426 protein-coding genes, 5 tRNA genes, 3 rRNA genes and 1 pseudogene (2 of these 435 cut by a window edge) are annotated in these 458,338 nt (G+C 54.0%); 172 read left to right on the top strand and 263 right to left on the bottom strand.

Annotation, left to right across the window (positions count from 1 at the left end; translation table 11 throughout):
* Positions 1 to 188, bottom strand: the 5' portion of a protein-coding gene (locus ACZ51B_RS14930; RefSeq protein ID WP_464294133.1) for a helix-turn-helix domain-containing protein. The gene continues 160 nt to the left of window position 1, outside the view; the window shows 188 of its 348 coding nt (coding positions 1–188); it begins with the start codon at positions 186 to 188; its stop codon lies beyond the left edge, outside the window.
* A gap of 145 nt (positions 189 to 333) precedes the next feature.
* Here ACZ51B_RS14930 and ACZ51B_RS14925 point away from each other — a divergent pair, with 145 nt between their 5' ends.
* On the top strand, positions 334 to 2,910 hold the full coding sequence (locus ACZ51B_RS14925; RefSeq protein WP_464294132.1) for a glutaminase family protein: 2,577 nt from the start codon (positions 334 to 336) through the stop codon (positions 2,908 to 2,910).
* A 52-nt stretch (positions 2,911 to 2,962) separates the two neighbouring features.
* Here ACZ51B_RS14925 and ACZ51B_RS14920 read toward each other — a convergent pair whose 3' ends face one another.
* Positions 2,963 to 4,609 (bottom strand): ribonuclease J, encoded by a 1,647-nt coding sequence (locus ACZ51B_RS14920; RefSeq protein WP_464294131.1) that lies wholly within the window; start codon positions 4,607 to 4,609, stop codon positions 2,963 to 2,965.
* 159 nt (positions 4,610 to 4,768) lie between these two features.
* Here ACZ51B_RS14920 and ACZ51B_RS14915 point away from each other — a divergent pair, with 159 nt between their 5' ends.
* A complete protein-coding gene (locus ACZ51B_RS14915; RefSeq protein ID WP_464294130.1) occupies positions 4,769 to 5,440 on the top strand; it encodes an HAD family hydrolase in 672 nt (223 codons plus the stop codon).
* Positions 5,441 to 6,007: a hypothetical protein gene (locus tag ACZ51B_RS14910; protein WP_464294129.1), complete on the top strand. Its 567-nt coding sequence runs from the start codon at positions 5,441 to 5,443 to the stop codon at positions 6,005 to 6,007.
* On the opposite strand, the gene ACZ51B_RS14905 is transcribed toward ACZ51B_RS14910, so the two are convergent.
* The 3 genes from ACZ51B_RS14905 to hisI all read right to left on the bottom strand — a co-directional run bounded on the left by ACZ51B_RS14905 (position 6,002) and on the right by hisI (position 8,375).
* Positions 6,002 to 7,228 (bottom strand): S53 family peptidase, encoded by a 1,227-nt coding sequence (locus tag ACZ51B_RS14905; RefSeq protein WP_464294128.1) that lies wholly within the window; start codon positions 7,226 to 7,228, stop codon positions 6,002 to 6,004. The genes ACZ51B_RS14910 and ACZ51B_RS14905 overlap by 6 nt on opposite strands.
* A gap of 73 nt (positions 7,229 to 7,301) precedes the next feature.
* Positions 7,302 to 7,970: a ThuA domain-containing protein gene (locus tag ACZ51B_RS14900; protein WP_464294127.1), complete on the bottom strand. Its 669-nt coding sequence runs from the start codon at positions 7,968 to 7,970 to the stop codon at positions 7,302 to 7,304.
* A gap of 42 nt (positions 7,971 to 8,012) precedes the next feature.
* Positions 8,013 to 8,375: a phosphoribosyl-AMP cyclohydrolase gene (gene hisI / locus ACZ51B_RS14895; RefSeq protein ID WP_464294126.1), complete on the bottom strand. Its 363-nt coding sequence runs from the start codon at positions 8,373 to 8,375 to the stop codon at positions 8,013 to 8,015.
* A gap of 67 nt (positions 8,376 to 8,442) precedes the next feature.
* On the opposite strand from hisI, the gene ACZ51B_RS14890 reads away from it, so the two are divergent.
* The 6 genes from ACZ51B_RS14890 (at position 8,443) to ACZ51B_RS14865 (ending at position 16,308) form a co-directional block, all read left to right on the top strand.
* Positions 8,443 to 9,864: an ArnT family glycosyltransferase gene (locus tag ACZ51B_RS14890; RefSeq protein ID WP_464294125.1), complete on the top strand. Its 1,422-nt coding sequence runs from the start codon at positions 8,443 to 8,445 to the stop codon at positions 9,862 to 9,864.
* A gap of 23 nt (positions 9,865 to 9,887) precedes the next feature.
* Complete coding sequence (locus tag ACZ51B_RS14885) at positions 9,888 to 11,033, top strand: glycoside hydrolase family 172 protein (protein WP_464294124.1); 1,146 nt, start codon at positions 9,888 to 9,890, stop codon at positions 11,031 to 11,033.
* 83 nt (positions 11,034 to 11,116) lie between these two features.
* Complete coding sequence (locus tag ACZ51B_RS14880) at positions 11,117 to 14,359, top strand: S41 family peptidase (protein ID WP_464294123.1); 3,243 nt, start codon at positions 11,117 to 11,119, stop codon at positions 14,357 to 14,359.
* Positions 14,360 to 14,621: 262 nt separating this feature from the next.
* On the top strand, positions 14,622 to 15,080 hold the full coding sequence (gene moaC, locus ACZ51B_RS14875; protein WP_464294122.1) for a cyclic pyranopterin monophosphate synthase MoaC: 459 nt from the start codon (positions 14,622 to 14,624) through the stop codon (positions 15,078 to 15,080).
* Positions 15,068 to 15,556, top strand: a complete 489-nt coding sequence (locus ACZ51B_RS14870; protein ID WP_464294121.1) for a MogA/MoaB family molybdenum cofactor biosynthesis protein — start codon at positions 15,068 to 15,070, stop codon at positions 15,554 to 15,556. The genes moaC and ACZ51B_RS14870 overlap by 13 nt, the downstream gene beginning before the upstream one ends.
* A complete protein-coding gene (locus ACZ51B_RS14865; protein ID WP_464294120.1) occupies positions 15,550 to 16,308 on the top strand; it encodes a TatD family hydrolase in 759 nt (252 codons plus the stop codon). The genes ACZ51B_RS14870 and ACZ51B_RS14865 overlap by 7 nt, the downstream gene beginning before the upstream one ends.
* On the opposite strand, the gene ACZ51B_RS14860 is transcribed toward ACZ51B_RS14865, so the two are convergent.
* Entirely contained in the window at positions 16,305 to 16,775 is a 471-nt protein-coding gene (locus ACZ51B_RS14860; protein WP_464294119.1) for a hypothetical protein, read from the bottom strand. The genes ACZ51B_RS14865 and ACZ51B_RS14860 overlap by 4 nt on opposite strands.
* 39 nt (positions 16,776 to 16,814) lie before the next feature.
* Here ACZ51B_RS14860 and ACZ51B_RS14855 point away from each other — a divergent pair, with 39 nt between their 5' ends.
* Both ACZ51B_RS14855 and ACZ51B_RS14850 read left to right on the top strand, forming a co-directional pair.
* Positions 16,815 to 18,530, top strand: a complete 1,716-nt coding sequence (locus ACZ51B_RS14855) for a hypothetical protein (protein WP_464294118.1) — start codon at positions 16,815 to 16,817, stop codon at positions 18,528 to 18,530.
* Between the two features lie 44 nt (positions 18,531 to 18,574).
* A complete protein-coding gene (locus ACZ51B_RS14850) occupies positions 18,575 to 19,297 on the top strand; it encodes an HNH endonuclease (RefSeq protein ID WP_464294117.1) in 723 nt (240 codons plus the stop codon).
* A gap of 94 nt (positions 19,298 to 19,391) precedes the next feature.
* Here the strand turns inward: ACZ51B_RS14850 and ACZ51B_RS14845 are convergent, their stop codons facing one another.
* On the bottom strand, positions 19,392 to 20,633 hold the full coding sequence (locus tag ACZ51B_RS14845) for an MFS transporter (protein WP_464294116.1): 1,242 nt from the start codon (positions 20,631 to 20,633) through the stop codon (positions 19,392 to 19,394).
* Positions 20,634 to 20,666: 33 nt separating this feature from the next.
* On the opposite strand from ACZ51B_RS14845, the gene ACZ51B_RS14840 reads away from it, so the two are divergent.
* Entirely contained in the window at positions 20,667 to 21,389 is a 723-nt protein-coding gene (locus tag ACZ51B_RS14840; protein ID WP_464294115.1) for a lysophospholipid acyltransferase family protein, read from the top strand.
* On the opposite strand, the gene ACZ51B_RS14835 is transcribed toward ACZ51B_RS14840, so the two are convergent.
* Both ACZ51B_RS14835 and ACZ51B_RS14830 read right to left on the bottom strand, forming a co-directional pair.
* The gene (locus tag ACZ51B_RS14835; RefSeq protein WP_464294114.1) at positions 21,310 to 21,855 is read right to left on the bottom strand and encodes a hypothetical protein; all 546 of its coding nucleotides are present in this window, start codon (positions 21,853 to 21,855) and stop codon (positions 21,310 to 21,312) included. The genes ACZ51B_RS14840 and ACZ51B_RS14835 overlap by 80 nt on opposite strands.
* An 85-nt stretch (positions 21,856 to 21,940) precedes the next feature.
* Positions 21,941 to 23,131, bottom strand: a complete 1,191-nt coding sequence (locus tag ACZ51B_RS14830; RefSeq protein WP_464294113.1) for an exo-beta-N-acetylmuramidase NamZ family protein — start codon at positions 23,129 to 23,131, stop codon at positions 21,941 to 21,943.
* A 133-nt stretch (positions 23,132 to 23,264) separates the two neighbouring features.
* Here ACZ51B_RS14830 and ACZ51B_RS14825 point away from each other — a divergent pair, with 133 nt between their 5' ends.
* Together ACZ51B_RS14825 and ACZ51B_RS14820 are read left to right on the top strand one after the other, a co-directional pair.
* Complete coding sequence (locus ACZ51B_RS14825; RefSeq protein ID WP_464294112.1) at positions 23,265 to 24,881, top strand: hypothetical protein; 1,617 nt, start codon at positions 23,265 to 23,267, stop codon at positions 24,879 to 24,881.
* 127 nt (positions 24,882 to 25,008) lie between these two features.
* Positions 25,009 to 25,094, top strand: a tRNA-Tyr gene (locus ACZ51B_RS14820).
* Here the strand turns inward: ACZ51B_RS14820 and ACZ51B_RS14815 are convergent.
* Genes ACZ51B_RS14815 through ACZ51B_RS14800 form a run of 4 tightly spaced genes read right to left on the bottom strand, consistent with a single transcriptional unit; the run spans position 25,063 to position 27,746 of the window.
* Complete coding sequence (locus ACZ51B_RS14815; protein WP_464294111.1) at positions 25,063 to 25,518, bottom strand: MarR family winged helix-turn-helix transcriptional regulator; 456 nt, start codon at positions 25,516 to 25,518, stop codon at positions 25,063 to 25,065. The genes ACZ51B_RS14820 and ACZ51B_RS14815 overlap by 32 nt on opposite strands.
* A complete protein-coding gene (locus tag ACZ51B_RS14810) occupies positions 25,494 to 25,937 on the bottom strand; it encodes an EVE domain-containing protein (protein ID WP_464294110.1) in 444 nt (147 codons plus the stop codon). The genes ACZ51B_RS14815 and ACZ51B_RS14810 overlap by 25 nt, the downstream gene beginning before the upstream one ends.
* Positions 25,934 to 26,296, bottom strand: a complete 363-nt coding sequence (locus tag ACZ51B_RS14805; RefSeq protein WP_464294109.1) for a VOC family protein — start codon at positions 26,294 to 26,296, stop codon at positions 25,934 to 25,936. The genes ACZ51B_RS14810 and ACZ51B_RS14805 overlap by 4 nt, the downstream gene beginning before the upstream one ends.
* 49 nt (positions 26,297 to 26,345) lie before the next feature.
* Positions 26,346 to 27,746: a cryptochrome/photolyase family protein gene (locus ACZ51B_RS14800; RefSeq protein WP_464294108.1), complete on the bottom strand. Its 1,401-nt coding sequence runs from the start codon at positions 27,744 to 27,746 to the stop codon at positions 26,346 to 26,348.
* Between the two features lie 60 nt (positions 27,747 to 27,806).
* Between ACZ51B_RS14800 and ACZ51B_RS14795 the strand changes: the two genes are divergently transcribed.
* The gene (locus ACZ51B_RS14795) at positions 27,807 to 29,213 is read left to right on the top strand and encodes a phosphodiester glycosidase family protein (RefSeq protein WP_464294107.1); all 1,407 of its coding nucleotides are present in this window, start codon (positions 27,807 to 27,809) and stop codon (positions 29,211 to 29,213) included.
* A 1-nt stretch (position 29,214) separates the two neighbouring features.
* Here the strand turns inward: ACZ51B_RS14795 and ACZ51B_RS14790 are convergent, their stop codons facing one another.
* Both ACZ51B_RS14790 and ACZ51B_RS14785 read right to left on the bottom strand, forming a co-directional pair.
* On the bottom strand, positions 29,215 to 29,916 hold the full coding sequence (locus ACZ51B_RS14790) for an SGNH/GDSL hydrolase family protein (protein ID WP_464294106.1): 702 nt from the start codon (positions 29,914 to 29,916) through the stop codon (positions 29,215 to 29,217).
* 66 nt (positions 29,917 to 29,982) lie between these two features.
* Positions 29,983 to 31,215 (bottom strand): DUF1501 domain-containing protein, encoded by a 1,233-nt coding sequence (locus ACZ51B_RS14785; RefSeq protein ID WP_464294105.1) that lies wholly within the window; start codon positions 31,213 to 31,215, stop codon positions 29,983 to 29,985.
* Positions 31,216 to 31,297: 82 nt separating this feature from the next.
* Here ACZ51B_RS14785 and ACZ51B_RS14780 point away from each other — a divergent pair, with 82 nt between their 5' ends.
* A complete protein-coding gene (locus ACZ51B_RS14780) occupies positions 31,298 to 31,735 on the top strand; it encodes a hypothetical protein (protein ID WP_464294104.1) in 438 nt (145 codons plus the stop codon).
* On the opposite strand, the gene ACZ51B_RS14775 is transcribed toward ACZ51B_RS14780, so the two are convergent.
* From ACZ51B_RS14775 to ACZ51B_RS14755, 5 genes are read right to left on the bottom strand one after another with little or no spacing between them, the layout of a single operon-like run.
* The gene (locus ACZ51B_RS14775) at positions 31,716 to 32,543 is read right to left on the bottom strand and encodes an ATP-binding cassette domain-containing protein (RefSeq protein ID WP_464294103.1); all 828 of its coding nucleotides are present in this window, start codon (positions 32,541 to 32,543) and stop codon (positions 31,716 to 31,718) included. The genes ACZ51B_RS14780 and ACZ51B_RS14775 overlap by 20 nt on opposite strands.
* The gene (locus tag ACZ51B_RS14770) at positions 32,540 to 33,619 is read right to left on the bottom strand and encodes a M24 family metallopeptidase (RefSeq protein ID WP_464294102.1); all 1,080 of its coding nucleotides are present in this window, start codon (positions 33,617 to 33,619) and stop codon (positions 32,540 to 32,542) included. The genes ACZ51B_RS14775 and ACZ51B_RS14770 overlap by 4 nt, the downstream gene beginning before the upstream one ends.
* A complete protein-coding gene (aroQ, locus tag ACZ51B_RS14765) occupies positions 33,619 to 34,059 on the bottom strand; it encodes a type II 3-dehydroquinate dehydratase (RefSeq protein ID WP_464297190.1) in 441 nt (146 codons plus the stop codon). The genes ACZ51B_RS14770 and aroQ overlap by 1 nt, the downstream gene beginning before the upstream one ends.
* Positions 34,060 to 34,066: 7 nt before the next feature.
* Positions 34,067 to 34,249: a Trm112 family protein gene (locus ACZ51B_RS14760; RefSeq protein ID WP_464294101.1), complete on the bottom strand. Its 183-nt coding sequence runs from the start codon at positions 34,247 to 34,249 to the stop codon at positions 34,067 to 34,069.
* Positions 34,246 to 35,328, bottom strand: coding sequence for a glycosyltransferase family 4 protein (locus tag ACZ51B_RS14755; RefSeq protein ID WP_464294100.1), 1,083 nt, complete (start codon positions 35,326 to 35,328; stop codon positions 34,246 to 34,248). Before ACZ51B_RS14755 ends, ACZ51B_RS14760 begins: the two co-directional genes overlap by 4 nt.
* Positions 35,329 to 35,411: 83 nt before the next feature.
* Here ACZ51B_RS14755 and ACZ51B_RS14750 point away from each other — a divergent pair, with 83 nt between their 5' ends.
* The gene (locus ACZ51B_RS14750; RefSeq protein WP_464294099.1) at positions 35,412 to 35,804 is read left to right on the top strand and encodes a hypothetical protein; all 393 of its coding nucleotides are present in this window, start codon (positions 35,412 to 35,414) and stop codon (positions 35,802 to 35,804) included.
* Here the strand turns inward: ACZ51B_RS14750 and ACZ51B_RS14745 are convergent.
* The 10 genes from ACZ51B_RS14745 to ACZ51B_RS14700 all read right to left on the bottom strand — a co-directional run bounded on the left by ACZ51B_RS14745 (position 35,798) and on the right by ACZ51B_RS14700 (position 48,340).
* On the bottom strand, positions 35,798 to 36,583 hold the full coding sequence (locus ACZ51B_RS14745; RefSeq protein WP_464294098.1) for an ABC transporter ATP-binding protein: 786 nt from the start codon (positions 36,581 to 36,583) through the stop codon (positions 35,798 to 35,800). The genes ACZ51B_RS14750 and ACZ51B_RS14745 overlap by 7 nt on opposite strands.
* Positions 36,580 to 38,628, bottom strand: a complete 2,049-nt coding sequence (locus ACZ51B_RS14740) for an ABC transporter ATP-binding protein (RefSeq protein WP_464294097.1) — start codon at positions 38,626 to 38,628, stop codon at positions 36,580 to 36,582. The genes ACZ51B_RS14745 and ACZ51B_RS14740 overlap by 4 nt, the downstream gene beginning before the upstream one ends.
* A gap of 19 nt (positions 38,629 to 38,647) precedes the next feature.
* The gene (gene asnS / locus ACZ51B_RS14735; RefSeq protein ID WP_464297189.1) at positions 38,648 to 40,051 is read right to left on the bottom strand and encodes an asparagine--tRNA ligase; all 1,404 of its coding nucleotides are present in this window, start codon (positions 40,049 to 40,051) and stop codon (positions 38,648 to 38,650) included.
* Positions 40,052 to 40,195: 144 nt separating this feature from the next.
* A complete protein-coding gene (locus tag ACZ51B_RS14730; RefSeq protein ID WP_464294096.1) occupies positions 40,196 to 41,755 on the bottom strand; it encodes an HlyD family secretion protein in 1,560 nt (519 codons plus the stop codon).
* Positions 41,752 to 43,485, bottom strand: coding sequence for a peptidase domain-containing ABC transporter (locus tag ACZ51B_RS14725; protein ID WP_464294095.1), 1,734 nt, complete (start codon positions 43,483 to 43,485; stop codon positions 41,752 to 41,754). Before ACZ51B_RS14725 ends, ACZ51B_RS14730 begins: the two co-directional genes overlap by 4 nt.
* A 5-nt stretch (positions 43,486 to 43,490) precedes the next feature.
* Positions 43,491 to 44,831 (bottom strand): TolC family protein, encoded by a 1,341-nt coding sequence (locus ACZ51B_RS14720; protein WP_464294094.1) that lies wholly within the window; start codon positions 44,829 to 44,831, stop codon positions 43,491 to 43,493.
* 487 nt (positions 44,832 to 45,318) lie between these two features.
* A complete protein-coding gene (locus ACZ51B_RS14715) occupies positions 45,319 to 46,227 on the bottom strand; it encodes a prepilin-type N-terminal cleavage/methylation domain-containing protein (RefSeq protein ID WP_464294093.1) in 909 nt (302 codons plus the stop codon).
* A gap of 21 nt (positions 46,228 to 46,248) precedes the next feature.
* A complete protein-coding gene (locus tag ACZ51B_RS14710; protein ID WP_464294092.1) occupies positions 46,249 to 47,127 on the bottom strand; it encodes a TIGR01777 family oxidoreductase in 879 nt (292 codons plus the stop codon).
* Positions 47,124 to 47,804 (bottom strand): DUF2071 domain-containing protein, encoded by a 681-nt coding sequence (locus ACZ51B_RS14705; RefSeq protein WP_464294091.1) that lies wholly within the window; start codon positions 47,802 to 47,804, stop codon positions 47,124 to 47,126. The genes ACZ51B_RS14710 and ACZ51B_RS14705 overlap by 4 nt, the downstream gene beginning before the upstream one ends.
* The gene (locus tag ACZ51B_RS14700; RefSeq protein ID WP_464294090.1) at positions 47,801 to 48,340 is read right to left on the bottom strand and encodes a hypothetical protein; all 540 of its coding nucleotides are present in this window, start codon (positions 48,338 to 48,340) and stop codon (positions 47,801 to 47,803) included. Before ACZ51B_RS14700 ends, ACZ51B_RS14705 begins: the two co-directional genes overlap by 4 nt.
* Positions 48,341 to 48,400: 60 nt before the next feature.
* Between ACZ51B_RS14700 and ACZ51B_RS14695 the strand changes: the two genes are divergently transcribed.
* From ACZ51B_RS14695 to ACZ51B_RS14670, 6 genes are all read left to right on the top strand, one after another.
* Complete coding sequence (locus ACZ51B_RS14695; protein ID WP_464294089.1) at positions 48,401 to 48,898, top strand: hypothetical protein; 498 nt, start codon at positions 48,401 to 48,403, stop codon at positions 48,896 to 48,898.
* Between the two features lie 68 nt (positions 48,899 to 48,966).
* The gene (locus ACZ51B_RS14690; RefSeq protein WP_464294088.1) at positions 48,967 to 49,278 is read left to right on the top strand and encodes a DUF485 domain-containing protein; all 312 of its coding nucleotides are present in this window, start codon (positions 48,967 to 48,969) and stop codon (positions 49,276 to 49,278) included.
* Positions 49,275 to 51,263 (top strand): sodium/solute symporter, encoded by a 1,989-nt coding sequence (locus ACZ51B_RS14685; protein WP_464294087.1) that lies wholly within the window; start codon positions 49,275 to 49,277, stop codon positions 51,261 to 51,263. The genes ACZ51B_RS14690 and ACZ51B_RS14685 overlap by 4 nt, the downstream gene beginning before the upstream one ends.
* 80 nt (positions 51,264 to 51,343) lie before the next feature.
* The gene (gene lgt, locus ACZ51B_RS14680; RefSeq protein ID WP_464294086.1) at positions 51,344 to 52,150 is read left to right on the top strand and encodes a prolipoprotein diacylglyceryl transferase; all 807 of its coding nucleotides are present in this window, start codon (positions 51,344 to 51,346) and stop codon (positions 52,148 to 52,150) included.
* A 34-nt stretch (positions 52,151 to 52,184) separates the two neighbouring features.
* On the top strand, positions 52,185 to 52,367 hold the full coding sequence (locus ACZ51B_RS14675; protein WP_464294085.1) for a hypothetical protein: 183 nt from the start codon (positions 52,185 to 52,187) through the stop codon (positions 52,365 to 52,367).
* Positions 52,368 to 52,404: 37 nt separating this feature from the next.
* The gene (locus ACZ51B_RS14670) at positions 52,405 to 53,442 is read left to right on the top strand and encodes an FAD-dependent oxidoreductase (RefSeq protein ID WP_464294084.1); all 1,038 of its coding nucleotides are present in this window, start codon (positions 52,405 to 52,407) and stop codon (positions 53,440 to 53,442) included.
* Here ACZ51B_RS14670 and uvrA read toward each other — a convergent pair whose 3' ends face one another.
* Complete coding sequence (gene uvrA, locus ACZ51B_RS14665) at positions 53,443 to 56,424, bottom strand: excinuclease ABC subunit UvrA (RefSeq protein WP_464294083.1); 2,982 nt, start codon at positions 56,422 to 56,424, stop codon at positions 53,443 to 53,445. It lies immediately after the preceding gene.
* Between the two features lie 172 nt (positions 56,425 to 56,596).
* Here uvrA and ACZ51B_RS14660 point away from each other — a divergent pair, with 172 nt between their 5' ends.
* A complete protein-coding gene (locus tag ACZ51B_RS14660; protein WP_464294082.1) occupies positions 56,597 to 57,160 on the top strand; it encodes a DinB family protein in 564 nt (187 codons plus the stop codon).
* Here ACZ51B_RS14660 and ACZ51B_RS14655 read toward each other — a convergent pair.
* Entirely contained in the window at positions 57,157 to 57,645 is a 489-nt protein-coding gene (locus ACZ51B_RS14655; RefSeq protein ID WP_464294081.1) for a TspO/MBR family protein, read from the bottom strand. The genes ACZ51B_RS14660 and ACZ51B_RS14655 overlap by 4 nt on opposite strands.
* 126 nt (positions 57,646 to 57,771) lie before the next feature.
* On the opposite strand from ACZ51B_RS14655, the gene ACZ51B_RS14650 reads away from it, so the two are divergent.
* Positions 57,772 to 59,334, top strand: coding sequence for a hypothetical protein (locus ACZ51B_RS14650; RefSeq protein ID WP_464294080.1), 1,563 nt, complete (start codon positions 57,772 to 57,774; stop codon positions 59,332 to 59,334).
* Here ACZ51B_RS14650 and ACZ51B_RS14645 read toward each other — a convergent pair.
* Positions 59,331 to 60,170 (bottom strand): metallophosphoesterase family protein, encoded by an 840-nt coding sequence (locus ACZ51B_RS14645; RefSeq protein ID WP_464297188.1) that lies wholly within the window; start codon positions 60,168 to 60,170, stop codon positions 59,331 to 59,333. The two genes, ACZ51B_RS14650 and ACZ51B_RS14645, sit on opposite strands and share 4 nt — an antisense overlap.
* A 164-nt stretch (positions 60,171 to 60,334) precedes the next feature.
* Between ACZ51B_RS14645 and ACZ51B_RS14640 the strand changes: the two genes are divergently transcribed.
* From ACZ51B_RS14640 to dapF, 4 genes are all read left to right on the top strand, one after another.
* Positions 60,335 to 61,111: a PI-PLC domain-containing protein gene (locus ACZ51B_RS14640; RefSeq protein WP_464294079.1), complete on the top strand. Its 777-nt coding sequence runs from the start codon at positions 60,335 to 60,337 to the stop codon at positions 61,109 to 61,111.
* Between the two features lie 34 nt (positions 61,112 to 61,145).
* Positions 61,146 to 61,574: an acyl-CoA thioesterase gene (locus tag ACZ51B_RS14635; RefSeq protein WP_464294078.1), complete on the top strand. Its 429-nt coding sequence runs from the start codon at positions 61,146 to 61,148 to the stop codon at positions 61,572 to 61,574.
* A gap of 71 nt (positions 61,575 to 61,645) precedes the next feature.
* Positions 61,646 to 63,604 (top strand): hypothetical protein, encoded by a 1,959-nt coding sequence (locus ACZ51B_RS14630; protein WP_464294077.1) that lies wholly within the window; start codon positions 61,646 to 61,648, stop codon positions 63,602 to 63,604.
* A 14-nt stretch (positions 63,605 to 63,618) separates the two neighbouring features.
* The gene (gene dapF, locus ACZ51B_RS14625) at positions 63,619 to 64,452 is read left to right on the top strand and encodes a diaminopimelate epimerase (RefSeq protein WP_464294076.1); all 834 of its coding nucleotides are present in this window, start codon (positions 63,619 to 63,621) and stop codon (positions 64,450 to 64,452) included.
* A 188-nt stretch (positions 64,453 to 64,640) separates the two neighbouring features.
* On the opposite strand, the gene ACZ51B_RS14620 is transcribed toward dapF, so the two are convergent.
* On the bottom strand, positions 64,641 to 65,381 hold the full coding sequence (locus ACZ51B_RS14620; RefSeq protein WP_464294075.1) for a hypothetical protein: 741 nt from the start codon (positions 65,379 to 65,381) through the stop codon (positions 64,641 to 64,643).
* Between the two features lie 754 nt (positions 65,382 to 66,135).
* Between ACZ51B_RS14620 and ACZ51B_RS14615 the strand changes: the two genes are divergently transcribed.
* Positions 66,136 to 67,293 carry a hypothetical protein gene (locus ACZ51B_RS14615; protein WP_464294074.1) on the top strand — a complete coding sequence of 386 codons (1,158 nt, stop codon included), beginning with the start codon at positions 66,136 to 66,138 and terminating at the stop codon, positions 67,291 to 67,293.
* Positions 67,294 to 67,737: 444 nt separating this feature from the next.
* Here the strand turns inward: ACZ51B_RS14615 and ftsZ are convergent, their stop codons facing one another.
* Positions 67,738 to 68,883, bottom strand: a complete 1,146-nt coding sequence (gene ftsZ, locus ACZ51B_RS14610) for a cell division protein FtsZ (RefSeq protein WP_464294073.1) — start codon at positions 68,881 to 68,883, stop codon at positions 67,738 to 67,740.
* Between the two features lie 210 nt (positions 68,884 to 69,093).
* Positions 69,094 to 69,963, bottom strand: coding sequence for a polyprenyl synthetase family protein (locus ACZ51B_RS14605; RefSeq protein WP_464294072.1), 870 nt, complete (start codon positions 69,961 to 69,963; stop codon positions 69,094 to 69,096).
* A 56-nt stretch (positions 69,964 to 70,019) separates the two neighbouring features.
* Between ACZ51B_RS14605 and ACZ51B_RS14600 the strand changes: the two genes are divergently transcribed.
* Together ACZ51B_RS14600 and ACZ51B_RS14595 are read left to right on the top strand one after the other, a co-directional pair.
* Entirely contained in the window at positions 70,020 to 71,282 is a 1,263-nt protein-coding gene (locus tag ACZ51B_RS14600; RefSeq protein ID WP_464294071.1) for a DUF1015 domain-containing protein, read from the top strand.
* Positions 71,283 to 71,291: 9 nt separating this feature from the next.
* Positions 71,292 to 72,101 (top strand): MBL fold metallo-hydrolase, encoded by an 810-nt coding sequence (locus tag ACZ51B_RS14595; RefSeq protein WP_464294070.1) that lies wholly within the window; start codon positions 71,292 to 71,294, stop codon positions 72,099 to 72,101.
* A gap of 3 nt (positions 72,102 to 72,104) precedes the next feature.
* Here ACZ51B_RS14595 and ACZ51B_RS14590 read toward each other — a convergent pair whose 3' ends face one another.
* The 10 genes from ACZ51B_RS14590 to ACZ51B_RS14545 form a co-directional block, all read right to left on the bottom strand.
* Entirely contained in the window at positions 72,105 to 72,458 is a 354-nt protein-coding gene (locus ACZ51B_RS14590; protein WP_464294069.1) for a hypothetical protein, read from the bottom strand.
* Positions 72,459 to 72,508: 50 nt separating this feature from the next.
* Positions 72,509 to 73,675 (bottom strand): hypothetical protein, encoded by a 1,167-nt coding sequence (locus ACZ51B_RS14585; RefSeq protein WP_464294068.1) that lies wholly within the window; start codon positions 73,673 to 73,675, stop codon positions 72,509 to 72,511.
* A gap of 27 nt (positions 73,676 to 73,702) precedes the next feature.
* Positions 73,703 to 74,863, bottom strand: a complete 1,161-nt coding sequence (locus ACZ51B_RS14580; RefSeq protein ID WP_464294067.1) for a hypothetical protein — start codon at positions 74,861 to 74,863, stop codon at positions 73,703 to 73,705.
* A gap of 99 nt (positions 74,864 to 74,962) precedes the next feature.
* Complete coding sequence (locus tag ACZ51B_RS14575) at positions 74,963 to 76,066, bottom strand: hypothetical protein (protein WP_464294066.1); 1,104 nt, start codon at positions 76,064 to 76,066, stop codon at positions 74,963 to 74,965.
* 8 nt (positions 76,067 to 76,074) lie between these two features.
* The gene (locus ACZ51B_RS14570; RefSeq protein WP_464294065.1) at positions 76,075 to 76,989 is read right to left on the bottom strand and encodes a hypothetical protein; all 915 of its coding nucleotides are present in this window, start codon (positions 76,987 to 76,989) and stop codon (positions 76,075 to 76,077) included.
* 296 nt (positions 76,990 to 77,285) lie between these two features.
* Positions 77,286 to 77,606: a hypothetical protein gene (locus ACZ51B_RS14565; protein ID WP_464294064.1), complete on the bottom strand. Its 321-nt coding sequence runs from the start codon at positions 77,604 to 77,606 to the stop codon at positions 77,286 to 77,288.
* Position 77,607: 1 nt separating this feature from the next.
* Positions 77,608 to 78,156: a phosphatase PAP2 family protein gene (locus ACZ51B_RS14560; RefSeq protein WP_464294063.1), complete on the bottom strand. Its 549-nt coding sequence runs from the start codon at positions 78,154 to 78,156 to the stop codon at positions 77,608 to 77,610.
* Between the two features lie 19 nt (positions 78,157 to 78,175).
* The gene (locus ACZ51B_RS14555; RefSeq protein ID WP_464294062.1) at positions 78,176 to 78,562 is read right to left on the bottom strand and encodes a hypothetical protein; all 387 of its coding nucleotides are present in this window, start codon (positions 78,560 to 78,562) and stop codon (positions 78,176 to 78,178) included.
* Positions 78,562 to 80,190 carry a CTP synthase gene (locus tag ACZ51B_RS14550; RefSeq protein WP_464294061.1) on the bottom strand — a complete coding sequence of 543 codons (1,629 nt, stop codon included), beginning with the start codon at positions 80,188 to 80,190 and terminating at the stop codon, positions 78,562 to 78,564. Before ACZ51B_RS14550 ends, ACZ51B_RS14555 begins: the two co-directional genes overlap by 1 nt.
* Positions 80,191 to 80,343: 153 nt before the next feature.
* On the bottom strand, positions 80,344 to 82,422 hold the full coding sequence (locus ACZ51B_RS14545; protein ID WP_464294060.1) for a glutaminase family protein: 2,079 nt from the start codon (positions 82,420 to 82,422) through the stop codon (positions 80,344 to 80,346).
* 118 nt (positions 82,423 to 82,540) lie between these two features.
* Here ACZ51B_RS14545 and ACZ51B_RS14540 point away from each other — a divergent pair, with 118 nt between their 5' ends.
* Together ACZ51B_RS14540 and ACZ51B_RS14535 are read left to right on the top strand one after the other, a co-directional pair.
* On the top strand, positions 82,541 to 84,895 hold the full coding sequence (locus ACZ51B_RS14540) for a hypothetical protein (protein WP_464294059.1): 2,355 nt from the start codon (positions 82,541 to 82,543) through the stop codon (positions 84,893 to 84,895).
* 63 nt (positions 84,896 to 84,958) lie between these two features.
* On the top strand, positions 84,959 to 87,457 hold the full coding sequence (locus ACZ51B_RS14535; RefSeq protein WP_464294058.1) for a sugar phosphate nucleotidyltransferase: 2,499 nt from the start codon (positions 84,959 to 84,961) through the stop codon (positions 87,455 to 87,457).
* A gap of 9 nt (positions 87,458 to 87,466) precedes the next feature.
* On the opposite strand, the gene ACZ51B_RS14530 is transcribed toward ACZ51B_RS14535, so the two are convergent.
* From ACZ51B_RS14530 to ACZ51B_RS14510, 5 genes are all read right to left on the bottom strand, one after another.
* Positions 87,467 to 89,377, bottom strand: a complete 1,911-nt coding sequence (locus ACZ51B_RS14530; RefSeq protein WP_464294057.1) for a M56 family metallopeptidase — start codon at positions 89,375 to 89,377, stop codon at positions 87,467 to 87,469.
* On the bottom strand, positions 89,374 to 89,760 hold the full coding sequence (locus ACZ51B_RS14525; RefSeq protein ID WP_464294056.1) for a BlaI/MecI/CopY family transcriptional regulator: 387 nt from the start codon (positions 89,758 to 89,760) through the stop codon (positions 89,374 to 89,376). Before ACZ51B_RS14525 ends, ACZ51B_RS14530 begins: the two co-directional genes overlap by 4 nt.
* A 104-nt stretch (positions 89,761 to 89,864) precedes the next feature.
* Entirely contained in the window at positions 89,865 to 90,680 is an 816-nt protein-coding gene (locus ACZ51B_RS14520) for a prepilin-type N-terminal cleavage/methylation domain-containing protein (protein ID WP_464294055.1), read from the bottom strand.
* Positions 90,681 to 90,794: 114 nt separating this feature from the next.
* Complete coding sequence (locus ACZ51B_RS14515; RefSeq protein WP_464294054.1) at positions 90,795 to 91,691, bottom strand: prepilin-type N-terminal cleavage/methylation domain-containing protein; 897 nt, start codon at positions 91,689 to 91,691, stop codon at positions 90,795 to 90,797.
* 52 nt (positions 91,692 to 91,743) lie between these two features.
* On the bottom strand, positions 91,744 to 92,838 hold the full coding sequence (locus tag ACZ51B_RS14510) for a putative glycoside hydrolase (RefSeq protein ID WP_464294053.1): 1,095 nt from the start codon (positions 92,836 to 92,838) through the stop codon (positions 91,744 to 91,746).
* Between the two features lie 90 nt (positions 92,839 to 92,928).
* On the opposite strand from ACZ51B_RS14510, the gene ACZ51B_RS14505 reads away from it, so the two are divergent.
* Positions 92,929 to 93,918, top strand: a complete 990-nt coding sequence (locus tag ACZ51B_RS14505) for a polysaccharide deacetylase family protein (protein ID WP_464294052.1) — start codon at positions 92,929 to 92,931, stop codon at positions 93,916 to 93,918.
* A gap of 105 nt (positions 93,919 to 94,023) precedes the next feature.
* Here the strand turns inward: ACZ51B_RS14505 and ACZ51B_RS14500 are convergent, their stop codons facing one another.
* From ACZ51B_RS14500 to ACZ51B_RS14485, 4 genes are read right to left on the bottom strand one after another with little or no spacing between them, the layout of a single operon-like run.
* Positions 94,024 to 94,461 carry a group III truncated hemoglobin gene (locus ACZ51B_RS14500; RefSeq protein ID WP_464294051.1) on the bottom strand — a complete coding sequence of 146 codons (438 nt, stop codon included), beginning with the start codon at positions 94,459 to 94,461 and terminating at the stop codon, positions 94,024 to 94,026.
* A 27-nt stretch (positions 94,462 to 94,488) separates the two neighbouring features.
* The gene (locus ACZ51B_RS14495) at positions 94,489 to 95,310 is read right to left on the bottom strand and encodes a 5-oxoprolinase subunit C family protein (protein ID WP_464294050.1); all 822 of its coding nucleotides are present in this window, start codon (positions 95,308 to 95,310) and stop codon (positions 94,489 to 94,491) included.
* Complete coding sequence (locus ACZ51B_RS14490; protein WP_464294049.1) at positions 95,307 to 96,065, bottom strand: LamB/YcsF family protein; 759 nt, start codon at positions 96,063 to 96,065, stop codon at positions 95,307 to 95,309. The genes ACZ51B_RS14495 and ACZ51B_RS14490 overlap by 4 nt, the downstream gene beginning before the upstream one ends.
* A complete protein-coding gene (locus ACZ51B_RS14485; RefSeq protein WP_464294048.1) occupies positions 96,062 to 96,697 on the bottom strand; it encodes a 5-oxoprolinase subunit B family protein in 636 nt (211 codons plus the stop codon). The genes ACZ51B_RS14490 and ACZ51B_RS14485 overlap by 4 nt, the downstream gene beginning before the upstream one ends.
* A 50-nt stretch (positions 96,698 to 96,747) precedes the next feature.
* On the opposite strand from ACZ51B_RS14485, the gene dut reads away from it, so the two are divergent.
* The 6 genes from dut (at position 96,748) to queF (ending at position 102,729) form a co-directional block, all read left to right on the top strand.
* The gene (gene dut / locus ACZ51B_RS14480) at positions 96,748 to 97,185 is read left to right on the top strand and encodes a dUTP diphosphatase (RefSeq protein WP_464297187.1); all 438 of its coding nucleotides are present in this window, start codon (positions 96,748 to 96,750) and stop codon (positions 97,183 to 97,185) included.
* Positions 97,166 to 98,215: a tetratricopeptide repeat protein gene (locus tag ACZ51B_RS14475; RefSeq protein ID WP_464294047.1), complete on the top strand. Its 1,050-nt coding sequence runs from the start codon at positions 97,166 to 97,168 to the stop codon at positions 98,213 to 98,215. The genes dut and ACZ51B_RS14475 overlap by 20 nt, the downstream gene beginning before the upstream one ends.
* Before the next feature lie 7 nt (positions 98,216 to 98,222).
* Positions 98,223 to 98,969, top strand: coding sequence for a sugar phosphate isomerase/epimerase family protein (locus tag ACZ51B_RS14470; protein WP_464294046.1), 747 nt, complete (start codon positions 98,223 to 98,225; stop codon positions 98,967 to 98,969).
* Between the two features lie 98 nt (positions 98,970 to 99,067).
* Positions 99,068 to 100,621 carry a dihydrolipoyl dehydrogenase gene (gene lpdA, locus ACZ51B_RS14465; protein WP_464294045.1) on the top strand — a complete coding sequence of 518 codons (1,554 nt, stop codon included), beginning with the start codon at positions 99,068 to 99,070 and terminating at the stop codon, positions 100,619 to 100,621.
* A gap of 94 nt (positions 100,622 to 100,715) precedes the next feature.
* Entirely contained in the window at positions 100,716 to 102,341 is a 1,626-nt protein-coding gene (locus ACZ51B_RS14460) for a hypothetical protein (protein WP_464294044.1), read from the top strand.
* A gap of 40 nt (positions 102,342 to 102,381) precedes the next feature.
* Positions 102,382 to 102,729 (top strand): preQ(1) synthase, encoded by a 348-nt coding sequence (gene queF / locus ACZ51B_RS14455; protein ID WP_464294043.1) that lies wholly within the window; start codon positions 102,382 to 102,384, stop codon positions 102,727 to 102,729.
* 6 nt (positions 102,730 to 102,735) lie between these two features.
* Here the strand turns inward: queF and ACZ51B_RS14450 are convergent, their stop codons facing one another.
* Positions 102,736 to 104,016 carry a PhoPQ-activated protein PqaA family protein gene (locus tag ACZ51B_RS14450; RefSeq protein WP_464294042.1) on the bottom strand — a complete coding sequence of 427 codons (1,281 nt, stop codon included), beginning with the start codon at positions 104,014 to 104,016 and terminating at the stop codon, positions 102,736 to 102,738.
* A 188-nt stretch (positions 104,017 to 104,204) separates the two neighbouring features.
* Here ACZ51B_RS14450 and ACZ51B_RS14445 point away from each other — a divergent pair, with 188 nt between their 5' ends.
* From ACZ51B_RS14445 to ACZ51B_RS14435, 3 genes are all read left to right on the top strand, one after another.
* A complete protein-coding gene (locus ACZ51B_RS14445; RefSeq protein ID WP_464294041.1) occupies positions 104,205 to 105,617 on the top strand; it encodes a stalk domain-containing protein in 1,413 nt (470 codons plus the stop codon).
* 117 nt (positions 105,618 to 105,734) lie between these two features.
* Entirely contained in the window at positions 105,735 to 107,924 is a 2,190-nt protein-coding gene (locus ACZ51B_RS14440; RefSeq protein ID WP_464294040.1) for an HD domain-containing phosphohydrolase, read from the top strand.
* Complete coding sequence (locus ACZ51B_RS14435; protein WP_464294039.1) at positions 107,921 to 108,307, top strand: PilZ domain-containing protein; 387 nt, start codon at positions 107,921 to 107,923, stop codon at positions 108,305 to 108,307. The genes ACZ51B_RS14440 and ACZ51B_RS14435 overlap by 4 nt, the downstream gene beginning before the upstream one ends.
* Here the strand turns inward: ACZ51B_RS14435 and ACZ51B_RS14430 are convergent.
* From ACZ51B_RS14430 to ACZ51B_RS14420, 3 genes are read right to left on the bottom strand one after another with little or no spacing between them, the layout of a single operon-like run.
* Entirely contained in the window at positions 108,304 to 109,164 is an 861-nt protein-coding gene (locus tag ACZ51B_RS14430) for a dihydrodipicolinate synthase family protein (protein ID WP_464294038.1), read from the bottom strand. The two genes, ACZ51B_RS14435 and ACZ51B_RS14430, sit on opposite strands and share 4 nt — an antisense overlap.
* Entirely contained in the window at positions 109,164 to 110,411 is a 1,248-nt protein-coding gene (fahA, locus tag ACZ51B_RS14425) for a fumarylacetoacetase (protein WP_464294037.1), read from the bottom strand. Before fahA ends, ACZ51B_RS14430 begins: the two co-directional genes overlap by 1 nt.
* Positions 110,412 to 110,418: 7 nt before the next feature.
* The gene (locus ACZ51B_RS14420; protein ID WP_464294036.1) at positions 110,419 to 111,321 is read right to left on the bottom strand and encodes a hypothetical protein; all 903 of its coding nucleotides are present in this window, start codon (positions 111,319 to 111,321) and stop codon (positions 110,419 to 110,421) included.
* Between the two features lie 111 nt (positions 111,322 to 111,432).
* Between ACZ51B_RS14420 and ACZ51B_RS14415 the strand changes: the two genes are divergently transcribed.
* The 5 genes from ACZ51B_RS14415 (at position 111,433) to ACZ51B_RS14395 (ending at position 116,056) form a co-directional block, all read left to right on the top strand.
* Positions 111,433 to 112,008 carry an ANTAR domain-containing response regulator gene (locus tag ACZ51B_RS14415; protein WP_464294035.1) on the top strand — a complete coding sequence of 192 codons (576 nt, stop codon included), beginning with the start codon at positions 111,433 to 111,435 and terminating at the stop codon, positions 112,006 to 112,008.
* Positions 112,009 to 112,088: 80 nt separating this feature from the next.
* Entirely contained in the window at positions 112,089 to 112,583 is a 495-nt protein-coding gene (locus ACZ51B_RS14410; protein ID WP_464294034.1) for an HIT family protein, read from the top strand.
* Positions 112,580 to 113,206 (top strand): uracil-DNA glycosylase, encoded by a 627-nt coding sequence (locus tag ACZ51B_RS14405; RefSeq protein WP_464294033.1) that lies wholly within the window; start codon positions 112,580 to 112,582, stop codon positions 113,204 to 113,206. The genes ACZ51B_RS14410 and ACZ51B_RS14405 overlap by 4 nt, the downstream gene beginning before the upstream one ends.
* A gap of 8 nt (positions 113,207 to 113,214) precedes the next feature.
* Positions 113,215 to 115,560: a M1 family aminopeptidase gene (locus ACZ51B_RS14400; protein WP_464294032.1), complete on the top strand. Its 2,346-nt coding sequence runs from the start codon at positions 113,215 to 113,217 to the stop codon at positions 115,558 to 115,560.
* An 82-nt stretch (positions 115,561 to 115,642) separates the two neighbouring features.
* Positions 115,643 to 116,056 carry a hypothetical protein gene (locus tag ACZ51B_RS14395; protein WP_464294031.1) on the top strand — a complete coding sequence of 138 codons (414 nt, stop codon included), beginning with the start codon at positions 115,643 to 115,645 and terminating at the stop codon, positions 116,054 to 116,056.
* On the opposite strand, the gene ACZ51B_RS14390 is transcribed toward ACZ51B_RS14395, so the two are convergent.
* Positions 116,046 to 117,428 (bottom strand): nitrilase-related carbon-nitrogen hydrolase, encoded by a 1,383-nt coding sequence (locus tag ACZ51B_RS14390; RefSeq protein WP_464294030.1) that lies wholly within the window; start codon positions 117,426 to 117,428, stop codon positions 116,046 to 116,048. The two genes, ACZ51B_RS14395 and ACZ51B_RS14390, sit on opposite strands and share 11 nt — an antisense overlap.
* Before the next feature lie 107 nt (positions 117,429 to 117,535).
* Here ACZ51B_RS14390 and ACZ51B_RS14385 point away from each other — a divergent pair, with 107 nt between their 5' ends.
* Together ACZ51B_RS14385 and ACZ51B_RS14380 are read left to right on the top strand one after the other, a co-directional pair.
* Positions 117,536 to 117,703 (top strand): hypothetical protein, encoded by a 168-nt coding sequence (locus ACZ51B_RS14385; protein ID WP_464294029.1) that lies wholly within the window; start codon positions 117,536 to 117,538, stop codon positions 117,701 to 117,703.
* A gap of 22 nt (positions 117,704 to 117,725) precedes the next feature.
* Positions 117,726 to 118,382, top strand: coding sequence for an HAD hydrolase-like protein (locus ACZ51B_RS14380; protein ID WP_464294028.1), 657 nt, complete (start codon positions 117,726 to 117,728; stop codon positions 118,380 to 118,382).
* 1 nt (position 118,383) lies between these two features.
* Here ACZ51B_RS14380 and ACZ51B_RS14375 read toward each other — a convergent pair whose 3' ends face one another.
* The 3 genes from ACZ51B_RS14375 to ACZ51B_RS14365 all read right to left on the bottom strand — a co-directional run bounded on the left by ACZ51B_RS14375 (position 118,384) and on the right by ACZ51B_RS14365 (position 123,800).
* Complete coding sequence (locus tag ACZ51B_RS14375; RefSeq protein ID WP_464294027.1) at positions 118,384 to 120,552, bottom strand: alpha-L-rhamnosidase-related protein; 2,169 nt, start codon at positions 120,550 to 120,552, stop codon at positions 118,384 to 118,386.
* A gap of 87 nt (positions 120,553 to 120,639) precedes the next feature.
* Positions 120,640 to 122,538, bottom strand: coding sequence for a Kelch repeat-containing protein (locus ACZ51B_RS14370; protein ID WP_464294026.1), 1,899 nt, complete (start codon positions 122,536 to 122,538; stop codon positions 120,640 to 120,642).
* Between the two features lie 230 nt (positions 122,539 to 122,768).
* Positions 122,769 to 123,800 (bottom strand): LacI family DNA-binding transcriptional regulator, encoded by a 1,032-nt coding sequence (locus ACZ51B_RS14365; RefSeq protein ID WP_464294025.1) that lies wholly within the window; start codon positions 123,798 to 123,800, stop codon positions 122,769 to 122,771.
* 99 nt (positions 123,801 to 123,899) lie between these two features.
* On the opposite strand from ACZ51B_RS14365, the gene ACZ51B_RS14360 reads away from it, so the two are divergent.
* The 3 genes from ACZ51B_RS14360 to ACZ51B_RS14350 are packed head-to-tail and all read left to right on the top strand — an operon-like array spanning position 123,900 to position 127,257.
* Positions 123,900 to 124,367 carry an RbsD/FucU domain-containing protein gene (locus tag ACZ51B_RS14360; RefSeq protein ID WP_464294024.1) on the top strand — a complete coding sequence of 156 codons (468 nt, stop codon included), beginning with the start codon at positions 123,900 to 123,902 and terminating at the stop codon, positions 124,365 to 124,367.
* A gap of 9 nt (positions 124,368 to 124,376) precedes the next feature.
* Positions 124,377 to 126,263, top strand: a complete 1,887-nt coding sequence (locus tag ACZ51B_RS14355) for an alpha-L-fucosidase (protein WP_464294023.1) — start codon at positions 124,377 to 124,379, stop codon at positions 126,261 to 126,263.
* Between the two features lies 1 nt (position 126,264).
* The gene (locus tag ACZ51B_RS14350) at positions 126,265 to 127,257 is read left to right on the top strand and encodes an aldo/keto reductase (protein ID WP_464294022.1); all 993 of its coding nucleotides are present in this window, start codon (positions 126,265 to 126,267) and stop codon (positions 127,255 to 127,257) included.
* Here ACZ51B_RS14350 and pnuC read toward each other — a convergent pair.
* Both pnuC and pgi read right to left on the bottom strand, forming a co-directional pair.
* On the bottom strand, positions 127,254 to 127,916 hold the full coding sequence (gene pnuC, locus ACZ51B_RS14345; protein ID WP_464294021.1) for a nicotinamide riboside transporter PnuC: 663 nt from the start codon (positions 127,914 to 127,916) through the stop codon (positions 127,254 to 127,256). The genes ACZ51B_RS14350 and pnuC overlap by 4 nt on opposite strands.
* Before the next feature lie 44 nt (positions 127,917 to 127,960).
* A complete protein-coding gene (gene pgi, locus ACZ51B_RS14340; RefSeq protein ID WP_464294020.1) occupies positions 127,961 to 129,580 on the bottom strand; it encodes a glucose-6-phosphate isomerase in 1,620 nt (539 codons plus the stop codon).
* Positions 129,581 to 129,796: 216 nt separating this feature from the next.
* On the opposite strand from pgi, the gene ACZ51B_RS14335 reads away from it, so the two are divergent.
* Positions 129,797 to 130,852, top strand: coding sequence for a PQQ-binding-like beta-propeller repeat protein (locus ACZ51B_RS14335; protein WP_464294019.1), 1,056 nt, complete (start codon positions 129,797 to 129,799; stop codon positions 130,850 to 130,852).
* Here ACZ51B_RS14335 and ACZ51B_RS14330 read toward each other — a convergent pair.
* Both ACZ51B_RS14330 and mtnA read right to left on the bottom strand, forming a co-directional pair.
* Positions 130,846 to 132,159 (bottom strand): thymidine phosphorylase, encoded by a 1,314-nt coding sequence (locus ACZ51B_RS14330; protein WP_464294018.1) that lies wholly within the window; start codon positions 132,157 to 132,159, stop codon positions 130,846 to 130,848. The genes ACZ51B_RS14335 and ACZ51B_RS14330 overlap by 7 nt on opposite strands.
* Before the next feature lie 7 nt (positions 132,160 to 132,166).
* Positions 132,167 to 133,126 carry an S-methyl-5-thioribose-1-phosphate isomerase gene (mtnA, locus tag ACZ51B_RS14325; protein ID WP_464294017.1) on the bottom strand — a complete coding sequence of 320 codons (960 nt, stop codon included), beginning with the start codon at positions 133,124 to 133,126 and terminating at the stop codon, positions 132,167 to 132,169.
* 55 nt (positions 133,127 to 133,181) lie between these two features.
* Between mtnA and ACZ51B_RS14320 the strand changes: the two genes are divergently transcribed.
* The 7 genes from ACZ51B_RS14320 (at position 133,182) to ACZ51B_RS14290 (ending at position 137,628) form a co-directional block, all read left to right on the top strand.
* Positions 133,182 to 133,517: a hypothetical protein gene (locus ACZ51B_RS14320; RefSeq protein ID WP_464294016.1), complete on the top strand. Its 336-nt coding sequence runs from the start codon at positions 133,182 to 133,184 to the stop codon at positions 133,515 to 133,517.
* A gap of 224 nt (positions 133,518 to 133,741) precedes the next feature.
* Positions 133,742 to 134,491, top strand: coding sequence for a DUF3494 domain-containing protein (locus ACZ51B_RS14315; protein ID WP_464294015.1), 750 nt, complete (start codon positions 133,742 to 133,744; stop codon positions 134,489 to 134,491).
* A 158-nt stretch (positions 134,492 to 134,649) separates the two neighbouring features.
* Positions 134,650 to 134,979, top strand: coding sequence for a hypothetical protein (locus ACZ51B_RS14310; RefSeq protein WP_464294014.1), 330 nt, complete (start codon positions 134,650 to 134,652; stop codon positions 134,977 to 134,979).
* Between the two features lie 23 nt (positions 134,980 to 135,002).
* Positions 135,003 to 135,704, top strand: a complete 702-nt coding sequence (locus ACZ51B_RS14305; RefSeq protein WP_464294013.1) for a CoA transferase subunit A — start codon at positions 135,003 to 135,005, stop codon at positions 135,702 to 135,704.
* Positions 135,705 to 135,706: 2 nt separating this feature from the next.
* A complete protein-coding gene (locus tag ACZ51B_RS14300; protein ID WP_464294012.1) occupies positions 135,707 to 135,889 on the top strand; it encodes a YdeI/OmpD-associated family protein in 183 nt (60 codons plus the stop codon).
* Entirely contained in the window at positions 135,889 to 136,545 is a 657-nt protein-coding gene (locus ACZ51B_RS14295; protein ID WP_464294011.1) for a CoA transferase subunit B, read from the top strand. The genes ACZ51B_RS14300 and ACZ51B_RS14295 overlap by 1 nt, the downstream gene beginning before the upstream one ends.
* Before the next feature lie 66 nt (positions 136,546 to 136,611).
* On the top strand, positions 136,612 to 137,628 hold the full coding sequence (locus tag ACZ51B_RS14290; RefSeq protein WP_464294010.1) for a hypothetical protein: 1,017 nt from the start codon (positions 136,612 to 136,614) through the stop codon (positions 137,626 to 137,628).
* Positions 137,629 to 137,630: 2 nt separating this feature from the next.
* Here ACZ51B_RS14290 and ACZ51B_RS14285 read toward each other — a convergent pair whose 3' ends face one another.
* The 10 genes from ACZ51B_RS14285 to ACZ51B_RS14240 form a co-directional block, all read right to left on the bottom strand.
* Positions 137,631 to 138,905 (bottom strand): aminotransferase class V-fold PLP-dependent enzyme, encoded by a 1,275-nt coding sequence (locus ACZ51B_RS14285; protein WP_464294009.1) that lies wholly within the window; start codon positions 138,903 to 138,905, stop codon positions 137,631 to 137,633.
* A 60-nt stretch (positions 138,906 to 138,965) separates the two neighbouring features.
* Positions 138,966 to 139,178, bottom strand: coding sequence for a hypothetical protein (locus tag ACZ51B_RS14280; protein ID WP_464294008.1), 213 nt, complete (start codon positions 139,176 to 139,178; stop codon positions 138,966 to 138,968).
* 60 nt (positions 139,179 to 139,238) lie between these two features.
* Positions 139,239 to 140,078, bottom strand: a complete 840-nt coding sequence (locus tag ACZ51B_RS14275) for a hypothetical protein (RefSeq protein ID WP_464294007.1) — start codon at positions 140,076 to 140,078, stop codon at positions 139,239 to 139,241.
* Positions 140,032 to 140,373: a PadR family transcriptional regulator gene (locus ACZ51B_RS14270; protein ID WP_464294006.1), complete on the bottom strand. Its 342-nt coding sequence runs from the start codon at positions 140,371 to 140,373 to the stop codon at positions 140,032 to 140,034. The genes ACZ51B_RS14275 and ACZ51B_RS14270 overlap by 47 nt, the downstream gene beginning before the upstream one ends.
* An 84-nt stretch (positions 140,374 to 140,457) precedes the next feature.
* Positions 140,458 to 142,143, bottom strand: a complete 1,686-nt coding sequence (locus ACZ51B_RS14265) for an AAA family ATPase (protein WP_464294005.1) — start codon at positions 142,141 to 142,143, stop codon at positions 140,458 to 140,460.
* Between the two features lie 64 nt (positions 142,144 to 142,207).
* Positions 142,208 to 143,164 carry a hypothetical protein gene (locus ACZ51B_RS14260; protein WP_464294004.1) on the bottom strand — a complete coding sequence of 319 codons (957 nt, stop codon included), beginning with the start codon at positions 143,162 to 143,164 and terminating at the stop codon, positions 142,208 to 142,210.
* 246 nt (positions 143,165 to 143,410) lie between these two features.
* The gene (locus ACZ51B_RS14255; protein ID WP_464294003.1) at positions 143,411 to 144,664 is read right to left on the bottom strand and encodes a multiheme c-type cytochrome; all 1,254 of its coding nucleotides are present in this window, start codon (positions 144,662 to 144,664) and stop codon (positions 143,411 to 143,413) included.
* Entirely contained in the window at positions 144,661 to 146,253 is a 1,593-nt protein-coding gene (locus tag ACZ51B_RS14250) for a DUF1573 domain-containing protein (protein WP_464294002.1), read from the bottom strand. The genes ACZ51B_RS14255 and ACZ51B_RS14250 overlap by 4 nt, the downstream gene beginning before the upstream one ends.
* A 205-nt stretch (positions 146,254 to 146,458) precedes the next feature.
* A protein-coding gene (prfB, locus tag ACZ51B_RS14245) for a peptide chain release factor 2 (protein WP_464294001.1) occupies positions 146,459 to 147,575 on the bottom strand; the annotation gives its coding sequence in 2 pieces (ribosomal slippage) (positions 146,459 to 147,511 and positions 147,513 to 147,575; 1,116 coding nt in all).
* A 75-nt stretch (positions 147,576 to 147,650) separates the two neighbouring features.
* Entirely contained in the window at positions 147,651 to 149,060 is a 1,410-nt protein-coding gene (locus tag ACZ51B_RS14240) for a hypothetical protein (RefSeq protein ID WP_464294000.1), read from the bottom strand.
* Between the two features lie 519 nt (positions 149,061 to 149,579).
* On the opposite strand from ACZ51B_RS14240, the gene ACZ51B_RS14235 reads away from it, so the two are divergent.
* Both ACZ51B_RS14235 and ACZ51B_RS14230 read left to right on the top strand, forming a co-directional pair.
* Complete coding sequence (locus ACZ51B_RS14235; protein ID WP_464293999.1) at positions 149,580 to 149,765, top strand: hypothetical protein; 186 nt, start codon at positions 149,580 to 149,582, stop codon at positions 149,763 to 149,765.
* 167 nt (positions 149,766 to 149,932) lie between these two features.
* Complete coding sequence (locus tag ACZ51B_RS14230; protein WP_464293998.1) at positions 149,933 to 150,160, top strand: hypothetical protein; 228 nt, start codon at positions 149,933 to 149,935, stop codon at positions 150,158 to 150,160.
* Positions 150,161 to 150,372: 212 nt separating this feature from the next.
* Here the strand turns inward: ACZ51B_RS14230 and ACZ51B_RS14225 are convergent, their stop codons facing one another.
* The 23 genes from ACZ51B_RS14225 to ACZ51B_RS14115 form a co-directional block, all read right to left on the bottom strand.
* Positions 150,373 to 151,362 (bottom strand): IS110 family RNA-guided transposase, encoded by a 990-nt coding sequence (locus ACZ51B_RS14225; RefSeq protein WP_464293997.1) that lies wholly within the window; start codon positions 151,360 to 151,362, stop codon positions 150,373 to 150,375.
* A gap of 1,538 nt (positions 151,363 to 152,900) precedes the next feature.
* Positions 152,901 to 154,385, bottom strand: coding sequence for a M28 family metallopeptidase (locus ACZ51B_RS14220; protein WP_464293996.1), 1,485 nt, complete (start codon positions 154,383 to 154,385; stop codon positions 152,901 to 152,903).
* Positions 154,386 to 154,557: 172 nt separating this feature from the next.
* Positions 154,558 to 155,568, bottom strand: coding sequence for a type I glyceraldehyde-3-phosphate dehydrogenase (gene gap / locus ACZ51B_RS14215; protein WP_464293995.1), 1,011 nt, complete (start codon positions 155,566 to 155,568; stop codon positions 154,558 to 154,560).
* A 58-nt stretch (positions 155,569 to 155,626) separates the two neighbouring features.
* Positions 155,627 to 156,937 carry an MFS transporter gene (locus ACZ51B_RS14210; RefSeq protein WP_464293994.1) on the bottom strand — a complete coding sequence of 437 codons (1,311 nt, stop codon included), beginning with the start codon at positions 156,935 to 156,937 and terminating at the stop codon, positions 155,627 to 155,629.
* Positions 156,938 to 157,084: 147 nt separating this feature from the next.
* The gene (rpsI, locus tag ACZ51B_RS14205) at positions 157,085 to 157,480 is read right to left on the bottom strand and encodes a 30S ribosomal protein S9 (RefSeq protein WP_464293993.1); all 396 of its coding nucleotides are present in this window, start codon (positions 157,478 to 157,480) and stop codon (positions 157,085 to 157,087) included.
* A gap of 5 nt (positions 157,481 to 157,485) precedes the next feature.
* Entirely contained in the window at positions 157,486 to 157,932 is a 447-nt protein-coding gene (gene rplM, locus ACZ51B_RS14200) for a 50S ribosomal protein L13 (protein ID WP_464293992.1), read from the bottom strand.
* Positions 157,933 to 157,993: 61 nt separating this feature from the next.
* Positions 157,994 to 158,773 carry a tRNA pseudouridine(38-40) synthase TruA gene (gene truA / locus ACZ51B_RS14195; protein WP_464293991.1) on the bottom strand — a complete coding sequence of 260 codons (780 nt, stop codon included), beginning with the start codon at positions 158,771 to 158,773 and terminating at the stop codon, positions 157,994 to 157,996.
* A gap of 31 nt (positions 158,774 to 158,804) precedes the next feature.
* A complete protein-coding gene (gene rplQ, locus ACZ51B_RS14190; RefSeq protein ID WP_464293990.1) occupies positions 158,805 to 159,257 on the bottom strand; it encodes a 50S ribosomal protein L17 in 453 nt (150 codons plus the stop codon).
* A gap of 63 nt (positions 159,258 to 159,320) precedes the next feature.
* Entirely contained in the window at positions 159,321 to 160,307 is a 987-nt protein-coding gene (locus ACZ51B_RS14185) for a DNA-directed RNA polymerase subunit alpha (RefSeq protein WP_464293989.1), read from the bottom strand.
* A gap of 6 nt (positions 160,308 to 160,313) precedes the next feature.
* The gene (gene rpsK, locus ACZ51B_RS14180) at positions 160,314 to 160,706 is read right to left on the bottom strand and encodes a 30S ribosomal protein S11 (protein WP_464293988.1); all 393 of its coding nucleotides are present in this window, start codon (positions 160,704 to 160,706) and stop codon (positions 160,314 to 160,316) included.
* A 58-nt stretch (positions 160,707 to 160,764) separates the two neighbouring features.
* Positions 160,765 to 161,142: a 30S ribosomal protein S13 gene (gene rpsM / locus ACZ51B_RS14175; RefSeq protein ID WP_464293987.1), complete on the bottom strand. Its 378-nt coding sequence runs from the start codon at positions 161,140 to 161,142 to the stop codon at positions 160,765 to 160,767.
* Positions 161,143 to 161,170: 28 nt separating this feature from the next.
* The gene (gene rpmJ, locus ACZ51B_RS14170) at positions 161,171 to 161,284 is read right to left on the bottom strand and encodes a 50S ribosomal protein L36 (protein WP_464293986.1); all 114 of its coding nucleotides are present in this window, start codon (positions 161,282 to 161,284) and stop codon (positions 161,171 to 161,173) included.
* A gap of 324 nt (positions 161,285 to 161,608) precedes the next feature.
* Positions 161,609 to 161,863 carry a translation initiation factor IF-1 gene (gene infA / locus ACZ51B_RS14165; RefSeq protein ID WP_464293985.1) on the bottom strand — a complete coding sequence of 85 codons (255 nt, stop codon included), beginning with the start codon at positions 161,861 to 161,863 and terminating at the stop codon, positions 161,609 to 161,611.
* Positions 161,864 to 161,885: 22 nt separating this feature from the next.
* Positions 161,886 to 162,638: a type I methionyl aminopeptidase gene (gene map, locus ACZ51B_RS14160; RefSeq protein ID WP_464293984.1), complete on the bottom strand. Its 753-nt coding sequence runs from the start codon at positions 162,636 to 162,638 to the stop codon at positions 161,886 to 161,888.
* On the bottom strand, positions 162,638 to 163,282 hold the full coding sequence (locus ACZ51B_RS14155) for an adenylate kinase (RefSeq protein WP_464293983.1): 645 nt from the start codon (positions 163,280 to 163,282) through the stop codon (positions 162,638 to 162,640). Before ACZ51B_RS14155 ends, map begins: the two co-directional genes overlap by 1 nt.
* Positions 163,283 to 163,382: 100 nt before the next feature.
* Entirely contained in the window at positions 163,383 to 164,801 is a 1,419-nt protein-coding gene (secY, locus tag ACZ51B_RS14150; RefSeq protein ID WP_464293982.1) for a preprotein translocase subunit SecY, read from the bottom strand.
* Positions 164,798 to 165,238 (bottom strand): 50S ribosomal protein L15, encoded by a 441-nt coding sequence (gene rplO / locus ACZ51B_RS14145; RefSeq protein ID WP_464293981.1) that lies wholly within the window; start codon positions 165,236 to 165,238, stop codon positions 164,798 to 164,800. Before rplO ends, secY begins: the two co-directional genes overlap by 4 nt.
* A complete protein-coding gene (gene rpmD / locus ACZ51B_RS14140) occupies positions 165,235 to 165,537 on the bottom strand; it encodes a 50S ribosomal protein L30 (protein ID WP_464293980.1) in 303 nt (100 codons plus the stop codon). Before rpmD ends, rplO begins: the two co-directional genes overlap by 4 nt.
* Entirely contained in the window at positions 165,524 to 166,096 is a 573-nt protein-coding gene (rpsE, locus tag ACZ51B_RS14135) for a 30S ribosomal protein S5 (protein ID WP_464293979.1), read from the bottom strand. The genes rpmD and rpsE overlap by 14 nt, the downstream gene beginning before the upstream one ends.
* 3 nt (positions 166,097 to 166,099) lie before the next feature.
* On the bottom strand, positions 166,100 to 166,453 hold the full coding sequence (gene rplR / locus ACZ51B_RS14130) for a 50S ribosomal protein L18 (protein WP_464293978.1): 354 nt from the start codon (positions 166,451 to 166,453) through the stop codon (positions 166,100 to 166,102).
* 13 nt (positions 166,454 to 166,466) lie between these two features.
* Positions 166,467 to 167,033, bottom strand: coding sequence for a 50S ribosomal protein L6 (gene rplF / locus ACZ51B_RS14125; protein ID WP_464293977.1), 567 nt, complete (start codon positions 167,031 to 167,033; stop codon positions 166,467 to 166,469).
* Position 167,034: 1 nt separating this feature from the next.
* Entirely contained in the window at positions 167,035 to 167,430 is a 396-nt protein-coding gene (rpsH, locus tag ACZ51B_RS14120) for a 30S ribosomal protein S8 (protein WP_464293976.1), read from the bottom strand.
* 21 nt (positions 167,431 to 167,451) lie between these two features.
* The gene (locus ACZ51B_RS14115; protein WP_464293975.1) at positions 167,452 to 167,637 is read right to left on the bottom strand and encodes a type Z 30S ribosomal protein S14; all 186 of its coding nucleotides are present in this window, start codon (positions 167,635 to 167,637) and stop codon (positions 167,452 to 167,454) included.
* Between the two features lie 225 nt (positions 167,638 to 167,862).
* On the opposite strand from ACZ51B_RS14115, the gene ACZ51B_RS14110 reads away from it, so the two are divergent.
* The 3 genes from ACZ51B_RS14110 (at position 167,863) to ACZ51B_RS14100 (ending at position 169,119) form a co-directional block, all read left to right on the top strand.
* Positions 167,863 to 168,339 carry a hypothetical protein gene (locus tag ACZ51B_RS14110; protein WP_464293974.1) on the top strand — a complete coding sequence of 159 codons (477 nt, stop codon included), beginning with the start codon at positions 167,863 to 167,865 and terminating at the stop codon, positions 168,337 to 168,339.
* 62 nt (positions 168,340 to 168,401) lie between these two features.
* Positions 168,402 to 168,812 (top strand): flagellar export chaperone FliS, encoded by a 411-nt coding sequence (fliS, locus tag ACZ51B_RS14105; protein WP_464293973.1) that lies wholly within the window; start codon positions 168,402 to 168,404, stop codon positions 168,810 to 168,812.
* A complete protein-coding gene (locus ACZ51B_RS14100) occupies positions 168,802 to 169,119 on the top strand; it encodes a hypothetical protein (protein ID WP_464293972.1) in 318 nt (105 codons plus the stop codon). The genes fliS and ACZ51B_RS14100 overlap by 11 nt, the downstream gene beginning before the upstream one ends.
* Positions 169,120 to 169,132: 13 nt before the next feature.
* On the opposite strand, the gene ACZ51B_RS14095 is transcribed toward ACZ51B_RS14100, so the two are convergent.
* The 4 genes from ACZ51B_RS14095 to ACZ51B_RS14080 all read right to left on the bottom strand — a co-directional run bounded on the left by ACZ51B_RS14095 (position 169,133) and on the right by ACZ51B_RS14080 (position 179,190).
* On the bottom strand, positions 169,133 to 169,519 hold the full coding sequence (locus ACZ51B_RS14095) for a hypothetical protein (protein WP_464293971.1): 387 nt from the start codon (positions 169,517 to 169,519) through the stop codon (positions 169,133 to 169,135).
* Positions 169,520 to 169,614: 95 nt separating this feature from the next.
* On the bottom strand, positions 169,615 to 174,954 hold the full coding sequence (locus tag ACZ51B_RS14090) for an RHS repeat-associated core domain-containing protein (protein WP_464293970.1): 5,340 nt from the start codon (positions 174,952 to 174,954) through the stop codon (positions 169,615 to 169,617).
* Positions 174,955 to 175,644: 690 nt separating this feature from the next.
* Entirely contained in the window at positions 175,645 to 177,672 is a 2,028-nt protein-coding gene (locus tag ACZ51B_RS14085; RefSeq protein ID WP_464293969.1) for a hypothetical protein, read from the bottom strand.
* 258 nt (positions 177,673 to 177,930) lie between these two features.
* On the bottom strand, positions 177,931 to 179,190 hold the full coding sequence (locus tag ACZ51B_RS14080) for a helix-turn-helix transcriptional regulator (protein ID WP_464293968.1): 1,260 nt from the start codon (positions 179,188 to 179,190) through the stop codon (positions 177,931 to 177,933).
* A gap of 160 nt (positions 179,191 to 179,350) precedes the next feature.
* Here ACZ51B_RS14080 and ACZ51B_RS14075 point away from each other — a divergent pair, with 160 nt between their 5' ends.
* Positions 179,351 to 182,662 (top strand): hypothetical protein, encoded by a 3,312-nt coding sequence (locus ACZ51B_RS14075; RefSeq protein ID WP_464293967.1) that lies wholly within the window; start codon positions 179,351 to 179,353, stop codon positions 182,660 to 182,662.
* 53 nt (positions 182,663 to 182,715) lie between these two features.
* Positions 182,716 to 183,408 carry a hypothetical protein gene (locus ACZ51B_RS14070; protein ID WP_464293966.1) on the top strand — a complete coding sequence of 231 codons (693 nt, stop codon included), beginning with the start codon at positions 182,716 to 182,718 and terminating at the stop codon, positions 183,406 to 183,408.
* A 42-nt stretch (positions 183,409 to 183,450) separates the two neighbouring features.
* Here the strand turns inward: ACZ51B_RS14070 and ACZ51B_RS14065 are convergent, their stop codons facing one another.
* A complete protein-coding gene (locus tag ACZ51B_RS14065) occupies positions 183,451 to 184,482 on the bottom strand; it encodes a metallophosphoesterase (protein ID WP_464293965.1) in 1,032 nt (343 codons plus the stop codon).
* Between the two features lie 173 nt (positions 184,483 to 184,655).
* Between ACZ51B_RS14065 and ACZ51B_RS14060 the strand changes: the two genes are divergently transcribed.
* Entirely contained in the window at positions 184,656 to 185,417 is a 762-nt protein-coding gene (locus tag ACZ51B_RS14060) for a hypothetical protein (RefSeq protein ID WP_464293964.1), read from the top strand.
* A 121-nt stretch (positions 185,418 to 185,538) separates the two neighbouring features.
* A complete protein-coding gene (locus ACZ51B_RS14055) occupies positions 185,539 to 186,336 on the top strand; it encodes a hypothetical protein (protein ID WP_464293963.1) in 798 nt (265 codons plus the stop codon).
* Between the two features lie 650 nt (positions 186,337 to 186,986).
* On the opposite strand, the gene ACZ51B_RS14050 is transcribed toward ACZ51B_RS14055, so the two are convergent.
* The 3 genes from ACZ51B_RS14050 to ACZ51B_RS14040 form a co-directional block, all read right to left on the bottom strand.
* Positions 186,987 to 188,765 (bottom strand): DUF3352 domain-containing protein, encoded by a 1,779-nt coding sequence (locus ACZ51B_RS14050; RefSeq protein ID WP_464293962.1) that lies wholly within the window; start codon positions 188,763 to 188,765, stop codon positions 186,987 to 186,989.
* 145 nt (positions 188,766 to 188,910) lie between these two features.
* Positions 188,911 to 189,756 (bottom strand): hypothetical protein, encoded by an 846-nt coding sequence (locus tag ACZ51B_RS14045; protein WP_464293961.1) that lies wholly within the window; start codon positions 189,754 to 189,756, stop codon positions 188,911 to 188,913.
* Positions 189,757 to 189,877: 121 nt separating this feature from the next.
* On the bottom strand, positions 189,878 to 191,551 hold the full coding sequence (locus ACZ51B_RS14040; protein WP_464293960.1) for a SulP family inorganic anion transporter: 1,674 nt from the start codon (positions 191,549 to 191,551) through the stop codon (positions 189,878 to 189,880).
* A gap of 36 nt (positions 191,552 to 191,587) precedes the next feature.
* Between ACZ51B_RS14040 and deoC the strand changes: the two genes are divergently transcribed.
* Positions 191,588 to 192,418 (top strand): deoxyribose-phosphate aldolase, encoded by an 831-nt coding sequence (gene deoC, locus ACZ51B_RS14035; protein ID WP_464293959.1) that lies wholly within the window; start codon positions 191,588 to 191,590, stop codon positions 192,416 to 192,418.
* Here deoC and ACZ51B_RS14030 read toward each other — a convergent pair.
* From ACZ51B_RS14030 to ACZ51B_RS14020, 3 genes are read right to left on the bottom strand one after another with little or no spacing between them, the layout of a single operon-like run.
* The gene (locus ACZ51B_RS14030) at positions 192,310 to 193,137 is read right to left on the bottom strand and encodes an anti-sigma factor family protein (RefSeq protein ID WP_464293958.1); all 828 of its coding nucleotides are present in this window, start codon (positions 193,135 to 193,137) and stop codon (positions 192,310 to 192,312) included. The genes deoC and ACZ51B_RS14030 overlap by 109 nt on opposite strands.
* Positions 193,137 to 193,652: a sigma-70 family RNA polymerase sigma factor gene (locus ACZ51B_RS14025; RefSeq protein WP_464293957.1), complete on the bottom strand. Its 516-nt coding sequence runs from the start codon at positions 193,650 to 193,652 to the stop codon at positions 193,137 to 193,139. Before ACZ51B_RS14025 ends, ACZ51B_RS14030 begins: the two co-directional genes overlap by 1 nt.
* A gap of 18 nt (positions 193,653 to 193,670) precedes the next feature.
* Positions 193,671 to 194,420 carry a spondin domain-containing protein gene (locus ACZ51B_RS14020; protein ID WP_464293956.1) on the bottom strand — a complete coding sequence of 250 codons (750 nt, stop codon included), beginning with the start codon at positions 194,418 to 194,420 and terminating at the stop codon, positions 193,671 to 193,673.
* Between the two features lie 103 nt (positions 194,421 to 194,523).
* On the opposite strand from ACZ51B_RS14020, the gene ACZ51B_RS14015 reads away from it, so the two are divergent.
* Positions 194,524 to 194,597: transfer RNA gene (locus tag ACZ51B_RS14015), tRNA-Gly, on the top strand.
* A gap of 18 nt (positions 194,598 to 194,615) precedes the next feature.
* Here the strand turns inward: ACZ51B_RS14015 and ACZ51B_RS14010 are convergent.
* Positions 194,616 to 195,158, bottom strand: a complete 543-nt coding sequence (locus ACZ51B_RS14010) for a hypothetical protein (RefSeq protein WP_464293955.1) — start codon at positions 195,156 to 195,158, stop codon at positions 194,616 to 194,618.
* Positions 195,159 to 195,226: 68 nt separating this feature from the next.
* Here ACZ51B_RS14010 and ACZ51B_RS14005 point away from each other — a divergent pair.
* Positions 195,227 to 195,301, top strand: a tRNA-Gly gene (locus tag ACZ51B_RS14005).
* 37 nt (positions 195,302 to 195,338) lie between these two features.
* Here the strand turns inward: ACZ51B_RS14005 and ACZ51B_RS14000 are convergent.
* The 5 genes from ACZ51B_RS14000 to ACZ51B_RS13980 form a co-directional block, all read right to left on the bottom strand.
* Positions 195,339 to 195,587: a hypothetical protein gene (locus ACZ51B_RS14000; protein ID WP_464293954.1), complete on the bottom strand. Its 249-nt coding sequence runs from the start codon at positions 195,585 to 195,587 to the stop codon at positions 195,339 to 195,341.
* Positions 195,588 to 195,731: 144 nt separating this feature from the next.
* Positions 195,732 to 196,406 carry a carbonic anhydrase gene (locus tag ACZ51B_RS13995; RefSeq protein WP_464293953.1) on the bottom strand — a complete coding sequence of 225 codons (675 nt, stop codon included), beginning with the start codon at positions 196,404 to 196,406 and terminating at the stop codon, positions 195,732 to 195,734.
* Positions 196,403 to 197,920: a SulP family inorganic anion transporter gene (locus ACZ51B_RS13990; protein WP_464293952.1), complete on the bottom strand. Its 1,518-nt coding sequence runs from the start codon at positions 197,918 to 197,920 to the stop codon at positions 196,403 to 196,405. The genes ACZ51B_RS13995 and ACZ51B_RS13990 overlap by 4 nt, the downstream gene beginning before the upstream one ends.
* Positions 197,921 to 198,603: 683 nt before the next feature.
* Positions 198,604 to 199,146 carry a GNAT family N-acetyltransferase gene (locus ACZ51B_RS13985; protein WP_464293951.1) on the bottom strand — a complete coding sequence of 181 codons (543 nt, stop codon included), beginning with the start codon at positions 199,144 to 199,146 and terminating at the stop codon, positions 198,604 to 198,606.
* 7 nt (positions 199,147 to 199,153) lie between these two features.
* The gene (locus ACZ51B_RS13980; RefSeq protein ID WP_464293950.1) at positions 199,154 to 199,633 is read right to left on the bottom strand and encodes a Fic family protein; all 480 of its coding nucleotides are present in this window, start codon (positions 199,631 to 199,633) and stop codon (positions 199,154 to 199,156) included.
* 508 nt (positions 199,634 to 200,141) lie between these two features.
* Between ACZ51B_RS13980 and ACZ51B_RS13975 the strand changes: the two genes are divergently transcribed.
* A complete protein-coding gene (locus ACZ51B_RS13975) occupies positions 200,142 to 201,107 on the top strand; it encodes a hypothetical protein (protein ID WP_464293949.1) in 966 nt (321 codons plus the stop codon).
* Between the two features lie 8 nt (positions 201,108 to 201,115).
* A complete protein-coding gene (locus tag ACZ51B_RS13970) occupies positions 201,116 to 201,817 on the top strand; it encodes a hypothetical protein (RefSeq protein ID WP_464293948.1) in 702 nt (233 codons plus the stop codon).
* Between the two features lie 142 nt (positions 201,818 to 201,959).
* Here the strand turns inward: ACZ51B_RS13970 and ACZ51B_RS13965 are convergent.
* Together ACZ51B_RS13965 and ACZ51B_RS13960 are read right to left on the bottom strand one after the other, a co-directional pair.
* Positions 201,960 to 203,466, bottom strand: a 16S ribosomal RNA gene (locus ACZ51B_RS13965).
* A 452-nt stretch (positions 203,467 to 203,918) separates the two neighbouring features.
* A complete protein-coding gene (locus ACZ51B_RS13960) occupies positions 203,919 to 204,173 on the bottom strand; it encodes a hypothetical protein (RefSeq protein ID WP_464293947.1) in 255 nt (84 codons plus the stop codon).
* A 127-nt stretch (positions 204,174 to 204,300) separates the two neighbouring features.
* Between ACZ51B_RS13960 and purS the strand changes: the two genes are divergently transcribed.
* From purS to ACZ51B_RS13940, 4 genes are all read left to right on the top strand, one after another.
* Complete coding sequence (gene purS / locus ACZ51B_RS13955; RefSeq protein WP_464293946.1) at positions 204,301 to 204,552, top strand: phosphoribosylformylglycinamidine synthase subunit PurS; 252 nt, start codon at positions 204,301 to 204,303, stop codon at positions 204,550 to 204,552.
* Complete coding sequence (purQ, locus tag ACZ51B_RS13950; protein WP_464293945.1) at positions 204,549 to 205,238, top strand: phosphoribosylformylglycinamidine synthase I; 690 nt, start codon at positions 204,549 to 204,551, stop codon at positions 205,236 to 205,238. The genes purS and purQ overlap by 4 nt, the downstream gene beginning before the upstream one ends.
* A gap of 39 nt (positions 205,239 to 205,277) precedes the next feature.
* A complete protein-coding gene (locus ACZ51B_RS13945) occupies positions 205,278 to 205,970 on the top strand; it encodes a C40 family peptidase (protein WP_464293944.1) in 693 nt (230 codons plus the stop codon).
* A 66-nt stretch (positions 205,971 to 206,036) separates the two neighbouring features.
* Complete coding sequence (locus tag ACZ51B_RS13940; protein WP_464293943.1) at positions 206,037 to 207,266, top strand: ATP-binding protein; 1,230 nt, start codon at positions 206,037 to 206,039, stop codon at positions 207,264 to 207,266.
* Here the strand turns inward: ACZ51B_RS13940 and ACZ51B_RS13935 are convergent.
* The 10 genes from ACZ51B_RS13935 to ACZ51B_RS13890 form a co-directional block, all read right to left on the bottom strand.
* Entirely contained in the window at positions 207,263 to 207,820 is a 558-nt protein-coding gene (locus tag ACZ51B_RS13935; RefSeq protein WP_464293942.1) for a biotin transporter BioY, read from the bottom strand. The genes ACZ51B_RS13940 and ACZ51B_RS13935 overlap by 4 nt on opposite strands.
* An 18-nt stretch (positions 207,821 to 207,838) precedes the next feature.
* A complete protein-coding gene (locus ACZ51B_RS13930) occupies positions 207,839 to 208,885 on the bottom strand; it encodes a DUF1611 domain-containing protein (protein ID WP_464293941.1) in 1,047 nt (348 codons plus the stop codon).
* The gene (locus ACZ51B_RS13925; RefSeq protein ID WP_464293940.1) at positions 208,878 to 209,927 is read right to left on the bottom strand and encodes a dipeptide epimerase; all 1,050 of its coding nucleotides are present in this window, start codon (positions 209,925 to 209,927) and stop codon (positions 208,878 to 208,880) included. The genes ACZ51B_RS13930 and ACZ51B_RS13925 overlap by 8 nt, the downstream gene beginning before the upstream one ends.
* Before the next feature lie 70 nt (positions 209,928 to 209,997).
* Positions 209,998 to 212,262 (bottom strand): ATP-binding cassette domain-containing protein, encoded by a 2,265-nt coding sequence (locus ACZ51B_RS13920; protein ID WP_464293939.1) that lies wholly within the window; start codon positions 212,260 to 212,262, stop codon positions 209,998 to 210,000.
* 3 nt (positions 212,263 to 212,265) lie between these two features.
* Positions 212,266 to 212,688, bottom strand: coding sequence for a DUF1801 domain-containing protein (locus ACZ51B_RS13915; protein WP_464293938.1), 423 nt, complete (start codon positions 212,686 to 212,688; stop codon positions 212,266 to 212,268).
* Complete coding sequence (locus ACZ51B_RS13910; protein WP_464293937.1) at positions 212,685 to 213,089, bottom strand: DoxX family protein; 405 nt, start codon at positions 213,087 to 213,089, stop codon at positions 212,685 to 212,687. Before ACZ51B_RS13910 ends, ACZ51B_RS13915 begins: the two co-directional genes overlap by 4 nt.
* A 13-nt stretch (positions 213,090 to 213,102) precedes the next feature.
* On the bottom strand, positions 213,103 to 213,648 hold the full coding sequence (locus ACZ51B_RS13905; protein WP_464293936.1) for an SRPBCC family protein: 546 nt from the start codon (positions 213,646 to 213,648) through the stop codon (positions 213,103 to 213,105).
* The gene (locus tag ACZ51B_RS13900) at positions 213,645 to 213,983 is read right to left on the bottom strand and encodes an ArsR/SmtB family transcription factor (protein ID WP_464293935.1); all 339 of its coding nucleotides are present in this window, start codon (positions 213,981 to 213,983) and stop codon (positions 213,645 to 213,647) included. The genes ACZ51B_RS13905 and ACZ51B_RS13900 overlap by 4 nt, the downstream gene beginning before the upstream one ends.
* Before the next feature lie 97 nt (positions 213,984 to 214,080).
* Positions 214,081 to 215,412: a DUF1552 domain-containing protein gene (locus ACZ51B_RS13895; protein WP_464293934.1), complete on the bottom strand. Its 1,332-nt coding sequence runs from the start codon at positions 215,410 to 215,412 to the stop codon at positions 214,081 to 214,083.
* Positions 215,409 to 217,727 carry a DUF1592 domain-containing protein gene (locus ACZ51B_RS13890; RefSeq protein WP_464293933.1) on the bottom strand — a complete coding sequence of 773 codons (2,319 nt, stop codon included), beginning with the start codon at positions 217,725 to 217,727 and terminating at the stop codon, positions 215,409 to 215,411. Before ACZ51B_RS13890 ends, ACZ51B_RS13895 begins: the two co-directional genes overlap by 4 nt.
* 67 nt (positions 217,728 to 217,794) lie before the next feature.
* On the opposite strand from ACZ51B_RS13890, the gene ACZ51B_RS13885 reads away from it, so the two are divergent.
* Positions 217,795 to 218,835, top strand: coding sequence for a peptidylprolyl isomerase (locus ACZ51B_RS13885; protein ID WP_464293932.1), 1,041 nt, complete (start codon positions 217,795 to 217,797; stop codon positions 218,833 to 218,835).
* A gap of 63 nt (positions 218,836 to 218,898) precedes the next feature.
* A complete protein-coding gene (locus ACZ51B_RS13880; RefSeq protein WP_464293931.1) occupies positions 218,899 to 219,837 on the top strand; it encodes a hypothetical protein in 939 nt (312 codons plus the stop codon).
* Positions 219,838 to 219,882: 45 nt separating this feature from the next.
* On the opposite strand, the gene ACZ51B_RS13875 is transcribed toward ACZ51B_RS13880, so the two are convergent.
* From ACZ51B_RS13875 to ACZ51B_RS13850, 6 genes are all read right to left on the bottom strand, one after another.
* Complete coding sequence (locus ACZ51B_RS13875) at positions 219,883 to 220,203, bottom strand: hypothetical protein (protein ID WP_464293930.1); 321 nt, start codon at positions 220,201 to 220,203, stop codon at positions 219,883 to 219,885.
* A 103-nt stretch (positions 220,204 to 220,306) separates the two neighbouring features.
* Entirely contained in the window at positions 220,307 to 221,107 is an 801-nt protein-coding gene (locus tag ACZ51B_RS13870; protein WP_464293929.1) for a hypothetical protein, read from the bottom strand.
* Positions 221,108 to 221,123: 16 nt separating this feature from the next.
* Entirely contained in the window at positions 221,124 to 222,443 is a 1,320-nt protein-coding gene (locus tag ACZ51B_RS13865) for a dihydroorotase (RefSeq protein ID WP_464293928.1), read from the bottom strand.
* Between the two features lie 37 nt (positions 222,444 to 222,480).
* Positions 222,481 to 223,431, bottom strand: coding sequence for an aspartate carbamoyltransferase catalytic subunit (locus ACZ51B_RS13860; protein ID WP_464293927.1), 951 nt, complete (start codon positions 223,429 to 223,431; stop codon positions 222,481 to 222,483).
* An 11-nt stretch (positions 223,432 to 223,442) separates the two neighbouring features.
* Positions 223,443 to 224,027 carry a bifunctional pyr operon transcriptional regulator/uracil phosphoribosyltransferase PyrR gene (pyrR, locus tag ACZ51B_RS13855; RefSeq protein WP_464293926.1) on the bottom strand — a complete coding sequence of 195 codons (585 nt, stop codon included), beginning with the start codon at positions 224,025 to 224,027 and terminating at the stop codon, positions 223,443 to 223,445.
* 45 nt (positions 224,028 to 224,072) lie between these two features.
* A complete protein-coding gene (locus ACZ51B_RS13850) occupies positions 224,073 to 224,798 on the bottom strand; it encodes a type II secretion system protein (protein WP_464293925.1) in 726 nt (241 codons plus the stop codon).
* 306 nt (positions 224,799 to 225,104) lie between these two features.
* Here ACZ51B_RS13850 and ACZ51B_RS13845 point away from each other — a divergent pair, with 306 nt between their 5' ends.
* Genes ACZ51B_RS13845 through ACZ51B_RS13815 form a run of 7 tightly spaced genes read left to right on the top strand, consistent with a single transcriptional unit; the run spans position 225,105 to position 231,976 of the window.
* Complete coding sequence (locus tag ACZ51B_RS13845) at positions 225,105 to 225,854, top strand: ExeA family protein (protein ID WP_464293924.1); 750 nt, start codon at positions 225,105 to 225,107, stop codon at positions 225,852 to 225,854.
* The gene (locus ACZ51B_RS13840) at positions 225,851 to 226,324 is read left to right on the top strand and encodes a helix-turn-helix domain-containing protein (protein WP_464293923.1); all 474 of its coding nucleotides are present in this window, start codon (positions 225,851 to 225,853) and stop codon (positions 226,322 to 226,324) included. The genes ACZ51B_RS13845 and ACZ51B_RS13840 overlap by 4 nt, the downstream gene beginning before the upstream one ends.
* Positions 226,324 to 227,586, top strand: coding sequence for a type IV pilus assembly protein PilM (gene pilM, locus ACZ51B_RS13835; protein WP_464293922.1), 1,263 nt, complete (start codon positions 226,324 to 226,326; stop codon positions 227,584 to 227,586). The genes ACZ51B_RS13840 and pilM overlap by 1 nt, the downstream gene beginning before the upstream one ends.
* Positions 227,587 to 227,597: 11 nt before the next feature.
* Positions 227,598 to 228,200, top strand: coding sequence for a PilN domain-containing protein (locus ACZ51B_RS13830; protein WP_464293921.1), 603 nt, complete (start codon positions 227,598 to 227,600; stop codon positions 228,198 to 228,200).
* Positions 228,197 to 228,808 (top strand): type IV pilus inner membrane component PilO, encoded by a 612-nt coding sequence (locus tag ACZ51B_RS13825; protein WP_464293920.1) that lies wholly within the window; start codon positions 228,197 to 228,199, stop codon positions 228,806 to 228,808. The genes ACZ51B_RS13830 and ACZ51B_RS13825 overlap by 4 nt, the downstream gene beginning before the upstream one ends.
* On the top strand, positions 228,805 to 229,431 hold the full coding sequence (locus ACZ51B_RS13820) for a hypothetical protein (RefSeq protein WP_464293919.1): 627 nt from the start codon (positions 228,805 to 228,807) through the stop codon (positions 229,429 to 229,431). Before ACZ51B_RS13825 ends, ACZ51B_RS13820 begins: the two co-directional genes overlap by 4 nt.
* Positions 229,421 to 231,976, top strand: a complete 2,556-nt coding sequence (locus ACZ51B_RS13815; protein ID WP_464293918.1) for a secretin and TonB N-terminal domain-containing protein — start codon at positions 229,421 to 229,423, stop codon at positions 231,974 to 231,976. Before ACZ51B_RS13820 ends, ACZ51B_RS13815 begins: the two co-directional genes overlap by 11 nt.
* On the opposite strand, the gene ACZ51B_RS13810 is transcribed toward ACZ51B_RS13815, so the two are convergent.
* A complete protein-coding gene (locus ACZ51B_RS13810) occupies positions 231,973 to 233,199 on the bottom strand; it encodes an acyltransferase family protein (protein WP_464293917.1) in 1,227 nt (408 codons plus the stop codon). The genes ACZ51B_RS13815 and ACZ51B_RS13810 overlap by 4 nt on opposite strands.
* Positions 233,200 to 233,276: 77 nt before the next feature.
* Between ACZ51B_RS13810 and ACZ51B_RS13805 the strand changes: the two genes are divergently transcribed.
* Positions 233,277 to 233,849: a protease complex subunit PrcB family protein gene (locus ACZ51B_RS13805; protein ID WP_464293916.1), complete on the top strand. Its 573-nt coding sequence runs from the start codon at positions 233,277 to 233,279 to the stop codon at positions 233,847 to 233,849.
* Positions 233,850 to 233,851: 2 nt separating this feature from the next.
* On the opposite strand, the gene ACZ51B_RS13800 is transcribed toward ACZ51B_RS13805, so the two are convergent.
* Both ACZ51B_RS13800 and ACZ51B_RS13795 read right to left on the bottom strand, forming a co-directional pair.
* The gene (locus tag ACZ51B_RS13800; RefSeq protein ID WP_464293915.1) at positions 233,852 to 234,655 is read right to left on the bottom strand and encodes an NADPH-dependent oxidoreductase; all 804 of its coding nucleotides are present in this window, start codon (positions 234,653 to 234,655) and stop codon (positions 233,852 to 233,854) included.
* Between the two features lie 8 nt (positions 234,656 to 234,663).
* On the bottom strand, positions 234,664 to 234,891 hold the full coding sequence (locus ACZ51B_RS13795) for a hypothetical protein (RefSeq protein WP_464293914.1): 228 nt from the start codon (positions 234,889 to 234,891) through the stop codon (positions 234,664 to 234,666).
* A 311-nt stretch (positions 234,892 to 235,202) separates the two neighbouring features.
* On the opposite strand from ACZ51B_RS13795, the gene ACZ51B_RS13790 reads away from it, so the two are divergent.
* The 3 genes from ACZ51B_RS13790 (at position 235,203) to ACZ51B_RS13780 (ending at position 239,077) form a co-directional block, all read left to right on the top strand.
* Entirely contained in the window at positions 235,203 to 237,398 is a 2,196-nt protein-coding gene (locus ACZ51B_RS13790) for a GH92 family glycosyl hydrolase (RefSeq protein ID WP_464293913.1), read from the top strand.
* A gap of 14 nt (positions 237,399 to 237,412) precedes the next feature.
* On the top strand, positions 237,413 to 237,889 hold the full coding sequence (locus ACZ51B_RS13785) for a hypothetical protein (RefSeq protein WP_464293912.1): 477 nt from the start codon (positions 237,413 to 237,415) through the stop codon (positions 237,887 to 237,889).
* Positions 237,890 to 238,108: 219 nt separating this feature from the next.
* Entirely contained in the window at positions 238,109 to 239,077 is a 969-nt protein-coding gene (locus tag ACZ51B_RS13780; RefSeq protein ID WP_464293911.1) for an acyl-CoA desaturase, read from the top strand.
* A gap of 53 nt (positions 239,078 to 239,130) precedes the next feature.
* Here ACZ51B_RS13780 and xylA read toward each other — a convergent pair whose 3' ends face one another.
* From xylA to ACZ51B_RS13760, 4 genes are all read right to left on the bottom strand, one after another.
* Positions 239,131 to 240,444, bottom strand: a complete 1,314-nt coding sequence (gene xylA / locus ACZ51B_RS13775; RefSeq protein WP_464297186.1) for a xylose isomerase — start codon at positions 240,442 to 240,444, stop codon at positions 239,131 to 239,133.
* Positions 240,445 to 240,479: 35 nt separating this feature from the next.
* Positions 240,480 to 241,658, bottom strand: a complete 1,179-nt coding sequence (locus ACZ51B_RS13770; protein ID WP_464293910.1) for an acyltransferase family protein — start codon at positions 241,656 to 241,658, stop codon at positions 240,480 to 240,482.
* A gap of 121 nt (positions 241,659 to 241,779) precedes the next feature.
* Positions 241,780 to 242,004 carry a hypothetical protein gene (locus ACZ51B_RS13765; protein WP_464293909.1) on the bottom strand — a complete coding sequence of 75 codons (225 nt, stop codon included), beginning with the start codon at positions 242,002 to 242,004 and terminating at the stop codon, positions 241,780 to 241,782.
* A 6-nt stretch (positions 242,005 to 242,010) separates the two neighbouring features.
* Positions 242,011 to 244,335, bottom strand: coding sequence for a beta-galactosidase (locus ACZ51B_RS13760; RefSeq protein WP_464293908.1), 2,325 nt, complete (start codon positions 244,333 to 244,335; stop codon positions 242,011 to 242,013).
* Positions 244,336 to 244,742: 407 nt separating this feature from the next.
* Here ACZ51B_RS13760 and ACZ51B_RS13755 point away from each other — a divergent pair, with 407 nt between their 5' ends.
* The gene (locus ACZ51B_RS13755; protein ID WP_464293907.1) at positions 244,743 to 245,651 is read left to right on the top strand and encodes a DUF1559 family PulG-like putative transporter; all 909 of its coding nucleotides are present in this window, start codon (positions 244,743 to 244,745) and stop codon (positions 245,649 to 245,651) included.
* Between the two features lie 50 nt (positions 245,652 to 245,701).
* Here ACZ51B_RS13755 and ACZ51B_RS13750 read toward each other — a convergent pair whose 3' ends face one another.
* Positions 245,702 to 246,295: a hypothetical protein gene (locus tag ACZ51B_RS13750; protein WP_464293906.1), complete on the bottom strand. Its 594-nt coding sequence runs from the start codon at positions 246,293 to 246,295 to the stop codon at positions 245,702 to 245,704.
* A gap of 187 nt (positions 246,296 to 246,482) precedes the next feature.
* Here ACZ51B_RS13750 and ACZ51B_RS13745 point away from each other — a divergent pair, with 187 nt between their 5' ends.
* The gene (locus ACZ51B_RS13745) at positions 246,483 to 247,796 is read left to right on the top strand and encodes a helix-turn-helix domain-containing protein (protein ID WP_464293905.1); all 1,314 of its coding nucleotides are present in this window, start codon (positions 246,483 to 246,485) and stop codon (positions 247,794 to 247,796) included.
* Here ACZ51B_RS13745 and ACZ51B_RS13740 read toward each other — a convergent pair.
* The 9 genes from ACZ51B_RS13740 to ACZ51B_RS13700 form a co-directional block, all read right to left on the bottom strand.
* A complete protein-coding gene (locus tag ACZ51B_RS13740) occupies positions 247,793 to 247,981 on the bottom strand; it encodes a hypothetical protein (protein WP_464293904.1) in 189 nt (62 codons plus the stop codon). The two genes, ACZ51B_RS13745 and ACZ51B_RS13740, sit on opposite strands and share 4 nt — an antisense overlap.
* 160 nt (positions 247,982 to 248,141) lie before the next feature.
* A complete protein-coding gene (locus ACZ51B_RS13735) occupies positions 248,142 to 248,795 on the bottom strand; it encodes a hypothetical protein (protein ID WP_464293903.1) in 654 nt (217 codons plus the stop codon).
* Between the two features lie 445 nt (positions 248,796 to 249,240).
* Complete coding sequence (locus ACZ51B_RS13730) at positions 249,241 to 249,990, bottom strand: ABC transporter ATP-binding protein (RefSeq protein WP_464293902.1); 750 nt, start codon at positions 249,988 to 249,990, stop codon at positions 249,241 to 249,243.
* A gap of 75 nt (positions 249,991 to 250,065) precedes the next feature.
* A complete protein-coding gene (locus ACZ51B_RS13725) occupies positions 250,066 to 251,274 on the bottom strand; it encodes an ABC transporter permease (protein WP_464293901.1) in 1,209 nt (402 codons plus the stop codon).
* Positions 251,275 to 251,276: 2 nt separating this feature from the next.
* Positions 251,277 to 252,986, bottom strand: a complete 1,710-nt coding sequence (locus tag ACZ51B_RS13720) for an efflux RND transporter periplasmic adaptor subunit (RefSeq protein WP_464293900.1) — start codon at positions 252,984 to 252,986, stop codon at positions 251,277 to 251,279.
* A 55-nt stretch (positions 252,987 to 253,041) separates the two neighbouring features.
* Entirely contained in the window at positions 253,042 to 254,238 is a 1,197-nt protein-coding gene (locus ACZ51B_RS13715) for a TolC family protein (protein WP_464293899.1), read from the bottom strand.
* Between the two features lie 189 nt (positions 254,239 to 254,427).
* The gene (locus ACZ51B_RS13710) at positions 254,428 to 255,717 is read right to left on the bottom strand and encodes an adenylosuccinate synthase (RefSeq protein ID WP_464293898.1); all 1,290 of its coding nucleotides are present in this window, start codon (positions 255,715 to 255,717) and stop codon (positions 254,428 to 254,430) included.
* A 166-nt stretch (positions 255,718 to 255,883) separates the two neighbouring features.
* Complete coding sequence (gene uvrB / locus ACZ51B_RS13705) at positions 255,884 to 257,959, bottom strand: excinuclease ABC subunit UvrB (RefSeq protein ID WP_464293897.1); 2,076 nt, start codon at positions 257,957 to 257,959, stop codon at positions 255,884 to 255,886.
* A gap of 43 nt (positions 257,960 to 258,002) precedes the next feature.
* Complete coding sequence (locus tag ACZ51B_RS13700) at positions 258,003 to 259,262, bottom strand: hypothetical protein (RefSeq protein WP_464293896.1); 1,260 nt, start codon at positions 259,260 to 259,262, stop codon at positions 258,003 to 258,005.
* 122 nt (positions 259,263 to 259,384) lie between these two features.
* On the opposite strand from ACZ51B_RS13700, the gene ACZ51B_RS13695 reads away from it, so the two are divergent.
* Positions 259,385 to 260,965: a YbaY family lipoprotein gene (locus tag ACZ51B_RS13695; RefSeq protein WP_464293895.1), complete on the top strand. Its 1,581-nt coding sequence runs from the start codon at positions 259,385 to 259,387 to the stop codon at positions 260,963 to 260,965.
* On the opposite strand, the gene ACZ51B_RS13690 is transcribed toward ACZ51B_RS13695, so the two are convergent.
* Positions 260,962 to 262,506, bottom strand: a complete 1,545-nt coding sequence (locus ACZ51B_RS13690) for a beta-N-acetylhexosaminidase (protein WP_464293894.1) — start codon at positions 262,504 to 262,506, stop codon at positions 260,962 to 260,964. The genes ACZ51B_RS13695 and ACZ51B_RS13690 overlap by 4 nt on opposite strands.
* 78 nt (positions 262,507 to 262,584) lie before the next feature.
* A complete protein-coding gene (locus ACZ51B_RS13685; protein ID WP_464293893.1) occupies positions 262,585 to 263,853 on the bottom strand; it encodes a DEAD/DEAH box helicase in 1,269 nt (422 codons plus the stop codon).
* A gap of 123 nt (positions 263,854 to 263,976) precedes the next feature.
* Between ACZ51B_RS13685 and ACZ51B_RS13680 the strand changes: the two genes are divergently transcribed.
* Complete coding sequence (locus tag ACZ51B_RS13680) at positions 263,977 to 265,431, top strand: DUF1800 domain-containing protein (RefSeq protein ID WP_464293892.1); 1,455 nt, start codon at positions 263,977 to 263,979, stop codon at positions 265,429 to 265,431.
* On the opposite strand, the gene ACZ51B_RS13675 is transcribed toward ACZ51B_RS13680, so the two are convergent.
* The 3 genes from ACZ51B_RS13675 to ACZ51B_RS13665 form a co-directional block, all read right to left on the bottom strand.
* Positions 265,428 to 266,330, bottom strand: coding sequence for a CE1 family esterase (locus tag ACZ51B_RS13675; RefSeq protein WP_464293891.1), 903 nt, complete (start codon positions 266,328 to 266,330; stop codon positions 265,428 to 265,430). The two genes, ACZ51B_RS13680 and ACZ51B_RS13675, sit on opposite strands and share 4 nt — an antisense overlap.
* A gap of 89 nt (positions 266,331 to 266,419) precedes the next feature.
* Positions 266,420 to 266,659 carry a hypothetical protein gene (locus ACZ51B_RS13670; RefSeq protein WP_464293890.1) on the bottom strand — a complete coding sequence of 80 codons (240 nt, stop codon included), beginning with the start codon at positions 266,657 to 266,659 and terminating at the stop codon, positions 266,420 to 266,422.
* 489 nt (positions 266,660 to 267,148) lie between these two features.
* The gene (locus ACZ51B_RS13665) at positions 267,149 to 267,508 is read right to left on the bottom strand and encodes an Hpt domain-containing protein (protein WP_464293889.1); all 360 of its coding nucleotides are present in this window, start codon (positions 267,506 to 267,508) and stop codon (positions 267,149 to 267,151) included.
* 165 nt (positions 267,509 to 267,673) lie between these two features.
* Here ACZ51B_RS13665 and proS point away from each other — a divergent pair, with 165 nt between their 5' ends.
* A complete protein-coding gene (gene proS / locus ACZ51B_RS13660; protein ID WP_464293888.1) occupies positions 267,674 to 269,164 on the top strand; it encodes a proline--tRNA ligase in 1,491 nt (496 codons plus the stop codon).
* Here the strand turns inward: proS and ACZ51B_RS13655 are convergent.
* The 4 genes from ACZ51B_RS13655 to ACZ51B_RS13640 form a co-directional block, all read right to left on the bottom strand.
* On the bottom strand, positions 269,161 to 269,988 hold the full coding sequence (locus ACZ51B_RS13655; protein ID WP_464293887.1) for a glycosyltransferase family 2 protein: 828 nt from the start codon (positions 269,986 to 269,988) through the stop codon (positions 269,161 to 269,163). The genes proS and ACZ51B_RS13655 overlap by 4 nt on opposite strands.
* Positions 269,989 to 270,082: 94 nt before the next feature.
* The gene (locus tag ACZ51B_RS13650; RefSeq protein ID WP_464293886.1) at positions 270,083 to 270,487 is read right to left on the bottom strand and encodes a hypothetical protein; all 405 of its coding nucleotides are present in this window, start codon (positions 270,485 to 270,487) and stop codon (positions 270,083 to 270,085) included.
* A gap of 248 nt (positions 270,488 to 270,735) precedes the next feature.
* Positions 270,736 to 270,852: ribosomal RNA gene (gene rrf / locus ACZ51B_RS13645) — 5S ribosomal RNA — on the bottom strand.
* Positions 270,853 to 270,931: 79 nt separating this feature from the next.
* A 23S ribosomal RNA gene (locus tag ACZ51B_RS13640) occupies positions 270,932 to 273,876 on the bottom strand.
* A 507-nt stretch (positions 273,877 to 274,383) separates the two neighbouring features.
* On the opposite strand from ACZ51B_RS13640, the gene ACZ51B_RS13635 reads away from it, so the two are divergent.
* The 3 genes from ACZ51B_RS13635 (at position 274,384) to ACZ51B_RS13625 (ending at position 277,837) form a co-directional block, all read left to right on the top strand.
* Complete coding sequence (locus ACZ51B_RS13635; RefSeq protein ID WP_464293885.1) at positions 274,384 to 276,126, top strand: family 10 glycosylhydrolase; 1,743 nt, start codon at positions 274,384 to 274,386, stop codon at positions 276,124 to 276,126.
* 92 nt (positions 276,127 to 276,218) lie between these two features.
* Complete coding sequence (locus tag ACZ51B_RS13630; RefSeq protein WP_464293884.1) at positions 276,219 to 277,037, top strand: prepilin-type N-terminal cleavage/methylation domain-containing protein; 819 nt, start codon at positions 276,219 to 276,221, stop codon at positions 277,035 to 277,037.
* Between the two features lie 2 nt (positions 277,038 to 277,039).
* Positions 277,040 to 277,837, top strand: coding sequence for a glycerophosphodiester phosphodiesterase family protein (locus tag ACZ51B_RS13625; RefSeq protein WP_464293883.1), 798 nt, complete (start codon positions 277,040 to 277,042; stop codon positions 277,835 to 277,837).
* 3 nt (positions 277,838 to 277,840) lie between these two features.
* Here ACZ51B_RS13625 and ACZ51B_RS13620 read toward each other — a convergent pair whose 3' ends face one another.
* From ACZ51B_RS13620 to ACZ51B_RS13610, 3 genes are read right to left on the bottom strand one after another with little or no spacing between them, the layout of a single operon-like run.
* On the bottom strand, positions 277,841 to 278,218 hold the full coding sequence (locus ACZ51B_RS13620; RefSeq protein ID WP_464293882.1) for a hypothetical protein: 378 nt from the start codon (positions 278,216 to 278,218) through the stop codon (positions 277,841 to 277,843).
* A 3-nt stretch (positions 278,219 to 278,221) separates the two neighbouring features.
* Positions 278,222 to 278,908, bottom strand: a complete 687-nt coding sequence (locus ACZ51B_RS13615) for a metallophosphoesterase family protein (protein ID WP_464293881.1) — start codon at positions 278,906 to 278,908, stop codon at positions 278,222 to 278,224.
* A gap of 16 nt (positions 278,909 to 278,924) precedes the next feature.
* Entirely contained in the window at positions 278,925 to 280,130 is a 1,206-nt protein-coding gene (locus ACZ51B_RS13610) for a bifunctional 3,4-dihydroxy-2-butanone-4-phosphate synthase/GTP cyclohydrolase II (RefSeq protein ID WP_464293880.1), read from the bottom strand.
* An 82-nt stretch (positions 280,131 to 280,212) separates the two neighbouring features.
* On the opposite strand from ACZ51B_RS13610, the gene ACZ51B_RS13605 reads away from it, so the two are divergent.
* Positions 280,213 to 281,268, top strand: a complete 1,056-nt coding sequence (locus ACZ51B_RS13605) for a serine hydrolase domain-containing protein (RefSeq protein WP_464293879.1) — start codon at positions 280,213 to 280,215, stop codon at positions 281,266 to 281,268.
* Here the strand turns inward: ACZ51B_RS13605 and ACZ51B_RS13600 are convergent.
* Together ACZ51B_RS13600 and ACZ51B_RS13595 are read right to left on the bottom strand one after the other, a co-directional pair.
* Positions 281,252 to 281,713 carry an SRPBCC family protein gene (locus ACZ51B_RS13600; RefSeq protein WP_464293878.1) on the bottom strand — a complete coding sequence of 154 codons (462 nt, stop codon included), beginning with the start codon at positions 281,711 to 281,713 and terminating at the stop codon, positions 281,252 to 281,254. The two genes, ACZ51B_RS13605 and ACZ51B_RS13600, sit on opposite strands and share 17 nt — an antisense overlap.
* 25 nt (positions 281,714 to 281,738) lie before the next feature.
* Positions 281,739 to 283,679, bottom strand: coding sequence for a methyl-accepting chemotaxis protein (locus ACZ51B_RS13595; RefSeq protein WP_464293877.1), 1,941 nt, complete (start codon positions 283,677 to 283,679; stop codon positions 281,739 to 281,741).
* A gap of 216 nt (positions 283,680 to 283,895) precedes the next feature.
* Here ACZ51B_RS13595 and ACZ51B_RS13590 point away from each other — a divergent pair, with 216 nt between their 5' ends.
* Positions 283,896 to 284,192, top strand: a complete 297-nt coding sequence (locus tag ACZ51B_RS13590) for a flagellar basal body protein (RefSeq protein WP_464293876.1) — start codon at positions 283,896 to 283,898, stop codon at positions 284,190 to 284,192.
* Positions 284,193 to 284,297: 105 nt separating this feature from the next.
* Positions 284,298 to 286,166: a PAS domain S-box protein gene (locus ACZ51B_RS13585; RefSeq protein WP_464293875.1), complete on the top strand. Its 1,869-nt coding sequence runs from the start codon at positions 284,298 to 284,300 to the stop codon at positions 286,164 to 286,166.
* A 48-nt stretch (positions 286,167 to 286,214) separates the two neighbouring features.
* On the opposite strand, the gene ACZ51B_RS13580 is transcribed toward ACZ51B_RS13585, so the two are convergent.
* The 3 genes from ACZ51B_RS13580 to ACZ51B_RS13570 all read right to left on the bottom strand — a co-directional run bounded on the left by ACZ51B_RS13580 (position 286,215) and on the right by ACZ51B_RS13570 (position 289,450).
* On the bottom strand, positions 286,215 to 287,480 hold the full coding sequence (locus ACZ51B_RS13580) for a sensor histidine kinase (protein ID WP_464293874.1): 1,266 nt from the start codon (positions 287,478 to 287,480) through the stop codon (positions 286,215 to 286,217).
* 203 nt (positions 287,481 to 287,683) lie between these two features.
* Positions 287,684 to 288,367 (bottom strand): response regulator transcription factor, encoded by a 684-nt coding sequence (locus tag ACZ51B_RS13575; RefSeq protein WP_464293873.1) that lies wholly within the window; start codon positions 288,365 to 288,367, stop codon positions 287,684 to 287,686.
* A gap of 264 nt (positions 288,368 to 288,631) precedes the next feature.
* Positions 288,632 to 289,450 (bottom strand): TlpA family protein disulfide reductase, encoded by an 819-nt coding sequence (locus ACZ51B_RS13570; protein ID WP_464293872.1) that lies wholly within the window; start codon positions 289,448 to 289,450, stop codon positions 288,632 to 288,634.
* A 102-nt stretch (positions 289,451 to 289,552) separates the two neighbouring features.
* Here ACZ51B_RS13570 and ACZ51B_RS13565 point away from each other — a divergent pair, with 102 nt between their 5' ends.
* Positions 289,553 to 289,795 carry a hypothetical protein gene (locus tag ACZ51B_RS13565; protein ID WP_464293871.1) on the top strand — a complete coding sequence of 81 codons (243 nt, stop codon included), beginning with the start codon at positions 289,553 to 289,555 and terminating at the stop codon, positions 289,793 to 289,795.
* Between the two features lie 395 nt (positions 289,796 to 290,190).
* On the opposite strand, the gene ACZ51B_RS13560 is transcribed toward ACZ51B_RS13565, so the two are convergent.
* Together ACZ51B_RS13560 and ACZ51B_RS13555 are read right to left on the bottom strand one after the other, a co-directional pair.
* Positions 290,191 to 290,278, bottom strand: a tRNA-Ser gene (locus ACZ51B_RS13560).
* Between the two features lie 24 nt (positions 290,279 to 290,302).
* Complete coding sequence (locus tag ACZ51B_RS13555) at positions 290,303 to 292,528, bottom strand: DUF255 domain-containing protein (protein WP_464293870.1); 2,226 nt, start codon at positions 292,526 to 292,528, stop codon at positions 290,303 to 290,305.
* Between the two features lie 49 nt (positions 292,529 to 292,577).
* Here ACZ51B_RS13555 and gatC point away from each other — a divergent pair, with 49 nt between their 5' ends.
* The 5 genes from gatC to ACZ51B_RS13530 all read left to right on the top strand — a co-directional run bounded on the left by gatC (position 292,578) and on the right by ACZ51B_RS13530 (position 296,279).
* Positions 292,578 to 292,868 (top strand): Asp-tRNA(Asn)/Glu-tRNA(Gln) amidotransferase subunit GatC, encoded by a 291-nt coding sequence (gatC, locus tag ACZ51B_RS13550; RefSeq protein WP_464293869.1) that lies wholly within the window; start codon positions 292,578 to 292,580, stop codon positions 292,866 to 292,868.
* The gene (gatA, locus tag ACZ51B_RS13545) at positions 292,865 to 294,325 is read left to right on the top strand and encodes an Asp-tRNA(Asn)/Glu-tRNA(Gln) amidotransferase subunit GatA (protein WP_464293868.1); all 1,461 of its coding nucleotides are present in this window, start codon (positions 292,865 to 292,867) and stop codon (positions 294,323 to 294,325) included. The genes gatC and gatA overlap by 4 nt, the downstream gene beginning before the upstream one ends.
* An 8-nt stretch (positions 294,326 to 294,333) precedes the next feature.
* Positions 294,334 to 295,149: a hypothetical protein gene (locus ACZ51B_RS13540; protein ID WP_464293867.1), complete on the top strand. Its 816-nt coding sequence runs from the start codon at positions 294,334 to 294,336 to the stop codon at positions 295,147 to 295,149.
* Complete coding sequence (ispE, locus tag ACZ51B_RS13535) at positions 295,150 to 295,956, top strand: 4-(cytidine 5'-diphospho)-2-C-methyl-D-erythritol kinase (RefSeq protein ID WP_464293866.1); 807 nt, start codon at positions 295,150 to 295,152, stop codon at positions 295,954 to 295,956.
* A gap of 89 nt (positions 295,957 to 296,045) precedes the next feature.
* Positions 296,046 to 296,279: a hypothetical protein gene (locus ACZ51B_RS13530; protein ID WP_464293865.1), complete on the top strand. Its 234-nt coding sequence runs from the start codon at positions 296,046 to 296,048 to the stop codon at positions 296,277 to 296,279.
* A gap of 8 nt (positions 296,280 to 296,287) precedes the next feature.
* Here ACZ51B_RS13530 and ACZ51B_RS13525 read toward each other — a convergent pair whose 3' ends face one another.
* The 4 genes from ACZ51B_RS13525 to ACZ51B_RS13510 form a co-directional block, all read right to left on the bottom strand.
* Positions 296,288 to 296,491 (bottom strand): hypothetical protein, encoded by a 204-nt coding sequence (locus tag ACZ51B_RS13525; RefSeq protein WP_464293864.1) that lies wholly within the window; start codon positions 296,489 to 296,491, stop codon positions 296,288 to 296,290.
* Positions 296,488 to 296,745 carry a hypothetical protein gene (locus tag ACZ51B_RS13520; protein ID WP_464293863.1) on the bottom strand — a complete coding sequence of 86 codons (258 nt, stop codon included), beginning with the start codon at positions 296,743 to 296,745 and terminating at the stop codon, positions 296,488 to 296,490. The genes ACZ51B_RS13525 and ACZ51B_RS13520 overlap by 4 nt, the downstream gene beginning before the upstream one ends.
* An 82-nt stretch (positions 296,746 to 296,827) precedes the next feature.
* Positions 296,828 to 297,007 carry a hypothetical protein gene (locus tag ACZ51B_RS13515; protein WP_464293862.1) on the bottom strand — a complete coding sequence of 60 codons (180 nt, stop codon included), beginning with the start codon at positions 297,005 to 297,007 and terminating at the stop codon, positions 296,828 to 296,830.
* Between the two features lie 43 nt (positions 297,008 to 297,050).
* Positions 297,051 to 297,647 (bottom strand): sigma-70 family RNA polymerase sigma factor, encoded by a 597-nt coding sequence (locus ACZ51B_RS13510; RefSeq protein ID WP_464293861.1) that lies wholly within the window; start codon positions 297,645 to 297,647, stop codon positions 297,051 to 297,053.
* A 213-nt stretch (positions 297,648 to 297,860) separates the two neighbouring features.
* Here ACZ51B_RS13510 and ACZ51B_RS13505 point away from each other — a divergent pair, with 213 nt between their 5' ends.
* Entirely contained in the window at positions 297,861 to 298,226 is a 366-nt protein-coding gene (locus ACZ51B_RS13505; protein ID WP_464293860.1) for a hypothetical protein, read from the top strand.
* Here the strand turns inward: ACZ51B_RS13505 and ACZ51B_RS13500 are convergent.
* From ACZ51B_RS13500 to ACZ51B_RS13475, 6 genes are all read right to left on the bottom strand, one after another.
* Positions 298,223 to 299,077 carry a tyrosine recombinase XerC gene (locus ACZ51B_RS13500; RefSeq protein WP_464293859.1) on the bottom strand — a complete coding sequence of 285 codons (855 nt, stop codon included), beginning with the start codon at positions 299,075 to 299,077 and terminating at the stop codon, positions 298,223 to 298,225. The genes ACZ51B_RS13505 and ACZ51B_RS13500 overlap by 4 nt on opposite strands.
* A gap of 27 nt (positions 299,078 to 299,104) precedes the next feature.
* Positions 299,105 to 300,358 (bottom strand): beta-ketoacyl-ACP synthase II, encoded by a 1,254-nt coding sequence (gene fabF / locus ACZ51B_RS13495; protein WP_464293858.1) that lies wholly within the window; start codon positions 300,356 to 300,358, stop codon positions 299,105 to 299,107.
* Positions 300,355 to 300,594, bottom strand: coding sequence for an acyl carrier protein (locus tag ACZ51B_RS13490; protein WP_464293857.1), 240 nt, complete (start codon positions 300,592 to 300,594; stop codon positions 300,355 to 300,357). The genes fabF and ACZ51B_RS13490 overlap by 4 nt, the downstream gene beginning before the upstream one ends.
* Positions 300,595 to 300,766: 172 nt before the next feature.
* Entirely contained in the window at positions 300,767 to 301,498 is a 732-nt protein-coding gene (gene fabG, locus ACZ51B_RS13485; protein ID WP_464293856.1) for a 3-oxoacyl-[acyl-carrier-protein] reductase, read from the bottom strand.
* 9 nt (positions 301,499 to 301,507) lie between these two features.
* Positions 301,508 to 302,446 carry an ACP S-malonyltransferase gene (gene fabD / locus ACZ51B_RS13480; RefSeq protein WP_464293855.1) on the bottom strand — a complete coding sequence of 313 codons (939 nt, stop codon included), beginning with the start codon at positions 302,444 to 302,446 and terminating at the stop codon, positions 301,508 to 301,510.
* Positions 302,447 to 302,510: 64 nt separating this feature from the next.
* Positions 302,511 to 303,356, bottom strand: a complete 846-nt coding sequence (locus ACZ51B_RS13475; RefSeq protein ID WP_464293854.1) for a hypothetical protein — start codon at positions 303,354 to 303,356, stop codon at positions 302,511 to 302,513.
* Between the two features lie 192 nt (positions 303,357 to 303,548).
* Between ACZ51B_RS13475 and ACZ51B_RS13470 the strand changes: the two genes are divergently transcribed.
* From ACZ51B_RS13470 to ACZ51B_RS13460, 3 genes are read left to right on the top strand one after another with little or no spacing between them, the layout of a single operon-like run.
* Positions 303,549 to 304,841: an MFS transporter gene (locus ACZ51B_RS13470; protein WP_464293853.1), complete on the top strand. Its 1,293-nt coding sequence runs from the start codon at positions 303,549 to 303,551 to the stop codon at positions 304,839 to 304,841.
* Positions 304,838 to 305,464 (top strand): ribonuclease HIII, encoded by a 627-nt coding sequence (gene rnhC / locus ACZ51B_RS13465; RefSeq protein ID WP_464293852.1) that lies wholly within the window; start codon positions 304,838 to 304,840, stop codon positions 305,462 to 305,464. The genes ACZ51B_RS13470 and rnhC overlap by 4 nt, the downstream gene beginning before the upstream one ends.
* Before the next feature lie 55 nt (positions 305,465 to 305,519).
* A complete protein-coding gene (locus ACZ51B_RS13460; protein ID WP_464293851.1) occupies positions 305,520 to 306,359 on the top strand; it encodes a DUF5694 domain-containing protein in 840 nt (279 codons plus the stop codon).
* Here the strand turns inward: ACZ51B_RS13460 and ACZ51B_RS13455 are convergent, their stop codons facing one another.
* The 3 genes from ACZ51B_RS13455 to ACZ51B_RS13445 all read right to left on the bottom strand — a co-directional run bounded on the left by ACZ51B_RS13455 (position 306,360) and on the right by ACZ51B_RS13445 (position 309,008).
* Positions 306,360 to 307,394 (bottom strand): SGNH/GDSL hydrolase family protein, encoded by a 1,035-nt coding sequence (locus tag ACZ51B_RS13455; protein ID WP_464293850.1) that lies wholly within the window; start codon positions 307,392 to 307,394, stop codon positions 306,360 to 306,362.
* A gap of 39 nt (positions 307,395 to 307,433) precedes the next feature.
* Positions 307,434 to 307,949 (bottom strand): DUF433 domain-containing protein, encoded by a 516-nt coding sequence (locus ACZ51B_RS13450; protein ID WP_464293849.1) that lies wholly within the window; start codon positions 307,947 to 307,949, stop codon positions 307,434 to 307,436.
* Positions 307,950 to 308,141: 192 nt separating this feature from the next.
* Positions 308,142 to 309,008, bottom strand: coding sequence for an alpha/beta hydrolase (locus ACZ51B_RS13445; RefSeq protein WP_464293848.1), 867 nt, complete (start codon positions 309,006 to 309,008; stop codon positions 308,142 to 308,144).
* 107 nt (positions 309,009 to 309,115) lie between these two features.
* Here ACZ51B_RS13445 and ACZ51B_RS13440 point away from each other — a divergent pair, with 107 nt between their 5' ends.
* A complete protein-coding gene (locus tag ACZ51B_RS13440) occupies positions 309,116 to 309,463 on the top strand; it encodes an ASCH domain-containing protein (RefSeq protein WP_464293847.1) in 348 nt (115 codons plus the stop codon).
* A gap of 90 nt (positions 309,464 to 309,553) precedes the next feature.
* Here the strand turns inward: ACZ51B_RS13440 and ACZ51B_RS13435 are convergent, their stop codons facing one another.
* The 8 genes from ACZ51B_RS13435 to acnA all read right to left on the bottom strand — a co-directional run bounded on the left by ACZ51B_RS13435 (position 309,554) and on the right by acnA (position 317,798).
* Positions 309,554 to 310,015: a hypothetical protein gene (locus ACZ51B_RS13435; protein ID WP_464293846.1), complete on the bottom strand. Its 462-nt coding sequence runs from the start codon at positions 310,013 to 310,015 to the stop codon at positions 309,554 to 309,556.
* 21 nt (positions 310,016 to 310,036) lie between these two features.
* Positions 310,037 to 310,348, bottom strand: coding sequence for a type II toxin-antitoxin system RelE/ParE family toxin (locus tag ACZ51B_RS13430; protein ID WP_464293845.1), 312 nt, complete (start codon positions 310,346 to 310,348; stop codon positions 310,037 to 310,039).
* Complete coding sequence (locus ACZ51B_RS13425; RefSeq protein ID WP_464293844.1) at positions 310,338 to 310,619, bottom strand: type II toxin-antitoxin system Phd/YefM family antitoxin; 282 nt, start codon at positions 310,617 to 310,619, stop codon at positions 310,338 to 310,340. The genes ACZ51B_RS13430 and ACZ51B_RS13425 overlap by 11 nt, the downstream gene beginning before the upstream one ends.
* A gap of 238 nt (positions 310,620 to 310,857) precedes the next feature.
* Complete coding sequence (locus tag ACZ51B_RS13420) at positions 310,858 to 311,466, bottom strand: hypothetical protein (RefSeq protein WP_464293843.1); 609 nt, start codon at positions 311,464 to 311,466, stop codon at positions 310,858 to 310,860.
* Positions 311,467 to 311,942: 476 nt separating this feature from the next.
* Positions 311,943 to 312,404: a hypothetical protein gene (locus ACZ51B_RS13415; RefSeq protein WP_464293842.1), complete on the bottom strand. Its 462-nt coding sequence runs from the start codon at positions 312,402 to 312,404 to the stop codon at positions 311,943 to 311,945.
* A gap of 489 nt (positions 312,405 to 312,893) precedes the next feature.
* Complete coding sequence (locus tag ACZ51B_RS13410) at positions 312,894 to 314,249, bottom strand: hypothetical protein (RefSeq protein WP_464293841.1); 1,356 nt, start codon at positions 314,247 to 314,249, stop codon at positions 312,894 to 312,896.
* 101 nt (positions 314,250 to 314,350) lie between these two features.
* Positions 314,351 to 314,695 (bottom strand): hypothetical protein, encoded by a 345-nt coding sequence (locus ACZ51B_RS13405; RefSeq protein WP_464293840.1) that lies wholly within the window; start codon positions 314,693 to 314,695, stop codon positions 314,351 to 314,353.
* Between the two features lie 382 nt (positions 314,696 to 315,077).
* Entirely contained in the window at positions 315,078 to 317,798 is a 2,721-nt protein-coding gene (gene acnA / locus ACZ51B_RS13400) for an aconitate hydratase AcnA (RefSeq protein WP_464293839.1), read from the bottom strand.
* Positions 317,799 to 318,170: 372 nt separating this feature from the next.
* On the opposite strand from acnA, the gene ACZ51B_RS13395 reads away from it, so the two are divergent.
* The 4 genes from ACZ51B_RS13395 (at position 318,171) to ACZ51B_RS13380 (ending at position 325,176) form a co-directional block, all read left to right on the top strand.
* Positions 318,171 to 320,315: a hypothetical protein gene (locus ACZ51B_RS13395; protein WP_464293838.1), complete on the top strand. Its 2,145-nt coding sequence runs from the start codon at positions 318,171 to 318,173 to the stop codon at positions 320,313 to 320,315.
* A 245-nt stretch (positions 320,316 to 320,560) separates the two neighbouring features.
* Positions 320,561 to 322,570 carry a hypothetical protein gene (locus ACZ51B_RS13390; RefSeq protein WP_464293837.1) on the top strand — a complete coding sequence of 670 codons (2,010 nt, stop codon included), beginning with the start codon at positions 320,561 to 320,563 and terminating at the stop codon, positions 322,568 to 322,570.
* A 33-nt stretch (positions 322,571 to 322,603) separates the two neighbouring features.
* Positions 322,604 to 323,248 (top strand): nitroreductase family protein, encoded by a 645-nt coding sequence (locus tag ACZ51B_RS13385; protein ID WP_464293836.1) that lies wholly within the window; start codon positions 322,604 to 322,606, stop codon positions 323,246 to 323,248.
* Between the two features lie 116 nt (positions 323,249 to 323,364).
* Positions 323,365 to 325,176 (top strand): hypothetical protein, encoded by a 1,812-nt coding sequence (locus tag ACZ51B_RS13380; RefSeq protein WP_464293835.1) that lies wholly within the window; start codon positions 323,365 to 323,367, stop codon positions 325,174 to 325,176.
* Positions 325,177 to 325,505: 329 nt separating this feature from the next.
* Here the strand turns inward: ACZ51B_RS13380 and ACZ51B_RS13375 are convergent, their stop codons facing one another.
* The 3 genes from ACZ51B_RS13375 to rimO form a co-directional block, all read right to left on the bottom strand.
* The gene (locus ACZ51B_RS13375) at positions 325,506 to 325,643 is read right to left on the bottom strand and encodes a hypothetical protein (RefSeq protein ID WP_464293834.1); all 138 of its coding nucleotides are present in this window, start codon (positions 325,641 to 325,643) and stop codon (positions 325,506 to 325,508) included.
* Positions 325,644 to 325,902: 259 nt separating this feature from the next.
* Positions 325,903 to 326,088, bottom strand: a complete 186-nt coding sequence (locus tag ACZ51B_RS13370) for a hypothetical protein (protein ID WP_464293833.1) — start codon at positions 326,086 to 326,088, stop codon at positions 325,903 to 325,905.
* A gap of 154 nt (positions 326,089 to 326,242) precedes the next feature.
* The gene (rimO, locus tag ACZ51B_RS13365) at positions 326,243 to 327,640 is read right to left on the bottom strand and encodes a 30S ribosomal protein S12 methylthiotransferase RimO (RefSeq protein ID WP_464293832.1); all 1,398 of its coding nucleotides are present in this window, start codon (positions 327,638 to 327,640) and stop codon (positions 326,243 to 326,245) included.
* A 135-nt stretch (positions 327,641 to 327,775) separates the two neighbouring features.
* Between rimO and ACZ51B_RS13360 the strand changes: the two genes are divergently transcribed.
* Positions 327,776 to 328,648 (top strand): sugar phosphate isomerase/epimerase family protein, encoded by an 873-nt coding sequence (locus ACZ51B_RS13360; protein ID WP_464293831.1) that lies wholly within the window; start codon positions 327,776 to 327,778, stop codon positions 328,646 to 328,648.
* Between the two features lie 40 nt (positions 328,649 to 328,688).
* Here the strand turns inward: ACZ51B_RS13360 and ACZ51B_RS13355 are convergent, their stop codons facing one another.
* Genes ACZ51B_RS13355 through ACZ51B_RS13340 form a run of 4 tightly spaced genes read right to left on the bottom strand, consistent with a single transcriptional unit; the run spans position 328,689 to position 332,173 of the window.
* Complete coding sequence (locus ACZ51B_RS13355) at positions 328,689 to 329,318, bottom strand: hypothetical protein (RefSeq protein ID WP_464293830.1); 630 nt, start codon at positions 329,316 to 329,318, stop codon at positions 328,689 to 328,691.
* A gap of 18 nt (positions 329,319 to 329,336) precedes the next feature.
* A complete protein-coding gene (locus ACZ51B_RS13350) occupies positions 329,337 to 330,236 on the bottom strand; it encodes a DUF1559 family PulG-like putative transporter (RefSeq protein WP_464293829.1) in 900 nt (299 codons plus the stop codon).
* The gene (locus tag ACZ51B_RS13345) at positions 330,237 to 331,022 is read right to left on the bottom strand and encodes a GNAT family N-acetyltransferase (protein ID WP_464293828.1); all 786 of its coding nucleotides are present in this window, start codon (positions 331,020 to 331,022) and stop codon (positions 330,237 to 330,239) included. It lies immediately after the preceding gene.
* Entirely contained in the window at positions 331,019 to 332,173 is a 1,155-nt protein-coding gene (locus ACZ51B_RS13340) for an alpha/beta hydrolase family protein (RefSeq protein ID WP_464293827.1), read from the bottom strand. The genes ACZ51B_RS13345 and ACZ51B_RS13340 overlap by 4 nt, the downstream gene beginning before the upstream one ends.
* Before the next feature lie 154 nt (positions 332,174 to 332,327).
* Here ACZ51B_RS13340 and ACZ51B_RS13335 point away from each other — a divergent pair, with 154 nt between their 5' ends.
* Together ACZ51B_RS13335 and ACZ51B_RS13330 are read left to right on the top strand one after the other, a co-directional pair.
* Positions 332,328 to 334,661 carry a glycoside hydrolase family 31 protein gene (locus ACZ51B_RS13335; RefSeq protein WP_464293826.1) on the top strand — a complete coding sequence of 778 codons (2,334 nt, stop codon included), beginning with the start codon at positions 332,328 to 332,330 and terminating at the stop codon, positions 334,659 to 334,661.
* A 38-nt stretch (positions 334,662 to 334,699) separates the two neighbouring features.
* Positions 334,700 to 335,293, top strand: a complete 594-nt coding sequence (locus ACZ51B_RS13330; RefSeq protein WP_464293825.1) for a riboflavin synthase — start codon at positions 334,700 to 334,702, stop codon at positions 335,291 to 335,293.
* A gap of 25 nt (positions 335,294 to 335,318) precedes the next feature.
* Here ACZ51B_RS13330 and ACZ51B_RS13325 read toward each other — a convergent pair whose 3' ends face one another.
* On the bottom strand, positions 335,319 to 337,136 hold the full coding sequence (locus ACZ51B_RS13325) for a M3 family oligoendopeptidase (protein ID WP_464293824.1): 1,818 nt from the start codon (positions 337,134 to 337,136) through the stop codon (positions 335,319 to 335,321).
* Positions 337,137 to 337,291: 155 nt separating this feature from the next.
* Between ACZ51B_RS13325 and zigA the strand changes: the two genes are divergently transcribed.
* The gene (gene zigA / locus ACZ51B_RS13320; protein ID WP_464293823.1) at positions 337,292 to 338,491 is read left to right on the top strand and encodes a zinc metallochaperone GTPase ZigA; all 1,200 of its coding nucleotides are present in this window, start codon (positions 337,292 to 337,294) and stop codon (positions 338,489 to 338,491) included.
* On the opposite strand, the gene ACZ51B_RS13315 is transcribed toward zigA, so the two are convergent.
* Positions 338,488 to 339,543 carry a pyridoxal phosphate-dependent aminotransferase gene (locus tag ACZ51B_RS13315; RefSeq protein WP_464293822.1) on the bottom strand — a complete coding sequence of 352 codons (1,056 nt, stop codon included), beginning with the start codon at positions 339,541 to 339,543 and terminating at the stop codon, positions 338,488 to 338,490. The two genes, zigA and ACZ51B_RS13315, sit on opposite strands and share 4 nt — an antisense overlap.
* Positions 339,544 to 339,653: 110 nt before the next feature.
* Between ACZ51B_RS13315 and ACZ51B_RS13310 the strand changes: the two genes are divergently transcribed.
* Positions 339,654 to 340,655 (top strand): hypothetical protein, encoded by a 1,002-nt coding sequence (locus ACZ51B_RS13310; protein WP_464293821.1) that lies wholly within the window; start codon positions 339,654 to 339,656, stop codon positions 340,653 to 340,655.
* Positions 340,656 to 340,830: 175 nt separating this feature from the next.
* Here the strand turns inward: ACZ51B_RS13310 and ACZ51B_RS13305 are convergent, their stop codons facing one another.
* Together ACZ51B_RS13305 and ACZ51B_RS13300 are read right to left on the bottom strand one after the other, a co-directional pair.
* Positions 340,831 to 341,187, bottom strand: coding sequence for a hypothetical protein (locus ACZ51B_RS13305; RefSeq protein ID WP_464293820.1), 357 nt, complete (start codon positions 341,185 to 341,187; stop codon positions 340,831 to 340,833).
* Positions 341,188 to 341,290: 103 nt separating this feature from the next.
* A tRNA-Gln gene (locus ACZ51B_RS13300) sits at positions 341,291 to 341,364 on the bottom strand.
* Between the two features lie 48 nt (positions 341,365 to 341,412).
* On the opposite strand from ACZ51B_RS13300, the gene ACZ51B_RS13295 reads away from it, so the two are divergent.
* Positions 341,413 to 342,501 carry a M24 family metallopeptidase gene (locus ACZ51B_RS13295; protein WP_464293819.1) on the top strand — a complete coding sequence of 363 codons (1,089 nt, stop codon included), beginning with the start codon at positions 341,413 to 341,415 and terminating at the stop codon, positions 342,499 to 342,501.
* Between the two features lie 17 nt (positions 342,502 to 342,518).
* Here the strand turns inward: ACZ51B_RS13295 and ACZ51B_RS13290 are convergent, their stop codons facing one another.
* Entirely contained in the window at positions 342,519 to 343,121 is a 603-nt protein-coding gene (locus ACZ51B_RS13290; RefSeq protein ID WP_464293818.1) for a histidine phosphatase family protein, read from the bottom strand.
* Between the two features lie 77 nt (positions 343,122 to 343,198).
* Between ACZ51B_RS13290 and ACZ51B_RS13285 the strand changes: the two genes are divergently transcribed.
* Together ACZ51B_RS13285 and ACZ51B_RS13280 are read left to right on the top strand one after the other, a co-directional pair.
* On the top strand, positions 343,199 to 345,385 hold the full coding sequence (locus tag ACZ51B_RS13285) for a S9 family peptidase (RefSeq protein WP_464293817.1): 2,187 nt from the start codon (positions 343,199 to 343,201) through the stop codon (positions 345,383 to 345,385).
* A gap of 108 nt (positions 345,386 to 345,493) precedes the next feature.
* Entirely contained in the window at positions 345,494 to 347,647 is a 2,154-nt protein-coding gene (locus tag ACZ51B_RS13280; protein ID WP_464293816.1) for a S53 family peptidase, read from the top strand.
* 312 nt (positions 347,648 to 347,959) lie between these two features.
* Here ACZ51B_RS13280 and ndk read toward each other — a convergent pair whose 3' ends face one another.
* The gene (gene ndk / locus ACZ51B_RS13275) at positions 347,960 to 348,379 is read right to left on the bottom strand and encodes a nucleoside-diphosphate kinase (RefSeq protein WP_464293815.1); all 420 of its coding nucleotides are present in this window, start codon (positions 348,377 to 348,379) and stop codon (positions 347,960 to 347,962) included.
* Positions 348,380 to 348,518: 139 nt separating this feature from the next.
* On the opposite strand from ndk, the gene ACZ51B_RS13270 reads away from it, so the two are divergent.
* From ACZ51B_RS13270 to ACZ51B_RS13255, 4 genes are read left to right on the top strand one after another with little or no spacing between them, the layout of a single operon-like run.
* A complete protein-coding gene (locus tag ACZ51B_RS13270; protein ID WP_464293814.1) occupies positions 348,519 to 349,436 on the top strand; it encodes an ABC transporter ATP-binding protein in 918 nt (305 codons plus the stop codon).
* Complete coding sequence (locus ACZ51B_RS13265; protein WP_464293813.1) at positions 349,429 to 350,433, top strand: ABC transporter permease; 1,005 nt, start codon at positions 349,429 to 349,431, stop codon at positions 350,431 to 350,433. Before ACZ51B_RS13270 ends, ACZ51B_RS13265 begins: the two co-directional genes overlap by 8 nt.
* Positions 350,430 to 351,347, top strand: a complete 918-nt coding sequence (locus ACZ51B_RS13260; RefSeq protein ID WP_464293812.1) for an ABC transporter ATP-binding protein — start codon at positions 350,430 to 350,432, stop codon at positions 351,345 to 351,347. The genes ACZ51B_RS13265 and ACZ51B_RS13260 overlap by 4 nt, the downstream gene beginning before the upstream one ends.
* Positions 351,344 to 352,099 (top strand): ABC transporter permease, encoded by a 756-nt coding sequence (locus ACZ51B_RS13255; protein WP_464293811.1) that lies wholly within the window; start codon positions 351,344 to 351,346, stop codon positions 352,097 to 352,099. Before ACZ51B_RS13260 ends, ACZ51B_RS13255 begins: the two co-directional genes overlap by 4 nt.
* A gap of 111 nt (positions 352,100 to 352,210) precedes the next feature.
* On the opposite strand, the gene ACZ51B_RS13250 is transcribed toward ACZ51B_RS13255, so the two are convergent.
* The 13 genes from ACZ51B_RS13250 to ACZ51B_RS13190 form a co-directional block, all read right to left on the bottom strand.
* Positions 352,211 to 352,828, bottom strand: coding sequence for a nitroreductase family protein (locus ACZ51B_RS13250; protein ID WP_464293810.1), 618 nt, complete (start codon positions 352,826 to 352,828; stop codon positions 352,211 to 352,213).
* A 42-nt stretch (positions 352,829 to 352,870) separates the two neighbouring features.
* The gene (locus ACZ51B_RS13245) at positions 352,871 to 353,413 is read right to left on the bottom strand and encodes a hypothetical protein (RefSeq protein WP_464293809.1); all 543 of its coding nucleotides are present in this window, start codon (positions 353,411 to 353,413) and stop codon (positions 352,871 to 352,873) included.
* A gap of 20 nt (positions 353,414 to 353,433) precedes the next feature.
* Positions 353,434 to 356,256, bottom strand: coding sequence for a VWA domain-containing protein (locus tag ACZ51B_RS13240; RefSeq protein WP_464293808.1), 2,823 nt, complete (start codon positions 356,254 to 356,256; stop codon positions 353,434 to 353,436).
* Entirely contained in the window at positions 356,256 to 358,061 is a 1,806-nt protein-coding gene (locus tag ACZ51B_RS13235; protein ID WP_464293807.1) for a vWA domain-containing protein, read from the bottom strand. The genes ACZ51B_RS13240 and ACZ51B_RS13235 overlap by 1 nt, the downstream gene beginning before the upstream one ends.
* The gene (locus ACZ51B_RS13230) at positions 358,058 to 358,930 is read right to left on the bottom strand and encodes a DUF58 domain-containing protein (RefSeq protein ID WP_464293806.1); all 873 of its coding nucleotides are present in this window, start codon (positions 358,928 to 358,930) and stop codon (positions 358,058 to 358,060) included. Before ACZ51B_RS13230 ends, ACZ51B_RS13235 begins: the two co-directional genes overlap by 4 nt.
* Positions 358,931 to 358,938: 8 nt before the next feature.
* Complete coding sequence (locus tag ACZ51B_RS13225; protein WP_464293805.1) at positions 358,939 to 359,922, bottom strand: AAA family ATPase; 984 nt, start codon at positions 359,920 to 359,922, stop codon at positions 358,939 to 358,941.
* Between the two features lie 12 nt (positions 359,923 to 359,934).
* Positions 359,935 to 361,617 carry a hypothetical protein gene (locus tag ACZ51B_RS13220; RefSeq protein ID WP_464293804.1) on the bottom strand — a complete coding sequence of 561 codons (1,683 nt, stop codon included), beginning with the start codon at positions 361,615 to 361,617 and terminating at the stop codon, positions 359,935 to 359,937.
* Positions 361,589 to 363,178 carry an ABC transporter permease gene (locus ACZ51B_RS13215; RefSeq protein ID WP_464293803.1) on the bottom strand — a complete coding sequence of 530 codons (1,590 nt, stop codon included), beginning with the start codon at positions 363,176 to 363,178 and terminating at the stop codon, positions 361,589 to 361,591. The genes ACZ51B_RS13220 and ACZ51B_RS13215 overlap by 29 nt, the downstream gene beginning before the upstream one ends.
* On the bottom strand, positions 363,178 to 364,107 hold the full coding sequence (locus ACZ51B_RS13210) for an ABC transporter ATP-binding protein (protein WP_464293802.1): 930 nt from the start codon (positions 364,105 to 364,107) through the stop codon (positions 363,178 to 363,180). The genes ACZ51B_RS13215 and ACZ51B_RS13210 overlap by 1 nt, the downstream gene beginning before the upstream one ends.
* Positions 364,100 to 364,954, bottom strand: coding sequence for an ABC transporter permease (locus ACZ51B_RS13205; RefSeq protein WP_464293801.1), 855 nt, complete (start codon positions 364,952 to 364,954; stop codon positions 364,100 to 364,102). Before ACZ51B_RS13205 ends, ACZ51B_RS13210 begins: the two co-directional genes overlap by 8 nt.
* Positions 364,951 to 366,840 carry a hypothetical protein gene (locus ACZ51B_RS13200; RefSeq protein ID WP_464293800.1) on the bottom strand — a complete coding sequence of 630 codons (1,890 nt, stop codon included), beginning with the start codon at positions 366,838 to 366,840 and terminating at the stop codon, positions 364,951 to 364,953. The genes ACZ51B_RS13205 and ACZ51B_RS13200 overlap by 4 nt, the downstream gene beginning before the upstream one ends.
* 203 nt (positions 366,841 to 367,043) lie before the next feature.
* Complete coding sequence (locus ACZ51B_RS13195) at positions 367,044 to 367,361, bottom strand: hypothetical protein (protein WP_464293799.1); 318 nt, start codon at positions 367,359 to 367,361, stop codon at positions 367,044 to 367,046.
* A gap of 79 nt (positions 367,362 to 367,440) precedes the next feature.
* A complete protein-coding gene (locus ACZ51B_RS13190; protein WP_464293798.1) occupies positions 367,441 to 369,828 on the bottom strand; it encodes a S9 family peptidase in 2,388 nt (795 codons plus the stop codon).
* A 287-nt stretch (positions 369,829 to 370,115) separates the two neighbouring features.
* Between ACZ51B_RS13190 and ACZ51B_RS13185 the strand changes: the two genes are divergently transcribed.
* Positions 370,116 to 372,464 (top strand): PSD1 and planctomycete cytochrome C domain-containing protein, encoded by a 2,349-nt coding sequence (locus tag ACZ51B_RS13185; protein WP_464293797.1) that lies wholly within the window; start codon positions 370,116 to 370,118, stop codon positions 372,462 to 372,464.
* Entirely contained in the window at positions 372,464 to 373,936 is a 1,473-nt protein-coding gene (locus ACZ51B_RS13180; protein WP_464293796.1) for a DUF1501 domain-containing protein, read from the top strand. Before ACZ51B_RS13185 ends, ACZ51B_RS13180 begins: the two co-directional genes overlap by 1 nt.
* A gap of 4 nt (positions 373,937 to 373,940) precedes the next feature.
* On the opposite strand, the gene ACZ51B_RS13175 is transcribed toward ACZ51B_RS13180, so the two are convergent.
* The 7 genes from ACZ51B_RS13175 to ACZ51B_RS13145 form a co-directional block, all read right to left on the bottom strand.
* A complete protein-coding gene (locus ACZ51B_RS13175; protein WP_464293795.1) occupies positions 373,941 to 374,789 on the bottom strand; it encodes a carbohydrate ABC transporter permease in 849 nt (282 codons plus the stop codon).
* 13 nt (positions 374,790 to 374,802) lie between these two features.
* Positions 374,803 to 376,143, bottom strand: coding sequence for an extracellular solute-binding protein (locus ACZ51B_RS13170; RefSeq protein ID WP_464293794.1), 1,341 nt, complete (start codon positions 376,141 to 376,143; stop codon positions 374,803 to 374,805).
* Entirely contained in the window at positions 376,133 to 377,011 is an 879-nt protein-coding gene (locus ACZ51B_RS13165) for a carbohydrate ABC transporter permease (RefSeq protein ID WP_464293793.1), read from the bottom strand. The genes ACZ51B_RS13170 and ACZ51B_RS13165 overlap by 11 nt, the downstream gene beginning before the upstream one ends.
* A 28-nt stretch (positions 377,012 to 377,039) precedes the next feature.
* Complete coding sequence (locus ACZ51B_RS13160; protein WP_464293792.1) at positions 377,040 to 377,894, bottom strand: sugar phosphate isomerase/epimerase family protein; 855 nt, start codon at positions 377,892 to 377,894, stop codon at positions 377,040 to 377,042.
* Positions 377,891 to 378,895, bottom strand: a complete 1,005-nt coding sequence (locus ACZ51B_RS13155) for a Gfo/Idh/MocA family protein (protein WP_464293791.1) — start codon at positions 378,893 to 378,895, stop codon at positions 377,891 to 377,893. Before ACZ51B_RS13155 ends, ACZ51B_RS13160 begins: the two co-directional genes overlap by 4 nt.
* Before the next feature lie 235 nt (positions 378,896 to 379,130).
* On the bottom strand, positions 379,131 to 379,976 hold the full coding sequence (locus ACZ51B_RS13150; protein WP_464293790.1) for a prepilin-type N-terminal cleavage/methylation domain-containing protein: 846 nt from the start codon (positions 379,974 to 379,976) through the stop codon (positions 379,131 to 379,133).
* 192 nt (positions 379,977 to 380,168) lie between these two features.
* The gene (locus tag ACZ51B_RS13145) at positions 380,169 to 381,578 is read right to left on the bottom strand and encodes a DUF4832 domain-containing protein (protein ID WP_464293789.1); all 1,410 of its coding nucleotides are present in this window, start codon (positions 381,576 to 381,578) and stop codon (positions 380,169 to 380,171) included.
* Between the two features lie 199 nt (positions 381,579 to 381,777).
* On the opposite strand from ACZ51B_RS13145, the gene ACZ51B_RS13140 reads away from it, so the two are divergent.
* The 8 genes from ACZ51B_RS13140 (at position 381,778) to hemH (ending at position 390,406) form a co-directional block, all read left to right on the top strand.
* Positions 381,778 to 383,046 carry a Gfo/Idh/MocA family oxidoreductase gene (locus ACZ51B_RS13140; RefSeq protein ID WP_464293788.1) on the top strand — a complete coding sequence of 423 codons (1,269 nt, stop codon included), beginning with the start codon at positions 381,778 to 381,780 and terminating at the stop codon, positions 383,044 to 383,046.
* Positions 383,047 to 383,107: 61 nt separating this feature from the next.
* Positions 383,108 to 384,154 carry an NHL repeat-containing protein gene (locus ACZ51B_RS13135; protein ID WP_464293787.1) on the top strand — a complete coding sequence of 349 codons (1,047 nt, stop codon included), beginning with the start codon at positions 383,108 to 383,110 and terminating at the stop codon, positions 384,152 to 384,154.
* Between the two features lie 157 nt (positions 384,155 to 384,311).
* Complete coding sequence (hemA, locus tag ACZ51B_RS13130; RefSeq protein WP_464293786.1) at positions 384,312 to 385,643, top strand: glutamyl-tRNA reductase; 1,332 nt, start codon at positions 384,312 to 384,314, stop codon at positions 385,641 to 385,643.
* Positions 385,606 to 386,592 carry a hydroxymethylbilane synthase gene (hemC, locus tag ACZ51B_RS13125; protein ID WP_464297185.1) on the top strand — a complete coding sequence of 329 codons (987 nt, stop codon included), beginning with the start codon at positions 385,606 to 385,608 and terminating at the stop codon, positions 386,590 to 386,592. The genes hemA and hemC overlap by 38 nt, the downstream gene beginning before the upstream one ends.
* An 11-nt stretch (positions 386,593 to 386,603) precedes the next feature.
* Positions 386,604 to 387,278 carry a chlorite dismutase family protein gene (locus ACZ51B_RS13120; RefSeq protein ID WP_464293785.1) on the top strand — a complete coding sequence of 225 codons (675 nt, stop codon included), beginning with the start codon at positions 386,604 to 386,606 and terminating at the stop codon, positions 387,276 to 387,278.
* Between the two features lie 11 nt (positions 387,279 to 387,289).
* Positions 387,290 to 388,285 carry a uroporphyrinogen decarboxylase gene (gene hemE / locus ACZ51B_RS13115; protein WP_464293784.1) on the top strand — a complete coding sequence of 332 codons (996 nt, stop codon included), beginning with the start codon at positions 387,290 to 387,292 and terminating at the stop codon, positions 388,283 to 388,285.
* The gene (gene hemG / locus ACZ51B_RS13110) at positions 388,278 to 389,513 is read left to right on the top strand and encodes a protoporphyrinogen oxidase (protein ID WP_464293783.1); all 1,236 of its coding nucleotides are present in this window, start codon (positions 388,278 to 388,280) and stop codon (positions 389,511 to 389,513) included. Before hemE ends, hemG begins: the two co-directional genes overlap by 8 nt.
* Complete coding sequence (gene hemH / locus ACZ51B_RS13105) at positions 389,510 to 390,406, top strand: ferrochelatase (RefSeq protein WP_464293782.1); 897 nt, start codon at positions 389,510 to 389,512, stop codon at positions 390,404 to 390,406. The genes hemG and hemH overlap by 4 nt, the downstream gene beginning before the upstream one ends.
* On the opposite strand, the gene ACZ51B_RS13100 is transcribed toward hemH, so the two are convergent.
* The 4 genes from ACZ51B_RS13100 to ACZ51B_RS13085 all read right to left on the bottom strand — a co-directional run bounded on the left by ACZ51B_RS13100 (position 390,398) and on the right by ACZ51B_RS13085 (position 394,666).
* Positions 390,398 to 391,708 carry a DUF1501 domain-containing protein gene (locus tag ACZ51B_RS13100; RefSeq protein ID WP_464293781.1) on the bottom strand — a complete coding sequence of 437 codons (1,311 nt, stop codon included), beginning with the start codon at positions 391,706 to 391,708 and terminating at the stop codon, positions 390,398 to 390,400. The two genes, hemH and ACZ51B_RS13100, sit on opposite strands and share 9 nt — an antisense overlap.
* Positions 391,709 to 391,715: 7 nt before the next feature.
* Positions 391,716 to 393,122: a DUF1800 domain-containing protein gene (locus tag ACZ51B_RS13095; RefSeq protein ID WP_464293780.1), complete on the bottom strand. Its 1,407-nt coding sequence runs from the start codon at positions 393,120 to 393,122 to the stop codon at positions 391,716 to 391,718.
* A gap of 6 nt (positions 393,123 to 393,128) precedes the next feature.
* A complete protein-coding gene (locus ACZ51B_RS13090) occupies positions 393,129 to 393,638 on the bottom strand; it encodes a hypothetical protein (protein ID WP_464293779.1) in 510 nt (169 codons plus the stop codon).
* A gap of 116 nt (positions 393,639 to 393,754) precedes the next feature.
* Positions 393,755 to 394,666: a metallophosphoesterase family protein gene (locus ACZ51B_RS13085; protein WP_464293778.1), complete on the bottom strand. Its 912-nt coding sequence runs from the start codon at positions 394,664 to 394,666 to the stop codon at positions 393,755 to 393,757.
* Positions 394,667 to 394,740: 74 nt separating this feature from the next.
* Here ACZ51B_RS13085 and ACZ51B_RS13080 point away from each other — a divergent pair, with 74 nt between their 5' ends.
* Entirely contained in the window at positions 394,741 to 395,436 is a 696-nt protein-coding gene (locus ACZ51B_RS13080) for a hypothetical protein (protein WP_464293777.1), read from the top strand.
* Between the two features lie 84 nt (positions 395,437 to 395,520).
* Here ACZ51B_RS13080 and ACZ51B_RS13075 read toward each other — a convergent pair whose 3' ends face one another.
* The 4 genes from ACZ51B_RS13075 to ACZ51B_RS13060 form a co-directional block, all read right to left on the bottom strand.
* Complete coding sequence (locus ACZ51B_RS13075) at positions 395,521 to 396,936, bottom strand: aspartate aminotransferase family protein (RefSeq protein ID WP_464293776.1); 1,416 nt, start codon at positions 396,934 to 396,936, stop codon at positions 395,521 to 395,523.
* Positions 396,933 to 397,595, bottom strand: a complete 663-nt coding sequence (locus tag ACZ51B_RS13070; protein WP_464293775.1) for an MOSC domain-containing protein — start codon at positions 397,593 to 397,595, stop codon at positions 396,933 to 396,935. The genes ACZ51B_RS13075 and ACZ51B_RS13070 overlap by 4 nt, the downstream gene beginning before the upstream one ends.
* A 69-nt stretch (positions 397,596 to 397,664) precedes the next feature.
* Positions 397,665 to 397,904, bottom strand: coding sequence for a Rho-binding antiterminator (locus tag ACZ51B_RS13065; protein WP_464293774.1), 240 nt, complete (start codon positions 397,902 to 397,904; stop codon positions 397,665 to 397,667).
* A 9-nt stretch (positions 397,905 to 397,913) separates the two neighbouring features.
* Positions 397,914 to 398,399: a hypothetical protein gene (locus ACZ51B_RS13060; protein WP_464293773.1), complete on the bottom strand. Its 486-nt coding sequence runs from the start codon at positions 398,397 to 398,399 to the stop codon at positions 397,914 to 397,916.
* A gap of 96 nt (positions 398,400 to 398,495) precedes the next feature.
* On the opposite strand from ACZ51B_RS13060, the gene ACZ51B_RS13055 reads away from it, so the two are divergent.
* Positions 398,496 to 399,035, top strand: coding sequence for an AAA family ATPase (locus ACZ51B_RS13055; RefSeq protein WP_464293772.1), 540 nt, complete (start codon positions 398,496 to 398,498; stop codon positions 399,033 to 399,035).
* Here ACZ51B_RS13055 and ACZ51B_RS13050 read toward each other — a convergent pair.
* Positions 399,022 to 399,732, bottom strand: coding sequence for a LamG domain-containing protein (locus tag ACZ51B_RS13050; protein WP_464293771.1), 711 nt, complete (start codon positions 399,730 to 399,732; stop codon positions 399,022 to 399,024). The two genes, ACZ51B_RS13055 and ACZ51B_RS13050, sit on opposite strands and share 14 nt — an antisense overlap.
* Positions 399,733 to 399,924: 192 nt before the next feature.
* Here ACZ51B_RS13050 and ACZ51B_RS13045 point away from each other — a divergent pair, with 192 nt between their 5' ends.
* From ACZ51B_RS13045 to ACZ51B_RS13030, 4 genes are all read left to right on the top strand, one after another.
* Positions 399,925 to 401,484 (top strand): peroxidase family protein, encoded by a 1,560-nt coding sequence (locus ACZ51B_RS13045; protein WP_464293770.1) that lies wholly within the window; start codon positions 399,925 to 399,927, stop codon positions 401,482 to 401,484.
* A 25-nt stretch (positions 401,485 to 401,509) separates the two neighbouring features.
* Positions 401,510 to 402,742 carry an AAA family ATPase gene (locus tag ACZ51B_RS13040; protein ID WP_464293769.1) on the top strand — a complete coding sequence of 411 codons (1,233 nt, stop codon included), beginning with the start codon at positions 401,510 to 401,512 and terminating at the stop codon, positions 402,740 to 402,742.
* Positions 402,743 to 402,753: 11 nt separating this feature from the next.
* Entirely contained in the window at positions 402,754 to 403,908 is a 1,155-nt protein-coding gene (locus ACZ51B_RS13035) for a tetratricopeptide repeat protein (RefSeq protein ID WP_464293768.1), read from the top strand.
* 91 nt (positions 403,909 to 403,999) lie between these two features.
* Entirely contained in the window at positions 404,000 to 405,181 is a 1,182-nt protein-coding gene (locus ACZ51B_RS13030) for a tetratricopeptide repeat protein (RefSeq protein ID WP_464293767.1), read from the top strand.
* A gap of 28 nt (positions 405,182 to 405,209) precedes the next feature.
* Here the strand turns inward: ACZ51B_RS13030 and ACZ51B_RS13025 are convergent, their stop codons facing one another.
* Entirely contained in the window at positions 405,210 to 405,995 is a 786-nt protein-coding gene (locus tag ACZ51B_RS13025) for a prepilin-type N-terminal cleavage/methylation domain-containing protein (RefSeq protein ID WP_464293766.1), read from the bottom strand.
* A 547-nt stretch (positions 405,996 to 406,542) separates the two neighbouring features.
* On the opposite strand from ACZ51B_RS13025, the gene ACZ51B_RS13020 reads away from it, so the two are divergent.
* The 12 genes from ACZ51B_RS13020 (at position 406,543) to ACZ51B_RS12965 (ending at position 420,726) form a co-directional block, all read left to right on the top strand.
* Positions 406,543 to 407,226 carry a helix-turn-helix domain-containing protein gene (locus ACZ51B_RS13020; RefSeq protein ID WP_464293765.1) on the top strand — a complete coding sequence of 228 codons (684 nt, stop codon included), beginning with the start codon at positions 406,543 to 406,545 and terminating at the stop codon, positions 407,224 to 407,226.
* Between the two features lie 310 nt (positions 407,227 to 407,536).
* Positions 407,537 to 409,477 (top strand): methyl-accepting chemotaxis protein, encoded by a 1,941-nt coding sequence (locus ACZ51B_RS13015; RefSeq protein ID WP_464293764.1) that lies wholly within the window; start codon positions 407,537 to 407,539, stop codon positions 409,475 to 409,477.
* Between the two features lie 10 nt (positions 409,478 to 409,487).
* Positions 409,488 to 409,694, top strand: a complete 207-nt coding sequence (locus ACZ51B_RS13010) for a hypothetical protein (protein WP_464293763.1) — start codon at positions 409,488 to 409,490, stop codon at positions 409,692 to 409,694.
* 136 nt (positions 409,695 to 409,830) lie between these two features.
* On the top strand, positions 409,831 to 410,775 hold the full coding sequence (locus ACZ51B_RS13005) for an ArsR/SmtB family transcription factor (RefSeq protein ID WP_464293762.1): 945 nt from the start codon (positions 409,831 to 409,833) through the stop codon (positions 410,773 to 410,775).
* Positions 410,776 to 410,885: 110 nt separating this feature from the next.
* Positions 410,886 to 411,689, top strand: coding sequence for a prepilin-type N-terminal cleavage/methylation domain-containing protein (locus tag ACZ51B_RS13000; protein WP_464293761.1), 804 nt, complete (start codon positions 410,886 to 410,888; stop codon positions 411,687 to 411,689).
* Positions 411,690 to 411,757: 68 nt separating this feature from the next.
* Positions 411,758 to 411,988 (top strand): hypothetical protein, encoded by a 231-nt coding sequence (locus ACZ51B_RS12995; RefSeq protein WP_464293760.1) that lies wholly within the window; start codon positions 411,758 to 411,760, stop codon positions 411,986 to 411,988.
* Positions 411,989 to 411,999: 11 nt separating this feature from the next.
* On the top strand, positions 412,000 to 413,310 hold the full coding sequence (locus tag ACZ51B_RS12990; protein ID WP_464293759.1) for an arabinan endo-1,5-alpha-L-arabinosidase: 1,311 nt from the start codon (positions 412,000 to 412,002) through the stop codon (positions 413,308 to 413,310).
* Positions 413,307 to 414,557 (top strand): ABC transporter substrate-binding protein, encoded by a 1,251-nt coding sequence (locus ACZ51B_RS12985; RefSeq protein WP_464293758.1) that lies wholly within the window; start codon positions 413,307 to 413,309, stop codon positions 414,555 to 414,557. The genes ACZ51B_RS12990 and ACZ51B_RS12985 overlap by 4 nt, the downstream gene beginning before the upstream one ends.
* A complete protein-coding gene (locus ACZ51B_RS12980) occupies positions 414,554 to 415,429 on the top strand; it encodes a carbohydrate ABC transporter permease (protein WP_464293757.1) in 876 nt (291 codons plus the stop codon). The genes ACZ51B_RS12985 and ACZ51B_RS12980 overlap by 4 nt, the downstream gene beginning before the upstream one ends.
* Positions 415,426 to 416,238: a carbohydrate ABC transporter permease gene (locus ACZ51B_RS12975; protein WP_464293756.1), complete on the top strand. Its 813-nt coding sequence runs from the start codon at positions 415,426 to 415,428 to the stop codon at positions 416,236 to 416,238. The genes ACZ51B_RS12980 and ACZ51B_RS12975 overlap by 4 nt, the downstream gene beginning before the upstream one ends.
* A gap of 14 nt (positions 416,239 to 416,252) precedes the next feature.
* Positions 416,253 to 417,749 carry an alpha-N-arabinofuranosidase gene (locus ACZ51B_RS12970; RefSeq protein WP_464293755.1) on the top strand — a complete coding sequence of 499 codons (1,497 nt, stop codon included), beginning with the start codon at positions 416,253 to 416,255 and terminating at the stop codon, positions 417,747 to 417,749.
* A gap of 184 nt (positions 417,750 to 417,933) precedes the next feature.
* Positions 417,934 to 420,726 carry an AfsR/SARP family transcriptional regulator gene (locus ACZ51B_RS12965; protein ID WP_464293754.1) on the top strand — a complete coding sequence of 931 codons (2,793 nt, stop codon included), beginning with the start codon at positions 417,934 to 417,936 and terminating at the stop codon, positions 420,724 to 420,726.
* On the opposite strand, the gene alkB is transcribed toward ACZ51B_RS12965, so the two are convergent.
* Positions 420,723 to 421,358: a DNA oxidative demethylase AlkB gene (gene alkB, locus ACZ51B_RS12960; protein ID WP_464293753.1), complete on the bottom strand. Its 636-nt coding sequence runs from the start codon at positions 421,356 to 421,358 to the stop codon at positions 420,723 to 420,725. The two genes, ACZ51B_RS12965 and alkB, sit on opposite strands and share 4 nt — an antisense overlap.
* Positions 421,359 to 421,442: 84 nt before the next feature.
* Between alkB and tsaA the strand changes: the two genes are divergently transcribed.
* Complete coding sequence (tsaA, locus tag ACZ51B_RS12955) at positions 421,443 to 422,255, top strand: tRNA (N6-threonylcarbamoyladenosine(37)-N6)-methyltransferase TrmO (protein WP_464293752.1); 813 nt, start codon at positions 421,443 to 421,445, stop codon at positions 422,253 to 422,255.
* On the opposite strand, the gene ACZ51B_RS12950 is transcribed toward tsaA, so the two are convergent.
* From ACZ51B_RS12950 to ACZ51B_RS12910, 9 genes are all read right to left on the bottom strand, one after another.
* On the bottom strand, positions 422,252 to 423,292 hold the full coding sequence (locus ACZ51B_RS12950; RefSeq protein ID WP_464293751.1) for a protein-glutamate methylesterase/protein-glutamine glutaminase: 1,041 nt from the start codon (positions 423,290 to 423,292) through the stop codon (positions 422,252 to 422,254). The two genes, tsaA and ACZ51B_RS12950, sit on opposite strands and share 4 nt — an antisense overlap.
* A complete protein-coding gene (locus ACZ51B_RS12945; RefSeq protein ID WP_464293750.1) occupies positions 423,289 to 423,873 on the bottom strand; it encodes a chemotaxis protein CheD in 585 nt (194 codons plus the stop codon). Before ACZ51B_RS12945 ends, ACZ51B_RS12950 begins: the two co-directional genes overlap by 4 nt.
* Positions 423,870 to 424,730 (bottom strand): CheR family methyltransferase, encoded by an 861-nt coding sequence (locus ACZ51B_RS12940; RefSeq protein ID WP_464293749.1) that lies wholly within the window; start codon positions 424,728 to 424,730, stop codon positions 423,870 to 423,872. The genes ACZ51B_RS12945 and ACZ51B_RS12940 overlap by 4 nt, the downstream gene beginning before the upstream one ends.
* Positions 424,731 to 424,790: 60 nt before the next feature.
* Entirely contained in the window at positions 424,791 to 427,265 is a 2,475-nt protein-coding gene (locus ACZ51B_RS12935; protein WP_464293748.1) for a methyl-accepting chemotaxis protein, read from the bottom strand.
* Between the two features lie 30 nt (positions 427,266 to 427,295).
* Positions 427,296 to 427,787, bottom strand: a complete 492-nt coding sequence (locus ACZ51B_RS12930; RefSeq protein WP_464293747.1) for a chemotaxis protein CheW — start codon at positions 427,785 to 427,787, stop codon at positions 427,296 to 427,298.
* A gap of 13 nt (positions 427,788 to 427,800) precedes the next feature.
* Positions 427,801 to 429,768: a chemotaxis protein CheA gene (locus ACZ51B_RS12925; protein ID WP_464293746.1), complete on the bottom strand. Its 1,968-nt coding sequence runs from the start codon at positions 429,766 to 429,768 to the stop codon at positions 427,801 to 427,803.
* Positions 429,765 to 430,142 (bottom strand): response regulator, encoded by a 378-nt coding sequence (locus ACZ51B_RS12920; protein WP_464293745.1) that lies wholly within the window; start codon positions 430,140 to 430,142, stop codon positions 429,765 to 429,767. Before ACZ51B_RS12920 ends, ACZ51B_RS12925 begins: the two co-directional genes overlap by 4 nt.
* A gap of 15 nt (positions 430,143 to 430,157) precedes the next feature.
* Positions 430,158 to 431,327, bottom strand: coding sequence for a methyl-accepting chemotaxis protein (locus ACZ51B_RS12915; RefSeq protein ID WP_464293744.1), 1,170 nt, complete (start codon positions 431,325 to 431,327; stop codon positions 430,158 to 430,160).
* Positions 431,328 to 431,389: 62 nt separating this feature from the next.
* Entirely contained in the window at positions 431,390 to 431,677 is a 288-nt protein-coding gene (locus ACZ51B_RS12910) for a hypothetical protein (protein WP_464293743.1), read from the bottom strand.
* 141 nt (positions 431,678 to 431,818) lie between these two features.
* Here ACZ51B_RS12910 and ACZ51B_RS12905 point away from each other — a divergent pair, with 141 nt between their 5' ends.
* The 4 genes from ACZ51B_RS12905 to ACZ51B_RS12890 all read left to right on the top strand — a co-directional run bounded on the left by ACZ51B_RS12905 (position 431,819) and on the right by ACZ51B_RS12890 (position 437,075).
* Positions 431,819 to 433,915, top strand: coding sequence for a PAS domain S-box protein (locus ACZ51B_RS12905; RefSeq protein WP_464293742.1), 2,097 nt, complete (start codon positions 431,819 to 431,821; stop codon positions 433,913 to 433,915).
* A gap of 36 nt (positions 433,916 to 433,951) precedes the next feature.
* Positions 433,952 to 434,371, top strand: coding sequence for a response regulator (locus ACZ51B_RS12900; RefSeq protein ID WP_464293741.1), 420 nt, complete (start codon positions 433,952 to 433,954; stop codon positions 434,369 to 434,371).
* Between the two features lie 92 nt (positions 434,372 to 434,463).
* Complete coding sequence (locus tag ACZ51B_RS12895; protein ID WP_464293740.1) at positions 434,464 to 435,339, top strand: helix-turn-helix domain-containing protein; 876 nt, start codon at positions 434,464 to 434,466, stop codon at positions 435,337 to 435,339.
* 53 nt (positions 435,340 to 435,392) lie between these two features.
* A complete protein-coding gene (locus ACZ51B_RS12890; protein WP_464293739.1) occupies positions 435,393 to 437,075 on the top strand; it encodes a hypothetical protein in 1,683 nt (560 codons plus the stop codon).
* Between the two features lie 5 nt (positions 437,076 to 437,080).
* Here the strand turns inward: ACZ51B_RS12890 and ACZ51B_RS12885 are convergent, their stop codons facing one another.
* From ACZ51B_RS12885 to ACZ51B_RS12870, 4 genes are all read right to left on the bottom strand, one after another.
* Positions 437,081 to 437,305, bottom strand: coding sequence for a hypothetical protein (locus ACZ51B_RS12885; protein ID WP_464293738.1), 225 nt, complete (start codon positions 437,303 to 437,305; stop codon positions 437,081 to 437,083).
* Positions 437,302 to 438,186: a prepilin-type N-terminal cleavage/methylation domain-containing protein gene (locus ACZ51B_RS12880; RefSeq protein ID WP_464293737.1), complete on the bottom strand. Its 885-nt coding sequence runs from the start codon at positions 438,184 to 438,186 to the stop codon at positions 437,302 to 437,304. Before ACZ51B_RS12880 ends, ACZ51B_RS12885 begins: the two co-directional genes overlap by 4 nt.
* A gap of 40 nt (positions 438,187 to 438,226) precedes the next feature.
* Positions 438,227 to 439,336 carry a LacI family DNA-binding transcriptional regulator gene (locus tag ACZ51B_RS12875; protein WP_464293736.1) on the bottom strand — a complete coding sequence of 370 codons (1,110 nt, stop codon included), beginning with the start codon at positions 439,334 to 439,336 and terminating at the stop codon, positions 438,227 to 438,229.
* Between the two features lie 227 nt (positions 439,337 to 439,563).
* Positions 439,564 to 439,956 (bottom strand): hypothetical protein, encoded by a 393-nt coding sequence (locus ACZ51B_RS12870; protein WP_464293735.1) that lies wholly within the window; start codon positions 439,954 to 439,956, stop codon positions 439,564 to 439,566.
* A gap of 112 nt (positions 439,957 to 440,068) precedes the next feature.
* On the opposite strand from ACZ51B_RS12870, the gene ACZ51B_RS12865 reads away from it, so the two are divergent.
* The 4 genes from ACZ51B_RS12865 (at position 440,069) to ACZ51B_RS12850 (ending at position 443,108) form a co-directional block, all read left to right on the top strand.
* On the top strand, positions 440,069 to 440,725 hold the full coding sequence (locus ACZ51B_RS12865) for a hypothetical protein (protein WP_464293734.1): 657 nt from the start codon (positions 440,069 to 440,071) through the stop codon (positions 440,723 to 440,725).
* Between the two features lie 89 nt (positions 440,726 to 440,814).
* Positions 440,815 to 441,345 (top strand): hypothetical protein, encoded by a 531-nt coding sequence (locus ACZ51B_RS12860; RefSeq protein WP_464293733.1) that lies wholly within the window; start codon positions 440,815 to 440,817, stop codon positions 441,343 to 441,345.
* A gap of 26 nt (positions 441,346 to 441,371) precedes the next feature.
* Positions 441,372 to 442,043 carry a hypothetical protein gene (locus ACZ51B_RS12855; protein ID WP_464293732.1) on the top strand — a complete coding sequence of 224 codons (672 nt, stop codon included), beginning with the start codon at positions 441,372 to 441,374 and terminating at the stop codon, positions 442,041 to 442,043.
* Between the two features lie 72 nt (positions 442,044 to 442,115).
* A complete protein-coding gene (locus ACZ51B_RS12850) occupies positions 442,116 to 443,108 on the top strand; it encodes a type I phosphomannose isomerase catalytic subunit (protein WP_464293731.1) in 993 nt (330 codons plus the stop codon).
* Between the two features lie 8 nt (positions 443,109 to 443,116).
* Here ACZ51B_RS12850 and ACZ51B_RS12845 read toward each other — a convergent pair whose 3' ends face one another.
* Positions 443,117 to 443,749 carry a PAS domain S-box protein gene (locus tag ACZ51B_RS12845; RefSeq protein ID WP_464293730.1) on the bottom strand — a complete coding sequence of 211 codons (633 nt, stop codon included), beginning with the start codon at positions 443,747 to 443,749 and terminating at the stop codon, positions 443,117 to 443,119.
* 191 nt (positions 443,750 to 443,940) lie between these two features.
* Between ACZ51B_RS12845 and ACZ51B_RS12840 the strand changes: the two genes are divergently transcribed.
* Together ACZ51B_RS12840 and ACZ51B_RS12835 are read left to right on the top strand one after the other, a co-directional pair.
* Positions 443,941 to 444,417: a CBS domain-containing protein gene (locus tag ACZ51B_RS12840; RefSeq protein ID WP_464293729.1), complete on the top strand. Its 477-nt coding sequence runs from the start codon at positions 443,941 to 443,943 to the stop codon at positions 444,415 to 444,417.
* A 91-nt stretch (positions 444,418 to 444,508) separates the two neighbouring features.
* A complete protein-coding gene (locus ACZ51B_RS12835; RefSeq protein ID WP_464293728.1) occupies positions 444,509 to 445,357 on the top strand; it encodes a DNA/RNA non-specific endonuclease in 849 nt (282 codons plus the stop codon).
* Here the strand turns inward: ACZ51B_RS12835 and ACZ51B_RS12830 are convergent.
* The 3 genes from ACZ51B_RS12830 to ACZ51B_RS12820 form a co-directional block, all read right to left on the bottom strand.
* Positions 445,308 to 445,907, bottom strand: a complete 600-nt coding sequence (locus ACZ51B_RS12830) for a TetR/AcrR family transcriptional regulator (protein WP_464293727.1) — start codon at positions 445,905 to 445,907, stop codon at positions 445,308 to 445,310. The two genes, ACZ51B_RS12835 and ACZ51B_RS12830, sit on opposite strands and share 50 nt — an antisense overlap.
* Before the next feature lie 117 nt (positions 445,908 to 446,024).
* Positions 446,025 to 446,351 (bottom strand): nuclear transport factor 2 family protein, encoded by a 327-nt coding sequence (locus ACZ51B_RS12825; protein ID WP_464293726.1) that lies wholly within the window; start codon positions 446,349 to 446,351, stop codon positions 446,025 to 446,027.
* A 7-nt stretch (positions 446,352 to 446,358) separates the two neighbouring features.
* The gene (locus tag ACZ51B_RS12820; RefSeq protein ID WP_464293725.1) at positions 446,359 to 447,135 is read right to left on the bottom strand and encodes an SDR family oxidoreductase; all 777 of its coding nucleotides are present in this window, start codon (positions 447,133 to 447,135) and stop codon (positions 446,359 to 446,361) included.
* Between the two features lie 29 nt (positions 447,136 to 447,164).
* On the opposite strand from ACZ51B_RS12820, the gene ACZ51B_RS12815 reads away from it, so the two are divergent.
* Positions 447,165 to 447,557, top strand: a complete 393-nt coding sequence (locus ACZ51B_RS12815; RefSeq protein ID WP_464293724.1) for a winged helix-turn-helix transcriptional regulator — start codon at positions 447,165 to 447,167, stop codon at positions 447,555 to 447,557.
* Here ACZ51B_RS12815 and ACZ51B_RS12810 read toward each other — a convergent pair.
* The 10 genes and pseudogenes from ACZ51B_RS12810 to ACZ51B_RS12765 form a co-directional block, all read right to left on the bottom strand.
* Entirely contained in the window at positions 447,554 to 448,273 is a 720-nt protein-coding gene (locus ACZ51B_RS12810; RefSeq protein ID WP_464293723.1) for a DUF899 domain-containing protein, read from the bottom strand. The genes ACZ51B_RS12815 and ACZ51B_RS12810 overlap by 4 nt on opposite strands.
* Positions 448,270 to 448,512 carry a hypothetical protein gene (locus tag ACZ51B_RS12805; protein ID WP_464293722.1) on the bottom strand — a complete coding sequence of 81 codons (243 nt, stop codon included), beginning with the start codon at positions 448,510 to 448,512 and terminating at the stop codon, positions 448,270 to 448,272. Before ACZ51B_RS12805 ends, ACZ51B_RS12810 begins: the two co-directional genes overlap by 4 nt.
* Positions 448,509 to 449,621, bottom strand: a complete 1,113-nt coding sequence (locus tag ACZ51B_RS12800) for a DUF899 family protein (RefSeq protein ID WP_464293721.1) — start codon at positions 449,619 to 449,621, stop codon at positions 448,509 to 448,511. The genes ACZ51B_RS12805 and ACZ51B_RS12800 overlap by 4 nt, the downstream gene beginning before the upstream one ends.
* Positions 449,622 to 449,726: 105 nt before the next feature.
* Entirely contained in the window at positions 449,727 to 450,704 is a 978-nt protein-coding gene (locus ACZ51B_RS12795) for a hypothetical protein (protein ID WP_464297209.1), read from the bottom strand.
* Between the two features lie 3 nt (positions 450,705 to 450,707).
* Positions 450,708 to 450,857 (bottom strand): annotated as a pseudogene (locus ACZ51B_RS12790) (zinc-ribbon domain-containing protein); the annotation flags it as partial.
* Between the two features lie 76 nt (positions 450,858 to 450,933).
* Complete coding sequence (katG, locus tag ACZ51B_RS12785) at positions 450,934 to 453,144, bottom strand: catalase/peroxidase HPI (protein ID WP_464293720.1); 2,211 nt, start codon at positions 453,142 to 453,144, stop codon at positions 450,934 to 450,936.
* Between the two features lie 253 nt (positions 453,145 to 453,397).
* Complete coding sequence (locus ACZ51B_RS12780; protein WP_464293719.1) at positions 453,398 to 455,326, bottom strand: methyl-accepting chemotaxis protein; 1,929 nt, start codon at positions 455,324 to 455,326, stop codon at positions 453,398 to 453,400.
* Between the two features lie 518 nt (positions 455,327 to 455,844).
* Positions 455,845 to 457,158, bottom strand: a complete 1,314-nt coding sequence (locus tag ACZ51B_RS12775; RefSeq protein ID WP_464293718.1) for an Nramp family divalent metal transporter — start codon at positions 457,156 to 457,158, stop codon at positions 455,845 to 455,847.
* Between the two features lie 106 nt (positions 457,159 to 457,264).
* A complete protein-coding gene (locus ACZ51B_RS12770; protein WP_464293717.1) occupies positions 457,265 to 457,474 on the bottom strand; it encodes a hypothetical protein in 210 nt (69 codons plus the stop codon).
* Between the two features lie 97 nt (positions 457,475 to 457,571).
* Positions 457,572 to 458,099, bottom strand: a complete 528-nt coding sequence (locus ACZ51B_RS12765; RefSeq protein ID WP_464293716.1) for a YciE/YciF ferroxidase family protein — start codon at positions 458,097 to 458,099, stop codon at positions 457,572 to 457,574.
* A 225-nt stretch (positions 458,100 to 458,324) separates the two neighbouring features.
* Here ACZ51B_RS12765 and ACZ51B_RS12760 point away from each other — a divergent pair, with 225 nt between their 5' ends.
* Positions 458,325 to 458,338, top strand: partial view of a catalase gene (locus tag ACZ51B_RS12760; protein ID WP_464293715.1) — the beginning only. It continues 2,068 nt past the right edge of the window; the window shows 14 of its 2,082 coding nt (coding positions 1–14); it begins with the start codon at positions 458,325 to 458,327; its stop codon lies beyond the right edge, outside the window.

The raw sequence follows: 458,338 nt of genomic DNA, 5'->3' as shown, positions 1-458,338 counted from the left end.
TCCTCGTCTCGCATCTTTCCTACTAAGCGCCGGACTACTTCGGGGCTTGTGCCTATCAGGTCAGCGAGATCTGAGTAGGTGATATTTTCTGCGTACTCTTCGCGGCGCTCGCGAAGGGCATCGGCGAGGCGCAGTACTGCTAGAGCTTCCTGCTGGGTTAAGACATCTTCTTGGTGACACTCGTTCAACCTTCCAATTATAAACACCTTAGTTGCAATGTTTGTTTACATTCCAATTGCGTAATGCACTCTTATTACTGACTGGTTCGGGTGGTAACACTCTTGAAAGCGATCCTTGCCCTCGAGGGAGAGGCACGGAGTTGCTCAACGGGTAATGATGAGACTTAGAAATGTTAGAAGATGGGTGGGCGGCCTTGTGATAGCTGCGCCGATGGTGGTTCATGCTCAAGGTGGAGCTGGTGCGGATTTTCGGCCTCCGGCTGTGCCGCTTATCACGAGTGATCCGTACTTGAGCATTTGGTCGGGGGCGGATAAGTTGACGGATGACGTAACGCGCCACTGGACTCATCGGCCTCACTCGCTCTTGAGCCTTATCCGGGTGGATGGGAAGGCGTACCGGTTGATGGGGCGGTCTCCTTCTACTGTGCCTCCTATGCCTCAGGTTGGGCTGACTGTTACGCCTACTCGGAGCATCTACCGGTTTGCGAATAAGCAGGTTCAGGTGGAGCTTACGTTTATGACACCTGCGCTTCCGGACAACTTGGATGTGCTGAGCAGACCCGTTACCTATTTGACTTGGAAGGTTCGGTCTGTTGATGGCGCTGGACATAAGGTGAGCGTGTTTGACAGCACGAGTTCTCATGTCGCGATTGAGAGCACGAGTGAGCCTGTTGTTTGGAAGCGAGAGAAGTTTGGACCGCTGACGGCGCTTAAGGCTGGGTCGCTTTCGCAGACGATTTTGAGGCCTGCTGGCGATGATGCTCGGATCAACTGGGGTTATGTGTATGCGGTGGCTTCTTCGAAGTCGAAGTCGGCGATGGGTGCTGAGTCGGCTTTGAGCAGTGCGTTTGCAAAGACGGGAAAGCTGCCACTTGCTGATGATAAGAATCAGCCTCGCAAGGCGAGCGTGAACGAGCCTACTCTAGCGTTCTCGTTTGACCTTGGGACGGTTGGCTACAAGCCGGTGAGTACCCATATGATGGTGGGATATGACGAGATCTATTCCATTGAATACTTTGGGCAGCGTTTGCGGCCGTATTGGCGGCGGAACGGGGCGACACCTGCGGATCTATTTAAGACGGCTGAGAAAGAGTATTCCAAGCTGATTGGGAAGTGTGAGCAGTTTGATCGCGCCCTTATGGTTGATGCGGCGAAGGTTGGCGGAACTCAGTATGCGAAGATTCTTGCATTGAGCTATCGCGAGTGTCTCGCTGGAAATGGGATCGCGGCGGACAGTCAGAAGAAGCCTTTGATGTTCACTAAGGAGAACACGAGTAACGGGGACATTGCGACGGTGGATGTGATCTTCCCGATGGCTCCTATTTTTGTTCTTCTGAACCCGACGTTGATGAAGGCGTCATTGGTTTCCAATTTTGACTATGCGGCGTCCCCACGGTGGAAGTTCCCGAATGCGCCGCACGACTTGGGGACTTATCCTCAGGTGTTTGGTCGTGATGATGGCGGTGAGGGGATGCCGGTGGAAGAGAGCGGCAACATGATCATCCTGGTGGATGCGATTGCCCATGCCGAGGGGAATACCAAGTTTGCCAACGCGTATTGGCCTCAGCTGACCCAGTGGGCGAAGTACCTGACCAAGTATGGGCTAGACCCTGAGAATCAGCTTTGCACAGACGACTTTATGGGGCACTTGGCTCACAATGCCAATTTGTCGGTGAAGGCGATTCTGGCTCTCGCGGCTTATGGGGACCTTTGCAAGATGCGGGGGGATGCCAAGGGTGCGAAGAAGTATTTGGACTTAGCTCGTGCGGATGCTCGTCACTGGCAGAAGGTTGCCGACGCGGGAGATCGCTCGCTGTTGGCGTTTGATAAGCCGAACACTTGGAGTCAGAAGTACAACCTGGTTTGGGACAAGATTCTCGGTCTGAATGTGTTCCCAGCCGCAACAGCCAAGCGTGAGATTGCCTTTTACAAGACGGTGATGCAGCCTTATGGTTTGCCTCTGGACTCTCGCACCAAGCTGACCAAGACAGATTGGACGTTCTGGTGTGCGGCGATGACGGATAAGAAGGCTGACTTTGAGTTCTTCACCGCTCCGATCTACAAGTATTTGAACGAGACGACCACCCGTGACGCTATTGCGGACTCGTATGTGACCAACGATGTGAAGAGCGGGGGGATGCACGCTCGGCCTGTTGTGGGCGGGTTCTTTATTCAGATGCTCACGGATAAGGCGATGTGGAAGAAGTGGGCTCGGAAAGACACTCTGAATATCAATAAGTGGGCGCCGATGCCGAAGGCTCCTGTCATCAAAGAGATTGTGCCTACGGCGCTTACGAAAGCGATTGATTGGCACTATTCGTTGAGTAGGCCGAGCTCGGATTGGGTGAAGCCAGGGTTTGATGACAGTTCTTGGTCGGTTGGAAAGGCTGGATTTGGGACTGCGGATACGCCTGGTGCGAAGGTTGGAACTGAGTGGAAGTCTTCGGATATTTGGATCCGGCGTACTTTGACTTTGCCGAACACGGATCTTTCGAACCTCAAGTTGCTGGTTTATCACGACGAGGACGTGCAGGTTTACGTGAATGGGGTGTTGGCGCTTTCGGAGGCGGGATATGTTACGCAGTATCAGCCTTACGATATTGCGCCGGCGGCTCGTAAGTTCTTGAAGCCTGGCGCGAAGATCACGCTTTGCGTGCATTGCCATCAGACCGAGGGTGGTCAGGCTGTGGACGCTGGGTTTGCGAAGGTGTTTCAGCCGCGAGGAAACTGAGACACAAAAAAGCCTCCCCACCGAGAATCGGTTGGGGAGGCTTTTTGTTGTTTTAGACTTCTACAACGGTAGGAAGTACGAGTGGTCGGAGTTGTGCTCGCTTCTGGATCATCTTTCGGATGGCATCTGCGGCAGTGTGTCTGACGCGGGTGGTGTCCTTGAGTTCGTCCTTGCTGAGGTCTCGGAGGGTATCTAGGAGGTGATCGTAGGCTAGGTCTAGGATTCCTTCTGGGCCGAAGAAGCCTCTTGCCTGGATCATGGGGTCTCCGGCGAGTTCACCGTTGGTCATATCGACCGGGATGGTGATGATGACGATGCCGTCGTTCGCTACGTTGTAGCGATCTCGAAGCACTTCATCCGTGACGCCTGGGGTGCCGCTGTTGTCCACGAGGACTTGGCCGCACTTAACCTTCTCGCCTTGGAACGCCTTGGTGTCGTCCATGATGAGGGGGACGCCGTCGACCATCTTGAACATGCGGTGCTCTGGGTAGCCCATTTCTCCGGCGATCTGCATGTAGAGATGCTGGTGCCTGGGTTCGCCGTGAACTGGAGCGATGTAGAAGGGTCGCGTCAAGTTGATCATCATCTTGAGCTCTTCCTGGTAGGCGTGGCCCGAGACGTGGATGGGGGTTGGGCTTTCGTAGATGACTTTGCAGCCCTGGTTAAACAGTCGGTTGATGGTTCGCCAGATCGCGCCTTCGTTGCCTGGGATGGGTCGGGCGGAGTAGATGAGGGTATCGCCCTCTTTGATCTGAAGTCGGCCGTAGGTGCCCTTGGACATCTGGACCAGTGCGCTCATGGGTTCACCCTGTGAGCCTGTGGTGAGGATGGCGACCTTGTTGTCTGGGTACTGTCGCATCTCGTCGAGCTTGATGCGTGTTCCGGGTGGGATCTTTACGTAGCCGAGTCGCTCGCAGGTGTCGAGGTTCTGCTCCATTCGTCGACCGACGACGGCAACCTTTCGACCGGTTTCTGCAGCGATTTCGTATAGCTGCTGCATTCGGTGGATGTTGCTGGCGAAGGTGGTGAGCAGGATTCGACCGTCGGCTTCTGCGAAGACTTTGCGGAGGCCTGCGCTGACGGCTTTCTCGCTGGGTCCCCATCCGACGCGCTCGACGTTGGTGGAGTCGCTGAGGAGGAGGATAACGCCTTCTTGTCCGAGTTCGCCAAAGCGGTTGATGTCGGCGAGTTTGCCATCGACTGGGGTGAAGTCGAATTTGAAGTCACCTGTGAAGAGGACGATTCCATGGGAGGTCCGGATGGCCATGGAGCAGTTCTCTGGGATGGAGTGGGTGACTCGGACAGGCTCTACTTCGAGTGCGCCGCACTTCATGCGGTCGCCGTGCTTGAAGACACGGACATCGATTCGATCTTTTGGCAGCTTCTCTTCGAGTTTGCTTCGAATGAGGGCAGCTGTAAATTCCGTGCAGTAGATCGGAACTTTGATTTGGGAGAGGAGATAAGGAAGTCCACCTACGTGGTCTTCGTGGGCGTGTGTTAGGAAGACGCCACGTACCTTATCTTTGTTTTCGACAAGATAGGTAAAGTCGGGCACGACAATGTCGACACCTAGCATCTCTTCGTTGGGAAAACTCAGTCCGCAGTCGATTACGACAATGTCGTCGCCCTCTCGTACTACCGAACAGTTCTTTCCAATTTCCCCAACGCCACCTAGGGCGATCACTTGAACCAAACTCATGAACCCTTAGGGTACCAGTTACCGTTCACCGCACCTGCTTGATTGGGCACCGATTGCTCCAGAACGACCTGTTTCTGTGTTGGTTTGTGCTCTTTGATGGCCTCGAGTGGTGTCTGGGACCTTTCGAGCGGTGGCTGCGGCATCAGTCAGAATAGGGACATGCATGCTCTGATCTTTGATTTCGATGGGTTAATTTTGGATACGGAGACCCCGGAGTACAAGATCTGGCGCGATGTTTTTACTGAGCACGGCGTGGAGATGCCTGATGGGTATTGGGCGAGTTTGATTGGTCGTGGGGCGGAGCAGGAAACGGAACGGCCTCCTAAGTTGCTTTCTCGGCTAACTGGATTGGATGCGGATGAGCATAGTCTCCGACGTGGGCCGCGGGCTCGCATTTTAGAGTTGATTCTTCTTGAGACTGTTCGGCCTGGTGTGATTGAGCTTTTGGATGAAGCGGATGCGGCTGGGGTTCCGGTGGCGGTGGCTTCGAGTTCTCGGCATGAGTGGGTGGATGTACATCTGACAAGGCTGGGTTTGCTGAGTCGGTTTCAGGCTGTTTTGTGCGCCGATGACGTTGCTCGCGCGAAGCCTTATCCTGATCTTTATCTGGCAGCTTGCGATGCTGTGGGTGTTGATCCAGCTCGGGCGATTGCGCTTGAAGATTCTCCGAACGGTGCGAAAGCGGCTCGTGCAGCGGGGCTTTATACTGTGGTGGTGCCGAACAGCGTGACGGAAGAGTTTGAATTTCCTGAGTCGGATTTGCGATTAGGCAGTTTATCGGACGTGTCGTTAGCTAAACTGCTGGATACTGCCTTTGGGACGCGAGCTTAAATGTCTGACTTTTTCAACCGAATCCGAGAGGTGTTACGCGAATGCCAGGACAGTGGCGACCTTATTGAGGTTTATCACGATCCGGAGTTTCCGGAGCGGTTCCATGTTGGGTTGGTAGAGAGCGTTAGCCACGACATCTTTTGCATCCGGAGTATTGGGAAGCACGGGGAGTTTGACGGGCGTCAGATTGGGCGTATTGAGGAAGTGATTCGGGTGGCGACTCGCAGCGAGTATTTGTCTGTGCTGCGGCTGTTGAATGAAGGGCAGCAGGTTTGGAACACAGCTCCAGCTGATCCTTCTGAATACTTCCCTCTCGACATGCAGAACACCCTTCGGTTTGCGAAAGACAAGCGGGCTGTGGTGAGCTTAATAGACAACGACCGTAGATCGATCACGGGGTTTGTGATCAACTACGGTCGCGAGTTTGTTGAGATCTGCGAGTTGCGGAGAGATGGTCTGGAAGACGGGGTTACCGTCATCAATATGGATGATGTGATTCGGATCGATGTAGGTGGGCAGACCGAGCAGACTCGCGCTTTCCTACATCGTGTGCGAATGGGGCTATAGTCCGTTGAGTCCGATGGGACTGCCTACGCCTGTGACGAAGTCCCAACCCACTTTGGTGGTGAACTTGCCTGCGCTGCCTTTCGAAATGTCTCGGAAGTTAACGCTGCCAAGACCTAAGGTGTAGATCCTGTTCAGTTCTGCCTCGGTTGAAGCTAGGTTGTGACCAGACAGATTACAGATGCCTGCGCAACATGGCGCTGAGAGGCTTGTTCCTCCGAATACCATCCAGCCGCTGCGTCCTCCTGCAGGTGTGCTGTCGTACACCGAGCAACCGGTGTATGGGTCTGCCACGAAGGAGATGTCCGGGCTGCCGCGCTTGGTTCCTACGGTTGCCTGAACGATGTTCTGTGCTGCGGGTCGAGCGTAGAAGACCGATGGGCCTCCTCCGCTGCCTGACCAGGCACTTTCACTCCAGAGTTTGCCTACTGAGTCGTACTTGAGCGAGCTGCCGCCCACGCCCACTACGAAGGGCGATGTGGCTGGGTAGGACTGGATACCTCCCGTATCACCCGCCGATGCGAAATAGACGACGCCTGGGGCTTTGAAATTTACATCGTAAGCGGACTGGTTGGACCACTCGTTAGAGCCGAAGCTCATGGATACCTGTGTCACACCGGGCAGGGTTCCTGCTTTCTTAACGGCTGCAAACATGTCGGCGAGGCTGGAGCTGGCGGCTTCTACTAGGTAGATCTTGGCGCCGGGTGCCATTGCGTGTGCCCACTCGATATCGAGGGCGGCTTCTTGGGACCAGTTGACGTCGGTCGCGGGCTTCTTGCCGTTTGCGTAGACCACTTGGAACACTTTGTTGGTCTGGAGGGTGGAATCGGTTGCGATCTCTTGTGGCAGACCAAACTGCTTTGCGAAGACGTTGAAGTCGTTTTGGGCTGTTGGGTAGTGGTAGGCGTCTACGATTGCGATGGCTCCCTTGCCACCCGTTGATGGGAGTTTGTATGCGGCCCGGATGTCTTCCGGATGATAACCCGCTGGGCCAGTTATCAAAGGTGATGGATTGAGAGACGCGAAAAGTGGCAGCGGCTCATAGATGGGACGGTCCATGGGATGTCCAATGTAGATGAGATGGTTGGTGTGTGCTGCTGGTGTAGAAAACCATGCCCGGGGCGCCGTGGCGCTTGGTGGGATGAAGATGTTGGGATCTTGGGCGAACGCGCCAGTGACTGACGAAGCAATTAGAAAAGCAAGTAGTGGTAAACGAGTCATCATCGAGTCAAGTCCTCTTCTGTATTGTCTAATTCCCAGATGAGGACTTGATGAAACAGGTGATTTCGCTAAATTGCTACTTGGCGGCCCAAATGAAGCCTCTGCGCATCAGTTCTCGAGGCACTTCAGCTTCCAAAACGTCGCAGTGATGACCCAGTGCGTTATAGAAAACGCGGCCTTTTCCGTAGCTCTTAGTCCATACAACTGGCATTTGACACGGGTTAGCTGTGTGAGGGCCATCGACACCTGGCATGGGGAAAGGCGTGGTGGCTAAAACGTTGTTACCTGGATCTGTATGCAGGTAGTACTGCTCGCTTACGACTTCGAAGTCTGGAAGACCTGCGGAGATTTCGTGGGGATTGTCTTTGCTGAAGATGACTGGGTACTTCACGCCGTCGTTGCCTGGGTGGGCTACCCACTGGCCGCCTGTCATGAATTGCCATTCGGTGTCTTCGCGGAAGGCGTCGCACATGCCGCCATGGCAGCCGGCGATCCCTACACCTAGCTCGGAGACGGCTTTGATGACGGGATCACGCTGTTCGGGCGTGATTTTCGACATGGTGTAGACAGGGACAAGAAGGCTCATAGAGTTGACCTTCTCGACGTCTGCGAAAGAATCGAGCGAGTTGCTGACTTCTACTTCGAAGCCTTCGGCGGTGAGGATTTCCTCAAAGAAATGGGCAACCTTGTCCGGCTCGTGACCGTCCCAACCACCCCATACGATTAGCGCTTTCCTATCTGCCATGGAGTCGCAAGGTTACCCACACGTTTCGACGATTCGAGCGGATTAGTCGATCTTGGGTACGTCGTTTTGGATCAGCTGCCCTGCGGTGGTTAGGTCTCGGAAGAAGCAGCTACGGTAGTTCTCGTGGCAAGCGGCACCTTCTTGCTCGATGAAGAGCACGAGGGTGTCTTTGTCGCAGTCCACTGCAATCCGTTTGACTTTTTGTGTGTGGCCGCTTGTGGCACCTTTGACCCAGAACTCCTGTCTGGATCGGCTCCAGTAGGTGGCTAGGCCGGTGTCGAGAGTCTGTTGGAGGGACTCTTTGTTCATGTAAGCCAGCATCAGAACCTCGCCGGTATGATGGTCTTGCGCGATTGCAGGGATCAGTCCGTCGGCACTATATTTGAGGTTATCAAGTTCGCTCACCCTTTGAAGGTACCTGGAACCGGCTGTTCTTAACCAAGGGAAAACCTGTCATCCTTTTGAGTTGCTGGTGAACAAGAACAAGGCTTTCTCGACAATTCTCTTCGTTGCGTCTCTTCCTTTGATCGGGTGGTGGATGACGGGGCTACTGGACCTGGACGAAGGGTTTTATGGCGCTATTGTGTCGGAAATGAACCGGCGGGGTGAGTGGATCACGCCCTACTTTAATGGCCAGCCATGGTTTGAGAAGCCGATTCTGCTCTACTGGATTGCCAAGCCGTGTGTTGCTCTGTTTGGCGAGACGCTTGGGCCGAGGTTACCCAGTGTGTTGGCGAATGTCGCCTTGTATGCGTTGGTGTATTGGTTCGTTCATAAGCGGTTCAACGCGATTGCGGCACGGATTTCTACGCTGATCTTGGGAAGCAGTCTCTTGGTATTGGGGGCGGGGCGCATGATGTTGACCGACCCATTGCTGGTGCTGTGTTTCACGGGCGCGATGTTTACCTTCTGGGAGTCGCTTCATGGAGACAAGCGCATGCGGCTTCTTACGGCAGCTTGTTTGGGGCTGGGTGTTCTCTGTAAGGGCCCGGTTGCTTGTTTGCTCTTCGTGCCGATTGCTGGGTGGACGTTTTACCGAGAGAAAGAGCTGCGGAAGGAGTTTTCTGGTCAGTGGCTGCTGGGCACTGTGATTCTGGCGCTGGTGGTTTGCAGTTGGTATGTCCCTGCTTACTTGGCGAATGGGCAGCTGTTTGTTCAGAAGTTTTTGATTGAACAGAACATTGGGCGGTTTACTGGTGGGGACCAGGCGCATACGCTTGGGGGCATTGGGAGTCTGTTTCTTTACATCCCAATTCTGTTGTTGGGCATGATTCCCTGGCCGTATGCTCTGCCGGCGGCGTGGCGGTTGCGGACGGACAGTTCCACCATGCGGTTCCTGTGGGCTTGGGCGATCACGGTGTTCTTGTTCTTTAGCATCAGCGGAGCGAAGCTTCCTCACTACATCTTGCCTTGCTTCCCTCCACTTGCGATTCTGGCTGGGGTGCGGATTGCGCAGGTGAAGCCCAAGATGGAGCAGTTTGCCATTGGAATGTGTGTATTCATGGCGTTCTTTGCCAATGCTGTTTTTCTGGTTTGGTATGGACTGAGTGGGCAGCGGGAGGCGCATATGCTTGCCCGCGTGGTTCGGAGTCAGCATCCTCCAATGGTTGTGATGTATCAGATCGGACGTAGGAACGCGGACCGTGGGACTGGCAAGTTGAAGATCCAGGAAACGAGCTTGCCCTCGATGCTGTTTTATCTGAATAGCACAGCGACCGATGCCGAGACGCTTGCCGATTTGGTCAAGTGTCCTTCGGGAAGCATGGTGTTTACGCGTGAGGATCGGATCTCGGACTTGGATAAGGCTCAACTTTTGAAGCAAGGTGTGCAGCTACAGGAAGTCATTCGCACGAGACCTGCTGAAAACTATCGATTGTTCTTACTCAAACGCTGATAAATGCCCTAGAATAGGCCGTAATGAGCACTGGGCCGCTAGCGAACCTATCGCAGATTGTTAACGCACGCAGTAAGAGGATTAGTAGTTACGATCGCTCGGGAGGGAATGCCGATTACATTCGCATTCCTAAGGGCGAGACCGTTGAGATTGCGGAGATCCACGGTGCTGGCGTTGTCAAGCATATCTGGGTAACTCTCTCCAGTGGCGATCCTCTGGTTCGGCGCAACCTTGTTCTTCGTGCTTATTGGGATGGACAGAAGCATCCATCTATTGAGAGTCCTATCGGTGATTTCTTTGGTCAGGGGTGGGGCAAGAAGTACAACTTTATCTCGCTGCCACTGGCTGCTGCGCCTAAAGATGGGAACGCGCTTGTTTGCTATTTCCCAATGCCGTTTGGAAAGGGGGCTTCCTTTACGATTGAGAATCAGGGCAGTTGCGATGTCGATGCTTTCTACTACTACATCGATTACGAAGAGCACGAGGCTATTTCGGAAGAGCAGGGGCGGTTTCATGCTCAGTACCGGCAGGAGTTGACGAAGCCGGAGAGCGACAGTGGCGATGTTGAGAACGAGTGGAGTGTGTTGGGTCCTACAGCCAACAACCCTTCCGACCAGGACAACTATGTGTTCTGTGAGGTGCTTGGACATGGGCACTATGTGGGGGTCAACTACTACATTAACTCTCCCACGCCTATTTGGTATGGCGAGGGGGATGATATGTTCATGGTGGATGGCGAGGGTTGGCCGGGGAGTGCGCATGGCACTGGCACCGAGGACTACTTTAACCAGAGTTGGAGTCCAGATGAACATTATTGCCATCCCTACTTTGGCACTGCGTATGCTCCGGGGCGTGGGAACGATGATCCGAGGTTTGGTTGGCTGGGCCAGACTCACGTGTACCGATTTCATCTGGATGATCCGATTCGGTTTACCAAGTCTTTGCGTGCCTCGATTGAGCACGGGCATGCTAACTGTTTGACTTTGGACTTGGCTAGCGTTGCTTATTGGTATCAGACTCTTCCGAGCAAGCGGTTTGATCCTCTGCCTTCCGCAGAGGAGAGAGCACCTCGGGCGCCGGTCGGCGTTGTGGACATTCATCGGCAGCGGGACTCTTGGCGCAAACAGATGGGGCCGGGCAAACGATGGGGTAACGAGTCGGACAGTTGAGCGTCTGAGTTTGCAAGTACCAGCCCGTAAGCCCTAGAATTTTCTTACCTCTGCTCAAGAATGGGAACTAGAGGCATATACTCATGCGAATTCCCAACGGAGGATTTGTATTGAGTCTTTTACTTACGAGTGCACTTTCGATTCTGATGGGGCCATCTATGCCGGCCCGGACACCAGACCTGACCGAACCAAGGCTGCTTCGGATGCCCACTATTCATGGAGACACGATTGTGTTCACCTATGCTGGTGATCTTTGGGAATCCAAGATCGCACCTGGCTCCCCTGCTAAGCGCCTGACTAGTTTCCCCGACATTGAGGCCCGTGCAAAGATCTCGCCTGACGGGACGATGATTGCTTTCACGGCTTCTTATGACGGCAATCCTGACGTTTACGTGATGCCGATTGAGGGCGGTGAACCCAAGCGACTGACGTTTGAGCCGCAGAGCGACCTTGTGGTGAACTGGACGCCAGACAACAAGATTGCTTACGTTTCGAACTTTGGAAGCAACGCGCAGCGAGCCCTGCGGCTTTGGATTGTGGATCCGAAGGGTGGTTTGCCCAAGCCGACTCCGATTCGAGACATTTACGAAGGATCGTTCTCGGCTGACGGGAATACGCTGGCATATAGCCGTTCGCCGTCTTATCGATTCAACTGGCGACACTATCGTGGTGGAACTCAGGGTCGCGTGAGCCTTTATAACTTCGCGACGAACACGTACAGTGAACTCCCTGCTGGCCGAGACCAGAACCATTTCCCGATGTATGTTGGGAAGTCGATCTATTTCATCAGCGATCGCAAGTACGGTGTTTTGAACCTGTTCAAGCACGACGGCGCTACCGGGAAGGATGAACAGCTCACTGACTTTAAGGATGCTGACATTCGGTATCCGAGCACCGATGGCAAGTCGATCGTTTACGAACGGGATGGATTCCTGTATCGGTTCGACGTTGCCACTAAGAAGATTGAGAAGCTCTCACCTAAGATAGTGGGAGAGAATCTTGCAGCTCGGCCTCGGTTACGGTCGTTGGCTAACCAGATTACGGGCTTAACGCTCTCGCCTAGCGGAACGCGCATGGCTGTTGAAGCTCGCGGTGAGATCTTTAGTGTTCCTGCGAAGCAGGGCGACACTCGCAACATTACCCAGACCCCTGGTGTGCGTGAGCAGGCTCCAAGTTGGTCGCCCGATGGAAAGTCGATTGCTTACGTGAGCGACGTGAATGGTGACCCTCAGCTTTATGTGCAGCCTCAGCAAGGCGGAAAAGCGGAGCAGCTCACAACGACGGCGATTCCCGACGTCACCATGGTGCTTTGGGCGCCTGATAGCAAGAAGATCTTGCTTGTGAACCGAGTCGGTAAGGCCCAGCTTGTAGATGTTGCGGCCAAGACTGCCAAGCTGATCAATGACTCGACGGTGACCGGTTCTGCAAACGGCATCGATTGGTCGCCCGATAGCAAGTGGATCTCCATGATCTTGCCTGGGAAGAATCAGCTTGGTGCGCTTCACTTATATGAAGTCTCAACTGGAAAGCTTACGAAGGTGACGGAAGGCTACTACAACGATGTAGATGCCACGTTTGACTTGAATGGCAAGTTCTTGTATCTCCTTTCTGAGCGGACATTTGAGCAGGTGCCTGCGAGTGATGGTGGATTCGTGATGAGTGTTCAGGATGCTCAGCGGGTCTATGTAATTCCCCTTAGTAAAGACACTCCGAATCCTTTTGTGAAGGACAGTGATGAGGAGGCTTTGGGTGCGCCAGACAAGCCTAAGGACGCGAAGAAGGACAGCACCGCCGGCAAAATTGACTTTGAAGGATTTGCAGAGCGTGCGATGCCTCTTCCTTGGCCAGCGTCCACTTATCGTGGCGTGTTGGGTACGAACAACGGCGTATTGCTGATGGGCCCGACAGGTGTGCAGAAGTTTGATCTGGACAGCAAGCAGAGCGAACAGATCTTCAGCGGCCCGGTGGGCGGGCTTGTATTCAACGCAAACCGAACTAAGATGGCGTTCTTGGTGGGTAGTCAGTTACACGTCTCGGACGTTCGACCCGGTGTGACTCCCGGTCCTGGCCGCGTGGATACCAGCGGCGTCGAAGCTGTGATTGATCCTCGTGCTGAGTGGAAGCAGATCTTCTGGGATGTGTGGCGCTACGAGCGGGACAACTTCTATGACCCTGGCATGGTTGGGCTTAATTGGTACGCCATTGGCAAGCAGTACGAGGCTTACCTCCCGTTTGTAAACCACCGAGCGGACCTCAATGAGATTCTTGGGCTTATGATTGGTGAGTTGGGCACGGGCCACGCTTATATCATGGCTCCGGGCGACTACGGCATGAGCGGTACCCCCATCCCTACTGGCTTGTTGGGTGCCGATTACGAGGCAGACGAAAAGGGTGTCAAGTTCAAGAAGATCTACCGAGGTCAGAACTTTGATGAGTCTCGACGCAGCCCCCTCGGCGAGCCTGGCATCAATGTGAAGGAAGGCGATTACCTGGTGGCGATTGATGGTAAGCGGCTTGATGCCAACACCAATCCGTCGTCGTTGCTGGTGAACCGCGCCGGCAAGACCGTGACCATTACCGTGAACAGCCGCAATGACATGGTGGACGCTCGCACTTACCGAGTGAAGACTGTGGGCGATGAGACGGCCATGCGATACGCGGAGTGGGTTGAGCACAACCGGGCACTTGTTGAGAAGCTCTCGGGTGGCAAGATCGGCTACGTGCATGTTCCCAATACGGGCCAGGAGGGCGCCAACGAGTTTGCTCGTGGTTTCCGGGCGATGGTTGGCAAGGATGCACTGATTGTTGATGAGCGAGATAACGGAGGCGGAAATCTTCCGACCTACTTTATCGAGCGGCTTCTTCGAAAGAACCTGACGTACGTTCAGCCTCGTGGTGGCGTGGATTCGTCGGACTCTGAGGCTGTTCCTGGCCCTAAGGTGATGTTGATCAACCAGAACGCTGGTTCTGGCGGCGACATGTTCCCTTACCTGTTCCGACAGGCAGGGGTTGGAATGCTGATTGGCAAGCGAACCTGGGGCGGTCTCGTCGGTATTGCGGGTGCTCATCCGTTGATTGATGGCGGCGGTGTTACCGCACCGGAGTTCAGCATTTATGATCCCGCGACAAACGAGATTGTGGCTGAGAACCAAGGCGTTGACCCAGACATCGACATCGACAACCGACCAGATCAGGTGATCAAGGGGCAGGATGCCCAGCTTGAAAAGGCGATTGAAGTGCTTCTAGAGCAGATCAAGAAGTTGCCAGCCAAGCCGGTTCGGAAGACCATTCCGAAGGTCGGCGAGAAGGCACGCATCAAGCCTTGATGGCTTGAATCTTTCTTGGGGTGCACAGTTGTGCGCCCCATACTCATGAAGTCTTTCAGAGGATTGTCATCTTAACAGCATTGAAGGCTGTTGCATCCGGGTGCCGCGTGAGGAGAATCAACTCTCTCCAAACGCTGACGCAGCTCCCCATTTGATATCCTCATGCGCACTCCGTTCCTGGCTCTGCGCCAAAGAACGGAAAGTAGGAATGTGGCTCACACCTCGGGTTGGGGTGTGAGCTTTGTCCAAGTACACTCCGGGCATGTCTGAGTTGAGCCATGTGGATGTCGATGGGACGGTGAAGATGGTGGACGTGGGGGATAAGGCGGTTACCTCGCGGGTTGCCCGTGCTCGTGGGTTTCTTCGGGCTACTCCTGCTCATTTGGATGCTCTGGCTAATTTGCCGAAGGGTGACGCGCTTACTGTTGCCAAGATCGCTGGGATTCAGGGTGGGAAGCGTACTTCTGAACTGATTCCTCTGTGCCATTCCATCAGCTTGAGCCACTTGGATGTTCAGATCTTTATTGAGGAGACTGGACTTCAGATTGAGGCGATTGCCCGGACCGAAGCTCCTACTGGAGTTGAGATGGAGGCTTATACGGCGGTTGTCGTGGCGGGGATCACTCTGATTGACATGCTGAAGGCCGTGGGTCCTGATCTTACGCTGACTGATGTTCAGCTCGTTGAGAAGACGGGAGGCAAGAAAGATTGGCATCGGTAGTCGGCATCCTTACCGTGAGTGATTCGCGGTCGGAACAGACGGATTTGTCTGGTCCAGCGATTCGCGAGGCGTTGTTAGCTCACGGGTACACGGAGTTTCATGCGTTGATCGTTCCTGATGAGATGGAGCCGATTCAGCAGGGGATTTTACGGCTGTGCGAGATGTGCGATCTGGTCTTCACGACGGGTGGGACGGGGTTTTCGCCGAGGGATGTGACTCCGGAGGCGACGGTTCCTCTTTTGGAGAAGCGGGCGGACAGCTTGTGCGAGCTGATGCGGCTAAAGGGCCTAGAGCACACGGCATTTAGCCATTTGAGCCGAGCGGTGGCGGGTGTGCGGGGTACAACTTTGATCGTGAACCTTCCCGGTTCACCTAAGGCGGTTCGACAAGGCATTGACGCCATCTCGCACCTGCTGGAACCTATCCTCACGAATATCCAAAGCGGCCAATGCCCGGCCGGATCCGACGCATGTTAATCGAAACCCACTGTCACGTTCACGACCCTAAAGCTTTTCCGAACCTCGAATCTGAGCTGAAACTCGCCACCGAATATGGTGTTGGGAAGCTGATTGTGGTGGGTGTGAACCCGAGCGATTGGGGACGGGCGGTTGCGGTGGCCGAGGCGCATGACCCTGTGTTTGCTGTTGTCGGATGGCATCCGAACTACACCGCGGACTACGACCCTGCGAGTCTGGGCACCCTTCGCGAGCTGATGGCGCATCCCAAGGTTTGTGCTTTGGGTGAGATCGGGTTGGACTATCACTGGGACTACTCGCCTCGCACGACGCAGTTTGAGGCGTTGCGGGACCAGCTAGATCTTGCTGCGGAGCTTGAGAAGCCCGTGGTGTTTCATGCCCGTGAGGCGTATTCTGACCTTCTGGACGTGTTGGAGCGACGTCCGGGCCACCCTTACCTGCTGCACTGTTTTGCGGGGGATAAGGAAGAAGCTGAGCGGGCGGTTGCCCTGGGTTGCTACTTTGGAGTAGATGGGCCGGTGAGTTACAAGAGTGCCAGCGAATTACGCGATGTGATTCGCACGATTCCAACGGATCGGCTGGTTATTGAAACTGACAGCCCTTATATGACGCCCGTGCCTTACCGGGGCAAGCCGAATCGTCCGGCATACGTGAAGCACGTGGCTGAGGCGCTCGCTGAGACTCTTGGGATGAGTTTTGGGGATGTCGCCGCCCTCACGACAGCGAACGCCGAACGGTTTTTCGGAATTTAGCTGTTTGGGTTGCCGTTATCCGGTGTCTTAGGCTCTTCGTCACCTGGAGTGGAGGCCGGATCGGCTGGCGGGCTGTCTGGCTCGGTTGGCGGGGCGGCCATGTCCTCAGACGGCTTTGCTTTCTTGCGCTTGGAGCGAGCCCTGCGTGGTGTTGGTTTGGGCGTGTCTTCTTCTTCCTGTGTAACTGCCGCAGGCTTCTCGGTTTCTTCAGAACGTCGGACACCGACTTTGACCGTGGGTTCTCCAGCGGGAACCTGCGTGGAGCTTACAGTAACGCTTGGCTCTTGATGTGCTGAGGTGGTTGTGGGGGCCGACGACGACGACTTGCTCTTATCTGCCGTCTGTGAATGCTTCTTGGCATTCTGCCCGAGGACAGGTCCCACAACAAAGTAGCCGAGTGAGGCCACTGCGACTGGCAAAACCAGCCACTTCGCGAATATTCCAAGTGGTGTCAACCTTGAGCCCATCTCCTCTAGTTTAGCTTACGGTAACCTCGGTCCTAAGACATGCCAAGCGAAGTGTTTGAAGACAGCCTCGATATCACCATCGGTCTCATCGAGGCCGTCCTACCCGAATCAGGCAGTCCTAGCCTCCCTTTTCCTGTTCTTACGCCGAGAAGTGACACTGATATTCGTTCTTTTGGCGTGGTTTTGCTGGAAAACGCGTATCTTCGCGTGACTGTGGTTCCTGGGCTGGGCGGTCGGATCCTCAGTATCTTTGATAAGCGCACAAATTGCGAGATTCTTCCTTCTCCCACACATCTTCAGCCTTTGAGTGGCTCACGACGGGGCGCGTTTCTACCGCACGGAGTTCAGTTGAGGACCGATGGCGAGGACCGGCTAAACTCGTTGGGCTATATCGACTATCAGCTTGTGGAAGCCCCGGAGGAAGAGGACCCGGCGGGTGTTTGGATTGGAGAGTGCGCTTCGGGAACTTCCATTAGCTTTCATTTGCTGATTGAGTTGCCTGCGGAGAGTGCGGAGATTCGGTTGGAGGCTCGGGTGTTTAACCGTAGCTTGCAGCCTGCGATTTACGATGGCGGTCTGAGCCTGTTTGTGGATGGCGACAGCTCGGGTGGGTCCTGGGCTTATTCCTCTGCGAGGGACGCGGGGCTTGCTGTTTTATCTGAAGACTTGGGTTTTGGGTTCGTTGAATCGGGTCGGTTGTTGTGTAAACGATTTGCTCAGCCTAAGCAGATGGCGCCTCGGCAGCTTGATACTTGGCGGGCCACCTTGGTGCCTCTGTCCGGCTTGGGTTCGGTTGGGGCGGTTTCCGAACATGGAGCGATGAGTTTTGGCGATGGGACGCTGCGGGTTCAGGCTGTGTCGCCTCAGCTTGGGGGCAAGGTGATCCTGTTGACGGCGGATGGGCAGTCATTGGAAGCTCCTGTTGATCTTTATCCAGAGGTGGTGTCGGAGATTCCGCTGCCGATGACGCCGAAGGCCGTGGTTTGGATGAACGCTCATAAGGATGAGTTGCTTCGGTATGAGTTGGGTGCCGAGATTTTGCCCTTGTCTGAGTTTGTTTTAGAGCCTCTTGAGACTCCTGCGGTTGTTCCGTTATCGTTCAGCAGCACGCGTAAGGAGTTGCTGGCCGCCACTATTGATGTTTCGTTGCGAGGATTGGCTCATGCTCTGCTGGGGTACCAGGCGTTGGCCCGTGGGGATGCTCGGTCGGCGGATGCGTGTTTTGAGCAGTCGTTGTTGTACAACGCTGAAGATCATCTCGTTTGGTGGGCCAAGGCGATTGCTCAGCGGATGTTTAGTGAGGCGGATGGGGAGCGGGCTGAGCTGCTGAATGCACACTATTTGGCGCCTCTGGAGCCTGCTTTGCGAGCGGAAGGGTTCCTTAGTCAGCAGCAGACCATGGGCAAGGAGCCGAACCCACTGTTGAAGTCGTTAGAGGATCGCCCCGAGAACTTTGTGGAGGTTGCCTGTCTGTTGGTTGAGGCGCGGCTGTTTGCCGAGGCGACCCGCTGGATTGATGAATCGCTACGCCACTTGGACTTGGCGATGCTGCGGTATTTGCAGGCTTATTGCTACCTCACTGGTAGCCGCATGGAGGTTGAGGCTGCCGAGCAGGTTGCGGCTGCGAGTCGGTTGGCGTTTGAAGCCCCGCTTCCGTATCGGGCGATTGAGCGGGAGGCGCTGCGGGTTCTGGTGGAGAGGTTCCCGAGTGATGAGCGAATAAAATTGCTGCTACAAATAGTGAATCGACTATGAGTAAGCCTACGTCATTATTTTTTTAATAATACGAGAGGTCAACAATGTCATTCTCCCAAGATATCGCTGTTGAAGCACTAGTTAAATGCAGTCGCAGGTGCTGCATATGCCACAAATTCTGCGGTACAAAGATGGAACTTCATCACATCCTTCCTAAGGAATCCGGTGGAGAAGATACACTCGATAACTGTATTCCGCTTTGCTTCGATTGCCATGCAGAAGTTGGACACTACAATACAAAACACCCTAAAGGTAAAAGGTTCTCATCGGATGAGTTGAAACTTCATCGTAACTCTTGGTTTAAAAAAACTCAAGCAAGAGACAATTTAACGCAACCAGAATTTCTTGAAGAGGATAAGCGAGTTTTTATATTGCTGTCGTTCGATGGTCTCCTTGATGAATCAATGGAGTATATCAGACATCAAAATTACGCGACTGGCTATTTGAAACAAATGCACGCCACCCTTGATCGGTTTGCAATGGACTCTCTTTCTCCTTACAAGGAGTTTTTCTGCACAGAGTTAGAGGAAGCCAAAGCCGACTTACGATCCAACATTTCAGATTTTCTGGATCAAGTAGGAGCGCATTCATTCCCCTGTCTTCACCATTCAGGAAATGGAGAGCGAGAAACCTACTCAGAGGAGACACTAATAGCTTACCCTGACCTATCAAAAGAGATTGATAAAATGAATGAACTCTCAGAAACTGTTTGGATTTCTTACTACAACTACGTACGCACAGCGAGACTAAACTCTATTGCCCTCTAGCATTGACTATTTATTCATAGTATGTTGCAGTGAAGATACACTCCATACTTATCGTTGCCGTCTATCACCGAAATAAGCTAACGAATATCTGTGTTTAGCCATCAATCAAAGGCGAGTCCTTAGTTTCTGGGGCGAAGGGGAGGGCTAGGAGGCCTAGTAGGTAGAGGCTTCCGCTTAGGAGGATTCCACTCGTTACGGAGCCTCCGAAGTGTTTGATGACGGTTCCGATTAGGAGTGGGATTGGGATGGTTACTAGGCGTCCCACGTTGTACGCGAGGCCTGCGCCTGTTGCTCGGATTGAGCTGGGGAACAGCTCTGGGAAGTAGAGCACAAAGGCTCCCGAGACTCCGATGGCGAAGAAGTTGACGAAGGGGAGCAGGAGGATTAGGCGCTGGAAGGACGCGCCGCCGGAGATGGCGAGCACCACCGTAATGGGCGCGGCTAGGAAGAAGAGTCCGATGGTTCTTCGTCGGCCGAGCTTCTCGCAGAGCATGGGGACGAGGAGAACGCCTGCCAGCGTGCCGAGATGGCTGATGAGGGCCACTTTGCTGGTTCGTTCATCGACCACTGCTTTGGCCAGACCCGCGCTGGCCTCTTTGACGAGGTTGGGTTGCCAGTAGACCGCTGTGCCCGCACCGGCAACTCCTACGGCCCCGATCACCATGGCTACCAACACGCGGCGACGCCAGACCGGGTTTCCGAACAGCTCTGACAAAGGGGCTTTGTGGGGAGTCTGTTTGTGGGCTGGTTCGTGGACTTTGGATCTTACGAAGACGCAGATCAGTGCGGGAGCGATACCTACGAGGAAAAGCCACTGCCACGGTTGGCCACGAAGGCCAAGGTTGACCAGGGCAACAATCATCGGGCCGAATGCGGCGGCGGTTTGCAGGAGAGCCGCGGCACCTGCTCTGGCCTCGTTGGGGAAGGTTTCGGCGACTAGCGCAGCGCCAGCGGCCCATTCTCCTCCGATTCCTAGGGCAGTTAGGAATCGGACGAGGGCCACTTGTTCAGGAGTTTTGCAGAGCGCGGTGAGACCGGTGAAGCCGGCATAGAGAAGCACGGTCAGGACGAGCGTTTTGGTACGGCCCCAGCGGTCGGCGAGCATGCCGAAGATCAGCCCTCCGACTGCCCAACCCAGCAGGAATACAGCTTGGATACGACCTTCTATGACGGCACCGTTGCTTTTGTAGGAGGCTGCACCCATCATTTCCGTGAGCATGGGCACTTTTGCAAAGTTGAAAAGCGCTGTATCCGCGATATCAAAGACCCATCCTAACCAGGCGATGGCCAAGATCGTCCATTGCTTTGCCGTCAATCCTCGCGTCCATGCAAGCATGAAGGCATCGTACCTTTGCTATCCTCTTATACGATGCCTGATCGTTTCCCGCTGATCTACCGAATGGCTCGCGACCTGTTTCGTATCTTCTACTTCCCTTTCAAGGGCGGTTTGCGCGCGTATGGGATGGATCGTGTTCCGAAGGAAGGAGGGGTGATTGTTGCCCCAGTCCATATGAGTCACATGGATCCACCTGCGATGGCGGCGACTTTACGTCATCGCCGCTTGCGTGCGATGGCGAAGGAAGAGCTTTTTCGAAACAAGATTTTCGGTGCGACCATCGCAGGCATTGGCGCCTTCCCTGTCAAGCGCGGTGAAGGAGATACCGAGTCGATCCGGCTCTGTATCCAGATATTGCAGGCGGGTGAGGCGGTCATCATCTTCCCTGAGGGCACACGTAATGACGGCGAAACGATGCTTCCTCTTAGTCAGGGTGTGGCGATGTTGGCTCGAAAGGCCAATGTGCCGGTGGTTCCGGTTGGGATTGCGGGCACCCAATTTGTGATGCCTCAGGGAAAGAAGAAGTCGCAGAAGCACTTGACGCAGGTGATCTATGGCGAACCTTTCCGTTATGAGGACGTGGCGAAGGGTGCGAACGAGAAGGAGAATCGCAAGCTTTTCTTGGAAGAGCTAGAACGGCGCATTTTGGCGCTTTGTGCAGAGGCTGGCGTGCCGCTTAAAAGCGCAGCGACACGTTCATCCCAAACAGAATATCGTTCGAGCGGCTCATCATCCGAAGTCCCACCGTCGGAATAGGGCGGAACTCGATTCCGGCCATGAGCCGTTTGCCGTTGTGGTCGGCCATCATTCGGAACTCCTTGCTGAATGGCAGTGAGAGCCCAAGCAGTCCGCCTCCGCCTGTCCCAAAGAACACACCCAGGGTGATGTCGGCGTAGTTTTCGCCATTGAGGGTGTTGACTGGCTCGCGGAAGGTGCCGCAGAAGAAGGCACGACGTCCGTCCGGGGTTTGGTTTGAGACATCGGTCACTCCAGCAGCAAAGCCGGGGGTGATACCCGGGATGGCGCTGATGATGTTGTAGGTGACATCGCCCCCTCCGAAAACGGTTTGGCCACGGAGTTGCTCTCTTCTCAGGCCGATCTCAAAGCTGTGGTTCAGATTGAACTCTGCGTAGCTAAGTTCAGTGCGACCACTGCCCGCTTCTACGTCGTACTCGATCTTGAGAATGCCTTGTGGGAGCTTTCGTGCGGTCGGGATGCTCATGAGCCGCTCGGCCGAACAGTTAGCCGCTGTTGCGACCAGTATGAAAAGGATTAGATTCCGCACTTGTCCGAAGATACCCGGGACACTAACCCTTTAGGGGGTACAGGATAAATTCTCTGCGAGTAGATTCGAAGCTAGAGCACTCTTCAGCGAAGCTTTCCCGTATTTGTTCCAGGGGGCTTTGGCGTTCGATTGCTATGCGAAGCCATTGGTTTCCTGCGAGGATGTCGAAGGGGAGTTTTTCATATTCGTACTCGTAGGGCGGCTGTTTCCAGGCGAATTGCCCTTCGTACAATCTGTGCGCGATTTGCAGGATCGCGACGTAGGTGAGTACTGGCTCGAAGGCTCTTCTGTCTGTCACGTGGAGAAAGCAGCCCTCGCAGAGTTCGCCCGCGAACTTGTTGAATGTGGGCTGGAACTGGATGGGGCGGAAGTATGCCCCGGGCAGATTGAGGGCATTGAGGCTGGTTGCATACTGCCAGCCGTCTACGTAGGGTGCTCCGAAGATCTCGAACGGGCGGGTGGTACCTCTTCCCTCGCTCAGGTTGGTCGCTTCTAAGAGGCAACCTCCTGGGTAGACCACAGCTGTGTCTACGGTGGGCATGTTGGGACTCGGCATCGACCAGGTGGCATCCAGCTCATCTAGGTATTTCGTGCGGTCCCAACCTTCTACGGGCACGATGGAGAGTTCGCAGTCGGGATAGAACTTTGACTGGATGTATTGGGCGACTTCGGCGATGGTGAGGCCGTGGCGTGACGGCAATGGGTGCAGGCCCACGAAGCTGGCGTAGGCTGGGTTGAGTACGGTTCCTTCGACTTGGAGACCACCGATTGGGTTGGGGCGGTCGAGCACTAGCACGGGAATGCCTAGTCGTTGGCACGCTTTCATGCAAAGGCTGAGGGTCCAGATGAAGGTGTAGTAGCGGGCTCCTACATCGGGTAGGTCGACGAGAAGTAGATCGATGCCGTTCAGCATTGAGTCGGTTGGCTCGCGGTGGTTGCCGTAGAGCGAGTAGATGTGAAGGCCGGTGCGAGGATCGAGATGACCTTCCCACTCGATCATGTTGTCTTGTGTGTGTCCGAAGAGGCCATGCTGCGGGCCGAAGACGGCTTGGATATTGAGCGTGCCACTTTGGTGCAAGGGGAGCAGGAGGTCGATGATGTGTTCGAATGTCCTGGAGAGCGAAGCTTGGTTGCAAAGCACTCCTAAGTTGAAACCTCGGAGGCGCGAAAAACCTTCGCTGTGCAATCGATCCAAGCCTGTGGATACACCCATGGGTCCATCGTACCGTTAGAAACAATCACAAATTCTCTTCGATTTGTCACGAGAATTGTCACAGACGGATCTCACCATCACGATGGCAGGCGCTGCATGTCAGTGACACGGTTCGTGCCTTAAGGAGAGATTTTTGAATATCTATCGCACCTCGATTGGCTTGTGTGCTTTGAGCATGCTGGCCCTGTTCTCGCAATCGATCATCGGCTGCGCTGGGGACAAAACGTACTCAGCAAGTGCAGGATGTGGCGGAGTCCTAGCTGGATCCAAGCTGAGCGTACAGTATCCGTCTCGTTCACGAGACATTGTGAATTCCCCGCTTTCAAGCGCTCGCTCAGGTCAGGTTGTGATCTCTGGCGCTGCTATTGGTGGTGGAAACATTACTGTGCCGTTCGAACGAGATGCGACCAAGCTTGAAGCCCACCTTGAAAGCTACTCGCTTCCTAACATCAAGACCGGGACCTATCCGACGACGATCACTTTCTATGCTGATGCTCATCAGGGTGGTGCGGTGGTAGGGACGGCAACCGCCTCGGATGTGGTGGATTGCAATGGACAGTCTGTGAAGTCGATCGTGTTGAGTGCAGTCGTCAAAACGGTTACCGTGCCTTCTCAGGTGGTTTCTGCTAGCGGTGGAACCAAGCAGCTGACCTTCAGCGCCCTGGATGGTGCCGGGGCTCTGGTTGCGGTGAGTGCTGGCTCAGCAACGTTCTCGGCAACTGGGACTGCTGCGACAGTAACACCTGATGGAGTGCTAACGCCCGTCTCCGCTGGGACTGTTCAGGTCGTTGCAACTGTTGATGGGGTGGCGAGTTCTACGGCCACTATTACCGTAACGAACGACACACTTCCTCACTACCACATTTACCAAATTGATCCCCTTCCAGGAACTGGCAGTGTGTCAGTTGCAGGGATGAATGCTCTAGGACAAGTTGTTGGCAACTGCCCAATCAGTAGCACCAACCAGCTCGCCTTCACATGGATTTTGGGTGTGGGAACCGTGCAGATCCCAGGCAGTTTGGGAATGGGAATTGACGACGACGGAAACATTACCACTGAGAACATCAATGCATCTGGCGGCTGGATTAGCTCTACTTTCTTCCCGGGAGGAAACGTCAATGCTGGGATTTCGTACACGGGAGGAATTGAACCTACCGTGTTCTTTGGTAAGGGAGAAGCAGCCACTGCGAACGTCTACTGGGCGTCTCCAAGCGCTGAACCCGTAACCCTTGCAGCCCCGGCTGGTGCGAACTTCTACCGCGTGGCAGCTGGCAATCGTAACGGCTCTCTTGTAGGTTTTGCTTCGACAAGTAGTTCTCAGCTCGGTGTGTATTGGCCGACAGGACGCTCGGCGCCTGTAAGCCTGCAAGGAGGTGGGGGCAGTCCGACAGCCATTAGCAGTGATGGACGAATTGTTGGCACAGCTCCTGGAGGCTCAAGGGGGATGTATTACTGGCCCGATAGCAGCTCGAGCCCGACCACCGTCACGTTCCCTGACACGACGTTGATACCGTTTGGTGTGAATAATCGAGGATGGTTTGTTGGTAACGCGCAAAGTGGCGAGTCCCAGTATGCATTTGTAGGCAGTGCATCCACAGGGCCAGTGGATCTCACCACCTTGACGGACACGGCTAGCAAGGGTTGGATCTTGTATAGCGCAAGAGCGATCAATGATGGTGGCTCCATCGTCGGGGAGGGTAGGGCACCCTCTGGGCAGCCATGCGCCTTTGTTGCTGTTCCTGCAGGTTAAGTCGTAAGGCCTAGCGAATCACTTTGGTGTATCAATCTTATGGAACCGAGATGACACACCTCACCACCAGCTATATCTCGGAAGCGCGAAGCTAGCTCTTAGCAGGTTCGCGCTTCCATCCAACAACGGGAGCGCGGCGAGGTTGGAGAGTCGCACCAGACTGTAAATCTGGCGCCGATGGCTAAGTGGGTTCGAATCCCTCCGCTCCCGCCATCTTAAGAAACGCTGGCCTATTGGCGCTGAAGAAGGCTCGGTCGGTTGCCTCTACATCAGGCAGAGCTTGCTCCACTTTCATTTTCCCGGCGTTGGTGAGCGCTAGCACGATGGCTCGACTGTCGGTCGGGTGAGGTTTGCGGGCCACAAAGCCTTTTTCTTCCAGTGATCGGATTACTTGGCTGGTCATCATTGGATCGGTGCCTGCCTGGTCGGCAAGAGCTTTCTGGGTGATCGGTGAGTCTGAGTGGGTCTCTAGCCAGCCAACGCAGGCGAGCAACACAAACTGCACGTGGGTGATTTGGTGTGGTTGAAGAGCCTTTCGGATTTCCCGCTGCCAGCTATTGCTGAGTTGCCAGAGCAGGAGTCCCGGACTGTGCTCTGGCTGTTGAAACTCGGTTATTTGATCCCAATTGACAGACATAGTTGTTCCGTGAGCATTCTCTTGGCAATCTTCTCGAAGTCCTCCTGGGGAATTTCGAGAAAGCCGAATCGGAAGGGGGCACCCCAATGGCGCTTGTCCTTGATAAAGGATAGCTCCGGGACCATACCCAAGACGTCCAACTCCTCACAGTGTTTGAAGTTGATGTCTCGTCGATATGGGGTGAAACCGTTACCCATGTCGTGCAGATAGGGATCTACGGGCTGGACTTCTCCAATTGCTGTGAACCGTTGGCAGAGCTGCCTCTCTCCATACTCCTCTTTGCTGGAGTAGTAGATGATCCAGTCGCCAGGCCGCATTCTCTTGAGTGGGCTTGCTTTGCCATGACAGAGTTGGCAAAAGCCTCCCTCAACTCCTTTTTGGACGTGGTCTCTGGAGGCGACTCCGATCCAGTATCTCATTGCTCGTTCAACCTCGAGACTCGTACACGGTGGTCATCTGGATCGAGCGCAACGAATGTGCGGCCGAACTCTTGATCGATCGGTTCGTGGAGCAGATTGATACCAAGCTCAGTCCATTGCCGATAGAGGTCGTCTACCTCTTCGCAGACGAGGGAGATTTCCGTAGCTCCTGGTGCGGTCAGGACTTGAGACTCGTTTTTGTCCCAGAGACTGATTTCTGGGCCATTGGGGAGATTGAACTGAACGAATGTGGCCGATGCGTAGGTGGGCTGTATGTTGAAGACTTTGCTATAGAACTTCGCGCTCTCGGACGGAGAGCTGACCATCAGGATAAACGCGTTGAAAGCGATTGTTTTCATATGCGCACATATTATCTTATTTTCATAAGTGCGCATATGTTTTCTGAGACTATTTTAGCGACATCAGGGCTATTGCCTTGTCGCGTTGCTGGCTGTGGTCCACGATGGGAGCTGGGTAGTCGATGCCGTAGGATAGTGAGTCCATGGTGCTTGGGCTGTGGATCACTGAGGGCGGGAGTTCGGCGAGCTCGGGCAGCCACTCTTTGATGAAAATCCCTTCAGAGTCGAACTTGATGCTTTGCAGTGCTGGGTTGAAGATCCGGAAGTATGGTTGCGCGTCACAACCTGTGGATGCGGCCCACTGCCATCCACCGTTGTTGGAGGCGAGGTCGAAGTCGAGGAGTTTTCGGGCAAAGTAGGCTTCACCTTTGCGGTAGTCCACTAGTAGGTCTTTGGTGAGGAAGGAGGCGACGACCATTCGGAGGCGGTTGTGCATGGTCCCTGTTTGGTTGAGGCATCGCATAGCTGCATCCACGATGGGATAGCCGGTGGTCCCTTCGCACCATGCGGTGTAGTGCTCTTCTGAACCTGGGTACTCGATGGCTTCGTATTGGGACTGGAACGGCTTTTCCACTACGGCTGGAAAGTTAGCGAGGATGTCTTGGTAGAACTCACGCCAGATCAGTTCGGCCACCCACTTGTCCCTTCCCTTGGTGTAGCCGGTGAAGCCCGAGCGGAAAGCTTCCCTGACAGACAGGGTGCCAAAACGAAGGTGGACAGAAAGCATGCTGGTTCCGTTCTTAGCTGGGTAGTCGCGTTCGTCGTTGTAGTGATCGATACGATGGAGGAATTCGGCGAGCATCCGATGGGCGGCGTCCTCACCCGGCTTGATGACAAGAGTGGACGGCACGAAACCGATGTCTGAAAGTTCCCAGTCGTGTCCAAATGGCTCTAGTTCGGCTGCTGGAATTAGGCTGGAGAGATCGCTTTCGCGCTTTGCGAGATCGGTATCTGGTTGCAGGGCGGTGCGCCAGGCCCGCGCAAACGGTGTGTAGACTTTGAATGGGAGATGGGATTGGTTGAGAATTTCACCTTTCTGTCGGATGGTGACATCTAGAACGCTTGTGAACTTTATGTCGAATTCGCTCAATTTTCTTGCGACTAAGATGTCTCGGTGAATGGCACTTGGTTCGTTGTCGCTTGCGACAACAACTAAGTCTGCTTTGAGTGAGGCAGCCAGTCTTGGGATTTCATTGATGGGGTCTCCGTGCAGCACCACGAGCTTTGAGCCGAGTTTCTGAAGCTTGCGGTCCAGTTCCTTTAAGGATTCGTGAATAAACGTGACGCGCTTGTCGTCTTTGTCTTCCAGTTTGTCGAGGATGGAGATGTCGAAGACAAAGACTATTGCTACTTGATCTGCGAGCTCAGTAGCCTTGGCCAGCGCGGAATGATCGTCCAGTCGCAGGTCTCTTCGGATCCAACAGAGGGCCTTTCGGTGCGGCTTTCCCATGAATTCTCATCTACGGATCTAATTCCTAGTTCGTCGCACGCTACGGTACTCTCCCTAGCAATGAGACTAGCTCTGATGCTGCTGCTGATCCCTGCTTGTGCACCGGCCCAACATGTTTGGGAGAAGCCGATCGCTCCAGGCTTGATCTATCGCGAAGAAGTGGATCTTGTCACGCCTCGGCTCATCCATGCGTTGCGGCTCAGTCTCAAGAGTCCTGCTGTTCATGCGATGCCCGAGCTTTATGGGCATACGGTTTTTGAAGAGGGGTCTATTACAGGACGAGGTCCTATCACGGAGTTGGTTGAGCAGAGCAATGCCCTCGCTGGAATCAATGGGGACTTTTTCTCTATGGCGAAAGCTCCTTCTGGGTATCCGCTTGGGCTGATGGTGCGGCAAGGGGAGCTTATTGCCGTTCCTAGTCAGCGTGTGGCGTTGGCGTGGGGGCCGCAAAGTGCAAAGATCGGCTTCGCGAAATTCAGTGGGAAGCTTCAAGCTGAGGGGGGGATCTCGGTCACGATCCAAAAGCTCAACCAGAAGTGTCCTGTTAACCAAGTCACCTTGAACACTTCCACTGCTGGTCTTGCGATTGTGGATGAGGGTTGCGTGTCGGTGACGATTAAGACGGGTTCGGCTGTGTGGGCACCGAGCACAGTGGTTTCTGGCGAAGTAGAAGCTATTTCTGGCACGGCTGCGCAGTTTGCCATTCCTAAGGACTGCGTTGTGCTGGTTGCCAACGGCACTCAGGCAGATCAGCTAAGAGGGCTGGCACCGGGAAAAAAGGTTGCGATTTCACTCAAGACCGAGGGGTTCGACTGGGAGGGGATTGAGAACGCTATCGGAGGTGGCCCTGTGCTCCTGAAAGATGGCAAGGTGAGTATCGATGCGTCTGCCGAAGGATTTAACGAGGCGTTTGCTTCCAAGCGACATCCGCGGTCCGCTGCCGGCATCACTGAGGACGGAGACTTGTGGCTCGTGGCTGTGGATGGACGTCAGAAGGTGAGCGACGGAGCAACGCTGGAAGAGATGGGCAAGATCATGCTCAAGTTGGGATGCGTCCAAGCAATCAATCTGGATGGAGGCGGCAGCACGACTCTCAATGTACTGGGACTCACAGTGAACCGACCGAGCGATGGGCGCGAGCGGGCAGTGGCGAGTGGCATTGTGCTGATCGGTCCAAAGCCCATCAAGACTTCGGCAACGTTGAAACTTGCTTCCCCGGCACAGGCAAATCTCGGTGCTGATGCTCAACTTAAAGTTACCGCCAACGGAAAGACGGTTCCGCAGGCTCTGGTGATCTGGTCGGCGCAAGGGAGTGCTTGGATCGACCAGGGGGGCATTTTGCACCCGATAGTGTCTGGCCCTTGTACGGTTTCTGCCATGGTGGCAGGGCAGCTTCTGACCGCCAAGCTAAACGTGCTGCCGGAAGCTGTCAAGAAGAAAGTCAGAACCAAGAAGAGCGACGACTGAGTTAGTCGTGGAACCAAGTGAGAAGCTCGGTTGAAACAAGCTCGTGTCCTTTTCGGTTCGGGTGGTTCACTTGGGACATGATCTCCTCCAAGTGACCACCTTTGCTCGTGTACTCCTTGAAGAGAACTAAGCTGTCTACCAATCCGACACCGAATTCTTTGGCAAGCGCACGAATCTGCTCTGCGTGCTGATTTAAAGGATCCTGCGGGTCGTCCATCTTCGAAGAAAGATCTCCCGTGGGGGTGAGTAGGATCACCTTTGCGCCTTTTTCCTGGGCCGCCTTGATCATCGTGGTCCAGGCTGTTTTGGCTCGTGGGAGGCCTATTCCCCGGTCGTTGAGGCCGTAATCGATGGTTACAACATCGGGCTTGAGCACGAGTACATCTTCTGCGAATCGCTTGGCGCCCTGTTCAGAGTTTTCACCACCGATTGCGGTGACAATCACGTTGATCACGGCCTTTGGGAAACGCGGTGATAGACCGACACGAAGCAGATGGGGATAGGCGTCTAGCGACTGAACGGCAGGGGTCTTGAAGTAGCCTGCGGGGACACTGTGACCGTGGCATACGACGGTCATTCGGTGATTGGCGGGCCAATCTACTGCGCACTGTTTGGCGAAATCACTGAGGTACATCTTCTTGTCGGCTTGAGCTAAGCAGCAAGCGCAGGAGACAACGAGCGCCAAACAGATGAGCAGCTTCATGTTGGTACGGACGTTACCCAAGAAAAAAGCCTCCGAACGCAGTGCGCTCGGAGGCTTTTGATTTATCTATTTGAATACTTCGACCGGCTTGAATGTCTCTCCAAGAACGGTGCCGCTGTCGCCACCGACCCATTGGTCGAGAGTTGCAGCGTAGACTTCGCGGAAGTCGATGGTGTGCCGGATGTCTCCGTCTTGCAGATTTGCAAGATCGGGAACCGGGCCGACGACTCCACCTTTAATGCGTGAACCGATGAGCATCATCGGCGCTGCAGCTCCGTGGTCAGTGCCTAGGGATGCGTTTTCTTGGGCACGGCGTCCGAATTCGCTGAAGACTAGGACAATTACGTTGTCTGCCTTGCCAATGGCTTCCATTTCCTTCTGGAACGCGTTGACGGCATTTCCGAAGCCTCCCAGGAGTTTGGCGTGCTGGTCTGGCTGTTTGGCGTGGGTGTCGAAGCCGCCTGCTGAGAAGTAGATCACACGTGTTGCAGGTGAGGTCGCTACTAGTTGGGCAATCTGTTTGAATCCGTTTCCAAAGGAGTCGTTTGCGTAAGTCTGCTTAGGCGTGTAGAGCTTCAACTGGCGGTTGAGGACTCCCATGGCATCGAGCGCTGACTTGCTGGCTTGTTGGACTGCACGGGTTGCGGAGCCTGTCATGGCGTCCATGCCCTGAATCTCTCGCAGCATCTTCTCCGAGTCTGGGGCGCCGATCATGCTCTGCATATCTGCAAGACTTGCGAAGCAGGGGATGCTTGCCTCTTTGGCCGCTAGCGCGAGGGGCTTTTCCGTGGAGAGACCGAGTGCGACCACAGGATTGAGCGGGTGGTGCGCCATCTGCTGATCGAAGTGACGTCCGAGCCAGCCATATTTGAGCTTGCTTTCTGGACTGGCCGACTGCCAGATCTCCATGCTCTTAAAGTGGGATCGGTTGGGGCGAGGATAGCCGACGTTTTGGATTACTGCCACTTTGCCCTGTTTGTACAGCTCATGCAGACCAGTCAAAGAAGGATGGAAGCCGATCTGCTCGTTGATCTTAAGCACCTGAGTCTCTGGAATACCCACAGTGGGCCGTAACGTGTAGTAGCGCTTGTCCGCGTAGGGAACGACGGTGTTGAGACCATCGTTACCACCCGAGAGTTGGCAGACAACGAGCACGGTGTTGCCCATTGCCTTGCCGCCTTTGGCTTGCCGAAGCACATCGGCTTGTGCAATGGTGCTTAGCCATTTAGGAGCGACTAGGCCTACGGCGATCATGCCTCCGGCTTTCAAAACTTGACGTCTACTTAGATCCTGGCTCATGGTGCTTCCTCTTATTATCGGACGATATTGGGTGAGACGGGAAGATTCTTTAGATGTTCACCACAAAGGTATTCTGCAAATCATGTTTGACCGCAAGACGGCAGCTCTATCATTTGCGTCAGCTGGTGTTTTGGCGGGAGTGACCTTGTTTGTTTTCGGCACCTTGCGTGATTACGGTCCCGAGAGCACGATTCGACGGTTTCACCAGCTGTATCTTGCAAAAGATGTTTCCGGATTGCAGCAGACTTTGAAGCAAGATGTTCGTTCCAGCACCGCGAACATTTTGTTTCAGCAACTTTCCGAGGTGTATGGTCCAGGTTCTCAGACTCCTCGTGTTGCCCGTATGGATCGCCAGTACAACAAGGTGAATGCGCTGGTGGCTTACCACTTACCCGGCGGCAGCATCAGCGCTGTCATGTGGATTGTGGTGAAAGAGGACCGAGCTTGGCGGATTGATGCGAAGGCGACTCTCTTAGCGACTCGGCAAATGAGTCAGGCCACTAGGTCAGAGAAAGAATAGCTTCTTCTACTGTGGGTGGGCGGTGGATGACGAACCGCACGTCGCCGTAGCCTTCGGCTAGAAGCTTGGCTGCGATCTCCTGACCTTCCTTGGCTTCCATGATCATTCCGTCGGCGGTCTGCTCGACGCGCACATCAAAGGGTTCTACGAGCGCCCTTACTCCGGGTTGGTTCTCGGTCGCGACTTTCAGTGTATGGGGCGGGCCGTTGCGGATGAGATCCTCGATGGATCCAGCAAAGCGGACTTGACGGTCTCGCAGGACGACGACGGCATCAAACTGAGCGACTAGGTCTGGGCGATTGGTGGCTACCACGACACATGCACCACGTGACATGAGTGTGTTTAGATGGTCCATGACGGACTTGAGCGTCCAGGGGTCGAGTCTGTCTAGCTGGCCATCGAGCAGTAGGATCTTGGCATCGCTCACGAACATTTCTAGGAGTTCGCAGGCCGCTATTTGACCACTGGAGAGATTGGTTACGGGTTCGTTGCGCACTTCCCATAGGCGAGTGGCCATTAGGACTTCCGTGGCGGCACTGGCTATGTTCTGGGCCTGTGTTCTTCGGGCCAGGGTTAGAGGTTTTGCTCGTCTGCTGAGTTCGCCTTCTATGGCAAGGTAGTGCTCACCTGATCGAACGATGGAGCCTTGTGCAAGTCGTTCTCGGCCCGCGAGAACATTGAGCATGAAGCTCTTGCCCGAGCCTGATGGGCCCACGATTGCTACGGATTGGCCGGAGGAGATGCCCATGGAAAGGGTCGCTCCTCCGCTTGTTAGAGAGATATGGTCGAGCCCAAGTCGCTCGCTCATACAGCGGGAAGAACCAGCAACTCCTTGGTGGATTTCGTGAGGATCTCGATGCCGTCATCGGTCACGACTACGTCATCTTCGATGCGAACGCCGCCAAATCCTGGGATGTAGACACCTGGTTCGATGGTCCAGATCTGACCTGGCTCTAGAACGTCGATGCTGGTTTGACCGAGTCGTCCCGTGTCGTGAACCAGTCTTCCGAGGCCGTGTCCCAGTCCGTGTCCAAAGTATTTGGAGAGGTCTTTCTCGTCCATCACTTCTCGAACTTTGCGGTCGATATCCACTCCTTTGACGCCTGGCTTCATCATTTCGAGAGCCGCGAGCTGGGACTTGAGGACTTGGCCGTAGACTTCTCGGTGGCGGTCGGACGCTTCGCCTACCACGACGGTGCGGGTGATGTCTGAGTGGTAGCCGTTGACGGTAGCTCCGAAGTCCATGGTGAGGAAGTCACCTACTTCTAGCTTCTTTTCGCTGGCCTTTCCGTGGGGGCGGGCACTGCGCTCGCCGCTGACCACGATGGGAGTAAAGGCGACATCGGCGCCTTGTCGTCGGATGAAGAACTCGAGGTCTAGGTTCAGATCGTATTCGGTGATGCCAGGCTGGATTCTGGTTCGCAGATATTCAAATGTTGCATCGGCGATTCCACAAGCTGCCCTTACGTTGGCGATCTCGTCTGGAGTCTTTACTTGGCGAAGCGCACCGAAGAGGTCTTCGGCAGGTAACAGTTTGATGCCTTGGAGTTTCTCAGATGTTTTGAGAAACGCATCGTAGCTGGTGTTGACCGCCTCGAAGTACAGCTCGGTGATCCCCATCTCTTTGGCCTTGGTTGCCACAAACTCATCGCCCGTGACTGGGGTTGCGAAGGAGGCGGTTGGGATGCCGTACTGCACCTGTTCTTGCGCTTGGAGTGTGTAGCGGCTATCGGTGATGAACTGAGCTTTGTCTGCGGTGACTAGGACTCGCGAGAACGAGCCGACAAAGCCGGTGAGCCAGGCTACATTGGTTGCGTCTGACACGAGGAGTGCACCGACTCCCTTGGCTGACATAAGACTTCTTAATCGATCGAGTTGGGACATCAAACTACCTCTCTGTTCATCTTCAAAAGGGCATGGAGGGCTAGGATGTAGCCATCGCCGCCAAAACCTACGATTTGCCCTACCGTGATGGGAGCGATGACCGAATGGCGGCGGAACTCCTCTCTATTGTGGACGTTGCTTAGGTGTACTTCCACTACTGGGAGTCGCACGCTGACAAGGGCGTCTCTTAGTGCGATGGAGTAGTGTGTGAGTCCACCTGGATTGATGACAATCGCATCGGCCCAGCGTCGGTGCTCTTGGATGGTATCGATGAGGATGCCTTCCGAGTTGGACTGGAGGATGCGAATGTCGAGTTTCAGCTCGCGCGCTGCCGCCTTGATCTCGGTGTCGATTTCTTCGAGCGGCTTTTTGCCGTAAACATCTGGCTCTCGAAAGCCGGTCATGTTCAGATTTGGCCCGTGGAGCACGAGCACCTTCATGGTGGTTTCAGTCATTCGGTAGTTCCTCGGGCGGTACGGCGTCTTCTGGCAGCAGTTGTGGGATGCCTTGGACAACCGGGTAGCCGCATCCGCATACGGGGCACACAAGGAAGGACCCACGGAGTTGCAGCGGGCCGCTATCGGTGTGTTGCGGACACCGTAAAATCTCTAAAAACTTGGGGTCGATCAAGCCATGGCTCCCAAATACACGTCTAGCGTGCGTTGCGCGGTTTCTTCCCAAGTGAACGTTTGTTCGCGCTTGAGGCCTCGCTGCGCAAGGACCTCCAATTTACTCGAATTTGAAAGAATATCCCCAAGGGTCCGAGTCCAGTCTTGGCTGAGCCAGGAGGGTTCGACCACGGCTGCGTCACCGGCAACCTCTGGGAGCGCCCCACCGACCGAGCACATGACGGGGCAGCCACATCGGAATGCCTCAAGGACTGGGATACCGAAACCTTCATGTCTGCTAGGCGCCAAATAGAGTTCGGCGGCGCTGTAGAGGGCGCATAGCTGTTCCTCGGTGACATAGCCAACCGCTTTCCCTCGGCTGCCAAGCAGTTTGTCGCCCCAGCCTGATTTTCCAGTAATCACCAGTTGGTGGGGGAACCGATCTGAGAGTCCATCGGCTGCATCTACTGCGAGTTCCATGTTCTTTCGAGGCCACCGTGTACCTACGGTGAGCATGTATGGAGTGCTCAAGCCGAAATCTCTTTGAACCCGTTGGGTTGCCTCCTCTCTTGGAACTCGTTTCACCCAAGGGGCGCATGCGTTGTACGTGACATGCGTTTTGCCTCTTGCGCTTGGAATGAATCTCTCGATCTCGCTGGCGGAGGTGTTCGACACCGTGATCACCGCCGACGCACGCCGCACTGTGCTGGGAATCGACTTTTGAAGAAGGATTCTGTCTTTTGCTTTGAACCATTGAGGCCCAATGAAGAACGAAACATCGTGGATGGTTGTAACTCCGCCTTTTTTGATGAGCGGGCTGAGGCTGTATTGCGAATGAAGCACTTCTGCGCCCAGTTTCTTGGCCGTTCTTGGAAAAACGACGGTGCTCCACCAGCGCGAAGAGCGAGCTGGCACACAAATCCACTCGAAAGCGTCGTTCCAGGGAATTTCTGGGGGGCGATTGCTGTTAGAGATAAACAGGAGCCGCATGCGTGGGTCTACTTGGGTAAGGCCATATAGGAGCCCGGTCCAGTAGCTGCTATCGCCTGTGTTGGTTCCTCCAATCAGGCGAGCGTCGATTGCCACCGTTTTTTGCTTCATAGAAGTGTTTGCGGCATGAATCCTGCAAGAGAGAAATAGATCACAATGTTGGTAGCGATTATCCCCGCTTGGGAGCCATTTTAATGAAAAAACAGAAAAAGCCGATCGTGCTCGTTACTGTGCTTGTCATCTTCCTAGTATTTGCTTGTGCGATGAACTATACGGGTTCCAGTAAATCTGGCCCAGAAGGCGGGCCGCCAAAGTCGGGTGACGACGGAAAGACCGTTTCTGCTCCTCGCGAGGCCGACTCGAAAGAGTCTGTTGCAAACAGTGTGAAGAGCGGACTGACGGCAACGAAGAAGGCTGGACCTGATGACGAACCTCCTGCTCCTCAAAAACCAGGCGGGCCTCCAGTCGATCCGAGAAAGGCACCTTTGATTCAGTCTCCCAAGATGGCAGCTGCTGGCGATGTGAAGCCAAAGCCAAACGAATCGAGCACATCGACTCAGTGGTATCCGACTGACGCAAGTCACTGAAAATATTGAGCCTGGCGTGGCATGACAAAGAGTCGTCCCTCTGAGGATCTGATTCTTTCGAATGCTACGCCATAGGTTTTATCGAGTTCTGGGCTTTCTAAAACGTTCTCAAGTGGTCCGTCCAGAACGATCTTTCCCTTGTTTAATAAGACTGCACGACTAGCAAATTGCGTCGCCAGATTCAAGTCGTGGACGGCAGCTAGCACAGACTTACCCTCTTGAGTGAGTGAGCGAATGAGGGCCGCTACGGAAAGCTGGTGGGGGGCGTCGAGATGAGACGTTGGCTCGTCTAGCAAGAGGAGATCGGAACCTTGCGCTAACGCCCGTGCAATGTAGACACGCTGCTTTTCGCCGCCACTCAGCTCGGTCACTGGCCTTCCGGCGAACTCTCTGCACTCGGCCCGCGTCATCGAATCCTCTGCAACGGCCCTATCCTCTGGTGTGTCGAAGATTCCCGTGCTCCGGGCGATTCTTCCTAAAGTCACGACCTCTCGCACAGTGAATGCGAATGGGTTGGATTCCTCTTGCGGTACGACCGAAACTAACTGTGCCATCTGGCGGTCGTCCATAGATTGCAATGAGTGACCGCTAATAGAGATCTCCCCTGATTCGATGGAGATCGATTTCGAGATGGCCTTGATGAGCGTTGACTTTCCGCTCCCGTTTGGGCCGAGCAACGCGATGGCCTCGCCTTTTTGCGCCGTGAGACTGATTCCCTGGAGAACCGTACGGTCTGCGTAGCCGCAGACCAACTGACGAACCTCCAGGAGTTGTGTCAATCGAGAATTCCTCCACTGAATGCTCGGAACAGGCCTGCATAGGCTCCGTTTGCTGCCAGTAGGTCGGTGTGAGAACCTTGTTCGATAACTTGTCCTTTACTGAGGACGAGAATCTTGGAGGCGCGCGCTGCGGTGGTGAGTCGGTGTGCGATGAATAGAGTGGTGCGCTCCTGCATCACTTCGTCTAAAGCCTCTGTCACCGCCTTTTCGCTCTCGGCATCGAGGGCAGAGGTTGCTTCGTCGAGCAGGAGAAGCGAGGGCTTTCTTACGAGTGCGCGTGCGATGGCAACACGCTGTTTTTGTCCTCCGCTTATACCTGCGCCGCTCTCGCCAAGCTGGGAGTTGAAGCCAGCTTCCATCTGGTCTACAAACTCAAGCACGTGGGCATCTTTAGCGGCGATTCTCAGGTCTTCATCTGATGCGGAGGGATCTCCCATGCGGATGTTGTCTGCAATGGAACCCGCGAACAGGAAGGTCTGCTGAGGCACGACGCCTATTTGATTTCGCAGCCACGAGATACTCAGCTCGCGAATGTCCACGCCGTCGAACAGGACCTGACCTTCGGACGGATCGTAGAATCGGAGAAGAAGATCGGCGATGGTGCTCTTGCCTGCGCCACTTGGGCCGACGAGGGCCAGCGAGGTTCCTGGGGCGAGCAAGAAGCTGACGTTCCTCAAGGCTTCAGTTCCATCGGGATAGCGGAAAGTGACGTTCTTGAACTCGATCTGACCCTTCGGCTCTTTGATCGTCTTCATGCCGTGGTCATCTTGCACCTGATCGGGAACGTCGAGGACTTCCCCGTAGATTCGGTCGCTCGCGGCTTGCACCTGGTTGTAGGTACTGGTGACGGAGCCGATACTTCTGAGGCCTTGGTTGATTCGGTCTAGAGCAAAAATCAGTGCAGCAACTTGGCCGAGTTCCAATTGTCCTTTGAACGAGAGCCAACCACAAAGATAAAGCACCGCAGCCATGGCACCTGCTCCGATCAACTCGACGAGTGGGCGAAGAGAGGCATATCTTCTTGCAGCAAACAACTGGCTATTGAAGCTCTTCTCCACTAGCCCCGAGTATCGGTTGACCATGAGCTGTTCTGCGGCAAACGCCTTGACGACCCTCATTCCCTGGAGCGATTCGTTTGTGGAGCCGCTAAGCTCAGCCAGGTCGGCTTGAACATCGGACTGTGCCGAGCGCATTTTCTTGCCGTTACGGTTGATGACATATGCCATGGCGGGCAAGAAGAGGAACGTGACGCCTGCGAGCTGGCGTTGCGTGATGATGATGTAGCCAAACGCGATGAGCGCGCGCATCGGACCGTCGATGCTGTCTCGAATGATGGAGACCGCGTTCTGATAGACGTTGACGTCATTGGTGAGGACGCTTTGGATCTCTCCCACTCGCTTTTCTCCGAAATAGGAGATGGGGAGCCGTTGCAGCTTTCCGAAGAGACGCTGCCTCAAGTCGGTGGACAGCCTTGCTGCTGCCATCGTTAGGTAGTAAGATTGCCCGCGTGTGAACCAATACTTGACGCTAAACACCAGCATCACGAGAAGGCAGTAAATGCCCAGCTTTCTAACTTGACCTAAATTGCCTTGGGGTGAATTCTTGCCCTGTTCGAGCAGCTGTAGCACCTTTTCTTGCGGGACTTTTAGGGCAACACTCAGTGCCTTGCTTGAGGCTCTTCGCTCTTGATCGTCAAGTTCTCCGGTGGTCTCATCGAACGCCTTATTGACTTCTTGCCGGAACGATTCGTTTTCCTTGTAGGACTTCACTAGTTGCGCAGGATCAAGACCGAGATCTTTAGCGATGTCTTTGGCTTGCTCTAGGTAGTCGTCACGCTTGCTGATTCTTCTTTGTTGATTGGCGTATACGGAGGGAGCCGCGTCCTGGATCGCCGAGATGCTTTTTTGAAGCAGCGGGATGGTTAAGCCATCAAGGATGGACATCACCGCTACGCACACCATTCCCAGCAAGATCGTTTTGCGCTGAGTTTTAAGTTCAGCGGCAAGACGCGGATCGAACCGGCCTATTGGAAAGATCTTCTTCAACAGTTTCGTCTCATTCGACTTAGAACTCGGCTTGTCCTGGCGCGCGGTGGAATGGGATCACGTCGCGGATATTCTTCATTCCGGTGATGTACATCAGGAGTCGCTCGAAGCCGAGGCCGAACCCAGCATGGGGCGCGGAGCCGAAGCGTCGGAGGTCGAGATACCACCAGTAAGGCTCAAGTGGAAGACCAGCCGCCTGCATTCTTGACTCCAGAACATCGAGTCTGTCTTCGCGTTGAGAACCGCCGATAATCTCACCGATTCGGGGAGCTAGGACGTCCATGGCACGGACCGTTTTGCCATCGTCGTTCAGCCGCATGTAGAAGGCTTTGATCTCTTTCGGATAGTCGGTGAGAATTACGGGCTTGCCTACTTTGACCTCTGTGAGCCATCGCTCGTGCTCACTCTGGAGGTCTACGCCCCAGTGGACTGGGAACTCGAAGGTTTCGCCGGAATTCTCTAGGATCTTCACGGCCTCTGTGTAGGTGAGGTGCTCGAAGTCGCTGGTTACTACGTGCTCTAGGGTTTGGAGCAGGTTCGGCTCAATTCTTTGGTTGAAGAATGCGAGGTCTCCGCCACAGGTATCGAGCACGTGGCCGATGACTTCTTTGAGAAACTCTTCGGCGAGGGCCATGTCACCTTCGAGGTCGCAGAATGCCATCTCGGGTTCGACCATCCAGAACTCTGCAAGGTGTCGGCTGGTGCTAGAGTTTTCTGCACGGAATGTTGGGCCGAACGTGTAAACGTTTGTCATTCCCAAGGCAAGCGTTTCTGCTTCGAGCTGGCCACTGACCGTTAGGTAGGATGGCTTGCCAAAGAAGTCTTCGCTTGGCTTCGTTGAGTTGAGTTTGAAGCTGACTTCTTCCCCAGCGTGGTTGGCTTGAAGCTGGGTACTCACGGCAAACATCGCGCCCGCTCCCTCACAGTCGCTTGCCGTGATGATGGGAGTGTGGACGTAGTGGAAGCCTCGGTCTTGGAAGAACTTATGGACAGCCCAAGCAGCCTGATTGCGAACGCGGAAAACGGCGCCGAACGTGTTTCCGCGTGCTCTCAAGTGAGCGATATCGCGCAGGAACTCGAACGAGGCACCCTTCTTTTGCATCGGGTAGCTTGTCGGGTCTGCCGCACCGTAGATCTCGACGGCCTTCGCGGACATCTCGACGGCCTGCCCGGCTGCGGGAGACTCGACAATGAGACCATCGAAGCGAACACAGGCACCGGTGGTGATCTTCTTCAAAGCGTCTTCATCGATAACACCCGCGTCGACCACGATCTGTAGATCTTGGAAGCAGGAGCCATCGTTGAGTTGGACGAAGGAGATTCCTTTGCTGTCTCGGCGAGTTTTAACCCAGCCGTAGGCGGAAGCTTCGCTGCCTGGTGCAAGGTTGAACAGGTCGCGAACATAGGTTCGGCGGTAATCCATAAGCTCTGCGAGTTTACCGCTGTGTCGGGGTTCTTCCAAGCACGGAGCGTACAGTTCCACCTGTTTGCCAAACGCCTCAGCTTGGAGCTGGACCAAGCTGAGGCCGCGGACCCTGATTGGGTCCAGTTATTGCGAGGTACCGTCTTACTTGGTCTTGACCTTTACCGGCCCGAGCGCACGGTCCTTTTCTTTTTCTGATGGAATACGTGGCGGGAACCCGTTGATCTGACGCCAGATCTCCCAGCCGAGCGGGACGCGGTCCAGCATCACCCAACCAAACACCTCGGTGCCGGGGCGTAGAACGGCTGGGTCTGGCCAGGCTTCGTCAATTCTTCCACCGGGTAGGCGCACTCGGTCTTGCTGAATCACCACGCGATACCGTGACTTCCCGTCGTCCACAGGGTCAATAAATGCCACCTTGCCTCCGAAGGTTCCTACTGCCACACCTGGCATTCCACCAACCTGGAGGGCAGGCCAACCTGCGAATTGAAGCCGAACTGGACGGCCTGGTCGGATGAGAGGCACATCGTTGTCACTCACGATCAGCTCCACGATACGATCTTTCGTGTCTGGGACGATGGTTGCCAAGACATCTCCCGCCTTGACGGTGGTGCCAGGGCCGACCTTGTTGAGGCGGACAATCCGTCCGGTTCGGGGTGCGCGTACCAGCTGTTGTCCCGTTCGAGCGGTGAGGTTTCCAAGATCGTTGTCCACCTTTCGGACTTCGGAAGCGCTTTTGGCTAGTGATTCACGAGCGGCTTGGATATCTGCTCCGACACGGCTCAAAGTTGCGGCGGTGTCACTTTCAAGTCGGCTCAAGTTCAGACGGGCTGCCAAGGCATCCTTTTCCGCAACTTCGAGAGTTGCCTGGGCCTGTGCAACGACGGCAGCAGCACGTTCGGACTCCATGCCTGCCTGATCTTGGGCGAGGGTGCCCACGCGGAAATCGCGGCGGGCGATATCGAGGGCGGTTCTGGCGCGGGTGACGTCTGTTTCTGCCTTCACGAGGTCGTTCTGCGCAAACTCGTCGTCTTGCCTCGACCTCAACCCTTCAGCAAACAGGCCTGCGATTCGGCGGCGGCGAAGGCGCATCGTTTCGGCATGGTTTTCGGCGGCTTGGAGCGCTTGCTCTGCCTGAACGATCCTCTCTTTAGCCTGAGCGGCTCGTTCCTTTGCAGCGCTGATCGAGACTTGCAGGGCGATCTTTCGACTCTGCTCAGTTTGTTTAAGTGCTTGGCGAGCCGCACGAACTCTCCCGTCCGCCTGTGCGATAGCTTGGCGTGCGACGCCTAATGCATCGGTACGCGCATCGTCGAGGCTTCCCTTCTGGGATTGCAACTCCTTGACACGACGCTCCGCCTCGGTTTGACCAACGCGTGCTAGGTCGCGCTGTTCCATAAGCCGTCGCGGCTGGCTTTCGTCCAGGAACTTCGAGTCAATGTCTTCGATGCGAACAATGATGTCGCCCTCCTTGACTGTTTGTCCTTCCTGGACCTTCCACTCAACGATTCGCCCTGGAATTTGGGCCTCGATGTTCTGGGGGCGATCCATCGCGGAGAAGACAGCGACTTCCCCTTTACCCACCACGTTTTGTTGCCATGGGACAAAAATGAGGGCGGCGGCGAGGAGAAGGGCACCCATCCCAGCTCGGCGTAGAACTTTGCGCGGTGCGCGGCGAGTGGCAACTCGTTCGAGACTCCTCATCGCTTAACCTCCTTTTTCTGCAGGCTCTGGGAGAGATAAGGGAATAGGTCCTGGAACTCCGGATTGGCGGCACACTCCTTGGGCGATCCCCACGCAGCAATCTTTCCTTCGGAAAGTACAAAGACTTTGGCCGCCCTAGCTACAATCGCAGGTTCGTGGGATACATCGACCACGGTCCACCCGTATTTAGGATCGAAGAGCCGTTCGAGAATGGCACGAGCAGATCGTTCTTCGATCCCGGAGAGGCCTTCGTCGAGAATCAGGAGGCGAGGACGGTCGACAATAGCTCGGGCGATGAGCACGCGTTGCGCCTGACCACGCGAGAGGTTGCCTCCGCCGCTAACGACGCTGAGTTCCAACTCGTCTAGCTCGACTAGCCCAGCAGCCCAGGCCACATCGTCTGGGGTGACATGGGGTCTGCCGAGGACAATATTTTCGCGGATTGTGCCGGTGAACAGCTCACGAGTGTCGTCAACGAGACCGATTACCCGACGGAGGCTTCCGAGATCGACACCTCGAACGTCGACGCCGTCGATCTCAAGGGCGCCTTCCTGGGGGACCTCCAGGCCGCACATCAGTGCCAGGAGGGTCGATTTACCCGCACCGTTGCCGCCCACTAGGCTCACCTGATCACCAGGTTCCAGTCGTAGGTCAAGCCCATTGAGGACTGGACGCAACGGATCGTAGCCGAAACGCACTCCTCGGCACACAACACTTGCACCGCTCCCAACGGGTCGCTCGGGCAGTTGCTGCCCTCCGGTGCGTTCGATCTCTAGGTCTGTCAGGTGGCCCAGTTTTTCCAGACCGGTCAGCAAATCGAAGAGCTTTTCGTTGTGGCGAGCCAGCTTCTCGAGGGACGAGAGCACCAGTGCGACGATAATCTGCGCGGCCACGAGTTGGCCTAGGCTGAGGGAGCCGTCCAGAACTAGCCAGCCGCCGATGCCGAGCAGCCCGGCTTGGGCCAGTGCGGCGAGGCCATAGAATCCTGCAAGTTGATAGCGGCAGATTCGGAAGTGGGCTTCGCGGGCGTCCAGGTAACGCATGACCGCTGCGTCGATGCGTTCCGCCAGGGCATCGGGGTCGCCGTGGAGCTTTTGGCCCACATGGCCCCGGGCAACCTCTTCCAACCAGCCCGCCACTCGGTATTTGGCAGCCGATTCCTCCACACTTGTCCGCACTCCACCTATGCCCAGAAATGTCATCCCGAGCGCGAAGAGCAAAATGATCCCCAGGGAAAGGAGCAGGAAGGTGGGATTGAAGAGACCCAAGACCAACGTGGCTACCACTGCCTGGGCGGCTGCAGCAAGACCATCCAACAGGAGTTTGCTGAGCGACTTTTGGATCGTGAGGACATCGAAGAAGCGATTAGCAAGCTCCGGCGCGAACTCACCCCGCAAGGTGGAGGCTCGCACTCGGGCAAGGCGAGCGGCGACTTCCAGCGCCGAGCGGGCAAAGACCCTCTCCTGGAGTGTTTCGACGAGACGAATCATCGTGAGCTGAAGCAGACCTGCGATGACCAGCCCCCCCAGCACAAACAGAGTGAGCACCACGACCGGCTGGAGAAAGACTCCCGTAGCGATGGTGTTGACAAGAGCTTGGACAGCGAACGGCACTGCGAGGGTTAGCAGCGCCACCGACAGGGTGTAGACGCCAAGAACGGTCAAGTCGCCGCGCTCAGTGCGCAGGAGACTTGAGAATCGGGAAACGGCTGATGGGTGGGAATGGGCCATGGTTCTTAGATGTCCACCGATGCGGCCCGAAGGGCGGCGACGGCTTGGTGGTACTCAGCGAGCACGTCTACGAATCGTGCGGCGGCTTCGGCCGCCGCACGTTCACGTTGGTTTACGAGAAAGAGCGTGCTATCCCCCAGATCGAAGCTGCGACGTTCCATGGCCGCAAGACGATCGGCGAGGGCAAGTTCTTCGCGTGCTGCGTTTACGCGGGTGAGTGAAGTCGCGACGGCGGAGGCAGCATCGGTAACTTCCGTTCGGACGGTTTGGACGAGGAGTTCGCGGTCAAGCTTGATCTTCCGCAGCTTGGCATCGGCGTCATCGAGCCGTCCGTTTGCCGTGTTCTGGCGCAGTGGGACTGAAAGCAGCAAGGAAACTCGAGGCGTTGCGCCAATTCCGCCGTCGCCGAGGTCAACCCCGGCACCGAGAGTTAGATCGAGCGATGGGCGGAAGAGGTTCTTGGCGAATTCGCGGTCGATCTCCACGATACGACGACCGATATCGAGACTTGCAATCTCCGGCCGCTTTTCGGCAGCCCGTTGCGTTGCTGCCTCAATCTGTTCGGGTGTCAGAGGAGTAGGGTCCGGCAGTTGCGGCGTACGGACTGGAGGTCTGCCCAGGAATAGCCCGAGCTTAAGGGCCGCTTTCTGTAGGTCTCGTTTCGCTTTCGCCAGGGCACCCACACGGCGCTCGGTCTCCGTTTTGGCTTCGACCAGGCTCATCTCCCGATCATCACCGGCCTCGTATCGGCGGCGGATCGCGTCTTCTCGGACTCGGGCGATGTCGAGGAGATTGCGGGCGATGGTGTGCTTCTCTCCCGCGCCAACCCAATCCCAATACACATTGGCCGCTTCCCGCAGGACCCCCAAGCGGTACGTCTCAACGCTTCTTTCGGCGAAAGGAATCGCTAGCTCAGCTTGTCGAAGGGCCACGCTCTTTTCGTTTACCCCTAGGTCTCTAAGAAGCGGGACCTTGAAGCTAACATAGTGCTCACCCCAGTTACCCGTCGAGTTCAGGGGCGACTTAGGCTTACCCGTGTTGAGCCTTGAGCCGACAGTGTAGGCAAGACCATCGGGGGTGGCCCACGTGACGGCTCCGGATGTCGCGGAAAAGTCTGAAGGCTTACCGGGTGCGGTGGGGGAGTTGTAGCGTTGGTCCTCGAAGCCGAAGATGAAGCTCGGATCGAACGCACCGCGCTTCTCGCGTGATTTAGCTCGTGCGCTGGCCACCTCTTGCCGCATTGCAGCAAGCTTTGGATAGCGCGCCTCCACCTCGGCAAGGACTCGGCCTATGTCGGGTGCAGGATTTTGTTCGAGAAATAGGATGATCGGAACGAATAGATTCACAGATGTTCAGGAATTACAACGAAATTTCATTCATGGTTCCTGAATCACGACTTTTTTATCGTGTTTTAATTGTCATCTAATAATCGTAAGGCTTTTTGAACCTAGTTGCTGCTTTTCAGAGCTGGCCGTCGTTCAGCGGATAACAGAGATTCCTCTGCTGGTTCAGGGGTCTTGTAAGGTTGGTGCAAACAGTTCCACGCGTTTGCATATCTTGCAGACCCGCGATTCAACAATTGCGGTGCCACGACCAAGCAGTTCGGCCTTGAAGGAGCGGTTTCCGATCGAGAATTTGAGCTGGGAGCCATGCGAATCTCGCATCTCTCCGTACCAAAAGTCCGTACCTCCACATGCGCTACAAGGGTATCTGCCATTCATCAATAAGAGTGACGGTAGGCCACGTGGCGGGGTTGCAACGTTAGGACGAGCGGCTGGCCCTCGCGTCGGAAAAACCTTCTTGGCGAGGGGCAGCGGTGAGGCGCACTGGATCTTATCGAACGAAGTTGGGGCCGTCTGTTTCTGGGTAGGTGTAGATGCCCTTTTGCTGATACGCAAAGACGATCTCAGCTTGGCTCTTGTTGACACCTGCGGACTTGAGGATGCTGTCATCGCGGGTGTATTTGGCATGACCGTCGCAGAAGCTCCAGTTACGGCCGCCGCTATGGCGCATGCCTGCCGCCCAGCGTCCAGCAACATCGTAACCAGGTGCGATGTACCAACCAGCAAAGACGGCCCCTGTTGAAGAGACGGTTGAACCGGTATCTGCGGCGAAGAACACGTTGGCTGGGTTTACGATGCCCGAGGACGGATACATCTTCACGGTGCTGCGGTGGCTTCGATCACCTGCGATGGTGGTGTTGTAAGTTTGGCTGAGCAGATAGTTTCCAGCGTAGGATAGGGGAAGAACCTTCTGCATTGCGTTGACCGTGTTCCGCATGCCTGCGTAAGCACCTGGGATACCTGCTTGGATGAGCTGCTGCTCATAGCAGTTCGATCCCGTTTTGTTGTAGCCACCTGCATAAGAGTCGCTAGGGCACTTTAGGACACCTAGATTCTTGGTGTACGCCATGATGGCAACCGGCCATGAGTAGACGCCGCTGAAATAGTCGTCGCTGACGGCAACATATCCGTTGGAGCCAACAGTCGGGCTGCTGCAAGGGCCGTCCCAACCTGTCTCAGGGAGAATGTCGTCGTTATCTCCGCCGTAGAGCATGGCACCCAGGCCAGTTTGCTTCATATTGGAGAGCGACTGGGTTTTCTTTGCCGCCTCTTTGGCTTGTGCGAATACCGGGAATAGGATGGCGGCGAGGATGGCAATGATAGCGATAACTACCAGGAGCTCGATTAAAGTAAATGCTCTTCTAAATGTATGCATGTCGACATGTTGCGACCCGCTCATTTTGCTGGGGTTAAGCTCGGGTTAGGGGTAGGTTAACCCGTCGCCTTTCCCATCCATGAAGTTCTGAAATGTGCGGTACTCAAACTCAAAGCCATTCTGGATGGCCACTTGTGGGACTACTCGTTGTGAATCGAGAATCGACTGCGAGAACTCGCCCAGTGCTACTTTTAGCATCCAATTGCGGAAGCTGCCTAACACGGGTTTGCCCAATTTCCTGGCGATGGAGCGGACGACGTCCCTCATCTGTATCGGTTCTGGGCCGACCATGTTGACTGGCCCGGAGTAGCTTTCAGAAACGAGCGCCTCTTTAACAAGCCGCACCAAATCCGGGAGGGCTATCCAAGGGAAATAGCTATCTGATGCTATGGAAGACAAGAAAGGCGCGAACCGTAGCTTGTTGAAGAGCGATGCGAAGAATCCCTGCTCGAAGTCCAGCACAGCACCGATTCTCATGATCACCGTACGGACTTCGATCTGCTCGACTCTTCTGGCCTCGCGTTCCCAATCAAGGCACACCTGGGTTCGAAATCGAAACGCCGGGGCCTCAGAAAACCGCTCAGTGAGAATCGCGTCGCCGCGATCGCCATAGTAACCAACCGCACTATTGGACAGGAACACACTCGGGGGCTTTGGCATGGACGCCATCCACTCGACCAAGCGCCTCGTTGTTTCCACTCGGCTGGAAAGAATCTTGCGCTTCTTCGCTTGCGTCCATCGCCCCACGATGGGCTCGCCCGCGAAGTTGATCACTGCATCCGCGGATGTCGGTAGATTGTTCCAACTACAAGTATTGAGTAGTCCTTGACGGCTGATCACGATCACCTCGTGACCGTCCTGTCTCAGGGAACTAGCCACGTGACTTCCAATGAAGCCGCTCCCTCCTGCAATGACGACTCTCATATGTTGAACCTCTCCGCCTTGAGCCAAATGTAATCGATGGGCTCGACTTCGTAGCAGATCTCGGGGACGGCTCCAATCTTTTCCAGATACTCAAAGTGGGGGTTGTACATGGAACGGAGTCGATATTTCCAGTCATCCTCGTTTCTCACAATCCGCACAAGATTCACGTCCCGATTCACCGAGATTCCCGCCGGGTGATATCTGAGGAATTGAGCTGCTTCTTCCAGCGTTGCGAATGGCGAGCCAGCACTGAGATCAGGCGCATCGCCCACGGTCACCCTGAGATTTGCGGACACGGCTGAGACGTCGATCAGATTGTTGTGGACCTGCACATGAGCCCTGTGGAAATGGAAGTCGGTCAGCGCATTGCCAGCGGACACCATGAGGCTGCTGTCGGCGTCGCTTCTCAGGAAGTAGAGCCCCTCTTGAGACTGGAACTTTGCATATAACCGATAGGCAACGTGCCAGTAGCTGGTTCCCAGCCAACGCGGGAGAGACTTTGGGCGCATCTCCGTCATCCGAGCAACCACCGTGTTGAAGAATGCCCAGTCTCGGTAGGTGACCAACTCCAGAGACTGCGGGAGAAGCCCGCGCACCCGATCTGCCGGAACTCGATGAGTGAACAGCCAACACTTTTCGATGTGGCCTTGCATCGAAATGGAGTTCTTAAGGTTCATATGTTTCCTCGCAGCAGGAAGCGATATAAGAGCCAGAACAGCACCGAACCTAATCCGTTCAACACGAGATTCCACAAGATGAGAGTTCTCCTGACGGGCACTCCAAAGGCCCTTAGTTGAGTCGCCAACACCCAAGCCATCGTCACATTGGAGACCAGCACGGAAATGCAGCTCCAAGTAGTTCCGCTCAAAGGTGTTAGGAAGTTTCCGATAGCTCCCAGTGCCAAAACACCCTCGCCATAAGCCATAGCGACCATGCAGGTGTGAGCAATGAGCAGTAAAGGAAGTCGAGTGAACCACCAGAGGGTCGGCCCGAATACGCACCAGGCAAGTCCAGCGGAGGAAGTAATCCAAGCCGCACTTCGAGCGAGTTCAAAGCCCGGAATAGAAGCGCCAAACAGGCAGCTCCCGCAGACAGCAACCGCAGTAAGTAAGATCCAGATGGGCCAGGGTATCCGTCCAGCCGACAACGACTCACCCACTCTCACAGCTTGTCGCTCTGGGTGGAATATCTCGTTGAATCTGGAACCGTTCACATATTTCAGTATATTCTGAAAGTTAGAGAATGTATAGGTCTATTGGTGTTTTGGCGCTGAATGCAAACTATTCCGAGCGAAACTGTTGGAGCTATGGATGGCTTGCAGGATATGGGGAAGGGACTTGAACCACTTCGTACGCTATCAACGCTTGCAGTTCTCATCGCGGATCTGGCATCGAAAGCTACCTCTGGTCACCCTGGTTACGAAGCGCGTTCTCTCGATGAAATGTCATCTGTAGAAGTCATCTTCGAGCTAGGTTGCGAATACGATCTCGGTTCAGATGCCAAGACGTCGGATGCCGAAGCTCTTATTGGCTTACTGCATGCCCATTCACTAGTGCTTATCATTGACCTAGTCTCAGCCACCTCTGAGTGGATCACGGCGAGTCAATCCCTTAACAGGGGAGAAGCTAACATGGTAGGAGTAGCCATCCTGCCACAGAATGGCGAATGGATTTTCTGGAGGCCAGTCAGTTATCCGTTGGGCGGAGCCAAAATCCTGTTCCTTCCAAAGACAGTCAGCTCTTGGTGTGCTTCATCAAACAGTAAACAATGATTCACAAGTTGAGTCCATTCGGTTAACATAGGTCCCAACAGGAACGAACCTGCTTAATACACGGATCGATGATGAGCGAAAATACACCTCCGGACGTGGCTCCGGCCACCGACATTGCCCTTGTGCGCCGAATCATGAAGCGTCAGGCGTCACTTAGCCTTAGCGTGGCCATCGTTTTTGTACTGATCTTGCTGGGGCTTCCTCTGCTGAATCTGTACGCGCCTACCCTCATGAACACTCAAGTGGGGGGCTTCACGCTGTCTTGGCTCATCCTAGGGGTGCTGTTCTATCCCATTACTTGGCTGCTTTCCGCTTACTTCGTGAAGCAGAGCAACAAGATTGAGGAGCAGATCACGATTGATGAAGGTGGCAAGAAATGATCCCACTGCTCTTTGTGGTGTTCATTACAGTTGCCACTGTTCTCATTGGTCTTGTGGCCAACTCCAAGGCTAAGAACGCGGCTGACTTCTTTGTAGCTGGACGAAGTGTGGGCGTTTTGATGAATGCCAGCGCGATCTCCGGAGAATATCTGAGCGCGGCCAGCTTTATGGGCATTGCCGGGCTCGTGATGAAGAACGGCTACGATGCGCTTTGGTACCCCGTTGGTTACGCAGCTGGCTATCTGTTTCTGTTGCTGTTCATCGCAGGGCCGCTCCGACGTTTTGGCGCGTACACCATTCCTGACTTCGCTGAAGGCCGATTCAACAGCACCAGCTTCCGAAGGATTGCCGTAACTTTCGTGCTGTTCATCGGCTTCTTCTACACCATGCCCCAGATGAAGGGCGCTGGTGTGACGATGTCAACCATTCTGAACTGGCCCTACTGGGTTGGAATTCTAATCGTTGGCACGGTCATTACCTTTAACGTCGCCGTGGGTGGAATGAAGGGCATCACGCTTGTTCAGTCATTCCAATACTGGGCTAAAGTGTTTGCGATTTCAGTGCCACTGTTTGTCGTGATGGCATTGCATGGTGGATACACCGAGAAGCTCGGAGACACGGCGTCGGCCTCCAAGGACACGCCGCGTATCAAGGCTGGAACAACCATCACGGTCAAGGGGAAAGCGGGGGCTCCTGCCAACGCCTTATCTTTCAGTGCGGCAGAGCCGACAACTGTTATCTTCCCCGAAGGGGCCAGTGTTTCGAAGATCTCTCTTGCTCGCAAAGCGGAGCCAGGCGAAGATACGCCAGACCTTGGCAAGGCGATTGAGTACTCATCCAAGACAAGTCAGGTGGCTTGGAAGAACGGCACCGAATTCGTGTTTGCTCCAGGGCAAAGCCCCACAGTAAGGCCCGTGGTGATTTCGAAGAACGGTCAACCCGTTCTCAAGGATGGGAAGCCAGTTAAGTCTGGGCTTAAGTTTGAGTTTGCTAACCCCAGCAAGGTGACTTTTATTGGGACGACTGGGGCTGCATCAGGCGATCCTATTGTGCCCAACGCCCAGAGCAACAAGAAGTGGGTTGAGCCGTTCGGAACCCTCGCTGGGAAGTGGGGATATCCGCTGCTCACCACCTACTCGTTGATCATCGCTTTGGTATGCGGAACGGCCGGTTTGCCGCACATTCTGGTTCGGTTCTACACGAATCCTGATGGTCGTTCGGCTAAGAAGACCACCTTATGGGTGATGGTCATGCTGGGTGCGTTCTATGTGTTCACTCCGATGTGGGGCACGTTGGGGCGCTCTTTGATGCCACTGCTCTACGCTTCCAACGCGAGTGACTCGGTGGTCATCAAGCTCCCCACGCTTCTTGAGAACAAGACGCTTGGGTTGGTCCTCAGTGGTGTGACGAGTGCTGGAGCGTTTGCCGCATTCATGTCCACTTTCTCCGGTCTGCTGGTGAGCATGTCTGGCGCATTTGCACACGACATCTATGGGCGTATTCTCCGCCCCGACGCTCCTGCAAGAAATCGGCTGATCGCCTTCAAGCTTGCGGCGGTTGCTGTGGGTGTTGTGAGCATGGCTCTTGGACTGCTAGTCGAGACGTTTGATATCGCAACGATGGTGGGTTGGGCCTTTGCTATTGGCGCGGCCAGCTACTTCCCTCTCTTGCTGCTAGGTTCCTGGTGGCGTGGACTCACTCACACTGGAGCGGCTACGGGCATGTTGCTGGGTGGTCTATCTTCGTTTGCTGCGATCGTTGGATCTATGTTGTTGGACAAAAAAGTGCTGCACATGGAGCTACCGCCCATCGCAAGAGCGCTTATGGAACAGCCCGCAATCTGGGGTGTTCCTCTTTCACTCCTCACGATGTGGATTGTCAGCAAACTCACGGCCCACCAGGTCCCCAACGACGTGGATTCCAAGATGCTTCGGCTGCATGCACCTGAAGAGCTCGGATTCAGCAAGAACTATATTGAAGGCTAGGGAGGAACCCTGGCCTCAATATGAACGTTGGAACGGGTGGAAGACACCTAAAGGTAAACTTCCACCCGCCGGTATTACCCATGCGTCCCGTCCTCTTTAAAATCGGAACCTTCGAGGTTCACAGCTTTGGCGTGGTGATGGTCGTCGCCTTCTTCGCGGCTATCTATCTCGTTCAGACCAGAGCAAAACGGTATGGACTTGATAAGAATCAAGTCGGGGACATGACCTTCTGGGCACTCATTGCGGGCGTGTTGGGCGCACGCGTGGTGTTCATTCTCCAGGATCTTGACCACTACATGAAGAACTGGCGAGAGCTCCTAACTCTCCAGTTCCAAGGCCTGACCAGCTTCGGCGGCCTCCTCTTTGGAATGGGCGCGGTGATGATCTGGGCGCACAGAAAGAAGATTCCGACACGGGTGCTATTTGACCTTGGTGCACCTGCTTTCATCTTGGGGCATGCCATTGGAAGGTTCGGGTGTCTTCTCAATGGATGCTGTTTTGGTGGCGTGTGTCCCAACAATGTCCCTTGGGGGATTCATGTGGATGGAGGTGGAGTGATCCTTCATCATCCAGCTCAAGTCTACGACTCGGTGATGAACTTTGCTGTGCTAGGGCTCCTTCTGATTTTGGAGCGTAAAAACCTAGTATCGGGCCGCCTGGCGGCGCTGGCGGTTGCTCTCCACGGCCTCACTCGTTTCATTTATGAGTTCTGGCGCGCTGGAACTGAGGATCAGGTTCGAAACAACCTCGCTTCTAGCACCTACTGGGGCAACTTGCCGATTACTCAGGCACAGGGGATGGCTCTCGTATTAGTTGCAGCCGGTGTTGTTGGATACTTCCTCATGGGTCGCAAAACGGTTCCCGTAGAAGCCCCTGTTACTGCTTAGTCGTAATTCTGGGTATTATGTCCCTTAACCGACCATGCGAGTAAGAAACAAAGAAATCCGACAGCGACAGCACCGCAAAGAGCAGAAGATCAAGGAAGCCCTCAAGGCCCTTCGAGAGCAGTACGGCGACAAGAAAGATGCCAAGGCAACTCCCGCTCCTAAGCCAGCTGCTGCAAAGAAAGCTCCAGCTAAGAAGAAAGCTGAAGCAGCTGAGTAAGAATCACAATTTAAGCCTAGCGTGATAGGCTAGAGCCATGAATCCTCTTCGCGTCGCAGTCGTCGGTGCCGGGATTCATGGCCTTTCTGCTTCTTGGGCACTCGTCCAGCGCGGACATGCGGTCACTCTTTATGATCGCCATCAGCCCGGCCACACTCAAGGCAGTTCTCACGGACGCTCGCGTATTGTGCGCCGAGCCTATTCTGACCCTTTCTACACGGAGTGCATGCTCAAGGCGTACCCGCTCTGGGAGAAGCTTGAGGCCAATAGCGCTTCCAAGCTCTTGCACGAAGTAGGGCTGATTTACTTTGGAAGGCAGGACTCCCCTGATGTCGAATCGGTCATAGAGGGCCTACGGACACACGGCGTGTTGCACGAGGTTCTGGACTCCCGTGGTGTCAGAAACCATCTCGAATCCTTACAGCTTGGCAGCAACGAAATCGGTGTTTACACGCCCGGTGCCGGTTGGGTAGATGCCGAAGCAACGCTTCGAGCCACTTTCCAACTTGCCACAAGCGCAGGGTGCCAGTTTGTCCCGACCGTAGCCACACCAGACCAGCTGACGAAGTTTGATAAGGTCGTGGTCTGTGCCGGTGCTTGGGTGAAAGAATGGTGGCCAGATGCACCTGTGACTGTTTCGTTACAAACGAATGCTTATGTGAGCTCGCAACAGACGGGTCCGGTTTGGATCGAGGATGGCGAGGACCTTGTGTATGGCTTCCCTTCCGAGCATCAAGGTTTCAAAGTGGGCGTCCATCGCGCCGGACCGATCATCGATCCGAACACCTTAGCGAGGGAGCCACATCTGGCTCATCTCGATAGAATCTCCAAGCTCGCGAGCCAAAGATTCGGTATCGAATCTCCGGAACTCGTTGATTCATTTGCGTGCCTTTACACCAACACCGCTGACGAGGATTTTCTACTTCGACAGATTGATCCTCGGACACACCTTGTAAGCGCGTGCAGCGGACACGCCTTTAAGTTCGGGCCATGGATCGGAGAACTCATGGCGGACTGGGTAGAAGGACGAACCGAGCAGCACGCCCATGTGTTTGCTCGATTCGAAAGGCCTTAACTACTTCTTCTTCTTGGCTGGCGCTCTGGTTTCTGCGACCATCAGGACGGCAGCCTTTTCTTCCTTGTATGGGTGGTGCCGTTTATCGAAGATCTCCGCCAAGAACTGCCCCGTATAGCTTCCGGCTGTCCGAGCGACTTCTTCAGGTGTTCCCTTGGCCACGAGCCGCCCTCCGCCTGTCCCGCCTTCCGGCCCCATATCGATGAGGTAGTCGGCTGTTTTGATGACGTCTAGGTTGTGCTCAATCACGAGAACACTGTTGCCCTGCTCTACCAGGCGCTGCAAGACAGCGAGTAGCCGGTTCACGTCCTCAAAGTGCAGTCCGGTTGTGGGTTCGTCCAGGATATAGATCGTCTTTCCGGTAGACCGCTTTGATAGCTCTGAAGCCAACTTGATGCGTTGTGCTTCACCGCCAGAGAGTGTGGTCGCTGGCTGTCCCATCCGAATGTAGCCAAGACCCACCTCTTGCAGGGTTTCAAGCTTGCGATAGATCTTCGGAATCGGCTTGAAGAACTCACATGCTTCGTCAATGGTCATGGCGAGAACTTCAGAAATGTTCTTGCCTTTGTATTTGACTTCCAGCGTCTCACGGTTATATCGCTTACCCTTACACAGTTCGCAAGGCACATAGACGTCGGGGAGGAACACCATCTCAATCTTGAGAACGCCATCGCCCTTGCAAGCTTCGCAGCGCCCACCCTTCACGTTGAAGCTAAAGCGACCATTCTTATAGCCTCTGAGCTTCGCATCTTGTGTGAGTGCGAACAGCTCTCGGATCATATCGAATGTGCCCGTGTACGTCGCTGGGTTCGAGCGCGGAGTTCGACCAATGGGCGATTGGTCGATGTCGATCACCTTATCAAAGTGATCCAGACCTTCGATGGCATCGTGAGGCTCCCAAACGGTTCTCGTTCCGTGGAGCTCAAACATGAGCCTTGGGAACAAGGTGTCTTGGATGAGCGTGGATTTGCCCGATCCCGAAACACCCGTAACGCAGGCGAACAAACCGAGGGGTATCTCAATATCGACGCCTCGCAAGTTGTTGCCACGAGCGTTGATCACCTTGATGGTGCGTTTCGGATTGACTGCTCTGCGTTTCTCGGGAATCGCGATCTCGCGCGTACCGTTCAGATATTGAGCGGTCATCGCGTTGCTCTTCAGGAACTCCTCCACGGAGCCCTGAGCTACGATCTCGCCGCCATGCTCGCCAGCTCCTGGGCCGAGTTCTAGGATATGGTCTGCGGCGAGCATCGTTTCCTCGTCATGCTCTACCACGAGGACTGTATTGCCAAGATCGCGCAGCCTGACAAGTGTGGAGATCAGCTTGCGATTGTCGCGCTGGTGGAGACCGATCGATGGCTCATCCAAAACATAAAGACAGCCCATCAGGCCGCTACCGATTTGGGTTGCGAGTCGAATCCGTTGAGCTTCTCCACCTGCAAGCGTCCTCGCGTTTCGATCCAAAGTCAGGTAACCCAAACCTACGTCTTCAAGGAATCGTAGTCGCTCCAGAACCTCTTTGACGGCTCGCTCGCCAATAGTCATCTGGCGCTGGGTGAGTTTCGAGGGTAACAGCGTGAAGAACTGTAGTGCGTCATCGATCGCCATGCGCGTGAGATCGGACATGTCCTTGTCTGTGATCTTCACACTGAGACTCTCTGGCTTCAGTCGCTTGCCCTTACAGGTCGGACAAGGCTTTGTCGCCATGTACTGCTGCAGGTCGTTTTTCACCCATTCGCTTTCTGTCTCGTCATATCGCTTCTTAAGGGAGCCAAGCACACCACGCCACTCGGATTGGAAAGTCCGCTGAGACTTCCCGTACTTCATGAAGACCGTGATTGGCTCGCTGAGACCATTCCACACGGCTTCCATTCCGGCGGCGGGAATGTCTTTGATCGGAAGGCTTGCATCGAAGCCCATGGCACGTCCGACGGCGTCGAGCATCTCCGGCCACCAGTCTTTCACTTCGCCCGATTTATAGACGAACGGAAGAATCCCACCATCTCGCAACGACTTCGAATGATCAGGAGCGACGAGTTCAGGATCGAATTCGGTCTTGCTGCCAAGCCCCGTACAGTCTGGACACGCACCAAAAGGTGAGTTGAAAGAAAAGAGCCGTGGCTCCAGTTCGGGCAAAGAGTAGCCGCAAACGGCACAAGCGTAGGCCTCGGAAAACAGTGCGTCTGTCCAACCTTCTGGCGTGGTTTCGCCATGAAGCGAAGGAGAAATCTCACCGGCGCCCTTGGGCAGTTCGAACGAAACGGTAATCATTCCGTTGCCCATCTTAAGGGCAGCTTCGATGGAGTCGGTCAGACGCCTCTCAAGGCCATCTTTAACCACCAAGCGGTCCACAATGACCTCAATGGTGTGCTGTTTGTAGCGATCCATTGGGATGTCATCAGTGACTTCGTACATCTGACCGTCAACCCGAACACGCACATAGCCCGCTTTGTTGATGTCTTGAAGAACCGATTTGTACTCGCCTTTGCGGCCTCGTACAACGGGAGCAAGCAGCTGGATTTTTGTGCCCTCAGGCAAGGTCTTGACTGCGTCAACGATCTGGTCCGTAGACTGGCGCTCGATGGGTCCGTGGCCGTTGATACAATACGGCGTGCCGACACGGGCAAAGAGAATACGGAGATAGTCGTAAATCTCGGTGACGGTTCCTACTGTTGATCGTGGGTTTCGGCTGGCGGTCTTCTGGTCAATGGAAACCGCAGGAGAGAGTCCTTCGATGTGGTCGACATCGGGCTTGTCCATCTGCCCAAGGAATTGGCGAGCGTAGGAACTGAGCGACTCCACATACCGGCGTTGGCCTTCCGCGTAGATCGTGTCAAACGCTAGGGACGACTTTCCGGACCCGGAGAGTCCCGTAAGAACCACCAATTGGTCTCGTGGTATCTCGACGCTGATGTTCTTGAGGTTGTTCTCTCGAGCACCCACCACGACGATCTTGTCGCTCGCTTTCCGTACCGACGGCATGGCACCCATTTTACTCCAAGATGTAGACGAATCTATACTTTTCTTATCACCCGAGTTGAGAGGAGTCACGGGATGTTACTACGTAAATAAATTCCTGCAAGTTATTTGAATTTGTAAGACTTTACACCCGTCATAAACAGGTGAAACAGGTAGCTTCGTAATTGCCATGCCAATGTTAAAGCCACATTTCCAAAGGCTCGTGAACGACGTCACGGATATCAAGGCTACTTCGATTGATACGCTCTCGAAGTTGAGCAATGATTCTCTCGCATGGTCGCCTTCGCCGGATCGTTGGTCGATCGCCCAAATACTCCTTCATTTGAATATGATTGGGGAAGAGTTCGCAGCTGAATTCGAGAGGGAGATCAGCAATGCCACACCCTTGCCGAAGGACTCAAACGAAGACGTCCGGTTCAGTCGCCTTGAACTGAAAGTGATTCAGTCACTCGGACCTGGAGGCAAAGTCAAACTTCCCGTTCCGCCAAGATGGATCCCTGCGCAGCCAGAAAATCCCCGCGCCACGGTGCTTCCCGCGTTTCAGAGGCTTCAGGATAAATTTGGCGATGTGTTCCGCAAAGCCAGTAGCGTGGACCTATCGCGAAGCAAAACAACCTCGCCCGCAAACAAGCTATTCACGTTCCGCACCCTTGTTTTTATGGAGGGGATGGTTGCCCACCAGCGTTATCACTGGGGTCAAATAGATGCGATTTTGCATGATCCAGGCTTCCCGAACTAAGGGTTGAGTCGCCAGATTGAGAAACTCAAAGCCATGGCAAAGCTAACCCACGCCAGATATGGCACCATCAGCCAACCTGCCTTCTTCGAGATCTTATAAAAGCTGATGGTGGTCCACAAGATGAAGATCCATAAAAGCCCGATTTCTACCGTTGCGAGTAGCAGTTTCTGAAGCGCAAAGAAGAGCCAGGGCCAGAGGCCATTAAGAAAAAGCTGAATCCCGAAAAGCGCTAGTGCCATGCGCCTTTTCCTTCCCTCTATGTCTGCCCGCCACACCGACCACGCCGCGTACGCCATGCATGCATAGAGCACCGTCCACACGGGCATAAACCAGGAGTCAGGTGGAGACCAAGTAGGCCGATTGATAGTCACCCACCAGGTGCCCAAGCCTTGAAAAGTACCCTGCGCACCCACAAAGCTCACCATGTAGCAGATCGTGAAGCTCAACATGAGGGAGACTGTGGGATTTTTTGGCTGGTCGTCCATGACTGGATGAGATTAGCATGATGTGAACGGAGTAAGTATCAGCCAGGACCAAACCCTCGTCTTAGCCTCAAGCGTGAGCGCTTGATGAAAGAGCGTGATCTGCAGGTAGTTCAATCGTCTAAGGCTATGATGATTCTAGGAACCGCTTTAGCTTTCGTTTTGAACACCACCGACGTCAGCCCCAAGATCGTGGCTGCATCGTTGTTCAAAAATGGATACACCGTCGTTACCAGGGAAATCCCAGTAGGTAAGTCTGGCGAGTATCTCATTAACTCCATCCCACAAGCATCCCTAGGCACACTCTGGTTCTATCCAGGCGAGGGCACCAAGCTCGAAGCCGTCGAATCGGTTGACGTAGACGAAAAGCTGGATGCTCCGTACGGAACCTTAGAGGAGATTTTGCAGGCCAACGAGGGCAAAAGCGTGATCCTCGTCGCCAATGACGGCTATGCCAACGTGACAATATCCGGTGTTATTAAATCTGCTTCGGGACAAGTGGTTGTCTTGGAAGAAGCGACAACCCGAGTGGTCCAGAAGAACGCGATACGATCCATCACCGCGGACAATGGCAAACTTGCGTACAAACGGAGCATCACTTCCAAGAAACGTGTACTTCGCCTTCGAGTAGGCGGCTCAGCTGGCTCCATTCGCATGATCTCACTTGAACGAGGCATGACTTGGTCGCCAGGCTATGCGGTCGACATTAGCGACAAGAACAAACTTAAACTGATCGCGAAAGCGACGGTTCTCAATGACCTTGAGGACCTACAGGGCATCGATGCAAGCTTCATCACCGGCTTCCCAAACGTTCCGTTCGCAAACTACGTGGAGCCACTTCTTTCAGGTCAATCAGTCGAGCAGTTCCTCGGGGTAATCAATAGCATTGGCGCGGCGAGCCAAGTCATGAACAGTGCTGCCCTCACAAACAATTTCATGACTCAGCAGGCGTTCCGAGGAACCGAGGATGGGCGACGCCCCTTCACACCCGGCGATGGTATGCCAACTTCACCTGCGCCAGGACAACAGATTGAAGACCTGTTTTTCTACAAGAGTCCTAACTTCAGCCTCAGCAAAAACAATCGGTCTTATCAGATTCTGTTCCGCGCAGAAGCGGACTTTAAAGAGCTTCACACTTGGGACATCACGGACTCCATGGCGAACAACTTCGAATATCGCCCAGTGAATCCAGTAGACGCCGTTCAAGAGATTTGGCACACACTGAAGTTTAAGAACACCAGCGGTCAGCCGCTGACCACAGCGCCTGCCACAACTTTCAAAGATGGTCAGATCATTGGTCAAGACACCCTGAAATACGTGTCGACAGACGGCAATGCTGAGCTTCGGATCACCAAGGCCATGGACATCCGCCCAGAGACGACGGAGGTCGAGGTCTCACGCGAACGAGGGGCCATCAAGAACACGGGCAACTACCCAATCTTCGATCTTGTCACTCTCAAAGGCACCATTCAGGCAACCAATCAGAAGTCAAAGAAGATCACGATTCGGATTCGGAAGGACTTCACCGGGGAACTCGTTCTGGCTTCCGGAATGCCGATAAGTACAAAGACCGCCAAGGGATTGCGCGACATCAACCCTACGGGCAGGCTGGAATGGACAAGGGAAATCGAACCCGGAAAGTCCATCGATCTCAACTACAGCTACAAGGTGTACGTTCGCACGCAAAACTAAGAGCTACTCAACGGCTCGGTCACTTCTGATCGAGCCGAGAACGTTCCATCGTCTTCGAGATCGATCACCGTGAAACCTGGAGGGCAGTTCAAGAATGGTCCCCGCCACCAGGCGCCCGAGATCGCGGCGCTAGAGATCTGCACAATGCCTCCAAACTCGATTCGCTCGTAAGCGTGCAAATGTCCTCCCAGGAACAATTTCACGTTGGGATAGCGCGCCAGTTCTGAGGCGATATCGAAACCATCCGCATGGTTGTAGGTGTCTGGGAACTGCCATTTGCCGTCAGGTCTTGGTTCGGTGGTGAGCGATCCAAAGACGCTGCCAGGTCCTGGGAGCAACGGTACGTGGGCAGTCACGACGGTTGGGGTCTCCGCATCTTCTTCCAGCTGACGAGAAAGCCACAGCCGTTGTTCGGCATCCAAGCGCGGGATATAACCATAATTGCCACCCCGCATGATGCTATCCAGCACGATGAACCTCCACCCTCCGACCTGTTCCACGTAATAGGCGGAATCCAATCCGAGTTGGGACAAGGGCATCTGTTTGCCGAATAGTGGCTCAGTGCCATCGCATCCACTATCTGCCGTGTTCCAACCCCATATGTCCTGATTTCCAATGCAGGCAATGGTCGTGATCGGCGGAAAACCGGAGAGGCACTCTTTCCACAGTCGCCAGTTCTCGTTCACCTTTTCGAGAGAGGCACCTGCACTGGCCATCACCATATCGCCCCCCAAAATGAGGACATCAGGTGAAAGCGCAAACACCTGCTCTAGTGCGTCAACAGCCCTCTCCGAAGCCTGTCGGCCAGGCTGCATGTGGACGTCCGTGATATGGATTAGGCGAATGGCAAAACTCCCGGCACCTCAATAGTATGGATGACCGATCTAGTCCTTAAAAGCTGCTTGACTTCACAGATATACCGATTACAGGCATAACAACGCTTCACCTATCCTGATAAGCATCAAGAATCTTAACTTTTTCTTGCTAAAGTATCGCTGTCATGTTTCTGGCACTCGCTCTGGCACAAGCCGCTTTTATCCCGCTCACCCGAGCACACGCTCACAACGATTACTTCCACACACACCCATTGGTGGACGCGATGACAGAGGGCTACTGTAGCATCGAAGCCGACATCTTCTTGGAAGGCGGAGAGATGCGCGTTGGGCACGATCGAAACATGTTGAAGCCCGGCAAGACTTTACAAGCGCTGTACCTTGACCCCATGTACAAGGCGTTCCTCGAAAACTCCAAGAACGGCGTGAAATCGATCTATCCAGTCAAAGCTCCCAGCATCCTTCTCGTAGAGTTCAAGTCTGACCCCGAAGCCCTGTATCCAATCCTGAAAGAAGAGCTGAAGAAGTACAAGGGCATGATCAGCACCTACAAGAACGGCAAGGTAAAGACCCGTGCCATCACCATCATCATCACGGGGCAGCGACCTCGCAAACAGGCTGAGGCGGAGACTGAGCGCAACATGTTCCTGGACGGCGAGATCGGGGACCTTACCAACGACACGCAAAAGGAACTCGTCCCGCTGGTGAGTGACAGCTACGAGACACTGTTTGGCACCTCAAAAGCTCCTCTCTCTGCCGAGAAACATAAGCTGCTAGTGGACTACGTTTCTCAGGCACACAAGAAGGGCATGAAGATTCGGTTCTGGGAAGCTCCAGACAACGAAGCCGCTTGGGAAGAGCTTTACTCCGCGGATGTTGACCTCATCAACACGGATCGATTGAAGGATCTTCGGGCTTTCCTACTCAAAAAGAAACAGCCCTGAGCCTAAACAGGCCCTGACCGGGTACCACTCTGGTATGAACCAGCCGACGTATGAGCTCATCCGGGTCCGTTATGGTGAAACGGACCAGATGGGCCACGCCTATTACGCCAACTATCTCTTCTGGTTTGAGCAAGCCCGGGGGGCGTGGTGTCGCGACAGAGGCTTCACCTACAAGTCGCTAGAAGAGATGGGCTACAAACTCCCAGTTGTAGAAGCTCACCTGCGTTACCGAGACGAGGTTCTGTACGACGACGTCATCAGCGTAAAAATCTGGGTGCCAGAAATCCGACGCGCCTCGATCCAGTTTGAATACGAAGTGACAAACCAAAGCACGGGGCGACTCACCACTACCGGCTATACCTGGCATGTCCTAACAGGTCCCGAAAAAAAGGCCGTTACGGTTCCTGAAAACATCAAAGAGATGCTGCTAAGGGATCCGGCGAACTTCGAGACTTTACAATAGTCGTAAAAATGTAAGCATGACTCGCCAACTTACAACAAAGGCGACTGCTGACAACGTAGGATTATTGACGCATGGGAGACACTGAGTGTAAGAGCCTCATAGAGGTCCTTCAAGATTTGGAGGGCTCGGCACCGGGTGTTCCCCTGTTGGCTCTGGGACAAACCATTTTCTGGGACGAACCCATGAAAGCGGGCGTGGGAGTCATGCTACGCAAGATCGGCTCCACTCGCCGATTGGTTGCGGGTGTTCACGATACCGACTACTTCGCCAAACTGCCCGGCGGAGTTCATGTTCCAGGCAAGTTCAAGACCCTACCTCACAACGACACAACGACACGTGGTCTTTGGAGTGCAGCAGGAGAGTTCAGCACACTCTTTGGATCCGAAACAGTGGTTACCCGAGACGCGCTGGCTGCTGCTGGGCTGCGGATTCAAAGTGTCACTCACGCCCGCCCCGGCTTCTTGGACGAAGCAACCGAGGCATGGGGTTGGCGCGGCATTGTATCCCTAGACGAACACGCCCCCATCACGGCTGATGTCCCTCTCGATCAGATTCTGCCAGAACTTCAGCACGCGCTCAACTGGGCACTCGACAGTTCCCTAGAGTCGCTTGCGGGCATGGGCAAAGAGATGGCCACTGAAGTCGCTAAAGGCCTTCGAGAGCTGATTTCAGAGGCAGCTAAAGAGCCAGGGCAAACCGTTTCCAGCTTCTATCAGAAGCTGCTGCCTGACATCTACGCTTACGTGTCGAATCGCCAAGCGGACATCGACACAACAGCCACCACCGAGCTTCTTCGGTTCAATCAAGAGACCTGCGATCTACCTCGATTCGATCTCCTAAGAGCCTTTATCGAACCCAAAACCCGCAACACCGCAAAGAAGGCATACGACACAGCCATCGCTGGGTCCGCTGGCCTGTACGAGCTGGCTCGATTTGGCACAGGTGCGATTCCCTTCGATCTCGTCATTCCAGGAGTTGGGCGTGGGACTATCCGACTTGGAACGAAGGGAGCGGTCATCATGACCAACAAACCTCTGTTCCTCAGCTTCAAGAAGCCACTGGAAACCGTAAAGCAGCTTGCCGAAGCGATCGAGAAGAAATTCGGCTCCAACTGTGTGCTCGTCGGAAAGGCTGTCGCTCTCATCGGTATGCTTTCACGAGAGTTCTCCTTTTTATTCCACGAAGGAGCAAGCAGCTACGTAAAGCACTCGCGAAAGTTCCACCAGAACCTAGCTGCAGCAGGCTTCCCTCTTCAACTCAATCCGATTTTGAGGGTGAAGTACAACGCTTGGGACGCGCTCTCCGTGAGCTGTTCCTGGCTTCGACTGCCCGAGATTCTTCAGCGTCCGTTTGGCACCGAAGAGTTGTGTGCGCCCAGTTTCTCAGAACGCTGGAAGTCGGTCGGGGAGGAACAGTCTGCACATCTTCAGCAGCTATCCAAACTCAAACGCCCTGTGGAACTGCTCGCCTACTTGGATAAGTCACAAGGCGGGGCGTGGCACTGCCTGGCAACCGACTACTCCAACCTCCACGGCAGGCTGGACAGGCTTGACAAGGACCTGAAGCTCATCAAAGCGGAGCGAGACAGCCTGTACACTCAGATGCGCAAGCTACGGCAGGACCGTCTGGCAGCAGAAAAAGCAAAAGGGGATCACTTCCGACTGATGATGTTTGAGAAGGACCCTTGTGAGTGCGAATATGAGACCCGGAAGCGGCTCGAAAGAGAGATTCAGGATGTCATCCACAAGCAGGGCGAGGTCCTAGCCCAGATGCGAGAAGCTCGAAGGCGCCAGCACGAGTTGACGCGCGACCCCGAAGTCGTGCGGATTCACGAGCGTCGACGTCAGATCGAACTTGAAGCAGAACTTAAGCGGGCACGCATTATCCGAAGCGCCATCGTCGCCTCCAAAGGTTTAGCCAGCGCAGGACTCCGACCGAGCGCGTGGTGGTTCCGACTGGTTTGCCCAGATGGACTCTGGTTTAGCGAAACAATTAGCACGGCTCAAGCATATTTAGAGCCATTGATGTAGGATCTTCAGCGCGAGTGGAAAACATACGTTTTTGGAAGTTACAGTCCATCGGGAACGATTTCCCCATGGTTCACATCGATGAGGTTCAAGGCGATCTTGGGGAGCTAGCCATCGCGATCTGTGATCGACACTTTGGTGTAGGTGGCGACGGACTGCTCGCAATGAAGCAGTTAGAAAAGAACCGTCTCCTGCTCCGCATGTTCAACCCAGACGGCACCGAGGATTTCTGCGGCAACGGACTTCGGTGTGCAGCCGTTCATGCTAAGAAAATGGGTTGGGCAGACGATGAGTTTGTGCTCGTTCATCTGGAACACGAAGTGGGCGTGAAGCTAGAAGGCGATCGCGTGAAGACCACCATTGGCACCGCCACGTACGACCCCAAAGTGGTACCCACCACAACTCACGAACTGTTCCGATCTAACATCGAGCTTGGCGGGGAGCCATTCGTCGCGAGTTCTCTCACAACCGGCAGCACCCACACGATCATCCCAGTCCAAACCCTCCCTGAGGACCCTTGGTTTAGTAAGATCAGCCACAAGATAGAGCACGACCCTATCTTCCCAGACCGAACCAGCATCATCTGGACCCAGGTTGTCAAGCCTAACCATCTGAAGGTCCGTATCTGGGAGAGAGGAGTCGGAGAGACTCTAGGCTGTGGCACAGGAAGTTCTGCAGCAGCCGCCGACTATTTGCGAGCCACAGAAGGCTTGGGGACGGTCCAAGTAGACAACCCTGGCGGAACCGTCTTCGTCTCGATGAACGGCTGGAACCAGCCCATCACGATTGAAGGCTCAGCAGAATGTGTCTACTCGGGTGAGTTTAAGTGGCACGACTCTCACCACGGTTGATGATGAGAGCCGTCAACGTTAGCGAGACTGATTTTTAACTTGCTCTGGACTTAATCCAGGTGGGTGAGCCGTATCCGCAGGTGGCCCACCCTTGGGGGGTGGTTTACTTTCCACACCTGGAGTGTCATTGCAGCCGTTGAGAGCCATCAAGCTGGCGACGCACAAAAACGAGAAAATAAGCTTCTTCACTAGTTGGAGTTCCAGAAGGCTCCCCAAGTCTTCTGACCTGTCGTCTCGTCCCAAGCGCAGTAGCTGTTTTGGTCAGGCGCTTGCTTCCAATCGATGAACTCACCGCGACCAATCTTGCTGGCGCTGCTATCAGCTCTTACTGTCGGAATTTTGTTACCGTTGAAAAAGTCTCGAGTATCCCAAATTTGGTTGTACCAACTCCAAGATCCTCGTGTGTCCGCTGGGTTGATCCAGTTGGCTTGGTACGCTCGCATGTAGTACCAGCCTACAGACGTGCCACCCCAGACATTCGGCAAGAACGAAACACGCTGGGAAATGTTCTCAATGCTCCCAAGGGTTCGGCCGTAAACATAAGTTCCGAGACTGCCACGACAGGTTCCGTCGGAAGTCTGAAAGTATCCCGCATATCCCGAATCGTTGATCGCGAAAGTCGTGATCTCGGACCACGGATACCCGTTGCTGGAATCCTCTTTGAGGACCTTCCGCGTTGGGTCCCAGAATATATCGCGGTTCTTGGTGTAAGGCATCATGAGGTCCGCCCAGTATTTGCCGCTGGCATTATCTGTAAGAACAACGCCGTCGTCAAAATCGCCCGCGTAGATGTTCTGAGCTGTACCAATCTGCTTCAGCTGCGAGAGAGCAGAAGTTGTCTTAGCAGACTTCTTTGCCTGCGCAAACACGGGGAAGAGAATGGCAGCGAGAATAGCGATGATAGCAATGACGACTAGAAGTTCGATCAATGTAAAGGCTGATTGCCGACTACGACGTCGGCTCTGACATCTTGATAGGTATGAATTCACTTGAATCTCCATGAGAAAGGGACTTTCATGCCACACCCAAAACAATCTAGCCCAATGCCAGATGATGAGGTGGCAGCTGAACAAACGCTCAGGCGCACATAGCTAGCCCCATGTGACGCGATACGCGTCTTTAGACTTGGAGAAAAACCTGTTGCGACCATAGCGTTCTAATAACTCGAACCACAAAACCCAGCCGGGTCTCGTCTCGTTCGATCACTACGTCAACATAGGTTACTTGCCTAGTGAGCAGCGCAGAATCGCCGTCGTTACTTGCAACAGCAAAACACATATTATTCTACAAAGTAGATTTTGAGAAGGTTTATATCGATTTCTAGTCCTTTTTAGTTTCACGCTTCAGTGAGATCGGAGGCACGTATCTCTCATGATGCTTGAATCTTGACTGGCACTACGATTCGACAAGGCTGAGGTGCATACACGTGCACCATGATGTGAGGATTAATGCTCTTATTGACCGCCAACTAAAGACCCCCACTCAACTTTACATACAGTGTATAAATCCTCCCACCTTTTGAGTCGCCCAAAAGGGCACTTGAGACTCTTTATAAACTATTATCTCTATATTAAGGCAAGTATTTTTAACTATTTTTTTACAATCCCCCAATAGACTCTGAAGTCTATGGTAATCACACACAGATCACTAAAAAACCTCTTTGTTCTTTCGGTGACTCAAATATTGGCAACTGGCGCACTTGCAGGTACATTCTCTTATTCTATTAACACACCTACGCTCTCAGGCTCAACACAAAATGTAGCTTGCGATGTATCTGATGGACTCACTGCCCTTCTTTCTGTGACCGCCACTCCGACACAGACGTCTACCGCAGGACAGGCTTCTGTACCCATCAAAATCACGTACACCCCTGCGGCTGGTGAAACCAATCTTCCGACGATTGCCTACGTCCAGGTGCAATTTACGAACACGTTCAACTTATCGAGCACATCAGACAACGCTGCTGCTCTCGACATCAATGACAATTCAACTGTGGTAGACCAAATCGCACCTGCCGATTTCTCTCTCATTAATGGAGCAGGTTCTAATTTTGGGACAGTCCAAGTTCCAGTCCCCCTCACGATCCAACCAGATGGAACACTCCAAGGAACCTACACAGCAGTGAGTAACAAGCTAACTGCAGGTGTACCAACTGGCAGTTCCGATGTTTCTCAGGCAATGCAATTGATCTACATCGACCAAATCGCTGCATCCCCCTTTGGCTCTGGGTCTGTGAGACAGGCTTCTGCGAGTACTCCTAGAAGATATATCAGCGTCTCACCAGACTCCAATACGTTGACTGGTGACCCGAATAGCTGGGGAGCTCTTAACTTTTTTAGCGGCTCTGACGGTCCAGTTGATCACTCAAAGAGTAACTATGGCGAACTAGACGAATGGTGTAAGGTCGTATCGTCTGGAGGGCGTGGCGAGGCGACAGGACAATATTGTTGGCGGTCCGCGAGTGAGAACATAACGGTTTCTGTATTGATCAAGTCACCCACAGCGATCTCAAGCACCACCGTCACTGGCTTAGACAACGTGTACTACACAGGCACCTGCAATTACAGCGGCCCCGCTAGAAGTTGGGGAGCTGCTTCGTACACGGTAAATGGGTTCTCCGGGACCGCCGATGTGAGCGGCGTTGACCCGAGCACAACCAAATTGACATCAACTTTGAGGTCGTACACCATTCCTATGTCTCCTGTAACAGGATCCTGGTACCAGGGGTCTCTTCATGCTGCACTCGGTCTAGGGATTGTTGCGGTCACATTCCAACAAGGCGGCACTGGTTGCTCAGAATACGCCTATGCGTTGGGACGTCAGAAAATCGTTTTCAAGTAGTCCGACAAGAGTTCGCAGCGAATACCAACGGAGCCACCGCACGCAACATGCGTGCGGTGGCTCATTTTTAATCGAAGAATCCGGGATGCGGTTTTGTAGCCCTTCTGTCTCAGCTTGTCCTGATTCGACGTGAACCCTAAATTAATGTTGGCTAGTGAACATTTCTTTAGACCCGGCTATCCAATCTCTCTCCGGTTGCACGCTTCTTTCTGACAACGGGGACATTTTCTTTCCGGGTGCAGCCATGGAAGCTGGCTAGGGGACAGCAACTCAAGCCGTATCGGTCATGATGATGAATGCCGCGCTAAGGTAGGAGCACTGTGCTGCTACCATAATGGCGTCAAGCCGTGTACCTGTCGCACGTGAGTATTTTTACGAAGCGGTTCCTGGTGAATAAAAAAGCCCTCCGGCCCATGCGATGGCCGGAGGGCTTTCTTGCGACAACTAGCCACCGCGTTGGCGGCGGAGGAACGTTGGGATATCCAGATCGATCTCATCCAACTGGATGGGAGTTGGAGCAAGGGGCTTAGGCTGTGCAGCAGGTGCTGGCGCAGTATAAGTTGGTGCTGGCGAAACCTGCGGTTGCGCTGGGCTAATAAAAACCTCAGTATCCTGTCGCGACCGCGGTGTCTCGTTTCCCGGGTCCATTCCTGCGGCAAGCAACGTAATCTGAACCTCGCCCTCGATGGCCTCTCGCATCACGTGACCCATGATGATGTCGGCCTCGTCGGCGTCTGTGAACTGGAGGATGTACTCCATAGCCTCGTGAGCTTCCCCAATTGAGAAGTCAGGGCCAGCCGTGACGTTGACCAAGAGCCGTTTGGCACCTTGGATGTTCGTCTCCAGCAGCGGAGAGTTGGCGGCGTGCTGAGCAGCCATCTTGGCTCTTTGATCACCCACGCCTCGACCAAGACCCATCAGCGCCACACCCGCGTTGCTCATAACCGAGCGAACGTCTGCGAAGTCAACGTTGATAATTCCAGGAAGAAGGATGATATCGGAGATACCCTGAACGCCCTGTCGGAGAACGTCATCGGCAGCAGCAAACGCCTGCTGCATGGTGGTCTTCTTTTCGACAAAACCGAGCAGTCGGTCGTTAGGAACAGTGATCAGCGTATCGACGCTATCTTTCAGCCGTTGCGCACCCTCTTCAGCAAGCCGCTTGCGGCGAGGTCCCTCGAACAAGAATGGCTTAGTCACAACGCCGACCGTAAGAATGCCCTTCTTACGAGCCATCTCTGCAACCACTGGAGCTGCACCGGTTCCGGTTCCACCACCCATACCGGCAGTGATGAAGATCATGTCGCAGCCCTCAAGTTCGGCTTCGATAAGCTTTTCGCTCTCCAAAGCAGCCTTCTGGCCAACCTCAGGATTTCCACCGGCACCCAAACCGCGAGTCAGAACTTCGCCGATCTGGATCTTCTTACCTGCAAGACTCTGCCCGAGCGCCTGCGCATCCGTGTTCATGGCCACGAACTGAACGCCCATGACGCCTTCGCTGATCATTCGATTGACAGCGTTCGACCCTGCACCACCAATGCCGAGCACTTTAATGGTTGCCTGGTTTTCGAAAAGATTATCTGGTCGCATGCTTTCTCCGAGACACATCAAACTACATCGAAAATGCAGTTTCTGTTAGGCTTCAGGACGCAACGGACCGCCCTAAAGCATCAAGAAAAATGAAGAAGTTTGTGAACGGCTCAAAAAGGCCACTAAACCCAGAGTTATCCACAAGTAATACACATTTCTGGGTTGAAAACGTCTTCAAATCCAGGTTTTCACACCAGCTGAATCCCCTCTCTATTTAAGCCGTTGCACAGAGAACAAGGCTAGCTCTGAGAGGAACGAAACGTCACCTTTTAACACAGATAGATGAGCCGTGCCTTCATCGGCCAACGCCAGGGCCTGCTTAAGCGAAGCGTCCAGACCATAGAGAGCTGGGTAAGTCGCTTTCCCCCGCTCACGATCAGAACCTGCAGCCTTCCCTAACTGCTCGGGCGTCGAGATTTCATTGAGGATGTCATCCGCAATCTGAAACGCAAGCCCGATCTTCCCGCCATATTCCCTTAACGCCCGCGCCTCTTCTTCCGAACAGCCTTCGAGTCGCCCCCCAATCTCACAACTGGCAGCTATCAGTGCTCCCGTCTTGTTGTCATGAATAAACTGTAAGAGTTCGGGCTCCGTCGGCTTTCCTTCCGAGAGCAGGTCGGCCGTTTCACCGCGCACCAACATGGTCGAAGCGTGGGTGAGCAGTCGAATCGCATGAACCTTCGCTTCTGCAGGCCAAGGACCATCGGCAAGCGTGCTGAAAGCCAACGTGAACAGAGCGTCACCCGCAAGGATCGCAACGGCCTCACCAAACTTCACATGGCACGTCGGCACGCCACGGCGAAGTTCGTCATTGTCCAGAGCAGGCAAATCATCGTGAATCAGCGAGAAGCAGTGCAGCATCTCAATGGCACACCCTGCATTGACCACCGAATCACTAGAACCACCCACCGCCACCGCGCTTGCCATACATAAAGCTGGGCGCAACCGTTTACCAGGCGCAAGGCACGAGTAGCGCATGGCCTGATGCAATTCAGTCGGAATCTCAGATTCTTGAGGGATCAGAGACGCAAGCTGGACGTCTATTTGTTCTGCGTAGGCCTTTAGTTGCCTTTCAACCACCACGGAACATGAGTCTACCGCCGAAACCACTTCAAGACTGGTAGACTCGCCCTTCTATGGCGGAGATCCGACCCTTCCAGGGCCTACGCTTCAGCGCCGAAGCTGGGCTTCTTGACACATTGGTTGCGCCCCCGTATGACGTGCTTTCCCCCCAACAGCGAGAGGAATACGCTGCAAGGAACGCGCACAACGTCGTACACTTGACCCTTCCTGAAAGCAGGGAGGATGACCGAAGCAAATACGTGAAATATGCGCGTAGCGCTGCCCTACTCTCCGAGTGGCGACGCGAGGGTGCCCTTGCTCCGGAATCCAAACCTGCCATCTATCGGTACACCCAAACCTTTGGCGAGCATGTAAGAACAGCCATCATCGCGCTCATCAAGGTCGAACCGTACTCAAAAGGCGTCGTCCTGCCCCACGAACAGACTTTCCCTAAGCATAAAGAGGATCGCCTTCGCATCTTGGAAGCAACCCGCTCACACCTTGAGTGCATCTTCGGACTGTACGAAGACCCAGCAGGTGAAGTCCTCGATACCATCAAGAAAGCCGATGTCACCGAGAAGATGGTCTGCAAGTCCGATGACGGCGTAGAGCACTGGCTAGAACCCATCGTAGACGAGCAGCAGCTTGCCACCCTCACCAAACTGATGGACGACAAGAAGGTGTGGATCGCCGATGGCCACCACCGGTACGAAACAGCCCTCAACTTCCGAGAGCAACAGGGCGAGAAAGAAGGCCGTATTGCCGAGGACTACATGATGATGGCCCTCACCTCCATGTCCGATCCTGGCCTCATCCTGCTGCCCACTCATCGGATGCTTAGCAAATCGCCCGTCGCCAACCACGACGAGCTAACCGCCAAGCTCTCCACAGAGTTCAACCTGGAACCAGCACCCAACAACTCGCTCATCGAGAAGATGGAAGCCCTTCATGCGAAGGGACAGCGGTCGTTCGGCGTCACACTTCCCGGCGGCCAGGGCCTCCTGCTGACGCCCAAAGATGACCAGGCACTCGTTGCTAGCATCCAAGACGACTCCAGCGAAGCTCTCCGTGGCCTCGATGTCACCATCCTGCACCGAGTCATCCTGGAAAAGCTCCTCGGGGTGAATGGCCTCGACACGATCTCGTACACGCGAGATCCGGAAGAAGCAGTCCAAGCTGTAGAAAACGGCTCCTCAATGGCGTTCCTCATGATCCCCCCAAGCGTCGATGATATGAAGGTCGTCGCACTGGGTGGAGAGAAAATGCCTCAGAAGAGCACGTACTATTTCCCTAAAATTCTCAGCGGCATCGTCCTATGGAGTCTCAACGACTTCTAAAGAAGCACGATGATGAAAATTCAGCTTCTTGGTACCGGTGCAGCAGACGGGATTCCTGGCTTCTTTTGTAACAACGAGGTCAGCCGTTTTGCGCGTGAAAACGGTGGCAAGGACGTGCGCTCCAGAGCGGCGGCACTGATCGATGGTGTTCTCAAAATCGATCTGCCGCCCGACACCCTCACACAGATCAACCGCGAGCGTCTCAACCCCCGAGACTGGTCGGCCATGCTGTTTACCCACAGCCACGACGACCACTTCGCACCGGGTGAAATCCAGTACGCCATGTATCCGTTTACGGAACTGGAGTTCGTACCCTACACCATCTACGCGAACCCCTTCATCGCGGAGGCGATTCGCACGATGTACCCCGACTGGCCCATCGAGGTCGTCGAAACCCACAGCTTCCAGCCCTTCCAACACGGCCCCTATGCCATCACGCCCATCCGGGCGCACCACCTGGCCGATGAGGACTGCCACAACTTCCTTTTCCAAAAGGACAACAAGACCCTCCTCTACGCCACCGACACAGGCATCTGGGACGATGAGACCTTCGAGTTCCTTCAAGACTTCAAACTCGATGGCCTCATCATCGAATGCACAGAAGGCTACCGCCGCACCGACTACCTGGGCCACCTCAACTTCGAGGATCTAGAGCTGGTGCTTTCTAGACTTAGTCACCAAAGAACCACAAGCTCCGCCACCCAAATCGTCACCACCCACCACGCCAGCACCGGCGGCGCCACACACGCCGACCTAGAGTGCGTCCTAGCCAAACTCAACGCAACGCCCGGGTACGACGGGCTAGTGATTGAGATTTGAGCCTTACTTAGTCGGCCGGTCCGGCGGGATGCGTTTCAGCTCCTTCTGCACATTCGTCAAATGTGCCGGTCCAAAAACCACAACCCGCGCCGACCAAGGATCAATCGCCATCACATACGGCTCCACGTTCCTATCCTCGCCTGCACGAACGGGATAAGTCCCCGTCACAACCCACCGTCCCAAAACACTCTTGGCGACAAACGGCTCAGAAGCCTTGAGATACGCATCCCCTAGCAACCGCTTAAGAATCGGACGCCCCACCGCAACCGCCGTCTCCGCATCGGGCACGAACCCTTTGAAGTTCGTAACACCACCAACCCGAATCTGCGTGAGAGCCAAAGCACAAATTGCAAGCATGTAGTTACTCCTCGCGTCTCATTCCGAACTTCTCTTTCCTTTGGGACAACCTAGCCCGATCCGTTTACTTTCAGCTTATAAGTGCCGGGGTCAAGGTTGATTTCCACTGTAAACGGCGGTGCTGCCGCAAATCCGAATTTCGAAAGTTCAGCGAGTCCCGTCGATGACTGGTCCCTTAGCCAAGACAACAACTCTTTCGGTGCAACCCCCGCGATGGATGTAATCTCTTTGCCATCCACAATCTTCAGTGCATCCCCAATGGGCTGCAAATAGTCTGGCCCAATCCGCAGGCGCTCACCGTCTACGCTCAGAGGTAGACCAATGACTTGGGACAGTAAGATCGAAAGTCTTAAGTCTTCGGAACTGTGTTCACGATAGATGACTTTTGCTGGGAAATCGATCATGAACCGTCGCGCATGAAGGTCGTAAATCCCGATTCCTGAAACGCCTTGTTGCTGCTTTTCGTCGACCGCAAAGTGGGCAAACCAAGTCGGTTCTTCGCCGCCTATCGAGAAGCTAGCACCTAACCTGAGGATTCCGTCTTTGTCCATATCCAGCGCCTTCTCGGCTCGAAAGGCACCTGATTTGATTTGCGTTGAGAATGGCGAGAACAACTTGCCATAAGAAGCAGCTGTATCCAGTGATACTTCGATCTTCTTGGAGCCAGATTCGACGTCTAAAATCACTCCACGTTCGTCGATCTTGATAGGAAACTGGGAAGATTTTGGAGCAGCACTGGACGCAGACCAACGCTCCACTCCTTCTATCCACTTTCTGGAGTCGGATTCCTTAAGCTCACCCTTTAGCCACAAACTCCACTCGCCTCGAACCATATCAAAGCCAATGGCCATCTTACTGAGAAGGTCAAGCCCTAACACTCCGGCTTGGTCACCATTGCCAGTCACGACGCCCTCAAGCAGCTCCACATCATCAAGCTCAACCGAGCCAATCTTCACCCGATGCTTGCCTAGCCTAGGTTCCGAGTCAACTGGCTTCAGCCCAAAGTAGGCTGCAGAAATCCCAGAAGACTTCTGCGCCGTGGAAATAGCAAAGTTCCCCACCTTCCCACCGTCAATCTGAACCGGAATTGTCCAAGCATGAGACCCAAACACGGCCTTCACCGCCGTCGAAGGCTCGCTCTGCCCAAACCCCAACGCGGAAAAAGACGTAAAACAGATTCCGAGGAACATAGATACGGTTCGGAAAGAACTTGGCATAGTTTAGGATTCCTTTCTTCGTGTGCTCTAGCGAGATCCAACAGTGACAGTTAACGTGTAAGTGCCGGGATCCAAATCGATCTCGACCACGAAGCTTTTCTTAATACCTTCTCCCAGTTTCACAAAGCCGTCGAATGAAGTAGAAGATGGCTGCTTCAACCAAGCAATAAGATCCTTTGGAGAAAGGCCGGCGTAGGTGATGACTCCCTTATCCAATAGCGGTGCGATGCCATCCCCTAAGGGTCTCAAATAGCTTGGACCAATGAACAATCGATCATCTTTTACGCGAACAGGCATGCCCAACATCTGGGTCGCCACAAATGACAACTGCACTTCTTCTGAACTACGTTCTTTATAGAGCTTTTTGCCAGGAAGGTCCAAGATAAATCGACGAGCTTTGAGATCGTACATCCCTATCATAGGGGTCGCTTTCGAACTACTTTCCGTGTTTTCCAGAAAATGGGCAAGCCAAGTTGGATCCTCCCCACCGAGCGCAAATCCATAACCCATGATGAGGTTGCGTTCACCTTCCATTCCTCGCGTGGTTCGAGGCTGAAGCACCCCTGACTTCAGTTTCTTGGAGAGGCTGGTCATAATTTGGCTCCAACCCGCTGCGATATTGAGATTCACCAGTTGCTTATCAGAACCAAACTGCCCTTCAAGCATGACTCCATGATCGCCTAGCTTGAAAGGAACGGTGGAACAGTCTGGAGGAGTACTCACACCAGGCCAAGCTTCAACCTCTCGAATCCAACTTTTGGCAGCGGCTGAATCGAGCCCACCTTTCAGCCAAAAAGTCCACTCACCCTTGACGAAGTCGAAGCCTAAAGCCATCTTCTGAAAGACGTCAAGCCCGAGGATCCCAACGATACGCTCGTCCCCATACTTAAACTCCCCATCTATCATCTCCACATCGTTAACTTCTATCGTGCCGAACTTCAAACGATGCTTCGATGTTCGAGCAGGTCCAACTAAGTCCGACCCCAAGAACTTTCGGGACACAGATGACTTCCCACCTGAACTAGTGATAAGAAAGTTGCCTAGTTTTCCGCCGTCGATTTGCACAGGAATAGTCCAACCAAAATCGACTGAATCAGCTTTAACCGTCACCACCTCGGATGTCTGGGCCTGCCCTACGACAAAACTCAGACCCAAGCTCAAACTAAACACAAGATGAAGTGATTTCATGTTTTTCAAGTCGCACCCGTAACAGATATCGGTCTCATGTACCTGCTAAGGAATAGAGCCAGCTCGCATTCCATGGCTACTCAATCGGATAACTTAGCTTTAGGGATTCACAGTAAATGATGCTTCGACTCCATCTTTTACCCCTTTTAAATCTCGTGACCGACTCTTTAGTTTAAAGAGTTCAGAAAATAGCTTAAGTGCCGCCTTATCAGGATTCGAAAACAGCATATAAGCATCAGTCAAGTCTTGGGTGTCGGCAGATATGAGCTTGAAACCACGCCACTTTTTCGTATCCTCTGAGTCTTCACTTTCAATCTTGGATCCGATGACTACGGATCCGTCCTCAATATGCACTGGCACTCCCAAAAGCCATGTTAAGTATCGATTCCAAAGCGTCTCGCCAGACTGCGGTCTGTAGACAATCCTATTATTTGGGAAATCGAAAACAGATTGTAGAGAAGGAAGGGCTTGAGCGGAGAAAACACCAACGAACTTCTCATCTCTCCATTCGTCCAGCTCACGGGAGACAAGCTCAAACGGCGTGATTCCATACGAATTCTTAAGAACCGAAAAACTAGAAGTCATTCCAACTTTAGTATTTTCCACTCTACCAGTGAACGGGTTCAGGTTATCAATCGACGCCGTCTTCCAGATGTCAGCAGAGAGTAATGCGTTTTCGAAAAGGTGAAGTCTCGTTTGAGAGATAGCGAGAATGAATAGCCGAGAATCATTTTTCAATTCACACTCTACTGTGAACACTCCATTCGATAATCGAGAAATAGGTATGGATTTCAAAGCGTTCTCCTTACCCTGATCCAACCACTTTTCTAGATCCTTGCCTGATCCTTTCTTCCAAAAGTGCAAACTTGTTTTTAACAAGTCAATCCCAACTTGGTAATCCTTTAGAAGATCAGATCCAATCACTCCATCAATACCATTTGACTGTAACGTAGTAATTGGAGCCTGCGAATAAATTTTCACATCTACTAGATCTGGTGATGCCTCAACATCTTTAGCATCTTTGAGCCACAGAGTAGAAACAACGCTATCCGCCCTCTCCGCACATACAGCGAAAGTCCCCATCTTTCCATTGACTCTTGCTCGGATAACTATCGTGTCGAACTTGAGTTGGTAGCTGACTTGCTGAGCAACAGCTTGCGCCGCAATCCCTACAACGCAGACTGCAAAAAGGATTCTTTTCATAACTCAATTCACTTCTTTCGGGAAGGCCAGAAATATGCAGCGTTGTTCCTAAAGGAAAGAAAAACTCGCTCTCCAAAAGGACGACACGCTAAAACAGATCGACCACCATCAGTGATCGATGCATTCAGTCGAACTTGCGATTGCGTCCATGTGGGAGCGATTAATAAGTCTCTTGTTGTCGATCTCAAGTTGCTCTCTCCCCCATAAACCTCTGTATCAAACCGCACTGGGCGCAGTGACTCTGGCAGTATCGAACTTGCAAAAACAATCAGACTCGAACCAGTGTCAAGAGGCAGAAAAATCATGTTCTGCCTATCCGACTCCTGAACGGTGACGGCAGCACAAAAGCGATTATCAAATTCGAAGAGCGTTGCACGGTCGAACTCCGCAAGATCGTATTTGACCCCAGAGCGCCCAGAAGCCTCAATGTTAGCGGACTCTTTCTTGCTACCCTCTGTCGTCTGGCCGTCAATCTTTTGGCTCAGATAAAGTTTAGAGCTCTTGTAGTCGATCAAAACGTCATGCGATCTAAGAAAATCGACTCCCAGTAACCCATCCACTTTGTTACTTTGAAGCCAACCTCGAAATCCTGGCGCAACATACGACCATTCCAAAACAAAGAATGTTTCGTATCCCAAGCTTGCTCCGGATCGATCGATCCCGATACGCCACGCGATATCCGTGCCAACTTGTTTCTTAGTGAGATGCCGTCCGTCCACAAAAAGTGCAGACCTATTGGCACCGGAATCAAGGAGGAACAGCCGGCTAACCAACTTCCCACTGACTTGGCATACAAGCCGCACGAGTGGGAGGTCGTCAACAAAACGAGTTTCTACTTTGACAAACAGCTCGTGCACATCAGTAGAGAATCCCGAATCGTTCTCCCTGGCGTTGGTGCAACGATGACCGATCACGCTACTCATTGAAACACTACATAGCAAAAGTTGAGCTGCAAGCATGATTGATCAGTTACTTTCCAAGAAGTCTATCGACGTGTGAAACTCACTTTACGTCTTTGCATTGATACGAATAAAGCATCAGACACGGTACTAAAGACGCAAAATACCCCTATCAGAATTTCTACAGACATAACAGAGTAACACAATGAACATTATCAAAGAATTACTTCTTACTGATTTCTTATCTCTAACAATCGCACTCAAAACAAATATATGACATTCATCGAGAAAAGCTACTCATATCAGATCACAACGGACGATTACTCCAACTCACTCTCAAACATGCCCTCAAACCCGGCATGATCCGACAGGTAGCTGCAAAGCTCCAACTCCCTACTTCCAGTCTCAAGCACGAGGAGCTTAGGACATGTGACCCTGACTACCTCCCACGAGACCGCTTCCCCATCAACATTGGCGTACCTGGCTGTCGGGCGGCTGACGATCTCTTTCAACAGACTCAGAGCCTCCTCATCGGAAGAGGCTTGAAGGACACCGGCATAGTTCTGAAACAGAGGGCTCGATGGACCAGATTCAGACTCAATCAACCTACGTTCGGTGATCCCGTAGGCGTAAAGATTCATCCTAAAACCGCTTGGTCATCATCAATCCAAACCCGCCACCTGAGCCCACGAATGGCGACAACAGGATCCCTTTCTTGCTGCTCAGTTCCAACCGTGCCACTCCATAACCCAGTGCGGCACCGGCAAAGACGTCGCTGAGGCGGTGGCGATTCTCGCTCACTCGTGACCAGCTGATACCCACGGCACCCAGGTACCACAGCGGGGCCTCCTTTGGGTGGTAGGCGCTTTCCATGGTGGCGATACTAAATGCCAAGGTCGCGTGCTCACTTGGGAAGCTATCATGCTCGCGAGGGGCGTCGGGGCGGGGGACGTGGGTGGAGCGCTTAAGACCTTCGACTAAGATGAACGAGGTCACTAACGAGTCAGCAACTCGGAGGGTATGTGTTTTCCCCTGCTCACCGTCTCGCAGCAGCGGGAGTCCGAGGCCGAGAGCTCCGTAGAGAAAGCTTCCGGCCCCAGATCCAAACTTGGCGGCCTTATTGTCTGCGTGCGCAGATGCAGGTACCAGGCCAATGACAACAAGAGTAGCGGCGGCAAGCGAAAGTTTCACTCCCGCAAGATTACCGTCCTTAGGCCACAATCACAAGAACTTTGACCGTAGCGTACCGTCCTTCGACCGCTTTGCTGGCCGAACGGAGCACTACCGTCTCATCTTCCGATTCGATGATGTGCAGTTCTTCGGACTTGTCCAGGTTCGAACCAGGCCAAACTTCCCGAAGAGCCTCTCGCACGGCATCATGACTCGGATCGGCCCCGACCCAAAGGCAAGAAAACTCCAGGAGTCCTTCTTTCCGCTGAGTTCGGTGGGTTTTCTGCACCAGCAGAGATGGAATGCGCTCCAGCGCCTCCATGATCTGCTTGCGCAAAGGCTCATACTCCGCTTGCTTAATCGGACGACCATCGTCCATCAGCCCGCGGAGGAACTTCTCGTAAACGTATAAGTGTGTATATGCCATTAAGCGGACACAACTGCCTCAGTGCGGCTGCGCTTCTTCAAAGCGGCGGCAACTAGACCGTTGAAAAGTGGATGCGGACGGTCAGGTCGAGACTTAAACTCAGGGTGAGCCTGGGTCGCCACAAAGAACGGGTGCCCTGGAACCTCAATCATCTCCACCAAGCGATAGTCTGGTGACACTCCGCTGATGACCATGCCCTTCTCTTGCAACACTTCTCGGTAGTCGTTGTTCACTTCATACCGGTGTCGGTGTCGCTCAGTGATGCGAGTCGCGCCGTATAGCTGAGCAGCCAGCGAGCCATGAACCAAGTTACATGGGTAGCTACCTAGTCGCATGGTTGCGCCCTTATCGGTCACATCTTTCTGCTCTGGCAAGAGGTGGATCACAGGATACGGAGCATCCTGAGTCATCTCTTCCGAGTTGGCACCCTCAAGTCCACACACGTTGCGTGAGTACTCGATAACCGACATCTGCAAGCCTAAACAGATTCCAAGGAACGGCAGTCCAGATTCTCGAGCGTACTTGATCGCCTCAATCTTGCCCTCAATGCCGCGACCTCCAAATCCAGGAGCCACCACAAGCGCATCCACACCCGCCAAAAGCTCTTCGGGCGGAATTCCGTTCTCCATGTTGTCGCTCTCAATCCACTGGATCTCAACTGCCGAATTGTTCGGAATCCCAGCATGAGTCAAAGCCTCAGCAATCGACTTGTAAGCATCGCCGTTGCTGGTGTACTTACCCACCACCGCAACGCGGCATCGATTCTTCGGATGCTTCAACACTTCAACCAAGCTCGACCACTCCGAGAGGTTGGAAGCCCGCTGCTCCATATGGAGTCGGTCCAAAACGAATTCGCCAAGACCAGCCTCTTCGTAAGTCAGAGGAACTTCGTAAATGGTCTCAACTGTCTTCGACTCGATGACCGCTCTCGGAGAAACACCGCAGAACAGCGAAATCTTCTCACGAACGTCCTGTGGCAAAGGCACTTCGCTTCGGCAAACCAAAACGTCCGGCGTAATACCAATTCCACGCAGTCGCTCGACACTGTGCTGAGTCGGCTTCGTCTTCACCTCGCCCCATGGTCCGACAGTCGGGATCAGGGTGACGTGAACGTAAAGCGTATTCTCAATACCTACATCGGTGCGCATCTGCCGAATGGCTTCCAAGAATGGAAGCGACTCGATGTCACCAACCGTACCGCCGATCTCAACCAGCACAACATCAGCCTCTTGCTCTTTGCCGAGGTTGATGATGCACTTTTTGATCTGGTTGGTCACGTGAGGGATAACCTGCACCGTGCCGCCAAGGTAGTCACCACGTCGCTCAGCAGCAATGACCGAGCTATAAACCTTTCCGGTCGTCAAAGAAGATCCGGCAGAGCAGTTCACGTCAATAAAGCGCTCGTAATGGCCAAGATCAAGGTCGGTTTCAGCACCATCTTCGGTAACAAAAACTTCGCCGTGCTGATAGGGATTCATCGTTCCCGCATCGACGTTAATATAGGGGTCAAGCTTCATCGGGGCCACCGTATAGCCGCGATTCCGGAGCAAACGACCAAGGCTGGCAGATGTGATGCCTTTGCCGATTGAGCTTACGACGCCTCCGGTTACAAAGATGTATTTAGTCATGCTGGGTTCCCTGGGCGTGCCTCAGACACAACTTGGCGCAGATGCGACAAGGGTGGGGGACACTCTCGATTATACTGCCTTTGAACCCTATGTTAAAACGCCCCCGGAAGGATTGACTCCTCCGAGGGCGTTTTTATGTGCCTCTTTTAGCAACTAGTGTTTCACTTTCGACGCGTACTTGCTCCACAACTTGTGGTCGTACAAGAACCGCAAGAACACGCCACCAACAACACTGCGAGCCTGGAAACCAACGTGCTTCGGCGTCTTGGTCTCGTACCAGTCGGTCATCGGAACCCGGTTTGGAGTCTCTTCAAGGAACTTCACAATCGGTGCGATCAGCGTATCGAAGTCGTCCTGCTTGCCCGTGAGACAAGCGGTCCAAGTGATCCAGTCCAGCTTCGTATATTCGCGTCGATTGTCCAGCGGCAAGCCAAATTCGTTCTGCATCTTGCGGTAATGAGCCATCTCAAGCTCCGCAATCTTCGGTGAGAACAGCTTCAGGTCCAAGATCTTGTCCCAAACCATGTTGTACTTCTGGCTCCAGCTACCCGCTGAGTCAAACGCCAGCCGATAGTGATCACCATCAAAGGCCTTCGTCTCCCACTCCTTCGCAAACTTCTTCGCAATGGCGGTGTACTCCTTTGCCTCTTCATGCTTGCCCAGCGTCTCACAAAGCTGCCCATAAGCTCCAAGAGCAACGATAGCCTTTATGGAAAGGTTCGTGTTGTGGGCCAAGTGACCCGCAAAGTCATCCGTACAAAGCTGCTTCTCAGGGTCAAGACCCTTCTCCTTCAGATACTCAGCCCACTTGGTAATCGTCGCCCAGTGCTCTTTGGAGAAATCTGCATTGCCATCCACCTTCGCGATGGCCGCCATCAGAACCAAGATGTTGCCGCTCTCTTCCACCGGCATCTGGTCATCCTCAGTTCGAGAACCGCCGCCATACACCTGACCGTTCGCCAAAGGATACTGACCCAAGTCGTGAGGCGCAAACGGGAACTTCCAGACGGACGACTCAGCGTAGTCCAGGATTGGAAGAACCATTCCCTTACAAAGCGCTGGGTTCATCAGCAGATACATCGGAGCCGACGGATAGGTGACATCCACCGTACAGATACAGCCGTTGCTGAAATTCTCCTTCGAGAACCAGAGAGGGCGACCCTTGGCATCAGCTACAACCTTATGAGCAGCCAGTGACTGTCGGAACGCGAGAGAACAGATCTTCTCATAATTCTCGCCTCCAAGCTTCTTCACATCCGCAAGAAGAGTCTTGTCGAAGTCGGCTCCTTCTTTAGCCAGCGCGGGATACTCCTTGTCTGCCGTTACCAACAGATCATCAAAGCTCATTCCGTTTCGTCGCCACCAGGCTTTGAGGTTGGTCCCCATGTGCGTGATCGACTCAATATCGTCGTACGCCAACATGACTTGCTGAGAAGTCCCCTTCGTATCGATCTTTCCGCAATCAAAAACGACCGACATGGCAGGCCAGTGATCACTTGCCGCCCGAGGATCCTTCTCACCGGCAATGGATGGCGACAGCTTATTCGCCGCAAAGCTGAGTCGAGCCTCATTAGCTGGAACGATATCTGTCTTCGCAGCTGCCTGATCCTTGGTGGAAACATAAGCGTATCCCCACTCAATGCGAAGGTCGTCGCCACTTCTAGATAGGATCTTCTGGTCGGAAGTCCCAATCTTCATCGTCTTGAGCCCCTTCACGGACGGCTGAGACCAGACCACTCGATCGGTCACATCATTCACTGCAAGCTCGGCCGTCGCATCAAAATAGATGGAGACATCGTGAGGCTTGCCGTCCACAGACTGAACCTTCCACGTGATGTAGGTCAGCGGGCGAGACATCACATCTAAGTTGTAAGGCAAAGCTGGTGTAAAGAACGTCAGCTGGACTTTAACCGTACTGTTCGCGAACTCATAAACCGTTTCGGTTGGCTTGACGCTCAAAGAAACCTGATTCAAAGCAGGCACATCTTTTGGCTCAGGCCCCATCAGTCGAAATGGGCTGCCGTCAACGCGGACCATGCTCTGCAAGGCCTGGGTTCTTCCAGTCCAATGACAGGGCCAAGCATCCGTGAGCTTATCGGCAGGCGACCAAACGCTGAAATAAGGATCATGAGCAACGAGAGGAACAGACGGTGGCCGCCAAGACGGCTTTTCCGTGGGATTTGTTAAGTTCGACATAGCGAATCCGGCAAGGCAGAGTGTGATTAGCGACATAGTGCGAGCGCCTCAGGGAGCGTATTCCTCTAATCATATGGATCTTGAATTCTCATGGATATGGTTATTCAAAAAAAGCTATGTTAAGTTCAGCGATTCTAACCGGTACGCTTGCAATATGATCCTCGCGCTGGTGCTCGCCACGCTCTCCCACCAAACCCAAACCATCGAACTGTTTCGAGGTTCGAAAGGTGTAGGAAACCCCTCGTACTGGGCGGTTGAAGACACGTACATCGATTCACGTGACGCCGAATCGAATTTTGGAGGCGGCTACACAATGCTGGGTGGCCCAGGTAAGACCATCCTCATCCGTTTCGGAGACCTGAACCGACAGTTAGGTCCAAATGCCCATATAGTAAAGGCCTACCTCGAACTCACGCCATCGGGTGGGCAGCAGCCTACTTTACGATCCGCATCCCGAGTCCTTGCTCCCTGGGGTGAAGGACCACTTACCACGCTTTCCTCACTCTTTACAAAACCCGTCGAAGGAAAGCCCAAGCCATCCGTCCCACGAGGAGCCGCCAACTGGCGACAGCGCCTCGGTGGTATTGCCAGCTGGCAACAAGCCGGAGCCACCGGAGCATCCGACGTCCAACGCATCGAGACAGCCAAGCTAGGCGAACGAGACAAGGTGTACGCAGTTGAAGGGATCGAAACGGCCATCCAAAAAATGGTGGACAGCCCGACCGACAACTACGGCCTCGCGCTCAACTTCGAATCCGAGTCGGAATTTTTCAGCAGCCAATCACCTAGCGGTCGCCCTAAACTCATCCTCGAAGTCGAGAGAACTCCAGCCAAGGCAGGCCCAGATCTCAGCGTCACCCTCATCGAGAAGACCGAAGACGGCAAGTTCGTGGCCCATGTCAAGAATGTAGGCTCAGCACCTGCTCCAGCATTCTCCTATAGCTGGTCACTAGACGGACAAATAGGCGGAACAACTGAAGGGTCTCAAGCCCTCGCCCCCGGAGCCGAGACCACCTTTGCTTACGAACACACCGTCAAAGCCACCTCCCCACAGCGAGTTGCTTTCCAAATCACCCCCAAAGCGAGCGATATCTGCAAAGCCAATGACTCCTTGGAAGTGCTGGACACCGCCATCCCCGCGAAGATTGTTCTCACCGAAGCAGCCGCCAAGGCAATTGCGGAGGGCACCAACAGCATCGGGACACACGGCGTGGAAGACTGGGCACAATCGCAAGCCCGAATCTGGAACGAGGTCTACTGCAAACAGAGCCGCTACTCCTTCGCAACTAACGGAGTCAATTCTCGCATTCGCATCCAATCAATATCCATCGACAAAGGCGAAGGCATCCGAGTCGACTCAATCACCAACCCAGCTGAAACCGCCATCCCGCTCATGAAGTCGTTCGCGATCGCAATGGGTGCCGACGAGGGAGCTGCGATGAACGTTGAGACCGGCAAGGTAGACCTTCCCGGCAGCACCTTGAGAGCAAGCGTGGAGCTCTATCCTGGAATCCTAGGGTATGGCGACACCCGCTACGAGGGCACCATTCCTAGCCGAATGCCCCTCAGCTACGAACCCTACTTCACTCCCGACCTACTCTCGGCAATCCTAGAGCCGACCGATCTGTTGTCAGCCTCCGAAGTAGGAGCGATCAACGAGCGAGAAACCAAGGCCGACTGGAAAGCAGGCGACGGTTTCAAACATGCGCCAAGAGCCATCCTGCTACGCGCCCTCGACCTGATCGGTCGCCCCATCGCAAACACGGAGCTCGCGTTCTATCAATCCGAAGATGGAAAGATCAAGAACGGTGCCCCAACCATGATCCTTAAAACCGATGCCAGTGGCACCGTACTTCTGCCTTCAAAAGGCAGTTGCGGCCCCTTCGGAGAGATCGTTCCTGGCGCAGGGAATGGCGTATTTCTCATCCAGGCCAAGTCCAATGGAGCAACGGAGACCGGCTGGCTCAAGGCTTGGCAGATTCCCGACTCCTTCCGACGCGGCAACACCAGCGCGGCAATCATCGATGTTCGCCTCAACCTCCCAGCAGGTCCGCTCGACACCGCCACAGACCTCGCCCTCGACCGAATCATCACCGACTCCGCAGGAAGTTCCGCCACCAACCTCAACGCCCTGATCGACGCGAACGATGCAACCGAAGGCAACCTTCCCCAAGAGGTAGGCGGCTGGGTCGAGATCGACCTCGGGCGCGATCGAACCATCGCAGACGTCTCCCTGCTCACAACCGGCAAGCCGTTCTGGAACAAGTTCGACATCGTCGCCTACAGCACCGGGCAAAAGCCTGCCGACGCACTTACGTGGGCAAGAGAACTCGACTGGAGCTGGTCCTCCCACAACCGTAAGGACGCAGGAACTGGGCAGACCTTCGTGATGAGCTACCGAGCTCCATTGCAAAGAGTGCGTTATATCCGTCTCATTAACCGCTCCGGCGGAGTAGGAACGTTGGCTGGTATCCGAATTACGCCTGCAGTAGTCGGACAACAGCAATAACGCATCTTTCAATCCTGCCGAGTTCAGCGTAGACTCAAGTCAGATGGGAGCTTATACAAAAGCATGAAAGCAGTAGTAATGGCAGGTGGCGAAGGTTCGCGTCTTCGCCCCATCACTTCGAACCGCCCAAAACCGATGGTTCCCATCTGCAACCAGCCGATCATGGAGCACATCCTGACGCTGCTGAAAAGGTACGACATCACCGAGATCGTCTCTACCCTGTACTACCTAGGCGACGAGATCAAAGACTATTTCGGTGACGGCTCAGACTTCGGCGTCAAGATGAGTTACAGCGTCGAGACGATCCCTCTCGGCACCGCTGGCAGCGTCAAAAAAGCTGAACATCTCCTGAAAGATGAGCCCTTCCTCATCGTCTCCGGCGACGCTCTCACCGATTGCAATATCCAAAAAGCAATCGAGTTTCACAAACAAAAGAAGAGCCTTGCCACACTCATTCTCTACCGAGTCCCCTCCCCACTCGATTTCGGCGTAGTCATCACGGACGACGACGGCAAAGTCCTCCGTTTCTTGGAGAAACCAAGCTGGTCGGAAGTGTTTTCCGACACCGTCAACACGGGTATGTACATCCTGGAACCCGAGATCTTCGAGTTCATGGATCCAGATAAGAGCTACGACTGGAGCAACGACATCTTCCCCCTCCTCCTGGAAAAGGGGCTCCCCATGTATGGCTATGTCATGGAGGAGTACTGGTGTGATGTCGGTTCCCTCAGCCAATACCGCGAAGCACAAGAGCATCTCCTTTCCGGTCGACTCGATCTCCCAGTCCAAAACGACACACTCATCAACGGAGTCAGCATCGGCCCCAACTGCATGATCGACGAGACGGCAACCATCGTGCCTCCGGTCTGCATCGGACGCAACTGCAAGGTGAAGAAAGGTGCCCGCGTGGGTCCCTACACTGTCATTGGTGATAACTGCTTTATCGAAGAAGACGCCAACGTAGACCGCTCCATCATCTGGGAAAGTGCCTACATCGGCCCCAACGTCGGCGTGCACAGCGCGATTGTGTGCTCACGGGCCACGATCAAGAAAGACAGCACCGTTCGCGAAGAATCCGTCGTAGGAGACCGCTGCCTGGTAGACGTGGCTTGCACCATCCGCCCACGAGTCAAACTCTGGCCCGACAAGATCGTCGAGCGCGGTTCCATCGTTACCATGAGCCTCGTTTGGGGCAATAAATGGAACGGCAGCCTGTTCCGCGATATCGGTGTGGCAGGTCTCAGCAACATCGAGATCACTCCTGACTTCGCCTGCAGACTCGGCTCAGCCTTCGGCTCCTGCTTCAAAACCCCTTGCCGCATCGTCACCAGCCGCGACAGCACCCGAAGCTCGCGCATGATCAAGCGCGCCCTCATGTCCTCCTTGCTCAGTGTAGGATGTGACGTCCTCGACCTGCGTGGAACCCCGCTGCCCATCGCAAGACACTTTATCAGAGCCAGCGGAGCCTCCGGCGCGGTCAGCGTTCGCAAACTACCCGGCAACTCCCGCGTCACCCTCATCGAGATGCTCGACTCTAACGGTGCCTACCTCCCAAGGAATCTTGAGCGCAAAGTAGAAACCGCCTTCTTCCGCGAGGACTTCAAACGCACCGACCCAGACGACCTTGGCACCATCGAGTTTGCAAGCCGAGCCGTTGAAGAGTATCAAGCCGACTTCTACCGACTTCTAGGAAACAAGGGACCTCAGCGCCGAATCCGTATCGTATGCGACTACGGATATTCCAACATAGCAAGCTTCTACCCATCGATGCTTGAAAGACTTGGAGCAGAGTCCATCGCCCTCAACAGCTTCAACGACTCCAAACGTGCCCCCCGATCCAAGCCAGAAGTGGACTCGCACGTCCAAAACCTCTCGCGAATCGTCGAAACACTGAAGTACGACATGGGTGTCCTGTTCACCGAAGAAGGCGAACGCATGACCATCGTCGACGACCGCGGAAGAAGAGTCGAAGGCCACGCCCTCCTCGCACTACTCGGGACCCTGATCGCCAAAACCAACAAAGACCCCCGAATAGCCATCTCCGTAACAGCCCCCACCGTGCTCGAAGAAGCTCTAAGAGCTCAGGGCGCAGAAGTCATCCGCACCAAATCAGACACGCGCTCCCTCATGAGCAGCAGCATCGATGAGAAAGTCATCTTTGCGGGCGACGAACGAGGTGGCTTCATCTTCCCCGCCATGCACCCAGGCTTCGACGCCGCATTCTGCTTCGGCAAACTCATGACCATGCTCCACCAAACCGGTCTGTCCATCAGCGAACTGCTCGATGAACTCCCTGTGTTCCGAGTGGAGTACGAACAGGTCCGCGTGCCCTGGGAGTCCAAAGGAACAGTCATGCGCAAACTGCTAGAAGAGAGCAGCGATGGCAGCAAGCTGGAACTCCTTGATGGCATCAAGATCTACGACGGCAACACCTGGGTCCTCGTCCTCCCAGACGCCATCGAACCCCTGTTCCACGTCTACGCAGAAGCGCCCGACCTCCCAGAGAGTCGAGCGCTTGTAGACGAATACACCAACAAGATCGATCATTGGATCTTGCAGTAAAACAGGTGCCTATTCGTTCGGATAGAAGCGATAGACCCCGTTTTCATTCTGCCAACCGGCACCCGCTGAGTCACAAATCGCTTTGATCGCCGACAACAGATCGGAAACGGTGATATGAACGTTGACGGGTCGGTAGCCAGAGGAAACACCTTGTGCATGAGTGTCCGAAACCGTGTACGAGAAGTCTTCAATCTTGGCCAACTTCCTCAATGCGTCCTCTAGCTTCACAGATTGAAGGTCCAGTACCCTGGGATTAAGTTCAACGGCACTTCTGGGCATAAAGGTGTAATCACCACCTTGCTTGCTCCACGTCGCACCAGCAGCTTCGCATACGGCACTGATGGCTTCTTCTTTTGAAGCTATCTTGCGGTTCATGGTGACGTTCTTATAGGTTCCTTCCAGAATGGTGTACGACACGCCAGACCACGACGCAATCTTCTCCATGCAGTCCACAAACTTCGCGTCTTTAAACTGAATCGTGCTGGTCATGGTTTTGACACCAGCACTTGTAACTTCAATGCGGTGCCTCAAAGGATTCCCAGCAGACTTAGCCGAACCAGCAGGAGGAATGATATGTGGAGCTCGGGACAGTTTTGACCAGAACCAATACTTCCCATCCACTATTTTATAGGTGGCCTGGCATACATCGCAAACAGCCTGGATTTTCTGCTTAGATGACTTGCCCGTCACGTTCACGTTTGCCATGAGATAAACGCTGTCCTCAATATGGTAGGCAAACTTATCTCGGGCAGCCAAAGACGCGATGGCCTTATCGAAGGGCGTATTCTTAAAGTTCTGCGACGCCTGAACTGGGACGAGCACCTTCTTCGGCTGTGTAGGTTTGGGTGCCGGTCTCGCCACAGGGTTCTTCAGGTTTGCCTCTAAAATACTAGAGAGCGTCGAAAGTGGGCTTACGGTAGCAACCTGTGGTTGAGACTGGGCCCTAACGCATATAACCAATCCGAGAGTGACAGCGGCGGCTGGCAAGGATACCGACCAAAGAGACGCAAGACGAACCGGTGATTTCGATTGACTAAGAATTCGAGCAATACGTTGCAAGAGAAGACCTCCGCGAGCAGACATGGATAGCGCCGGAGCAGCACTCCGATCAAGGTCGAGTTGGCAAAGAGCACGCGCATAAGCAGTCGAATCGCCGGTGATCTTCACCACCCATTCATCGCAACAGTGTTCGCGCTCGATCCGGATCACGCGTGAGATCCACCAAATGGCCGGATTGTAGAAAAGAACTACCTCTATCACGCTTTGTATCAAGTTCAGTAAGTAATCGTGCCTTCGGATATGTGCCAGTTCATGGAGCAGCAATGCCTCAATCTGATTCGCCGGAAACTTTGTCCAAAGACTGACCGGCACAATGACACACACACGGAAAACGCCAAGAGCTGAAGGGCTACTGATCGACTCGGAGTCCTTAAGTTGGACCTGCCTTTTCAGTCCGATTTTGCCGGCAAGCATATTCAGCTGAAGCTGGTAATCGGCCAACGCCGGAGCACTACGTTTTCTTCGCAGTACATCCACTAGCCACACCCCACCTAGAAGTCGAATCGACAGAATCGAAACTCCCAACACCCAGATCCACACCACATAGGAAAGCCATGGCGGACTCTGCGCAGCACTCTGGAGAACCACCTCATCTGAGCTGATCGCCGAAATAAAGGTCTGTGTCTCACTCACATGAGTCAGGCCTGACGATTGAGTCCCTGGTGTCCATGTGAGTCTTAAGAAGGTAAACACTGGGCACAGAGCACACACAACCATCGCCCCATAGCTCATCACGTAACGAAGGTTTGCATGCCGTCTGGCAAACAGCCGCATCGCCACCGCTAAAACCGCTGCGACAATAGCCCCCTGCCAAAGAAAATGAATAAGCGACAACCCAATCGCATTCATCCAGAAGTTCATGCGTCGTTCTCCAGTGTGTCGAGCAGTTTCCGAATCGCCTGACGCTCTTCCGGTGACGTCTCCTGAGCACTTAGAGCGTGCATCACAAGATCCTGAGCCGATCCCCTAAACGCGCGTTGCATCAGATCGCGAAGCAAACTCTGCTTGGCAAGGGCTGGCGCCTCCGCTGGCGAGTAAAGATGAGCCCGTCCATGATCCTTACGAACCAGAAGCCCCTTCTCAACCATGATCTGCATCAGCTTGAGAACGGTCGTATAGCCCATTTCCCGAGTTTTAGACAGCTCCTCAAACACATCCCGAACCGTTGAACTCCCTCGATTCCACAAGACCTCGAGAATCGCAAGCTCCGAATGAGTCGGCTGCACCTTGACTTCGTCCCTCATGAATGAATTATATACGAAGTTTTTCGTATATACGAATTATTTCGTAACTTCTTGATGGAGGCACAACAAAGGCGGGGGAGCAAAAGCTCACCCCGCCTTTAAAGTCAGTTATTCCAAGTATTGCCCTGACCATCGGGAATACCCGTAAGGTCGCATGGGAAGTGATAAGTCGGACAAGGAGTTCCCTCAAGTTCGCATCCTGAAGTGGACGTGGCACTGAAGCCAGCATTGCCCTTCTTGTACGTGGAGTGCCCATCCAGCCAAGCAATGTTAAACCCGTCCATATGAACGGTGTTCCCAGGGAAGTTGCTCGTCCCAAACACATCGATGGCAGTGGGCCAGTGAGCTGAGCAGTATGCAGAAAGCCCCGCTGGCTTGGTCGTACTGCTCACGATGTACACCGAGTCGTAAAACGCAATCGTCTCAGCTACCTTAGGAATCGAAGACTGATTCTTGACAGGCGCATCGACATTGTAAAGGCTCGCAAGCGCTGGGTCCTCAAAGACAGCAAAATTCGGCGCGAACGATGCATATCGGAAGGTGCCGGCCGGCTTAAGACCAACGCTTGGAAGAATCTTCCCTCCAAAGTCCACACCAGGCTGGTTGGCTGGGCAAACAAGGATATCCACATTCTTCATATAAGGCATCGTCGCATCGTATACCGTAAAGGCCCGATCCATGCTGCCCAAACGAATCGTCGGATAGTCCATGTCATAAACGCTCATCGCGTAGTAGTCGTCGGAGTCGCCCATGTACAGCATCGTCGCTGTACCCAACTGCTTGGTATCGCTCAAACAAGCCACCTTCTTCGCAGCAGCCTTAGCCTGTGCGAATACTGGGAAGAGAATCGCTGCGAGAATAGCGATAATCGCAATCACAACGAGAAGTTCAATTAACGTAAAAGCTGCTCTACTCTTCATCGGGTATTAGTCCTTTAACGATCTTAACACCAGAGTAGGCCAATTGACCTATTTTGTGTGGGTGTCGCAAGCTAAAAACACCGCAAGACACCCACTTAAACGCAATATCTGGACCTAGTTTGGCCACCGAGTAAGGGGAGTGAGCTGACCACCCATCGCCATCTGGATGAACTGGCTGCAAGACATATCTGGCAGAGGAAGCTGTAGTTTCGACGGACTCACCGTTGTCTGTGCCGTGAGACAGTACATCGGAACAATCAGGTCCGCATTCGCTGGAACGCCAATATAACCGGCCCCTTTCGGACTCGCTCCTGGGTTAAACGTATACCCAGCCATCTTCATAGCTTTCGCATGACCATCCATGAAGTTGAAGTTAAAGCTTCCTCCATGTCGCAGCGCACTGTTCTTCGTATCCCCATCGTAATGAGTGAGGATCGAACCAATCGCACTCATCGTATAGCGTCGGCCATTGTAAGTATCACCGAATGCCGCCAACTGAGCAGGGTTCTCAGCCGAGGTGGCGCTTACGCCAGACAGTGCAGTCGTTCCATCAGGGTTCGTTTGCTCGGCACCCACCAACGCACCACCGGCCCAAATACCAAAGCCCCAGTTGTATCCATAACCTAAGCACCGATACTTGTTCGGCTCACTCGGAACATACGCACCGCTTGGCGTATCCGTGTTATCGCAAGCCTGAGGATTTCCCTTGGGCACGCTCTTGTTCCACACTGGCGAGAAGAACACGTCCATGTTCTTCAAGTAAGGCTGGAACGTCTGATACACGTCCGTGGTACCACCGTTGGAATAGTAAACCGAAGGTGTCACATCATCCGAATCGTTGATGTAAAGGTGCATGCCAGTGCCAATCTGCTTCACATTGCTCAGCGACTGGGTCTTCTTGGCAGCTTCCTTCGCCTGAGCAAAGACAGGGAACAGAATGGCGGCGAGGATCGCAATGATCGCAATCACAACGAGGAGTTCAATGAGTGTAAACGCTTGGTTTCGCTTCATGGGATCAGACCTCTTCAAGTACTAATCCCAAGAATAAGCGACGTTTGTTAAATTACTTCCCACTTTTCGAGCCAAGAGCCGATTCTGTATACCGGTTGGCTGCATTCCAGATCAGGTACTCGTCATACCCAAGGTCCTTCGCCGCCTTAATCTGAGCCTTGACCTCGCTAGCCCCATACGTCACCCCTCCAAGGGAAAAGTCCTGGAGCCAAGGGCGAATCACCTTGTTCGGGAGTCGCGTCTTGTAGTCAGTCAAAGACTTGTTAATGATCTCGTAAGGAGAGCGATTCGGATCAGCGATTCCATACTCGCCCTTCGCAAAGTGAGACGGATACACCATCGGCGATACCGCATCAAACGGTCCGGCAATGGTCTCCAAATCCTGTCCAATCCCCTGATCTCGCTTGCTCGACGAGATAATCCCAAAGATGTCCGCCGAAAGGTAGGCGCCACGAGCCTTCACCTTCTGCTTGATGAAACCGCAGAAGTCACCGATCACCTGCTGAGGCGACGCCTTTGGATCTGTGTACTTCGCCCTGTTTGAAAACACCTGAGTCTGAGACTTCCCTTCACTCGGGAACCGAACGTAGTCCAGCTGAATCTCAGGAAAACCAGCATCCAGCGCGTAATCCACGACCTTCCCCAGATACTCCCAGTTCCGCTTGTCATAAGGGTCCAACCAAGCGTGTTTCGCCCGATCCCGCCAAACTTTCCCATTAGCCAGTTGCACAGCCTGCTCAGGATGCTTCACCGGCACATAGTCGTCGCGAAAACAAGCGATCCGTGCAATCGGCCAAACGCCGTGGGCCTTCAAAGCTTTGAAAATGCGATCTGGTTTTCGAATGGCAATAAAGCGATTTCCAACCGTTTCATCCGCCAGCGGAATACCCGTCGCCCAATACATCTCACCAATGTCCCGAACGTCGATCACCATCGAATTGATCTCGGTCCGATCAGCCATCTCTAGCAAATGCGAGAGCTTCTTGGTAGATGCAGCAGACCAAGCTGTCAGGTAGATCCCTTTCACAAACTTCGGACGTTTAAATTCGTAATTTTCGTGTGGGGTTTTAGAACCAACGGACTCGCTTTTCGGTCGTTCAGAAGTAGACTCTAAGCCCTTCTCCTTCACCAGCTTTTTTTCTGGCATTGGGGCAGAGCTGTCTCGCTTTTCACCACCCGTTTTAGGCGCTGAAGAACAAGACAACCCACAAAGAAGAAGAGCACTTAGAACAAGGGCATGAGAGGCAACGGACGGATTGTGATGATGAGACATGGAATCGTAGTGGGCTTAGGAATTGTACTGGGTGCAGGGTGTATGGGGGTCGCTGGGAAGAGTAGTTCTCTGCAATTAGCGACGATTCCTACAACGACCGTCTCGCATACCGCCACAACACCCGCAAAAGACGCCTCGAAAAGTGCCACGGCTCTCACGATCGCGAAATTCGGAAAGCGAACGCCGAACACAAACGGCTCAATCTTCGTCACCGAATATCATCACATCCTGGACCATCCCGGATCGCTCTACCGCTCCCCAGCGAAGTTTGCCAAGGATCTAGAAGACCTCTATAAACGAGGATTTCGCCCAGTCACAGCCACCGAATATATCGAGAACCGGATGTCCATCCCGAAGGGCACGACGCCTGTGGTCATGACCTTCGACGACTCAAATCCATCCCAACTCAAATTCCTAAAGAACGGCTCAATCGATCCCAAATGCGCTGTGGGCATCTGGATGGATTTCGCAAAGACACACGAGGACTTCCCCGTAAAAGGAACCTTCTTCGTGCTCCCCAGCATGTGGGACCAAGATCGACTGATCAAGAAGAAGGTGGAGCTCCTCCACAAACTCGGCTCCGAGATCGCTAACCACACCACCACCCACCCAGAACTCCGCAAGCTCAGCGAATCCAGAGTTCAATACGAAATCGGATCCGCAGAACTCCAGCTCGAAAAGTACGGCGAGAAAGGTCCGCACACCCTGGCCTTCCCATTCGGAAGCACCCCTAAGAACTTCGCAGTGTTCAAGAACGGCTTCGACTATAAAGGCAAGCGCATCAAGCTGAACGGAGCATTCCTAGTCGGAGCCAATCCATCTCCCTCACCCACCAGCAAGAAGTTCAATCGATACCGGATCCCACGAATTCAGGCCTGTGGAGATCGGTTTGGTCTTGATGATTGGCTGAAACAGGTCGACCAAGGAAAGGTCAAACTCTACATCCAGCCTTAAGAAGGCCATCCTGGCCTCCGGCAAAACCAATCCGTTGGCAGGAATACATACGTAACAGCAAGTGCAAAAGGAGTTCGGAAATGCCCGAACTCCTTTTTTCTTGTCCTAACCAGCCGGAAGATTGAAGGACCGCACCATGTTCTGACCCATCTTGTGAGCGAGGCTGTGCAGATAAACCGCTTGCTCAGGCGTGCCTTCCTCGCGCGCCGTCTCCATAAACAGATCAAGCCATCGCTGAAACAGAGCCACAGTTAACCCTTCCAATCGACGATGCGCCTGCATGGTCTTCCCTGTGTACCGCCCAGTTCGCAAAGTAAGAGAAGACCAGAAGTCTTGCATCTTCACCAAATGGGGCTCCCAATCGGTGACCACCTTCGCAAACACCGGCCCAAGCTCGGCATCCGCCTGAACCTTCAGATAGAAACTGCGGACAACCCGCCGAATCAGTTCCTCAGAAACCTCAACAGCATAGATCGGCTCAGTCCCACAACTCCTAAGCGGAGTTGGCTCTGAAGAATCCGGTGCGAGCGGAAGATTTCGCATTATCCTAATTATGGCGAAAGGAAAACCTTAAAGCCCCAGCCGGAGCTCCTCGCACCTTCGACCGATCATTTCACGCATCTCAACCGCCATATCGCGAGACCACGAGAGATCCACCGGCTCAAACTCAACCTCATCGCCAGCACGAAGCTGCCCAACGCGATTGAGATCCATCGACGACACCACCGCGACCTTTGGATACCCTCCAATCGTTGGCCCATCCGGACCCAATATGATCGGTAGGCCGCTCGGCAACACCTGCACCACCCCAGGCGTGGCTGGCTCACTGGGAAGCTCTAGAGAATGGCTCCTCTCTGGCCCCGAAAGCCGAATTCCCACACGATCAGCAAGCCGCGTCGCCCGGTAGTTACAGCTCAAAAACCCATCCCAATCCAGCAGCCCCGCCTGAGGTCCTCGAATCACACGCAGTGGCCCACCATCCAAACTCAAAGCACTGAACGCCAACTTTCGAGGCTTAACCACACGAGCAACTCTGGGCCGAAGCTCTGGACCGTCGCGCAAAACACCCCCACTCAGAGCCAAGTAAGCACGGCACCCTGCCACGCCCGGCTTCAGTCGAAAAACCTCCCCCGACCGCAAGCAGTAGGAAGCCCCCTCAACACCTGCTCCAACAAGAGCAAAACTGACCGCCTCAGTTGCCTCCAAGCTAACGGTCGCCATTCCAAGCTCAAGCACCGGCGCATCCAGAGAATTCCCTAGCAGAGCATTGGCATAAGCCATCGACTCCCGATCAAAAGCCCCACCAGGCGGAACCCCAAAGCACCGACGCCCAACACGAGGCGCCCCCTGGATTTCCGCATACCCAAACAACTCAAGGATCCGGAGACTCACACCCCGACCTCATACCCAGCATCCGTCAACGTCGCATAAATCAACTCCGCGAATTCCACACAGTCCGGTGTATCGCCGTGAAGGCAAATCGAATCCACCTTCTCCGCTAACTGCAACACCTGCTGACGAATCGCCTCAGGCTCCGACAACACCGAGCCTGGCTCCGACCGAGGAACCAAAGTGCCGTCTTCCGCATAAGCTCGGTCCGCAAACCCCTCCCGGATCAACACCTGCCCCGCCTTCTGCGCAATGATCCGATGAGCCGTAGCTTCCAGCCCAAGCAACGGCAGCTTATAGATCCTCAGTTGCATCATCAACGACTGCACGCCCGGATACTGCGCCAAAAAAGCCCCTTCCGCATCATAAGGCCCCAACCCTGGCAGCCGCTTCACCTCTCGCCGCCAGTTCTCCGGCATGGGCACTGCAGTCTCGCTATAAAACGCGCCATGAGGCTTCAGGTAGGCAGGCTGAAACTCACTTGCAAACCATCTCACCTGCGCGAAGACGCTGTCGAGATACTCACGCTGATGCCCCAAATCCATGGCGGCCCGACCCATCGATCCACGATCCGGATACCCAGGGTGAGCCCCAAACCTTACACCCTTCTCCCGACACAGCGCGACAGTTTCCCGCGAAATATCCTGAGACCCCGCATGTTCGCCACAACAGATATTCGCGGAACTCGCAAACCTCAATAGTTCCGCATCATGCGGGAAGCCTTCTCCGAGATCCACATTGAGATCAATTTTCTTCATAGCCGCTGCCCTTTCAACGCAGAAAACTCCGACTGTGAGATGCTCGCAAACTGAACCTCATCCCCGGCCCGAATCGGAAAATACTCGTCCTCCACATTCACAATCTCTAGCGGAGTCCGTCCGATCAATGCCCAACCACCTGGCCTTGGCAGAGGATAGATCCCGGTCTGCTTTCCTGTGATCGCAATGCTCCCAGGCTCCACGCGAACCCGTGGCTGAGACCGTCTCGGCACCCCGCAAAGCGCCTCCGGCAGGTAACCCAAATAAGGAAACCCAGGACAAAATCCGATGGCATAACACCGATAGATCGCACCCGAATGGAGCCTCACCAACTCATCGGGTGACAACGAAAGATCGACCGCACTACTCTCCAAGTCCTCCCCAAGCTCATAGCACACCGGAATCAAGTGCCTTATCGGAGATTCAACAACAGTTCCAAGCCCAAAGCAGGCTTCAATGTCAGCCAAAGTCGGAGCCAAATCCCGGAAGTACACACCCACCGTCTCGTAGCTACAAACCACATCGGTAACACCAGGCAGGTTCCCAGCTTCTATCCACCGAGAGGCCAAACTCGCTTCCACGGGCAACTCCCGCAGAATCAGTGCAGACTCCCCCAGTGGCTCCAAAACCATACAGAAAGTATGCGCGATCAGGCACGAAGCATCGGTCTTAAGATACGCTTCTGCACGTGAGTGTTCCAGTCCCCATCGTTCTCGAAGCCGGCGCGACGTTGCCTTCCTACCAAACCCAAGGATCCGCTGGCATGGACATCTGTTCCAGCGAACCAGTCACCCTCGCTCCGCTTCAACGAGCACTCGTCCCAACCGGCATCAAAGTCGCCATTCCCGAAGGATTCGAAATCCAAATCCGCCCCCGATCAGGTCTCGCAGCCAAACACGGAATAGCCTTGGTGAACAGCCCAGGCACCATCGATTCAGACTATCGCGGAGAAATTAAGATAATTCTGATCAATTTGGGCTCAGACGTCGTCCAATTTGACAAAGGCGAGCGGATCGCCCAAATGGTCTTGTGTCCAGTAGTTCGTGCCGAACTCGTTCCCGTAGACAATTTGGACGAAACCACCCGAGGGGAAGGCGGATTTGGCAGCACAGGGAAATGAAAAGAAAGTCTTATGCGAACGATGCTTCGCACACGTCCCCGCATTCGAGTCTGTATGTCCAGAATGCGGGGCACCTCTAGAAGCTGAAGCGTCGATGGGCGACTCCAGTTCGAGTCCCGAACTCGCCCAAGCAAACCTTTTACGCGTCCGAGGCGACTTTGAACAAGCCGAGCAAAAGTGCATCAGCATCCTCAAGCGCTGGCCAAATGACCCCAACGCGCACACCCTTCTGGGCGATATCTGTTCGGACCAAAACGATTGGGAGCGAGCTATCGAGTGGTACGAACTCGCACTCGACCTCAACCCAACATCAACCGCCGACCGCCAGAAACTCATTGCAGCCAAAGCCAACCTCCAAGCCAAAGATTCGGCCAGCACCATCGAACAAATTGGCCTACCTGTTGAATCGAAGAACACAACCTACATCGCCTACGCCATCGTCGCAGCCTTCATCGTGATCACCATCACCGGCATCATGATCAACTCGAAGAACAAAAGTGGCGGCACAGGCGATCAGCTGTCAGTGCCCATTTCTGCGGCAAAGAAAGATCCCCCGTCTCTCATCACCCCCTCAGAAACTCCTCACGTGGTATCAAACGCCGATTCTGCACCGGGAGCAACAAAGTCAGAGGCAGCGCCACAAGAAGACCGAACCATCCTCCAGCTGATCCAACAACACAGCGACGAAGGAAGCCGAGTCAGCGCCATCAGCCAAGACCCACGAACCAAGCAAGTCACGCTCACCTTCACGCTCAAAGATGGAGAAAACGCGAGACTCATCAGCGCGAAATTGGCCAAAGATGTCCTTGCCCAAGTCCCCGAGTGCCTCATCGTCACCATGCGAGGAACACTCTCGGACCGCGTCTCATTCATCGCCGATGCAACCCGCACCAAGATGAACGAGACCGAAGACACAACCTGGCAACAACAAAACGCTGCCATCCCCGACGCCTGGGTAGACCATTTGCTCCAAAACGAGTGGCCCAAACCTGCACCGAATACAGCATCCACAACCAGTCCCGGCGCATAATCCAAACATGAGGCTTTCAGTCCAGCTTTACACCGTGCGCGACGCAATGGATGCGAACGCGCAATCAACACTCGAAACGATTCGATCTATTGGATTTGAGTATGTAGAGATCGCAGGAAACTACGGCGCAACAACAGCCGCCGAAGGTAAAAAACTGCTGGACGATCTCGGCCTCAAAGTCAGCGGGAGCCATGTCGGACTCGATCTCATGAAGAACGATCTCGACAAGGTCATCGACACACACCTCACCCTCGGCTGCCCCTTCGTCATCGTCCCCTGGCTCAGCGAAGAGACCTACTCGGCAGGCTGGGACACCGTAGCCAAGCAGCTCGAACCCATCGGCGAAAAGCTCAAAGCAGCGGGTCTTTCCCTCGCCTACCACAACCACGATTTCGAATTTAAAACCACCGATGGCAAACTAGGCCTCGACCTGTTTTACGAAACCGTCAGCGAAGATCTTCTCAAAGCAGAACTCGACCTCGCATGGGTCAAAATCGGCGGCCAAGACCCAGCAAGCTACATCCGCAAAATCGGCCCTCGAACGCGAGTCGTCCACCTCAAGGACTTCGACCCAACCAAGACCCCACAATGGACTCCAGCCGGACAAGGCACCATGGACTGGGATTCATGCCTCGCAGCTGCCAAAGAAGTCGGAGCTGAGTTCGGCGTGGTCGAACTAGACGAGTCCCCAGGCGACCCACTCGACGCTGTTCGCCAAAGCTTCGAGTACTTCACATCCAAAGGCCTAGCCTAACCTTCCCATCCCGTAGGACACACCTTATCGTCCTACGGGAATCTGCCCCTTCCGCGAAGGTAAACTGGCAAGCAGACGCACGGGATGCGTTTACCCAAATGCCTGATGATCTTCATCTAACAAATGAGAGCGACACTCCAGTCAACGGTCCGTTGACTGTCGCGGCAATGCCCATCGAATCGCTGATTCGAGACATCCGGCGCATCCCAGCCCCCGAGGAGAAAGAACAACTCATGGCGAATGAAAACTTCGACGCAGACATCGTGGTGATCGGCGCTGGCCCTGGTGGCTACGTCGCAGCAATTCGTGCCGCTCAACTAGGCGCATCGGTGATCGTCGTCGAAAAGGAATTTTTGGGCGGTACCTGCTTGAACTGGGGATGCATCCCTAGCAAGGCAATGATCGGCTCCGTCGAAAGACTGCACGCAGCCAAGACTGCCGATAAACTCGGCGTCAAGGTCGAAGGCACCGTCACCCCAGACGTCGAGGCCATCATGGCACGCAAAGACAAGATCGTCCAGATGAACCGAGGCGGCGTCGGAATGCTGTTCAAAAAGAACGGCGTTAAGCACGTAGAAGGATTTGCTTCATTCGTCGATGCACATACCATCGAAGTCACCAAGGACGGCAAAACCCAAACCCTCAGAGCGAAGAACTTTGTGCTCGCCATGGGTTCCAGCGTCATCCACCTCCCTGTTCCAGGTCTCGAAGGCGGTCGTGAAGACAACGTCTGGACCTCCGACGATGCCGTCACCGCCCCATTCGTTCCGAAGAGCATGTGCATCCTCGGCGGCGGAGCAGTAGGCTGCGAATTCTCCTACGTATTTAACGGCCTAGGCGCAGAAGTCACCCTCGTTGAGATGATGCCAAACCTTCTCCCCATGATGGACCCAGAGCTTGGAACAGAGCTCGGCAAGATCATGGGACGAACTGGAGTCAAAGTCCGAACCGGCGCAACCATTGAGAAGTGCGAGCGAAACGGTAAGGGCTGGAAAGTCACCATCAAGAAGGGCACCGACATCGAAGTCATCGAAGTCGATGTCGTTCTACTCGGCGTAGGTCGAAAGGCAAACACCGAGGGCATGAACCTCGAAAAGATCGGCATCCAGATGCACCGACGTGGAATCCAGCTACTGGATGACACCATGAAGACGCACGTGCCAAACATCTACGCCATTGGAGATGTCACCGGCCGAATCCAGCTCGCTCACGTAGCCAGCTCCGAGGGAATAGTAGCCGTCACCAACATCGTAACCGGCAGCAACAAACTTGTGGACTACAAGGCCGTTCCAAACGCCGTGTACACCCACCCAGAGGTTGCAAGCGTGGGTCTCACCCAGAGCGAAGCAGAAGCCAAGGGCTATGAAGTATCCATCGGTAAGTTCAACTTCCGAACGCTCGGAAAGGCAATGGCCACTGCCGAGCAAGATGGCTTCGTGAAGGTAGTCGTCGACAAGAAGTACGGCGAAGTGCTCGGCGTCCATATGATTGGCGCCCACACCACCGACTTGATTGCAGAAGCTGTCGTCGCCATCAAGCTAGAAGCTACGGTGGACTACATGGTAGACACCATGCACGCTCACCCAACCATGGCAGAAGCCGTTCTCGAAGCTTTCGAGGACGCGGAAGGCCACTCGATCCACAAACTCTAAAAAGTCAGCGGCTGCCTTCCAAAAGGCAGCCGCTTTTTTGTGCCTAACCATCCAAGGTTCGTAACTTATTTCAAGACAATCAGTCTATATAGTTATGAATCGATCACTGATTGCTTTAGCCGCCCTCGTGCTCCCAGCTGTGGCAACAGCGCAGGCACAGGTAACGGACTTGAAAGGCGACACCCGCCTCGACAAGCCCGTCACCGCCGAGCTCAAGATGGTCAGCCTGAAGTCGGCCCTCTCCCAGCTCTCGAAACAACTCGGCTTCACGGTCGAACCAGCGCCACTCCTCCAGGACCTTAAAGTCAACATTTTTGTGACCGAAACCTCCGCCCGAAAGGTCCTCACCAGCATCGCCGAAGTCCTCCAATGCGAGTGGAAGAAAGACGGAGACATGCTGCGGCTCTCCCAGTCAGACGACATCGTCAAACTTCGCAAAGCTTTCCTTCTAAAAGAAGACCTTCAAATGAGGAAAGGAGCCGAAGCTCAAACAGTAGCCCTCATGAAACAGGCCGCCGCCGCCCAGGCCACCATGGAAAACCCCAAACAGGGTCGAGGCCCACTGCCAGGTGGTGTGTACATGAGCCCATCGCAATACTCCATCGCCCAAACGTTCCGTCAGTGGGGTAACGCCGAGTGGAAAGAGTTCTGGGCTGGCAACATCGCCTCCGCCGTTGTCACAACCAACTTCCGACGCCCAAGACCCGGACGAGGATCAGGCACCAACACGCCCCCAACCGATGCCACCACGGCACAAGTCCGCCCTGGAGCACCTGCACCCAACGTCATCAACTACGCCCTAGCCAAATACAACCAGCTCAACGGTCAACTAGAGTTCTCATTCTCACAAAACGGCTCCTTCGTCGCATCGAAGGCTCCCCTCATAGCGAACCCGATCCCCGTAGGACCACTCGCAACAGATCCCTACGCCAAAACGGTTCTCGCGTGGCCCTCAGAAGAAGAAGCATCAGCCGACTCCCTCCTCGATCTAAATCTAACTCAAGGCGACGCATCCCCGGTCCCAAGCATCGGTGACAAACCATCGGTAGGAGACTGCCTGGAGCTCATCCATCAACGAAGCGGAGTACCGATCGTAAGTGACGCTTTTAGAATGCCAGCCCATAGCAGGCTCAACCTAGCTGGCCAAACAACCGCACGCGCCGCCATCAAACAGGTCGCCGAATCAGAACATGGATTCCTGAAAATCACCGGCGGAATCGTACAGTTTAGGTCCGGAGGTTTCTGGCGACTCCGAGAGCACGAGATTCCCGAGGTCATCTACAAGACCTACGAAGCCAAGAAGGACGGCCTGTCGCTCGAAGACTATTCCAACTTCGCCTGCGCCCTCACCCAACCTCAAATCCTGGCCTTCCAAGCCAGCGAAGTCCCCTTAACCAAATTCGACTCCAAGCCAATCCAAGAAGCCGTCCACGCGCTCCGCTTCTACGGCAACTTAAACAGTCACTTCAAAACAGTAGCCACCCACGGCGACTACGTCCCCTACAGTCAACTCGACCGCAGAGTTCAAGGTCTCTTCTACACTGCCTTCATGCAAGGCATGACCGGCACAGGCAAAGTCCTTGGCAAAGGCTTGGCCGCCGACCCAGGCAGCATGGGCTTTACGCTCCTGGAAGGTGGAAACGTGCAGTCTCTCATGTTCGGCGTCGGACGAGTGGATGGCGTCATGTACGACCTCACACTTACCGGAAACACGCGCTAACCGCGATTAACTGGGTTCGGGCTGTCACAATCTTAGGACAATGGCCGAAATCGAAGTCTTTCCGAACCCAGCCCCTCACCGGGACTTTGTGATTAAGCACACATGCCCAGAATTCACAAGCGTCTGCCCCAAAACAGGACAACCTGATTTCGCCACGATTGAGCTGGAATACATCCCAGATCAAACGTGCATCGAACTCAAGTCGCTCAAGCTCTACTACTACAGCTTCCGCGATCAGGGGATCTATTACGAAGGCGTCATCAACCGCCTCATTGACGAACTCTCGGAATCATGCAGCCCCCGCTGGATGCGAGTTACAGGACACTTCAACGTGCGCGGTGGAATCGGATCCACCATCTACGCCGAAGTCGGAACCCGCACCCTCTAAGCGGAATTACCTCTTCCGAAATACCTTGGTGGGCGAGCTAAGCGAAAACTCTCGCCCATTCACCTTATAGCGGTACTCGACAAACACAGCCACGTTCTTATCGCTCGGAATAAGCGCCTTCAAAACAGGCTTCACAGACTGCCCCGGCTGATCCACCGAAACCGTGGAGATCACGTGATACTTCTTCGGTCGAAAGTCGAGATCATCCGACTCCGCACTCCAGATCATCATCTTTGAGAAAGCGGGGTGCTGAGAGGACGCACGCACAATAATCGTTCGTCCAGAATAGTTGCCCTTCTCTTCATCCATCTTCCAAGAAAGCTTAGGCATCATGAACTCGCCAGCGATGGAACGAGCAAACGCTCCAACCGACTCGATCGCCATGAAACCGCCCGCAAGATCGTGCCCCGCATTGGGCACATTCAAAATCCACTTCGCCTGCTTCAGATCTGACCAGTACTGATCCAGTGCATCCACCGTCCAGTAAGGATCGTTGGCACCCTTCACAATCAGCGTCGGAACCTTGATCTTGCTTCGGTACGAATAAGGATCCACCATCACCGCAAGCTTATGTCCCTCAGGAGTCGCCATCTTCGCCTGCAAACCACGTCGTGTGTAGTCTTGGATTTGAACGGAGTAGGTGCCCCAAGACTCAAGCTGGTGCTTCATCTGCGGCAAGATGTTCAGGTTGTCGATCACCATCGGAGCAATCGCTTTCACGCGCTTATCTCCAGAAGCCCCCACAAACCAGGTGGTCCAACCGCGCTTGCTCGCACCCGTCACGACAAACTGTGTAATAGGGTTAGCGGAGTTCTTAGTAGCTTCCTGAACAGCATCCATGGCCCGCAAAGCGCTCTTCGCCATGGGAAATAGCAGCGGCCAGCTTCCGTCACCCGTCTTCAGATACTGCTCGAAGGTGTACGCAATCAGATCGTCCTCTTTCATATTGAGGATCGGCTGGTTCGGCACATTGAACAACATGGCCGTTGGCATGCCCGTGATCTCGGTCAACATGTTGAGCGCCGTGTAATCACCCTTGCGCGGACCATCGCCGGTAATGAACAGAATCGCCGTGTTCTTAAACTCGATCTTCTTGGGCTGCTTCACCAAAATCTGGTGCTGCCACTTATAACCGTGCCAAGTCTGGCTGGTCAAGCTAATCTCTGCCGGACCGCCGCTCACCTCTTTGTAATCGAAACGGTATGATGGGTCCGGTTTTCGAAGATAATCTTGTAATTCGGCAGGAACCTGATTTTGCGTTGCAAGTGCGAGGATGACGCTGAGCATAGTTAGCCTAGTTTGACGCTATTCGACGCCGGTTCTGAATGCCGCAATGTTAAGTTTTCCAAGAGAACGAACGCAACTCTTAACACCGTCAGCCTAATACAAGTACCAAGATGACTTGACATGTGAGGGGAGAGGTGGGAAAATGGACCCACTTGCTACGGGCACGCTCGCGGGGGCAAATAATCGATATGCATAAGACGACAAAGACAATCCGAAGGATGTTCATTCTTTCCGGATTTGCAGTGATGACGGCATCGGCCAGCGCTTTCAGCTTTGACCAGCAGATCATGATTGATCGCGCGATCAACAGCCCAACTCTGACGGTCCGATTCAGCAGCGCCACTGCTGCGCTTGTCGAGCTCCGACTTAACGGCGAAAGCATCGCAACGCGATCCATCTCCGGTAACAAGAACTTTGGCGAAACCAACTTCACGCTCAACCCTTCAGACCTTAAAGATGGCGATAACGAAGTTGAAATCCGACTTTACGATCGCACCGGAAAGCTGATCGCCAAAGACAAGACCAACATCTCCACCGAGCAGAGCCAACAGGGCCCTCTGTTCGTAACAGCTCCAAAGATGGGTTCCACCATCCAAGGCACCACAGAGATCAAGCTCGGATTCACCCAAGACCTCAAGAACCCCTACATCAGCTTCTTCGTAGACGGCACCTTCAAGAGCGGCACCAACGTTGCCCCCTACGCCTTCTTCTGGGACACTGAGAAAGAGAGCAATGGCTGGCATGAGATCGAGGCATGGGCACTCGACCAGGCAGATGCAACCCACAAAACCAAGAAGCTAAGACTGTTCGTAAACAATCCAGGCGGACGAACCAATCGTGTGGGCGCTGCTCAACCAGCAACTCCTAGCAAGAATCGAATTCGAAGCACCGACATCGTCGGAGCAGAAGCAGGTCTCCGAGGCTTCAACGTAAAGACCACCAGCAAGACAGCAAACGGCAACACATCCAACAACCTGCCACCTGCAATCCTCGCAAGACTCTCCGAGAAGTCCAATGGACTGCGAGTCACCCTCGCCAGCCCAGCAGGCTCCAAACCAGTTCGACCAGCTTACGCAATCGCTACCGGACCGAAGCTGATGATGCCAACGGGGCGACGAGTAGCCACCATCAAGGCAACCGCACAGCCCATCGTCTCAACAGCCTCGACCACCAAGGTAACAACTCCAACGGCGGTAGCACCAGTGCTCCAGCCTGTGGTCCGCGGAACACGACTCCCCAACATGAAGACTCTCACCATCATGATGGACAAGGAGTTCGTAAACTTCGACGTAACCCCAAGAATCGAGAACGGCATCCCAATGGCTCCATTCCGACACCTGATCGAGAAAGCCGGCGGCGAAGTAAAGTGGTTCAACAGCACAAAAACGGTCCTAGCCAACGCAGACGGCCACAAGATGGAGCTGAAGATCGGTGACAAGACGGCGAAGTACGACAAGTCCTTCCTCAATCTTGAGATCGCACCCTACATCGAGCGCGGACGAACCATCGTCCCAGTGAGCTTCCTACACGACGCCCTGAAGGTCAATGTCGAGTTCGACAAAGAAACAGGTCACGTCCTCATCACAAGCGCCTCCAAATAACGAAAAAGAGCAAATCATGCTCAAAATGCGGGATTAAGATGACTTAATCCCGCATTTCTACATACAGACCTACGCTACGGAAGCCGATTCTAGACATGGGGTTCGTCCCAAATCGAGATGCGGCAAAACCGAATCAAGCGAATACGATTAAAACTGACGCTCATTTTGTGGGTGGCTTTCGCCACTCTCGGCGCAATCGTATGCCTCTCGGTTGTCAAAATCTCACTTGACGAAGACACTCGGGACACACACCGCGAACTCTTAGACATCGCCCAAATTGCCGCCCTCCAAATTCAGACGCAGCGACTTGAAACCGCCAGCCTCACAAGCCGGCTCCACGACTTCGCCGAAATTCAGTCCGCGCTTTCCTCAGTCAAGCGAATCTATACCGTCACCAAATCAGGCACCAATCTTAAAACAGACATCGTCCTCCCATCCGTGAGTCAAAAGGAATCCATCCTTCTTCTCTCAAAGACAGGGGACGATGTCCAACGCGTCTTCGACCGCGGCCTACCACGGGCCAACGCCACCGTCCAAACCAGCGCCCTAGGACCATATGTAGTCGGAATGGCCCCCCTCAAGAACAGGCATGGCGAGACAACCGAAGTCCTGGTCATTCAGCACGACGCAACACACATCCTCCAGCGATCCGCAGCAATCCGCCAAATCGGTATCGCAGGCTTCGTGTTTGTGGTTCTGCTAGGTGGACTGTTCTCCTTCATCCTCGTCAGAGCCTTCGTCTACGAGAGCGTGAACAGCAGATCTATGATCTACGCGGCCAAGGGCTCGCGATCCATCATGATCGAGTTAAGCCTCGCGGGAGTCCTGGCAACTGTCCTTCTCCTGGGAATCTACGGCTACAACGTTCAACGCTCCACCAAGACAGAGCTAGAGAGATCTCTCCGAAAAACCGCCAATCTCGAAGACATCCGAACCGAACTCGAAAAGTGCCTCATCGACAAACATTCACTTAACAGCACCGTGTTGTCGATCAAGGCGATGGCACAGTCAAAGCAACTGATATGGGTCCAACGGGCGCTTCCGCTCAAGCCAACGAAAGCAGATCTTGCAAATCTGCTCTCGATGCTCCGAAGCCGACTGGACCAAGAAAATTTCGAAAGAGACAACCTCAAAGAACGAATGAACTCCAAGCAGGAGCAGCTAGAAGTTGTCTTCATTCTCAGCACCCTCCTCGCTGTGGGAAGTCTGGTCATCGTTCGAGCCGCACTTCGACAGCAAGCAGACCTCATCGCCGCGCAACAGGAAAGCGAACGACACGAAAGCGCCTACAAGCAGGTCATCGAAAACCTTCCCATCGGATTCTACACATACCGCCACGGGGCAATCCGATACGTCAACGACGCCTGGAAGAAGCAAGCTGGCTCCGGCTCGCAAGAAGATCATCTCAAGGCACTCCAGGTATCGCTCCACCTCGGTGACTACGAAAGAGTGATGAATATCCTCGAAGAAGCAGATAAGAACGAGCAGGGCTTCGAGGCATCCTACCGACTGGTTCTCGACGACGGAGAGATTCGTCACGTAGAGACACGCGCAGTCCCAATTCATGACAACGACGGTGGCCTCAGACACATTCTTGGCTTCACCATCGACGTCACCTCCAGACTCCACGCCCAGTCGCAACTGGAGCAACAAAACCAACAGATCCAAGCGTCAAACGATCGACTGCGACAAGCCCTCTCCCAACTGGAAGCGAACTTTGAGGCAACCGTCTACTCACTCGTCAAAGTCGTGGAAGCCAAAGACCCCTATACAGCGGGCCACTCAAGCCGTGTCACAGGCTACAGCCTTCGAATAGGCAAAGTCCTCGGCCTCTCCGCTCACGACATGAAGATCTTAGAAATGGGCACGCTCATCCACGATATCGGAAAAATAGGAGTGCCAGACGCCGTGCTCACAAAACCCTCGGCACTCACGGACGAGGAATTCACTCTCATTCGAAAGCACCCAGAGTGGGGCGCAACGATGGTTCAAGACATCCCACTCTTCAAAGAGTGTGTCCCCATCGTACTGCTACACCACGAGCGTCTGGATGGCCGTGGCTACCCTTATGGGCTTAAAGGCGAAGAGATTCCGCTGCTCGTGCGCATCGCAAGCGTAGCCGACTGTTTCGACGCAATGACGTCCAATCGATCATACAGAAGATGCCTCTCCGTGGAAACCGCTATCCAAGAACTTGAAAAAGATGCCCGTGCAGGCGCACTTGACCCTGAGATTGTCAGAGTTTTAGCCGAAACTGTTGAAGTAGAAGGCCTCCTTTGGGAAACAAATGAGGAACAAGCGGCATGAAACCAGACGACATTTCGAACACATCCTATCAATCCGACCAACGCCGATATATTCGGTACGAGGTGCTCGACTATGCGATGCTGTACGACACGGAAGCAACAGAACCCGTCCGAGTAGTGATCGTTGACATCGGGCTAGGCGGCCTACAACTTCGATCCAAAGAAATCCTCAAGGAAGGACAAACCTGCTACGTCCACGTCGGCCGAGACGACAAAGACCCACTCCGCCTCAAAGCAGAAATCCGACACTCTCGCCTTCTAGAATCAACAGACCTGGTCTCAACAGGTATCCGGTTCGTGCCAGACACCCACGAAGAGCGAATGGCAATCGCCGAGTTCGTACACGGCGTATTCCAACGCCAGTGCGATCTCATGAACACCTAACCGATTCGCTTTCGAATCTCGTCCCAAGTTTCATCCACAACACCCGCGTCCGGCGACCTCAAAGGTAGCCGGACGTTTGCATGTTCGATGATGCCCATCCGACACAGAATCTGCTTGTAAGCCGCAGGTTGAGACAAGGTCCGCAACTTTTGAATCTCTGGCATGATCAGCTCATTCTTAGTCTCGCAAGACTCACGCTGGCTCGCATACTCCCGAACAATCGCCACCAGCCAAGGCGCAACCACATTGGCAGCACCAGTAAACGTTCCAACCCACCCAAGCCCAAGCGCTTCCACCAGCAGGCTCTCGTCGCCCACAACGAGTCGTTTCCCTGGCGCAGCCTCTGCATAGACAGGCAAGTTCGACCTGTCGCCGCTGCTGTCTTTCAGTCCCAGAAAAGTCGGCCGTTCCGCCAGACGCCGAATCAGACTCCCTGTCAACGGAATCCCAGTCCGCTGAGGAAAGTTGTAGGCCATAATCGGCAGCGTGGTCCGGTCCATCAGGCTCTCAAACCACAGGGCAATCGCCTCTTCCTTAACCTCACGGAAGAAGGCAGGAGGCATCACCAGAGCCGCCTCAGCGCCTGCCTTCTCACTTTGCTGGCATAGCCACACCGCTTCCTCAAGACTAGGAGTCGCAACCCCGACAACGACCTTCAAGGAACCAGCAACGGGAACCACGGCCCGAACCAGATCGCGCTTCTCCACAGCCGAAAGCGACGGCCCTTCCCCATTGGTCCCCGCTAGAAGGACACCATCACATCCCTGAGACTCCAGGTGCGCAACCAAACGAACCATCGAGACATGATCAACTTTGCCGTCAGGTCCAAACGGAGTAACTGCTGCAGGATAAACCATCAATTGGCAGCCACCACTCTTCCGGTCACTTCTCCAAAGCCAACGCGGAACCCATCCCCCTGGCAGTGCCCTCGTAAGGTGAGCACATCACCATCTTCCAAAAATGCCCTGGTCTCGCCCGTCTCAACCATTTCGATCCTCTTAGAGCCCCGCACCGTCAGCTCCAGCAAAGAGCCATAAGTGCCTTCCTCGGCCCCACTAATCGTTCCACTTGCATACAGATCGCCGGGCTCCGTGTTCGTGCCATTCGACGCCTGATGAGTCAACTGCTGAACAAAGCTCCAATACAACTCCAACGCATTCGTAGTCGAGAGCGTCTGAGGCTTGCTCATCTTCTCCGTCTGCAAAAGCACCTCAAGCTGAACATCGTAGTGACTCGCCTTCTCAGGCCTCAAATGAGGCAAAACAGGCGGGTCTTGCACCTGCCCCTCCCGCCTAAACGGCTCAAGCGCATCGAGAGTCACCACCCAAGGACTAATCGAGGTCCCAAAACTCTTGGCCAAAAACGGACCCAGTGGCTGATACTCCCACCGCTGAACATCCCGCGCCGACCAGTCATTGACAAGCACCACGCCCAAAATATGGTTCTCAGCCTCTCCAATGGGAATCGACGAACCCAACGCGTTGCCAGTGCCCACAAAGAAACCCATCTCAAGCTCGAAGTCCATCTCACGGGTAGGCCCAAACTCCGGCCCATCAGCATCTGCAGCCTTCGTCTGCCCCTTCGGACGCCGAATATCGGTCCCAGAAATCACCACACTCGACCCGCGACCGTTATATCCCACAGGCAAATGCCGATAGTTCGGTAGCAACGGAGCCATGTCAGGCCGAAACATCTTCCCCACATTGCTCGCATGGTTAATCCCCGAATAGAAATCAACAAACGCTCCAATCTTCATAGGGAGAAGCATCCGCGTCTCTTCAACAGGAGTCAGTGCAGTCGCCGTCAACTCGGACTTCAGTGCTCCATCCACCAGCAGATGAAAACACTCTTTCCTTAGCAGAGACAACTGCTCCTGGTTGAACCCGTCCAAACTCGTCAGCGAAGGATACTGATTTCCCGCCAGAAGCCAAAGATCGGACGCCTGCCGGAGATTAAGCACCTGATCGCCAATTCGCGTAACCAACGCATGTCTGCCATCGGCTAACTCAGCAACTCCAAACGGAAGGTTTTGAAGCGAGAAATCGGAGTCAGGGGCAACCGGAACCCAACTCTTTGCGGTAGGAGGAACAATGAAATAAGGCATAGCGCTTTTAATGGGTCAGAAATCCAAACGAACGAAGATCTTCAAGCGGCTCAGCAATCGAGCAAGATCCATAAGAGACAAACAGATCCCGAACCGCGTCAAGGTCATCCAGACTCAACACTCGATCCTGCCACTGTAAGGACTTATCAGTGAAGGTCCAAGCCTCAGGAACTTCACATTTCAAGATCTCCTCAATCTCTTTGACGGCAAGCTCCTCTTGAATGGTCAACCCAAGGGCAGTGAGAATGTTCAAAAACCCAAACATCTTCACACCAAGTGCGGCATCCAAGTGAGGCAACGGATGATGCAGCCCAGCCGTAAGCTTGAAAGGCAGATCCAGAGAGGCACACTCCTTGATAAACCCAGCCACCGAACCGATCTCTGGAAAGCCACTCTTCTCCGTGCTCCCCAGCCTCGCCTTCGCCCCAAACTCCTCCGCCTCAGCCAACATCGCCAAGGAATCATTCATTTGTGGCCCCCAAGGGAGTTCGATATACCGCTCAACTCCTGCGAAGCCTCGCAAATCAACTAGAAATTCTTTAAGATCATCATGGTCAGGCACACGAATTTCATAGGCCGCAATCTCCGCCACATCATCCATTTTCTCCTGGAAATCGCTCATCGTCTGAGCGTCCTGAACAAGGGCATCTTCCCAACTTGGACGATCTTTACTCGGAGATCCAATCACCGACACTTCAATAATCTCATCACGAGAATGTGTCGTGAGACAGCTTGTAAGTTCAGGAAGAAGCGCCGCAGGGCATACAAATCGCCCAATCAGCCAATCGTCCGAACCATCGACGTAGCGAAAATACTGATCAACAGCAGAAGCCATGTCCAGCTTCGCAGGTGGGAATAGTCCGGCGTAATCAATCACGCTGCGAAGCAAATGCTTCAGTGTGCCTTCCATTTCGAGATTGTATCAGTTCCGAAACGAACCTTATGAGGGCTGTGAGTCTCTTAAAGTAAGGAGGTATTATCTAGGCTTCAGAGTTTTTAACTCTGAGGATCGAACATTAGGATGTCCAATATGAGAGTGCTGATCGCAGACGACGACCCAATTATCCGTCTAGACCTCAAACAGATGCTGGAAAACCTAGGCTACGAGGTCGTGGCTGAGGCAGGAGATGGTCAGCAGGCAGTACAACAAGCTCGCGAGACCCGACCGGACATCTGTATCCTCGACGTTAAGATGCCTGTAATGGATGGTATCGAGGCCGTCACTATCATCACGGAAGAGAACATTGCTCCCACAATCTTGCTCACCGCTTACTCAGACAAAGAGCTAGTCGACCGCGCCAAAGCAGCCGGCGTATTCGCCTACCTGGTTAAGCCATTCAAGCCGAGCGACCTCCCTCCGTCCATCGAAGTGGCACGAAGCCGATTCGAGCAGAACGTTCAACTTGGCAAAGAAGTCGAAACACTCGCAGAGCGACTCGAAGCACGAAAGCTCATCGACCGCGCCAAGGGAATCCTCATGGCCGAGCACAACCTGAACGAGGCCGAAGCGTATCGACGCATCCAAGTGCAGTCCATGAACCTCCGCAAAACCATGCGAGAAGTCGCCGAAGCGATCATCCTCGCAAAATCCATCTAAGCGGCATCCAGATCGGGTCAGTCATCAAATCGATGGCTGACCTTTTCTATTTATCCCCTCCCACGTGCTATAAACCTTCTATGCCAGAGATCTTATGGGCACCGTGGCGAATGACCTACATTGAGCGCCCCACCACTGGTACCGGCAAAGGCGGCGACATCTTCGTAGAACTCCCCGCCGAGCATGACGACCGAAAGAACCTGATCCTCCACCGAGGAAGCAGCGCCTTCGTGATGATGAACGCCTACCCCTACACGAACGGCCACCTCCTCATCGCCCCCTACCGACAGATTGCCGACATCGTCGATCTCAACAACGAAGAGCTCCTCGAAATCAACCAGCTCCTCGCCAAAGGCGTCGCGTGGATTCGCAAAGCCTACAATCCCGACGCATTCAACATGGGAGTCAACATGGGCCGTGCCGCCGGAGCAGGTATCCCCCAACACATCCACTGGCACATCGTCCCACGGTGGAACGGCGACACCAACTTCATGACCACCGTCGGCGACACCCGAGTCATGCCCCAAACCCTAGAAGAAAGCTATAACCGTCTCATGGAGGCCGCCAAGCCTTGACCTTCGAAGAACTGCGAGAGAACGCACTCAAGTGCCAAAGCTGCGACCTAGCCGCCCGCCGGACGAACGTGGTCTTTGGCGAAGGCAACTACCGCTCCCCACTCGTACTCGTCGGTGAAGGACCCGGTGAAACAGAGGACCAAACCGGCCGCCCCTTCGTAGGACGCGCAGGCCAACTCCTAGACCGAGCTCTCCACGACGCAGGCCTCGATCGCCAAACCGTCTACATCGCCAACACCGTCAAGTGCAGAGCCGCCGACTGGTCCTCAGGAAAACCCCAAAACCGCCCGCCTACTCCCGAAGAATCTGAGGCATGCAAGCAGTGGCTCATCCCACAACTCCAGATCATCGCCCCCAAGGTCATCCTCTGCATAGGAGCACCCAGCGCGAAGAACCTCATCAAAAAGAACTTTCTCATCACCAAGGAAAGAGGTCTCTACTTCCCTTGCGAATACGCCAAAACCGCCATCGCAACGCTCCACCCCTCCTACATCCTAAGACAAGCAAACGCCACCAAAACCGACGGCGGCTACTCGCTCCTGGTCCAAGACATCACGAAAGCCTGGGAAGCAGCACAGGAGCTTGTAAACAAGTCATCGAACACCGCCGATTTGGGCGTATGATGCTTTGCATGCACGCGAGGCATGTTCCAGCTCTATTTCTCACATTCCTATCCACCTCGGCGCTCGCTCAACTCCCTGAGCACGCAAAGGACCTGCACGAGTACGACCTCATCCATGTGAAATGGGAGCTCTCGTTCAACTTCGAAAAGGCCGCCATCCAAGGTGACGTCACCAACGTCTGCAAAGCCTCCAAAGACGGCGCAACCCTCGTCTTCGACTGCGCCAACCTCAAAGTCAGCCGAGTCACCATCGACGGAGAAGAGCCAGGAATCGAAAAGAGCAAAACCGTGCTCGTCGTCACCCCCAAGAAAGCACTCAAGAAAGGACAGACCGTCAACGTACGCATCCAGTACACCGGCGAACCCGAAGCAGGCATCTACTTCGTCCCAGCCAAGCGCGCATTCCCAGCCAAAGGCGACATCCTCTACACGCAAGGCGAGATGGAAGACAACCGATACTGGCTCCCCACCTACGACTACCCCAACGACAAAGCAACCAGCGAAGGAATCATCCACGTCCCACCCACATGGAGCGCCCTAAGCAACGGCACCCTCCTGGACGTCAAGAAGTCCGACAAAGAAGCCGTCTACCACTGGAAAATCGATCAGCCCCACGCAACCTATCTCATCAGCCTCGTCGCAGGCGAGTACTCCGAACTGAAAGATGGCAGCTACGGCAAAGCCCCCGTCTCCAACTGGATCCCCAAAGGACTAGAGCCATGGGGCGATGCAGCCTTCAGCGGCACCAGTAAGATCGTGAGCTTCTACAGCAAGCTCACAGGCATGCCCTACCCCTGGCCCAAATACAGCCAGTCCGCAGTGCCCGATTTCATGTTCGGTGGCATGGAAAACGTCTCCTGCACCACCCAGACCATCACAGCCCTTTATCCAATCTCTTCAAGACCCAATAACGATTCAACCGGACTAGTCGCTCACGAACTAGCCCACCAATGGTTTGGCGATCTCGTCACCACCCCCAACTGGTCCCACATCTGGATCAACGAAGGATGGGCAAGCTTCCTGCCAACCTTCTACGAGCGGGAGCGAAACGGCCAAGAAGCCTTCGATCTAAGCCGACACGATACATTCCAAGGCGGACTCGGCGCACACCTCGGCAACCCAGAAAAGTACATGGTCTGGCCCAAGTACAACGTGCCGATGGACATGTTCGATGGTTTCGCCTACTCAGGCGGTGCCTCGCGCATGTTCATGCTCATGCACCAACTCGGCGAGGAAAAGTTCTGGAAAGCCATCAAAGAGTATCTGGAGCAGTACAAGTTCAAAAATGTCGACACAGAGCAGTTCTTCAACGCCATCACGAAGAGCACCAATGTGGACCTCAACCTGTTCCGCAAACAGTGGTTCTACACCCCAGCAGCCCCAAGCCTCACCGTCAAACGCGGCCCCAACGGCTACGTAATCGAACAGGGATCAACGCCTTTCAACCTCGATCTCGAACTGATGTTTATCGATGCAAACGGCAAAGTCGAGCGATCTACAATCAACACCAAGGGCGGAACCACAGTCGCCATCAATGGCCACTCCGATCAACTCCTCGTCGTCGATCCCGAAGTCTGGCTGATGGGCGAGATCAAATACGAAGCCCAATACCAAGCGAAAGACTGGCTCCAGATCTACCGACTCTCCCCCAACGCAGCTGGCAAACTGAGAGCCATCGAAGCAGGCTGGGGAACTCTGAACAAAGAACAAAGAATCCAGCTGTTCCGCACGGAAAAGTCCGAACCCATGAGAGAGCGACTCATCAGCATGATCCAAGACACGGATTTCCTCCTCGAACAGACCCATAACCCAGACGCCCGCATCATCCAGAGCGCATTGAGCAACCTCGCCTACCAACTCAAAAACGAAAAGGTCAGTGCCCGAGCAAAAGAACTCGCTCAAAACTCCAAAAACGACTTGGTCCGACAAGCCGCCTATCAGGCCTGGATCAACCATGCCGGCGACGACGCCCTCGCGACCAAGTTCTACGCCACCGACAGCTACAACGAGCGCATCCGAGAAATGGCCCTCGAATGGTGGGTGAGTCACGACCAAGACAAGGCAAGAGAAATCTGCCTAGCAGCCCTGGCAAACCCAATCAGCGAGCCCGTCCGCCTCACCGCAATCCGGGCCCTCGGACGCCTCAAAGACAAGCCCGGCGAACGCAAAGTCTTCAATGCACTCGCCGCAATCATGGACGATCGTAGCAACAGCCCACTCCGAGCAGCCATCTCTGCCCTAGCAGAGTACGGCGACAAGGCAGCCATCCCCTTGCTCCAAAAACGAGCGAACCACGGACTACACTTCGTACGCGGAGACGTCCAAAACGCCCTCAGCCGACTAGGCGCCAACTAAAAAAAACAGAACCTGACCGCTCAACCCATGAGCGGTCAGAAAATCTGAACCCTTTATCCCTCCGCAAACACCTATACATGTGATGTGGAGCAAAGACGACCTCCTAAGCAACGTACACGTGGCAAAACCCTGCCCAGCCAGCTGGGCAAACATGCAAGGCAGCGATCAGGTCCGTCACTGCACCCATTGCAAACTCAACGTCTACAACCTCTCCGCGATGACCCGAGCGGAAGCCGAGAACCTGATCAAACAAAATGAGGGGCGTCTCTGCGCAAGATTCTTCCGACGTCCCGATGGCACCATCATCACCAAGGACTGCCCTCGCGGAGTCCATGCCGCCCGACTAAAGATCGCCCGATTCACAGCAATAGGCATCCTCGCACTCTTTACCTTCGCAAAAGCAATGGGCTTAAAACTGGACCTCCCCCACACCCTGGGAAAAGATGAAATCATCGGCGACATACCCACAACCGGCAAGCTAGAAGTCACGAAGTAGCGGGCTTTTCCGGCTTTGCTTTCTTGCTCCCTAACCACCAACCGAAAATCCACAACCCAAAGCACAAGTACAGGAACCAATCTCCAAGCAACTTGTAAACCGTCCACCGGTCCCCCACAAGCACCTCCGCGCTTAGAACCTTCTCGCCAGGCGGAGCCTCAGCAACAATCCGCCCCTGCGAATCCACAATCTGAGAGTAGGCATACCCATCGCCCCGAACAAGCGACACGCCCTCCTCCGCAGCCCTAAAAGGCGAAAAAGAAGCGTGCATCGCAGCAATGAAGTGATGCGTGGCATGAGGATCAATGGTAGGCAACGCAATGACATTCACACCCTCAAGCCTCGCCGTCTCTCGCATAGCGGAAGGGAAACAAGAGTCGTAACAGATGCAAAGTCCCAGGGCACCCTTCCCAAAAGCCACAGCCACTGCCTTAGATCCAGGTGTATGCATCTTCACCTCACCACCAAACAGCTTCCTCTTCTCATACCTCGCAGACTCGTTTCCATCAGAGAACAGAGCGGCCACGTTATGAGGCAAAGGCTCAAAGGTATCGCGGAAAGAAGTCACAAACGGCCCAGACTCCTCTGAGATACTCTTGAGCAAAGAAGTGTCAGCACCCTGCACAAGAGCCATCCCACCAAACTCAGGCCACACCGAAAACTCGGGCTTCATCCCGAAAGCCTTCTTCTGAGCAGCAGTCATGTTCTCCTCACCGGGTTCTTCCACCTGGACAACCGCATACCGATGAGGCTCACTACGAGCAGGAACCGTGAGATGCTGCGTCCCAAACCAAGCCACCACAATTCCGACGCCCGCCAAGCCAAACTGCCGCGCAGGCAGCCGAGACAAAGCCACATTCACCCACCAAACGAGAAAAGAAACCAACCAGATCCCGCCCACCGAAGCAACCAACAGCATGGGCAGATGCCGGTACTGAGACAACCCCAAGTGCGCAGGCAACTGCAAAAGCAAACACGACTCAAAAAGCACAGCCACAGCCGCAAACCACCAAGCAGGCCGTCGCCCCGCGTTCTTCTCAGCCGCCATCGCCACAGTTAGAGCGAACGAACACCCGAAAAGCCCAAATCCTGTATAAACCCACGCCGGACTACCCTCAAAGTCCTTGTAGTGATAGAAAAGGCCCGAAAGCGAAAGCCAACACCCGAAGAAGATCGAGATCAAAGCGCAACCAAACCCAACCAGGAAGCCGCGATCACGTGTAGCCACCAACACAGGCACTACGGCAAACCACGCCAGATACCCCTGCTCACCCAAAGGCAGAGCCAGTACCAGCATCAACCCCGAGAGCAAACTCCCAACCAGGCACTTCACCGCATCGCGCATATGCAACAGACGTAATCGAGAAACCATTCGTTGGTAGTCCTATAGCCCTCTTTCAATCCGCCATTCGGCTCAATTTGCTTTGCCAAATCTTCCAGAAACAACTCCAAAGCATACGATGACCCCATGGTGCGAAATTGACAAAGATCCCAACGTGGGCAAGACGACAAATAGGTTTCATCATCGCCTGGGCCATCGTGTCCCAACTTGCGGTCCTCTACGGCGGCATCTGGGTCTTCCTGTCCCTCGCAATGACCGTCCCACTCATCCTGATGTTCATGAAACTCGCCCGCTTCCTCAGGTGACCCCATCGTCTAAACTAAGCGGTTGCAACACAGAAATACAGTCTTGTTCGATCTAGATGGGACCCTAACCGACCCGTTCCCAGGCATCACAACGTGCATCCAGCACGCCCTCCAAGAGCTGAACTACCCCGTTCCAGAAGCCGATGATCTCCGGTTCTGCATCGGACCACCCCTCCGAAGCAGCTTCAGGGCACTGATTGAATCCGAGGATCACGAGCTGATCGAGCAACTCATGGTCAAATACCGCGAGCGATTCAGCACCGTCGGCCTCTTCGAGAACTCCGTCTACGAAGGAATCCCCCTCATCCTCCGCGAGTTCTCAAAAGCTGGCTACACACTCTTCGTCGCAACCTCCAAACCCACCCTCTACGCCAATCAGATCCTCGCCCATTTCGATCTCGCCCAACACTTCAAAGCCGTCTGGGGTAGCGAACTAGATGGATCGCGAAGTGACAAAACAGAGCTGATCAAACAGCTCGTCGCTCAAGAGCAACTCAATCCCGAAGAGTGCTTCATGGTCGGCGACCGCGAGCACGACATCATCGGCGCACTTAACAACGGCCTCTTCGCCGTAGGCGCACTCTGGGGCTATGGATCCTTCATGGAGCTAGAAGCGGCAGGCGCTGGCGCGCTCCTAGACTCGCCAGCAGACCTCACCGTTCTCCCACTGCTCCAATAGCCTAGATTCTGTGCTTCCCAGCAGGCAAAGCCTGCTTCCGCCCCTGCCACTCCAGGTCAAAGTCGACCGGCGAATCCAACTCAAGCCGCCCCTCATCAAACTTCACCTGCAAAAGCCCCTTCGGGTGAGCAATCTTCGCGTCAAACCTCTTCAGACTCCCAGGCTGAGGTGCAATCCGAGCCCGCCCCCATGCAGGCGCCACACTCGTCACTCCAGCCACCAACTGGAAGAACCCCAACACAGGGTTCGCCGACCAAGCATGGCAGTCCGAACGCGCCGGATCAGGAGTCTCAGCAAAGGTGGTCAGACCATGCTCAATCATCTCCTTCCACGGCCCCAACAAGCTCATATAGTCCTTCGCCTGCATCGCCTGATGCTTGTAATAACTGAAATACAAACTCGTCTGAGCTGCCGTAGCACTATGAAGCTCCTCACCGGGCCAAGGATCCATCGGCCTCCCCATCGCCGATTGAACAAGCCGCCACAAAGCCTCAGCATGCTCCGAAGGGTGCTCGTCGATAAAATCACCCGACGTCACAAACGGACCATGCTTTCGGAAATTCTTCAGCGAGGGCATCTTGTTCGGGTGAAGCAGCCTCGCCGTAGCAATCTCGGCAAGACACAAAGTCAGCCGGTGTATAGTCGAAGACATCCCGCCCGTCGGCACGCCATCCTTCCAATCAATCGTCCAATCAGCAAAGGGCCAGTTCGAATTCTCTTCTTTAGCCAAAGGAAGCCGCTTGATCGCATCCACCACGCGCGCAATGTTCGTCTGAGGCCGATGGAGAGTATCGCCGCATGTCACAAAGTCGGCGTCATACATCACCTGATCCCACACCATCATCACCCACCAAAGGCAAAATGGCGGTATCACTTGCGTAATCCGGTTGGGGTACCGACTCTGAGTCAGCCCACTCTCCATAATCGACCACCCAAACTGCTCCACGGAATTGCGAGCCAGCTTCCGATCCGGCGAGAGGTAGTACTGAACCAACGCCTGAATCCGGGAGTCCCCCGCATACTGAAGCTGCTCATAGTAAGGGCAGTCAAAGTAGTTCTCACCCGCACACCGCTCCGCAGTCCGAACAGCAATATCCCAAATCGGCTGGACATTAGCATCGTTAGCCTCAAACGAAGACTCCACCCGATAGGGATAACCCGTCTCAACGGCATCCAACCCAACAATCTCAACCGGACCTTCCGCCTCAATGCGCATGTACCGATAAGTCCGCCACCACAGCGGCTCAAACCGGTTCACACCTTCGCCCAGAACAATCTGGTCCTGGTACCCCCGCATCTCCTTGCCTTCAACCTCGTTCCGATTCCCTTTCACCGGAATCGTCCCATGAGTACCCGCAGCCACCTTCCCAGGCACCCACATCGCCTCCGAGTAAGTCACCTTCACCACGGTCCCAGCCGCGCCGCTTAAAGCGAACCGAGGATAAGCACAAATCAACTCCTGATAGTCAAAGAGCACCGGCCTGCCTTTATCGATCCGCACACCGTCCGAGCCACCATCCCCCACATACCCATGCCGAACCACGGGCCGCTTCGAACGCACTTCGTACTTCATTAAAGGAATCGACCGAGGAATCAAAGCCCAATAAGGTTCAAACCGAGCCCCCTTATCCGCTCCTCCCCGCACGTACTGCGGCTTTCGCCAACTCAGCTTCTCGCTTGATGCTATCGAAGAACAATCAGGGTGAGTCTTCCCGTTGTAAACCTCGCCCGGCCCAATCACCATGTAGAAGTTGTGATTGCCATCCACCATGTTGGCAAAATCCCACTCAGACACCCGAGCAACCTGCCAACCCTTCGGAGTAGACACCCCGTCGCCCTCCATGATGAAAGCCGTGCGCAAAGATATCTGAGCCATAGGCGCACTCCACCCAAAATTCCACACGAGAGCAGAAATCTGGTTAGCGCCCGCTTTCAAAAACGGACCGATATCCACGTATTCGTAAAACCAGTGGTTAATATCCCCACGCTGTGGCCCAAAGCAAACCAGCACGCCGTTCACAAACAACTTGTAACGCTGGTCAGCAGAAAGCCGCACGGGATACGATGTCGGCTTCTCCTTCAGTTCAAGCGTTCGGCGAAAACAGAAAACACCAAGTTCTTCCCTCGGATCGTCGGCGTAACTCACCCATTGAGCGTTCCACTGAGCCATGAGCGCAGTTTAACGTCAACACGCAAAAAGAAAAAAGGATTGGAGCAATCTCTTGCTCCAATCCTTGAATCAACCTTAAGCGAGAGCCTAAAGAGGTGCCAGCGAAACCTGGTCGATCTTGAAAGTAAACGGCGTCTGGTTTCCAGCCGTCGAAGGTCGGATCGCCCGGAACAACAACTTCACTTTCTTCTGTGCATTGAAGTAGTTCGGACTACTGTCGCCCGATACGACCAACGCTGCATCCGTGGTCGTCTGAGCGCCCGCACCAAGCATGACCCATTTACTAGTTGCCCAGTTCCACACAAACACAGTCACCGAGGATCCAGCAACCGCATTCGACTCCACAGCAACCTGAAGCTTCAGATAGTCGGAAGAAGGAAGCGTATAAGTAACTTGAGCAGAAGCCACCGGCCCAACACCGCGAACATTCGCAGACTTAACCGTGAAGTACACATTGTCGGAGTTGACGATACTTGTCACGGACCCCGTCGATCCCGAGCCTTCGTACAGTGCGATGCTGTCTGGAGTCAAAGATCCTAGAGTGACATTCACATCAACAGGATCACTGGCGATACCGTTCGCAACAACCTGAACGGAAGAAGGCCCAATCTCAATGTTGGCTGGCATCTGCGCATGAGTCGATACAATTGCGTTACCGGTGGCAACCCCCATCGTGCTGTGACCATACGACCGGCAATAGAAGACATTGCCACTTGCCTTGTTCGTAATCCGAACAATCGGATAGTTCGATGCATTGCCGTTGTCATCACCATAGCAGTTGCACTGAGACAATCCATTAAACTGCTTTCCAGAGATACTGAACGCCTGTCCTCTCAACAACTGGCTGTTCACCGTTGTGATGACTGGCTTCCAACTGGCCTGCGGACCGCCAGTAGGCGTGTAGATCTCCACATCAGCCGACATATCCGTGTACATCATCTGACCGTTGGGCAACATCAGCATATTGCCCTGGTAGTTCGGGTTCGATGGAGAGTTTGGCGTAGCCGGTACCAACGTGAGGGTCGATCCGTTATATTCGTAAAACTTCGTTCCCGGATCAAAATCGTGACCGATCGTCACAAGAACTTTTCCGTTCGGCAGCAAGCAAGCAGGAGCATCCGCCGCATTACCCTCAAGACCGTTGATCAGGGGATAGTCGGGGCCAGCAACCCACGTACCAGGATCACTTGGATTCGCGCCAGGAGTGTAAGTAGCCGTATGGCCAGTGGCTCCAGTCGCAAACACCTTTCCGTTTGGCAACAGAACAGCAGGTCCAATCTCCTCTGTCTGAGGATTCTCCAGCGATTGAGGAGTGCTACCAGCAGGCACCCACTTCATGGTGGAAATAATGTACTTCTCAGCCGCAGGCGCATTCTCGGCATCAACGGTCAAAACCGTGCCATCGGGCATCAAAGTCCAGCCTTCCTCGTCAAACCGATCACGCTTGCCTGTATTGGTGACAGCCGTCCAAGTCAAAGTTGTCGGATTAAGAATCGCCTGTCGAGTGTCAAACAGGTTGGCAAGCATAAATCGTCCGTCAGGAAGCACGACCGATTGGGCATCGCCAATCCCAGTCCATCCCGCAGGAGGCGCTAACTTAACCCACTGGTCCTTCACCGGATCGTAAACAGCACCCTTATTGGTCCAAGCGGATTGAAGAAAGAGATACTCACCACCCGTGACAACAACACGTCCATCCGCAAGTACAGCCGATGCAAAGTAACGTGGGCCGTAATCGGACGACATACTCGCAACCTTCTTCCAAACACCGTGAATGTAGTCGCCCTTAGAATTCGGACTCAGCTTGTACCAATCCGGTGTGTCAACGTTGTGAACCAAAATCGAGCCGTCGGTGAGAAGCAGTGGCACACCTGCATGAGGAGGCAAGTCGCCGGTGGCCGCCAACCGAGTCCAAGTCTGACCAACAGACGCAGCAGCAAGAGCAAGTACCGCTGCACCAAACAATGTCCTAAGACCGTTCTTCATAAAATATTCCTTTAGAAATGCGAGAAACGAAAGCCAGATGTAAATGTCAGTCCCACACTGGAACCGCCCTATCAGACGCACGGGTTACCAAGTAAGTTTCTACAGGCAGCTAACGTAATGACGCCATGTTATCGCGGCAACCAGTGATCCGTCAAGAAGAAAATGCAAGCTTATCGCGCCAATTATAACGGTTTTCCAACGGGAACCTAAGTCCGTCAACCAAACGCGAACTAGATCACCTGACAAGACTTGCGAATCAACAGCTCCGTAGGCAAAATAGTCTCCGTCGGCTCGCCCACTAACTGACCCTTAATCCGCTCCAAAAGCACCCGCACAGCCTCGCGCCCCATCTCATAAGCTGGCTGCGAAGCAACCGTAAGGAACGGAAAACTCACCATCGCAAGCGGAAAATCGTCGAACCCAACAATCGAAATGTCATCCGGGACTTTTAGCCCATGTTCCGTAAGCTTCTGAATGGCCCCAATCGAGATGAAGTTGTTTGTCGCAAAGATCGCCGTCGGCCGCTCATCCATGGCCAACATCTCACCAGCCATCGCCGCACCACTATCGTGCGTAAAACTCCCGTACTGAACGGACAAGCCCACAGGCTCCCCAAGCTCTTCAAGCGCCCGCTTAAATCCGGCAACTCGCATCTCAGAAGTCGAAACCCCGCGCGGCCCGGTCAAAATCCCAAAACTCCGATGCCCACCCTGAATCAGCAGCTTCCCAAGCTCGTAAGCCCCACCCTCAGAGTCACCTCGCACCACATCAACGGAAGCATTCTGAACAGCCCGGTCCAAAACAACCACCTGCATCTGAAGACGATGAGCAAACTCAACCGCAGCATCACCCGTCAGAGCAGGTACAAGAAGAAGCCCATCCGTGCGCTTCTGCGCTAACAGACGCATATAGCGCATCTCCTCCTCCTCATTCTCGTCCGTATTGCAAAACAGAACAAGATGCCCGGCATCGCTAGCCGCATCCTCCACACCCCGAGCGACCGTCGTGAAAAACGGATTGGTAATATCCGTCACAACCAGAGCAAGCGTCCCTGTATGCTTCGACCGAAGACCCCGCGCAAGCTCATTGGGTACATAGCCAAGCGCACTCATCGAAGCCATCACCTTCGCACGAGTCTCCTCAGAGACATAACCAGTTCCCGTCGACACACGAGAGACGGTCATCGTGCCCACACCAGCATGGCGCGCGACATCGCGGATAGTGACCCTACCGGGACTGGATTCGGGGGAAGATTTCTGCACTAGGAGTACCTCGGATTCTACCTTTATGCATTTTCAGTTGCCTCAAAATCACGATCGCGGTTATAGTGATAACGTGATCACAACGAGCAGTGAACAAGCATGAGCTGGCAAAAGAAACTCTCCGAACTCCTCCCGAGCCTCGGCCATCGCAACTGGATCATCGTTGCCGATGCCGCCTACCCACTCCAAACCTCCAGCGGCCTCGTCACCTTGATAACCGAAGACTCCATCTCAGATTGCCTCTCCGTAGTGATCGAACAACTTAAAATCGCTCCCCACGTCCGCCCCATCGCACTCCTAGACAAGGAACTCAGCTTCCTCACGAACGAACAAGCACCCGGCGTAGAACCCCTCAGGCTCAAGATCATCCAAGCACTCGAAGGCACCGAGACCGAAGTGAAACTTCACGATCAAATCCTCCCCAGCATCGCCGAGGCGAGCCAGACCTACACGGTCGTGGTCATCAAAACCCCCACAACCATCCCCTACACATCCGTCTTTCTCCGCCTAGAGTGCGGCTACTGGAACGCAGCTTCCGAGAACGCCCTCCGCCAACAAATGTCGTAAAGCAACCCCATGAAACCAACCTCCATCCTCATCGCACTATCCATAAGCGCCATATCCCTAGGCCAATACACTCCAACCTTGCCTTCCCTCGAAAAGCACATTGCCGCTCCAGAGTGGTTTCTAGATGCCAAATTCGGCATCTACTGCCACTGGGGCCCCTACTCCGTGCCCGCCTACGGCAACGAGTGGTACCCCCGCAACATGTTCATCAAAGGCTCCAACGAGAACAAGTTCCACATCGCTAAGTACGGCGACCCAAGCAAGTTCGGCTACGACGGCCTCGTCCCTCTCTTCAAAGCCGAAAACTTCGATGCGAACACCTGGGCAGATCTGTTCAAGAAAGCCGGAGCCCGCTTCGCCGGTCCAGTCTCCGAGCACCACGACGGTTTCGCCATGTGGGATACCAAACTCACCCCCTGGAATTCCGTCGAAATGGGCCCCAAACGAGACATCACTGGTGAACTCGAAAAAGCCATCCGGGCCCAAGGCATGAAGTTCATCACCACCTTCCACCACTCGCGCAACGCACTCTGGCAACAAAACGGACAGTGGACGGGTCACTACGACCACGTCCTCTCGGACTACCCCTCCGTTCTCAACGACCCCAAACTCGCCTTCCTGTACGGCTACATGCCCCATGACAAATTCGTTAAGCTCTGGAAAGACAAGTTAGAAGAGGTCATCGACAAATACCAACCCGACCTCATATGGTTCGACTCCTGGCTCAACGAGATCCCACCCAAAGACCAAAACGAGTTCCTCGCCTACTACTTCAACAAAGCCAAAACATGGGGACGAGATGTTCTCGTCACCTGCAAAAACGGCGAAATGGCCAAGAACGTCACCGTCGAGGACTTCGAGAAAGGACGACTGGATGACCTCACAGCCAAACCCTGGCTCACAGACGACACCGTTAGCTGGGGCAGCTGGAGCTACACGGACAACCTAGAACTGAAAGACTCCGCCACCGTCATCAAAACCCTCGTAGACATCGTCAGCAAAAACGGCATCCTCCTCCTCAACGCATCACCCAAAGCCGACGGCACCTTCCCCGACGATCAAAAACAGGTCCTCACATCCATCGGCGAGTGGCTCAAAACCAACGGCCCAGCCATCTACGACACACGTCCCTGGCTGGTCTACGGCGAAGGCCCCACCAAACTCGGAAAAGGCGGTCACTTCGTCGGCAGAGTCAACTACACCGCACAAGACATTCGCTACACCCGCAGCAAAGACAATAAACAGCTCAACGCCATCACCCTAGGCTGGCCCACAACACCCACAGTTACACTCGACTCCGTCAAAGTCCTCGACGCCCCAACAAATGCAACGATCTCCCTCCTCGGCTACGACAAACCCGTAACCTGGTCGGTCAACGCAGCACAACAGTTGGTCATTAACGTCCCTCAAATCGAAGGTGCAAAGCCACTCGCTGCCGCCTTCCAAATCCGAGGCATGAAAACCACGGTCCACCCAGGAGCCATGTTCGCCCGCTCGAACACAATCCGACTCACACCCGAGAAAGCCGTCATCGATGGCCACGCCCAACTAGAAACCAAAGAAGGCAAATCCGATATCGGCTTCTGGGACAGCCCCACCGACTCCATCCATTGGCTAGGCTACATCCCTGCCCCAGGAGACTACGCCATCCGAGGACAGTTCGCCACCGGCATCGGCGCCTCCAGCGTCACCCTAGAAACCGACGGAGTCAAAACAACCTTCGACATCCCCAACACAGGCGACTGGGCCAAGACAACCGTGGTCAATGGCAAGGTCGTCCACTTCAAAAAAGCCGGAATCTATCACTTCACCCTGAAGCCAACCGACCCCAAAAAGTGGACCGCCATCAACGTCTTCGGTATCGAGCTCGCCGCCCTGCCAACAGAGGCCAAATAAGATGGTCGATCCAACCCAAGTCCCGTTCAAAAAACTCCCCAACGGCTCAAAGATGCCAGCCATCGGCCTTGGTACCTTTGGGTCCGATAAGTACACCCCCGAAGAAGTCGCAACAGCCGTCCGCCTCGCCGCCAAAGCAGGCTACCGACACATCGACTGCGCCTCCGTCTACCGAAACGAAAAGGAGGTAGGAGCGGCCCTCGCCGATGTCCTCCAAACGATCCCCCGCGAAGAACTTTGGATCACCTCAAAAGTCTGGAACGACCGCCATAACGACGTCATCGCCTCCTGCAAAGACACCCTAGCCGACCTCAAACTGGACTACCTCGATCTCTACCTCGTCCACTGGCCCTTCCCCAACCATCACGCGCCAGGCGTAGACGTCAACGCCCGAGACCCCCACGCCGTGCCCTACATCCACGACCAATACATGGAGACCTGGCACCAAATGGAGCGCCTTCACGAGATGGGACTTGTCAAGAACATCGGCACGTCCAACATGACAATCCCCAAACTCAAACTCCTCCTCCGAGACGCCAAGCTGAAGCCAGCAGCCAACGAGATGGAGATCCACCCCCACTTCCAACAGCCCGAACTGTTCGACTTCGTCACCGGAAACGGCATGATCCCCATCGGCTACAGCCCCATCGGCTCCCCCAGCCGCCCTGAACGAGACAGAACCCCCGAGGACTCCGTCGATATCGAAGACCCGGTCATCGTAGCCGCCGCCAACCGCCTAGGAGTCCACCCCGCCGTCATCTGCGTCAAATGGCAAATCCAAAGAGGCTCGGTTCCCATCCCGTTCTCAGTCAAACCCGCCCAATTCGAATCGATGCTAGAAGCAGTCGTAGGCAAGCCACTCACTGACGACGAAATGGAAGCCATCGCAACCATCGACCGCAACTGCCGCCTCATCAAAGGCCAAGTCTTCCTATGGCAAGGAGCCACCTCCTGGGAAGACCTCTGGGACCTCGACGGCACTATCTCGTCTTAAACTACCGAAGTGGCGGCGCGCATTCGAAGTGTGCGTCGCCACTGAACGTAGCCAGAAACCGCCAGCCCCAGCAGCACCAGGTCAAGCAACGCCGTAGCCTGCCAACCTTTGGATAGGTAAAGCGGAAAATAGACAATGTCCACCGCGATCCACACAAGCCAGTTCTCAAACAGCTTGCGATTCAACATCACCTGCGCAATCATGCTCGCGACAGCCAACGGCCCGTCAAAATAAGGAGACGCCCCTTCCTTGTGAACCAGTATCGGGATATAAATCGCGCAACCGATCAGAAATGCCGCAAGAGCCCAGAGCCACTTTCGAGGTTCCATACGGGTGATCTGGAGTTCTGAGTGATCTGTACCGCCTCGTGCCCACTGATACCAACCGTGTACAGAAAGCACAAAGAAGAAGATCTGAAGCGAAGCATCCGCATAGAACTTGCCTTGGTAAAAGAAAACGGCATAAATAAGCACGTTCGCAATGCCAATCGGCCAGTTAATGATGTGCTCTACGGAAACCAGATACACGGCGACAATGCCAGTCACATAGCCCGCAAGCTCAAGCCACTCGGAGTGAAACTGAAACCGACAGAACGCGGCGACCAAGAAAGCAAAAAGCGTTACGCCCGCCAAATGAAGTAGGTTCAGTCGCTTGGTCACGAGGATCTGAGAATACCCGTGACCAACCGAACCGTCACGAGCACCTACTTCGACTTAAGCTCGATGTACCGCTTGATCAGCGTGTTCGTAGAGCTGTCGTGCTTCAACTCAGCACCGCCGTCCAACTCAGGAATAATCCGCTGAGCCAGAACTTTGCCCAACTCCACACCCCACTGGTCAAAGCAGTCGATGTTCCAAATCACACCCTGCGTATAAACGCTGTGCTCATACAAAGCAACCAACTTACCAAGCACCGCGGGAGTCAGCTGATCAATCAAAATCGTGTTAGAAGGACGATTGCCCTCAAAAGTCCGATGAGGAACCAACCAAGCAGCCGTACCCTCAGCCGCCACCTCTTCGCCCGTCTTTCCAAACGCCAAAGCCTCCGACTGCGCAAACACATTCGCCATCAGATAGTCGTGGTGCTTGCCCAGCGGGTTCAACTCCTTGCCAAAAGCAATGAAGTCACAAGGGATCAACTTGGTCCCCTGGTGAATCAGCTGATAGAAAGAGTGCTGCCCGTTCGTCCCCGGCTCGCCCCAATAGATAGGTCCCGTCTGGTAATCCACCACTTCCCCATCCAGGGTCACATGCTTACCGTTGCTCTCCATCGTAAGCTGCTGCAGATAAGCCGGGAACCGCTTCAGATACTGTTCATAAGGCAGAACCGCAATCGTATCCACCCCAAAGAAGTTGCTGTACCAAACGTTCAGTAGACCCATGATCACCGGCAGGTTCTGATCAAACGGTGCCGTGCGGAAATGCTCGTCCATCTCATGGAACCCGTCCAGCATCTCCCGGAACCCATCCGGACCAATCGCCAACATCGTGGAAAGCCCAATTGCAGCATCCATCGAGTACCGGCCACCCACCCAGTCCCAAAACTCGAACATGTTGGCCGTATCAATGCCGAACTTAGAAACCGCATCAGCGTTCGTCGAGATCGCCACAAAGTGCTTCGCAACAGCAGCCGGATCAATCAGCGTCGCCAAAGACCAGTCACGCGCCGTGTTCGCATTCGTCATCGTCTCCAAGGTCGTAAAAGTCTTGGAAGAAACAATGAACAGCGTCTCCTCAGCATCCAAATCGTGAGTGACCTCAGCAAAGTCCGTCCCATCAATATTGGAAACAAATCGGAAATTCAAGTCACGCTGACTGTAGCGTCGCAACGCCTCATAAGCCATCACCGGACCAAGATCCGACCCACCAATGCCAATATTGACCACGTTCCGAATCCGCTTGCCGGTGTGCCCAACCCACTCGCCACTCCGCAGCCGGTTCGCAAAAGCCGACATCTTGTCCAGCACCGCATGAACCTGTGGAACCACATCCACACCGTCCACCAAAATCGAACTCCCTTTCGGAGCACGCAGAGCCGTATGAAGAACAGCACGGTTCTCGGTGACGTTAATCTTGTCACCCCGAAACATCGCATCAATCTTCTCGCGAAGCCCACAAGCCTCAGCCAGCTTCACCAATAGCCCCAACGTCTCATCCGTCACACGGTTCTTGGAGTAATCCAGGTAAAGCCCAGCAGCATCCACCGCCAACCGCTCCCCCCGAGTCGAATCCTCCGAGAACAGAGTTCGTAGGTGCTTATCTTGAATCTCTTGGAAGTGCGCTTCAAGAGCCTTCCAAGCCGGGAGTGCAGTGAGCTTTGCCATAGTCGTACCTAAGAGTCTAGCTTTTATCGAGCCTAAATTTGAGACTCATACAGCCTGTTTATGCCTTTCATAGTGACCACGGCAAGCCGCTCACCCAACTCGTTCGTCAGATATTCGTCCATGAGAGAACTCCTAAGCCTATTCACATGCGGCCTATCCATCCTCGTGTCAGGAGCTCAAGCTCAAACAACTTTGCAACCACGATGGAGAGTTCAATTGCCTGGTCAACTCCATTCAATATCGCTCCAGTTGAAGGGAATCGTCCTGTTTGCCAACAACCAAGAGATAACAGCAATCGACGAGGCAACCGGAAAGCCGAAGTGGAAGACCACCCTACCACCCATCCAAATATTCCGCTTCAAACAACCACTCATTGCCCTCTCGGGCACCTCCATTGCCTATGCACGTAACGGAACCTCAAGCTTCGTCAACGTTCTGAATCTCAGCACAGGTGCCATTCAATCCACCTTCGAATGGAAAGATCGAGAAATCCTAGGCATAGACCACGTCGGCTCCAGTTGGCTAGTAGCAACCCGCTCCAAAGCAACGGGAACAGTGCAACTAGGATCCATCAACCTCTTAACCGGCGAATGGCAGCAGAAAATCCCAACCCAAGAACGAACAATTCAGAAAGATAAATACAAGATTGTCGGTTCCGAGCTATTCCAGATCACAAAACAGTCATCACTGCAACACATCAACCTAAACGACTTCGAGTACCCCCTGACCGATCCAAATCGAATCACACAGAATGACAGGAAGCTCTGGCTAATGGATCAAAACACAGTTCTCGACATCGGTACAGAGAATTTCACCGATTCCACGGGAATGACAATGGAGTCCCTCACTGAAAGACACTTCGCCACCTACTGGACCCTCGGTTCCGCGCACCCAAATGGTCCATTGCCACAATGGACCTTCCAATCAAAAGCGGATGTCGGACCAGACGTCGCATTCGCCACGGATGCCATCAAGTACCAGGGCAAACTCCTACTCCACGCGAAAGACAGGCTCTATCAAGTCACCACAAACGGCCCAACGATCTTCACCTCTCAGCCGATGCAGAAAGTTTTTCAAGTCCGTTCGAGGCTGTACGGCATCAATTCAAACAAGCTATTCCGCTACTCCAAAGGTGCTTTTCACGCAATCGCACAAATACCACACCCTTCCGACTGGATCTATCCTCTCCAAGAAGGATTTGTGAGAGTCTTGGTTCCACGTACAAACATCAGCATCACCTACGAATACTTCCCGATCCCAAAACCTCAGTAAGTCGCCAAAATCGTCTTCGGCGTAGGCACTTCAAACGGCGCAACCTTAATCGTCCCACCCACCCTGCGAACCGCATCCTCAGCCTTCGCCTCGTCGTTCGCATGAACCCGAGCCAGCACCTGCCCCGCAGAAACCGCACTCCCCACGCAAACCTCCAGCTGAACTCCCACCGCAAGATCCACCGTATCCGCCTTCGTCTGCCGCCCCCCACCGAGAGCAATCACCGCACGACCCACCGTCTCCGCATCAATAGCCGACACCCAGCCAGCCGCAGAACACCGGATCTCCCTCACAATAGAAGCCACAGGCAAAGCCGATAAGCTCTCCGTAATATTCGAAGTCGCCCCCTGTGCCAAAAACCACTCCCGAGCCTTCCCTAAAGCCTTCCCAGACCGGAGCGCCTCAGCAGCCCGCGCCACACCCTCTTCCCGAGACCCAACCAGCCCAGACGCTTCCAAAGTGATCCCAGCCAACTCAAGACACAGATCCCGAAACCGCTCAGAAGAAGTAGGAAGCGGCTCACCCTTCAAAATCTGAACAGCCTCAGCCACCTCAAGCGCGTTCCCAACCGCCGACCCAAGCGGCTGATTCATATCCGACACCACAATGCGCGTCTTCAATCCGCACAACTTCCCAGTCTCCGAAAGAGACCGAGCCAAAACCCGCGCCTCCTGAGTGGTCCGCATAAACGCCCCCGTGCCACATTTCACATCCAGCACAATCGTCTCCGCACCCCCAGCAATCTTCTTACTAAGAATCGAACTGACAATCAAAGGCACCGAATCAACGGTAGCCGTCGCATCCCGCAACGCATACAACGTCTTATCCGCCGGAGCCAAGTTAGGAGTCTGCCCAGTCAGCGCCAGCCCAATCGAGGCCGCCTGCTGCTTCATCTCCTCGGGAGACAGATCCAACCGAAACCCAGGGATAGAAGACAGCTTGTCAACCGTCCCCCCAGTAATCCCAAGCCCCCGACCAGACATCTTGACCACCATCAGCCCACAAGCCGCCAGCAAGGGAAGCAAAACAATCGTCGTCTTGTCCCCCACTCCCCCCGTGCTGTGCTTATCAACCCAAGGCTTCGACAGCCCCGTCAGGTCCAACCGCTCCCCACTCGCCGCCATCGCCTGAGTCAGCCAAGCCGTCTCCTCAGCGTCCAAAGGCTTCAAATAAGCCGCCATCAACCACGCAGTCAACTGATAATCCGGCACCGTCCCATCAGCGGCAGCACGCGCCAGCGCCAACAAATCCGCCTCCGTATGCTTCTTCCCATCGCGACGGGTCGCAATCAACGACTGCATGTTCATAACAGCTCTAGCCCTTACTGAAATCGTACGGCCCGCGGAAAACGCCCTTCTCCGTGATAATCGCCGTAATCATCTCACCAGGAGTCACGTCAAACGCCGGGTTATAAACCGGACATCCCACCGGAGCCACTCCAACACCCTCAATGTGCGTAAGCTCGTCCGACCCGCGCTCCTCAATCGGAATCAACGTCCCATTCGCAAGCGTCCCGTCCAAAGTCGAACTCGGTGCAGCAATAAAGAAAGGCACGCCATGATGCTTCGCCAAAACCGCAAGCATATAAGTCCCAATCTTGTTCGCCGTATCCCCGTTCGCCGCAATCCGGTCCGCACCCGCAATCACGCAGTCCACCTTCCCATCCCGCATCAAAGTCGCCGCCATGCTGTCCGCAATGCTGTGGAAAGGAATCTCTTCCTTCTGCAACTCGTAAGCCGTAAGCCGCAGCCCCTGCTGCCGAGGCCGAGTCTCGCAAGACCAAACATGGATGTCCTTCTTATCCGAATGAGCCGTCCGAATGACACCCAACGCAGTCCCATGCCCCGCCGTAGCCAAAGCACCCGTATTGCAAACCGTCAAGATATTCCAGCCCAGCATAATCAGATCAGCCCCGTGGCGACCAATCGCATAATTCATCGCCAGATCCTCGTTCTCAATCGCCTTAGCCTCAGCCAAAATCGTCTCGAACTCAAACGTCGGGATCCTAGCAATCCGATCCAACGCCCAGAACAGGTTCACCGCAGTCGGACGAGATGCCGCCAGCGCCTTACTGGAAGCCACTCGATCCTCACCATTCTTGGCAGCAATCGCCATCCCGTAAGCAGCCGCAATCCCAATCGCCGGCGCCCCGCGAACGACCATCGTCTTGATCGCATCCACCACCTGCTCAACCGTCTCAAGCTTCAACCACTCCTCACGAAGAGGCAACTGTCGCTGGTCAAGCATGAGCAAATGCCCATCCGACCATTTCATCGGAGATATCACGCAAAAAGGTTACCGGGTTCTGCCACCGAGTAACCTCTAAGCCATGAAGGTCTTAGTGTTTGAGGAAAATTTGATGTGGAGCTCTCGCCTATTACAGAGCATCCGAGGCCTCGGCCATGAAGCCATCCTCAAAAAGGAAATCCCCACCGACGGCGAAGGAGCGCGCGCAGCCATCATCAACCTAGGCGAAAGCAAACTCGACCTCCAATCCCTAGTCGACACTCTCAAATCGTTCCAAATAGAAGTCATCGGCCACGCCGGCCACAAAGAAAAGGAAGTCCTCGAACTAGGCCGAGCCGTAGGTGTATCCCGCCTCACCACCAACAGCGAACTCACCTTCAAGATAGGCGACATTCTGGCATCAATCGAAACAACTTAACAGTTACCTACAATATAAATAAATGTTATTACTAGTATTAATTACAGAATAAAGCGAGAAACCGATACATATAGTGACTACAACACGAACTAACAAAATTAGTGATGTACGATGAATCCGAGTACTGAATATCTATTTGATTAAACAATCTCGTTTGAGATGACGGCATCAAGTTAAAGACAAGAACAAACCCTTAGCTCTATTTGGACACTCAAGGGACATTCATGAACAAATTTGCAATTGCCGCTTTGGCACTACTCGGGCTCTACACCCAAGCCAATTCCCAACTCCTCGGCACGGCCGACAACTTCGCCGTGCTTGCAGGATCAGCCATCACCAACACAGGCTCAACCAATCTAAGCGGAAACGTGGGCGTCTGGCCAGGAAGCGCTATTACCGGCTTCCCACCCGGACTCGTCACAAACGGAACAATCCACATAAGTGACGCAGTAGCCCAACAAGCACAAAACGATCTCACGACAGCCTATACAACCGTAAAGACAGAGGCTTTCGACCAAGACCTAACAGGACAAGACCTTGGTGGTAAAACACTAACACCCGGTGTCTATCACTTTTCATCCTCTGCCTTTCTCACAGGGACACTCATCCTAGATGCAAAAGGCGATCCCAATGCACGCTTTGATTTTCAAATAGAAAGCACCCTCATCACAGCAAGCAACGCCACGGTCCAAGTCATTAATGGCGACGGTTGCAATGTCTTCTGGCAAGTTGGTAGCTCAGCAACGCTCGGCACCGGCACGGCATTCACAGGACACATCCTCGCACTAGAAAGCATCACACTCAACACCAACGCCTCAATCCTAGATGGCAGCGCTCTCGCAAGAAACGGCGCAGTGACCCTGGACTCAAACGTCATCAAAATCTGCGCAGTCCCAGAACCCATCTCAATGGCAACTCTCGGCTTCGGACTGCTCGCCTTCATCAAGCGACGAAAACGACAAACGAACGCCTAACTTCCATCGGAGGCTTCACTTCGTGTAAAGCCTCCGTTTCCAACTTTCCTTTAGCAAACACGACCCTAATCCTCACGCTATTAGGCTTTTGCAACATTCATTCATTTAGGCCCCAAAAACCGAAGCGAACCGACTCCCCACACGTCATAACCCATAACTTGGAAAGCCATAACAAAGACGATATGGAGCTGTTTCGCGAGGACCTGAAAACCCTCGAAACAGCCTGGAAACAAATCTCCGAAGGATCCTCCGACCGAGACCGAGTCGCAATCCTGGAAGAGCTGAATCTCAACCTCCAGAGCCAAAAAGCTCTGCAAATGAGTTCCTACCAACTCCTCCGAGCCATCCCGCAATACTGGGGCACTAACCGAGCAGAAGACGAAGGCCACCACACCCCAACCGCCGCCGAACTCCTCGCCAGCAAACAACTCTGGCCATTTGCCCGCCCACAAACAAACCTACACGGATCACCGCCCGACTCCAAGTAAACTCAGTACGTGGAGACAGTTCGATGAAGAAGGTCTATTCCAGTGCCACCTCGGCACTCGATGGCGTGTTGTTCGATGGCATGACCATCATGTCCGGTGGATTCGGTCTCTGTGGCATCCCAGAGAACCTCATCCTCGCCCTGAGAGAATCAGGCGTCAAAGACATCACCGTCATAAGCAACAACTGCGGCGTGGACGATTGGGGCATGGGCCTCCTCCTCCAAACCAGACAAATCAAAAAGATGGTCTCCAGCTACGTCGGCGAAAACGCCGAGTTCGAACGCCAATACCTCAGCGGCGAACTAGAGCTTGAGTTCAACCCACAAGGCACCCTCGCCGAACGAATCCGAGCAGGAGGCGCAGGCATCCCAGCCTTCTACACCAAAACCGGCTACGGAACCCTCATCGCCGACGGCAAAGAAACCCGCGAATTCGGCGGCGAGATGTACGTCATGGAAACCGGCCTCGTCGCAGACCTCTCCATCATCAAAGCCTGGAAAGGAGACGAAGAAGGCAACCTCATCTACCGCCGCACAGCCCGCAACTTCAACCCCATGATGGCCACCGCAGGCAAAGTCTGCATCGCCGAAGTAGAAGAACTGGTCCCCGTTGGCTCCCTCGACCCAGACCAGATCCACACCCCAGGCATCTACGTCAACAAAATCCTCAAGGGCCAAAACTACGAAAAGCGAATCGAACGCGTCACCACACGCACCAGGGAGTAGCCATGGAAGAACTATCAATCGAGCTACAAAACTCTCCCCAGGCAAAGGCACGCTTCGAAGCCCTACCGCCCTCCCACCAACGAGAACATCTTAAGTACATCGAAAAAGCCCAAAAGCTAGAAACACGAAAACGCCGCGCTCAAAAGACGATCGAGACCCTACTAGGCAACGAGGCCAACCCATAATGCCACTCACAAGAGACCAATTAGCACAACGCGCCGCCCAAGAACTGCGCGACGGATACTACGTCAACCTCGGGATCGGCATCCCCACCCTGGTCGCAAACTACATCCCCTCGGGCATGGAAGTCATCCTCCAAAGCGAGAACGGCATGCTAGGCATGGGCCCCTTCCCCTACGCCGGTGAAGAAGACGCCGACCTGGTCAACGCAGGCAAACAAACCATCACCGAAATCCCCGGAACCAGCTACTTCTCCTCCGCAGACTCCTTCGCCATGATCCGAGGCGGCCATATCGACCTCTCCATCCTCGGCGCCATGGAAGTCTCCGAGCACGGCGACCTAGCCAACTGGATGATCCCAGGCAAAATGGTCAAAGGAATGGGCGGCGCCATGGACCTAGTCGCCGGAGTCAAACGCGTCGTCGTCGTTATGGAGCACGCCAACAAAGCCGGAGAAAGCAAGATCCTCCACCAATGCAAACTCCCCCTCACGGGCAAAGCCGTCGTCGATCTCATCATCACCGACCTCTGCGTCTTCGAGGTCACAAACGAAGGCATGATCCTGACCGAACTAGCCCCCGACACCTCACTCCAAGAGGTCCAGTCAAAAACAGAAGCAACCTACACCGTCTCCCCAAACCTTAAAATCGTCACAATCTAAAACCAAGTAGGCCCTTCAGCCCCGCACGGAACGGTCTCAAATCGGATTTGAGTACCATGGTGCGGGATGAAGTTTTCTATTTTGTTTTTAAGCGGCGTTTGTATAGCCGCAATCACAGGCTGCGGAGGGGAGGCAGGGACGGCAGCAACGTCCGCTCCCATCACCATGATTGCCCTCGCGGCAACTCCAAACGGCATCGCCTTCAAACAGTCAGGCTCAGTGACAGTCGGTACAAACATCGATAACTCATCGGCCCAACATGCAGCCAAGTGGAGCGGCTCCGCAAGAACATTCACCAACCTAGAGCCAGCAGGTGCCGAGATGTCCCGAGCGACCGGTGTATCAGGCACCAAAATAGTCGGATACGCACACTTCTCCGGGAAAAAACACGCCGGATTATGGTCTGGAGACGCCTCCAGCTTCCTCGACCTCCACCCAACCGGCTTCGACGAATCAGAAGCACTAGCAGTCTCCTCCACCGGCAAAACAGTGGGCTACGCCCAGATCGGCACCAACGAAACCCACGCAGGCTACTGGACCGGCAACGCATCCACCTTCGTCGAACTACACGCTGGCGCAGGCCTAAAATCCGCCGCGTGGGATATCTCCGGCAACAGCATCGTCGGCTACATCATCTACGGCACAGCCGAACATGCCACCCTCTGGAACACCACCGACCCCAACAGCAATATAGACCTCCATCCAGCAAACTCGGACGAATCGGCTTGCAACGCAGTCTCAGGCAACATCCAAGTCGGCTCAGCTAGCTTCGGAAATGTCAGCTACCCATGTCTGTGGAAAGGCAGCGCCGCAAGCTTCGTGCAACTAAGCCAGCAAAGCGGCTTCGCCATGGACATCGAAGGGAACTACATCGTCGGCTTCATCATGGATGGCCAAACCAGCCACGCCATGATCTGGAACGCAACCACCCACAACGCAATCGATCTCAACGCATACGCAGGCGCAAACTCCGACAGCCGAGCATTCGGCATCACCCTCACCTCATCAGGAGCAACAGTCTGCGGACGCACCGCCCTCACCCCCGCAATCTGGCAAATCCCAACCTCAGCCCTGCCGAAATAACCCTAACCAATCCCCTTCGTCGCCGCGACCACCATCGCATCCGCAAACCGATCAATCTCCTCCACCGTGCTATACACGTTCGGAGTCACCCGGATCCCGTTCACATAATCATTCACAATCGCAACCACAAAGATCGAATGCTTCGCCAACAACCAGGCCGTCAAATCCGCCGGCTTAATCCCATCAATGCCCACCGTCGTAATCGCACACGAATGCGAAGACCCCAGGTTTGTGCTGAAATGAACCTTCGGTAGCCCCTGGAGCCGATCGGTCCACCGCCGCCGCAAATACCGCAAACGAGCCTCTTTCCGCTTCATCCCCAGCATCTCGTGGAACGTAATCGCCTCCCCAATCGCGTTATGATTCGCCGCCGGATGCGTCCCGATCTCCTCATACTTCCGGATGTTGTCCACCTGCTCCTTCGTCGAAGCCATCATCGACCAAACATCCTTAATCCGGTTCTTCTTCACATAAAGCAGACCCGTCCCAACCGGCGCCATCAGCCACTTGTGCAAAGACGTCCCATAGAACTCACACCCTAAATCCGAGTTGTCATACTTGTACTGAACAAAGGCGTGCGCACCATCCACAATCACCGGAATGCCGTGCTTATGCCCCAGCTCCACAATCTGCCGAACCGGGAAGATCTGACCATTCAAGAACGACACCTGAGAAATAAGAATGAGCTTCGTCCTCTCCGTGATCCCATCCGCAATCGGCTGAATCAACTCCTTGTGATCCTTAGGAACAGTCGGCACCTTCACCTGCACCATCTTCACCCCTTCCCTCCGCTCACGCTGCTGAATCGTGGTGATCATGCGCGGGTAGTCAAAGTTGGTGGTCAAGATCTCATCGCCAGCATGAAGATCAAATCCATACAGCAAAGTCTCCAACGACTCGCTCGCGTTGCGGGTAATCGCAATCTCCTCCGCGTCCACCCCGAAAACACCCGCCAGCCGAGTCCGAACCGACTCAACCTCCGGCTCTAAAATCCGCCACATGTAGTTGCTAGGAGCCTGGTTGGAAAGCTCCAACTGACGCCGCATCACTTCCTGAACCACCCTCGGCGAAGGCGAACACCCACCGTTGTTGAAGTTCACCGTGTTCCGATCCAACGTAAACGCCTGCTGAATCTGCGTCCAAAACTCCTCATCCTGAGCCGCAACATCGGGATGATCCGTCACCCGAGCAACCAACCGCTCGACAATATCAAGCGTCTCATTCCGAAAAGCAATCCCAGCAGCACCAGCTAACAACAACTCACGTCGAGTGAACATGCAGCCCATTATAGGGGAACACCCCGCAAATCCAACCTGAGTTCTCAAGCAAGACGAAAACTAAGCCAAACCGCGAGGATTCGAACCCCGATACCGCCCCCGCCGAATCCACCGCCCAACAGTTCGAACCGCATGGCTGGCAAGAGTTCCGAGACTCAGCCACAGAGCGCACCAAAAGAGAGCATTTGCCGACACATCAACAGACAACATCAAGTCCTTCTTCGCAAGGTCCGGGAGACTCAAAGCACGTGCTTCTTCAAGTTCGCTGATCATCAAACTTAGTCGGCTGAGCCAATACTGATCAGCAGTGTCGAAGTAGCCGCGTCCCCAGTCCTATTTTGCTTCAGACAAGCTCCTCGCTGTCACTCCCTCAGGTGGGATTGAGTTTCCTTCAAAGAAACGCATCTCCAAACCCGCCGGCAAAATAACTTTGCCATTGATCAGGTACTTTGCAGGTACTTCATCAATAGTCCTAGCCATGCGGATAGCAAGGCTTGCGTCGTTGTTGTTTTGTATCAACTCAAGCCCGCGTGCTCGCTCCCTCTGAAGTTGAGACAGTAGTTTCGGAGTCTGCCCACGCGACACAAACTTGCTCGGATGCGAAGGTGCGGGATAGCACAGACAGGCCGACAAGAAAAAGCTACAAAAGACAAACAGTGCAAACACAGCCACCAACTGAACGCGAAAGAACTGACGGGCCACAAAGCCTGCAACAAACAAAAGCAGCGGACCGACAAAAAACAAGAGGAAAATTATTGGGAAGAAAGGAAGCAGCGCCTGCATCACTCCAAGGAGATAAGTCAGCCCAATCGCTACAGCAGGCCACCTGAAAGCTCGCCATGTAGATCGAACCCTTTGATGCTCCGCCACCAACCGCTTCGCCAGTGACTTCGCAGACCCAAACTGCCGAAGCACCAAGTCAATCTCATCCACCGTACTCGGCTGCGAATACGAAAACACCTCGTCCAAGTGGCTCCGACACTCCGCCCGAAACAACGGAATATCCTCAAGCGGCATCCCATAAATCTCAAGCTCCCGCACCAGCTGGTCCAGGTACTTCTCAATCGGATACGTGTAGTCCCGCACCACCTGCCGCCCCGAAATGAACGTCAAGTCAGGCTCAAACTCATGCACCGCTAGGCTCCCCCAACACAGCTGAGAAACTCGCCGCATAAGCGTTCCACTCCTGTCGAACCTCAGCCAACCGCCCACGCCCCTTCTCCGTCAGCGAATAAACCTTCCGAGCAGGCTTGCCTTCCTGAGGCTGCCACTCCGCAACCACCAACCCATCCAGTTCCAGCCGATGCAACGTTGGATAGATCTGGTTGTCCCCCATCTTTAACAACCCATCACTGCGCGCCTTGATCGCCTGCAGGATGCGATACCCATGCAACGGCCCATCCTGCAAAGCCCCCAAAGTCAACCCTTCCAGCTCCGACTTATATCCCACGATCTGAGTATAACTCACAAAATGATATATGCAGTCCCAACAAACAAAAACGCCGACCAAGGCAAAACCACCCCAGTCGGCGTCGAGCTCTAAGCTAGTCCGTTAAACGACAGACTTCCGAGAGATCTCCTGCCCCCGATTCCGGCCCACAGGCTTAACCGAAGCAACATTCTCCGGAGCATAGTCCAGAAGCTGCAACCAGTCCTCCTGCGTGTCCGACTTCGGAAAGATCTCGTTCTCCTTGAACTCCTGATTCGCAGCCTGCACCAAGTCAGCCAACGAAACCCCAGCCTCGCTCTCGCGGTTGCCATTACTCGCATCCGCAATCGCACGCTTAATCGCCGAGTCCTTCGCCCGATCCACAATGCTCTTCAAGATCGCTCCCGAAAGCATGTCCTTAAAGTAAAGCGTGTCCGAGCTTCCATTGCGCAGGAACACCTTCAGAAACTCCGTATCCTTGCTCTTCTGCCACAAATGAGCCGTCAGAGCCTCAATCAGTTCCTTCCGAGCGCAGTCCACTTCACCGTGGTTACTCGCCAACACTTCAGGGTCCAAAGGAATCCGGTCGTGCAGATAAATGCCCAGAATCTGAATCGTAGCTTCCTTATCCGGACGAACCACCTTCACCTTACGGTCAATACGCTCCGGCCTCAAAACTGCCGGGTCAATATAGTCCGGTCGGTTAGAAGTCAGCATCAACACCACGTTGTCCAGCGACTGCAAACCGTCCAACTCCGCACAGAACTGAGGCACCACCGTATTCGAAATATTCAAATAACGACCGCTAGACCGCGTCCGAAGCACCGACTCAGCCTCATCCATAAAGATGAAAACCAGCCGCCCTTCCTTCGCCTTCTCACGCGCCGTCCGGAAGATCTCGCGCACAATCCGCTCAGTCTCGCCCAACCACATGTTCAGGATCTTCGGGCCAGAGATCGCCATGAAGTACTCCTTCACCTCATGCCCAACCCGCTTGCTGTACTCCTGAGTCAAGTTGTAAGCCGTAGCCTTGCCAATCAACGTCTTTCCACACCCTGGAGGTCCATAAAGCAGAATGCCCTTGATCGGCTTCTTCTCAAACTTCTCAAAGATCTCGGGATAAAGCAAAGGCTGCTCAATGGTCTCCCGAATAAGGCCAATCGCCTCTTTCTGACCACCCACCTGATCCCAAGGAATCTCCGGCACCGTCTCCAAGAAGTAGTCCCGCGTGTCCTGCTTCTCGTAATGCTCCAGCGCAATACGTCCACTCGGATCCAACCGCACCTCGTCACCCGGATTAATCTTGGTATCCAGAATCGAGGCACCGCGAACCACCAGCCGACCATCCGACCCCGGCGTATCGCTTCCGACCCGCAGACGACCATCCGCCAACGTCTCGGAAACCTTGATGATCCCACCGTTCTGGCTGTGAGGAAGCACACCCACCACCGCAAAGGCGTCGTTCACCCGCACACGCGCACCCGTAATCAACTCCTCGCGATTCGTCGCCGGATCCACCTGCGACACATACTCCTGATCGCCAAGCGCGATCAACGCGAGCCGATCCTTGTCCTCAGGGTCGCCCAACCAGTGCAGAAAAACGCCAAGCCGGTTGGCAGGTGCCGTCAGCTTGTTGTAAGCCTCTTCATATTCGGCAAGCAGTTTCTGGACCTCTTCCTGGTCCTTCGTCTCGTTTTCAAGAGACGTCCTCAAAGCCGCAAGGTAGTTTTGCAGCCGAGGATTGTCTTTGGGAGCTTGCTCCACAATCATGTCGAGCAGTTCAATAGAACGTGCAGATTCGCCTGCCATAACAAATAGTACGACCGCCAGCGCAGAAGTTAGCAAGATCGCCAGAAGATTAGTCTAACGGCGACTAATCCACGGCAAGCGAAGACACAACGTGATCCACGAACTGCTTCACATAAGCAGCAATCCCCTGATCGCGATCAATATCCTTTTGGAACCGAGAAGCACGCAGATAAACCTCCGCAGGCTCCATCCCAACCGAACGAGCCACATCCGACTCGCACAAGCTGGCCTCACGCAACATCGTGTAGATCGCCATATCCTGAGTCGACACTCGGCTAAACTGCGCCCGGTGATGCTCGGCCGTCTTCAAAATCTTATGCTTCAGATCCCAACTGCTGTTATCTGCAAAGAACGGCTCCAACAACCCACAAGCCCGCAAAGTCGCCCGCGAATCCAACCAGTTGTTCCCAGAAAGCTTCAGTCGCTTCAAAACGCCAGAAAGCGTACGACCGTTCCCGTGCATCTGGAAAGCGATAATCCTCACCAAACTCGGTGAAAGCGCCAACCCCTCCGCAACACTCATCTGGCTCAGCAAAGTCACGCGCTCAGTCGGCTCCGGCGATGCCACACAAGCAATCGTCCAATCCCGCGTATTCGGCAGAAAATTCTTAACCTGGCGACTCACCTTAGGCAAAGTAAGCAGCAAGAATGTAGGCCGCCCACCCCGCACACGTCGCTCCAAAGCACACCGCAAAAGCGCTCGCTGCCTGGGCTTGTTAAGCACTTCCTGGCAGTCATCCAAAATCAGTGGCCCCTGTGCATCAAATCGGTGTGGAGCAGCAAGGTACTGCTGAGCCGTCACTGGCTCAACGTTCCGTCCCAACTGAGTATTCAACCGGAAGGCGACCGCTTCGGCGAGGTGAGTCTTGCCCCAGCCACTCGGTCCAATCAAGGCAACAAAAGTGTGTAAACCTGCAGAAAACAGGAGTGCCGCATCAAGCGCTTCAATATTTGAAGGCAGCGCCGCGATCGTGCCAAAGGATCGATCTGGTCGATCAAAAAGCACCTCTGAGAGCTTCAAGGGTCTATTGTCAGTATTCGGTTCGTTAACCAGACCCATCTTTCTTAATTTCCCCCCAAACCTGTGATTCAGCTTTCGCCAATCACACATTCATTGTTCAATAGGGAGCCAATTGGCGTCAAGTCGCAAAGATTGCCATGCGTCGAATCTAACCGAAAGACAAATGCTTCGATTTTCATCGATTTACTGCGTTTTTCGACGACTGAGACAAATTCAATAAAGTCCAGATATCCACCAGTTATCCACCTACCGGTGTTTAATTCTTTCCCAATAAGTTAAGGGATTGAACGTTGGGCTGGTTAATGGGGTATGGCAAGAAGTACAAGATTTCAGATCGAACTTTGGCAGTTTGAACTCACGCGGAGCCTTGGAATGCTGAGCACCCCCGCCATGACACGACTCACATCCAACATCAGCCAACTGAGGCGTTTGGAGCTGGGATAAATACCCGCCTTTCACCTCTAAACCCACTGAGTGGCATTTAAGGCAATCTGGGTCAAATTCTTGCCCATCATCCTTCAAAGTCTTCAAAGCATGGGCATGCGCCGTATGCTTCCAAACCTTCCCCGCCTCCTGGTGGCAACGAATACACTCCGCCGTCCCAGCAAACGCATCACCCGACCGCCGAGGCAGCTTCTCCACCAACCGCTCGGTCTGCACGCGCTTCAGGTAAGTCTTATAAAGCGCAGCCACCTTCGGATCGTCCTTATACTCCGGCCCAAGGTCAATAGCGCTATACCCCGAAGCCTTCCCGCCGTCCCATGAAAACCGAACCATCGCCTTGGCATGCTCCCCCGGCGTCACCAAAACCACATCGCCCACATGCTCAAGCTCCAAAGGCGCGTTACTCTCAGACCGATAAACGATCACACGGAGCTTCGGAAACTGCTGAGCCAACGCGACAGCCGCCTCATGGTCCCCATCAAAAATCAAAGCGGGAGCCAAATTCTCCGTGTTCTGCTCCAACAGCCGCTGAACACTCTTCTCAGGACTCAACGCCGTCTGCTGCAACGCCTTCCCGATCTCCGCATACCGAGCCGAAGCAGTCCCAACAATAAACGGCCCCTTCTGCTCAAAGGTAGGCAGCAAGTTCTCGCTAGACTCCACCAAACTGCCCGCAAGCATCCGGTTACCGCTAAGCCTCGCCAGCTGCTGCAACTCCCCAATGCCCAACCGAGCCTCAGCCGGAGTAACGGCCGCCGCCGTAGCCTCCACCTCGCGCAACGTCTGCGCCATGGTCTGAGCCTTCAGCACATCCTGCCGAGAAATCCCCTGGATCCAGTTGCCAGCATCCACCAGCAACGTATGGTCCCGATCCGGCACCATCCCAATAGCAGTCCCCAGCCTCCGAATACCGCCCGACATCGGCTTGGTACACCCACAAGGGGATAAATTCCCGCCTGCATCCCCCGTGATCAGCACAGTCCACGGCTTCTCCTCCGAAGGACGAAAAGCCGCACCCACCCCGACCAAAGCGAACAGCAGGCAGAGAAACTTCATTTCACAGTGCCGCCGACCGTGATCTCCACAATCGGCTGCTTAGGATCACTCGTCCTCACATGCAACGTAGCCTGCATATCACCCCGAGGCGCTTTGCCATCGTAATAGACCCGAATGCTGTACTCACTCCGGTCCTTCACCATCTTAAAGGTCGCCGACACATTCGGATTCGAAGAGTCAATCCCCTTGATATCAAACGGCTGCCCAGGACGGCTCACCAACGTTGTCGCATACTGCGGCTCAGAAATCTGCCCAAGATACAAATTGTCAGGCAAAGCCACAATTCCCTTCTGCACATAGAAGGTGTATGAGACATTCTTGAACACAGGATGATCCGTCAAAACGTTGATAGTCCCCGACGGTCGTCCTGGAGGTGTGTCCTTGCCAATCTTCACATGCAGCCGATACCCCTTCCGGTGCGTCACAGGCTCACCCATCAGCGGATCCGCAAAGTCCCCCTCACCCGGAGTCATGGTCACCGATCCAGCCACACCGTTCAACTCCGCCTTCAAGGGAGTCGCCGGAGTCCCAGTCGAGAAGTAGAGGAACACATCAGCCGATCCACCATTGTCCGGCAACAAAACCACATCCCCACCAGGACGGAACATCCGATACCCAGGTCGCACCTTAAAGTGAACCGGAATCACCTGAACCGGATGATCAGGATCGTTCGTGTACAAAGTCAGCCGCTTGTGGTGCTGCCCCACAAACTCAATCGTGCTGATATCAATCTTAAAGTCGGCCGTCTTCCCAGCTTCAACAGATGTCGGACCAGGCAATGTGAAACACCCACAATCAGGCTGCAACCGAAAATCGAGCGGCCCGTTACCCTTGTTCTGAATCTTGAACTGGAACGAAAGGGGTGCCCCCTGCTCCACAGTCCCTAAGTCGAACTCGTCCTTCTCAAGCCCACGCTCCGGAACAGCGACATCAACCTTCCGCTTCTCTTCCACTGCTTTTCGCAACGCACCAGAAAGAGCCAAACACCGAGCAATCGTCAACATCTCCGGACGAGAAAGCCCCGAAACCTGGCGCTGAGGATCATCAGTTCGGTACATCGTGGTCCCAGGCGCCGGATTCTCCGAAAGCCCGCAATACCGAGCCACCGCATAAAGAGCCTCCATATAAACCAGCTCCTTACTAACAGACTGCACAGGGCGACCACGGTTCAACCCAATCGTAAAGTTGACACTAGGCCCGTCCTTCATATAAACCGAAGCCATCGGCAAACCACTCGCCCCTGGATGAAGTTGCTTCGCAAATTCAATCCGAATGTCTCCAGATGCACCGCTCTTCACTTTGAAACCGGGAATCGTCTTATTCCAAAGCTCAAAAGACAAGTCACGAAACTCGGCATACGCCTCTTTGAACTCCGCCGGAACCAGTGAGTCGTTCCAACTCACCACGATCTCCTTCTTGGGCAAAAGAACAGCCAACTTGGCCGCCTCATCAAACTGACCCTTGTTCAGACTCGATTCAATAGAAATACAGAGCTTTTGAAACTCGGTGCTCGCCCCCATCGGCAACGCCGGAATGGGTTGAGACTGCCCCTGAAATACGGAGGCGATTAATAAGACCGCATGGATCATTCTTGCTAGAACCTACCTTGGCATGTGGCGAACTTGCCGCCTAAACGATTATTACGCGCCAATCGAGCGAATACTTCACGCCCAACCCGGATTCTCGATCACATAAAACGAAAAGAAGCCGGTACACCAAATAGGGGAGATCATTCGGCGACCAGCTTCAATAGAATTGACCGCAAACCGCGGCCAAAACGTTCATCAAAAAAAGCTATTCAATAAAGGCATCCTCAGCAGGAGCCTTCTTCAGAAACGCCTCAATAAACCCGTCAATCTCACCATCCATCACACCCGTGACATTAGGCGTCTCATGACCCGTTCGATGGTCTTTCACCATCGTGTAAGGCTGCATCACATAGCTACGAATCTGCCGTCCCCAAGCCGCCGGACCGCCATCGTTCTTAAGAGCATTAATCCGGTCTTGCGACTGCGCCCTCTCCAACTCAGCAAGCCGAGAAGCCAGAACCGACATCGCACTCGCGCGGTTCTTATGCTGACTTCGCTCGTTCTGGCAGTTCACTACAATCCCCGTAGGCAAGTGAGTGATACGCACAGCCGACTCCGTCTTGTTAACGTGCTGACCACCCGCACCGCCCGCACGCAAAGTCTCCACCTTCAAGTCCTCAGGGTTAATCTGAACCTCTGATTCCTCAATTTCCGGTAGAACCTCCACCTTCGCAAACGAGGTGTGACGGCGAGCATTCGCGTCAAACGGCGAGATGCGCACCAAACGATGCACGCCACCCTCAGCCTTCAAAAAGCCGTAGGCGTTCTCGCCCGAAATCAAAACCTGCACCGACCGATAGCCCGTGACATCACCCGGGGTCTCACTCAGCAACTCAACCTTGTAGTCATGATGCTCCGCCCAGCGTAAATACATCCGATACAAAATCGATGCCCAGTCACAAGCCTCAGAGCCACCCGCACCCGCGTTGACTTCAAGAATCGCGTTTCGACCGTCGTGCTCACCACTCAGGAGCGTTTTCAGTTCATAGGTGTCCAGCTGAGCCAAGAAGTCGAGCGCCATGCGATCAGCCTCCTTCTCAGTATCCGGATCATCCTCCCCACGAATCATCTCATAAAGCTCAGCGATGTCTCGCTCCAGCTTAATGAGTTCCTTCAATGGGTTTAAAGTGTTTCTAAGGCGAGAGAGCTTCTGGAGATTCTTGTTAGCATTCGCGGGGTCATCCCAGAAGGTAGGGTCCGAAGAGAGCTGTTCTAGCTCATTAATTTGAGATTGCAGGCGGGGTTCGTCAAAGATGCCCCCTAATAGCGTCCAGTCGCCCGCGTGACTTGGACAGCGCTTCCTGCTGGTCGAGACTCAGCATACCAACCAGAGGTTACCTCACATTTCCAAGTCAATCCGCCTAGGCTTCCAGTCGTCAGTTAATCTCCCATACAGGCTACTTAGGCTGTATAATTTCTTTGAGTTCTTTAAGTTGCTGCAAAGCTGTTGAAATTACTTTAGAATCGGCCGGGCCAAACTGACGTCGCTGACCGAAGACGCGCTCGGTGGGTGAGTCGAAGATGATTGAAATGCTCTTCGTGAGAAATTCGGCAAACTTAGCCTTGTCATCTGGCACCAACTCTTGAAAAGCCTCTGAAACCAAACGCCGATATGCCTCCAATGAAAGGGATATAGAAGATTTGAATGCGTATTCCTCTTTAAGGCGCCTTTCTCTACTATATTGCTGCAAGCAGAATGCACCAATAAGAACGGCTGGTATCCCCACGCCAAGTTTGATGTATATGGCAGCGTTCAATGTACTGACATCGCGAACATAGTAGGCTGTAAGAGCTATCGCAACGGTAAAAAAGATACCTGCCACGACTATCCATATCCAATGATTTTTTATTTGTCGTTGGCGTTCCTCAAATGCATGGAATAAAGTTATTCCCGTTGCCTTACTCAGTTTATCCTGGATATCCTGTTCAATTTTCAACAACTGCACCTGAAACTTATCAAATTCACTTGTCTTAGTATTCGTGAATTCGTCAATACTTGCACGCGTGGCTTCCATGAAAACATGCATGTCATTAGCCGTATTAGCCATCGACTCATCCGCAGAGTGAACCGATTCACGGAGCTTTTTCTCATATTCATCAACCCGGGCCAAAAAATCCTGAAGGCGCTGCTCGTGGACTGTGGCAGACTGCACCTTGGCCTCCACAATGGAAGCCCGATCTGAAATCAAGTTTGCCTGATTTTTCACGTCATCTGATGTCTTTGCAATGTCGGTCAGATGGCTTGTACTTTCCGCTTTGATACTGGATATTAATTGCTCAAGCGCTGTTGCACCGGTTTGATTTCGCGTTAGACCTTCCAAACTAACCTGTGCATCTGCTAGTACTTTACTCAAACTAACAATGATATTCCGCGCCTCTATTTCGCTGCCACGCACTCGTTCTAATTCTTTAGACAGGCTGTTGATCATCTCATTTTTAGACTCAAAAGCGAGAAGATTGTCTGACCGATAGCGAAATCCTCCTTGCCATATATCCATATGTAAACGATCTATTTCGTCTGTAAATCCAGACACTACATTATTACCTCCACTCATCTGCTGAAGATACTTACCGATGTTAACAAGTCTGCCAACAATCGAGTTTTGGATACTTACAGGTAGAGAGTCAAGAAGACCCTCAGTATCAGCCGCATTCAATTCTGCAAGTAAAATTCTAAAGATCCCAACCGCATCAGCGAACGGCAAGAGACCACCTGAGTTTTGCCAAACATTGTCATATACCAATTTAGATACTTGATCTATTAAATCGAATGCAGGTTCTTTCAGATGAGGTGTAATCTTGGACAAACTAGCTCCAGTCGTTAGCAGCCGAGTGTTAGTCTCCAGACTCACCAACTAGTTAGACGGACGATCCAAACAATAGAAAAGATTCGACCAAAATACTCAATCCATAATCCTAATCGAATTAGGAACTATGCACTAAAAGACGCATCATCAGCACCTATTGAAGTCTCGATTGGGCCGATGCTCAACAGTGTACGGTCCCAACAACTACGATTCAGAAGGAAGTGAACTGTAAGAGAGTGCACCAATCAAAGCACCTCCACAACTACCTGCTCCAAAATGTCTGAAGGAACACCAGTCCAGCATCGTAAGCCTCGGGAAACCCCAACAACGAAATCAGGTTTGAAAGCACGAGATTCAGTAATCACAAAACAGTCCCTTCCTCCAAACTCCCCTTAGCCCCGAACGGGGCGCTCCGTCCAAGCGAAGGACAAGCGCAAGCGCAGTCCTGGTAATCAAACTCCACCAAATGCCAAGTTCTATAAGCACGCTCCCCATCCCCTCCGAAGCATCCCAAACAGGATGCCAGAAACCATCGGTGGCGTCGAAGGCCCCACCGAAAGCCCCCACAAGAACCACACCCCGAAAGGGTGCCAAAAGCCACCAACCCTCAGCGACACCCAACCCCTCCGAGAGGTCCAACGGGCCGACATATCAACAGCCCAACGGCGCAAGCCCTGGGAAAGCCCACAAGAAAACGAGGGCTGAAAGCCCGACATACGCAAACACCCTGACAGTCCCTTCCGCTAAAATTCCCCTAGCCCCGAACGGGGCGCTCCGTTCGAGCGAAGGACGCAGTCCTGGTAACCAACCACCACCAAACCCCAAGTGCTGTCAGCACGCTCCCCATCCCCTTCCGAAGCATCCCAAACGGGATGCCAGAAAGTAGCGGTGGCGTCGAAGACCCACCGATAGCTCCCACCAAAAACCGCACCCCGAAAGGGTGCCAGAAGCCACCAACCCTCAACGACACCCAACCCCTCCGAGAGGTCCAACGGACCGGCATACCAACAGCCCAGCGGCGCAAGCCCCGATGTCAAAAGCCATTCCGGGACCCTCTCTCCCCCGAATTCTCCGGAATTTGGGGGAGAGAGCCGGAGTGAGGGGGCAAAACCAACCAAATACCACCCGATCTCCAATCCAACGACAAGTCAGCAATGCACGCTCCCCAGCCCCGAACGGGGCGCTCCGTTCAAGCGAAGGACGAAGTCCTGGAAACGAACCACCACCAAACCCCAAGTGCTGTCAGCACGCTCCGTTTCCACTCCGAAGCATCCCAAAAGGGATGCCAGAGAATAGATGCTGTCTTGACTTGTCAAGTGGTTAGGGCTGGTTTCACTCCGTAATAGGGTGTTTTGCCCTGTCTAAGTGCCTTAAGAACTCCGTAGCAGATCATGAGTAGTTTGCGCATGCAAGCGATGAGAGCTTGCATCTTGGTCTTTCCAGATTGAAGTAGTCGCTGTCTAAAAGCCTTGATAACCTCGTGGTGCCTCCCAGCAGCGGCGGCGCTAAAGTAAAGACCTTTCCTAAGACGCGCATTGCCCTTCTTAGAGAGCCTTGTCTTACCTCTCATGAGTCCAGACTCTTTGCGGCATGGATTAAGTCCTGCAGCAGCTGCGTAGCTTTGTGCATCAGTGTAGTTCTCCACATCTCCCGCTTCAGAAAGGACGAGAAGAGCGGTGGTGGTCGCAACGCCACAGATGGCTGTCAGAGCCTGCATATCCTGCTTCAAAGACTCACTGTTCTCAACGAGATCAAGCTGAGCTTGTTCAAGCTCTTTGAGCTGTATGTTCAGCAAAGCGACCTGCTCTTCTAGCTGCCGAACAGCGATGTCTGGGAAGCGCTCTTTGTGTAACAAACGGCTACTGCACCTTTGGAGATCTTCCAGGAGAAAGTCTCGCTGCCGGTTCAAAACGCATAGATGTCGAACCTTGACATCCGCCAGGTGCCACTTGGAACCTCCAACCCGTATCAGGTACTCCGCAATCGCCTTAGCATCAGCTCTGTCTGTCTTGTTGAGCTTTCCCATCGCTCTTGCAAAGTCTCTAATGCGGCGGGGATTCTCAACACTGACCTTAAACTCTGCCTCATGAACTGCGCATGCAAGGTTGAACTCATATCCACCTGTTGATTCCATGCCAACACACGTAACCTGCTTCAAGGCTCTTATGAATTTGAGAATCTGTTCAATGCCGCCAGGATTGTTGTCAAAACGCCGCTCTTTAATCTCTCCTTCAACGCTTAAAGCACATACATCTAACCAACCTTTGGAAACATCAACTCCTACAACCCAATCTTGATTCATGTTCTTTCTCCGCTAAACTGGAAAGCAGGGTCCACCCCGTCGCCTCAAGCTTGTGAAATCGAGCAAGGATATCAAGATGCTGTACGAGGACCGGGGGAGGCCCGAACGAACGCGATCTAACGAACGAGGACATTGCCTCTAGCCAGGGCATGCGTATCAACCGTTCGGGACCTGCCAACCAACTCTAACTTACAAGCCAGGGCGTCGAAGACCCCTGGAAGGCCGAGCTCTACTCCCCCGACTCCAGAGGAGTCGCAGAATGCCCGACTCACAAATAGAACCCAACCCTAGCCCCGAATGGGGCGCTCCGTCCGAGCGAAGGACGCAGTCCTGAAAACCAACCACCACCAAACCAAACTGCTGCAAGCACGCTCCCCATCCGGCTCCGAAGCATCCCAAACGGGATGCCAGAAAGTAGCGGTGGCGTCGAAGACCCACCGAAAGCCACCGCCAACAACCGCACCCCGAAAGGGTGCCAGAAGCCTCCAACCCTCAACGACATCCAACCCCTCCGAGAGGTCTGAAAGACCGGCATACCAACAGCCCAACGGCGCAAGCCCTAGGATCAAAAGCCATTCCGCGACCCTCTCTCCCCCGAATTCTCCGGAATTTGGGGGAGAGAGCCGGAGTGAGGGGGAAAAACCTACCAAATACCACCCGATTTCAAATCCAACAAGAAGTCAGCAACGCACGCTCCCCAGCCCCGAACGGGGCGCTCCGTCCGAGCGAAGGACGCAGTCCTGGTCACCAACCACCACAAACCCCAAGTGCTGTCAGCACGCTCCGTTTCCACTCCGAAGCATCCCAAACCGGATGCCAGAGAATAGCCAGGGCGTCGAAGACCCCTGGAAGGCCGACCTCTACTCCCCCGACTCCAGAGGAGTCGCAGAATGCCCGACTCACAAATAGAACCCAACCCTAGCCCCGAATGGGGCGCTCCGTGCAAGCGAAGGACGCAGTCCTGGAAACCAACCACCACTAAACCCGAAGTGCTCTAAGCACGCCCCCCACCACCTCCGAAGCATCCCGAATGGGATGCCAGAAAATAGCGGTGGCGTCGAAGACCCACCGATAGCTCCCACCAAGAACCGCACCCCGACGGGGTGCCAGAAGCCACCAACCCTCAATAAAACCCAACCCTTCCGAGAGGGCTGAAAGCCCGGCATACGAAAATAGTCCCTTCCGCTAAATCTCTCCAGCCCCGAACGGGGCGCTCCGTGCGAGCGTAGGACGCAGTCCTGTTAACCTACCACCACCCAACCCAAGTGCTGTTAGCACGCTCCGCCTCCGAGGACCCACCGAAAACCGCACCCCAAGGGGGGGCAACCATCCCTCAACCAGGCCAAACCAATCCGAAACCAAACCCGACAAACAACGTCCGAAAGCCCTGAAGGGGCGAGATATATCAGCCCAGGTCGCAGCGAAGCGGAGGCCTGGGAAAGCGCAGCTTTATCAATGGGGTGGGGTGCTGCGAATGCAGCACCAGGGCGGGAACCATCACTGTCCCTTCGTCAAAATGACAACCTACCAAACCAGCCCTACTTCGTAACGTCCTTCTTCGGCGGCTCCGGCTGGTTCGCAATCTTCAACGCCGTCATAAAATACAACTTCGCCGCATTCGTCAACTTCAAGAAGTTAATCTTGTCCACAGTGTCGGTCGGCTGATGGTAGTCCGGATGGAACCCATCAAACAAGAACGCAATCGGAATCCCCTTCGCCGCAAAGTTGTAGTGATCGCTTCGAGTGTAAACATCCTCCGCGTCGTACTTAAACTTGAACCCGACATACTTGTTCAAATCCTGAATCGTCGCATCCAGCTCGGTCGAAATCCGCTTGCTACCCACCAACCGAATCGTCTCGCGATTCTCATCAGCCTTGTCCACCCGGCTCGGATCCCCGTTCTGAACACCGTCAGAATCCCGACCAACCATGTCCATCTGAAGCTCCGTCACCATGCTCTTCAAGTCAAACATAGGGTGGTTCACCAGGTAAGAAGAACCCAAAAGCCCCATCTCCTCGCCAAAGAACGTCATAAAAATGATGCTTCGCTTCGGCTTCACCGGACTCGCAGCCATCGCATGAGCCACCAACGCAACAGCGGTCGACCCCGATCCATCATCATCGGCGCCAGGATAAACAACGGTCCCCTGCTTCCCAAGGTGATCCAAATGACCGCCCACTCCAACAATCTCAGCCTTCAGCGTAGGGTCGGAACCTTCAATCATCCCCACCACATTCGGCACCTTCACCTTCTCAACAAGCCGCTTGCCCTTCAACCGCACCGACTTCTTCCCCGTCGCAGCAGTAATCGCCCCCGCCGCAGGAGCAGCAGGCTCCGTGATCTCAAGATCCGCAATCAACTTCTTGGCAGCCTCAGCCGAAATGGTCCCAGAAGGACTCTGTGGCGAGATAGTCCCCTCACCCATCCGCGCTCGCCAAGTCGCTTCCGACAACTTGTCCACCACCATCAACACAGCCACCGCATCCTGCCGAAGACACTGGCTCGCAAGCCTAGGATTCGGCACGTCACCCTTCAAAATCACAATCCGATCCTTCAGAGAAAGCTCATCCGAAACCCGAGCACCCTTCCCAGAATAAACAATCAGAACCGGCGTTGCCGTCACATTCAGATCATCCGGCCCCTGGTTCAACACCACCTGCGAAGAGTCAAAAGAGGTCCCCTTACTAAACACTTCAAGCAGAGTCTTGGTAGGATCCATCCGACTGCGCGTGAAAATCGCCGACTGGAAGTAAGTCCCATCCTCGCCCAGGGGCTTCAGGCCCGCAGCCTTAAACTCCTTCGCCATAAAGTCAGCCGCCTTCTGAAAACCAGGCTGCCCACTCCCCCGCCCCTCACACTCAGGCCCCGCTAAAAACCCAAGAATCCGCTTGGCGTTATCAATCGTAATCGACTCATAACCCTTCTTGTACTCAGCAGGAACAGGCGCAGCCCCCGGAAACTGTGCGTAGGCGGCGGAAATAAGACAACTTGCAGTAAGAAACTGGGCGATCACACGCTTCATGAAACAAGCCTACAATGATTGCTAGCCTTTCTGCTGCACTTCTATTGCAAAAATGATGTGTTCGCTTAGCTAAGGATCCTGGCTGATTTACCAGGACATCCAAGTTTAAGAGGCGTAAGCATATCAGCTCCAAGGGTTTCACAACGAGAAACCCCTGGATACAAGACGAGTCTTATAGACCCTTGTCAGCCACAAACTTCGTGAGGTCTGCAATTCGGCAGCTATAGCCCCACTCGTTGTCATACCAGCTCACAACTTTCACCATGCTGCCGAGACCAATGGTATCGACCGCACTGAAAATGCTGGAGTGAGTGTTACCCTTCAAGTCCGTGCTCACAAGCTCTTCGTCGCTGTAAAGAAGAATGCCCTTCATAGCACCCTCGGCATACTCCTTCATCGCAGCATTGATCTCAGCAACGCTGACTTCCTTGCTCAAAAGCGCGGTGAAGTCGACAACCGAAACGGTCGCAACCGGAACTCGGAAAGCCATACCCGTAAACTTGCCCTGAAGCTCTGGAATAACCAAACCAACAGCCTTCGCAGCACCCGTCGAGCTAGGAACAATATTCTGGCTAGCAGCTCGCGCGTCGCGAAGATCCTTAGCCGCCGTATCCTGAGTCTTCTGAGTATTCGTAAACGCGTGGACAGTGGTAAGAAGACCCTTCTCAATTCCAAACTTCTCGTGCAATACCTTAGCCACAGGAGCCAAACCATTGGTGGTGCAGCTCGCGTTGCTAATGACATGGTGAGCAGATGGATCGTAAGTGCCGTCATTGACACCTAGAACGATTGTCTTGTCTTCATTCTTAGCAGGAGCCGAGATGATGACCTTCTTGACTCCGTGGTTTCGATGCGCAGCAGCCTTGGTCGCGTCTGTGAAGAAACCTGTGGATTCGATAACGATATCGACTCCAGCAGTGTCCCAGGGGATATTGCCAGGCTCTCGCTCAGCAAATACCTTAATGGCCTTGCCGTTAATGTGGAAAGTCTGATCGTCGTGATCAACCTCACCCTTGAAAGGGCCGTAGGTCGAGTCATATTTGAAAAGATGTGCGTTTGTTTTGGTATCCGTTAAGTCATTGACGGCTACGACTTCAAGGTCGTTGGGATATCTTTCGAGGATCGTTCGGAGAGAAAGTCGTCCGATGCGTCCAAAGCCGTTGATTCCAATTTTAATTGCCATTCCGTCTCCCGGAAGTTGCCCGGGCGACAATGCCTGGTACTCCAAAGGGGGAGTTTACCTAGGTGTGAGCCCGAAGCAAGCGCAAAGAAAGCATCCAGCCAAACGTGACGCAAATGGCACACGCGATCAGTGGAGAATAGTGGGCCAGGTGACTTCCAAGGAACCCCAACTTCTCATACATCGCACTCCCAATAGGAGCACCAATGATCGCCCCCAACCCCTGAGCCGTCATCACAGCACCAATATTGGCCCCCCGACGGTTCGGATCAATATCGCTCACGCTCGCCATCCAAGCCGGAATGGTCAACAAGAACCCAACTCCCACAGGAAGTCCGCACAAAGCGAGGGCAAATCCAGTCCGGAGAAAAGGCAAGAACCCACCCAGACTCATCACACCAAGCCCAATCGCACATAGCCCAAGCCCAATGTGAACCGCCCGCCCCTTACCTAGCTTCTCGCCAAACTTCGAAAGAGGAACGCTAAACAAAGCCATCGAGATCGCCGCAGGCAGCACCAACACGCCAAACGCGACCTCATTCATCTTAAACTCGTCCTGAGCAAACAGCTTGATGATCGCCATCGGGAAACCAATCCCCGCAAACGTCACCACCGCAAGCATCAGATAGCTAGGAATCTCCTTCACAGACCGAACAAGATCCTTAAACCCAACCTCCGCATGCCCCTCAACAACCGCAGAATGAGGCTCCTCATGGGCAGGAATCAACTTGAACACGCAGAGAGCCACGCCCGCAAAGAGCGCACAAGCCAAGAACAAACTCGCATACTTGTGCCCAAATGCCACGTTCACCGCACCACCAATCGGCATCGCAATCGCAATCCCAACAATGTAGCAAAGGTTCAACAAAGACATCGCCTGCTGACGCTGCTGGTCATTCACAGCGCTCCCCATCCGCGAGAAAGCCGCCGGCCACAACATAGCCGCCCCAATTCCATCAAACACGCGAAGCAAAATCAGGCACAAAACCTCCCAAGCCCCCGCATTCATCGGAATCAATAAAGTCAACAAGGAAGTGCAAGTCGTAATGACCGGCCCCACAAACATCAACTTCCGATGCCCAAACCGATCCGCCAAAGCCCCCATCGGACTCTTAAAGATCGCCTCGCTCAAAAGGAAGGCCGTCACCACCAATCCAATAACAGAAGCACCCAATCCGCGCCCCTCAGGAATCAACAACCCGTGCGGACCAGGAGCCTCCTGCAGATAAACGGGCATGGTAGAGATATTCAGCACCGCGTACCCAATCTCAGCAAGAAGAGCAATGAGCAAAAGGTGTCGCACAGCCGGCTGCTTCCAAACAGGAGCAGTGCTTTCAGGAGAATCCGGAGCTTCGGGTGTGACGACAGACATCAGGTGTTACTGCGTTAGTATGCCCTGTTAGGTTGCACTCCTAGCCTCAAATGGGCCAAGGGATGAGATAAATCAGACCTTTCATAGGCCGTCCAAACACAAAAACCTCCCCCAAAGAAAACTCTGGAGGAGGTTGTAAGGAAGATCTCAGCGCTTAACGAACTGGAAGCCACGTCGTGCTTTCTTACGACCGTACTTCTTAGCTTCTTTAATTCGCGAGTCTCGAGTCAGGTAACCACCAGCTCGTAGCTCTTTGCGAAGGGTCTCATCGTACTCAACGAGTGCGCGAGCAATTCCGAGTCGGATAGCACCAGCCTGACCAGTGATACCGCCACCCTTTGCAGTTGCGATAACATCAAATCGACCGTCCATACCGAGGTGAACCAGAGGACTGTTAACAAGGATCTCAAGAACTGGGCGACCCAGATACTCTTTCATCTCTCGCTTATTGATAGTGACTTTGCCCTCGCCTGGAGTAATCCAGACTCGTGCGATGGCGCACTTGCGTCGCCCCGTTCCGTAGTTGGTTTGCGTTGCTGCCATCGTGATTAATTCTTATCCTTTTTGATATTAAGAGGAACTGGGTTCTGTGCTGCATGAGGATGCTCGCTGCCAGCATAAACCTTGAGCTTCTTGAAGAGCTGCTTGCCGAGCTTGGTCTTGGGTGTCATGCCCCAAACGGCCTTTGCAATGAGCTTCTCTGGATTCTCATCGAGCATCTTGCCTCGTGAGATGTTGCGCAAACCGTCTGGCCAGCCTGTATGCCAGTAAATCAGTTCGTCGCGCTTGTTCTTTCCAGTAAGCACGGCCTTCTCGGCGTTGATGATGATGACAAAGTCACCGCAGTCAGCATTGTAGGCAAAGTTCGGCTTGTTCTTGCCTCGAATCACTTGCGCTACCTGAGCTGCCAAACGGCCGACGGGGATGCCGGATGCGTCCACCACGTACCATTTGTGCTCAATTGAGCCTTCCTTTATAGTTGTCGTTCTGTTCATTTTCGGTCTTGTAGCGGCAGAAAATCTGCCTTGCATGTCAGGGGCAGAGCTAGCTCTGCCGCTACGAATCTATAGAAACTGTTCGGTTGTCTCGTGGATGACGTCCGTAGCGAACCCGCATGAGACAAAGTCCCTTTGCTGGCAGCACCACTGGCCACTGGAGATTTTCCTGCCCCTCTTTTGTAAGGAGCCTGCTGACCTCTTCGACGGGTCGTCGACCGCATCCTACTTCTAGGAGCACCCCGGACATCCTTCGCATCATTCCACGAAGAAACGCCGTACCGACCACGTCCACCCACACCTCATCTCGACTACGCGATACATCAAAGCGAAACAGCTCCCGATGCGTATTCAACACCGTGGGCTCCAGCTCCTCCGTATAAGCGAGAAAATCGTGTCGTCCTAGAAGTGCGTTCGCCCCAATCTGCATCTTCTCAACATCCAAAGAACGATGAAAAGAGTGCGTAAACCGGGAGCGGTGCGGGTCGCGATTTGCTAGATGAATCCGGTAGCGGTAATGGCGATCAATCGCGCAGAACCGACTATGGAAACTGTCGGGAACTCTGCTAGATCGCAATATAGCGACATCATCAGCTAGCCGGCGGTTCAAAATACTTGCCCACTTTTCAGGAGGGATCGCCACATTCGTATCGAAATGACAAACCTGACCCTTAGCGTGAGCACCGCCATCAGTACGACTTGCTCCTAAGATCTCAATTTCCTCGCCCGAGATGAGGCGAACAGCTTCTTTCAATGTTCCCTGGACGGTTCTCCGTCCAGCTTGTACGGCCCAGCCGTTGAAATCGGTGCCGTCGTAACCTACGACGAGCTTGATTCTCATATTAGTTAAAGCAGGCTTAGAGCCTGCCCTATTAATCGACTAACTCAAGAACGGCGCAAGGAGCCGCATCACCACGTCGAGGTCCGATCTTGGTGAGGCGAGTGTATCCGCCGGGACGAGTCTTATAACGAGGACCGATATTGTCGAAAAGATGCTTGACCAAATCTTCGCCGTTAATAAGGCTTCGATCGGCAAGAATCTGAATCTTTTCGCCCTCGGTCTTACCTGCAAGCAGCTTTACGGGCTTCTTGCTGGATTGGCTGTGACCGACAAGCACCTTGCGAGCGCGGCGTCGGGCCTCAAGGCCATCTTCCATCTTGGTAAGGGTGATCAGCTTCTCAACGAGTCGCTGGGTCTCTTTTGCACGGCCTAGGGTGGTGCGTACATAACCGTGACGGATGAATTGTCGCTGCAGGTTGGTTAGCAGCGCCATCCGCTGGTCTGTCGGCAGGCCTAGCTTCCTATGGTCAACTTTGTGTCTCATCTTCCTATGCCAGGCTTCACAGCCTGTAAAAACCGAATGCGGGCACGAACGCCCGCACTAACTTCAGAAATCGTCGTCTTCGTCGTCAAAGGCATCAATTCGATAGCCGCCCTTAGGTGGCTTCAACTCGAGACCATGCTCGTGGAGCTTATCTCGAACCTCTAACAACGATTTCTTACCGAAACCGCGAATCGCAGTAAGGTCGGACTCGCTAGCAACTGCAAGAGCCTTCAGCGTCAGAATGCCTGCGCGTCGAAGACAGTTGAAGGTGCGCTGCGAGAAGTCCAACTCCTCAATGCGAAGATCCGGCACATTCTTCAGCATCTCGTCATCTGGGTTGTTCTCTTCGATGACGTCAGCCTCAAACCCGGCAGCGCCGAGGTCAAAGAACATGCGGAAATACTTATCCAGGATGTGAGCACTCTGCGACAGAGCGTCATTAGGTCGGACAGCACCGTTAGTCGTGATGTCGAGAACCATTCGCTCGTAGTCAGTACGCATACCAACACGAGTCTGCTCGACGGTGTAATTCACTTTCTTAACGGGGGTGTATTGGGCTCCAGTTGGAAGCACACCAATCATGCCCTTGTACCGATCCTGATTCTGTGGGAGCACATAGCCGCTGCCCCAGCCTACATAGAGCTCCATGACGAGACTCGCATTGGGATCACTAATGGTCGCAATGTACGCCTCGGGATTCACGATCTCAATGCCCTCTGGACATACGATGTCGGCACCGGTTACACGACCAGGACCCTTCACATCAATGTGCAGAATCTGCTCATCGAAGGGACCTTCGAGATTCGAGCGGATTGCAACGTCCTTTAGGTTCAAGATCAGCTCGGTGGTGTCTTCCTTGATACCTGGGATAGGGGCGAACTCGTGGAAAACCTTGTCTACACGGATAGCCGCAATCGCAGCACCCTGAATAGACGAGAGAAGAACACGCCGGAGTGCGTTGCCAATGGTTTGGCCATATCCGCGCTCCAACGGCTCCAGGATGAATTTCCCGTAGTCGTTTTGAAGATCGAGAGTAGAGATGTGGGGCATGTTGCTTTAGACTCTTCTTCGCTTGGGCGGTCGGCAGCCGTTGTGTGGAATAGGGGTGACGTCGCAAACGCTCGCCACTTCAAGCCCGGAAGCCTGAAGAGATCGAATAGCGGTCTCGCGTCCTGAACCAGGTCCCTTTACGCACACATCAACTCGCTTGAGGCCGTGCTCTTGAGCAATCCGGCTAGCTTTGTCGGCAGCAACCTGAGCAGCAAACGGAGTTCCCTTTCGGCTTCCCTTAAAGTTCACATTACCGGCGCTCGCCCAGGAAATTGTATTCCCCTGAGGATCAGTAATCGTGATCAGCGTGTTGTTAAACGACGCGTGAATAAAAGCCATACCGACCGGAATGTTCTTCCGCTCTTTCTGCTTGCCTTTCTGAACTGCTTTTCTTGCCATTTGTTGGGTCTTGGGGTCGGGTGATCGTTAGGCCACTTCAGCAGCCTAACGTCAATTTTTACTTCTTAGCTTTCTTCTTACCAGCGACGGTCTTGGGCTTACCTTTACGGGTTCGCGCGTTGTGCCGGGTGTTCTGTCCGTGCACAGGCAAACCACGTCTGTGGCGAATTCCTCGGTAGCATCCAATCTCCATGAGACGTCGGATGTTGCCGTTGACTTCGCGTCGGAGATCTCCCTCGATTTGATATTCCTTATCGAGGATCTCGCGCAGTCGTCCAATCTCTTGCTCGTCAAGATCTTTAATCTTCTTGCGAGGGTCGATGCCAGCCTTTTCGACTAGCTCATGGACGTTGTGCTTACCAATGCCAAAGAGCAAAGGAAGCGCATAAAGGACCGCTTTCTCGCGCGGGAGGTCAATACCTGCAATTCTCGCCATGCTTAGTTTTTCCTATCAGCCTCTATGCTTAACCTTGGCGCTGCTTGTGCTTAGGCACTTCACAGATCACTCTCACAACACCGTTGCGCTTAATGATCTTGCACTTATCGCAAATCTTCTTAACACTTGCCCTAACTTTCATGATTCAATCGCCTTAGTTTCCACGTCCTATTAAGATGTGGAGTGCGTAGTGCGCTTATCGTTTTCACGATGCGCTGGCTGACGCAAGAAGGAATGATACCCAAGCTCTGCGTGCTATATCTAGCATTGGAGCAGGTTTCTGTTGGATATCTGCGGGTTTCCACACCACAGGTAGATGAAGACAGCTCGGTTTGAACTACAGATTGAGCATCGTCCCCTTAACAGAACTTATCAAGAATACCCGCTACTAAAACAGCCACAACAAAAAAGTGCCTGGCCCTCCCAAAAGAGAACCAGGCACTTCGGTTAATCGGTGCAGGACAGCCTATTTGTATCGGTAAACGATTCGGCCCATCGTCAAGTCATAAGGACTGAGCTCTACGCGGACACGGTCGCCAGGCAAAATTCGAATGTAGTTCATTCGCATCTTGCCACTCACGTGTGCGAGGATCTCCGTCTGACCTTCGTCGAGCTTCACTCGGAATCGGGCGTTAGGAAGGTTTTCCATGACCATGCCTTCGATCTCGATGCCCTTCTCTTTGTCTTGCTGCGGCTTATAGGGTGGTTTTCTTCTCGCCATGTATGACTCTAGTGTACTCGGTTTATTCGGTAGTCAAAATCTCCGCGCCATCCTTTGTGATCGCAACGGTGTGCTCAAAGTGCGCACTCAATTTACCATCTGCCGTAACAACCGTCCATTTGTCAGGCAAAATCGACACCTTATGGGTTCCCTCGTTGATCATCGGCTCAATGCAAATCGTATAGCCCTCGCGGAGTAACTCCCCCTTACCAGGTTTGCCATACATCGGAACACTGTGCGGCTCCTCATGCAAATTCTGACCAATGCCGTGTCCAACCAGGTCGCGAACAACCCCATAACCATGCATCTCAACATACCGCTGAACAGCATGACCAATATCACCAATCCGAGCACCAGCCCGCGCCTTGGCAATCCCCTGATACAAACTCTCACGAGTCACATTCATCAGACGACGTGCCTCCTGGCTCACCGCACCTACCGGATACGTCCAAGCGCCATCCGCGTGCCAGCCGTTCTTCACCACGCCAAAGTCCAAGCTCACAATGTCACCCTCCACAAGCACGTCGCCTGTAGGAATGCCATGCACAACCACACTGTTCACCGAGATACAGGCAGAAGCCGGAAAGTCGCGATACCCAAGGAAACTCGGAATGCCGCCCTCTTCGCGAATCAACCGATCCGCTAGGTCGTTCAACTCCTTCGGAGTCGTCTTGCCAGGAACAATCGATTCAGAACAAAGCCGAAGTGTACGGGCGACAATACGTCCCGACTCCTTCATCTTCGCAATATCAGCAGGAGATTTAATCAGTCCCATTAAGCCTTCGGTCCTACGATTTGAGCATAGGTCTCTTCAGGTCCCAAGCTGCCGTCCACACGCTGCAAATCGCCGCTCTGCTGGTAGTAGCCAATCACAGGAGCAGTGTTCTCGCGGAAAACGCGCAACCTCTCACGAATGGTTTCGGGCTGGTCGTCGGTACGAACAAACAAAGGACCGTTGCACTTGTCGCAAAGCCCCTCACGCTTGGGTGGCTTGTTCTTGCTGTGATACAGCTCGCCACACTTCGTACATCCCAATCGCCCGCTCAGTCGCGCCAGTACGACCTCTTCATCCACTTCGATGCTGACAACCTTATCAAGACCGATCTCCATCTCAAACAACAACTCGTCCAAAGCCTCAGCCTGACGAACCGTTCGTGGAAATCCGTCGAGAACAAATCCCTTCTTGCGCACGTCCTCGTCACGAAGCCGCTTCGCCATCATCTCGATGGTCACTCCGTTTGGAACCAGTTCACCATGGTCAATGTAGCGCTTAGCCAATCGCCCCAGGTCGGTCTCCGCCTCGATCTCCTTTCGGAAGATGTCGCCAGAGGACATTGTTTTGAGACCCAACCGGGCAGATAGCAAAGCACTCTGGGTGCCTTTGCCTACTCCGGGCGGGCCAATCAGGATCAGTCTCATTTTTTGACGTTAAAACTCTATTTAGAATGTCGAAAAGGGAAAAGGTGGGATTTTAACCCCAACTTTTCCCTTGAACTTCGCTTATGTAGTTTATCCGTTCTTACGAACCGTATTGCTTCATCAGAAGATTTGCTTCGATTTGTCGCATCGTTTCGAGGGCCACACTCACCATAATCAGCAGCGAAGTGCCACCAATAATGCTGATGTAAGTTCCCGGCGGGATGCGAGCAATGACCGGGGCAATGTACTGAAGCAAAGCCACCATGGCGATAAAGCCAGCACCCACAACCGTGATCCTTGAGATCACACCGTCAAGGAAGTCCTTGGTCTGCTTACCAGGACGAACACCCGGAATAAACGAACCGCCTCGCTTGAGGTTGTTGCTGATGTCCTCCACGTTGTACTGAATCGCTGTCCAGAAATACGTGAAAGCAAAGATCAAAGCCGTATACAGAATCGAACCAAGAACACCCTTCGGAATCGGCATCCAGCTAGCGATCGGATCGCTGTTCTGAGGCTGCAGATACTCACCAAATGCCACAAGTGCATGACCAATGGGAGTCGGATGAATCGGATCCGAACCACCCAGCATCATGCCGAACTGGTGAGGAAGACCGATAAACGAAACCGCGAAGATGATTGGCAGAACGCCAGCCATGTTTACCGACAAAGGCAAGTAGCTTGTCGAACCACCCATCACACGCGTCCCAATCTGCCTCTTCATATGCTGAATAGGGATTCGGCGCTGCGCAGTGGTGAAGTAAACAATAAACCAGGTCGCAACCAAGAAAATCAGAACGATGACCACAAGGCTAAGAGGATTAACCGCTCCACCTCGCACACCTTCCATCAGCTTTCCAACCTGTCCAGGCAAGGACAAGATGATGCCCGCGAAGATCATCAGAGAAACACCGTTGCCGATACCCTTCTCAGAAATCTGCTCGCCAAGCCAAAGCTGGAACATAGCGCCAGCAGTCCAGAAAAGCACCATCATCAACTTGATGGGCAAAGTGACGCTCGAAAGTGCATCTCCCATCAACTGAACCAAAGCCCAGCCCTGAATGAGACACAAAGCAAGAGTCGCCAACCGAGTTCGTCGGTTCTGAACCTTTCGGGCATACTCGCCACCCTCCTGCATCTCCTTCTTCCAGCTCGGTAGAGCCGTCGTAAGAATCTGCATGATGATCGACGAAGTGATGTAAGGGTTTAAGCCAAGAGAGAAGATCGAAAGCTTCCTCAAAGCACCGCCGCCAAAAACATCCATCAGCGCAAAAGCAGGGATGTTCTTAAGCTTCTCGTAAACCGCATCACCGCTCAAGCCTGGGACAGGCACTGGGACGTGAATTCCCAGTGCGAAAACCCCAAACATGAGTAAGACAAAGAGGATTCTTTGTCTTAGGTCGGGGTCGGCCCAAGCAAGTCGGAAAGTCTCGACCAATGGAAGGGACAAACCCTTATCGCCACGTGCTCCTCCAGAACTGGAGATGCCGCCGCCACCTAACCCCGACGGGATACTCACAGCGTGACTACCTCGCCGCCCTTAGCGGTGATCGCATCAGCTGCAGCCTTGCTGAACTTGTGTGCCTTAACAGTGAGCTTCTTATCAAGCTCGCCAAATGCCAAGACCTTCACTCCGTCCATCACCTTAGAAATGATTCCAGCAGCAATCAACAGCTCAGGAGTAACTTCCTGACCTGCCTCAAACAGGTTCTGCAAATCGTCAAGGTTGACAATCGCATATTCCTTGTGGTTGATGTTGCGGAAACCCTTCTTAACCGGAAGTCGGCGCTGAATAGGAGTCTGTCCACCTTCAAAGTTAGGGTGAACCTGTCGTCGTGCTTTCTGTCCCTTGGTACCACGGGTTGCGGTCTTACCCATACCCGAACCGATACCTCGACCCACACGGCGCTTTCGAGTGGTACTACCCTTCGGCGGTTGGAAATTATTTAGACTCATTTCTTGCCTCCCTTCGTTCCTTGAGCCTTGTTGGTTTTAACACCAGGCTTAGGAGCGTGTACGCTCGCAGGCAGTGGTCGCGATGAAGCTCCCTTCGAAGTAGCGTCTGCTACAGGAGTGGTCCCTTCAGGAACTTCCACAACCAACATGTGCTTTACGTGCTGGACCATACCGCGAATGCTAGGTGTATCTGCATGCTCAACGGTCTGACCAACTTTACGTAATCCTAAGGCCTGAACGGTCCGTCGGTTGCGCCAATTGTTACCAATGGGGCTTTTGACTAGCTTAATGCGCAGCATCTGCCTCCTCCTTTCGAGCCTTCTCAATCCATGGAGTCAATTGCTTGGCTTCCACGCCGCGTCGCTCAGCAACCGTCTCAGGGCTGTTAAGGGAGCGGAAGGCTTCGATGGTTGCGTAGGCCATGTTGATAGCATTTCGGCTACCAAGGCTCTTAGCAAGAATGTCGTGGATTCCACAAGCTTCCAAGCAAGCTCGGACCGCGCCACCAGCTTTAACGCCAGTACCAGCCGCAGCTGGACGCAGAATAACCTGTGCAGTTCCGGACTTAGCCACAACAGCATGAGGAATCGTGCTGCCGATCATAGGCACAGGGAACATGCTCTTGCGAGCCGCTTCCTCAGCCTTTCGGATGGCGTCAGGAATACCGCGCGCCTTACCGAGACCAACTCCAACCGAACCCTTATTGTCACCAACAACAACCAGGATCGACCAAGATGCAGTCTTACCACCCTTGTGGGTCTTAAATACCTTGTTGGTCCGCACAACTCGAACGTCGAGCTGAGGCCCCTCGGTATTGCGGCTCTCTCGCTTGCCGCTCAATCGGTTCATCATTCTCATGGTTTAGAACTCCAACCCGGCTTCTCGCGCACCCTCTGCTAAAGCAGCGACGCGGCCGTGGTACTTGAAGCCACCACGATCGAAAACGACGGACGAGACACCCTTCTCTTTAGCTCGCTCAGCAAGCTTTGCTCCAACCAGCTTGGCGCCATCCTTGTTTCCGCTCGCACCGAAATCTTTCTCGGTGGTGCTAGCAGACACAAGAGTAACCCCCTGCGTGTCGTCAATGATCTGGGCATAAATATGCTTGAGGCTGCGGAATACCGCAAGCCGAGGGCGCTCAGTGGTCCCGACGACCTTCTTGCGAAGGCGGACGTGACGGCTGAGGCGTAATTCGGATCTGTTTTTTGTTGCCACTTTCCGTTACTCCTTACTTCTTCGCTGCAGCGCGCTTACCAGCCTTGAGGCGAACGACTTCGCCTTGATAGCGAATTCCCTTGCCCTTATATGGCTCTGGCTTACGAACTTTACGTACGTCGGCTGCGACCTGACCAACAAGGGCCTTGTCGATTCCACTGACGAGAATCTGCTGGGCACGAGTCTTTTCATCAGCCTTGACCTCAAAGCTAATGCCCGCCGGTGCCGCAATGGTGACTGGGTGCGAATAACCCATGTTCATCAGAAGATCGCGCCCCTGAACCTGAACACGGTAACCAACACCGATGACTTCAAGAGTCTTCAGGTGGCCCTTCGTAACGCCATCAACCATGTTTGCAAGCAAAGTGCGAGCAAGACCATGCTGACTTCGAGCCTCGCGCAAGTTGTTCGGGCGCTCGAGAGTCAGGGTGCCATCCTCTTGTTTAACCGTGAGGAGACGGGAAATGTGTTGTACTAATTCGCCCTTAGGACCCTTCACAGTAACGATGTTCGTGGATTCTTCCACCGAAACCGTCACACCGGCAGGGACCGCAATCGGGCGTATTCCGATTCGTGACATGTTAGTAGACCTCGCAGATGACTTCGCCGCCGATGTTGCGCTTTCGGGCCTCGCGGTCTGTCATAAGTCCGGCACTCGTACTGATGATTCGAGTGGCAAGGCCGCTTCGAATTGGCTTCAGATCGCTCACCGGCTTGTATACACGAAGACCGGGTTTGCTGACGCGTGCGATGTGGTTGATCAATGGCTTGCGCTTGTTGTCATAACGCAAGGTGATCCGAATCATAGGGAACTTCGTCTCATTTGAGATTTCATGACCCGATACGAATCCTTCAGCTTCAAGAAGCTTGACAATTTCTACTTTGATTTTACTTTGTGGGACGTCGACGGTAAGGTGCCGAGCTTGGACACCGTTTCGGATACGCGTCAACAGGTCCGCGATGGGATCGCTGTGCATGTTCTTAGTTCTCCTGTGGGGTTACCAGCTGGCCTTTTTTACGCCGGGCAGTTCGCCGCGATGAGCCTTCTCACGAAGACAGATTCGGCAAATCTGGAAGAATCGATAATATCCGTGTGCTCGGCCGCACAGTTGGCAGCGGTTATATCCGCGAACCTTGAACTTAGGTTTTAGACGTTGCTTTTCAATCAGCGCTTGTTTCGCCATGGTTTCTCCCGCCGTTATCGAACCGGTTCGCGCACTCCCCGGCGAAGGGAAGCGTGCCTGGTTCGTGGCTTGCTTGTATTTGGATGCGCAAAGCACCCAAGTTGTGTAGGATACCTAAGTCGGAACCACAGTGGAACCTCCCCACAAGAGATAAAAGCCCCCAAACCGCATTTTTCAGGCATCTATGCCTACCCCAACACCCAAACCCAAGCGCATAATGGCCACATGGCCTTCGAGCCACTCCAAACAGACGAGAAATACGACGGACCACCCGTCAAAAAAAGAGATATGGACGCCTACATGCTCGCAGGCTGCTCCGCATTCGTCTTCATCTCCATCACCACCTACTGCCTAGTCGTCTGGCCCTGGCTCGTCTTCCAAGACATCAGCAAACTCCAAACCGTCATCAAATGCCTCGCCATCTCCTTCACCCCCTCCGTCATCCTAGGAGTGGCCATGATCAGAAAAACAGGCGTCGCAGGAGCCTGCGGACTCGTCGGTGCAGCCATGACATCCGGCATCTTCCTCTTCCTCAGACTCCAACAAGCACACATGGCCTACCAGGCCGACCAAGCCCCCAGACCCGAGTTCCCACCCGCACTCGCCTATCTCCTCCCCGTAGCCTGGGTCGCCATAGCCGTCGCACTCGGCTTTGCCTTCGTCCCGCAAAAAGATCTCGCAGATAGCGACGAATCACCATAGAGTCTTCAGGATTTTCACCGACAATTTTCTCAGGTCCAACCAGGACCCAAAGGAACAAAAAGTTGTCGTACGGTAACTACGCTCAAGAGTATCGAAAAAACGCGGTTATCGGCGCATCCCCGGTACAGCTCGTCGTCATGCTGTACGATGGAGCGCTGAAGTTTATGGAACAGGGCAAAATCTCAATGGCTGCCCGAGATATCCAAAAGCAGAACTACTACATCCAAAAAGCACAGCGAATCGTCATGGAACTCATGACCTCCCTCGACATGGTCAAAGGAGGCGAAATCGCTAAAAACCTGCTCGCACTCTACACCTACGTGCTAGAAGAACTAGTCTCCGCAAACATCGAAGATCGAGCCGAATGCATCGATCGAGCCATGAGAACCCTCACCGAACTAAGAGAAAGCTGGGTCGAAGTAGAAAAAATCACCCGAGCAGGCAACGTCCAAGAGGTCCCACTTGCAGCCTAAAGAAGCCCTAGACAAACTGCAAGTCCTCACCCTAGCCGTGCAAGATGCCATCAACCTCGATAACTGGACCGATGTAAACACCCTCATCACTCAACGAGAAGCCATCATCACGCAACTAGAACAGTCCAACCAAAAACTAGACCCCACCCAATTCGAAGAACTGGCCAACCTAGACAAACAAACCATGCTCCTCATGGCCAAATCCAAAGCCACCATCCTAGAACAAGTCCGAGGCACCGAAAAAGTAGCCCAAGCCAGAAAAGCCTACACCCAACCCAAGCAATTCGACGCCGGACACCTAGGCTAATCCCGCTACAACCTCAGCGCGGAGCTTTCTGAGTAGCAGTGTCATCCAGACCACAACCGTTGAGCGTAAACGTAAACGAACTGCTACCTATATCAGCCCCTTTCACATAAACGGTCACTTTGCGAGGTCGGACTTCTGAAAACCACTCGCAAGAAAATGTCCAATCGGACCCAAGCGGCAATGGCATTTCCTTGTCTTTCTTCGTGAGAGCCGTATATTCAGCACTGTTAGGTAGACGGCCATTGTCACACCAGAACGTCGAAACAAGTATGGTACTCCACTGCAAATCCACCTCAGCAACAGATCGTCGCTCCGCCCTTTGGAAGGCGCTTCTCAACCAAAGAACGAACATGCAGCCAGACACAACGGTCACAAGCAATGCAACTGCAAGCAGCTTCATGGTAAACCTTCTTTTCAGCATATGTAAAATCCTTTATGAGCGAGTTTCGACACGCTCGTCACGTCATGCCCACGCTATATGATCAGTAAAGAGAGCTACCTTCGGATCGACGGTTTAGTATGTAGTTGCAACCCCGGATCAGAGACGGAGCAACCACCCCGGGTGGCAAATACCATATCCGATATTTTAAACCACCAATCTAGATGACGAGGGCGACCTTGCCCACAACAATTCCAGTACACCATACTTAATCTCTTACCTCTAAGGGACTTCACTATATCGTCTGCATATAGTGCGAGATCATTACGGCCAGTTTTTTTCTGAGATGGGTCATCTGTTAGACGCACTCCTGGTATATCGATAATTATTTTTTTATTAGGACCTGTTTTGTAAGAACGTGAAGATCCGTGTCCGACGGCGCAAAGCGCGTCACCAGACTGCAATTGTCTGATTTCTGCTTTTGCAATTGCTAGTGACCTAGGCCTCAGAATGTAAGTATTAAAGCCCAACTCACTCAACCCCTTTGCATTTGCCCGAGCCCATATAGCATCGGTTTGTGCGGTGCCAATATAATCGGTTTCTGCCGGCTCTCCAACAATGATGATAGCAATCCTCTCCCCCTTTTTGAGGCCAGCTTTCCACTCTAGAAAGTCATAATATTCATCCACATCGGATCCAAAAAGCCCAGTTGGATCAACCAACATGATCGGATTCCCTTCGCAATACTCATAAGCATTGATCCCACCCTCTAGTCCAGCCGGATCAGGAGAAATCCACCGACCAGACCTCGGATCGTAATACCGGTTCCAGCAGTAAATCAGGTCAATATCACGCTCCGTGATGTAACCGACTTGCCCCTTATATCCTAACGGAGCATTAGGAGTAGCGCTGGTAGTAAGGTTCCAAACAGGCTCTCCGTAACCGTCGTACAAGATAGGTGCGCTTTGGATGTACTGACCAATATTTCCAGGAGGCTGGGTCTCTCGTTTAACTTGGCAAATCATATTGCCGTTCGGATCATATGTAAACGTGGTGGCCTCAAACCCTTGTCCAAACTGCTGAATCGGCCCAGTCGGCCCCCACAAATAGTTGGTGCCCCCCTCAAACAGAATCATGGAGCCATCGTATTTATATTTCAGAGAACCCGCTGCGACCCGAAGCCCCTCCGGTCCATAACTCATTGCAACGTTCTTGATAGAACTCGCCTGTCCCGATAAATTGTACGAAACGTCAATCCCGCGGAACTTCGTCAATGAACCCGTGACATCGTACTGAACATCGGAGTAGGGAGACCCTCCGCTAACAGAATTGATCTGGTCGGTGTACTTGTCATATCCAAACGTAAGACCCCGGACCTGAGTTAGATTCTCGGCACTATCGTAGTTATAGCCTCGCTGCACAGACGCCGCTGGGACGTTGTCAATAGTCCAGTTTTCTTGCCACAGATGTGAGTTGTTGAAGATGAATGCTGCAGAGCCGGAAGCATAGCTTTGAGTAAAACCATTAATAGGGATGAGACCCTGGATCAGGAACCGCATCCCAGTTCTGTTGCCAGCAATGTCATATGACATCGTATCGAAAACAGAGAACGTGCTGTGCTGACTCTGATTGATCGGATCAATCGCCAACGTATTGGGGTCAGGCACATACCCGTCGGGCGTCAGATTCTGAAGTTTCGTGATCTGACCAAGCTGATCATAGGTGTAAAGGATCGTCGCTTGCGGCGTTCGGACAGCAATCACGCGGTCCATCGCGTCGTACGTGTAAGTTGCACCAACACCGGTGACCGCGTTTCCATTGCTGGTGACGCTGATGGCAGTAACGCGTCCACCTTTATCGTAAGTGTAATTGTAAGTGTAACCACTCACACTCATCGTCTTCCGATGCCCAGACGTGGTGTAGGTATAGGTTACTGGATTCCCAACATCGTTGGAGCATGAGTCACTGAGCACGTGATTCTCATCGTCGTAGGTGTAGGTATGAACGACGGTAGTACCGTCTGACAAGGCATCGTAGTTCACGCGCCCAAAACCGTCGTAAGTCACCTCCCTATATCCCGTCTTCGTGCTGTTGTTAGGCTGAGTCCCGTGGAAATAGGTGAGGCCAGGCAACCCGCCAGGCCACCGAGCATCAAACGAACCTGAATAGTTCGGGCCAGTAAACGTCTTCACGAACCCATTCACATCGTAGGTCTGAGTCCATCTCTGTGCCCCACTGCCCTGGCCATGGGAAGACTGTGACGTATTCCCAAACAGATCCTCGCTGAAGTTGTGCATGGCAACTCCATTCCCGTTCGTCAAAGCCTTGAGGTCATATAAAGAATTAAGGCTGTTCGTGCTGGCCTGCCCGAACATGTCGTTAAGTGTCAAAGCACCGAGTTCCGAGTCATAGCTTTGATAGAACAACGTCTGAGATGGAAGATTCCCATCGGACAAATAGGCGCTCGTCGCAGGTTTGCCTGGGTTGCCATGTGTGAAGTGAATCGCACGGTAGTTAAAAGTCGTGATATCGGTCGGCTGGAAGTACCGATCATACTGAACCGTCGTTTGCACATTCGAAGGGTCTGTGACGGTCGTGAAATAGTTGTTAAAGCCAATCTGAGTAACTCTTCCAATAGGATCGATCACCTTGCAAGGCTTCCCAATCACTTCAGGTAAGTTGCTGCCGTTAAACGTCGCAATGTTAACGAACTGAGTAACTCCGGTCGCACCATCAGCAGTCGGAGCCGTAATAGTCGCAACATTACCCAGCGCCGTATACGTGACGCTAATCACGCCTCCACGTGGCATAGTCACGCTCTGAATAAATCCGGCAAACGCACCAGTCGACGCATTCGTTGTAGAGTAATACTGATAAGTGGTCGGCTGCTTCGTTTCGCCGTTCTTTCCTAGCTCCTGAACCTTGGTGACTCGACCAAAAGGTGCAATCGTCGGATACTCCCAAGTGACCGCAACCTTATTCCCATAAGGGTAAGTGTATAGGGTTGGATTAAAGTGAGAATCCCGCTGGATAGACACACCAGGACCCGAGGGTGGAAGTACGGCGGTAATAGAAGACGGATCAGAAGACCCGTACTGCATAGTGCTGGTGTTGCCAGCAGCATTCTTCTCAGCGACCTGCCGACCTAGCGCATCATACGTGACCGTGTAACTGTCTTCCTTCTGATTGACGCTGTAGGTATCAACGGTGGTGGTACTGGTGGAAGGTGTGTAGATGTAGTTTGTATGGTTCCCGTTCGCATCAGTCAGAACAGAAGCCCGTCCGGTCTGGTCATCAAAACTGACGTTGGCATAACCTGCACCGATTGTGTTGGACCGATACAGGTATGGCTGGATGGCACCAACATCCTTGTACGCGTAGCTCCACTGGTTAATCGCAGGGTTCGACCGATTGGTAACCGACATGAGAAGACCATTCGAGTAGTTGTAGTTCACACTCGACATACCCACGGTGTCGCCCTTGTAGTTCGACCAAACTTGAGATCCGACGAGCACCCCATTAGAGTCATAAGCCAGCGAGATGTTGGCGTTTCCAGTCGTGCTGCCCGTCGCACTGGTACTCGCAATCTGAATGAGTCTCTTGTAGTTATAAGATAAGTTGAGTTGCGACCCATAGCCGTTCACGACGGTATGTAGTCGGTAAGTGTCGTCACCGGCGTCCATCGTGAACACTTCTTTAGCTTGACCATTGTGCCAAAGCGTGATGCTCGTCCATTTACCGGTGACATTTGGATCCTGGATTCCTGTTGCTGTATACGGCGCACCAACGGGAACAGTGAAGTTCACACTTCCACCTGATCCACCGCCGCCACCACCTGGAGGCGGCACCAGGTTGGCCTTACTGCCTGGAGTCGAAGGGTTAGTCGGATTCGTCGGATTCGTTGGGTTGGTAATGACGGTAGTCAGGTTGGGAACCAGAACTTCCGAGGCACCATTCGGATAAACCAACTGAATATTTCCCCACGCATTTGGCTGCAGAGGAATCATCCTGACGTCCCAGTTATGCGTCCATCCGGCAGGCAAACCCGGAGATGAAAGATTGCCACTTGCAAGGGCTGTGCGGTAGTACCGCTGGAAAGCCACCGGCCCTCCAAACGGATCGTCCATCACAACATCAGGCTCAGAACTAGCATCAACCACTCCATAGGGCAGATTGATGCTAAACAGCGAAGCCGGACCCGCCGAAGGAGCATTAGAGCTATGGGATGGAATCGTGCTCTCCATCCAAGGCACCACAGTCAGCGCATCGGGAAGGAAACCAAGCGGCGGATTGGGCAAAATCCCCAGCGGAACCCGATCAGCGGTAGGCGTAGCCTTCGCAACATTGGAAGGATCACTCTCCAGCGCGCCCATGGCTGTAACAACGTAGTAATAGGTAACGCCATTGGTAAGCGACTGATGAACATAACTCGTACCAGGAACGTTTGTTACAAGGCTAAATGGCCCAGTCGGGGAATTGGAACACTTGACGTTGTAGCTACTCGCTCCAACACTTGCGTTCCACGAGAGGTTCACTTTTGCATTCCCCGGAAGTGCTCTCAAGTTGGTCGGCGGATTGGGAGGAACAGGCCCGTTCGGTGTTGCTGATACTTCATTGGAGTAAGCACTTTCTCCGCTAGCGTTACATCCCGTTACAACGTAGTAATAGGTCGTACCGTTAACGACACTGGAATCAATGATCGATAGCTTATCGATCTGAGTGGTTACGTTCTGATAAGGTCCGCCACTGGTGAGCGACCTCTTAAGATTGTAAGTCAAAGCTCCGGTGGTCGGAGCCCAAGAGAGGGCAACTTGGCCATTTCCGGCAACCGCAACTAGCTGGGCGGGAGGCCCAGAAACCCCGCCAGAAAATGGACTTGCGCTTGCTACGTTAGAGTTCGGACTTTCTCCAGCCGAGTTAGTGGCAGTGACCACAAAGTAGTAGGTTTCAGTGTTGATAAGCGGTTTGTAAACGTAATATGGGCTGGTCGTGCTGGCGACTGTGCTGAAAGGACCTGATGCACTGTATCCAACTTTTACGTTATAACCAGTTGCATGGTAACTAGGTTGCCAGGTCAGCGTGACCTGACGATCAGCTGGTGTTGCTACGAGGTTTGTAGGGGCAGGAGGAATACCAAGCTGCGGAGTAGCGCTTACAGGTGCAGAGTTTGCGCTTTCACCATAGGCATTTTTTGCAGATACAACGTAATAGTAGGTGGTTCCGTTGTTCAGGGGCGTGTCAACATCACTAAGGCTAGAACCAGACCAAACAGTTTGAAACGGTCCAGAGATTGTTGTAGATCGCTTAAGGTTGTATTTAGTTGCGCCAGAACTCGCGTTCCAGCTGAGAGACACCTGTGAGTCACCGGCAGTAGCAGTCAATCCAGTCGGTGTAGCTGGAGCATTCCCCGTGGGCGGTATGACGTCAAAATAAATGGTCCCAATCTGACCATTCATCGGAGCAATGTATGTGTGAACAGCTTTATAGTTATTAGCAATAACTGCCGAAGTTGGTGCCGAAATTGTATAGGTCCCTGTCGAGACCCGAATCACAAACCAACCGTTAGGAACTGAGTCTGTTGCAACTGTATTAGAGTTACTATCAACGATAGTCCAAAGAGGACCAGGAGAGTTGATCGTTAGCTGGACGGGTACCGAGACAGTCACCGTCCCACCTGGAGATACCTGGGCATCGTTGCCTTGCGCTCTGGCGCAGCAACACAGCAAGACCAAGCCCAAAATCATCAGGGACTGTAACAGTCCTTGTCGCACAGAAGAACAAACCCTTGAAAACATAATCACCCAAACACGTTGCTAGCATCGGGGCCATGCAACGCATCCCAAGACGGATTACGTTAGCTGTTTCGTGCGGAAAGTTTGGCGATTTTATGAACTTTTCTTTTTTCTTAATGTCTATAGTGAGCGAAAGTCCCTTTTATTGCAATAATGCAACTCTAGAAGGATGATCCGTGCGTAAGTGAACCACTTCAAGCTCACAAAAAAGTAATCGCTTCCCTCAAAACAAGAAATCCAGAAAGCTCTGCCGGCAACCTTGGAAGCGCCAAGATGAAAGTGCATCCAACTCATGACCGCATGAGTTGGATGCAAAGGATAGTGGACAGCCTGTACAACCTCCACCTACAAACGTTACTTCTGAGTCGAAAGAACCGTCACGCGGTCGATCTTGAAGGAAGTATGACCGTTCGCGATTCGAGTCGGCTTAAGACCTCGAATAATCAGAGTCAGCTGCTTGTTCGCGCCAATGAACTGCGCAGGGTTGGTCACGTGAACCAAGCCCGTCGTCGCACCATTAACCGCAAACGAATTGAGCAGAACCGGCTTACCAGAAAGATCATTGGCAAACACCTGCAAGGTCGAAGTGTTCACTCCCGTGCAGTCCACCGTAATGTCAAAGCTTGCCAACGCACTCGCATCCACCGCTGAGGTCAAAACAACAGTCGCCGCAGCCGCCTCTCCCAACTGCTTCACCAACTCAGTAGTGAGGCTGTAGTACAGACTGTCCTTCAGCTTAATGTCGTTGACAGTTCCGGTCGGGTTTGTTCCCTGGTAAGGAGTGATCGAGTTGATGTCAAACGCAACGTTGCTTGCACCACTGCTGATCTTCCAAGTATTCACATTCGTCAGCCACGAACCATCGGTCTGGCCTGTCATGGCAACACCCCAGAATGTCCGACCATCAAACGGGTCCACTTCCACCCCAAAGTAGTCGCCCCAGCGGTTGGTTCCCCCACCGCCATAAATGCCAATGGAAGAAGCCATCTGCTGAGGCACACCCATCTGACCAAGTGGATCCGTTGGCTTACGACCCGTGACCATCATGTCCGCAGTGATCAGGGAACTGGATCGTGTGAAGGTCATCGCAATGTCTCCAAACGAGTTAATTTGGATTGCTGGCATGAAGAAGTGTTGACCAGCCGTCCCAGCAACCTGGCCTCCTTGGAATAATGTAGGGAGTGTAGTTGAAATTGGCCAATTGTTCGTCTGGAAGTCATACCAGCGAGCAGCATCTCGAGTATCAGAATTACTAACCGTGCTTGTGTGCGCGGCAACAAGGTGTCCACCAAAAAAACCCGCAGCAAGCATACGACCATCAAGCGAGTCCAACGAGTGGCCTCCTTTGCTTTCAGCAGCAACTGCCGGACGCTGCCATGTCGGCACAGTAACATCTGTGGAAACCAACTGCGTATTTGCGCCTGTCCCCTTAAGCGCAAAGATAGACATCGCCGAACTGGTCCCAACCGCCACGCCATAGCATGTGTTCGAGCTGGGGTCTGTATTCTTTGCCCATTGAATAGTAAAAGTGTCGGTCCTGAACTTCAACATACCGTTAGTGTTGCCAGCAATCAGATTCGCTTTATTGAAAGCAAATACCTGAGCCCCGCCAAAACCGCTTGAGCCAGGTAAGGGATACATGTTGCCCGAAGCCACAATCCAGTCCTTATTGAAACCCCAACCTGGGTAGTCCAACCAATACTGGTTCGAACCAACCGTCAAAGAGTTATCGAGGCGATACTTGGTCCACGTTCCGTTAGGGTTGTCCGATGAGGAAACAGCAATCAGATACTTACTGATCTTCGCAGCCTCATCCAACTCCAGCCCAACTACGAAGAACCTACCGCTGTGCGGATCAAAAAAGCATTTCGGATCAAAAACGAAGCTCCCCGCACCTAACGATCCCCAAAAACCACTCGACCCGTCAAGACGCTGTTCAAAAGTCTTTGTCCCCGCTTTGGTGAAAAACGCAAGGGTGGAATTAACCGTGACAACGACATGAGTCTTGCTTACTGCAAGGGTAGCATCCGCTGGCACCCATCCGGTAGCAGAGATCGCTGGCCAGAATGGTCCCGTCTTCTTCGACGAGGGCTGAAACTGGACCCTCGACTCATTCAGCAGTCCACCAAGCACCAAATCGTTCGGCTCGCCCAGCTTGAACCATTCCCGATAAGCCTCTTCAGCAGGGTTCTCGTGCTCTCGCGTGTACGAGCTACGATAAGGCTGAATCTGAGGGGACAGCTTCAGAGTGGATTCCTTCACACCCTTTACCGAAGGAACATTGGCAAGCTTCTCATGAACCTTCGTCTGCTGTGCAAGTGTAGGAACGGCAAGACCAACAATAAGACCGACAAGTAGAAGCCTACGCTTAATAAATTTCATAGATGTTTTCCTCGGAAAAGCGTTTTCTCAAGCCTAGCATGTAACCACGCATGGATGCGACCGAACACTGTATAAAGAACGATTCCCGTTCTCTGAGGTTTGCATGAAAGAGACCGTCTGAGAGAGCCATTCGGTTCGATCACTTAACACTCCGTTCACACGAAAAACCCATCAAAAACGCATCTTTTTTGCCAAAAAACGCCCGTTTTTACCTAAATTTTAGTACTATTTTTGGCGTTTTTTCCGGCTCTTTCACGTCTAAAGCTGCAAAGCAGCGGCAGCAGTGAGACGCATTTGTCGAGGGTCCGGCGAGGTGTTAGAAAGGTGCTCCATCTGCCCCAACCAAGCCCCTGCGAGCGATCTCTGCCCAAGTGACAGAGCGGTCTGAAAGTGCAAATACGCGTCCGTAAACTTGGGTGCCTGAGAAGGGTGGTCGTACTGCGGAAGCATCTCCTGCGCCCTCAATGGCTTGTTGAACAGAAGCAGTAACTTCGCAAGATCGAGTTTCCGATAGACCACTTCACTCGGGTTCTCGCACTTCCGGGCCTGGTCACAGGCAAACTCCGCAACCTCCAATGAAGAAGACTCATCACCCCTCCGGGCAAAGTAGCGGGCTTGCTCACTGGTAATCCATGCAGCATAGGCCGGTAGGCGAACCTGGCGGGCGATCTCGTCCAGCTCCTGGATCGCGCTTGAAGCACCTCGAAGTCCCAGCTCCACAGATGCACGTAGTTCCGCAATTGAACCTGGGAGTATGGCTTCGGTGGGGACGTTTGCTTCTTTTGCGAGCCGATTGCCGATCACCGCGCACTCACGCACTTCAGTGAAGCGCTCGAACTCAGCCAGGTACTGAGAATGCCGCGCGTACACCTCGGCCAGGAGCCTCTTCGCCCAAGCCTTGGTTCCCGAGAGTGCCCAAAGGTCCGCTTCTAGAGTGAAGAACTGGAGGTCTTGCAGCGCCTTTTGAGGGTTGAAGATCATCTGGCCAAACCGATGAGTGGCCTCCTCCAGCGTCATGCTGCGATCACTTTCTGACTGAAGATCAACCTTCCCACAGACAAGAAGCTCTAGTTCCTCAAGGGTGGCGTCAAGGCAGTAGCACAGGGTGTGTAGGTTCGATTGCGACGGCCAGACCTCCCCTCGTTCCCACTTGGCAATGGTGCTTTGTCGAACTCCCAACTGCTCGGCAACCTGTGTTTGCGTCCAGCCTTTTCGCAGCCGGATCGCTCGAAGTAGATCACCATTCACGGTCACCACTTGGTGAGTAGCCTTACGAAGATGCTTCACGGCACGGGGGGCATTGATGAGTCTGACCGCAAGGCTTCTCTGTGAACTGTTGAGGTTGAGCGCTGTCATCACCGACTCAAGCTCGGTCATCGAAGGAAGTCGGGTACCCGACTCCCAGTAGCTGAGAGTGGACTTTGCGATGCCCGCGGCACGTGCTAGGGCAGACATGGATAGGCCCCGTTGAGTTCGATTTGAGCGTATAAAGGTTGCAAAGTCCCCGGGTGCTGTCATGGCTCTCTCCTAAAACTCAGTGACGTGATGGATCCCAGTAGACCCTCAAACGTTCACATTTCGTGAATATATTCCACGTCTTGGAACATTCATTTTAGCTGTGATTTAGTATCGGGGCGTGATGAAGAATGACTTTGTAACATCTAGTCGCTCTCGTCGAGTGCTTTTTTCTTTGTATGCCGGAGCAGCCTTGTTTGTGTTCGCTGGAACACCCTCACTAGCTCCGGGGCAAACAGCGACTCGGCGTGTGCTCACGAACTATAAGGCGAACTCATTAAGTATCTGGCCCAACGGGAGCACTACTGGTTCGAATCTCAACTCTGTTCTGCTCGGTCCGAGTTGGAACCTCGGGAACACGAAGATTGGTGGCATCGCCGATCTGGTAATCCCTGCGATTGACTGGGGCTTGTTCACCACACCAGAAGTTCACCTTGGAAAGACCGGTATCGTGGTCAATTTCGGAGGAACCGGTGAAATGGGCCTGGCAGTCACCCCTTGGTACCAAGGCGGTGCATTGAACATGGACTACCAGGGGGGTGTCAGCGTAAGTTTTCCGCGATTCCCTATTCCTGGCCAGCAGGTGACCGCAACCGCTTCTTTCAGTGGAGGCAGCGGTTCATGGTTCCAAACAACCAGTCCCCGCTTCGGTGCATCGTTCGAGTCGGCATTCAAGGTGACTGGCTATGCCAATAGCGAAGGCTACATTTTTGGTGCGAAGCTTTGGGACGGTGATATCTTTAAGCCGTTCACCATCGGTGGGGACCGCAAACGGTTGTCGGGCCTTGTTCACTTCGATGACTTCACTGAGCTCAACGTTTTGTTGGGGAACCTAACCCCAATCCCCGTGAGCGCTGAGCTATTCGTTCCAGATACGTCGGCCAGTGCTTGGTACCCAGACAGTTCTGGAGTTCTGAAGAAGGACACCTTTGGGAAGTTCTTGAGCCTGGAAACGGACCTGCTTTCATGGATCGCGTTTCTGTGTGGAGCAGATGAGGCAACCAAGGCCCTGTATGGTAACTATACAATTCCTGGTTCAAGCCTCAACGTTGGTTGGAACATTGCGAAAGCGTACGCCAACCTAGACTTTGGGTTCACCAGTTCCTACACGCTGACACCCCATCCCCAGATTGGGCTGAAGGTTTATGACGCCAACGGAAGCGTCCTTGCCACGGGCGGTCCCAACGTCACGTTTACGATGCCTACGGGTCGCGTGACGATTGTTCCTTCTTTGACCCTAGACTTCACGTTCCGAAACAAACTCGGGTTTGGGACGGGTGGGTCGATCGGCTTTATTCCGATTGAGCTGTTTGCGAAAGGCAAGATCGGAAGTGGAGATCACGCTCAAACGTATGATATCGACTTCAACCCTGCTGAGGTGAAGTGGGAAGGAAATCCTTCCACGATCACTTCCATTCTCGATAAGTCGTTCCAGTTGCCTTGGGATCCCAATGATCGGACACACGTGCTGCCATCGATTGGAATCAACGCGGCGAACCTTTTGGAACTCCCGAGAGAAGTGTTTGCTGGATCGGACACGAGTTCGATTGGCGAGATCCCAGCCTATTCACATGACTCCGACAAGGACTACTTCTCCCTAAAGATATATCCAGAACAGGGCCGGAAGTTCTTTGCCAGCACGGCGACGTTCGGCGCAGTCTTGCAGAACATGGACGGTGGCACGCAGACCGTTTTGAATATCGGACACCGAGATGACACTCGCGTGGACATTCAGCTTCCAACAGGCAAACTGCAGCCAGGACACTACAACGTGATCTTCTCGGACAGCACGAAAAACAGCCAGGGTCAGCCAAGGTCAGCGAGTTGGGTGATTCCGCTTACAGCGTATCTGAAGACCCCCAACTTGGACGGTGAGCTTAACAAGCGCGCGGATCTGGATGCGACCAGTACGACCAACCGAATCATCGCTGACGGCACAGATCACTGGATCTACTGCGGTGCGACTGGCATTTACAAAGATAGTGTGGTGCTTTTGAACGGTGCTGGCCCAACGGGTGGCCCGGTGCCTTTGGAAACCGACATTACGTCCGACCAGGACATCACAGGAAAGGACTATATTGGGTTCAAGATTCCTGCAAACCTTGCTGCCAAGCTAGCTGGAAAGGCCCAGACCATTCAGGTGGTTAACAAGAATCTGAGAACCGATGCGAATGGTGCTCCGCTGCCAGACGTGACTTCGAGTCCGAAGTCGTTGTTCTTCGTCTCGAAGATTCCCACCATCAGCAACATCTACATCACATCGCAAAACCCGCCCATCGCCATTGGCGATCAGGACGTGTCGTTCGACGTGAACGGAACCAACTTCACCCAGTCCTCCAACGTTTACTTCGTCGGATTGAAGGGTAATGCCAGAAGCGACCTTTCGGTCACTTACTCATCTCCCACGACGCTTCGTGTGACGATGTCGAAAGACTTGCTGAGGATCGTTCACAACAGCGGTACTCCTGGCGCGTCACTCTATGTCGAGACACCTACCGTACAAGTTCCGACAGTCTCCAATCAGGAGCCTTCAGTGGTAAGCGGCGGGACTTCCAAGGCTCTGGTGGTCAAGTTTGCCTATCCGACTCCTAAGATCGGAACGGTGGATAGTTCTATCTTGATTCGAGGTGCTCAGAATGTGATTCGAGTGACGGGTGCCAACCTGTTCAAGCAACCTGAAGGTTCCAACGCAACCTTGTCGAAGTTCGTTTTGGACGGACACGATGTGCCTCGTTCGGCCATGAGCTATCCGACGTCGAGCGGAATCACTGTTCCATACATTGATATCAAGATCCCGGCCAATGATCGCGCTGTTGAACGAACTGGGACGAAGCATCTCGAGGTCTACAACGGTTCCGTTCGCGGTTCGAATCTTGATCTGATTTGCGAGAACGGGGCGCCAGTCCTCGTTGATGGCCAAAGTGTTGACTGTGTGGTTGCACCAGGTGTGTCGAATACGTTTGACATCGTGGGTGGTCCTTTCTATCCCGAGTCGAAGGTGTTCATCAATGGCACGCAGGTTCAAAGTTCGCTCACTTCCGTGACAAAGCTTCACGTGACGGTGCCGGACTCGGCTTTGAGTGGCATAGATGCGCCATCGACCACATTGGTGGTGTTCACTCCGACTCCTGGCGGCGGTCAGAGCGGGCCTATGACGGTTCGATTGCACGAGCAGGACGCATCGAAGTTCAGTGTCGTTCCCGGCTCGCTGACCTTTGATCGAGCCACGAGCACCTATCGCCAGCCAGTCACTGTGACCTACAAGGGGCACCGGATGTTGGATGGAAAGGCTCTCGGTATCCAGTTCCGAAACCTGCTGACTGGCATCACGCTCACCAATAGTGATGGGACCGACGAGGGATACCCATACAAGACCGTTACCGTTGGCAATTCTGGGGCTGCCACCTTTACTGCGGTGTTCCGCAAGACGGGTGCAAATCCAATCAACTACACGAACGTCGCTAAGTTCCGCTGAGAGCGACGGTGTTCAACCTGGGTGGCTTTCTCCACCCAGGTTCAGGAGAAGATATGATGACTCGCTTTAGAAAGCAATTATTGGTTATTGGTCTCGGTTTCGCTGCCTGTTCATCCCATGCTGTGACGTTTCACGTCATTTGGGATATCGGGTCGCTTAGTTTGCCGAGTGCCACGAATCCGACAAACTTGACTTACTTAGACTTGCAGCTCACCGATGGAGCGAACATCGGAAACGGCAATTCCTTGGTTCGAATAGAGAACTTGAACCTCACGGGGGGCACATGGGACTCGCCGTTATCGGATATTGGAAACGTATCCGTTGCCCCGAACGGAGACATTTGGCTGAAGGATGGTGATGGAGCGGGCAACGAGGTATCGGACCACGCCATTGGCTTCCATACGACTTCGTCTTCGGCGGTGTTGAGTTTCTACTTCTCGGTAACCCAGACGGGATTCGACACGCCCATTCCGGATTACTTCAATGTGTCGTTGTTGGACAATGACATCAGTGCGGTTGGGACGGTTGGACCTGCTGGGCGCGAGTTTGTAGGGTATGACCTCGTGGATGACCCTCATCGGGTTCCTGTCGTTTACGGAGTGGATCCGGCATGGGCTCGTGTCCGGGGGGATAAGCGGTTTGACGGCTTGTCTGCTCCACGCATTGAGGTGGTACCGGAGCCTGCTAGCTGCTTTGCAGCTGTTGCTGGACTCGGGATGCTTTTACGACGTCGGCGTAGGGGCTGACTGCTTGGATGGGGTTGCGCTTGAGCGCAACCCTCTTTTTTATTAGACGTTCTTGAAGGTCTGCATCCATTCGGGTTTCTCGTCGAGACCTTTGGGGATGACGACCCGTGTTCGGAAGTCCTGGAGGTTTTGGGTTGGCTCAATGATTCGGGCGCCGCGTTGCCAGTCGCCGTAGCCGGACCAGCCGCTGACCCGACCGTAGACCAGGCGGATGCCTTTGTGGTTACCGATGTAGTCGTTGATGTGATCGTGGCCGCAGAAGATGCCTTTGACTCGGCCTGAAGCTCGGTACATTTCGAATGCTTCGCCCTTATCTTGCTCAAAGCATACGTTCTCGCCATGTCTTCCGAAGATTGATTTCTCGGCGAAGGCTTCGTTGTATTCGACGGTTGGGATGTGTTGCATCACCAAGATCGGTTGTTTGTGGCCCTTGGAGGCGTCTGATTCGAGTTGGGCACGAAGCCAATCGAGCTGAGTTCCGTCTACTTTGCAGGGACCGTTTCCGCCGCTGTTGAAGCCGAATAGGCTCATGACGGGCGCTGACTTTGCCGAACGGATGTCGATTCGGAAGCAGTAGTCCCGGCGCGATTTTCCATCTTGAGTCACCGTGTGGTAGCCCATGGCGTGATTTTCAAGGCGTTTGTAGTAGTCGTCGAGGGTGAGTCCACCTTGTCGGCCGGTTGCGTGGTCGTGGTTTCCGAAAACCAGCGACCATGGCGTTCCTAGGTCGTTCATGAAATCGATGGCTGCATGCTCGACACGCTCAACGTCGTTGTTGATGAAGTCTCCCGTGTGGAAGATGAAGTCTGGCTTCTGCTCATCGACCAGCTTTCGGATGCTCTTGCGGGTTAGGGCGTCGGTGGCACGGTCTTCGTCATCGGGGCGACCGAAGTGAGTGTCCGTGAGTTGCATGATGCGGATCGATGAGGGGTTGCTGGTGATCAGCTCGAATCGATCTTCGGCCAGGCGGACTACTTCGACCTTGGGCCGGGTTGCTGCTGCAAAACTCAAGTTTGGCAGGGCAGCGGAGGCCAAGCCGGCCGCGGATGCGGTTAAGAACTCACGTCGGTTCATCCCAACGTTTTGGCTTACGCGTATTAACAATTTGTTATGGCGTGGTGAACCGAAAGACCTAGTTCGAGGTGGACAGGGGAACGGTGGGTAGGGTGCCCTGGTTGTGTTGCGTTATGGAAGACCCAGGCAGTCGAAGGGTAAGACAGCCGCTTTTACCGATTGAGAACAAACTGATGGCTGCCCTGATGGTCGTGCTGCTTGGGCTGTATGCCTCGACTGGTCTTTACCCTGCGGTAGTCCACTCCTGGGATCAGGGGATTCAGTTCGTTACGTTTAACCACTTTAGGCCTTACCTCTTTTACGGCATTGTCTCTATCACTCTGAGTCTGGCCGTGTTGATGGTGGTTGCTTTGCTGAGGGGGCGAGCGTTTGCGTGGGCACCACTGGCGATGTTCATGCTTGGGCCCCTCTTCTGCTACGGCGCGTTCCTGATGGATTGGTCTTCAACTATAGATCAGGCATCTGTGAAAGACAGGGACGGCACAGAATATCATCTCCTCGTTTATGCCGACTTCGATCCCGGGTCCCACCTGATCGGCAAAGTGGAATCGAAGAGTTTCTTACAGACGCGTTACCGGGTGATTGCGGAGAATATGAAGGGGCGTATGCCGGTCGTTCGGCCAAAAGGGGCGAAGGAGAATCCGCAGTTGTATTTGAACGCGAGACACCAGTTGGTGGGTGTTGATTTCGAGAATTGCGCCGTGGTTTGTTTCGATTTGTCGCGTGGGAGTCAGGTTATGGCCGGCGACCTATCACCGTTTGCTCTGCTGGGGCCGAAGGATGAGCCGAATCTTGAAGATTATCGGACGCTGACCAACTTCAAGGAGGAGGGGGTTCCAGATTTTGGAGTTGTTTTGGAGGAGTTCGATCATCCGAACCCTCGGGTACGGGCTCTGGCACGGGGACTCGCTTGTCGGCTGGTTTTGAGTCTTTAAGTGAGTTCCTAAAGCATATTAACCATTGGTAAACCGAAAGGCCTATCCGGGGATGCCTTGTGGAACCATGGGTGGGGTGTCATGGTACTGTGGCGGTATGGAAGGTCGCGGAAGTCGAAGGGTGAGAGAGCCGCTTTTACCGATTGAGAACAGACTGATGGCGGCCCTTGCGACGGGGCTTCTTTGCCTGTACATTGCGACAGCTTTATACCCTGCGACGGTTAATTCGGTTGATCATCGGATTCACTTCCTTACAGTCAATCACTACAGGCATTACCTCTTTTATGGGATGTTCACGATCACTCTGAGTTTGCTGGTCTTGATGGCCCTAGCATTCCTGAGAAAACGAGAATTTGGGTGGGCACCCTTGGCGATTTTGCTGCTTGCACCTATATTCGTTTGCGGCGGGTGGCTGATGGATTGGTCGGGGGCTGATGACGTGGCGATGGTGAAAGACGGGGACGGTTCCGAATATCACCTCTTCAAGTGCAGCGATTGGGACTCCGCGACCCATGTGATCGTCAAATTGGAGTCGAAGAGCATTTTTCAGACCCGTTATCGTGTACTTGCGGACGGTGGTGAGGACGGGTTACCTGTAGTGCGGCCAAAAGGAGCGAAGGAGAATCCGCAGTTATGTTTGAATTCGAGACACCAGTTGGTGGGTGTTGATTTCGAGCATTACGCCGTGGCGTGTTTCGATTTGACGCATGAGAGTCCCATTAAGGTCGGCGACATTTCACCATTTGCTCTGTTGGGGCCGAGAGATGAGCCGAATCTTGAGGATTATCGGACGCTGACCGACTTCCAGGAGGAGGGTGTTCCAGATTTTGGAGTTGTTTTGGGGGAGTTCGATCATCCGAACCCTCGGGTACGGGCTCTGGCGCGGGGGCTCGCTTGTCGGATGGTTGTGAGTCTTTGAAGGAAGGGACGGTGATGGTTCCTGGCCATCAGGGCTTCCGGACGTGGTTTGTGGGCTTTTAGGCTCTCGGATTGGTTGGGCCTCATTGAGGGTTGGAGGCTTCTGGCATCTTCTCGGGGTGCGGATTCTGAGGGACTTTCGGTGGGCTAGGTTCTGGCATTGCGTTCGGGATGCTTCGGGGGGAAGTGGGGAGCGTCCTTTCAGGACTTGTAGGTTCTTTGTTTGCTTTTCCAGGGCGGCGCTCACGCTTGCCCTTCGCTGAGACGGAGCGCCCCATTCGGGGCTGGGGAGCGTTCTCTTTGGAGCTCGGGTTTGTTTCTTGTAGATACGCGGGGGATCGGTGCACGAGGCGTCATTGCTCATCTGTGACACGCTACGTTGTTGGTAGGTTGTCCACCCTCACCCTGCCCTCGTCCCTCACGGATGAGGGAGAGGGTTCTGACGTCGGTGTTGCCTCTGTGGGGACTGAAAAAGTTAGAGTCGAGAGTTCGTGGATTTTGGTAAGCAGCCGGACTCTCCTATCCCAACCTTTCCTCTCGGGGACGAAAGGAAAGGGGCCGGAGGCTTAGTCCAGTCCGGGAGATTTGACAGGTTGTCCACCCTCACCCAACCCTCTCCCTCGCGGACGAAGGAGAGGGCTCATAGAGGGGTTACTTGGCTCTTACTCTGGCGCTTTCTCTTGCGGATGCTGCTGAGGGGGATTGGGTTGGTTTGGGGTTGAATAGTTTGCCGGCGAACCTGATTGTCTGATCGTAGTCGAGGGGGATCATGAGTTCGGTGTGGGTGCGGCCGTCGGGGGACATTTTGGCGGACATGACGAAGGGTTCTTTGAGGTCTTCGAACATGGAGAAGATGTCTCTGGCTGTCTGGGCAGCGTCTGGGCTCATCTTGGTTAGGTCCATGGTGTGCTTGATTCCCTCGGCGATTCGGGCGAGGTTCAGCATGGTGAGGCCTTGTGCTCCGTCGAATGTTACGGTGGACGTCTTCATGGCTCCGTCTGAGGCAAGGGATGCGGACTTCGACTTGTAGGACGTAACGGCCTTGCTGAGAAGGTCCTCGGAGGATGCGAAGATGACCGCTTTATCGACCATTGCCCAGGCGAGGGTTTTGTTGGTTGCTAGCTTGCCCTTCTTGATAGGTGAGGTTCCCGTGTCGCCTAAGCTCTTTCTGAGGCTGGCTTGCGCTTTCTCTTGGAGCTTGAAGCCGTTTGCGCCGTTGAGGGTGATTGGGTCGAAGTGGGTTCCAACAAAGTTGGTGTCGTTCTTCGACATCTGTCTTTCGACGTACTGCTGGATCTTTCCAGCCAGGGCGGCAGGATCGGCTCCGTTGAGGTCGTCGATGAGGACCATGGCGTCGAAACCTGAGAGGTCGGACTCTGAAGGATAGATCGCCATGACGGCGTTTCCGCTTAGAGCTGGGAGCAGGTCTTTCTTGTAGTCGAGGCCGGTTTCTTTGGTCAGGCTCTCTTCGAACTCGGCGAGTGACTTCTTGGTATTGTCTGACTCACTGGCGGCAGACTTTGCTGAATCCATGTAGAGGCTTGGTTGCGAGATGGCAAACGCTCCGTAGGCGCCGCTGGGGAGGACTTGGAACAGGTCGGAGCGGAGTGGGGCGGCTTTGGCTACTGCCTCATACTCGGCTTTTTGGGTGACGTCCATCTTTCCATCGACTGCGAAGGCGAGTCCACCGTCTTTCACCGTGAGCGAAAGCGAGAGCCAATCTTTGGTTGGCATGGTGGTGTGGAGGCCCTTGGAGCCCTTCTCCATTGCCTTGGGGGAGACCAGGAACATCACGTTTGCGTCGCCATCTGTTCGGCCCCTGGCGGTGATGAAGTCGTTTTGGGTGAGGATCGAGGGGGTTTCGCCTGACTGAACTTTGGCGATTTCTCGGAGTGCCCAGGGTCTATCGGAGAGGACTAGTGTGTTGTCCACGATCATCATGGACATGGTGTCTTTGGGGAACGTGTAGTATTTGGTGCCTTTCCAATAGGAGGTTTGCGCCTGTTTGTTGAGGATGTTTTGGACTGCTTCTGTATCTTTGAGCGCGATGAGTCCTGCAAGCGTTGTATCGTCTGCTTTGTCTGGGCATTCGATGAGACAGGCCGCCAAACCTGGTTTGATGAACGGCTTGATCGACTCTACAGCCGACGGTCTTGGGGCTAGATCGAGGAGGGTCTTCTTGGTGACGTTCTCGACCTTGTATTTCTCAAAGGCATCGTCTAGTCGCTTGAAGGTGAGTGCTTGTGCGGGTGACGGAGTGAGGTCGATGGATGCGACTGCGAGGGCGTTGGCAGGGATTAGGCGGAATGCGGATTCGCCTGGTCGCTGGAAAACTGTTTTGAATGCATAAGCACCGGCAAGGGAGAGAACGATCGCACCGCCGATTGCTGTGCGGCCGACCCATTGTCGTTTTGTTAAATTAGAATTCATTGAAAAAACCTCAGACCAGATTTATTATTGGTCATGGCGCGAGTGCTCTAAACCTTTAGTCCCACGAATTTCGGTGGTTTGGGCACCTACCTTTTTGGGTAGGTGGTAATTAGGGGGTGGCTGCGGATGGGTTTCGGGTTGCGAACTAGATGCTGGATGTTCTTCTGAGGCGTCTCTCCACCCTTGGGGCTAGGTGGTAGTAGAGGAATACGCCTAGAAGCAGCGTGGCTGCCGAGCCGAACTGTACGATGACATCTCCAAGAGTCAAGGACAGAAGCACAAGGAAGGGCAGCGAAATGAGGAAGCTCCCTACGAACGATACAGCTCCTGCTATGAATGCCGCTGGTGCACACACTTTCGGGAATTCGGCTTTCTTGAGGACCACTTCGGAGCTTCGGATTGGTGGGTTTAGCTGTTCTTCGACGATGCCTAGGGTGTTCTTTTGTGATCGCCATTCTTCCAAGCGGTTTGCAAGGTTCATGGTGTCGTTCACCATCTCGCTTTTGGTGTGAAAGTCTCGGATTTCCAGGCTGAGGGCCTCAGCTGTGTTCGAGTCACCTTTCCAAGAAATGAAGATTCTCGGCTGACCATCTGCCACTTTAACCTTAGTGTCTAAGAGTTGGTTCGCCGTCAAGTCAAAGTTTGTCTGGATGCCACGGAAGCCCAAGGTGTTCTGTTCGATGGTTAGAATTCCGCGGTCCCATGTTGCATCGGCGGCATAGATACTGAAGTTGTCGCAGTAGGCAACGCCGACATACTGCCCGCTTAGCATCAGTTCTCCTCGGGCTTCGAGTTCCTCTTTATCCCTTTTAAGAGTCAATTCACGACGGACACGTTTGTTTCTCTGATCGATAAACAGAAGGCACAATACAACAAACCCAGCGACAAGGATCGGGATCTGGGCAAAGTCTCTTAGCTTCGTGAAGCATAGAACCACTAGGAAGACAGCCAGCAGCGCCATGAGGGCGAGATACGGAAGTAAGAAAACCATCCGGTCTTCTTTTCTTAAAGATGGATGGAGTGACAGATGTGCGCTTTGTGGACGCTCAGAAAGAAATACCTTCTCGGCTTTCGGCCAGTTCTGTAGTGTTTTGCGCCACTCGCTCATCGGCTTAGTGTAGCTGAGAGTCCTTAAGTTTCAGTAAATCTCTTGCTCTTTCTAGGGCGGTGGACACGTTGGAGCAGATGTTTTCGGGGCCTACCCAGGTGATGAAGCCAGACTGTTCCATGAGGGTGAGGGGTTGTTCTCTGGCTCCGCAGAAGAGGACGTGGCGGTTGCTGGCTTTGAGTTCTTTGTAGAGTTCTTCGAAGGCTTGGATGCCGGTGGCGTCGATGGCGTTCATGTTTCTGAGGCGCAGGATGACGACTGGGGGGAGGGCTTGGATGTCTTCGACTACTTCTTGGAGTTTGTCGGTGGAGCCGAAGAGGAAGGGGCCGTGGATTCGGTAGATGGCTACTTGATCGGGGATTTCGTGGAAGTGGAGAGCGTGCTCTTTGCCGGATTCTAGGTATTCGCCATCGACTTTGGCGACGGTTGTGGTTCGCGTTACCTTTGAGATGTAGAGGAGGGCGGCGAGGATCATTCCGACTTGCACGGCGACGGTGAGGTCTGCGAAGACGGTGAGGAAGAACGTAACTGCCCACACGGAGATGTCGGAGCGGGAGAGTTTGAGGATGTGGGGGATCTCGGCCCACTCGCCCATGTTGTAGGCGGTCATGATGAGGATAACCGAGAGCACGCAGAGGGGCATTTTGCTGGCGTAGGGTGCGGCGACGAGAAGGATTAGGAGCAGCACCAAGGCGTGGAACATGGCTGCGAAGGGGGTGACGGCACCGCTTTTAATGTTGGAGACGGTTCTGGCGAGTGCTCCGGTGGAAGGGAGTCCGCCGAACATAGGGGAGGCGATGTTGCCTATGCCTTGGGCTACGAGTTCGAGGTTCGGGTTGTGTTTGTCGCCACTCATTCGGTCGGCGACTACGGCGGACATGAGTGACTGGAGTGCGCCGAGCATGGCTATGGTGACGGCTTCACTGAGGAGGCCTTGGACGTTGTTAAGGGAAAACGTTGGGAACTGGAACTGGGGGATTCCTTGGGGGACGCCGCCGTATCGGGATTGGATGGTCTCTACGTGGAGGTGAGCGAAGGCGACGATTGCCGTTCCGAGGAAGAGCACGATGATGGGGCCGGGGATTCTTGGGAGCAGCTTCCTGGCGACGATCATGACGAGCAGGGAGATGACGGATACTGCCGTAGAGGAGGGATCGAGTGTGCTGAAGTGGCCGACGTCGGAGGCGATGCGGCCCATGAAGTCGCTGGGGGGCTGGGCGATGTTTAGGCCAAAGAAGTCTTTGATTTGGGTGCTGACGAGGAGTACTGCGATGCCGTTGGTGAAGCCGACGACTACGGGCCGAGGGAGGAACTTGATGGCGGTGCCGAGGCCGGTTAGTCCGAGGATGACTAGGATGACGCCTGCCATGAAGGTGCAGACGAAGAGCCCTTGGGTGCCATGGCGGGCGACGACGCCAGCTACGACTACGACGAAAGCGCCTGTTGGACCGCTGACTTGGGTTTTCGTTCCACCGAGCAGAGCGCCTAGAAAACCGGCTACGATGGCGCAGTAGAGTCCTGCTTCTGGCTTGAGACCGGACGAGATGGCGATGGCCATCGCTAGGGGTAGACCTACTAGACCGACGGATATTCCCGCAACGAGGTCAGCTATGAGCTTCTGACCGTCATAATCTTTTAGAGCGAGAATCGATTTGGGTGTCCACTCAGCTAGTGACAACCTTGACCTCGCGAAAACCAACGGACCGCGCGTGGCATGAGCACAGAGTTTAACCTAATCCGCAACCCCGAACCCTTTGATGGATCTGTGCTGTTCCGAGATCCCGCCCCTAGCCCTTCATTTTCTGCATTTGAACCTTCGCCTGAGCGTATTCGGCAGGCGATTTCATGTATTGACCTGACTACGTTATCGGGTGACGATAACGATGATCGGGTGCGGGAGTTGTGTGATAAGGCGAAGGCGTATCGGGTGGCTGCGGTTTGCGTTTATCCGGCGTTTGCACTGATTGCTCGTCGCAAGTTGATGGGGAGCGGGATCCATACCGCTACGGTCTCGGCTGGTTTCCCCCACGGCCTGAGTACGTTGGAGTCTCGGATTGCTGAAGTGAAGGCTTGTCATGCGCTGGGCGTGGACGAGATTGACATTGTGATTCGCCGTGACAACGCGATTCGGAATGACTGGGTTGCTCTTTATGAAGAGGTCTCGGCTTTTCGGCGTGCGGCTGGAAACAAGCACCTGAAGGTGATATTGGGGACCGGGGAGTTGGTTGATCCCGTATGTATCTATCGTGCTTCGTTGACGGCAATGATGGCGGGTGCGGATTTCATTAAGACGAGCACTGGCAAAGAGGCTGTCAACGCCACTTTGGAAGCGACGGGGATGATGATGGTCGCCATTAAGGACCATTTTGAGCGCACCGGTCACTTGGTGGGCATCAAGCCTGCGGGTGGGATTCAGACCACTCCACAGGCTTTGGACTATATGGGCCAGGCCGCGGCTGTGATGGGCGAGGCGTATGTGCGGTCTGAGAGTTTCAGATTAGGCGCGAGCGGGTTGCTGGACGATCTGTTGGCAAAATTGGAGTAGCTGAGACTGACCCAGGTGGGTTTCTCTGTTTGGCTACTCATATCCATAGCCATCTTCTTGCGCATAGCTTCGTCGCCGCCTTTTAGGTAGAAGGCGAGTCCTGCTGCTTCCCAGCCGATGCCTTTACCTTCATAGAATCTGCGGTTTGGCATCATTCTGTCCATGGGTTTGCCTCGTTGCAGTGGCTCTTTGTTGGGACTCATGTAGAGGTGGAGCGTTTTTCCGTCGACGTAATAGTCGTAGCAGGCCCAGTTGTCTCCGTAGCGTGCGTTGTCTAGGATGGCGACAGCGCCTGGATCGACCACGGGGGTTTTGAATCCTGAGTGCGATGAGACCCAGCGCGCGGCTTCTATGGGGTCGTTGCCCCCGTAAACCGCTCGGACGGGAGATTTGTCCAAGCGCATCGGGTCGTACGAGACGGTGAACCACACGGCTGCGGCTGCAACTGCGATCGGTGCTAGGGCAAAGCCGACATTTTTGAGGCTAAAGGGTTGCTTATTCGCCTTTTGTGGCATTAAGGAGGCAAGCTTTTCTGTGGAGGGTAGCTGTTCTGCTAGGACGGCATCTCGGATAGCCATTCGGAACGCTTTGAGCCCTTCGAGCTCTTTTTGAGCTTGTGGGTTTGTTTTGAGTTGGTGGTCTGCCTGGGCTTTTTCTTCGACGGTAAGACTGCCATCTAGATAGGCTTGCCAATCAATTGCGTTTGTATTTTCATTCATTAGACAGCCTCCATGGTGACTAGGTCCGAGAGTCGATCTCTTAGTTGACGGCGGCCTCGGAAGATGCGGCTGCGGACGGTGCCCACGGGCACTTCCATGGCGGCGGCTGCTTCTTCGTAGCTCATCTGCTCAACGTCGCAGAGTTGGATTGCAAGGCGAAAATCTTCGGGTAGAAGGTCCAATTCTTGAAGAATTCTCTCCCCTGCAATCCGCCAATTCACCTCTTCCCATACTGATTCGGGTTGCATTGTATCTTCTTCTATCCCTATAGTTTCTGGCCTGGAAGCTTCGTATCGGAGGCGGTTTCTGTGCTCGTTTCGGAGGATTTTGATCAACCAACTCCTCAGATACACGCCATCGAACTGGTTCCAGGCCTTGTGGGCTTTCAACAGTGTTTGGGCGACGAGATCTTCTGCTTCGACCTCCGAACGGGTGAGTCGACGCGCGATTCGGTAGAGCACCGGCAGTTCTGTCGGTACTTCCTTGTCAAAGTCTCGTTTTTTAAACCCAAACATGTTGTTCTTCCCTAACTTTTAAGCTTTGTTGCGCTTCCTCCTTAGAAGCGCGAGGGATCCGATGGCGAGGGCCGACATCGAGATGGGCTCTGGGACGGATTGTACAGTGATTGTTGCGATCTTGGTGCTACGAGTCCAGGTTGGCTGAAGCTGCCATGAGTCGCCGACTCCTGCGATGATTCCGTCGTGGACTCGGATGTGGTTATCGTGATCGGCTGGATTGCCGTGGCCGCCGAGGAAGCCAAGGTCAGCGGCGTTCTGGGTGTTCTCTTCGGTGCCTGCATCCCATGCTCGGGTTCCGAAGACGTCGAAGGTAAAGCTCTTTGCGTTGCCACCGGAGTACAGCATGAGTCCGAGTGAATCGACCGACTCGCCGATGAAGCCATCGTTGGTTTTGCCGAGCATGGCTGCAAAGGAGAAGTAGGGGTGTGCTGCATCGGCCCAGAGTGTGAGGTTGCCGGAGCCGCCTGTACCGATGGGGCCGCCTGCTGCGACTGCGTAAGAGCTGACGTGGCTCCCTGCTGCTGCCGCGATTGCTTTCATAGCTGTGGTGTCGCCACCTTCAGCTATTTTCTTAATGCCGAGTGAGGAAGTAGAGCCTACCGAGAATGTATTGAACTGGTTGTCGCTTGCCGAAGCGAAGAGCGGGCTGAGAGGCTGAGCACCGAGGTTGGTGATGGTGACTTTGAACTGGTCGGCAGCTTGTGCGCTGAGGGTGAGCAGCATCGCTGGGAGCACGACGGCTAGTTTTTTGACAGTGTTTTGCATTTCTCTCTCCGGGGTTGCCCAATTTGGTTGAGCAAAAACCGGAACACAGTCCCAAAACAATAGTTCCCAGAATAATTTGTGTGGGTAAAATATTGATCTACACGCGGGTGTAGCTTAGTGGTAAAGTTCCAGCCTTCCAAGCTGGCCATGCGGGTTCGATTCCCGCCACCCGCTCCAACTCCTCTCTTTTCAGGCTTATCCTTGTAGTTGGCCGACCTTGACCTCGAACTTCGAGATTCCGACTTTTTTACATGCGGTGGCTATTTCTGCATTGCATTTTGAGAGATCAAGTTTCGGTTTGATCTCGCTGGGATCCGCCTGATTGGGCGACTTGAGCAACTTCCTGACTTTTTCCATGTTGAGAATGGATGTTTGGAGCAGAGATGCGTACTCGAACTTCACATTTTCCACCATTGCTGGAGCTTGCATTTGGTCGATTTCGTTGAGCGTATCTCGCAGCTTTGTATCGACCTTGCTCAATCTTTGGTCTAGTTTGGTGCTATCGGCCGGCCTGGCGTTCAGGCTATCGTCGCGGGTTTCGTCCACGACCTTTTGAGAGAGGGCATTAATTTCTTTATCTTTGCTCTGAATCCAGCCTAGAAGTTTGATAGAAGCCTCTTTGTCGTTCGTTGCCTGCTGTTTTGGTGCGGGATCCTGAGCTGGAACACCACATCCGAAAGCCATGAGGGCGAGTGCACATAGACTGTATCCGCGAAGGTGAGACCGAAACCGAGCCATGCTTCATTTAACCTTACGAGTGCGGTGAGTGGCACTCTGCAAAATGTTGGGATAAAATAGGTTCGAACGCGGGTGTAACTCAGTGGTAGAGTGTCTGCTTCCCAAGCAGAGAGTCGCGAGTTCGAGTCTCGTCACCCGCTCCAAGAATTTAGAGGACTACTTTGTCCCCGGGCGTTGTTCCTATTCCTGATCTCGGATAAGATCGCGGAACTTCTCTAATGATTTTGTGGGTTTGATACCGAACTGGTTGAACAACATGTTAAACAGTTGCGGTGCCCTTTCGTAGTCTATGCTGCCTGGCATGGCACTGACTGCATCGTACAGAGTATCGATATCGGATTTCACCGAATCGGTGGATATGTCACTTCCGCCAAGCTCAAAGAAAGTAGAGATCGCCCCTCGAAGAGCCTCCCCCGATTTCAATTTCATGAGCATCGCTACGCATCGTACCCTATGTGTTTCGGCATGTTTGACTTAACTTAACCGACTAAATTGAAGGTTGTGTTGCTTTTTTCGGTCATTGACCTATCAACTTGTAGAGGGTTCGCAGTTCGGCGAACCCTCTTGACGAGGCTAGACAATGAGTGGCCCTATGGGGCTTGGTGGGAGGTGTGCATTGTATGCGTCCTCGATGCGGGTGAATCGCCTTACAGATTTGTCGTAGGCAAGCATCTGAGCGTTGGCTACATCGAACCACCAACCGTGAAGCTCCACTTCTTTCGTCTCCAGACGAGATCTTACGGCCATGTAGTGAGTGAGGTTGTCCAGGCTGGCGAGCACGTTGACTTGCGAGAGTCGATCGTGCTCGCACGATGTTTCGATTCTAAATTGGCCGTCATCGAATCTGCTTTTCGCAAGTCTGCCGTGGCGGAGCCATTTTTCGACTTGGCTGTCCGCAGGTGCTCCGTCCATGAGCGCCTTCATAGCTCCACAGTTTGAGTGTCCCATGACGACGATGCTGGGGACTTTGAGGACTTCGAGGGCGTAGTCGATGGCTGCGCCGACTGAGTTCTCATTTCCGTGCGATGCATCTTCGGGACGCGGGACTAAGTTTCCGATGTTGCGAATGACGAAGAGGTCGCCAGGATCGGCTTGCGTCAATTCCTCGGGCATCAGTCTTGAGTCAGCACATGTGATAAGCATGGCTTGTGGCTTCTGCCCGTGTCGGACCAGGTGTGCGAGAAGCGGCTGGACCGTATGAGCTGTGTCTCTGTGAAATTGTGTGATTCCCGAAATGAGTTTGTTCATAGTATCTCTCCACTTGCCAAAACTGGCTGACGCTGAATGATTGGCGATTTGGTAACTCTAGGCTGGCTATCTCTGGCCAGCTGGTACCAGTCTTCATGAGGTTCGGTGATGAGCACTTCCCCTCCTCCGCTGGTGTAGTTCTTTTCCCAGCTGTGTAGTGCTTCAAAGGCCGCGTGGTCCATGAAGTCCGTGTGGATTTCGACTTCCACCTTTTCGCGAGGTGGGATCGTGTTGAGGCTTTGGACGAGCCTGGGCACATTGAGGAATGTGAGTGAGCCGTTTACGTGAACGTAGGTAGATCCATTGCCATAGGACAAGCGCACTTCGGTGGTTGCCATTCTTCGGATGACCAGGAGGAGCGCGACGGTGAGTCCGAGTCCGACTCCAACTATGAGATCGAACGTGACGACTCCGAGGAAGGTTGCCAGATAGGCGGCGAGTTCCTTGTGATGTCTCAGCTCGCGGACATGGTCCATGTTGATCAGCTTGATACCGACGTGGACAAGGAGTCCGGCGAGGGCAGCGAGCGGGATCATTTGGATTTGGGTGGCGAACAGTCCCACGAAGACCAGAACCCAGACACCGTGCAGGATTGCTGAGAGACGTGTTTGCGCTCCTGATGCGATGTTTGCGGAGCTTCGGACAATCACTCCGGTTACGGGTAGCCCGCCGAGCATGCCCGAGATCGCATTGGCGGCTCCCTGGCCTACGAGCTCCTTATCTAGGTTGGCCCGTGCTCCTCGGTGCATTTTGTCTGTGGCGACCGCGCTGAGCAGGGACTCCACGCTTGCAACTGCTGCAATGGTGAGTGCAGCGGTGAGGATGGGGACGATCATGCTCGCATCAGGCAAGACGGGCAGTTTGATCTCTGACATGAGGTCTGCTGGCAATTCTATTCGCTTCACTGAAAGGTTTAGCGCGGTGGCCAGCAGTGTGGGGACCAGGATTGCCACTAGTGGTGCGGGAATAGCCCGGACTTTTTGTGGCAGTTTTGGCCAGACGAAGAGTGTGGCGATGCTCAGTGCTCCGAGCATGACGGCTGCGAAGTTGGCATTCCCGAGGTTTGCTGGAAGCTTGCCGAGGTTGCCGAGGACGCTACTTGCGGGGGAGCCTCCGAGCACGACTTGGAACTGAGCGACGGCAATGGTGAGACCGATGCCTGCCAGCATGCCGTGTACGACGGCGGGTGAGATCGCGAGAGCTGTTCTTGCGACCTTGGAGACTCCAAGGACGATCTGCATGAGCCCCGCTACGAGTGTGATTACACATGCGGTGGGCCATCCAAATTTGTGAACGATGCCGTAAACGATCACCGTGAGTCCGGCTGCGGGGCCACTTACTTGCAAAGGTGCGCCGCCCAATGCACCGGCGACGATTCCGCCGACGGCTGCCGCGATGATGCCCGCGATGATGGGTGCACCGCTGGCGAAGGCGATTCCAAGTGACAGCGGTATTGCCACGAGGAACACGACGATTGATGCTATTACATCTTTCTTGATATTCGGATTGAACATTTGTTTCTGACTTTCTTTGTAAAGACAGACATTCCTGCAGATGATCAGGAGGAGTCGAGACTCACCAACGGGCGCAGGTAGCACGCAAACCGTTGGCGCGAGCTCTCTTCGTTGAGAACTAGAAAGGGAATCTCAGATAGCGCGGGGTGCAAGGCAAAACCCGGGCGTGTTCAAGCGAAATTTGGGGGAGGGGTGGATGGGGGCAGCGCCAGTGAGCCGAAGAATGCCTGGTAAGTTGGCACGACGGGTGGGACATCTGGATGCGTTTGCTCGACAATCACGACCTGGGGAGGAGGGAGGTGAAGAACGTGTTCGACTTCGTTTTCCTCGGCGGTTGATTGTGAGTTGGGTGAATTGTCAGTGTCGGCCGAAGACTTGCTTGGACTTTCATCCTTTTGAGCATCTAGGGCACTGATTTGAGGCTGAGCGGACTTGGAAGCGATGAGCCTTTGCTTGAGCCTGGAGCTCTTTGTTTGCTGCGGGACAGAGAAAAATACAGCCAACAATAGGGTGACAACGCATATGAACGCCTTGACCCGCATGTTGAAGATTTCTCTACTCATCTTTCACTCCGAAGTTGTTTCTAACGTGTCAATGAATGAGGAAGTTCCCCATCAGGCGTTAGAAAGCATATGTTAGCCCAAGTCTGAGCGGATAGTGTATTTGTGCCCAGCAAAAAGAGATTAAGAATTTTCAAACACGAGCTGCATTTGCAGACCCGGGAGTGCGGTGCCATCAAGGAGGTCTAGGTTTTGGGGGCCGATGGGTTTGTAGTTGAGGCTTGTGTAGAGAGGGACACCCGGGAGGGTTGCCATGAGCTCGAAGCCTTTGAAGCCTAGTTTTTGTGCTTCAGCCTGGCAGTGTGTGTGAAGAAGCCTGGCCAGACCTTTGCGAGCGTAGTTGGGGTGTACAAAGAAGGCGCGTATCTTTGCGAAGTCGGTTTGGGGGTCGAGAAGTTCGTCAGAGAGGGACTCTTGTCCGGTGCTGCCGGTGAATAGCTTTCTGCGTTTGCTCCAGCCGCCGCAGGCGATCAGGTTGCCTTGGTCTTCTACGACGAAGTAGGTTCCGTCTGAGATGATGTCTCGGTCGGGGATGGTTAGGTACTTCGCTGCCGAGCGCGTTTGAGGTTCGTCGTAAAAGCCGTCGCTTAGCCCAGAGACGGAGCTTTCCATGAGGGACTGGATGGCATCGACCTCGTCGAGACGAGCTGTTCTTACTTTGAACACGGTGGGTTTAGGCGCTGACGGGGTGTTGGGATGCGCTGAGGAGTTCTAGCACGGTGCAGGGATACTCTTCGATAGCTGCTGAGATGGCAGCTCGCACGTTGGGGGTGCCACCGTGGTGAGCACCGTGGCAGGCTTTGGCAGCGGACTGAATCGCTTCGGTGGCAAGGGATTGTTTGCCTTTGACGGATTCGTACCATGCGGCGCCTGTGGCATCGGGGAGTTCGAGGTGGTGGCCATTGATGGCCAGGAACGCGACGGTGGCGATGAAGCCTGTGGCGCAGTTCCCTGCCTCGAAGGGGTGCATTTTGAGGAAACCAGCTAGGAATCGGCCTGCTTGGGGGATGAGGCTTGTGCTCTCTCCGTAGGCGTATTGGTAGAAGGTTGCTTCTTCCAACTTGGCGAAGTTGTAGTGTTGGACCTTCTTCGTCAGTTGTAGATTGATCCACATGACGTCCTGAACAGTGAGGTAGTGCAGGGAAGGCTTCATAAGATAGTTCCAGCTGTTCGGAAGATTCCCCGAATAGTAGAAGAGAGTTTACTAGCTAGTTGTGGACCTTCGCAAGTTTCCATGAAATCCTTTTTTTACGTTGAGTTAAAAAAATTGAGGACCGGGTCGTTTCCGACTTGGTCCTCGGTTTTTGATATGTTCTAGAGAATTAGAATCCTTCGCGCAGCTCTTGATTCAATGCCCACGACTGTCGGAGAGATTGTGCGTGTGTTAACTTTCCGTGTTTATGCGGTTTAAGCTCCTTCAGGGACTTGGTGGCTTTCATTTTCCGATCGACATGTTCCATCTGTCGGACCAGCCATTCCTTTGTGTCGTTTACCTTCGATACGATTGCTCGTGTCTTTCGGCGTCGCCAAGCTCTGCTTCGAGTGGTCATAACATTTATCTCCATTGGAAGAGTTGGGAAAGTCTGTACCCGTAACACGACGGGCTTCCCCTTTTTCAGGTTCGAACCAGGTTATACAACTGGCTCGGGAATCCTGCTTCCTTGCATTTTAAGACGGAAATCTGCGTGGGTGGTTCCAGTTTTGGGACTGTTTTTGAAAACAAGGACAGATTAAGACCAGCGGTTGACCTAATTGCAATTCAATGTGTTTCGTACTATGATAGTCTTCGAGCGATCAAGATGCGTGCCAACTTCGAATCAAATGATGAAGACAGTAACAAAGAGAATTCGGGCTCAGAATCACGACCAAACCAATCTAAAAAACGTTTGCGGTCCCCTTTTGCTAACAAAAGGACCACGCAATTTGAAGAAGCACCTCAAGCGCAGATGACTTCCGAACAGCTCGAGGAGGCCACTCGGCTTAAGCGTCTCCGAGTCCAACAACTGACATTAGATCAAGAAATCCTGAATATTGAACTAGAAAACGCCAAAAAGAAGTCTCAGCTTGATCAGATTGAATATCGCAACCTGAAGTTAGATAAGTCTCTTGGCAAACTGCGTCTTAAAGCAAGGACGGAGGATTCCACGCTGGAATCGGAGGACGCAATACGAGAAGCTATCGTCAAGACACAACTCGAAACCGAGTTTTTCCGGCTCCAGCTTGAACTCCTCGATGTAAAGAGGTCTAAACAAAAACTAGAGCTCAAAACAATTGAGGCGGATTGGGTGGTCAAGCGTGCGAAGTCGTGGCTGCGTTTCTTTTCTAAGACGTTCTCTATTTCCCAAATTGGCATTAAGTCGAACGAGGACTATCTAGTCCGAACGACCAAAATAAACCAAGAAAGGCTAAGGACTGTTCTGTTGAGAACCAGTGACTACTCAGAAGTAATCTTTCAAGCTGCAGAAAGACTCCTGAAACTCGACGCTAGGGAAACAGATTGGTCCGACATTTATTCAATTGAATTGCTCCTTGTTGAACTCCTTCCCGATGAACAATTGGACCTAGAATTGACACGACTCCGGACGAAATACTTTGAGGTCACCGGAAAGCACGTGAACCAACATTGAGGATACAAATGGACAAACGCGCTGAGCTTAAGAACCTACTCCGGGATCTTCACGATTACTATGCAGTAGTACGAGATAAAGAACACCAGAGGCGGCTGCTTATAAACTGGATAAGCCTTCTCATATGCATATTCTTTTTAGGCGGCCTCCTTCTCATCAAACTTGGCTATGGGCCAACAGTTAAGCCAGACGAAGCCATCTTGAAATATAGACCCAAAGTCTATTTCCCAGTTGTAGCCTTCGTGATTTGGGCTGCCTTTATCGGTGCCTTTGCGAGTGTGTTAATTAGGCTAGCAAATATACCAAGTAGAACCGGCGATTCCACGCTCGTCGCAGAAATCGAAACGGTGGCGAAGACCCTGTATTCAGGCCCCATTCTTGGAGCCGTTTTTTCGCTCGTGCTTTACGTCGCGTTTTGTGGCCAAATCATCGACGGAAAGTTCTTCCCGAAAATGGCCAGTCTTCACATAGGCGATGTGGATCAGTCGACAAAAGATCTAGTGACTGCGATCAAAAAGAAAGCGGAGTGCCTTCCAGAGGACTGTACTGATCCCACCCACTCAAAAATCCGTGAATACCTTTACACATATATACCAATTGATGCTCAAAGCTTCGCGTTACTGCTCGTTTGGTCCTTTATTGCAGGCTATTCGCAGACATTTGTGCCCGACAGACTGAAAGCCATTACATCCAAAGCGAACACTTCATAGCTTTTAAATACAAAGAAGACCGATATCTTTCGACATCGGTCTTCTTGTTTGAGAAGAAGCTTAAAAGCTCCACAGGGTAACGTTTAGAACAAATCGACCTGGAGTTGTCAAACTTGGCTTGCAAGTTTGAGTACTACTCCTTTAAGGAGGTGATCCACCCACACCTTCCGGTACGGGTACCTTGTTACGACTTAGTCCCCCTTACCCCCCTCACCTTCGGCCGCTCCTTCCTTACGGTTAGGCCACGGACTTCGGGTGAAGACAATTCAGGTGACTTGACGGGCGGTGTGTACAAGACCCGGGAACGTATTCAACGCAGTATAGCTGACCTGCGTTTACTAGCGATTCCGCCTTCATGTAGTCGAGTTGCAGACTACAATCTGAACTGAGGATGTATTTTTGGGATTTGCTCCACCTCGCGGTATTGCTGCCCTCTGTTTCATCCATTGTAGCATGTGTGAAGCCCCAGGCGTAACTGCCATGCTGACTTGACGTCATCCCCACCTTCCTCCGGCTTACACCGGCGGTCTCCTGTGAGTGCCCATCTTTCATGCTGGTAACACAGGACGAGGGTTGCGCTCGTTGGCGGACTTAACCGTACACCTCACGGCACGAGCTGACGACAGCCATGCAACAAGTGTCTTCACGTCCCTTTTGGGGAGGGCCCTATTTCTAAGGCTTGCGATCGATGTCAAACCTGGGTAAGGTTCTTCGGTTAGTATCGAATTAATCCACATGCTCCACCGCTTGTGCGGGTCCCCGTCAATTCATTTGAGTTTCAACCTTGCGGCCGTACTCCCCAGGCGGGATACTTAATGCGTTAGCTGCGGCACAAGAGGGGTCGATACCTCTTACGCCTAGTATCCATCGTTTAGGGCGTGGACTACCAGGGTATCTAATCCTGTTTGCTACCCACGCTTTCGCGCCTCAGCGTCAGATGATGCCCAGTTTGCTGCCTTCGCCATGGGTGTTCCTCCTGATATCAACGCATTTCACCGCTACACCAGGAATTCCACAAACCTCTGCATCCCTCTAGCTCGCCAGTATGTAAAGCAGTTTCCGGGTTGAGCCCTGGAGATTTCACTTCACACTTAACGAGCCGCCTACGCGCTCTTTACGCCCAGTAAATCCGGACAACGCTTGGACCCTACGTCTTACCGCGGCTGCTGGCACGTAGTTAGCCGGTCCTTATTCTCAGGGTACCGTCCTAAGTCTTTCCCTGAAAAAGGAGTTTACGAGCCTAGACCCTTCATCCTCCACGCGGCGTCGCTGCATCAGGGTTTCCCCCATTGTGCAAGATTCCCAACTGCTGCCACCCGTAGGTGTGTGGGCCGTGTCTCAGTCCCACTCGAGCGGATCATCCTCTCAGACCCGCTACCCGTCGTCGGCTTGGTAGGCCATTACCCCACCAACTACCTGATAGGCCATGAGGCACTCCTAAAGCGAAAAACCTTTTAGTGGAAAATCGATGCCGATCTTCCGCCACATCTGGTATTACCCATCGTTTCCAATGACTATCCCAGTCTTTAGGGCACGTTCCTCATGTATTACTCCGCCGTTCGCCACTGAGTCCGAAGACTCCGTTCGACTTGCATGTTTTAGGCACGCCGCCAGCGTTCGTCCTGAGCCATGATCAAACTCTCCGAAGAAAGTGTTGACCTACTCCAAATTAATGGAATGGTTGACGTTGCTGGTGATGTTCTCCTCAGAGTAAACTCTGAGGTCTCTTATCCACCGAGACAAGCTCGCAGGACTTGAGCCATCGCTCAACTAGCTCTTCACCAGTTGAGTTTTGGTTAGTTCTTTCGAATAACCGTTTTGTTTAACTTGTTCAAAACGCTATCTTTCCCTATGAAGCTTTCAAGGTTCTTTTCTTTTCGTCTCAGCTGCCTCTCAGCCGCCTCGACATCAATAGTATTGCGCGTTCCTGAGTGGATTGTCAACCCGGGGACACGTTACTTTTCAGAATAACACGATTTTCTTTAAATGCCCAGCTTTTTCTTTGGATCTCAAAAAGTTTTTCTGGAAAGTCAAGTAGAAGCTCAGTGTTTTCGGAAGATTCTCGCGGTTCTAGGTTCGGACTGTTAATTTTGCGTGACAGTCATAACAATCCGCGGAAGCCGAACATGATGGAGCGGACGGCGTAGCTGAAGCGCCTTTCTCCGTAGCGCACATTCATATACTCCAGGGTGTCGGGGTCTCCGGTGATCTCGCAGCTTCCGTCGGGGTAGCACCGACAGTAGAAGTAGGCGATGTCTCCATTGGGTTCTTGGAATGCCACTACTGCGCTGAGAATGGGGCCGCCTCGGAAGAAGGTGATGAGTCGTCCGCTCAGTTTTGGAGTGGTTGAAGGCATGGCTCTTATGAGTATGGTGCGGCGAGCTTGTTTTATCCGGCCAGGCTCTCTATATAGGAGTGTCCGTGTGCATCGTAGCTAAAGGTGTCGCATCAGATATATATACAGGCCTTGGTCTTGACTGCACATGCCACAATTTGTTATGGCCACGGTGCGCGTCTATGTTACGCTCAAGCCCTCTCTTCTCGACTCCGCCGGACGAACTGTTTCGAGCGCACTCCAGAAGCTTGGATACAACGAACTTCAGGAAGCTCGAATTGGCAAGCTGATTGAGCTGCAAGTTGAGCCTTATACGGAAGAGCGCGTGAAGGAGATGTGCGACAAGCTGCTCGCCAATCCTGTCATTGAAGACTACAAGATCGAAAAGGTGACTGCGTGAAGGTAGCTGTACTTCGCTTTCCTGGAAGCAATTGCGACCAAGATGGACTCTTTGCCATTCGCGATGAGCTCCGACTAGGGGCGGAGTACGTGTGGCATGAGGACACTTCCCTTGCTGGCTATGATGCCGTTTTTGTGCCCGGTGGTTTTTCCTATGGTGACTACCTGCGATGTGGCGCGATGGCAAGTCGTGCTCCGATCATGAGCGAGGTCCGGCGCTTTGCTGCTGAGGGACGACCTGTGATTGGTGTTTGCAACGGGTTCCAGGTGCTTTGCGAGGCTGGGCTTTTGCCTGGTGCGCTTCTTTTGAATGCGGCGCAGAAGTTTGTTTGCAAAGACGTTTATCTACAGGCTGAAAACCGCTCGTCGATTTGGACTCGCGGGGTGAACAAGGTTCTGAGGATCCCTATCGCGCACGGCGAAGGGCGGTATGTGATTGAAGATGATGCGTTGAAGGCGCTTCTGGACAATGAACAAATCGCTTTCCGATACGTTTCAGCTTCTGGTGAGCGATCCGAAGAGGCTAATCCTAATGGTTCGACCGACGACATTGCGGGCGTTGTGAACGAGAAGGGGAATGTGTTGGGCATGATGCCTCACCCAGAGCGGGCTGCAAAGGCTGCGCTGGGTTGCACCGACGGATTGCAGATTTTGGAAGCATTAAAGTTAGTGGGCGCGAACCTCTAACATTCCAGAAAACGACCTATAATCAGAACATCCACGCTCATGAGTAAGTTTTCCCTTGTTTCGTCCTTGGCACTTGTTTGCCTTGTGACGTCTGCGAATGCAGCCGGCTCGAAAGTTGTTCTCGGGAAACTTGCTCAGACCACCACGAATTCGAGGATCTTTACCTCCCCGAGTCCTCGAGCGAGGGTCTATTACAAGGTGAAGCCTTACGAGTACCTCGTGGTGAAGCCATCTTCTAACGGAAAGTGGGTTCAGGTTCTGATGGAGAACCGGCGTTACGGCTTCATTCCTAAGTCGGACGTGGTGGAGCTTCCCTATGAGGTGAGCCTCGGAGCCTCTCAGCAGCGTCCGATGGGGTCTATGGCCTCGCGCTCGGGAATGGCGAACTATGCTCTGAACTTTGTTGGCACCCCTTACAAGTGGGGTGGCGACGATGAGAACAGCGGCATCGACTGTTCTGGCTTCGTGAAGAAGATGTACGGCAAGATCGGCTTGAGCTTGCCACGGACTGCAGCTGAGCAGGCCACGGTTGGACAGAAGATCACTCGGTTAGAGGATCTGCAGCCTGGGGATCGGCTTTACTTCTACGAGAAGAAGCGTAATAAGATCGGGCACACGGGGATCTACTTGGGGAACGGCATGTTCGTTCACAGTTCTCGCGGGCACCGCGGAGTTGCGACGGACTTCTTGTCGGCCAAGTGGCGATCGATTCTAGTGGATGCTCGCCGGTAGCCATTTATGGGGAATTATTTCCCACTGAGTGGGAAATAATTCCCCTTTCACTGGTAACATTGCCGTGTGATCCGCCGCACTGCTGAATCCCTTCTTAAGGAGTGTCTGAGTGATACTCCGGTTGTTCTTATTCATGGGCCTCGTCAGGCTGGGAAGAGCACGCTTGCCCAGGAGGTTGGGCAGGCGATGGGGATGAAGTACATCAATTTGGATGATTCTGTTCCCCGGAGTTTGGCGACCAGCGACCCAACGGGGTTTATTGAGACGCTTACGGGGCCGGTGATTTTGGATGAGATCCAGCGGGTGCCTCAGTTGTTCTTGCCTATTAAGTCGAGCGTGGATCGGAACCGGACGCCTGGGCGTTTCTTGCTGAGTGGGTCGGCGAATGTGTTGATGCTGCCTAAGGTTGCGGACTCGCTTGCTGGGCGGATGGCCATTGTGGATCTGCTTCCGTTTGCTCAGTGTGAGATTGAGCAGAACGAGCAGTCCCAGATTATCGACCGGATGTTTGATGAGGAGCTGATTGGTTCCGTACCGACGATAGAGGGTGATCTTGTGGAGCGGATCATTCGAGGTGGGTTTCCGGAGCCGAGTATGCGGTCATCGGCCGCGAGGCGAGATACTTGGTTCAACGATTACATCCGGACGCTTTTGGAGCGGGACGTTCGCGATTTGGCCAACATTGACGGGCTGACTCAGATGCCGCGGCTCTTGAGTCTGTTGGCGGCTCGGACAGGATCGACGCTCAATGTTGTGGGACTCTCTCGCGACACCGGGATTCCGAATACGAGTATGCATCGGTATCTGGATCTCTTAAAGGCTGTGTTTCTGATCCACCATGTGCCATCTTGGTCGAACAACGAAGGGGCGAAGCTGACGAAATCGGCGAAGGTGTTCCTGGTGGATACGGGATTGCTGGGGTACCTCACGAATGCGACGCCCAAGACGTTTCAGCGTGAGCCGGAGAAGTTTGAGCTGGCGCTTAAGAACTTTGTGGCGATGGAGCTGAAGAAACTGACGACGTTCAGCGAGCTACGACCTGTTTTGCATCACTTGCGGACGGTGAAGCAGCTAGAGGTTGATTTTGTTTTAGAGGCGCGTGGGGGTGGGGTTGTTGGGATTGATGTGCGGGGGAGCAGCACATTGAGGCCCGAGGACGCGGACTCTTTGAAGTTCTTGGAGGAGTTGGCGGGTGATAAGTTTGTGCGAGGAGTGGTGCTATACACCGGTAAAGAGGTTCAACCCCTCGCACGAAACATTCTTGGTTTGCCGATGGATGCGTTGTGGACGCTTTAGTTGCGCTTCTCGCCGACGATTTTCCAAGCGAGGGGTAGTGCCATGGTTGCGATCACTGACTGAGCGATGTTCCCAGGGATGAAGGGGACTACGCCTGCAAGGAGCGCTTTTTGTCCGCCGATGAAGTTGGAGAGCCATGCCCAGCCGCAAGCGAACATGACGATGTTTGCCAAGGTCATGGCGGCGGCGCATGGGAGAACTTTGCGGTCCCATCCGCGCTCAGCTAAGAATCCGAGGAGCGCAGCGCAGAGAACGAATGAGAAGAGGAAGCCACCCGTTGTGCCGAGTAATGCGGTGAGGCCTGCTCGGCCGCCTGCAAAAACGGGAAGACCGGCTGCTCCTGCTGCGAGGTAGGCGATCTGGCTGGCAGCTCCACGGCGCGCGCCTAGAGCTAGACCGCAGACGATGACGCTGAGCGGTTGAAGCGTGAAGGGCACCGGCTCCATGTGGATCGAGATCTGTGCAAGGGTGGCCGTGAGTGCGGCTCCGCCCATGACGAGACCCGCATCTTTGATGAGCGTGCTGCTCGGGATCAACGTTTGTGTTCGTGTCACATTCAAAGTTGTACCAGGTTAGGGCGTTGTCAAAGTAGCCTCGACCAGCCGTTCTGCGCCGTGTCGGATGGGGTCGCAGCAGGGAATTCCGAGTTGATCTTCCACTTTTTTGCATGCGTCTAGGGCCTCTGCCTCGCTTTCCAGAAGTGCGGTGTTGAGGGCTACGGCGACGGTTTTGGGTCGTGCGAAGGTGCCACACGCTTCGGCGAGATCCTCGTACATCTTGATGAAGCGGTCGAGCGGGGGGATCGGGATTGGGAGGTAGGTCAGCTGGGTTTGTGTGGCTCGGTGGCAAAGGATGAGGTGAGTTGGGCAGGAGCCACGAAGCAGCGGGAGGTTGGCGGTGGAACCTGGGTGGATGAGGGAGCCTTGGCCCTCGACGATGACGAGTTCTGCTCCTGCCGTGTGTGCACGCAGGACTTCCCTTTCGATGGCTCCACTAGCGAAGTCGACTCGGATCGCATCGAGTGGGATGCCTGCGCCGGTGATGGTGATGCCGATTTGGCCGGTTGCGATGAACTCAGTGGGGACTTGCCTTTCTTTTGCTAGGCGATAGATTTCCAGACCCGCTGTCATTTTTCCGACGGCCATGTCGGTGCCGATGAGGAGGAGTCTTTTGCAGGAGAGTTCGGCGGCGGCACCTGTGCCTGGCTTGAGACCTTGGGGTTCTAGGCGGATATCCCAGATGTATTGGCCGTTTACGCCGTCGATTTGTGGGTACTTGGGGCCGAGGAGGTCGTGGAGTCCGTTTACGACTGACAGGCCGCTTTGGATGGCTTTGTCGATTTCTGGGAACCAGGCTTGCGGGATGAGGCCGCCCGGAGGGGCGATTCCAAGGACGAAGACGTCGGCTCCTAGGGCGATGGCTTCTTCTACCGAGCCGACAATGGGGCATTTTCTGGGGATGCCCATGATTTCAGGGACCGTTGAGCCTGCGGTTTCGGAATCGATGACGCAACTGATGGGGTTGGACGAGTAGCGGAGGATACCGAAGCCCATTTTGCCCCCGTGCTGGCGGACTGCGCCTTCCATGTAGATGGCGAGCTTCTGGTCTCGCCTAAGCATTCAGCTCAGCTCCGTGCCCTGGTCGGTCGGTTGGGACGATGATTCCGTTGACGATGGGTGCTCCGCTGGCTGGGTCTGGGTTGAGGTTGAGGTGGCTATCTAGGTCGATGTGATCGAATAGCGAGCCGATCGCGGCTCCGGCAGCGATGGCCACACTGGATTCGCTCATGCAGCCGATCATGGTTCCTAGTCCGTGGGCGCGTGCGGTTGAGACGATGCGAACGGCCTCCGTGATGCCACCGCACTTCATGAGTTTGAGGTTGATTCCGTCGCACTTTCCTGCGAGTGCCGGGACGCTGTCACTGAATCTTATCGATTCATCCACATAGATGGGCAGCGGGCGTTTGTTGAAAATGATGGGGAGCTCGTGTTCTCGGCCCTCTGCAAGGGGCTGTTCCACGTATTCCACTCCGCGCTGCACCAGCCAGTCCATCATTTCGATGGCGACGTAGGGTTCCCATCCGCCGTTGGCGTCTACTCTGAGCTTTGGGTGGAAGGGCTGCGCGGCTTCGGCGGCGGCCATGAAGTGTTGTTTGTCGTGATCCGTGCCCTCGGGGCTTCCGAGTTTGATTTTGAGGCACTTGGCTCCGGTGCGGCGCAGAATATCGGGGACTCGCTCGCGGGTGACTTCCGGGGGATTGAGGCCGATGGTGACGCTGGTTTCCACCTGTTGCTTTGGCAGACCGAGCAGGCGGTAGAGGGGCATGCCTGCCTGTTTGGCGAGGAGGTCCCAGAGTGCGGTGTCGAGTGCGGCCATCGCTGGTGGGTCGATATTGGCCTCGCGCATGGCGGCGTAGACGGTGGTGACTGGCGGGACCGTGTCTTGGAAGAGGTTGCTGTCTTGGATGAACGCTTCGAGCTGAGCCTGACCTCGTTCGGCTGTCCAGGCGGAGCCTGTGGCGGGTGAGAGTTCGCCGATGCCTGTGTGCGTGCCGTCGGAGACGAACACGAACAGGTTCTCGGAGCTGGACATGGCTCCTCGACTGATAACCAGAGGGTACAGCTTTTGAAGCTGAAGCTTACGGAAAGTGACCTGAACCACTATCCGCAAGCCTACCTTGCTTGGGAACGGTGTGGAACTTGGAAGGAGGCCTGCGGAAGCTAAGCCTCACTTAGGCCAGGTACTCGGCAGGTTGCAAGAATTTTCCAGTCAGTGAATTTACTGCTCTCAATATCTCCCGGGGTGTTCCCGAGAAGACCACTTGTCCGCCCTTACTACCACCTTCCGGGCCTAGATCGATGATCCAGTCCGCATTACGGATCACATCGAGGTTATGTTCGATAACGACAACCGTGTTGCCAGCATCGACCAGCCGATTCATGATCTCCAACAGGTGCGTGATGTCTGACATGTGCAATCCAGTCGTTGGCTCATCGAGAACGTAAATGCTGCCCTTCTTGTGGAGCTCGCTGGCCAACTTGATACGTTGGCACTCACCGCCCGAGAGAGTGCTGAGGGGCTGCCCTAGTGTGAGATAGTCCACTCCCACATCGCTCATGGCCCGCAGTTTCCGCACAATCTCCTTCTGGGTGAAGAACTCCAGTGCCTGAGCCACTGTCATGGCGAGAACGTCGCTGATGGACTTGCCGTTGAGCTTGTATATGAGGACCTCATCCTTAAATCGTCGTCCCTCACAAACCTCGCACAGCGTCTTCACTCCATCGAGGAACCCAAGATCGGTGTAGATGACGCCTGAGCCGTTACAGTTCTCGCAGGCACCCTTGGAGTTGAAGCTGAATAGTCCCGCATCCACCTTGTTGGTATTGGCGAAGGTCTTACGGATATCGTCCATCACTCCCGTGTAGGTGGCTGGGTTGGAGCGGCTTGTTGTGCCCACCGCCGACTGGTCAATCACGATTGCCTCGGGGTACTGCGCTAGGAACTCCTCATTGATGAGTGAGCTTTTGCCCGAACCTGCGACTCCCGTGATCGTTGACAAAACACCCATAGGAATGTCCACATCGACGTTCTGAAGGTTATTTGCTTTCGCTCCACGGATTGGCAGTTGCCCAGTTGCCTGGCGGAACTGTTCCTTCAGCGGAAGGGATCTCTGTAAGAACCTGCCGGTTAACGTGTCCGACTTCACAAGATCGCCATAGCTGCCTTCGAAGACGATCTCGCCCCCTGCTCGGCCAGCGTAGGGACCGACGTCCACTACATGATCTGCTGCTTTGATGACGTCGGGATCATGCTCTACAACGATGACTGTGTTGCCCTTGTCTCGCAGCTTTTGAAGTAACTCGTTCAATCGGTGTACATCGCGGGGATGTAGTCCGACGCTTGGTTCGTCAAAGATGTACATTACATCAACCAGGCTGCTGCCGAGGTGCTTCACCATCTTGATCCGTTGAGATTCGCCTCCAGACAGGGTGTCGGTTTCCCGGTTCAGGCTCAGATATTCAAGCCCGATATCAGCTAGGTGTTGAAGGCGATCCGCCAGATCATGGGTGATAGGTGCTGCAACTGGATCGTTGATTTCGCGCACGATTGGAATCAGGTCGTCGATCTCCATCGCGCAGAGTTCGGCTATGTTACGTCCGTTTATCTTACAAGCCAGTGCCACTTGGCTAAGTCTCGCGCCTTGACAGAGCGTGCATGGCCCGTAGGTCATGTATGGCGCTACGGCGCTTTGTGTGCGTTCTGAGTAGTTCTTAACATCGCCAGTGATGTATTTGCGGCTGAACTTATCGACGATGCCTTCGAAGGTCAAGTTGACAGCCTTGCCACCAAAGTCCATCTTTACTTTGTAGGGTTTGCTGTGGAGCAGCAGGTTCATCTCTTCGTCGCTGTAGTCGCTCAACTTTTTGTCGTTTTCGAACAACCCCGACTGGGTAAGGATGTTCCACCCCCAGCTGTCTACAACGTAGTCGGGATAGAGGACCGCTCCGTCGTTAATCGATTTGGATGTGTCGATAAACTTGTCGAGGTCCACACCGATCTTGCGGCCCAGACCATTGCATTCTGGGCACATTCCCTGTGGATCGTTGAATGAAAACGCGTTGGAGTAGCCAACATGCGGAGTGCCAATTCGCGAGAACATCAGACGCAGGAGGGTGTAGATGTCGGTGATGGTCCCTACTGTCGAATGCGACCCACCTCCAAGCCTTTTCTGGTCCACGACCACGGCCATGCTGAGGTTCTCGATGGCATCGGCTTCGGGCTGCGGGTACTTGGGAAGGAAGTTGCGCACAAAGAGGCTGAAGTTCTCGTAGAGCTGCCGCTGGGCTTCTGTGGCGATTGTGTCGAACACAATCGACGACTTACCAGAGCCGGAGACACCTGTGAAGATCGTGATCTTCCGCTTCGGAATGCGGAGGGACACATCCTTCAAGTTGTTCTCCCGAGCGCCGCGTATCGTTATGTATTCTTGAGACACAAGCTATTTCTTTCCCGTTTTATTCGCCGTGTTGATGGCTACGGCTGCCTGGATGAGGGCTTTGAAGGCGGGTTCGTCGATTTTGTCGCCTTCGAAGAAGTCGATGGCTCGGCGGAGGTTGCCTTCTAGGCTGGAGTTGAAGAGGTTTGAGGGGTCGGGGACGGAGGCGCCTTTGGCGAAGGTTAGTTTGACTTTGTCTTTGTAGTGCTCACCCGTGCAGATGATGCCGGAGTGCTCCCATACGGGGACGCCTGACATTGCGTTGGAGGGTTTCTCCCATTTCACTGACTCGACGACCTCGGGGTCTGCTTGGTGGATGAGGGCTCGGAGGTGGGCGAGGGTTTCGCCTCGCCAGTCGGCTAGATCTTTGATCCTCGCGTCGATGCGTTGTGACGGAGTTGCTGCTTCGTTGGAGTTGGTCGTCATGATTGTTTTGCACCGATCCATCGTGGGTCGAGACTCTTCGTTGGGGTGTTTTGTAAGAGATAGGATAAGCCCAAAACCGTGCTCGCTACAACTGCCCAGAGATAGACCGCAGGTCCGTCTCCTTTCGCTAGATGAGCAGTGAGGGCGGAGGCGAGGGTGATGGCGAAGCCTGCGTAGGCCCATTCCTTGATGCGTGCTGGGACGGGGGTTAGCAGTAGGACAACTCCAATGCACTTGGCTATGGAGAGTTCCACGCGGAAATAGTCGGGAAAGCCTAGGTGGGTGAAGACCTGCTGAACCTGTGGGAGGGCCAGCTGTGCGTAGGCGGTGAACAGCATCCAGATGGAGAAGAAGGCCGTGGATATCCAATAGGCGAGGCGGAATGATCGGGTGTTTTTCATGGGTTTCGTCTCGTCACCATTTGGGGGCTTCGATTCCGAACTGTTTGGAATACTCTGCGTTCAGTTGTTGCCAGCCGGCGAAGTGTAAGGCGTCGCTCGCGACGATTCGGCCCATGGGTTCTTCGGAAAGCAGAGCGTTGAGGACATCGATGCATAGGTGCCAGCCTGCGGCTCCCATTGCAATGTATCTTCGATCAATGCTGGCCCAAAGGGTGAGGCGAGTTCCTTCGCCTAGGGGCTCTAGCTCCCAGCGGACATCACGTCCGCCCCATTGGTATTCGAGCAGGCGATTAGGTTCGACCTTCGTGACTTCACTCTCCGAGATTTGGGGGGTCGGTGCGCCTACCGTTGTGAGTTTTGCGGTTCCGGTTGCGCTTAGGTTTCGGTCGGCATCGAACGGTGCCCACTCACGAAGTTGATTGGGATCGGTGAGGGCGCTCCAGACTTTTTCGGGGGAGTGGCGGAGTTCTCGGACGAGGACGAGGGTCCAGTTGTCTCCCTCTTTTTTGCCGATGGTTGCGTCGGCGGGGCCTGGGTTGTAGTTGTCGCGGCGATTCATAGGTTGGTTCCTTCCTCTTCTTGTTGTGGGGGGTGGATGCGATCCAGGTGGCGCTCTAGGGCGTCGACGTGCGCTGACCAGAACTGGCGGAATGGCTCAAGCCAGGTATCGAGCTCTTGGAGAGGTTCGGGCCTGATTCGATACAGGCGACGCTGGGCGTTGACCTGAGAATGGACGAAGCCTGCGTCGCGCAACACGCGTAGATGCTTAGAGACTGCGGGCTGTGACATGCCCAGCTGCGCCTCGATCTCGCCCACTGACCTTTCCGATGTGGCGAGAAGGGTCAGGATGGCTCGGCGATTGGGTTCGGCGATGACTTCGAAAGCGGATTGCACTCTCTAAATATACATCTTTATGTATATACGCGCAAAGGCATATTAGAAAACATTTAGAGAAATTGAGGCTGCGATGTGTTCGCAGCCTCAATTGAGCTTAGAACAGGCCTTGGAGTTTGCCTGTGCTGTCGCCGAGGGTTTCGGCTGGGATGCCCATGTTGTCCATCATGGAGAGGAACAGGTTGTTCATGGGGGTGCCGTGTGCGTATCGTTTGTGATAGCCGGTCTTGATGGTGCCGCCGCCTCGCCCGGCGAGGAGCACTGGGAGGTTGTCGTGGTTGTGGGCGTCGCCGTCGCTGATGCCTGCTCCGTATACGATCATGCAGTTGTCGAGCAGTGAGCCGTCGACTTCCTTGATGGACTGCATCTTTTTGAGGATGTAAGCGAGCTGCTGCACGTGATAGGTGTCGATCTTCTTTTTCTTTTCCAGTTTGAGAGGATCGGTGCCGTGGTGCGACATGTCGTGGTGACCTTCTGGAACGCCGATCATGGGGTAGCTGCGGTTGCTGCCGTCGTTGGCGAACATGAGGGTGCAGACTCGGGTCATGTCGGACTGGAAGGCGAGGATCATCATGTCGGCCATGAGTCGGATGTGTTCGCCGTAGTCGCTTGGAATGCCACGGGGTCGCTCGACGCCTGCGAGGAAGGTCTGGTTGCCTTCGAACTTCTGGAGTCGGACTTCGATCTCGCGGACTGCGGTGAAGTACTCGTCGATCTTGCGCTGATCGCGGAGGCCGAGTTGTCCTTTCAGCTTAGCGGCGTCTTCAATGACGAAGTCGAGGATGCTCTGGCGGAACAGTTGGCGGCGTGCAAGGCTCTCGCCTTCTTCGCTTGCAGAGCCGTTACCGAAGAGTCTCTCGAAGACGAGTCTTGGGTTGACCTCTTTCGCCACTGGAGTGGTTGCTGATCGCCATGCGATGCTGGAGGAGTAGGCGCAGGAGTAGCCGCTGTCGCAGTCGCCTGCAAGTCCGCCGCGTTCGCAGCCGAGTTCAAGGCTGGCGAATTTGGTTTGCTTTCCAATTCTTTGCGCGATGACCTGGTCGGCAGAGATTCCTACGTGGATATCTGCTCCAGATGTCTTCTTAGGTTGAACGCCGGTGAGCCAGCAGGCGGTGCTGCGTGCGTGGTCTCCGGGTCCGTCGCCGTTGGCGAAGGCGTGCTGCTGGGCAAGGCCGGTAAGGATGTTGAAGTGATCCTTGACTTCAGCCAGCGGTTGGATGACCTCGGGCAGTGCGAAACCTGCGCCCTCGGTGGTGGGTGTCCATTGCGGCATGCTGATGCCGTTGGGCACGAACATGAAAGCTGCTCGGACGGTTTTTGCTTTGGGGCTTGCGGCTAATGCTGTGGTGGGCAGCATTTTCTCAAGCACTGGCAAAGCCATGGCTGTTCCTATTCCCTTCAGAAGTGTTCTTCGGTCGATGGTGCTCATTTGAGAGTGGCCTCCCCTCTTCGTTTCATGAATGGATCGCTATTGACGATAGCGATGATTAGTGCGGAGAATTTGTAATTATTGGCAGCGGCTTTTTTAGCGATGCCTTCAATAGCGCACTTATCGTAAGACTCGAGGCCACGGCCTAGACCGTAGGTGAGGAGTTTCTCGGAAAGTGCCTGAGCGAATTGATCTTTCTGCGAAAGAAGGATCTGTTTAAGTTGTGTAGGTCCTCGGAATTTTCGACCATCGGGTAGCACGCCGGATGTGTCCAGTGGGAAGTTGCCTTCCTTGGTGCGCCATCGTCCGACGGTGTCGAAGTTCTCAAGTCCAAAGCCGATTGGGTCCATGCGGGCATGGCACGAAGCGCAGATTGGGTTCTTGCGGTGCTCTTCCATTAATTGTCGGAGCGTTGTTGCCTGAATACGACCCTTCTCATCCTTAATGTCGCCTACTCCTGGGGGTGGAGGTGGAGGGGGCGTGCCGAGGATGTTTTCCAGAACCCACTTCCCTCTCTTGGTGGGCGAGGTTCGGGTGGGGTTGCTGGTGACGAGCAGGACACTGGCTTGGGTGAGGACTCCGCCGCGGTCTCCAGTGAGGGGAACCTTACGGAATTCTGGGCCTGTAATACCTGTCATGCCGTAGTGCTCGGCGAGCCTTTGGTTGATGAAGGTGTACTTGCCATCCAAGAAGTCGATGATCGGGCGGTCTTGCTGCACGACGTTGTTGAAGAACATCTTGGTCTCGGTCTCCATGTCTTTCTTCATGGAGGCATCGATTCCAGGGAAGCGGACCTTATCGGGATCTACGATGGCTAGTTTGCGAAGCTGGAGCCACTGGGCTGCGAAGTTATCGGCCAGCTTGCCCGACTTGGGGCTTTGAAGCATTCGGTAGACCTGCTGTTTGAGGACGGCGGGCTGCTTGAGTTTGCCTTCTGCTGCCAATTGGTTCAGTTCGGCATCGGGCATGGTGCTCCAGAGGAAGTAGCTGAGGCGCGAGGCGAGTTCGAAGTCGTTGAGCGATCGCACCTTGCTGCTGGCGCTACGAGGATCCATTTCGACTCGGAAAAGGAACCTTGGCGAGGCGAGAACGGCTTCCACGCCCAACCTCATTCCCTCTTCGAAGGAGCCACCGGTTTTGAAGCCGATGTTGAAGACCTTGACGAGCCGGTCTGACTCTTCTGGGGTGACGGGGCGGCGGAACGCCTTGCTGGCGAACTTGTTGAGAAATTCGCGAGCGTCGGCTTCGGCGGTCTCCTTGGTGGGTTGACGGTAGATAATCCTTGAGTGGGACTCAGGGACTTCCGGTTTACCGTTGAGGGGGCCGGTGTATTCGAAGCCGGTTAGATAGAGGTTTCGGTCGGCTTTTGTCTTCTCATCGTAATAGTCGTTGATGAAGGAGACGCTGACGGAGTTCTTTCCTGACTCCAGCTGGACTGGGATCTCGTAGGGTCTTGGGTTGCCTCTTCTTGTTGAGACCTCGAAAGTTGTTGCGTGCTGGCCATTCACATCCACTTTCATTTTTGGAAGTTCTGGGCCTGCCAGGTCCCCGGCGGCGAAGAGGCGAATTCTGTAGGTACCACCCGCTTTGACGTTGATGGTGCCGGTTGCGGTGCCCGTGCTTGGGAACATGGCCGTGCCGTCGTCGACGGCGTTAACTGCCCCACGTCTTGCCATATCTGCGATGAGGAGTTTGCGTGTTTTCACTCCGGGCAGGACAATGGCGGCTTTGGCAACTCGTTCGGCGGCATCGATGTACTTCTCCATGAGAAGCGGAGAAACGGAGAGGACGTCACCAATGTTGTCGAAACCGTAGCCAACGTCGTCCGATGGGAAATCGTCTGCAGGCTTGATGTCGAGACCAGTGAGGTCGTGGATGGTGTTGTTGTACTCATCCCGATTGAGCCTTCGGAGGGTGACACGGCCTGGATCTTGCAGTTTGCACTGGGAGCTGAGGAAGGTTTGAATCCAGGTGACAAATGCTTGCCTTTGTGCTTTGGGAGGTTGTGGAGAACCGTCCGGGGGCATGTGGCTGCTCGAAACGTTCCGAACCACTTTGTCCCAAACCGCCTGGTCTGCGATGAGCTGCTGCGTGGTTTTGTACTTAGAAAACGAGATTCCGGCCGCCGCGTCTTTGCCGCTGTGACAGGAAATGCAGTATTTCTTGATGACGGGTTGAACGTGTGTTTGGAACGTTTTGTCCGGAGCTTGGACAGTGGTGGCACTCGTGGGAGTGTGCATCACGGACAGCCCCAAGATTGCCACGGAGGTGCCCATGCCCAGAGTTGTTCTCGGCCACAGTTGATGCTTCTTCATTGAATTGCCTACTAACAGTCTACGATGCCATTTTAGAATATGTAAGTTGTGAGCTAGAATCATTTTTGTGATTCGATCCGCTTGTTACCTATTCCTGTTCGCCCTCTTTCTGGCCTTGGTCGGATGCGGAGGTTCGAGCGGTTCTTCTGGCACTCTCAAAGGACTCACGATCAACCCTGCAAATGTTAACGTTTCCGTTGGACAGCAAGCAGTGTTTACAGCAGTATTAGACGGTGCTAAACCCTCAGTAGTTTGGTCGGTTGATGGTGGAATTGGAAATGGGACCATCACAACTGATGGAACTTACACGGCTCCAAACGCTCCGGGCACCTACACAGTGCGAGCCACGGTTGCAGGAGGGACGACTACAGCGACGAGCAGAGTGGTGGTTGCGCCACCCGTTACCATTGCGATCTCTTCCCCGCTGGTCACTCCAGTGATCATTCCACGAAGTCAGGTGACTTTTGGTGCGACGGTTACGGGGGGCACCAATCAAGGGGTCACTTGGTCCGTGAACGGTTCGCAGGCTCTGATTGATACCAACGGCGTATTCACCGCGCCAGACACTCTAGGCACTTACACTGTTGAGGCACGAAGCGTTTCAGATCCGACGAAGAGTGCAACACGGGTGATCTCTGTGGTTGCCAATGCGAATGTCCGCTTTACCTTTGCAAATAAGGGAGATGTTGTGTTCGGTCTCCGACCAGACAAGGCTCCTAACACCTGTGCGAACCTAGTTACTCTGGTGAACAAGTCGTTTTACAACGGAATCCTTGTCCACCGAGTGGACTCGTTGGTAGCCCAGTGGGGCGATCCGCTCACCAAGACGCTGCCCCTAACCGATCCTTCTATCGGAACGGGTGGACCTGGATATACGATCAATTTCGAGACGAATGACTTGAAGAACGTGGCTTATTCTCTTGGCATGGCTCGGGCGTCTGGACTGAACACTGCGGGAAGCCAGATTTATGTTCCGTTCACGGCTCAGACATCGTTCGATGGTAACTACGTGGTGTTTGGATCGGTTGTGCTTGGGAGGTCGGTGATCGACTCTCTTGCAATCGGCGACAAGATTTTGTCGGCAACGACTGAGCCTGCTACGGGCTAGTTCGTTGCTCGCCTCATTGTAAGTGGTGCATGAGGCACCTGAGTTCTGATAGGATTCGATGCGATGGACTTTTCGCAAGACGGGTACTGGTCAGCTCAGATGCTTGGTGTCACCACTTTCCAGTTCTACTTTGATCTGCCTCCCCATTGGAATCGATTTCGGATTGTCGGTGTGACCGACGCCCGGACTGTGATTGCCGTTGATGAGGAGTCTCACAAGACCTACCGTCTCTCGAATCGTAAACAGGAGGCTCTATCGGGTCCCGGGAGGGTTCTGTGCGTCACTGAAAACGGCTTGAGTGTCTGGGAAGACACGGACACGCGGCTCGTTGACCTGGTGCGAATGACGGAGAAGCCCATTCCCGTGTCTCCTGTGTTCCATTTGACGCTGACCTGCGTGAACGAATCAGGCTATTCAGCCGGCTTTGTTACTCCTCGCAGCGGTGAGCAGGTTTCCTATGCGCGCGCCTGGGATGAATCCGGGCGAGAAGTGGTGAGCAGCAGCGTTCCCAATAGCCGCGTGACGACAATTGAACCGTTTGGGGTTCGGTATGCTGCCGGGGCGATCGGCGATTTTGCGGCTTTGTGGACCCGGGATAGCTGTGTGACTTTGACTGCTCCGGGTGGGACATCTTCGTTCGTTCGGTCAGTCAACGGCAGTGGTATGTGCGGCGGGTGGGTTGAGATGCCCGATGGTCGCCAGGGATGCACGTGGAGTAGCGACGGGACTCCGCAGCTCTTGAATGCTTCCGAGGTGGTTGCAGTCCTGGAGGATTCGAGCTTTATCGTTCGCACAAGCTCGGGTTATGGGATTGGTAGAGGTGGGCAATACTCACCGATCCGACCCGAGGATATTCAGTCTCTTGGATCTTTTCCAGTGGTTTCCATTGATGCGATTTCACCTTCTGGAGTGATGGTGATTACCATCCAGGAGCCGATTTCAAAGCAAATGAGCAAGGCTGTGGTTGGGCCGGAAGCTCGGCGAGATAACTCTAAGGCATAAAAATAGCCCCCGAGCTTTTGCTTCGGGGGCTATTGGGCTTTAGATTTAGCCTTTCTTGTCCATTTTGTCCATCTTGTGTCCCTTCATCTTAGGGGACATCTTGTGGTCCATTTTCTTACCGGCCATCTTGTGGGACATTTTCTTGCCGCTCATCTTGTGCGACATCTTGGACGACATTTTCTTGCCAGCCATTTTGTGACCTGACATCGCTCCCTTCTTCTTCATGGAGCCTTTCTTCATCATGGAACCCTTCTTAGCCATGGCTGGCTTCTTGTGGTCCATCTTCTTTTCCATCTTGTCTTGGGCAAGTGCCATTGACGAAAGGGCGATTGTTGCGATGCTAATGAGCGCGAGGATTTTCTTCATGTTCAACCTTGATCACGGCAGCGTAAATTCCACGGCTACCACTGATCATAACGCGGCCCAACTATATAAAGTTTCGCAAAAGTCAGAAGTTGCGTTTCAATCGTTAGGCACGAGCGGTCTTTGACATATCATTCAAAGCGTCTTTGCGTGCCTGCTCGGCAAGATCCTGTCGACCAGCTGAGTCGTACAGGTCGATAATTTCGCTCCAAGCATTTCTTACATGGAATGGAAGTGCCTGGATGTAGAGCTTTCCAGCTTCACTGTTTACGTCGACTTCTGTTTTCTGCCCTTGGATGATGGCGTCGCGGAGCAGTTGGGCTAGCTGGATCTCATGGCCTTTTGTTTTCTTGCCAGCCTTCTCTATCTCCAGCAACGTCGCGGGCAGGATTGGGGCTTTGCCGCGAGGTTCTACGTCGAAAACGGACCTGGCTACCTTGATTCCTTCGTCCACTTTGCCTTCTTCGCAAAGCACGTGGGCCAATCGGAGACTGTCGTTTACGCGCCGGTCTTCGTTTCGGGCGGACTTCACAGCAGCTCGGAGAAGCTTTTCGCTTTCGTCCCAGCGTTTGGCGAGTCGGAAGATGTCGGCGTATTCCCATGCGAGAGCGCTGGGGACTTTGTCGATCTTGACCTTGTTGAGAAGGTCTTCGGCGTACTCGGCAATGAGGGCCTTGTACTGCGAGTTCGTAATCTCGCGCTTTACCAGCCGTTCGAGGAAGGCATCCGAGGCAGACTTGATGTTGCTGCGTAAGACTTCAGGTTGGAGGTTGCTGGCATCGTTGGGATCGTTCGGATCCGGGAAGGTGCCTGTTCGGCAGCCAGCGATGGCGAGGCATGCGGCTACGCAAAGAAATGCCCGATTGCTCGTCTTGACAATGAGGTTGGCGAAACGGCTATCGGGCATATGGAATGTTCCTACGTCAGTTGATCGAGTAGCGTGCGTCTTCAAAGCGCGCATCTCGATAGATTTCGCTTCCGCAGAAGGTGAGAAGAGCCTTTCCTTTCAGCGGCATGCCGTGGAAGGGGGTGTTCTTACTCTTGCTGAAGGTGCGATTTCTGTCGAAAGTCCACTCTAGATTTGGATCGATGACACAGACCTGCGCGACTGGGGTCTCGCCGGGCTTGAGTGTTCCTGCATCGAGTCGAAGGATCTGAGCTGGCTTGGTGCTGAGCTTTCGGATGGTTTCGAGTGGTGACAACACGCCCTTATGGGTGAGATAAGTGAGCGTGACGCCGACTGTGGACTCCAGCTGAGAGCAGCCGAATGGAGCTTCGTCGAATGGGACATCGACCTCGTGGGAGGCGTGAGGTGAGTGATCGCTGGCGATCATGTCGATCGTGCCATCGTTCAGCGCTTGGAGCAGCAGGTCGATATCGACTTGTGTTCTGAGCGGAGGCAGGATCTTGAATCGCGTGTCGAACTCGCCGATGTAGTCCTCGGTGAATGCGAAGTGCATGGGGCAGATTTCGCAGGTGACCGGTGCGCCGAGGAACTTGGCTTGTCGAACCATCTCGACTGCGCCCCAGGTGCTGACTCGCATGATGTGGAGTTGGCAGCCCGTGTGGAGCGAGAGGACGCAGTTTCGCATGACGGCGATCTCTTCAGCAGATCGTGGCATGCCCTTGAGACCGAGCATGTGGCTCATGGCGCCATCGTTCATGCTGCAGTTCTTGGTCAGGCTGGTCTCTTCGCAGTGAGCGAGGATGGGGAGATCGAGCTGGACACAGAACTCCATGGCCGCAGTCATGACCTGGGCGTTCTGGATTGGGAAGCCCTCGTCGCTTGCTGCGACGATGCCTGCCCGCTTCATTGCCGAGAGGTCTGCGAGCATTTCGCCCATCATTCCGCGGGTGAGTGCGCCGACCGGTGCGACGAACACACCGCCTGCTTCTGGAGACGCGGCTCGGTCCAGGATGAAGTCTACGAGAGCCGGGTTGTCCAACGGTGGGTTGGTGTTGGGCATGCAGCAGATCGTGGTGTATCCACCGGCTGCGGCTGCTTGGGTACCGGTTGCGATGGTCTCTTTGTGCTCGTCGCCTGGTTCTCGGAGGTGTACGTGTGGGTCTACCAGTCCTGGTGTGATCCACATGCCGGTGCAGTCGTAGATTTCGTCGATGCTCGAATCGTCCACATCTGGACCGAATTCGACGATCTGGTCGTCCTCCATGACGAGGTGACCGACGATATCCAACTCTTGCGATGGATCGAGAATGCGTCCGTTCTTCAGTAGTGTTCTCAAAGCATCTGCTCCCTATTCATCCAATTCTCGACTCGCATTACGACTTCTTCCCCTTCAGCTTCTTGCCTCCTACGGAGTCTTCTTCTGTGGCAAACACCCAGTAGAGCGAGGCCATTCGGACGAAGATGCCGTTTTCGATCTGCGCGGTGATGGCGCTTTGTTCGCTGTCGGCGGCTACATCGTCCACCTCGATGCCTCGGTTAAGTGGGCCGGGGTGCATGACCAAGCAGTCTGGAGCTGCATACTGCAGGCTCTCTTTGTTGACTTGGTACATGGCGCTGTACTCGTTGACCGAGCTGAGCATGCCTTCGTGCATTCGCTCCTTTTGGAGTCGAAGGCAGATAACGACGTCGGCTCCTTCGATACCGGTTGCGAGATCGTAGAAGACCGTTCCTGGTAGCTGTCCCATTTGTGCGGGGACGAGGGTTCTTGGTCCGACGAATCGGACTTCGGCACCCATTCGGTGAAGCAGCCAGGCGTTGGAGCGAGCGACTCGGGAGTGCTCGACGTCTCCTACGATCGCGACGCGGAGTCCGGTGAGATCGCCTTTGCGCTCGATGATGGTGAGCGCGTCACCCAGAGCCTGTGTGGGGTGCTCGTGCTGACCGTCGCCTGCGTTGAGGACGGGGCCACCAAAGTGTCGTGCGGCGAGGCTTGGTGCGCCGGACATTTTGTGGCGCATGACCAGACCGTTGAGTCTCTCGTACCGAAGGGTCAGGATGGTGTCCTTCAGCGTTTCGCCTTTGCTCATGGAGGAGCCGCCAGAGGCGAAGTTCGAGGTCTTCATGCCCAGGTAGTGGGCGGCCTGCTCGAAGCTGACGCGTGTGCGGGTGGAATTCTCAAAGAAAAGCATTCCCACGACCTGCTTATCTAACTTGGGAACCGACTTGCCCTCGATGATTCTGAGCTTAAAATCGGCTGCTAACTCGACCAGCTCTTCGATTTGTGAGCGCTCAAGTTGGCGAATGCTTAATAGATGCCTGCCCATAGAACTGTTTCTTACCCCGCTTGTGTTGTCTTGCCGTCGACGTTGTCGTCGGCACTCGTTGATTGTGAACTAACGGAAGACTTTTCGAGTACTACCGCGTCCTCACCGTCGATTTCGTTGACCTTCACAACGATGCGATCGGTGCGCTCTGTTTGAATCTTTCTACCGCAGTAGTTTGGCTCGATAGGAAGCTCTCGATGTCCTCGGTCTACCAGGACAGCCAGTTGAACTGCTTTAGGTCGTCCCAGCCTCATGAGTGCATCGAGCGCTGCACGGGCGGTGCGCGCCGTGTAGATGATCTCGTCCACAAGGATCACCGTTTTGCCGGTTACTTCAAAGGGGACTTCGGTGAGACTCTCCGCTGTGGTTGCGGGGTGGTCATCGCGGAAAGCTCGAATATCGACTTTGCCACAGGGAACGGTGGTTCCCTCTATTTGAGTCATAAGGAAAGCAAGTCGTTTCGCAACCGGCCAACCTCTTCGGAGTACGCCAATGACAACGAGGTCTTCCGCTCCTTGGTTGGCTTCAAGAATCTCGTGCGCCATTCGCCCGAGAGTCCGTCGCATATCACCTGCATCTAGCAGCACAACGCCCATCAGGAATTGATTATGTCCTGATGGGCTCTTTACATGTTGCGCCGTCTACTCGTTTGACCAAAGGTTATGGGCGTCTGACTTGTCTAAACCTCTTGGCATGGGACCTATTAGGCGGGTGATCACGAGGGCTTTCGCGTTGCCATCGGCGAAACCGACGGTGCAGAAGCCTTCATGAGCAGGGTAAGGCCTTTTCAGTTGACTCCCCGTTTGGTCCAGTGCTTCGGTGTAGGGATATTTGTCGGAGCCGCTACCAAACTCATAGGGTCCAGTGACTTGCCAGTCAGTGCCGAACTCTGGAAACCGCGCCCAATCTGAAGGTTTTGCATTGGTGGCTTGGATGGAGAGTTGCAAGGCGTCGCTGAGGAGCACGGTTCGCGAACCGTGGGCCAGTGAGCTTTCTGATATGGATCGTTGCCAGCCTGAGATGCTTGGGTTGACGCCGTAAGATGCGCCCCAGCCTGCTGATGGGTCGTATTTGACGGGCGTGGAAGGACAGTAGCGCACCACTTTGTTCTTCGTGTAGGGGGCCAGATCCAGATACCAGCGGCTCCATAGTCCGCCACCCTGATCCCATCCGCCTATTGGGAACCTGTCGTCGGCGTCCCCATGATACATATTGAACGCGAGAGCGAGTTGCTTCACGTTGTTCATGCAGACGTTTTGCTTTGAGGAGCTCTTGGTGGAGTAGACCACGGGGTACATGACTGCCGCCAAGATGGCGATGATTCCGGTCACAACCAACAGCTCAATCAATGTAAACGCGTTCCGCATGGGGCCACTTTTACGCGCGCCGGATAGGCGGTTTTCGCGTAACTAGGTCATTCCATTTGGCAGATGACCCACCCCTCGTATAAACACGAGAAGGTCCAGAGGGTCCTGGAGCTTGCTGACCGAGAATTCCTTAAGTAAGCACTTCAACCCTGGTGCGGCAAATCCCTAGAACAAAACCGTAAGTTTTCGAACGTAACTTCCCGACAACTTTACTGGGAGATTCTTGCGGAGACCTAGATGTACGAAGCCTATTGGGGATTGACAGAACCGCCGTTCAGCCTTACGCCGGACCCGCGGTTCTTATATATGAGTCGCGGCCACGAGGACGCGCTGATGATGCTGCACTATGCCATCACGCGTAACAAGGGAGCGGCGATGTTGTCGGGTGATATTGGACTCGGCAAAACGACTGTGAGCAGAAAGCTCCTCGACCTGTTGGACCCGGTCCAGAACAAAGTGGTGTTGATCGTAAACCCGATCCTCACTCCGGTTCAGATTTTCCAGGAGATTCTTGGACAGTTAGAGGTGCCAACCACCAGCAAGAACCGACAGGTGCTTGTTACTGAGCTACACAAAGCCTTGCTCACTTTCTACGAGCGCGGCCAACGTGTGGTGCTCATGATTGACGAGGCGCACCTGATCCGAAGCACTCAGACGCTTGAAGAGCTTCGGTTGCTGCTGAACTGCCAGATGAACGATCAGTTCCTGATCAACCTTGTTCTTCTGGGTCAGATTGAGCTGCGTGCGAAGGTGGCGAAGGTGCCTGCTCTTGAGCAGCGGCTCGCGGTTCGCCATCACCTGAAGCCTCTCGACCATGTTGAGACAGGTGAGATGATTCTGCACCGGTTGCGAGTGGCGGGATACACCGGCGAGCACAGCCCATTCACTCCCGACGCGATTTTTGAGATTCATAAGTTCACGAAAGGAACGCCCCGACTCACGAGCCAGATTGCGGACAACGCGCTGATGGTTGGATTCGCGCAGAAGGCGAAGGTGATTGATGGCTTCCTGATGCACTCGGTGATCTGTGAGTTCACAGGCCAGGAGGCAGCATGAACTTAGCCGACGCAATCCGACAAGCGGCCCGGCAGGAGATCGCTCCGTCTCCGGTGACACCTCCCCCAGTGTTGTCTGTAAACGAGCCCGTGCCTGCATCCGGCGATTCAGCCTTGACCAGTGAGGTTACAATGTCCACCGCATCGAACCCAGTCCCTTCCAGTGCTCCCGAAGCCAAGATGCCAGAGCCACCGAGTCCAGCCGTTATGTCTGGCAGCGTGGTTCGTCTGGAACTGTTTCTCGGTCCTGAGCAGCTTACAAGCTTGTTTAGAGGCGTCGTCGCAACTCAGCACACGGTCATGACCCTCCGTGAGGCCGCGACTATGCTTCGGGTTTCTCCATCGGTGCTTCAGCAGATGGCGGTTGATCGCGAGATTCCTGCACTTCAGATTGACGGCAAATGGCGATTTCCACGTGCTGGCGTTGAAGAGTGGGTGGCGTTGCAGTCAGCACAAGGAGAGGCCGAATAATGTTTGGGCTCTTCGCGAAGAAAAGCGCTGTGGGGCTGGATCTTGGTCACCACACGTTGATGGCCGTACAGGTTGAGCGTAGCTCTCACGGGTGGAAAGTTACGCGATCCGCGACTTGTGCGACTCCTCCCGAGACGATCAAAGACGGCGTCGTGATCGACACCAAGACGCTTGGGCAGACCATCAAGAAACTGCTCAAAGACGGTGGGATCTCTGCAAGCACCGCCTACATTGCGGCTGCAGGTGGCGCAGTGTTTGTGCGCCCCGTGAACTTCCCTAAGATGCCTGAGGCTACTCTGCGGAAGAGCATCCGATTTGAAGCAGGGCGGTATGTGCCGGGTTCGGTGGATGACAGCTTTGTCGAATTCGAAATTATCGGCCCTGTGGACGAGACCCAGATGAGCGTGCTGATTGTGGCGGCTCCGAAGGACATTGTTCAAAGCCGGATCACGGCTTGTGAGGAGGCCGGGCTGGACGTTGAAGTGGTGGATGTTGAATCGTTCGCTGCTTATCGGGCGTTGGTCGAAGCGGACCCCACAATTGATCAGACGCTTACAACAGCCGTGCTCGATATCGGTGCGAACAGCACGACCGTCAGCGTGACTCATGAAGGTGTCTTTGTGATGAACCGATCGATTCCTCAAGGAAGTCGAACCCTCACGGAGGCGCTGAAGAGCTATTTCAAGCTGACCGACGAGGATGCCGAGTCTGGCAAGTCTCAGTTGGATGCACGGGACCTTCTTGATGAGTCGACCGTGAAAGAGAATCCTCCTTTGCGAGTGATTCAGCCTCACTTGGACGATCTGATTCGCGAAGTACGCCGTTCGCTCAACTACTTCCAGCTTCAAAACACGGAAGCTGGCGACACTCGCAAAGTTCAGCGTGTGGTCGTAGCCGGAGGGGGCGCCAAGCTACCTGGACTGGCTGAATATCTCACCGCCAAGCTTGGGATCGAAGTCTTGAAGCTGGGCGTGTACGACAACCCTCGATTCACGCACAGTGGCGCGCATGAGGATGACGGTCTGGATCTCGCGGTTGCCGTCGGTCTGGCGATGAGAGCGCACACCAAGGCGCTTGCCACCAAACCTGCGAAACCGTTGAAGGCTAAGGCTGAAAAGCCAACGCGCGAACCCAAACCGCCCAAGCCTCCCAAGCCTGGGAAGGCCCCCAAGGCCGAAAAGCCACCTCGTGTGAAGAAGGGCAAGAAGACCGAAGAAGCGCCACCCGCCGAAGTAGAAGTCGATTCCGTGGAGGCCGCTTAGGAGTTCAGACCATGCCAATGATCAACTTGATTGAAGAGCAGCGTCTGGCTGCCATTAAAGATGAAAGAAAGGCCAAGTCCGCATTCTTCACCTTCGTAGGTGCTGGAGTGTTGACCGCAATCGCGTTCGGATTATTCAGCTTTGAGAAGGATTCGCTTCGCCGACAAGAGGCGAAGATGAAAGCCGATATCCAGAAGCTGGCTCCCGTGATTGCCGAGATCGATAAGAACGCGAAGAGTGCTGGCGAGCTTTCTCCGAGGCTGAAGACTTTGGAAGAGGCGCAAAAGGCGACCGACCGTTGGAGTCGCATCCTGGCGCACCTCACGACTCAGACACCGAAGGATGCTTGGCTTACCAATATGCGCAGCAGCAGCAACGACGTGGATAAGCCGGTGAACATCACCATCAGCGGGATTGCCAAGGCGCAGGACCCGATTGGTGAGTTCATTATGCGGATGCAGAACGCCCAAGACTTGGAGAACGTGTCGCTTCACTACACCCAGGAGAAGGTCGGTGCGACGGGTCGGGCAGTGGACTTCGAGTTGGCTGCCGACATCACTGGGACTGTGGAACAGAAGCCCAAAGATGAAAGCAAGGATGGGGACAAGCAATGAAGAAAGCGCGTGATCCAAAGCTCTATCTGATCCTCGCAGGTTTCACCGTGGTTGCAGGTGCTGGTTTCAGCTACACCCAGTACAGCGGTGTTGGCGAGATCACCACACGTATCGATTTGCTCAAGAAAGAGAACCGCGAACCTAAGCAGGTTTACGCAGAACTCGAAAAATCGAAAGCGGATCTCGTGGATCTAAGAACGAAGCTGAACCACCTGGAGAAGGGTGTGCCTGACATTGCCTACATGCCAACCATGTTGAAAGACTTGGAGGCGGCTGGCAAGAGTCAGGGAATCACCATCCTAGGTGTTCGCCCCATTCCGAAGCAGAACACGGGCAAGAAAGAGGAAAAGAAGTCTTACGAAGAGATTGAGATTGAAATCAAGGGCCGAGGCAGCTATGGCAACGTGCTGCGGTTCGTGAAGTCTCTCAACTCCTTCCCCAAGATCGTTGCGACCCGCTCCATGAATTTGTCGCCGAAAGCGGCAGGTCCGGCGGGCGATCCACAAGACCGCAACGCGCTTGATCTCCAGCTTCGCATCCGGGCTTACGTGTTCAAGACACCCGCCAAGGAAGAAGACAAGAAGGATCCTAGCAAGGTGGCAGCATGAACGACGAGAAGAAAAAACTGATTGTATTGGTCGCGCTGTTTGTGGTGATCATTGCAGTAGGCGCTTTCCAGATGGTGGGTAGCAGCAAAGGCGGCCCCATGCCTCCGGTTGCTGAGAAGAAGAAGGTAGAGACGAAGGAAAAGACGAAGCCTGCACTGAAGAACCCTGAAGTAGGGTTCGAGCTGGCAGCGCGTGACCCCTTTGAGGCACCTGGCGCCGAAACACCCAAGTCGGCCGTATTACCCACACCGTCGCCGATTCAAACACCGACCAACCATGCGCCTCGGGGAGAGCGACGTGTGTCCCAACTTCCTCGCCCAGTTGAGCGTCCTCTACGCCCACTGCAGGGTGAGCTGAACATTGAACCCAAACAGGGCGGTTCGCCGATTCCAACGCCTAAGACGCAGGAGCCGACCTTTGGCTACACGCTCTCTGGGGTGATCGTGGGCGCCCGTCCGGCAGCTGTGTTCCGAGACGCGCAGGGCAACCAGCGGCTCGTGGCATCTGGCGGTTCTTTGGATGGAGATTCGAAAGTTTTAGGAGTCGAAAAGGGCTCTGTGATCGTGGCATTTCGGGGTAAGACGCTCCGGCTTTCCGTAGGAGGAAACCCAAGTGATAAGTAAAAGAAGAGTATGGATTTCGTTCGGAACGTTGGCGGCACTGCCTCTGACTGCGGCTGGCCAGAACCTCGAAGGGGTTATGGTCAAAGGAAACGACAAGGGTGTTTCCGTGTTGGTACAGGGCTCGGATCTCTCCAAACCTAAGGAGATCCACGCTATGAATGGACACATCTACATTCTTGAGTTCTCTGCTGGCATGAGCGGCAAATCCAAGAAGATCCCAGTCGACAAAGCAGGCCTCAATAGTGTGAGCTACGGCTGGTTCAGCGCCAAGCCCAAGAAGGTTCGCGTTGCGTTTCGATTGGGTGAAGGTGCTCAGCCTAAATTGGCTCAATCGGCAGACGGTTGGCAGGTCTCGCTAGGTAACGAAGAAGCTGCTCCTGCAGAGAAGAGCGAAGAGAAGAAGGCTCCTGCTGAGACGTTCCCCGAGACCGTTCCTCCTATCGATGGCAAGCCTGTTGATGGCAAGCCTGCGATTTCGGAGTCAGCTCACGCGGTGAAGAAGGACGAAACACCGAAGGCCGACAAGAAAATTTCACTCGACTTTGTCAACACCGATGTCGTTCAGATCCTCAAGGCTCTCGCCCTTCAGGCTCAGGTGAACATTTTGACCTCACCCGACGTGAAGGGAGCGATTACCGTTAACCTGGACAACGTAACGGTTGATCAGGCGCTTCGTTTGGTCACAAGCATTGCTGGGCTTCAGTTCAGCAAGCAGGGCAACGCTTACGTCGTGGCCCCTGCCGGCAAGCTCAACAGCATCATCAAGCAGATCGGCGATGATGGCGGGGCGATCACGGATCAGGATCACCTTCTCGAAACGCGAGTCATCGATATCTACAGCGGCGATGCAAACCCAATTCGCGCAGCTATCCTAAGCTCTTTGAACAAGGGTGAGTTGGCGATGTTCAACATCCAGTTACCTTCGGATACGTTCTCGATCAACCGAAAGGATACGGGAGACAAGCCGGGCGGACCGGAAGTTGAGACCAAGACGGGTTCTGAGACTCAGAAAGAGACAAAGGGTGCCGTTGAGACTGGTAAGACTACGTCCAACATTTCCTATCGCGGCTTGAAAGAGCAGTATTTGATCGTCATCGGTCCTCGGAAGGGCATGGATGAGGTTGCCAAGCGGATTCGAGAGATCGACGAGTTGGTGGCGAAGTCTTATGGCTTGAAGAACACCGGCAACTCGGAGCTTGTTCGCAAGACCTATTCGATCAAATCCAGCGTTACGGCTTCGGATCTCGTGACGATGCTTGCGGTCGCTGCGGAAGGCAACAAGTTTAATGTCGATGTCTATGCTTCTCCTAAGGAGTTCATCAATCAGAGCATCGTGATCGTGGGTCGGATTCCGAACGTTGAGCGTGTTGAGGCCATGCTTCGAGACATCGACGTGTCGGGTTATGGCGACGAGCTTAAGGTTTACGATGTGAAGTATTCGGACCCACGCTCGCTACGTGAGTCACTCGTGGCGCAGGTTAAAGGCATTCGGGCGACCGTTGGGCCAAGCGCAGCGGGCACTCCTCAGCTGTTCCAGGAAGGCAAGACACGACAGCAGTCAGCTGAAGTAACCAGCCCGGCAACTGCAAACGGCACCGCAGCTCAGACGAACGCTGCCAGTAACGGCGCGGTTTCCACAGGTGTGGTGGATGATGCGGCACTTGAGCAACCTTATCTGGATATGGAGAAGGTTGCGGCACCTATGCGGTTGATCCTTCGGGGAACGAAGGCTCAAATCGAAGAAGGTTTGAAGTACCTCAGCCAGGTGGATACCCCTCCAAAGCAGGTTGCGATTGAGGTCCGCGTGATGGAACTCACCCGAGAAGAGGCTGTGAAGGCTGGTGTGGACTGGAACATCCTAACTGGCGGCGCGGTGAGCTTCTTGAAGTTTGCTAACGGTCAGACAGGAACCGATATTGCCAATACGGGTCAGGTTTCCATTACGAACGGGAAGGCCAACGCGACGGTGACTGCGAGCCTTGATAAACTTGCTACCAAGAACAACCTGATCGCTCGTCCAAACCTCATTGCGATGGACGGTCGAAACAGTGAGATCTTTGTGGGAGACGTGGTTCGGTACATCGAATCGATCACCACGAGCCAGAACGGTCCGACTATTACCACTGGAAAGATTCCGGTTGGAATGCGACTCTCGCTTCTGCCACGTGTGGGTGCCGATGGCACGATCACCTTGGACCTGCGGCCTCGACTGAGCATCTTGACCAGCTTCACCGCTGTTCCGGGTGGCGGTCAGTTGCCACAGACCAGCACTCGATTCGCCCAGAGCACTCTGGCGATGGAGAGCGGAGAGACGATTGCGATTGGTGGTCTGATTCAGGACCAGGATCGCAACACGGTGAGCGGTATTCCTGTTCTGATGGATCTACCTCTCATCGGTCAGTTGTTCCGCAAGACCACCAAGGACAGAATTCGAACGGAAGTCGTGATCTTCTTGACGGCTAAGTCTATTGATGGCGCGGTAAAGACGAACCACAACTATCTGCCCATGCAGAAAGACATGAAGCAGAAAGTCAAAAAGGGTTAATTCCCAGTCTGAACAAGCCCTCTCGGTTCCGAGGGGGCTTGTTCTTGTTTTTGGGCCTCTGTTTGAGCCGCTTGGAGAGGAAGACTCAGTGGGCTAAACAGCCTCGGAGACACAGCGCGGGCACGGGGCTTGCGGATGAATGGCTTCTCGAAGACCAGTGAGAATAGCCAAGTCAACACCAGGATAGTGGGCAGACCCGCAGCGAATAGATATGCTAGGACCGGTCCTTCTCCCACGATGGAGGCGGGCTTGAAGAAGTAGACCACCTGCTGGATTGGGTGGTGCATCAGATAGAGACTGTAGGAGAACGTTCCCAACGCGGCGATCCACTTGAACGAGAGCGCCCGCACTAAAAGCCCGCTTTGAACGACGGTGCCACCGTAACAGATGGTCGCAACGATGAAGCCGATGGCGACATCGGTAGCCACGACTCCGACGTCCTTGGCGATGCCTAGGCCAAGTGCCACACACCCCGCAACGGTCAGAAACTTCGCCACACCTGGTTTGGGGCCAGAGGTGAGGTTGGGACGGTAGGCAGCCCAACCCGCTACCATGCCGATGGTAAACAGGGGTAGATACCAGGGATACAGCTTGAGTCCACCCGGGATCAGCAAAAGGGCCACTGAGGTGATCAAGCCTGTGAGCGAGATGGTCCAACCTCTTCCCAGCTTGGAAATGAGATGTACCAACACCGGGAACACCACGTAGAGCTGGGCCTCGATGGCGATGCTCCAAAGCACTCCGTTCAGCTTGTACATCCAATTGGGTGACAAGTTGTGGATCATGAAGACGTGCGCCAAGACGTTGGTTTTGGTGACCGGCAGATACTGCTCAAAGGGCATGCCTGGGAGCTTCGAAGTAATGAAGAGCGATACCAGGATGGAGAAGAAGAGGCACGCGTAGTAGGTGGGCAAGATACGGCGTGCGCGGCGGAAATAGAACTTGGGGAGTGATGGAATGCGTCCGTCGCCGTTGGTAAACAGCGAGAGTTGGAGGCAGAATCCCGAGATTACGATGAAAGCCGCTACAGCAAGATGACCGTACGCAAAAGGAGCCACTAACGCTTGAAACCACTGGGGAGCATGGCTACGATGGCCCGCCAATCTACTTGGATCGGCCATGCTGCAGAAGTGACCAAGCACCACGTAGAGCGCAGCGATGCCACGAAGACCTTCTACAAAGGGGAGTCGTTCCGGACCAGCTTGACCCGGTGTTCGCTGCATACAGTTGATGATAGCCTGAATATCCGGTTGCAAACCACATGAAACGTATGGATATCTTTCGCGTCTAACTCTGTACTATGAGGCTCTTATTACTCGCAGGTTTCGCGCTGTCTGCATCGTTCGCATCGGCTCAACTTACGCACGTGGGGCCTCAAATGCCAGAGAACTCCAGCAATGTGGTTTGGTCTTCCATTCGGTCGGGCACGACTTCTAAGATTGAGACGTCTGGCGCATTTCTGCTGAACAACATCAACGATTTCCAGACGTACTGGCTGAAATCCACCGGTCAGCGGAACTTCCCGAAGATCAACATTGACTGGAACAAAGACCGTATGCTTGCGATCCACTTGGGCAAGCGTCCGACTGGCGGCTACATGGCGCAAATCCAGAAGATCCGCTACCAATCGGGCTTGGCAGCAGAGGTCACAGTGTTGGAAAGAACTCCACCTGCGGGAATGGTCACCACGCAGGGGATTACAAGCCCTTGGATCTTGCTGCGGGTACAGCGGGCAGCTTACGACTTTGATCTGAACATCCAGCAGATGCCGCAGAGCACTGGGATCTTCTTCCCTGGCAATGGCGGGAACGGCGGAAATGGTGGCGGATGCAACTGTTCGGGTTGTTCTTGTGGTTGCGGATGTGGCGGCTAGGGCTACCGCAAGTTAAATCCTTGCTCTTCTAACCACTTTTTGAGTACCTCGCGACCTGTGAGATGGCTCTCGTCGGCACGCCGACCGGAGCGCATCGACCAGGTCGCATCCCCGCTCATGTTCTGAGCACGGTAGAACTCACTCGCCCGCTCATCGTACTCTTCGACGTTTGGAGTGGGGTTATATTGTTCTTTGAACCAGACCGCTTCTTGGGAGAGTCTGGGTTTGATTTCTGCAGTCATTGGCTCTTTGGGCCAACCCACGGTGAGTCCGAACACACCGAACACGCCACGGGGCAGGTTGAGTAGTTCTTTGACGCCTTGCGGGTCGTTTCTCAGTGCTCCGATGTAGCAGATCCCTAATCCGAGTGCCTCAGCAGCGCAGACCATACGCTCGGCGGCTAAGGCGGCATCGACGATTGCCATGGTGTAGAACTCGCTGAAGTCCAAAGCCTCGGCAGCTTGACCCGCCTTCTCTGCTGCGTACTTCAGCCGGTGGACGTCGGCTAGAAACGCAAAGTAGACGCCTGCAGTATGGATTTGACGCTGATCCGCGCAAAGTTTGGCGATGGCCGCTCGTCGCTCTGGATCCTGGATCGTGATCACAGACCAGAGCTGGAGATTGCTGCTTGTGGCTGCACTCTGGGCTGCGGCAACGAGACTGGAGATGATTTCGTCGGAAACGGGCTCCTCGCGGTAGCTACGGACGGAGCGGTGACTCAGAAATCGAGCGATTTCGGGGATTTCAAAACCGGGTTCGGTCCCGTATCTCAGTTGCCAAGCGGTTTTGAAATCTTCGTCAAACACAGCCCAGTTTAGCGCTGTTCAGTGCCCAGCGGAGCCTTCTGAGTAGCGTCTTCTTTCTTTTCAACTTCCTTCTGTGCCTGTGCCCTGACAGCTTTAGAGTTCTTTTGAACCGTTGCTTCCCAGAGCTTGGCAAGACCATATGTCCCGCCGAAGCCAACGGCCATGAAGACAAGGCACCCGACGGCTAATATTGGGAGGACTTTCTTGCCGGGAATTCCTTGGGTTTGGTTATTCACAACCCTATTATGATGCGCACGAGGCATCTAAAAGAAAATAGACCAGGAAGTCTGCTTCCTGGTCATACTCATTGAATCTTCTCCCGCATCTGATGACGGCATCATTGGCACCATCGAAGTCCCAGCTTCGCGCGGTAAAGTGATTTAGACACAATTGATGTCTGATTATGTTAAGAATCAGTCCGAAATGTCCCTCTCTTTTAGGGAGTATCTAAATGGGGGCTTTTGGAGCGTCCCATTCGTCGCTCGTAACGCCTTAATGTTGCGATATTAGGTTCAAAGAGTCGGTTTACCTGTATAATTTCGCCACCTTGTCGCGACTACTCGTTCTCATCCTAGGCCTACTTGCAACTAGGGCTTTGGCCCCAGCGCAGTCCAAGCTTGACTTGGTGAATTCATTCATTGGTACTACCGGCAGTGGTGAATCGGAATACGGCGGCACGCTTCCTACCGTCGGGACACCATTTGCGATGACCAACTGGTGCCCCATGACGCGCGAGAATCGGATCGGGATCAACCCCTATCGGTACGATGATCGCTCGCTGATCGGGTTTATCGGGACACACCAGCCTGCTATTTGGATGGGGGATTACGGACAGGTTGTTTTGCAACCCGGGACAGGACCGGTTGGGATGTCGCCCGACGAGAGAGCACAAAGCTTTAGCCATAACCAGGAGAAAGCGACTCCTTACAGTTACTCGGTAACCAGCAAGACGAAGACCGGGTCTGCGATCACGACCACGCTTGCTGCATCAAGCCGGTGTTCTCTGTTTCGTGTGGACTTTCAATCCAAGAAGGACAACTACGTCTTCATTGAAGCGAGTCGCGGGGTTGATGCCAAGCACCCATTTGAGGGCTGGATCAAGATTGACCCCAAACGCCACGAGATTTTGGGATACAACACGGACCGGTTCTCTTACATGCTTGGGCCGCAGCTGCCGAACTTCAAAGGCTATTTTGTCATCCAGTTCGACAAGCCTTTTCAATCCTTTGGAACCTGGAATGGTAACCAGAAACGTCCTGACGCACTGGAAGAAGAAGGAGATCACGTTGGGGGCTATGTGTACTTGGGTGGCTCAAGCGTATCGTTCAAAGTCGGCACCTCGTTCATTAGCGTTGATCAGGCGCGAGATAATCTGAAACGAGAGATCCAGGGTTGGGATGTGGAAACCACGGCGCTGAAGACCAAGAAGACCTGGGAAGCGATGTTTGATCGGGTGAATGTCGAAGGCGGCACCCAGGATCAGCAGGTCTGCTACTACACGGCCTACTACCGCAGCCTCCAATATCCGCGCGAGTTCTCGGAGTACGGCCGTTATTACAGCGCGTTCGACGACAAGATCCATCGCGGAGTCTCCTATAACGACTACTCGCTGTGGGATACGTATCGAGCGGAGCACCCCTGGTTTACGTTGGTCGCGCCGGAGCGGGTCGGGCCGATGATCACTTCTCTGCTCAACATGTTTGATGAAGGTGGATGGATGCCCAAGTGGCCCAACCCGACGTACACCAACATCATGATTGGAACCCACGCCGACTCGGTGATCGCCGATGCTGTGCAGAAGGGGTTCCGCGGGTTCGATCTTCAGAAGGCGTATCAGGCGGTTTACAAAGATGCGATGGTGCCGCCGACCGGCGACACCACCAAGAAATGGTGGGACAGGGAGAACTGGACCGCCTACGAAGCACGCGCGGGCTTGAGCTACTACAAACAGCTCGGCTACGTGCCCGTGGACAAGACCGCAGAATCGGTTTCCAACACGTTGGAAGGCGCTTATGACGACTACTGCGCCTCGGTGGTGGCGGCTGCGGTCCACAAGGAGGAGGATCGCCTGTACTTCCTAAAACGGAGCAAGAATTACGTCAACGTTTACAATCCCACGACTGGATTTATGGCTCCGAAACTCTCTGACGGCACATGGGGCAAGAAACCAAATGAAGGTTTTACAGAAGGCAGCCCATGGACTTATCTGTTTGGGGTTCAGCAGGACGTGGGTGGTCTCATTGAGCTGCTGGGTGGACGCGAGAAGTTCATCCAAAGACTAGACGAGAACTTTGATGGCGGGCACTATCAGCACGACAACGAGCCCGGTCACCACTACATCTATCTCTATGATTACGCCGGACAACCTCTCAAGACTCAGCAAAGAATCTGGGAGCACACTTGGAAGAACTATCGCAACACGCCTGACGGGCTTGCTGGAAATGACGACTGTGGGCAGATGTCGGCGTGGCTTCTGTTTACATCGATGGGCTTCTATCCCGTTTGTCCCGGAAGTGGCGAGTACGCTCTTGGAGTGCCGCTGTTTCCAAGCGTGACGCTCAAGCTTCCCGCTCCCTATCGCACCACGCTGAAGGTTTTGGCACCGGGACTCTCTTCCGCCAAAAGGTTCGTAAAAGCGGTTTACTGGAATGGTCACAAGCTTGAGACGCCGTTCATCAAGCATGCCGACATTGTGAAAGGCGGGACACTCATGTTTGAAATGATGGAGCGCCCCACGTCGTAGGAGCGTTGAAGAAGGTGAAGTTGGATCCCAATCAGTTATCTCCCCACCTGCTCCAGACCATGGTTGACCTTCGTCGCTTGCGTGCGGAGCAGCGAGCGTCTTTCAGCGTGCAAGAACTGGCGGAGCTTCTGGGGCTAGAGGTGAATGAGGTTCGGGTCATGCATCAGCAAGTGACCAAGCTGCGACCGGCTCCTTTGTTTGCCTCTCCTGATCGGATTCTGCATCCCGCAGCCGAATTGGTGGTCGCCTTAAATGCGCGTTCGCAACCGAAACCGGTTGATGAGCTTCCAAGTCTTGACGAGTCGCTCGCAAGAGACGCAGATCGACTCTTAAAACTCATCGCGACTGCACCCATGCAACAAAGCCCGTCTCCCTCAGAAGACTTTGGGAATCGGGGAGGCGAGCATCCTCGCTCTTGGCAAATCATGTGGCTCGTGCTCGGAACGATCGTTTTCTCCATCGTGGGAATTGCGATCTTTATGGGGCATTAGCGAGATCTAGGGTCAAAAGCCCCGACTATTTACTTGGGATTGAACCCATTCATCGAGAAACACAAACACACAAACATAATTTTTTGATTAATCAAAAAATTATGTTTGTGTGTGGTATATTCACTCAGTTAGTGAATTGTAAGGCTCTGACGTCTCACAATAGTCGTTAGAGCAAACATTGACAGGCAGTTTGTCTGTCTCTGGAGGCTAGTGAACCCCTTGGAATCGAAAAAACTCATATGGCAAAAAGCAGTGACCATGTTCATCATGATCGCTCCTTGCGTGGCAGTTCTCTTTGCTGCATGGCGATTCAGTACATCGCCGCACCGAGGCGAGCTTTGGTACATCCTCACGATCATCGCGTTTCTCGCCATCGGCATTAAGACCCGCTTGTATGGCATATCGCTAGGTTTCCACCGAGGACTTACCCATAAGAGCTACGAAACTCACAATTGGTTAAGAGCTCTGTTTCTTATCATGGGCTGCATGTCCATTCAGGGCGAGCCGGTGCGATGGGCAACCGACCACACCGAGCACCACCGATACGCGGATAAGGACGGCGATCCTCACAGTCCCGAGCACGGCTTCTGGCACGCTCACTGGGGCTGGCTCATCGAGCATCGGTTCGATCGCGAAATCAACCCGATCTTCAAGCGCGACGAGCTTGCCATGAAGATCAGTAAGCTCACCTGGGTGTTCGCGATGATCGGCTTGGCCATCCCCGCAGCAATCGGCAAGCTGGTCGGTATCGGCTGGTGGGACGGTTTCCTCTGGGGCGGCGGCGTGGCAGTGTTCTTTGCAAACCAGGGCACCTATTGGGTCAACTCCGGAGCACACACCTTCGGTCTCCGCAACTTCGAAACCGACGACCGCAGCACCAATTTCTGGCTCAAAGGCCCTCTGGGATATCCCATCAGCCTATTCGTAGCCTGGATGACTTGTGGCGAGACCAACCACAACAATCACCACGCCATCAGTTACGCTGCCAACCACGGCATGTTCAAGGGCCAGCTCGACACTTCTGCCCGAGCATTGAAAGTGATGGAGAAGTTGAAGCTCGTGTGGAACGTACGTTGGATCAACGCCGAGGAAGCTCAGAAACGACAGCTTGAACTCGCGATGACTCCAGAAGAGCGAAAGGAAGCTGCAAGACAGGCTCACCTGGACAAGCAGAAAGTCTTAGCTTAAAGCATAGAAAATGCCCTCTGTCTTAAGGCCGAGGGCTTTTTCGTGTCTAGAATTCAGATGAATTCGTTGATCAGGTTCTCGATGAACTCTTGCCGCCCCGAGGTTCGCTTCGGCTCACCATGGCGGAGCGTGTGGTCCACGCAGTCCTCAAGTGACTTCTGCGAAGCCAGGACCTTCTCGCCAAACTTCTCTGACCAGCTTGCGTAGCGCTCTTTCACGAGGTTGTCCAAGCGGCCGTCTTCGATCATGGCGTGAGCGATCTCTAGTCCGCGAGCGAAGGCGTCCATACCGCCTATATGGGCGTAGAACAGGTCGGCTGTGTCATGAGACTGTCGACGGACCTTGGCATCGAAGTTGAGGCCGCCTGTGGTGAACCCACCCATCCTCAGAAGTTCAAGGCAGATCTCGGTGGTGAGATAGATGTTGGTTGGGAACTGATCGGTGTCCCATCCGATGAGTTCGTCGCCTCGATTGGCGTCGATGGATCCCAACGACTCCGCATCGCGTGCAACCCGCATCTCATGGAGCATGCTGTGACCTGCAAGGGTCGCGTGGTTTGTCTCTAGGTTGAGCTTGAAGTGCTTGAGCAGTCCGAACTCCCGTAGGAAGTTGAGGCAGCTTGCCGCGTCGCTGTCGTACTGGTGCGTGGTCGGCTCTTTGGGCTTTGGCTCGATGTAGAACTGGCCGTGGAACCCGATCTTCTGGGCGTACTCCACTGCCATCCACAGAAGCTTCGCAAGCTGCTCGCGCTCCTGGCGCATGTTGGTGTTATGGAGGGTGTCGTACCCCTCACGTCCTCCCCAGAAGGTGTATCCCAGGCCGCCGAGCTTGTGGGTGGCGTCCATTGCGTACTTCACTTGGGCAGCCGCGTAGGCGAACACGTCGGCATCTGGGTTGGTGGCTGCGCCTGCTTGGTAGCGAGGGTTGCTGAAGAGGTTGGCCGTTCCCCAAAGAAGCTTCACGCCGGTGGATTTCTGCTTCTCTACGGCATATTCGACGATGGTCTCCAAGTTCGAGACACTCTCCGAGAAGGTGGCACCTTCTGGAGCGATGTCGCGGTCATGGAAGCACCAGTAGTCCACACCAAGCTTGGTGAAGAACTCGAACGCCGCGTCCATCGTGTCTTTGGCACGCTGGATCGGGTCAGCAGCTTCTTCCCAGGCGCGGAGCATTGTCGGTGCGCCGAAGGGGTCTTGCCCGGTGCCCTTGAAGGTGTGCCAGTAGCTCACCGCGAAGCGAAGGTGCTCGCGCATGCTCTTACTGCCTACAAGCTTTTCTGGGTTGTAGTACTTGAAGGCGAGCGGGTTCTTACTATCTTTGCCTTCGTAGGCAACAGTGCCGGAGACTTCTGGGAAGTAATTCATGATGCGATTGGGGAAGGCTACCTAGCTGAATCGGGATTTTATACTTTGATAAATATCTTATTCCGATACATCCAATAAAGCACTACCCACCACGTGGCGACGAGTGCGCTGCCTTGTAAAACACTACTCCAGGTGGGTCCGGCAACCTCAAACACACGCTGGCCTAGGTGAATCTTCCAGGAGTCAGAAACCAGTCCATTGAACAGCTCATGCGCGGCATAGATAAAGATGGAGTTGGTGCCGATGACCACCAGCGGGAAAGCCCACTTTTGACGCCGCTGAACATCGATGACCCAATAGAAAGCCCCTAGCAGGAGGAAGCACCAACCGCCACTGAACAACACCCAGCTTGGAGTCCAGATTCGTTTGACACTTGGGCAGATGCCGAGGAGGTCCAGCGCGGCCCCCAACGCAATGTACCCGACGCCCCAAATAACCAGTCGCCTGACGGTCTCTTTGGACTTGCCCATGTCCTTCAACCAACCTCCGGCAAACAACCCGAGGATCATGGTGCCAAGCGTAGGGATGAAGCTGAGCGTCTGGTAGCCGCCATCGTTGTAAAGAAACATCTTCTCGCGTGGAAACAGGTTGAGAAACCACTTGTCGAACCCGTTCGCCAGGTTCGTGTTCATGTTCCAGTGAGCCAGGAAACCTTGTGCAGGCTTCACCTGATCGAGAGGCACCCCTGCGATGGTGTAGTCAAAACCTGGGTGCGGGGTGGGATAGAGGGCAAAGGCCAACCAGTAACCAACCAAGATAACGGCGAAAGCCCCCAACTGAAAACGGAACGACTTGAGGCTCAGCAGGAACAGAAATATGTAGCCCAAGCCTATCTGGCTGAGGGTGTCTTCAAAGGTCCAGTAGGTCATCTTCCCACCCACCGATCTCAGGAAGACGCCAAGCAGCACCAACACCACAGACCTGACTACGGCATGACGGAACATGCTGGCAAAGGAGTCACCTTTTGCTTTGCGGCTTGCAACGGAATAGGTGAGCGCCACACCCACCATGAAGCTGAAAGACGGCTGAATAAGATCGTGGAGAGAGCAACCCGACCACCAGACGTGATCGGAGTGGAAGGCAATGAACTTCCAGAAGGGGCTATTGGGGATGTGCTGTGGAATCTCCTGGAGGTTCATCGCCTCCAGGAGGATGAGGAGCATCACGAAGCCACGGTAAGCGTCCAGGGATACCAACCGTTCGGGCTTCGGAGTCATTATTTTCCTATTGTAAAGCTTCCGTTCAATTTAATGTCTTCTGCGCTGGCTGCAACCATGATTTTGAACTCGCCGGGATCTCGAAGCTCAAGTGCTTAATCTCGCCTGGCTGGAAATCGACCTATTGGAAGAGGTCCTCATTGGGCACTTTGAAGCGTATGAGGTTCGTGGTGGCGTCCTTGCTGCCAAGATCGGTCGACACGAACCCATAGCTTCTCTTGCCGAACACGCAGTCGAGTTTAGCGGCGCTAACCGTTCCATTCTCGAACTGCGTCATATGGCCGATCTTCTCGGCAAGAGTCAGATCGCTCACCCTCTTTTCGACAGGCAGCTTGACGGCAATCATCTTCTTTTACTTGTCGAACGGGTTAGAGCTGAAATAGACCTTGAACTCTTTCAGATGGGACGAGGTGTTGTGCTGTCGCGGCAAGAGCCGGATTCCGGCAGCCTGAACCTCCGCTCCCAAATCGATCACGATTCGGTGAGGCGCACCTGAGTGCGGCGCGCTCCAGATGGAGTGCCAGATGGAATCGGCATCGCCATCCAGGAGGTTATCTGCAGAACCATCTTCTGCGAGGACCTCTTCGCTGTCGGTGAACGCGATTTTCCACTTGGATCGGTTGAGGGCCTTCCCGTTGGCATCCACCAGCTCTAGCTCTGCCAAGGACTCGAAGTCTTCACCCGCATAGCTTGAGAGCGCTTCGAAGCACAGGTATCGACCTGATTTCTCCGCAAACTTGAAGGTTTGAGGTCCTTCATCTTTCGAGAGAGTCGCGCTGAGTACCTGGTCCGCCTCGGTTGGCTTCGGAGTCTTTTCGAGCTTGACGCGGGGGCGCTTGTTCGCCTCAATCGGCGGCTCTTTGCGCAGATCCGTGAGGATCGGCTCCGCGAGTCCCGCCACACTTGGATCTTCCGCCTTGAGCATCTCGAAAACGGTGATGTCGTTCTTGCCCTTCCGCAGCCAAGGACCCGGAACGTACAAAGTCTGCTGCGGTCCAATCCACCAGTAGCGACCGAGGTTGTGTCCATTGACGAACACGATTCCCTTAGTCCAGCCACGCATGTCGAGGAACGCGTCTCCCACTTTCTCAAGGTTGAAGGTTCCCTTGTAGAAGCTAGGACCTCCATTGTTCGCGCCGTCCAGCTTGACCTTCTCCGGATTGAGCATGGGCAAGGAGTACATGTCCCATCCCTTAAGCTCTTCTTCCGCCAGAAGAACCTTCTCCGTAATTCCCTTGTGGTTGTCAGGGATCTTTCCGCCGTAGTTGATGCGACCGCCGTTCTCTACGAGGAGATCGAGGGTTGCGCCACCTGCAGGGATTTCAATATCCATGGTCTGCTGCTTTCGGCGGCGATCCAAGGTCCCCACGGTCTTTCCGTTCACCAGAACGACTGCAAAGTCGCGCAGGTCTTTCAGCTGGAGCGTGGACTTCTGAGGACCGGTCACACGGGTTCGGTAAAGCACGTAACCGTAGGCCTGCCCGAGCTCCTCCATGTTCTTGGTGGTCTCAGAGTGAACTGGCTTCGGAAGCGTCCCAAACAGACTGCCCGATTGAGTCAGTTTGAAGCGAGGAATCTCGACCACCGGATTGGTGGCAGGAATAGCTGGAAGCTCCTTCCCGAGATGCCTAGCGATCGAATCTCGGAAGCCAAAGAACTTCTTCCGAGGTCTACCAGCCTCATCGAGAGGGGCGTCATAGTCGTAACTGGTGATGCTCGGGGCGAACGCTCCGCCGAAGTTTGCGCCGTTCATGAACCCGAAGTTGGTGCCGCCATGGAACATATAGAGGTTCACAGAGGCGTCGTGGTTGATCAGCCAATCGAACGATTTCACGCCGCCTTCAGTAATCGACTTCGGCTCGCCCCAGTGGTCCAACCATCCGGGATAGAACTCGGGAACCATGTAGGGGCCGCCGGGGGTGTACTTGTCGACTGTTTCCTTGAGGCCCGGACCGCCACCACCATTGACGCCTGCTACGGTGCCTGGGACCCACGCGCCAGCAAGCTGCCCGCCGCCTTCTGCGACGAAGAGTGGCACGTCGTACCCCACTTCCTTGATCATGTCGCGGACCTTCGCCATGTAGGTGTGGTCGCTGCCATAGGAGCCGTATTCGTTCTCCACCTGAACCAAGATGATGTTGCCGCCCTTCGTGATCTGGAGCGGAGCGGTCTCTTTGGCAAGCGCCTGGAGATACTTGCGGCTGTAATCCAGGAACCGAGCATCGTCTGCACGAATGGTCATCCCCTTCTCGTTGAGCAGCCAATAAGGGTAGCCACCGAATTCCCATTCAGCGCAAACGTAAGGGCCGGGGCGGACCAGGACGTACATCCCCTCTTCCTGACAAATCTTTACAAAGCGGGCAATGTCCGCGTCTGCTTTAAAGTTGAATTTGCCTTTTTCTGGCTCGTGGATGTTCCAGAAGATGTAGGGCGCAATGGCATTGAGTCCCATCGCCTTGGCCATGCGGATGCGGTGTCGCCAATACTCTTTCGGGATGCGGGAAGGGTGCATCTCTCCCGAAATGATTTGGAACGGCTTTCCGTCGAGTAGGAACTTGCCGCCTTGGACGACGAAGGTGTGCTTTGCTTGCTGCGAAGCGTGGGCCTCTACACTAACCAAACTCAAGGTGAGCGTCGCTAGGGCAGCGCACAAAAATCTCTGCGTTGATCTCATCATGGCTTTTACAAAGGGTGACTTTACCGATTAAATTACACTTTGCCACATGCCTACGCTCGAATGAAAGGGAGAGTCCTCTGTGTGCAACGGTTCGCGTGGACGATCGTGCATTTTCCAGCCAAAAAGACAGCGAAGGCTACAGAATTCCATTGTCTAAGCACCTAAATATTATCAAGTTAGTTATGCAGTCTCGGCTTGGAATTCCCTCCTAGCTCTTCGATTATCGTCTTTAGATATAACGTGTTAGCCACCACGTTCACCCGAGTTTTCGTATTCAAATTGCCCTTCCTTCGCAAAATTGATGGATTCTAAACCACTAACAACCTCTTAATCTTTGCATGCAACATTATCAACGCACTCAGATGAACGCGCGTACACATCGTTCATTTTGAACTCAAGGTAAGTCCATGCATAATCCTTCCCGCAACCGAATCCAACGTCTCTCAGGTTTCACCTTGATCGAGCTACTCGTTGTCATAGCGATCATTGCAATTCTCGCAGCGATCCTGTTCCCCGTCTTCGCGCAGGCGAAGGCTGCTGCCAAAAAGACTGTCTGTCTCAGCAACGAGAAGCAGATTGGCACCGCGATGATGATGTACGCAGGCGACTACGATGACGTGTTCGCGATGGATCAGCTGGGCAAGATCAGCGTAACGCTCTCTAACGGCTCAGTGGTTCAGCACGACTTGACATGGTTGGTAGCCATTCAACCCTATGCCCAAAAAGCGAACGTGGATGACCGAGGCAAGTCCGTCACAAAGGGTGACGAAACGGGCAGCTCGGTTCAGATGTTCATCTGCCCAGCGCAATCTGCCGATCCGCGTGCAGCGATGTTTGCCGACGGCTCCCCTCGTCCAGATGCTGCCGGCGTAGGCGTCTCCTACGCTTTGCCTGGTACGTTCCACGTGTCCCGCTCACAGAGTCAGTTCACCAACGTCGCCGGGACGATCATGGCGACTGAGCAGTACTTGAACTTCGCCAACACCTACTTCTACCCGGTTGACTGGGAAGGAACGTTTGGAGGCACGGTTACCACCTACGGCCCAGGACGTCTCGGTGCGACTTCTGACTGCCGCTTCGACCGAGCTACCGACTGCGGTTCCTACAAGGCACACCCCGATGCCATGCCCGGAATTCCCGCATTCATCTCCAACCTGGGAACCTGGCACGACAAGGGCCTGAACATGGTGTTCACCGACGGCCACGCTAAGTTCACGAACAAGACCCAGACCTACAAAACAGATGGTTCCTACTCGATGTGGACAATCTCGCAGGCGTGGTGCCGAGACGGCGACGCTACCTGTCCAAACCCATAAACCGACTCAGTCTGTCCGAGAGATTCTCCCGGACAGACTCCTAATGCCGGTCAGTTCTTGACTCGGGTTCGTCGGCGAAGAGCCAACAGTCCGAATCCAAGTACGGAGAACGTGATGGGCTCCGGAACCGCTTTGGGAGTGATCGCAATGGTGAAGTATCGGACATCATTGAGCGGACCATCTGTCCAAATGAAATGCGCCGATGGATCGATGCCGGACACATTGCCCCATGGACTAGTGCCTCTTATTCCAAGATCGGTTACAGCAACAGATGTCCCCCCGAAACCGACGAGGCTTGCAGTCCAGTCACTCGCATTCGTCACCAGAGACTGCGTGCCGTTTCCAAAGGCAAAGTCGGTGTCGCTGAGCGACATGCTGGCGATGAACATGGAAGGTGCCCCGTACAGATCTTTCGCAGCAACTTGCAGATAGTTGGTCACACCTGGCGTCAATGTGATGGAGCCTGTGGTGGTGGTATACCAAGCTGAGCCACTTGAGAATGTGGTTCCAGCGGCCGTCGAGATGGTGGACAGCGAAGCGGTGTACGCATCGTCGGCAGTGCCTGCAAACGAGAGAACTGTTGCCGAGGCAACGTTGGTGAGCGCGAAAAGTGCAATTCCGATTCCGGTCTTGGTGGTGGTCATACGAACTACTCCTCTATGGAAATGAATGAGATAGGATGCCGGTATGCTCCGGCCTAAATTAATTTGCCACAGCTTCCACGCCGTCCATTCCGGAACAAGAATTATTCGAGAACTTGCACCACGTACTCTATCTTGGTTCACGCTTTTCTTAACGGTGTGTACGTGAAAAGAACCTATACTTAGCTCGATGTCATTGATCGGAGACGAGATACGACATATAAGGATTGCGAGAGGCCTAAGCTGCCGAGAGCAGGCAAGACAGGGTGGCGTACACCATGCAACCCTCTTGCGATGGGAATCAGGAGTGTCAACTCCTAGCTACTCGGCGCTGGCAGAGTATCTTCGATTACTGAATTTGCCGAGGACTGAGCTAGTCCGAATTCTCGATCTGCTCCAATCCACGCGCGGAGTCGACGTGCTGGCAAATCCGTGTCTCACACCTCCCGTCGGAACTCCCACAAGAGGCGACCTCATTAGAACTGCGCGTCGTCGCGCAGGAATTTCGCAGGCTGAGATCGCGGCCCAAATGAAAGTTACGCAGGGAACGGTTTCCAAGTGGGAGTCTGGAGCGAGCTGGCTTGAAGAAGAGCGGCTCCCAGAACTGTGTAACGTGCTCCCTTTATCGCCGGACGAAGTCAGTGCCTTGCTCTCTCCAAACCTTGCATGGAAAGGACTCGGTGAAGCCGATCTTGACGCCTGCATCGAAAGTTATGTGGCCTATTGCTCACAATGCACCGTTCATGACCGAGACGATGCCGAGCTTTGGGCACTCGCCCTAACGCACCGGCTGCATGAAATCGCCCGCACAGATCCAGGCGCACTCCGCCCTCTCTCCTGGCTTTATGCTTCCCGCTCATACGGACTGCTGGTACGAGGACGAAACCGCGAAGTGGTCGCCGTCGCTCGTCAGGCAATTTCCATTGGCAAGGAAATCGGATTTGATCTCACTTCCGGCTACGCCTACTGGGCTATGGCCAGAGCTCAAATCGAACTTGCCACAGGGAATGCCGATAGCATTTCACGCGTATCACGCATCTCTAAAGCTGCTAATTCGACCCTATCGAGAGTGAACTCGCCTTATGCGGGCTATATCGACGGTCTCCTCTGGTCTCTGCGCGGAGACTTTGAAGTAGCTGACGAACACATCAAGCAGACTGCTATTCCTCTGCATATCCCCAACGACGGAGGCCTGTTCAGTTCCTTAAGCGAGGCTTACTGGTATGGCATGGCGCAGACCATCCGCCCGATGCTTGCCCTCAAGACGAAGCAATGGGAGCGCGCCTTAGACGACCCATCTCGGGACCTAAAAGAGCTGCCGTTGTTGTGCCTGATTACAAAAAGCTACCAAGTGGCTGCGGCCACTCAGCTCTCGCCCAAAGTCCCCGAGCGAGAGATTCAGGCACTCCACAAAGAAGCCGATTCGCTCGACCTCGGATTTGCACTCCAATCCATCCTCACGCACATCCGAAGCCTCGGCGTCAAGCTGCCGACTCTTGCCTAACTACCGGATGGTGCGGGGGACGTGGATGCTCCTGGCGTTTTATTGGGATTCTGCCCAAGCTTCGTCCCGCCGCCTGGGTACTTCTTATCAAGCACTTGGGGCCCCTCGGAACTTGAGCCGCAGCCGGTCACAACAAAGATACAAACAGCAGCAAGTAGAACAGCTTTTGGATGATGCGAATTCATGAAAACTCCTTAATGAGAAGGGAGCTGTAAAAGTGCTTACAGCTCCCATTGAAATGACTATTCGAGTGGCTTTCTTCCCGCACAGTCAGGGTATCCGCTCACATCTTTGGTTGTGAGGTACTGATAGATACAGCCGTTGACATCCTTGCTTACATTAGCCTCAGCCGATCGTAAACGCTGTCACCGTCATTGAAGCACTTACATCCGCCGATGCGTTGGCCCCACTAGTGCTCCCAAAACTGATTGTTTCGTAGAGAGGCATCAGAATGTAGCCAATGTACTTCCCTGAAGCGGTGTCATAGTTCCAACTAGCTGAGCCCGCGTAAACATAGTCTGAAAGAGGGATATCTGTATTGACACCATCGATATAGACACCTAATCCTCGGCCTGTTGATTGCACCGCTGCTTGCTCTCCAAAGGAAGTTGATGCGCTCAAATTCAATTTGCCAGCTGTTCCGGTAACCGATAACCTCGTGAACACATGCCCTCTTCTTTTGAACACTGCAGTGATGCTACTTGGAGGCGGCTCTCCAGCGTAACTAGGTGTACAAGAAATTTTATATCGGTAAATCGTATTAATGAGCGACGTGTAAAGCGTCATACCTGTCGGGGTTACACCCCCGAATGCGGAAACTTGCGAGGTACACGTCAGACCGTAATAGCTAGAACCGCCACTGGGCGACATATGCGAAGGAAAACTCGATGTATAGGACGTTGGCCCGACAAGTTCCAGCGTCTCAAACGCAAGAACGTTGGACAGAGAAGTGGCTGCAACTCCGAATGCACCGAAAACTACAAGGAGGATCTTTTGCATTTACCCATCATACAGTATGTCTGTAACCTCTCAAACACTCTCTCATGTACTACTTATGCGCTAGCGAATCGAGACCATCTGTGACTTAAGCTACCAAGAGGCATATCGACCCAGCAGGTGCAAATCAGTGTGAGGAGAGGAATTTCCAGGCCCTGCGTTCGATCCAACCCATTCGCTCCCAAATCGTCATATCTCATCGTGTCAGAGCGGCTCTGCTCAGGCACGAGTCTTCTAGTGCAGCAACCACATGGGTAAGGTTGAGTGTCAGCAAGTCATGCCCCAAATCACGGCAAGTTAATAGATCGTTGCCACCATGGGTAACGGACTATTCTTTGCCTAATGTGTTGAGCATTCTAAGTCGCCGACACAACAATGCCAAGAAATTCAGACATCAAGATGCTGGGAAGCACAAACTTTCTGTAAATGGTCAGACCAAATTGCAGTACTAAGCGCTGACGACTTCGATTTCTGGGTCGCCCATCGCAGCCAGAACTTCTCGCGCGTCGACTTGGTTCTCCACTTTCTCGTCCACACGGATGTGGCCGTCCTTGAAGCGGATGACTCGCTTGCAGTGCTGTGCGATGTCTTCTTCGTGCGTGACGATCACCACGGTCTTACCCTCGCGGTTCAGTTCTTGGAAGACCGCCATGATCTCTTCACTAGTCCGAGAGTCGAGGTTTCCTGTAGGCTCGTCGCCTAAAATCAGAACGGGTTGATTGACGATGGCTCTTGCAATGGCCACGCGCTGCTGCTGTCCACCCGAGAGCTCGCTTGGCTTATGATCCATTCGCTGCCCAAGCCCCACCATCTCCAGCGCTTTCTTCGCGCGCTCGTGACGGTTCTTGGCACCGGCGTACATCAGCGGGAGCTCCACGTTCTTTATGGCGCTGGTTCGCGGGAGCAAGTTGAAGTTCTGGAAAACGAACCCGATGTACTTGTTGCGGACGGTCGCAAGGTCGTTGTCACCCATGGTAGCAACGGCTTCGCCATTCAGCAGGTACTCGCCCGAAGTAGGCCGGTCGAGACAACCAATCAGATTCATAAACGTGGACTTGCCCGAACCTGATGGGCCCATGATGGCGACGAACTCGCCTTCTTGGATCTCGACACAAATGTCTTTGAGAGCATTCACCACTTGGTCGCCCATCACGTACCGCTTGCTGAGATTATTGACCTTGATGATTGTGTTGCTCATTTCGTTTTGCTAGTCAACCACACTCGGGTTGAGATTGTAAGTTCGTGGCGTCAGACTGCGGCTAAAGACCTGAAGTTACTCGTATCGTAACGCCTCAATTGGCTGCAGACGACTGGCTCTCATCGCCGGATACAGGCCAAAGAAAAGCCCAACCCCGGCAGAGAAGCCGAAAGACATAAAGATCGCTTGTGTGTTGACCGTAGGTGGCACCTTCAGCAGTCCTGAGATGCTGATGACGGTGATGATGCCGAAAACGATACCAATCATTCCACCAACCGTACACATAACTACGCTTTCCAGAAGGAATTGCGCAAGGATGCTGTGCCGTTTGGCTCCAATTGCTTTGCGAAGTCCAATCTCGCGGGTCCGCTCGGTGACTGAGACCAGCATGATGTTCATGATGCCGATTCCACCCACCAGAAGCGAGATGGACGCGATGCCCGCGAGCAGAATGCTCAGGAGCTGCGTCTGCTTCTGCATCGTCTCGATCCACTCACCCTGGTTGATAACCCTAAACAGCGGCTCGCCACTCACGTTCTTTCGCTTCTTGCCCAGGCTGTCTTCGACCTGCTGTTGAACAGTCGGCATCAGGTCCGCCGACTTGCTTTGGATCATGATGGTGTCGAGGTTGCGTCGACCTAGAAGCCTGTTCTTAGCCGTGGACAGAGGCACATAGATCTGATCATCTGGGTTCCAGTTGCCACTTCCGCCCTTATAGGCAACCACCCCAAGAACCTCAAAGTTCTGATTCTTGATTCGGATGGTCGCACCCACGGCGTTGTCATCGCCGAACAACTCTTGATAAGCCACCCATCCGAGCACACACACGCGGTTTGCTTTGGCCTCGTCCGCCATGGTGTACCACTTACCTTGGTGCATGTGGGTTGCGTTGCGGATGATCGCGATCTGTGGCTCGCCCCCGCTCACCTGGGTCATGTAGTTCGTGCTCTTATACTTGGCCATCGCGCGCGAACCAACCGACCCCGTGATGAATTCGACGAGCGGAACATCGCGTTTGACGAGTGGAACGTCCTCGTCCTTGAGGGTTGGAATATCGCCTGCCATTCCAACACCACCGCGCCGCCAGTTCGGCATGACCATGAGCATGTTAGTGCCCATGACCTGAATCTGTTCCATCGACTTTCGCTTGGTGCCTTCGCCGATGCCGATCATGGCAATCACCGAACCAACTCCAATCACAACGCCCAGCATGGTCAGGAACGACCGCAGCTTGTTTGCTGTGATCGCCCTGAGTGCTGTTCGGATGCTATCGCCGATGTTCATAGCTATCGCCCGCCCTTCGCTCCGCCTCCGGCAGTGGTCTTGGGCTTGGCCGGTGTCTTCCTTCCGCCGCTTGGGCCACCACCTGCCAATCCGCCGCCTTCCTGAGCTTCCTGCATCCGCTTCTGCGTCTCGCGCATGGCAGCTAGGTCGATCTCAGCGGTAACCACCTCTTCGCCTTCTTTCAGACCGGACTTGACCTCAATTCCTTCGTTGCCCGTCTCTCCGATTTCGACTTTTCGAATCTCGGGCTTCAACGGGTTGGAAGTCTTAACTCGAACCGTGCCGTCTTCCCGCAGAGCCTGCTGAGGAATCAGAAGGATGTCCTTCTTGCTCATGGTGATAAACTCGCAGGTCGCGTTCATTCCAGGCAAGAGCCTCACCTTCGAACCAGACTTAACCTGCACCCTTACTTTCACAGCCGTCACGTTGTTGTCGGTCTTGGCCGCAGGGCTGATGCGATTGACAACGCCGTCCAGCTTGGTGCCTCGGAAGGCATCTGCTGTGATTCGAACAGGCTGGCCAAGCTTTACGTTAGAAACGTCCGCCTCGTCCACAGCGCACTCGATGAAGAGCTGAGTGACATCGCTCAACTGAACAAGCGAAGTACCCTGTGCGAAGGTGCTGGTTCCAGGCGGGATAATGGTGCCCTCTTCCAGATACTTCAACGTCACAACGCCATCGCGAGGCGCCACAACCGTCGTGCTGTCGAGCTGCACTTTGGCGTTGTCCAAAGAGACCTTATTTCGCACCGACGAAGCTTTGGCCTGGATAATGTCGCTGTTACGAACCTGGTTTTGAATTCGATTATCAAGCGCCTTCTGAAGCGCGATCTTCGCCTGCTCAACCGCGTTCTGCGCCTCGGCAAGGTTCGTTCTGCTCACAGCAACCTCGGAGGAATTCGCCTTGGACTGGTTGAGATTCGCCAAAGCCTGCCTCAAAGCGGTGTCTACACTGCGAGTCTGAGCGCGGATCTCATCCTCAATCGTCGCCTGGCGTTGAAGGGCGATATCGTAGGACGTCTGTGCCGCCTCAGCGGTAGAGCGAGACTTCTCCATCACCGAGCGGGCTACATAACCTTCGTTGAACAGCTCCTTCTGTCGCCGCATATCGGAGTTCGCTGACTCCAACGAGGCTTTGGCCTGACTGAGATTACTCTTGGCTTCTCGGCGCAGCTGAGGAATCGTCACCTTCAAAAGCTTTTCTTGAGCAGCCAGTGCGCTGTCGTACTGAGCCTGAGCACCCTGGACATTGGCACGAGTGAGATCTGGCTGGCGCTGGTTCTCGATGCGCGCACGCTCCAAGCGCACTTGTGCAGCAGCCAAAGCAGCACGGGCATTTGCCACTTCGGTCTTGCTCTGAGCCACCTGTAGTTCGTAACTCTTCTGGGCCTGAATCTGACGTGCCTCAGCACTTTCAAGATCGGCGCTGCTCTGGCTATAGATCGCCTGAGTATCGCTCGGATCGATTGTAGCGATCAGCTGGCCTTGCTTCACATAGTCGCCCTCGTTCACAACAAGCTTCACGACCTTTCCACCGGCTTTCGACTTCACATCGACCGTGGTGAGCGCAACAACCTGCCCGGTTGCCGAGATGGAGCGGACTAACTCTCCACGAGAAGCAGGGGCATATCTAAATTCAATTTCCGCCTTCTTATCGCTGCTACAGCCCGCAACAAACAATAAGCCGACGAGCACCAAAAGGGAACTCTTCATTAACCAACGGATTCTATCCGTTTATGGCCCGGAAGGTTCCCACTTTATTGCTATTTTATTGCTCTCCGGGCACTGGCTGGCCCGTAACCAGCTTCAAGCGGACTTCAGAAATTTTGTAGTCATAAACCGCTTGAATGTAATTGGACTCTGCCGTGACCAAACTGACCTGAGCAGTCAGCACCTGAATGAGATCATAAGCGCCTTTGTCTCGTGAAACGGCAGCCGCTTTGTAGTTCTCCTCAGCAGCTTCTTTCGCACTTCGAGCAGCATCAAGTCGCTCGGCATTCTGGGTGAATTCGGCATACGCTGACTCGACTTCAGCACGAACATTTCGCTCCGACTGAACGAGGTCCGCTCGATCAGACTCCACTGTGTAGCCAGCATTTCTGGCAGCAGCTCGCGACTTGCCGCCATCAAATAGCGGGAACGATATAGCGAATGTAAGAATGCGGTCCTGCAATGTATCGGGAGCAAGCTGTTCGTTGAAGGTCAGATCCACAGAGAAAGTGGGACCGGCCAACCTTTCGGCGAGCCGCCGATTGAACACATCGGCCTCAAGTGCCTTTCGTTTCGCACCGAGGTCTGATCGATTCTCGTAGCTCTGCTGAACCAAGGTTGCCAACTCAGCCTTAGCAGTCGGAAGCGTAGGTTCGCCATCATTGACCAGCACAGGAAATGCATCCGTCGTGCCGTAACCGATGGTGCCCTTCAAGGTCGCAGCCGTCGTCGTAGTCTGGTTCTTGGCTGTGAGAGCGTTTACCTTCGCGTTCTGGAAATCGACGTTAGCCTGAAGCCGCTCAATCTTAGCTGCATCTCCGACTGCAATCCGCTTGTCGGTCGACTTCAAAATTTCGGCGGTCCGAACGACCTGCGCCTCGGCAACCTTCTGAAGCTCTTGTGCCCGCAGCGCCTCGTAGTACTGCTGAGTCACATTGAAAAGGGTGGTGCGAAGGGTCTGCAACGCACTCAACCGAGCCGAGTCACGATTCCTTCGACTAGCATTGTAGCTAAAGGATCGCTCACCCGAATCCAGAAGGCGCCACTGCGAATTGATGCTCGTGACGCCACCTTCAGACTGTAGGAACGAGCTTATTCCCGTTGTACGAACCTGTTGGCGAGTGCTGTTATACGTGTAGGTCGGACTCACCGTCGGGAAAAACGCCGCGAGCGCCTGTGTCACCTGCGAGTCCGCAGACTTAACGTTGAGAAGGGCGACCTTCACGGTGCCGTTACGTTCCTTTGCCAGCTTCAAGGCATCTTGCAGCGTAAGCGACGGCGTGGATTGAGAAAAACACGCCACCGGGGCACAAATCAAAAATAAAGCTGCTGTTCGTAACTGAAGAGCCATCGCGTTGAACACATTACCGCGCATTTCAGGGCCGATGAGCCTTTATCCCCGCTAGCCCCGCACTAATGTTGCAAAAGTGCGGGGAACTGAGCCTCAGCCCCAGATGAGTTCGGGCTTCACAACAATCGTCTCTTCTCGGTCAGGACCGATACTGACGATGGCAACAGGTGTTTTTGTCTTCTCTTCGAGGTACTTGATGTAGTTCTGAGCGGCTACTGGCAAGTCCTCAATCTTTCGGCAAGACCGAAGATCCCCAGACCAACCTTCAAGCTCCTCAAACACCGGCTCAACACGGGCGAAATCCCAAGTGTTGGCCGGCATGTGATTGATCGGCTTGCCATCCAGCATGTAGCCCGTTACAACCTTCACCTTCTCAAGACCGCTGAGAACGTCCAATCGAGTAAGAACCCAACCACTCAACGAGTTGAGTCGGCGAGACTGGTTGAGAACAACCAGGTCGAGCCAGCCACAGCGTCGAATACGACCGGTAACCGTTCCAAACTCCTGTCCGGCCTGGCGGATAAACTCACCGGTCTCGTCCAGCAGTTCGCTCGGGAACGGACCAGAGCCCACACGTGTCGTATACGCCTTACAAACGCCAAGGATGTTCTGCAACGACCGAGGTCCCACACCCGTGCCGAGACAAGCACCACCCGCAATCGGGTGAGACGAAGTCACATAAGGGTAGGTGCCCGAGTCGAGATCAAGGAACGTACCCTGAGCGCCCTCGAACAGAACTTTCTGATCGTCTTCAACCGACTCAGCAACAAGCGCCTCGGTGTCGACGACGAACGGTCGAATCCTGTCCGCATAAGCAGAAAACTCTGCGTACAGCGTATCGAAATCGAGCGGCTCAGCGCCAAACATCTTCAGAAGCCGGTTTTTAACCGCAAGCACTTCCTGGAATCGCTGTTTGAAGATCTCCGGCACCACAAACTCGCCCATTCGGATACCGATTCGAGCGACCTTGTCCTGATAAGCCGGACCGATACCGCGCGAGGTAGTTCCGATCTTGTTCGCACCCCGTGCCTCCTCCTCAAGGGAGTCCAGCATTCGGTGGTAAGGGAATACCACGTGGGCAGCGCTCGAAATCAGCAGGGTTCCAATCTTGGCTTTCTGCTCAAGGGTGCGGTCCAACTCCTCAAGGAGTCCTTTGGGGCATACGACCATACCGCTGCCGATAATGGCGGTTGTGTCCTCATGCAAAATCGCTGCAGGGATAAGTTGGAATTTGTAGGTCTTGCCACCGGTTATCACGGTGTGGCCTGCGTTATTTCCGCCGCTGTATCGTACAACGAGGTCTGCTTGGCCGCCTAAAACGTCGACAAGCTTGCCCTTGGCCTCATCGCCCCACTGGGCGCCCACAATCACAAGTGTTGGCATCTGGTTCTCCTTGGAGGCTGACGCACAAAAAAACCGACGTCTACGCCTCTCTGTCGAGGATCCGCCGGTCAGGTTTGACCGTTGAGCCTTATCTCAACGCAATGTAATTATAGCTCAGATTGATTTTTATGTGGCCAGTCAGGTCTTTTTACTCGCTAGCGCCAAGCTAGCGAGTCCGTTGCATCCGCTTATTTCGCCGCTTATCCACGCCCAGCTTGCCATCACTGGTTCCCAGCACCTTTCTCAAAGACTCGATCTCATCACGGACCTGCGCCGCTTTCTCAAACTCCATCGCTTTGGCCAAGTCTTTCATGTCTTTCTCCAAATTCGAGATCAAAATCGGGATGTCCTCTACCCGAACAGGAGCACCGTCACGCCCCACTTTCTCCTTGGTCGCGTCGCTATACTGGCTCGCAATCTCGTTGGCAGCATCATAAGACCGAACCGTCTCACGAACCATCTTGATGACCGTCTGCTCCGAGGTTCCATGCTCCTCGTTGTACCGAAGCTGGACGTCACGTCGACGGTTGGTCTCTTCAATCGCCCTCTCCATCGAACCCGTGATCCGATCCGCATACATGATCACCGAGCCACTCGTGTTTCGAGCAGCACGACCAATGGTCTGGATCAACGAGGTTTCAGAACGCAGAAAGCCCTCTTTGTCCGCATCCAAAATCGCAACCAGTGTGACCTCGGGAAGGTCGAGACCCTCACGAAGCAGGTTCACACCCACCAGCACATCGTAAAGCCCAAGCCGCAGGTCCCGCAGGATCTCGGGCCGCTCCAACGAGCTCACATTGGAGTGGATGTACTGAACCTTGATGTTCAGATCCTGAAGGTAGCCCGTCAGGTCCTCCGACATCTTCTTGGTAAGCGTGGTCACCAGAGTTCGCTGGCCCAGCGCCACCCGCTTCTGAATCTCATTGATCAGGTCATCGATCTGCCCAGTCGTAGGCCGAATATCGATCTCGGGATCGACAATATAAGTCGGTCGAATAATCTGCTCAACCACCTGACTCTGCGTCTCCGCCTCAAACGGCCCGGGCGTTGCGCTGACATAAACCACCTGAGGTACCCGCTCCAGAAACTCCTCAAACTTAAGCGGACGATTGTCGAGGGCGCTCGGAAGTCGGAATCCGTAATCCACCAGCACCGACTTGCGCTGCTTGTCGCCGTTGTACATCGCACGAATCTGAGGCAGCGTCTGATGGCTCTCGTCGATGAACACAATCGCATCGCTGGGTAAGAAGTCGAGCAGTGTATATGGCGCTGTCCCCGGACTGCGGCCGTCGAAATACCTTGAGTAGTTCTCAATACCGTTGCAAAACCCGACCTCTTTCATCATCTCAAGGTCAAATTCGGTTCGCTGTCGCAGTCGCTGAGCCTCAACCAGCTTGCCCTGAGCCGTAAACATCGCACACTGGGCCTCCATCTCATCGCGAATCAGCCCCATGACTTCGTCAAGCCGCTCGTAAGGCGTCACGTAGTGCGTGGCAGGAAACACCGAGATCTTAGACGGCTCATCAATCACGTCCGCCGTGAGAGGATCGAACAACCGAATGCGCTCAACGGTGTCACCGAAAAACTCGATGCGAGTGACGACCTCTTCATCCTTAGGCTGAATCTCTAACGTATCGCCCCGCACCCGGAAAGTCCCGCGCTCCAACACCGTCTGGTTGCGCGTGAACTGCATCTGGATCAGCTTGGTAAGAGCCTCCTCCAAATCAAATGTAGCGCCCGTCTCAAAGGTGACAACCGCTTCCGCGTACTCACTAGGCGAACCCAGACCGTAGATACAGCTCACCGAGGCAATGACAATCACATCCCGACGCTCCAACAACGAGTGAGTCGCGGCGTGCCGCAGCCGCTCGATTTCCTCGTTAACACTGGAGTCTTTCTCAATGTAAAGATCCGAACCAGGAACGTAAGCTTCAGGCTGGTAGTAATCGTAGTAGCTGATGAAGTACTGAACCGAGTTCTCGGGGAAGAACGCCCGGAACTCCTGGCACAACTGGGCAGCCAGGGTTTTGTTATGGGCGAGGATGAGAGCAGGACGCTGCGTCCGCTCAATCACCGAAGCCATGGTGAAGGTCTTTCCAGTTCCGGTGGCACCCAGCAATGTCTGGAATCGGAACCCCGATTCAAGCCCATCCACCAAGCCAGCAATAGCCGTGCCCTGGTCTCCCTTAGGGGTGAAGTCATTGCCCAAAACCAGCGGCTCGTCGTACTGAACAATCGCCATATGTCTACATATTACTACGCAGTCCCACGCGAATTTTTGACACTCATTCGGATTTTGTAGTCTGTTCTCCGATTAAATCGCGAAGATTCCTTTGAGAAGAAAACGTTTCTCGGATCATCACACCTAACGCAGCAACGGCTACCGTGATGACGGTGATCATTAAGCCACTCTTGACCATCCTATTTGAGTTGAGAAACGGAAGCCCAAGCGCTAGTACAGCAAACGTAGCCGCCATGGTCCCCGCCAAGACCGCTTCGGCCATCAACGACCTTTTTGTCTCGACCCCGAGTTCGGAAGTGAAATCGAAAGCACGCGCTTTTAGCAGCCTTTTAACAAACAACATTCCAGTCAAGAGCGCCATGTAACCAATCACCCCTCGAAACAGAACCAGCTGCCAACCCAAGGGCAGCCAGGGCTCGACGTACGCCGCTCCAGGTATCGCCGATAACACAAATAGGATGAATATCAAATACCCCCACATAGGGGATCGCTTCGCGGCTCTTGCCTCCTGAGCCCGCTTCAGCTCGTCCAAAAGCGCCAGCGCATACTGGTCCTGCTCACTCGGCGATAGCTTAGAGGCATTAATCTGCGGCAGATCTAATGAGAGTCCGTCTTCATGCTCCCGGCGACGTCTGAAAGTGCGAACTCCAAAGACTGGGGCAGCAAGTAGACACAGGCCAATCACCAGAAGACTGTACAACCCCATGTAACTTCTCTCGATCCTGTAGGTGAAGTCATTGTGAGGACTCAAAACCTTCGAATCGTGGACGATGTCTCGAAAGGCGGTCAGCCCAGCCAGCCTAAGTTCCCCCGTCTTGGGTCGCTCAATGTACACCCCAATCGGCTTCGGGAGGTCAGAACTATTCAAGCCCTTGAGGATCTTCTCAATCGGAATCTCGTAGGTCGAGACATTCCCGTTGATGTGATTTTTCAGGTCCAAAACGATCCCTAGCTGAATCAGATCGGAATTGCTCCTAAAGAACATCCTATACACAGGCGGTATGAGTCCACTGGAAAGCTGACGCCCGATGCTCGCAAGCTGTTCCTTGCCATATTGCCGTTGAGTCGTGATCAAGATGGAACTGCATCGGAACTCACCCGACAGCACAACCTGCGTGCCCCGAGTCCCAGGAGCAAGCGTCGGCCACTGATAAGGGTCCAACTGGGTCGCTTCTTTATTTCTTTGCTCAATCGAAGAAGTCGAAAGAGGGCCTGCATCTCGAACAACTTGCCCCTGCACCAAACCCGAAAGAAGGAGAGCAGCCCCAAGCACCGCAGAGCGAACAGACCAAGACAAAACCATAGAATTCACAATCAAAAAGGCACGCCAAAGAGGTGCCTACCTTTGATTCATCTTAATGCAATCCTCAACTTTACGATCAAGGTACTTTTACCAGCACCAAAAATTCTTCATACTCGTGATATATGAGGCACGCAAGCTACATTTCGTTGGCGTCTATTGGGTTCGTTCTGGTCGGCCAGTCATTCGGAGCGCAAGCTCACAAGGTCGCCAAGACCAGTTCCAAGAGCTTCCGTGTCCATACCATCCGAAACAATAAGCCCGGTTATTGGACAGCATCGGCCAAGTTCCCCCGATTCACTTCCACCAGTGCAGTCGCAAAATTCGCCAACGCGCAAATCAGTGCTTCGGCTCGAAAGAACCTTTTGGACTTCGTCGAAGCCACCAAAAAGATCGACGAAAAGCCAACCGTCCCTTATACGCACCTATCGGAAGCAACCGTAAGCGCCGCGCTGCCCGACCTCATCAGCGTCACGGCCATGCAAAACGACTACACGGGCGGAGCGCACGGCAACACCTTCTACATCAGCTACAACTATGGAATCCTTGCAGGCAAGGTTCAGCGGCTGGCTTTCAAAGACGTTCTCAAAAAAGGCATCAACCCTATCGCTGTGCTCGACCAACTGGTCCTCCCGAAGCTGAAAGCCAAAGGCGCTAGCTTCGCCATCGATGGCACAGCCAAGATGGTCGCCGACCCCACCTTTGCCATCAAATCCAAAGGACTCACGTTCCTTTTCGAACCCTACAACATGGGTTCCTACGCAGAAGGAACCTACACCATCGACATCCCCTACTCCGAATTAGCCGGACAGATCGACCCCAACGGCCCCCTCAAGCCCGTGCTCCTTCGAAACCGATCCGGTGTCTTTCTCGATAAGAAAGGGACCGCCCCCACAGGCGATCTCGTCACGATGGTCGGCGGCAAGAAGACGCTGCTTGCCAAAGGTGTTTACAACCTGTGGTCGCTCTCCCACGGAGAGTACGCCTACACCACGAAATCCGGCAAAGGCGGCTACGAGAACGAAGGGCAAGCTCTCCTCATCGCCTCTAAAACCGAGAAGCCTCGACAGCTTCTGTCCGAGACCGTCCTGATCCAGTCCGTCGTAGAAGCGACCGCCGCCAACAAGAAAACGGCGCTCTTGGTCCAAATGGCAGACGGCGGCGTAGGAACACCATCCGTCGCGATCGTCGATCCAAAACGAGGAGCCTTGCTCCGACAGAGCTACGCCAAGATCGGCTCGGTCTCAGGCGACTCCGTCACCCTGCTGTTGTTCAACAAGAATGGCGGTGAGCATTTCGAAACGCCCGCGGGAACCGTGAAGCTGAGCCTCAGCAAAGTTCTAACCGGCCAGGCATCCACCAACCCATACACCAAGGCCATGGTCTCCGGCTTGATCACCTACCGAGAGCGCATCGCACTGCCGGCAGGCGCCAAACTTCGAGTCCGTTTGGTAGATGTCTCCCTTGCAGACGCTCCGTCCAAGCTGATTGCCGAGAAGGTCACTGAGATCACCAAGCAGGTCCCCATCAAATTCCAAATCCCCTATGATCCCAAGGCGATCCAAGCAGGACATCGCTATGCCGTAGAAGCCGAGATCTGGGTCGGCGATCGACGCTGGTTCCTCAACGACAACGCCACCAACGTGCTCACCGGTGGTGCAGGTGCCGATACCGGCGAGATGGTTCTCCGCCAGATCCGCAGCTAACGCACGCCCGCTTCAAAAGGACGGTAGCCGAGCTTCTTGAGTTGCATCAAGTGGCCTGGCAACCGTCGCTTAAACCCGGCCAAATCCCGCTTCGTCTGAGGCGTCCATGCAACTTCTGCCATCGCACTCATACGTGGCAACAACATGTACTCCGCATACTCCGGTGTCTGAATCTGCTCCGTCCACAAACACGACTGCACACCCAAAACAAGCTTCCGCAAAGGCATAGGAATCGACGGATCAACCGGCTCGTACGTATACACCCGCTCTAAAGGGACCATCCCACCCGCAGAAGGCTGAGCAGTCTTCGGATCCGTCTGGGCATGGTCAAAGTACAGACGGGAAGCCGGGCACATCACCACCGCATTCCCCTTCGATATCGCGTCCTTAACCACACGCGCATCTCTCCAAACCATCACACCCGCATCCTCTCTCAGCGGACCTCCAGCGATCTCATCCCACCCCATCATCTTCTTTCCCTTGCTCGCAAGGAACTCACCGATTCGATTCATAAAGTAGGGCTGTAGAGAGGCCGGATTGCGGATGCCTAGCTCGTTCATCTTCTTCTGACAACTGGGGCACTTAGCCCAAGCCACCGGCGAAACCTCATCCCCACCCACGTGAATGTACGGAGCCTCGGGGAACAGGTCAACAACCTCAGTCAAAACATCTTGTAGAAAACGAAACGTCCCCTCGTTCCCGGCACAAAACGTATCCTCCCCATGAAGTCCGTTCGTCCGAATCGTCTCGGGGGAGCATGCCAACTCCGGATAGGCGATGAGAGCCGCATACGAATGCCCAGGCATCTCAATCTCAGGCACAACCCTCACGAAGCGATCTTTTGCATAGCGGACAATCTCGCGAATATCGTCCTGCGTATAAAACCCGCCGTAAGCACCCTCAACATTTCCGGTAGGCGAGATCTCGGTCTGCTGCCAGTTCCAAGGCAAGTTCCGCTTGTCCACCCGCCACGCACCAACGTCCGTGAGGCGTGGATACTTCTTGATCTCAATCCGCCAACCCGGACCGTCCACCAGGTGCCAGTGGAACGTGTTCAGCTTGAGGAAAGCCAACAAATCGATGTAGCGCTTCACAAAAGTCTTGTCAAAGAAGTGCCGCGACACATCCAAATGCCCGCCTCGCCAAGTGAAGCGCGGAGCATCCTCAATGCTCACAAAAGGAATCTTTCCGTTCTTGGTGAGCTGCCGCAAACTCTGCAACCCATAAAACAGCCCCGCCTGCGACCGCGCCACCACAACCACGCCGCCACTGTTCACCTTCAGCCGATACCCCTCATCGTTAAAGATCCTCTTGCGATCCACAACCAGTCGAACCCAATGAGGCCGCGAGACCTTCGCGGTATAGGGCCGCAACCAGGTTTGATAGTGGTCAGCAATCTGCCCCACCGACTTCGGATGGTACAAGCGAAGGCTCGCGATAGCCAGAGAACCGTTGGAGACAGTGACCTTTCGAGGCCAAGGGACTAGGTTAACGCTTGTTTGGGCAAAGGCCAGACAGCACACAAGCGGACTAATGAGCACGTTGGGTTATACCCATCGACCCGACAAACAAAAAAGGGCAGGGTCCAACAGACCCTGCCCTTTAGTACAGCTCTACCTTTATCGAGCTGCGCCGGACCGTTGCTGGCCTCGGCTGAATGGCGCGCCACCACCTGATCGAGGTGAGAACTTAGCTCCTCCTCCAAAAGGCCGGCGACCCGACTGGCGTCCTCGTGATTGCTGAGGCTGAGGTCGTCCAAACTCCGCAGGCGAGCCTGCAGTGCGTGGAATCTCTTGGCGAATCAGCTTCTCGATGGCGTGAACGTCGCGTCCTTGGTTTGGCATAGCGAAGGTGATCGCCTTTCCGCTCGTACCCGCTCGACCCGTTCGTCCAATACGGTGAACGTAGTCTTCTGGGTTGTCGGGGAGGTCGTAGTTGACCACCAAGCCAATGTTCTTGACGTCGATGCCGCGCGCTGCAATGTCCGTTGCAACAAGCACTCGGTATTCGCCGTTCTTAAAGCCTTCCAAAGCCGCCTTGCGCTGAGCAAGAGTACGGTCAGAGTGAAGCTCTGCAGCGGTGAATCCCATTACGCGCAGGTTTCGAGCAATCTTGTGAGCACCATGTCGCGTTCGTGAGAACACAAGCACGGTCTGGTCAGCATCTGCCTCAAGAAGAGTCTTGAGAAGCTCGGCCTTTTGGTCGTGCTCCACAACAGTGATCTCCTGAGTCACACGCTCTGCGGTGCTTCCTTGCACGGCAACCTCAACTCGCACAGGGTCTTTCATGAAAGACTGAGCGAGAGTAAGGATCTCCCGTGGCATGGTCGCCGAGAACAGAAGAGTTTGTCGCTCAGCTGGAATCTCCGCAAAGATTTTTCGAATACTTGGTTCAAATCCCATATCCAGCATTCGGTCTGCTTCGTCAAGCACTACGATTTGCGTAGGCTCAAGCGAAAGAGTCCGCTGTGCAAGATGGTCCATCAACCGACCCGGCGTCGCAATAAGAATGCTCGGCCGTCGGCGAAGAGACGAGATCTGCTTACCCATTGAGGCACCACCAATCAGCAACGCTGTGCGAAGGCCGAAGGGTCGGCAGACGCGTTGGAGTGTCTCTTCTATCTGTATCGCCAACTCTCGTGTTGGCGCTAGGATCAATGCAGCGTTGCTTTCCCCTAACAAACGCTCAATCATCGGAATTCCGAATGCTAGCGTTTTTCCGGTTCCCGTTTGTGCAATTCCAAGTACGTCCTTGCCCTCAATGGCAAGTGGAATCGCTTGTTGCTGAATCGGCGTCGGAACCGTGAAGCCGTTCGAGCTTAGAATGCGCAGGGTTTGCTCGGAAATTCCGAGATTGTCGAAAGAGGTTGTTGTTTCTGTGATGGGCATGGATATCCGTCGTTGAGACGGGTCCTAATTATGACTCCCCAATACCTTCTCTGATCGCATTTTCGCCATAAACAGGCACATTGTGCTGGATAATCGGCTTAGAATGGTGTCGAGGGGAACGAAATGACACCTAGGGAAAAAATCGCACATCTTTACCGTCGATTTGGGTTCGGCATCTTGCCCGAGGAACTTGATCGCGCTGAGAAAGCTGGCGTCGACGCCGCCATCCGCAACCTGATCGACTATCCAGATATTCCCGACAAAGTCAGCCCTCATGAGTTCGTTTGGCGAGAAAAAGAAGAGGCGGACCTAGGCAGCTACCGCTACCGCGCCTGGTGGATCTTCCAAATGCTCACCACCGAGCAACCGCTTCGAGAGAAACTCGCCATTTTTTGGCACGGCCACTTCGCAGTAAGCGACAGCAAAGTAGAAGACGGCCCCATGATGCTGGAATACCTCCAGTCCATCCGCCGCAACGCTTCCGGCAAATTCTCTACCTTGCTCGAAACGATGAGCAAAGAACCCGCCATGATGCGCTACCTCGACATGCAACGAAGCATCCGTGGCAACCCCAACGAGAACTTCGCCCGCGAAGTCATGGAGCTATTCTCACTCGGCATCGGCAACTACACCGAAAAAGATGTCCAAGAGGTCTCCCGAGCCTTGACGGGCTGGGGCTATATCAACACTTTCTGGGAAGAGCCAGGCACCTCCGACGCCAAGCTGAAACGTTCGATTCAGTTCCAAAGACCGTTCAGTGCATTCACCTACATGCCCGCAATGCACGACCCAACGCCGAAGACCATCCTCGGGCAAACCAAGCAGTTCAACGGCGAAGACGTCCTCGCCATCCTTGCAAACCACCCCGTAACAGCCAAACGCATCTGCAAGAAGCTCTGGGAGTATTTCGTCTATGAAAGCCCCGAAGATGCAGTCATCGATAAACTGGCGGCAACCTACAAGAAGACCAACGGAAACACACGCGAAGTCCTCCGAGCAATCACTAAGACACCCGAGTTCTGGAGCCAGAAGTCTATACGGCAGCTCGTGAAAAGTCCCGCCGACCTCTGCATCCCCATCGCCCGACAAATGGGAATCGGAAAGGCCCTGCTGGCCCTCAGAGATCCAAGCGCAACCGCCCTTACACGCATCCCCAACAAGATCCTAGACAACCTCTGGGGGATTTCAGACCGGATGGAGAAGTCAGGCCTCAACCTCCTGTATCCAGTCGATGTCTCAGGCTGGAAGGGCGGCCGCGACTGGATCAGCCCCGCATCCATGATCGAACGCTACCGTTTCCGAGGCACCATGATCTGGGGCGAAAAAGGCGCAGGCGAAGCGACCAAATTCGTAAGACAGTTCATCGTCTCTAAAAACCCGAAGAAGCCAGAAGACGTGGCCCGAGCCTTTGCCGAACTGTTCGATGTATCACTCCCACCCGCGAGCCTAGAAGTCCTGACAAAAGCAGTCGAAAGGCACGGTGGAATGAATTCGCTGCTGAAAGACGATGCCTTCACGGGACAGCTTCACAACACGTTAGGCGTATTGATCGCTGCCCCTGAAATGCACTTCTGTTAGCTTCGTCGGCGAGCGTGGGTCTTAAAGAACTGCCACAACGTATCGGCAGCATCAAGACCCGACTTGCTGAGCGTGGGCCAATCGTGCTTGCCCTCGTTGATGCTTACCAGCACCACCTCAGCATCATTGCGCCCACCCGTAAAGGTCTCGGTGACAAACTTGCCATCAGGACTGGTGACCGATTTTGAATCTGGGTTGCAAGCATCCTGCTTTGCCCACCACTCAGCAGCCTCTTCAGCGCCGACACCTTTCAGAAGGGCAGAAACCTTCTCATCGCCATACCAAACGGTTGGATCCTTCTTCCCATGGATGAGAATCACACTGAGTGGAGCAACCGGAGTAGGGATCCGCTTGTTGCCCACGCCGATAGTGCCGGCCACGCTCCCAATCGCCGCAAACCGAAGCGACAGCTTGGCTCCAATGAGATTCGTCAGGAAAGCGCCGTTACTATGCCCACACACGAACACACGGTCCAAATCGACGTTGATCTCTTTCTCAACCTGGTCCAGAACATCTCCCACAAACGCCACATCATCAGGCTTGTCGCTTCCCGCTAGATTGATGAAATCGGCATTCCAACCTTTAGGATTGCCCACGCCGTCCGGGAACACAGCCACAAAGCCTTCCTTCTCGGCTTTCTCACCCATGTTCGTATACGCTTCAGCAATCGCAGCACTCGCCGTCCAGCCGTGAAGGACCACAACCACGGGCACAGGCTTGCCGGTATAAGCTTTGGGGACTTTCAGAATAAAGGAGCGATCAAGCTTCCCAGACTTAAGGGTCTCAACGTAGTGCCCGGGTGCCTTTACTGGACGCGTGCTCGGTTCCTGAGCCTTCGCGCAACCAACGGATAAAACGAGCGCGGCCACAGCGGCCCAACATTGGTGGATTCGTCTCACAAGACGATCCTACGATTATTTGAACCCAATGTTCAAGCTCAGACGCAAAAAGACCACCAGAAGGCAAGCCTTCTGGTGGTCAAACTTGATTAATGCTTCTTTGCAGGAGCTTTCTTTGCAGCAGCAGCCTTCTTAGCAGCTGGCTTCTTTGCAGCAGCTTTCTTAGCAGCTGGCTTCTTAGCAGCAGCCTTCTTAGCGGCTGGCTTCTTAGCAGCCTTGCCTGCCATCTTAGCAGCTGGCTTCTTAGCGGCTGGCTTGTGGTCCTGTGCGAGAGCAACAGTGGAAAGTGCGAGTGCGCTGACGATAGCAAGAGATACGAGCTTCTTCATTTTTTGTGCCTTATTGGTTCTTGGACATTACTGCCCAGCTTCGGATGATAACACAATCAGACTCAAACATAGTAAAAATCGGGACCTTTTTATACGTATGTTTGCGAGGGACCGTTTCACCACTCCATTCAATCGGTGATCCAACTTTTCAGCGAGATCGTTTTACTTCGAGCGGGCGTTGGCAGCTTTCTTTTTTGCCTTCACCTTGTGCTTCTTGCACGGTTTCCTAGCGTGTTTCCTAGCGGACGAACCGCTCGAAAACTTGGGGGTGACGGAATCGTCGCCAACGATTCTTGTCGCCGCAGCGTTAACCACTCCAAATGAGGGGGCCACCACCACACCTAACGCGCACAAGATGAAAATGTTCCTCAACAATTTTCTCCTCCAACCCTTCGCCGGATCACTCCGACATGAGGAGTTTTCCAACATGTTGCCCTGAGACACACCGTATCTTTGCTAGCAATGGGATGCAAATCTTATAAAATTCTTCTACGCAGCAGAATCCAGAGCCCAGCCGCTCTCTGCAATGAGCGCTTCGAAACACGCAACGAGGTCTTCGTACTCTGAGGTTAACGTATGCAACTCGCCGTGCTTGCTCGCATGCTCAATCACTTCGCTGATCGCCCCGAACTGCTCGGCCCCAATCGATCGAGAGCTGCCTTTCAATGTGTGACTAGCATGGGTCGCCTTAGCCTCATCCCCCGACTTCAAAGCACTGCCAAGATCATCCAGCAGCGGTTTCGCAGACTCAACAAACGTCTGAACCAGTTCGATTTCGAACTCTAAATCCCCGCCCGTAACTTCAGCAAGCGCTTCCCGATTAATTTGTGGTTTCCCAGAGCCAAGCATGTCTTTATCCAATCCATTTGCGCAGCCCGACACCCAAGCATCACTGCGCCTATTTCTCCGATTATTGGTAGGATCGGCCCACGTACTCACCCAAAAGGCACGAAAGTTGGCATCTCGCCATGTTCAGCCTAAGCCTATGTCAAACTCTTCAGCGTGAGCAGCAACATGGGACTAACAAATCCCGAAGAGGATTTCAGCGCTTGGTATAACGAGCTGGTCGTAAAGGCCGATCTCGCCGACCACTCATCCGTCCGCGGATGCATGGTCATCAAGCCGCACGGATACGCCATTTGGGAACTAACACAACGCGCCTTGGACGACATGTTCAAAGAGACCGGACACGTCAACGCCTACTTCCCGCTGTTCATCCCGAAATCGTTCCTGAGCAAGGAAGCCGATCACGTGGAGGGCTTCGCTAAGGAGTGCGCCGTAGTGACCCACTACCGTCTGAAAAACGACCCAGACGGGAAGGGAATCATCGTAGACCCAGAAGCCAAGCTGGAGGAGGAACTCATCGTCCGCCCCACCAGCGAAACGGTCATCTGGAACACCTACTCCAAGTGGATTCAAAGCTACCGCGACCTTCCACTTCTCATCAACCAATGGGCAAACGTTGTCCGCTGGGAGATGCGAACGCGTCTCTTCCTAAGAACCACCGAGTTCCTATGGCAAGAGGGCCACACCGCCCACGCGACTTACGAAGAAGCTGAAGCCGAAACACTCACGATCCTTCACGAGTGCTACGCCAAATTCTGCGAAGAGTGGATGGCCGTCCCGGTCGTCAAAGGTCTCAAAACCGAGAACGAGAAGTTCGCAGGTGCCGATCACACCTACTGCATCGAAGCGCTCACCCTTGATGGCAAAGCGATTCAGGCAGGCACCTCCCACCACCTCGGACAGAACTTTGGCAAGGCTTTCGACTGTAAATTCCTAAGCAAAGACAACCAGCTGGAGTACGTCTACGGCACAAGCTGGGGCGTTTCCACTCGCCTTATCGGAACGCTCATCATGGCCCACTCCGACGCCAAAGGCCTAGTCACTCCTCCGAAGCTCTCCCCTATCCAAGTGGTGTTCGTACCCATGGGCAAGGACGACGAGACAAGAGAGAAGACCATCGCCAAGAGCGAAGAGATCGCCAAACTTCTTAAGAAGAAGGGCATCCGCACCAAGATCGACAAGCGCGAGAAGGAAACTCCTGGCGCAAAGTTCAACTACTGGGAAATGAGAGGCATCCCCTTGCGCGTAGACATCGGCCCTCGAGATCTCGAAGCCGGAACCTGTATGGTCGCCCGACGAGACAATGGCGAGAAAACGACGCTCCCGCTGGAAGGCTTGGAAGAACCTCTTGAAAAGTTGCTCGACGAAATCCAGCAGGCTCTCTACGACAAGGCACTCGCTTTCCGCGAGGCAAGCACCCGCCGAGTCGACACCTGGGAAGAGTTCGAAGCTGCCTTCGCCGGCGAAGGTGGAGCAGGCTTCATCCTTGCTCACTGGGACGGTACATCCGAAACCGAGGACATCATCGCCGAAAAGTTGAAAGCAACCATCCGCTGCATTCCACTTGAGCCGCTGATCCCCTCCGATGCCGAGCCTGGCCTGTGCGTCCTAACAGGCAAGCCCAGCAAACAACGGGTCATCTTCGCAAGAGCCTACTAAGACTTCTTGCGTTCCATCTCGCGGGTCTTCAGAACAATCATGTACTCATACATCGACTGAAGACTCGCGTAGGTGAACCCAGCTCGACCATCCAAGAAGCCCCGCTTCAGGATATACAGAATTAAAAACTTCACCAATGGTCGCGCGGGAAGCCTATAGAACAGTTCCTTCTGGTGGAAGCGCCGCTCATTAAAGTCCTTTTCAAAAAACGCCTTCTTCAAGCTAAAAGGAGCATGCCCCCGCCGGCTTTTAAGCACCTGCTCTGCTTCCATTGTCGAGTAAGTATTGTGCTTGGCAACCCAGTGAGCCACACCCTTTGAGAATGGGTAATGATCAAACGGCTCCTTCAGGTCCTCAATATTCCCATCAGCCTTGAGCACTTCATTCACTTCACGCTCGTACTTGACCAAGCTAGGCTTTACCAGTCGAATGTAGAAGGGAGATGCCTGAACATGCTTCAGCCAAGTGTCATCCAGGTAGTCCTTTCTGCGGATGCGAAACGCCACCGTCTCTTTCGCAGCTCCGGCAGTCGCAAGCATCATCTCAGAGTGCAAAGGCTGAGGCACACGCTCATCCGCATCCAGAATCAGCACCCACTCATTCTTGAAAGTCACTTCGTGCAAAGCCGCGTTGCGCTGTGAAGCGTAGTTGTCAAACACCCGCTGTACGACACTCGCGCCACGAGCCTTTGCGATCTCCAGCGTGGAGTCGGTGGAATGCGAGTCAAACACCACCACGTCATCGGACCAAGCCACCGAATCAAGACAGCCCGGAAGGTCCTGTTCCTCATTCTTAGTGAGGATCACCACAGAAATAGAACTCAAAACCCACCCTTCCGCATTCGCCTAAACCAAAGTGACATGTCTGGCTATTATGGCAAATCGATGCCCAGGCTAGGGCATCGTGTGAAATCGTAACTCAGTAGCCGTAGCTATCCGTCTCGCCAATGAGAAAGATCATAAAGCCAGCCGTCACAATGTCAAATAGGTTTCCTAGGAGACCCGGGATGGCAAACATGCCGCCACCAAGCAGCAGCAGAATACAACCAAAGGTGCTCAACGTGGCCGTGGCAATCTTCAACCAACTGAAGATATTAGTAATACCACGGATGAACTCTATTCGAGCAATCAATCCGATACCAATCACGATGCTAACGGAACCTACGATAATCGGGACGGTTCCAATGAATCCCAATTTGCTTCCTTCCTTACTCGTGGTCATCGCAAGGCCAAGAACAAGGGGCAAGATTCCGCCAAGAATATAGAGTGCAGAAACGATGTAATAAGCGGGCCAAACCCAAGCAGGTGGCACGGTACTGGGCATGGGCGCACGACTTTGCTTACCGACGGGTGCAGGACGCGCTACCTTCGTCGTATCAGCATGACAAAACTGGCAACTCTGAGACCAATCCGGCAACGTAGCAGCACAACTGGGACACTTAATCACGCCCTATTATAGAAGAACATTGACGAAAGTCAACGGACCAAAGCCCCGAAAACTCCCCAAAAAACCGACCCATTAAAAACAAGAAAAGCTCCAATTTCTTGGAGCTTTCACTTGTATAAATATTAACCGGGCAACGTACATATCTGGCGGGACCCTGCGGACCAACTACTTCCGTCGCTGAAGAGCTTAACTGCCGTGTTCGGGATGGGAACGGGTGTGACCTCTTCGCTAATGTCACCCGGAAACCTTCAAGCGCTTTGAGCGCTTTGAAAGTTGCACTTTGTCTAACTAGAATCTTGCATCTGCACTTGATAAAACGAGAGTTTTAAGCCGCTCGACCAATTAGTATCGCTCACCTTAATGTATTGCTACACTCACAGCTGCGACCTATCAAACCGGTAGTCTTCCGGGGGTCTTACTCTTTCGAAGGGAAATCTAATCTTGAGGTGTGCTTGGCGCTTAGATGCTTTCAGCGCTTATCACGGCCCGACGTGGCTACCCAGCGTATGCTCCTGGCGGAACAACTGGTACACCGGAGGTCGGTTCGCTCCGGTCCTCTCGTACTAAGAGCGACTCCTCTCAAATTTCCTACGTGCGCAGTGGATAGGGACCGAACTGGCTCACGCCGTTCTGAACCCAGCTCGCGTGCCGCTTTAATCCGTGAACTCCGGAACCCTTGGGACCGTGTACAGCCCCAGGATGCGACGAGCCGACATCGAGGTGCCAAACCATGCCGTCGCTGTGAGCGCTCGGGCAAGATCAGCCTGTTATCCCCGGGGTAGCTTATATCCGATGAACCCTGGCGTGCCCACGCACCACCAGAGGGTCACTTAGCTCGACTTTCGTCCCTGCTCGACCTGTGTGTCTCGCAGTCAATCGCACTGTATACCTATACGCTCAACGGCTGATTTCCAACCAGCCTGAGTGCAACTTTAGGCGCCTCCGTTACATTTTGGGAGGCGACCGCCCCAGTCAAACTACCCGCCTGTAAATGTCTCGTTTCCCGATCAGGGAAACGGTTAGTATCCCAGATGTAGAAGGGTGGTGTTCCATTGGTGCCGAAGCTCCCACCTACGCTCTACATCCACACCCGAAATACAATCACAAGGTGTAGTAAAGCTCCACGGGGTCTTTCCGTCCTACTGCGCATAACCCGCATCTTCACGGGTGCTACAATTTCACCGAGCTTCTCGTTGAGACAGTTCCCAAGTCGTTACGCCTTTCATGCGGGTCGGTATTTAGCCGACAAGGAATTTCGCTACCTTAGGACCGTTAGAGTTACGGCCGCCATTCACCAGGGCTTAACTTCAATGCTTCACTTGCGCTGACATCTCCGCGTAACCTACTGGCATTGGGCAGGCGTCAGCCCCTATACCTCGGCTTTCGCCTTAGCAGAGACCTGTGTTTTTGGTAAACAGTCGCCTGGGATGCTTCGCTGCGGCCCCTTGCGGGGCGCCCCTTATCCCGAAGTTACGGGGCCCATTTGCCTAGTTCCTTAACGAGAGTTCTCTCGAACCCCTTAGTCTCCTCGACTCACCTACCTGTGTCGGTTTGCAGTACGGTCAGATATATGGTATTGCTGTGGGGCTTTTCTCGACCCTTGTCAGTCCAAGTTCAGTTGCTCCGAAGAGCGTCTTTCCCCGTCTTCAACCTTTATGCTTCCCTCTCAGGAAGCCCAGTCTAAGACTAGCCCGGAACTACCAACAGTCCGGGATTGGACATTCAAAAGCGTCCTCCCATTGCCCATACACTGGGTCCAGAATTTCGACTGGATATCCATCGGCTACGCCTTCTGGCCTCACCTTAGGGACCGCCTAACCTCCGTCTGACGAACATAGCCGGAGAAACCTTAGGTTTTCGGGGCACAGGATTCTCACCTGTGTAATCGCTACTCATGCCTGCATTCTCACTTGTGTGCGCTCCACCTGTGCTTCCGCTCAAGCTTCACTGCTGCACACAACGCTCCCCTACCCATTGTATAAATACAATGCCGGAGCTTCGGGGGTGGACTTTAGCCCCCTTACATTATCCGCGCAAGATCACATTCGGCCAGTAAGCTGTTACGCACTTTTTAAAGGGTGGCTGCTTCCAAGCCAACCTCCTGGCTGTTTACGCGATCTCACATCGTTTCACACTTAGTCCACGCTTAGGGCCCTTAGCTGTCGGTCTGGGTTATTTCCCTTTTGACGACGGATCTTATCACTCGCCGTCTCACTGCCTCGCTTATTCAATGGTATTCGGAGTTTGGTTGGGTTCGGTAAGCCGGTAAGCCCCCTAGCCCATTCAGTGCTCTACCCCCAAAGAACAACGCGAAACGCTGCACCTAAATGCATTTCGGGGAGAACCAGCTATCTCTGCGTTCGATTGGCATTTCACCGGACTAACCACAGTTCATCCCGAGACTTTTCAACGTCAATGAGTTCGGGCCTCCATGGTGTGTTACCACCACTTCACCCTGACCATGGCTAGATCACGCAGTTTCGGGTCTGCTAATGCTGACTTGACGCCCTATTCGGACTCGGTTTCCCTCCGCCTCCGTGGCTAAACCACTTAAGCTTGCCAACACTAACAACTCGCAGGCTCATTCTGCAAAAGGTACGCCATCACACTTGATCAGATTACTCTGAACATGGTGCTCTGACTGTTTGTGGGCGACGCGGTTTCAGGTTCTATTTCACTCCCTTAACCAGGGTTCTTTTCACCTTTCCCTCACGGTACTGGATGCACTATCGGTGATAAGTTGTGTTTAGCCTTATCCAGTGGTCTGGACAGATTCACACGGGGTTCCTCGTGCTCCGTGCTACTCGGGTACCACTTGAATCTGATGGATGTTTACATGTACGGGGCTATCACCCTCTATGGCTGGACTTTCCAATCCTATTCCATTAACTCCATCAGTACCCGTTTCTACCAACCTCGAACAGAATCTCAAGGACTCTATTCGAGGGGGATGGTAGTAGTGGCCCCACAACCCTGACTGGCAAGCCAATCAGTTTAGGCTCTTCCGATTTCGCTCGCCGCTACTTACGGAATCTCATTCGATTTCTTTTCCTCTGGTTACTTAGATGTTTCAGTTCACCAGGTTCCCTCCACACCCACTATGTATTCATGGATGGGTGACTAAGCATTACCCTAGCCGGGTTTCCCCATTCGGACATCTCAGGATCAACACTTCTGTGCAGCTCCCCTGAGCATTTCGCTGCTTACGCGTCCTTCTTCGGCAACTTATCCCTAGGCATTCACCACGCGCCCTCTTAAGCTTAAAACTTCTCGCTTTATCGAGTGCTCGATGCAATTTTCTAGTTAAACTCTATGCAACTGTCAAAGTTCTCACTTCGCTGGCCAACACCGCTTCTTCTCAGTTCGTCTGTCTTTCTTTCGAACCGCTCTTCAGCGCTGCCGACCTCAATATGATACCGCCAGAGGACCCCTATGTCAACGGCAGAGGCAAGAATTTTTAGCAAACAACAAAGATTCTCCTTGCACCCCAGAAAAAGCCGTGTTATTCTGGAAAGGTTGACTCTCAAATTACAGGCATGTTTCACCTGTATCTGTACAACTTCACTCCCCCTTCCTTTAACAAGATCCAAGCCTGAAACGTTAAGATCAGCGCGGAATTCAACAAATGACGGCCCAACGGCTTTCTAGTCAGTCCCCCGTCATAAACTCGCCCGGAACCGGAAACCGCTCCAAACCAGTCATCTCCCGCCTCATGTAAGGGAACTGCCATCCCCTTCGATAACTCAGGATCGGCCCAGCGGTAACCTGAATCTATGCCGCTCCTGTTCCTGATGCCCCTAGCGCTCCTCGCGGGCCAGCAATCCAGCACCCAGCCGCGATTCCAGCTTGAAACCCCACTCCCAGCCATCCCCGGAGTCATGATCGACAGCTACGGAACAGGAAACGGCATCGCCCAACAAGTCGCAAGGGCTAAAGGACTCCAAGCCCGCATCATGTGGATCGATGCGACCGCCAATATCGAGCGATACAACACACGCGAAAAAATCGAGTCACTGGTCAAGAAAATCAAAGAGGTCGGCTTCAACACCATCGTGCTCGATATCAAGCCCATCTCGGGTCAAACCATCTACAAGTCCCAATACGCACCCAAGCTCACCGATTGGAGAGGCCAACACCTTCCCCCAGACTTCGACCCCGTACCGTTCTTTGTTAAAGACTGCCGCGCACACGGGTTAAGCATTTTCGCTAGCCTTAACGCATTCAGCGAGGGACATCGCATCTTCCACGTCGGCCCCGGATATGAGAAGGAAGATCTACAGACAGTTCTCTACGAAACAAAAGCTGTTCTGAAAATAGGAACCTCTAAATTCCCACTCAGCAAAGTAGCCGGCAAACTGAGCGACGAAGAACTCTCCGTCTCCTCCCAATTCCCCAAGACTGCCCAATCAGCCATCCAGGTCAACAGAGCCGGATTCATCACAGACATCACCGCATCCAATCCGAAACCACTGGCTGGCAGCTACTGGATCAGCGGAAACGGAGCTGCCGCAAAATTCCTCCAAACAAACGCCCGCCTCGGAGCAAAGGTGTCTTCCGACACAGAACCCCTGTTCGTCCCCAGCAGCCAACGCCCGGAGCAGCAGATCCCGCTCATGATGAACCCAAATAACCCCGAGGTTCAGCAGTACGCCATCAACATCGTGAAAGAAGTCGTCGGCAACTACGACCTCGACGGCATCATCTACGACGACCGCCTGAGATACGGAGGCATGAATGCGGACTTCAGCCCCCTCACGCGCGCGAAATTTGAATCCTACGTCAAGCACCCCGTCCGCTGGCCCGACGACGTCTTCAAGTACAAGTTAAATCTCCCATCTCTGTCCAAAGGAATCCAACCCGGCCCTCTCTACGAAACCTGGATCAACTGGCGAGCGCTCCAAATGCACAACTACGTGGCAAAAGTGCGAGCCACCATCAAGTCGATCCGACCAAACGCACAACTAGGCATCTACGCCGGCTCATGGTACGGCGAATACCCATCCCTCGGGCACAACTACGCCTCAGAAAAAACCAACGCCGGCTTCTGGTTCCTCACTCCAGGCTACGCCAAAACGGGCACCGCCGCACTCCCTGACTTTCTCATCAGCGGCTGCTACTACCCCACCGCCACCATCTACGAAGCCATGTCCAACGGTACCAACATCGGCGGAACGGTAGAGGCTGCCGCCAGCCTCGTCAACCGACTCGTCCGAGATGAAACCTGGAACTACGCAGGCATCGCCCTCAGCGACTTCAAAGACAACCCCACCGGACTAGGCAACGCCCTCCAAGCCGCCTGCGCAAGCTGCCAAGGCGTCATGGTGTTCGATCTCAGCCATGACATCGAACCGATGTGGCCCGTTTTTGCCACCGCCTTCCGACAGCCAAAAATCGCCCCCCACTCCTCTCCACGCTTCATCGCCGAGGTGAAAAAGCTTCGGTCTATCCACGACAAATCGGGCGCAAAAGATACCCCAGTGATTATCACAACCGGTACTTCCGGCACCGGTCAATAGCGCAGGCCAGGAGAATCCTTAACACAATCATGTTGTGTACTTAACACTATCTTGACCTAACGCCGACATATTGCATCTGAGGTTTCAGAGCCATGCATTTTTCTTCTCGCGGTCAACAAAAAGCTTTTACTCTCATTGAGCTACTCGTCGTCATCGCCATCATCGCAATCCTCGCAGCCATCCTTTTCCCTGTCTTCGCACAGGCAAAAGAAGCAGCGAAGCGAACCCAGTGCTTGGGCAACACCAAGCAGACGGGAACTGCCATGTTCCTGTACGTCGGCGACTATGACGACACCACTCCCACAATCCTCGGACGACGAAACAACAACAATCCATACGAGATCGACTACTACGTCCAACTGATGCCATACGTCAAGAGCATACAGATGTTCATGTGCCCAGATCGTAAAGAGTGGATTGCTGGCGGCGATTGCGAAGATGGATACAACACCACCAAGCAGTGTCTCGGCTACGGATACAACTGGGGCTTCACCAGCGACAGCTCAACAGGTCTAACCGGCGGTCGAACATCAAACGCTGATTGGAAGATCGATGCTGGAAAGAGCCTCAGCCAAATCACCGCCCCAGCCGATATGTTCGCATTTGGTGAAACTGGCGACAGCAGCCGATACACCATCTGCGCCAACTATATCAATCAGTACGCCACCACAGCCAAGAACTCAGCCATGCGACACGGCGGCCAGTTCAACATGGCATTCGTCGATGGACACGCGAAAAGCGTAGTCTTCACCGGCGCAACCCTAGGGAAGGATTACTTCGGAATGCCAACCTCTGCAGAGACTGCCAAAAAAGGATACTGCGACGATCCAAATAACATCGAAGCCAAAGCCGGTATCACCTGCTCCGCCTACGTGGACTACGTGTACGGCCTCGTCAAGCGCTGGAACTAAGAATGATTCTCCTAGCCCTCACACTCTCCGCAGCCCATCAGAAAATCACGCTGATGCCGCTGCCCAAGGTGAAGGGACGGTTCGTGGTTGTCTCACATAGAGGCAACCACGTAGACGTTCCCGAAAACACCCTCGACGCGATCAAAGAAGCCATCCGCGTCGGCGCCGACTACGCAGAAATCGACATCCGAACCACCAAGGACGGCAAGATGGTCATCATGCACGATGGCACCGTCAACCGCACAACCGACGGAAAAGGAAGAGTCGAAGACCTCACCTTCGCCGAGATCCGCGCGCTCAACATCAAAGACGCCAAGCATCCCGCGATCAAACGCCAGGTCCCAACGTTCGAAGAAGTGCTTGAGGCAGCAAAAGGCCGAATCCATCTCTACATGGACATCAAAGCCGTCACTCCCAAGCAAGTCCTACCCGTGCTCCAGAAGTACAAGATGGAGCGATCAGTCATCGCCTACCTCTACTCCGGTGAGCAAATCGACCAATGGCGCGCCGTTGCCCCCAAAATCCCCATCATCTCCGACGTCGAAATGAAGTCGCCGGAGGAGCTTGAGAAGGAATGGCGAGCACACCCGTTCGAAATCCTCGACGGACCAGCCCCTCGCTACCGCCTTGACCTAGTAGTCAAAGCCCACGAGCTCGGCATCAAAGTCTGGCCAGACATCGAAAACCCGAACGAAGAACCCTCACAATGGGAGCAGTTCCTCAAACTCGGCATCGACGGCTTCCAAACAGACCATCCAGACATGATGGTCACCTACCTCAGACTCCACGATCGACGCTGAGTCCTACTTCGGCTGCGGAGGGGTTTGAGTATTGAACTTGATGCTCGAAACAAACCCCTCCGAGTTGAACTCCACGTCCGCATCCTCCTCCAGGAACGACTTGCGATCGCTATCCCAAACACCACGGGAGTAACGCAAAACATAGCCTCCTCCCTCCCGCTCAAACCGAGTCTTGGGCTCACCCACCACAGACACAACCTCACCCTCCGACATCCCCGGCTTCACCCGACCATCCCGAACCTGCACAACCGCATCAGGCTTAGGTACCGGCCCTAACAAAGACCGGATCCCCCACCAAGCAATCGCTAAAAACACCAAAGGCGCCACGAACAGAACCAAGTAGTCCACCGGCTGAAGCTTCTGCCTAGGAGATGACTTCATAAGCTACACCTGATAAAACTTGGGTTCAACAGATCCATCCGAAGGATCCAACTCAACAGCCGTAAGCGGACCCCCATAAGCCACCGCCGTATCAATCCCAATCTTGTTCTTCATCACAAGCGGCTTCCCAGAGTGCTGAGGGGTATGACCAAAAACAATCACCTGCCCAAACTCTTCCTCCGAGCGAATAAACTCCTCGCGAACCCAAACGCGTGGATCGTCCTTCATCTCCCAATCCACACCACTCGGCAAAACACCCGCGTGAACAAACTTGTAGAGCCCCTCGTTATATTCGTAAACGGTCTGCTCCAAAAACTCCCAATGGTGCGAAGGAACGTTGTGAATCCAAGAACCTCGGGCAACCCCATAGGAAGCCAGCGTCTCACGCCCCCCATAGGTAAACCACCAAGAAATCTCCTCCAGAGACCGTTCGCTCGTGCGTTCTTTGTCAAACACATCCCTGGCCTGCAGCATCGCCAAATCGTGATTGCCCCGCAAAAAAACCGTCTTGGCATGCGACTTTCGATAGTTCGCCAAAAGCTCGATCACGCCAGCAGAGTCGGGACCGCGGTCGATATAGTCCCCCAGGAACACCAAAGTGTCGTCTTGATCCATCTGCGGCTCCAACAAATTCAAAATTTGCCAGAGCCGCACAAGCTCACCGTGGATATCGCCGATAGCGAAGATCATTCCGAGGTCAGATTACTTAACCTTTGGGCAACATATGACCTAACTTGTCGCGCTTCGTGTTCAGATACTTCTCACGGGCAGTTTCTGCGTCCGCAATCAGCGAAACATGCTCAACAATCTCAAGCCCATAGCCCTGAAGTCCGCTCACCTTCTTCGGGTTGTTCGTCATCAGTTTCAGCTTCCGCAACCCAAGATCAGCGAGCACCTGAGCACCCAATCCGTAATCCCGAAGGTCCGCCTTAAACCCAAGCGCCACATTCGCCTCAACGGTATCCAAACCCTGGTCCTGAAGCTCATAGGCTCGGAGCTTATTCACCAATCCAATACCGCGACCTTCCTGCGCAATATAGAGAACCACGCCCTGACCAGCCTCTTCAATCCGTGTCAGCGCCATCTCAAGCTGATCGCCACAGTCGCACCGCAACGACCCAAGCAAGTCGCCCGTGAGACAGCTGGAGTGGATCCGAACCAAAACCGGCTCCTCCGTGCAAACATCGCCCTTCACAATCGCCACATAAGGATGAGGCTCAACGCTCGTCTCATAAACGTAAAGCGTAAAGTGTCCAAACTTGGTCGGAAAATCGATCGGCCCAGCAGCGCGAGTAACGAGCTTCTCGCTCTTTCGGCGGTAGGCAATCAAATCGGCAATCGTCACGATGTTCAGCTGGTGCTCAGCAGCAAACTGCTCAAGCTCCTGCATCCGCATCATCGTCCCGTCCTCATTCAAAATCTCGCAACCCAAACCAGTCGGCTTGAATCCAGCCAGCTCGCAAAGGTCCACAATCGCCTCGGTATGACCGGCACGCTTCAACACGCCGCCTTTCTCAGCGCGCAAAGGGATAATGTGCCCTGGCCGACCAAGATGAGCAGGGGTAGCCTCATCGTCCACAAAAACCTCAACAGTCTTCGCACGATCAAAAGCCGACACACCCGTGGTAGCACCAAAAACGGCATCAACGGTCTCAGCCATCGCAGTCCCGTGGAGCGCAGTGTTCTGCTTGGTCATCATGGGGATCGCCAACTGCTGAAGCCGCTCGGCGGTAGTAGGAATAAACGGAACTCCGCGACCGTATTTGATCATGAAGTTCATGGCTTCTGGCGTGCAGGTTTCCGCTGCCATCACCAGGTCCCCTTCGTTCTCGCGGTCAGGATCATCCACCACGATGATCATCTTTCCGGCCTTGAGGTCTGCGATTGCTTCTTCGACGGTGGAAATGGGCATTTAATAGGATTCTACGTGCTTTGAGGCATTGGTTGCTCACACCCCAGAACAAACACCAGCCTCATCAAGGATAATCGCAAAGATGCTCGCATACCTGGTCGCTCTCAGTCTCAGATCACCCCAGCAGATTTCGGTCGAACTGCAAGCAATCCTAGAGCAGGCCTGCCACCAGTTCAACATCCCCGGAGCCACCGCAGCCGTTGCCACAAAAAACGGAATCATCGCAAAAGCCGCCTACGGCATCAGGAAGTACGGCGAACCCAATCCCATCCTCCCCAACGATGCCATGCACATCGGCTCCATCACCAAATCGATGACGGCCCTAGTCGTGGCGAAACTCGTCCAAGAACACAAACTCCAGTTCGACGACCCAGTCATCAAATTCTTCCCTGAAGCAACCCGATACAACCCCGCCTTCAAAACCCTAACCCTCAGAAACCTTCTCAATCAACAGTCTGGCCTCCCACCCAAAGCCGGGGAATACAACTACCTACCCAGCGACCTCACCGGCTCCGAAACCAAGAAAAGACAGCGCTACGTCAGGCAGATCCTCCAAGAAAAGCTCGACACCCAGCCAGGCCTTAAATACAGCTACAACAATGCCAACTACATCCTGCTCGGTGCCATCGCCGAGAAGATAACCGGACGCACCTACGAAGACCTACTTTCCCAAAAAGTCTTCGCCCCCCTTCACCTCAAAACCTGCGGCTTCGGCCCCATGGGCAACGGCAAATCAGCAGCCACACCATGGCAACACCTCTACCAAGACGGCAAACCCATGCCGATCTACTTCGACAACCCCGACTGGTTCACCCCAGCAGGCCGAGTCCACATGTCCGCACAAGACCTCGCCAAATATGGCTTTGTCCACTGCCAAGAAGACCCAAGCTATCTGCCAGCCGACCTCTGGTCCGAACTCCACACCCCGCCCAAAGGCAGCCCCTACGCCATGGGGTGGATACGCCTAGACATCAAAGACTACGGACACGCAGGTTCCAACAACCTAAGCTGCTCCGAACTCTGGATCCGCCGCGACCGCGAAATCGCCTTCGCCATCTGCTTCAACGCTCCACAAAGCAAAGCCCTCACAAGCTGCATGGCGCGACTCGACCAACTCCTAGCTAAGCATCACCTTTAGAAGCCTCAACAGCTCGTTTCGTCTCGGCATGTCGAAACGCGAACAGCTTGTCCAAATCGGGCTCCACCAGCCACTTATTCACAAGAGCACCCAAAAACCAACCCGGCGACTTATATTCAATCACATCGCGAAGCAGGCTCTTCTCACCCACCCGAACAAACTCATGCCGATGCTTCCAGTAAGGAAACGGCCCCTTCTCGCTCGTGTCCGTAAACCCATACGGCTCACGAACCTCGCTAATCCGAGCGTGCCATTCCATAGGAAGACCAAACCGCTTGAACCGAATGACGTGTAAATTCCCTTCCGTCACGCTCAGATCGTCACCCTGCGGCTGAATCTCCCGGCCAGGAGGACTCAAAAGCCGAAGCGCATCGGCGGAGGCATGGAACTCCCAAAGTGCCTCCACCGACGCATCAATCTCAGTTTCGTAAACCTTGTGGAACACACTGGGTCTACGTCTTCTGCTGCGTTTAGGCAGCAACTCGAACGGGCTTCGCCGTCTCACCAATCTCAAACGTCTGGACCAGCTTGTTCAGGTGATTTGAAACTTCATCAAGAGACGAAGCCACGTCGTTAACCTTGTTAATAGATGAGTTTTGGCGAACGATAGCCTCTTTCACGCTTCTAGCCGAAGAAGTCACATCTTCAACTCGACGGTTCATCTCCGAAGCGCCAGCAGCCGTCTCCTCACTGATCGCGGATACTTCACAGACCGCATGAAATACCGTCTGGGCGTGAGATGCCATCTCGTTCACTAAGTGATGCTTCTCAGCCGCGATGTGGTTCGCTTTCTGAACCGCCTTCAATATTTCATCGAGAGCAAGACGTGCCTCATCACTGGCTTCAGTGCCTTTGCTCACTTCCGTTCGACTCGCTTCCATCGCGAGGATCACATCCTCAACCCCCTGTCGGACAAGCTCAATCAGACCAGCAATCTCTTTTGTAGCCTGACTAGAGTTTTCCGCCAACTTCCGAACCTCGTCGGCAACCACGGCAAACCCTTTCCCATGCTCACCCGCTCTAGCTGCCTCAATCGCAGCGTTCAGAGCCAGCAGATTCGTCTGACTAGCAATCGACTCGATAGTCTTGACAATCTCACCGATCTGCTCTTGCTTCTCCCCAAGATCCCTAACCGCCTGGGATGAGAGTTCAACTTGAGCCTGAACCATTTCCATCGACCGAATGGTGGTTTGAACCGCCGCACTGCTTTGGCTAACAATGTGAGAGGCTGTCTCTGTTGCTTCGCTCTGCTCGGCCGCACCGGCTTCAACCTCGTCAATCGCATTCTTCAACCGATCAACCGCCGCAGTGGTACGCTCCGCCTCCTCAGCTAACTTCTGACTGCCTACCGAGATCTCCTTAGTCATCGCATTCGCGTGAACCGTGGCCTCTAAGACTTCAGCAATGGCATCCGAAATGCCAGATGCGGCGGATGCCACCAGGTTTGCCTCCTCGAACGTCTCATGGCTTCGATGTTCTACTTGTCGCGAGTCTTGCTGCACCTGACCAACAAGGTATCGAAGCTGCTCCTGGGCTTCCGAAAACTGATCGATCGCATTTTGCGTAACCTGCAGCGATTCGTTGAAAGTCTGGTTCATCCTTCCCAGCTCATCATCACCACAGTTCGGAATCGGCTGCGTTGTGTAATGACACCGAACCGTAAGATCTCCCTCGCGCAACGCCTGGATTCCTTGTTCAAGACTCGCAAGATCGTTCTTTCGCAAATCCTGTAACCGAACCATCAAGTTTCGTACAGGAGTTAGGATCGACTTCGTGATAAACACACCCATCCCAAGCGTCAACACAATCCCGATGCATGTTCCAGCCAAAGCGGTGAACACACTCACTTCGGTGCGCTTCTTCTGATCCTCAACCGTTTGATTCGTCTCCTTGATGACAACAGAGACAAGTTCATTGAGCGACTTCTCAACCGCCCCAAACTTAGCGCGTGAGGGCCCATAGGAATATGCCATCGCTTCGCTGGTTTTGCGAGCAATCGCGAGTTTGACAACCTTACCTGTCTCAGGACGCCATGCCTCCCAATTCTCCTTGAGGGACTTCCTCAAAGCCTCTTGCTTCGCGCTGACAGGCAGTTTTAAGTAGATGTCCCAAGCCCGGTCAGACTCCTCCCATTTGCTAGCAATTCGAGATTGCTGATGCGCAATCTCCTTGGCCGGCTGATTGGAAACCATCAGCGTGCGCTCAGCCCGCTGGAGCGCCGTTTCACACTCTTTAATGGTCCAGACGGCATTTAATGCAGGAATCTGTTGCTTCTGGAGCAAGGCAATGCATTCCTTAGCGTTGTTAAGAGCAGAGATGCCAACGCCGCCAATCAAGGCAACCAGCAGGGCAATCATTGCAAATCCAGGCTTCAGCAAGGCTGAAGAATTGTTCTTTAATTTCGCGAACATAAGAGGGAACCACCAAAACAACATTTGTAGGCATTTTTGCCGTAAAAGTTGCACTTAACATAGTTTTCGGCCCACCTACCATGGCAGTCACCTCCGGATCTTGCGCTTCTCGTCGCAACAAATAAAACTCAAACCACAAACAATTGCGAGTGACCCCAAATAAACACTCATCCAATAACTTCAATAGGCCGCCTCACGCGGCAACGAGGTGAACTCTTGATTCGAGGAATCGATGCCGCATTTTCCGGGATAGCCGCCGAAACAGCCCGACTCGATGTAGCCGCAAACAACATCGCGAACATCAACACAGCAGGCTACAAGTCCAAACAGATCAATCAGTCGGTCGACGGCAATGGACACATCTCAAGCACAGTCATCCCAACCAACCAAGAGGTCAACCTCACCCAAGAGTCACTGAACCTAAATCTCGCCAAATTTGGATTCCAAGCCGATATCAACGTCATCCGCGCCCAAGATGACGCGACACGATCTCTCCTCGATATCAAGATCTAGCGCTTTACTAGAAAACAGCAATCTCTCAACTACTGGCGCATAATGGATCTGTAACCGCGCTAGCAAACGTCATGACCGAGAACTAGTCGACGGTTTGTTGGCACCATGAACCAGGTCCCCGAAATCATTTCGACGGAGAAAGATGTTTGGCTTCAGCCATCCGTCTGCCTTGTGTTTAACGAAATGATCGACGGCTTCTGGGCTCTCGACTCGGAACTTAAAGTCCTTTTCGCGAACCACAAAGCGCTCAACTTGCTGGATCGGTCACTCCCCCAGGTCGTCGGTGAAAGCGTGTGGGACATTGGCTTGACAAAAGTAGCCCCACATACTGCGACCGTTCTAGAAAGTGCGACGCGCAGAAACACCCGAGAATCAGCAGAGGCTTTCTGCACCCCTCTACACCTATGGCTCCACATAGAGGTCGTCCCGGTCACAAACGGCTACTACCTCTACGCCCGAGACACCACGCATAGCCACATAGAAAACGACGAGCTACGACGCGTACGCGAATCGTTCGGCCTTGCCCTCAAAGGCGGAAGAATGGGCTGGTGGTCCAGAAATCTCCGCACCGGAGAGATCAGCTGGTCCCCAGAGCTAGAACACCTCTTCGGAGTCGGACCAGGGGCGTTTCAAAACAACGAAACCATTTTCCTCCACTACGTCCACCCCGACCATCGCCGAGCCGTCCTTCGCGCTGTCAAACATGCAATCGAGACCGGAACGGATTACACGGTACAGTTCCAATCCCTTCGCCCCGATGGCAAGGTCTCCTGGATCGAAGGCCGAGGTTGTGCCCTCCTCGACGAAAACGGGAGCGCAGTCATGCTGCACGGCATCGGCATCGACATCACCGACAGAATGGTCGGAGAAGTCGCAGCCACCCGCAGCGAAAAACGCCTCCGACTCCTGCTCGAAGCATCCACAATCGGCGTCATCGTGAACGATGAAACCGGCCAGTTCATCTACGCCAACACTCCACTCCTCAAGATGCTCGGATACACCCAGAAAGACATCGATGAGGGCAAGCTACACTGGTCCGACATCCAAGTCCCCGATCGACAAGACTCAGATAACAAGGCACTCACCGAACTGTTCAAACACGGAGTCTGTAAGCCCTACGAAACCGAATACCTCCACAAAGATGGCCACCGAATTCCTGTGTACGTAGGCGCTGCCATCATGCCCGAAGAGGGGTCGAAGAACATTGGCGCGGCATTCGTCACAGACCTCACCGAGCTCAAGCAGATCCAAAACGAACTCATCTCGTGGAATAGCGCGCTGGAACAAAAAGTCAAAGAGCGCACCTCCGAGCTCCTCACCGCCAACGAGGCCCTCAAGAGCTTCAACTACTACATCTCCCACGACCTCCGCGCCCCACTCCGCGCCATCGTGTCAACCAGCCGCCTCATCGAAGAAGACTTCGGGAAAGACCTTCTTCCCGGGATGAAGCACCATCTCAAACGCCAAGCCGACGCAGCCAGAAAACTCGGAGCACTCATCGACGACCTGCTCAGCTTCTCCCGACTTTCCCGCCAGCAAATCAACCGCCGAACCGTAAACCTCACGGAAATCGCACGCGAGTCCGCCACCCAAGCCCTCGCAGCACACCCCAACTCCACCGCGCAAGTCGTGGTCGAAGAAGGCCTCACCGGAGAATCAGACCCCCAAATGCTCCACCTGGTCATGGTCAACCTCATCGAAAACGCCGTCAAATACTCACCAGATGGAGGAATCATCCGAGTCGGAAAATCTGCCGACGGAGCATTCTTTGTATCAGACCAAGGAATAGGCTTCGAACCCCAATACGCCGAACGAATCTTCGAACCCTTCCAACGCCTCCACCGAGACGACGAATACCCAGGCACAGGCATCGGCCTCGCCAACGTCAAACAAGTCATCGAACGCCTAAACGGAACAGTCTGGGCCGAAGCCACCCCAGGAGAAGGGGCAGTTTTTCGGTTCACATTACAGTAGAGAGCGCGAGCAATCTGACATATTCTCAACCCAGCCAGTGGTTGGTGGCTATACACCCGCATGCAAATCCGCCGGCAATCGTATCTCGACAGTCGTGCCTACCCCAAGGGTGCTCGAAATACGAAGCGATCCCCCATACGTCTCGGCAAGACGTTTCGATATAGCCAATCCAAGCCCAAAGCCTCCTGTCATCCTCGACCTCGCGTTGTCTGGCCTGAAGAACCGCTCTCCCAACCGTTCTAAGTGTTCAGGCGCTATCCCATCCCCCCGATCTTGCACCGAAATACAAGCAGTCTCCGCCTCGATGCGACAAGCTATATCAACCTGAGAATCGTGCGCAGCATGTCTCAAGGCGTTATCCATGATGTTAAGAAGGATTCGATGAAGGTGATCTGGCTTGATTCTGACAAACTGGTGTTCTGCTATATCCAGCTGAATGCTAACCTCAGGCCTACGGTTGCGCAATTCCGACATGCACTCTGAGACGGTTGTTGCTACGTTCGCAACCATTTCCTGATCACTACCTTTCAATTCAACCGACCTTGCTAACTCCAAAAGGTCGTTGATGAGTGCCTGCATCCGACCCGCCGCCCGAATAGCGTCTTCTATCGGCTCACGGTCCACCCCTGTTGGAGGCTGCGTCTTAGAAATCCAAGACAGATTCGCCTTAACAACGGACAATGGAGTCCGAAGTTCATGAGAAGCATCAGATATAAATCTTGACTGCGCTTGAAATGCCTGTTCCAAACGGTCAAACATATGATTGAACGAACCAGCGAGTTTTGAAAACTCATCCTCCGGCCCAACTGGAAAACGATGCGAAAGATCATCAACTGAAATTCTCTCGGCAGCTTCGGTGATCTGCTTCACTGGCCGCAACGCTCGACCTGTAGACCACCACCCGTAGAGCGCAACCACCACAAGCCCAATCGGGAATACAACCACCATGGCAGTGTCAAGACTCTTTTGTAACTTGTTCAGTTGATACAACGGATAGGTGGCTCGAACTGTTCCAACCGCTCTTCCCCCTACAAATAGCGGTGTTTCATATTGTCGAACCTCATCAATTGCCCGCGGCAATTCCCCTTGGTAGGGAACAGCGCTCTCCCAAAACCCACTCTTGTGTGCGTCAGGCATGCGTGTCTTGCCAACCACGATGGAAGAAAGCCCGTCTTTTGCTGGCACAAATCTGTTCTTGCCCTTCGCGATAACAACAACTCCTGTGCCAACAAAGGGCGATATTGGTCGCACTTCCGTCGTATCGACAACAAAGACGCTGCCTAGCGGATCAACGCCACCAATCTGAGTTCTCACTGGCTTATCCGAGATAGGTAACGGCGAGGCGACTGGCCTTGCGACAATACTCTCTGCACGCCCTCTAAGGTCATCGTTCACTGATGCATCCACAAAGCGATGCACAAGAAACCTCAATACAACAAACGTCAAAAGCCAAAGAAAAGCCAAGGTCAATGCATTGGCAAATACAATTTTCGATCGAACCGACCATCGAAGGCCTCTCATTCAGCTTTCACCCCTAAGTCAGTCAGGCAATAGCCTTCTCGGTGCACCGTACGTATCCCAGGAAAATCGGTGAAAGCACTCAACTTACGGCGCAGTGAAGCAATGTGGACATCCACGCTGTTTGAGGTCGTATCCTCCGCGTTCCATATAGAGGACAAAATAAACTCACGCGATAGCGTTCGCCCCTGATACCTAACCAGCGCTTCGAGAAGAAGGTATTCCTGCCTAGTCAAAGAAAGCTCACAACCTTCAACGAATACTCTTTGCGATACGATGTTGACGTCCACCTGACCGACAGTAATGACGTCTCCGCGATTCGTCGCCTCCCGTCGTGCAAGAGCTCGAACCCTAGCACCGAGTTCATCAAGTTCAAATGGCTTCGATAAATAGTCGTCAGCACCAGAGTCAAGACCCATGACTTTGTCAGGTGTCTGGTCGCGCGCAGTAAGCAAGAGGATGGGAGTGTTGACTCGTTGCCTTCTCAATTCTCGACAAACTTCAACCCCGGACTTCCCCGGTAGCATCCAGTCGAGAATGATGCAGTCATACCCCCCATGCGCTGCACGCAAGAGTCCGGCTAGACCTTCGACCTCCCAGTCGACGTTATGCCCGTCGTGACTGAGTGAGCGAAGAACAATACGCGCGATATCGGCATCATCCTCGACGATCAGAATTTTCAACGTACCAACGCTCCTGTCGGTCAGTTTACATCGGACCTTTCGATGCCCAAAACTGCTCCCAAACCCCTGGGATGAGTTTGGAGACGAGATATCATGTACGACGAATACGTGCAGGTGACGAGCGTAAGCGCAACCACAAGGGTCAGTGACTGACAAGATAGAACAAACTCTTTGATCAGAATAGAATTCAATCGTCTTTGTCAGCCTCGCAAAGACCCATTTCAGCTCCCACCTGCTCCTCTCCCAAAAGCAAAGCAGTACGCTTTACTGCCCTTTTGCTAGTAACTTACTGACCTGCTTAATCAAAGCCGACTCTGACGAATCCTCAAATCCCGGGTGAATATGGCGAATGATGCCTTTCTGGTCAATAACAAGGACCAGTGGAATGCCTGAGATTCCAATTCTTTCGGGAAGTTTCCCCGCACCAGCGAACTCAAACGTGTACTTATGCTCCAAAGCATAGTCCTTCGCCAACGAAAGGTTTGCGTCCATCGAAACACCGATGACGACAACTCCCTTCTTAGCAAATGTACGATGAAGCTTCTCCATGACGGGAGACATCATCTTGCAAGGCCCGCACCAAGTTGCCCAGAAATCAAGGACTACGACCTTTCCTCGCAGAGATCTATTCGAGAGCTTCTTGCCGCTGAAGGTCTGGAACTGATACTCGGGAGAGACACCCCCTTCCTTAATTTTCAGTACTGGCAGTTTATCGGGTTCGGTGTTCTCTGGTTCACCAGGATCACCCTTCTTAAGGAGACTCGGATCAACTTTTCCGTATGGAAACTGAACGTAATCAGCAATGTTCACCGATCCCTTCTTGTGATATTTCACCGTCACAGACTGAGACACGGACCAAATGCCGTCTTTCGGGTCATCGAGTCCTGGCCACTCTTTTCCAGCCACATCTAGAAACTTTGTGCTCTTGCTCAGTTGAAAGGAAACCGAGGCATTTTGCAATGTGAGAACGATCTCTTTGCCGCGCACATAGGACTTGACCGGTCCCTCGACCGTCTCAGCTGGTGCGAACGCCTGAAAAGCGAAAACTGAAACAACGAGAAGGAGGCTTTTAGCAACTTGCATGCATAACAAGTTTAGCGACGAGTCATGAACCAGTTATGAAGTGCTTTTGAACCTGATCTACTCCCGGCTGGCTAACGCGCAACGCAATACAAAACCGACTTCATGAAATCGAAGGCAAATTCCACCGGCTTTCCCTTTAGCATCAAGAATCCTGGAGACAAAAGGCTGTCAGACGCAGAGAGCCTCTCGGGTGCGGAGAGGTCGTCCCAGATGGCTATGTTCATTGCTCAGAACTATACGGAGTGTATGTCGGTAGACCTCATCGCAAGGGATATGGGCCTTCACCCTAACTACGCAATTGAGCTGTTCTGCCGAGACTTCGGTAAATGCTCATTGAGTACGTGAATCACCACCGATTGACACATGCTCAGCGGCTACTCGTGACAACGTAGAGCATTCTGGAGATCACGTTTTGTTCCGATTTCAATTCATAGTGCGGTATGAACGCGCTTTTCAAGTTGTTCACGACTGCACACCACGCTCAAACCGGAGCAGTCATAGACTGCTGTTTCCGTGCTAAGGCGAGTTCAATCGTGCCAATGAATATGCTTATAACGCAAAAGCCAGTTCAACTGCAGATAGACTCAGCGCAGACGGCAATCGCCTCCATTCAGAACAGAAGAGCTGAATCAGCGAATACCTGAGTTCGCTATGCCGAGAATCCAGATCCCCCGGAAGACAGGTTACAAGATCTTCCAAGATACAAAGATCAACGTCCTGAGTCGCTTTTGGATAGACGGTGGCGGAGAGGGAGGGATTCGAACCCTCGAAGAGTTGCCCCTTACCGCATTTCGAGTGCGGCGCACTAGACCACTATGCGACCTCTCCGGGGGAGATTATGGCAGATTTAGCTCACCGTTTTCTTTCTGCCCCGAACACCTTGTAGAACAAGGACAGTTTTAGCAGCGCCTCGTCCGCAGACATCGGCCCGATCGACCCCGAAAGCCCTTCAATATAGACCCCTTTCCCACGGGCCTGAAGATCCTGCCGAACGGGTCCCTGGGCAACAGCAACCATCCGAATGGGCCTCAACTGGCACATGCTGTCAGCCGTCGCCTGAGCATCTGGCCCCACCACAAACGCACAAACCGGGTCGCAATGCTCGGCGGCAGCGTTAAAATAACCCGCCACGCCGGGAGATGAAGCGATCTCATCGGCTGCCAAAGATCGCATGGTTTCGATGGCCGTCAAAATGGTCCCCTTCCTTGCAGCCTCTGCATCGGTGGGGAGCGGGTAATGCAACACCCCGTTCATCAGATTGATCACCTCATCGGCCCGCTTCAGCAAGTATTTCCCAACCTGCGTCCGTCCATGCAGCCGGCCATATCCAATCAGCAACCGGAGCAACTGAGCGTTGCAAGACTCATCAGGACTATCAATCAGTTCCGGCACGTCAATGGCGCTTGGAAACACGGCAGAACCCATCCGCTGCGTCAACACATATTCACCTCGCGCCCGGCCCCGATACAAAACCAAAGCCCGCTGCAACACCAGACTTCCATGCTCGAAACTATCCACACGACCGTTTGTCAGATAGTCCTCCAACATCGCATCCGCATAGGCCAAGTAATCGCCAAGATACGTCCCAGGCTCCGGTGCAGGATCCATAGAATGCACCACGTCGTTCGAAAATCGAAACTGATCCAAGCTCTCGATGACAGGAACTAGGGAGTCAATCCGTGCTCGATCGCCCCACATGCGTGCCACCTTCAGCAGCTTCGCCACAACATGCCCGTTCACATCCAGCAGCTTCTTCCCGCTAATCTTAGGCTTAGGGCCAGCACACTGCCGTAACCGCTCCGCAATCCCCGGCCAAGCAGGGTCGCGCGCAGCGTCATCGTAGGTCTCATAGGGAATCATCAGCCGGTTGTCCTCAACAACCAACCCCATGTACTTCATGAGCCACCTTCGCTCGCCATAGTCAAAGTGGGCACGCAGCTTCAGCGGCGAGAAGCTATACCGAGCACTCCGGCCCTGACCAAGTTCGTCACCCTCCTGGCAAGCCGCAAAAAGGTTGCCGTCAACCAAATCCCGAACCATCCAGTCAAAACCATTCTTGGCCAGCTGCTCATAACGTTCATTGCTAAACAGCTTCCCAGCAACCGCCAAGGCTTCCACCATCTCAGCATTGGTCGTCGCAACCTTGTCAAACTCCACCCGATGCTGGGCACTCGAAGGCATCAACCGGAAAAACCCACCGTTCAAAACATCCTGCATCGGCGAACGCAAAATCGGGTTCATCGACCGAACCAGCGCATCTTGGTCACCCACACAAGCGAGGTAACTCCAGGCAAGAGGCGTCAGCTTTTTCACCCCGCCATCGCTAAAACCTGCATGCAGCGGATCAACCTGAAGAAAAGCCGGGTCCAAACGATTGCTAAACCCACCCGAAATCGGATCGCCATGGTTCAACAAATTGTCTGCAAACGCCTCAAACAACGGCTCACTCGCATTCAAACGCGCTCCCGCCTTCTCAATCGTATCAATGTCCGCTGACTGCATCCGCTCGTATTGGGCCGTACCACCTTTCGTGGCCGCTTCAACAAAAGCATTGCGGAACCGAATCAAGATCCGTCGAAACTCCTTCCGATCCGCCACATTCGCAATGTCCTCACGACCGACAAAGTCAATGGCGCGCCCATGCGTGTCAAACACCCAAATCTGAAACCCATCCATCACCCCCATGTCCACGCGCCGCAAGGGTAGGTAAACACTCAGCCACTTGGGGTTCTGTAGCGCATCCACCCGAATCGCCACAAAGTCTCGCGAGATCTGGCGCGCAATTTCTGGATCCGAAAACACTTCCTCATCCAGCTTCCGCGCGCTCGTGCTACCACTGGAACCAACAAACATGATCACGGCCTTAGCCTTCTTCCGAGCGTCCGTAAACGATGACTCCGCAAACGGCAACCAGTTCACCGGCTGATGCGTGGCACGCTCAAGAAATTCACCGATCTCGCCGTCCAACTTATTCGCCCCAGGAGGCGGAATCAGGTGCTCAAACGTGTTTCGGAAGATCGCCATTCCGACTAAAACCACCAGAACTGAACTGGCTACCTTAAATATGGACTGTCTCATGCGGCTGGGTCTCCCTTTCGATTATGCGTATGGTGCTACACTTTGGTCCATGTCGATCTCGCTCGAAGAGGTTCGGCACGTTGCGCGACTCGCTCGCTTGGAGCTCGAAGAAGCCGAAATGCTCTCCTTACAAGGCGAACTTAACGCTTTACTTGGGCACTTTGCAGACATCCAGTCTATCGACACTACCGGAGTCGAACCGAAGTCGCACGCCGTGGCCGTGCAAAATGTTTGGTCAGAGGACGTTCCTGGTAGCGTTCTACCACGAGAAGAAGCCCTACGCAATGGGGCAGTGACGAAAGCGGGGCTCTTTGTTGTCCCCATGATTATCGAGGAATGAGCGACACCATCACCCAACTAACCGCCGCAGACCTGGCACGCAAACTCGCTGCCAAGGAACTTTCATGTGTCGAGGTGACGGACGCTTTTCTTGACAGAATTGCCAAGATCGACGACACCTACGGAGCATTTCTCGCGGTCGATGCCGACCTCGCACGCGCCGGAGCCGCCGCCGCACAAGCCAAGATCGATGCCGGAGAAGCAGGCCCCCTAACCGGAGTGCCCATTGCCCTCAAGGACAACATCTCAACACTCGGTCTCGAAACAACCTGTGCATCCAAAATTCTGAAGGGATACATCCCACCCTACGATGCCACCGTAGTAAGCCGACTCAAAGAAGCCGGAGCCGTCATCCTAGGCAAGGCAAACCTCGATGAGTTCGCCATGGGAGCCTCAACAGAGACCTCCGCATACAAGCTCACCCACAACCCCTGGGACACCACCCGAACCCCAGGAGGAAGCTCCGGAGGCTCAGTAACCGCCGTAGCAGCCGAAATGGCCCCGCTAGCACTCGGCTCCGACACAGGTGGCTCCATCCGCCAGCCAGCAGCTCTCTGCGGCGTCGTCGGATACAAGCCCACCTACGGTCGCTGCTCCCGCTATGGCCTCATCGCATTCGGATCAAGTCTCGACCAGATCGGCCCCATCGCCCACACAGTCGAAGACGCAGCCCTCCTAGCAGAGCTGACCACCGGTCACGACCCAATGGACGGAACCTCCCTCAACATGGGCCCCGTCTCCAGCAAGGACCTCAAAAACGGCACTCTCAAGGGACTCAAAGTCGCACTCCCCAAAGAGCTCTTCGACGACAGCATGAACCCTGGCGTCCTAGAAGCCATCCATGCCGCCATTGAAATGCTCAAAGCCGAAGGCGTAGAGTTCCAAGAGGTCTCCATCCCGTCCATCAAGTACGGCGTCACCACCTACTACATCATCGCCCCAGCAGAAGCAAGCAGCAACCTCGGACGCTTCGATGGCGTACGCTACGGCCCCCGAAGCCAAGGCAAAGGCCACATCGGCGTCGTCGAAAAAACGCGAGCAGAAGGCTTTGGCCACGAAGTCAAAAGCCGAATCATGATCGGAACCTACGCCCTATCAGCAGGCTACTACGACGCCTACTACCTAAAGGCTCAACAGGTCCGAGCACTGATGCAGGCCGAGTTCGAGAAGGTCTACCAACAGTTCGACTTCGTACTGTCAGCAACCTCTCCGGTCACCGCATTCAAACTCGGCGAACTGGACAAAGATCCACTGGCAATGAAGCTTCTGGACTACTGCACCATCCCAGCCAACATGGGCGGCATGCCAGGCATCTCACTCAACTGCGGCTTCTCAGAGGGACTTCCAGTAGGTCTTCAGTTGCTAGCTGCACCGCTGCAAGACGAAAAACTGCTCCAGGCAGCGTATGGTGTTGAGAGAGTTCTACCGGACTCGGTAAAACGACCTCCTCTACCGTAGTTAAAAATATGGACGATATTCGGCGCGAAGATAGGCGGCTCTTTGTCAAAGAGCTGATGCAACCCAGCAGGATGCTCATTCTCGCGCCGATCCTGTTCTTTGCCTACATGTGGAAAATGACGGCACCCTACGACTTTGGACGCTGGCCCCTCTTCACCATAGCTGCCCTTTTCCTCTGCCCTCTAGCCTACGGCGTCACCGCCTGGACAGCCTCAGAAACTAAGCGCTTCCGAAACAAGCGCATGAAGGCCCTCTGGAACGGCTGCCAAGATCGACTCGCACGCTTCGAAGAAGTCCTCCAAAAGATGAGGAAAGAGCAGGTCGCCGAACTCCGAGAAATGCCCAAAACCATTCGAGAAGTCGGCCAATCCGTCTACGTCGCACTCCGAAGAGCAGACATCATCGCCGATGAAGTCCACGCCTCGGAAAAGGACATGCTCAGCCAGCCCCCCACCTGGGAAGCCAAAACGCACGACCCACAATCAAAAGAGCTCTATCGACTAGCCGATAAGAACATCGCCGAATACCGTAGCCAATTCGCCGGAGTCATGGCCGGAGTCCAACGCACCGAAGCCCAAACCGCCGTCTACATGACCACCCTCGACACCCTGAGGATGAAAATGATCGGCTACAGACTCGTCGGCCGTTCCCCCGAAATGCCCAGCCAAGACTTCCTAGAAGCCCTCGCAGAAGCCAAGGCACAACTAGAAGCCATTGACCACGCCCTAGAAGAACTCGATCTATCCAACTACCCCAAGCAAATCAGCGTAGTCCCACCCCCCATCCCAGAAGATATCCAATCCAAAATCAACCTCAACGAATAGATGAACTGGACCGTACGCTGCCCGGCTAAAATCAATACCTTCCTGTCGGTGGGTCCCATCGATTCCCGCGGCTGGCACCCGCTCAGAACCATTTTCCAAGCTGTAGACCTCTGCGACACGCTGCAAATACAACTCGCCACCCAAACAACAGTCGAGTCCAATGCAAGCTGGCTCCCCGCAGAAAACAGCATCACTAAAGCCATCTCTCTGCTCCAAAACGAGATAGGACTACCACCCCTGCACGTAAAACTCCAAAAGGAAATCCCCTGCGAAAGCGGACTAGGTGGCGGCAGCTCCGACGCAGCGGGCATACTCCGTATCGGACAAGAAATAACAGGGAATACCATCCCCAAAGAAAGACTCATCGAGCTAGCTCTCAAGCTAGGTGCCGACGTCCCCTTCTTCCTCTTCGGCGGTAGAGCATCCGCTAAAGGATACGGAGAAATCCTAGAGCCACTCGATGACCTCCCAACCCGCTACCTAGTACTCGCAAGACCCCAAATCGGATGCCCCACCCCACAAATGTTCCGAGACCTAGACCGTATCCAATACGAGTGGCGCCCCTTTCCCAATAGCGACGAACTCTATAACGACTTCGAACGCGTAGCACCCCAAGAGTGCCTAGCCCTCATCACAAACCTAAAGGATCTAGGGGCAGACGATTCCGGCCTAACAGGATCAGGCTCCGTCGTCTTTGGACGGTTTAAAACGAAAGAATCCGCCCAAAACGCAGCCCTTTCACTAACGTGTCAAACCCAACTCAAGGTCTGGACGGTACGTACACTCTCGCGCGCCGAGTCAATTTAGACAAAAATTGTGCGCAAATTGAGAGAAATATCCATGTACATCTAAAGAAACCTGCACAAATTACCAGAATCTGCTGTATGGTTTACCGTATGAGTCCGGGTTCAATTGATCCAAAGATGACAGAGGAATTCTTGTTGACTCAGGAAGATGTCCAGGACGCCTCTGTATGGCTAGAGCATGGGCAACTGCATGCGCACGTAACCCCAGCTCCAGGCACCAGTATCGACCCTAAACTCCTGTGCACCGCCTGCGCAGCACAGATAGGCGTAAAACAAACCCCCGGCGAAATCATGATGATTGCACCGAGGGCTCGTACGGCCTAACCGACCACTTACTCTTCGTCTTCGACGATCTCGTCGATCTCGACTTCGTCTTCGTCATCAAGGCCAACAGCCTTAACTTCAGTGGGAAGGGTGACGAAGGCGATGTTCTTGGTGGTTCGATTCGGGCAGTTATTGCAGATAAAATCGACCTTAACGCCTTGCAGCCAGTTAGGGATTTTTTCAATTGCTTTGCCACAGCTACAGGTAATCATTCAGGTAATCCTCCGGTTTCTTCCTCGTATTGCAGCACAGTCTGTTTATGGCTGAGAATGCCATTGATAAACATAACGATGGATGCACCGATGTAAAGCAATGCGAGACCGCCTTCGCGCTTCTGACCAGGGTCACGGATAACAGGATCGCCTCCGATCAGGCCCGCGATGCTTAGCACCACAAGAACCGCAGCTATTAGAAAATAGGTGTTCTTGTACCAGAGAGGCTTCGGTAAAGGCTTCTTCTCGCTCACTAACTTAGATTTTACCTTTCAGCGGCTCTCACATGTACGGACTCGGCAAACCCAAGACCATTACCAGAGCCACATTAGGCAATCAGACCCGAATATCGAGCTGCTGACCCTTTCCTTCCATCATTTTCAGCAACTGGGCAGCCTGGTCCTGTTGAGCGTCCAAAGACTTCTTCAACATCACCATGCTAGGTCCAGAAGCATTATCGGACGACTGCGCCGCACTAAGAGCGACCTGGGATGCCGTTGAGGATGATACGTTCATGGCTATCGTTGTCATCGGACAACCAAGAACGTATCCTCAGGTCTCAACGCTGAAGCGTGAGATTATTGCGGAGAATGATGTCTCGCAACAGACGTCGACCACGGTGAATGCGGGACCGAACCGTCCCAATCGTCGTGTTCTGCAACTCAGCAATCTCACCATAACTGAGATCCTCAATGTCGCACATCGTAATCGCAGTCCGATAAACCTCAGGCAACAACTGAAGCGCTGTCTTAAGGTCCGACTGCAACTCACTATAAATCAGCTCCTCGTCAGGAGACGGAGCCGAATCCGAAATCGGAAGCTCCTGAACCTCTCCATCAGTTGGAGAAATCATCGAATTGAGACTCTCCGCCTTCCGAATCGGATTGTCTCGACGCCGAGAATCGAGATAAGCGCGCTGCATAATCCGAAGAAGCCAGTTCAGAAACGGGCGACCAGGCATGTAGCTGTCAAAGCCTCGCCAGGCTTTAATATAAGTGTCTTGAACGAGATCCTCTGCGTCGGATGGATTTCGTGTCAGTTGCAAAGCCATCGTATAAGCCCGACGTTTCGTCTCGGAAACCATGTTCTGGAAATTCCGCTGCTCCTCGTCGGTCCGGATGGGAGTGCCGATCTCATTTGACTCGAGAGTGGTCATCTTGATCCTCATGGCCTAAGCCTTCATCATTGTAACATAGTTGCTTACTGATTGATACATAAATATAATCACGAATTTGTGATATATCAAAAAGAAAAAGCTGATAGATATGATTTGAATCAACTGACACGCAAAAATAGAGCTAGGACCTGTCTACGCACGCCGAACGGCACGTTTTATGCGTATTCTGGTGTCGCAAGTAGTTAACTCACCATGAAGTTTGTTCTCATAACCAAAGATTCAGAACTCGAAGCAGCCGCTCGAGAAGGATTTCATCCGAGTGATGAACTGCTCACGTTCGCAGAATGGTCCGATGCACTGGCAGAGTGCGACAATGCGGACCTAATCTTTGTGGACCTAATTGCAACATTGGCAGAGCCCAACAAGATTGCCGGGTATGAGAAGTTCGCCATGGCAAAGATGTCGCACACGGTCGCATCCAAAATCCCCCTCGTCCTCATCGCTCCCCCAGAAGACTACGAACTCGACTTCATGGCAGGCTGGCCGGACTTCGTGTACGGACACGTACGCAGACCCGTCACCTACAAGATCTTCCGCCGCGCATCCACCTGGATCTAACTCTTCGGGTGTGCCTTCTGCACAGCATCACGCAATCGCTCAATGCTGACGTGCGTGTAGATCTGAGTCGTCGCCAAGCTCTCATGCCCCAATAACTGCTGAACAGACTTCAAATCGGCCCCACCATCAAGCAGATGGGTCGCAAACGAATGGCGCAACGTATGCGGCGAAACCGAAGCGGGTAACCCAACGCTCCTCGCCCACTTCTTCACCACAGTCTGAACAGACCGGGTCGTCAAACGTCCCCCTTTCGGATTCGTAAAAAGCGCATGCCCCTCAACAGGCATCACCCGCTCCCCCGAAATATACAGCTTCAGCGCCGCCTCACAAGTGCTCCCAAACAGAGTCACACGCTCCTTGTTCCCCTTACCCCGAACAAGAACAGCCTGGTTCGCAAAGTCGATCTGATTCAAATCGATACTCACCAGTTCACTCACACGCAACCCAGCCGAGTACATCAACTCCAACAAAGCCCTGTCGCGCAAAGGAGTCTTCCCAATATCCTCAGAGTCCAGCATCTCCGCCGTCTGCCCCTGACTCAGCGCCTTCGGCAAGTTCTTCCGACGAATAGGTGCCTCCAAAGGCTCCGTAGGGTCATGGTCCAACTCCCCAATAGCCCGCAGGAACCGAACAAAGGCCCGTAGGGTGCTCAGCTTCCGAGCACGAGTCTTCGGACTCGCACCATACTTCCGAAGGTAAGCCCTCAACCGATCCGTGGTGAGCACAATCTGGCCCTCATTCAGCTCTGATAGCTGAGCCAAATCGCTCCCATAAGACCGAACAGTATTCGCCGAGCGACGAACCGATAGAGAATCGAGGAATTTCTGAATCAACAGATCAAGGTCGGACATCGCTATCCAACCTCAATCAGATGATCATTAGCCTTTCTTAAGGATAAGGCAGGCGTTGTGACCGCCGAAGCCAAACGAGTTGCTAAGCGCATACTCAACGTTTGCCTCTCTTGCCGTGTTCGGCACGTAGTCGAGGTCACACTCAGGATCAGGTTCTTCGTAGTTGATCGTTGGGGGAACCTTCCCTTCCTTCATAGCCAGCAAACAGACAGCCGCCTCAAGCGCGCCCGCTGCACCCAGCATATGCCCAGTCATCGACTTCGTACTACTAATCGGGATCTTATACGCATGCTCGCCAAGCCCGGCCTTGATTGCCATGGTTTCGAACTTGTCATTGTAATACGTACTGGTTCCGTGAGCGTTCACGTAGTCAATGTCCTCAGGCTTGAGGTTAGCATTGCGCAAAGCCATCTTCATGGCCCGAGTCGCTCCGCTTCCCTCTGGATGAGGCATCGTAATATGGTGAGCATCGCCGCTCAGACCATAACCCACTACCTCGCCATAAATCCTTGCGCCTCGTGCTTCCGCAAAGGCTCGATCTTCAAGCATCACAACGCTTGCGCCCTCCGCAATCACAAACCCGTCACGCTGCTTGTCAAATGGACGAGAAGCATGCTCAGGGTCATCATTGCGTGTGGTCATCGCACGTGCCGCACAGAACGCAGCAATACCGATCTCATTGATCGGCGCCTCACTGCCTCCCGCCAACATGCCAATGGCATCTCCGCGCTTGATGATGTGATAGGCATCGCCAATGGCATGGGTTCCGGTGGCACACGCCGTAGTAACGCATGTGTTAGGTCCGCGAAGATCGTGAACAATCGATGCGTAACCGGTTGCCATGTCGGCAATCATAAAGGGAACCCAGAAGGGTGAAACTCTGGAAGGACCTCTTTCCAGAAGAATCTTGTTCTGCTCGTACATGAAGCCTAAGCCACCAATGCCCGAGCCAATCATGACGCCAATCTCGTCACGAAGTTCTTCTGTGAGAACGATGCCCGAGTCTTGAAGGGCCATCGTTGCCGCACCAACACCGAAAGCAATAAAGCGATCGACCTTGCGGGCTTCTTTCTTATCTAGCCAGTCTTCGGCATTGAAGTCCTTAACTTCGGCCGCGATTTTCGTTGTATATGGCTCGGGGTCAATATTAGCGATGCGAGCAACGCCACCCTTTCCAGCAAAGAGATTTGAACTAAAAAGCTCAAGTCCTGTACCGATAGGGCTTACGACACCGATGCCAGTTACAACAACACGTCCGCTAGGGACGAACCGTTCGCTCATCCCAGCTTCTTACTAATGTATTCGACCGCGTTTCCAACGGTCTTGATCTCGCCGACTTCCTCGTCTGGAATGTCAATTCCAAACTCGTCTTCGAAAGCCATGACTAATTCGACGACATCCAGGCTGTCTGCGCCGAGGTCCTCGGTAAAGGACGCGGACTCAACGACCACTTCTTCCTTGACGCTAAGTTCCTGGACTGTAACCTTCTGCACTCTTGTAAAGATGTCCTGCGACATGGATCGGAAGATACCATTTTTGAGACACTGGTTTGGTTGCCTGGTCGCAATCTTTTAGGCCGTTCAAGCCTCCAAAACCATGAAAACAGCCCAGATTCTAACCTGCGCGACTGTTAAGAGTAATTTTTAAAAAACTGAGCATTGTTTCCACAATGCTCAGCACTCAACCTGCTTAAAGTGTCAGGCCGCCGTCAACCGTAATCGTCTGCCCAGTGATATAAGAAGCCTCATCACTCGCCAAGAAAATAACCGCCGCCGCGATATCTGCAGGTGTCCCAAGACGACCAGCAGGAGCGGTTTTCTTAACAGACTCTTTCAGGTCCTCACCAAGGTCTTCCGTCATGTCCGTCTCGATAAATCCAGGAGCAACCGCGTTGCAAGTGATCCCTCGGCTACCAAACTCTTTGGCCACAGACTTGGTAAGTCCAAACAACCCAGCCTTCGAAGCCGCGTAGTTCGCCTGCCCAGCCGCGCCCGTCTGACCAACAATGCTGCTGATGTTGATAATGCGCCCAGTGCGAGCCTTCATCATCGTCTTCACAACCGTGCGGATACAAAGGAAAGAACCCTTCAGGTTCACATCCATCACCCGATCCCAATCCTCGTCCTTCATCCGAAGAACCAGAGTGTCCTTAGTGATGCCAGCGTTGTTCACCAGCACATGAGGTGTCCCAAGTTCCGTCTGAATCTGAGCAAACAAAGCCTCAACAGCCGTCACATCACTCACATCGCAAGCATAAGCCTTCGCCTTCCCACCCAGCGCATCCGCCGTGGCCTGAGCATTGCCAATCGAGGTCGCCACACAAGCAACAATAGCCCCCTCTTTAGCAAACGACTCAGCAATAGCTCGCCCAATGCCCCGGGAGGCTCCAGTAACGACAACAATTCGATCTTGAAAACGCATAGATATCCTTTAGGAAGCCGCAATCGCAGCAAGAGTCTCGTCTAGTGTGGCCGAATCCGCAACACGCAAAGTCGAAGCAGATTTATCGATTCGACCAATCAGTCCGCTCAATACATTGCCACCACCACACTCAACAAAGGTAGTGACCCCGTCCCGCAACATGTGCTGAATACTCTCCGTCCAACGGACAGGGTTCTCCAACTGCTCTTCCAACAACTTCACCCAGTCGGAGATATTGGAGACGATCTCGCTGGTGACGTTGGAATAAACCTTAAGAACCGACTCCTCAGCAAACTTGGCATCCGCCAAAGCAACAGCCATCTCCCGAGCAGGTTCAGCCATCAGCGGACTGTGGAAAGCGCCACTCACATTCAAAGGCAACACACGCTTCGCACCCTTCGCCTGAGCGATCTCGCCCGCAAGCTTGACCGCGTCCACTTCGCCACTGATCACAAGCTGCCCAGGACAGTTGTCGTTCGCCACCACAACCAACCCAGCCGCTTCCTCACAGGCCGCTTCCAACTCCGCGCGATCCAAACCAAGAACCGCCGCCATCGTCCCAGGAGCCGTCTTCCCAGCACTAGCCATCAGGTTCCCACGCGTCCGCACCAACTTGGCACCTTCTTCAACGCTATAAGCCCCCGCAGCTGCCAATGCCGCATACTCGCCCACACTGTGCCCCGCCGTAGCAAAAACCTTCAGCGAATCACCGGCAGACTCCTGTAAAGCCGCCCAAGCCGCCACACCACAACTGTAAAGCGCTAACTGAGCGTTCTGAGTCTGCCGCAGCGTCTCCTCATCACTCTCCCAACACAGCGCGCGAACATCGATACCAAGCGCATCCCCAATCCGATCAAACACCAGAGCCGCAGCCCCGCTACGCTCCACCAACTCTCGCCCCATACCGGGCTTCTGACTCCCTTGTCCAGGAAAAACGACCGCGATCATGGGCAACAGGGTACCGCCTTTTTGAATCCCCCACAAGAACTCCACAACCGAGAGGGCGCTCTCACTACCGGTCAATAGGACAAATAAACGCGGGATAAGGTCCCGTGCGAGATGAGTTACCTGTCTCAATCGCCGCTAACACGACAGACGGTCGCCATGAGTCCAAAAGGTAAAGATGAGGAACCGTTCCCACCATCTCACAGGCATACTCGACCCCGACTTCACAGACGATGTCTGGACAGAGTTCTGAAGAGACAAGCACACTCCCATTCATCCTCCCCACGAGTGTCTTCAGGCTGCGCAAAGAAGTCGAGTTCGCCTCATGCATTCCGTGCCACAAATATCTTGAATAGATACTCTTCCTCTTGAACACACTCACCCTTACGGCTTGTAGCCCCCGCACACCTTCTTGGACGAACTTCCAAAACCGCTTAGGATCACTTTGCCCGCCATGTTGATCCCGAAGAACCCGGAAAACCTCCCGACAATACGCTTTAGACTCTTCTAATTTGACCTCCATGACTTTAAGCCAAGAGGGAGTGTCCGCACGTTTAAATCTCACAGTTTCGTCAATGAGCCAAGGTCCATAGCCGCCATGTCCAAAAACAAGAATCTGGTGACAATTCGTTTGAGAAAGGACTGCGCAATCCTCCAATCGAGACAGCCGATGCACGATATTTCCAAAACAATCCGTCTCGGGCATCTTAAACGGACTATCCGGCACGACCGAAACCATTTCCTCTGCTGAAAAGAGGCCACCAGTCTGGTCCAAACCTATCGGAAAGGCGTTTCCAGAGTCCGGGAAGTAGTTCCACACATAGTCATGAATCAGCCCATGCGCAAGCAACTCTTCGTTCAGCCACGGAAAAACCCTTCTCAGTCGCTTTCGGTAGTGAGCGTAGTTAACCATGGTTGAATTCGACGAAAGGCTACCCACCGGTGCCGGACTAAGTGCCTACAGTTTGCGTTCCGACATCCCAGCGTGCGATAATTGTTTCCTGTGAAGAAATTCAAAGCCCCCCGTTAGCAGCCGCCACCGCTGCCCAAGTCTATTGGTGGCCACCATCGCCCCAACGACCTACCTAACGAGGAACCCCACGCTTTGAACTACTCCGATGTACTCCGTATACGCCCATTTCGCGACCTATGGCTAGGTCAAGCTGTCTCACAACTCGGCGACGCCTTCTACTACGTCATCTTCATGTTCATGGTCAAGAAAGTCACGGGCCGTAACGAGATGGTCGGCTTTGTCGGCGCCCTGGAAACCATCCCTTTTCTCATCCTCGGCCCCTACTCAGGCGTCCTGGCAGACCGCATCGATCGCAAAAAGATCATGCTCTGGTCAGACATCATCAGCGGCATAGCCCTCGCGATGCTCGCGGCCGTCCTCCTGTTCCAGGCTAAGCCGCCCATTGCCCTCTTGCTCGCCACGCCGTTTGTCCTGTCCAGCGTCCGCTGCTTCTTCATGCCTGCCAAATCCGCAGCCATCCCAGCGCTCGTCCCACCCGACATGCTCCTGCGCGCCTCCGCCTTCAGCCAGTCCACGCAGACCATCATGCCCCTCATCGGGCTCGGCTTCTCCGCCAGCATCATGGGCCCGCTCTACGCGCTATCCCCCAAGATGTTCTACTTCTCGGCGATAGGCCTCAACGCGTTCTCGTTCTTCCTCTCGGCGTTCTACATAACTAAGCTGCCCAAGATCGAGCCAGACCGAACCGACGCCCACCAAACCCACCCGATGGCAGACTTCGTCGAAGGCCTCAAGTACATCGGCAAACGGCGTGAGCTAGTCGTCATGTTCTGCCTCATCACGGTGTTCCGACTGATGGTCTCACCGTTCTTCGTGGTCTACCTGGCCGCCAACGACAAATGGTTCGGTGGCAAACCCTCCACCGTCTCCTGGTTCGAGTTCTCCTTCTTCCTAGGCATGGTGGTCGCCAGCGCTGCCATGGGCAAATTCAAGCCCCAAAAGCCAGGCTGGTGGTTCTGTCTCGGACTCATGGTCGTCGGCCTCACCGTCGGAGCCATGGCCTTCTCGCCAATCTTCTGGATGATCCTCCTCTGGAACGTCCTCGCAGGCCTCGCGGTCCCACCCGCAGACATCCCCATCAACGCCTACATCCAACTAAGCGTCCCCGACGCCTTCCGAGGACGCGTCAACTCAGCCCTCTCCGTCATCGGAAGCGGAGCCATGCCCATCGGATGCGCCCTCGCAGGACTCATCGTGGATAACCTAGGAATCTCCCAAACCTTCATCCTCATGGGCGCAGGAATGACCCTAGCAAGCCTGGGCGGACTACTCGATCCAACCTTCCGAAACATTGTCATGCCCAACACAGACCCAGCAGAACCCCCACAAGAACCCCTGCCCGACGGGGTACCTTCCCTGAAGTGACATTAGGGCATATCGGAGTTGACGAGTCTGGAAAAGGCGATTTCTTTGGGCCGCTGGTAATAGCGGCCTGCTACGTAGGACCAGAGCACCTGGCAGAGCTAGACGGAGTAAAAGACTCCAAAAAACTCACCGACCCACTCGCGCTCAGACTGGCAGACAAGATCAAGGCGGTATGCCCCTGCTCCGTCATCGTGATCAACCCCACCAAGTACAACGAGCTCTACGCCAAGTTCAAAAACCTCAACACCCTCTTGGCATGGGGCCACGCAAGAGCCATCGAGAACGTCCTGGAAATCCAAGAGGCGCACCTGGTCATCTCCGACCAGTTCGCAGCAGGCGGCGCAGCCGTCAAAAGAGCCCTCTTTGAAAAAGGCCAACAAGTAGAGTTCCGCTCCATGGTCCGAGCCGAAGCCGACATCGCAGTCGCAGCAGCCTCCATCCTAGCCCGAGCCGCCTTCCTAAGAGGCCTCCGCAAACTCGGAGACGAAGTAGGCACCCAACTCCCCAAAGGCGCCACCAACGTAATCCCAACCGGCAAGCGCCTAGTAGCCGCCAAAGGCCCAGAAGTCCTACCGCAAGTAGCCAAAATGCACTTCAAAACCTCCCAGCAAGTCCTCTCCTAACCATCCATTAGGTCTCATGGCCGGACCACAATCCGGCCCTCCCCATAATGGTCCAGTGAAATACTTTGTTTCGATGCTCGCACTAAGTTGCTCGCTCATCACTGCCTCATTTGGAGAAGACACAAAGCCCATCCCGAAAGCAAAACTGATGGTCCTCGGGACCTACCACATGAGCAACCCTGGCCTCGACCTAGTCAAGTCGAAGATCAAGGACACCCTCTCAGCAGAACGCCAAAAAGAGATCCTAGAAGTCATCCAGTCGCTCAAACGCTTCAATCCAACCAAAATCGCCATAGAAGCCGTAGATGACGCCACCTGGAACACCGCGTACCAAAACTATCTAGAAGGCAAATCCCAGGCATCCGCTGACGAACGTGTCCAACTAGGATTCCGCCTAGCCCAACAACTCGGCCTCAAAAAACTCTATGCCGTCGACTGCAAGCTAGACATGGAGTTCGACAAACCCATGGGCTTCCTAGCCCAAAAATCCCCCGAGCGCCTTCAGCAGATCACCACAAAGATCGCCCAAATAGGCCCACTCCTAGAAAAGATCGACCAATCCTATACAGTCGGACAAATCCTCGCCCTCCACAACTCAGACGAGTTAATCAAGCTCGGGCAACAGTTCTACATGAGCCTCCTAGTAGCCCACGACGCAGCTCAGTTCCCAGGCGCCGACATGCTCGGAGATTGGTACAAGAGAAACCTCAGAATCTACAGCCGACTCCAAGACATCACCGAACCAGGAGACCGCATCCTCGTTCTCTTCGGATCAGGACACGTGAAGTACCTCAGAGACATCATCCGAGACTCCGACAAAATGGAGTTCGTCAGCCCCCTCAAGTACCTCTCGAAAGTGCCCGCATCCGCAAAACAACTACTCCCTAAAGAGTAGCTACCAACCCAAATCGCGCTTGATGGCCTCCACCAACTTGGCGGCCATCTTCTGCTGGGTCTTCACCGAAGGATGCCAGTCCGACCCAATGCCGTCCGCCTCCTGCTGCTGATCAAACTCAATCATCCGCACATTAGGCGAACGAAAAGACCGCACAATCTCCGTCAAATACCCCCGCACCGTGCTCAAAGCCATAGCCTGAGGAGGGTAAGTGTCGCTCATCATGCTCCCAATCGTGCAGTACACCTTCACCCTAGGAAACAGTTTCTGAATCTTGACAATAAACGCCTTATAAGCATCCGACCACTCCTTCTGAGGCGGATTCCCCTTCGCAAAATCGTTCGTGGCCAGATTAATTACCACAACATCCGGAACCTGCCTAGAATGATCCCAGAGACTCGTGGGATCCGTAGGAATCGCCAAATCGTAGATCTCAGGAATCGTATTGTCCGGCCACATCTTCCGCCCAGACCAAGCAATCACCGCACAATCCGCATCCAAAGCCCGAGCAGCAATCGGCCCATAAGCTAAATACGCATTCTCCGTCTCAGGCCGAAAATGCTCCGTCCGATCCTTGCCCTCGTTCCCATAAGCCGCACTGATCGAATCCCCCACAATCTGAATGCACCGCTTAGGAGGATCCACCCGAAGCAACTCACCATTAGGCACCGCAAACCCAACAAACTGAGTCACACCCACCAAAGGCTCAGTGCGACGCACCAACCGAATCTGGTGAAAAGAATCAGAAAGATTAGAAACCGTGTAGCTGCCTTCCTTGGTCAACTTCCAAACAGCAGTCGGCTTCCCATCAACTTCCACCTGTAGGAAGTCATTCCCCGTATCACGAATCTGAGCCTTAAACTCAGTCCCGCGGAACTTGAGCTCAACCGTGCTGGCAGACCAGGCGCACTTGGGACCCGCCAAATCGCGCCGATCAAATCGTCCCACGTACCGGATAGCAGGGTCAAAAGGCGAGACGGGCTTTAGTCGACCTGTGCCAACTAAAACCGCCACCGCGAACGAAGCAAAAAACATACCTGCCTATGTTGTCACAACAGGTATCGCCCTTGCTGCCTATAAAGTGTAGGGGTACTCAGTTCGCACTTTAGACCGCAGGTTTTCATACTGCTGGACCTGTGCCTCAATCTCGCCAGGATTCTCCTGCGCATACCGCATCGCCGCCACAAGGTCAGCTCGGCTCAAAGATGGGAAAGCGTTCTCCAATCGGTCCACGCCGCCAGAGTTGCGATACTCACGCACAATCTCCCAAACCGCCACGCCGCACTCCGCCAGTCGAGCCACCTTCTTCTCATCAATCACAATGAGCGTGTGCGTAGCATCACCCCGGTGAGCACTACGGCGATCCATCACTTCAGCAGGCGTCACACCCAGAAGCTCAGAACACCGCTGAACCGAAAGCGTCTCATGGTCTACGGCAGAGATAGCGAGCTGTTCAAACACGTCCGGATACTTCTGCCAGATCGTGTTGAAAATCTCTTCAATTTTGTTCTTATCGGTCTTTGCTAGTCTTTGGAGTTCGTTCAATTGCCACGACTCCAGAGCGATCATTGTCGTCTTTGTCTGCTGCATCGGTCTTCTTTCCGCGAGCTTCCTCGATCGCGCCAAAAAATTATTAGGCTGTGCAATGCCACCCAAGTGGCGAATGAAGAAAAGTCAGCATCGCCTTTTCTTACTTCTTAGGACGCTAGCTTAGACTTGTTTGATCGTGAAAGGAAATGGAAATCTCGCTTCGAGCCCATTTCAGCCCAAATTTCGTGCATTTTAAGCAGGGTGACATAGGCCATGAGACCTTAAAAATGCCAGCAGTTCCGCCCGGTATTTCTCCGATTGCTCCCACCGCCCCTCACTGTGCCCACACCCACCAAACCAAACCATCTGCTTCGGCCCACTCACCGCGTCAAAGTTCTTCTGAGCCTCGCTAGGCAACGCCAAATTGTCCCGATCCCCATGAAAGAACAAAACCGGCTTGTCCTCAAAACGCGCCAGCTTCTCACTCACCTTCACCCGAAAAGGGTTAAACCCAGCAATCGGCCAGGCAATCAAAACGGTCGGATACAACACCTTCTCCAACACAGCCCCACCCAAAAACCTCCACCAACCCAAAGCCGCACTCGTGAAGTCGCAATAAGCACTGTCCAAAACCAGGAAGTCCGCCAAAGCAGGATTCTCACCCGCAGCCATCGCACTCGCCGCCGCCCCCATGCTGCTCCCCATCAACCCCACCGGCAACCCGCCAGATCTCGACCGCGCATACTCAGCCGCCGCCGTCACGTCCCCAATCTCCTCAAACCCCATCGTCGTCTTCTTGCCCCGACTCTTGCCGTGCGCCCGAGTATCAATCAGCAAACAAGACACCCCCTCCTTCGCCATCAAACAAGCCTCCGGAGTCAACTCAGCCCGATTCATGATGTACCCGTGTGTCAAAACCATCACGCTCCTCGGGTTCTCAGCCTCAATCCACCAAGCCCGCAAACTCGTGCCATCCCCCGAAACAATCTCAAACTCCTCATACGCAGCACCAAAAGTGCCAGGCGATAAATACAGCGGAATACGAGGAGGATGCATGCTGATCCAAGCGATCGCCGTGAGAATGAAGAGATAAACGAGGAAGACAACGAGGATCCACATAGAAAAAAAGCTCACGTATCGTTGGCGTTTTATTCTGTATACGCCGAAAATGAAATGTTCCCGTAATAATGGCGGTATCTTAGGTCATTCGGGAACTTGGCTTCGGTATGTACGCCCTAAACTTTTACACTGACCTTTATGGCGATGTCTTGCGAAATCACCGGAAGACAGTCACCATCCGGCTTGGCGACAAAACTGACAAATATCGAACGGGAATGATCGTCTGGGTGACGATCGGACCGCGATTTGGCAGACGTCAAAAGCTCTATTCGGCAATCTTAGATCGCGTGGAAGTAAAAACCATCGCGGAACTATCCCCACGAGACATCGAACGCGAAAACCCAGAATTTCGATCTCAAGACGACGTCATCGGGACCCTATCCAGGATCTACGGAGACCTCATCACACCAGACCACCGAGTAACCGTCATCTACTTCTCCCGAGTAGACGACTGACCCACTCAAAGAAACCAAAAGCAAATCGCCGTTCTCTTACTCCAGAGAACGGCGATTTGCTTTTCACTACCAGTCCCAGCCAAACACAACCTAAAACGGATCCGTCTCCGGCGTCCAGCCCGACTCAATCTTATCGATGAGAGCCACCATATTGAGCACACCGCACATCGGATACTTCCTTTCCTCCTGGGTGATGTCGCCAACCCGCCAAGACTTCTCCCCATCCCAAAGCCACCAAATAGCAACCTTTTTCGTCTGAGGATTAATAGTCCCAGACCGAAAGATTGGGAATTTCTGCATCTCAGGAGGTATCTCAGCCTTACCCACAATGGTCACGAGCTTCTGGTAGACGGCGGCACCAACCGGAAAGATACAGGAGAACTGAACTTCACCATCGACGAGCGCGCGAATATCAGCAGGCCTTTCCTCGTGAAACCCCCGATACACCCGAATGAGACCACCCATATCTGGAGCCTTATGCGTGTACTGCGCATAAGCCAACCCCTTGCTAGTAGGAATCTCAAGAATGTCCCCAAACTTCACTCTAGGCATCAAGAGCACCCTTCCAACGGTCTAAATATCCTTGCCTGTAAGAGGTTTCCGAAATCCGTGGTAGACGCGGACAATATAGACAATGTTCCGCGATGGCTGGACCTCATAGATAACACGATGAGAGTGATGATGCACAGAGCGCAGAGATCGTTTCAGATCCTTCGACTCTGGAATGAGCGGGTGACACTCTGGAAGCTCTCGCAAGGTCTCAACGAGTGCGAAAAGATCTTCAAACCACTTCAGAGCCCGTGCAGCGGAGTCCTGTCGGATGTAATCAACTTCTTCGGAGATATCAAGTTCTGCTCTCGCAGCTAACTCTATATCAAAAGCCATACTTGGCCTTCATCTCTTCATACACCACTTCCAAGGGACGCGTTCTTCCCTCATCAATGTCTTTCAGCCCCTCTTTCATCGCTGCGATGAACCGCTCTCGCTCTAACAGATCCTCCATCTGCTGAAAACTAACTGGATCAACAAGCACAGCCTGGACCTTACCATTCACCGTCAAAAGCATAGGCTCTCGACTCTCATTGAGTCCCTCGATGAACACCTTTGCGTTCCGCTGAAAATCCGAAAGCGAATGAGAATTAGAAATATTCGACATATGCGGCCCTTAATGGAAATTAAATGTTAATTTCATGTTACCACATGTCCCAGCTTTTTTAAGATTTCTAGTCCGTACAACAACCTTACCGTTCCTGAAGTACAGCAGCACTTGAGGCGTGTGACAAGGATTCGTCTGATCGATAGAACTTATAAGTCAAATCGTCCAACCAGGTTTGCGTCACACTACACCAATACAACAGGAGTTATAGGGATTGATCGACTGATGTCTTGAGGAACTAAGACAAACCATACTCCTTCTTGAAATTCTCAGCAAATGCTCTGTACTCATCAGCAGCCGTATTAGGGTCGTCCTTAATATTTTCAAGCTCCTTATTAACCCAAAACATAGCTTCTTCAAATTTTCCATTTAATGCCAAGACGGCAGGCATTCGATAGTATTTGTATATGTTTGGCGAATGCCGTTCAACAACCTTTTCAAAAACATCCAAAGACACAGTTGAAGACTTCATAAACGGAATAGCATAGGTCTTAATCTGCTCGACCATCAGGTGAAGTTGTTCTTCACTAACCTCATCAAAATACCAAGGCTTATATGTCTTTTCTGGCATGAGATAGCCCAGCGACAAACTCACCGTAGCTGGAGTGTAAGAGTCATCATCCCGGCCGGCTAATCGAGCAATAATCGACTGAACCTTTTGATTACGTATTCCAATTACCTGGTTAATCTCAACAAGTCCATTACGCTTAGCATCATTCATGCCAATCCACCCGAGATAGTCATTCCCGATATCACAGGTAAAAATCGCACCCTTCCCTCTTTTCTTAAACCCTAAATCTCCCAGCGGCACTGCTATTTTCTTAACAAATTCTTTTGCTGTTATCATTTTTACCAACGATCTATCTGAACATCCATGCTCTTAGTCTTCGTACCAACGTTAAAGTTTGCTTCCATGGCCCGTTGCCCTCTTGGGATAGCTCCTTGCTGTCGAATCTCAGGGTATCCAATTCTCTGATTTCTAGTTAAGCCTGTAGAAGGACCATTTTTGGCGTCGATTAGCTTGATAGCGCCATTTGCATCTTTTGCGACCCAATGCACTCTTACCTATAGACCAGACTACAAAGTTACTTCTCGACCAATGACCGTTTCATTCCGCTGCCCCAGACAATTGGCCACTCCCTACCCTTGAAGTAATCAAAGCTGATAGACTGCAACGAAGGTGCGATTTGTTTTTAGCAAAACTACAGCTACAATCATGGATTTTGATCAAACCCTAGCTGCCTTGATAGCGTCTTAGGCTGATGACTGAATATCTAATTCCACAGTATCGAATCCCACCCACGATCGCTCCAAACACCAAGTCTAAAACGGATCCGTCTCCGGCGTCCAACCAGATTCGATGTGGCGGATCAAACCAAACATACTGAGAACGGAACGAATCGGATACTTCCTCTGCTCGGGAAGAATGTCGCCAACACGCCAGGACTTCTCCCCATCCCAAAGCCACCAGATTTCAATTTTCTTCGTCTCAGGATTAACAGTCCCAGACCGAAAGATTGGAAACTTCTGCATCTCAACAGGTATCTCTGCTTGCCCAACGACTGATAAGTCCTTCATGTTCACGGCAGTCGAGACAGGGATGATGCAGGAGAACTGAACCTCACCCTGCACGAGAGCGCTAACATCAGCAGGCCTTACTTCATGAAAACCCCGATACACCCGGATAAGACCACCCATGTCAGGAGCCTTGTGCGTGTACTGCGCATAAACCAACCCCTTGCTAGTAGGAATCTCAATAACATCCCCAAACTTCACTCTAGGCATATGAAAATTAAGACACCGTAACAGCAACCATGTACTCAACGAAAGTAGAGTACAACCCGCTTCAACTCATCGGTCAGGACCCAATGCTTCCGAGGTTCCATGGTGATTGTGCCAATGGAACCACAGTTTACGTTGTTGATATATTCTGACGCGAGAGACGCGTAGGCCGAACTCAGAAAAGCGATTGCCGGAAGAACCGGCGGGCATGGTCCTCACGCTCGTACCGCTCCTGCTCGAGCCCAGAGCGTGCCCGTGTTAGCTGATAGATCGTATTCGTAGTATCGTTAACATCTTCCGCAGACCGCTTCCTCTGCTCGGGTGTCGAGGCCTTCGCAGCAGCCCGCGTGTAAAGGTCAAGCGAGATACTTTAAGCATCGCAGCCAGGGGGCCGAGCAAAGGGGCATCAGGCTATTGGAATACAAAGAGCATCATCACGTTGGCTGTGAAGGCACTGTGCAGTTCACTGTAACGATGGAGGCTACATGAGAACTATGCATCACATTCGTCTATAAGGTCAGCTATCTTGCGTAGGGCAGATTCCTTTGTTGGATGCGAGGCAATAGGACCGACACTTCTGACTATATAGCGATTTGCCTCAATAACACCGGATGTAGATGTAACTAGCCGTTCAACGCCTTGTCCATACCAGTCCTGCTCCGTGCGATCCCGAGCCACGTGGATTGTCCAGCCCTTGTAATGTGCCAAGTATTCTCGGTCAGAAAGAATTGTTGAAGATTCTTGTTCAACAAGCTCGCCCTCAGGCCACTGGACCACATCAGGAAATAGAGGTTGGGCTTCAATAAGGAGCTTCTTCCGAGTTCCTTTTCCTTGCCTGATACTAATTGTTGTTCGTGTAGACAAAGTTCCTTTGGGGGCGATGAACTCGTACGCGGGCGGATCTTCCGTCAAGATATGCACAGCGATACCAGCATCCATGAAAGGCTGAGGATCAAGGGCATTTTCCGCAAAAGGATTTACAAAGAGATGCAGTCCATCGGCTAGAGATTCTTTGTATTCGCCCTTTGCACCACCAGTGGTAACGGAATCACCATTTTCATCGAAGCGAACGGCAAAGAAGAACATTCCAGGATCCAATGCACCGCTTAGGGCTTGACACTTGCCGGTCGTCGCAAGCGCAGAACAGAGGACTCCACTGATTTCCTTCGCACTGTCATCGCGGAACAATCCAAGTCGAATAGGGGCATCAAATCTTTTAAGTTCAACGCTTCGGCTTGCACTTCCGACAATCATTATTTCGTTGCCATTCCAGACATAAAGAGGCTCGTCGAGTCCAAAGAGTACTCGCAATGCAGGAATATGACCACAAAGAAAAAAGAGAGGCTGTTCGTATTGACCGATTCCTACAATGAAGGGCTTTCCAGCTACGTGCTCCAACTTGGCATACGAGTCACGATACTTCTTTAGCTTTGCAGAGAAAGCGTTCGCGAACCGAACTGTGGCGTAGTGGAACATGACGTCGTTATGACCGGGTCGAAAATCAGTGATGTTTCGCAGCCATTCAGGTGTTGTGCCGTTTGCTGCTTGAGTAGTTGTAGCCTCAACCACACACTCATGGTCATTTATCCGAAGAGCATAGTCAGGTGCTGCTTTCTCATATGACGGATTGAATCCACTCTCCTTGAAAACCTGATGTAAGTAGAGTTCCCAAAATTGTGGATTAAACTGTGTTTGAAACTTGGATTCAAAGTCATTGTCCCTATCAACAAACCCTTCCGCCCATGAATTCAAGACCGCTCGGACATCAGCATAATCTGAAGACATTAGCGCAACAAAATTGGGGTGCAATAGCTGAGTTTCAACCACTTGCTCGAAGAGGTTCACCATAGTTTTATGTTCTCCGTGACAAGAAAAATCCCAACGAGGCAGATATAATATCTATCCCGACGTTATCCCTCGTCAAGGCCAATTGGTTACCCAAATTGCACTCAAATACCGGAGGCTTGCCCCGGCCAGAACGGCAGTGGCTGTTTAGGTCCAACCAGCACCATTGCATGTTGATTTCGTTGTGTAAACGACACATGAATGACACCTTTAACTTGGCGTGCGTAGTTGTTGAAGTTCGTCCCTTGCCACTCCGTCACATATTCACCCACTCTCGGAATCCCCATTTCGTAGTAAGCGCCCAGATTAGTCCCGCTTGAATCTACTAAATTAACCAGAATTGGACCGTTGTTGGAAACTTGTCCACTGCCGCCCCTGGCAAACGTGAAGACTGATCCAACCAGCAAAGTAGCCGCTGCAAAGCCGATGATAGGAAGGGACTTTTTCATCTAATTCTCCTTGATGTGAGCACTGGATTGATTACTTTAAAATTGTATCATAAAGTCATATAAATTCCAAATTTATTATACTTACTTAACATCTCGACTCAAAGCCTCCTTTGGCTCAGAAATCAACCCGCCAAAGAGATGGGTGGAGTGCAGCGCGCCAAATAAGAAGCTCAATTCATTGCCCGATGAGACGCGCTCTGGCTAGTTTGTGCCCTGACTAGCTCGATTTTCGAGCAGACTGCGGTACGAAGAACTTGATTAAATCGAAGCTCCTTCTGGAGCCGATCCAAAATGCCCAACATAGAGGGTTGAGTAAAAGAAGAACCTCCCCAACAAAAAAAGGGGACCGCATACGCGGCCCCCTTCTCAGTCCCAACCTCAGCTAGCTGTTCAACAACTGACGCAGCACGTACTGCAGAATGCCGCCGTTCTTGAAGTACAGCAGCTCTTGAGGGGTGTCGATTCGGACTCGGACGGGGAACTCCTTCGTCGCGCCTTCCTCGTCGGTGGCGCGCATCTTTAGGAGCTTGCCGCCGGCGAAGCCGGAGTTGGCGGCGTCTGCGAAGCCGAGCAGGTCGAACGACTCGCGTCCTGTCAGACCCAGGCTCTCAGCGCTGGCACCGTCCACAAACTCAAGTGGCAGAACGCCCATACCCACCAAGTTCGATCGGTGGATGCGCTCGAAGCTCTGAGCCAGGACCGTCTTGATGCCCAGCAGATAAGTGCCCTTCGCGGCCCAGTCTCGTGACGAACCAGAGCCGTACTCCTTGCCAGCCAGAACCAGCAAAGGCGTTCCGGTGGCCTGGTACCTCATCGAAGCATCGTACACAAACACCACTTCGCCGGTCGGGAAGTAAGTGGTGTATCCGCCCTCAGTGCCAGGAGCGACCTGGTTTCGCAACCGAACGTTCGCAAACGTGCCGCGAACCATAACCTCGTCGTGACCACGCCTCGAACCGTAAGAGTTGAACATCGACTGCTCCACGCCCCGGTTGATCAAGTACTCGCCAGCTGGAGCGTTCTTCTTGATCGCACCGGCAGGAGAGATGTGGTCCGTCGTGATCGAATCCCCAAGCTTCAACAGAGTCCGCATCGTGCCCAGGTCGCTGATGCTCTCAGGGGCCTCTTTGCTCATTCCAGCAAAGTAAGGAGGGTTCTTGATGTAGGTCGAAGCCTCGTTCCAACCAAACCGGTCAGAACCTTCCACCCCAATCGCCTGCCACTTCTCGTCACCCTTAAACACGTCGGCGTAGCTCTCGTTAAACAGCTCCACCTTCACCGAGCCAGCAACGGCCTCGGCAACCTCGTGCTGAGTCGGCCAGATGTCCTTCAGATAAACCGGATTGCCATCCTTGTCCGTACCCAAAGCATCCTTGGTAAGGTCCACATTGATCGAGCCAGCAATCGCATAAGCCACAACCAGCGGAGGCGACATCAGATAGTTCGCCTTCACGTCCTGGCTGATGCGTCCCTCAAAGTTTCGGTTGCCCGAGAGCACGCTCACAGCCACCAGGTTCTGGTCATTAATCGCCTTCGAAATCGCTTCAGGCAAAGGACCGGTGTTACCGATACACGTCGTGCATCCATAACCCACGATGTCAAAGTTGATCTGCTCCAGATAAGTGAGCAAGCCAGCCTTCTTAAGAATGTCGCTCGCCACGCGTGAACCAGGGGCAAGAGAAGTCTTCACCCAAGGCTTCGGCATCAGACCCTTCTCAACGCACTTCTTAGCGACCAATCCAGCCGCACACATCACCGATGGGTTCGAAGTGTTGGTGCAGCTCGTAATAGCCGCCACCACGATGGAACCATGGTCCAACTCGTTCGCCGAAAGGTTCGCCTTCTTCTCAGTATCCGTTCGCTCCAGAACCGCCACACCTGCATAGTCCGCAGACTTGCGTGGAGACTCGGCAATCACCGGACCAAAAGCGTCATGAAAACTCTTCTTCGCGTCCCCCAACAAGAACCGGTCCTGAGGTCGCTTAGGACCCGCAACACTCGGCTGCACCGAACCAAGATCCAGCTCCAGAATGTCGGTGTACTGAGCCTCAGCATCACCAGGAGTGAAGAACAGCCCCTGCTCCTTGTAGTAGTCCTCAACCAGCTGAACAGACTCCTCAGATCGACCGGTGAGCCGCAGATACCGCAGCGCCTCATCATCAACCGGGAAGATTCCGCAGGTCGCACCATACTCAGGAGCCATGTTGCTAATCGTCGCACGGTCAGCAAGCGGCAAACTGGAAAGCCCCGAGCCAAAGAACTCCACAAACTTACCAACAACACCCTTCTTACGGAGCATCTCTGTCACGGTAAGAACGAGGTCAGTAGCCGTCATACCTTCAGACAGCTTTCCAGTAAGCCGGAAGCCAATCACCTGAGGGATCAACATGGTAACCGGCTGGCCCAACATAGCAGCCTCCGCCTCAATACCACCCACACCCCAACCCAAAACACCTATGCCATTAATCATGGTGGTGTGAGAGTCAGTACCAACCAACGTGTCCGGATACACCTGGCCGCTGTTATTCACAAAAGCCACCCGAGCAAGGTGCTCTAGGTTAACCTGGTGAACAATACCAGTATTAGGCGGCACCACCCGGAAATTAGCAAGAGCCTTCTGCCCCCACTTAAGAAACTCATACCGCTCCTGGTTCCGTTCAAACTCCAGGTCACGGTTAATAAGCAGAGCAGCCTCACTACCGTAAGCATCCACCTGCACCGAGTGGTCAATGACCAATTCTACCGGCTGAAGCGGGTTAATCTTAGTAGGGTCCCCACCCAAAGCAGCCATCGCATCCCGCATAGCCGCCAAGTCAACAACACAAGGAACACCAGTAAAGTCCTGCAGAATAACGCGAGCCGGCGTAAATGAGATCTCCTTGCTAGGCTCCGCCTTCGCATCCCAATTAGCCAGGGCCTCTACATCAGCGGCGAAGACACTTCGATTATCTTCGGTTCGCAAAAGGTTCTCAAGAAGAATCCTCAGCGAATAAGGGAGTCGTTGCACTGGCAAGCCCTTCTCCTGAAGGGTCTTGAGGCTAAAGATCTCGTAGGTTTTGCCGCCGCTCGTAAAGCTCTTTTTTGCGTTATAACTGTTTAACAATACCGCCTCCTCAACATAGCTCCTCCCCGCGCATGGCGGGCTAGCCGTCGACAAACAAGGAGGGCGTATTAGTTCAAAGATACCCGCAAGAGACCCAGGCGCGTTTTGGCCCTCGCAGATGCCTTCATAGGCATTCTCGGCAAGCCCGTTTCCAAACCTCTGAAAACCCAGTAGAGGGCGTCCGCCGAGACGAGCCTCCCCTAAGAGAAAGTCGCCACGAAGCCGAAGAAAATCGAGCAAAAAGCCGCTCTTTTTCCCAAAAAAGGGGCAAAATATGGCAAATTTTAGTACTATTTTTGGCCGTTTTTGCCATGACTGTCAAGAAACTCGTGACGAATTCTCCAATCTCGTGTAGCCTAGGTCTGATCCGTTATGAATCGACTAGCCCCGCTTCTCACGCTTGCACTGACAGCACTCAGCAACGCCCAAATTCCCGACAAGAAAATAACTTTCTCGTCAGTGGGCACCCCCTGCTATAAGCTGCTAGCCCTCCTATCCAAACAAGTAGGAGTCCCCATGAGCGCCGCAACTTCTACCAAAGATGATGTCCTGTGTGTAAGGTTTAAAGATGTACCCGCACCAGAGGCGATGAAGCGGGTAGCCGAAACACTGAATTGCTCGTGGAAGGTAGCGGATGGCGTGTACGTCTTAGAACGATCAGGAGATCAGAATCGAGCAGACATACAAGCCGAACGCAAGGCTCTTCTGTCACTAGTCACCAGGTTGATTGCCCAAAAGCGAACTCAAGCAAGCAAATACAAGCCGATGACTGAGTTAGAAATGGACCGTCTCGCTCAAGATTACAAGGTCGCCATACCCCACTTCGATCCTACGACGGGAGCTGGCTACTTCCCTTACATCTCAAAACTCATTGACAGGACTCCCTCCTCTCAACTCATGCCGAGGTTAGTTTCGCTACTCGACCCTCAAGAGTTGATAAGCCTACCGGCTGGAATCAAAGTAGTCTACAGTACCCATCCCACCCCAATCCAAAGAGAGTTGCCCTCTAACCTTAAACGAGTCTACGAAGACTTTGTCTCTCAATCCAAACTGTGGCAAGCGGCACAGGTTAAGACAGGAATTGGCAGTATCAAGATCGGGGGAACGAGTTACGGAATCGCTGGACTAACCGAAAATGGCTACGCAGAACCAGCTCTAATCTATCTCACCATCACGCGTAGGTCCAACACATCCTATAACATAGACCTCCACTTTGTAGACGCCGCAGCCAAGGAAATCATGTCCAGTTCGGACCAACTTGGGTTCGATTCCGGCGGTTTCTACGGTATGGGTCGGAGAGACCCCAACGATACCTCGTTCGCTCTTGAACTTGACAAAGAGGATAAGGAGTATATAGCAGCACTCCGACCTCAGACCAATTCAGACAACGTAAGCCCCAGGCTACGTGAAAAAATGCTGGATCCAATTCAGCATGAGCCTCTGGGACTCTTTACGTCCAAATGGCTACTTCAAGTAGCCGAAAAGAAGGACGAGAATGTGGTGGCATACCTCTCGGATAACTTTATCCAACCAGGGTTTAGTTCAGACCAGATCCCAACTTCCGAAGGGCTCCTCAAGTTTTGGAAGGCAACTGAATCTCTAACCGAGTCAGATCACTGGATCATCCTACGTCCATCAAAACCAGCACTAAACCGCCAATCCCGAGTCAATCGTGGCTTCCTGGCTAGGTATCTACGCTCCATGTCATCTGGCAGAACATTGACAATCGAAGAACGTGCCAGCCTAGCCCTAGAACTCGAAACTGTTGAATCAAACGTTCTGCTGACCTTATGGGAAGTGGCGTTGCATATCAACGGCCTACCAGATCCCTACATGCCTTACTTGAGACTCTATGGGACGCTCAATACAAAAGAAAAGCTTCAAGCAAAAAGCAAAGAAGGCCTGAGACTCTCAGGCCTGAATGCCAGCGCTGTCCAATACTTGATAAACACCGTTTACAAAGAAGCAACCGACGTAAGATTCGATCAAAACTCGACAGACACACCAGCTTCCCAGGCCGAACAGGACCGCCTCCACCTCTGCCTAACCTCCAGCTACTACCAGGAGCCAACAGTTTTCCTCCCCACCGGAGTTCCTGATTCCGGCTTGTTCTTCCTGTCAGAAGAAAAAAACGAGACAGCCTACGCAATATCAAGCAAAACAGGCGAAGCTATCCGCTCCTTCCGCGACACCGACCTAGCCATGCAAATACTCAACCAGACTCGGCCTGACTTGACTGGGGCTAAGTTGCAGGCTCACGAAATTGTTGATCTAAACCACCTTGCAGTTGGGAAGAGGCGAGAGATTCATTTGTTCTTTCGTTTTGCTTATGGTCTTTCTCAGGGAAGTGTGCTGACGGAGGAGTATCGGCCACAGGGACCGGGGACCTCACTTTCGGGACTGCCGGCCGAATTCGCGAAGCGAGTTCAGGAGTTGGTTCGGCAGATGACCAAACAGTATTCTGAATTGAATCGCCAGCGGGAGCAAGGGGCTAACAGGGTGATTCCACCGTTGTGATCACGTGTGGTTTATATCGATTTTGGCGTCTCCGCTCCCTCCGAGATTCTAGAAACATTTTGCCAATTGGCGCGTCTTGTCTACCTAAGGTTTGCAGCTCAATGAATCGAATTATCCCCTTGCTTCTGCTTGCTCTCACAGCGTCTGGAAACGCTCAGATCCTTGACAGGAAGGTCACCTTCTCGTCTCTAGGTGCTCCTTGCTCTAGGCTCTTGCCTCTTCTATCCAAACAAGTAGGAGTCCCCATGAGCGCCGCGAAGTCTACGAAGGATGATGTGCTTTGCGTTCGGTTCAAAGAGGTGTCTGCCTCTGAGGTGATGAAGCGGGTAGCTGAGACACTCAACAGTTCTTGGAAGCAGGTGGATGGAGTTTATGTTTTGGAGCGGACGGGGGATCAGAACCGGGCAGATGTTCGGTCGGAACACAAGGCGCTGGTGCAAGGAATTGCTAAGATGCTCGCCGAAAAGGGTGCTGAGGCCAGCAAGTACAGACCGTTAAATGACAGCGAAATGGCTCAGCTTGCTAGTGAGTACAAGTTGGCACTTAGAGGCTATTTACCTCGTGTTCAGAGTACTCACAGTGCGGTGAACAAGTTAGCGAATCGGACTCCTCAGGCACATGTGATGCAAGGTGTGGTTGCGGCTCTTGATGCTGAAGAGCTCTCTAACTTGCCGGTCGGTATCAAGGTGGTTTACAGCACCAAACCGACTGCGATACAGAGACCTTTCCCTTCAAATCTTGGAAATATCTGCGATGAGATCCTCTCTCAAGGCAAAAAGTGGCAAGAGGCTCAGCTACGTGCAAACTTACATGGCATCACCGAAGGCGACTTGACCTACGGCATCCCCGGGCTGACTGATAACAGTTCGGCAGAACCAAACCTTGCCTATTTGACCATTCTTCGCACGTCGGTTGGAAGTTGGGAGTTTGGGCTTCATTTCATAGATCAAAAGGGACGTGAGACGCTTGGTGGGTCTGATTTGATTGGGACGGACTACGGCAACGTTTACTTTGTGATGGGGCAGAAGAGGCCTGATGACACCTCCTTTACTATCGAGCTTGACAGCGAGGACAAGGAGATCCTCCATACGTTCTTTCCAAGCCCAAATGAGCCCGCTATGAGTTCGGATTTGCGGCGAAAGATGTTGGCTCCTGCGCAATTTGAACCTCTTAGTTTATTGGGATCGAAGTGGTTGCTGCAGATAGCGGAGAAGAAGAACGAAAACCTTGTTGCGTATTTGCCGGACGATTTTGTTGCGCCAGGGCTGGAGCGCGACCAAGTTCCAACTGCTAACGGCTTTCTTCGATTCTGGAAAGCAATACACAACCTGACGGAGGCAGATAACTGGATCACTCTGCGTCCTCGGAGACCTGCAAGGAGTCGCGCAACGCGGATTGATCGCGAGTTTCTTGGTAGCTATATGCAGGCAATGGACTCTGGGCGGGCAAGGTCGTTAGAGGAAGATGCGTCTTTTGCCCTTAAGCTTGATGCTGTTCTATCGAATCCTGTGCTTAGTACATGGTGCCGGGCTCTTAAGATCGGTGGCTTACATGATCTCGACGGGAGACAGCTCCACATGCTGCAGTTTTATGGGACTCTTAGCTCGACTGACAAGCTTCATGCAAAGTCGAAAGAAGGACTCCGTCTGAAAGGGCTCTCTGAAGACTCCTTGAAGTATTTGCTGCCCTCCATCTACGGACCGTGGCCTGAACTTCGCTTTGAGCACCCCGACCGTGAGTTACCTGCGGCCAAGGAAGACGAGGTGAAAGCTAGTCTTTATGCTGGTTCCGCTTATTACCAAGAACCGACTGTATTCTTGCCCGACTTCCCTGGTGATCGGTGCACGCTTAACTTGCATGACTTCACTAAAGTTGTTGCCTACACAATGCTGGATAACGGCCGAGCAGGGCGTTCATTTGAAGCTCAAGAGTTGGGTTGGCAACTGTTTTCGCAGTCGCGGCCTGATCTGTTTGACTGGGTGAAGCGGAACAATTATCAGATCGACTCCACGCATCTTGCGATGGGCAAGAGGCGTGATGTGACGTTGGCCTTCCGATTTGGTTACGGAATGAGGCTTATTAAGAACCTCGTTGAAGTTCGTCCGCCACGTGGGCCGGGCATTCCCCTTGCGCAGCTTCCAGCGGAGTTTGTGAAGGTTGTCAAAGACACCATTGAGGGTTCGGTCAAGAATTACGCGAATGCAAAACCAGGTGACAATCAGTTCGGGAATCAGCAGGTGATTCCGCCGTTATAGGTCGAGGGGCCAAGTATGCTCATGGCATAACCTATGTCAACTTTTGAAGCCTCCTCTTCGTCTACACCGCCTGAAGTTCCTATGGATGCGGTCCAGACTGTTTTCAATGCGATCGCTCGACGTCGGTCGCTTGGATTGGCCCGGCTTCATCCGGACCCGATTGATCCTAAGCTGATTGAGATGGCACTGCGGGGTGCTTGTTGGGCACCGAGCCATGGAGATACTGAGCCTTGGCGGTTTCAGGTTTACACAGGGGATGCCCGGGGTCCCTTGGGCGATGCGTTTGCTGAGGCGTATCGAATCGACGCGGAAGCGGAGTCTCGGTTCAAGGAAGAGACTTTTGAGGCGAATCGCAGCAAGGTTTGGAGTGCACCCGTGTGGATCTCCATTGCGATGGTGCCGGGTCGCGATGAGCACGGCAACCTCAAGATGACCATTGAAGAGGAGCGGCTTGCGGTGGCGTGTGCGGTTCAGAACCTCCATTTGATGTTGGCGACGATGGGAATCATTGGGATGTGGCATTCCAAGTCCACGTCTGTACACCCACACGTAGCCAAGTTTGTGGGGCTGGAGGCTCCGTCCGAGTTGATGGGGTTCTTCTTCTGCGGCTGGCCGAAGGTGGAGTGGCCGGAGGGCGAGCGTCAGCCATTTGAAGACAAGGTGAGGTGGGTCGAGTAAGCGCCTTGTCCCTTTTCTTGCTGTTGGCAGCATGGCCATTTGAGAAGAAGGTCACCTTTGAAGCTGTTGGAACGCCGGCTTCTCGCTTACTGCCTGAGATTTCTAAACAGGTAGGGATGTCTCTCCGTGTTAGCAAATCCACGGAAGACGATGTGCTTTGCGTTCGTCTGCGGGATGTGCCTGCAAGCGAAGTGATGAGCCGGTTAGCGAGCACATTGAATGCAAGTTGGAAACAAGTTGAAGGCGGGTATGAGCTCTTTCGTAGCTCCGATGTGAATCGTGATGAGCAACGCAAAGAGCACCGCGAGCAGGTAGCTCGCGTTAGAAAGATGCTGCAAGACAGTGCTGAGACATGTCTCAGAGCGCAGCCTACTCGCTCCGGTTTGCAGCTTATGCCAGTGGTGCTTGCAACGCTTGATCCCGAGGAGCTTGTTGGGTTGCCGTTGGAGCTTCGCACGGTGTACTCCTCGTCGCCTACCGCGTCACAGCGCGCTATGCCGCTGCAGATGCGGCGGGTATGTGATCAGATTATCGCCGCTAACCAATCTGCAGATGAGAAGCAAAACATTCAAGCGAACCAATGGCATGATGTCGGTGTTGTTCACCTTGCAGTGACTCGCTTCACGCAAGATCATTGGAAGGCCCGATTGATGTTATATAGCAGGAATGGTCTGCATCTTGGAACGGCATATGGCGACATAGGTAGCTCCTTCTACCTTCGTCCAACGGCCAGACCTGTGAAAGAAACTCATCCAATCCCCCTCGAACTGAATGAGGAGGATAAGGCACTGCTCACGTTCCCAACCCGAATTAATAGTGCGATTGGCAATAAGATCTTGAACCCGGAACAGAACGAGCCGCTGGGATTGCTTCCTTCTCATCTTCTTCTGCAGGTCGCCTCTAATAAGTCAAAGAACTTGGTTGCGTACCTGGAAGATGCTTTTTCACTTCCTGGGTTCATGCTTGGCCACAAACCCACCGTGGAGAGTCAGTTACAGTTCTGGAGAGACACCCAGTTAGTGAAAGAAGATGGGGCATGGATGACCTTGAGTCCAAAGATGCCATTCCACAGCCGTCAGAATCGCATTGGCCGGAAGCTACTTGGAAACTACTTAAGAACATTTGCTGAGCAACGACCGCGAACTGTTGAATCGGACGCGACGATGGCAAGAGAGTTAGAGCCGTATATGCAAAACGCTCTGGCAATGTATTGGGGTGAGTTCCTTCAACTTAGGAACGCAAACTCTGTGTGGAGCCGAGCATTGCGCTTCTACTCCGCCATGAGTCCAAGCATGCGAGCGGCGGCAAGTAGGAACGAAGGAGTAAGACTTGGCTCTCTTTCGGCAGAAGCGTATCGACAATTTGGTCGTGAGATTTTTGATTCCACCCAACGAGTTACTTACAGAGATCCTTCTAAAAGAGCGAATGCCACAAACGAAGACTTGAAGCAGTTCAAGTTATGGGAAACGTGCGATCTGTATCAGGACCCCACGGTGTTTATCCCAGACGGAATCTCCGAGTCGTGCGTGTTGCACCTCCGCGAAGAGAGTGAGGTTACTGTGACTGCGGTCCGTCCTGATGGCTCACGGTCTCGGCCTTTTGCTGCGGAAGAGCTCGCCGGCCAGATATTTAGGGAACAGCATCGCGACCGGTTCCCATCGTCGCAGCCGCCCCTCGATCTTGAACATCTGGCAATCAGTTCAAGGCGCATCATTCACTTTGAATTTACGCTTAGGCCTGACGTTTTCTTCTCTACCCTGGCTGGTGAAGATCGGTTACCCACCGGCGCGGAAATACCTTTTCGACAGTTACCTCAAGTCTTTCTTGACAAGGTCAACGAAACACTCAAGATCGCTGGAAGGAACTATGATCAGTCTTTGGAAAGCATCAAACAGACTCAGAAGGTGATACCACCCGTCCCAGGGTAGCGCTCGCTGGTTGAAATTCAACCCTCGATTTGAGGTTTGAACATTCCGTTACGGAGTGAGTCGTTCGTTGCGTCGCTCGTGGTTGTTGGTGCATCTCGAGGGCTTACGCCGCTGGGCTTTTGTGATTTCGGTCTTAGTTGGTGCTTCGTTCGGAGCGTGCCTACAACTTGGGGTTGGTGGTGATCTTGGTTACCAGGACTGCGCGTTCGCTTGTCCTTCGCTGGGACGGAGCGCCCCATTCGGGGCTGGGGAGGGTTGGTCGTCTTTTATCTGGGTGTTCCACGGCCATATGTCTGGGTCTGGGGGGTCGTTATTCAGGACTGCATCTTTCACTCGCATTGAGCGACATGTTCGACGCTGGGGTTGGGTTCTGAATTGTAAGTGGGGCATTCTGCGACTCCTTCGGAGTCGGGGGAGTTGGGGCTGGCTATCCAGGGGTCTGCGACGCCCTGGCTATTGTCTGGCATCCCATTTGGGATGCTTCAGAGGGGATGGGTGTCGTTGAGGGTTGGAGGCTTCTGGCACCCCTTGGGGGTGCGGTTCTAGGTGGGAGCTATCGGTGGGTCTTCGACGCCACCGCTACTTTCTGGCATCCCATTCGGGATGCTTCGGAGGGGATGGGGAGTTGGTTACCAGGACTACGTCCTTCGCTAGGACGGAGCGCCCCGTTCGGGGCTGGGGTTGGGTTGAGGAAGGGACGGTTAGGTTTTTGCGTATGCCGGGCTTTCAGCCCTCGTCGTTGTTGTGGCTTTCCCAGGGCTTACGCCGCTGGGCTTTTGGTATGCCGGTCCGTTGGACCTCTCGGAGGGGTTGGGTGTCGTTGAGGGTTGGAGGCTTCTGGCACCCTTTCGGGGTGCGGTTCTTGGTGGGAGCTTTCGGTGGGTCTTCGACGCCACCGCTACTTTCTGGCATCCCATTCGGGATGCTTCGGAGGGGATGGGGAGCGTGCATTGCTGACTTCTTGTTGAATTGGAAATCGGGTGGTATGTGGTTGGTTTTGCCCCCTCACTCCGGCTCTCCTCCGAGTTCAGGAGAACTTGGAGGGAGGGATGGGGCGGATCGCTTGTTAGAGCGGGCGGGCGGGTTCTGCTTGGCGGAGTGGGGTTATTGACTTCCGGATTTCGCGGCGGTCGCCTGTGGTTATATCGGCGAACAGGTCGTAGGGTTCTGCGGCGTTTACTGTTGCGGTAACGATGGAACCTAGCTCTGCTTCACCTTGGGCGAAGACTAGGCCGTCGATTTCGGGGGCGTCTCGGTGGGAGCGGCCTATGAGCCAGCCGTCTCGTTTGTCTTCTACGAGCATGTCGATTTCTTTGCCGATCCAACCTTGGTTGACTTCTAGCGAGATGCCTTGCTGGAGTCGCATCAGTTTGTCGTATCGTTCACGCTTTATGCGGAACGTCACTTGGTCGGGCATGTCGTAGGAGGGTGTGCTTGGTTCGCGACTGAACACGAAGGCACCCACTCGGTCCAAGCGGGCTTCCTTGCAGAAGTCGAGCAAGGAGCGGAACTCTTCTTCGGTTTCGCCGGGGAAGCCGACGATGAACGTGGTTCGGATGGAGCACTCGGGCATGGCTGCGCGGACCTTTTCGAACAGCTTCAGGTAGCGTTCTCCGTCCCAGGGGCGCTTCATTCGGCGGAGGGTGTCTGGGTGAACGTGTTGCAGCGGGATGTCGATGTAGGGGAGCACCTTTGGAAGGGTCGCCATGGCTTCGATCACTTCATCCGTCAGGCGGTTTGGATAGAAGTAAAGCAGTCGAATCCAGTCGATCCCATCCACCGCATTGAGCTCTCGCAAGAGCTTGGGAAGCGTGAACTCTTTGTACAGGTCAAACCCGTACTGAGTGACGTCTTGAGCGATTAGGTTGATCTCTCGGGTTCCAGATTTTGCGAGGTGGCGCGCTTCCTGGACTACTCGCTCAATGGGTTTGCTCTGGTGTCCGCCACGGAAGCTGGGGATGGTGCAGAAGGTGCAACGGTGGTCGCAGCCTTCGCTAATTTTGAGGTAGGCGCTCCATGGGCGGCCAGCGCGAGCTCTTGTTTCGACATCTGCCCAGCGGTGGTGCGGGGGAGCTACGTCTAGGACCTGGTTTCGGCTCTGCTGGACCTCTTGGACGATCTCGGCGAAGCGTGCCATTTGGCCGACGCCGATGTAGGCGTCGGCGCCTGGTGCGAGCTTCATTAGGTCGGCGCCTAATCGCTGCGCCAGACATCCGGCGACGATCACGCGCCCAGTTCGGCCTGCTTTCTTTTCGCGAACTGCGTCTTTGATCGCCTTGATCGACTCTTCCTTACTTGCCTCAAGGAACCCGCAGGTGTTGATGATGGTCACGGAAGTCTTCTTCGCGTTGGCATCAAGCTCGTAGCCCGAGGTCTGAAGAACGCCCGCAATCTCTTCGCTGTCCACTTCGTTTTTGGCACAGCCGAGGGTGACGATCTTAACCTTGTCGGAAGAGGGGGGCATAGGTTCATTATGACGCCCTGGGCACTCCCCTAGCTCCTGATCAGAATGTTAGGTCGCGCAAGGCACAGACTATCCACAAATATCGCTCTAAATCCGTGGCAGTACACCTCCAATCTTCTGTAAACTTGGCGCGAAATGTTAAGTACAAGAACGGGTGGATTTCCAATCGGTTTCCGGCGTGGCTGGTCTGATTGGCAAAAGGATCTCACGGGTCTTATTGCATGGGCGAAAGAGAACGGACTGGGCGTTATCGACTTTGGTGGCGACGCTGATGTGTCTGGCGCTGCGGCTGTCGCTGCGGGCCTTAAAGTGGGTTCTGCTGACCTCAAGAGCTGGAGCAGCTTCATCACTGCCGACCAGAGCAAACTTGATGCGGCGCTTGCGGACAACGCGACTTACATCGAAGCGTGCGCTAAGCTCGGCATTCACAATTTCTTCACGGTTATGTTGCCAGACGACGCTTCCAAGCCTCGCAGCGAGAACTTCGGTTTGATGGTCACTGGCCTCACGGAGCTCGCGAAGATTCTGGAGAAGTTCGATAGCCGAATTGTCGTTGAGGGCTGGCCTGGACCCGGCGCGCTCGCTTGCACCCCAGAGGGTTACCGCGAGATGATCAAAGCTGTCCCTTCCAAGTCCATTGGGATCAACTACGACCCTTCCCACCTGCTCCGAATGGGCATCGACCCGATTCGGTTTGTGGAAGAGTTTGCCGACCGCGTTTACCACGTACACGGCAAGGACACTGAGCTGATCAGCGAGGGGCTGTACAACTACGGCACTGAGCAGCCTGCAACCTTTGGCAAGCCCCGAGGCTTTGGCAATATGCACTGGCGCTACACCATCCCCGGACACGGCTGCATGCGCTGGACCCGAGCGTTTGAGATCCTCGCTGCCGCGGGGTACAAGGGCGCCGTGTCCATCGAGCTGGAAGACGAGCACTTCAACACCGACGAAGCAGGCGAAAAGCAGGGTCTCCTTGCTGGAGCCGCGTTCTTAGCCTCTGCTTAAGAGTGATTCGGTCGAGCTCAGGCGGGAAGTCTGGGCTCGACTACTGGATCCTGCCGGTCATTGCGGTAATCGCATAGCGAACCAGCTCCCTGCGTGCGACAGCTGGATTTGAAGCGAAGTCCGCAAGCAAGGCCTCGGCCGCCTGAAACGACCCGTCCCAACCGATCGATTCGCCTAACCCGTGGATCGCTGCCTCTTGCAAAGCGACTCTCGGAGACTTCAGCCATTTCTCGCATAGGGCCAGGAAGAATTCGGTATCTATCGGCTCTGGATCACGATATCTTGGGCTGTAAGGTGATACATCCCACCACATGTAACACGTCCCATTGAGTCTGTCGGTTTGGAGGGCGCGCTCACTGATATGACCGAGCACATCCTCAACATGAGGCTCGAAGACCTCCGTGAATAGGGTGTCCAACGCCCGCCAGGCGCGGTTGCGGAACTCCCTGGAAAGCCGTTTGTCCATGTAGATATGGGACTCCGACCCAAGTGCCTCTCCTATCTGTTCCAGGGAGAAGCGGTCTAGCAGCCACTTCTTCGGCTCTTGCCAGGTCATCAAGATGTAGTCGGCGTACTCGACACGATCTCCGAGCTCCTCTCGTGCAATCTCATTGCCCGTGAACTTAACTTGTAGCCAAGTCTCAAAAGGTAGGGCAGGTTTTGTACGCATACGGCAGAGCCGCTAGGACTAGCGAGAGAGCCAGACGTATCGGCCTTGGTCGTAGATGGCGCCTTGCCAGCGAGGTCGAACATCGCAGCCGTCGGAGAGTTGGCCGATACTCACGGAACGGGCGGAGCCGTCTACTGCTGAGAGATTCATCCGGCCCATGTGCCAAGGCCAAGCACCGCCGTAAGCCACATCTGAGGCTACGAGAGCTGGATCCCAGCCTTTGATGGGTGTATAGACTTCAATCTCCGGAGGAGTGTTTCCGCCTGCGCTGACGCGCGAATCGAATGCGACGAACGTGTCTATACGGGTGCCGTTTACAATTTCATAGCGGCATGGAGGGGAAACGAGCCAGCTTCCACCGCCTGTCGGCGTGCCCTTTACCTGGCCCCAGACGGAGTCCACAAATTCGATGGTTCTTGAGACATCGACAATGGAAGAGAGGGATTTCGGCAGGGACATCCACTGGCCGCCCACTTTCATGATGGGGGCTAGATACTGGAAGTTGTAGCCGACGTTGGTGTGAAGGGAGGCCGTGTAGTACTGCGAATAGAGATCGCCGGGTACGAGGTCGGAGTCGAAGGTTGACTCGGGCCGTGTGCGGTTCGAAGAATCGCCGGGGCACTGGAACGACCGGAAAGACTTGATGTAGGGCAGAAGCAGTTGGACCCAAGTGCGGTCGTTTCTTGAGTTGGGCGTCTCTGCGGGCTGGTGGTTTACTGGTGGGAAGTAGTCGTCGTAGTCGATTGAGTACATGCCAGACGCATAACCGACTTGTTTGAAATTCCCCAAGCACTGGGTCTTGGTGGCTGCCGCTTTGGCTGAATTGAACACAGGAAAGAGCACACCGGCGATGATCACGAGGATCGCCAGCACGACGAGCAATTCAGTCAATGTAAAAGCACGAGAAGATCGGGCCACTTAATGCACCAGGACAGAATCCATTATAACCCTAGGAGGGCGCTGAGACAAGGCGAAAACTTCGACCTTTCCAATTGACGCAAAACCCTGGTCCACATACCAGGCCTCAAGACGGGGATCACACTGCAAAGTTACGGGCACTCCTCGATCCGCAGCGTAGCTCCGACACCATTCGATGATTCGTTTTCCTAGGCCTTTGCCGCGCTGTGTGCTGCTGATGCAGAGGTTATAGATTCCTAAAATCTCGGGTTGCTCGCACAGCATGACTGAACCTACCCGCTGTCCTTTCACTTCCAGTTGGAACAGTTTGAGGCTTGTCGCGAGGGCGGTTGCTTCGGAAACACGTTGTTTGAATTTCATCGGCTGCTTCTCGAAGAACTGCTCCGACATGAAACGTGCCACGTCAATACGATGCTCGAAAGTTTGCGCTTCGATGAGCGGTTCCACATCCTTTGCCTCGGACGGCGCCACCATCTCGCTGAGGTAGTAGACGCATCGGAAGTCAGCGCGAGTCAAAAGCTCCCCCACGTGATCGGGAGAATCGCTCGGCAGGGCGTACACGTGGAAAGCTGGTCGGGCGCTGGCCAGTTCGTTTAACCGACGAGCCGACCAGGGATCCAGGCTGAGGCGTGCCGCGAAGTTGCAGATGGGGTGCTCGAAGTCTCCCAGACAGGCGAGGAACGCGTCTTCCTCCCAGGTGCCAGCACCCGGCGTAGCAAGCCCAAGGTGAAAATAGGTGCTTACTAGGTTCTCGGATGCTATCTGCCGTAGAACTTGTGCAATCAAAGAACGGTACTCCAGAACAATCCTACGCCGACTTTGCGCGTTGTGCCAACCAGCCCAACCGACATCCCTTGGGCGATTTTTTGACCCAAGAAAAGCGCGGTTCCGCGCGGCGTGAAGAACAGGGTACCAAACCTCTCGCCCTTGATGTCCAGTCGGAATAGGTCCAGGCCTGCGCCTAAATCCATGCCCTGAGCCGTGGAAGCGATCACTCCGATCCGAATGGTGGGGGCTACCAGCTTCTTGGGAGCGGCGTAGTTGCTTCCGTTCATCTCTGAAGCGAAAAACGTGGACACTTCGCGGAGAATCTTTCTTTCTACAAAAATCCCCCCGTAGTGGCCCGTGTCGAGAGTTAGGACGGCCGGGTGATCCAGAGACTCGATGAGCTTGGTAGAGGATCCTCCCGGAATCACCGTATCGTAGCGCCCGACGACCACGAATGTCTTGCCAGGGGTGCTTCTGGGGAGGTAGTTCAGTGGCTCAACGGGCGCGAGTTCAGTTCTCAAGCGGTCCTCGGTATAGCCTTTCCTACGCAACACATCGCGCTGCTTCACCACCCGCGAACTGGACCACAGAATCTTCGCAAAATCGACCCCACCTAGCACGAAGGTGGCATGCGTGATGCGCGAATCTACGCCGTATGCAAGCGAGGCGACCAATGCACCTAGGCTTGTGCCTGCGATTCCGACATGGTCCTTGCGGAACTCGGGACGACTCATCAAAAAGTCGAGGGACCGTTTTACGTCTAAAATCGACTGGTCCATCGTCTCGATCAGCTTTTGGGGATCTGGCTGAATGGCTAAATCGCCCGACTTGTAACCTGCAGGTGTGCGGCTCAAGTGATAAGGCAGAGTCAAAATGGCGGCTGCTACGCCTTTGCGATTTAGGTCCAGCGCCAACTGCTGCTCTGCCCGTAAGTCTCTCGCGCCCCAGTAGTGGGTGATCAAGATCACCGGAAAGGGAGCCTTGCCGGAGGTCGGCACCATCACCCGCAGGGGGACAATGTTGTTCACCGGGTAGGGCGAGGTGTAGGCACTGGGGAAAGAGACCAGGTACTCGTTGGCAAAGTCTCCTTCATCGCCAAGCGTCCAATCTGGAAACTTGATGGCGGGGGCAGGTTGCCGTAGGTCTATCTGAGTTTGTGCATGGTTCATCGAGGAACCAAACAAGAGCACGAACCCACAGAGTAAACACCGGGACCAGACCTTCACAAGGCTTAATGTACTCGGCAATGTCAGATTTCAGTTGTTTGGAAGGCACCCAGTCCCGCACGACAGCGGCAATATGGGCCAAACTTGAGATGGTCCGATGTATTTCACAAAATATCCCCACCCAGCAAACTTCGCCTTTGTCGATAGCTTTGAGGCCGAAACGAGCACGCTCGCCATTGGCGAGCAGCGGTTTGTAGCCTCCATCACGAGCTACGAGGGCGACATTTACCACGTGAAAGTGGCGAACGATGCGCTGTGGGGTGGCAACAAGTGCCTGGAAAAACTGAATCTTCCAAAAGAAACAGGCCAGAGCCACATCACCGTGGGTACGGGTTTTGAACTAAGCCTGCAAAACGAGACCAATCAGCCCGTGCTCTCAACTGTAGAAGGGGCACCCTTTGGAGTCTGCGGCGAGGCGTCGCTGTTCCAGTTCGTCATTGGCGAAGGAGCACAGTTCTTCGGAATGGGTGAGAAGACTTTTGGGAAGGTTGAGCTCAGTGGATACCGCACCAAGTTTTGGAACACCGACGTCTGGGGCGACTTTCACGTGGCCCATTGGGGAGAGAATCCTACGGACCCACCTTACTTCTCGACGCCGTACGTGGTGGCTAAGGTCGGGGACCAATACGTTGGGTTCCTGCTCCACAATCCGTATCCGACGTTCATCGAGACTCCAGGTACTGACGAAAGCCGAGTGTTTGTGGAGTGGCAGCGCACCAGTCCTCACCTGATTCTGGGAAGCGAAGGCGGAGAGCCTAATTTGTGGATCATCTACGGCCCGTCGCTCCGCGACGTCACGCAGAAGCTGCAAAGGCTGGTCGGAGTCACACCCCTTCCCCCCATCTGGTCGATCGGATACCATCAGTCGCGCTGGGGTTACGGCGGCCACACAGATCTTACGGACCTCGACGCGCAGTTTGAGAAGTTCCAGATCCCTTGCGACGCTCTGTGGCTCGATCTCGACTACATGGACGGCTACCGAATCTTTAAGACTTCGGACGCCATGTTCCCTAAGGGTGTCCAAGCGACTCTCTCAGTGCTCGAAAAGAACGACCGTAAGATCGTCCCTATCCTCGACCCAGGCGTCAAGCTGGAGAAAGGATATAGCGTGTATGAGGACGGCCTCGCTAAGAACGTTTTCTGCAAGAACCCACAGGGTAAGCCGTTCGTTGGTCTGGTATGGCCCGGTGAGACCGTGTTCCCTGACTTCAGCCAGCAAGAGACGCGCGGCTGGTGGTCTGGCTATGTGAAGGCGTTCGCAGAAGAAGGCTTCGCCGGAACCTGGTGCGACATGAACGACCCTTCAACAGGCCCCGTCGACCCACACGGCATGCTGTTCAACAACGGCACCGAGCCCCACACTGCGCACCACAACCAGTACGCCCTCGGTATGCAGATGGCCACCAAGGACGGCTTCCTCCAAGCGCGCCCCAACGAACGACCTTTCGTTCTCTCTCGATCAGGCTTCATCGGTAGCAGCAAGAACGCCGCCATCTGGACTGGCGATAACGTCTCCAACTACTTCTACCTCGCGATCTCTATTCCTACTACCCTTGGGTTGTCGCTTTCTGGCCAGCCGTTCAACGGCCCAGATCTCGGTGGGTTTGGTGGCGATTGTTCGGACGCACTCCTCATCGACTGGACTAAAGCAGGCTTCCTGTTCCCGTTCATGCGGAACCACTCCAACAAGGGGAATAAGCAGCAGGAACCGTTCGCCTATCCAGACGCGACCATGCAGATCGTGCGGCGGTATATCCGCCTCCGATACAAGCTCCTGCCTTACCTGTACAACTTGTTCATCGACCAAGAGCTCCACGGAGACCCCATCCTGCGACCTCTATTCTACGAGTTCAAAGACAAAGGCCTGGAGCTGATCAATGATCAGTTTCTCGTCGGCTCTGATATCTTGCAAGCGCCCTTCGTCACCGAAGCGGGCAAGACCAGAAAGGTCACCCTCCCCGGCAGCCACAGCTGGTACGACGCGTCGAATGGTCACTGGGAAGAGGCCGGTGAGCACACCGTCAAGCGAGACAAAGGGGCGACTCCGCTTTACGTCAAAACCGGCGCGATCATCCCCATGCAGGCGGGCACTCCAACCACCAACGCCAAGGAACTCAGCAAAGTCCACTTCCACATCTTCATGCCAGAAGGTTGGACGGGCGACAGCGAGTCCACCTACAGCGCAGATGACGGCATCAGCTTTGCTTATCAGGCTGGCAAGAGGAGCAGCCTCAAGATCAAGGCAGTCTCAGTTGACGGCAACCTCGCGGTGGGCTACGAACAGACCGCCGACGGCTTTGGTGCGATCGAGCCGACCTTCGTGATCCACGGCTCACCCAAGAGCGTCCGTATCAACGGATCTGCGGTGACCCTCCAACATTCGAAGGTCACGCTCACCGGCAAGCCTCTCTCAGTAGTTGTCTGTCAGTAACAGCCTCCAAGTGATGCCCGTAGCTTCATAATAAAGAAGTGTTTACGGGCATCATTCAAGGCGTTGGTACCGTTCGTTCCCTACAAGGTGGAGTGCTCTCAGTAGCCGCGCCCACCTCCATGCCTCTGGATGACTGCCAGCTAGGTGAAAGCATTGCAGTGAACGGCGTGTGTCTGACTGTAACCAGCTGGGAGCAACGCGTCCTTACCTTTGATCTCTCCGAGGAGACACTTGAAAGAACGGCTCTCTCGCGTATTGGGACCGACTCGTCCGTGAATCTGGAACGAGCGATGACGGCGGCCGACCGCTTTGGAGGACATGTGGTTCAGGGCCATGTGGACGCCACCGGAAAGCTGGTCTCCATCCGAGACGAACAACTTTCGAAGGTCTACCGATTCGCCATCCCACAGGAAGGCGATAAATATCTGATCGACAAAGGCTCCATCGCACTGGATGGAATCTCTCTCACAGTAGTAGAGCCGCAAAAGGGCGAGTTCGACGTGTGGGTTATCCCTCATACCATCGCTCAAACGAACCTAGGAACGCTCAACCCAGGCGATCCGGTCAACGTAGAGTACGACGTGATGGCCAAGCACATCGAGAAACTCATCGCCAGTCGCGTTTCTTCATAAAGAAACGCGACTGCAAGTTCAAGAACTAAGCGCTCTTGTGCTCTGCCCAGAGCCGCTCAAACTCAACGACGAGCTTCTCCATCGCTTCGAAGCCGCCCTTCCAGAACGCTTCGCTCTTGAGGTCAACCCCAACCAGCGCCATCAGCTCCTGAGGAGTCTTAGCGCCGCCGAGTCGCAGAACCTTGATGTACTTGTCCGCAAAGCTCGGGCCCTCAGCCTTCGCCTTCTGATACAGCGAAAGCACCAACAGCTCGCCAAACGAGTAAGCGTAGACATAGAACGGAGCGTAGATAAAGTGCCCCACATAGCTCCACCACAGCTTGTGCTGCTCGCCCAACTTCACGCTGGAGCCGAACATCGCCTGTAGCTCGTCCTGCCAGATCTCGCCAAACTGCTCAATCGTCAGCTCGCCCTCTGCTCGCCGCGCAAGGTGACATCGCTGCTCAAAAGCAAACATCGCCGACTGACGGAACACCGTCGCAAACACACCTTCAATCTTGTCTGCGTACATCGCCAGCTTGTCCTGAGTGTTCGCACCTGCGACCAGCTTCTCGAACACCAACATCTCACCAAACGTGCTGGCGAGCTCGGCCAAAGGCAGCGTCCCATGGAAGTTGAAATACGACTGATCCCGACTGAGAGAAGCATGAACGCCGTGCCCCAACTCGTGAGCCAAAGTCATCACGTCATCCATCTTGTTCAGGTAGGTCTGGAACACAACGGGGTGAGTATCCGGCGTGTTATAGGAGCAAAACGCACCACCCTGCTTGCCCTTCCGAGGCTCCGCATCGATCCAGTTCTTGTCGAAGAACTCCTGAGCTCGATCCTTCATCTCTTGGCTAAACGTTCCAAACGCTTCCAAAACAATGCTCTTCGCCTCATCCCACTCAACCGGAGCCTCCGTCTCAAACAACGGCGCATATCGATCGATGTGCGTGAGCTCTGGAAGACCCAGGATCTCCCGCTTCACGTTGTAGAACCGCTCCACCAAACTGTAGTTATCTCGGCAGGTCTTCACCACCAGATCCACCGTTTCTTTATCCAACTCGTTGCTCAGGTGACGACTCTGTTCCGGATACTCAAATCCGCGCAACCGATCCTCAACAGCCTTATCCTGCAACAAGTTGTTATAGGTGTAAACCAATACTCGTGAGAGCTCTTCCAAGCCTGCACTGAACGAGTCCGCAGCTGCCTGTCGCAACTCCCGATTCGGCTCGCGCAGCAGAGTCAAAAGCTCCTGCTGGGTCACCACCTCAACCTCGGTGCTACCAGGTCGGGTCAGCTTGTACGTGTGATTGCCAGTCAGCTCCTCAAACAGCCTCACCCAAGCGCGAGATCCTGTGTTCGCGGTCTCCTCAAGAATGATCTCTTCACTCTCGGAAAGCCGATAAGGACTCAAAGTCCGGGCCGTGTGGATGTAGTGCAAGAAATTGGCAAGCGCCGGGTCCTTACAAACCTCTGCGATCACTTCCTCAGAAGCCGCCTGCAACTCAAGCTCAAAGAACATCACCTTAACGCTCAGCTCAGTCCCTTTCTCGCGCTGCTTCTGCATAAAGGAAGTAACTTTCGGGTCGTTCGAGTCCGTAGCAAACAGCAAGTGGCTGTACCCAATCGGCTTGGAAATCTCGTTGTAAAGACCCTCTAACTCATTCAAAGCTGCCGCAAGAGTCCCAGCCGTCAAATCCGGACTCTCAATCTTCCCGCGATAAGCAGCCTCAAACGCCTCAGCCCGCTTGAGCCCCTCTACCCAAGTCTGCTCAATCTTCGGATCGTCGATACTGCTAAACAGTGCAGAAAGGTCCCACCGGACCTTGGGCGGCTCAAGTGCTGTCGTTGCGCTCATATCTCTGATTACACCCTTTTTGACTCGTTTCTATTCTTAAGCCGGACTTTTTCGTTTGGCTGCGTTGAGTGTGGGTTTGTTCGGCGATGGGCAGCTGCCATTTCTTTGCAAAATACCTATACGGGGTATATGTATTTTATGTTAGAATCCAATCCATGACAGCCACAGAACAGAAGCGGCTTCCGGTGACCGTGCTTTCGGGGTTTTTAGGGGCGGGGAAGACTACCGTGCTCAACCACATCCTGGCGAACCGTGAGGGTAAACGCGTTGCGGTGATCGTTAATGACATGAGCGAGATCAATATTGACGCTCAGCTGATTGAGAACGGGCGGGCTAATCTGAGCCGGACGGAGGAGCAGTTGGTGGAGATGACCAATGGCTGCATCTGTTGCACTTTGCGGGATGATCTTCTTAAGGAGGTTTCTCGGCTGGCTCGTGAGGGGCGGTTTGACTATCTCCTCATTGAAAGCACCGGAATCAGTGAGCCTGCGCCGGTGGCGATGACTTTCACTTTTGAGGATTCCCATGGTGAGAGTCTCAGCCAGGTGTCTCAGCTCGACACGATGGTGACTGTGGTGGATTCGCTCAACTTTATGAAGGATTACGTTCGGGCGCAGGATCTGCAGGAGCTTGGCGAGAACAACGGGGTCGAAGATGAGAGAACGGTGAGTGATCTGCTGATTGAGCAGGTTGAGTTTGCGGACATTATCTTGATTAGTAAGAGCGACCTGGTTACTCCTACGCATCTGCAAAAGATCACGGCGGTCATCAAGAAGATCAATCCGGGGGCTGAGGTCATTCCTATTGAGAAGGGCAATGTTCCTCTCGACCGAGTTTTGAATACGGGGCTTTTTGACTTTGAGAAGGCGCAGCGATCGCCACTTTGGGTGCGAGAGTTGATGAACGAGCATGTGCCTGAGACTGAAGAGTTTGGGATCTCTTCGTTTGTTTATCGCAGCCGCAGGCCGTTCCATCCTGAGCGGTTTTGGGATTTGATCCAGGAGGAGTGGCCGGGCGTTATCCGAAGCAAGGGGTTCTTTTGGCTTGCGTCTAAGAATGACTGGATTGGTGGGTGGTCGCAGGCGGGTGGGTCTTGCCACTATGAACCTGCTGGGACTTGGTGGGCTACCACTCCGCGCAAGTATTGGCCTGACGGTGAGGCGCGGGCGCGGATTCTTGAGAACTTCAGTGAGCCTTACGGGGATCGGCGGCAGGAGATCGTGATTATTGGGATCGACATGGATAAGCAGGCCCTTACGGAGCGCTTTGATCAGGCGACTCTTACCGACTATGAGATGGCGGATGGTCCTGCGAAGTGGGCGCGGTATCGGGACCCGTTCCCTTCTATGGATTAAGCCGGTACTAGCACGTTTCGCATGTTCTTCATCAGCCTTTCTTGAACAAGTCCTACCCGGATGAACTGGTTGGCAAGGACGCTGCCCATTCCCTCCGGGGTTCGCACGATTAGGCCTCTCTGAGCTAAATCGTCGGCCCAGGCTTCGGCTGTGACTCCCTTGGGGCACTGGACCAAGACGGCGTTCAATGCTCCGTGCCAGGCGGTGAGTCCCGAATCTCTTAGGAAGAGCGATAGGTCTCGTGCACGTTCCATCGACTCACGCCAATAGGGGTGATAGTAGGCTTCGTCTGAGAGTGCGGCGATTGAGGCTGCGCCTGAGGCGGTGCCGACGATCCAGGGCGGGGTTCCTTGGCGAACTGCATCGGCGCGCTCAGTGGAACAGACCAGATAGGCCGCTCGCAGGCCACTCAGTGCGTAGGCTTTGGAGAGCGACTTCAGGACGTAGAGTTTGTCGACGATACAGGCATCTCTTTCAACGCTGGTTCCTTGGGGGGCATAGTCTACGTAGGCCTCGTCTACCCAGAGAACAGTTTCCGGTGAGAGCGCTTCTCTCAGTTGGAGCACTTTCTGTCGGGAAAGCACGGTGCCTGTTGGGTTGTTTGGATTGACTAAGACAACGAGGGCGGCACCTCGGCAGAACTGAGCGAAGCTCTCTAAATCCAATAGAAAGTTGGACTCTGGAGAGAGTGCAAACCGGTCTACGTGAAAGCCTGCTCGGTCTAGGACGAAGCCGTACTCGGAGTAGGTAGGATCGACTAATACGGCTCGTCCGACCGTGCAGGTTTGGGGCAAGACTCGGTGGATGATCTCTGAAGATCCTGCTCCGAGGTTTACGCAGCGGACATTGAGTCCGCGTGCGTCGGAAATCGCCAGGGCTAACGTTCCCCCGTCTGTTTCTGGACTCACTTGAATGGAGGAAACACTCTCCAGAAATGCGGTGCGCGCTAACGGTGAGGGTTCAAACCAGGCGTCTAGGACATCGCAACAGATTGAGCCTGATCGCTGAGCAAAGGTGTGCCCTTTACCGTGGGGCGCATAAGAAGTGATCACCCGGACAGTATCCAGCAGATATTGAAACGGCTAGGTCCTAAATAATTCCACCGCGGGCACCAACCATCAATGAGGTACGTTCCAACTGTTACCTTGTGGAGATACTCACGATGAATATACTGCGCTCTATTCGCATTCTCGCGGCAGGTCTAGGCCTTTGCCTTGCCATGCAGGCTCCCGCTCAGGCGCTGAGCTTTGATGACCTTTGGTCTGGAAGCAAGTACCCAACGACGATCAAAACCAGCGACCTCACCCCTGAGTACAAAGCCTTTAAGCTTACGATGGCTGCGGGGAGTGGCGGTGCGAGCGACATGATGTCGGCTTACATGCCTTTGATGATGCTCGGCAGTCGAGGATCAGAAACTACTGGCGCCGATCTGTTCATGGTGCTAGGGACCTACTGGACCACTGGAAAGATGGTGAAGTTCAACGGTCAGGAGTATCTCGTTACGTACAAGCTTGAGATGGATTTGACGTCGGCTGCCAAGCCAACGGCAAAAGCGGTGTCGCTGAAGCTGAATTTTGTGCGAACGGACTTGATTGCGACGATCACCCCAGAGACGACTATTACTAAGGAGCGGATTGAAAAAGATCTTGCGGAGACCGGTGCGAACGCAGCTACCGAGCAGCCTTTGACTCAACCTGCTTCCCCGGAGCCGGCGACAAATGGACGGCAACAAGATCTGGCGAATGTTAAGCAGGTCGCTACGGGGCTGATTATGTACCAGAGCGACAATGACGAAACGCTCCCTTATGTTCAGAGCACCGGGGCTGCGGTAGAGGTCACTGCTCCTTACTTGAAGAGCACCGGACTGTGGTGGACTTCCGACGGTCACCGGTTGCTGTTCAACATGAGACTTGCGGGAGTGATGTCAGCGGAGATTGCAAAGCCGGCTGAAACGATTCTTGTTTACGCGGATAAGCCTTCGGCTGACGGAACCCGGGTTGTTGGTTTCGCAGACGGTCATGCTAAAAGGGTGTCTGCTGCGGAGTTTTCGAACTTAGAGCCTTCGCTTTATGAAAAGTTTCCGAAGCAAGGCAGGCCGCTTCCTGCGGCTCTGGGCAAGCAATATAACACGGCTTACCCACCGACCAAGAAAGGGTCTGGCTAGCGAGCTGAATCGACGAGAGGCAGCTGTTTCTTCACGGACTCAGGGTTGAGGGAGTTCGGTGAAGGATGGCTGCCGGTTCTGGAATTCGAACGTAGGCGCCGGGAGTTTGAGAGGTTAGGTCAAAGGACCGAGTAACTCGGTCATCGGATGAACCTCGCCATTGGCTGTCCGGCGGCTAGAATTTCTTGAGGATTCTTGGTGGTGTGAGAACTGTTGGTCGGATTTTTGATTCCTGTGGCAACCTAGCATTACAAAAGAGAGCTAATTGGCCAGATTCTAACTTGAACGTTCCGAGGCAGTCGCCGAACTGGGTTGATGTGCCTGACTTTTGGGATTGCGATTGTCGGTCGTCGACGAGTTTGTAGTGTTTTCCGTTTGTCCACAGAGAACTTCCCGTCATCGCTTCATACTCGGCTTCCGGGATTGAGAGACTTGGTGCCTCTCTGGATAGGTCTGATGCGCGCAAGTCGTTGGTTAACTTGTCCAACTGCGGAATACCCAGATAATCGGTGGGAAGGTCGTTACTGCGCATGTCCCTAGTTTAACTCTATTCTTGAGAAATCTAGACTGGGCCTAGGACAAGGAGTACGTGTAGGGAGGGGTATCCAGCCACAATCCCCATACTTGGGAATTTATGGCTGCCGGACTAGGATTCGAACCTAGACACACGGCACCAAAAACCGTTGTCCTACCCTTAGACTATCCGGCAAAACCGGGGACATTATACCTCCTCTCCGGCGCGGATATACTGGGACCTATGGGATTTGATCGAATCGCACGTTTGGCTACTGAGCTGACGAATGCGGGATATGACGCCTTTATGGCCCACGCGCCAGTTACGATGACCTACCTTCATGGGTTCAACGAGGACGGTCACGAGCGATTCTTAACCCTCGCGATTCATAAATCTGGCGAAGTCCGACTCATTTGCCCATCGCTGAGTGCTATTCAGGCTGCGCGAGTTGGGGTTAAGGATATTCGTCAGTGGGCAGATGGTGAGGACCCGATGGTTCACTTTGAGGAGTTGGCTCGGGACTGGAACTTGAAGACCAGCATTGTTGCTGTGGATGACGAGATGCCTGCGCATGTTCTGCTCAAGATGCAAGAGGTTCTTCCTGCGGCGCTGTTCAAATCTGGGAATCCTATTCTGATGCCGCTGATGCGGGTGAAGACTTCTGAGGAGATTGGGCTTCTTAAGGTTGTTGGCGCGATTGCGGATGAGGCTTTTGATGAGGTTCTTCCTAAGATCAAGGCGGGCATGACTGAGAAACAGGTTGAGCGAATGCTGTTTGATGCCATGCAAGCACGTGGCGGCACGCCTACGTTTGGAATCGTTGCTTATGGCCCGGGCGCTGCGGAGTCTCACCATGAGACCAATGACACCGTGATTGAGGAGGGCAATATTCTTCTTCTTGATTTCGGCTGTGAGAGGATGGGTTACCAGAGCGACATCACTCGCACTGTGTTTGTGGGGAAAGCGACTGAGCGAGCTAAGCAGGTTTACGACGTTGTGTATCGTGCGCACCTGGCTGGGCGTGCTGCCATTAAGCCTGGCGTTCCTTGCGAGGACGTGGATGCGGCGGCTCGGAAGGTGATTGAGGACGCAGGTTTTGGTCCGCAGTTCTTCCACCGGTTAGGGCATGGGTTGGGGATGCGCGGGCATGAAGAGCCGAACATTGTGAAGGGGAATACCCTGCCGCTGGAGCCTGGGCACTGCTTTAGTATTGAGCCTGGGATCTACCTTGCTGGTGAGTTGGGTGTTCGAATTGAGAACATTGTGGTGGCCAGCCAGGACGGGCATATCAGCATGAACGCCGAGCCTAGCCCGACGCTCATTGAGATCTGAAGTTGATTGTGAGAGCGCTACGGGACTTGGAAACGGATTTCCGTGGCGTTCTCTACCTTTTTCCATTTGCCGGTTAGGGCGTGGATAAATTGTCCGCCGTGGCCGGAGTGTCCTACTACGAGCAGGTTTTGCCCGGCAAACCGCTCTCGGAACTCGCGGACGGAGTCTTCTACTTGTCGCAAGCCCATGAGGTAGTCGGGGGCGACTGGGAGGCGGTCGTGTCCTGGCTCTAGGATGAAGAGTGAGGCGATATCTGAGGGGAGTTTGATGCGGGCGCCGTACTTTAACTGAGCTGGGATGGTGCCCTTCTTTCGGTGGCCGGTGCAGCACTCGTAGAGGAGTGGCCAGACGATGGCTTTTTGTCGGGTGGCTCTTAGGTAGGGGGCGATGGTTTTGAGCGCTCTTGGGGAGGGGCTGACGACGATCATGGAGTATCGCGGTCCGGCTATGAGTCGCTTGGTGAGGGCGTCGACTTGCGATTGGCCGAGTGCTGAAAAGCTGTTCAGAGTGGCTGAGTTGTACTTTCCAGTCGCGTTTGCTTGCGTTTCTCCGTGTCGCACGAAGGTGACGGAGGTGGGTTTGGGTGCCATTGCTCCAACCACCAAGAAGGGAACGATCATGAACTCAATTTACCTTTTGGTGAGCGGTGCGCCTATTCGTTTGACATTAAACGACTGGTAGGTGCAAACTCGACTTCATGCATCTGATGCTCTATGTGCTGGTTCTTGTCTTTGTGTTTGCGGTGGCTGCGCCGTTGGTTGCTCAGAAGCATCCTGTGACCATTGATGAGGCGTTTGGCAAGCTGGCTACTGTTGGTCGGGTGCCACGGTACATGTGGATTAGGGGGCATGAGCTGATTCGGTTCCAGACTCACTCTAGCGGTGATTGGGTTGTTGAGATTTCGGATCCGTTGGAGAAGGCGAGGCGGGAGATTCGGCTGGATGGGGCGGTGAGAGATAAGTTCATCGCGGCTGGAGCTAAGGAGTTCAAGCGCATTCCGGAGCCGACGGCTTTTTGTTCGGAGGGCCAGACTCTTGCTTGGAGGCTGCCTAATGGAATCTATACGCTTAGTCTTTCGACGCTGACGGTTGTGCGGGCTACCACGTGTGAGGATGATGAGTTCAACGTTCGGTTTGCTCCTAATGGCAAGCAGTTTGCCTTTGTGAGAGCGAACAACCTGTATGTGTACGAACTTGAGACGGGCGATACAAAGCAGCTGACTTTTGATGGCAGCGCTACGACGCTGAATGGGACGCTTTCTTGGGTTTATTGGGAAGAGTTGTTTGGTCGGCAGGATACGGCTTATTGGTGGTCGCCGGACTCTCAGAAGATTGCTTTCCTCTGCTCGGATGACAGTTTGGTGCCGATCTCTACGTTTGTGGACCCTCGTCCTCAGGCGGAGGAGCTTGTTCAGCAGCACTATCCCAAGACGGGCGATGCTAACCCGCGTGTGAAGCTTGGGGTACTTACTCTTGGATCGAAGACGCCTACTTGGCCGAGCCAGCATGCGGAGCCGTTTGAGTACATTAGCGCGGTTCAGTGGACTCGGGGTGGGAAGCTTGTGTTCGCGACGATGAATCGGGCTCAGACGGTTGCTGATCTGTACCTTTATGACTCGGGTGTGCGGAAGCTTTTGCAGCACCAGGACCCCAAGTGGATTGATGCGTCGAATGCTTACGCTTTTATTTCTGATGAGACCGAGTTTGTTTGGCCTTCTGCTACAGATGGTTATCGTCGGTTGCTGCGGTATGACCTGAGTGGGAAGCTGCTTAATAAGGTCACTGCGGGTAAGTGGCAGATCATGGATCAATCCACTTCATCGGCACCGGCTGAGGCAGTTGTGAATGTGGACGATGCGAACTCTTGGGTGTATTACATTGGGTTGGCGGACGGGCACTTGCAGCGACAGCTTTATCGGTCTTCGTTTAATGGCAAGAAGATCGAGCGGGTATCTCAGGAGAAGGGCGTCCATGCGGTCAGTTTTAGTCCGGATGGGATGTTGTATCTGGATACGCACTCAAGCTTGGATACGCCTACGAGTCTTCGGGTTGTGAGGGCGGATGGGAAGGTTGTTTCCACTCTGTGGAAGGTTGACCTTAAAGCCGTTAAGGATGTTTATCTCAGTCACGAGGAGTTTCTGGAGATTCCTGCGCGAGATGGTTTCTTGCTGCCAGCGAAGATTCGTAAGCCGCACGACTTTGATTCTGCGAAGAGGTATCCGGTGATTCTTAGTGTTTATGGTGGGCCTCATGCGCCTCAGGTGGCGGATCAGTACAACGGGCTGAACTATGGGCATCAGATGCTGAATGATGCTGGGTACATCGTGATCACGGTGGATCCTCGGATTTCGACGGTGATGAGCCGGCGGCTTTGCGACTCGAAGAAGGGGTTTGCGATGTTTGAGTCGGCTACCCATGACCTGATTGATGTCGCGCGTTGGCTGAAGCATCAGTCTTGGGTGGATGGGGATCGGATTGGGATTACGGGTTGGAGTGGTGGGGGGACCAGCACGATTAACTGCATGAGCAACTCTTCTGAGTTCAAGGCTGGGATTGCGGGTGCGCCTAATTTGGACTTCACGTTGTATGACTCCACGTTCTCTGAGCGGTTCTTTGGGATCTTGGCTGACAACCTTCCGAGCTATGAGAAATCGAAGTTCTGGAAGAAGGCGAAGGACTTAAAGGGGGAGTTGCTGATGATCTGGGGGACCTATGATGACAACGTGCATCCTCAGCATGAGCAGGTGTTTTTGAACGCTTGTATCGAGGCGGGAGTGCCTTTGCAAACTATGGTTTATCCGATGAGGAAACATGGATTTACGGACCTTCCGGCGCGTAAACACCTGGTTCGGACCACTCTAAAGTTCTGGAAGGCCAATCTTTAGTCAAATTTGACTAGTCAAGCTCGAATTTTCAAACGCTGAAGTCGGTCTATAACCAAATATAATACGAGTAATCGTAGGCCCAAAAGGGCACCTGGAAAAGAGAGTTCTATGTTGTATCGTCTAAGTGGTCATTATCTGGCGAACGCGTCTCGCGTTCCATTATTCTTAGGTGGGGCGATTGCCCTCTCCCTGTTCGTAGCTCCATCGGCCTACGCTCAGACCAAGCTCACGCCGATTAAGGTAGAGGTTCCTTCGGTTACGCAGCGGTCGGCTGTTTTGGGTCGGGTGGATGCGCAGAAGGTTGTGAACTTTGCTATCAGCCTTTCTCCTGCTAACCAGGCGGCTTTTGAAGCTTTCGCTGAGTCGGTGAGCGATCCGAAGAGTCCCAACTACCGCAAGTTCATTACTCCGAAGGAAGTTGGAGCGAGGTTTGGAGCGACGGATGCGCAGGTTCAGGCAGTCACGAGCCACCTGAAGAAGTTTGGAGTCAACGTTACTCTGGTTGCTGACAACAAGCTTAACATTCTTGCTTCGGGAACCATTGCCCAGCTTGAGTCGGCTTTCAATACGACCTTTAACAACTATAAGGCGTTGAGCCCAACCGAGCCTGGTAACACGACTTACTTCTCGTATTCGAAGCCGTTGCAGCTTCCGACGACGGTTGCGAAGTCTGTGCTTGATGTGTCTGGGTTGGAGAGCTTCACGAAGCCAAGAGCGAGAGGCCTTCTTAATCCTGCACAAACACGATCTATCTACAACTCTGCTCCCCTTTACGCAGCGAACTTTAGAGGGCAGGGACGAAAGATCGGTATCGCGAACTTCGATGGATATCGTCTTAGTAACGTGCCCCTCTATTACACACAGTTCGGCCTTCCTACCCCCGCTGGCGGTCTTGGAAGCAACGTCACAGTTGTCGTGTGTGGCACTGCGGCTGGTACGGGTGACGCTCAGGGTGAAGGCGATCTAGACATCCAGATGGCTCTCGGCACCGCTCCTTTAAGCAACCTCTTCATCTATGATGGAATAGATGAAATTGCTGTTCTGACACAGGCAGCTAACGACAATACCTGCGACATTATCTCTGAAAGTTGGGGATGGGTTTTGAGTAGTGGCCGAGCTACGGCTGCTCACAATCTTCACCTTTCAATGACGGCGCAGGGTATCACTTACATGGCAGCTACCGGAGATCATGGAACTACGCTTGAGCCGTTTTCTTACCCTAACTATGAGCCTGAGGTTCTTGAAGTTGGCGGTACGGTTGCCGATGTTAACGGATCAGGTACGCGATCCAAAGAAGTTGGTTGGTCAGGTAGTGGAAGCGGCTGGTCGACGAATACTGCGGCGTTCAATACGAGACCAAGCTGGCTGAAAGGCTCCGGTGTTCCTAGCATTAATTTCCGTTTGAACCCTGACCTCGCGCTTCACGCTTCGGGTGCAAATCCTGCTGGTGGTGCCTATCCGTTCTTCTTCGGCGGCACGCTGGACTCCGGTTCCCTTGGTACAAGCTTTGCGAGTCCTGTCTTTGCCGGTCTTTTGGCAACAGCTCAGCAGAAGGCGATCAGTGTTGGCAAGATCAGTGCTGACACAAACGGTAAATTCCGCATGGGTCGAATCCAGAACCTCATTTACGGACAGGCTATGCGATCCGACGTATGGTTTGACGTTGTGCAGGGACCATCGACTGGAACGCTACCAGATGGTAGTACTGCGACGGTCAAGGCAGGTTGGGACTTTGCGACCGGTCTTGGTGTTATGAACATCAGCGCGTTTGTTGACTCGTTGCCAGCGCCAGGTTCGGATACAGTCCTGACCCCGGTGAGCATCGGTATTTACAATGGTCTTGGCACTGGAGCGACAGGAAGCGTTTCTTCCGTAGCTGCACAGGATGGCGTTAGTTACTCGATTGGATCGGTCAAGTCCTCCGTTGGTTCTGTTGCGGCTGCGGTTGCGTCGTTCCAGTTCCCGGTTAGTGGTAGCCATGTGAACACCGTGACCCTAACGGAGATTGGTTCAGCTGGAAGTTTAGTCACTTCGTTCATCTACATCAAGAATGTGAACACGGGTGAGTTTGAGCTGTTCAACACCGCAACGGCCGGCGCTACAAACACGACTGCGACGATCACTCTGGCGAATCCGCAGAACTACATTGATGGATCGAACAAACTGACAGTTCTCGTCCGAGACGTCTATCCGATTCGATTGAAATCGTTGCCGTTCCGACTCAACATCGACAAGCTGAGCATCTCTACTTCGCTTAACTAGTCCCTCTCCTTAGAGGCATATGGAAAACGGTTTCCCCCTCACTTCAGATGAAGTGAGGGGGAAATTTGTTTAAATGGTACTGCTGCGGCAGATAGGAGCGCTGTCCGAATCTAGGAAGCGAGCGACTCTACAACTTCTGCTGGGACTTTGTTTTTGGAGTGCGAGCGATGGTGATGGTGCTCTGCACGAAGTTCAATCAGTTGGATTGAAAGGGGGCCACGTGTGTATGTGGCTGGGGACCTCGTAAAGCTCTCGGTCCGGGTCTCGGTGTTTGGAGTTTTGGGGAGTCTGGTTGACTCCCCATCGTGGTTTTTACTTAACGGTTCCTTCTGGGAACCATAGTTTTAGTTCTGCTGCTGCGGCTTCTGGGTCGCTGCTGCTGTGGGTTAGGTTGTCTTCGATGCTGAGTGCGAAGTCGCCTCGGACGGTGCCTGGGAGGGCGTCGATTGGGTTGGTGGCGCCCATCATTGCTCGGATGGCTTTGACTGCGTTCTCGCCTTCGACTGCGATGGCTACGATTGGGCCGCTTACTAGGTAGTCCACAACGCTCCCGAAGAATGGGCGCTCTTTGTGTTCGGCATAGTGAGCTTCAACGGTTGCTCGCTCAGCATGAATCAGCTTCAAGCCAACAGCTTTGAGGCCGCGAGCTTCGATGCGACGGGTGATCTCGCCGATGAGGTTGCGCTGTACGCCGCCTGGCTTGATTAGGACTAGAGTGGTTTCAATTGCCATGATGTCGGTCTCAATTGTACCGGCTCACCCAATGTGAAGGCTTTCTGAATGTTAAGGGCTATTTTCGAGTGCGATTGTGTGGGTTTCTATGGGTCAAAAGGCGCTGATCGTCCAAAACTCTGTGTAACCTGAATTTCTCGTGAGTGTCGCCACAATTCGCAATCTAACGGTGAAGTATGGCCAGTTCACTGCATTGAACAATTTCTCGTGTGAGATTCCTGAAGGGTGTACTGGATTGCTTGGTCCGAACGGAGCCGGTAAGACCACCCTTTTGAAGACCCTCTTGGGGTTTGTTTCGCCTGCTTCGGGTAGCGGCGAGGTTCTCGGACGGGATTTTGTTCATCAGGGACGGGAGATTCGCCAAACCGTAGGCTTAATGCCTGAGCAGGACTGCCACATCCCTGGGATGAGTGCTGTTCAATTCGTTGCTTTCGCCGGTGAGCTTGCCGGTATGTCTCATGCCGATTCGATTCGGCGTGCCCATGAAGTTTTGGAGTACTGCGGGCTCGGAGAGGCTCGCTACCGGAATGTTGAGACTTACTCGACCGGTATGAAGCAGCGCATTAAGCTGGCTCAGGCTTTGGTTCATGGTCCTAAGCTTTTGCTGTTGGACGAGCCGACGAACGGTCTTGACCCTGCTGGTCGTGAGGATATGTTGGAGTTGGTTCAATCTGTGTCCCACGGCAAGGGCGTGAATGTGTTGGTGAGTTCTCACCTGCTTCACGACATTGAGCGGGTTTGTGATCGGGTGATCGTGGTGATGCGGGGCCAGTTGAAGGCTTCGGGCACGATCAAGGATCTGAAGCGGATTGAGGGGCATCCGGTGGATGTTGAGCTGAAGGAGGCCAGTGAGGCGTTTGGTGCTGGCGTTCAGCGACGTGGATTGGAGTTGATCCAGAACCATCGCACGAATTACCGATTGCGTGGTCTGGGGACGCCTGCTGAGGTTCAGAAGATCGTTTTCCAGACGGCCCTTGAGACAGGGGCACAAGTTCGCGGATTTGCTTTGGCGGAACGGACTCTGGAAGAGGCGTTTATGGAGGCTATCAATGGATAACAAGCCGACGAACTCGCTGCAAGCGTCGCCTATTGCGGACCTCAGCTATCGTAACTTTGAGGGTGCGCTTGGAAGCCCGAACTTGCGTTGGTGGGTGATTGCGAAGACCATGATGCAGGTTGCTTTTAAGAAGCCTGCTCTGAAGTGGTACGCGCTCGTTTCGATTTGGTATTACGCGGCGATTATTGCGGGCGTGTTCTTCTTGGAGCAGGTTAGCAATATCGGTGGCGCTCCTGGTGGGCCTAATCCGTTGAGGGACTTTGTTTCCAAGCTTGTTTGGAAGGATCAGTTCCTGCACGGGTTTGGTTTTAGTCAGCTGTTCCTTTTGGCTGTAGGGCTGAGTATTGGGGCTGGGTCTATTGCGAACGATAACCGGGCGAATGCGCTTTTGGTCTATTTGAGCAAGCCGGTTTCTAAGCTGGACTATGTGCTAGGCAAGTGGGTTGGGATCTTTGTGCCGTTGTTTGCGATCACGGCTGGTCCGGCTCTGATTTTCTATGCGTATGGTGCGATGCGGCTGAACACTTATGGATTCATCTCGGATGATCCGTTCTTGCTTCCGAAGGTTTTGATCGCTACGTTGCTGACAGCCAGCTTCCAGGCGAGTGTGCTCTTGGGTATTAGCTCCATGTTTAACCAGGGACGCATTGCTGGAGCGACCTATGCGGGGCTTTACTTCTTGGGCAACTTCTTCACTCAGATCATGACGATTGCTTGGGTGAATCTCGGTTTCTCGGACCCTCCTAGTCCGTTGAAGCCACTGGTTCATAACCTCTGGTATGCGTCGTTTGACGGGCTTAATATTGGGCTTTTCAAATTGATTCTTCGGACGGACGGGACTCCTCCGTTTGGTATGCGCATTCGGGGTGGAGACGGGGCTCAGATGGTGGGCCGACCGGACCTGTGGGTTGTGGTGGTGCCGATGTTAGTGATTGGCGGTCTTTCGCTGTTGATTGCTTGGCGACGGGTTCGGGCTGTTGAGGTGGTTGGATCGTGATTGAGTTACAGAACGTTTCCCTCTGGTATGGCCAGGTGATTGGTCTGAACGATGTCACGTGCGAGATTGGTCCGGGTGTGACTGCGCTGCTTGGTATGAACGGTGCGGGTAAGAGCACCATGATGCGGCTGATCACGGGTCAGATTCGGCCTACGACTGGCTCGGTGAAGATCTTTGGGATGGAGCCTTTTGCCAATCCTGAGGTGTTTAAGCGGCTGGGCTACTGTCCTGAGATTGATCGGTTTTATGAGCACTGGACGGGGCGGGCGTTTGTGGAGTATCTGGCTCGTCTTTCTGGGCTTGGTGCTGCGGATGCGAAGTCTCGGACGGCGAGTGTTCTGCAGCAGGTCGGGATGGCGGATCGGGCGGACAAGAAGATTGCTGGATTCTCTAAGGGAATGCGGCAGCGGATTAAGCTGGCTCAGGCGATGTTGCACAACCCCGACATTATTTTGCTGGACGAGCCTTTGAACGGTTTGGACCCAGTGGGGCGGCGCGAGTTTCTAGAAGTGTTGGATCAGTTGGCTCAGCAGGGCAAGACGATCATTGTTAGCTCTCACATCTTGTTTGAGGTGGAGCAGATGACGCGTGCGGTGTTGCTGTTGAACCGTGGTCGGCTTCTGGCTAAGGGCGATCTGTCTGTTATCCGGAGCTTTATTGATGCTCACCCGCACCAGATCAAGATTGAGACTTCTCAGCCTCGTGAGGTGGCGCAGCGGTTGGTTGCACTGCCTTATGTGTTGAGTATTCAGTTTGATGCACGCGGACATGGGTTGGTGGTGCAGACGCGCGAGCCGGACCTGTTCTATGGCGAAATCCCCAAGATGATTTTGGAAGAGGGATTGGCGATTGATACGTTTGTCAGTCCGGACAACAATCTGGAATCGATCTTCAACTATCTGGTGAAAGCATGATTGAGCCGTTTATTTACTTCAGCACCCTTAAGGATATGCTGCGGCCCAAGAAGGTCCTTGTCTGGATTGGGGTCTCGCTGTTGCTTTGCATCATTGGCAAGACGATGGCGAAGGTGGGCGGGGTTTCTACTGCTGAAACCAGCTATGTGCAGTTGTCGACGATGTTTGTGCATCACCTTCTGGCATTGGTTGCTGCCATTTTTAGTGCGGCGGTGATTAGTCAGGAAGTGGAGCAGCGGACGATTGTTTATCTGCTCACTCGGCCGGTGCCTCGTTGGAAGCTGTTGGTGTTTCGGACGTTGGCTGCTTGTACGGCTGTGTTTTTGGTGACGGCTGTGGCGACGGTTTTTGTTTCGCTGGCTTCTTACAGTTCGCCGTTCAATAAGTTCATGGCGAATGACTTGCTGGCCATTTTTATTGGCTCGTTTGCTTATACGTCGTTGTTCGTGCTGGTGAGTTTGATGCTGAACCGGTCGATGATTTTCTGTTTGCTGTTTGCTTTTGGTTGGGAGACTTCGATTCCTAACATTGGTGGCAACATGCAGTATTTGTCGATCAACACTTACATCCAGAAGATCTCGCAGTTGCCATCGGCCGTTGGGGCATCCGCTGCTAGTCAGGCTACGGGTGAGCTGGAGCTTTCCCAGATGGTGGCTTGGATTGTTCTGGCCGGGATTGTGGCTTTCTGCTTAGGGTTTGGGTCGTTCTGGTTTACTCATTTTGAGTACAGCGCCCGAGAAGATGCGGAATAGCGGAACTTTCTGGGAGAGGCGCATGTTGCTTTCATCAGACAGCAACATATCTTCTCTCTCAACACAACAAACAGGGCTACTCGAGCGATACGAGTAGCCCTCTTGTTTTATTTAGATGATCTTGCTGATGCTCTTGATGTCGAATCGGTAGGAGTTGTAGCCTTGGTTTGCTGGGTGACCGAATGCGACTAGGGCTGGGATCTCGACGTGCTCTGGGAGCTCTAGGAGGGCTTTGACCTTTGCGGGGTCGAAGCCGAGCATTGGGGAGGAGCCGTAGCCGAAGCCTTCGAGGGTTAGGAGTAGGTAGCCGAGGGCGATGTTGGCTTGGTTTCTTCCCCAGCCTGCTGCTGCGGTTTCGCCCATGCCTTGGAAGATGCCTGCGATCTGTGCGGTCTCTTTGTCTTGATCTTCTTGTGGGCGTTCTGGGTGGCGTGACTCTGCGAGTCGTGCGAGGGCCTCTTTCATGTCGCTGTAGACGACGATGACTGCGGGTGCGTTGGCTACTTGTGGCTGGCCGAAGGCTGCTTCGCTAAGTTTTTGGCGCTTTTCAGCATCGGTTACGACGATGAATTTCCATGGCTGGATGTTCCATGCGGAGGGTGCTCGTCCGGCGAGTTCTAGGATCTCCAGGATGTCTTCGTTGGTGACGGGAGCTTCCGTGTATTGGCGGATAGATCGTCGAGATTTGGCCGAATCGGCTACTGGGCGGCTTGCGTTTGGATGACTCATGGTTACGTGCTACTAGACTATTCGATTTTGGGATGTTTTGTGTTAGGGCTTAGGGAGGGTCTTTTCGATTGCGTTCCAAACGGCTTTGAAAAGTGCTTTTGCTCGCTGTTTGTTGCCTTGTTGCAGCATGATTGACTTGTCTTGCGGGCTGCCTTGGAGTTCGTATTTGTCGGTGGTTCCCATGTAAGCGCCGCCTGCTTTGCCTTTGAGTTTGGGGGCTTGTTGGGTGTCGGCTTTGAGGGTCATGGTGAGGTTGAGCTCGACGGTGGTTTCGCTTTGGGGTTTGCCAGGGTTTTCGGCGATCTCTCGGGGGGAGCGGTTCCGCTGATCGAGGCGTGTGATCTCGATGTCGAGGACGTAACCTTTGTCGATTGCGTCGCCGAGGGTGTATCCGGCTGCTTTGAGCTTCTCTTCCAGCTGTTTGCGGACGAGCCCGGTGAGGAAGTCTTTGGACTCTTGGGCTTTGAGTTCTGGGAGTTCGAATTTGGGCTTGATTTCGATTCGCCCTACGGTCACGGTGGTGGCTAGGGCGGTGCTGAGGAGCAGGCAAGCCAGTGAGAAGGATGCGAGGAGTCGAGTTTGCACACGTTATTATATGCCCGAGTTTAGGATTCGTCCTCGGGCTGTGATTGGCGTTTGCGCTTCATTTCTAGGAGGCTCTTGGAGGTGGCGGTTGGGGCGGATGGGCGTGATGCGGTGGCGCCGACGGGGATGCGTTCGGTTTCTGGGGCGGGTTGCGGGAGTTGGACCTCGGGGGTGCCTTCGCGTTGCGCTCTTTGTTTTGCCTGGTGGAGTCTGCCGACGGTTACCTGTTGGGCGATGGGCTCTTGGGGCTTTCTTCGCATTGCTGCCAGTGCCTTCATCAGGATCTCCTTGACTGGGAGGGCGATGCGGCGGATGGCGATATCGAACGGCAGCAGGAACGCGGCGAGCATCATGATGGTCGGCCAGAGTTCGGTGATGGAGGTGCCTGGGTTCTTGACTGGGCGGAGTGAATCCTTGGGGTCTGTGAGGAGTTTGCCGCCGGTGATGGCGCTGGCTTGTTGGAGCAGGGGGCGGTTGGGGCGGTAGGTTCGGTACTCGGGTGGGTAGGAGACGCTGAAACCGCTGCTGCTGACGCGTTGGCCGCCTGTTGCGGGGTCTGGTTCGGACACGGTGACGATGTAGCTGCCGATGTCGGTGGATTCGAAGCTGCCTTTGTAGAGTCCGGGTGCTTCTTGGGTGACGCTGACTTCTTTGGAGTCACCGGCTGGGGTGGAGATTCTGACCTTGGCGTCGGTATTCGACATGGGGTTGCCGAGTCGGTCGAACGCTTTTAGCTCGATGATGCCCTTTGAGCCTTGTTGGTGGACGGCCACTTGGTAGTTGTTGAGGGTGGCTCTTCTGGAGATGGCGCGGGCGGCTTGGGACCAGAATGCGGAGAAGCCGGGCCAACCTACCCAGTCTCTGGCCCATCTGGACTGGGCGTCGCTGGTGAACGCGAGTGAGGAGCCGAGGCCGTATTGCCAGGTGACAAGGAGTGGGTCGTCTTTCTTGGTTCGCATGCTGACGCGTGCGAGGGGGCGGCTGTCGACTAGGCAGTATGCGTAGAGGGGTGGGGTGCCGTCGATGCCGCGCAGGATTTCGTCTCCTCGGAGCATTTTGGGGATGAAGGCACCTTCTTCGATGGCGGAGCGGGAGATGAGTGCGGAGTCTTGGGTGAAGATGGCGGGAAGTTGGTTGCCGTGTTTGGCGAGGTAGAACCTGCCTCCGCCGACGGTAGCGACTTGTTTTAGGAACTCAATGTCTTTGCCATCGCCGATTGCGACTACTGAGGTGGTGATGTGATTGAGCCGCATGCGGGCGGCGATGGCTTCGGAGTCTCCGTGGTCTTCGGCGTCGTTACCGTCTGAGAGGAGGATGAAGTGTCGGACCTTGGATGGTTCTGCCATCAGGACTGTCTCTGCGGCGAGCATGCTGGGTTGGATGTAGATGCCGCCTCCGCCGAGGCTCATTTTACGAATTTGGTTGATCACCGAGTCTTTGTCGGTGAGCTTTTGCATGGGGGCGACGAACTCGATGCCGGATGAGCTGCCTGCGACGCCGACGCGGTCCATGGTGGACATCATCTTGACGGTCGCTTCGGCGGCTTGGGCAGCGAGTCGGAGTTTGGGCACTCCGTCTTCGATCATGCCCATTGAGCCGGAGGCGTCGATGATGATGGCAACGCTGGTGCTGGGGAAGCTTTTTCGCTGGCGGATGTTGAGGTCTACGGGGAGGGTTTCGGCGATGGGGGTTCCGTAGTAGCCTCCTGGGAGGAAGGAGTTTTCGCCTCCGATCATGGCCAGGCCGACGCCACTATCTCTGACAGCTGCTTGCATCAGCTTCATCTGAGTTGGGGTCATGTTGCTGGCGTTGATGTCGTTGAGGATGATGGCGTCGAATGCTTGGAGCTCTTCGGGTTTGGTTGGGATTGATGCGGGGCCCCGAAGTTCTACTCCGACTCCGTTTTGTTGGAGGGTATTGGCTAGTTCGTTGTTGGCGAGCTTTTCTTGGAGGATGAGGACCTTGGGTTTGCCACGGACGGAGACGAAGCCCATGCCGACGTTGTTTCGGTTATCGAGGTCTTTGGCGGCGTGGAGGGTGGCTCGGTAGCGGTGGAAGCCGGTGTCTTTTTGTTTCTCGGGCACGACGATGGTGTTCATGCCTGCGTCGAGGTGGATGGGCATCTTTTTGAGGAGGATGCCGTCTCGGTCTATGTCGAGGGTTCCGGATTGGTCGACGGTGGAGTCGATTTGGAGTCGGATATCGAAGGGTTGGTCGGCTCGGACTTCGTCGGGGGCGTCTAGGGCGATGACGGAGGCTTCTCCGGCGCGATCTTTGAGGCCTAGGACGACGTGGTCGAGGGCGATTCCGTCGGTGGCGGCTACTTGGGCTGCGCCTGCTAGGTCTCCGTTGGTTTCGTCGCCGTCGCTGAGGACGACGATGCGTCGGGCTTTGCCGTCTGGGAAGCTGGCGCTGGCTAGGCGGACTGCTGCGGCTAGGTCGCTGGCGGAGCCATCGACTTTGGAGAGGATGCGGTCGAAGCTACGCTTTCCGCCTGGGGCGGTTTCTAGGACAGCTTCTTTGCCGAAGACGACTACGCCGGCTTGGTCGTGAACACCTAGGGATTGAGTGGCTTTGTTCACGAACTCTTGCGCTTGGCGGCGGTCGGCGTCCGAGATGGAGTCCGAGTAGTCGACTAGGAAGATGGTGCAGATTCCTTCGTTGGGCCTTCTTGATTCGATGCCTGCGAGGGCTAGCACGATGCACGTTGCGAGGAGGCCTCGGATGACGAAGGCGAAGAGTTTTCGTCCGCGTGCCATGCCGTGGACGTGTTTGAAGCTGAAGAACAGTCCTGTGAGGATGGGGACCAGAAGCAGCAGGTAGATGGGGTGGGTGAACTGCATTAGGACCTCCTCGCGAAGAGCCACCATTCGGCTCCCAGGATGGCGAGGCAGAGGAGTCCGAGGGGTCTCCAGAAGTCGGCGAATCTCAGGGGTGAAGCGACGGCTTTGACGTCTCCACCGCCCAGTTTGAGGTTCTTATGAGGAGCGACGTTGGACTCGATCTCACTTCGGAGGGAGGCGTAGATGGGGCGCTTTTTGCCGCTGACTTCGATGTTGTACTTGCCGACTTGTCGGATGTCTCGGACGATGACGGCTCCGTTTACGGGCTTGAGTTCTTGCTTGCTGCCTTCTTGGGATGTGAGGGTGGCGGGTTTGGTGGTGGGAACTGAGAACGGAGCGCCTACTCGGACGGCGAGGATGTCTGTTCCGCCTTGTCCCCCTAGGAAATCGAGGGCGTTGGCGATGAAGATGGGGAAACCGACTTGGAGTGGGAAGTCGGACTTCATGGGTTCGAAGGCGACGTAGAGTTGGCGTTTGGTGGTGGATTCGGAGCTGACTACGAGGGGGCCTTGGTTGGACTGTGCGAGTACCTTTCCGGCGGGTTGGGCGCTGACCTTCTCCATTTGGTCGATGAAGACATCGCGTAGGTTGACGCCTGCCAGGAGCGGGGACTTTTCTGATGAGGTGAAGGTTGGATTTTTGGCTGATCCGTGGGCTTCGACGTTGGGGTTTGAGCCGGCGGAGCCGAAGGTGAGGACGCCTCTGGCTTTGACGGGTTGTTCTTCGACTCCGTCGAAGACGACGATGTCGTAGGTTGCGGCTCCGTCTGTTGGGAGTTGGTCGGCTCGGTCTAGGGTGACGCGTGGGTCTAGGGCGAGTGCTCTTTCTAGGAACATGTCGCCTTTGCCTATGAGGAGGACGTGGAGTTTGGCGCCTGGGTCGGCTATGGCTACAGCGTAGTTGTCGGACTTGAGGATGTCGGGGGCGTCTAGCTTGGCTTCAAAGACTTTGGCTCCTGGAGGCGCGCTCATGGTCTTTGCCCATTGGTTGTTGGGGTTGACCTGGAGTTTGGTGGAGTCGATGGGTTTGCCGTCGGCGTAGATGCTGATGACGCCTTCCATGGGCTTGTTGCTGAAGCTTTTGACCCCGACGAAGAGCTGTCTTCCTTTGGGTGTTTCGGTGATGCCTAGGCTGCTGACGCTGAGGTTGTCGTCTTGCTCTCCGATGCTTCGGTAGACGAGGGCGGCTTTGCCTCGGCTGAAGTTGGTGACTTTCTCGAAGCAACCGTCGCTGAGGAGGACGATTCGGGCTCCATCGATGCCTCCGACTACGGCGGATGAGAGACGGAGGGCTTCTCCTATGTCGGATTCGGCGTCGCTGGGTTGAAGGGCTTCTAGGGCGGGGAGTTGCTTGGCGGAGTCGTTTGAGAGTGGGAAGACGACGCGTGGGGTGGGGCCGCCTTCGATGAGGGCGATGCGGTCGCCGGGTTTGGCGCTGAGGATCGCTTCTTTGGCTAGCTTTTTGGCTTCGCCGAGGCGTGACGGTTTGACGTCGGTGGCTTGCATGCTGGCGCTGGTGTCGATGACGAAGACGGTGACTTCGCCTGCGAGCCCGGTTTGGCGGCTTTGGGGTTTGGCGATGCAGACGACGGCTAGGCCCAGGGCTAGCAGTTGCAGGAGGAGCAGCCAGCTTGGGCGAAGTTTTTGGAAGAGGGCGTTGGCGCGGATCTCTTCGGTTTTGGCGGGCCAGAGGAAGGTGGCTGGGACACGCATATCGCGGCGTCTCATCTTCAGCAGGTAGAGCAGGAGAATGAGGCCAGCGAGGGGGAGGAATAGGCCGAGTGCGGCTGGGTTTTGTAGGCTCATTGGCACCACCCGGCTCGTTTGAATACGGTTTGGATGACGTCTTCCAGGGGTGTGTTTGCTCTTACTAGGGCGTGACGTCCGCCAACTCTCCGGACGGCTTCTTGGAGTGCGTCGTTATGGTTGGCTAGGTTCTTCTTGTACTCTTTGAGGACCATGCCGTTGGCGGTGATCTCTACGGGGCGTCCGTTTTCGGCGTCGAGGAGGAGGAGGTCCCCTTCTAGGTCTGGGTCGATTTCGACGTCGCTGAGGATTTGGAGGAAGAGGAGTTCGTGGCCTCGTCCGCCTAGGAGTCGGACGGCGGTGGCTACTTCGGGGTCGAGACCGTCGGAGATGAGGATGACGACGCCTACTCTTGCGCTGGTGTTGACGAAGGCTCTTAGGCTTTGGGAGAGGCCTTCTTGGCCATCGGTGGGGGACTTGGACCAGTTGACGAGGCGAGGGTAGCTGGATCTGCCTCGGAAGGTGAGTTTTTGGTTGAGTCGTGCGCCGAGGTAGCGGGGGATGATGGTGTCTCCGCCGTTGAGGGTGACGTAGCCGAGTGCGCAGGCGAAGCGGCGTGCTGCTTCGAGTTTGCTTGGCTCGCCGAAGTCCATGCTGGGTGAGTTGTCGATGAGGAGGTGGACGGCGAGGTCTTCCTCGTCCCGGTAGGTTTTCATGACGGGGGTTTCTAGGCGGGCTAGTACGTTCCAGTCGAGGTGTCTGAGGTCGTCACCTTCGGTGTAGTCTCGGTAGTCTGCGAACTCGATGCTGACGCCTTTGCGTTGGGTAAGGCGTTCGCCTCGGACGCGACCGGACAGGCTCTTGCGTGGGTTTAGACGCAGGCCTTCGAGCAGCCGGAATTCGCGGGGTTCGAGCAACAGATCTGTCATCGAAAACCTTAGGCGCGGATTGGGTCTCGGTCGTTTGAGGCGACGAATGCGGCGACTTCGTCGAGGATTTTGTCGGCTGTCATTCCGTCGGCTTCGGCTTCGAAGTTGAGCAGGATGCGGTGCCGGAGGGTTGGTTTGAGGGCTTTGAGGAGGTCGCCTTTGTATACGTTGAGTCGGTCTGCGAGGAGGGCGTTGACCTTGCCTGCGTTGATGATGGCTTGTGCGCCTCTTGGGGATGATCCGTAGCGGCAGTAGCGTTTGGCGACGGGGGATGCGCCTTCGCCATCTGGGTGTGTTCCGACGATGAGTGAGAGAGCGAAGTCTAGGACGGTTTGGTCTACGCGGACGTCTCGGACGACGGATCGCATTCGGATGACGTCCTCCCCTGAGGCGACGGATTGGGTCTCTTCTTGGGCGGCTCCGGTGGTTCTGAGGACGACTTCGGCAAGTTCCGCTTTGGTTGGGTAGGGGACGATGAGTTTGAAGAAGAAGCGGTCGAGTTGGGCTTCGGGGAGGGGGTAGGTGCCTTCTTGTTCGACTGGGTTTTGGGTGGCCATGACGAGGAATGGCTCGGTGAGTTCGTGGCGTTTGCCTCCAACGGTGACGCTTCGCTCTTGCATGGCTTCGAGCATGGCGCTTTGGGTTTTTGGGGTGGCTCGGTTGATTTCGTCTGCGAGGACGAGATTGGCGAAGATGGGACCCTTGCGGAATTCGACGTTGCGACCTTCGGAGAGCACATTTGTTCCGGTGACGTCCGCGGGCATCATGTCGGGTGTGAACTGGATTCGGGAGAAGTCGAGGGAGAGGGCTTTTGCCAGTGAGCGGACCAGGAGCGTTTTTCCTAGTCCGGGCATGCCTTCCAGGAGGACGTGGCCGCTTGCTGCGAGGCCCACGAGGACTCCTTCGACGATCTCGTGTTGGCCGACGATCGACTTTTGGACTTCGGTGCGGATGGATTCAAACGTTTCTCTAAACCAGATGGTGTCTTGCATGTTGGTGGGTTCTCAATGTCCGTTCAAACTGTCGAAATATTCCTTGACGCGTTTTTGGTGTTCTTTGGGGATTTGCTGTTTGTCGAGTGCTGACTCGGCTTTCTTTTTGTAGCTGGGGAGGACTTTCTTGTAGGGCACTGATGTGCGGTTTCCGACGGTGGTTGGGGCTTTGATCTCGATGTAGGTTTCTTCGCCCGAGTCCTGTCGGTCGCCAGTGACTTGGGTTTCGGTGGTTTTGCCGCCGCCTGCGACTGGCTTGTCGAGTTTGTTGATCTTGCCGGTGTCGAAGAGCATTTGTGCCGATTCCGAGCCTGGTGCACCAGGGATTGGGAGGGGTACTCCGAGGCCCATGCAGAGGCCGTTGCATTGGCCTAGCTTGCCGCCCTTCTTGATGGCTTCCATGAGGGCTTTGAGATACTTGTCCATCTCGCCGGGGGCGCTTAGTTTCTTCATGAGCTCTTCCATTTTCTTGGCGAGCTCGTCGCGTTGTTCTTTTGTGAGCTTGGGGCGTCCGTTTTTGGATGCTTGGGCGTCTGTTTTTAGCTTCTTGGCGAGTTCTTGTAGCTCTTTATAGAGTGGGTTTTTCTGGAGTTTGGCGAGGGTCTCTTGAGCTTGTGCGGAGAGCTTGAGGGCGTCTTGGGCGTCTTTGTTCTGCTTGAGTTCTTTGTTGAGCTCTTCTCTTTTCTGTTGGAGTGCCTTCTGCTCGGCTTCCAGTTTCTTACGCTCTGAGTCGGATAGGTTTTTGTTTTGGAGCTTTTGGGCTAGTTCTGCGAGCTTCTTTTCGAGTTCGGCGAGCTGCTTTTCTAGCGACTTCTGCTCTTGCTTCTTTTGGGCAAGTGACTTGTCGCGTTCGGCTGCGGGCAGCGATGCGAGTGCTAGGTCGGCTTTTGAGAGTCCTGCTTTGTCGAGCTCTGCTTTTTCGAGTTTTTGCTGTGCCGATTCGGCTTCGGCTAGTTTGTCGAGCGTGCTTTGGGCGGCATCTTTGCGAAGTTGTTCCGCTTGCTGCTGAAGTTCGTTCTCCTTTTGGAGCACTTCTTCTTTGCTCATGCGAGCTTTTTCTAAGTCTTTTTGAAGCTTTCTTAGCTCATCGGCCATGCGCTTTTCGCTTTCCGAGAGCTTTTCTTTCATCTTGGGATCGTCGAAGGTTTCTTTGGTGATTCGCTCGATCTTTTTGCCTTCTCGGATGAGTTCCTCTCGGTTCTTTTTGGCTTCGGGCGAGAGGAGGACGGGGCTGTTTCCGAGGAGGAAGATGGAGGCCGCGATTGCGCTGAAAACCACGGCCCCTGCATGCCATTTGCCGAGCCGCATGGGATAGAGCGCGGCTGGGCGGACGTTGGTGAGTTTGGAAGCTGCGTCTGTTTGGAGTTCTTGGTCTAGTTCGTCGGCTGCGTCATGGTAGTCGACGGCTGCAGTGAGTCGATTGTCTAGGTTGGCGCGTCGGTCGACGCTATTGGAGATCGCTTTTTCGGAGATCTTTTGGCATGCGCCGATCAGCCCGCCGAGGACAGCGACTGTGCCCACTAGGCCGCCCAGGTAGATCGGCTTCGCGTTGACAAGGTTGGCCCAGTCGAGTCCTGCCCAGACGGCTGCTCCGAGTGCTCCCAGGCATGCGCCTACGGCGAGGCCCCGCCAGGCACGGGCCAGGCGGACTCGTCGGAAGAAGGGCTTAAGCTGCTGAGAAATTTGCGGCTGCATTCGCGCGCTCCTTTTGGTTGCGTCGGAGATTGAGTTCGGAGAAGAGGGTTAATGCTGCTCCGAGGCTGAACAGGATGATGCCGTAGATGATGGGGGCCGTCAGGTCCTCTGTCAAGTCGCGGACCAGTGGTCGGAGGATGTAGAGGTCCCAGATCATGTCTTTGGTGTTGGTCGATAACGACGTCAGAATTGGGACTGGGAATACGGCGAGGGTAATGAGGGCAACGAACTGTGCTGTCCTTGCTACTTTTAGGCTGACGAGGTAGGAACTCGCAAGTCGGCCGATTGACCAGAAGAAGAACAGGAATGCGGTGCCGAACGCTGCATAGGCGAAAAAGCCGGCTGGCAACCATCTGTCAGTTGAGGCGTGAGCGCCTAGTTCCATCGCAGCGAAGACGGTGAGGACTAGTGAGAGAACGTAGGGCAGTGCACCCGCAGGTGATCCGTTCAGGATCTTGCCGACGGAGAAGATGCCGTTCGGTCTGAAGCGATGCTCGGCGTCCATGCCGTAGCAGCTCAATTGCGGCAGCAGCAGGGATAAGGCTACGAGAGCCCAACACATCATGGAGCCGAACAAGAAGCTAGCTGGCGAAATCATTGGCCCGGGACCGGTTGGAGTCCAGGTTGAGATGGTCGCGGATGGGACACTCGGCGCCGCAGAATAAGCGGTGATGAAGAGAATCGCTCCGATGTATACGATTGCGTGAATGCGTAACGAGGGGGTCTCTTTTCCGCCATATGGGCTTAGTTTTGCTCCTGCGGCGAGGAGGAAGAACTTGCAGATCAGGGCGGTCATCACGATAGCGAGGGCCCAGTTTGGTACGTGGTAGCCAAGGATATTGCTGTAGGTGCCTACGGCATAGATCACCGTGAACGGATTCATTGCGATCAATGGATTTATGGCACCTGGTATCCCGCGGAATGCCATTGAGGCGGTTGTTCCTACGACGCTTACGGTGATCCCCGTGTAGGCTGCGGTGGCTATGTAGCTCCACAGAACAGCGGATACGGGTTTGGTTGTGATGGTTGAGAGTAGTAGCGCTATCGAGGTGATCACTAAACCGTGCATGGAGAGCAGGGCGTAGGCGGTGAGCACGTCTGACCATGTGGCACCACCCAAGACCACGCAGGAGGCTGTGATTGGGAGGGAGAGGGCGAGGAGCATCCACGTGTAGCGGAAGCTGCTGATCATCTTGCCTACCAGATAGTATTTGGGAGTGACGGGCGCGCTGAAGATGAGGTCTAAGGACTGTCTTTGGCGCTCCATCACGATGGCTGTGGCGGAGAGAGCCGGGCAGACGGTGACCACCATGACTCCTAGCATGGAGAGGATCATCTGGTAGAAGTCGTGGAGCCTGTATTGGACTTCGGCGATGGATGAGTTTTGGTTGCCCTCAATGCTGGAGTACACGGTCATCGATGCGCCGATGAGGAGAACCAGGTAGACGCCAAATAGGATTGCTGAGCGGTTGCCTCTTAGCTGTACGCGGTAGTCGCGAACAGCTGTTGCGTTGCCCAGGTAGGTGGCTTGAGTTTGTTCGACCCAGCTGGAGAGTGCCATTAGTTCACCGCACCTGTTGTGAGTTTGAGGAACACGTCTTCGAGGTTGGCTTGCTCTTCGCGGAAGCCGACGACTCGGAAGCCTTGATCGACGAGCATTTTGAGCACATCTGCCTGGTCTTCCTGGGTTCCGGTGAAGTCGATGACCACTTCCCCGTCGCCGGTTGCTTGTGCGCTGGCGACGTGTGGCAGTGCTTCGAGCAGCTGTGCTGCTTTGCCTGCGTCGTGGAGCAGCTTGGCTTCAAGGAATCGGGTTGTTTGGACTCCTTGGACGACTTCGTTGACTGGGCCGAAGGCCAGGAGTTCTCCGCGTTCGATGATGCCGACGGTGTTGCAGAAGTCTGCTAGCTCGGGGAGGATGTGGGAGGAGACGATGATGATCTTGCCCATGCGTCCGAGTTCGGCGATGAGTTCTTTGAGTTCTGCTCGGGCGCGTGGGTCGAGACCGGATGCTGGCTCGTCGAGGAGGAGCAGTGTTGGGTCGTGGACTAGGCAGCGGGCGAGACAGAGGCGTTGTTGCATACCTCTGGAGAGGGATTGGACGAACGCTTGCTTCTTGACGGTGAGGTCGGTGAGCTCAAGGACGTTGTCGATGACTTCTTTGCGTTGCTTGACGGGGACGTTGTAGATGGCTGCGAAGAAGTCGAGGTATTCCCATACTTTGACGTCGTCGTAGAGGCCGAAGAAGTCTGGCATGTAGCCGATCATTCGCCGGACATCCATGGGGTTTTGTCGGATGTCTGCGCCGTTGAGGGTTGCCGTTCCGGATGTTGGTTCCAGGAGGGTGGCCAGCATTCGGATGGTGGTGGTTTTGCCCGCACCGTTTGAACCAATGAACCCGAAAATGTCTCCGGGTTGCAGGTTGAACGAGATGCCCTTCACTGCCGTAAGGCCGACGTACTCTTTTCTAAGGTTTTTGACTTCAAGCATGATCTTGTGATTTAGGGAGGAATTTGACCTCGTTCTCCGGGAAGTTGAGTGTGTTGGTTGCCCAAAAGAAGAAAGCGGATGCGAGTCCTAGATACATGAGCGCATGTGTCCATCCATAGGCTGCGATTGGAATGGTCTCGAACTGCTGTAGATTGTTGCCGTCGAGGAATCTCATGAAGTTGCCAATGCAAACGAAAGGATTCGGGTACTCGACGAGTCCACGGATGAACGGATCGCCATTTGCGAGCATTTCGCCGAATGCGGGAATGATCGCGGTGCCAAGGATCACGGAAGCGAGTGTGATTCCAAGGGACATGAAACTCCGTTTGACTCGGGCAGAAACGAGGATGCTGTATGAGCAGACCAGGATGCCAAAGCTTAGCGAAACGAGTTCCGAAAGGAACAGGTAGTAGGCTGGCGTAGAGTGGGTGTAGCCGATGCTACAGATGGCGATGGGGATGCCGAAGGCTATCGCCATGGTGCTGAGAACACTTAATGCACCTACAAGCTTTCCTGCAACGATTTGACCCTTGGTGACTGGGGCGACTAGTAGGAGATCCCACGTGCGTCGCTCTCGTTCTCCCGAGATCGCACTGTGGAGCATCATCGGTCCGAGTATGGAGAGAACAAACGTTTGGGCCAGCACGATTGAGATTGGCGGGATGTCTTTGCAGTATTTGGCTACTAGGATGACCAGTCCGCCATAGGTGAGGGCTAGGAGTGCGAGCACTCCTGAGTTGGCTGCGTTGCTGCCTTTTATTGAGAAGAACTTTCTGCGGAACCGGGTGATCTCAATGAGCATCGGGTTCGACAGAAAGAGGCTGTCTAGCTGGTTCATGACTTTCATCGGGCACCTCTGACTGTTTCTGATGCGAAGGCTACGATCTGAATGTTCTTGCGGTCGCCGACTTCAGTGCCGATTTGGGGGCCGGGTCGAAATTCGGGCATCTGTCCTTTGAGAACGACTGAGCCTCGTCGTGATGCGATGCTGCGAATGTCGACTTGGGGTATCTGATCTAGGTCGGCTTTGTGAATGATCTTGAGGGAGGTCTCTGCGACTCCTCCTGCGGCGATTGGCTTCTCCAGTGGCTTGGCGGCTGAGCCGACATACACCACGGGAGTCGTGATCTCGTAGGGGCTGTTGTTGTGGATCGTGACTTTGACTTGATCCCCTTCGGTGGGCTCTACGTCCAGCTGCACCCAGTTTTCGGATGGGATTCGTTGGCTGTATTGCAGCTCACGGAAGGCCAGGTTGTTTGTGGCGACGTTGGGCATTTTGATTTCGCCGACGTCTGACGGTGAGAAGTTGACCGTTTGCGACTGGCGTTCACCGGGATAGTAGTAGCGGTTCTCTTGAGAGAAGCCAACGCTATCGACATTTGCGAGTTTGAAGTCGTAGCTGCCACCTCGGGGGAAGAACATTTGTGTGGTTCCGGCGAAGATTGCCTCTGGCTGGTTTTCCTGTAAGAGCAGGATTCCGCTCGTGGCTGTTGATAGCTTGGCGTCGTAGAGTGCTTGAGCTGAGGTGAAGAGTATCCCTGCAAACCCTAGGCTTGTGACGGGGGCTGTGAACCAGGCTAGTTCGCCTCGTTTGAGCTTTTTGAGCACGAAGAAGTTGAGGGGGACGACCACGAAGAAGAAACCGGCAAGTATGCCCAGAATCTTGGACGTGGGTGGGAGCTTGGTGCTAAACGGGTCGTCTTGGAGACGACCAGGCGTCCCTGGTCCAGGGCTACCTAGAAAGGTGGGAGTCATTGCTCCCATTCCAACGGCGGCGTCTGAGATCACATTGCCTGTCACAAACTGTTCTGATCGGTTGATATCGCCGATGTCGATGGTCTTGAGGAGCGCTTGCTTTCTTCCTTCCCAGGCGGAGAGTGGTGCTTCGAGAGGGTTGAAGGCGAGTAGGACGACTTTGCCCACTCCGTTGGGCTTGGTCATGACCATGGATTGTGATTTGGCACCGGCTGGCTGTACGATCGCGAACGAGGTGGGTGCATCTGCTCCTGCTAGTTCTGATAGTTGGCTTGTATTGGTTGCGGTCGTCGATTTGAAGTCGCGTCCTGGGAGCAGGGTTGCCCAGCGGGCGTCGCTTAGGATGGGTGCGGAGGCTCCGCCGAGGAACATGAGGGTTCCTCCCTTGAGGCTCCAGTCTTTGAGGGATTGGACGGTGGCATCGGATAGTCGTTCGGATCCGTTTCCGAGGATGACTACGGAGATGCCTTCAAATCCGATGGGGCGGGCGGGTGCTTTTTCTGGCTTGCAGTAGAGGTCTCGCAGTGTTGGACGGTTTGCGCCGTACTGATCTCTTTCCATTTTGCCTTTAAGAAAAGCGAGTCCGCCAGAGTTGTCCGAGATCAGGAGTACGGCGTTGTTGGTCTGCTCGTTCATGACCGGGACTTTGATTTCGGTATGTCCCTTGTCTGTGACAAGCTCGCAGTGGAGTTCCATCCATCCCACTCGGGGGAACGACATGAGACTCTTTCGGGAGCCGTTGGGGAGTTCCACGGGGTAGTCCATGGAGAAACCGTCGTCGGTATAGACGTGGACTTTCCCGAATGCGCTCGGTCCGTCGTTTTGAAGATTGATAGTGATGGGGTAGTTCCCCTTCATCACTGTTTGTCCTTCAAAGACGGGTTGGGCATCGATTTGCAGCGCATCTGCTGCTAAGCACGAGCATGCCCCTGAAACAAGAAGACCAAAAGTGTAAATGCACCGTGAGATTTGCCTCATATGGGAACCTTTGCCAAAAGACGGACTTACGGCGGTCCAACGTTTGCAACAAAGTGCAGAAAGGGGGACCCCGTGTCACTGAACAACTTAGCAGAGTATTTGTTGAAGCAAAAGGATAGTGTCTGAGAAAGTTTCACACTAGACCAGAAGTCCTAGTGGAAGGTGTGTTGTGAGATGCAAATCGGCAGGAAATTGCCTGTAAGTCACTCAGTGACTTCTGAATTGAGATACTGCCGGGCGACTCGGACCCCTGTTTCGGCTTGGTCTGGAGTTGGGAATGGGGCGATGGTCTCTAGTGAGTTTTTGAGATTGCCGAATGAATGGTTGTGTTTGGCCCAGTAGTCTTGGACCATGGTGATGTCTTCGAGGCTGCTGGAGCCTTCGATCTCGCCTCGTGCGGCGCTTTGGGCCATTACGAGGAGATCGTTCAGATGATTCAGGAGAAAGTCTAGATCGACCTTCTCCTGCTTCATATGCTGGCTGAGAATCTCAACCTCTTCACGGATGCGTTTAACAAACATAGTCTCGCCACGAGGCAATGGACATGTCGGATGTGAAGAGTTTGAAAGTAAGCCTATTGGGTGACAATTGCCAAAACTATCACTTGATTGGAGCAGTTGGCCTGAGCCATTTATCTAGCCAGGCGGCAAAACGGGCCCATTGGTCTAGGACCGTTTCTTTGGCGATTTGACCGTGATCCTCGTAGGGATACATGACTAGGGAGGCGTTTTTGCCGAGGGATTCGAGGGCGGTGTACATGCGCTCGCTGTTGATGGGCGAGGTTCCTACGTTTTGGTCTTCCAGGCCGTGATACAGGAGGAGCGCGCCTGTCATCTGCTCGGCGTAGAGGAGGGGGCTCATGGAGAGGTAGGTTTCTCTTCCTTCCCAGAGTTTGCGCTCTTCGTTTTGGAAGCCGAAGGGGGTGAGTGGGCGTAGGTAGCAGCCATCGCCTGCGATTCCGGCTTTGAAGTAGGGTGTGTGGATGAGGGCGTTGGCTGTGGAGAAAGCGCCGTAGCTGTGGCCGCCGATGGCTAGGCGTGTGCGGTCGATGTAGTCTCTGCGCTCTAGTTCGTCGATGACGGCGTTGAGGTTGTTTCGCAGTTGGGGGACGTAGGAGTCGTTCATGTGGCCTTTGGGGCCGACGATGGGGCAGTCGGGTTCGACGACGGCGTAGCCCATGCGGATGAAGATCTGCTTGTTGTTGGCACTGATGGCTGGGAAGAGGTTCTTGTTGAAGGTCTTTTTGGACTTGTCGTACTCTTCTTGGCTGGTGAATTCACCTGGGTAGAACCAGAAGAAGGCTGGGTTCTTGTAGCTGAATCTGGGGAGGGTGATTTTGACTTGGAATTTAAAGCCGTCGGGGCGGGTGACGACGATGGTTTCTCTGCGTGCCTGGGTGAGGTCTGGGGCGTAGTCTTTGTTGTTGGTGAGGCGGGTCTCTTCCTTGGTGGAGAAGTCGCGCAGGTAGGTTTGGGGCACTTTGGCGGTTGTTTGGCGGGTGACCAGTGATTTGGTGCCGTCGTTGTCAAGCATGACGAGCTGCTCGAAGATGTCTGGGCTGCTTTCGAAGATGCGGGTTCGTTTGCCTGTTTCTATATCGACTCGGTCTACGAATGGGCGGGGTGCTTCTTTGAGCGGGTCTTTGTAGAGGTGAGTTCCTGCGAGGTAGGTGGACTTGCCGTCTTGCGAGACTCGGATGGTTCCGTTGGTGTCCGCGATGGGCTCCGCTCGTTCATCGTCGTCGGCTTTGATTTCTTGGAGGGTGAAGGCTTTGGGGGTTGGTTTGAGGCGGATGGCGCTGAGGCGCTCTTTGCCTTCGACTGTTTGGGTGATGAAGAGCGTGTTGCCGTTGCTTCCGTAGCGGGCCGTGTTGATGCGTTGGTCGGCTTCGTAGACGACGGTGGTGTCTTTTTCGCCGTAGGGGGCGTTCCAGGACATCAGGCGGTCCTTTCGCTTCTTGTCTTTGTCTGCTGGGCCTTGTTGCAGGAACATGAGGCTGGAGCTGCGGGGGCGCCAGATGATGGCTCGCTTGTCGGTGTCGGACGGCTTCTCTGGGTCTGGTTCGCCTAGTCGGAGCGGTGTTTTTTTGATGACGGCGACTTCTTTGCCGGAGAGGTCCATGATGACGTCTCGGTTGCCGTACATGGAGGTTGGGACGAGGTAGGAGAAGGGCTTTTCTGTGATTCGGACTCGGATGGCACCTCCGTTGGGTGCGGCGTCGAGGCTTTGGTACATCTGGGGGGTGCCGATGGATTGGAGTTCGCTGGTGGCGGGGTCTAGGAGTCCGAGTTGTCCGTTGGTGAAGTATTCGAGGAGGGCCTGGTCGTAGGGGGATTTGAGGAGGCTGGGGTAGGTCGAGAGGTTCTTTCGCTTTTCGTCGGAGTTTTGGATGCGTGGGGTGGTGTCGATAAGGGGTTTGAGGGGCATGGGTGCCCTTGGTTCGGTGACGAATACGGCGGCGATTCGTTTGCCTTGGTCGGTCCAATCGAAGGAGGCTTGGGTGGCCAGGAGTGGGCGACGTGAGGCGGGTTTGCACTTGCCGGATTCGGCATCGGCTACGTAGAGGCGAGTGGCGTCGTCTGTGTGGACGAGGAATGCGATTTGCGAGCTGTCGGGGGACCACTTGGGGTCGGAGATACGGGCGTCTTCGGGTGAGTTGACCAGCACCGTTTTCTTGGTGCTGAGGTTCATGAGGGTGAGGCCGACTCCGCTTCGGGTGGTGTAGGTTCTCGCTCGGCTCGCTTTGATGTCGATATCGATGCCGCCGAGGTTGACGTGGGGTTTTGCCAGCCGCTGAATGGAGACGAGGCCGTCTCTTTCTAAGATCGCGCAGCGGGTGCCGTCTGGGCTGATGTTTGTTATTGAGACGTTCTTGTACCAGGGGGCAAGAACGGCATCGAGGATCTCACGTTGGGGGGTGAGGTATTGCTCTTGGCCGAGCACGCTTTGACGAACATCCGCACTTTTAGCCTGTCCGGCGAGGACCATAACGCATATCGATGCAACCACGGAATCGATGCTACACCTTCAGTTCCTGCTTGTGTATTACTTTCTCCCTATTGAGGACATGTACACCATGTTCGTTTTTCTCTGATGGATCGGGTGAAAAAGAATCTCATGGATGATCGTTCGTTTTCGTGTTTCCGTTCTGGTTGGGTATTTGAGCTAGATTTAGGCAGAATTAGGTTTTAGAGACAGATTCGGCATGGAGGATTCTATGTGCTTTATTTAGTGAAATTTATGAATTACTCATCTATGATGTGATTTGGTCTCCCATGAGTATTTCGCAACGACGCATCCATTCTCTGAGCAAGAAGGCGGCATGGACTCTGCTGGCTTTCGGTCCGTGGCTTGCCCTCCTCCATGGTTCTCCGGCAGTGGGAACTCCGCAGGCCAAAGCGGTGGATTTCCATAAGGATATTGAGCCTGTTCTGAAGGCGACTTGCTACCAGTGTCATGGTGCGGAGTCACAGATGGGTGGGTTGCGGCTGGACACGGTTGCGGGCATTCAGAAGGGTGGGGTCAGTGGCAAGCTGTTCGGTGGGAAGGCCGGCCAGAGCCTCTTGATGCAGCGGATTTTGGGCATGGGTGGGAAGCCGCGGATGCCGATGGGATTTGCTCCGCTGAGTAAGGAGCAGGTTCAGAAGTTTGAGACTTGGATTGCTCAGGGTGCCTCGCTTAAGGGTGCTGGGCAGGTGGCGAAGCACTGGGCGTATGTGAAGCCGGTACAGTCTGTGCCTCCTGTGTGGAAGGGCAATAGCTGGGTGCGGAATCCTATTGATAGCTTTGTGCTGGCGAAGTTGAAGGAGAACGGTTTGAAGCCTTCGCCTCAGGCGGATAAGGCGACGTTGCTTCGTCGGGTGTATCTGGATTTGGTGGGTGTGCCGCCTACGATTGAAGAGACCAACGCTTACATGAATGACGTGAAGCCGGGTGCTTATGAGCGGGTGGTGGATCGGCTTTTGGACTCGCCGCACTACGGTGAGAAGCAGGCGGGGCCTTGGCTTGATTTGGCTCGGTATGCGGATAGCAACGGGTATGAGAAGGACTCCACTCGCACGATTTGGCCCTATCGGGATTGGGTGATCAGTGCATTCAATCGGAACTTGCCATTTGATGAGTTTACGATTGAGCAGATTGCGGGTGACCTGCTTCCTAATCCTTCGAAGGATCAGCTGATTGCAACCGGTTTTCACCGGAACACCATGGCCAACGAGGAAGGCGGCGTGGACAAGGGGGAGCAGCGGTGGTTGACGTTGGTGGACCGGGTTGGGACAACGGGTTCTGTTTGGTTGGGGACGACCATTGCGTGTGCGCAGTGCCACAACCACAAGTACGACCCGGTTTCTCAGGCGGACTTCTATCGGATGTTGGCATTCTATGAGCCATCAGAGGAGCCGAGTCTAGATTTGGTGGATCCGAGTGTACGGAAGCTGAATGAGCAGATTGCGAAGTTGGAGCAGTCGATTCCTAAGCTGAAGGGCGATGCGGAGGCTCAGAAGGCGGCATCGGATGCTCTGGCGCAGTTACGGGAGCAGTACAACCAGGCGACGGTCGCTACGACTCTCATTTTTCGGGAGCGTCCGAATATGTATCCGCCGAAGGTTCCGATTCGAATTCGGGGTGGGTATTTGTCTCCTGGGAAGATCGTGGAGGCGGGTGTGCCGAGTGTTTTGCCTCAGTTGCCACCTTCGGTGCCGCAGAACCGGCTTGGGCTGGCTAAGTGGTTGGTGAGCAAGGAGAATCCGCTTACGGCGCGGGTGACCGTTAACCGGATGTGGGAGAGCTATTTTGGGCTTGGGCTGGTGAAGACCAGTGACGACTTTGGGACGCAGGGTGAGCGGCCCATTTATCGGGAGCTTCTGGATTGGCTGGCTTGCGAGTTTATGAATTTGAACTGGGACATGAAGGCGATGAATCGCTTGATTGTGACCTCCAACACCTACAAGCAGTCGAGCAAGGTCACTGAGGCGCTGAGAGAGAAGGACCCTGAGAATCGGCTTTATGCGCGGGGGCCTCGATTCCGGCTGAGCGCGGAGATTATTCGTGACAATGCTCTTGCGGCGTCTGGGTTGTTGAGTGCGAAGTTTGGTGGGCCGAGCGTGTTTCCTGAGCAGCCGGATGGGATTTGGAATAGCCCTTACAGCGGCGAAGCCTGGGTCCAGAGTAAGGGGGGTGACCAGTATCGGCGGGGTGTTTATACGTTCTGGAAGCGTACGGCACCTTATCCTTCCTTTGTGTCGTTTGATGCGACCAGTCGGGAGTCTTGTACGACGCGGCGGATACGGACGAATACTCCTTTGCAGGCGCTTGCGCTTTTGAATGACGAGGCGTATGTGGGTGCGGCTCGTGCTTTGGCTACGCGGATGTTGTCGGATGAGAAGGATCCTGTTAAGCGGATTGAGTACGGGTTTCGACGGGTGTTGGTGCGGCGTCCTTCGGCTAACGAGTCGAAGAGTCTCTTTGAGCTCTTTGAGCGGGCGTTGAGTCGGTATCGCTCTGAGCCTGGTCAGGCGATGAAGTATCTGAAGCAGAGCAACGGGAAGAACTTGGATGAGAAGGCTGCCTATACGGCGGTTGCTCAAGTGATATTGAACCTGGATGAGGCGATAACGAAGGAGTGATGATGAGCGAGAACAACATTTTTGAACAGATGATCTTGCAGGAAATGACGAGGCGGAAGCTGCTGAAGATGAGCAGCTATGGCATTGGTTCGCTTGCTCTTAGCTCTATGTTGGGCGAGTCGGGGTTTGCGGCTGCTTTGGATCAGGGCAAGCGAACCGATCCGATGGCACCGAAGCCGACGCACTTCCCTGCTAAAGCAAAGCGGATTATTTACCTGTTCATGGCTGGCGCACCTTCGCAGATCGATTTATTGGACCCGAAGCCGTTTCTGCAGAAGCATAATGGCGAGCCGATCCCTGAGGACATCGTGAAGGGGGAGCGGTTTGCGTTTATCAAGGGTACGCCGAAGCTGTTGGGGTCGCCCCACACCTTTAAGCGGTGCGGTAAGTCGGGGCAGGAGATTTCGAACTTGTTGCCTCACTTGCAGGAGATTGCGGATGATATCTGCATTGTTCGGTCGATGCATACCGACCAGTTCAACCATGCTCCTGCTCAGCTGTTTATGAATACGGGGCACCAGATTCCTGGGCGTCCGAGTATGGGGTCTTGGCTGACTTATGGGTTAGGCAGCGAGTCGAAGGATCTTCCTGGGTTTGTGGTTTTGATTTCTGGCTTGAACAATCCGGATGGTGGGAAGTCTTGCTGGAGTAGCGGGTTTATTCCGAGTACGTATCAGGGTGTTGAGTTCCGATCTAAGGGTGATGCGGTGCTGTTCGTGTCGAATCCGGATGGGGTTGACGCGGGTGCGCGGCGTGATCAGTTAGATGTTCTGCGTGCGCTGAATTCGGATCATAAGGGTGCGGTTGGGGATCCAGAGATTGATACTCGGATTGCTGCTTATGAGCTGGGTTATCGGATGCAGACCAGTGTGCCGGAGTTGATGGATATCTCGCACGAGCCGAAGGAGATCCACGAGATGTACGGGACGAAGCCTGGGGAGAGTTCGTTTGCGAACAACTGTCTATTGGCGCGTCGATTGATTGAGCGTGGATCGCGGTTTGTTCAGCTTTATCACCGCGGGTGGGATCAGCACGGGGACTCTGAGGAGAACGATCTTAATCATGCTTTGCCCAGGATGTGCCGAGAGGTTGACCAGGCTTCTGCCGCGCTGGTGAAGGATCTGAAGCAGCGAGGGCTTTTGGAGGACACCATCATTGTCTGGGGTGGTGAGTTTGGGCGGACTCCGATGAATGAGGGGCGAGATGGTGTGACCTTCCCTGGGCGGGACCATCACCCGAGGGCGTTTAGCATGTGGATGGCTGGCGGCGGGATAAAGCCTGGTGTGACGATTGGTGCGACGGATGATCTGGGATACAACATCGTACAGGACCCTGTACATGTGCATGACCTGCACGCCACGATTCTGCATCTGATGGGGCTGGACCATACGCGGCTGACTTACAAGTTCCAGGGGCGAAATTTCCGGCTGACTGACGTTTATGGGAATGTGAGTTCGAAGCTGATGGCTTAGGCGGCTAGTTCTTGCCGCCTGTGGTTGCGATGCCTTGGATGAAGGTCTTTTGGGCGAAGAAGAAGAGGAGGATGACGGGGACTGTGAAGATGGTGGAGCCTGCCATGAGCATGGTCCACTGGCCTCCGTTTTTGGCCATGAACTGCTGCAGGCCGTAGGCTACGGTGTACTTCTGCGGGTCGTTGAGATAGATGAGCGGTCCGAGGAAGTCGTTCCAGGTGCCGATGAACTGGAAGAGGGCGCAGGTGACGAGTGCGGGCTTTGAGAGCGGCAGGATCACTTTGGTGAAGATTCCCCATTCGCTGGAGCCGTCGATACGTGCGGCCTCGGCCATGTCGTCTGGGAGGGCTTTGTAGAATTGAGTCAGCAGGAAGATGAAGAACGGTGCTCCGAAGAACGAGGGCACCATGAGGGGGAGGTAGCTTCCGTACCAGCCGAGCGCCTTAAAGAGCGCGAACACGGGAACCATCGTAACTTGCGGAGGGATCGCCATGGTCGAGATCATCATGATGAAGAACAATGACTTCCCTGCGAACTGAAGTCTTGCGAACCCGTAGGCCACCATGGCGCTGCTGAAGACTGCTCCGACTACTGTGACCAAGCACAGTACGACCGTGTTTCTCACGTAGACGCGGAAGGGGACGGCCTTGAGGGCATCGGGGTAGTTTTCGTATTTGACCGGGCTTGGGATGAGGCTTTGCAGGCTGACTGCGGGTGCGCCGTTGCCGTTGCTGGCGAAGACTTGTTTGTCGGTCTTGAGCGAGGTGGAGACCATCCACAGCATGGGCAGGATGGCTGGAATGCAGAGGATGACGAGCACAAACTGCGCGAGCAGCTTTTGCCATCGGGTCATGGAGAAGGGGCCGCTATTTGATATGGCCAAGTCTCCTTTGTCGTGTCTCTTCCGCCGTGACCTGGTGTTGCATTCTTTCTAGGGCGGCGGCTGGTGTGAGTGTTCCGCGCATGGTGCTCTCGTCGGTTTTGGTGATTTGGTCGATCACGAACGACTGGAGCGGTCCTTGTGGGGGGATTTGTAAATTGGGGCTGGACATGAGGTCCACGAAGACTTTGAACTGCGGGTAGGTCTTGAGGTAGTTCTGGTACTTCTCGGACTTCGCGATGCGGTCGCAGAATGGGAGCCAGCCCATGTCGGCTAGGCATTGACCGGCTGCATTGGGGTCGTTGTAGCCCATCCACCATTTGAGGAATGCCCAGGCTCCGGCTGAATGCTTGGCTCCTCGGGGGACGAGCATGAGGTTCGGGTCGGTCATGCTGGCGAGTGGTTTTCCTCCTCGGGGTGGTGGGAGGGGGGCGACGACGTATTGGAGGTCGGGGGCGTACTGTTTGGCTTGCTTGACGCGCCACTGGCCATCGAGCATGATGGAGTAGTTGCCTGCGATGAGGGGTGCGCTTGCTCCGTTGTCGGCTGCGAGTCCAGCTGCGAATCGGGTGATGTTTTCGTAGCCGACTTGTTTGACACTGTCGTTAATGAAGGTGAGGGTGCGCAGGACTTCGGGGGAGTTTACGATGAGCTCGTTGCTTCCGCCGAAGGTGCCTCCGAACGAGGGGACGTAGTCTCGGTAGTGTTGGGGGATGAAGCCGATGCGTCGGAGGTGGCCGTCTTTGTCGCGCTTGTCGAGTTTGCGGCCGAGGGCGACTAGGTCTTCGAGGGTTTGTGGGAGGTGGTCTTGATCGACGCCGACTTCCTTGAGGTGATCTAAGCGGTAGTAGACGGCTGAGACATCGATTCCTGCGATGACGGCGTAGATTTTGCCTTTGTAGATGGCGTGCTTCTTGATGATGGGGTAGGCGTTGTCCATGAAGTATTTCTTCTCGGACGGGGTCATCAGGTCTTCGACGGGGGTGAGGAGTCCCTTCTCGGCCCACATGCCTAGGACGGGGTTCCATTGGCTGACGAGGTCGGGAGGGTTTCCGCCTGAGACGCTGAGTAGGAATTTGGTTTCGGCGCCGCTTGAGGGGACGCTGAGAGGGATCATCTCGTAGACGTCTTGGCTTTCGTTGAAGCGCTTGCAGATGTTCTCGACGACGGGCTGCCATTCGCCGGTCCACATGTGCCAGAAGGTGACGGGGATGCGGTTGGGTTTGGTCTGGACGGGCGGAGGGGCTGGGGCCAGGACGATACCGGTGCCGACCAGGATGACGGTGGCGAGACCGAGTTTGATATTGGTCCAGAGGCTAAGCGCCAAAGTGCACCCACTTGTTTTGGCTGCGGAACAGCACGCCGGTGATGACCATGACGATGACGAATAGGACCCAGGCCATGGCGGATGCGTAGCCCATGTCGAGGAACTTCCAGGCTCTTTGGAATAGATAGAGGGCGTAGAAGGTGGTGCTTCCCTCGGGGCCGCCTTCGGTCATGACGAAGGGTTCGGCGAAGAGTTGGAAGGCGGAGATGACGCCCATGACCACGTTGAAGAAGATCACGGGTGTGAGCATGGGGAGTGTGATTCTTCGGAGGCGTTGGAAGGCGGAGGCTCCGTCGATGATGGCGGCTTCGTAGAGATGGCTGGGGACGTCTTTGAGTCCGGCGAGGTAGATGACCATGCTGCCCCCGACGCTCCAGAGGGACATGAGAATGAGGCTCCAGGGTGCCCAGGTGGTGTCGGTGAGCCATGCGGGGCCTTGGATGCCGACGATTTTGAGCACGCCGTTGATGAGTCCGATCTCGGGGTTGAGGAGCCATTTGAACACGACTGCGGTAGCCACAGCAGGCATGATCGACGGTAGGTATAAAACGGTTCTAAAAAACGCTTGGCCGCGGATGTTTAGGTTGAGTAAAAGCGCAAGAATGACACCGCCTGCTACACCGAGAGGAACTGCGATGAGGGCGTATTTGACGGTGATCCACATCGACTTCCAGAACATGGGGTCGTCGTGGATGAGGGAGTCGTAGTTGGCGGCGCCTACCCAGTGGGGTGGTGAGACGACGTCGTAGTTGGTGAACGATAGGTAGATGCTGGCGAGGAATGGTCCTGCTTTGAACAGCAAGAAGCCTATCAGCCAGGGGCTGATGAAAAACAGTCCCACGCCGTTCTTCTGAAGGAACTTCTTCATCGCTTCTACCTATCGTGTTGTGCGTATTTTATCGACCGAGGATGGCGTCCATGGCTGTGGATGCGTTTGCTACTCGGACCTCTGGGTAGTAGCGGTAGAGCGGGATCATTTCTGCGACCACTGGGCCGGTGTATCCGATCTCTTGGATGGCTGCCATGACTTCGGGCCAGTTCACATCGCCTTCGAGGAGGTCTACAAAGCCGTCGGCTGTTCCGACCGATCTGCGGAAGTCCTTGAAGTGGACGCCTGCTACTCGCTTGCCTAGGATTCGAAGCCACTGCTCAGGATAACCGTAAGGCAGGATATTGGCAACGTCTACGTAGGCACCCAGTGAAGGGCTGTTGAAGGAGTCGATGAAATCGGCTACTTCGGTGGGGCTGAGGAGGAACTTGTTCCAGACGTTTTCTAGGCCGAGGGAGACGCCGTACTGCTCTGCGATGGGGAGGACTGCTTTGAGGCCTTCGGTGGTGTACTTCTTGACCAGGTCGTAGCTCATGGCTGGGCGGTCTGGGAGGAAGAACACATCGACTGCGCCTGGGATGGTGAGCAGTGTTTTGCAGCCGAGCCAGCTGGTGATCTTGATCATCTGCTCTAGGGCTGCTTTTGCTTTCTCTCGAAGCTCTGGTTCGGCGCTGGCTAGGGAGAAGCCCCAGTAGGTGCCAGAGGCGACGCTGGCGACTTTGATTCCGATCTGCTCGGCTTCGGCGAGGACGGCTTTGCAGCGGGCTTCGTCTACGTCGAGGCCGAATTCACCGGTTTCGCTGATGCAGATTTCGACTGCGTCGTAGCCGTGCGATTTTGCCTTTTTGAGGAAATCGGAGATGGGCAGGGTTCCTTCGAGTCCGCCTGGGTAGGACCAGTAGTTGATGGACTTCAGGTTCACCGGAGGGCTCCTGCGAAGGTTTCTTTTGCCATGTTGATCTCTTCAAGCGCCACGATGAGGGACTCTTTGGAGGACTCTGGGGTGACGATTTCGAGTGGGGTGTCGTTGAGGATGGACTTTACGAAGTAGTCGATCTCTAGGTAGTAGCCGCCGAGGTCGGAGATGTTTCCGCCTGCCTTGGCTGCCATCTTGGGGATCTCTGGGACGACTGGGTCTTTGCCGTCTTCGTAGATGGTGAGTGGCCCGGCATCGAAGATGGCAGCTCCGCGCTCGAAGATGGCTCGGAAGGCCATTTTGAAGGGGGCGTTGTTGGGGAGGTTCCATCCGCCTTCGGTGTGCGCGATGGTGCCGTCGTAGAGCATGGTGGTGAAGATCTGGCTGGTGCCGCGGCTATCGACGGTTCCGGAGGATCGCATGGACCGGGGCTTGCCTAGCAGGTAGAGGGCGTAGTCGGTGTCGTGGATGTGCATATCCAGGGCTGCGCCGCCTGACAGTTCTTCCTTGCCGAGCCAGCCTTCGGAGCTCCAGGATGGGAATGCGCCGTATCGGGTGAGGTTGATGGAGGTGAGTTTGCCGAGTGTGCCGCCATCGACGAGTTTTTTGAGGATGGCGTACTCTTGCCAGAAGCGGATGCAGTGGCCGATCATCAGCTTCTTGCCGGTCTTCTTGGCGACTTCGATCATTTGATCGGCTTCTTCTACGGAGCGGGCCATGGGCTTTTCGCAGAAGACGTGCTTGCCTGCTTCGAGTGCGCGGATGGTGAAATCGGCGTGGAGATGGGTGGGGAGACAGATGTCGATGATGTCGATCTCTGGGTCAGCCAGCATCTCGTCGTAGCTTGCCAAGATTGCTGCGCTGTGGGGGGCGCCTACTGTTTGTGCCGACTCTTTGTTGAGGTCGAAAACAGACTTGAGCGTGGTGTTTTCAACGACGCCATAAACTTCACCGTGCATGCGACCCATAAAGCCGCATCCGACAAGACCAACCTTCAAATTTTTCATGAGGAATATCAGAGAGATTACACCAAACTTTGGCGGTTTTCACACCGTAACTTAAACGTTTTTCTAACCTTTAATAGTTGATATGGGCGACCTTGCGGGTCGCCCATATTTTCCTAGACTCACTTGGGTGAATCTTGTCCTTTTGTGATCGGAGATTTGGAGGAGGGTTCGATGACTCCACCGCCTCCGGAGCAGCCAGCGAGGAGGGCCAGCGCGATCAAGAGAAGGGTGATTCTTACTGTTCCCATGTGCACGCCCAATCGTTGTCCTGTTTGGTGTTACACCATGCTTTCGCTTTGAGTGCGGCGAGTGCGCCGGACTTGGTGAACTTGGAGTGACCGTCTGCCCATCCGGCGACGATTCCGTCGTGTCGGCCGTTGGTCATGTCACCACGGACCTTGGCGGTGTCTGGGTCGGTTGCTGAGGTGAGGCTGCAGTCGATGTCTGGGCTGACGGGTTTGCCGTTGGGGCACATGGAGGGGACGTAGTTGAACGCTCCCGAGTTGCCTGGCTGTTTCTCGTCGTAGTGGTAGACCCATGCGTGTCCTGCTTCGCAGATGAGGATCTTGCCAGCGAGGTCGTCTAGCTCGGTCGTGCTGATCGGCATTGGGTGGTAGGACTGCCACACGTCGGTGCCCATGACGTTGAAGTTGGCGCCGTAGTTGGCTAGACCTGGGTTACCGTTTGCGTTGGGTGAGGTTGGGTCTCGGAAGATGTTGATGCTCTTATGATAAGGGTAGGAGATTTGGCCCCATGTCCACCAGATCTGGGTTGGGTTGGTGTCGTCTGGGTCTCCTGTCCATGTCCAGCTGCCGTATCCGTTGGTCTTGTAGTCGGGAGGGGTCGCGACGGAGACTGGGATTGGGTTCTTGTAGAACGCGAATGGGAGGTGGTCATCGCTGTCGCCTGAGTACATGATGAGGGCAAGGTTGGACTGCTTGATATTGGACAAGCTGACCGACTTTTTGGCTGCTGCTTTTGCTTGCGCAAACACAGGGAACAGGATGGCCGCCAGGATGGCGATAATCGCAATAACTACTAGTAACTCGATAAGAGTAAATGCCTTAATGGAACGATTCATTTTCTAAGACTCCATCATCTTTCCGGTGCACTTTAATGCACTGGATGATTTGTTAAGATTTCTTCTTGTTGCGTGTGATTCTAACACAGGTATTTTGATGATGCATCAAGATATTTGTGTTATTTGGATTGAAAAACTTGGTCAAACCTTTGACTAAAACTATTTCGTAATTGGATACATGTTGTCGGCGGGTCACTTCACCTGGACCGTGCTCAATTTGGTCCAGCCTGCGTTGTAAGGCAGGTCATTTGCGAACTGGATTGCGGGTGTTTGTTTCCATGGATCGATGATTCCGATGCAGAGGCTATATGAGCCTGGTTTTAGGTTCACTTTGGCGTGGGTGCTGAGTTCGAAGTCGCCTGGCAGCCACTTGCGGATGTCGTCGGGGAGGCCCCACGATTGGGCGATCCTTCCAGATGAGTCGATTAGGGACAACTTGACTTGCCAGGGGTAGTAGAACGGTGCTACTCCTTGGTTGATGCCTTTGAGTTTCAAGGTGAGTTCTGATCCCGAGACTAAAGATTTAGTCGCAGTGATCTCTTTAAGTTGAAACTGGTATCCCATTTGGCGGACGACTTCATCGCTACGTGTCTTGTAATCCTTATCTTTGCCATCGAACATGGTGGGGCCGTAGGGGCCGATGAAGGTGAAGTGTGCTTTGTTGATGGCGTCCTGGAGGGTGGCGTAGTCTTTGCCCATGTATTGGGCGGCTGCGCCGGGGACCATCTCTCCTCCGGTTGGGGCGACTTTCCAGTTGTCGGTTCGGCCGGCGGTGCGCATCACGGGAAGGAAGTCCCATGCGTCGGGGCCAAGCGTGTCTTGGGGGATCATATCGTCGTGGTAGCCGATCCATGGGGTTTTGGCCATGGGGCCGACTGCTTGACGTGCGAGCAGGTGTTTGTTGGGGAAGGCTTGGTGCATGGCTTGCACCACTTCTTGTTGTACTGACTCGGATGCGAACAGTTCGTTTCGTGGGTAGGTGTGCCACTCTCCCCAGAAGCCGAGGATGCCTAGTTGGATGAAGGCGACTCTGGGATGGGTGTTGTATCGGCGACCTAACGCGCTGATGAACTTTTTGAGTGATGATCGCAGTTGCGGGTTTTCATAGTCGGGGGATGATCCGCCGCCGTAGTCGGTGTACTTGGTGAGTTTGACGCCTTTGGCGAGGAGCCACTTGGGTACTCCGACTGCCATGGATGGGTAGTCGAGGTAGACACGGAATACGATGTGGCGGCCTTTTGACTCCGGTGTTTCCCAGGAGTTCTTTTCCCACTTGTCGAATGCGTACTTCCCTTCCTCTGGCTCTAGGTCTGCCCATGAGGCGTATTGGTACGCCATGGTGTGGTTGTGCTGGAAGAGGGTTGTGCCTCTTTCTGCAAAAGGAGCAAAGCCTTTGAGGGGGTTGGAGAGTGGGCCGGGTGCTGCTGGTGGATAGATGGTCTGCGTCTGTGCGAGAGCTAGTGTCCCGTTAAGGATTAATGTGCTCGCAATGGAGCGCATCCATATCTTTATATAGTATTGAGATAGGTTCTTATTTGTTTTGGTTTCTGCTTGCGACATCAGCTGGCCCATGGGAGTTCTTTCTCCCTGTTGCTTCAGCATTTTAAGGCAGCTTTCACGAATAAGCAACCGAATTTGAGAAAAAACTAGAAGTTTTGTGAAGAGGAAAATAGTCCAACGTTTGACCAAGAAATCGACGTTGTCATCTTTGTAAATACTGCGATACTATTCTGTAAACGAGATATTGACCTCGGCAGATGTTGTGCGGAAGTCGGCTCGATAGTAAGTGGTTTAAGTGGATATGAAACCGATCAATCGTTTGACCTTTGCGTTGTTGGGAGCCGGTGGGCGGGGCACGATGTTTGCGGAGTGGCTGGAGCAGAACCTGGGTCAAGGGTCTGTGGTGGCGGTTGCTGAGCCGAAGGCGGACAGGCGGTCTCACATCGCACAACTTCATGGCATTGGAGAGGAGAACTGCTTTGACGGTTGGGAAGAGTTACTTGCTCGGCCCAAGTTGGCGGATGTGGTCATCAACACCACGATGGACCAGGAGCACATCCAGAGTGCGGTGATGGCGATGAGAAACGGCTATCACATGCTGCTTGAGAAGCCGATGGCTACCACGCTGGAGGATTGTGCTGCGATCGATTCGGTGCGTCGCGAGACGGGGAGCATTGTGAGTGTTTGCCATAGCCTCCGGTATCACGCGGTTTATCGAGAGGTTCGGAGGCTGCTTCGTTCGGGTGCGATTGGGAAGATCGTTTCTGTGGATCAGTTAGAGGCGGTGGAGCATATCCACCAGTCTCACTCGTTTGTGCGGGGGAATTGGGGGAATCAGAGTCGGAGCAGCTTTATGCTGATGACCAAGAGTTGCCACGACATTGATATCTTGGCGGACATCATTGATGAACCTTGTGAGAGTGTGTCTTCGTATGGGTCGCTGTCCTTCTTCAATAGCGACAATGCGCCGGAGGGTGCACCTAAGTTCTGTGTCCAGGGTTGCCCTGTCGAAGAAAGTTGCCCTTATTCGGCGCTGAAGATTTATGGGGAGGATACGGGTTGGACCCGTCATGCGGGGCTGTCTGGGATTTCACGGCATGAGTTGATTGCTCGACTGGCTTCGGATCGGTATGGGCGGTGTGTTTTCCAGTGCGACAACGACGTGGTGGATCATCAGGTGGTGGCCATGCAGTTTGCGGGTGGCATCACGGCGACGTTTACGATGACGGCGTTTACTCCTACTGGCGGGCGGTATTTGAGGATTCACGGAACGAAGGGGTATCTGGAAGCGAAGATTGATCAGAACACAGTGGACTTGTACGAGTTCTGGGCTAACAATCGCCATACGCGGATTGATGTGCCTGTGGAGACAGGCGCTCATGGTGGGGCGGATGCTTCGGTGATTCGGAATCTGATTGATGCGGTTGTGAACCGAGATCCTGGGTCTGTTTTGACTTCGACTGCTGCCTCTTTACGGACTCATACGATTGTTTTTGCCGCTGAGAAGTCGCGTTTGGAGGGGCAGGTGGTGAAGTTGGGTGAGATGAAGCTGCCAAGTCGGGTGAGTTAGTCTAATAAATGTCCGAATTAGCCTATTGTTATGTTAAGCCGTTTGTGCAAAGCTAAGCCTTATGGAAAGGCGACGCAGCGAAGCAAACGGCTTCAGCCGACGTGAGTTTTTGCAGTACTCCGGTGGAGCAGGCTTAGCGCTGTCCATGGGAAGGCTTCCAAAGCTCCCCGGCACTCCTGATAAGATCATTTTGGGCAGTGGGTCCCACAAGTATGAGTGCATCCACGACTGGCTCACTCCTCCAGACGGCATGGCTTTTGGAGATACGCATGGCGTTGCACAGGACTCGAAAGGCAACATTTATCTTGCTCACACAGTGAATGGCGCTAGTAAGAGTGACAATGCCATCGTCAAATATGACAAGCATGGCAAGTACGTGACTTCTTGGGGTGATCGGTTTAAGGGCGGTGCTCACGGTCTCGATCTCAGGAAAGAGGGTCATGAAGAGATCCTTTATCACTGCGACGTTGCGCACAACAAGGTTGTCAAGACGACTCTTGATGGCAAGGTGATTTGGGAGACGGGGGCGCCTGGTGAGGCGGGTGTTTATAAGGACGGAGCGCCGTTTACTCCTACGAATGTGGCTTTCTCACCAAATGGCGACTTTTACGTTGGGGACGGGTATGGCTCCAGCTGGATCCACCAGTACGACATGAAGGGCAACTATATACGCACCTTTGGTGGACAGGGGACTGATCCTGGGAAGGTGAACTGCCCGCATGGTCTGTGGGTGGATTCGCGTGGAAGTGAGCCTGTTCTTGCTGTGGCGGACCGTGGCAACAGGCGGATTCAGTATTTCAGCCTGGATGGCAAGCACATCAAGTTCTGTACGGAAGGGATGCGACAGCCCTGTCACTTCTCGATTCGGCATGACGAGATGTTGGTGCCGGATTTGGCGAGTGTCATCACCATTTTGGACAAGGACAACAAGGTCATTGTGCAGTTGGGCGATGGCGATCCGAGCCAGTTGCGCGACCATCCGCGGAAGGACTTCATCCCTGGCAAGTTCATCCACCCGCACGATGCGATGTTCTTGAATAACGGCGATATTCTTGTTGCCGAGTGGGTGCCAATCGGTCGGGTTACTCTTCTTAAGAGAATTCGATAATGTGTCGCGAGTCCGCCTAACCTCGATACTTGGGTGGGGCGGACTCGCTGTGTTAGATTCGCAATTAGCGTTAGAACGCAACGCGGATCATCAAATCTGATAAACCTCCTGCCTGCTTGAATCCCCAGAATTTTTATTGGAAGGGGCGAGTGAGGTTATGGTCAGCAGTCTAAGTCTCATACAGGAACAGTCGATTGGATGCGAGGCGACGCTCCATTTGACGCCGGTGCCCTCGACCTACTGCCGGGTTCGTTCTGCGGCTTCTGAGGACAATGACGCGATTCGGCTCCTCGGGCTAAGCTATCGCTCGGCGGACACCTCTTTGCGTAGCCGAGCGGCTTTGAGCGGGGAGAAGCTTGAGCGGTTCTTGGGTCTTCTTCGAGAGTATGGAGTTGCTGAGGCCGTTGTGCTTTCCACTTGCAACCGGACTGAGGTCTACACGTTTGGGGGAGCGTCGCATCAGATCCTGGCTTCTTATGTTTCGGCCACGGGTGTTGCGGAGGATGAGCTAGAGCCGCATCTTTATCGGAAGTCCAATGTGTGTGTCGCTTGTCACCTGTTTCGCGTGGCTTCTGGATTGGATTCTGCGGTGCTTGGGGAGACTGAGATAGTCGCTCAAGTGAAATCTGCTTGGCGTGAGAGCGGGTTTTCTGGTTCCAAACTGGACCTTCTGTTTCAGCGTGCTCTTGAAGCTAGTAAGCGCGTGCGGACTGAGACGGCGCTCTGTAAGAACGTGACTTCCCTCAGTGTTCTGGCCGTGCGCGAGGCCGGGCGTGTTCGGGGTCCGTTGAAAGATCGGAACGTGGTGGTGATTGGCGCGGGGCAGTTCGCGGAGAGAATCGGGAAGGAGCTTCAGTCTGTGGGAGCCTCCAAAGTGAAGGTGTTGAACCGGACAGTGGAGAACGCGAGGCTGCTGGCGGACCGTTTTGGGTTCCAATTTGGTGAGTTGGCTGAGTTGGAGGATGCGCTAGCCGACGCAGATGTGGTGTTTGCGACGGCCACGGCTCCAAGCCCAATCGTTACTTCGAGGCACGTTTCTTCTGGCGCTCGTCCGTTGGTGATTGACCTTGGGATTCCTAGGAACGTAGAGGCTCCCGAGCTCGAAACGCTCAACGTGGATGCGCTTGCGAGCCAGTGTGCGGAGAACGCCGAGGCGCGGAATGCTGCGATTCCTGCGGCGATGAATGTGTTAGAAGCTGAGCTTGAGAAGCTTGAGGTTTCTCTCAAGGAGCGCCGAGCGTCTTCAACGATTCGGGGCTTGGTTCAGCATGGTGAGGCTGTCCGACAGCAGACGTTAGGTTGGGCCTTAGATCAGCTGCCCGACCTTTCCGCGAAGGAACGTCGCGTGTTCGAGGACCTAGCTCGCAGAATGGTAATTGGAATGCTAACGCCTCCCATTGAAGAACTGAAGAAGGGGTCTTTGACTCCTCAGGAACGCGCCGCCGTTGAGCGTGTGTTCCGACTCTCTACGAAGGAGCAAGCAAGTTAAGCTCCGTCTCGGTACCCGTGGCAGCAAGCTCGCCTTGGCCCAGGCGAATATGGTTTCTGATCTGATTCGGGCCCATCACGCTGAGCTTGAAGTTGAGATTGTGGTGATCAAGACCAGTGGTGATCGCGGGGATCGCGACCGGCTTGGTGCGTTTGTGCGGGAGATCCAGGAAGCGCTCTTGAAGAAGGAGATTGACGTGGCGCTCCACTGTTTGAAGGATTTGCCCACGACTCCTGTGGAGGGTCTTTGTCTGGCGGCTTATTTGGAGCGTGAGGATGTTCGGGACACTTTGATCTCGCGTGGGCCGAACCTCAATAAGTTGCGCAAGGGCTCGGTTGTAGGGACTGGGAGCCTGCGGCGTACTTCTCAGATTGCGAGGCTACGGCCTGATGTTTCGTTCAAGCCGCTTGTGGGGAATGTGGACACGCGGCTTCGGAAGCTGATGGACGGTGAGTACGACGCGATTGTGCTGGCGGTGGCTGGTTTGAACAGGTTGGGTTTGAGCGGCGACACGTGGAGCGAGTCGGAATATAAGGATTTGGTGGTTTGGCCCCAACCGGTGACGGCCATTGTTCCGGCACCAGGACAGGCGGTGCTTGTTTTGGAAACTCGGTCGGAGGATAGCTCTACTCAGTCGAAGATTGCGCATTTGCATGATGAGAACACAGCTGCTGCTAGCAAGGCGGAGCGTGCGTTTCTCGCAACTTTTGGTGGCGGATGTTCTGTGCCTGTGGGTGCTTATGCCCGTGTTACGGAGGATGGACTGCAACTGGAAGGGTGTGTGTCTTCTCCTGATGGGACGAAGCAGATCCTTGGTGGCGAGTTCGGCGAAGTGGATTCGCCGGAGGAGCTTGGGGTCCATCTGGCCGAGGCTTTTGGTGCACAGGGTGCATTCGATATCGTCAATGAGGTTCTTCGCGAACGCGATTCAACCCCTACTCAATCTTAGGAAATTCTCGAATGTCTGAACGACAACTCAATCTGTACTCAACCTACGCTTACACCGATGCCTACTTCGCCTTGAGTGAAGAGGCTCGGAAGTCCGTACGCAAGAACCTCGCTAAGGTTGTTGTTGGGCTTGCGGAAGCGACCCACTTTTACTCCGTGTTTCCTGCGCGGTCCGATACGGACTTTCTGATTTGGTCGGGGTGGCAGGTGAGTGAGGACGGGGATAAGACGGCGGATGCGTTTAAGGCGTATCAGGCTGCTTTGGAAGGGTTGAGGCAGTTTGTGAAGCCGGTTCAGAGTCTTTGGGGTTACACCCGGATTTCTACTTACTCCCGTGGAAAGAGCGAGCAGGATATGGATCCTTTTGACGGTCAGCGGGCGCCTTATTTCGTGGCCTATCCGTTTAGTAAGACCAAGGAGTGGTACCTGATGAGCATGGATGCGCGGCAGGGGCAGATGAATGAGCACATTAAGCTTGGGAAGCAGTACACCGAGATCAAGCAGTTGCTGTTGTACTCCTTTGGGTTGCAGGATCAGGAGTTTGTGGTGGCTTATGAGACTCCGAGTTTGCCGAAATTTAGTGAGCTGGTGAACGGTTTGCGCGCTACTGAGGCGCGACGCTATACGCTTTTGGATACGCCGTTGATCACTGGGTTCTATCTGACTCAAGAGGAGTTTGTCCGCTGAGCGATCTCTTTTTGAAGGCTTGTCGAGGTGAGCAGACTCCGCGTCCGCCGATCTGGCTGATGCGGCAGGCGGGGCGATATTTGCCAGAGTATCGCGAACTTCGCAAGGGGCGGACGATGCTGGAGGCAGTCAGTACGCCGGATATCGCGATTGAGGCGACGCTTCAGCCGATTCGTCGGTTTGGGTTTGATGCGGCGATTCTGTTCTCGGATTTGACGGTTCCGTTTACGCCGATGGGTGCTCCGTTTGAGATCAAGGAGGGCGTTGGGCCGGTCGTCGAGGCTCCGGTGCGGTCTTTGGACGATCTCAGTCGGTTGCGTCGGTTTGATGTGGAAGAGGGGCTGCCTTTTGTTCTGGAATCGATTCGCGGATTGAAGCGTGAGTTGAGTGTGCCTCTGATTGGGTTTACGGGTGCTCCGTTTACGTTAGCGAGCTATCTGATTGAGGGTGGGCCGTCTCGCGATCTGCGGCATACGAAGGCGATGATGGTGGGCAACCCGGAGCTTTGGCATCGGTTGATGGCCCTTCTGTCGGATGTGGTGGCGGACTACCTGGCTGCGCAGATTCGGGCAGGCGCGGACGCAGTTCAGTTGTTCGACTCTTGGGTGGGAAGTCTTTCTCCCGAGGCTTATCGAGAGTATTTGCTGCCGCATATGAAGTCGATTTTTGAGCGACTGAAGCCTTTGGGGGCTCCGGCAATCCATTTTGGTACGGGGAATCCCTTGTTGCTCCCTATTCAGCGCGAGGCGGGGGGCGATGTGATTGGGGTGGATTTCCGTGTGACTCTGCAGCATGCTGCGGCTCTGGTTCCGGGAATTCCTTTGCAGGGCAATCTTGATCCGACGGTTCTTCATACGGATCGGGAGACGGTGGCTCGCGAGGCGCGTCGGATTGTTGAGGAAGGGAGAAGGCTTAAGGGGCACATCTTCAACCTTGGGCACGGCATCTTGACTGAAACTCCGCTTGAGAATGTGGAGCAGCTTGTGGAGACGGTTCGGAATGGCTAAACGAGTTGCCATCATCGGCGGCGGTATAACCGGCCTGGTGGCAGCTCTGAGTCTTGAGCAGGACACTCAAGCGGAAATTGATCTTTATGAAGCTTCACCAGTTCTGGGGGGCAAGCTTCAGACGGAGCATCGGGACCCGTTTTTGGTGGAGCGGGGGCCGGATTGCTTCTTTTCTCTAAAGCCTGGTGTGATGGAGTTGGTCGAGGAATTGGGGCTGGAGGATCAGCTGATTCAACCTCAGGCAAAAGCGTTTGCGATGCTCATTGGAGGGCGCTTGCATACGGTACCGGCGGGATTGGTGACGCTTTCTTCGGTCCATGCGGAGGCTGTTTGGGCGGCGGATTTTCTCTCTGAGGAGACGAAGCGGCGGGTTTTGGCGGAGCCTGAGCAGCCGCGTGGGACTGCGGACGATGAGTCGATTCGCGAGTTCTTTGAGCGCAGGTTTGGGGCTGAGTTTACGCGGTTGGTTGCGGAGCCTTTGTTGGCGGGGACCCATGGGGGAGATGCTGGGAACCTGAGTATGCGTGCTCTTTATCCGGGCTATTTGGCTCTGGAGCGCCAGAAGGGTTCGTTGAGTTCGGAGGTTCCGGCGGCTTCCGGGAAGCCCTCATTTCTGTCGTTTCGTGACGGGATGGGGACACTGGTGCAGGCGCTTCAGCATCGGCTTTCGCGGACGCGGGTTCATTTGAATCATGCCTGTGAGGTGCTTCCTGAGGCTGATGAGGTTTTGGTGGCGGTTCCCGCAAATCGGGCTGCTGGTTTGTTGCCGGGGTGTGGGCTTGAGCGGATTGAGCATCGGTCTAGCTCGATTGCTACGTTTGCTTTTCGCGCAGAGGATGTGGAGCTGCAGTTGAACCACACCGGATTTTTGGTGCCTTCGAGTGAGCCGAGCACGATCACCGGTGCGACTTGGAGCAGCGCGAAGTGGAAGGGGCGGGCTCCTGAGTCGACGGTGCTATTGCGGGTGTTTATGAGGCAGGAGACGGATGCTTTGGCGGCTGTTCGTCCTTTGTTGGGCATTACGGGGAATCCCATTTTCTCGCGCGTGGATCATTGGATGGATGCTTTGCCTCAGTACACGGTTGGGCACTTGGACAAGCTCGCCGAGATTGAATCGCTTTTGCCAGCGTACGTTACGTTGGCTGGAACAAGTTATCGTGGGGTCGGTGTTCCCGACTGTCTTCGTCAGGGGCGCGATGCGGCCCGAAAAATCGCTGAAAGCTTATGAAACTAGGACTTCTTGTCATGCACTACGGCACGCCTGCTTCGATGGACGAGGTGCTGCCTTATTACACTCACATCCGTCGGGGGCGAGCGCCTTCGCCGGAGCAGTTGAAGGATCTGGTGGATCGCTATGAGGCGATTGGCGGGCCTTCGCCATTGACAGTAATCTCGGAGAACCAAGCTGCATCGATTGGGGAAGGCTTGGCGAAGCTGGGGTTTGATGCGCAGATCTATATCGGCACCAAGCACACCTCGCCGTTTGTCGCCGATGCTGTGAAGCAGATGGTTGCGGATGGGGTTGAGCGGGCTCTGGGCGTTGTACTAGCACCTCACTTCTCTTCCTATAGCATTGCCGCGTACAAGAAGTATGCGGAGGATGCGAAGGAGAACATCCATCTGGACATTCTGGAGCGGTGGGGAACTTTGCCGGCTCTGATTGAAGGGTTGGCGAAGCGTGTGACCGACCAGGTTGGTGATTGGAATCTGGACGAGACGTTGGTGATTTTCTCGGCTCACTCGTTGCCGGAGAAGATTGTTGCCAATGGCGACCCTTATAAGGATGAGCTGTTGGAGACGAGTCGTTTGGTTGCTGAGAAGGCGGCGCTTCCTCACTGGACGTTTGCTTTTCAGAGTGCCAGTCAGACGGGTGAGCCTTGGCTGGGGCCTGACATTTTGGATGTGATTTCGGAGCATGCACCTCATTACAAGAACGTGATCTCTTGCACGGTGGGCTTTGTGTCGGACCATCTTGAGGTGCTGTATGACCTCGGGATTGAGGCGCGGGATCGGTGCGATGAGTTGAATCTCAATTTCCGTCGAGCGGAGACGATTGGCAACGATCCCGCGGTTCTGCACGCGTTGGCAGAGCTGATGGCGCGGCAGTTCTTATTAGAATAGGCCTACTTGGGAGCCGGAATAGTTGGGGAACACTTCGCTTAGTTTGGTGTTCCCCATTCGTTTTGTGAGGATCTCACCGAGCACCGATCGGTAGTCGGTGGTCACCCGAAGATCGCCCACCTTATCCAGTTGATGAGCTTCGAGACCTGGCCATTTCGCATAGACTTTGCCTCCTTTGACGTTTCCGCCGAGTACGAACATGGCTCCTGCTCGTCCGTGGTCGGTTCCGAATCCTCCATTTTCTGCGACGCGGCGTCCGAACTCGGACATCACGACGATGGTGACTCGGTTGATCTCAGGTCCGAGGTCTTTTACGAATGCTGCTAGCGATTGGCCGACGTCTTGGAGGAGCAGGGCTTGCCAGCCGATGTCTGCACCTTGAGCGACGTGGGTGTCCCAGCCGCCTTTGTCTAGACATAGGGTCTCCACGCCGACTTTGCCTTTGATGAGACACGCGGCCTGCTTCATGCCTTGGCCGAGATCGCTTGTTGGGTACTCGACTCCGGTGGTGGCTTTGTAGTGTTGTGGGTCGAGCTGGTTGAGGGCGTCGACGGCTTTCATGGTGAGCTGACCGGCGTGGCTGACTTCGTCTCGGCCGACGTTGTAGAGCCGGCGGAGTTTCTCTTGGTACCCCGCCGTGCCTTGGAGTTTGAAGTCGTTGAGGGAGGTGAGTGCCATGGCGTGTGTTGCGCCTCGGAGGGACTCGGGGACGGTCTCGCTGAAGGAGATGGCTCGGAGTGGCGAATCGGTGGTCGATTCGGTGGAGTTCAGGTGTCTTGCGAGCCAACCACTTGCTGGGCCGACGCCTTCGTGCGCTGCGCCGCGTTCGACGGCGGACATGGCTTCGAAGTGGGAGCGGGTGTGATCGTCCGAGCCGCAGGCGTGGAGTACGGCCATCTTGCCATCGTGATAGAGCTCTTGGAGGGGCGAGAGTGCCGGATGGAGTCCGTAGAAGCCGTCTAGGTCGAGTGCTCTTGCTCGGGCGACGACTTTGCCATCTTTGGGACGGCCGATAGCGAGGGTTGGGCGTGCTCGGTAGTAGGCGTCTTCTGCGTGGGGGACTACGATATTGAGGCCGTCGGCACCTCCACGCAGAAAGACGTAGACGAACACGTTTCTGTCTTTGCCATCTGGGCTTACGGTTACGTTGGCGAGGGCCGATTTGACGCTGGTCCAGCCCACGAGACCCAGGCCAGCGCCAACGAGGAGGTTCCTCCGGGATACGCCGAGTGAGTTTGAAAAAGTTCGCGACTCGGGTCTGGTTGAGCCGCCGCCGTCACATGTCCACCAATCCGTTTTCATACACTCCTCATGCCCACTGGAACCCTGGCGACGCTAAGCATAGTGCTAGGGCTTCTTTCTTTGTGGATGCTTCTATTTGTTTGGTCAATTCGGCGTCTTCTGTGCCTGGTTTTCGACCGTGGGTTAGTTCAAACCAGTCGCCGGTGGCTTTGACGGATGTTCCGCCGATCTCATCGTTTGCGAGTGCGTAGGCGAAGTTCCACCTGGGCAGCATCGAACCGGTCCAGGAGGCCATTCTCACCGGGTAGCCATCGGGCATGGGCCACATGTGGAGGGCTTGCCCCATGTTGGTGAGGTGGTCTTGGAGTTGGTGTCCGGCGTCTGTGTCGCAGTCCACGGCTCGCATGGCTGAGACCATGTAGTCGAAGGGGCGTTTTAGGCGCGGGGTGCTTTCGAGCAGCTCTTTTGAAAGAAGGAGCGGCTCTAGCATTTGGCGAATGTCGCCGCCGGTATGGAGGAAAATGCTTGCGAGGGCGTCGGTCCAGTTTTTGTCCTCTTTGCCTAGGAAGTAGGTGACGAGTTTCTTCGAGATGAAGCGGGCGGTTTCAGGCCGGTTGCATAAGATCTCTAGGATTTTCTCGCCATCTTGTTGCCCACCCCCTGCGGGGATGGTGTTGCCTAGAACCGTTTTCGCGCCATTGTCGTGGAGGTCCTCGTCGAATCGGAACTTCCCTTTGGGTCTCAGGAAGCGGGTTTCGACGGTCCAGCCTGTGAAGCAGCGGGCGACTTCTTGAACATCCTTTTGTGTGTAGCCGCTTCCCACGCCCATGGTGTGCAGCTCCATGAGTTCGCGTCCATAGTTTTCGTTGGGACTTCCGCTATGGTTTTGCGGGTTGTCGAGGAAGGTCAGCATTGCGGGGCTGTGTGCCGAGGCGCTGAGGAGGTCTGGGAACTTACCCAGTGCGTTGGCGCGCAGGACCTGGAGCTCCTCGGTGCCGAGTCGGAACGTGCCGTCGGCTTTGGGGGCGTAGATGTTGAAGTGGTTGGTCCAGAAGTCGACCATCCGCTCTAACAACTGGTTTTGCCCATACACGGAGCGCAAGATGCCCGCTTGCTGCAGTTGAGCCATGACGACTCCTTTGGGGAGATCGAACTGTTCGGACGTGCTGAGCCGGTACACGTCGAGGCGGCTCAGCAGCATTCGGAGTCTTACATCCTCTGTTTGCGAGGCTGCCAGCTGTTGGCGGACATAGGCCTCGTGCCCCATCTCTTCCACTCGGGCTATGTCGCCTGGGCGGGGGCCGAAGGCGACCCTATCGAGGAGCCTTTTGGCCGGACGCGTGTCTCCCTTAGGGAGGGGACGCGCGTCGGGGTGATTGGCCAGACGGTTTGCCAGTGGCGCGCATCCCATTAAGGCGCTTCCTACTCCGGCCACGATTCCGGCTCGGAGGCAATCTCGACGGCTTACTTCCATAGACGGTTATCTCACTTCGTTTAGTGCGGACTGATATTCGCGAGTGAACATCGCTTTCCAACCGCAGCCCAGGGAAGCCACCATCACGATGGGGCCGAATGCGAACCAGCCGAGCAAGGGGACCATGGCTCCTGTAACGAGGAATCCGACTGCTTTGACGAAAGCCGTGTAGTCGTTGAGGTCTGGGCTCATCTGCTTCATGCGCTGGCCTGCGGAGTGGGCGATGCCTGCGGCACCGAGGACGCCGATGGCTAGGAGCGAGAGCAGAAGTACCCAACCGACAAGCTTGCCTAGCGGTAGCGGCTGGCTTAGAAGAACGACGGAGAGAAGGCCTGGGATGAGGACAAGCAAAAGCCCCAAACCAATGCTCTTTTTAGGAGCGGTCTCTACGGCCTCTTTGGCGATTGCCACGCGGTCGGAGAAGAGAAGGCCAAAAGAGACGATCAAAGCCCAGCTCGTTAAACTGAGTCCAACGAGAAAAGCGACAACGGAAAGAACATCACCAGCAGTTACCATGGGTTAAACCTCACAGAACACCATAGGTGCTGGATGAGGTTTACGAGAGCCTTGTGGCACCAAAGGCCCGCTGAGAAAGTTGCAAGTTGGGCCGAATGGCCCACTACATATCGTTGTTAGGCTTGCCAGCCCCACTTGATGAACTGCTCTTCGAAGGTCCCGTCGGAATTGAGGTCTAGGACTCGGTAGCCTGGTTCGAAGCCGTCCAGTGGACCTTTCCACCAGTTGCCGCATACGGCGCCGCTGCACATGTAGGAGACACCTTTGAAATCGACGCGGTCGATCATGTGCATGTGGCCGCTGAGGGCGATTTTGACATGTGGGTTCTTGGCGAAGAGTGCTCGGATGGGATCGAGGTTTTTGGTCATGACGTCTCCGCCTATGTTCCATTCGCCGGAGGTTGTGTTGTAGCCGCCTACGAGTGCGGTGACGGAGAGGAGTGGGATGTGGGACATGACCACAGTTGGGAGTTTGGTGGAGGCTAGGTCCCCTTGCAGCCACTCCATCTGGGCGTCATCTACCAGACCGTTGTAGCCGTCGGATGTGAGGAGAATATTGTCTAGGACTACGAAGTGCCAACCTTTGAGGTCGAAGCTGTGATAAGTCTTCTCGTAGCCGAAGACGTCTTTGAACCACTTCTTGGCCCAGAGTCTTTCGCTGCCGTCTGTGTGGCTGTCTTTTTTGTCCCATCCCCAGACGTCGTGGTTGCCGAGGGCGTGGTGGATTGGGACGTGGATGTTCTCTTTGACGAGCCCCTTATAGAGTTCCCACTGGAGCTTGGTGCGGGCTTCGGTTTGTGCGAAGCCATCCATGATGAGATCTCCGCCTACCATGACGAGGTCCACTTTGGGCCGGAGGTTCATGGCGTGCTGCATCGCTTTTGCGGCTCCTTTTGCTGCGCCGAGTTCGGGTTGCACATGAAAGTCGGTCATGTGGGCCATGCGCAGGGATTTCGATTTCCCGATAGTCGGGAGCATCGAGACCGCACCTGCTGCCAATAAACTCCGCCGAGAGAACAAAAACGACATAGTGCGGAGTGTACATGGGCCTCATAATGAAGCCGTTAAGACCCGATTCAATTGTTTAGGTGATGAAGAAGTAAATGGATGAGACTCAGTTACAAAATACGGTCGAACTGTATACCATGCTCGCCGATCCAGACGAGTTGAGAAACGACGATTGGATGGCTCACTTCTCGGATGTGGCGTTTAAGGCACCTCTCACCATCGGGGAGAACGAGTGCTTTTTTGGTCCGGACGGTTTTGTTTACTTCGGTCTGTATCCACCTAAGCCTGGCAAGCCTTTTCAACCGTTGTCGATTGAGCTGATGCTGGATTATCTGATTGAGCACGAGGTTGGGGTTGTGATTCATAACACGGAGAATCAGCCTGCTTGGGTTTTCAACTTTGGCGATGTGATTGCTTGGAAGCTGTATGGAACGTTTGTTCCTCCGCGCTTCTGGGACGATCCTGAGCCCAAAGGTTATGAGGAAGAAGTGATTAAGGACGCTGAAGAGATTGAGTGCGGCGCTCCGAACGACCAGATGCTTCCACCGGCGGTCCGCAAGGCTCTGCGGGTGTTTATGAAAGAGAGTCTCCACATTGGTGTTCCCAAGGTTGGGGTGGTGAAGCGGCCGGATAGAGCCTCTCACTTGGTGTTTAACTTGGACCCCGCTTTGTTTGATGACGAGGCGAAGATGCGATGGGCGTTTGAGGGAATCCACTGGTTCATTCCGAAGTGCATTCCGGTTTATCGTATGGACTCGGTTGCGGCGGCGGAGTGGCTTGTGGCTCTGTAGGTAGCTGCGAAGTAAAGCAAGGTTGTGTTGGTAGGCCTAGGCGCCTTGTAAGGCGCCTAGGCCAGCATCACCATCGCACCTAATTTAGCCTCTTGTCGAGAGCATTCCTAGTCCTGTAAGCATTTTGGGAGGAGCTTTTCGGAGCATTTTGAAGGAGTTCTCCTGCTCGTCGGCAAACTTCTCTACGCAGGTCCACATCTTCTCCCAGATTTCATCGGGCATGTTGAGTGCTGGTGAGAGGCGGACGACTCGCTTGGAGCTGAGGCTTAAGTTGGCGTGGAGGCCGGCTTGGTGGAGCCAGTAGAGGCCTAGGATGGATGTGAGTTCTCCGACTAGGCCGTGCGTGGCGACGGGGAGGGCTGGTTTGAATTGGATGGCGAAGAGCATGCCCTTGCCGCGGACTGCTTCGATGAGTTTTGGATGAGCGGCGGCGATTTTTTTCAGTCGCTCTAGGCCTTCGGCTCCCATTCTTGCTGATCGAGTGGGCAGATCTTCTTCGATTAGGATTTCCAGTGATTTGAGGGCGACTGCGCAGGCCAACGAGCCTCCGCCGAAGGTGTTGGAGTGGCGCTTACTGCCTAGTCCGCCGAGCATCTTCTTAAAGATGGCGTTTCGGGCGATGGTGGCACCGATGGGGACAAGGCCTCCTCCGAGAGGCTTGGCAAGGGTGATGATATCGGGATCGAGTCCCTGGGCGATGCTTTCGAACCACGTACCGCAGCGTCCGAGGCCGGTCTGGATCTCGTCTGCGATCACGAAGATGCCGTGTTTCTTGCACACTCCGCCGACGGTTCTCAGGAAGCCATCGGGTGGGATCACTACGCCCCCTTCCCCTTGCAGGGGTTCTAGGATGACGCAGGTGATTGTGTCGGGTCCGAGCGATTTGACGGTGGCTTCGAAGGTCTGGATATCTCCGTAAGCGATGGTTTCGACTCCGGGCATGAGCGGGCGAAACATTCCCTGATACTCCTCGTTCGGGGTGAGGCTGAGAGGGATGAAGGTTTTGCCGTGGTAGCCGCCTTTAAAATTGATGATTTTGGTCGACTTTTGTCGGGAGGCCTTGGCGAGTTTGACGGCGCACTCAATGGCTTCTGCACCGCTGTTGGAGAGGAAGACTCGCGAGTCTTTGTGGGAGGGGGCTACCGAGGCAAGCAAGCCGATCAGGCCGTCTTCGAGGGCAGCACGCCAAGCGGAACTCGATTGTTGAGGGAGTCCCATTGACTTGTCCTCGTTGAGGAACTGAGTCATGAACTGGATGAGCGGTTGGTATCTTTCTCCAAATGGGGATGCTGCGTAGCCGCCCGCATAGACGCGCACCACGCCGTTTTCGTCCTTGAGCTCCCAAGGGTTGACTGACTCGAAGGGGCCAGCGATACCTGCGACTCTGAGGGCGTCGATGAGGTCGCCATTGCCAGTTCGGAGTTCGGCTTCGATTACAGATTCGGAGGAGTACCCGCCAGATAGGATCTGTTGGGTCGAAACGGGGAGTTTATAGTTCAAGCTTGGAATCCTTGTGACTTACTGGCACGCCGGGCTAGCGGCACTTGCCAACTCTCTGCGAGAGCGGGGCAGTTTGCGAGAGCACGAGTTGCCTCGATGTCGCTCTTGCGATGATGCATCACTAAGTTTGCCTCAGCGACGGTCCATTGTGGATAGGGCCTTTCTAAAAGCACTAAATCGAGTCCGGGTTCCACCTTGCCTTCTTTCAGGACTCGGAAGTACCAGCCAGAGCGTCCATTGGCTAGGGTTTGGAGAGCTAGGTCCTCAATTTCCCAACGCTTGGAAAGCTTCCAGCAGGGGACACGGGGTTGGGAAACCTCTAGAGTGACTTCGCCGAGTTGGTATTGGTCGCCGATGCAGACGTCTTTCTCTGTGATGTCTGCGAAGGTGAAGTTCTCTCCGAACGCTCCTCCTGGGAAATCGACATCGAGATCGTCTTTCCAGAGGGGGTAGTTTTCGGCTGAGTAGGCGAGCACCGCTTTGTCGGGTCCGCCGTGGAAGCGTAGGTCTGCTTGGCCATCTCCTTCTAGCTGAGTTTTGCTTAGAAGCCTGGACCCCTCGACGGGGAATTTGAAGAAAGCGGTTTCCCAGTAATCTTCAGTTCCTTCTACTCCGTAAGCGGTAGGCAACCCGACCTGAATGGAAATCAGCTTTGGCATAGAGATCACCCTAACAACTGCATTCTGCTCGATTTGGTGTCTCGCCAGACCAGCACAGATCGATGGAAATCAGCATGAACTCGGGAGTCGGTGGTTATCAATGGATACCAATCGATCTAGCCGTATCTCGGAGCCGTCTTTCATTTTGAGGTATTCGGCTTTGTCGCGGGTGAATACGTCTGCAACCACACCGTGGATCTCGAGTTCTTTATCCCCGTCCTTGTAGCGGACCACGCACTCGTTGCGGGTGGTGGCGGCCGATTCGAGGAGGTCGTGGAATTCGCAGCTGATGGGTTTGTAGTCGCTCACAAGAATCTTCTACGTAAGTGGATTGGTGACGGGCACACCGATCATGACAGAGAGTAGTTCGGCGAAGAGCATCGACTCTGTTTCTTGGCTGGTCTGGGTGATGCGGGAGAGCGCAAAGTTGTCCCAGTAGCACCAGTCTGGCCAGACGCTGTTGTTGACGAACGAGCCTTGCCCGTAGAACCTGAATAGTGATAAATGCTCCCTACCATCGACGAGGAGTCCTACCGTGAAGAGGTCTTGTTCTTGATAGCTGCTCATGGGCAGTGCGCTGCCCGGTGAGAGATCTGCATAGGAGTAGAGCACATCGTGGACGCGGTCGAAAAGCACCACTCTTGATTTAGTAAAGAACCAGAACCATCGGGTTTGGATTCTGATGAGGCGGTTGGTTGGGTCCACGGTGACCTTTCGCATATAGGCGCCGAGGGTGAAGAGAATCGAGCGCAAGCCGGATACTACGACCAGGTTGCCGTTCTGTTTTGTAACCCGTGGCTTCATTGCCAGTAGGCGACTTATGACGATTGCAAAAGCCCAGTCACCTAACATCTGTACTTCAACCTTAGCGGATCGTTTTGGTTAATTGCCAGTTGGAACATGCAAAATACGCAGATGGCCTCAAGGCTGTTTCTGATCACGGGCTGTCCTGGTTCTGGGAAGACGACTACTTGTAAAGCGTTACTCCAGATGTTCCCTCTTGGGTTGCGAATTTCGGTGGATGACCTGCGGGATCAGGTGGTGTCCGGCATGGCGCATCCTATACCGAACTGGACGGAGGAGGCGAATCTTCAGTTCAACCTTGCTCGTCAGAGTGCGGCGGCGATGGCTCGGTTTTATTTGGAGGCGGGTTTTGCCGTTGCCATTGATGACAACATTCCGCCTCACAAAGCGGATGCGATGTTAGAGCCTTTGGCCGCATGGTCTCCGGTTCGTGTTCTGCTCACTCCGCCGGTTGAGACCTGCTTGCACCGCAACGCAACGAGGACCAAGAATTTTGATCCTGAGGTGCTGGCGGAGGCGATCCGTTGGATGCACCCCGCGATTTTGGAGGGGCATGCCGCCGCCAACTACCTGAGGATTGATAACTCCGACCTCTCTCCGGAAGAGGTCGCGCGTCGGATTCTTAGTTCTTGTTGAGCTTGGTTCGTAGGGCTAGCAAGGGAGGTCTCTCAACGTTTTTGGGGCCGTCATAGCCTGCTTCTTCAGGGCTTACGATTGCTGAGTAGAGGCGTAGGTCGGCGAGTAGTCCACGATACGGTTGGTTGTGAGGGCCGTGGTTGTTTTGGACATTTCCGACTCCGATCCCTGGTGCATAGTTACGATCCAGCATGATCAGGGGGCGCTTTGAGGTCTTTGCGTAGGCCGTTTTGGTGCCATTGATGTACATCATGAGCTCGCCTGAGTTGGCGTTGAAGCTTGCCGTGACGTGGGTCCATTTATTGAGTGGAATCTCGGCCTTGACGACCATTCCTTCTTGGTTCTCGTTCTGGACTCCGAAGTTGACGGTGCCGTCGCCGAGGATGGTGAAGGAGTATGGATCCAGGCCATTTCGATCATCTCCTCGGAAGAGGATCTGTGCGCCTGGGCCGTCTGTGACGTACTTGTTGGGCATCAGCCAAGCGGAGACTGTGATGGAGCCACTCAGGGCGAGATCGGGCAGGTCGCCGAACAGAATGCCTCCCTTGGGTCCGAAGAAGTTGTAGACCACTCCTGGTTGAAGAAACTGTTTTGATACTCCAGGACTCACCTGAGGTTTGACCTGTTTCCCTGCTACCAAAATATCGCCTCGCAAATTGAGCCATAGCACCGGGTTCGGTCCTTGGCTTAGCGTCATCGCCAATGCAGCTCCCATCCAAATCACATTCAACCTCCGTACGCAGAGTAAGACGGTTGCAAGCGTTGGTCGTTACGCCTAGCTCCTCTTACGATCTCGTGGCGATGGGCGTATAATGCGTCCAGTCACTTGCAGGCAAGTATTTTTGCAGTGTTTTTATCGCGCGAACCAAAGTGCGAATCGGGAGAAGAAATGAAGTTAACTGGATTGCCGAGATTCATCTTGCAACCGCTTTTGGGTCTGGCGGAGCGCTGGCCCTGGCTGGGAGCGAAGCTCAATAGGATTGCGATCAACACGATGGTCAGTTCGTGTCGATACCGTCCGCACCCGTGGAGCACGGTGAGCGACTACACCTCTTGGCTGTCGCTTACGGATATGACGTGGAGTGCGCGGCACCTTCCTGCCAAGACCTTGACGGATCTCCCGCCCATTGACGAGCTTGCGGAGTTCTTCCGGCGGCCTGCGGAGCAGGTTTTGAGTCCGAAGTCCACCTGTTTGTTTCCATCTTTTGCGCAGTACTTGACGGATGGATTTATCCGAACACGGATGCCGGTGGGAGATGAATCGGACCAGGTTCGGAAGCGAAATACTTCGAACCACCAGATTGACCTGTGTGCGTTGTATGGGCGGTTGCAGAGTCATACGGATGCGCTGCGGCTTAAGAGTTCGACGCCGGGGCAGTTGGGGCGTTTGAAGTCGCAAATGATTGGCTCGGAGGAGTATCCGCCTTTCTTGATGGGGCCGGACGGAAAGGTCAAGCCGGAGTTCAAAGATCTTGACCCGCCGTTAGGCATTAGCAATGTAACGGACCCTGACCAACTATCCAAGATCTTTGCGGTGGGTGGGGATCGGGCGAATACGACTCCTCAGATTGCGATGATGAATACTCTGTTCCTGAGGGAGCACAATCGACTTGCGGGTGAGTTGGAGCGGGCAAACCCGACTTGGGACGACGAGCGTGTTTTTCAGACGGCTCGGAACATCGTGATCGTGGTGTTCATCAAGATCGTGGTGGAAGAGTACATCAACCACATCAATCCGCTTCCGATGACGCTGAAGGCAGATCCTTCGGTGGCATGGAATGCGCCTTGGAATAAGCCGAACTGGATCACGACGGAGTTCAGCTTGTTGTATCGGTGGCATTCGCTTATCCCGGATGTGATTAGTTGGGGTGGTAAGCCTTATCCGATTGGCAGCACGATGCTCGATACGCGTCCACTTCTAGAGACGGGGCTTCTTCAGGGGTTTATCGATATGAGTTCTCAGGCTGCGGGGCACCTTGAGGCGTTTAATACGACGGCTGCGCTAGTTCCGATCGAGGAGTCGGCGATTAATCAGGGCAGGATCTGCTGTGTGGCGGCATATGTGGATTATCGTAAGTATCTGGGGCTGCCTGTGCCGACGGACTTCAGCCAGGTTTCGTCCCGAAAGGAAGTGGTGGACTTTCTTCGATCGAAGTACAAGCGGGTTGAGGATGTGGAGTTCTACATCGGCTTGTTCGCGGAGGACACGGTTCCCAACTCACCTTTGCCCGAGTTGTTGCAGGGGATGGTGGCGGTGGATGCGTTCTCGCAGGCGCTCACCAATCCTTTGCTTTCGGAGCATGTGTTCAATGAGGAGACTTTCACTAAGTTGGGGATGAACTGTATCAAGAACACGGCTTCGCTGCGAGACATTCTTAACCGAAACACGGTCGGAGTGGGGGATGCACGCATCTCGATGACCCAAAGCACTTGGAAGTTCAAATGGTGACCTAGGTCTGAGCTAATATATCCGCGTGGCGACAGACCCATCGATCTTCTTAGCGCTTGAGTCGGCAGTGGCGGCGGACCCAGAGAATCTGGCGCTCCGCGCCCATCTTGCTCATCTATACAGCGGTGCATCCGAGAATGCAAAAGCCCTGGCGCATGTGGCAGAGGTTTTGAAGCGGAAGCCGGATCACCTGGAGGCGCTTCAGTTGGGTGCTACGGTGGCGGGGGCGCTTGGGGAGACACAGTTGGCTGAGAGCTATTCGCGCTTGGCTAAGGCGTTGGGTGGTAACACGATTCCGAACCTTGATCGTCCGCCTATTGGAGGTTTTGAGGATGATCCCACCCCGATTCGGGTTGAGGCGGATGCTCCGCCTGTGATTCCCTTGGATGCTGAAGCGAGTAGGGTTCGTCTGTCGGACGTTGCCGGGCTTGCGGATGTGAAGGAGCGGATTGATCTCGCATTTCTGGGGCCGTTGAGGAACCCGGAGATTCGGAAGATGTACGGCAAGACGCTTCGGGGTGGGCTGTTGTTATATGGACCTCCAGGTTGCGGCAAGACCTTCCTGGCGAAGGCGATTGCGGGCGAGATGGGCATGCAGTTCGTGACGATTGGGCTGAATGACGTGCTCAATATGTGGCTTGGCGAGAGTGAGCGGCAGCTTCATGACCTGTTTGAAGCGGCTCGGCGTATTCGTCCTTGTGTGCTGTTCATGGACGAAATCGATGCGGTAGGTCGTAAGCGCAGTCTACAGCGAGGGAGTGCTGGTTCCTCGGTGGTGAACCAGCTCTTGAATGAGCTGGATGGCGTGGATGTGGACAATGAGGGCTTGTATGTGATTGCCGCCACCAACCACCCTTGGGATGTGGATGCTGCGTTGAAACGTCCGGGGCGATTTGATCGCACGGTCTTTGTATCACCTCCGGATGCTGCTGCGCGGGAAGCGATTTTCCAGTCTAATTTAAGGGAGAAGCCGCATACCATTACCAACTTTGGGGAGTTGGCGAAGCTGAGTCATGACTTTTCGGGTGCCGATGTGGCGCATGCGGTGGAGTCTGCTACTGAGGTGGCGATGGCAGATGCGATTCGTGCTGGCAAGGTTCGGCCCATTGAGGCGAACGACTTTAAGCGGGTGCTTAAAGACATGCGTCCCTCTACACGGACCTGGTTTGAAACTGCGAAGAATTACGCGTTGTTTGCGAATGAGGGTGGGGCGTATGATGCCCTTGTGGAGTACATGCGCTCAAGGAAGCTTCTCTGAAACTTGGGAACGTGCATGAAGAACGGGCACGCTTCCTTATGGGAATCGAACGGCATGCCGAGGCGATTCCCGAGTGGCTTGCGGCGCTGAATCTTGCTCCTGAGAACTCTTCGTACATGGCGCACTTGGCTTTATGCCAGTCGGAGGTTGGTGATCGGGTTTCGTCGCTTGCAAATGCGCAGCGTGCGATTGCATTGGGGCCAGACAAATACTATCCGATCTACGTTTACGCGCTTCTGCTCCTCCGGAGCGACCAGCCCAAGCAAGCGGAAAAGGTTGCGAGAGAGGGCCTACAGTCAAATCCTGAGAGCGATGACCTTCATGCCGTTTTGGCGGGGAGTTTGGCAGACCAGAAACGGTGGAAGCCTGCCTTGCAAGCGGCCTATAAGGCCCTGGAGCTTGATCCTGAGAATCGGTATGCGCTCTTAATTCGGACTCACTGTCTTTCTGTGTTGGGTGATAAAGGCGCGATTCAAGCGAGCTTTGAGAACCTTGCGATCCACACTGAGGAACCGAGTGCGCATACGGCTCATGGGTATGCGCTTCTGCGAGGTGGGAAGACTCGCGAGGCGGCGGAGGCGTTTGGTCACGCTCTACGTCTTGATCCACTGGACGATGGGGCAAGAGAAGGCTTGAAGACTGCGGTGCGCAGTTTGTTTCCCCCGTATCGGTGGCAGCTTTCCTATCAGTTCTTTTGCCAACGTTACACCAAGTCGTACTGGCCCATTTTTATCCTGTTGACCATGCTGCGTGCGGTGTTTACCGAGACGGCCAAGCAAGGCTCGATCTGGCTGAAAGTGATTGGGACCAGCATGCTGGTGGTGGTGATTTTCTTGTTGTACGGGTGGATTTTTGTGGTGCCGCTTTCCAACCTGATCATTCGCTTTCATCCGGTTGCAAAGTACATGCTCTCTCGGTCGGAGCTCATTCAGGCGAACTATTTTGGTGGGTTTGCATCGGTGGCCGCTTTGTGCGGGCTTGGAGCACTTTTCAATTCGAATTTGGGGCTTCCGGCGGTCTCTGCTCTTATCGGTTTGGGAATGATTGGGGTGTGTACGCTATTCACCTCTTCGGAAAAGACCCGAATTGTGTTCAGCCATTTGATAGGGGTTGGGTGTGGAGTGCTTACGCTGGGTGTGTTGGTCCTAGCTTTGGTCCATAAGTAAGTGTGATGCCGGTGTCTTTGCTTGGGTGGGGAAAGGCCTAAACCTGGGATAAGATCGGAGTGAAACTTCAGTTGCTTGAGAGGTTCTTAGCGTGAGGCGTCCGAACCCTCATGTTCCTCGGGCACTACACCTGATGTCTGTGGCTCGGCATGAACAGGCGATTCCTGAGTGGTTGAGTGCTCTGGCGGTTGATCCTGAGAATCCCTATTCCATCACCAATCTGGCTATCTGCCATGCGGAGTTGAAGCAATATGTCCTTGCCGAGCAGACCGTGGCCAAGGCCATTGCGATGGATCCTAACGGGGCCACTCATCAACACATCTATGCCTATATCCTCGTTTGTCAGGGGAAGAATAAGCAATCTGAGGTGGTGGCTCTACAGGCGCTTCGGTCGCATCCGAACGATCCAGCGCTACTCACGGATCTCGCAGTGAGCCTGTTCCGGCAGGGCCAATGGTCCGAGGCCAAGAAGTTCGCTGAAAGTGCACTTGGGTTTGATCCTGAGTACAGTCGAGCGCTCAAGATTCGGGCAGAGAGCATGGCTTATGCGCTGGAAAAGGGGGCTGTAAAGGCGAGCCTCGAAAGTTTGGCGGCCACGCCGGAGTGCTCAGTCGCGCATCTCATCCATGCAAATGCCTTGTTGAGAGAGGGGCAAGTGCGCGAGGCGGCTGATGCATATGTTGAGGTTCTGAAACTTGACCCTCATAGTAAAGGTGCGCGGACGGGGCTGAAGGAGTCTCTACGGGCTACTTTTCTGCCCTATCGCTGGCTTCTCGCGTGTAGCTTTGCTAGCAAGAAACACGTCAAGTCTTCAAGTGTCTTGATCCTTGGGGGGATATATGCGGCCGGGCTTGCGCAACATGAGCTTGGAAAGGAACCCGCTTGGCTCTCGCTCGTGGCATTGCCGCTGCTGGTTGTGATGCTAGGAGCCTTCGTTGTTTGGATCTTCTACTTTCCGTTCTCGAACGTGGTTCTGCGGTTCCACCCGAAGGCAAAATACCTTCTGACGGGGTGGGAGAAGGCACAGTCTGGATACTTCCTGTTTCTGCTTTTGACGAGCAGCGCGACCATCTACGCCTATACGATTGACAAACGTTGGGGAGATGCAATGTTCTTCTCCTCGTTTGGGTTTATCTTGATCGGATTGCTTAGCTATTCAACTGTTTCCGACAGATCCAAGCTCATCTTGATGCATGGGTTGGGTGTGTTGTTTGGTGGATTTACGCTCCTCAATATCTTGAACGTATGCGTCCATTGGTCGAGGTTGCACTGAGGCGATCCTCAGTGCAACCCGGTCAGCCCTAGTTGTCAGGGTATGGGTTCTGGAGAGCCCACTTGTTACAGAGATTCTCGTCGCTGGTTCGGATGCAGCCTGCGTAGCTGATGTCGCACATGCGGGTGGTTGGGTACCGGTGGACGAGGACGCAGCCGGTGAGCCAGGGGCTGGCCCAGATGGCAGTTGGTGTCACCCGCTTGGCATGGCTGTCAAAGTAGGTGGCGTTCATGGCGTTGGAGTGCCGGTCGGCGAACTTCAACATGTGACCAGGGCGGGCTGGGTCGTTGCTCATATCGCCATCGAATGCTTCGAGCCAGGTCTCTCCATTGACCGCACCCGAGGCATCTTTGTCCCACTTCTCGCCGAGCAGAATGACATCTGCGGGGCGGTCTACTTGGGACATGTTTAGGAACTCAGCGGAAGCATTGGCAACATAAGAAAGAGGGATATTGACGGTGCCAGCGGCATCAGGCTGTAGCTTGGGGCCTGGGTCGCTGGGGCACTTCAATATCTGAATGTTTTTGTTATATGGAGCGAGCATGTTCCACCACTTAGCGGGGTAGTTGGTGGATGCGATCACGGCGCCGCTTCTGGATGTCGCAGCGTTTGTGGAGGATCGGTAGAACATCTGATCGTCGCTATCGGCCAGATAAAGCTGGGTGGAGATTCCAAGTTGCTTGGTGTTCGAGAGGCAGGCGCTGGCTTTGGCTGCTTCCTTCGCCTGGGCGAAAACTGGGAAGAGGATGGCCGCCAAGATTGCGATGATCGCAATGACGACGAGGAGTTCTATCAAGGTGAAAGCTTTTCGCATTTTCGCTCCAATAACGAGTTGGGAGTATACTGGACAAAACTTTCCAGATTGCCGAAACGGTAGAATTTCCTTAGAATTCTCTAAGCTTTCATCAAATTTGCAAAGTGCTCTGCACGGATAACTGGCATCTGGATCGTATTCGAGTTGACCGGTAGCTGTTTGGTTCTTAGCTATAGAGCAGTGGATTATCTTGGTTCGACTTGAGAATGAAGACTTGCTTCAAAGTTGCTCGACTGTTTACGTGTACGGGTTGTAGACGGCAATGACTCAGGCTGCGGTGGTGCGGTCTAGGTTGTCCTTGTTCGCTCCTGAATTGAAAGTCAACAAGAGCATATCCCTGCGTGTGAGACCTTAAGTAGGGCGGCGATATCTCATTTCACAAACAGTTTTCTTTCAGGCGGAATTGGTACATGATGGGCGAAAATGTATCAAGTTAACTCTTCCATTCTTTGCGCAGGACTGCGAAGTCTTGGGATTCTGACGACATTTCAAGTCGGACTAACCCATTGCAATGCATAGCCTGAAGCGAAATATTTTAGCTAGAAATGTGCGATACCTACGATCGCAACACCGGTGGAGTATTCGTGAACTTGCAAGTCGCGCTGATGTAGCCGTCACTACTGTTCAAAACGTTGAGGCCTGTCGTGGATGTAGTCAGAAGACCGAAGATCGGCTTTGCGAAGTCTTTAATGTATTCCGTAACACGTTATACGACGACACCTTAACCAACGATGTAGATCACGTAGTCATTCGATCCTCGGCAGCAAGATGGCATTTTAATGACCGCAATGAGGCCATCACGTATCACGACAGGCTGATCAAGTCTGGTGAAAATGACCGACGGCTGGTGTTTCGAGACGATCCAGAAGGCATTCAGTCTGAATATGAGAGACTGCGGTTGGGGAGAGCGGGATTTGCAACTGCGTTTATTCAACCCATGGTAGGTTCACTTACGGGAACCACCTACTCCGCTGGTCTGCTTGAGGTCTTTTCTGAGGGGAAATTGCGAACGGCGGACAGGGATAGATACATCATTCACGTCCTCCGTGGACCTGCCATAATTTCGCTCAAGAACAGTAGTTATAAACTAGAGACAGGCGAATGCTTTGCGGTAACGCTTTGTGGCGATATCCATATTGGACCTGGTGCTCACATCTCTATTCAAGAACACCCTGCAAAGCTGTTTGTGACTCGTCTAAACGGTCTTGAAGCGCAAATTCCTTTGAATTGAACATTCGATCAGTTCGTTGATCGATATGTATAAGTTCTTATGTGTTTGTAAATACAAATGATTTTTCTTCTCACAAATCAAGTCTTTTTGCATGACTTGCTCTTCTCCGTGTTCACTTCATTAGCATGTTAGTGAGATTTCAAACGGCTTTCTAATTGCAGGAAAATGACTTTAAGATGTTTGGTACAAAACCGTCAGTTTTGTATTTATTTGGACTGCCGACCTATTCGGGGTGGACTGGGAAGTTAGTAACAAGTCTCCGAATTGCAGTATTGGCGGGCTGGATAGGGGCCTGAACGAGGCGAACAATATGAAGCAACGGTTTTTAGATCTTAAATTGTCGGCGAAGCTTGCCGTGGGGTTTGGACTGGTCATCTGTCTGATCCTGGCGGTAATCGTCACGGCGTTCAATGGGGTGTCGAAGTTAAAAGACTCCACCCATGCTCTGGGCGAGGTTGCCATGGCAAAGCAAGCGAAACTTGGGGAGTTCTCATATGACATCTCCCAGGCGAGAACACTACAGTTTCGAGTTTGCGGTGCAAACGGTGCAAAGGCGCTTGAACTCGTGCGCATGTCGGACGAGTACGCTCGAAAGGCTGACAAGGCTTTAGAGGATTATTCGAAGGACGTGAACGATCCTGATGAGAAAAAGCTCCAGGCTTCGATCACAGACAAGTGGCATGCGTACGTGGCAGCTTGGAATAACGCCAAGGGGGAGATTGCCAAAGCGAATGCTGAGCAGGGCTTCGAAATCATGGAGAAGCGGACCACGGGGATCTTTCGCGAACAGCTTGTTCCCGATCTCGAAAAGCTAAATGAATGGACCCTGAAAAATGGTAAGGCTACTTCTGTCGCTGCAAGCGATGCGGCCAGCGCAACGTCGAAGAACATCGTTTTGATGGGCGGTGTTGCGGTTTTCGTGGGTGTGTTTTCCGCATGGTTTATCACCGGTGCGATTGTGGGACCTGTACGAATTGTGGCGGCAAGAATGTCTACGCTGCGTGATCAATGCATCTCAGAATTTGATGCTGCACTTAAGGCGTTCAGCACGGGAGATCTCACCGTTAAGGTAGAGACCACTACGGCGCCTGTTCCAAACCCATCGAAAGACGAAGTTGGACAGATGGCACAGACGTTCAACGATCTTCTTGTGAAGATCCAAGGTTCCATTGATTCGTACAACACGGCGCGGACGGCACTCACTGCTGTGATCCGAACCATTGGGGTCAGTTCCCACTCTGTGGCTCATACGAGTCACACGCTTGCGGCATCTTCGGAGCAGATTGGCTGTGCTTCCGCTGAGATTGCTAAGGGTAGCGAGTCGCTTGCACGGGGTGCTACCGATGCGGCTGCGATCATGGAAGAACTGCTCTCGCAGTGCGATTCGATTCAGCAGGCTAGCAACAACCAGAAGTCGACCGTCAACGATGCGACCGACCAACTGCGCAAGGCTAAGCAGGGAATCGAGACTGTTGCCGCTGCTGCTCAGGAGATGACATCGGCCGCACAGGAAGGTAACGAAGCTGTGAAGCTTACAGTTGCTGCCATGTCTCGGGTCAAGAATAAGGTTACGCTTTCGGCCACCAAGGTTCGCGAGTTGGATGAGCAGGGCAAGCAGATCGGTCGGATTGTGCAGAGCATCGAGCAGATTGCTGGGCAGACGAACCTACTTGCTTTGAACGCGGCTATTGAAGCTGCGAGAGCTGGTGAGCATGGACGTGGATTTGCAGTGGTTGCAGAAGAAGTCCGAAAGCTCGCGGTGCAGGCATCCGAAGCTACAACTGAAATCTCGACTCTGATTGAGTCGGTGACTCAGACGGTTGGCGAGACCGTCTCTGCCATTGAAAGCACTACGGGTGAAGTTGAAGAAGGCGCAAGCCGAAGCGAGACAGCTGGCAACGTGCTTGGGCACATTCTCAAGGCTGCAGACCAGGTAGCGCGCAACGCTGAAGAGGTTGCATCGGTTACCCAGCTTGCAGATTCAGCGATGGGCGATGTAACTCAGACGGCTATCGACAATGCTACTTCGACATCCGACATGGCTCATCGAACGAGCACTGTTGCGGCATCCATCGACAACGTCGCTGCGATCAGCGAGGAGTCGGCGGCTGGTGCTGAGGAACTCAGTGCAAGCATCCAGGAAGTTGGTGCTGCAGCTCAAACACTGAGTGCCATGAGTGCGGAGCTTCAACAGGTTGTGTCTCAGTTCAAAGTTGAGCCAGAGCAGATCTCGCTGAAGATCGCAGCATAAGGAGGTAGTGATGGAATCAGTTAACGCGGATGTCGAACAGGTGATGAGCAATCTTGATTTGATTCTCACGTATGTCACTGAGATTCAGTCAAATCTCGAAATCCTGTCCGATTACATGGTGGCGAACACTCCAAGGAGTGGTTGCGCCGAGAGTGAGAATCCTGGGGAGATCATGCCTGGGATTCTGAAAATGATCGAAGAAGTCTCGCACTTCTAAAGACTCTGGGTCCTCTCCTCCGGTCACACCACTTGCTGGCCGGAGAGAGGACCCTTTGGGTTAGGTCGCTGATATGGCTACACAAGGTGTATAGTCCAGTTGGAGATTGCATTCGACGCTACTCCGCGCGCCCAACATGCCGTATCACATCAAAGAACTTTCCGCAACGGAGAGCGTTAACGTATTCCGCGCTCTGGCATCCGAATCGCGCGCCAAGATTATTGAACTGCTCGCTGAGCGCAATATGAATATCCAGGAGCTGAGCACCGCGCTTGGTTTGGCTCAGCCAAGTATTACGAAGCATGTCCAGATTTTAGAAGAGGCGGGCCTGGTGGTGAGCGAATATCTTGCGGGGCCAGCGGGAACTCAAAAGCGGTGTCGCAGGGTTCATGATCGGCTACTGATCGAGATGGCAGGGCGAACGAACCACGAAGAGAACGTCGCCGAGATTGAGGTTCCGATAGGCATGTACACCCATGCCGAGGTGACGCCGACCTGCGGCCTGGCAAACCGGGAGCGGTTTATTGGTCATCTCGATAATCCCGTTGCTTTTTATCTCCCGGAGAGGGCTTCCGCTGAGATTCTTTGGGCTGGTGGCGGTTATGTGGAGTACATCTTTACGAACTCGATACCGCTTGAGGCAGACATTACCGAGATCGATCTTTCCATGGAGCTATGCTCCGAGGCTCCGGGTTATAACAACGATTATCAGTCGGACATTACGATCTGGCTGAATGACAAGGAGATCGGAACCTGGAACTCACCAGGTGATTTTGGAGGCGTCCGCGGTCGGCTGAATCCGGCCTGGTGGCACGACAATCTTAACCAGAGCGGACTCCTGAAGGTGTGGCAAGTTGGAGCAGAGGGGACCTCCATCGATGGAGTGTCGATCTCTCCAGTGAAGATTTCCGAACTTGGCATCCGCCCCTGGCAGCCCTTGCGGGTGAGGATTGGTGTGAACCCTAACTCTAGGAACCAGGGTGGCTTTACTCTGTTTGGCAAGGGTTTTGGAAACTATGAACAGGACTTGTTGTTGCGTCTTCACTACGTGCTTCCCAAAGCAAATACCGGAAGTAAATAAAAATTAGCGATTGATATTCTCATTTGGCTATGGATCGTGTTACGATGTTTCCATAGCAACCCGATGACGTGGTCATTCCCGGCTGTCTATCTCATTGTCGAGGTATAGATATGAAAATTGAAAAGCGAGCGTTTACGCTCATTGAATTACTTGTTGTGATTGCGATCATCGCGATCTTAGCTGCCATTCTTTTCCCCGTTTTCGCTCAAGCAAAGGCCGCCGCCAAGAAGGCTTCTTGCCTTTCCAACGCCAAACAGTTGTCGCTCGGCATTTTTATGTACGCAGGTGACGTAGACGACACTTACCCCAACACGTATTGGCGTCCTGACTGGAATTTCTGGGATTGGACTGCCGGTGAAAACCTGCCCAAAGGCTGGAACGACCCTGCTGTGAATCAGAACTGGGCTTCGGAAATCTATCCATACGTGAAGAACCTGCCGATTTACACTTGCCCGTCTGCGCCTAAGGTGACGGGGACTCCGTGGAGTGCATTGGATGTCTCCGGCGGAGGAAACGCCAGTTATGCGTACAACGGTGCCGTTGTCGGTAAGTCGATGACCAGTGTCAGCAACACTGCGAATCTGATCGTGCTTCAAGGAACGGGCGGTACTTCGCGCGATGCTTACATGCAACCAACCATTTTTGATCGCTCCAACAACAACTGTAATGGCATCGACTTGAGTTGGATGGGCGGAAACCACAGCAAGGGCGACAACTACGCATTCGGTGATGGGCATGCCAAGTATGTGAAGCGAACCGGTGTGACGTTTGCCATGTTCGGCGTAAGCAGCGACGTCAACGCGTACGGTCCAACTGGTGGGACTGTTCCCAACACGACAACCCTTACCGACCCCGATAAGAATCCCAACTACTGGTGGTCTTGGGGTACTTGCGACGTTAGCGCGCTCAAGTAGTCCGCTTGCATGAAAGTCCCAGCTTGAAACTGGGACTTCTTCACCTCAGTCTTCCTTTTGAACAAAACATGAATCTATCCATCAAAGCAACACTCAGTGGGGTAGCCCTTGTCGTCATTGCTATGGGCACTGTTGGGTGTGCCGACCGTGAGGAGCAGGACAACCTGAACAGGATGAACAAGGCTCTTTCTAACCAGAAATCTGGCACAGGCTCCGCGGCTCCAGGTGCACCTAAAGCCGGCCCTCCTCCTGGGACGCCGGGTGCAGAGGCTTATGGCGGATCCGGCCAGCCTCGGTAGGAAGCTTCTCTTTGATTTCCCTGTTTTTGAGCACCATGATCGCGACTCTGTCTCCTCTTCAATCGAAGTTGGTGGATGATGCTGCTTTTCCGGGTGATGGCGCGCATGCCATTCACGCGGAGCACGTGCACGATCCGACCATCGTGTTCTTTCAGGGGCAATACGTCTGCTTCAGTACAAGCGGTAATGGATTTGGGGTGGTTCGCACCTCGAAGGACATGCTTGAATGGAAAGTTTGGGGACCGGTTCTTACTGATTTCCCTGGCTGGTTGCAGAAGCGATATACGCATCAATCCATCTGGGCACCAGACATTGTGGTGCTTGGCGACAAGCTCAGGATGATCTACTGTGCAAGCGATTTCGGGACCAATAAGTCGGTTATTGGAGTCGCAGAATGTGAGCATTTTGATACCAATAACCCTACGAAAGGGTGGGTGGACCGTGGTCTTATCCTTGAGAGCAACCCAGGTAGAGATGTGTACAACGCCATCGACCCTGAAGTGCTGATTGATGAGGATGGGAAGCACTGGATGTTTTTTGGGTCCTATTTTGGGGGGATCTATGTGGTGGGTATGGACCCGAAGACTGGCAAACTTCTTCCGGGCAAGCCAGTATTAGTAGCTAAGAATACGGGCAGCAAAGTAAATGCACTGGAAGGTGCAGCCGTGAAGCGACACGCGGACTATTACTACCTGCTCGTATCCTATGGTTTAGCGGCACAGGGGATTCGAAGCACCTACGAGATCATGGTGGGTAGGTCGAAGTCGCCTACTGGGCCATTTTTGGACGCTGAGGGTAAGTCGATGGCGGAGGGTGGGCACCTGAACGTGCTGAAGACTTCAGCACCTATGATCTCGCCAGGTCACTGTGATCTCACCCAAGATGCCGCCGGCAACTGGATCATGCCGTATCACTTCTATGACTGTCGGCACTATTGGACCGATGGGAAATGGGGGCTGCCTACTCTTCAAGTACGTGAGATAAAGTGGTCACCCGATGGCTGGCCTTTGCCTGGGCTACCAGTGGAATGGCTCGGTCAAAAGGTCCTTCCAGTCTCGCAGTCGGTGGTTGGAAATTGGATTCACCAATCCAATTTTACGGAGCCGTCTGAGGTTGAGTTTAAGGCGGATCATACATTTACGTCAGCGCAAGGCAACGGGACCTGGAAGCAGGAAAACGAGCTGCTTGAGCTAAATTGGCCCCAAAAAGACGCACCTGGAGGATACTGGACGGACCGGGTGAAGCTTTTCTACAACGGAAATTACTACGTGGGCCGAAACCAAACGGGGATGGTTGTTCGGGCAATTCGGGCGGGGCTGTGAGTCCAAAGCTCGCGCTTGGGCTGTTTGGGCTCGGATGTGTTGCCATGGGGCTGTTGCGCTCGGGAAACCTTGCTCCTGCGGTTGCCGGACGTAAGCACGTGGAGATCAGTTTTTGGAACGGTTTCACCGGACCAGACGGTCGTACGATGCTCGGGATGATTCGCGAGTTCAATCGAGAAAATCCCGATGTGAACGTGTCCATGCAGCGGATGGACTGGGCGACTTACTACAACAAGCTGATGGTGGCGGCAGTGGACGATCGCGGGCCAGAGCTTTTCATTGTTCATGCCAGCACGCTCCCGCGGATGCACAATGCTGGATTCATCGCGGATCTGTCCTCACTATTTGATGGAGCAAGCGGTATCCCCCGGACAGACTTCGAGCCTTATGTGCTGGATCAGACGCTGTTCGATGGCAAGAACGTGGGAGTGCCGCTCGACATCCACCCACAAGGGATGTTTTGCAACAAGAAGCTGCTGCGCGAGGCTGGAATTTCGAAGCCTCCTACGAACAAGGATGAGTTTTTGAAGGCGATTCGCGCGACGAAGACATCCTCAACATGGGGCTTTGCTCTGACGCTTTGGCAGAACAACTTTCAGGCTCTTATTCCTCAGTTTGGGGGGCATTATCTGGACGAGAAGGGTAACGCCGACCTCAACAATCCCAACAATGTCGCAGCACTCGAGTTCCTTGCCTCGCTTGTCAAGAACAAGTTGACCCCGCCTCCGGAGAATGGTCTGGGGTGGGTGGGATACCGTCAGGCGAAGGTTTCCATGGTTTGGGACGGCGTGTACATGGTGGGCGACCTCAAGCGGTTGAACGATCTTGAGTACGAGGGAGTTCCCATTCCGACTCTGGGTAAGCAGCCCGGAACCATGGCGGACTCTCACGTGATGTGCATGCGCTCGGGGCTGAGTAGGGAGAAGCAAGATGCGGTGAAGCGGTTTGTGAAGTACCTGTCGGCGCACAGTTTGGCTTGGGCAGATGCGGGTCAGGTCCCTGCACGAAAGAGTGTTCGGGAGAATCCTGAGTTTAAGAAGATGCAGGTGCAGTATGCGTTTTCGAAGCAGATCCCGCACATGATGTATCCCCCAAGGACGCCGGTTCTATTCGAGCTCAGTCTTGAGATTCAGCTGGCGGTGGAGAAGGTGATTCGGGGACGGGAGTCCGCTTTGCAGGCGCTTACCACGGCGAATCAGAATGCACAAAAAGCGATCGACCGGTTTCGTCGGGAGTCGCATTCATGAGCAGGCGGATGAAGCGGTCTTGGCTGAACTATCTGTTCCTGATGCCTTACGCTCTTTCGTTTGTGTGCTTCATCCTTGTGCCGATTGGCGTCGCGCTCTACCTATCTGTGATGCAATACGATCTAACCGATCGTAGTAGCATTCACTACGTAGGGCTGAAGAACTTCCAAGAGGCTCTGAAGGACCCTTACTTTCTCAAAGCACTGAAAGCTACCTTGAGCTACGTGGTCTTGATGATTCCTGGCTTGCTTGTGGCGTCTTTGGGGGCTGCGCTGGGGCTGAACGCGATGTCTCGGGGTCGGACGACTGTTCGGGCGCTCCTGTTTTTGCCTGGAATGTTCAACGTTGCCGTCACAGCCATTCTGTGGCAGTGGTTCTACAATGGCGAATTCGGATTGTTCAATCATCTGCTCAAGTTGGCGGGTTTGCCTGGGCAGCCTTGGTTGTCGGACAAGGGCTTTGCCATGCCCAGCATTGTGTTGATGAGCCTTTGGTGGACCATGGGCGGGACAACCGTGATCTTGTTGGCTGCGGTGCAACAGATTCCGAGGCAGATTGTGGAGGCTGCGGCGTTAGATGGGGCCTCGACGAAGGCGTTGTTCACCCAGATTACGCTCCCGTTACTTCGTCCGGTGATGCTGTTCGTGGTGGTCACCAATACCATTGGAGCCTTCCAGGTGTTTGGTCAGCCCTTCCTTCTCACGCGCGGAGGTCCGGAGCTGGCGACTCGGGGCTTGGTGCAATACATCTATGAGAACGCTTTCAACTTCTACCGTTTAGGCTATGCCGCTGCGATGAGTTGGATTCTGTTTGCCATCATCGCAGTGCTTGCTCTTGCTCAGTGGACGATGCTGAGGCGGAGCGTGGCATGAAGAAGGTGAATGCCATTGGGATGTGGCTGTTAGGGGTGATTTTCTTGTCCCCGATCGTTCTCATGTTTCTCACTTCGTTCAAACCTGAATCGGAAGTGTTGAACCCAGAGTCCCCATTTCCGCGTCACTGGACGCTGTCCAACTACCAACACATTCTTGGCTGGAAAGAGGAGGCGCCGTTTGGGCAGTGGCTGGCGAACAGCGTCTTTATCTCCTCAAGCGTCACCTTCCTGGTGATCGTTTTTGCTTCCATGGCTGCTTATGCGATCGTTCGCCTCAAGGTACGAGGAGGCGAGGCGTTCTTGGGAATGGTTGTCGCTTCCATGATGGTGCCCGGCCAGCTCTTTTTGGTTCCGTTGTATCTGATCTTGAGCAAGTTGCACTGGCTAGATACTCCTGCGGCTCTGATTGTCCCAGCTACGGCGGGAGGCTTTGGAGTCTTTATGCTCTCTCAGTTCATGCGGGCTGTGCCCAAGGAGATTGAGGAGGCAGCGGTGTTGGACGGTTGCAACTCGTTTGAGGCTTTTCTCCAGGTGACTTTGCCGCTGTGTGGTCCAGCTGTCGCAACGCTTGGGATTTTCACCTTCATCGGTTCTTGGAACGACTTTTTAGGCCCACTGATCTTTATGGATTCAACTCGCAACTACACCCTCCCGGTGGGTATCGCGTTGTACCAGACCTCTTACTACACGGAATATGGACTCACCTTAGCGACCAGTGTGTTGGCGACGCTGCCACTTCTTATCATCTTTACTCTCTTCCAAAGGCAAATTGTTGAGAGCATGACTTCGACGGGTTTAAAAGACTGACGTCCCACACCACCATGAATCAAACCACCATTCATTTGCATACTTCGTTCGTTATCGACCAGGTTGATCCCCGCGTTTTCGGCGGGTTCCTTGAGCACATGGGACGCGCCGTGAACGACGGTGTGTATAAACCAGAGAGCATTCACGCCGACGACATCGGCGTGCGAAAGGACGTATCGGCTGCATTGAAGCGGCTAGATTTCACGGCCATGCGCTATCCCGGTGGCAACTTTGTGAGCGGCTACCATTGGCTGGACGGCGTCGGTCCGCGCGAGAAGAGGCCAACCGTGCGGGACCTGGCCTGGCAGAGCATCGAGACCAACGCGTTTGGCACCAATGAGTTCCTCGAATTGGCAAGACGCATGAACTGGACGCCCATGATGGCGATCAATCTTGGTACGGGAACGCCTGAAGAAGCGCGGAACTGGTTGGAGTACTGCAACATTGAATCGGGTTCAAAGTGGGCCGACCTGCGCCGGGAGCATGGCGTGGAGAAGGCGCACGGGGTGAAGCTGTGGTGTCTGGGCAATGAGATGGACGGTCCTTGGCAGATTGGGCACGTGCCGGCTGAGCACTACGCGATTAATGCGCAACAGACAGCGCGCATGATGAAGATGGTGGACCCGACAGTGGAGTTGGTTGTGTGTGGCTCGTGTGCTCCTGATCTTCCGACTTATCTGGACTGGGACCGCAAAGTGTTGGCGCACATGCGAGATGACGCGGAGTATCTCAGCCTTCACTGCTATGTAGGCAACACGGAGGGCGACACGCTTGAATACCTGGCTTGTCTAACAGGTGTTGACCGGCAGATTGAGGGTACGGATGCGCTTTGTCGAGCGATGCACAGCATGTTACGCACGAAGAAGCGAGTGTATCTGAGCTTTGACGAGTGGAATGTTTGGTACCGAGCACGCCATGGGGAGCATGTGGACGGGAATGGCAAGTTCGCGCCACCGTTGCTTGAAGAGAAGTACAACCTGGAAGACGCATTGGTCGTAGCTGGCTTTTTGAACAGCTTTATCCGTCACGCGGACTCAGTTAAGATCGCGAACATCGCCCAGATCGTGAACGTCATTGCGCCAATCCTGACGAAGGGCGATGACATGTTGCTCCAGACCATTTTCTATCCATTCGAGATGTACTCGAAGCGGCGTACGGGGGAGGCGCTGAAAGTTGCTGTAGAAGGGCCCGCTTACGAATCGAAGAAGTACGGCACGACGAGCTACATTGATGCGAGCGCCATTCTCGATGGCAAACAGCTTCATGTGTTTGCGGTGAATCGACATTTGGATCAGCCGATGGAGGTTCGTATCAAGCCTGCCGGTGCGGAGATTGTCAGTCTTGTCTCGGGTGAGATAGTGACTGGGGAAGATCCGAATGCGACGAACACGTTCGAGGAGCCAAACAAGATTGTGAGTAGAACTCACTCAGAGGTTTCTATCGTGTCTTCGGATGCGGTCGTGACGCTCCCTCCGATGTCGGTTTATGCCGGTACGTTTACGTTGGCTTAAGGGCGAGTGGGCAGCGCAATTCCGGGAATAGCGCTGCCCAAAAGCATAGAGCGGATCTCCTCTAATTAAAACAATCCAATGTCAGATCTGACTTTATCGTCTGTCTGTGACAAATCTTGTGACAAACTTGAAAGAGTTGAATCGGGACGGTGAGTGAGAGGGCTCGCCAAGGTCGCAGCCACTCATGACTTCCGGATCTCCAGCCACACCCATTGAGATCCGCCTTTTCGGTTCTTTCGCCCTAAAAGTAGGCGGTGTCCCGGTCTCTGGGGTCCCCAAGGCAGTGCAATCGCTTCTGCTGCTTCTAATCTCTCATCAAGATCAATGTCCCTCACGGGAAGTTCTTGCGTCTGCCATCTGGCCCGATACGGCTCCTGAGACAGCCGACTATTACCTGAGGAGAGCTCTAAGTCAGTTGCGCACGTTTCTCGGCAATGAGCGCGAAAGACTCCAGGCGGACCTCACCTTGGATTTAACAAACTGCCGTTGTGACTACTTGGAGTTTTTGAAAGGCGGTGCGGAGGCAGGTCGCGAGTACGCAGGGCAACTGGTCATAGGCAAGCGAACTTTCTACATGGAGGCCTTGGCCGAGCATGCCCATCAGCAGTTCATCGCGAGTCTCTTTGAGTTTGCGAAGAAGCAAAAGGAAGCAGGAAACACGGAAGTTGCGCGCGACTCGTTGCAGCGTATGCTTTCTATTGAGCAGACACGTGAAGATGGGTGTCGGGAGCTCATGTCGATTCTCTCGGAGTGTGGAGATTTCGTTGGGGTTTCCAGGCTCTATCGATCGTTGCGGACACGTCTTGCGGCCGAGTACGGCATCGAACCGGCCCAGGAAACGACGCAGCTTTATCATCGCTTGATGGGTCTATCAAAGCTCACCCAGCTAGAGCAGACGACTGCTGAAGCGGCTCAAACGCCAAGAGTCGATAAAATCGTCCCACCTTTAACCCATCTCATTGGGAGAACCCGGGATGTTGAGTTAATTCAGGAGGCGCTTTCCTTATCTCGGGTCGTTGTTATTGTGGGCCTAGGGGGCGTTGGCAAAACCCGGATCGCCATGGAGATTGTGGGGCAAACTCCAAAAGCCTTTGGAGTTGACGTCTCAACATTGACTTCCCTGGAGGACTCGCTAGAATCGCTCCGATCTCTTGGTCCCGAAGCGCTGGTACTTCTCGATAATGCAGAGGACAAACTTGAACTCTGCGGGGATCTAGTTGCGCATCTTATTCATGAGTTTCCTTCCTTGCATCTTTTGGTCACAAGTCGGATACGTCCAGAATGGCTTGGAATTAGAACCTATCACCTCAAGCCTCTCAACGTGCCGCGGGAAGACGCGAACATACCGGCGTTGCTTTCCAGCGAGGCCGTGGAGTTATTTGTGGAACGAGCTACCGATGTCGATCCTGATTTCGCGCTATCTCCGCTGAATGCCGTTGCTGTCATGAGTATCTGTAGGAGACTCGACGGTATGCCGCTTGCGATTGAATTGGCTGCGGCGAGGCTTCGTAGCTTCTCTGCCGCCCAGATAGAACAACGGCTGACCGACCAATTTACGTTCCTGAAGAAGTGGAACTCGACCAGAGCACTCGTTGAGATTCTTGACTGGACATATGAGGCGCTTTCAGAAGAGCAACAGTCCCTCTTTCGGGATATCGCCTGGTTTCCGGCAAGTTGGACGCAGGAGGCTTGCGCTTCCATCTCTCCTCACTTTAGCCTTGAGAATTTAGAGAAGCTCATTGAACTGGATCTTGTATCGCGGTCGGGAGAGCGTTACCGTTGTCTCGAAACGGTCAGGAGCTATGGCCAAAGGTTGTCGAAGCCGGACAAAGCTTGGGCACGCCGGTTCGTGTCTTACTACTACGAAACGATTCCTGCAGTAGATGACATATCAACGTGGTTTTCAGATGAGTCTCCCAACCTGAGACGCGCATTCGAACTTCCTTTGCAGATTCGTGATCGACAGCTATTGGGCGATGTCTTGCGACTCTACAATCGCTGCTACGACTTCTGGAGAAGGGTCGGCCGGATGTCCGAGCTGTTTGCGTATGGAAGGCAACTGACCAGCATTGATATTGCCCCAGATGAGGAGTCGGTTTCTGCGCTCTTTGCGACTGCGAATGCCGCGCACCTTCTCAGTCGGCTGGATGAAGCAGAACAACTGTTTGAGCGGGCGGAGGAGATGGCTGAGTCGCTGGGAATTCTCGCTTGGAAGGCCGACTCCCTGAGACATCGCGCTGAATTGAAAGCGAACCAGGGCAAGATTCAGGTCGCCTCAGAGATGTTTGAGATGGCCCTCGAGCTCTTCAGAACAACTGGAAACAGGGCGGCAGAAGCACAGTGTATTGGAAGCTTGGGCTACCTCGCACGGGAGCGTGGAGACTTTGAAGCCTCGTTGCGGCTTACCCAGGAGGCGTTAGAGATCAATACGCAGATGGGACTTCATGCGGAGTGTCTTTGGTGCATCGGAAGCCTTGGTGCTCTTTACCTGGAGGTCGGGGAAGTTGACCGAGCGGCTAAGTATTTCAAAGAGGCAATCGATAGCTGTAAACCAGATAGTGACCGCTATTCAAGAATCTGGAACCTCAACATGTTGGCGGAAGTTGAGCTAAGACGGGGTGACTTCATGGCCGCCCTTCGATATATCGAGGAGTCGATCGCGATCCGAGGTGATGACGCAGACGATTTGGCGCTCGAATGGCCCCTAAGCTTAAGAGGAGCGATCATGACGGAACTGGGTGACTATTCAGGTGCGGAGCGATCACTGAATGAGGCTTGGAGGCTGCATCAGCTAGCCGGAGCATCCAAGCTGGGGACCATGACGCTCGTTCGGCTGGCTGACTTGCACTGGCGTCAGGAGCATCTCGCTCAGGCCCATTCGTTTTGTAAGATGGCGGAGGATCGCAACCGGTCTTCCGAGGTAGAGCAACTCACGCAGCTCGTGAACGCTCTCAAACATAAAATGGGAATCAATTAGACAGCACGTCGGAAGGTCAGGTTAAGTCTTCGACGCCCTACCTTCTCGTGAATCCCGTCTTTGAGAGCAGCGATGCCATGGTAGTAAAGCCTTGAGGGGCCGCCCCAAACCACCACGTCGCCATGGGTCAGCAAGATCTTTTGCGTCTTGTCGGTCCGCTCCAAGCCACCGAATAAGAACGTTGAGGGGAGACCTAGCGATACGGAAACAATAGGCGCACCAAGGTTTTTCTCATCCTTATCTTGATGAAGCGACATCTTGGCACCTGGTTCATAACAGTTGATAAGGCAAGAGTCGGGGTTGAAGTCATCATATCCAGCGGTCTTTGCTGCCGAGGTGGCCAGCTTCATGAGGGATTCTGGCATCTCTGGCCAGGGTTTACCGCTTACCGGATCTTTGGCTTCGTAGCGATAGCCGCGACTATCGGTGACCCAGCCGAAGTCTCCACAGCTGGTCATGGCGACCGACATTCGGAACCCTCCAGGCGTAATCATGTGCCTGAATGGTGCTACTTCCACTATCTGGTCGATTTCAGCGAGGATCTGCTCTTCTAGAGGCAACGCAAGGCCGCGTAGCAGCACTGCACCGGGGGCTAAGGATTCTATTTCCTCTTCAAACAAACTGACCGTCATTCACGCTCCATACTTATTCATATGCCCGTATACTTGCGTGCGTTTCATCGTTGCGAGATATAGGACAGGATCTTATACATATCTATGAATCACCGGGAATCCCGCCACCTAACAGTTGAACCAATCGGTTACGTGCAGAACGAAAGCCGGCTCAAATTCGACACTCCACACCAGCCCAATGCAGCCTCAGTGGAGACGAATCGCATCGTTTTGAACCCAGGCATGCAGTTTGAATTGGCTTTACAGGACCTTGCTGGTTTTGACAGGATCTGGCTGATTTGGTGGTTTGATAAGAACAAGACTTGGCGCCCTCGTGCTTTGCCGCCACGGGGACCTGCGAAGCGTCGAGGGGTGTTTGCCACACGGTCGCCTCACCGCCCCAATCCTATTGGGTTGACGTGTGTTCCTTTGTTGGAAGTGAAAGATCTCACTCTCACCGTTGGTCCGCTGGACTTGGTTGACGGGACACCTATCCTCGACATCAAGCCGTACATTCGCACAGTCGATGCCTTTCCAGAGAGCGGACTGGGTTGGGTGGGAGAGATTGAAGAGGAGATCGCATCGTCTCCGCGATTTGAAGTTGAAGTGTCAGAGCTCGCACAAACTCAAATAGAATGGCTCCGAACACACTGGCAGATAGAGTTTGCTGCGCGTGCCTTTGAACTTCTGAGCATCGATCCTAAGCCACACAGAACACGCCGGATCCTCAAAATAGAACCCAATCTGTTTAGGCTTGCATGTGGTCCATGGAGGATCTACTTCTCAGTTCATGGGCAGACGGTTCACGTGGAAAGAATCGGGAATGGCTATTCAGAGGACTCGCTGAGTGCGCCAAACAGGGTGAATCTCCCTGACCGGCAGGCGCAAATCGAGTTTGCCCAAGTGTTTTCCACTTAAGCGGCGTTGCACGCAGAGATGAGTCCTTCTGCGATGCTACCGAGCGGAAGAATCTGAGCTGCCGCTCCGATTTCCACGGCTTGACGAGGCATCCCATACACCACACATGTGGCTTCATCCTGCGCGATCGTGAAAGCACCTGCTTGTCGCATTTGGAGCATTCCCTCGGCTCCGTCTGCGCCCATCCCGGTTAAGATTGCGCCAACCACGTTGCGTCCTAGGCTCCTGGAACATGAACTGAACAGCACGTCAACGGAGGGTCGATGCAGATTGACACGTTCAGCTTTTGAGACTCGCACAGACGCCATGGCGCCCGAGACTACTACTTCGGTCTGGAAGTCACCAGGAGCGATCAGCGCATGTCCCGGCAGGATTCGGTCACCGTCACGGGCTTCTGTGACGTTGATTTCGCATGCTGCATTGAGTCGTTCAGCAAAGGAAGCGGTAAAGCCCGGTGGCATATGTTGGACTACCACGATTCCAGGGGAATTGGCGGGCATGGCTGTCAGCACTTCGCGAATCGCTTCTGTTCCCCCTGTCGACGCTCCAATCGCAATCACTTTATGAGTAAGTCTTACTTGGGAGACTTTGGGTCTTTCAGTCTCTGTGTAGTCCGCTTGTTGCCCACGGACGCGGACATGTGCGGCACTCTTCACTTTTTCGCAAATCAGCTTGCCCGCTTCCTCTATTCCGGTAAGTGTGTCGATCGTGGGCTTGGCGATAAAGTCCACTGCGCCTAACTCAAGCGCCTCTAGAGTCGTGTCAGCCCCTTTTTGCGTGAGCGATGAAATCATCACCACAGGCATGGGGTGGCCCCTCATGAGTTTCTGTAGGAACGTGAGTCCGTCCATTCTGGGCATCTCGACATCGAGGGTGATGACATCGGGGTTGAGACTCTTGATCTTCTCACGCGCGATGTAGGGGTCGGGAGCGGATCCGATCACTTCGATGCAGGGATCGCTGGCTAGAATCGTTGCCAGCAGACGACGCATGGAGGCGCTGTCGTCTACGATTAGGACACGGATACGTTTTTTCATGGCTCAATAAATAGCGTGACGTTGTCGTCGTTGTCGTGTGTTTCTGGAGGTGGAGCGTTCAGCGCTTGGCGGATACATGTTCGCATCTCCGGTGTGAGGCCAGTCTCCGCGTATCTACGGAGGCGTACTCTGCCCGAGTCGGTCTGAAAGCGTATTTCTCGAGCTGCAAAGCCGCCCACATCCGAAGCAACGACTTTAATGCTTTCGGTTCTCAGGAAGTTCATGGCGAACTCGACATTGAGATCGGCAACATTGACACCGACTGACCCAGTATTGAGAACTTTGCCTCCCCCAAAAACTTTGGCTTCAAGGCGCGATCTGTAAGCACCAAGATGCATGCATTCGTTGATCAAGAGTTCCATGGCATGAATCCCATAGTTAGATGCTCGGGCCAAACCGCCTACGGACATAGGGAGGATAAAGTGGTTCATGCCACCAATTCGCAAATAGGGATCCCGAAGGCAGACGGCAACACAGGACCCGAGAACCGTCCGTACGACCATCGGATCTTGGCTCGCGACTAGCCCACCTATATAAATCGTCTCAAGGGGAAGCTCATGGTGCGTATGTGCCGCAGTCATGCCGCATACCTGCTGTATGCGATGGAGCGCTCCGCACGATAAATGGTATGTCCAAGACTTGTAAATTCCCCGAGCATTGAATGCAGCGATTCTGAGTGACCTAAGAACAGGTAGCCGCCGGGCTGCAACCGTTCGAGGAAGCCTCGGACGAGAACTTCCTGCGTGGGTCTGTCGAAGTAGATGAGGACGTTGCGACAGAAGATAATATCAAAGCGGACGGACGATTTTATGGGCCACGGTTGCTCTATGAGATTGATTCGTCGAAACGTGATGGAGGTCTGTAGTTCGGGGCGAACTCGATAGCTGCCTGCTTGAGTGCCTTTCCCACGCAGGAACCACTTTCTCAAGAGTGTTTCGGAAATTGTTTGCACACGGTCCTCCGCGTAGATTCCTGTCTTTGCGTGCTCCAGAACCCGGGTGTCGATGTCGGAGGCAAGTTGTTTGATGTCGATTCTTTGGTCAAGCCCTGCTTCTCGAAACGCCATGCCCAAGGTGTAAGGCTCTTCTCCCGTAGAACAGCCCGCGTGCCACACGCGAAGCGAGCTTTGTCCACGAGCGATGAGTTCTGGAATTACCGTCTCGGTTGCAAACTGAAAGTGGTGGGGCTCGCGGAAGAAGTCGGTCTTATTCGTAGTCACCGCGTTGATGAACTCAACCGCCTCAGGATCTTTATCGGACACCTTTAGCAGATGCTGGTAATAGTCATCGAACCCGTTCAAGTGGAGCGCCCTGATTCTCCGCTGCAGCCTTGAGTGCAAGAGCTGTCGCTTGGTGGAAGCGAGGGAAATACCGGTGCGGCTGTAAACCAGGCTTCGAAACCTTTCAAAGGCCTCGTCAGTGAGTTCGTAGGGTTCCATAAGAGATTTCTGGGGATGCCAGGAGTGCCTGGCATCCGTAGTGTTGACGAGAGGTTTAGCTTAGAATTCTTCGAATTCGTCGAAAGCTTCAACCTTTGCGGTCCGTGCTGGTCGCGCTGGGGCAACCGGTGCAGCTGTTTTGCGTACGGGAGCTGCCGGGCGGGCCGCAGCTGGTCGCGGTGCCGGGCGTGCTGCCGCCGGAGCTGGTTTCTCCAATTGGAGCGTCGCCAGCTTCGAAGGGCTCAGCGTGAATTTCCCTACGAGCTCCTGCAGACTAATCGCCTGCTGGTTCATGGATTCACTTGTCGCCGAAGCCTCCTCTACAAGAGCGGCGTTCTGCTGGGTGATCTGATCCATCTGGATGATCGCCTTGTTGACCTGCTCAATGCCCTCGGACTGCTCCTGGGCGGCTGCTGTGATCTCGGCAATGATGTCTGTAACCTTCTTCACAGAGGTCATGATCTCATCGAGTTGCTGGCCACTTTGATTCACGAGTGTGCTTCCGTCTTGGACCTTCTGAACGGAGTCCTGAACGAGCGCTTTGATCTCTTTGGCAGCCGTCGCACTTCGCCCTGCGAGGTTGCGAACTTCGCCTGCGACAACCGCGAAACCTCGGCCCTGTTCCCCAACGCGAGCTGCTTCCACAGCAGCGTTGAGAGCCAATAGGTTCGTTTGGAAAGCGATTTCATCGATCACCGAGATGATGTCAGCGATTCGCTTACTGGCCTTGTTGATCTCGCCCATCGTTTCAACAGCCTCGCTTACCACGCGTCCGCCACGCTCTGCGGACTCTCTTGCTTGGATCGCAAGCTGGTTTGCCTGTCGCGCATTGTCAGCATTTTGCCGTACCGTTGCGGTCATCTCTTCCATGCTCGCCGCTGTTTCTTGGAGGCTCGAAGCCTGTTCTTCCGTGCGCTGGGCCAGGTCGTCGTTGCCGAACGAAACTTCGCTTGCAGCTCGGGCAATACCTTCGGCGGACTGTCGAGTTTCCGCGATCAGTGAGGAGAGTGATTCGAGGGCCTCGTTGTAGCCTTCTACGGACTTGACTGTTTGGTTACGCAGTGCGTTGAATGTTTCCGCCATCAACGCCAAATCAGGTTGAGGTGGAATGTCCAGAAGCGGAGTCTTCGGCTTGAGTTCCACTGTTAGGTCGCCCTTCGCCAGAGATTCCATCGCATTGGCAAGATCCGTGGAACATGCACCTCGTAGGAACTCCATGCGATCGGCAATCTCCTGAACAGCTGCCTTGTACTCTGCCTCTGTTTTGAGCCGTTCGGAGACTTCTACCCATTCCGTGCTGTAACCCACGATGGTTCCGCCCTCTGACTTGAGAACGTTGATGGAGAGTTCGATCCTTAGGGGGCCGACCTCGATCATCGTATTCATTGGGAAGTTCGACTCGTTCCCAAGAATTCTTCGCTGATGCTGTGGGTTCTTATGGAAGTCGTCGATACACCTACCGAGCAGTGCTTCTGATCGGAAACCTGCGCCAAAGATCTTCTGGAGTTCAGGTTCCCACTTCTGAAGGTTTGCTGTGAGCCGCTTGTTCATGTAGATGAGTTTCAGATCGGCATCCGTGAGCATGAAGCATGTGTTGCTATTTTCAAGCGCAGAAACAAACTGTGCCTGCCGCTTTTCCATGGCAACTCGATCCGTCACACGTTCCCAAGAAACGCCATATCCAAGCAACTCGCCGTTTTCAGCGTAGGTGCCATTGATCAGCACTTCACAGAAGCAAGGACCGGTCTTGATGATCTTGTGATAGGGATGATTGCGAGGCTGCGAGGCCTTTTCAAGTTCGTGAGGTTCATCTGTGAACAGCCACTCCATCGATTTGCCAATGATCTCCTTGGCTCGGAAGGACTGCCACCTTGGGTCGTGCTTGTGAAGATTGGGTTCCATGAACTCCAGGACTTCGAAGCTTCGCTTGTTGGCGTACTGAACTTTCCAGTTCAGGTCGCACAAGAAAGTGTTGGTATTCGCATTTTCCAAGATGGAGAGCATTTGTGTGATCCGACGATCATTTGCGAGTTTGTCGGTCACGCGCTCCCAGTCAACGGAATAGCCCAGAACTTTGCCGGAGTCATCTTGAATCGCACTGACTTGAACATCACATGTACATGGTCCAGTCTTGATGAGCCCCTGATAGGGAAGGCTTCTTGGATCGGTCGCGTTTCGGAATGCGACGGGTTCGTCCGTAAAGAGGAACTGGAGGTTGAGACCCACCACATCCTTGGCGTGGAAGCTATGCCACGCAGAAGAGTGGTTGTGGAGGTTGGGCTCCATGAATGCCAAGAGATCAAAACTGCGCTTGTTTGCGTACACGATGTTCCAATCCAAGTCGCAGATGAGTGTGGCTGCCCGAGAAAGCTCAAGGGCTTTTGCAGCCTGTGTCAACGCTTGCGACTGTTTGACCTGAGCTGGGTTGGTGACCACTTTGAGGCTTGGAGTTGTAGGCTTACTTGCCTTGAGCTTAGAAGGTGCCGGAGAAGTTGAAGTTGCTACCGGCCGAGTTGCTTTTGCTGTGTTTGCCATTTGATGCGGTTCCTTAATTGATGCGGCCAATTAGGCGGCCAGTGCTGAGCTATCTCCCAAGAGAAGGGCGTCTATGTCGAGAAGAATCACAAGCTTTTCGCCCACTTCACCCATCCCTTTGATGGAGTTGGTGACGGAGCGTTTGCCGAAATCGGGTGGCGGCTGAATCGCCTCGGGTGGAATGTTCATCACGTCGGACACCGTGTCGACGATGATCCCCATGACCCGCCCTTCAACGACCAGCACCACGATCACCGTGAACTGGGTGTATTCGATCGGCTCCAAGTTGAACTTGGTGCGCATGTCTACGATCGGAACAATCGTCCCTCGAAGGTTGAGAACTCCAACGACGTCCGAGGGAGAGTTCGGGATTCGCGTGGTGGGAACATATCCTTTGATCTCTTGGACCTTCAAGATGTCGACCGCATACTCTTCGTCCGCTACCGTAAAGGTTAAGAACTGGTCTGTATGCGCTCCTATCCCAGTGCGAGATTCAGTTGCTTCAGATGAATTTGTTGCCATAGTCGGGACTGTCTCAGGCTGCAACTAGCGCGCCTGCCTCCGTGTGCATGCCTCGGAGCAATCCGGGGACATCGATGATAAGAGCGACCTTTCCGTCGCCCAAGATGGTTGCGCCTGTGATGCCGTCCACCTTTCGGTAATTGGCCTCCAGGCTCTTAATGACTGCTTGGTTTTGGGTGATCAATTCGTCAACAAGAAGGGCGACCTTGTCTCCCTCGCTTTCCACGATGACAAGAAGCCCTTCGCAGGGGTCTTCAACAGCCGAGGAGCTGTTGAAAGCTTGATGGAGCCGAAGAATTCGAAGGACTTCTCCCCGGACGCGAACGATCTCGTGACGTCCAGCGACCAAGGTGATGTCCTCACGCTTTGGCCGAAGGCTCTCTACGATGCTCGTGAGCGGAAGAATGTAGATCTCTTCTCCTATGCGGAGCGACAATCCCTCTAGAATTGCCATCGTTAATGGAAGCCGAATGCGGAACGTGGTTCCGTTCCCGGGGACCGTGGACAAGCTAATTGAGCCGTTCATTGCTTGGATGGCTTGTCTCACAATGTCCATCCCCACGCCACGTCCGGACAGGTCTGTTACGCTTGGCGCGGTCGAGAAGCCAGGTTGGAAGATGAGTGCATGGATCGCATCATCGGTCGGGGTTTCGCCATCCTGAAGCAAACCTCGTTCCTTCGCCTTTGCAAGGATCTTGTCTTTGTTAAGCCCACGGCCGTCATCCGAGACTTCGATGATGACGTTGCCCCCCTCATAGCGCGAGTGAATCTTGAGGGTTCCTACCTCGCTCTTCCCGGCGGCCCTGCGCTCCTCGGGAGTCTCGAGTCCGTGGTCTACAGAGTTTCGGACTAAGTGAGTCAATGGATCGCCGAGTGCCTCGATCAGGGTCTTGTCGAGTTCGGTTTCCTCACCAATCGTGATCAGCTCAATCTTCTTGCCAACGTTCGAACTGATGTCACGAACGAGGCGTGGGAATCGGGCAAGTGCATGCTTCAGTTGAACGAGCCGGATACCCATGATCCGCTCTTGCAGTTCACGGCATGATCGCTCAATGGCGGCCATTGCTTCGACCATTCGAGGATAGCGCTCAATCTCAACCTGCTCGGCAGCCTGATTCAACATCGACTGTGCAATGACAAGCTCACCGACGAGATCGACAAGTCGGTCGACCTTGTCCGAGCTCACCTTGAGCATCGAAGGTTCCGATCGAACTGCTCGATCAAGGGATATTCCGGTCGTCTCCTCCACACGAGTGATCACTTGATCGACTTCAAGGGGTTCCAGCGAAATGTCGCTTTCGTCAATAATGAACTCGAACGGATCTAAGAGCTCGTCCCGATCTGCGGTTGACTCAAGCTCGATCAGCCACGAGGTGTAACACGCTTCAGGGTCCATCACCTCGAGGGCAGGAATCTTAGAATCGTCTCGCGTAACCTCTTTGATCTCGCATACGGAAAGTAGCTGAGACAGCAGAATACAAGGATCGCATCCTGTTCGCATCACGTCGATGCCTGGAGCGACTTTAAGCTTGTAGCTGGTCATTCCGTGAGTTGATGACTCAACTTCCGAGATGGAGGTAACTGTCGAACTACCCTCTGAATCCGTGAGTCGTTCTATGGCCGCGCAAAGCGCAGGATCCTCTGGAACAGGCCCACCCGTGCCCATTGCCTCGCTGAGAAGTGCGCGCATGCGGTCGAGAGAACTCAACATCACTGAGCACAGTTCCGGCGTAACCGGCACCAGCCCCGACCGAACCTTGTCCAAAAGAGACTCTAGTCCATGCGTAAAGTTCGCAATAGCTGGAAGACCAAAGGTCGAACTTCCCCCTTTGATTGAGTGTGCACAGCGGAAGATCGTATTGAGAAGCTCTTTGTCGTGCTTATGCTCCTCAAGCTCCAGGAGTTGTGTCTCAAGTTCATCAAGCAGGCCAGTTGCTTCCTCGAAAAAAGCCTGCTGAAACATGCTTACGTCAATACTCATGATGGTAAAACCTTCTCGATAACGCGCAAGAGCTGTTCTGGCTGAAACGGCTTGACAATCCAACCGGTAGCACCTGCAGATTTCCCGGCAGCTTTTTTGTCTTCTGCAACCTCAGTGGTCAACATCAAGATTGGTGTGAACTTCAAGGCAGGCTTTGTTCGAGCATTTCGAATGAAAGTGATTCCATCCATCACGGGCATGTTCAAGTCCGTAATGATCAGGTCAACCTTTCCGTTGGGTGCCTTATTCAAGTTATCGAGAGCTTCCTGTCCGTTCCCGCCTTCGATCACCTCGAAGCCGGCCTTCTTGAGCGTGAAGCTCACCATCTGCCGCATAGAAACGGAGTCGTCTACAACTAGTGCGAGTTTTGCCATGGTCTGTTTGCTTTCCTATGCGAAGAGCTCGACATTGTCGTCAGTGCCCTTGTACGAGACAATCGTTGCGTCTGGAATAGCCCCAGGCGCAGCGGGAAGATAATTCGTGTCTTCATCAACGGTTAGGCCGGATACGATATAGAGGCCTCGTTTGAGATCTGCGAGAGGGACCGCTACATGCTCTAGCCGTTGCCGAAGTAAGTCTTGGAATTGAAAGGCGGTAACCACCTGATTCAAATTGCTTCCGATAGCCTGGCTCCTCGTTGATAGTTCATTCATCAACTGCTGAGCTTCGTCATCGGATTCGCGCAAGGTGGCTACCAGCTGAATCAGTTCACCTTGTGCGCTGTATGCCTGATCCTTGCTGAGGCTTGCGCTATTTGCCAGTCGCTGACAGATAGAGCTTGTCTCTTCTGTGATGATATGAGTCAGATCACGTGTCTCTTCGGCGGCCAACCGGGATCGCTCCGAAAGTTTGCGTACTTCCTCTGCAACCACGGCAAATCCTCGACCCGCAGATCCAACTCTTGCTGCTTCGATTGAGGCGTTGAGCGCCAGTAATCGAGTCTGTGCGGACACATCCTCAATCTGATCCAGTAGTCCGTGAAGACGGTCCGTTGTCTTGGACAACGACTGCATCTTGATCGTCGAGTCTGCCATTTCTGTGGACACGGCAAGCATGTAGCCCACGAAATCCCGAATTGAACCCTTGGTAATGGTGATCGACCAGTTGTTTTGATCGTTCTCGCCTGTATGGAGCGATGCTGTCGCGACAGATGTGAGCTCCTGCGACTCGGTGCAAGCATCGGAGAACGCAGTAATCGCCGTCGAGATGGCGAGCTCGGTCTCCTGAATCGCGACGATCAACTGTTGGGAGAGCGTGGTAAGTAGCTCCCCCGAGTTGAGCGCGAACTCGCGCAGGCGGTCTTCCTTAGTTAAATCGTTTTGAAAGTCGTGGAGACTGCCCTCGGATGTCTCTAAATGATGCTTAGCATCCTTTAGTTCTGATGTTAGCGCTTCTATCTTCTCAAGGTGACACTTCGAAAGGGTCTGCTCTTCTTCGAGTTGAGACGACAACTTATCATTCTCGATGACGAGCGAATCTACTCTTGCGGACTGGCTATGCACAGAGCGAAAGCTCATCCATCCGGCAAAGCCTAGTGGAAGTAGCAAAAAGATGCTCACGACGTTACGACTTGAGATTGCGGCAAAAACCCCAAGAGCGAAGGTAATACTCCATGCCGCTTTCACCAGGCTCGACCTCCATAGGGGACCAGAGATCCAGTGATCTCGCATGATTTGGCGGCCGCTTCAAGCTCTCTCTTCAAGGCTGTAATGATTTGGTAGGTAGCCAATGGCAAACCATTGGTTGGCAACGTGAGTGAAACGTGCTGCACCCGGGCGTCGCTGACAAGCTTCATCGCGATGGTGTGAATGTCGGCAGCCACGCCAATGCTGAGGTCACCTTCCAGTACCCAGTCAGCTCGTTTGCCTTTGACTCGGTAACCTGTTTGTTTATCCTGTGTTGCGCTCATTACAATTGTCACCCGTATTCTCATCGGCGGTTTTGTATAAGTTTCTAGCCAAATCTGGGGATATTCTTTTGCGCCAATCCACGCAAGTATCGCCATAATGTTGAATGAAGAAAATGACGAAGTTGACACAGGAACGTGTCCATGAAGTCATCAAAAATACATGATTGGTCGCTATTAGCTAGACAAAAAGCGACGGATACGTATAAGGTCTTCGAGCCTCATCCGGTGGGTGACTATGATCGGATCACAGCTTTAGCCACGCAAATCAGTCGTGCGCCTGTAAGTTTGATCAGTCTCGTTGGGGAAACTTCGCAATGTTTCCTTTCCGCGCAAGGTACTTGCTTAAAAGGTACTCCCGTCGAGCAGTCTTTTTGCGCTTATGCGATCCAGTCGCCGGAGCCATTGGTCGTGCTAGACGCAACGCTTGATCCACGTTTCGCCAACAATTCACTCGTTACGGGGCCTCCTTACATTCGAATGTATGTGGGTTGTCCGCTGATTACTCCGCAAGGAGTAGCCATTGGTGCTCTCGCCGTCATTTCCCCGGAGCCGGGTCAACTTTCGTCGGAGCAGATAACGGGTCTGCAAAATCTGGCCGAACTCACCATCTCACTCTTTGAACAAAGACGAATCTCTCTTGAGTTAGAGAATGCGCATCAGGAGCATGAGGATGTGATTCAAAGCGTTACTTCCATCATGATCGTGGTGGGCTCCAAAGGTCGGATCACCCGCTTCAATGCTGCTGCCGAGCGAGCCTTTGGTGTCAATGCCGGAAAGGTGCTTGGGAAGACCCTTGATGAATGTACAGAGCAGTTCGGCTGGCCCGCATTCGCAAGCCAAGTAACACAGATTTCACGCTTAGAATCGGATGTGAGGCTAGAGGACGTGATTCTCCACCCTCCGAGTCAGCAAGCGAAAGTTCTCGGTTTGCAGATCCACCCCGTGTGGTCGGAAGGTGATCGAAAAGGGTTCTTTATCCATGGAGCAGACGTAACGGCACGCCGAGCCCATGAAAAAATCACGCAGCGGCAACATCAGCGTTACAAACAGTTGGTGGAGCGGATGGCTGAGGTCGTCATGCAGATGACTAGCATCGGGACAGTAACGTTCCTAAACCCCGCTTGGACCGAGATTACGGGCAGGCTCCCGCAAGACTGTGTGGGCAGGAAGTTCCAGCAATTTGTGTTTGCCCAGGATCGAGATAAGATGCGAAAAGCATGGCACAGGATGTTAGCTCACAAAGCTGAGTCGGTGACTACCACCTTTAGAGTCATGACAACGTCAGGTGAATGCCGTTGGGTAGAAGCGCGTTGGCAGTTCGTAAGAGCTACGGCATTCTTTCCAAACTCAGTAGAGGGCACGCTTACAGACATTACAGATCGCAAGACCAGCGAAGAGACTATCGCGAAGCAACGGTTCCTAGAAGCTCAACTAGCGCAGGCACAGAAGATGGAGAGTATCGGTGAGCTCTCCGCAGGGATCGCTCATGAAATCAACACACCGATGCAGTATATAGGGGACAATATCCGATTTCTTAAGCGATCTTTTGCCACTCTCACTTCATTGGCAGAAGTTCAAGAGCATTTGGAGAAAGAGACTGATACCGGTGAAGAACTAAAGGAGTTAGCTCAGGAGATCCCAATTGCTATAGATCAGACCCTTGATGGGATCAAAAGCGTCTCAAACATTATTGTCGCTTTGAAAGAATTCTCACACCCGGGCACCCATGAGTTTGTTCAGGTTGATATTGAGCGAACACTGCGCAGCACCGTCACCATTGCTCGAAATGAATGGAAGTACGTAGCCAACATATCGTTTGATATCGCCCCCAATCTGCCTCCAATATGGTGCTTGCCGGGCGACTTCAATCAAGTTATTCTCAATCTTATTATCAATTCAGCGCATGCCATCGGCGATCGTGTTCGGCTTGGCCATTACGCATCCGGACGAATCGATATCCGAGCCCAAATTGTCGGAACCTCTTTCGAAGTATCAGTGAAAGATAACGGTGGTGGTATCCCAGATAGTTATGCCGGAGAAGTTTTTAACACGTTCTTTACCACTAAAGAGCTCGGTAAAGGTACCGGGCAAGGGTTAGCCATTTGTCGTAAGATCATCGAAGATCGACATCTGGGCAAGATATGGTTTGAGTCAGAGAGTGGTGAAGGAACGACATTCTATGTTCGAATTCCTCTGGACCTCAACATTGTAAAAGAGTTTAGGAATGTTGCTGCATAGAGTGAAAATATGAGAAAAGTAACCAATAATTTGATCATGAAAAAGCGCATTCTTCTAGTGGATGATGAACAGTCGGTTCTGGATGGACTTCGCCGACTGCTAAGTCAGAAATATGAGATAGCAGTAGCGTTAGGAGGATCTGCTGGTTTGGATGTGATCTCCAAAAGTGCTCCGTTTGAACTTGTTATTGCCGATATGCGCATGCCGCAAATGACCGGGCTAGAGTTCTTAACTCATGTGCGACAGCGGTCGCCGGGAACCGTTAGGATGATGCTTACCGGAAATGCGGACAGACAGACGGCGGTGGATGCGGTCAGTGTGGGGCAGGTCTTCCATTACCTAAACAAGCCATGCGATGAAGAGACGCTGATTCAGGCGATTGAGGCAGGACTGGAACTCTTTGAACTTCAAAAGAAGATTGATCAGATCCACGAAGATATTCACACGGCTGCCTAGGAGAAGCTCTGTCGATTTCGGAGGCACCAAGCAAAGCCGGTCATCCGCTGAGTTTGATATGCACAAGTGGTAAGTTCTCAAAAGAGAATGCCATGAAGCAACAGGCTACTTCGATCAAGTTTGACGCATCCCAGGCAAGTCCACCGTTTACCTCCGTCTATCGAACTTCCACGACGACCGCATTGGTAGATCGAAATCGGTCTCACTACCACCCAAGCACGCTCGAAGTTTGTGCACTGATCCAAGGCCATCAGGACTGGTTGGTTGCAGAGGAACCCCATGTACTACGTCCAGGAGACGTTCTTGTAATACCGGAAGGTGTCGTACATGGATCAGTCGACTCCAATCTACAGCCTTGTGAGCTAGTGGCAGCCCATATCGCCTTGGAGATGCTCCCGGATCGGTTGAGAGAACCCGCACAAAAACTCACTACCATCAGGACACGGAACGCTTCGATCACAGGACTCTTGCAGCAAGTTGTTTGTCAGCATGAGGTTGGAGGTGAGTTTCTCCCTGAAGTGGCGTCGGCGTTGGGCGTGCTGGTCATCACTTCGCTCTTGAGTCTAGGGCTAGAAGACGAGGAACTGAAAGACAGCCGCCTCGTACGGAAAGCTCAAGAGGCGATGACGGCGGGGCATGGGGTGAGACCGACCATGGACGAAGTCGCTCGACAACTCGGAGTTTCCAGCGTCTGGCTAACGAAGCTATTTGTTCGTGAAACAGGTTCTTCGCCGGGAGATTGGGCCAGAGCGGCCAGGTTTTCACAGGCAAAGAAGATGCTTGAGAGCGGGCGATTCACCACTACCAAAATCGCCTTCGAGTTGGGTTACTCTTCCGGACAGTCCTTTGCAACCGCCTTCCGGCAAGAATCGGGAATGACGCCCTCCGAATACAAAGAGCTTCACCGAGCCTCACTGTCTCACCGAACACCAACTGTCTACCGAGTTGACACCCGAGAGGTCTGGTGACTTCCGATCGTTCGATTTTGTGAACTTCCGTTTTCGTGGCGTAGAATGCCCCGATGATCTCAAGGAGAGACCTACTCAAGTTTACGGGGCAAACATGCCTCGCCGCTGGTTGCGCACCGCTCGCGAGTGCCTTGGTAAATATGGAGCTTCCTGGCACAGCTAGCTCGGTTCGTTGTATCAATGTGATCAATTTCATTCGTGGCGTGGAGCCAAGATCACCTATCGATCTGCTCCTTCCGGTCCAAAAGCAGATGGAAGTTCTCCTCGAACATCAACTTCCTGCCACGTGGCTATTGCAGTTCGACGCGTTGGTATCCGGTCCGTTTGTTACCTACCTCAAGCAGCATAAGGCCAACAATCACGAAGTGGGTCTCTGGTTCGAGATGAACGAGATGCACTGCAAAGCAGCTGGCGTTGAGTGGCGCGGCAGGACAGGCGTTGAGTGGGACAGTACACCTTGCGTAGCGTTCACCATTGGGTATAGCGAAGCAGAGCGGATCAAGCTTGCCGATGCTGCGATGCTGACCTTCAAGTCCATTTGGGGCGAGTATCCAAAGTCTGTCGCAAGTTGGAATCTCGACTCGATCACCATGGCTCACCTGTCAGAAAAGTATGGTGTGGACGCTTTCGCCGTCTGCCGAGACCAGATCGCCACAGACGGCTTCACCATCTGGGGCGCCCCATTTGCGGGCTATTATCCAAGCAAAGTGAACTGCTGGAGCCCTGCACTCAACAAGAAATCTCAAATCTCCACACCTGTGTTCAAGATGCTTGGACAGGATCCCGTCTACTACTACGACAGCGCATACAAACTGGGAAATGGCCAACGAGTCGGAGGCCCAGATACCATGGAGCCAGTATGGCCTTCAGGGCGGTCTCCTGTATTCATCAAGAGATTCCTAGAAATGATCTCGAAGTCGCCCACGATGGGCTTTGCCTATGCACAGCTTGGGCAAGAGAACAACTTCGGCTGGCCGGAAATGGCAGATGCATTCATTGTCCAGATGAAAGCACTCTCCAAACTGCAAGCTTCAGGCGATGTCCATATCGAGACCATGGGAGAATCTGGAAGGCGGTTCAAGCGGGCTTTTTCAACGACTCCAGTCCAAGCGCAAGTGATGCTAGAAGACCCGTTCGGAGACACAACCAAGCCCGAAGGTTCTGTCTGGTATCAAAGTAGGTTCTATCGAGCCAATCTGCACCTCAAAGGGAACTTGCCTTTCCTAAGGGACCTTACGGTCTACAGTGATCACAACGCGCAACCGTTTCTAAAAGAACCTACAAAAGCTCACGATGTGGAGCAGCGAATGCCAGCCATACTTGACGGCTACCATTGGAGCGACCATCCTGGTTCTTACACCCAACAAGGTGCCGGTGGCTTCTTTGAAGTGGACGGAAAGCGGCTCATCCTGGTGGGTAGCCCAGAGATCATCGAACATGGGCAATCGATGATCATAAACTTACCTGTAGGGGGCTCGGAGGTTCTCACAGTAAGGTTCGAGGAGCGTAAGTGCGTGATCAAACTCAGCAGCGGTAAGCCGCTCACCCTGGTCTTTGACTGGGATCCCAAGAAGTCGGCACTGGTAAAAGTAGAGCCAGACAGAGTTTCTTACCAATGGCAGGGGTTCGACTACTCTGTGGGAGTCGCTAGTGGAACAGCAACTCCCTTACAGAGAGGTTGGTCGGTAGTAGGAAGGAACGGTTCGATTCAGCTCCTCCTGTCACAAAGGAGCTGACCAATTTAGCTTCCAGCTTTCGGTGGCTGCGAACTAGGAGGAGCACCTCTTGCGCCAATAGGAGTATCCATCCCCGCCTTTTGGCGAAGCTCCTTTTGTTTCTCCGCTGAGAGTGGCTGGACCTTCGGGTACTTGGCAGCCTCAATCTCTTCCGGTGACTTCTCGCCGCTACAGGCGAGTTGAAGCGGAATGAACAAGACTGCTATGAATGGGAGGGCTAGCTTCTTCATGGGACAAACGTCTGAGTTGGCTTCTGCAGTTTGAATTTGTAGAAGTCATTGGCTCGTACCTGACCCCATCCAAGAGTCTTGGCGCTACCATCTGCCATCGCGTAGTTCGCTCGCCCCGAATAGCCAGGTGTGGGAGCAAAATCTGTGCTGTGGGTGTAATCGTCGCAGTTGTCCCCACCACTTGGGAGGCGGTCACCAGGAGCTCCGCTAAGAGGAACTCGTCCCGCTAGTTTCCAGGTGTTGCACTGCCAAACAATCGAGTCAGACAAACCACCCACGCGTCCTCCCTGTCCATCGGGTGGCCAGATTTCGGCGAAGGCGATCGTGTTCGAAGGATCAGAGAATCCGCTCATCGATCGCACCGGGGAGTAGTTCGGAATGTCCCACCAGGCGCCGGATACGCCAGTGTTGCGATCCAGCCATCCACCCTTCTCAACGGTATCAATTTCACTCACCATCTCGAAGGTCTTGCGGATCTGCTTGCCTCGATACTTGCCATCCCACAGACAGCCGTCGCTTACCCAGAAGGAGTTGAGCGGGTGCGAGTCAGCAGGTGCTGCCCACACTTCGCCACTCTTCGTGTACGGCTCCAACAAAGAATCAAAGGGTTCGGTGTGGTAGAAGCAGTTCCCGGCTTCTTGATCCGCACCAGGGTTGTTGATGCCCGGCGTGTTCATGACAGCGCAAGGGACATACATATCGTCAAAGTCTCCGCCGTACATCATGGATGCTAGCGATATCTGCTTGGCTCCACTCAGGGCCACCGTCTTTTTTGCCGCTAGCTTCGCTTGAGCAAAGACGGGGAACAGAATGGCTGCTAGGATCGCGATGATCGCGATCACAACAAGTAGCTCAATTAATGTGAATGCTTTTTGCTTCATTGGAAATACCTTCTTTGGTGTTTTCAAAGCAGTCGATGCTTTATAGGGTTGTGGAGAGCAGGAACTCTTGGAGGCCTGCATCTGCTAGGGCGAAATCAGCGTCGATTCGTATAACTCGATAAGATTGCGAAGGGGACGCGATGCGGTCCAGAAGTAAGCCAGCAGCGGCAACTCCTATGTCAAACTTTCTTTGGATAAGGCGATGCACATTCCAGGGAGTACGAAGAGTCATCGGGTGCCAGTCGTTGAACGTGATGATCTCGAGCTCATGGGGAAGTGAAATACCAAGTCGCTCACAGGCAGCCACCACCGCGCATCCCACCAAATCCTCTGTGCAGAAGAGGGCGGTAATAGGTTGCTCACCGTTGCGTAAAGCAAAGAGCGTGTCTCGAACCAGTTGGTTGTAGATCTGCGTCGATCGGTCAGAACCATCGGGGAGCCACCGAACCAACTCTGCGTGGTCAGATAAGCCTGCGCTTTCCATCGCCTCCTGATAGCCTTGGAACCGCTCACCGACAGAATTGTATTGATGTTTGTCGAGTCCGATGAACCCGATCCTCGTATGCCCTCGATCGACTAAAGCCTTAACCGCCTGGATCGCAGCAGCACGGTTGTCAGTCAGAACAGCGTCCATCTCAACGGCTTTCGGAATTCGGTCGAGGGCCACAACCGGATATCCATCAGAAAGCAGCCCCGTCAAGACTGGAGATGGCTTGCTGAGACCGGTGGCATAAAGGAGAATTCCATCAGCCTCACGCGCAACTTTCTTCAGTTGCCGATTCTCAAGGTCAGGATCATGCTTGCTGTCCGCAATGACTAAGCTCGATTCTTCACCAATCTTGTCTTGAATCCCCCTCAACAAATCGCCCGAGGGGAAGTTGTGAAAGGCACTATAGCCATCCACAATAAGCGCAATCCGTCGGGACTTGCTTTTCCGATGGTCCGCGACCACCGTACCGCTGCCCTGACGCCGAACCACTAAACCCTGGCGCTGAAGTTCATCAATCGCCCGATGAGTCGCGTTGCGATTCACACCCAACTCCTTTGCTAGTTGGTCACCCGACGCCAATCGAGACCCGGGCTCAAATTCGCCAGACTTGATCCGCGCGGCAATGGAGGCCGCTATTGTCTTCCAGTTTTCTTCTGCCATGCAAACTCTGTCCTTAATATCTCACAAGTGTATCATTTATGTGAGATATTTCCAAACAGAAACACGTCGATTCACCTTTAGAGGCATGAGAATCGGTGTCTCGGGCACGCACTATTGCGTGGGCAGCCAGGAGCGCATCGGCAGATTCGCTAAAGGTTTTGCATAACCAACATCTGAATGAGCGTTTTTCTTAGCCACCTAGCAACTAAAGGTACTACAGTTTTATCTCAATGGATAGAGGTAACGATTTGTTCGTCGTCATACCCGGATCGCAACGACCGTGCCCTGTGGTTCCAAGCCAGCCGATAGATGTTCGCGGAATAAAGGGCCATCAGTACAGATAAGACCAGGATCGCAACAATACCAGGCACCATGTCTTCGCGCATGTCCTCGGGTTGATAGCCGGAACCACGTGCCACCAACAGAATCATCAACGCAAAGATGGCTGCGAAGAGCACCCAATTAAATCCAAAAATCCTTCTCACATGACGCCAAGAAATCATGTCGGTGAGTTCAGGGGGATCGGCGTTCAGCATCTTCCAACTGCCTGCCCGATCAAGCTGCTTCAAGCAGGTCAGCTCCATGGCACTAGGATTCCAGGAAAAGTCGCGGTTGCTCATGAATCTTAGTTAGGACTACTACGTTCAGCCCGCCCCCGTTCGCTCGGTACCTCACTTGCAACATAATTTGGCAAGCGTCGTCCAAGAGGTGTATCCGTAAGGAAGCTCTAAATTGAATAAAACCACGCAACGCACGTACGATCGGATCTTCGAGCACCCAATCACGCACAACCTCGATTGGGGAGATGTCCGGTCCATGTTCGAGGACCTCGGCGAAGTAGAACAGGAACATAACGGCAACCTCAAGGTGAACCTTTCTGGCCATGCAGTCGTTTTCCACTCACCCAACACGAACGATGTAGCAACCGCTGACGAAGTCACACGTATCCGGCACTTCATACGTTCCTCCGAAGAAGGCAACGCAGATCATCTCGGCGAGCACATCCTAATCTCCATCGACCACCAAGGAGCCAAGATCTTCCGCACAGAAGTGAAGGGAGAGGTGCCCGAGCTGATCGTGCCATACGATCCTGAAGGACACAAGAGCCACGTTCACAGCCCCCATAGCTACCCAGGCCATGGTGAGAAACCAAACTACGACGCCTATTTCGTAGACATAGCAGGTTGCCTCACCAACGCGAAGAAGATCCTCATTTTCGGATCAGGAGAAGGCTCCAGCAGCGCCATGGACACCTTCGTCGCCTGGCTCAAAGAGCACCACCCACATTACGCCGAGCGCATCATCGGAGCGGTCAAGGTCGATCAAAGCCACCTCACGGAGCCCCAGCTTCTCGCCAAGGCGAGAGAAATTTACAGGCAGGAAGTTTAAGCTCTACCTGAAGCACTTCCCGTGCTATCAGTTTAGAGAGCAATAGGGCCGTATCAATTACATGATTCTATATTCTAGAATATAGAATCATGCTGAAGCCTCAAGACTCCCTGGTGCTTTTGAAAATCCAATCCATCCGTTCAATGGATGCGCATGGTGCCACGGAGGATCTACTCAAGTATTCAGAGCTTGGTGCCTCAATCGGAATAAGCCCTTCCCAGGTCCACCAATCAGTAAAGCGTCTCATAGAAGCAAGTCTCTTGAGAAAAGGCATGATTGTCCGACCAAATGCAACAGCCGAGTGGCTGACTCATGGAGTCAAGTATTTCTTGCCAGCAAAGTTCGGCGGACTCACACGAGGCATGGCAACCTCGTACGCGGCACCGCCACTCAGCGTTCAGTTCGGAGAAACCAGTCAGGAGCCAGTGCCGGTTTGGGAACTCGCCGAAGGAGTAAGGGGCATAGCCCTTGAACCGATCTACAAAACAGCGCCCTTGGCCGCCAAGCATGACCCAAACCTGTATGAATACTTAACCCTTGTCGACGCGATTCGAGTGGGTCGTGTTCGCGAAGTTGGTTTGGCTACCGAGCTACTGCAACGCAAGTTGGGCATAGGATGAGGCTGAGCCCTCAAGTTGAAAACATCATGAAGTGTGCCGTGGCTCTTGGGCAGCTACAGGACCGCTTCTTGTTCGTAGGTGGTGCCGTAGTGGATCTCTTATTATCTGATCCAGAGGCTCCACCTGCGCGTCCAACCAATGATGTGGATTTGGTGGTCGAGTTAGCTTCAACTATTGACTACTACACATTGGCTGAAGCCATGCGAGAACTCGGATTTCGTGAGGACGACCAAGATCACATCATATGTCGATGGAGATGGAAGGAACTCATCATTGATGTAATGCCGTCATCCGCCGAGGTGCTGGGTTTCAGTAACTCCTGGTATGGACCGGCCCTTGAGAACTCCAACCGGGTGACGTTACCGAATGAACGAGTGATATCCGTGATCGACCCAGTGCACTTTATCGCCACCAAGATGGAGGCATTTTCATCGCGCGGAGCCAGCGATCTCTTTGCAAGTCACGACTTCGAAGATATTGTTGCTATCTTCAATGGCCGGTCCGAGATTGCTGATGAGATTGCTGAAGCCCCGATTTTAGTAAGGAACTACCTGGCCAACTCGCTGCATCTCTTGTTGAAACGAAGAGAGATCGATGAGGCACTAGAAGGGCATCTAGCCTCATTGCAAGATTCCGCCGGACGTAAAGATACTGTTATCGCAAGAATATCCGAAGTCGCCCGCCTTGCGGGAAATTGAGAAATACCAGCTGCCGTGTTTCACGGTGGATCCATACCGCCAATAGCTCACCCAGACCAGGATAATAGAGCCATGTCTGCCGACACGTCTCTCTACCCGTTCCGCTTTGAGCCGATTTATCAGTACCGACTGTGGGGTGGGAGGAAGTTGGAGCATGTCACCGCCGAGCCTTTACCCGCAGATGTCCCCGTGGGCGAGGCCTGGATTCTCAGCGATCGTGATGACTTCACCAGTGTCGTAGCCGACGGCCCGCTCAAAGGCAAATCGATTCAGGAACTCATCAACCTGAACCCCATGGGGATGTTTGGTGATAAGGCCGACACGCTGAAGCGTTACCCACTGCTGCTCAAGTTCCTCGATGCTCAAGAGATGCTCTCCGTCCAGGTGCATCCCTCCGACGAGCACAAGGATCTCCTGCCCCCCGGCGAGCGTGGCAAGACGGAAGCATGGCTAGTACTGGAATCTGAACCTGAGAGCAGCATCTTCGCAGGCCTACAGCCAGGAACCACTGCCGACGATATCCGCGAAGGACTCGCTACCAAGACCGTCGCGCAACACCTCGCAAGCTTCCGACCACAGCCTGGCGACGGCCTTTTCATCCCCGCAGGAACCGTCCATGCTCTCGGTGGCGGAGTGGTCGTGTTCGAAGTTCAGCAGAACAGCGACGTCACGTTCCGCCTCTACGATTGGGACCGGGTCGATGCCAAGACAGGCAAAACCCGCGAGCTTCATATTGAAGAGTCCCTGAAGTGCACCGACTATGCCAAGGGCCCTGTAGACAAGGTCACTCCCAAGGTTCTCGCAACCGAGCCTGTCCTAAAAGAGGAGCTGTTCACCTGCGAGTTCTTCCGAACCATTCGCAACCAAGGCTCATCTCCATTCACCGTCGGTGATCAGGGCGCACTCAGATCCATCGTGATCATCGAAGGCGTAGGAAGCTTCGAGTTTGCAGGAACAACCTACTCGTTCCAAAAGGGACAGGTATGGCTATTGCCATCCGAAGTCGGGGAAGTTCTGCTCACACCAAACGGTTCAGTCAACGTCCTCGAAATCGAGCTCCCGTAACCGGGAGCCTACTTCGCTGCGCGTAGCACGCAAGTAACAACCAAGCCGGTGGGCGTTTCTACAGCAGATAGAGCCGCTCGCACCTGGAACTCCGAGCCATCCTTATGAAGCGCCGGAGTATTCAGGTGTTCGCCCATCTCCCGCTTGAGGGGGGCGGTCACGTACTCGGCCCGATGACGGCGATGAAGATCTCTCATGCGCTCAGGAATGAGTCGCGTGAGTTCGCTTCCTTCCAATTCGCCATGCTGGTATCCAAACAGCTCGCAAGCGCTATTGTTCGCCATCTCAATCACACCGCTCTCTGAAACCAGAACGATCGCATCAGGCGCGTTCTCAATAAGCTCTCGGTAGAACGAAGCGCCCGGGTCGACCATGGATTCGAGCTTGTGGATCAACTCTTCATTTTCGCGTCGAAGAGATTCGACGGCCGCTTCCTGCTCTGCCTTTAGGATGATCGCGACCAATTCGGTGCGGCTGTAAGGCCCGAGTTTGATGCGGACTCGCCCCCAATAGGTTCCGACAGTTGCCTCACTAATCCCAAGCTTGTGAGCGATGGCAGCGTCCGTGTAACCCTCAGCAGAAAATTTGAGGAGTTGCTTCTCTCTCGGCGACAGTTCGTGTTTGGGACGATCGGAAGACATAGATTTCATGTGGTTCCACGCAGACGAGGCGGGAAGGACTCACTAACCGCCGTCATAAATCCTAACGTCAATGATGACACGAAGCGCCGCTCGAACGGAGACCAGAGAATGCGAAAAAAGTCTGTACCAATTTTGGAGGACATGGATAAACACGACTGGCAAGCCTCCGATTTACCGACCTTAATGGATCTATGTCGCAAGAAAACCGAGCCTCTGCCGTAGTCCTCGAATCGATCCAAGAGGATGCTCCCGTCCGAGACGCAGCCGTCAAAATGAAAGAACTCAACATCGGCCTGCTGCTTGTTAAGAAAGGAAACGAGCTAACAGGAATCGTAACGGAGCGCGACATCGTCACTCGATCCGTCGCACTAGGCGGATGCGTCTGCAAAGCAACCGTAGACGGAATCATGAGTTCGCCCGTCATCTCCATCGCCGGAGACTCCACTCTCGACGAGGCTCGTAATCTCATGGCAACCAAGCAAGTGAGGCGGGTAGTCGTTCTGAATTCTGATAGCGCACCTGTTGGGGTCCTCACAATGGACTGCCTTGCCGCAGCTAGTCAAAGTGAAGTCGTCCCATCAAAGGTGTCAGAACTCCTTGCTGAAGCCACTCCGTCTAAGCGAGCAACTTCCGCCACAAAGATGCTCCAACTCGCATCAGCAGGGTAGGTCACAGACTCTTAACTTTGTTTTAAATCCGACGAGGTGTATAAAGTAACAGTAAACGCCAAATCACCTTGCGGTGGTTAAGGAGCTATTTATGCTGTTTGTTGCCTACCTTGCAGTCGTCGGATTTCAGATCCACAACCCCGTAACAGGACCACTGCCGCCGTCGATCCATCTCGCCGCAGGCGCCCCCGGCTATGGCAAACCCCACAACTATCTGTTGATCCGCTCGGGTTATGCTTGCCTAGTCAACGATAGGGTCAAAGATCCACTGTGGGTTCAAGAGTGTTTAGCGGCTACCGACTTGAAGCCACCGCAGGGACCGAGGCTGCCAGCAAAGTACTTCAAGGCCGATCCCGATTTACCTGCCGTCGCTCTTGCCAAGCCGAAAGACTACTTCAATTCTGGCTATGATCGCGGGCATATGGCCCCCTCGGGCGACATGCGAACGCCAGGACCCCGTCAGCCAGAGAGCTTCTACCTCTCGAACATCGTGCCGCAAAACGGACCACTCAACCAGCACATGTGGTCACAGCTGGAAGATCTGGTACGCACCTACACGGAGCAGGCAGGCGAGATGCAAATCATCACCGGTCCTGTTTTTTCTGCTCCTACCAAATCAATCGGAGCAAGCAAGGTCGCAGTCCCGAGTGCCGTTTTTAAGATAGCCGTAGTCACGCAAGGTCCCCACCGACTCTATTCTCTCGCTGTGCTTGTTCCAAATGTTGAGCCCACGCGTCCGCTCAACAGCTACCGCACCACCATCGCGGAAATCGAACGAAAAACCAAACTCAGCTTCTTCGACTCACTCCCAGCAAACGAGCGCACTCTATTGAAGAGCGGAAAAGGACCCCAATTAGAGCTTCCAACCACAATGGCACTCACACGGCGACCTAAGAAGCAGGCCCAACAGCCGCAAACGCGTCTTGTAGATAGTCTGTGAGCGGTCGCCTGCCGCTCTCAGTCCGCCAAGTCTCTTTGGCGATACGCAAGGCGCCAATCGACATCATTGCCGCCACCCGAAGCGAGACCCGCATTGATGGCTCTGGCCACAGTTCGCAGAAGGCTTCGAATGTCGACTGCTCCATCTCGGCGTAGGCCGCCAGCATGCGTGCCTTGAGTGCATCGCAAGACTCAAAAATACGACTGACTTTCAGTCCCTCTTCCGTGTTGTATGAGGACAGAAGCTCCAGCAGGGCGTTATACACAGCGTCCATCGGCGTCTGATCCTTGTGCTGTGCAAGCAGTGTCGGTCGAAGCTTTTTGACAAAACCCCGCCCGTCCAAGTAAGCAATCAGAATCTCTTCCTTCGACTTGAAGTAGTAAAAGAAGGTGCGCCTGGCGATGCCTGCTTCAGCCGCAATCTCGTCCAGCGTGGTCGACTGGTAGCCGTTCTTCACAAAGAGACCAAACCCCGTCTCCGCGATGCGCTGCATCGTTTCGCGCTTCTTCCGCTCCCGAAGCCCCTCACTGACCACTGCACCTTCAACCATCACATCAACGCTCCCCTTAACTCATTGTATCTGGTACTCACTTACGCATGGCAGGTGAGGCAGAGCCAGCTCACCAGCTGGCCCACAATGAAATACCATTGAATTCCCCTTAAGACACTAGTCGCGAATCTCAAGCGAGACGATCTTTCCATACTCGAATCGAAACACGAAGTGTTGAGAGATCGGGTCACCAAAGTTGCCTGAAATCTCACATTTGACGATCTCGCCGTTCTCTATTTCCTCGACAGCAAGGGGCCGAAGCTGTTGGTTATATTCGGAAAACGTATGCGACGCCCAGGCCTGGATTTCGCTAGGTCCCCGGTGTGTATTGCTCTCGTCGGCCACTGTCCCAAGGGAAGTAAAACAGGCGGCAAGTGCAACAGCGTCATGCGCGTTGCTCGCTTCAATGAAGGTCGAGATAGGGGGTTGAAGTGTGATGCTCATCGTTTTATTACGCTGTAGGAACAGTGCCTCCATCAATGACGAACTCCGTGCCAGTAATCGATCCAGCCTTAGAGGAGGCTACAAAGGCAATGAGATCGGCGACCTCTTCGGGTCTTGCCGGACGACCAATTGGAATACCGCCTAGGGAGTCCATCAGCGATTGCTGCGCGCCGTCATAGTCCGCGCCAGACTCCTCCGCCAGTCTTGTAACCAGCCGCTTGGAAGCATCTGTTTCCACCCAGCCAGGTGAAACTCTTACCACCCGTATCCCTTTCGGACTAACTTCTTTGGAAAGTGACTTACTGTAGGTGGAAAGCGCCGCCTTCGCAGCGGCATAAGCAGTTGTCGCTCCAGGGAGTGGAAGCTCTCTTTGGATCGAAGTAACGTGGACCACCACCCCAGAGCCTTGTTGGAGCATCCACGGCAAGAGAGCCCGATCCAGCCGCACAGCAGCAAAGAGATTGATGTTGAGAGCACGCTGCCACTGCTCATCATCGAGAACGGCAAAGCCACCCGCCGGTGCACTGGATCCGCCTACAACATGGATCACAATGTCGATACCTCCCAGGTGCGCTAAGGTCTCTTTTGCGACTTTGGCAGCGCCCTCGGCTGTATTCAAATCAGCTGCAACGAACTCCTCGGAGTCGGAACCATTTCGGGCCGTCGTAACGACTTTGGCACCCGCCTCACGCATCCGCTTGACCACAGCAGCCCCAATGCCTTGGGTGCCTCCAGTAACCAATACGCGTTTGTTTTCAAACTCTCTTTCGCTTGTGATTGACATAGTTGGAGCATACGGATCATGCTGATAATATGTCAAGAACAGACAATAAAGTCAGTCACACACCATACAGTGCGCGTCCGGCATACACACCCGACTCCGCAGCCGAAGGTGTAGTGGAAGCGATCAAAATTCTGGAAGGACGCTGGAAGATGATCATCCTATTCCATCTGTTCGACAAAGGCACACTGCGGTTCTCAGAACTTGAGCGTGCCATTCCAAACGTCACGCAAAAGATGCTCATCCAGCAACTTCGCGAACTTGAGAAAGACGGTATTGTCGTCCGCACAATCTATCCGGTAGTCCCACCGAAAGTAGATTACGACCTCACCCCAATAGGCAAGGCACTCTGCCCAGCGTTGGATGCAATCCTTCTTTGGGCAGAGCAGAGGCGTGAAACTTCCGCCGAACAAGTTACCGACTAGGCGTCGTAACGATCATGAAAAGCAATCCAATCCATAGGGCTGGATTCGTTGCGTCCCTTGGGCGTAAGATCGAGGAAGTTGTACGCACCTAACAGCATATCGAGACCCCGCTCGTAAGTCGAATACGTTCGATAGAGAGCCCCATCGTCTCCCTTGATGAACACGGTAAGACCTGGCTGCTCCTCTCCGTTCAGCTTCTGCATGTTGAAGTTGTGGAGTACAGGACCCGCATCCAACTCCGACCTTCTGTACGAGACGCCAAAGTCGTAATTGAACTCACTCTCGGCTGAAGATAGCCATTTGAATGTCCACCCCATACGCTCTTTGAAAGGCATAAACTCACCAAACGGAGCGCGGGAGATGGCCACAAATGCAACATCATGATGCTCAAAATGTTGGCGCGCCGAGTCCACATGATCACACACAAAAGAGCAACCCGGACACCCCTCTTCCCAGCCTGATGCGTACATGTAGTGATACACGACCAGTTGGCTATTGCCTTCGAAGAGGTCCGAAAGGCTCTGCTTTCCATCGGGACCTTCAAAGACATACTCCTTATCCACACGAACCCATGGCAACTCCCGACGCATGCGGCTCATCTCATCGCGCAAACGCGTAAATTCCTTTTCCTTGACCAGCAGCTGCGCTCCCGCCGCGATCCATTCCTCTTGAGAAACCACGGGATGATTGATAGAAAGTGTGGGTGACTGACTCATTTCGAGTACTCCTTGCTCGCACATGTGGAGCCGATAGTGGAAGGGCGACAGCAGCAGGTGGCCTCACCTGGGCAGTGCGCACACTTACAGATTGCAGAATGACTAAGGGTCGTAGCAGCCTTGCTCAGCGCAGGCGCCTGACTCAGCGCACTTGCCAGCATGCACCCAGCCGTGAGTGCCATAAGCAGCCCAAGCCGATAGGGGAAAGGGCGCTGGAGGGTTAAGGTGGAGTTCATCATGATTTCTTCTCGTAATCGTATTGAGGCCCCCAACCTTTAGGGCCCTCTTCTAACAAATCAAGTAAAGGCCAGACCGCACAGAAGTCGTCCTGTGGGCTGAAATACGCCATAGCGATCCGGAAAATCTGACCATCTGGCGTCCGTCGGAAAGTCGACACTCCCGGCCATGGGCTGTCTTCCTTCCAAAATCCCAAGTCGTGGTTCAGCTGACTCTGGCACGAGGAAAGCATCTTGAAATTCCAGTTACGGTTCGAGGCAAACCGTTTCTGAACTTCTGGCTTATCGGGCGAGCAGACAACAAACGCAGCACGGTCCGAAAGGTGGGGCACCAAGCCTGTAAAGCCATCCGCCCACATCGTGCAGTAGGAACAGCGGGTCCCCATGTTGTGGATGAAGATCAAGTCCGGCTTATCCCCAAACAGCTCCGAAAGTCGGACCTCAGCGCCCTCAGAATCGAGCAGCACATAGTCCTGGACAAGCTCTTTCGGCCTTCGCTTTCTGGCTTCCAGGAGCTTCTGCTTGGCGGCTTCCACTTCGTTTTGAAGCGCCGAGATCTCCTTATCAATGTCGCTAATGGTCTCTAACATATATTCCTCAAGGTTATAGAAAGGCGTAACAAACTCAGAGAAGCCGGTCACCACAGACATTAGCTCCTCCCACTTCTCCTCAAATAGAAGCGGCGACTGCCGGTGAAGAGCGCACAGCTGATCGGTCTCGAGTAAAGCGAAATCCACAGCTCTGACCAGCGGGGTAAACCCCTTCAGCGAATAGTGAACACCAGAAGGCGAGGGCAGTTGGTGCGAAACACTAGCCGCACGAAACTCCCTTGGCCCCAGACCATAGTAGGCCTGGAATGTTCGAGTGAATGCTTCCTGAGCCTGATAACCCGCGTCGAATGCAATACTCGCAATCAGCTCATCACTGGTCTTGAGTTGAAGAGCGGCTCGCTCCAACCGAAGCCGTCGAACATGGTCCATAACGGCCTCACCGACTACCGAGCGAAACACGCGATGAAAGTGGTGCTGAGAAAAGCCAGCCACTTCTGAAAGCTGGCCAGGCGTGATCGTGCCGTCAAGGTGAGTCTGGACGTACTCCAGAACAGCGGACATAGTCCGTACATATTCTGCTTCTGTTCGAGTTTCCTTGCTCACGAACTTATGATACGGCGATGAGCCGTATCACTTTTGATCGTCCGTGCTCATTTTCGATCTGAGCTAAAGTTTGAGAGTTTCGCCTTGCGATGGGACGGAGAAAAAGTCCGGCCCACGAGGTCCGGAAACCTGCAATTCATTGTCCGACAAATTCTCTACCGACAGAACCGTCTTGCCCAAGATCTGATTCTTGAACGCCGCGAGCATAGGATCATTCTTCGGCAGTGGCACCCACTTCGTTGTTTTGCCTATCAGGACCGATCCGTTCACTTCTGTAGGAGCCTGTAAATCCAGCTTTCCTTCCGCAAAGCTATAGTTTCCGGTCCCACGGAGTTTGGAAGTCACAAGCACACCGTCTGGATCCTTCGACCGAATCACCCAGATGGAGACGTACTTCGTCGGAGACGTGAAGTCGTACTGCGCCTCGGTCTTCCCATCCGGTCCGTCCACTGTCTCTTTCCAAATCTTGTGAACATTTCCAGTGGCACTGAGATCACCACCCATTGCGCGATCTATCGGGTTCTTGCTGCTCTGCTTGATCTGGTCAAGCGAGTCTTGCAAAACCCGTCGCACCGATCCATCCACGATGCCGACTATGTACTTCCTCTGCCCGTCCGCCTCCTTAGAAGTAAAGACCCATGTGTTCTGCGGGTCTTTGATGTAGCTAATTACCTGGTTGGAGAGGTCTTGGTTCCAGGAGTAGCCGACCACTGTTTCTCGCAACTTTGGAAACTTTCCAAAAGGCTCGAGAACTGTGGCAAGATGTTCCTCATTGGAAAATGACGGGAACCGGTCGTCGAAGTCAGAAGCGTAAATCTGTAACGCCAGATTGAGTTGCTTCGCAGTAGACAACGCCTTCGTCGCCTGAGCCGCAACTTTGGCCTGCTGAAAGACAGGGAACAAAATCGCCCCTAAAATAGCCGGTCCAATACACAAGACGCACACCGCAGCCGCAACAAGCCACGGCCAGATAGGCTTCTTCGGAGGGGCAGGAGGCGGAACTTGGTAGATCGGAGGAGCCGCTGGCGCCGGTTGCGACAAATGAGTGCCGCAAGACGGGCAGAACTTGTCCGTAGATGAAACCTTGGCACCACAAGATGGGCATGCCTGTGCTTCCGCAAATGGCAAACCGCAATGACTACAGAATGCGGAGCCATCGGAAGACTCGGTACCACATTTGGGACAAATCGGCATAATTCCGATTATCTCATCTTTGTACTAACATTTGTCTACCTGGAGCTGCGTAATCAGCAGCCCCAGGTCATAAGGACTAGGCGATGTCGAACCGATCTAGGTTCATGACCTTGGTCCAAGCGGCCACAAAGTCATTCACAAACTTCTCTTCAGAGTCACTGCATGCATAGACCTCAGCAAGAGACCGCAACTGAGAATTGGAACCGAACACCAAATCGGCAACCGTTCCAGTCCACTTCAGGTCGCCCGTCGAGCGATCATGACCTTCCAGCACACCCGCAGCAGTGGAAGACTTCTGCCACTTCGTACCCATATCAAGCAGATTCACAAAGAAGTCGTTGCTCAAGGTCTCTGGCCGATGAGTGAAGACGCCATGCTTGGAGTGACCTGAGTTCGCGTTCAACACTCGAAGACCACCTACAAGCACGGTCATCTCAGGAGCCGTGAGAGTCAGCAGGTTCGCCTTATCGACCAGCAACTCAGCCGCCAAGTCTTCGTGACCCTTCAGCACATAGTTTCGGAAACCATCACCGGCAGGCTCAAGCACAGCAAACGAGTGAACGTCTGTCTCTTCCTGAGTTGCATCCGTGCGCCCTGGTGTGAACGGAACGCTCACGGGATGTCCCGCACGCTTCGCCGCTTCCTCAACACCCACGTTTCCGGCAAGCACGATCAGATCGGCAAGAGAAACCTTAACTCCGGTGGTCTGCGAACTGTTGAACTCAGCCTGAATGGCTTCCAGAACTTCAAGAACCTTCGCCAACTCTTCAGGCTGGTTCACTTCCCAATTCTTCTGAGGCTCCAGCCGAATGCGAGCACCATTCGCGCCACCACGCTTATCGCTACCCCGGAAAGTCGAAGCCGATGCCCAAGCGGTCGAAACTAACTGAGAGATAGTCAGGCCAGTAGACAAGATCTTTGCCTTCAGCGCTGCAATTTCAGTGTCACCAACAAGCGCGTGATCCACCGCCGGAACAGGGTCCTGCCAAATCTGTTGCTCACCCGGTACAAGCGGCCCAAGATACCGAGAGATCGGCCCCATGTCGCGGTGAGTCAGCTTGTACCAAGCCTTAGCAAACGCTTCCGCAAACTGCTCTGGATTGGCAAGATAGTGCCTGGAAATTCGGTCGTAACTAGGATCGCTTCGGAGCGCAAGGTCCGTGGTGAACATGATCGGAGCGTGCTTCGTTGCAGGATCATGAGCGTCTGGCACAGTCACCGCGTCCTGAGCGTTCTTAGGCGTCCACTGATGAGCGCCCGCAGGACTCTTCGTTAGCTCCCATTCGAACTTGTAAAGGTTCTCAAAGTAGTTGTTGTCCCATCGGATCGGGTTGTTTGTCCATGCACCTTCCAATCCACTGGTAATGGCATGAGCGCCATGTCCCGTTCCGTACGTGTTGCTCCAGCCAAAGCCTTGCTCCTCAATACCAGCGCCCTCAGGCTCAAAGCCGACATACTGGCTTGGGTCAGCAGCTCCATGGGCCTTTCCAAATGTGTGCCCACCCGCGATGAGAGCAACCGTCTCTTCGTCGTTCATCGCCATTCGGGCGAAAGTCTCGCGGATATCGCGTGCCGCTGCAAGAGGATCAGGCACGCCGTTAGGACCTTCTGGGTTCACATAGATCAGACCCATCTGGACAGCCGCAAGAGGGTTTGCAAGGTCGCGATCTCCGCTGTACCGCTCATCGGCCAGCCACTTACCTTCCGGACCCCAATAAATGTCGTCCTCTGGCTCCCAAACATCCTCGCGACCGCCGCCAAATCCGAAGGTCTTGAAGCCCATCGACTCCAAAGCGACGTTCCCTGCAAGGATCATGAGGTCTGCCCAAGAAAGCTTCTTGCCGTACTTCTGCTTGATGGGCCAAAGCAAACGACGGGCCTTATCGAGGTTCCCGTTATCTGGCCAACTGTTGAGCGGAGCAAATCGCTGCGTACCTGACCCCGCGCCACCACGACCGTCTGCAATTCGGTAGGTGCCAGCGCTGTGCCAAGCCATTCGAATGAAGAAAGGACCATAGTGGCCATAGTCAGCGGGCCACCAATCCTGCGAGTCGGTCATCAGCGCATGAAGGTCTTGCACGACGCTGTTCAGGTCCAGGCTCTTAAACTCCTTCGCATAATCAAACTCTTCACCCATGGGGTTTGCGAGCGGAGAGTGCTGATTCAAAATCTTGAGATTGAGCTGATTTGGCCACCAATGAGCGTTCGTTTGAGCCGCAGCAGTGGCCTGGCTGAGAGCTTGGCCCGAAAAGGGGCACTTCGATTCGTTTGACAAGACGTTTTCCATGGTGGTTGTTTACTTCGCTAAGAGTCGCGGCACCGATCATCAATCTAGTTGCCTAGTCACGTGTGTCTACGACGCGAACCCGCCAAGCGTCTAACCATTTTGCCACAGGATAACGACTTCCGACCGATCCCTGGCAGTTGAGAAGTACATCAAAAAACCGCTCGTCCCCAGCACATGGCGGCGACAAGCGGTTCATGGATGTGAACCTCTGGTTTCCAGATCGCAGAAACGGAAACCAGAGCGACTCGCCCTGCTAGGCAGCCACTTTGAGATGGTTCTTGGAACTGCTCACCTTCTCCTCAAGAGTAAAGCTAGCGACAATTCCTTCTAGCTCTTGGCTCATCTGAGCCAAGGTAGTAGCCGCGGTTGCAACATGTTCGGTGTTTGCCGTAAGTTGTTCCGCACCTGCTGCAGACTCTTCGCTGATGGCAGCAACTCCCTCAATAGTGCCCACGAGGTTGTTGGTACCGGATACCATCGAACCTACAACTCCGAGATTCTGAGATGCCGCTTGAGCAACCTCTGACATACCACTGCTTGCCTTGTTCATGATCTGCGTCACACTACTGGCTCGTTCGGCGACGTTGCCCGAAGCGCTCACAATTTGAAGCAGCGCTTCGCCGGCATGGATGCTTCGCTCTACGCCCGATTCAACCTCCATCGTCGTGCTGTTGATGGCCTGAACGGTCTGATCTACAGTGGCTCGTACACCATCGATGAGCGTGACGATCTCTTGCGTTGCATTACCAGCCTGTTCTGCCAGCTTCCGGACTTCATCTGCCACAACGGCAAATCCACGACCATGCTCACCCGCACGTGCTGCTTCAATAGCTGCGTTGAGAGCAAGGAGGTTTGTCTGCTGCGCTATGCTCTCAATGGCCTGGACAATGTCGCCAATCTTCTGACCCGCCTCATCGAGATCCTGGACCTTGCCAGCCGAATAGTTGACGCGCTCCTTAACTTTGCCCATGGCTTGAACAGTTTCTGAGACGGCAATGTTGCCATTGTTTGCAATCTCCGACATCTCCTTCGCCACTTCGGTCACGGTAATGATCTCATCACTCGCAGTCGAAATCATCTCAGACGTCTGAGCAATAAGATTCTTTTGACTCTCACTGCTCACACCTACCCCGTCTACCTGCTTTGCAAGTTGATTCATCTCACTAGCCGCCTCTGTAGCGGTAGATGCCAACTTGCTGCTCCCTGAGGCGATCTCGTTTACCGTTGAGTGACTCTCTTGGCATGCTGCCGCCAAAGATTGACTCGTGCTAGAGACCTTCGTAGAACAATCGGAAACCTTGGAGACAAGATCATTCAACGACGTTCGCGCCTCGTTATAATTTTGGATTGTGTTTACTAACATCGCGAGCATCCGGTTAAAGGTGCTCGAGATGTGGCCCAATTCATCACGGCTGACATCCGAAATCTCCTTCGTAACCGGAGTTACTGTCACAGTGAGATTTCCATCTCGCAGAGCACCTATCGCCGCATTGAGACCTGTAACGCAGCGATCGGTGATGGAAGATAGACCGGCATTCACCGCATTCAACTTGCTCACAATGATCTTGTTTAGAAAGACTCCAAACATTACAGATATAGCCGTGGCTACGGCAAACATGGTGTAGATGGTTCGGGACCCCGTCTTGACGACGGTATCAGCCTCAGCTTCCATCTTCGCTGTAGCAGTCTCGTTCCACTTAACCATCATATCGACCTGCGGCATCAGGTGATCAAAATATATCTTGGAAGTCTTCGCTTCGAAAAGTGCAGTCCTATCCTTTACTTCGGGGTCAGCAATCTGAGACTCGATCGCTTTCCAGGCACCTCGATATTCCGCCCAGTAATCGACGAGCTTGTTAAAGTTCTTTTCGTCCTCAGGGTTACTTAACAACTGCTTGTATCGATCAAGGGTCCTAGAAACCAAGGCGTCTTGATCACCTAGCTTTCCTAGAATTTCAGATATCTTAGATGAGTCTGTGTGCCCAGACAACCTGAATTGGTAAATTCTGAACTGGCGCACATTGCTATTGAATTCACTGATCGCGATCGCGCTTGGAAAAGTATCCTTCGTAATCGATTCGAGTTTTTTATTCAACAAGCCGAACTGCGAGATGGATGTTAGTGTTATAGCAAGCATCAAGATAAGGCAAAGCCCAAAACCTATCGCCAACTTAACACTCATCTTAAGATTTAGAAAAACTGTTTTCATTCGAACTGGCTCCTGTCATCACAAGCCAATAATTGGAATTTTCCAGCAAGAATTCATGGTACACAAGCTGAAAGTATTTGGGTTATCTTGCGAGTCGACATATTAAGTTCAGAATCAGTTGCAAGCGAGATATTCTCGGCAGGGTTTGCAATCAGTGCATGTTTATCCGCAAAAATTAGACTTATATATTGGATCGGGTTAGATGTATTCGATCAGTCCGTGGGTAAATCCCCAGCGTATCAGCGCAGCAGTGTTGCATTTATCCTGGCACCGACTACGAAACTTAGTGGCAAAAAGATTCTAAATTTGTGATACATAGCCGTCTGGGAGGCATTATGGCAGCGCATTGCAACATGAACACAAGCCGAAAGCTCCGAACATAAATCATAACCACAGAGGCCCGCGGTGAAAAACAAGTTTGTCTTTCTTTCTCCTAATGTTCACGCAATCGTTTGCATGTGCATGTTATGATCCACGTAGTAGGGCTTTAGTCAAGCCTGTCCACGTAACATCGCCCAAATCAGATAGATCGCCGCAGGTGCCATCGCAGCCACAGCAACAACACCGAAAACGTTAGCCCATGGACCATTCGTCCGATCACCAATGATCTTCTTGTTGTTGCAGATCAGCAGCAGAACCACGATCAGCGGAGGTGCGATCACACCGTTCAAAGCCGCCGAGTAAACAAGGGCTTTGATAGGGCTAATCAAGGCCACGAAGTTCAAAAGAAAGCCCAGAAGGATCACAACTGCAATCGTCACATAAAACGGCCTTGCTCGCTCGAACCGACGATAAAGTCCATAACGCCATCCGGTGGTTTCTGCTATCGCATAAGCCGTGGAGCCTGCAAGAGTAGGGATGGCCAACAACCCTGTTCCAATAATACAAAACGTAAAAATCCAGTAGGCTCCTGGTCCCAATGCAAGAAGTGCCTTAGCCGCATCCTGGGCCGTATTCACCTCAGTTTTGCCGTGGGCATGAAGAGAACTCGCCGCGGCTACCACCACAAAAAACGCAACAATCTGTGAAGCGACCATGCCGATCGTCGTGTCAGCACGGATATTGCGGATCTCACGCCTCGTAACTTTTCTTTCCCTGGAACCAGGCTCGTCGGAGGCGCCTTCAGCAATCGATTCCTCGACCGTCTCTCCTGCCTGCCAAAAGAAAAGATAAGGCGAAATGGTAGTGCCAAGAAAGGCAACCACCGCCAGCACCGTTTGAGGCTTCAAGTCCATACTGGGAACAAAGATGTGTCGCCCGATCTGGCTCCAGTCCGTCTTCATTCCTGGCATCACTCCCACGATCACGTAACCAAGGAGAGAGAGGCAAAGCCACTTCAGGAACTTCGCATACACAGCATACGGAATGAAGATTTGTGAGGTGATCAGAACTGCAGTAAACAGGACAAGACCCACCCAATTGGGTAGACCAAGTAGCATCGTGGTCGAAGATGCCATGACACTTAAATCAGCGTAAATATTGAAGACGTTCGCCACAATCAACAGCAAAACCGTCGTGAATAAGAGCCATTTTGGGTAGTGCGTCTTGATAACCGATGCCAGCCCCTGACCCGTAACCGCCGCAATTCTTCCGCACATTTCCTGCACGGCAATCATCAACGGCATCGAAATCACCACTAGCCACAGAAGTTGATACCCAAACTGGGCACCGTTTGCCGAATACGTAGCGATCCCGGAAGGATCGTCGTCTGCCGCACCTGTAACGAGTCCAGGACCGACAACCTTATACCAAGGCTTGTTCTCAACCTTTTCGGACGAGTCCTTTCTGGCCCTATCAAGGTCCATACGGTCTTGGTCAACTGCTCTAAGCTCGTCTTCAGGTGATTTTGAGTTCTTAATTAGGTTCTCCACTCATGAGCCGCCAATGGGCCGGAAGGACGTTGTAAAAGCGCTACATCATGAAACTGTTTGAAACAATGTCGCGATCCGACAAGTTGTTAGAGTCTCCGTAGATCGTCACGTCCACATCTTGTGGGTAGTCCGGAACCGCTACTGCCAACCTGACGCTTGACCCCTTGCGCAAGGCATGAAATAGAAAGTGAGCCACACATGACCTCCAGGTCTTCATGCGCACCAAACCGGTGAGCAATCTATGCTTCATATCGCTTAAAGACATTCATAGTATTTGTGTGAATGCGGGCATGCTCAGTGCTACCTCTCTGTGAGAAAGAGGTAGCACATCAACGATTTTCTACTCACTAAATGAGCTTTGCTTTAGTGTCAGAACCGACTCCAGCTTTCATTGCTTTGTCGTTCACAGATGTCGTAGCTACCTTGTTCAGAGCAGAGTTGGCAGCAGACTCCTCGTCTAGCGTTTGAGTCAGCAGGTCAGCATCATCGGACCTGCCGAGTAGCATCGCATGCTCGCGAACGCTACCGTAACCAGCCATCTCGTAATGCTCAACCTTCTGAGCAGCAGAGATGAGCGCAGCATCCAAAACGCTAGAATCTTTGATCATTTCGATCAGTTCATCCGCTTCCTCGATGAGACCCTTCATCGCCTCGCATGTTTCACCCTTTGGGTCCTCTTCCATGCTTTTGAAGATCTGCTCCAGCCGTTTCTTCTGTCCTTTCGTCTCCTCCAGGTGAGCCAAAATCGCCTCCTTCAACGGCGCAGACGAAACAGCTTTGGCAACCTTTGGCAAAGCTTCAATAAGCTGGGTCTCTCCACTGTAGAGATCTCTCAATTCTTCCACGTAGAGTGAATTCATATCCGTTATGGGCATTAGATGTTCTCCTTAAAGTGTGCACCCGTTGGGCACACTTACAGTACGGCAACTTGCGATAGTGGAGTACGTATATAGGAACGTTATTAGTTAGATTGATGTAAGAAGAAAATGACTGGTCCGATATTCGATAGATAAATCAGATACCTTTCTATCGATGCCGTGTTCTTCTGAGAGTGGATCCCTACAGTTATGTGCGTCGCAAACTTGCTACCTGGGATCTTCATGCAAAATAACGA

The sequence above is a fragment of the Fimbriimonas sp. LA-C6 genome (genome assembly GCF_055398105.1).
The sequence above is the reverse complement of the archived record's forward strand: the minus strand, read 5'-3'. Positions and strand labels throughout refer to the sequence as shown.

Bases quoted from the DNA above. Each gene is read 5' to 3' on its own strand.
- ACZ51B_RS14730 (WP_464294096.1), bottom strand. From the start codon at position 41,755: ATGAGGAGTCTCGAACGAGTTGCCACTCGCCGCGCACCGCGCAAAGTT.
- ACZ51B_RS14430 (WP_464294038.1), bottom strand. From the start codon at position 109,164: ATGGTTTATCCTGCAGCAGTTACTCCGTTTGGACCTGACGGCAAAGTT.
- ACZ51B_RS13890 (WP_464293933.1), bottom strand. From the start codon at position 217,727: ATGAAGAAGCATCAACTGTGGCCGAGAACAACTCTGGGCATGGGCACC.
- ACZ51B_RS14410 (WP_464294034.1), top strand. From the start codon at position 112,089: ATGCCAGAGATCTTATGGGCACCGTGGCGAATGACCTACATTGAGCGC.
- infA (WP_464293985.1), bottom strand. From the start codon at position 161,863: ATGGCGAGAAGAAAACCACCCTATAAGCCGCAGCAAGACAAAGAGAAG.
- ACZ51B_RS12820 (WP_464293725.1), bottom strand. From the start codon at position 447,135: ATGTCAATCACAAGCGAAAGAGAGTTTGAAAACAAACGCGTATTGGTT.
- ACZ51B_RS13730 (WP_464293902.1), bottom strand. From the start codon at position 249,990: ATGAGCAACACAATCATCAAGGTCAATAATCTCAGCAAGCGGTACGTG.
- ACZ51B_RS14415 (WP_464294035.1), top strand. From the start codon at position 111,433: ATGTCCAATATGAGAGTGCTGATCGCAGACGACGACCCAATTATCCGT.
- ACZ51B_RS13945 (WP_464293944.1), top strand. From the start codon at position 205,278: ATGAGTAAGTTTTCCCTTGTTTCGTCCTTGGCACTTGTTTGCCTTGTG.
- ACZ51B_RS14115 (WP_464293975.1), bottom strand. From the start codon at position 167,637: ATGGCGAAACAAGCGCTGATTGAAAAGCAACGTCTAAAACCTAAGTTC.
- ACZ51B_RS13825 (WP_464293920.1), top strand. From the start codon at position 228,197: ATGAAGAAAGCGCGTGATCCAAAGCTCTATCTGATCCTCGCAGGTTTC.
- ACZ51B_RS13630 (WP_464293884.1), top strand. From the start codon at position 276,219: ATGCATTTTTCTTCTCGCGGTCAACAAAAAGCTTTTACTCTCATTGAG.
- rimO (WP_464293832.1), bottom strand. From the start codon at position 327,640: ATGCCCCCCTCTTCCGACAAGGTTAAGATCGTCACCCTCGGCTGTGCC.
- ACZ51B_RS13015 (WP_464293764.1), top strand. From the start codon at position 407,537: ATGAAGCAACGGTTTTTAGATCTTAAATTGTCGGCGAAGCTTGCCGTG.
- ACZ51B_RS13370 (WP_464293833.1), bottom strand. From the start codon at position 326,088: ATGCCAGAAAGTAGCGGTGGCGTCGAAGACCCACCGAAAGCTCCCACC.
- ACZ51B_RS13665 (WP_464293889.1), bottom strand. From the start codon at position 267,508: ATGCTTGGCTCTGGGAAACCACAAATTAATCGGGAAGCGCTTGCTGAA.
- ACZ51B_RS12815 (WP_464293724.1), top strand. From the start codon at position 447,165: ATGTCAAGAACAGACAATAAAGTCAGTCACACACCATACAGTGCGCGT.
- ACZ51B_RS12975 (WP_464293756.1), top strand. From the start codon at position 415,426: ATGAAGAAGGTGAATGCCATTGGGATGTGGCTGTTAGGGGTGATTTTC.
- ACZ51B_RS13005 (WP_464293762.1), top strand. From the start codon at position 409,831: ATGCCGTATCACATCAAAGAACTTTCCGCAACGGAGAGCGTTAACGTA.
- ACZ51B_RS13080 (WP_464293777.1), top strand. From the start codon at position 394,741: ATGGATGAGACTCAGTTACAAAATACGGTCGAACTGTATACCATGCTC.
- ACZ51B_RS14065 (WP_464293965.1), bottom strand. From the start codon at position 184,482: ATGAACCGACGTGAGTTCTTAACCGCATCCGCGGCCGGCTTGGCCTCC.
- ACZ51B_RS14505 (WP_464294052.1), top strand. From the start codon at position 92,929: ATGAGAGGCAACGGACGGATTGTGATGATGAGACATGGAATCGTAGTG.
- ACZ51B_RS13250 (WP_464293810.1), bottom strand. From the start codon at position 352,828: ATGAGTCATCCAAACGCAAGCCGCCCAGTAGCCGATTCGGCCAAATCT.
- ACZ51B_RS13100 (WP_464293781.1), bottom strand. From the start codon at position 391,708: ATGAAAACGGATTGGTGGACATGTGACGGCGGCGGCTCAACCAGACCC.
- ACZ51B_RS13915 (WP_464293938.1), bottom strand. From the start codon at position 212,688: ATGACGACCAACTCCAACGAAGCAGCAACTCCGTCACAACGCATCGAC.
- ACZ51B_RS14770 (WP_464294102.1), bottom strand. From the start codon at position 33,619: ATGTCCCAACTCGATCGATTAAGAAGTCTTATGTCAGCCAAGGGAGTC.
- ACZ51B_RS13395 (WP_464293838.1), top strand. From the start codon at position 318,171: ATGAATCGACTAGCCCCGCTTCTCACGCTTGCACTGACAGCACTCAGC.
- ACZ51B_RS14525 (WP_464294056.1), bottom strand. From the start codon at position 89,760: ATGAGGGACGAAGTCAAGGTGCAGCCGACTCATTCGGAGCTTGCGATT.
- ACZ51B_RS13635 (WP_464293885.1), top strand. From the start codon at position 274,384: ATGCCGCTCCTGTTCCTGATGCCCCTAGCGCTCCTCGCGGGCCAGCAA.
- ACZ51B_RS14250 (WP_464294002.1), bottom strand. From the start codon at position 146,253: ATGATCCATGCGGTCTTATTAATCGCCTCCGTATTTCAGGGGCAGTCT.
- ACZ51B_RS13735 (WP_464293903.1), bottom strand. From the start codon at position 248,795: ATGCAAAAGATCCTCCTTGTAGTTTTCGGTGCATTCGGAGTTGCAGCC.
- ACZ51B_RS14000 (WP_464293954.1), bottom strand. From the start codon at position 195,587: ATGAAATTGAAATCGGGGGAGGCTCTTCGAGGGGCGATCTCTACTTTC.
- ACZ51B_RS14635 (WP_464294078.1), top strand. From the start codon at position 61,146: ATGAACCAGCCGACGTATGAGCTCATCCGGGTCCGTTATGGTGAAACG.
- ACZ51B_RS14060 (WP_464293964.1), top strand. From the start codon at position 184,656: ATGGCTGCCCTGATGGTCGTGCTGCTTGGGCTGTATGCCTCGACTGGT.
- ACZ51B_RS14865 (WP_464294120.1), top strand. From the start codon at position 15,550: ATGTTAATCGAAACCCACTGTCACGTTCACGACCCTAAAGCTTTTCCG.
- ACZ51B_RS14570 (WP_464294065.1), bottom strand. From the start codon at position 76,989: ATGAGTAGCGTGATCGGTCATCGTTGCACCAACGCCAGGGAGAACGAT.
- ACZ51B_RS13850 (WP_464293925.1), bottom strand. From the start codon at position 224,798: ATGCGGAACGCGTTTACATTGATTGAGCTGTTGGTTGTGACCGGAATC.
- ACZ51B_RS13385 (WP_464293836.1), top strand. From the start codon at position 322,604: ATGTCAACTTTTGAAGCCTCCTCTTCGTCTACACCGCCTGAAGTTCCT.
- ACZ51B_RS13215 (WP_464293803.1), bottom strand. From the start codon at position 363,178: ATGGCACTCTCCAGCTGGGTCGAACAAACTCAAGCCACCTACCTGGGC.
- ACZ51B_RS14585 (WP_464294068.1), bottom strand. From the start codon at position 73,675: ATGCCAAGTTCTTTCCGAACCGTATCTATGTTCCTCGGAATCTGTTTT.
- ACZ51B_RS14835 (WP_464294114.1), bottom strand. From the start codon at position 21,855: ATGAGCATCCCGACCGCACGAAAGCTCCCACAAGGCATTCTCAAGATC.
- ACZ51B_RS13595 (WP_464293877.1), bottom strand. From the start codon at position 283,679: ATGTTCGCGAAATTAAAGAACAATTCTTCAGCCTTGCTGAAGCCTGGA.
- ACZ51B_RS14670 (WP_464294084.1), top strand. From the start codon at position 52,405: ATGAATCCTCTTCGCGTCGCAGTCGTCGGTGCCGGGATTCATGGCCTT.
- ACZ51B_RS13220 (WP_464293804.1), bottom strand. From the start codon at position 361,617: ATGCAGCCGCAAATTTCTCAGCAGCTTAAGCCCTTCTTCCGACGAGTC.
- fabF (WP_464293858.1), bottom strand. From the start codon at position 300,358: ATGAGCGAACGGTTCGTCCCTAGCGGACGTGTTGTTGTAACTGGCATC.
- ACZ51B_RS13140 (WP_464293788.1), top strand. From the start codon at position 381,778: ATGAAACCGATCAATCGTTTGACCTTTGCGTTGTTGGGAGCCGGTGGG.
- ACZ51B_RS14545 (WP_464294060.1), bottom strand. From the start codon at position 82,422: ATGTCGCTAATCACACTCTGCCTTGCCGGATTCGCTATGTCGAACTTA.
- ACZ51B_RS13770 (WP_464293910.1), bottom strand. From the start codon at position 241,658: ATGACTCCGAAGCCCGAACGGTTGGTATCCCTGGACGCTTACCGTGGC.
- ACZ51B_RS13235 (WP_464293807.1), bottom strand. From the start codon at position 358,061: ATGAGCCTACAAAACCCAGCCGCACTCGGCCTATTCCTCCCCCTCGCT.
- uvrB (WP_464293897.1), bottom strand. From the start codon at position 257,959: ATGGCGATTGTTCAGTACGACGAGCCGCTGGTTTTGGGCAATGACTTC.
- ACZ51B_RS13490 (WP_464293857.1), bottom strand. From the start codon at position 300,594: ATGTCGCAGGACATCTTTACAAGAGTGCAGAAGGTTACAGTCCAGGAA.
- ACZ51B_RS13435 (WP_464293846.1), bottom strand. From the start codon at position 310,015: ATGCCTAGAGTGAAGTTTGGGGACATTCTTGAGATTCCTACTAGCAAG.
- ACZ51B_RS13475 (WP_464293854.1), bottom strand. From the start codon at position 303,356: ATGGTTAACTACGCTCACTACCGAAAGCGACTGAGAAGGGTTTTTCCG.
- ACZ51B_RS14070 (WP_464293966.1), top strand. From the start codon at position 182,716: ATGATGACTCGCTTTAGAAAGCAATTATTGGTTATTGGTCTCGGTTTC.
- lpdA (WP_464294045.1), top strand. From the start codon at position 99,068: ATGCCTGATGATCTTCATCTAACAAATGAGAGCGACACTCCAGTCAAC.
- ACZ51B_RS13445 (WP_464293848.1), bottom strand. From the start codon at position 309,008: ATGTGGATCCTCGTTGTCTTCCTCGTTTATCTCTTCATTCTCACGGCG.
- ACZ51B_RS13830 (WP_464293921.1), top strand. From the start codon at position 227,598: ATGCCAATGATCAACTTGATTGAAGAGCAGCGTCTGGCTGCCATTAAA.
- ACZ51B_RS14850 (WP_464294117.1), top strand. From the start codon at position 18,575: ATGTCATTCTCCCAAGATATCGCTGTTGAAGCACTAGTTAAATGCAGT.
- ACZ51B_RS13650 (WP_464293886.1), bottom strand. From the start codon at position 270,487: ATGCCCAGTACCGTGCCACCTGCTTGGGTTTGGCCCGCTTATTACATC.
- ACZ51B_RS13725 (WP_464293901.1), bottom strand. From the start codon at position 251,274: ATGAACATCGGCGATAGCATCCGAACAGCACTCAGGGCGATCACAGCA.
- ACZ51B_RS13895 (WP_464293934.1), bottom strand. From the start codon at position 215,412: ATGAGCACCATCGACCGAAGAACACTTCTGAAGGGAATAGGAACAGCC.
- ACZ51B_RS14600 (WP_464294071.1), top strand. From the start codon at position 70,020: ATGGCGGAGATCCGACCCTTCCAGGGCCTACGCTTCAGCGCCGAAGCT.
- ACZ51B_RS13995 (WP_464293953.1), bottom strand. From the start codon at position 196,406: ATGAACAAACTCATTTCGGGAATCACACAATTTCACAGAGACACAGCT.
- zigA (WP_464293823.1), top strand. From the start codon at position 337,292: ATGACAGCCACAGAACAGAAGCGGCTTCCGGTGACCGTGCTTTCGGGG.
- ACZ51B_RS13990 (WP_464293952.1), bottom strand. From the start codon at position 197,920: ATGTTCAATCCGAATATCAAGAAAGATGTAATAGCATCAATCGTCGTG.
- ACZ51B_RS14515 (WP_464294054.1), bottom strand. From the start codon at position 91,691: ATGAAGCGAAACCAAGCGTTTACACTCATTGAACTCCTCGTTGTGATT.
- ACZ51B_RS14290 (WP_464294010.1), top strand. From the start codon at position 136,612: ATGAAGTTTTCTATTTTGTTTTTAAGCGGCGTTTGTATAGCCGCAATC.
- ACZ51B_RS14095 (WP_464293971.1), bottom strand. From the start codon at position 169,519: ATGAAGCTGCTTGCAGTTGCATTGCTTGTGACCGTTGTGTCTGGCTGC.
- ACZ51B_RS13765 (WP_464293909.1), bottom strand. From the start codon at position 242,004: ATGATTGCCGTCAAGCTGCCTGTCGAAAAGAGGGTGAGCGATCTGACT.
- ACZ51B_RS14435 (WP_464294039.1), top strand. From the start codon at position 107,921: ATGAAACCAGACGACATTTCGAACACATCCTATCAATCCGACCAACGC.
- ACZ51B_RS14045 (WP_464293961.1), bottom strand. From the start codon at position 189,756: ATGGTTTTCTTACTTCCGTATCTCGCCCTCATGGCGCTGCTGGCTGTC.
- ACZ51B_RS13525 (WP_464293864.1), bottom strand. From the start codon at position 296,491: ATGATTACCTGTAGCTGTGGCAAAGCAATTGAAAAAATCCCTAACTGG.
- ACZ51B_RS13405 (WP_464293840.1), bottom strand. From the start codon at position 314,695: ATGAAAAAGTCCCTTCCTATCATCGGCTTTGCAGCGGCTACTTTGCTG.
- ACZ51B_RS13845 (WP_464293924.1), top strand. From the start codon at position 225,105: ATGAGTCGCGGCCACGAGGACGCGCTGATGATGCTGCACTATGCCATC.
- ACZ51B_RS13505 (WP_464293860.1), top strand. From the start codon at position 297,861: ATGAAGTTTGTTCTCATAACCAAAGATTCAGAACTCGAAGCAGCCGCT.
- pyrR (WP_464293926.1), bottom strand. From the start codon at position 224,027: ATGGGCGTTGTGCTGCTAGATGCAGGTGATATGCGACGGACTCTCGGG.
- ACZ51B_RS12965 (WP_464293754.1), top strand. From the start codon at position 417,934: ATGACTTCCGGATCTCCAGCCACACCCATTGAGATCCGCCTTTTCGGT.
- gap (WP_464293995.1), bottom strand. From the start codon at position 155,568: ATGGCAATTAAAATTGGAATCAACGGCTTTGGACGCATCGGACGACTT.
- hemH (WP_464293782.1), top strand. From the start codon at position 389,510: ATGAAACTAGGACTTCTTGTCATGCACTACGGCACGCCTGCTTCGATG.
- ACZ51B_RS12935 (WP_464293748.1), bottom strand. From the start codon at position 427,265: ATGGCAAACACAGCAAAAGCAACTCGGCCGGTAGCAACTTCAACTTCT.
- deoC (WP_464293959.1), top strand. From the start codon at position 191,588: ATGAGCACAGAGTTTAACCTAATCCGCAACCCCGAACCCTTTGATGGA.
- ACZ51B_RS12880 (WP_464293737.1), bottom strand. From the start codon at position 438,186: ATGAAGCAAAAAGCATTCACATTAATTGAGCTACTTGTTGTGATCGCG.
- gatA (WP_464293868.1), top strand. From the start codon at position 292,865: ATGAGCGACACCATCACCCAACTAACCGCCGCAGACCTGGCACGCAAA.
- ACZ51B_RS14110 (WP_464293974.1), top strand. From the start codon at position 167,863: ATGGCCTTCGAGCCACTCCAAACAGACGAGAAATACGACGGACCACCC.
- ACZ51B_RS13255 (WP_464293811.1), top strand. From the start codon at position 351,344: ATGATTGAGCCGTTTATTTACTTCAGCACCCTTAAGGATATGCTGCGG.
- ACZ51B_RS13620 (WP_464293882.1), bottom strand. From the start codon at position 278,218: ATGAAGTCATCTCCTAGGCAGAAGCTTCAGCCGGTGGACTACTTGGTT.
- ACZ51B_RS14655 (WP_464294081.1), bottom strand. From the start codon at position 57,645: ATGGACGACCAGCCAAAAAATCCCACAGTCTCCCTCATGTTGAGCTTC.
- ACZ51B_RS14675 (WP_464294085.1), top strand. From the start codon at position 52,185: ATGCGAGTAAGAAACAAAGAAATCCGACAGCGACAGCACCGCAAAGAG.
- ACZ51B_RS14800 (WP_464294108.1), bottom strand. From the start codon at position 27,746: ATGGGAAAGCCGCACCGAAAGGCCCTCTGTTGGATCCGAAGAGACCTG.
- ACZ51B_RS13425 (WP_464293844.1), bottom strand. From the start codon at position 310,619: ATGTCGAATATTTCTAATTCTCATTCGCTTTCGGATTTTCAGCGGAAC.
- rpsM (WP_464293987.1), bottom strand. From the start codon at position 161,142: ATGGCGAGAATTGCAGGTATTGACCTCCCGCGCGAGAAAGCGGTCCTT.
- ACZ51B_RS13970 (WP_464293948.1), top strand. From the start codon at position 201,116: ATGGACAAACGCGCTGAGCTTAAGAACCTACTCCGGGATCTTCACGAT.
- pilM (WP_464293922.1), top strand. From the start codon at position 226,324: ATGTTTGGGCTCTTCGCGAAGAAAAGCGCTGTGGGGCTGGATCTTGGT.
- ACZ51B_RS13565 (WP_464293871.1), top strand. From the start codon at position 289,553: ATGAAATCGAAGGCAAATTCCACCGGCTTTCCCTTTAGCATCAAGAAT.
- tsaA (WP_464293752.1), top strand. From the start codon at position 421,443: ATGAATCACCGGGAATCCCGCCACCTAACAGTTGAACCAATCGGTTAC.
- ACZ51B_RS13045 (WP_464293770.1), top strand. From the start codon at position 399,925: ATGAAGTTAACTGGATTGCCGAGATTCATCTTGCAACCGCTTTTGGGT.
- ACZ51B_RS14275 (WP_464294007.1), bottom strand. From the start codon at position 140,078: ATGCGGCGAGTTTCTCAGCTGTGTTGGGGGAGCCTAGCGGTGCATGAG.
- ACZ51B_RS12995 (WP_464293760.1), top strand. From the start codon at position 411,758: ATGAATCTATCCATCAAAGCAACACTCAGTGGGGTAGCCCTTGTCGTC.
- ACZ51B_RS12805 (WP_464293722.1), bottom strand. From the start codon at position 448,512: ATGATGAACTCCACCTTAACCCTCCAGCGCCCTTTCCCCTATCGGCTT.
- fabD (WP_464293855.1), bottom strand. From the start codon at position 302,446: ATGATCGCGGTCGTTTTTCCTGGACAAGGGAGTCAGAAGCCCGGTATG.
- ACZ51B_RS13540 (WP_464293867.1), top strand. From the start codon at position 294,334: ATGGACGATATTCGGCGCGAAGATAGGCGGCTCTTTGTCAAAGAGCTG.
- ACZ51B_RS14790 (WP_464294106.1), bottom strand. From the start codon at position 29,916: ATGAAGCTGCTCATCTGTTTGGCGCTCGTTGTCTCCTGCGCTTGCTGC.
- ACZ51B_RS13710 (WP_464293898.1), bottom strand. From the start codon at position 255,717: ATGCCAACACTTGTGATTGTGGGCGCCCAGTGGGGCGATGAGGCCAAG.
- ACZ51B_RS13195 (WP_464293799.1), bottom strand. From the start codon at position 367,361: ATGTTTGTTAAACGCATCCGTGAAGAGGTTGAGATTCTCAGCCAGCAT.
- ACZ51B_RS13145 (WP_464293789.1), bottom strand. From the start codon at position 381,578: ATGCTGAAGCAACAGGGAGAAAGAACTCCCATGGGCCAGCTGATGTCG.
- ACZ51B_RS14090 (WP_464293970.1), bottom strand. From the start codon at position 174,954: ATGAATGGTCAGATTGGGACCATTTATTTTGACGTCATACCGCCCACG.
- ACZ51B_RS12940 (WP_464293749.1), bottom strand. From the start codon at position 424,730: ATGGAACCCTACGAACTCACTGACGAGGCCTTTGAAAGGTTTCGAAGC.
- ACZ51B_RS14230 (WP_464293998.1), top strand. From the start codon at position 149,933: ATGCCAGAAAGTAGCGGTGGCGTCGAAGACCCACCGATAGCTCCCACC.
- ACZ51B_RS14020 (WP_464293956.1), bottom strand. From the start codon at position 194,420: ATGCAAAACACTGTCAAAAAACTAGCCGTCGTGCTCCCAGCGATGCTG.
- ACZ51B_RS14080 (WP_464293968.1), bottom strand. From the start codon at position 179,190: ATGACAGCACCCGGGGACTTTGCAACCTTTATACGCTCAAATCGAACT.
- ACZ51B_RS13185 (WP_464293797.1), top strand. From the start codon at position 370,116: ATGAGTATTTCGCAACGACGCATCCATTCTCTGAGCAAGAAGGCGGCA.
- ACZ51B_RS14235 (WP_464293999.1), top strand. From the start codon at position 149,580: ATGCCAGAAACCATCGGTGGCGTCGAAGGCCCCACCGAAAGCCCCCAC.
- ACZ51B_RS12860 (WP_464293733.1), top strand. From the start codon at position 440,815: ATGCTGAAGCCTCAAGACTCCCTGGTGCTTTTGAAAATCCAATCCATC.
- ACZ51B_RS14905 (WP_464294128.1), bottom strand. From the start codon at position 7,228: ATGATGACTCGTTTACCACTACTTGCTTTTCTAATTGCTTCGTCAGTC.
- truA (WP_464293991.1), bottom strand. From the start codon at position 158,773: ATGAGAATCAAGCTCGTCGTAGGTTACGACGGCACCGATTTCAACGGC.
- ACZ51B_RS12980 (WP_464293757.1), top strand. From the start codon at position 414,554: ATGAGCAGGCGGATGAAGCGGTCTTGGCTGAACTATCTGTTCCTGATG.
- ACZ51B_RS14660 (WP_464294082.1), top strand. From the start codon at position 56,597: ATGTTAAAGCCACATTTCCAAAGGCTCGTGAACGACGTCACGGATATC.
- asnS (WP_464297189.1), bottom strand. From the start codon at position 40,051: ATGGATTACCGCCGAACCTATGTTCGCGACCTGTTCAACCTTGCACCA.
- ACZ51B_RS13120 (WP_464293785.1), top strand. From the start codon at position 386,604: ATGTCTGAACGACAACTCAATCTGTACTCAACCTACGCTTACACCGAT.
- ACZ51B_RS13295 (WP_464293819.1), top strand. From the start codon at position 341,413: ATGGGATTTGATCGAATCGCACGTTTGGCTACTGAGCTGACGAATGCG.
- ACZ51B_RS14265 (WP_464294005.1), bottom strand. From the start codon at position 142,143: ATGGCAGGCGAATCTGCACGTTCTATTGAACTGCTCGACATGATTGTG.
- ACZ51B_RS14840 (WP_464294115.1), top strand. From the start codon at position 20,667: ATGCCTGATCGTTTCCCGCTGATCTACCGAATGGCTCGCGACCTGTTT.
- ACZ51B_RS12890 (WP_464293739.1), top strand. From the start codon at position 435,393: ATGATCTCAAGGAGAGACCTACTCAAGTTTACGGGGCAAACATGCCTC.
- ACZ51B_RS14530 (WP_464294057.1), bottom strand. From the start codon at position 89,377: ATGAACTTCTGGATGAATGCGATTGGGTTGTCGCTTATTCATTTTCTT.
- ACZ51B_RS14830 (WP_464294113.1), bottom strand. From the start codon at position 23,131: ATGGGTGTATCCACAGGCTTGGATCGATTGCACAGCGAAGGTTTTTCG.
- ACZ51B_RS14915 (WP_464294130.1), top strand. From the start codon at position 4,769: ATGCATGCTCTGATCTTTGATTTCGATGGGTTAATTTTGGATACGGAG.
- ACZ51B_RS14360 (WP_464294024.1), top strand. From the start codon at position 123,900: ATGAGCTGGCAAAAGAAACTCTCCGAACTCCTCCCGAGCCTCGGCCAT.
- ACZ51B_RS12840 (WP_464293729.1), top strand. From the start codon at position 443,941: ATGTCGCAAGAAAACCGAGCCTCTGCCGTAGTCCTCGAATCGATCCAA.
- ACZ51B_RS14220 (WP_464293996.1), bottom strand. From the start codon at position 154,385: ATGAAGCGTGTGATCGCCCAGTTTCTTACTGCAAGTTGTCTTATTTCC.
- moaC (WP_464294122.1), top strand. From the start codon at position 14,622: ATGTCTGAGTTGAGCCATGTGGATGTCGATGGGACGGTGAAGATGGTG.
- ACZ51B_RS13285 (WP_464293817.1), top strand. From the start codon at position 343,199: ATGCATCTGATGCTCTATGTGCTGGTTCTTGTCTTTGTGTTTGCGGTG.
- ACZ51B_RS13515 (WP_464293862.1), bottom strand. From the start codon at position 297,007: ATGAACGTATCATCCTCAACGGCATCCCAGGTCGCTCTTAGTGCGGCG.
- ACZ51B_RS14395 (WP_464294031.1), top strand. From the start codon at position 115,643: ATGTGGAGCAAAGACGACCTCCTAAGCAACGTACACGTGGCAAAACCC.
- ACZ51B_RS13980 (WP_464293950.1), bottom strand. From the start codon at position 199,633: ATGAAGCCTTCCCTGCACTACCTCACTGTTCAGGACGTCATGTGGATC.
- rpsI (WP_464293993.1), bottom strand. From the start codon at position 157,480: ATGGCAGCAACGCAAACCAACTACGGAACGGGGCGACGCAAGTGCGCC.
- queF (WP_464294043.1), top strand. From the start codon at position 102,382: ATGGCCGAAATCGAAGTCTTTCCGAACCCAGCCCCTCACCGGGACTTT.
- ACZ51B_RS13960 (WP_464293947.1), bottom strand. From the start codon at position 204,173: ATGCCTTCAACCACTCCAAAACTGAGCGGACGACTCATCACCTTCTTC.
- ACZ51B_RS14225 (WP_464293997.1), bottom strand. From the start codon at position 151,362: ATGAATCAAGATTGGGTTGTAGGAGTTGATGTTTCCAAAGGTTGGTTA.
- ACZ51B_RS13500 (WP_464293859.1), bottom strand. From the start codon at position 299,077: ATGTCCGACCTTGATCTGTTGATTCAGAAATTCCTCGATTCTCTATCG.
- ACZ51B_RS13930 (WP_464293941.1), bottom strand. From the start codon at position 208,885: ATGCTTAGGCGAGACCAGAAGCTCGCCATCTACATGGAAGGCGCAGTC.
- ACZ51B_RS12850 (WP_464293731.1), top strand. From the start codon at position 442,116: ATGTCTGCCGACACGTCTCTCTACCCGTTCCGCTTTGAGCCGATTTAT.
- ACZ51B_RS14300 (WP_464294012.1), top strand. From the start codon at position 135,707: ATGGAAGAACTATCAATCGAGCTACAAAACTCTCCCCAGGCAAAGGCA.
- ACZ51B_RS13150 (WP_464293790.1), bottom strand. From the start codon at position 379,976: ATGAATCGTTCCATTAAGGCATTTACTCTTATCGAGTTACTAGTAGTT.
- ACZ51B_RS14305 (WP_464294013.1), top strand. From the start codon at position 135,003: ATGAAGAAGGTCTATTCCAGTGCCACCTCGGCACTCGATGGCGTGTTG.
- ACZ51B_RS14540 (WP_464294059.1), top strand. From the start codon at position 82,541: ATGATCCTCGCGCTGGTGCTCGCCACGCTCTCCCACCAAACCCAAACC.
- ACZ51B_RS14460 (WP_464294044.1), top strand. From the start codon at position 100,716: ATGAATCGATCACTGATTGCTTTAGCCGCCCTCGTGCTCCCAGCTGTG.
- ACZ51B_RS13410 (WP_464293841.1), bottom strand. From the start codon at position 314,249: ATGGTGAACCTCTTCGAGCAAGTGGTTGAAACTCAGCTATTGCACCCC.
- ACZ51B_RS14595 (WP_464294070.1), top strand. From the start codon at position 71,292: ATGATGAAAATTCAGCTTCTTGGTACCGGTGCAGCAGACGGGATTCCT.
- ACZ51B_RS12780 (WP_464293719.1), bottom strand. From the start codon at position 455,326: ATGAGTGTTAAGTTGGCGATAGGTTTTGGGCTTTGCCTTATCTTGATG.
- ACZ51B_RS14855 (WP_464294118.1), top strand. From the start codon at position 16,815: ATGCCAAGCGAAGTGTTTGAAGACAGCCTCGATATCACCATCGGTCTC.
- ACZ51B_RS13060 (WP_464293773.1), bottom strand. From the start codon at position 398,399: ATGAAGCCACGGGTTACAAAACAGAACGGCAACCTGGTCGTAGTATCC.
- ACZ51B_RS14780 (WP_464294104.1), top strand. From the start codon at position 31,298: ATGTTTGACCGCAAGACGGCAGCTCTATCATTTGCGTCAGCTGGTGTT.
- purS (WP_464293946.1), top strand. From the start codon at position 204,301: ATGCCACAATTTGTTATGGCCACGGTGCGCGTCTATGTTACGCTCAAG.
- ACZ51B_RS14925 (WP_464294132.1), top strand. From the start codon at position 334: ATGATGAGACTTAGAAATGTTAGAAGATGGGTGGGCGGCCTTGTGATA.
- ACZ51B_RS14295 (WP_464294011.1), top strand. From the start codon at position 135,889: ATGCCACTCACAAGAGACCAATTAGCACAACGCGCCGCCCAAGAACTG.
- uvrA (WP_464294083.1), bottom strand. From the start codon at position 56,424: ATGCCGTCGGTACGGAAAGCGAGCGACAAGATCGTCGTGGTGGGTGCT.
- ACZ51B_RS13200 (WP_464293800.1), bottom strand. From the start codon at position 366,840: ATGAGGCAAATCTCACGGTGCATTTACACTTTTGGTCTTCTTGTTTCA.
- ACZ51B_RS13450 (WP_464293849.1), bottom strand. From the start codon at position 307,949: ATGCAGCAGACAAAGACGACAATGATCGCTCTGGAGTCGTGGCAATTG.
- ndk (WP_464293815.1), bottom strand. From the start codon at position 348,379: ATGGCAATTGAAACCACTCTAGTCCTAATCAAGCCAGGCGGCGTACAG.
- ACZ51B_RS13340 (WP_464293827.1), bottom strand. From the start codon at position 332,173: ATGAACCATGCACAAACTCAGATAGACCTACGGCAACCTGCCCCCGCC.
- ACZ51B_RS14910 (WP_464294129.1), top strand. From the start codon at position 5,441: ATGTCTGACTTTTTCAACCGAATCCGAGAGGTGTTACGCGAATGCCAG.
- proS (WP_464293888.1), top strand. From the start codon at position 267,674: ATGGGACTAACAAATCCCGAAGAGGATTTCAGCGCTTGGTATAACGAG.
- ACZ51B_RS14330 (WP_464294018.1), bottom strand. From the start codon at position 132,159: ATGAACATGCAGTCGTTGATTGCGACCCGTCGCGATGGGAAGAAGCAT.
- ACZ51B_RS13585 (WP_464293875.1), top strand. From the start codon at position 284,298: ATGAACCAGGTCCCCGAAATCATTTCGACGGAGAAAGATGTTTGGCTT.
- ACZ51B_RS14920 (WP_464294131.1), bottom strand. From the start codon at position 4,609: ATGAGTTTGGTTCAAGTGATCGCCCTAGGTGGCGTTGGGGAAATTGGA.
- ACZ51B_RS14710 (WP_464294092.1), bottom strand. From the start codon at position 47,127: ATGAGAGTCGTCATTGCAGGAGGGAGCGGCTTCATTGGAAGTCACGTG.
- ACZ51B_RS13085 (WP_464293778.1), bottom strand. From the start codon at position 394,666: ATGTCGTTTTTGTTCTCTCGGCGGAGTTTATTGGCAGCAGGTGCGGTC.
- ACZ51B_RS14885 (WP_464294124.1), top strand. From the start codon at position 9,888: ATGAGCACTGGGCCGCTAGCGAACCTATCGCAGATTGTTAACGCACGC.
- ACZ51B_RS13165 (WP_464293793.1), bottom strand. From the start codon at position 377,011: ATGAAGAAGTTCCTTCAGAAGAACGGCGTGGGACTGTTTTTCATCAGC.
- ACZ51B_RS14510 (WP_464294053.1), bottom strand. From the start codon at position 92,838: ATGCCAGAAAAAAAGCTGGTGAAGGAGAAGGGCTTAGAGTCTACTTCT.
- ACZ51B_RS14185 (WP_464293989.1), bottom strand. From the start codon at position 160,307: ATGCCCCACATCTCTACTCTCGATCTTCAAAACGACTACGGGAAATTC.
- ACZ51B_RS13720 (WP_464293900.1), bottom strand. From the start codon at position 252,986: ATGAAGAGTTCCCTTTTGGTGCTCGTCGGCTTATTGTTTGTTGCGGGC.
- ACZ51B_RS14775 (WP_464294103.1), bottom strand. From the start codon at position 32,543: ATGAGCGAGCGACTTGGGCTCGACCATATCTCTCTAACAAGCGGAGGA.
- ACZ51B_RS14535 (WP_464294058.1), top strand. From the start codon at position 84,959: ATGAAAGCAGTAGTAATGGCAGGTGGCGAAGGTTCGCGTCTTCGCCCC.
- ACZ51B_RS13415 (WP_464293842.1), bottom strand. From the start codon at position 312,404: ATGCCTAGAGTGAAGTTTGGGGATGTTATTGAGATTCCTACTAGCAAG.
- ACZ51B_RS12920 (WP_464293745.1), bottom strand. From the start codon at position 430,142: ATGGCAAAACTCGCACTAGTTGTAGACGACTCCGTTTCTATGCGGCAG.
- ACZ51B_RS13860 (WP_464293927.1), bottom strand. From the start codon at position 223,431: ATGGGCAGGCATCTATTAAGCATTCGCCAACTTGAGCGCTCACAAATC.
- ACZ51B_RS13230 (WP_464293806.1), bottom strand. From the start codon at position 358,930: ATGACAGATCTGTTGCTCGAACCCCGCGAATTCCGGCTGCTCGAAGGC.
- ACZ51B_RS12910 (WP_464293743.1), bottom strand. From the start codon at position 431,677: ATGAGCGCAACACAGGATAAACAAACAGGTTACCGAGTCAAAGGCAAA.
- ACZ51B_RS14440 (WP_464294040.1), top strand. From the start codon at position 105,735: ATGCGGCAAAACCGAATCAAGCGAATACGATTAAAACTGACGCTCATT.
- ACZ51B_RS12950 (WP_464293751.1), bottom strand. From the start codon at position 423,292: ATGAAAAAACGTATCCGTGTCCTAATCGTAGACGACAGCGCCTCCATG.
- ACZ51B_RS14285 (WP_464294009.1), bottom strand. From the start codon at position 138,905: ATGTTCACTCGACGTGAGTTGTTGTTAGCTGGTGCTGCTGGGATTGCT.
- ACZ51B_RS14375 (WP_464294027.1), bottom strand. From the start codon at position 120,552: ATGGCTCAGTGGAACGCTCAATGGGTGAGTTACGCCGACGATCCGAGG.
- ACZ51B_RS14860 (WP_464294119.1), bottom strand. From the start codon at position 16,775: ATGGGCTCAAGGTTGACACCACTTGGAATATTCGCGAAGTGGCTGGTT.
- ACZ51B_RS13225 (WP_464293805.1), bottom strand. From the start codon at position 359,922: ATGCAAGACACCATCTGGTTTAGAGAAACGTTTGAATCCATCCGCACC.
- ACZ51B_RS14900 (WP_464294127.1), bottom strand. From the start codon at position 7,970: ATGGCAGATAGGAAAGCGCTAATCGTATGGGGTGGTTGGGACGGTCAC.
- ACZ51B_RS12775 (WP_464293718.1), bottom strand. From the start codon at position 457,158: ATGGACCTTGATAGGGCCAGAAAGGACTCGTCCGAAAAGGTTGAGAAC.
- ACZ51B_RS12925 (WP_464293746.1), bottom strand. From the start codon at position 429,768: ATGAGTATTGACGTAAGCATGTTTCAGCAGGCTTTTTTCGAGGAAGCA.
- ACZ51B_RS12765 (WP_464293716.1), bottom strand. From the start codon at position 458,099: ATGCCCATAACGGATATGAATTCACTCTACGTGGAAGAATTGAGAGAT.
- ACZ51B_RS13810 (WP_464293917.1), bottom strand. From the start codon at position 233,199: ATGCAGCGAACACCGGGTCAAGCTGGTCCGGAACGACTCCCCTTTGTA.
- ACZ51B_RS12835 (WP_464293728.1), top strand. From the start codon at position 444,509: ATGCTGTTTGTTGCCTACCTTGCAGTCGTCGGATTTCAGATCCACAAC.
- ACZ51B_RS14565 (WP_464294064.1), bottom strand. From the start codon at position 77,606: ATGAATCTTTACGCCTACGGGATCACCGAACGTAGGTTGATTGAGTCT.
- ACZ51B_RS13430 (WP_464293845.1), bottom strand. From the start codon at position 310,348: ATGGCTTTTGATATAGAGTTAGCTGCGAGAGCAGAACTTGATATCTCC.
- katG (WP_464293720.1), bottom strand. From the start codon at position 453,144: ATGGAAAACGTCTTGTCAAACGAATCGAAGTGCCCCTTTTCGGGCCAA.
- rpsH (WP_464293976.1), bottom strand. From the start codon at position 167,430: ATGCACAGCGATCCCATCGCGGACCTGTTGACGCGTATCCGAAACGGT.
- ACZ51B_RS13840 (WP_464293923.1), top strand. From the start codon at position 225,851: ATGAACTTAGCCGACGCAATCCGACAAGCGGCCCGGCAGGAGATCGCT.
- ACZ51B_RS14350 (WP_464294022.1), top strand. From the start codon at position 126,265: ATGGTCGATCCAACCCAAGTCCCGTTCAAAAAACTCCCCAACGGCTCA.
- ACZ51B_RS13745 (WP_464293905.1), top strand. From the start codon at position 246,483: ATGTCATTGATCGGAGACGAGATACGACATATAAGGATTGCGAGAGGC.
- ACZ51B_RS13325 (WP_464293824.1), bottom strand. From the start codon at position 337,136: ATGAGCGCAACGACAGCACTTGAGCCGCCCAAGGTCCGGTGGGACCTT.
- ACZ51B_RS13305 (WP_464293820.1), bottom strand. From the start codon at position 341,187: ATGCGCAGTAACGACCTTCCCACCGATTATCTGGGTATTCCGCAGTTG.
- aroQ (WP_464297190.1), bottom strand. From the start codon at position 34,059: ATGAAGGTGCTCGTGCTCCACGGGCCAAATCTGAACATGACCGGCTTT.
- ACZ51B_RS14320 (WP_464294016.1), top strand. From the start codon at position 133,182: ATGAAGGTCTTAGTGTTTGAGGAAAATTTGATGTGGAGCTCTCGCCTA.
- ACZ51B_RS14630 (WP_464294077.1), top strand. From the start codon at position 61,646: ATGGGAGACACTGAGTGTAAGAGCCTCATAGAGGTCCTTCAAGATTTG.
- ACZ51B_RS13530 (WP_464293865.1), top strand. From the start codon at position 296,046: ATGAGTCCGGGTTCAATTGATCCAAAGATGACAGAGGAATTCTTGTTG.
- ACZ51B_RS12830 (WP_464293727.1), bottom strand. From the start codon at position 445,907: ATGGTTGAAGGTGCAGTGGTCAGTGAGGGGCTTCGGGAGCGGAAGAAG.
- ACZ51B_RS13070 (WP_464293775.1), bottom strand. From the start codon at position 397,595: ATGCCAAAGCTGATTTCCATTCAGGTCGGGTTGCCTACCGCTTACGGA.
- ACZ51B_RS14785 (WP_464294105.1), bottom strand. From the start codon at position 31,215: ATGAGCCAGGATCTAAGTAGACGTCAAGTTTTGAAAGCCGGAGGCATG.
- ACZ51B_RS14315 (WP_464294015.1), top strand. From the start codon at position 133,742: ATGAACAAATTTGCAATTGCCGCTTTGGCACTACTCGGGCTCTACACC.
- ACZ51B_RS14795 (WP_464294107.1), top strand. From the start codon at position 27,807: ATGAGACTAGCTCTGATGCTGCTGCTGATCCCTGCTTGTGCACCGGCC.
- ACZ51B_RS13205 (WP_464293801.1), bottom strand. From the start codon at position 364,954: ATGAAAGTCATGAACCAGCTAGACAGCCTCTTTCTGTCGAACCCGATG.
- ACZ51B_RS13135 (WP_464293787.1), top strand. From the start codon at position 383,108: ATGGAAAGGCGACGCAGCGAAGCAAACGGCTTCAGCCGACGTGAGTTT.
- hemG (WP_464293783.1), top strand. From the start codon at position 388,278: ATGGCTAAACGAGTTGCCATCATCGGCGGCGGTATAACCGGCCTGGTG.
- ACZ51B_RS13390 (WP_464293837.1), top strand. From the start codon at position 320,561: ATGAGCGCCGCGAAGTCTACGAAGGATGATGTGCTTTGCGTTCGGTTC.
- ACZ51B_RS14490 (WP_464294049.1), bottom strand. From the start codon at position 96,065: ATGAAGAAAATTGATCTCAATGTGGATCTCGGAGAAGGCTTCCCGCAT.
- ACZ51B_RS13740 (WP_464293904.1), bottom strand. From the start codon at position 247,981: ATGAATTCGCATCATCCAAAAGCTGTTCTACTTGCTGCTGTTTGTATC.
- ACZ51B_RS13700 (WP_464293896.1), bottom strand. From the start codon at position 259,262: ATGGTTTTGTCTTGGTCTGTTCGCTCTGCGGTGCTTGGGGCTGCTCTC.
- ACZ51B_RS13290 (WP_464293818.1), bottom strand. From the start codon at position 343,121: ATGATCGTTCCCTTCTTGGTGGTTGGAGCAATGGCACCCAAACCCACC.
- ACZ51B_RS12875 (WP_464293736.1), bottom strand. From the start codon at position 439,336: ATGGCAGAAGAAAACTGGAAGACAATAGCGGCCTCCATTGCCGCGCGG.
- ACZ51B_RS13180 (WP_464293796.1), top strand. From the start codon at position 372,464: ATGATGAGCGAGAACAACATTTTTGAACAGATGATCTTGCAGGAAATG.
- ACZ51B_RS14050 (WP_464293962.1), bottom strand. From the start codon at position 188,765: ATGAATTCTAATTTAACAAAACGACAATGGGTCGGCCGCACAGCAATC.
- ACZ51B_RS13000 (WP_464293761.1), top strand. From the start codon at position 410,886: ATGAAAATTGAAAAGCGAGCGTTTACGCTCATTGAATTACTTGTTGTG.
- ACZ51B_RS13190 (WP_464293798.1), bottom strand. From the start codon at position 369,828: ATGGTCCTCGCCGGACAGGCTAAAAGTGCGGATGTTCGTCAAAGCGTG.
- ACZ51B_RS12930 (WP_464293747.1), bottom strand. From the start codon at position 427,787: ATGGCAACAAATTCATCTGAAGCAACTGAATCTCGCACTGGGATAGGA.
- ACZ51B_RS13240 (WP_464293808.1), bottom strand. From the start codon at position 356,256: ATGCAGTTCACCCACCCCATCTACCTGCTGCTTCTGGTCCCCATCCTC.
- ACZ51B_RS14590 (WP_464294069.1), bottom strand. From the start codon at position 72,458: ATGCTTGCAATTTGTGCTTTGGCTCTCACGCAGATTCGGGTTGGTGGT.
- ACZ51B_RS13050 (WP_464293771.1), bottom strand. From the start codon at position 399,732: ATGACGCTAAGCCAAGGACCGAACCCGGTGCTATGGCTCAATTTGCGA.
- ACZ51B_RS14845 (WP_464294116.1), bottom strand. From the start codon at position 20,633: ATGCTTGCATGGACGCGAGGATTGACGGCAAAGCAATGGACGATCTTG.
- ACZ51B_RS14390 (WP_464294030.1), bottom strand. From the start codon at position 117,428: ATGGTTTCTCGATTACGTCTGTTGCATATGCGCGATGCGGTGAAGTGC.
- ACZ51B_RS13280 (WP_464293816.1), top strand. From the start codon at position 345,494: ATGTTGTATCGTCTAAGTGGTCATTATCTGGCGAACGCGTCTCGCGTT.
- ACZ51B_RS13380 (WP_464293835.1), top strand. From the start codon at position 323,365: ATGTCTCTCCGTGTTAGCAAATCCACGGAAGACGATGTGCTTTGCGTT.
- ACZ51B_RS14750 (WP_464294099.1), top strand. From the start codon at position 35,412: ATGAAAAAACAGAAAAAGCCGATCGTGCTCGTTACTGTGCTTGTCATC.
- rpmJ (WP_464293986.1), bottom strand. From the start codon at position 161,284: ATGAAAGTTAGGGCAAGTGTTAAGAAGATTTGCGATAAGTGCAAGATC.
- ACZ51B_RS14695 (WP_464294089.1), top strand. From the start codon at position 48,401: ATGCAAACTATTCCGAGCGAAACTGTTGGAGCTATGGATGGCTTGCAG.
- ACZ51B_RS13025 (WP_464293766.1), bottom strand. From the start codon at position 405,995: ATGCGAAAAGCTTTCACCTTGATAGAACTCCTCGTCGTCATTGCGATC.
- fahA (WP_464294037.1), bottom strand. From the start codon at position 110,411: ATGCCTTATTTCATTGTTCCTCCTACCGCAAAGAGTTGGGTTCCGGTT.
- ACZ51B_RS14355 (WP_464294023.1), top strand. From the start codon at position 124,377: ATGAAACCAACCTCCATCCTCATCGCACTATCCATAAGCGCCATATCC.
- ACZ51B_RS13870 (WP_464293929.1), bottom strand. From the start codon at position 221,107: ATGCCCGATAGCCGTTTCGCCAACCTCATTGTCAAGACGAGCAATCGG.
- ACZ51B_RS13555 (WP_464293870.1), bottom strand. From the start codon at position 292,528: ATGAGACAGTCCATATTTAAGGTAGCCAGTTCAGTTCTGGTGGTTTTA.
- ACZ51B_RS12825 (WP_464293726.1), bottom strand. From the start codon at position 446,351: ATGAGCATCACACTTCAACCCCCTATCTCGACCTTCATTGAAGCGAGC.
- ACZ51B_RS14810 (WP_464294110.1), bottom strand. From the start codon at position 25,937: ATGAGATACTGGATCGGAGTCGCCTCCAGAGACCACGTCCAAAAAGGA.
- ACZ51B_RS14155 (WP_464293983.1), bottom strand. From the start codon at position 163,282: ATGAGACTGATCCTGATTGGCCCGCCCGGAGTAGGCAAAGGCACCCAG.
- rplQ (WP_464293990.1), bottom strand. From the start codon at position 159,257: ATGAGACACAAAGTTGACCATAGGAAGCTAGGCCTGCCGACAGACCAG.
- ACZ51B_RS12800 (WP_464293721.1), bottom strand. From the start codon at position 449,621: ATGTCCGCTGTTCTGGAGTACGTCCAGACTCACCTTGACGGCACGATC.
- ACZ51B_RS13010 (WP_464293763.1), top strand. From the start codon at position 409,488: ATGGAATCAGTTAACGCGGATGTCGAACAGGTGATGAGCAATCTTGAT.
- ACZ51B_RS12895 (WP_464293740.1), top strand. From the start codon at position 434,464: ATGAAGCAACAGGCTACTTCGATCAAGTTTGACGCATCCCAGGCAAGT.
- ACZ51B_RS13360 (WP_464293831.1), top strand. From the start codon at position 327,776: ATGTTAAGTACAAGAACGGGTGGATTTCCAATCGGTTTCCGGCGTGGC.
- ACZ51B_RS13210 (WP_464293802.1), bottom strand. From the start codon at position 364,107: ATGCTTGAAGTCAAAAACCTTAGAAAAGAGTACGTCGGCCTTACGGCA.
- ACZ51B_RS14575 (WP_464294066.1), bottom strand. From the start codon at position 76,066: ATGAAAAGAATCCTTTTTGCAGTCTGCGTTGTAGGGATTGCGGCGCAA.
- ACZ51B_RS12855 (WP_464293732.1), top strand. From the start codon at position 441,372: ATGAAGTGTGCCGTGGCTCTTGGGCAGCTACAGGACCGCTTCTTGTTC.
- ACZ51B_RS13670 (WP_464293890.1), bottom strand. From the start codon at position 266,659: ATGAAGAAGCTCGTATCTCTTGCTATCGTCAGCGCACTCGCACTTTCC.
- ACZ51B_RS13510 (WP_464293861.1), bottom strand. From the start codon at position 297,647: ATGACCACTCTCGAGTCAAATGAGATCGGCACTCCCATCCGGACCGAC.
- ACZ51B_RS12885 (WP_464293738.1), bottom strand. From the start codon at position 437,305: ATGAAGAAGCTAGCCCTCCCATTCATAGCAGTCTTGTTCATTCCGCTT.
- ACZ51B_RS14815 (WP_464294111.1), bottom strand. From the start codon at position 25,518: ATGTCTGTCAATTGGGATCAAATAACCGAGTTTCAACAGCCAGAGCAC.
- rpsE (WP_464293979.1), bottom strand. From the start codon at position 166,096: ATGAGAATGATGAACCGATTGAGCGGCAAGCGAGAGAGCCGCAATACC.
- ACZ51B_RS13055 (WP_464293772.1), top strand. From the start codon at position 398,496: ATGCAAAATACGCAGATGGCCTCAAGGCTGTTTCTGATCACGGGCTGT.
- ACZ51B_RS13570 (WP_464293872.1), bottom strand. From the start codon at position 289,450: ATGCAAGTTGCTAAAAGCCTCCTTCTCGTTGTTTCAGTTTTCGCTTTT.
- ACZ51B_RS13420 (WP_464293843.1), bottom strand. From the start codon at position 311,466: ATGATAACAGCAAAAGAATTTGTTAAGAAAATAGCAGTGCCGCTGGGA.
- ACZ51B_RS12905 (WP_464293742.1), top strand. From the start codon at position 431,819: ATGAAGTCATCAAAAATACATGATTGGTCGCTATTAGCTAGACAAAAA.
- ACZ51B_RS13910 (WP_464293937.1), bottom strand. From the start codon at position 213,089: ATGAAAAACACCCGATCATTCCGCCTCGCCTATTGGATATCCACGGCC.
- ACZ51B_RS14085 (WP_464293969.1), bottom strand. From the start codon at position 177,672: ATGAAATTTATTAAGCGTAGGCTTCTACTTGTCGGTCTTATTGTTGGT.
- ispE (WP_464293866.1), top strand. From the start codon at position 295,150: ATGAACTGGACCGTACGCTGCCCGGCTAAAATCAATACCTTCCTGTCG.
- ACZ51B_RS13265 (WP_464293813.1), top strand. From the start codon at position 349,429: ATGGATAACAAGCCGACGAACTCGCTGCAAGCGTCGCCTATTGCGGAC.
- ACZ51B_RS14500 (WP_464294051.1), bottom strand. From the start codon at position 94,461: ATGCGAAATCTTCCGCTCGCACCGGATTCTTCAGAGCCAACTCCGCTT.
- ACZ51B_RS14705 (WP_464294091.1), bottom strand. From the start codon at position 47,804: ATGAACCTTAAGAACTCCATTTCGATGCAAGGCCACATCGAAAAGTGT.
- ACZ51B_RS13905 (WP_464293936.1), bottom strand. From the start codon at position 213,648: ATGAATCGCCGCGACAACTACAACCCAGGCCCCGCCGACGCAACCATC.
- alkB (WP_464293753.1), bottom strand. From the start codon at position 421,358: ATGACGGTCAGTTTGTTTGAAGAGGAAATAGAATCCTTAGCCCCCGGT.
- rplO (WP_464293981.1), bottom strand. From the start codon at position 165,238: ATGAGTCTAAATAATTTCCAACCGCCGAAGGGTAGTACCACTCGAAAG.
- ACZ51B_RS13090 (WP_464293779.1), bottom strand. From the start codon at position 393,638: ATGGTAACTGCTGGTGATGTTCTTTCCGTTGTCGCTTTTCTCGTTGGA.
- ACZ51B_RS14470 (WP_464294046.1), top strand. From the start codon at position 98,223: ATGAGGCTTTCAGTCCAGCTTTACACCGTGCGCGACGCAATGGATGCG.
- ACZ51B_RS12770 (WP_464293717.1), bottom strand. From the start codon at position 457,474: ATGAAGCATAGATTGCTCACCGGTTTGGTGCGCATGAAGACCTGGAGG.
- ACZ51B_RS14370 (WP_464294026.1), bottom strand. From the start codon at position 122,538: ATGAAGAACGGTCTTAGGACATTGTTTGGTGCAGCGGTACTTGCTCTT.
- ACZ51B_RS14685 (WP_464294087.1), top strand. From the start codon at position 49,275: ATGATCCCACTGCTCTTTGTGGTGTTCATTACAGTTGCCACTGTTCTC.
- ACZ51B_RS14650 (WP_464294080.1), top strand. From the start codon at position 57,772: ATGATGATTCTAGGAACCGCTTTAGCTTTCGTTTTGAACACCACCGAC.
- ACZ51B_RS13310 (WP_464293821.1), top strand. From the start codon at position 339,654: ATGAATATACTGCGCTCTATTCGCATTCTCGCGGCAGGTCTAGGCCTT.
- ACZ51B_RS13685 (WP_464293893.1), bottom strand. From the start codon at position 263,853: ATGCCCATCACAGAAACAACAACCTCTTTCGACAATCTCGGAATTTCC.
- ACZ51B_RS13610 (WP_464293880.1), bottom strand. From the start codon at position 280,130: ATGCCCATTTCCACCGTCGAAGAAGCAATCGCAGACCTCAAGGCCGGA.
- ACZ51B_RS14255 (WP_464294003.1), bottom strand. From the start codon at position 144,664: ATGAAGTTTCTCTGCCTGCTGTTCGCTTTGGTCGGGGTGGGTGCGGCT.
- ACZ51B_RS14550 (WP_464294061.1), bottom strand. From the start codon at position 80,190: ATGACTAAATACATCTTTGTAACCGGAGGCGTCGTAAGCTCAATCGGC.
- ACZ51B_RS13820 (WP_464293919.1), top strand. From the start codon at position 228,805: ATGAACGACGAGAAGAAAAAACTGATTGTATTGGTCGCGCTGTTTGTG.
- ACZ51B_RS14445 (WP_464294041.1), top strand. From the start codon at position 104,205: ATGCATAAGACGACAAAGACAATCCGAAGGATGTTCATTCTTTCCGGA.
- ACZ51B_RS14640 (WP_464294079.1), top strand. From the start codon at position 60,335: ATGTTTCTGGCACTCGCTCTGGCACAAGCCGCTTTTATCCCGCTCACC.
- ACZ51B_RS13095 (WP_464293780.1), bottom strand. From the start codon at position 393,122: ATGGAAGTAAGCCGTCGAGATTGCCTCCGAGCCGGAATCGTGGCCGGA.
- ACZ51B_RS13175 (WP_464293795.1), bottom strand. From the start codon at position 374,789: ATGACCCGATGGCAAAAGCTGCTCGCGCAGTTTGTGCTCGTCATCCTC.
- map (WP_464293984.1), bottom strand. From the start codon at position 162,638: ATGGGACTGATTAAATCTCCTGCTGATATTGCGAAGATGAAGGAGTCG.
- lgt (WP_464294086.1), top strand. From the start codon at position 51,344: ATGCGTCCCGTCCTCTTTAAAATCGGAACCTTCGAGGTTCACAGCTTT.
- ACZ51B_RS14400 (WP_464294032.1), top strand. From the start codon at position 113,215: ATGCACGCGAGGCATGTTCCAGCTCTATTTCTCACATTCCTATCCACC.
- hemA (WP_464293786.1), top strand. From the start codon at position 384,312: ATGGTCAGCAGTCTAAGTCTCATACAGGAACAGTCGATTGGATGCGAG.
- ACZ51B_RS13750 (WP_464293906.1), bottom strand. From the start codon at position 246,295: ATGACCACCACCAAGACCGGAATCGGAATTGCACTTTTCGCGCTCACC.
- ACZ51B_RS14485 (WP_464294048.1), bottom strand. From the start codon at position 96,697: ATGGTTTTGGAGCCACTGGGGGAGTCTGCACTGATTCTGCGGGAGTTG.
- ACZ51B_RS14690 (WP_464294088.1), top strand. From the start codon at position 48,967: ATGATGAGCGAAAATACACCTCCGGACGTGGCTCCGGCCACCGACATT.
- ACZ51B_RS14520 (WP_464294055.1), bottom strand. From the start codon at position 90,680: ATGAAGAGTAGAGCAGCTTTTACGTTAATTGAACTTCTCGTTGTGATT.
- ACZ51B_RS12900 (WP_464293741.1), top strand. From the start codon at position 433,952: ATGAAAAAGCGCATTCTTCTAGTGGATGATGAACAGTCGGTTCTGGAT.
- ACZ51B_RS14555 (WP_464294062.1), bottom strand. From the start codon at position 78,562: ATGGCATATACACACTTATACGTTTACGAGAAGTTCCTCCGCGGGCTG.
- ACZ51B_RS14420 (WP_464294036.1), bottom strand. From the start codon at position 111,321: ATGGAAGGCACACTGAAGCATTTGCTTCGCAGCGTGATTGATTACGCC.
- gatC (WP_464293869.1), top strand. From the start codon at position 292,578: ATGTCGATCTCGCTCGAAGAGGTTCGGCACGTTGCGCGACTCGCTCGC.
- ACZ51B_RS14030 (WP_464293958.1), bottom strand. From the start codon at position 193,137: ATGAATGAAAATACAAACGCAATTGATTGGCAAGCCTATCTAGATGGC.
- ACZ51B_RS13760 (WP_464293908.1), bottom strand. From the start codon at position 244,335: ATGATGAGATCAACGCAGAGATTTTTGTGCGCTGCCCTAGCGACGCTC.
- ACZ51B_RS13755 (WP_464293907.1), top strand. From the start codon at position 244,743: ATGCATAATCCTTCCCGCAACCGAATCCAACGTCTCTCAGGTTTCACC.
- ACZ51B_RS14725 (WP_464294095.1), bottom strand. From the start codon at position 43,485: ATGGCCCATTCCCACCCATCAGCCGTTTCCCGATTCTCAAGTCTCCTG.
- ACZ51B_RS12845 (WP_464293730.1), bottom strand. From the start codon at position 443,749: ATGTCTTCCGATCGTCCCAAACACGAACTGTCGCCGAGAGAGAAGCAA.
- ACZ51B_RS14805 (WP_464294109.1), bottom strand. From the start codon at position 26,296: ATGAAAACAATCGCTTTCAACGCGTTTATCCTGATGGTCAGCTCTCCG.
- ACZ51B_RS14755 (WP_464294100.1), bottom strand. From the start codon at position 35,328: ATGAAGCAAAAAACGGTGGCAATCGACGCTCGCCTGATTGGAGGAACC.
- ACZ51B_RS13625 (WP_464293883.1), top strand. From the start codon at position 277,040: ATGATTCTCCTAGCCCTCACACTCTCCGCAGCCCATCAGAAAATCACG.
- ACZ51B_RS14010 (WP_464293955.1), bottom strand. From the start codon at position 195,158: ATGGCTCGGTTTCGGTCTCACCTTCGCGGATACAGTCTATGTGCACTC.
- ACZ51B_RS13605 (WP_464293879.1), top strand. From the start codon at position 280,213: ATGCTCGCATACCTGGTCGCTCTCAGTCTCAGATCACCCCAGCAGATT.
- ACZ51B_RS12870 (WP_464293735.1), bottom strand. From the start codon at position 439,956: ATGAGCAACCGCGACTTTTCCTGGAATCCTAGTGCCATGGAGCTGACC.
- ACZ51B_RS14715 (WP_464294093.1), bottom strand. From the start codon at position 46,227: ATGAGCGGGTCGCAACATGTCGACATGCATACATTTAGAAGAGCATTT.
- ACZ51B_RS14025 (WP_464293957.1), bottom strand. From the start codon at position 193,652: ATGTTTGGGTTTAAAAAACGAGACTTTGACAAGGAAGTACCGACAGAA.
- rpsK (WP_464293988.1), bottom strand. From the start codon at position 160,706: ATGGCAAGAAAAGCAGTTCAGAAAGGCAAGCAGAAAGAGCGGAAGAAC.
- ACZ51B_RS13875 (WP_464293930.1), bottom strand. From the start codon at position 220,203: ATGAAGAAAATCCTCGCGCTCATTAGCATCGCAACAATCGCCCTTTCG.
- ACZ51B_RS12945 (WP_464293750.1), bottom strand. From the start codon at position 423,873: ATGACTGCGGCACATACGCACCATGAGCTTCCCCTTGAGACGATTTAT.
- rplM (WP_464293992.1), bottom strand. From the start codon at position 157,932: ATGAACAGAACGACAACTATAAAGGAAGGCTCAATTGAGCACAAATGG.
- ACZ51B_RS13440 (WP_464293847.1), top strand. From the start codon at position 309,116: ATGTACGCCCTAAACTTTTACACTGACCTTTATGGCGATGTCTTGCGA.
- ACZ51B_RS13680 (WP_464293892.1), top strand. From the start codon at position 263,977: ATGACACCTAGGGAAAAAATCGCACATCTTTACCGTCGATTTGGGTTC.
- ACZ51B_RS13355 (WP_464293830.1), bottom strand. From the start codon at position 329,318: ATGCGTACAAAACCTGCCCTACCTTTTGAGACTTGGCTACAAGTTAAG.
- ACZ51B_RS14580 (WP_464294067.1), bottom strand. From the start codon at position 74,863: ATGAAATCACTTCATCTTGTGTTTAGTTTGAGCTTGGGTCTGAGTTTT.
- rplF (WP_464293977.1), bottom strand. From the start codon at position 167,033: ATGTCACGAATCGGAATACGCCCGATTGCGGTCCCTGCCGGTGTGACG.
- fabG (WP_464293856.1), bottom strand. From the start codon at position 301,498: ATGCGTTTTCAAGATCGAATTGTTGTCGTTACTGGAGCCTCCCGGGGC.
- ACZ51B_RS12970 (WP_464293755.1), top strand. From the start codon at position 416,253: ATGAATCAAACCACCATTCATTTGCATACTTCGTTCGTTATCGACCAG.
- ACZ51B_RS14880 (WP_464294123.1), top strand. From the start codon at position 11,117: ATGCGAATTCCCAACGGAGGATTTGTATTGAGTCTTTTACTTACGAGT.
- pgi (WP_464294020.1), bottom strand. From the start codon at position 129,580: ATGGCAAAGCTCACTGCACTCCCGGCTTGGAAGGCTCTTGAAGCGCAC.
- ACZ51B_RS14280 (WP_464294008.1), bottom strand. From the start codon at position 139,178: ATGATCAGCGAACTTGAAGAAGCACGTGCTTTGAGTCTCCCGGACCTT.
- ACZ51B_RS13805 (WP_464293916.1), top strand. From the start codon at position 233,277: ATGAGGCTCTTATTACTCGCAGGTTTCGCGCTGTCTGCATCGTTCGCA.
- ACZ51B_RS13155 (WP_464293791.1), bottom strand. From the start codon at position 378,895: ATGAAAAATTTGAAGGTTGGTCTTGTCGGATGCGGCTTTATGGGTCGC.
- ftsZ (WP_464294073.1), bottom strand. From the start codon at position 68,883: ATGCGACCAGATAATCTTTTCGAAAACCAGGCAACCATTAAAGTGCTC.
- ACZ51B_RS14210 (WP_464293994.1), bottom strand. From the start codon at position 156,937: ATGTCTGTCGTCACACCCGAAGCTCCGGATTCTCCTGAAAGCACTGCT.
- mtnA (WP_464294017.1), bottom strand. From the start codon at position 133,126: ATGAAATGGTCGGATGGGCATTTGCTCATGCTTGACCAGCGACAGTTG.
- ACZ51B_RS13455 (WP_464293850.1), bottom strand. From the start codon at position 307,394: ATGTTTTTTGCTTCGTTCGCGGTGGCGGTTTTAGTTGGCACAGGTCGA.
- ACZ51B_RS13615 (WP_464293881.1), bottom strand. From the start codon at position 278,908: ATGATCTTCGCTATCGGCGATATCCACGGTGAGCTTGTGCGGCTCTGG.
- rpmD (WP_464293980.1), bottom strand. From the start codon at position 165,537: ATGCTGCGCATTAAGCTAGTCAAAAGCCCCATTGGTAACAATTGGCGC.
- ACZ51B_RS13335 (WP_464293826.1), top strand. From the start codon at position 332,328: ATGTATTTCACAAAATATCCCCACCCAGCAAACTTCGCCTTTGTCGAT.
- ACZ51B_RS13695 (WP_464293895.1), top strand. From the start codon at position 259,385: ATGAGGCACGCAAGCTACATTTCGTTGGCGTCTATTGGGTTCGTTCTG.
- ACZ51B_RS12810 (WP_464293723.1), bottom strand. From the start codon at position 448,273: ATGAGTCAGTCACCCACACTTTCTATCAATCATCCCGTGGTTTCTCAA.
- ACZ51B_RS13375 (WP_464293834.1), bottom strand. From the start codon at position 325,643: ATGCCAGACAATAGCCAGGGCGTCGCAGACCCCTGGATAGCCAGCCCC.
- ACZ51B_RS13880 (WP_464293931.1), top strand. From the start codon at position 218,899: ATGGACTTTTCGCAAGACGGGTACTGGTCAGCTCAGATGCTTGGTGTC.
- ACZ51B_RS14450 (WP_464294042.1), bottom strand. From the start codon at position 104,016: ATGCTCAGCGTCATCCTCGCACTTGCAACGCAAAATCAGGTTCCTGCC.